The 449852-nt window shown below is 63.2% G+C and carries 445 protein-coding genes, 6 tRNA genes and 1 other RNA gene (2 of these 452 cut by a window edge); 265 read left to right on the top strand and 187 right to left on the bottom strand.

The window, feature by feature from the left end; genetic code table 11:
* From OUY36_RS15535 to OUY36_RS15495, 9 genes are all read right to left on the bottom strand, one after another.
* Positions 1 to 427, bottom strand: partial view of a nucleoside deaminase gene (locus tag OUY36_RS15535; RefSeq protein WP_267934963.1) — the 5' portion only. 44 nt of this gene lie to the left of the window's left edge; 427 of the gene's 471 nt are visible here — the first part of the coding sequence; it begins with the start codon at positions 425 to 427; the stop codon falls past the left edge of the window.
* Positions 428 to 463: 36 nt separating this feature from the next.
* The gene (locus OUY36_RS15530) at positions 464 to 1258 is read right to left on the bottom strand and encodes an ABC transporter permease (RefSeq protein WP_267934961.1); all 795 of its coding nucleotides are present in this window, start codon (positions 1256 to 1258) and stop codon (positions 464 to 466) included.
* Entirely contained in the window at positions 1245 to 2048 is an 804-nt protein-coding gene (locus tag OUY36_RS15525; protein WP_013983528.1) for an ABC transporter ATP-binding protein, read from the bottom strand. The genes OUY36_RS15530 and OUY36_RS15525 overlap by 14 nt, the downstream gene beginning before the upstream one ends.
* A 4-nt stretch (positions 2049 to 2052) precedes the next feature.
* Positions 2053 to 3030, bottom strand: coding sequence for an ABC transporter substrate-binding protein (locus OUY36_RS15520; RefSeq protein WP_161612229.1), 978 nt, complete (start codon positions 3028 to 3030; stop codon positions 2053 to 2055).
* 49 nt (positions 3031 to 3079) lie between these two features.
* Positions 3080 to 3829, bottom strand: coding sequence for an alpha/beta fold hydrolase (locus tag OUY36_RS15515; protein ID WP_102839964.1), 750 nt, complete (start codon positions 3827 to 3829; stop codon positions 3080 to 3082).
* Entirely contained in the window at positions 3822 to 4802 is a 981-nt protein-coding gene (locus OUY36_RS15510; RefSeq protein ID WP_267934957.1) for an isopenicillin N synthase family dioxygenase, read from the bottom strand. Before OUY36_RS15510 ends, OUY36_RS15515 begins: the two co-directional genes overlap by 8 nt.
* A gap of 324 nt (positions 4803 to 5126) precedes the next feature.
* Positions 5127 to 6194 carry a M20/M25/M40 family metallo-hydrolase gene (locus tag OUY36_RS15505; RefSeq protein WP_267934955.1) on the bottom strand — a complete coding sequence of 356 codons (1068 nt, stop codon included), beginning with the start codon at positions 6192 to 6194 and terminating at the stop codon, positions 5127 to 5129.
* 29 nt (positions 6195 to 6223) lie between these two features.
* Positions 6224 to 7837, bottom strand: a complete 1614-nt coding sequence (locus OUY36_RS15500) for an ATP-binding protein (RefSeq protein WP_436785636.1) — start codon at positions 7835 to 7837, stop codon at positions 6224 to 6226.
* An 85-nt stretch (positions 7838 to 7922) separates the two neighbouring features.
* A complete protein-coding gene (locus tag OUY36_RS15495) occupies positions 7923 to 9446 on the bottom strand; it encodes an ATPase domain-containing protein (RefSeq protein WP_267934951.1) in 1524 nt (507 codons plus the stop codon).
* 309 nt (positions 9447 to 9755) lie between these two features.
* Between OUY36_RS15495 and OUY36_RS15490 the strand changes: the two genes are divergently transcribed.
* On the top strand, positions 9756 to 11063 hold the full coding sequence (locus OUY36_RS15490; RefSeq protein WP_267934949.1) for an ABC1 kinase family protein: 1308 nt from the start codon (positions 9756 to 9758) through the stop codon (positions 11061 to 11063).
* A 17-nt stretch (positions 11064 to 11080) separates the two neighbouring features.
* Positions 11081 to 11782, top strand: a complete 702-nt coding sequence (locus tag OUY36_RS15485; RefSeq protein WP_208216431.1) for an SDR family NAD(P)-dependent oxidoreductase — start codon at positions 11081 to 11083, stop codon at positions 11780 to 11782.
* A gap of 6 nt (positions 11783 to 11788) precedes the next feature.
* Here OUY36_RS15485 and OUY36_RS15480 read toward each other — a convergent pair whose 3' ends face one another.
* Together OUY36_RS15480 and OUY36_RS15475 are read right to left on the bottom strand one after the other, a co-directional pair.
* A complete protein-coding gene (locus OUY36_RS15480) occupies positions 11789 to 13876 on the bottom strand; it encodes a response regulator (protein WP_267934946.1) in 2088 nt (695 codons plus the stop codon).
* Positions 13877 to 14107: 231 nt separating this feature from the next.
* Positions 14108 to 14851: a helix-turn-helix domain-containing protein gene (locus OUY36_RS15475; protein WP_267934944.1), complete on the bottom strand. Its 744-nt coding sequence runs from the start codon at positions 14849 to 14851 to the stop codon at positions 14108 to 14110.
* 126 nt (positions 14852 to 14977) lie between these two features.
* Here OUY36_RS15475 and OUY36_RS15470 point away from each other — a divergent pair, with 126 nt between their 5' ends.
* A complete protein-coding gene (locus tag OUY36_RS15470) occupies positions 14978 to 16135 on the top strand; it encodes a DUF3047 domain-containing protein (RefSeq protein ID WP_267934942.1) in 1158 nt (385 codons plus the stop codon).
* A gap of 84 nt (positions 16136 to 16219) precedes the next feature.
* Here the strand turns inward: OUY36_RS15470 and OUY36_RS15465 are convergent, their stop codons facing one another.
* Positions 16220 to 17059 (bottom strand): isocitrate lyase/PEP mutase family protein, encoded by an 840-nt coding sequence (locus tag OUY36_RS15465; protein WP_267934941.1) that lies wholly within the window; start codon positions 17057 to 17059, stop codon positions 16220 to 16222.
* A gap of 231 nt (positions 17060 to 17290) precedes the next feature.
* On the opposite strand from OUY36_RS15465, the gene OUY36_RS15460 reads away from it, so the two are divergent.
* Entirely contained in the window at positions 17291 to 17920 is a 630-nt protein-coding gene (locus OUY36_RS15460) for a LysE family translocator (RefSeq protein ID WP_267934940.1), read from the top strand.
* 108 nt (positions 17921 to 18028) lie between these two features.
* Here OUY36_RS15460 and OUY36_RS15455 read toward each other — a convergent pair whose 3' ends face one another.
* The gene (locus OUY36_RS15455) at positions 18029 to 20131 is read right to left on the bottom strand and encodes a TonB-dependent receptor family protein (RefSeq protein ID WP_267934939.1); all 2103 of its coding nucleotides are present in this window, start codon (positions 20129 to 20131) and stop codon (positions 18029 to 18031) included.
* Positions 20132 to 20561: 430 nt separating this feature from the next.
* Positions 20562 to 21458: a LysR family transcriptional regulator gene (locus OUY36_RS15450; protein WP_208216426.1), complete on the bottom strand. Its 897-nt coding sequence runs from the start codon at positions 21456 to 21458 to the stop codon at positions 20562 to 20564.
* Between the two features lie 113 nt (positions 21459 to 21571).
* Here OUY36_RS15450 and OUY36_RS15445 point away from each other — a divergent pair, with 113 nt between their 5' ends.
* Together OUY36_RS15445 and OUY36_RS15440 are read left to right on the top strand one after the other, a co-directional pair.
* Positions 21572 to 22000: a VOC family protein gene (locus tag OUY36_RS15445; protein WP_267934938.1), complete on the top strand. Its 429-nt coding sequence runs from the start codon at positions 21572 to 21574 to the stop codon at positions 21998 to 22000.
* On the top strand, positions 21997 to 22584 hold the full coding sequence (locus OUY36_RS15440; RefSeq protein ID WP_267934937.1) for a glutathione S-transferase family protein: 588 nt from the start codon (positions 21997 to 21999) through the stop codon (positions 22582 to 22584). The genes OUY36_RS15445 and OUY36_RS15440 overlap by 4 nt, the downstream gene beginning before the upstream one ends.
* A 10-nt stretch (positions 22585 to 22594) precedes the next feature.
* On the opposite strand, the gene OUY36_RS15435 is transcribed toward OUY36_RS15440, so the two are convergent.
* Positions 22595 to 23500, bottom strand: coding sequence for a LysR family transcriptional regulator (locus OUY36_RS15435; RefSeq protein WP_208216423.1), 906 nt, complete (start codon positions 23498 to 23500; stop codon positions 22595 to 22597).
* A gap of 147 nt (positions 23501 to 23647) precedes the next feature.
* Here OUY36_RS15435 and OUY36_RS15430 point away from each other — a divergent pair, with 147 nt between their 5' ends.
* Both OUY36_RS15430 and OUY36_RS15425 read left to right on the top strand, forming a co-directional pair.
* Positions 23648 to 24694 (top strand): SDR family oxidoreductase, encoded by a 1047-nt coding sequence (locus OUY36_RS15430; protein WP_267934935.1) that lies wholly within the window; start codon positions 23648 to 23650, stop codon positions 24692 to 24694.
* A 61-nt stretch (positions 24695 to 24755) separates the two neighbouring features.
* Complete coding sequence (locus tag OUY36_RS15425) at positions 24756 to 26069, top strand: NTP/NDP exchange transporter (RefSeq protein ID WP_267934933.1); 1314 nt, start codon at positions 24756 to 24758, stop codon at positions 26067 to 26069.
* A gap of 114 nt (positions 26070 to 26183) precedes the next feature.
* Here OUY36_RS15425 and OUY36_RS15420 read toward each other — a convergent pair whose 3' ends face one another.
* The 22 genes from OUY36_RS15420 to OUY36_RS15315 form a co-directional block, all read right to left on the bottom strand.
* Positions 26184 to 26960: a ferredoxin--NADP reductase gene (locus OUY36_RS15420; protein ID WP_043221382.1), complete on the bottom strand. Its 777-nt coding sequence runs from the start codon at positions 26958 to 26960 to the stop codon at positions 26184 to 26186.
* Positions 26961 to 26990: 30 nt separating this feature from the next.
* Positions 26991 to 27989, bottom strand: coding sequence for a YeiH family protein (locus tag OUY36_RS15415; RefSeq protein WP_267934931.1), 999 nt, complete (start codon positions 27987 to 27989; stop codon positions 26991 to 26993).
* Positions 27986 to 28339: a DUF971 domain-containing protein gene (locus OUY36_RS15410; RefSeq protein ID WP_014597293.1), complete on the bottom strand. Its 354-nt coding sequence runs from the start codon at positions 28337 to 28339 to the stop codon at positions 27986 to 27988. The genes OUY36_RS15415 and OUY36_RS15410 overlap by 4 nt, the downstream gene beginning before the upstream one ends.
* Before the next feature lie 23 nt (positions 28340 to 28362).
* The gene (locus OUY36_RS15405; protein WP_043942231.1) at positions 28363 to 28560 is read right to left on the bottom strand and encodes a hypothetical protein; all 198 of its coding nucleotides are present in this window, start codon (positions 28558 to 28560) and stop codon (positions 28363 to 28365) included.
* Positions 28561 to 28563: 3 nt separating this feature from the next.
* Entirely contained in the window at positions 28564 to 28887 is a 324-nt protein-coding gene (gene fdxA / locus OUY36_RS15400) for a ferredoxin FdxA (protein ID WP_041014673.1), read from the bottom strand.
* Positions 28888 to 29068: 181 nt separating this feature from the next.
* Positions 29069 to 30028, bottom strand: coding sequence for a HEAT repeat domain-containing protein (locus OUY36_RS15395; protein ID WP_256068397.1), 960 nt, complete (start codon positions 30026 to 30028; stop codon positions 29069 to 29071).
* Between the two features lie 10 nt (positions 30029 to 30038).
* Complete coding sequence (locus tag OUY36_RS15390) at positions 30039 to 30272, bottom strand: 4Fe-4S dicluster domain-containing protein (RefSeq protein ID WP_014597289.1); 234 nt, start codon at positions 30270 to 30272, stop codon at positions 30039 to 30041.
* A 99-nt stretch (positions 30273 to 30371) separates the two neighbouring features.
* Positions 30372 to 32108: a fumarate reductase/succinate dehydrogenase flavoprotein subunit gene (locus OUY36_RS15385; protein WP_014597288.1), complete on the bottom strand. Its 1737-nt coding sequence runs from the start codon at positions 32106 to 32108 to the stop codon at positions 30372 to 30374.
* An 11-nt stretch (positions 32109 to 32119) separates the two neighbouring features.
* A complete protein-coding gene (locus OUY36_RS15380; RefSeq protein WP_014597287.1) occupies positions 32120 to 32863 on the bottom strand; it encodes a GntR family transcriptional regulator in 744 nt (247 codons plus the stop codon).
* A gap of 71 nt (positions 32864 to 32934) precedes the next feature.
* Positions 32935 to 33807, bottom strand: a complete 873-nt coding sequence (locus tag OUY36_RS15375) for an ABC transporter ATP-binding protein (protein ID WP_267934925.1) — start codon at positions 33805 to 33807, stop codon at positions 32935 to 32937.
* The gene (locus OUY36_RS15370; protein ID WP_267934923.1) at positions 33804 to 34709 is read right to left on the bottom strand and encodes an ABC transporter permease; all 906 of its coding nucleotides are present in this window, start codon (positions 34707 to 34709) and stop codon (positions 33804 to 33806) included. Before OUY36_RS15370 ends, OUY36_RS15375 begins: the two co-directional genes overlap by 4 nt.
* A gap of 51 nt (positions 34710 to 34760) precedes the next feature.
* The gene (locus OUY36_RS15365; RefSeq protein ID WP_043221377.1) at positions 34761 to 36131 is read right to left on the bottom strand and encodes an ABC transporter substrate-binding protein; all 1371 of its coding nucleotides are present in this window, start codon (positions 36129 to 36131) and stop codon (positions 34761 to 34763) included.
* A gap of 497 nt (positions 36132 to 36628) precedes the next feature.
* Positions 36629 to 37897, bottom strand: a complete 1269-nt coding sequence (locus tag OUY36_RS15360) for a carbohydrate porin (protein WP_267934920.1) — start codon at positions 37895 to 37897, stop codon at positions 36629 to 36631.
* 163 nt (positions 37898 to 38060) lie between these two features.
* On the bottom strand, positions 38061 to 40106 hold the full coding sequence (locus OUY36_RS15355) for a PQQ-dependent dehydrogenase, methanol/ethanol family (protein WP_267934918.1): 2046 nt from the start codon (positions 40104 to 40106) through the stop codon (positions 38061 to 38063).
* A 317-nt stretch (positions 40107 to 40423) separates the two neighbouring features.
* Positions 40424 to 41191, bottom strand: coding sequence for a lipoate--protein ligase family protein (locus OUY36_RS15350; protein WP_267934916.1), 768 nt, complete (start codon positions 41189 to 41191; stop codon positions 40424 to 40426).
* Complete coding sequence (locus OUY36_RS15345) at positions 41188 to 41889, bottom strand: 2-oxo acid dehydrogenase subunit E2 (protein WP_267934914.1); 702 nt, start codon at positions 41887 to 41889, stop codon at positions 41188 to 41190. Before OUY36_RS15345 ends, OUY36_RS15350 begins: the two co-directional genes overlap by 4 nt.
* A 2-nt stretch (positions 41890 to 41891) precedes the next feature.
* Positions 41892 to 42125 (bottom strand): lipoyl domain-containing protein, encoded by a 234-nt coding sequence (locus OUY36_RS15340; RefSeq protein ID WP_023444395.1) that lies wholly within the window; start codon positions 42123 to 42125, stop codon positions 41892 to 41894.
* A 5-nt stretch (positions 42126 to 42130) separates the two neighbouring features.
* Complete coding sequence (locus OUY36_RS15335) at positions 42131 to 43153, bottom strand: alpha-ketoacid dehydrogenase subunit beta (protein ID WP_253748576.1); 1023 nt, start codon at positions 43151 to 43153, stop codon at positions 42131 to 42133.
* Between the two features lie 13 nt (positions 43154 to 43166).
* The gene (locus tag OUY36_RS15330) at positions 43167 to 44237 is read right to left on the bottom strand and encodes a 2,3-butanediol dehydrogenase (RefSeq protein ID WP_267938190.1); all 1071 of its coding nucleotides are present in this window, start codon (positions 44235 to 44237) and stop codon (positions 43167 to 43169) included.
* 49 nt (positions 44238 to 44286) lie between these two features.
* On the bottom strand, positions 44287 to 45276 hold the full coding sequence (locus OUY36_RS15325) for a thiamine pyrophosphate-dependent dehydrogenase E1 component subunit alpha (protein WP_267934911.1): 990 nt from the start codon (positions 45274 to 45276) through the stop codon (positions 44287 to 44289).
* Between the two features lie 23 nt (positions 45277 to 45299).
* Positions 45300 to 46877 (bottom strand): GMC family oxidoreductase, encoded by a 1578-nt coding sequence (locus tag OUY36_RS15320; protein WP_110776325.1) that lies wholly within the window; start codon positions 46875 to 46877, stop codon positions 45300 to 45302.
* 54 nt (positions 46878 to 46931) lie between these two features.
* Positions 46932 to 47435 carry a gluconate 2-dehydrogenase subunit 3 family protein gene (locus OUY36_RS15315; protein ID WP_133456530.1) on the bottom strand — a complete coding sequence of 168 codons (504 nt, stop codon included), beginning with the start codon at positions 47433 to 47435 and terminating at the stop codon, positions 46932 to 46934.
* Positions 47436 to 47834: 399 nt separating this feature from the next.
* On the opposite strand from OUY36_RS15315, the gene OUY36_RS15310 reads away from it, so the two are divergent.
* A complete protein-coding gene (locus OUY36_RS15310; protein ID WP_267934909.1) occupies positions 47835 to 49766 on the top strand; it encodes a sigma-54-dependent Fis family transcriptional regulator in 1932 nt (643 codons plus the stop codon).
* A 6-nt stretch (positions 49767 to 49772) separates the two neighbouring features.
* Here the strand turns inward: OUY36_RS15310 and OUY36_RS15305 are convergent, their stop codons facing one another.
* Positions 49773 to 51290: a phosphate ABC transporter substrate-binding protein gene (locus OUY36_RS15305; protein ID WP_267934908.1), complete on the bottom strand. Its 1518-nt coding sequence runs from the start codon at positions 51288 to 51290 to the stop codon at positions 49773 to 49775.
* 249 nt (positions 51291 to 51539) lie between these two features.
* Here OUY36_RS15305 and OUY36_RS15300 point away from each other — a divergent pair, with 249 nt between their 5' ends.
* A complete protein-coding gene (locus OUY36_RS15300) occupies positions 51540 to 52550 on the top strand; it encodes a zinc-dependent alcohol dehydrogenase family protein (RefSeq protein WP_230725460.1) in 1011 nt (336 codons plus the stop codon).
* 153 nt (positions 52551 to 52703) lie between these two features.
* Here the strand turns inward: OUY36_RS15300 and OUY36_RS15295 are convergent, their stop codons facing one another.
* Both OUY36_RS15295 and OUY36_RS15290 read right to left on the bottom strand, forming a co-directional pair.
* The gene (locus OUY36_RS15295; protein ID WP_063539710.1) at positions 52704 to 53096 is read right to left on the bottom strand and encodes a VOC family protein; all 393 of its coding nucleotides are present in this window, start codon (positions 53094 to 53096) and stop codon (positions 52704 to 52706) included.
* A gap of 118 nt (positions 53097 to 53214) precedes the next feature.
* On the bottom strand, positions 53215 to 54663 hold the full coding sequence (locus OUY36_RS15290) for an MBL fold metallo-hydrolase (protein ID WP_267934904.1): 1449 nt from the start codon (positions 54661 to 54663) through the stop codon (positions 53215 to 53217).
* Positions 54664 to 54870: 207 nt separating this feature from the next.
* Between OUY36_RS15290 and OUY36_RS15285 the strand changes: the two genes are divergently transcribed.
* Entirely contained in the window at positions 54871 to 55812 is a 942-nt protein-coding gene (locus tag OUY36_RS15285; RefSeq protein ID WP_267934902.1) for a class I SAM-dependent methyltransferase, read from the top strand.
* 13 nt (positions 55813 to 55825) lie between these two features.
* Here OUY36_RS15285 and rloA3 read toward each other — a convergent pair whose 3' ends face one another.
* From rloA3 to OUY36_RS15235, 10 genes are all read right to left on the bottom strand, one after another.
* Positions 55826 to 56344: a retropepsin-like aspartic peptidase RloA3 gene (rloA3, locus tag OUY36_RS15280; RefSeq protein ID WP_267934900.1), complete on the bottom strand. Its 519-nt coding sequence runs from the start codon at positions 56342 to 56344 to the stop codon at positions 55826 to 55828.
* Positions 56345 to 56401: 57 nt separating this feature from the next.
* Positions 56402 to 57361 (bottom strand): LysR family transcriptional regulator, encoded by a 960-nt coding sequence (locus OUY36_RS15275; RefSeq protein ID WP_156243546.1) that lies wholly within the window; start codon positions 57359 to 57361, stop codon positions 56402 to 56404.
* Between the two features lie 4 nt (positions 57362 to 57365).
* Positions 57366 to 58037 carry a TetR/AcrR family transcriptional regulator gene (locus OUY36_RS15270; protein WP_267934897.1) on the bottom strand — a complete coding sequence of 224 codons (672 nt, stop codon included), beginning with the start codon at positions 58035 to 58037 and terminating at the stop codon, positions 57366 to 57368.
* A 231-nt stretch (positions 58038 to 58268) separates the two neighbouring features.
* Entirely contained in the window at positions 58269 to 59084 is an 816-nt protein-coding gene (locus OUY36_RS15265; RefSeq protein ID WP_014597264.1) for an outer membrane protein OmpK, read from the bottom strand.
* A gap of 358 nt (positions 59085 to 59442) precedes the next feature.
* Positions 59443 to 60729: a hypothetical protein gene (locus OUY36_RS15260; RefSeq protein WP_267934895.1), complete on the bottom strand. Its 1287-nt coding sequence runs from the start codon at positions 60727 to 60729 to the stop codon at positions 59443 to 59445.
* Positions 60730 to 60775: 46 nt separating this feature from the next.
* The gene (locus OUY36_RS15255) at positions 60776 to 61273 is read right to left on the bottom strand and encodes a curli production assembly protein CsgB (protein WP_267934893.1); all 498 of its coding nucleotides are present in this window, start codon (positions 61271 to 61273) and stop codon (positions 60776 to 60778) included.
* A 262-nt stretch (positions 61274 to 61535) separates the two neighbouring features.
* Positions 61536 to 62366 (bottom strand): CsgG/HfaB family protein, encoded by an 831-nt coding sequence (locus OUY36_RS15250; protein WP_102840014.1) that lies wholly within the window; start codon positions 62364 to 62366, stop codon positions 61536 to 61538.
* A 21-nt stretch (positions 62367 to 62387) separates the two neighbouring features.
* Positions 62388 to 62804, bottom strand: a complete 417-nt coding sequence (locus OUY36_RS15245) for a curli assembly protein CsgF (RefSeq protein WP_267934891.1) — start codon at positions 62802 to 62804, stop codon at positions 62388 to 62390.
* Complete coding sequence (gene csgE, locus OUY36_RS15240) at positions 62801 to 63184, bottom strand: curli production assembly/transport protein CsgE (RefSeq protein ID WP_267934889.1); 384 nt, start codon at positions 63182 to 63184, stop codon at positions 62801 to 62803. Before csgE ends, OUY36_RS15245 begins: the two co-directional genes overlap by 4 nt.
* Positions 63181 to 63831, bottom strand: coding sequence for a helix-turn-helix transcriptional regulator (locus OUY36_RS15235; RefSeq protein WP_063539720.1), 651 nt, complete (start codon positions 63829 to 63831; stop codon positions 63181 to 63183). Before OUY36_RS15235 ends, csgE begins: the two co-directional genes overlap by 4 nt.
* 229 nt (positions 63832 to 64060) lie before the next feature.
* Here OUY36_RS15235 and OUY36_RS15230 point away from each other — a divergent pair, with 229 nt between their 5' ends.
* The 3 genes from OUY36_RS15230 (at position 64061) to OUY36_RS15220 (ending at position 66283) form a co-directional block, all read left to right on the top strand.
* Complete coding sequence (locus tag OUY36_RS15230; RefSeq protein ID WP_125868200.1) at positions 64061 to 64696, top strand: LysE family translocator; 636 nt, start codon at positions 64061 to 64063, stop codon at positions 64694 to 64696.
* 75 nt (positions 64697 to 64771) lie between these two features.
* Positions 64772 to 65227 carry a VOC family protein gene (locus OUY36_RS15225; protein WP_267934886.1) on the top strand — a complete coding sequence of 152 codons (456 nt, stop codon included), beginning with the start codon at positions 64772 to 64774 and terminating at the stop codon, positions 65225 to 65227.
* A gap of 84 nt (positions 65228 to 65311) precedes the next feature.
* A complete protein-coding gene (locus OUY36_RS15220; RefSeq protein WP_253748605.1) occupies positions 65312 to 66283 on the top strand; it encodes an SDR family oxidoreductase in 972 nt (323 codons plus the stop codon).
* Between the two features lie 10 nt (positions 66284 to 66293).
* On the opposite strand, the gene metR is transcribed toward OUY36_RS15220, so the two are convergent.
* Together metR and OUY36_RS15210 are read right to left on the bottom strand one after the other, a co-directional pair.
* Positions 66294 to 67220, bottom strand: a complete 927-nt coding sequence (metR, locus tag OUY36_RS15215) for a transcriptional regulator MetR (RefSeq protein WP_063539724.1) — start codon at positions 67218 to 67220, stop codon at positions 66294 to 66296.
* A 154-nt stretch (positions 67221 to 67374) separates the two neighbouring features.
* A complete protein-coding gene (locus tag OUY36_RS15210) occupies positions 67375 to 67965 on the bottom strand; it encodes an exopolysaccharide biosynthesis protein (protein WP_267934884.1) in 591 nt (196 codons plus the stop codon).
* A 161-nt stretch (positions 67966 to 68126) separates the two neighbouring features.
* Here OUY36_RS15210 and metE point away from each other — a divergent pair, with 161 nt between their 5' ends.
* The gene (gene metE / locus OUY36_RS15205) at positions 68127 to 70442 is read left to right on the top strand and encodes a 5-methyltetrahydropteroyltriglutamate--homocysteine S-methyltransferase (RefSeq protein ID WP_267934883.1); all 2316 of its coding nucleotides are present in this window, start codon (positions 68127 to 68129) and stop codon (positions 70440 to 70442) included.
* Positions 70443 to 70467: 25 nt separating this feature from the next.
* On the opposite strand, the gene glpD is transcribed toward metE, so the two are convergent.
* The gene (gene glpD / locus OUY36_RS15200; protein WP_267934882.1) at positions 70468 to 72012 is read right to left on the bottom strand and encodes a glycerol-3-phosphate dehydrogenase; all 1545 of its coding nucleotides are present in this window, start codon (positions 72010 to 72012) and stop codon (positions 70468 to 70470) included.
* A gap of 71 nt (positions 72013 to 72083) precedes the next feature.
* Here glpD and ybaK point away from each other — a divergent pair, with 71 nt between their 5' ends.
* On the top strand, positions 72084 to 72554 hold the full coding sequence (ybaK, locus tag OUY36_RS15195) for a Cys-tRNA(Pro) deacylase (protein WP_063539728.1): 471 nt from the start codon (positions 72084 to 72086) through the stop codon (positions 72552 to 72554).
* A 208-nt stretch (positions 72555 to 72762) separates the two neighbouring features.
* Positions 72763 to 73758 carry a diguanylate cyclase gene (locus tag OUY36_RS15190; protein ID WP_161612256.1) on the top strand — a complete coding sequence of 332 codons (996 nt, stop codon included), beginning with the start codon at positions 72763 to 72765 and terminating at the stop codon, positions 73756 to 73758.
* Between the two features lie 5 nt (positions 73759 to 73763).
* Here OUY36_RS15190 and OUY36_RS15185 read toward each other — a convergent pair whose 3' ends face one another.
* Both OUY36_RS15185 and OUY36_RS15180 read right to left on the bottom strand, forming a co-directional pair.
* The gene (locus OUY36_RS15185) at positions 73764 to 74174 is read right to left on the bottom strand and encodes a YgaP family membrane protein (RefSeq protein WP_063539730.1); all 411 of its coding nucleotides are present in this window, start codon (positions 74172 to 74174) and stop codon (positions 73764 to 73766) included.
* A 71-nt stretch (positions 74175 to 74245) separates the two neighbouring features.
* Positions 74246 to 74776 (bottom strand): ankyrin repeat domain-containing protein, encoded by a 531-nt coding sequence (locus OUY36_RS15180; protein ID WP_063539731.1) that lies wholly within the window; start codon positions 74774 to 74776, stop codon positions 74246 to 74248.
* Between the two features lie 167 nt (positions 74777 to 74943).
* Here OUY36_RS15180 and OUY36_RS15175 point away from each other — a divergent pair, with 167 nt between their 5' ends.
* Positions 74944 to 75171, top strand: a complete 228-nt coding sequence (locus tag OUY36_RS15175) for a DUF3820 family protein (protein WP_063539732.1) — start codon at positions 74944 to 74946, stop codon at positions 75169 to 75171.
* 7 nt (positions 75172 to 75178) lie between these two features.
* Here OUY36_RS15175 and OUY36_RS15170 read toward each other — a convergent pair whose 3' ends face one another.
* Entirely contained in the window at positions 75179 to 75721 is a 543-nt protein-coding gene (locus tag OUY36_RS15170; protein WP_063539733.1) for a hypothetical protein, read from the bottom strand.
* 258 nt (positions 75722 to 75979) lie between these two features.
* On the opposite strand from OUY36_RS15170, the gene OUY36_RS15165 reads away from it, so the two are divergent.
* The 3 genes from OUY36_RS15165 (at position 75980) to OUY36_RS15155 (ending at position 78927) form a co-directional block, all read left to right on the top strand.
* The gene (locus OUY36_RS15165; protein ID WP_161612211.1) at positions 75980 to 76630 is read left to right on the top strand and encodes a c-type cytochrome; all 651 of its coding nucleotides are present in this window, start codon (positions 75980 to 75982) and stop codon (positions 76628 to 76630) included.
* Positions 76627 to 77550, top strand: coding sequence for a c-type cytochrome (locus OUY36_RS15160; RefSeq protein ID WP_063539735.1), 924 nt, complete (start codon positions 76627 to 76629; stop codon positions 77548 to 77550). The genes OUY36_RS15165 and OUY36_RS15160 overlap by 4 nt, the downstream gene beginning before the upstream one ends.
* Positions 77551 to 77805: 255 nt before the next feature.
* Positions 77806 to 78927: a beta-ketoacyl-ACP synthase III gene (locus OUY36_RS15155; RefSeq protein ID WP_063539736.1), complete on the top strand. Its 1122-nt coding sequence runs from the start codon at positions 77806 to 77808 to the stop codon at positions 78925 to 78927.
* Positions 78928 to 78976: 49 nt separating this feature from the next.
* On the opposite strand, the gene OUY36_RS15150 is transcribed toward OUY36_RS15155, so the two are convergent.
* The 5 genes from OUY36_RS15150 to OUY36_RS15130 form a co-directional block, all read right to left on the bottom strand.
* A complete protein-coding gene (locus OUY36_RS15150; protein ID WP_063539737.1) occupies positions 78977 to 79384 on the bottom strand; it encodes a SufE family protein in 408 nt (135 codons plus the stop codon).
* Positions 79381 to 80586 carry an aminotransferase class V-fold PLP-dependent enzyme gene (locus OUY36_RS15145; protein ID WP_267934881.1) on the bottom strand — a complete coding sequence of 402 codons (1206 nt, stop codon included), beginning with the start codon at positions 80584 to 80586 and terminating at the stop codon, positions 79381 to 79383. Before OUY36_RS15145 ends, OUY36_RS15150 begins: the two co-directional genes overlap by 4 nt.
* Before the next feature lie 75 nt (positions 80587 to 80661).
* Complete coding sequence (dapD, locus tag OUY36_RS15140; RefSeq protein WP_063539739.1) at positions 80662 to 81696, bottom strand: 2,3,4,5-tetrahydropyridine-2,6-dicarboxylate N-succinyltransferase; 1035 nt, start codon at positions 81694 to 81696, stop codon at positions 80662 to 80664.
* 45 nt (positions 81697 to 81741) lie between these two features.
* Complete coding sequence (locus OUY36_RS15135) at positions 81742 to 82113, bottom strand: ArsC family reductase (protein ID WP_017244052.1); 372 nt, start codon at positions 82111 to 82113, stop codon at positions 81742 to 81744.
* Between the two features lie 126 nt (positions 82114 to 82239).
* Positions 82240 to 82569, bottom strand: a complete 330-nt coding sequence (locus OUY36_RS15130; protein WP_026006464.1) for a thioredoxin family protein — start codon at positions 82567 to 82569, stop codon at positions 82240 to 82242.
* A 130-nt stretch (positions 82570 to 82699) separates the two neighbouring features.
* Here OUY36_RS15130 and OUY36_RS15125 point away from each other — a divergent pair, with 130 nt between their 5' ends.
* Both OUY36_RS15125 and OUY36_RS15120 read left to right on the top strand, forming a co-directional pair.
* The gene (locus OUY36_RS15125; protein WP_003299068.1) at positions 82700 to 82945 is read left to right on the top strand and encodes a hypothetical protein; all 246 of its coding nucleotides are present in this window, start codon (positions 82700 to 82702) and stop codon (positions 82943 to 82945) included.
* A 14-nt stretch (positions 82946 to 82959) separates the two neighbouring features.
* On the top strand, positions 82960 to 83121 hold the full coding sequence (locus OUY36_RS15120) for a hypothetical protein (protein ID WP_166082530.1): 162 nt from the start codon (positions 82960 to 82962) through the stop codon (positions 83119 to 83121).
* A gap of 39 nt (positions 83122 to 83160) precedes the next feature.
* Here the strand turns inward: OUY36_RS15120 and dapC are convergent, their stop codons facing one another.
* From dapC to purM, 5 genes are read right to left on the bottom strand one after another with little or no spacing between them, the layout of a single operon-like run.
* A complete protein-coding gene (dapC, locus tag OUY36_RS15115; protein WP_267934880.1) occupies positions 83161 to 84357 on the bottom strand; it encodes a succinyldiaminopimelate transaminase in 1197 nt (398 codons plus the stop codon).
* A 50-nt stretch (positions 84358 to 84407) separates the two neighbouring features.
* Positions 84408 to 85073 carry a COG3650 family protein gene (locus tag OUY36_RS15110; RefSeq protein ID WP_125852973.1) on the bottom strand — a complete coding sequence of 222 codons (666 nt, stop codon included), beginning with the start codon at positions 85071 to 85073 and terminating at the stop codon, positions 84408 to 84410.
* Positions 85074 to 85127: 54 nt separating this feature from the next.
* On the bottom strand, positions 85128 to 85838 hold the full coding sequence (locus OUY36_RS15105) for a DUF3108 domain-containing protein (protein WP_063539742.1): 711 nt from the start codon (positions 85836 to 85838) through the stop codon (positions 85128 to 85130).
* A gap of 8 nt (positions 85839 to 85846) precedes the next feature.
* A complete protein-coding gene (gene purN, locus OUY36_RS15100) occupies positions 85847 to 86494 on the bottom strand; it encodes a phosphoribosylglycinamide formyltransferase (protein WP_063539743.1) in 648 nt (215 codons plus the stop codon).
* Complete coding sequence (gene purM / locus OUY36_RS15095; RefSeq protein WP_125852971.1) at positions 86494 to 87552, bottom strand: phosphoribosylformylglycinamidine cyclo-ligase; 1059 nt, start codon at positions 87550 to 87552, stop codon at positions 86494 to 86496. Before purM ends, purN begins: the two co-directional genes overlap by 1 nt.
* Positions 87553 to 87881: 329 nt before the next feature.
* Between purM and OUY36_RS15090 the strand changes: the two genes are divergently transcribed.
* Genes OUY36_RS15090 through hda form a run of 3 tightly spaced genes read left to right on the top strand, consistent with a single transcriptional unit; the run spans position 87882 to position 90780 of the window.
* Positions 87882 to 88934, top strand: coding sequence for a DUF2066 domain-containing protein (locus tag OUY36_RS15090; RefSeq protein WP_063539745.1), 1053 nt, complete (start codon positions 87882 to 87884; stop codon positions 88932 to 88934).
* A gap of 47 nt (positions 88935 to 88981) precedes the next feature.
* Positions 88982 to 90079, top strand: coding sequence for an AI-2E family transporter (locus OUY36_RS15085; RefSeq protein ID WP_081253721.1), 1098 nt, complete (start codon positions 88982 to 88984; stop codon positions 90077 to 90079).
* Entirely contained in the window at positions 90076 to 90780 is a 705-nt protein-coding gene (gene hda, locus OUY36_RS15080) for a DnaA regulatory inactivator Hda (protein WP_063539746.1), read from the top strand. The genes OUY36_RS15085 and hda overlap by 4 nt, the downstream gene beginning before the upstream one ends.
* Before the next feature lie 49 nt (positions 90781 to 90829).
* Here hda and OUY36_RS15075 read toward each other — a convergent pair whose 3' ends face one another.
* Genes OUY36_RS15075 through arsC form a run of 3 tightly spaced genes read right to left on the bottom strand, consistent with a single transcriptional unit; the run spans position 90830 to position 92188 of the window.
* Positions 90830 to 91240 carry a DUF2069 domain-containing protein gene (locus tag OUY36_RS15075; RefSeq protein WP_063539747.1) on the bottom strand — a complete coding sequence of 137 codons (411 nt, stop codon included), beginning with the start codon at positions 91238 to 91240 and terminating at the stop codon, positions 90830 to 90832.
* Positions 91233 to 91838, bottom strand: a complete 606-nt coding sequence (gene wrbA, locus OUY36_RS15070; protein ID WP_267934879.1) for an NAD(P)H:quinone oxidoreductase — start codon at positions 91836 to 91838, stop codon at positions 91233 to 91235. Before wrbA (OUY36_RS15070) ends, OUY36_RS15075 begins: the two co-directional genes overlap by 8 nt.
* Positions 91835 to 92188 carry an arsenate reductase (glutaredoxin) gene (arsC, locus tag OUY36_RS15065; RefSeq protein WP_102840045.1) on the bottom strand — a complete coding sequence of 118 codons (354 nt, stop codon included), beginning with the start codon at positions 92186 to 92188 and terminating at the stop codon, positions 91835 to 91837. The genes wrbA (OUY36_RS15070) and arsC overlap by 4 nt, the downstream gene beginning before the upstream one ends.
* A gap of 145 nt (positions 92189 to 92333) precedes the next feature.
* Here arsC and OUY36_RS15060 point away from each other — a divergent pair, with 145 nt between their 5' ends.
* Positions 92334 to 93566 carry a virulence factor BrkB family protein gene (locus tag OUY36_RS15060; RefSeq protein ID WP_156243594.1) on the top strand — a complete coding sequence of 411 codons (1233 nt, stop codon included), beginning with the start codon at positions 92334 to 92336 and terminating at the stop codon, positions 93564 to 93566.
* Positions 93567 to 93704: 138 nt separating this feature from the next.
* A complete protein-coding gene (locus tag OUY36_RS15055) occupies positions 93705 to 93902 on the top strand; it encodes a hypothetical protein (protein WP_133456559.1) in 198 nt (65 codons plus the stop codon).
* Here OUY36_RS15055 and OUY36_RS15050 read toward each other — a convergent pair whose 3' ends face one another.
* Positions 93903 to 94295: a hypothetical protein gene (locus OUY36_RS15050; protein ID WP_133456560.1), complete on the bottom strand. Its 393-nt coding sequence runs from the start codon at positions 94293 to 94295 to the stop codon at positions 93903 to 93905.
* Between the two features lie 219 nt (positions 94296 to 94514).
* On the opposite strand from OUY36_RS15050, the gene OUY36_RS15045 reads away from it, so the two are divergent.
* Positions 94515 to 94970, top strand: a complete 456-nt coding sequence (locus OUY36_RS15045; protein ID WP_208216395.1) for a TlpA family protein disulfide reductase — start codon at positions 94515 to 94517, stop codon at positions 94968 to 94970.
* 30 nt (positions 94971 to 95000) lie between these two features.
* On the opposite strand, the gene OUY36_RS15040 is transcribed toward OUY36_RS15045, so the two are convergent.
* The 4 genes from OUY36_RS15040 to OUY36_RS15025 all read right to left on the bottom strand — a co-directional run bounded on the left by OUY36_RS15040 (position 95001) and on the right by OUY36_RS15025 (position 99633).
* A complete protein-coding gene (locus OUY36_RS15040; protein WP_063539753.1) occupies positions 95001 to 95573 on the bottom strand; it encodes a lytic transglycosylase domain-containing protein in 573 nt (190 codons plus the stop codon).
* A 5-nt stretch (positions 95574 to 95578) separates the two neighbouring features.
* Positions 95579 to 96511 carry a hypothetical protein gene (locus tag OUY36_RS15035; protein WP_267934878.1) on the bottom strand — a complete coding sequence of 311 codons (933 nt, stop codon included), beginning with the start codon at positions 96509 to 96511 and terminating at the stop codon, positions 95579 to 95581.
* A gap of 9 nt (positions 96512 to 96520) precedes the next feature.
* Positions 96521 to 98236 carry a proline--tRNA ligase gene (locus OUY36_RS15030; protein WP_267934877.1) on the bottom strand — a complete coding sequence of 572 codons (1716 nt, stop codon included), beginning with the start codon at positions 98234 to 98236 and terminating at the stop codon, positions 96521 to 96523.
* 155 nt (positions 98237 to 98391) lie between these two features.
* Positions 98392 to 99633, bottom strand: a complete 1242-nt coding sequence (locus OUY36_RS15025; protein WP_267934875.1) for an OprD family porin — start codon at positions 99631 to 99633, stop codon at positions 98392 to 98394.
* A gap of 438 nt (positions 99634 to 100071) precedes the next feature.
* Between OUY36_RS15025 and OUY36_RS15020 the strand changes: the two genes are divergently transcribed.
* Both OUY36_RS15020 and OUY36_RS15015 read left to right on the top strand, forming a co-directional pair.
* Positions 100072 to 100494 carry an HIT family protein gene (locus OUY36_RS15020; RefSeq protein ID WP_125870069.1) on the top strand — a complete coding sequence of 141 codons (423 nt, stop codon included), beginning with the start codon at positions 100072 to 100074 and terminating at the stop codon, positions 100492 to 100494.
* A 2-nt stretch (positions 100495 to 100496) separates the two neighbouring features.
* Complete coding sequence (locus OUY36_RS15015) at positions 100497 to 100703, top strand: SlyX family protein (RefSeq protein WP_014597223.1); 207 nt, start codon at positions 100497 to 100499, stop codon at positions 100701 to 100703.
* A gap of 45 nt (positions 100704 to 100748) precedes the next feature.
* Here the strand turns inward: OUY36_RS15015 and OUY36_RS22000 are convergent, their stop codons facing one another.
* On the bottom strand, positions 100749 to 101357 hold the full coding sequence (locus OUY36_RS22000) for a cold-shock protein (protein ID WP_063539757.1): 609 nt from the start codon (positions 101355 to 101357) through the stop codon (positions 100749 to 100751).
* A gap of 243 nt (positions 101358 to 101600) precedes the next feature.
* Entirely contained in the window at positions 101601 to 102071 is a 471-nt protein-coding gene (locus OUY36_RS15005) for a Dps family protein (RefSeq protein WP_011913917.1), read from the bottom strand.
* A 346-nt stretch (positions 102072 to 102417) separates the two neighbouring features.
* On the opposite strand from OUY36_RS15005, the gene aspS reads away from it, so the two are divergent.
* The 17 genes from aspS to nadA all read left to right on the top strand — a co-directional run bounded on the left by aspS (position 102418) and on the right by nadA (position 117461).
* Complete coding sequence (aspS, locus tag OUY36_RS15000) at positions 102418 to 104193, top strand: aspartate--tRNA ligase (RefSeq protein WP_102840055.1); 1776 nt, start codon at positions 102418 to 102420, stop codon at positions 104191 to 104193.
* 149 nt (positions 104194 to 104342) lie between these two features.
* Positions 104343 to 105092 carry a YebC/PmpR family DNA-binding transcriptional regulator gene (locus tag OUY36_RS14995; protein ID WP_063539759.1) on the top strand — a complete coding sequence of 250 codons (750 nt, stop codon included), beginning with the start codon at positions 104343 to 104345 and terminating at the stop codon, positions 105090 to 105092.
* A gap of 162 nt (positions 105093 to 105254) precedes the next feature.
* A complete protein-coding gene (ruvC, locus tag OUY36_RS14990) occupies positions 105255 to 105779 on the top strand; it encodes a crossover junction endodeoxyribonuclease RuvC (RefSeq protein WP_011913913.1) in 525 nt (174 codons plus the stop codon).
* A 66-nt stretch (positions 105780 to 105845) separates the two neighbouring features.
* The gene (gene ruvA / locus OUY36_RS14985) at positions 105846 to 106451 is read left to right on the top strand and encodes a Holliday junction branch migration protein RuvA (RefSeq protein WP_267938187.1); all 606 of its coding nucleotides are present in this window, start codon (positions 105846 to 105848) and stop codon (positions 106449 to 106451) included.
* A gap of 3 nt (positions 106452 to 106454) precedes the next feature.
* Complete coding sequence (gene ruvB, locus OUY36_RS14980) at positions 106455 to 107507, top strand: Holliday junction branch migration DNA helicase RuvB (RefSeq protein ID WP_063539761.1); 1053 nt, start codon at positions 106455 to 106457, stop codon at positions 107505 to 107507.
* 51 nt (positions 107508 to 107558) lie between these two features.
* Positions 107559 to 108002 (top strand): tol-pal system-associated acyl-CoA thioesterase, encoded by a 444-nt coding sequence (gene ybgC, locus OUY36_RS14975; RefSeq protein ID WP_063539762.1) that lies wholly within the window; start codon positions 107559 to 107561, stop codon positions 108000 to 108002.
* A gap of 2 nt (positions 108003 to 108004) precedes the next feature.
* Positions 108005 to 108697, top strand: coding sequence for a protein TolQ (gene tolQ, locus OUY36_RS14970; RefSeq protein ID WP_045632329.1), 693 nt, complete (start codon positions 108005 to 108007; stop codon positions 108695 to 108697).
* 11 nt (positions 108698 to 108708) lie between these two features.
* Positions 108709 to 109149 carry a protein TolR gene (gene tolR / locus OUY36_RS14965; RefSeq protein ID WP_063539763.1) on the top strand — a complete coding sequence of 147 codons (441 nt, stop codon included), beginning with the start codon at positions 108709 to 108711 and terminating at the stop codon, positions 109147 to 109149.
* Positions 109149 to 110147, top strand: a complete 999-nt coding sequence (tolA, locus tag OUY36_RS14960; RefSeq protein WP_063539764.1) for a cell envelope integrity protein TolA — start codon at positions 109149 to 109151, stop codon at positions 110145 to 110147. Before tolR ends, tolA begins: the two co-directional genes overlap by 1 nt.
* Positions 110144 to 111445 carry a Tol-Pal system beta propeller repeat protein TolB gene (gene tolB / locus OUY36_RS14955; protein ID WP_063539765.1) on the top strand — a complete coding sequence of 434 codons (1302 nt, stop codon included), beginning with the start codon at positions 110144 to 110146 and terminating at the stop codon, positions 111443 to 111445. Before tolA ends, tolB begins: the two co-directional genes overlap by 4 nt.
* Before the next feature lie 46 nt (positions 111446 to 111491).
* Positions 111492 to 111995: a peptidoglycan-associated lipoprotein Pal gene (gene pal, locus OUY36_RS14950; protein WP_003292831.1), complete on the top strand. Its 504-nt coding sequence runs from the start codon at positions 111492 to 111494 to the stop codon at positions 111993 to 111995.
* 6 nt (positions 111996 to 112001) lie between these two features.
* The gene (gene ybgF, locus OUY36_RS14945) at positions 112002 to 112814 is read left to right on the top strand and encodes a tol-pal system protein YbgF (protein WP_267934873.1); all 813 of its coding nucleotides are present in this window, start codon (positions 112002 to 112004) and stop codon (positions 112812 to 112814) included.
* Between the two features lie 119 nt (positions 112815 to 112933).
* Positions 112934 to 113575, top strand: coding sequence for a 7-carboxy-7-deazaguanine synthase QueE (gene queE, locus OUY36_RS14940; RefSeq protein WP_180981634.1), 642 nt, complete (start codon positions 112934 to 112936; stop codon positions 113573 to 113575).
* A 40-nt stretch (positions 113576 to 113615) separates the two neighbouring features.
* Positions 113616 to 114290 (top strand): 7-cyano-7-deazaguanine synthase QueC, encoded by a 675-nt coding sequence (queC, locus tag OUY36_RS14935; RefSeq protein WP_200595650.1) that lies wholly within the window; start codon positions 113616 to 113618, stop codon positions 114288 to 114290.
* 107 nt (positions 114291 to 114397) lie between these two features.
* A tRNA-Lys gene (locus OUY36_RS14930) sits at positions 114398 to 114473 on the top strand.
* Positions 114474 to 114672: 199 nt separating this feature from the next.
* On the top strand, positions 114673 to 116169 hold the full coding sequence (locus tag OUY36_RS14925) for an acetyl-CoA hydrolase/transferase family protein (RefSeq protein WP_063539768.1): 1497 nt from the start codon (positions 114673 to 114675) through the stop codon (positions 116167 to 116169).
* A 233-nt stretch (positions 116170 to 116402) separates the two neighbouring features.
* The gene (gene nadA, locus OUY36_RS14920) at positions 116403 to 117461 is read left to right on the top strand and encodes a quinolinate synthase NadA (RefSeq protein ID WP_267934872.1); all 1059 of its coding nucleotides are present in this window, start codon (positions 116403 to 116405) and stop codon (positions 117459 to 117461) included.
* A gap of 89 nt (positions 117462 to 117550) precedes the next feature.
* Here nadA and OUY36_RS14915 read toward each other — a convergent pair whose 3' ends face one another.
* Positions 117551 to 118981 (bottom strand): M48 family metalloprotease, encoded by a 1431-nt coding sequence (locus OUY36_RS14915; protein WP_267930840.1) that lies wholly within the window; start codon positions 118979 to 118981, stop codon positions 117551 to 117553.
* Between the two features lie 110 nt (positions 118982 to 119091).
* Here OUY36_RS14915 and OUY36_RS14910 point away from each other — a divergent pair, with 110 nt between their 5' ends.
* Together OUY36_RS14910 and OUY36_RS14905 are read left to right on the top strand one after the other, a co-directional pair.
* On the top strand, positions 119092 to 119343 hold the full coding sequence (locus OUY36_RS14910; protein ID WP_063539771.1) for a sulfurtransferase TusA family protein: 252 nt from the start codon (positions 119092 to 119094) through the stop codon (positions 119341 to 119343).
* A 20-nt stretch (positions 119344 to 119363) separates the two neighbouring features.
* On the top strand, positions 119364 to 120440 hold the full coding sequence (locus tag OUY36_RS14905; protein WP_102840062.1) for an AI-2E family transporter: 1077 nt from the start codon (positions 119364 to 119366) through the stop codon (positions 120438 to 120440).
* A 33-nt stretch (positions 120441 to 120473) separates the two neighbouring features.
* Here the strand turns inward: OUY36_RS14905 and OUY36_RS14900 are convergent, their stop codons facing one another.
* Entirely contained in the window at positions 120474 to 120947 is a 474-nt protein-coding gene (locus OUY36_RS14900; protein ID WP_152481533.1) for a peroxiredoxin, read from the bottom strand.
* Positions 120948 to 120967: 20 nt separating this feature from the next.
* A complete protein-coding gene (locus tag OUY36_RS14895) occupies positions 120968 to 121528 on the bottom strand; it encodes a glycine cleavage system protein R (protein WP_253750980.1) in 561 nt (186 codons plus the stop codon).
* A 215-nt stretch (positions 121529 to 121743) separates the two neighbouring features.
* On the opposite strand from OUY36_RS14895, the gene dapA reads away from it, so the two are divergent.
* The 6 genes from dapA (at position 121744) to OUY36_RS14865 (ending at position 127797) form a co-directional block, all read left to right on the top strand.
* Entirely contained in the window at positions 121744 to 122622 is an 879-nt protein-coding gene (dapA, locus tag OUY36_RS14890) for a 4-hydroxy-tetrahydrodipicolinate synthase (protein WP_253750984.1), read from the top strand.
* A gap of 16 nt (positions 122623 to 122638) precedes the next feature.
* Positions 122639 to 123739 carry an outer membrane protein assembly factor BamC gene (bamC, locus tag OUY36_RS14885; protein ID WP_125868027.1) on the top strand — a complete coding sequence of 367 codons (1101 nt, stop codon included), beginning with the start codon at positions 122639 to 122641 and terminating at the stop codon, positions 123737 to 123739.
* 94 nt (positions 123740 to 123833) lie between these two features.
* On the top strand, positions 123834 to 124703 hold the full coding sequence (locus OUY36_RS14880) for a phosphoribosylaminoimidazolesuccinocarboxamide synthase (RefSeq protein ID WP_267934871.1): 870 nt from the start codon (positions 123834 to 123836) through the stop codon (positions 124701 to 124703).
* A 115-nt stretch (positions 124704 to 124818) separates the two neighbouring features.
* Positions 124819 to 124908: transfer RNA gene (locus tag OUY36_RS14875), tRNA-Ser, on the top strand.
* 146 nt (positions 124909 to 125054) lie between these two features.
* Positions 125055 to 127418, top strand: coding sequence for a DNA polymerase II (locus OUY36_RS14870; RefSeq protein WP_156244068.1), 2364 nt, complete (start codon positions 125055 to 125057; stop codon positions 127416 to 127418).
* 70 nt (positions 127419 to 127488) lie between these two features.
* Positions 127489 to 127797, top strand: a complete 309-nt coding sequence (locus OUY36_RS14865; protein ID WP_156243623.1) for a hypothetical protein — start codon at positions 127489 to 127491, stop codon at positions 127795 to 127797.
* A 53-nt stretch (positions 127798 to 127850) separates the two neighbouring features.
* Here the strand turns inward: OUY36_RS14865 and OUY36_RS14860 are convergent, their stop codons facing one another.
* Genes OUY36_RS14860 through OUY36_RS14850 form a run of 3 tightly spaced genes read right to left on the bottom strand, consistent with a single transcriptional unit; the run spans position 127851 to position 130998 of the window.
* Positions 127851 to 128195, bottom strand: coding sequence for a YdbL family protein (locus tag OUY36_RS14860; protein ID WP_063540005.1), 345 nt, complete (start codon positions 128193 to 128195; stop codon positions 127851 to 127853).
* 8 nt (positions 128196 to 128203) lie between these two features.
* Positions 128204 to 128395, bottom strand: coding sequence for a YnbE family lipoprotein (locus tag OUY36_RS14855; RefSeq protein WP_013983382.1), 192 nt, complete (start codon positions 128393 to 128395; stop codon positions 128204 to 128206).
* A gap of 17 nt (positions 128396 to 128412) precedes the next feature.
* Positions 128413 to 130998, bottom strand: a complete 2586-nt coding sequence (locus OUY36_RS14850) for a YdbH domain-containing protein (protein ID WP_267934870.1) — start codon at positions 130996 to 130998, stop codon at positions 128413 to 128415.
* A gap of 544 nt (positions 130999 to 131542) precedes the next feature.
* Here OUY36_RS14850 and OUY36_RS14845 point away from each other — a divergent pair.
* A complete protein-coding gene (locus tag OUY36_RS14845) occupies positions 131543 to 131890 on the top strand; it encodes a tetratricopeptide repeat protein (RefSeq protein WP_063540003.1) in 348 nt (115 codons plus the stop codon).
* Positions 131891 to 131953: 63 nt separating this feature from the next.
* Positions 131954 to 133426 carry a DNA recombination protein RmuC gene (gene rmuC / locus OUY36_RS14840; protein ID WP_267934869.1) on the top strand — a complete coding sequence of 491 codons (1473 nt, stop codon included), beginning with the start codon at positions 131954 to 131956 and terminating at the stop codon, positions 133424 to 133426.
* 12 nt (positions 133427 to 133438) lie between these two features.
* Here rmuC and OUY36_RS14835 read toward each other — a convergent pair whose 3' ends face one another.
* Positions 133439 to 134686: an MgtC/SapB family protein gene (locus OUY36_RS14835; RefSeq protein WP_267934868.1), complete on the bottom strand. Its 1248-nt coding sequence runs from the start codon at positions 134684 to 134686 to the stop codon at positions 133439 to 133441.
* 105 nt (positions 134687 to 134791) lie between these two features.
* Positions 134792 to 138259 (bottom strand): hybrid sensor histidine kinase/response regulator, encoded by a 3468-nt coding sequence (locus tag OUY36_RS14830; RefSeq protein ID WP_156243630.1) that lies wholly within the window; start codon positions 138257 to 138259, stop codon positions 134792 to 134794.
* A 259-nt stretch (positions 138260 to 138518) separates the two neighbouring features.
* On the opposite strand from OUY36_RS14830, the gene OUY36_RS14825 reads away from it, so the two are divergent.
* From OUY36_RS14825 to OUY36_RS14810, 4 genes are all read left to right on the top strand, one after another.
* Complete coding sequence (locus tag OUY36_RS14825) at positions 138519 to 139079, top strand: GNAT family N-acetyltransferase (protein WP_063539999.1); 561 nt, start codon at positions 138519 to 138521, stop codon at positions 139077 to 139079.
* Between the two features lie 163 nt (positions 139080 to 139242).
* On the top strand, positions 139243 to 139959 hold the full coding sequence (locus tag OUY36_RS14820) for an AzlC family ABC transporter permease (protein ID WP_156243632.1): 717 nt from the start codon (positions 139243 to 139245) through the stop codon (positions 139957 to 139959).
* Complete coding sequence (locus OUY36_RS14815) at positions 139956 to 140282, top strand: AzlD domain-containing protein (RefSeq protein WP_156243634.1); 327 nt, start codon at positions 139956 to 139958, stop codon at positions 140280 to 140282. The genes OUY36_RS14820 and OUY36_RS14815 overlap by 4 nt, the downstream gene beginning before the upstream one ends.
* Positions 140279 to 141688, top strand: coding sequence for an MFS transporter (locus OUY36_RS14810; RefSeq protein ID WP_156243635.1), 1410 nt, complete (start codon positions 140279 to 140281; stop codon positions 141686 to 141688). The genes OUY36_RS14815 and OUY36_RS14810 overlap by 4 nt, the downstream gene beginning before the upstream one ends.
* A 36-nt stretch (positions 141689 to 141724) precedes the next feature.
* Here OUY36_RS14810 and rdgC read toward each other — a convergent pair whose 3' ends face one another.
* Positions 141725 to 142645 (bottom strand): recombination-associated protein RdgC, encoded by a 921-nt coding sequence (gene rdgC / locus OUY36_RS14805; RefSeq protein ID WP_102840075.1) that lies wholly within the window; start codon positions 142643 to 142645, stop codon positions 141725 to 141727.
* Between the two features lie 214 nt (positions 142646 to 142859).
* On the opposite strand from rdgC, the gene OUY36_RS14800 reads away from it, so the two are divergent.
* The 3 genes from OUY36_RS14800 (at position 142860) to OUY36_RS14790 (ending at position 144030) form a co-directional block, all read left to right on the top strand.
* Positions 142860 to 142935 (top strand) — tRNA-Val (locus OUY36_RS14800).
* A gap of 13 nt (positions 142936 to 142948) precedes the next feature.
* A tRNA-Asp gene (locus OUY36_RS14795) sits at positions 142949 to 143025 on the top strand.
* A gap of 255 nt (positions 143026 to 143280) precedes the next feature.
* A complete protein-coding gene (locus tag OUY36_RS14790; RefSeq protein ID WP_156243637.1) occupies positions 143281 to 144030 on the top strand; it encodes an FKBP-type peptidyl-prolyl cis-trans isomerase in 750 nt (249 codons plus the stop codon).
* A 70-nt stretch (positions 144031 to 144100) separates the two neighbouring features.
* Here OUY36_RS14790 and bfr read toward each other — a convergent pair whose 3' ends face one another.
* Both bfr and OUY36_RS14780 read right to left on the bottom strand, forming a co-directional pair.
* Entirely contained in the window at positions 144101 to 144571 is a 471-nt protein-coding gene (gene bfr / locus OUY36_RS14785; RefSeq protein ID WP_011913876.1) for a bacterioferritin, read from the bottom strand.
* A 203-nt stretch (positions 144572 to 144774) separates the two neighbouring features.
* Positions 144775 to 144993 (bottom strand): bacterioferritin-associated ferredoxin, encoded by a 219-nt coding sequence (locus tag OUY36_RS14780; protein WP_063539993.1) that lies wholly within the window; start codon positions 144991 to 144993, stop codon positions 144775 to 144777.
* A 266-nt stretch (positions 144994 to 145259) separates the two neighbouring features.
* Between OUY36_RS14780 and OUY36_RS14775 the strand changes: the two genes are divergently transcribed.
* Both OUY36_RS14775 and OUY36_RS14770 read left to right on the top strand, forming a co-directional pair.
* Complete coding sequence (locus tag OUY36_RS14775) at positions 145260 to 146453, top strand: GGDEF domain-containing protein (RefSeq protein WP_267934866.1); 1194 nt, start codon at positions 145260 to 145262, stop codon at positions 146451 to 146453.
* A 41-nt stretch (positions 146454 to 146494) separates the two neighbouring features.
* The gene (locus tag OUY36_RS14770; RefSeq protein WP_267934864.1) at positions 146495 to 147034 is read left to right on the top strand and encodes a YaeQ family protein; all 540 of its coding nucleotides are present in this window, start codon (positions 146495 to 146497) and stop codon (positions 147032 to 147034) included.
* Between the two features lie 27 nt (positions 147035 to 147061).
* Here the strand turns inward: OUY36_RS14770 and OUY36_RS14765 are convergent, their stop codons facing one another.
* Genes OUY36_RS14765 through OUY36_RS14755 form a run of 3 tightly spaced genes read right to left on the bottom strand, consistent with a single transcriptional unit; the run spans position 147062 to position 149420 of the window.
* Positions 147062 to 147973, bottom strand: a complete 912-nt coding sequence (locus OUY36_RS14765; RefSeq protein ID WP_156243641.1) for a biotin-dependent carboxyltransferase family protein — start codon at positions 147971 to 147973, stop codon at positions 147062 to 147064.
* Positions 147970 to 148674 (bottom strand): 5-oxoprolinase subunit PxpB, encoded by a 705-nt coding sequence (pxpB, locus tag OUY36_RS14760; RefSeq protein ID WP_267934863.1) that lies wholly within the window; start codon positions 148672 to 148674, stop codon positions 147970 to 147972. The genes OUY36_RS14765 and pxpB overlap by 4 nt, the downstream gene beginning before the upstream one ends.
* A complete protein-coding gene (locus tag OUY36_RS14755) occupies positions 148671 to 149420 on the bottom strand; it encodes a 5-oxoprolinase subunit PxpA (RefSeq protein WP_267934862.1) in 750 nt (249 codons plus the stop codon). Before OUY36_RS14755 ends, pxpB begins: the two co-directional genes overlap by 4 nt.
* Positions 149421 to 149681: 261 nt before the next feature.
* On the opposite strand from OUY36_RS14755, the gene recJ reads away from it, so the two are divergent.
* The 10 genes from recJ (at position 149682) to OUY36_RS14705 (ending at position 161657) form a co-directional block, all read left to right on the top strand.
* A complete protein-coding gene (recJ, locus tag OUY36_RS14750; protein ID WP_267934861.1) occupies positions 149682 to 151397 on the top strand; it encodes a single-stranded-DNA-specific exonuclease RecJ in 1716 nt (571 codons plus the stop codon).
* 128 nt (positions 151398 to 151525) lie between these two features.
* Positions 151526 to 153619 carry a molybdopterin oxidoreductase family protein gene (locus OUY36_RS14745; protein ID WP_267934859.1) on the top strand — a complete coding sequence of 698 codons (2094 nt, stop codon included), beginning with the start codon at positions 151526 to 151528 and terminating at the stop codon, positions 153617 to 153619.
* A gap of 93 nt (positions 153620 to 153712) precedes the next feature.
* Positions 153713 to 154822 (top strand): NADH:flavin oxidoreductase/NADH oxidase, encoded by a 1110-nt coding sequence (locus tag OUY36_RS14740; RefSeq protein ID WP_267934858.1) that lies wholly within the window; start codon positions 153713 to 153715, stop codon positions 154820 to 154822.
* 41 nt (positions 154823 to 154863) lie between these two features.
* Entirely contained in the window at positions 154864 to 155580 is a 717-nt protein-coding gene (locus tag OUY36_RS14735) for a tellurite resistance TerB family protein (protein WP_267934856.1), read from the top strand.
* 124 nt (positions 155581 to 155704) lie between these two features.
* A protein-coding gene (prfB, locus tag OUY36_RS14730; RefSeq protein WP_100218733.1) for a peptide chain release factor 2 occupies positions 155705 to 156800 on the top strand; the annotation gives its coding sequence in 2 pieces (ribosomal slippage) (positions 155705 to 155776 and positions 155778 to 156800; 1095 coding nt in all).
* A 63-nt stretch (positions 156801 to 156863) separates the two neighbouring features.
* The gene (gene lysS, locus OUY36_RS14725) at positions 156864 to 158366 is read left to right on the top strand and encodes a lysine--tRNA ligase (protein ID WP_267934855.1); all 1503 of its coding nucleotides are present in this window, start codon (positions 156864 to 156866) and stop codon (positions 158364 to 158366) included.
* Between the two features lie 90 nt (positions 158367 to 158456).
* Entirely contained in the window at positions 158457 to 159752 is a 1296-nt protein-coding gene (locus OUY36_RS14720; RefSeq protein ID WP_267934853.1) for a flavohemoglobin expression-modulating QEGLA motif protein, read from the top strand.
* A 52-nt stretch (positions 159753 to 159804) separates the two neighbouring features.
* Complete coding sequence (locus OUY36_RS14715) at positions 159805 to 160464, top strand: Bax inhibitor-1 family protein (protein WP_003300754.1); 660 nt, start codon at positions 159805 to 159807, stop codon at positions 160462 to 160464.
* A gap of 58 nt (positions 160465 to 160522) precedes the next feature.
* On the top strand, positions 160523 to 161269 hold the full coding sequence (locus OUY36_RS14710; RefSeq protein WP_063539981.1) for a TIGR00266 family protein: 747 nt from the start codon (positions 160523 to 160525) through the stop codon (positions 161267 to 161269).
* A gap of 64 nt (positions 161270 to 161333) precedes the next feature.
* Complete coding sequence (locus OUY36_RS14705) at positions 161334 to 161657, top strand: hypothetical protein (RefSeq protein ID WP_063539980.1); 324 nt, start codon at positions 161334 to 161336, stop codon at positions 161655 to 161657.
* Positions 161658 to 161724: 67 nt separating this feature from the next.
* Here the strand turns inward: OUY36_RS14705 and OUY36_RS14700 are convergent, their stop codons facing one another.
* The 3 genes from OUY36_RS14700 to OUY36_RS14690 all read right to left on the bottom strand — a co-directional run bounded on the left by OUY36_RS14700 (position 161725) and on the right by OUY36_RS14690 (position 163562).
* Positions 161725 to 162507, bottom strand: coding sequence for an OmpA family protein (locus OUY36_RS14700; protein ID WP_063539979.1), 783 nt, complete (start codon positions 162505 to 162507; stop codon positions 161725 to 161727).
* Between the two features lie 50 nt (positions 162508 to 162557).
* Positions 162558 to 162950, bottom strand: coding sequence for a DUF4398 domain-containing protein (locus OUY36_RS14695; RefSeq protein WP_063539978.1), 393 nt, complete (start codon positions 162948 to 162950; stop codon positions 162558 to 162560).
* Between the two features lie 270 nt (positions 162951 to 163220).
* A complete protein-coding gene (locus tag OUY36_RS14690) occupies positions 163221 to 163562 on the bottom strand; it encodes a pilin assembly protein (protein WP_267934852.1) in 342 nt (113 codons plus the stop codon).
* A 251-nt stretch (positions 163563 to 163813) separates the two neighbouring features.
* Between OUY36_RS14690 and ppc the strand changes: the two genes are divergently transcribed.
* The 7 genes from ppc to OUY36_RS14655 all read left to right on the top strand — a co-directional run bounded on the left by ppc (position 163814) and on the right by OUY36_RS14655 (position 171037).
* Positions 163814 to 166453: a phosphoenolpyruvate carboxylase gene (gene ppc / locus OUY36_RS14685; protein WP_267934851.1), complete on the top strand. Its 2640-nt coding sequence runs from the start codon at positions 163814 to 163816 to the stop codon at positions 166451 to 166453.
* 243 nt (positions 166454 to 166696) lie between these two features.
* Complete coding sequence (gene adk, locus OUY36_RS14680; RefSeq protein ID WP_063539975.1) at positions 166697 to 167344, top strand: adenylate kinase; 648 nt, start codon at positions 166697 to 166699, stop codon at positions 167342 to 167344.
* A 132-nt stretch (positions 167345 to 167476) separates the two neighbouring features.
* Entirely contained in the window at positions 167477 to 168154 is a 678-nt protein-coding gene (gene tsaB, locus OUY36_RS14675) for a tRNA (adenosine(37)-N6)-threonylcarbamoyltransferase complex dimerization subunit type 1 TsaB (protein WP_152481516.1), read from the top strand.
* Between the two features lie 64 nt (positions 168155 to 168218).
* Positions 168219 to 168563: a hypothetical protein gene (locus OUY36_RS14670; protein WP_063539973.1), complete on the top strand. Its 345-nt coding sequence runs from the start codon at positions 168219 to 168221 to the stop codon at positions 168561 to 168563.
* Between the two features lie 11 nt (positions 168564 to 168574).
* A complete protein-coding gene (locus tag OUY36_RS14665; RefSeq protein WP_267938186.1) occupies positions 168575 to 169432 on the top strand; it encodes a DUF72 domain-containing protein in 858 nt (285 codons plus the stop codon).
* Between the two features lie 67 nt (positions 169433 to 169499).
* A complete protein-coding gene (locus tag OUY36_RS14660) occupies positions 169500 to 170189 on the top strand; it encodes an extensin-like domain-containing protein (RefSeq protein WP_267934850.1) in 690 nt (229 codons plus the stop codon).
* A 71-nt stretch (positions 170190 to 170260) separates the two neighbouring features.
* On the top strand, positions 170261 to 171037 hold the full coding sequence (locus OUY36_RS14655) for a class I SAM-dependent methyltransferase (protein ID WP_063539970.1): 777 nt from the start codon (positions 170261 to 170263) through the stop codon (positions 171035 to 171037).
* Between the two features lie 27 nt (positions 171038 to 171064).
* Here OUY36_RS14655 and OUY36_RS14650 read toward each other — a convergent pair whose 3' ends face one another.
* Positions 171065 to 171700 (bottom strand): TetR/AcrR family transcriptional regulator, encoded by a 636-nt coding sequence (locus OUY36_RS14650; protein ID WP_253751051.1) that lies wholly within the window; start codon positions 171698 to 171700, stop codon positions 171065 to 171067.
* Positions 171701 to 171794: 94 nt separating this feature from the next.
* On the opposite strand from OUY36_RS14650, the gene OUY36_RS14645 reads away from it, so the two are divergent.
* Positions 171795 to 172895 carry an efflux RND transporter periplasmic adaptor subunit gene (locus OUY36_RS14645; RefSeq protein WP_267934849.1) on the top strand — a complete coding sequence of 367 codons (1101 nt, stop codon included), beginning with the start codon at positions 171795 to 171797 and terminating at the stop codon, positions 172893 to 172895.
* A 4-nt stretch (positions 172896 to 172899) separates the two neighbouring features.
* Positions 172900 to 175980, top strand: coding sequence for an efflux RND transporter permease subunit (locus OUY36_RS14640; protein WP_267930749.1), 3081 nt, complete (start codon positions 172900 to 172902; stop codon positions 175978 to 175980).
* 32 nt (positions 175981 to 176012) lie between these two features.
* Here the strand turns inward: OUY36_RS14640 and OUY36_RS14635 are convergent, their stop codons facing one another.
* The gene (locus tag OUY36_RS14635) at positions 176013 to 176573 is read right to left on the bottom strand and encodes a TetR/AcrR family transcriptional regulator (RefSeq protein ID WP_063540018.1); all 561 of its coding nucleotides are present in this window, start codon (positions 176571 to 176573) and stop codon (positions 176013 to 176015) included.
* 151 nt (positions 176574 to 176724) lie between these two features.
* On the opposite strand from OUY36_RS14635, the gene OUY36_RS14630 reads away from it, so the two are divergent.
* The 3 genes from OUY36_RS14630 to OUY36_RS14620 all read left to right on the top strand — a co-directional run bounded on the left by OUY36_RS14630 (position 176725) and on the right by OUY36_RS14620 (position 179595).
* On the top strand, positions 176725 to 177318 hold the full coding sequence (locus OUY36_RS14630) for a glutathione S-transferase family protein (RefSeq protein WP_267934847.1): 594 nt from the start codon (positions 176725 to 176727) through the stop codon (positions 177316 to 177318).
* A 5-nt stretch (positions 177319 to 177323) separates the two neighbouring features.
* Positions 177324 to 178118, top strand: a complete 795-nt coding sequence (locus OUY36_RS14625) for a Zn-dependent hydrolase (protein ID WP_267934846.1) — start codon at positions 177324 to 177326, stop codon at positions 178116 to 178118.
* A gap of 136 nt (positions 178119 to 178254) precedes the next feature.
* Entirely contained in the window at positions 178255 to 179595 is a 1341-nt protein-coding gene (locus OUY36_RS14620; RefSeq protein ID WP_267934844.1) for a sensor domain-containing protein, read from the top strand.
* Between the two features lie 2 nt (positions 179596 to 179597).
* Here OUY36_RS14620 and mapR read toward each other — a convergent pair whose 3' ends face one another.
* Both mapR and ccoG read right to left on the bottom strand, forming a co-directional pair.
* A complete protein-coding gene (mapR, locus tag OUY36_RS14615; RefSeq protein ID WP_267938185.1) occupies positions 179598 to 181007 on the bottom strand; it encodes a GntR family transcriptional regulator MpaR in 1410 nt (469 codons plus the stop codon).
* A gap of 34 nt (positions 181008 to 181041) precedes the next feature.
* Positions 181042 to 182460 (bottom strand): cytochrome c oxidase accessory protein CcoG, encoded by a 1419-nt coding sequence (ccoG, locus tag OUY36_RS14610; protein ID WP_267934843.1) that lies wholly within the window; start codon positions 182458 to 182460, stop codon positions 181042 to 181044.
* A gap of 300 nt (positions 182461 to 182760) precedes the next feature.
* Here ccoG and OUY36_RS14605 point away from each other — a divergent pair, with 300 nt between their 5' ends.
* From OUY36_RS14605 to mdoH, 6 genes are all read left to right on the top strand, one after another.
* Positions 182761 to 183126 carry a CidA/LrgA family protein gene (locus OUY36_RS14605; RefSeq protein WP_003300577.1) on the top strand — a complete coding sequence of 122 codons (366 nt, stop codon included), beginning with the start codon at positions 182761 to 182763 and terminating at the stop codon, positions 183124 to 183126.
* Complete coding sequence (locus OUY36_RS14600) at positions 183123 to 183833, top strand: LrgB family protein (protein ID WP_267934842.1); 711 nt, start codon at positions 183123 to 183125, stop codon at positions 183831 to 183833. Before OUY36_RS14605 ends, OUY36_RS14600 begins: the two co-directional genes overlap by 4 nt.
* 144 nt (positions 183834 to 183977) lie before the next feature.
* Positions 183978 to 184757, top strand: coding sequence for a PhzF family phenazine biosynthesis protein (locus OUY36_RS14595; RefSeq protein WP_133456844.1), 780 nt, complete (start codon positions 183978 to 183980; stop codon positions 184755 to 184757).
* A 97-nt stretch (positions 184758 to 184854) separates the two neighbouring features.
* A complete protein-coding gene (bglX, locus tag OUY36_RS14590; protein WP_267934841.1) occupies positions 184855 to 187146 on the top strand; it encodes a beta-glucosidase BglX in 2292 nt (763 codons plus the stop codon).
* A 183-nt stretch (positions 187147 to 187329) separates the two neighbouring features.
* The gene (locus OUY36_RS14585; protein WP_267938184.1) at positions 187330 to 188856 is read left to right on the top strand and encodes a glucan biosynthesis protein G; all 1527 of its coding nucleotides are present in this window, start codon (positions 187330 to 187332) and stop codon (positions 188854 to 188856) included.
* Positions 188849 to 191425 carry a glucans biosynthesis glucosyltransferase MdoH gene (mdoH, locus tag OUY36_RS14580; protein WP_267934840.1) on the top strand — a complete coding sequence of 859 codons (2577 nt, stop codon included), beginning with the start codon at positions 188849 to 188851 and terminating at the stop codon, positions 191423 to 191425. Before OUY36_RS14585 ends, mdoH begins: the two co-directional genes overlap by 8 nt.
* 46 nt (positions 191426 to 191471) lie before the next feature.
* On the opposite strand, the gene OUY36_RS14575 is transcribed toward mdoH, so the two are convergent.
* On the bottom strand, positions 191472 to 191813 hold the full coding sequence (locus OUY36_RS14575) for an FKBP-type peptidyl-prolyl cis-trans isomerase (protein ID WP_014820962.1): 342 nt from the start codon (positions 191811 to 191813) through the stop codon (positions 191472 to 191474).
* 2 nt (positions 191814 to 191815) lie between these two features.
* Here OUY36_RS14575 and OUY36_RS14570 point away from each other — a divergent pair, with 2 nt between their 5' ends.
* From OUY36_RS14570 to wrbA (OUY36_RS14560), 3 genes are all read left to right on the top strand, one after another.
* Positions 191816 to 192049, top strand: coding sequence for a hypothetical protein (locus OUY36_RS14570; RefSeq protein ID WP_267934839.1), 234 nt, complete (start codon positions 191816 to 191818; stop codon positions 192047 to 192049).
* Complete coding sequence (locus OUY36_RS14565; protein WP_267934837.1) at positions 192042 to 192740, top strand: pirin family protein; 699 nt, start codon at positions 192042 to 192044, stop codon at positions 192738 to 192740. The genes OUY36_RS14570 and OUY36_RS14565 overlap by 8 nt, the downstream gene beginning before the upstream one ends.
* An 83-nt stretch (positions 192741 to 192823) precedes the next feature.
* A complete protein-coding gene (wrbA, locus tag OUY36_RS14560) occupies positions 192824 to 193423 on the top strand; it encodes an NAD(P)H:quinone oxidoreductase (RefSeq protein WP_014820960.1) in 600 nt (199 codons plus the stop codon).
* A 15-nt stretch (positions 193424 to 193438) separates the two neighbouring features.
* Here wrbA (OUY36_RS14560) and OUY36_RS14555 read toward each other — a convergent pair whose 3' ends face one another.
* The gene (locus OUY36_RS14555; protein WP_267934835.1) at positions 193439 to 193939 is read right to left on the bottom strand and encodes a GNAT family N-acetyltransferase; all 501 of its coding nucleotides are present in this window, start codon (positions 193937 to 193939) and stop codon (positions 193439 to 193441) included.
* 131 nt (positions 193940 to 194070) lie between these two features.
* On the opposite strand from OUY36_RS14555, the gene OUY36_RS14550 reads away from it, so the two are divergent.
* Entirely contained in the window at positions 194071 to 194610 is a 540-nt protein-coding gene (locus tag OUY36_RS14550) for a DUF3087 domain-containing protein (protein WP_267934834.1), read from the top strand.
* A gap of 45 nt (positions 194611 to 194655) precedes the next feature.
* On the opposite strand, the gene OUY36_RS14545 is transcribed toward OUY36_RS14550, so the two are convergent.
* The 9 genes from OUY36_RS14545 to OUY36_RS14505 form a co-directional block, all read right to left on the bottom strand.
* Positions 194656 to 195357 (bottom strand): c-type cytochrome, encoded by a 702-nt coding sequence (locus tag OUY36_RS14545; protein WP_267934833.1) that lies wholly within the window; start codon positions 195355 to 195357, stop codon positions 194656 to 194658.
* Positions 195358 to 195367: 10 nt separating this feature from the next.
* On the bottom strand, positions 195368 to 196318 hold the full coding sequence (locus tag OUY36_RS14540; protein WP_230726339.1) for a copper resistance protein B: 951 nt from the start codon (positions 196316 to 196318) through the stop codon (positions 195368 to 195370).
* Positions 196308 to 196628: a hypothetical protein gene (locus tag OUY36_RS14535; protein WP_125867988.1), complete on the bottom strand. Its 321-nt coding sequence runs from the start codon at positions 196626 to 196628 to the stop codon at positions 196308 to 196310. The genes OUY36_RS14540 and OUY36_RS14535 overlap by 11 nt, the downstream gene beginning before the upstream one ends.
* An 11-nt stretch (positions 196629 to 196639) precedes the next feature.
* Positions 196640 to 198427, bottom strand: coding sequence for a copper resistance system multicopper oxidase (locus tag OUY36_RS14530; protein WP_267934832.1), 1788 nt, complete (start codon positions 198425 to 198427; stop codon positions 196640 to 196642).
* 190 nt (positions 198428 to 198617) lie between these two features.
* The gene (locus OUY36_RS14525; protein ID WP_267934831.1) at positions 198618 to 198917 is read right to left on the bottom strand and encodes a DUF3147 family protein; all 300 of its coding nucleotides are present in this window, start codon (positions 198915 to 198917) and stop codon (positions 198618 to 198620) included.
* 19 nt (positions 198918 to 198936) lie between these two features.
* Complete coding sequence (locus OUY36_RS14520; RefSeq protein ID WP_265660642.1) at positions 198937 to 199383, bottom strand: DUF411 domain-containing protein; 447 nt, start codon at positions 199381 to 199383, stop codon at positions 198937 to 198939.
* A gap of 21 nt (positions 199384 to 199404) precedes the next feature.
* Positions 199405 to 199674 carry a heavy-metal-associated domain-containing protein gene (locus OUY36_RS14515; protein WP_200293135.1) on the bottom strand — a complete coding sequence of 90 codons (270 nt, stop codon included), beginning with the start codon at positions 199672 to 199674 and terminating at the stop codon, positions 199405 to 199407.
* A gap of 10 nt (positions 199675 to 199684) precedes the next feature.
* A complete protein-coding gene (locus OUY36_RS14510; RefSeq protein ID WP_436785400.1) occupies positions 199685 to 202108 on the bottom strand; it encodes a heavy metal translocating P-type ATPase in 2424 nt (807 codons plus the stop codon).
* Positions 202095 to 202298 (bottom strand): DUF2933 domain-containing protein, encoded by a 204-nt coding sequence (locus tag OUY36_RS14505; RefSeq protein ID WP_106443497.1) that lies wholly within the window; start codon positions 202296 to 202298, stop codon positions 202095 to 202097. Before OUY36_RS14505 ends, OUY36_RS14510 begins: the two co-directional genes overlap by 14 nt.
* A gap of 145 nt (positions 202299 to 202443) precedes the next feature.
* On the opposite strand from OUY36_RS14505, the gene OUY36_RS14500 reads away from it, so the two are divergent.
* Together OUY36_RS14500 and OUY36_RS14495 are read left to right on the top strand one after the other, a co-directional pair.
* Positions 202444 to 203127: a heavy metal response regulator transcription factor gene (locus tag OUY36_RS14500; protein WP_267934830.1), complete on the top strand. Its 684-nt coding sequence runs from the start codon at positions 202444 to 202446 to the stop codon at positions 203125 to 203127.
* Positions 203124 to 204488, top strand: coding sequence for a heavy metal sensor histidine kinase (locus OUY36_RS14495; protein WP_267934829.1), 1365 nt, complete (start codon positions 203124 to 203126; stop codon positions 204486 to 204488). The genes OUY36_RS14500 and OUY36_RS14495 overlap by 4 nt, the downstream gene beginning before the upstream one ends.
* A gap of 8 nt (positions 204489 to 204496) precedes the next feature.
* Here OUY36_RS14495 and OUY36_RS14490 read toward each other — a convergent pair whose 3' ends face one another.
* Both OUY36_RS14490 and OUY36_RS14485 read right to left on the bottom strand, forming a co-directional pair.
* The gene (locus OUY36_RS14490; RefSeq protein WP_267934828.1) at positions 204497 to 205819 is read right to left on the bottom strand and encodes a sensor histidine kinase; all 1323 of its coding nucleotides are present in this window, start codon (positions 205817 to 205819) and stop codon (positions 204497 to 204499) included.
* On the bottom strand, positions 205816 to 206493 hold the full coding sequence (locus OUY36_RS14485) for a response regulator (protein WP_267934827.1): 678 nt from the start codon (positions 206491 to 206493) through the stop codon (positions 205816 to 205818). The genes OUY36_RS14490 and OUY36_RS14485 overlap by 4 nt, the downstream gene beginning before the upstream one ends.
* Positions 206494 to 206631: 138 nt before the next feature.
* Here OUY36_RS14485 and dsbD point away from each other — a divergent pair, with 138 nt between their 5' ends.
* Genes dsbD through dsbG form a run of 3 tightly spaced genes read left to right on the top strand, consistent with a single transcriptional unit; the run spans position 206632 to position 209947 of the window.
* The gene (gene dsbD, locus OUY36_RS14480) at positions 206632 to 208368 is read left to right on the top strand and encodes a protein-disulfide reductase DsbD (RefSeq protein ID WP_267934826.1); all 1737 of its coding nucleotides are present in this window, start codon (positions 206632 to 206634) and stop codon (positions 208366 to 208368) included.
* Positions 208368 to 209183, top strand: a complete 816-nt coding sequence (locus OUY36_RS14475) for a TlpA family protein disulfide reductase (protein ID WP_267934825.1) — start codon at positions 208368 to 208370, stop codon at positions 209181 to 209183. The genes dsbD and OUY36_RS14475 overlap by 1 nt, the downstream gene beginning before the upstream one ends.
* Positions 209180 to 209947, top strand: coding sequence for a thiol:disulfide interchange protein DsbG (gene dsbG, locus OUY36_RS14470; protein WP_267934824.1), 768 nt, complete (start codon positions 209180 to 209182; stop codon positions 209945 to 209947). Before OUY36_RS14475 ends, dsbG begins: the two co-directional genes overlap by 4 nt.
* Positions 209948 to 210064: 117 nt before the next feature.
* On the opposite strand, the gene OUY36_RS14465 is transcribed toward dsbG, so the two are convergent.
* Positions 210065 to 210736, bottom strand: coding sequence for a DUF4197 domain-containing protein (locus OUY36_RS14465; RefSeq protein WP_161611597.1), 672 nt, complete (start codon positions 210734 to 210736; stop codon positions 210065 to 210067).
* A 145-nt stretch (positions 210737 to 210881) separates the two neighbouring features.
* Here OUY36_RS14465 and OUY36_RS14460 point away from each other — a divergent pair, with 145 nt between their 5' ends.
* Entirely contained in the window at positions 210882 to 211346 is a 465-nt protein-coding gene (locus OUY36_RS14460) for an N-acetyltransferase (protein ID WP_102840120.1), read from the top strand.
* Here the strand turns inward: OUY36_RS14460 and plsB are convergent.
* The 6 genes from plsB to OUY36_RS14430 all read right to left on the bottom strand — a co-directional run bounded on the left by plsB (position 211304) and on the right by OUY36_RS14430 (position 217892).
* Positions 211304 to 213805 (bottom strand): glycerol-3-phosphate 1-O-acyltransferase PlsB, encoded by a 2502-nt coding sequence (gene plsB, locus OUY36_RS14455; RefSeq protein ID WP_267934823.1) that lies wholly within the window; start codon positions 213803 to 213805, stop codon positions 211304 to 211306. The two genes, OUY36_RS14460 and plsB, sit on opposite strands and share 43 nt — an antisense overlap.
* A gap of 164 nt (positions 213806 to 213969) precedes the next feature.
* Positions 213970 to 214338 (bottom strand): hypothetical protein, encoded by a 369-nt coding sequence (locus tag OUY36_RS14450; protein WP_267934822.1) that lies wholly within the window; start codon positions 214336 to 214338, stop codon positions 213970 to 213972.
* Positions 214304 to 215008: a class I SAM-dependent methyltransferase gene (locus tag OUY36_RS14445; RefSeq protein WP_267934821.1), complete on the bottom strand. Its 705-nt coding sequence runs from the start codon at positions 215006 to 215008 to the stop codon at positions 214304 to 214306. The genes OUY36_RS14450 and OUY36_RS14445 overlap by 35 nt, the downstream gene beginning before the upstream one ends.
* 67 nt (positions 215009 to 215075) lie before the next feature.
* A complete protein-coding gene (gene blaOXA, locus OUY36_RS14440) occupies positions 215076 to 215858 on the bottom strand; it encodes a class D beta-lactamase (protein WP_267934820.1) in 783 nt (260 codons plus the stop codon).
* Between the two features lie 90 nt (positions 215859 to 215948).
* Entirely contained in the window at positions 215949 to 216518 is a 570-nt protein-coding gene (locus OUY36_RS14435) for a GNAT family N-acetyltransferase (RefSeq protein ID WP_267938182.1), read from the bottom strand.
* A gap of 9 nt (positions 216519 to 216527) precedes the next feature.
* On the bottom strand, positions 216528 to 217892 hold the full coding sequence (locus OUY36_RS14430; RefSeq protein ID WP_442807007.1) for a serine hydrolase domain-containing protein: 1365 nt from the start codon (positions 217890 to 217892) through the stop codon (positions 216528 to 216530).
* Positions 217893 to 218279: 387 nt separating this feature from the next.
* Between OUY36_RS14430 and OUY36_RS14425 the strand changes: the two genes are divergently transcribed.
* The 4 genes from OUY36_RS14425 to OUY36_RS14410 all read left to right on the top strand — a co-directional run bounded on the left by OUY36_RS14425 (position 218280) and on the right by OUY36_RS14410 (position 222183).
* Positions 218280 to 219203: an ABC transporter ATP-binding protein gene (locus OUY36_RS14425; RefSeq protein ID WP_267934819.1), complete on the top strand. Its 924-nt coding sequence runs from the start codon at positions 218280 to 218282 to the stop codon at positions 219201 to 219203.
* Entirely contained in the window at positions 219200 to 219931 is a 732-nt protein-coding gene (locus tag OUY36_RS14420) for an ABC transporter permease subunit (protein WP_013983311.1), read from the top strand. Before OUY36_RS14425 ends, OUY36_RS14420 begins: the two co-directional genes overlap by 4 nt.
* 9 nt (positions 219932 to 219940) lie before the next feature.
* Positions 219941 to 221776 carry a Gldg family protein gene (locus tag OUY36_RS14415; protein WP_267934818.1) on the top strand — a complete coding sequence of 612 codons (1836 nt, stop codon included), beginning with the start codon at positions 219941 to 219943 and terminating at the stop codon, positions 221774 to 221776.
* Between the two features lie 197 nt (positions 221777 to 221973).
* The gene (locus OUY36_RS14410; protein ID WP_003293422.1) at positions 221974 to 222183 is read left to right on the top strand and encodes a cold-shock protein; all 210 of its coding nucleotides are present in this window, start codon (positions 221974 to 221976) and stop codon (positions 222181 to 222183) included.
* Positions 222184 to 222261: 78 nt separating this feature from the next.
* Here OUY36_RS14410 and OUY36_RS14405 read toward each other — a convergent pair whose 3' ends face one another.
* Genes OUY36_RS14405 through dapE form a run of 3 tightly spaced genes read right to left on the bottom strand, consistent with a single transcriptional unit; the run spans position 222262 to position 224641 of the window.
* Positions 222262 to 222633, bottom strand: coding sequence for a hypothetical protein (locus OUY36_RS14405; RefSeq protein ID WP_110776450.1), 372 nt, complete (start codon positions 222631 to 222633; stop codon positions 222262 to 222264).
* Positions 222634 to 222692: 59 nt separating this feature from the next.
* Positions 222693 to 223499, bottom strand: a complete 807-nt coding sequence (locus OUY36_RS14400) for a putative RNA methyltransferase (protein ID WP_267934816.1) — start codon at positions 223497 to 223499, stop codon at positions 222693 to 222695.
* Positions 223493 to 224641: a succinyl-diaminopimelate desuccinylase gene (gene dapE / locus OUY36_RS14395; protein ID WP_267934815.1), complete on the bottom strand. Its 1149-nt coding sequence runs from the start codon at positions 224639 to 224641 to the stop codon at positions 223493 to 223495. The genes OUY36_RS14400 and dapE overlap by 7 nt, the downstream gene beginning before the upstream one ends.
* 129 nt (positions 224642 to 224770) lie before the next feature.
* Here dapE and tcdA point away from each other — a divergent pair, with 129 nt between their 5' ends.
* The 3 genes from tcdA to OUY36_RS14380 all read left to right on the top strand — a co-directional run bounded on the left by tcdA (position 224771) and on the right by OUY36_RS14380 (position 228254).
* On the top strand, positions 224771 to 225583 hold the full coding sequence (gene tcdA / locus OUY36_RS14390; RefSeq protein WP_267934814.1) for a tRNA cyclic N6-threonylcarbamoyladenosine(37) synthase TcdA: 813 nt from the start codon (positions 224771 to 224773) through the stop codon (positions 225581 to 225583).
* Positions 225584 to 225748: 165 nt separating this feature from the next.
* Positions 225749 to 227038 (top strand): OprO/OprP family phosphate-selective porin, encoded by a 1290-nt coding sequence (locus OUY36_RS14385; protein WP_230726366.1) that lies wholly within the window; start codon positions 225749 to 225751, stop codon positions 227036 to 227038.
* Between the two features lie 85 nt (positions 227039 to 227123).
* The gene (locus OUY36_RS14380; RefSeq protein ID WP_267934812.1) at positions 227124 to 228254 is read left to right on the top strand and encodes a GNAT family N-acetyltransferase; all 1131 of its coding nucleotides are present in this window, start codon (positions 227124 to 227126) and stop codon (positions 228252 to 228254) included.
* 9 nt (positions 228255 to 228263) lie between these two features.
* Here the strand turns inward: OUY36_RS14380 and OUY36_RS14375 are convergent, their stop codons facing one another.
* The 3 genes from OUY36_RS14375 to OUY36_RS14365 all read right to left on the bottom strand — a co-directional run bounded on the left by OUY36_RS14375 (position 228264) and on the right by OUY36_RS14365 (position 230275).
* Positions 228264 to 228686, bottom strand: a complete 423-nt coding sequence (locus OUY36_RS14375; RefSeq protein WP_133456637.1) for a DUF6306 domain-containing protein — start codon at positions 228684 to 228686, stop codon at positions 228264 to 228266.
* 97 nt (positions 228687 to 228783) lie between these two features.
* The gene (locus tag OUY36_RS14370) at positions 228784 to 229338 is read right to left on the bottom strand and encodes a peptidylprolyl isomerase (RefSeq protein WP_102840132.1); all 555 of its coding nucleotides are present in this window, start codon (positions 229336 to 229338) and stop codon (positions 228784 to 228786) included.
* Between the two features lie 28 nt (positions 229339 to 229366).
* The gene (locus tag OUY36_RS14365) at positions 229367 to 230275 is read right to left on the bottom strand and encodes a LysR family transcriptional regulator (RefSeq protein ID WP_014597138.1); all 909 of its coding nucleotides are present in this window, start codon (positions 230273 to 230275) and stop codon (positions 229367 to 229369) included.
* Between the two features lie 60 nt (positions 230276 to 230335).
* Here OUY36_RS14365 and OUY36_RS14360 point away from each other — a divergent pair, with 60 nt between their 5' ends.
* Positions 230336 to 230656: a hypothetical protein gene (locus OUY36_RS14360; RefSeq protein ID WP_014597137.1), complete on the top strand. Its 321-nt coding sequence runs from the start codon at positions 230336 to 230338 to the stop codon at positions 230654 to 230656.
* A 30-nt stretch (positions 230657 to 230686) separates the two neighbouring features.
* Here OUY36_RS14360 and OUY36_RS14355 read toward each other — a convergent pair whose 3' ends face one another.
* Positions 230687 to 231121 carry an anti-virulence regulator CigR family protein gene (locus OUY36_RS14355; protein WP_267934811.1) on the bottom strand — a complete coding sequence of 145 codons (435 nt, stop codon included), beginning with the start codon at positions 231119 to 231121 and terminating at the stop codon, positions 230687 to 230689.
* A 148-nt stretch (positions 231122 to 231269) separates the two neighbouring features.
* On the opposite strand from OUY36_RS14355, the gene OUY36_RS14350 reads away from it, so the two are divergent.
* Positions 231270 to 232601 carry a DEAD/DEAH box helicase gene (locus OUY36_RS14350; RefSeq protein WP_014597135.1) on the top strand — a complete coding sequence of 444 codons (1332 nt, stop codon included), beginning with the start codon at positions 231270 to 231272 and terminating at the stop codon, positions 232599 to 232601.
* Positions 232602 to 232618: 17 nt separating this feature from the next.
* Here OUY36_RS14350 and OUY36_RS14345 read toward each other — a convergent pair whose 3' ends face one another.
* On the bottom strand, positions 232619 to 232915 hold the full coding sequence (locus OUY36_RS14345; RefSeq protein WP_110776459.1) for a hypothetical protein: 297 nt from the start codon (positions 232913 to 232915) through the stop codon (positions 232619 to 232621).
* A gap of 143 nt (positions 232916 to 233058) precedes the next feature.
* On the opposite strand from OUY36_RS14345, the gene OUY36_RS14340 reads away from it, so the two are divergent.
* Entirely contained in the window at positions 233059 to 233436 is a 378-nt protein-coding gene (locus OUY36_RS14340; protein ID WP_267934810.1) for a transcriptional regulator, read from the top strand.
* Positions 233437 to 233446: 10 nt separating this feature from the next.
* Here the strand turns inward: OUY36_RS14340 and OUY36_RS14335 are convergent, their stop codons facing one another.
* Positions 233447 to 234301, bottom strand: a complete 855-nt coding sequence (locus OUY36_RS14335; protein ID WP_267934808.1) for a LysR substrate-binding domain-containing protein — start codon at positions 234299 to 234301, stop codon at positions 233447 to 233449.
* A gap of 97 nt (positions 234302 to 234398) precedes the next feature.
* Here OUY36_RS14335 and OUY36_RS14330 point away from each other — a divergent pair, with 97 nt between their 5' ends.
* Complete coding sequence (locus tag OUY36_RS14330) at positions 234399 to 234626, top strand: DUF1127 domain-containing protein (RefSeq protein WP_110776462.1); 228 nt, start codon at positions 234399 to 234401, stop codon at positions 234624 to 234626.
* Here the strand turns inward: OUY36_RS14330 and OUY36_RS14325 are convergent.
* The 5 genes from OUY36_RS14325 to OUY36_RS14305 all read right to left on the bottom strand — a co-directional run bounded on the left by OUY36_RS14325 (position 234620) and on the right by OUY36_RS14305 (position 241748).
* Positions 234620 to 235375, bottom strand: a complete 756-nt coding sequence (locus OUY36_RS14325) for a sulfite exporter TauE/SafE family protein (protein ID WP_267934807.1) — start codon at positions 235373 to 235375, stop codon at positions 234620 to 234622. The two genes, OUY36_RS14330 and OUY36_RS14325, sit on opposite strands and share 7 nt — an antisense overlap.
* 168 nt (positions 235376 to 235543) lie before the next feature.
* A complete protein-coding gene (locus OUY36_RS14320; RefSeq protein WP_161611610.1) occupies positions 235544 to 236101 on the bottom strand; it encodes a Tll0287-like domain-containing protein in 558 nt (185 codons plus the stop codon).
* Between the two features lie 105 nt (positions 236102 to 236206).
* Positions 236207 to 238189 carry a bifunctional tRNA (5-methylaminomethyl-2-thiouridine)(34)-methyltransferase MnmD/FAD-dependent 5-carboxymethylaminomethyl-2-thiouridine(34) oxidoreductase MnmC gene (gene mnmC / locus OUY36_RS14315; RefSeq protein WP_267934806.1) on the bottom strand — a complete coding sequence of 661 codons (1983 nt, stop codon included), beginning with the start codon at positions 238187 to 238189 and terminating at the stop codon, positions 236207 to 236209.
* Between the two features lie 48 nt (positions 238190 to 238237).
* Positions 238238 to 241018: a response regulator gene (locus OUY36_RS14310; protein WP_267934804.1), complete on the bottom strand. Its 2781-nt coding sequence runs from the start codon at positions 241016 to 241018 to the stop codon at positions 238238 to 238240.
* Between the two features lie 103 nt (positions 241019 to 241121).
* A complete protein-coding gene (locus OUY36_RS14305) occupies positions 241122 to 241748 on the bottom strand; it encodes a trimeric intracellular cation channel family protein (RefSeq protein ID WP_003283735.1) in 627 nt (208 codons plus the stop codon).
* A 138-nt stretch (positions 241749 to 241886) separates the two neighbouring features.
* Between OUY36_RS14305 and OUY36_RS14300 the strand changes: the two genes are divergently transcribed.
* From OUY36_RS14300 to OUY36_RS14270, 7 genes are all read left to right on the top strand, one after another.
* Complete coding sequence (locus OUY36_RS14300) at positions 241887 to 242780, top strand: HTH-type transcriptional regulator ArgP (protein WP_267934803.1); 894 nt, start codon at positions 241887 to 241889, stop codon at positions 242778 to 242780.
* Positions 242781 to 242882: 102 nt separating this feature from the next.
* Positions 242883 to 243785, top strand: a complete 903-nt coding sequence (gene cysM / locus OUY36_RS14295) for a cysteine synthase CysM (protein ID WP_026012453.1) — start codon at positions 242883 to 242885, stop codon at positions 243783 to 243785.
* Positions 243786 to 243827: 42 nt separating this feature from the next.
* A complete protein-coding gene (rlmD, locus tag OUY36_RS14290; protein WP_267934802.1) occupies positions 243828 to 245192 on the top strand; it encodes a 23S rRNA (uracil(1939)-C(5))-methyltransferase RlmD in 1365 nt (454 codons plus the stop codon).
* 96 nt (positions 245193 to 245288) lie between these two features.
* Positions 245289 to 247532 (top strand): GTP diphosphokinase, encoded by a 2244-nt coding sequence (gene relA / locus OUY36_RS14285; protein WP_102840141.1) that lies wholly within the window; start codon positions 245289 to 245291, stop codon positions 247530 to 247532.
* Positions 247533 to 247692: 160 nt separating this feature from the next.
* Positions 247693 to 248523 (top strand): nucleoside triphosphate pyrophosphohydrolase, encoded by an 831-nt coding sequence (gene mazG, locus OUY36_RS14280; protein WP_152481482.1) that lies wholly within the window; start codon positions 247693 to 247695, stop codon positions 248521 to 248523.
* A 112-nt stretch (positions 248524 to 248635) separates the two neighbouring features.
* On the top strand, positions 248636 to 249175 hold the full coding sequence (locus OUY36_RS14275; protein WP_003303991.1) for a DUF2058 domain-containing protein: 540 nt from the start codon (positions 248636 to 248638) through the stop codon (positions 249173 to 249175).
* A gap of 104 nt (positions 249176 to 249279) precedes the next feature.
* Positions 249280 to 249441, top strand: a complete 162-nt coding sequence (locus OUY36_RS14270) for a hypothetical protein (RefSeq protein WP_162621543.1) — start codon at positions 249280 to 249282, stop codon at positions 249439 to 249441.
* A 62-nt stretch (positions 249442 to 249503) separates the two neighbouring features.
* Here the strand turns inward: OUY36_RS14270 and OUY36_RS14265 are convergent, their stop codons facing one another.
* The gene (locus tag OUY36_RS14265) at positions 249504 to 250838 is read right to left on the bottom strand and encodes an erythromycin esterase family protein (RefSeq protein WP_267934800.1); all 1335 of its coding nucleotides are present in this window, start codon (positions 250836 to 250838) and stop codon (positions 249504 to 249506) included.
* A gap of 191 nt (positions 250839 to 251029) precedes the next feature.
* Here OUY36_RS14265 and OUY36_RS14260 point away from each other — a divergent pair, with 191 nt between their 5' ends.
* On the top strand, positions 251030 to 251263 hold the full coding sequence (locus OUY36_RS14260; RefSeq protein WP_063539920.1) for a hypothetical protein: 234 nt from the start codon (positions 251030 to 251032) through the stop codon (positions 251261 to 251263).
* Here OUY36_RS14260 and pdeM read toward each other — a convergent pair.
* The 8 genes from pdeM to mfd all read right to left on the bottom strand — a co-directional run bounded on the left by pdeM (position 251241) and on the right by mfd (position 264607).
* Positions 251241 to 251930 (bottom strand): ligase-associated DNA damage response endonuclease PdeM, encoded by a 690-nt coding sequence (gene pdeM / locus OUY36_RS14255; RefSeq protein ID WP_110776471.1) that lies wholly within the window; start codon positions 251928 to 251930, stop codon positions 251241 to 251243. The two genes, OUY36_RS14260 and pdeM, sit on opposite strands and share 23 nt — an antisense overlap.
* Before the next feature lie 31 nt (positions 251931 to 251961).
* Positions 251962 to 254658, bottom strand: a complete 2697-nt coding sequence (locus OUY36_RS14250) for a ligase-associated DNA damage response DEXH box helicase (protein WP_267934799.1) — start codon at positions 254656 to 254658, stop codon at positions 251962 to 251964.
* The gene (locus tag OUY36_RS14245; RefSeq protein ID WP_267934797.1) at positions 254655 to 256361 is read right to left on the bottom strand and encodes an ATP-dependent DNA ligase; all 1707 of its coding nucleotides are present in this window, start codon (positions 256359 to 256361) and stop codon (positions 254655 to 254657) included. Before OUY36_RS14245 ends, OUY36_RS14250 begins: the two co-directional genes overlap by 4 nt.
* 55 nt (positions 256362 to 256416) lie before the next feature.
* Positions 256417 to 257433, bottom strand: a complete 1017-nt coding sequence (locus OUY36_RS14240; protein ID WP_208216309.1) for a ligase-associated DNA damage response exonuclease — start codon at positions 257431 to 257433, stop codon at positions 256417 to 256419.
* 100 nt (positions 257434 to 257533) lie between these two features.
* The gene (locus tag OUY36_RS14235; protein ID WP_267938180.1) at positions 257534 to 258103 is read right to left on the bottom strand and encodes a hypothetical protein; all 570 of its coding nucleotides are present in this window, start codon (positions 258101 to 258103) and stop codon (positions 257534 to 257536) included.
* 133 nt (positions 258104 to 258236) lie between these two features.
* Positions 258237 to 260567 carry a DEAD/DEAH box helicase gene (locus OUY36_RS14230; protein ID WP_267934796.1) on the bottom strand — a complete coding sequence of 777 codons (2331 nt, stop codon included), beginning with the start codon at positions 260565 to 260567 and terminating at the stop codon, positions 258237 to 258239.
* Positions 260568 to 260641: 74 nt separating this feature from the next.
* Positions 260642 to 261160, bottom strand: coding sequence for a peptidoglycan binding protein CsiV (locus OUY36_RS14225; RefSeq protein ID WP_110776477.1), 519 nt, complete (start codon positions 261158 to 261160; stop codon positions 260642 to 260644).
* The gene (gene mfd / locus OUY36_RS14220; protein ID WP_267934794.1) at positions 261161 to 264607 is read right to left on the bottom strand and encodes a transcription-repair coupling factor; all 3447 of its coding nucleotides are present in this window, start codon (positions 264605 to 264607) and stop codon (positions 261161 to 261163) included.
* Between the two features lie 158 nt (positions 264608 to 264765).
* On the opposite strand from mfd, the gene OUY36_RS14215 reads away from it, so the two are divergent.
* The 10 genes from OUY36_RS14215 to sthA all read left to right on the top strand — a co-directional run bounded on the left by OUY36_RS14215 (position 264766) and on the right by sthA (position 275232).
* Positions 264766 to 266217, top strand: a complete 1452-nt coding sequence (locus OUY36_RS14215; protein WP_084904578.1) for a glyceraldehyde-3-phosphate dehydrogenase — start codon at positions 264766 to 264768, stop codon at positions 266215 to 266217.
* 337 nt (positions 266218 to 266554) lie between these two features.
* The gene (locus OUY36_RS14210) at positions 266555 to 267892 is read left to right on the top strand and encodes a Na(+)-translocating NADH-quinone reductase subunit A (RefSeq protein WP_156243744.1); all 1338 of its coding nucleotides are present in this window, start codon (positions 266555 to 266557) and stop codon (positions 267890 to 267892) included.
* 3 nt (positions 267893 to 267895) lie between these two features.
* Positions 267896 to 269107, top strand: coding sequence for an NADH:ubiquinone reductase (Na(+)-transporting) subunit B (locus OUY36_RS14205; RefSeq protein WP_102840153.1), 1212 nt, complete (start codon positions 267896 to 267898; stop codon positions 269105 to 269107).
* A complete protein-coding gene (locus tag OUY36_RS14200; protein WP_102840154.1) occupies positions 269100 to 269894 on the top strand; it encodes a Na(+)-translocating NADH-quinone reductase subunit C in 795 nt (264 codons plus the stop codon). Before OUY36_RS14205 ends, OUY36_RS14200 begins: the two co-directional genes overlap by 8 nt.
* Positions 269891 to 270565 (top strand): NADH:ubiquinone reductase (Na(+)-transporting) subunit D, encoded by a 675-nt coding sequence (locus OUY36_RS14195; RefSeq protein ID WP_174214559.1) that lies wholly within the window; start codon positions 269891 to 269893, stop codon positions 270563 to 270565. Before OUY36_RS14200 ends, OUY36_RS14195 begins: the two co-directional genes overlap by 4 nt.
* Positions 270565 to 271173 (top strand): NADH:ubiquinone reductase (Na(+)-transporting) subunit E, encoded by a 609-nt coding sequence (gene nqrE, locus OUY36_RS14190; protein WP_014820916.1) that lies wholly within the window; start codon positions 270565 to 270567, stop codon positions 271171 to 271173. Before OUY36_RS14195 ends, nqrE begins: the two co-directional genes overlap by 1 nt.
* 12 nt (positions 271174 to 271185) lie before the next feature.
* Positions 271186 to 272412, top strand: a complete 1227-nt coding sequence (nqrF, locus tag OUY36_RS14185) for an NADH:ubiquinone reductase (Na(+)-transporting) subunit F (protein ID WP_174214587.1) — start codon at positions 271186 to 271188, stop codon at positions 272410 to 272412.
* Positions 272413 to 272539: 127 nt separating this feature from the next.
* The gene (locus tag OUY36_RS14180; RefSeq protein WP_267938179.1) at positions 272540 to 273463 is read left to right on the top strand and encodes an FAD:protein FMN transferase; all 924 of its coding nucleotides are present in this window, start codon (positions 272540 to 272542) and stop codon (positions 273461 to 273463) included.
* Entirely contained in the window at positions 273460 to 273687 is a 228-nt protein-coding gene (gene nqrM, locus OUY36_RS14175) for a (Na+)-NQR maturation NqrM (protein ID WP_200595489.1), read from the top strand. Before OUY36_RS14180 ends, nqrM begins: the two co-directional genes overlap by 4 nt.
* Before the next feature lie 150 nt (positions 273688 to 273837).
* The gene (gene sthA / locus OUY36_RS14170) at positions 273838 to 275232 is read left to right on the top strand and encodes a Si-specific NAD(P)(+) transhydrogenase (protein ID WP_003299651.1); all 1395 of its coding nucleotides are present in this window, start codon (positions 273838 to 273840) and stop codon (positions 275230 to 275232) included.
* Positions 275233 to 275379: 147 nt separating this feature from the next.
* Here the strand turns inward: sthA and OUY36_RS14165 are convergent, their stop codons facing one another.
* Genes OUY36_RS14165 through OUY36_RS14155 form a run of 3 tightly spaced genes read right to left on the bottom strand, consistent with a single transcriptional unit; the run spans position 275380 to position 277046 of the window.
* Positions 275380 to 276102: a glycerophosphodiester phosphodiesterase gene (locus tag OUY36_RS14165; RefSeq protein ID WP_267934793.1), complete on the bottom strand. Its 723-nt coding sequence runs from the start codon at positions 276100 to 276102 to the stop codon at positions 275380 to 275382.
* Positions 276099 to 276407, bottom strand: a complete 309-nt coding sequence (locus OUY36_RS14160) for a phosphodiesterase (RefSeq protein WP_230726389.1) — start codon at positions 276405 to 276407, stop codon at positions 276099 to 276101. Before OUY36_RS14160 ends, OUY36_RS14165 begins: the two co-directional genes overlap by 4 nt.
* Positions 276408 to 276410: 3 nt before the next feature.
* Positions 276411 to 277046 carry a PilZ domain-containing protein gene (locus OUY36_RS14155; protein ID WP_081253726.1) on the bottom strand — a complete coding sequence of 212 codons (636 nt, stop codon included), beginning with the start codon at positions 277044 to 277046 and terminating at the stop codon, positions 276411 to 276413.
* A 33-nt stretch (positions 277047 to 277079) separates the two neighbouring features.
* Here OUY36_RS14155 and OUY36_RS14150 point away from each other — a divergent pair, with 33 nt between their 5' ends.
* The 3 genes from OUY36_RS14150 to OUY36_RS14140 are packed head-to-tail and all read left to right on the top strand — an operon-like array spanning position 277080 to position 280268.
* A complete protein-coding gene (locus OUY36_RS14150; protein ID WP_267934792.1) occupies positions 277080 to 278327 on the top strand; it encodes a lipoprotein-releasing ABC transporter permease subunit in 1248 nt (415 codons plus the stop codon).
* 7 nt (positions 278328 to 278334) lie between these two features.
* Positions 278335 to 279024, top strand: a complete 690-nt coding sequence (gene lolD, locus OUY36_RS14145; RefSeq protein WP_063539901.1) for a lipoprotein-releasing ABC transporter ATP-binding protein LolD — start codon at positions 278335 to 278337, stop codon at positions 279022 to 279024.
* Entirely contained in the window at positions 279024 to 280268 is a 1245-nt protein-coding gene (locus OUY36_RS14140) for a lipoprotein-releasing ABC transporter permease subunit (protein WP_267938178.1), read from the top strand. Before lolD ends, OUY36_RS14140 begins: the two co-directional genes overlap by 1 nt.
* A gap of 12 nt (positions 280269 to 280280) precedes the next feature.
* Here the strand turns inward: OUY36_RS14140 and OUY36_RS14135 are convergent, their stop codons facing one another.
* Entirely contained in the window at positions 280281 to 280796 is a 516-nt protein-coding gene (locus tag OUY36_RS14135; protein WP_063539900.1) for a DUF2062 domain-containing protein, read from the bottom strand.
* Between the two features lie 146 nt (positions 280797 to 280942).
* Here OUY36_RS14135 and OUY36_RS14130 point away from each other — a divergent pair, with 146 nt between their 5' ends.
* The 8 genes from OUY36_RS14130 to murB all read left to right on the top strand — a co-directional run bounded on the left by OUY36_RS14130 (position 280943) and on the right by murB (position 287778).
* Positions 280943 to 283168 (top strand): DNA internalization-related competence protein ComEC/Rec2, encoded by a 2226-nt coding sequence (locus OUY36_RS14130; RefSeq protein WP_267934791.1) that lies wholly within the window; start codon positions 280943 to 280945, stop codon positions 283166 to 283168.
* Positions 283169 to 283239: 71 nt separating this feature from the next.
* Positions 283240 to 283872, top strand: coding sequence for a MotA/TolQ/ExbB proton channel family protein (locus OUY36_RS14125; protein ID WP_063539899.1), 633 nt, complete (start codon positions 283240 to 283242; stop codon positions 283870 to 283872).
* A complete protein-coding gene (locus tag OUY36_RS14120; protein ID WP_063539898.1) occupies positions 283869 to 284297 on the top strand; it encodes an ExbD/TolR family protein in 429 nt (142 codons plus the stop codon). The genes OUY36_RS14125 and OUY36_RS14120 overlap by 4 nt, the downstream gene beginning before the upstream one ends.
* Positions 284297 to 285301, top strand: coding sequence for a tetraacyldisaccharide 4'-kinase (gene lpxK / locus OUY36_RS14115; RefSeq protein ID WP_267934789.1), 1005 nt, complete (start codon positions 284297 to 284299; stop codon positions 285299 to 285301). The genes OUY36_RS14120 and lpxK overlap by 1 nt, the downstream gene beginning before the upstream one ends.
* A 45-nt stretch (positions 285302 to 285346) precedes the next feature.
* A complete protein-coding gene (locus OUY36_RS14110) occupies positions 285347 to 285532 on the top strand; it encodes a Trm112 family protein (protein WP_267934788.1) in 186 nt (61 codons plus the stop codon).
* The gene (kdsB, locus tag OUY36_RS14105) at positions 285529 to 286293 is read left to right on the top strand and encodes a 3-deoxy-manno-octulosonate cytidylyltransferase (protein ID WP_267934787.1); all 765 of its coding nucleotides are present in this window, start codon (positions 285529 to 285531) and stop codon (positions 286291 to 286293) included. The genes OUY36_RS14110 and kdsB overlap by 4 nt, the downstream gene beginning before the upstream one ends.
* Before the next feature lies 1 nt (position 286294).
* A complete protein-coding gene (locus OUY36_RS14100; RefSeq protein ID WP_200595478.1) occupies positions 286295 to 286762 on the top strand; it encodes a low molecular weight protein-tyrosine-phosphatase in 468 nt (155 codons plus the stop codon).
* The gene (murB, locus tag OUY36_RS14095) at positions 286759 to 287778 is read left to right on the top strand and encodes a UDP-N-acetylmuramate dehydrogenase (protein ID WP_267934786.1); all 1020 of its coding nucleotides are present in this window, start codon (positions 286759 to 286761) and stop codon (positions 287776 to 287778) included. Before OUY36_RS14100 ends, murB begins: the two co-directional genes overlap by 4 nt.
* Before the next feature lie 204 nt (positions 287779 to 287982).
* On the opposite strand, the gene rne is transcribed toward murB, so the two are convergent.
* Positions 287983 to 291129 carry a ribonuclease E gene (rne, locus tag OUY36_RS14090; protein ID WP_267934785.1) on the bottom strand — a complete coding sequence of 1049 codons (3147 nt, stop codon included), beginning with the start codon at positions 291127 to 291129 and terminating at the stop codon, positions 287983 to 287985.
* Positions 291130 to 291685: 556 nt separating this feature from the next.
* Here rne and rluC point away from each other — a divergent pair.
* From rluC to sppA, 3 genes are read left to right on the top strand one after another with little or no spacing between them, the layout of a single operon-like run.
* Positions 291686 to 292639, top strand: coding sequence for a 23S rRNA pseudouridine(955/2504/2580) synthase RluC (gene rluC, locus OUY36_RS14085; protein ID WP_267938177.1), 954 nt, complete (start codon positions 291686 to 291688; stop codon positions 292637 to 292639).
* The gene (locus OUY36_RS14080) at positions 292632 to 293318 is read left to right on the top strand and encodes an HAD-IA family hydrolase (RefSeq protein WP_267934784.1); all 687 of its coding nucleotides are present in this window, start codon (positions 292632 to 292634) and stop codon (positions 293316 to 293318) included. The genes rluC and OUY36_RS14080 overlap by 8 nt, the downstream gene beginning before the upstream one ends.
* The gene (sppA, locus tag OUY36_RS14075; RefSeq protein WP_110776491.1) at positions 293308 to 294291 is read left to right on the top strand and encodes a signal peptide peptidase SppA; all 984 of its coding nucleotides are present in this window, start codon (positions 293308 to 293310) and stop codon (positions 294289 to 294291) included. The genes OUY36_RS14080 and sppA overlap by 11 nt, the downstream gene beginning before the upstream one ends.
* Before the next feature lie 2 nt (positions 294292 to 294293).
* On the opposite strand, the gene OUY36_RS14070 is transcribed toward sppA, so the two are convergent.
* The gene (locus OUY36_RS14070) at positions 294294 to 294872 is read right to left on the bottom strand and encodes a Maf family protein (RefSeq protein ID WP_200595466.1); all 579 of its coding nucleotides are present in this window, start codon (positions 294870 to 294872) and stop codon (positions 294294 to 294296) included.
* Between the two features lie 103 nt (positions 294873 to 294975).
* On the opposite strand from OUY36_RS14070, the gene OUY36_RS14065 reads away from it, so the two are divergent.
* The 14 genes from OUY36_RS14065 to OUY36_RS14000 all read left to right on the top strand — a co-directional run bounded on the left by OUY36_RS14065 (position 294976) and on the right by OUY36_RS14000 (position 306631).
* Positions 294976 to 295503: a YceD family protein gene (locus OUY36_RS14065; protein WP_063539888.1), complete on the top strand. Its 528-nt coding sequence runs from the start codon at positions 294976 to 294978 to the stop codon at positions 295501 to 295503.
* 12 nt (positions 295504 to 295515) lie between these two features.
* Positions 295516 to 295698 (top strand): 50S ribosomal protein L32, encoded by a 183-nt coding sequence (gene rpmF, locus OUY36_RS14060; RefSeq protein WP_003293518.1) that lies wholly within the window; start codon positions 295516 to 295518, stop codon positions 295696 to 295698.
* A 3-nt stretch (positions 295699 to 295701) separates the two neighbouring features.
* The gene (gene plsX, locus OUY36_RS14055; protein WP_267934783.1) at positions 295702 to 296772 is read left to right on the top strand and encodes a phosphate acyltransferase PlsX; all 1071 of its coding nucleotides are present in this window, start codon (positions 295702 to 295704) and stop codon (positions 296770 to 296772) included.
* A 63-nt stretch (positions 296773 to 296835) separates the two neighbouring features.
* Positions 296836 to 297774, top strand: a complete 939-nt coding sequence (gene fabD / locus OUY36_RS14050; protein ID WP_267934782.1) for an ACP S-malonyltransferase — start codon at positions 296836 to 296838, stop codon at positions 297772 to 297774.
* A gap of 14 nt (positions 297775 to 297788) precedes the next feature.
* Positions 297789 to 298532, top strand: a complete 744-nt coding sequence (fabG, locus tag OUY36_RS14045) for a 3-oxoacyl-ACP reductase FabG (protein ID WP_063539885.1) — start codon at positions 297789 to 297791, stop codon at positions 298530 to 298532.
* Between the two features lie 194 nt (positions 298533 to 298726).
* A complete protein-coding gene (gene acpP, locus OUY36_RS14040; RefSeq protein ID WP_003283670.1) occupies positions 298727 to 298963 on the top strand; it encodes an acyl carrier protein in 237 nt (78 codons plus the stop codon).
* A 164-nt stretch (positions 298964 to 299127) separates the two neighbouring features.
* Positions 299128 to 300372, top strand: coding sequence for a beta-ketoacyl-ACP synthase II (gene fabF / locus OUY36_RS14035; protein WP_063539884.1), 1245 nt, complete (start codon positions 299128 to 299130; stop codon positions 300370 to 300372).
* 2 nt (positions 300373 to 300374) lie between these two features.
* The gene (gene pabC, locus OUY36_RS14030) at positions 300375 to 301190 is read left to right on the top strand and encodes an aminodeoxychorismate lyase (RefSeq protein WP_267934780.1); all 816 of its coding nucleotides are present in this window, start codon (positions 300375 to 300377) and stop codon (positions 301188 to 301190) included.
* Positions 301187 to 302257 (top strand): endolytic transglycosylase MltG, encoded by a 1071-nt coding sequence (gene mltG, locus OUY36_RS14025; protein ID WP_267934779.1) that lies wholly within the window; start codon positions 301187 to 301189, stop codon positions 302255 to 302257. Before pabC ends, mltG begins: the two co-directional genes overlap by 4 nt.
* The gene (gene tmk / locus OUY36_RS14020) at positions 302254 to 302886 is read left to right on the top strand and encodes a dTMP kinase (RefSeq protein WP_267934778.1); all 633 of its coding nucleotides are present in this window, start codon (positions 302254 to 302256) and stop codon (positions 302884 to 302886) included. The genes mltG and tmk overlap by 4 nt, the downstream gene beginning before the upstream one ends.
* Entirely contained in the window at positions 302879 to 303865 is a 987-nt protein-coding gene (locus OUY36_RS14015; RefSeq protein WP_110776496.1) for a DNA polymerase III subunit delta', read from the top strand. The genes tmk and OUY36_RS14015 overlap by 8 nt, the downstream gene beginning before the upstream one ends.
* Before the next feature lie 30 nt (positions 303866 to 303895).
* The gene (locus OUY36_RS14010; RefSeq protein ID WP_037043113.1) at positions 303896 to 304252 is read left to right on the top strand and encodes a PilZ domain-containing protein; all 357 of its coding nucleotides are present in this window, start codon (positions 303896 to 303898) and stop codon (positions 304250 to 304252) included.
* 113 nt (positions 304253 to 304365) lie between these two features.
* Positions 304366 to 305151: a TatD family hydrolase gene (locus OUY36_RS14005; RefSeq protein WP_063539879.1), complete on the top strand. Its 786-nt coding sequence runs from the start codon at positions 304366 to 304368 to the stop codon at positions 305149 to 305151.
* A gap of 85 nt (positions 305152 to 305236) precedes the next feature.
* Entirely contained in the window at positions 305237 to 306631 is a 1395-nt protein-coding gene (locus OUY36_RS14000; protein ID WP_208216293.1) for an amino acid permease, read from the top strand.
* A gap of 218 nt (positions 306632 to 306849) precedes the next feature.
* Here the strand turns inward: OUY36_RS14000 and OUY36_RS13995 are convergent, their stop codons facing one another.
* Entirely contained in the window at positions 306850 to 307983 is a 1134-nt protein-coding gene (locus tag OUY36_RS13995; RefSeq protein WP_267934777.1) for an aminotransferase class V-fold PLP-dependent enzyme, read from the bottom strand.
* 76 nt (positions 307984 to 308059) lie between these two features.
* Between OUY36_RS13995 and OUY36_RS13990 the strand changes: the two genes are divergently transcribed.
* The 4 genes from OUY36_RS13990 (at position 308060) to OUY36_RS13975 (ending at position 310938) form a co-directional block, all read left to right on the top strand.
* Positions 308060 to 308680 carry a TetR/AcrR family transcriptional regulator gene (locus OUY36_RS13990; protein ID WP_003299617.1) on the top strand — a complete coding sequence of 207 codons (621 nt, stop codon included), beginning with the start codon at positions 308060 to 308062 and terminating at the stop codon, positions 308678 to 308680.
* Between the two features lie 21 nt (positions 308681 to 308701).
* Positions 308702 to 309598, top strand: coding sequence for a radical SAM protein (locus OUY36_RS13985; protein ID WP_267934776.1), 897 nt, complete (start codon positions 308702 to 308704; stop codon positions 309596 to 309598).
* Between the two features lie 111 nt (positions 309599 to 309709).
* A complete protein-coding gene (locus OUY36_RS13980) occupies positions 309710 to 310321 on the top strand; it encodes a DUF4823 domain-containing protein (RefSeq protein ID WP_267938176.1) in 612 nt (203 codons plus the stop codon).
* A gap of 50 nt (positions 310322 to 310371) precedes the next feature.
* On the top strand, positions 310372 to 310938 hold the full coding sequence (locus tag OUY36_RS13975; RefSeq protein ID WP_267934774.1) for a DUF1285 domain-containing protein: 567 nt from the start codon (positions 310372 to 310374) through the stop codon (positions 310936 to 310938).
* Positions 310939 to 311000: 62 nt separating this feature from the next.
* On the opposite strand, the gene OUY36_RS13970 is transcribed toward OUY36_RS13975, so the two are convergent.
* Complete coding sequence (locus tag OUY36_RS13970) at positions 311001 to 312656, bottom strand: electron transfer flavoprotein-ubiquinone oxidoreductase (protein WP_267934773.1); 1656 nt, start codon at positions 312654 to 312656, stop codon at positions 311001 to 311003.
* A gap of 330 nt (positions 312657 to 312986) precedes the next feature.
* Here OUY36_RS13970 and OUY36_RS13965 point away from each other — a divergent pair, with 330 nt between their 5' ends.
* From OUY36_RS13965 to OUY36_RS13935, 7 genes are all read left to right on the top strand, one after another.
* A complete protein-coding gene (locus tag OUY36_RS13965) occupies positions 312987 to 313736 on the top strand; it encodes an electron transfer flavoprotein subunit beta/FixA family protein (RefSeq protein ID WP_003299612.1) in 750 nt (249 codons plus the stop codon).
* A complete protein-coding gene (locus tag OUY36_RS13960) occupies positions 313737 to 314681 on the top strand; it encodes an electron transfer flavoprotein subunit alpha/FixB family protein (RefSeq protein ID WP_267934772.1) in 945 nt (314 codons plus the stop codon).
* Between the two features lie 123 nt (positions 314682 to 314804).
* On the top strand, positions 314805 to 315629 hold the full coding sequence (locus OUY36_RS13955) for a substrate-binding periplasmic protein (protein ID WP_267934770.1): 825 nt from the start codon (positions 314805 to 314807) through the stop codon (positions 315627 to 315629).
* 8 nt (positions 315630 to 315637) lie between these two features.
* Positions 315638 to 315994, top strand: coding sequence for a DUF4398 domain-containing protein (locus OUY36_RS13950; RefSeq protein ID WP_063539870.1), 357 nt, complete (start codon positions 315638 to 315640; stop codon positions 315992 to 315994).
* A 14-nt stretch (positions 315995 to 316008) separates the two neighbouring features.
* On the top strand, positions 316009 to 316788 hold the full coding sequence (locus tag OUY36_RS13945) for an OmpA family protein (protein ID WP_442807066.1): 780 nt from the start codon (positions 316009 to 316011) through the stop codon (positions 316786 to 316788).
* Between the two features lie 110 nt (positions 316789 to 316898).
* Entirely contained in the window at positions 316899 to 318329 is a 1431-nt protein-coding gene (locus tag OUY36_RS13940) for an aminotransferase-like domain-containing protein (protein ID WP_063539868.1), read from the top strand.
* Positions 318330 to 318365: 36 nt separating this feature from the next.
* Positions 318366 to 318875, top strand: a complete 510-nt coding sequence (locus OUY36_RS13935) for a hypothetical protein (RefSeq protein WP_208216286.1) — start codon at positions 318366 to 318368, stop codon at positions 318873 to 318875.
* A 19-nt stretch (positions 318876 to 318894) separates the two neighbouring features.
* On the opposite strand, the gene OUY36_RS13930 is transcribed toward OUY36_RS13935, so the two are convergent.
* On the bottom strand, positions 318895 to 321462 hold the full coding sequence (locus OUY36_RS13930) for a bifunctional diguanylate cyclase/phosphodiesterase (RefSeq protein WP_208216285.1): 2568 nt from the start codon (positions 321460 to 321462) through the stop codon (positions 318895 to 318897).
* Positions 321463 to 321580: 118 nt separating this feature from the next.
* Positions 321581 to 321748 carry a DUF2897 family protein gene (locus OUY36_RS13925; RefSeq protein WP_011913707.1) on the bottom strand — a complete coding sequence of 56 codons (168 nt, stop codon included), beginning with the start codon at positions 321746 to 321748 and terminating at the stop codon, positions 321581 to 321583.
* Positions 321749 to 321914: 166 nt separating this feature from the next.
* Between OUY36_RS13925 and pyrF the strand changes: the two genes are divergently transcribed.
* The gene (gene pyrF / locus OUY36_RS13920) at positions 321915 to 322610 is read left to right on the top strand and encodes an orotidine-5'-phosphate decarboxylase (protein WP_267934767.1); all 696 of its coding nucleotides are present in this window, start codon (positions 321915 to 321917) and stop codon (positions 322608 to 322610) included.
* A gap of 63 nt (positions 322611 to 322673) precedes the next feature.
* Here pyrF and OUY36_RS13915 read toward each other — a convergent pair whose 3' ends face one another.
* On the bottom strand, positions 322674 to 323678 hold the full coding sequence (locus OUY36_RS13915; protein ID WP_125867923.1) for an NADP-dependent oxidoreductase: 1005 nt from the start codon (positions 323676 to 323678) through the stop codon (positions 322674 to 322676).
* Between the two features lie 218 nt (positions 323679 to 323896).
* On the opposite strand from OUY36_RS13915, the gene OUY36_RS13910 reads away from it, so the two are divergent.
* Positions 323897 to 324658: an SDR family oxidoreductase gene (locus OUY36_RS13910; RefSeq protein ID WP_267934766.1), complete on the top strand. Its 762-nt coding sequence runs from the start codon at positions 323897 to 323899 to the stop codon at positions 324656 to 324658.
* Between the two features lie 44 nt (positions 324659 to 324702).
* Here the strand turns inward: OUY36_RS13910 and OUY36_RS13905 are convergent, their stop codons facing one another.
* The gene (locus tag OUY36_RS13905) at positions 324703 to 325890 is read right to left on the bottom strand and encodes a benzoate/H(+) symporter BenE family transporter (protein ID WP_267934765.1); all 1188 of its coding nucleotides are present in this window, start codon (positions 325888 to 325890) and stop codon (positions 324703 to 324705) included.
* A 242-nt stretch (positions 325891 to 326132) separates the two neighbouring features.
* Here OUY36_RS13905 and fliE point away from each other — a divergent pair, with 242 nt between their 5' ends.
* The 18 genes from fliE to flhB all read left to right on the top strand — a co-directional run bounded on the left by fliE (position 326133) and on the right by flhB (position 341571).
* Positions 326133 to 326462 carry a flagellar hook-basal body complex protein FliE gene (fliE, locus tag OUY36_RS13900; protein ID WP_063539861.1) on the top strand — a complete coding sequence of 110 codons (330 nt, stop codon included), beginning with the start codon at positions 326133 to 326135 and terminating at the stop codon, positions 326460 to 326462.
* Positions 326463 to 326475: 13 nt separating this feature from the next.
* Complete coding sequence (gene fliF, locus OUY36_RS13895; protein ID WP_267934764.1) at positions 326476 to 328260, top strand: flagellar basal-body MS-ring/collar protein FliF; 1785 nt, start codon at positions 326476 to 326478, stop codon at positions 328258 to 328260.
* The gene (fliG, locus tag OUY36_RS13890) at positions 328253 to 329269 is read left to right on the top strand and encodes a flagellar motor switch protein FliG (protein ID WP_063539859.1); all 1017 of its coding nucleotides are present in this window, start codon (positions 328253 to 328255) and stop codon (positions 329267 to 329269) included. Before fliF ends, fliG begins: the two co-directional genes overlap by 8 nt.
* 18 nt (positions 329270 to 329287) lie before the next feature.
* Positions 329288 to 330061: a flagellar assembly protein FliH gene (gene fliH / locus OUY36_RS13885; RefSeq protein WP_267934763.1), complete on the top strand. Its 774-nt coding sequence runs from the start codon at positions 329288 to 329290 to the stop codon at positions 330059 to 330061.
* Positions 330051 to 331409 (top strand): flagellar protein export ATPase FliI, encoded by a 1359-nt coding sequence (fliI, locus tag OUY36_RS13880; protein WP_063539857.1) that lies wholly within the window; start codon positions 330051 to 330053, stop codon positions 331407 to 331409. The genes fliH and fliI overlap by 11 nt, the downstream gene beginning before the upstream one ends.
* Positions 331410 to 331412: 3 nt before the next feature.
* Positions 331413 to 331865 carry a flagellar export protein FliJ gene (gene fliJ / locus OUY36_RS13875; protein WP_063539856.1) on the top strand — a complete coding sequence of 151 codons (453 nt, stop codon included), beginning with the start codon at positions 331413 to 331415 and terminating at the stop codon, positions 331863 to 331865.
* A 214-nt stretch (positions 331866 to 332079) separates the two neighbouring features.
* Positions 332080 to 332385 carry an STAS domain-containing protein gene (locus OUY36_RS13870; RefSeq protein WP_110776515.1) on the top strand — a complete coding sequence of 102 codons (306 nt, stop codon included), beginning with the start codon at positions 332080 to 332082 and terminating at the stop codon, positions 332383 to 332385.
* A 1-nt stretch (position 332386) separates the two neighbouring features.
* Positions 332387 to 334078: an ATP-binding SpoIIE family protein phosphatase gene (locus OUY36_RS13865; RefSeq protein WP_267938175.1), complete on the top strand. Its 1692-nt coding sequence runs from the start codon at positions 332387 to 332389 to the stop codon at positions 334076 to 334078.
* 28 nt (positions 334079 to 334106) lie between these two features.
* Positions 334107 to 334457, top strand: a complete 351-nt coding sequence (locus OUY36_RS13860; RefSeq protein ID WP_063539854.1) for an Hpt domain-containing protein — start codon at positions 334107 to 334109, stop codon at positions 334455 to 334457.
* Positions 334458 to 334629: 172 nt separating this feature from the next.
* On the top strand, positions 334630 to 335865 hold the full coding sequence (locus OUY36_RS13855; protein ID WP_267934762.1) for a flagellar hook-length control protein FliK: 1236 nt from the start codon (positions 334630 to 334632) through the stop codon (positions 335863 to 335865).
* A gap of 232 nt (positions 335866 to 336097) precedes the next feature.
* On the top strand, positions 336098 to 336631 hold the full coding sequence (fliL, locus tag OUY36_RS13850; protein ID WP_063539852.1) for a flagellar basal body-associated protein FliL: 534 nt from the start codon (positions 336098 to 336100) through the stop codon (positions 336629 to 336631).
* 13 nt (positions 336632 to 336644) lie between these two features.
* A complete protein-coding gene (gene fliM, locus OUY36_RS13845) occupies positions 336645 to 337616 on the top strand; it encodes a flagellar motor switch protein FliM (protein ID WP_013983226.1) in 972 nt (323 codons plus the stop codon).
* A gap of 40 nt (positions 337617 to 337656) precedes the next feature.
* A complete protein-coding gene (fliN, locus tag OUY36_RS13840) occupies positions 337657 to 338142 on the top strand; it encodes a flagellar motor switch protein FliN (protein ID WP_063539851.1) in 486 nt (161 codons plus the stop codon).
* A gap of 1 nt (position 338143) precedes the next feature.
* Positions 338144 to 338563, top strand: a complete 420-nt coding sequence (fliO, locus tag OUY36_RS13835) for a flagellar biosynthetic protein FliO (RefSeq protein ID WP_063539850.1) — start codon at positions 338144 to 338146, stop codon at positions 338561 to 338563.
* Positions 338563 to 339339, top strand: a complete 777-nt coding sequence (fliP, locus tag OUY36_RS13830) for a flagellar type III secretion system pore protein FliP (protein ID WP_063539849.1) — start codon at positions 338563 to 338565, stop codon at positions 339337 to 339339. The genes fliO and fliP overlap by 1 nt, the downstream gene beginning before the upstream one ends.
* A gap of 11 nt (positions 339340 to 339350) precedes the next feature.
* Positions 339351 to 339620, top strand: a complete 270-nt coding sequence (fliQ, locus tag OUY36_RS13825; protein WP_003296594.1) for a flagellar biosynthesis protein FliQ — start codon at positions 339351 to 339353, stop codon at positions 339618 to 339620.
* A gap of 4 nt (positions 339621 to 339624) precedes the next feature.
* Positions 339625 to 340401, top strand: coding sequence for a flagellar biosynthetic protein FliR (fliR, locus tag OUY36_RS13820; RefSeq protein WP_125867913.1), 777 nt, complete (start codon positions 339625 to 339627; stop codon positions 340399 to 340401).
* A 33-nt stretch (positions 340402 to 340434) separates the two neighbouring features.
* Positions 340435 to 341571: a flagellar biosynthesis protein FlhB gene (flhB, locus tag OUY36_RS13815; protein WP_267934761.1), complete on the top strand. Its 1137-nt coding sequence runs from the start codon at positions 340435 to 340437 to the stop codon at positions 341569 to 341571.
* A 39-nt stretch (positions 341572 to 341610) separates the two neighbouring features.
* Here flhB and sodC read toward each other — a convergent pair whose 3' ends face one another.
* Positions 341611 to 342132 (bottom strand): superoxide dismutase family protein, encoded by a 522-nt coding sequence (gene sodC, locus OUY36_RS13810; protein ID WP_110776521.1) that lies wholly within the window; start codon positions 342130 to 342132, stop codon positions 341611 to 341613.
* A 199-nt stretch (positions 342133 to 342331) separates the two neighbouring features.
* Between sodC and flhA the strand changes: the two genes are divergently transcribed.
* The 15 genes from flhA to OUY36_RS13735 all read left to right on the top strand — a co-directional run bounded on the left by flhA (position 342332) and on the right by OUY36_RS13735 (position 357033).
* Positions 342332 to 344452, top strand: coding sequence for a flagellar biosynthesis protein FlhA (gene flhA, locus OUY36_RS13805; RefSeq protein WP_063539845.1), 2121 nt, complete (start codon positions 342332 to 342334; stop codon positions 344450 to 344452).
* A gap of 15 nt (positions 344453 to 344467) precedes the next feature.
* The gene (gene flhF / locus OUY36_RS13800; protein ID WP_110776522.1) at positions 344468 to 345760 is read left to right on the top strand and encodes a flagellar biosynthesis protein FlhF; all 1293 of its coding nucleotides are present in this window, start codon (positions 344468 to 344470) and stop codon (positions 345758 to 345760) included.
* A 91-nt stretch (positions 345761 to 345851) separates the two neighbouring features.
* Positions 345852 to 346679, top strand: coding sequence for a flagellar synthesis regulator FleN (fleN, locus tag OUY36_RS13795; RefSeq protein ID WP_063539843.1), 828 nt, complete (start codon positions 345852 to 345854; stop codon positions 346677 to 346679).
* Positions 346680 to 346696: 17 nt separating this feature from the next.
* Positions 346697 to 347422, top strand: coding sequence for an RNA polymerase sigma factor FliA (fliA, locus tag OUY36_RS13790; protein ID WP_102840202.1), 726 nt, complete (start codon positions 346697 to 346699; stop codon positions 347420 to 347422).
* Between the two features lie 74 nt (positions 347423 to 347496).
* Positions 347497 to 347871, top strand: a complete 375-nt coding sequence (locus OUY36_RS13785; protein WP_011913679.1) for a chemotaxis response regulator CheY — start codon at positions 347497 to 347499, stop codon at positions 347869 to 347871.
* 23 nt (positions 347872 to 347894) lie between these two features.
* Complete coding sequence (locus tag OUY36_RS13780) at positions 347895 to 348689, top strand: protein phosphatase CheZ (RefSeq protein ID WP_063539841.1); 795 nt, start codon at positions 347895 to 347897, stop codon at positions 348687 to 348689.
* A gap of 11 nt (positions 348690 to 348700) precedes the next feature.
* A complete protein-coding gene (locus OUY36_RS13775) occupies positions 348701 to 350935 on the top strand; it encodes a chemotaxis protein CheA (RefSeq protein WP_267934760.1) in 2235 nt (744 codons plus the stop codon).
* Positions 350936 to 350988: 53 nt separating this feature from the next.
* Positions 350989 to 352095 (top strand): protein-glutamate methylesterase/protein-glutamine glutaminase, encoded by a 1107-nt coding sequence (locus OUY36_RS13770; protein ID WP_102840205.1) that lies wholly within the window; start codon positions 350989 to 350991, stop codon positions 352093 to 352095.
* A 16-nt stretch (positions 352096 to 352111) separates the two neighbouring features.
* Entirely contained in the window at positions 352112 to 352852 is a 741-nt protein-coding gene (locus tag OUY36_RS13765) for a flagellar motor protein (protein WP_063539838.1), read from the top strand.
* Positions 352853 to 352857: 5 nt separating this feature from the next.
* A complete protein-coding gene (gene motD, locus OUY36_RS13760; protein ID WP_063539837.1) occupies positions 352858 to 353700 on the top strand; it encodes a flagellar motor protein MotD in 843 nt (280 codons plus the stop codon).
* 84 nt (positions 353701 to 353784) lie between these two features.
* Entirely contained in the window at positions 353785 to 354573 is a 789-nt protein-coding gene (locus OUY36_RS13755) for a ParA family protein (RefSeq protein ID WP_063539836.1), read from the top strand.
* Between the two features lie 89 nt (positions 354574 to 354662).
* Complete coding sequence (locus OUY36_RS13750; RefSeq protein ID WP_063539835.1) at positions 354663 to 355481, top strand: CheW domain-containing protein; 819 nt, start codon at positions 354663 to 354665, stop codon at positions 355479 to 355481.
* A gap of 81 nt (positions 355482 to 355562) precedes the next feature.
* Positions 355563 to 356042: a chemotaxis protein CheW gene (locus tag OUY36_RS13745; protein ID WP_063539834.1), complete on the top strand. Its 480-nt coding sequence runs from the start codon at positions 355563 to 355565 to the stop codon at positions 356040 to 356042.
* Between the two features lie 3 nt (positions 356043 to 356045).
* Complete coding sequence (locus OUY36_RS13740) at positions 356046 to 356459, top strand: DUF2802 domain-containing protein (RefSeq protein WP_063539833.1); 414 nt, start codon at positions 356046 to 356048, stop codon at positions 356457 to 356459.
* A 130-nt stretch (positions 356460 to 356589) separates the two neighbouring features.
* On the top strand, positions 356590 to 357033 hold the full coding sequence (locus OUY36_RS13735; RefSeq protein WP_267934756.1) for a rhodanese-like domain-containing protein: 444 nt from the start codon (positions 356590 to 356592) through the stop codon (positions 357031 to 357033).
* Here the strand turns inward: OUY36_RS13735 and OUY36_RS13730 are convergent.
* Together OUY36_RS13730 and fliK are read right to left on the bottom strand one after the other, a co-directional pair.
* Positions 357014 to 357346: an EscU/YscU/HrcU family type III secretion system export apparatus switch protein gene (locus tag OUY36_RS13730; RefSeq protein ID WP_102840208.1), complete on the bottom strand. Its 333-nt coding sequence runs from the start codon at positions 357344 to 357346 to the stop codon at positions 357014 to 357016. The genes OUY36_RS13735 and OUY36_RS13730 overlap by 20 nt on opposite strands.
* Positions 357343 to 358872 (bottom strand): flagellar hook-length control protein FliK, encoded by a 1530-nt coding sequence (gene fliK, locus OUY36_RS13725; protein ID WP_063539830.1) that lies wholly within the window; start codon positions 358870 to 358872, stop codon positions 357343 to 357345. Before fliK ends, OUY36_RS13730 begins: the two co-directional genes overlap by 4 nt.
* Positions 358873 to 359007: 135 nt before the next feature.
* On the opposite strand from fliK, the gene ccmA reads away from it, so the two are divergent.
* The 15 genes from ccmA to OUY36_RS13650 all read left to right on the top strand — a co-directional run bounded on the left by ccmA (position 359008) and on the right by OUY36_RS13650 (position 372154).
* Positions 359008 to 359643 (top strand): cytochrome c biogenesis heme-transporting ATPase CcmA, encoded by a 636-nt coding sequence (ccmA, locus tag OUY36_RS13720; protein WP_267934753.1) that lies wholly within the window; start codon positions 359008 to 359010, stop codon positions 359641 to 359643.
* Positions 359640 to 360311 (top strand): heme exporter protein CcmB, encoded by a 672-nt coding sequence (ccmB, locus tag OUY36_RS13715; protein WP_063539828.1) that lies wholly within the window; start codon positions 359640 to 359642, stop codon positions 360309 to 360311. The genes ccmA and ccmB overlap by 4 nt, the downstream gene beginning before the upstream one ends.
* A 90-nt stretch (positions 360312 to 360401) precedes the next feature.
* The gene (locus tag OUY36_RS13710; RefSeq protein WP_063539827.1) at positions 360402 to 361157 is read left to right on the top strand and encodes a heme ABC transporter permease; all 756 of its coding nucleotides are present in this window, start codon (positions 360402 to 360404) and stop codon (positions 361155 to 361157) included.
* The gene (gene ccmD / locus OUY36_RS13705; RefSeq protein WP_063539826.1) at positions 361154 to 361330 is read left to right on the top strand and encodes a heme exporter protein CcmD; all 177 of its coding nucleotides are present in this window, start codon (positions 361154 to 361156) and stop codon (positions 361328 to 361330) included. The genes OUY36_RS13710 and ccmD overlap by 4 nt, the downstream gene beginning before the upstream one ends.
* Positions 361327 to 361794, top strand: a complete 468-nt coding sequence (gene ccmE / locus OUY36_RS13700) for a cytochrome c maturation protein CcmE (RefSeq protein WP_267934748.1) — start codon at positions 361327 to 361329, stop codon at positions 361792 to 361794. Before ccmD ends, ccmE begins: the two co-directional genes overlap by 4 nt.
* Positions 361791 to 363764 (top strand): heme lyase CcmF/NrfE family subunit, encoded by a 1974-nt coding sequence (locus OUY36_RS13695; protein ID WP_267934746.1) that lies wholly within the window; start codon positions 361791 to 361793, stop codon positions 363762 to 363764. Before ccmE ends, OUY36_RS13695 begins: the two co-directional genes overlap by 4 nt.
* A 1-nt stretch (position 363765) precedes the next feature.
* A complete protein-coding gene (locus OUY36_RS13690) occupies positions 363766 to 364296 on the top strand; it encodes a DsbE family thiol:disulfide interchange protein (protein WP_110776530.1) in 531 nt (176 codons plus the stop codon).
* Positions 364293 to 364766: a cytochrome c-type biogenesis protein gene (locus OUY36_RS13685; RefSeq protein WP_267934744.1), complete on the top strand. Its 474-nt coding sequence runs from the start codon at positions 364293 to 364295 to the stop codon at positions 364764 to 364766. Before OUY36_RS13690 ends, OUY36_RS13685 begins: the two co-directional genes overlap by 4 nt.
* Positions 364763 to 365965 carry a c-type cytochrome biogenesis protein CcmI gene (gene ccmI, locus OUY36_RS13680; protein ID WP_267934742.1) on the top strand — a complete coding sequence of 401 codons (1203 nt, stop codon included), beginning with the start codon at positions 364763 to 364765 and terminating at the stop codon, positions 365963 to 365965. Before OUY36_RS13685 ends, ccmI begins: the two co-directional genes overlap by 4 nt.
* Before the next feature lie 16 nt (positions 365966 to 365981).
* Entirely contained in the window at positions 365982 to 366422 is a 441-nt protein-coding gene (locus OUY36_RS13675; protein WP_267934740.1) for a hypothetical protein, read from the top strand.
* A gap of 152 nt (positions 366423 to 366574) precedes the next feature.
* The gene (gene fliT / locus OUY36_RS13670; protein ID WP_110776534.1) at positions 366575 to 366871 is read left to right on the top strand and encodes a flagellar protein FliT; all 297 of its coding nucleotides are present in this window, start codon (positions 366575 to 366577) and stop codon (positions 366869 to 366871) included.
* A 385-nt stretch (positions 366872 to 367256) separates the two neighbouring features.
* Complete coding sequence (locus OUY36_RS13665) at positions 367257 to 368723, top strand: sigma-54 dependent transcriptional regulator (protein ID WP_267934738.1); 1467 nt, start codon at positions 367257 to 367259, stop codon at positions 368721 to 368723.
* Between the two features lie 136 nt (positions 368724 to 368859).
* Positions 368860 to 370044: a sensor histidine kinase gene (locus tag OUY36_RS13660; protein WP_267934736.1), complete on the top strand. Its 1185-nt coding sequence runs from the start codon at positions 368860 to 368862 to the stop codon at positions 370042 to 370044.
* A 2-nt stretch (positions 370045 to 370046) separates the two neighbouring features.
* On the top strand, positions 370047 to 371441 hold the full coding sequence (locus tag OUY36_RS13655; RefSeq protein ID WP_110776537.1) for a sigma-54-dependent transcriptional regulator: 1395 nt from the start codon (positions 370047 to 370049) through the stop codon (positions 371439 to 371441).
* 53 nt (positions 371442 to 371494) lie between these two features.
* On the top strand, positions 371495 to 372154 hold the full coding sequence (locus tag OUY36_RS13650; protein ID WP_110776538.1) for a thiopurine S-methyltransferase: 660 nt from the start codon (positions 371495 to 371497) through the stop codon (positions 372152 to 372154).
* A 19-nt stretch (positions 372155 to 372173) separates the two neighbouring features.
* Here OUY36_RS13650 and OUY36_RS13645 read toward each other — a convergent pair whose 3' ends face one another.
* The 4 genes from OUY36_RS13645 to OUY36_RS13630 all read right to left on the bottom strand — a co-directional run bounded on the left by OUY36_RS13645 (position 372174) and on the right by OUY36_RS13630 (position 375548).
* Entirely contained in the window at positions 372174 to 372818 is a 645-nt protein-coding gene (locus OUY36_RS13645; RefSeq protein ID WP_063539815.1) for a DUF2959 domain-containing protein, read from the bottom strand.
* Positions 372819 to 372901: 83 nt separating this feature from the next.
* Positions 372902 to 373774 (bottom strand): protease HtpX, encoded by an 873-nt coding sequence (htpX, locus tag OUY36_RS13640; protein ID WP_063539814.1) that lies wholly within the window; start codon positions 373772 to 373774, stop codon positions 372902 to 372904.
* 97 nt (positions 373775 to 373871) lie between these two features.
* Positions 373872 to 374333, bottom strand: a complete 462-nt coding sequence (locus OUY36_RS13635; RefSeq protein WP_267934732.1) for a hypothetical protein — start codon at positions 374331 to 374333, stop codon at positions 373872 to 373874.
* Between the two features lie 3 nt (positions 374334 to 374336).
* The gene (locus OUY36_RS13630; protein WP_063539812.1) at positions 374337 to 375548 is read right to left on the bottom strand and encodes a pyridoxal phosphate-dependent aminotransferase; all 1212 of its coding nucleotides are present in this window, start codon (positions 375546 to 375548) and stop codon (positions 374337 to 374339) included.
* Positions 375549 to 375817: 269 nt separating this feature from the next.
* On the opposite strand from OUY36_RS13630, the gene msrB reads away from it, so the two are divergent.
* The 3 genes from msrB (at position 375818) to OUY36_RS13615 (ending at position 377692) form a co-directional block, all read left to right on the top strand.
* Positions 375818 to 376216, top strand: a complete 399-nt coding sequence (gene msrB, locus OUY36_RS13625; protein ID WP_267934729.1) for a peptide-methionine (R)-S-oxide reductase MsrB — start codon at positions 375818 to 375820, stop codon at positions 376214 to 376216.
* A gap of 16 nt (positions 376217 to 376232) precedes the next feature.
* Positions 376233 to 376715, top strand: coding sequence for a glutathione peroxidase (locus OUY36_RS13620; RefSeq protein ID WP_267934727.1), 483 nt, complete (start codon positions 376233 to 376235; stop codon positions 376713 to 376715).
* An 86-nt stretch (positions 376716 to 376801) separates the two neighbouring features.
* On the top strand, positions 376802 to 377692 hold the full coding sequence (locus OUY36_RS13615) for an ATP-binding protein (protein WP_267934725.1): 891 nt from the start codon (positions 376802 to 376804) through the stop codon (positions 377690 to 377692).
* A 70-nt stretch (positions 377693 to 377762) separates the two neighbouring features.
* On the opposite strand, the gene OUY36_RS13610 is transcribed toward OUY36_RS13615, so the two are convergent.
* Complete coding sequence (locus tag OUY36_RS13610; RefSeq protein ID WP_102840224.1) at positions 377763 to 378443, bottom strand: glutathione S-transferase family protein; 681 nt, start codon at positions 378441 to 378443, stop codon at positions 377763 to 377765.
* A 60-nt stretch (positions 378444 to 378503) separates the two neighbouring features.
* A complete protein-coding gene (locus OUY36_RS13605) occupies positions 378504 to 379259 on the bottom strand; it encodes a hypothetical protein (protein WP_152481441.1) in 756 nt (251 codons plus the stop codon).
* A gap of 229 nt (positions 379260 to 379488) precedes the next feature.
* On the opposite strand from OUY36_RS13605, the gene OUY36_RS13600 reads away from it, so the two are divergent.
* Together OUY36_RS13600 and OUY36_RS13595 are read left to right on the top strand one after the other, a co-directional pair.
* A tRNA-Glu gene (locus OUY36_RS13600) sits at positions 379489 to 379564 on the top strand.
* 17 nt (positions 379565 to 379581) lie between these two features.
* Positions 379582 to 379657 (top strand) — tRNA-Gly (locus OUY36_RS13595).
* A 174-nt stretch (positions 379658 to 379831) separates the two neighbouring features.
* On the opposite strand, the gene OUY36_RS13590 is transcribed toward OUY36_RS13595, so the two are convergent.
* Positions 379832 to 380122, bottom strand: coding sequence for a metal-sensing transcriptional repressor (locus OUY36_RS13590; protein ID WP_267934723.1), 291 nt, complete (start codon positions 380120 to 380122; stop codon positions 379832 to 379834).
* Between the two features lie 187 nt (positions 380123 to 380309).
* Between OUY36_RS13590 and OUY36_RS13585 the strand changes: the two genes are divergently transcribed.
* From OUY36_RS13585 to OUY36_RS13570, 4 genes are read left to right on the top strand one after another with little or no spacing between them, the layout of a single operon-like run.
* The gene (locus OUY36_RS13585) at positions 380310 to 380627 is read left to right on the top strand and encodes an ArsR/SmtB family transcription factor (protein ID WP_267934721.1); all 318 of its coding nucleotides are present in this window, start codon (positions 380310 to 380312) and stop codon (positions 380625 to 380627) included.
* Positions 380624 to 381058 carry a YeeE/YedE family protein gene (locus tag OUY36_RS13580; protein ID WP_267934719.1) on the top strand — a complete coding sequence of 145 codons (435 nt, stop codon included), beginning with the start codon at positions 380624 to 380626 and terminating at the stop codon, positions 381056 to 381058. The genes OUY36_RS13585 and OUY36_RS13580 overlap by 4 nt, the downstream gene beginning before the upstream one ends.
* 2 nt (positions 381059 to 381060) lie before the next feature.
* Entirely contained in the window at positions 381061 to 381480 is a 420-nt protein-coding gene (locus tag OUY36_RS13575; RefSeq protein ID WP_267934717.1) for a YeeE/YedE family protein, read from the top strand.
* Between the two features lie 13 nt (positions 381481 to 381493).
* Entirely contained in the window at positions 381494 to 381691 is a 198-nt protein-coding gene (locus OUY36_RS13570; protein WP_267934714.1) for a YgaP family membrane protein, read from the top strand.
* A 73-nt stretch (positions 381692 to 381764) separates the two neighbouring features.
* On the opposite strand, the gene OUY36_RS13565 is transcribed toward OUY36_RS13570, so the two are convergent.
* The 7 genes from OUY36_RS13565 to OUY36_RS13535 form a co-directional block, all read right to left on the bottom strand.
* Positions 381765 to 382145 (bottom strand): rhodanese-like domain-containing protein, encoded by a 381-nt coding sequence (locus tag OUY36_RS13565; protein WP_063539802.1) that lies wholly within the window; start codon positions 382143 to 382145, stop codon positions 381765 to 381767.
* Positions 382142 to 383917 (bottom strand): SulP family inorganic anion transporter, encoded by a 1776-nt coding sequence (locus OUY36_RS13560; RefSeq protein ID WP_267934712.1) that lies wholly within the window; start codon positions 383915 to 383917, stop codon positions 382142 to 382144. The genes OUY36_RS13565 and OUY36_RS13560 overlap by 4 nt, the downstream gene beginning before the upstream one ends.
* A complete protein-coding gene (locus OUY36_RS13555) occupies positions 383914 to 385662 on the bottom strand; it encodes a bifunctional protein tyrosine phosphatase family protein/NAD(P)/FAD-dependent oxidoreductase (RefSeq protein ID WP_267934710.1) in 1749 nt (582 codons plus the stop codon). The genes OUY36_RS13560 and OUY36_RS13555 overlap by 4 nt, the downstream gene beginning before the upstream one ends.
* A gap of 21 nt (positions 385663 to 385683) precedes the next feature.
* Positions 385684 to 386547: an MBL fold metallo-hydrolase gene (locus OUY36_RS13550; protein WP_267934708.1), complete on the bottom strand. Its 864-nt coding sequence runs from the start codon at positions 386545 to 386547 to the stop codon at positions 385684 to 385686.
* 161 nt (positions 386548 to 386708) lie between these two features.
* Positions 386709 to 387440 carry an ABC transporter ATP-binding protein gene (locus OUY36_RS13545; protein ID WP_267934706.1) on the bottom strand — a complete coding sequence of 244 codons (732 nt, stop codon included), beginning with the start codon at positions 387438 to 387440 and terminating at the stop codon, positions 386709 to 386711.
* Positions 387433 to 388653: an ABC transporter permease gene (locus tag OUY36_RS13540; protein WP_267934704.1), complete on the bottom strand. Its 1221-nt coding sequence runs from the start codon at positions 388651 to 388653 to the stop codon at positions 387433 to 387435. Before OUY36_RS13540 ends, OUY36_RS13545 begins: the two co-directional genes overlap by 8 nt.
* Before the next feature lie 5 nt (positions 388654 to 388658).
* Complete coding sequence (locus tag OUY36_RS13535) at positions 388659 to 389843, bottom strand: efflux RND transporter periplasmic adaptor subunit (protein WP_267934701.1); 1185 nt, start codon at positions 389841 to 389843, stop codon at positions 388659 to 388661.
* Between the two features lie 212 nt (positions 389844 to 390055).
* On the opposite strand from OUY36_RS13535, the gene OUY36_RS13530 reads away from it, so the two are divergent.
* The gene (locus OUY36_RS13530; protein ID WP_063539796.1) at positions 390056 to 390988 is read left to right on the top strand and encodes a ZIP family metal transporter; all 933 of its coding nucleotides are present in this window, start codon (positions 390056 to 390058) and stop codon (positions 390986 to 390988) included.
* 4 nt (positions 390989 to 390992) lie between these two features.
* Here OUY36_RS13530 and OUY36_RS13525 read toward each other — a convergent pair whose 3' ends face one another.
* The 3 genes from OUY36_RS13525 to OUY36_RS13515 all read right to left on the bottom strand — a co-directional run bounded on the left by OUY36_RS13525 (position 390993) and on the right by OUY36_RS13515 (position 393645).
* Positions 390993 to 391736: an OmpA/MotB family protein gene (locus tag OUY36_RS13525; protein ID WP_267934699.1), complete on the bottom strand. Its 744-nt coding sequence runs from the start codon at positions 391734 to 391736 to the stop codon at positions 390993 to 390995.
* A complete protein-coding gene (locus OUY36_RS13520) occupies positions 391733 to 392548 on the bottom strand; it encodes a motility protein A (protein WP_267934697.1) in 816 nt (271 codons plus the stop codon). Before OUY36_RS13520 ends, OUY36_RS13525 begins: the two co-directional genes overlap by 4 nt.
* A gap of 110 nt (positions 392549 to 392658) precedes the next feature.
* Positions 392659 to 393645, bottom strand: a complete 987-nt coding sequence (locus tag OUY36_RS13515; RefSeq protein ID WP_267934695.1) for an NAD(P)/FAD-dependent oxidoreductase — start codon at positions 393643 to 393645, stop codon at positions 392659 to 392661.
* A gap of 297 nt (positions 393646 to 393942) precedes the next feature.
* Between OUY36_RS13515 and ffs the strand changes: the two genes are divergently transcribed.
* The 3 genes from ffs (at position 393943) to efp (ending at position 396059) form a co-directional block, all read left to right on the top strand.
* Positions 393943 to 394039: signal recognition particle sRNA small type (gene ffs / locus OUY36_RS13510), an RNA gene on the top strand.
* A 201-nt stretch (positions 394040 to 394240) separates the two neighbouring features.
* Positions 394241 to 395395, top strand: coding sequence for an elongation factor P maturation arginine rhamnosyltransferase EarP (gene earP / locus OUY36_RS13505; protein WP_267934693.1), 1155 nt, complete (start codon positions 394241 to 394243; stop codon positions 395393 to 395395).
* 97 nt (positions 395396 to 395492) lie between these two features.
* The gene (gene efp, locus OUY36_RS13500) at positions 395493 to 396059 is read left to right on the top strand and encodes an elongation factor P (protein ID WP_011913626.1); all 567 of its coding nucleotides are present in this window, start codon (positions 395493 to 395495) and stop codon (positions 396057 to 396059) included.
* Positions 396060 to 396125: 66 nt separating this feature from the next.
* Here efp and OUY36_RS13495 read toward each other — a convergent pair whose 3' ends face one another.
* Positions 396126 to 397574 carry an SLC13 family permease gene (locus OUY36_RS13495; protein ID WP_267934690.1) on the bottom strand — a complete coding sequence of 483 codons (1449 nt, stop codon included), beginning with the start codon at positions 397572 to 397574 and terminating at the stop codon, positions 396126 to 396128.
* Between the two features lie 274 nt (positions 397575 to 397848).
* Positions 397849 to 399198, bottom strand: coding sequence for a class II 3-deoxy-7-phosphoheptulonate synthase (locus tag OUY36_RS13490; RefSeq protein WP_267934688.1), 1350 nt, complete (start codon positions 399196 to 399198; stop codon positions 397849 to 397851).
* Positions 399199 to 399332: 134 nt separating this feature from the next.
* On the opposite strand from OUY36_RS13490, the gene OUY36_RS13485 reads away from it, so the two are divergent.
* The 26 genes from OUY36_RS13485 (at position 399333) to OUY36_RS13360 (ending at position 430192) form a co-directional block, all read left to right on the top strand.
* The gene (locus OUY36_RS13485) at positions 399333 to 400082 is read left to right on the top strand and encodes a spermidine synthase (RefSeq protein ID WP_125867883.1); all 750 of its coding nucleotides are present in this window, start codon (positions 399333 to 399335) and stop codon (positions 400080 to 400082) included.
* 344 nt (positions 400083 to 400426) lie between these two features.
* The gene (locus OUY36_RS13480) at positions 400427 to 402589 is read left to right on the top strand and encodes a methyl-accepting chemotaxis protein (protein WP_267934686.1); all 2163 of its coding nucleotides are present in this window, start codon (positions 400427 to 400429) and stop codon (positions 402587 to 402589) included.
* 332 nt (positions 402590 to 402921) lie between these two features.
* Positions 402922 to 404583 carry a DEAD/DEAH box helicase gene (locus OUY36_RS13475; RefSeq protein ID WP_125865509.1) on the top strand — a complete coding sequence of 554 codons (1662 nt, stop codon included), beginning with the start codon at positions 402922 to 402924 and terminating at the stop codon, positions 404581 to 404583.
* A 258-nt stretch (positions 404584 to 404841) separates the two neighbouring features.
* A complete protein-coding gene (ihfB, locus tag OUY36_RS13470; RefSeq protein WP_053527594.1) occupies positions 404842 to 405126 on the top strand; it encodes an integration host factor subunit beta in 285 nt (94 codons plus the stop codon).
* 151 nt (positions 405127 to 405277) lie between these two features.
* The gene (locus OUY36_RS13465; RefSeq protein ID WP_267934683.1) at positions 405278 to 406558 is read left to right on the top strand and encodes a Wzz/FepE/Etk N-terminal domain-containing protein; all 1281 of its coding nucleotides are present in this window, start codon (positions 405278 to 405280) and stop codon (positions 406556 to 406558) included.
* A 258-nt stretch (positions 406559 to 406816) separates the two neighbouring features.
* On the top strand, positions 406817 to 408097 hold the full coding sequence (locus OUY36_RS13460) for a Wzz/FepE/Etk N-terminal domain-containing protein (protein ID WP_267934681.1): 1281 nt from the start codon (positions 406817 to 406819) through the stop codon (positions 408095 to 408097).
* A gap of 131 nt (positions 408098 to 408228) precedes the next feature.
* Positions 408229 to 409737 (top strand): MBL fold metallo-hydrolase, encoded by a 1509-nt coding sequence (locus tag OUY36_RS13455; protein ID WP_267934679.1) that lies wholly within the window; start codon positions 408229 to 408231, stop codon positions 409735 to 409737.
* 50 nt (positions 409738 to 409787) lie between these two features.
* Positions 409788 to 411035: a lipopolysaccharide biosynthesis protein gene (locus OUY36_RS13450; RefSeq protein ID WP_200595363.1), complete on the top strand. Its 1248-nt coding sequence runs from the start codon at positions 409788 to 409790 to the stop codon at positions 411033 to 411035.
* Between the two features lie 11 nt (positions 411036 to 411046).
* Positions 411047 to 412027: an NAD-dependent 4,6-dehydratase LegB gene (locus tag OUY36_RS13445; protein ID WP_267934676.1), complete on the top strand. Its 981-nt coding sequence runs from the start codon at positions 411047 to 411049 to the stop codon at positions 412025 to 412027.
* Between the two features lie 9 nt (positions 412028 to 412036).
* Entirely contained in the window at positions 412037 to 413188 is a 1152-nt protein-coding gene (locus OUY36_RS13440; protein ID WP_267934674.1) for a LegC family aminotransferase, read from the top strand.
* On the top strand, positions 413185 to 414339 hold the full coding sequence (gene neuC, locus OUY36_RS13435) for a UDP-N-acetylglucosamine 2-epimerase (RefSeq protein WP_267934672.1): 1155 nt from the start codon (positions 413185 to 413187) through the stop codon (positions 414337 to 414339). The genes OUY36_RS13440 and neuC overlap by 4 nt, the downstream gene beginning before the upstream one ends.
* 3 nt (positions 414340 to 414342) lie before the next feature.
* Positions 414343 to 415431, top strand: a complete 1089-nt coding sequence (gene neuB / locus OUY36_RS13430) for an N-acetylneuraminate synthase (protein WP_267934670.1) — start codon at positions 414343 to 414345, stop codon at positions 415429 to 415431.
* Positions 415428 to 416096 carry an acetyltransferase gene (locus tag OUY36_RS13425; protein ID WP_267934668.1) on the top strand — a complete coding sequence of 223 codons (669 nt, stop codon included), beginning with the start codon at positions 415428 to 415430 and terminating at the stop codon, positions 416094 to 416096. Before neuB ends, OUY36_RS13425 begins: the two co-directional genes overlap by 4 nt.
* Before the next feature lie 20 nt (positions 416097 to 416116).
* On the top strand, positions 416117 to 417163 hold the full coding sequence (locus OUY36_RS13420; protein WP_267934666.1) for a nucleotidyltransferase family protein: 1047 nt from the start codon (positions 416117 to 416119) through the stop codon (positions 417161 to 417163).
* Positions 417160 to 418173, top strand: a complete 1014-nt coding sequence (locus OUY36_RS13415) for a Gfo/Idh/MocA family protein (RefSeq protein WP_267934664.1) — start codon at positions 417160 to 417162, stop codon at positions 418171 to 418173. Before OUY36_RS13420 ends, OUY36_RS13415 begins: the two co-directional genes overlap by 4 nt.
* On the top strand, positions 418170 to 418856 hold the full coding sequence (locus OUY36_RS13410) for an acylneuraminate cytidylyltransferase family protein (protein ID WP_267934662.1): 687 nt from the start codon (positions 418170 to 418172) through the stop codon (positions 418854 to 418856). Before OUY36_RS13415 ends, OUY36_RS13410 begins: the two co-directional genes overlap by 4 nt.
* Before the next feature lie 2 nt (positions 418857 to 418858).
* Positions 418859 to 419620 (top strand): oxidoreductase, encoded by a 762-nt coding sequence (locus OUY36_RS13405; protein ID WP_267934660.1) that lies wholly within the window; start codon positions 418859 to 418861, stop codon positions 419618 to 419620.
* A gap of 74 nt (positions 419621 to 419694) precedes the next feature.
* Positions 419695 to 420954, top strand: coding sequence for a hypothetical protein (locus tag OUY36_RS13400; RefSeq protein WP_267934659.1), 1260 nt, complete (start codon positions 419695 to 419697; stop codon positions 420952 to 420954).
* The gene (locus OUY36_RS13395) at positions 420951 to 422060 is read left to right on the top strand and encodes a hypothetical protein (RefSeq protein WP_267934657.1); all 1110 of its coding nucleotides are present in this window, start codon (positions 420951 to 420953) and stop codon (positions 422058 to 422060) included. Before OUY36_RS13400 ends, OUY36_RS13395 begins: the two co-directional genes overlap by 4 nt.
* Before the next feature lie 35 nt (positions 422061 to 422095).
* Positions 422096 to 423130, top strand: a complete 1035-nt coding sequence (locus OUY36_RS13390) for a polysaccharide biosynthesis protein (RefSeq protein ID WP_267934655.1) — start codon at positions 422096 to 422098, stop codon at positions 423128 to 423130.
* A gap of 2 nt (positions 423131 to 423132) precedes the next feature.
* A complete protein-coding gene (gene wbjC / locus OUY36_RS13385; protein ID WP_267934653.1) occupies positions 423133 to 424251 on the top strand; it encodes a UDP-2-acetamido-2,6-beta-L-arabino-hexul-4-ose reductase in 1119 nt (372 codons plus the stop codon).
* Positions 424252 to 424270: 19 nt separating this feature from the next.
* Positions 424271 to 425401 carry a non-hydrolyzing UDP-N-acetylglucosamine 2-epimerase gene (gene wecB, locus OUY36_RS13380; protein WP_267934651.1) on the top strand — a complete coding sequence of 377 codons (1131 nt, stop codon included), beginning with the start codon at positions 424271 to 424273 and terminating at the stop codon, positions 425399 to 425401.
* Positions 425401 to 426570: a glycosyltransferase gene (locus tag OUY36_RS13375; RefSeq protein ID WP_267934649.1), complete on the top strand. Its 1170-nt coding sequence runs from the start codon at positions 425401 to 425403 to the stop codon at positions 426568 to 426570. The genes wecB and OUY36_RS13375 overlap by 1 nt, the downstream gene beginning before the upstream one ends.
* Positions 426571 to 426572: 2 nt before the next feature.
* Entirely contained in the window at positions 426573 to 427511 is a 939-nt protein-coding gene (locus OUY36_RS13370; protein ID WP_267934647.1) for a UDP-glucose 4-epimerase family protein, read from the top strand.
* An 18-nt stretch (positions 427512 to 427529) separates the two neighbouring features.
* Positions 427530 to 428078, top strand: a complete 549-nt coding sequence (locus OUY36_RS13365) for a sugar transferase (RefSeq protein WP_267934645.1) — start codon at positions 427530 to 427532, stop codon at positions 428076 to 428078.
* 107 nt (positions 428079 to 428185) lie between these two features.
* A complete protein-coding gene (locus OUY36_RS13360) occupies positions 428186 to 430192 on the top strand; it encodes a polysaccharide biosynthesis protein (protein ID WP_442807006.1) in 2007 nt (668 codons plus the stop codon).
* Positions 430193 to 430390: 198 nt separating this feature from the next.
* Here OUY36_RS13360 and OUY36_RS13355 read toward each other — a convergent pair whose 3' ends face one another.
* Both OUY36_RS13355 and OUY36_RS13350 read right to left on the bottom strand, forming a co-directional pair.
* On the bottom strand, positions 430391 to 430798 hold the full coding sequence (locus OUY36_RS13355) for a PA2817 family protein (protein WP_110776571.1): 408 nt from the start codon (positions 430796 to 430798) through the stop codon (positions 430391 to 430393).
* A 163-nt stretch (positions 430799 to 430961) separates the two neighbouring features.
* Positions 430962 to 431690 (bottom strand): 4'-phosphopantetheinyl transferase family protein, encoded by a 729-nt coding sequence (locus OUY36_RS13350; RefSeq protein WP_200595332.1) that lies wholly within the window; start codon positions 431688 to 431690, stop codon positions 430962 to 430964.
* Positions 431691 to 431849: 159 nt separating this feature from the next.
* Here OUY36_RS13350 and pap point away from each other — a divergent pair, with 159 nt between their 5' ends.
* Entirely contained in the window at positions 431850 to 433349 is a 1500-nt protein-coding gene (gene pap, locus OUY36_RS13345; protein ID WP_125867867.1) for a polyphosphate:AMP phosphotransferase, read from the top strand.
* A 416-nt stretch (positions 433350 to 433765) separates the two neighbouring features.
* Positions 433766 to 434950 carry a thiolase family protein gene (locus OUY36_RS13340; protein ID WP_063540500.1) on the top strand — a complete coding sequence of 395 codons (1185 nt, stop codon included), beginning with the start codon at positions 433766 to 433768 and terminating at the stop codon, positions 434948 to 434950.
* Between the two features lie 286 nt (positions 434951 to 435236).
* Here the strand turns inward: OUY36_RS13340 and OUY36_RS13335 are convergent, their stop codons facing one another.
* From OUY36_RS13335 to OUY36_RS13285, 11 genes are all read right to left on the bottom strand, one after another.
* Entirely contained in the window at positions 435237 to 436337 is a 1101-nt protein-coding gene (locus OUY36_RS13335) for a polysaccharide biosynthesis/export family protein (protein WP_267934640.1), read from the bottom strand.
* 449 nt (positions 436338 to 436786) lie between these two features.
* Positions 436787 to 437554 carry a WecB/TagA/CpsF family glycosyltransferase gene (locus tag OUY36_RS13330; protein ID WP_063540498.1) on the bottom strand — a complete coding sequence of 256 codons (768 nt, stop codon included), beginning with the start codon at positions 437552 to 437554 and terminating at the stop codon, positions 436787 to 436789.
* Positions 437547 to 438422, bottom strand: coding sequence for a glycosyltransferase family 2 protein (locus OUY36_RS13325; RefSeq protein ID WP_063540497.1), 876 nt, complete (start codon positions 438420 to 438422; stop codon positions 437547 to 437549). The genes OUY36_RS13330 and OUY36_RS13325 overlap by 8 nt, the downstream gene beginning before the upstream one ends.
* On the bottom strand, positions 438382 to 439635 hold the full coding sequence (locus OUY36_RS13320) for a hypothetical protein (protein ID WP_102840264.1): 1254 nt from the start codon (positions 439633 to 439635) through the stop codon (positions 438382 to 438384). The genes OUY36_RS13325 and OUY36_RS13320 overlap by 41 nt, the downstream gene beginning before the upstream one ends.
* A 44-nt stretch (positions 439636 to 439679) precedes the next feature.
* On the bottom strand, positions 439680 to 440930 hold the full coding sequence (locus OUY36_RS13315; protein WP_152481405.1) for a Coenzyme F420 hydrogenase/dehydrogenase, beta subunit C-terminal domain: 1251 nt from the start codon (positions 440928 to 440930) through the stop codon (positions 439680 to 439682).
* A gap of 64 nt (positions 440931 to 440994) precedes the next feature.
* Positions 440995 to 442227, bottom strand: coding sequence for an oligosaccharide flippase family protein (locus OUY36_RS13310; RefSeq protein ID WP_267934637.1), 1233 nt, complete (start codon positions 442225 to 442227; stop codon positions 440995 to 440997).
* Positions 442228 to 442229: 2 nt separating this feature from the next.
* Entirely contained in the window at positions 442230 to 443417 is a 1188-nt protein-coding gene (locus OUY36_RS13305) for a polysaccharide pyruvyl transferase family protein (RefSeq protein ID WP_267934635.1), read from the bottom strand.
* An 18-nt stretch (positions 443418 to 443435) separates the two neighbouring features.
* On the bottom strand, positions 443436 to 444515 hold the full coding sequence (locus OUY36_RS13300; protein ID WP_267934633.1) for a glycoside hydrolase family 5 protein: 1080 nt from the start codon (positions 444513 to 444515) through the stop codon (positions 443436 to 443438).
* Positions 444516 to 444644: 129 nt separating this feature from the next.
* The gene (locus OUY36_RS13295; protein ID WP_063540491.1) at positions 444645 to 446858 is read right to left on the bottom strand and encodes a polysaccharide biosynthesis tyrosine autokinase; all 2214 of its coding nucleotides are present in this window, start codon (positions 446856 to 446858) and stop codon (positions 444645 to 444647) included.
* 13 nt (positions 446859 to 446871) lie between these two features.
* A complete protein-coding gene (locus OUY36_RS13290) occupies positions 446872 to 447309 on the bottom strand; it encodes a low molecular weight protein-tyrosine-phosphatase (protein ID WP_063540490.1) in 438 nt (145 codons plus the stop codon).
* Positions 447310 to 447466: 157 nt separating this feature from the next.
* A complete protein-coding gene (locus tag OUY36_RS13285) occupies positions 447467 to 448894 on the bottom strand; it encodes an undecaprenyl-phosphate glucose phosphotransferase (RefSeq protein WP_133456746.1) in 1428 nt (475 codons plus the stop codon).
* A gap of 376 nt (positions 448895 to 449270) precedes the next feature.
* Here OUY36_RS13285 and yegS point away from each other — a divergent pair, with 376 nt between their 5' ends.
* Positions 449271 to 449852, top strand: the 5' portion of a protein-coding gene (yegS, locus tag OUY36_RS13280; RefSeq protein ID WP_267934630.1) for a lipid kinase YegS. It continues 333 nt past the right edge of the window; the window shows 582 of its 915 coding nt (coding positions 1–582); its start codon is at positions 449271 to 449273; the stop codon falls past the right edge of the window.

Raw genomic sequence — 449852 nt, 5'->3', positions numbered from 1 at the left:
GCGGGCCGAGCACCTCGACCTTGCGCTGGCCGGCGTCGAAGACGATGCGGCACGGCAGATCCAGCGTCGGGTTTTCCGGATGGTTGCCGGTGATGTTCTTCAGGCTGCGCTCGGAAAGGCCGTAGACCACGCGCCCAAGACCGACCCAGTAGGCGGCGCCAGCGCACATGGCGCAGGGCTCGGCCGAGGTGTACATGGTGCAGCGCGAGAGGAATTCCGGTGTGTAGCGGGTCGAGGCGCGGGTCATCAGCACCCGCTCGGCATGGCCGGTCATGTCGTGGTCGGGCATGTAGGCGTTGCCCTGTTCCAGCAGCACCTCACCGTCCGGCCCGACCAGGATGGCGCCGAACGGATGGGTGCCGTTTTCCAGCGCGCGGCGGGCGACGTCGAAGCTTCTGCGCAACAGGGCGATATCGTCGAGAGGCATGGTGTTATCCAGGTTGAGATGAATGAGCGGGTGGGCTCAATGCCCGCCCTTGGGCAGGCTCCAGGGAAAGCAGACCTTCTGCAGCAACCCGATCAGGTGGAACAGCAGCAGGCTGATCACCACCAGCATCATCAACGCGGCGAAGGCTTGTGGCACCTGGAACATCGACGTGGAGAAGTTGATGAAGTAGCCCAGGCCTTTTTCCGCCGCGACGAATTCGGCGACCACCGCGCCGATCACCGCCAGGGTGATGGAAATGCGCAGCGCCGAGAACAGGTGTGGAATCGCATAGGGCAGGCGGATGTTGCGGTACTCGCGGGCCTTCGATGCGCCCAGCGAGCGCGACAGTTCCACCAACTCTTCCGGCGTCGCCAGCAGGCCGGTGACGCAGGACACCACGATGGGGAAGAAGGCGATCAGGAAGGTGATGAACACCCGCGGCAGGTCGCCGGCGCCCATCACCACCACGATGATCGGCGCGACTGCGACGATGGGTGTGGACTGCACGATTACCAACAGCGGATAGAGCGTGCGCGACATCAGTCGCGAGGACGCCAGGGCGATGGCCAGCGGGATGCCGATCAGAATCGACAGGCCGTAGCCCATCAGCGTCACCTGCAGGGTGGCAAAGATATGCTCGGCCCAGGCGCCGAGGCCGACCTTCTGCGTCGCCGCGAGAATGGCGCTGGGCGAGGGCAGCACGAAGCTCGGCAGCCTGAGCAGGCGACACGCCGCCTCCCAGGCCAGCAGCAGGACGACGAAGGCGAGCCAGGGCGCGAGGCGATCGGCCTGCGCCTTCAGGCGCTGTGCCCTGGGTTTAATGGTCGGCATGGCGCGAGAAGACCTTGCGGCGGATATGGTTGGCGAGCTCATTGAAACGGGGCTCCGTGAGGGTCTGCATGGACCGCGGGCGCGGCAGGTCGACGTCGATGATTTCCTGAACGCGGCCGGGGCGTGCCGACATCACCAGGATGCGGTCGGCCAGCAGCAGCGCTTCGGGAATCGAGTGGGTGATGAACAGCACCGTCTTCGGGCGCTGGGTCCAGATATTCAGCAGCTCCAGGCTCAACTCGTCGCGGGTCAGGGCGTCGAGTGCCGAGAACGGCTCGTCCATCAGCAGGATTTCTGGGTCGTGCAGCAACGCCCGGGCAATCGCCGCGCGCTGCTGCATGCCGCCGGAGAGTTCGTCCGGGCGCTTGTTGCCGAATTCCTTGAGCCCCACCAGTTCCAGCAGCTCCTCGCCGCGGGTGATCTCCTGGGCGGTGACGCGGCCGTACTTGTGGCGCATGGGAAAGGTCAGGTTGTCGCGGATGTTCAGCCAGGGCAGCAGCGTCGGCTTCTGGAAGACGATGCCGATCTCGTCGCGCGGGCCGTCCACCGGGCTGCCGTAGATGCTGACCTGGCCGTGGGTCGGTCGCACCAGCCCGGCGAGGATGCGCAGCAGTGTGGACTTGCCGCAGCCCGAGGGGCCGAGCACGGCGATGAACTCGTGGCGGCCGATGTCGAAACTGGCGTTGTCCAGCGCCACCACCTCGCTGCCATCGGAGGAGGTGAAGACCTGGCTGACCCGATCGAAGCTGATGTTGGGGCGCGGCGTGGCGGGCAGGACGGCAGCATTCATGGCTTCACTCGCTCAGGCTGGTGTCGATGGCGCTGGCCGGGTCGAGGGCATCAATCTGCATGCCCTGCGCCTTGGCCACCCATTCCCAGGTGGTGGCCAGCCGCTTGGCGTCGAAGCCCGGGCCCTCGGCATCGCTGATCTCGTTCTGCATCAGCGGCACCGAGGCGGCGAACTGCTCTTCGGCCTGTTGCTCATCGACCTCGGCAACCATCTTCTTCAGTGCGGCGGCTGCGGCTGCCGGGTCGGCGATGGCGTTCTTCTGCGCCTGCTGGTACGCCTTGACGAACTTCTTCGCGACCTCGGGATGGCTCTGCACGAAGCGCTGCGAGGCTACCAACGACAGGCCGTAGCCCTCGAAGCCGTATTCCGACCAGGGGATGGTTTTCAGCGTCTTGTCCGCTTCACCGAGGGCACGGACGAAGCCGGGCGCGACGGTCAGCCAGTTGATGGTGGCATCCACCTTGCCGGTGGCGAGCATCGGTGCCAGCGCGCCGGGGTCGAGCTTGAGCAGCTTGACGCTGGCCGGGTCGATGCCGTTGCGCTCCAGCAGCAGCGGCCAGACCACGTTGGAGGCGGAGAAGGTCGGGGTGGCGACGGTCTTGCCGACGATGTCTTTGAAGCTCTCGATGCCCGAACCTTCGGTGGTGAAGAAGGCGTCCGGTTGCTTGTTGTAGATCGGCGCCACGGCGACCACCGGCACCTCGCCCTGGGCCTTGGCCTGCAGCAGCGAGGCCAGGCCGGCCGAGCCGAAGTCGGCGCTGTTGGTGGCCAGCTTGGTCACCACGTCGCTGCCACCGCGGGCACTGGCGATCTCCACTTCGATACCTTCGGCGGCGAACAGGCCCTGTTCGACACCGAGGTAGATCGCCGCCTTGTCGCCGGCCGGCAGCCAGTCGTTGAGCCAGCGCACCTTGTCGGCGGCCAGGGCGGATTGGCTGAACAGCGCGAACAAGGCGCTGGCGAGCAGGGTTTTCTTGAACATGGTGAAGCTCCTTGAAGGTCGGCGTAATGAGCGCGATGCAATAAACGGGTCAGCGCACGGGATGTGGATGGCGCGCGAAGAAATCCAGCAGGGCGGCGAGCAGCGCGTCGGGCATGGCCAGTTGCGGCGCATGCCCGCAATCGAGCACCACCCGCTCGGCGCCAGGCACCAGCTGCTGCATGCGCTGTTGCACCCGTGGCAGCACGGAGCGGTCCTGGGTGGCTTCGATATACAGCCGTGGCAGACGACCGAAACGCGCGGCCGTCCACTGTGCGGCGATATCGCGGCCGCCGTCGGGCTGCACCGTCAGGCGGCGCGCGGCAGTGATCGCGGCCTGTGCCGGTGCATCGTGAAAGAACAGGGCGCAGGCGGCATCGCCCGGTACGCGGCTGCCGCCGGGCGCGGCCTCGAGATAGGGGCCGATGCCGCTGACCTCGGGAAAGTCGCGGGCGAGCTCGGCACAGAGTTCGCCGAAGCCCATGCCGCTGGGCAGCATCATGCCGGCGACATAGGCGACGCCGGCGATGCGCTCGGCATAACGTTCGGCCACTGCAGTGGCGGTGATGCCGCCGCCGGAATGCGCGACCAGATGGATCGGGCCGGGCAGCGTCTCGATCAGCGCGCCGACGTGCTCGACGTAGCGCTGCAGCGAGACCTCGGCGAGCGGCGTGGCGTCGCTGCCGTTGCCCGGCAGATCGACCGCGTGCGGGCGGTGGCCGGCATCGCGCAGGCCATCCTGCAGCGAATCCCAGACCCAGCTACCGGCCCAGGCCCCGTGGATGAGGACGATGTCAGCCATAGGTCCTCCGGTACATCTCGCGGTGGTGTTCTTCCACCGTCACCGCGGGGTAGCGCGGCGCCTCGCCGGGCGCGAGGCAGGTCGGCAGGCACTCGACCACATGGTCCGGGTTGCCGCTGAAGAAGAACGGCACGCTGTAGCGCTCGCGTCCGGACATGTTGACCACCCGGTGCAGCGTCGAACGGTACTGGTCGTTGGTCCAGCGGGCGATCATGTCGCCCAGATTGACCACATAGGTGCCGGGCACAGGGGCCGCGTGAATCCAGCTCTTGCTGTGACGATCCCATACCTGCAGGCCGGGATTCTCGTCCTGCAGAAGCAGCGTCAGCCCGCCGAAATCGGTATGCGCGCCACAGCCCTTTTCGCCGGGCGCGGAATTGGCCGGCTGCGGCGGGTAATGCAGCAGGCGCAGGGTGCTCATGGAGTCGCGGCAGAAGCCGGCGAAATGTTCCTCCGGCAGTTGCAGCGACAGCGCGATGGCCCCCATCAGCCGATTCGCCAGCGCATTCATCGCGTCGCGATAGCGCTCCATGGTCGGGCGAAACTCCGCGAGCTCGATCGGCCACTGGTTGGCACCATGGTTGAAACGCCCGGCCAGTACCCGCGGGTCGTCCTCGGCCAGCTCCTCGCCGATGTAGAAGCCTTCCTTGAGATCGGCCGGCGCACCGGCTTCCAGCACCTGCCCGCGCAACGGCTCATAGCCGCGATTGGCCTTCGAGAACACCTTGTCCAGGGCGCGCTTGCCGGGTTCCGGCAGGGCAAAGAAGGCCCGCGCCTGCTCGAACACCGCCTGCTGCAGCGCCGCGTCGACGCCGTGGTTGGCGATACAGAAGAAACCGACCTCGCGACAGGCCGCACCGATGCGTTTGGCCACGGCGGCGCGCTCGTCGAGATCGGAAGAAAACAGCCCGGCGATGTCGATCAGCGGCAGCGCGGCGGCTTCGAGATGGCGGGCGCAAAGGGATTCGTTCATGGCTCGATCCTGCTCTGCCGACCGCGGAATGGCGGCCGGCGAGCGCAGTATCTGACCGTGGCTGCTGTGCGCAGAAGCAGAGAATATCGAGCAAGCCGATGCGATTTCGGCAGCAGCAGCGGATGCTTTTCGGTGGTGCGCCGGGCGGTCCGCATTGGTGCGCAGTCGAGCCGAGGCGTGACGCGCGAATGGTCACTCGGCAGCGCGTCACGCCGATCGGAACGCCCTCGAACGGGGCGTGTGCGGGGCTCGAAGCGGGCCGAAAAAAATATCGGTCGGCTGCTCAGCTGCTCGAGCGGGATTGCGCTCGGCCCCTCCTGGGCGCTATTGCAGGCTGACCAGATACTCGACCAGTGTTTCGGCGCAGGCCTGCATCGCGTCCTGCATGATCACCTCATAGCCGTGCGTGTTCTCCGTGGGGATCGCCAGGCAACCGGCCTGCGGAGCGGAGCCCGAGCCAAGCACTGCGCTCGCGTCCGAGGCAAAGCCGGGCATCAACGCCGGTTGCGGGCAGTAACCGCAGCGTGATGCGGCCCTGAGCAAGCCGTCGGAAACGCGCTTGGTGTAGTAGCCCTTCTCATCGCCGGTAAGCACGATGGGGTCGAGCGCCAGGCGCGTGTCGTACTCGGCTGCGATCGGCCCCACTTCCAGGGCGATGCACAACGCCCCCGGCAGTGTGCGCGCCGCGTACTGTGCCCCGGAATTGGTTTCCTCTTCGTTGGTCGTCAACACGATGAGCACGTCGCCGTGCAATTCATCCCTGCGCGCCGCCAGGCGCCTGGCGGCCACGAGGGCGGCAACCACAGGGGCCCGATCATCGAGGAAGTGCGCGGCAATACAGTCGCGTATCCGGAACGGCTTGCGCCAATGCCGGCTCAGCACCACCCGTGTGCCCGCGCGCACGCCCAGCTCGCCAAGTTCCGCCTTGCTGTATCGAGTGATGACGTGCACATCGTTCCACTGCACATCCCCCTGAAGCACATGCATCGACTGGCTCGATTCGCTCGTCCCGTGCATCGTGCCGAAAGACAGCGCACCGGCGACCGTGCCGGTGTCTCCCATCACGTCCACGGGGCACATGCCGAAGTTGACCGGAAACGCACCGCCCAGCGCCGCGACTCGCAGGCGCCCATCCGGGTCTATGCGTTTGACCACCATGGCGATCTCATCCTGATGGGCCATGATTCGGGTCGTCCGGCGTTCCGCCTCGTCGGGCGCAACCCCGACCGCTTTGATTCGCCCAATGAGATTGTCAGCGGCGTCTTGCCAGACGGCGTCGCAGCATCGCTCTAGCTCTCGCCTGCACGCCTGGCGGACTTCTTCTTCCTGGCCTGCCGGCCCTCGCGCAAGCAGAAGTTCTTCCAGTAGCGCCAGTTGTTCCTGGTTTCCCATGCATCCTCCGCGATCGGTTTTGCCAATCGTTAGGACCAACGCCGCAGCTGTCCGTGCGGGGATTGCGCTGCGCCATCAATCGCTTCGCGCAGGGCGGTGGCCAGGTCCTCGAGCCGATAGGGCTTGGCCAGCACGTGCACGCCTTCGGCGGCCGCCGACTGCTGAGCGGCCTCGGCGTAGCCACTGGTCAGCAACACGGGAACGCCGAGCGCGCGGGTGCGGATCTCTCGAGCCAGTTCAACCCCGTTCATGCCGCCGGGCATCATGATGTCGGAGAACACGATGTCCACCTTGCAACCGTTCTGCAGCGAGCTCAGCGCATCCGTGGCGCTGGCGGCGTGCGTGACGCGATAGCCGAGGTGTTCGAGCATCTCGCCGACCAGCGCCGCGACTTCCTCGTCGTCGTCGACGAGCAGCACACTGCCGACGAGCCGGTTGTCGCGCGCATCGGCGCCGTGATCGTCGGCCTCGGGCTGCTCGGGCATGTCTGCCGAGCGCGGCAGCAGCATGATCACACGGGTGCCGCGCCCGCATTCGCTTTCGATCCATACGGTGCCCCCCGATTGCCGGGCGAAGCCGTATACCTGCGCCAACCCCAGACCCGAGCCCTTGCCGATCTCCTTGGTGGTGAAGAAGGGGTCGAAGACCCGCGGCCGGACCTCCTCCGGAATGCCGGTGCCCGAGTCGGTCACGGTCAGCCGGACGAAGTCGCTGCGTAAGCCCATGACGTCCTCGTCCGGTGCGTTGCAGGCTTCGATGAGGATCGATCCGCCGTTTGGCATGGCGTCGCGGGCGTTCACCGCCAGGTTGATGATGACCAGCTCGAGCTCGCCCGGGTCCGCCTCGACGGGCCAGAGGTCCGGCGCGAACTGCACCTTGACCTGCACCGCACCGCTCAGGCTGCGGTCGAGCAGGTCGCGCATACGGCCGATCTGCAAAGAGAGGTCCACGGCTCTCGGTGCCAGTGATTGGCTGCGGGAAAAGGCCAGCAGCTGGCGGGTCAGCGCCGTGCCGCGCTGCGCGGCCTGGCGCATGCCGGTCAACAGGCGCTCGCGACGCTGCGGGTCCTTGCGCCGATCGAGCATGTCGAGGCCGCCGCTGATGACCATCAGCAGGTTGTTGAAGTCATGGGCAATACCGCCGGTGAGCTGGCCGATGGCCTCGATCTTCTGCGCCTGACGCAGGGTTTCCTCGATGCGCGCGCGCTCGGCCATCTGCGTGCGCAACTCCTGGTTGGCCTTTTCCAGCTCGCGGGTGCGCTCGACCACCAGGGCTTCGAGCTGTTTGGACGCCAATTCCTGCGCTTCCAGCAATGCCCGCACCTCGTACTGGCGCTGACGTGCCCGCACTGCGGCCTTCAGTGCACTGGTCAGGGTGATGCTCTGCACCGGCCGCTCCAGCAGCGATACATTTCGCAGCGCCAGCACCATGCGCTGGCGCCACGCGGCAATCGCCGGAGGCTGGTGTTTGCTGGTCAGCACGACGAAGGGGAAGTCCGACCACGCCGGCTGCTTGTCCACCCAGGCGGCCAGGCTCTCGAGGTCGTAGCCAAACAGACCTTCTTCGGCGATGAACACTGCATCGGCGTCGGTTTCGGCGCGTTGCAGTACCTGCTCGACGCCATGGCTGACCACCGCCTGCATGCCGCTGCGCTTGAGCAGTTCGGCCGAGGCCGGGCCGTCGCGGCCGATGGGGGCATAGACGACCACGAGAGAACTGCGTTTTGGGTCAGGCGTAGTCATGCTCGTCCGGAAGTAGTCTAGCGGGGTCACCGGTGTACTGCGGGGCGCTGGAAAGTATGCCATCCAGACCGCTCAGTGGCGGGCCGACCTGTATCCCGTCGGCACTGAGGCGAAATTCACGCACGGTGTTTTCGTGCCATCCGCTGCGTTTCTTCACCACCGACAACGCGCGGCGAATGGTGCCTTCGTGCTCGAAATAGCGCTGCATGATCAGCGCATCGCTGAGATAGCTGATATCGACGGGCGTGTCGGCAGGGTTGATCACCCCTTGCTGTGCCAGCACCAGAATGCTGACCACGCCTTTCTGACCCAGGTAGCTCAGCAGCTCGTGCATCTGCAGGATCAGGAACTTGCCGTCGGGCATCGCATGCATGTAGCCGTTGAGGCTGTCGACGATGATCAGGCGCGCGCCGTCCTGTTCGACGCTGCAGCGCACAGTGGAGGCGAACTCACCTGGCGACAGCTCCGCTGGGTCGATCTGCTGCAGATGCAGCAATCCCTGATCGATCCAGGGTTCGAGTGGCAACCCCAACGCGCGAGCGCGGGCGAGCAGCGTGCCGGTGTTCTCGTCGAATACGAAAAATGACGTTTTTTCTCCGCGCTTGCATGCCGTCACCGCGTAGCTGAGCGCCAGTGACGATTTGCCCACCCCGGCAGTGCCTACCAGTAGTGCGTTGGTGCCGCGCTCAAGTCCACCGCCCAGCATCTTGTCCAGCATTTCATTGCCGGAGGAGGCCAAGCTGCTGGTGAAGACTGAATGATGTTCGGCAGCAACTAGCCGCGGGAATATCTGCAGGCCGCCCTTGCGAATCACGAAGTCGTGGTAGCCGCCGCGGAACTGAATGCCGCGCATCTTTACTACTCGTAGGCGCCTGCGTTCGGCGCCGTAATCGATGGATTGCTGTTCGAGCATCACCACGCCATGGCAGATCGAGTGCAGCTGGAGGTTGCCGCCTTCCGAGGTCTGGTCGTCGAGCAGGATCACCGTGCAGTGGCCAGTGACGAAGAAGTGCTTGAGCGCCAGCACCTGGCGCCGGTAGCGCAATGGGCTCTGTGCGAGCAGGCGCATCTCCGAGAGGCTGTCGAAGACCACTCGGCTCGGGTTGGTCTGGCTGACACGGTCGAACAGCTGCCGGGTGGTCTCGCCCAGTTCGATCTCGGCCGGGTGCAGCACCGTCAACTCCAGTTCCGGGTCGAGGCTGGCCTCGGGCGTGACCAGTTCGAAGATGTCGATGCCATCCAGCGACCAGCCGTGGCGCTTGGCGATCAGCTCCAGTTCGGCCTGGGTTTCCGACAGGGTCACGTACAGCACCCGCTCGCCTTGGCGCGCGCCTTCGAGCAGGAACTGCAGGGCAAGGGTAGTCTTGCCGGCGCCGGGGCTGCCTTCGTAGAGGTACATGCGGTCGGGGTCGAGCCCGCCGCCAAGGATATCGTCCAGCCCTTCGCTGCCCGTGGAGATGCGTGGCACTTCCTCGCTCTGGCCGCTGTGCGGGCGATTGGCATCATTCATTCGTGCTCCTTACGCAGGCTCCGCTGCGTGCATAGTCCTTGCTCCAGAAAACGTCTTCGGGCCAAGGCTGGAGAAACCACCCGTTTCTGCCTTCGCAGGCGCCGGGCGCTACCTCTCAGCGACGCTGCACAAGCGCACGCTGAATCCAGTCAGTGTTCCGACTCGAAGTTTGCGGGCTCGTTCCGCGCGTCCGCTGGGCAGGATAGCTCGCGAGTTCCGTCCTCGCCGCGCAACAGACTGCAACCATTGCGTCTTGGAACACCCGACGGGCTGGCCCATGATCAGCCTTTGCTTTCGCAGGTCGCTTGCATGCCTCGATTCTCTCGCCCCTCGGCTTCGGCGCTGGGCCGTTTTCTGCAACTGGGCGGCACTGGTGCACGGATCGCCGGCAACCTGCTGGTGCAACGCGTCACGCCAGGCAAGGCGCGCATCGATTGGCAACCGGTGGGCGAGCTGCTGGGTGATGCACTCGGGCAGATGAAGGGCCCGGTGCTCAAGCTCGGCCAGCAGGCCTCGCAATGGCAGGACCTGTTGCCCGAACCGATCAGCGCGGCGCTGGCCCGTTTGCAGAATCAGGTGCCGTCGCTGCCGTTCGCGGAGCTGGAAGCCAACCTGCAGCGGCTGTACGACGGCCGGCTCTACGAGCTGTTCGATACCATCGAACCTGCGCCCGCCGCGGCCGCCTCGCTGGGCCAGGTGCACCGCGCCCGCGATCGCCAGGGCCGGGCGCTGATCATGAAGATCCAGTACCCCGGCATCCACGCGATCTGCGAAGCGGACCTGCGCCAGCTGCGTCGGCTGATGCCGCTCGGGCGGCTGTTCGGCACGCCAGCGGCGCGGCTGGAGGCGGTCTACACCGAGCTGCAGCGGGCGATCGATGAAGAGTTGGACTACGCCGCCGAACGCGACCACCTCGAAGCCTTCCGCGCGCACTTCGGCGACTGGCCCGGCCTCGGCATTCCCTTTGCCGCCAGCGAGCTCTGTCGCCCCGGCGTGCTGGTGTTGGAAGATCGTCCGGCCCGTTCCATGGCCGAGGTCGAGCAGGCACCGGTCGAGATCCGCCAGCGCCTGGCCGAAAACCTTTGCCAGTGGCTCGCCGAGCAGGCGTTCGGCTTGCAGCGGCTGCACACCGATCCGCATCCGGGCAATCTGGCCTGGACCGAGCAGGGCGAACTGGTGGTCTACGATTTCGGCAGCGTGCTGCGTCTGGAGCCGCGCCTGCTGGCCGGTTACGTGCAGATCTTCGAGGCGCTGCGTGGCACTTCCAGCGAGGCGCTGGAGGCCGGCTTCCAGATGCTCGGCGGGCGTCAGCCTGGCAGCATGCCGCCGCATGGGCTGTACCGGCGTATCCACCTGATGCTGCATCCACTGTTGCAGCCTGGCGCGCAGTGGGACTTCCGCGGAGCGGCGCTGCACCAGCAGCTGTCCGAACTCTTCCCCTTGCTGATGTCGGCACTGGGCAGCCTGCAACCGGCTTCCGGTACCTTGCTGATCAACCGCACCTTGGAAGGCCACTACTGGAACCTCTACCGGCTCGGCGCTTGCCTGCCCATCGCCGACCTGCTCGCCGAGCATATCGAGCGCTGGCGCGGCGGTGCCGGCGACCGTCGACCGTAAATCTGCTGGAGATCGTCATGCCGTTGGAATCATTCCCCGAAGGGTTTCGCGCGCTGGTCATCGGTGCATCCGGTGGCATCGGTGCCGCACTGGTCGATGCCTTGCGCAGCGATCCGCACTGCGCATCGGTCATCGCCCTGAGTCGCTCGTCCGAGCCGGCGCTTGATCTTGCCGATCCCGCCAGCATCGAACAGGCCGCGAACGCGGTGGCGGGGCAGGGGCCGTTTCACCTGATCATCAACGCCGCCGGCGTGCTGCATGGCGCCGAGTTCATGCCGGAAAAACGCCTCACTGACATTAACCAGGCGCAGCTGCTCGCCACCTTCCAGATCAACACCTTTGGCCCGGCCATGGTGCTGCGTCATTTCAGCGGCCTGCTCGACCGCCAGCGCGGCGTGCTCGCCATGCTCTCGGCCAAGGTCGGCAGCATCGGCGACAATCGGCTCGGCGGCTGGTACAGCTACCGCGCCTCCAAGGCCGCGCTGAACATGCTGATCAAGACCGCTTCCATCGAAGTGCGCCGCAACCAGCCGAATGCCGTGCTGCTGGCGCTGCACCCGGGCACGGTGAACTCACGCCTGTCGCAGCCTTTTCGCGGCGCCGAGATCGGCCGGCCGGCGGCCGATGCCGCGCAGGATCTGCTGCGGGTCATCGACAGCCTGGGGCCGGAGGCGAGTGGAGGGTTTCATGCCTACAGCGGGGCGGAGTTGCCGTGGTAACGGCCCTCAGCCAACCGGTGCGGCAAGCGCGTGGGTGACGGTTTCGGCCAGCAGTTCGAGGGTGAAGGGTTTGGTCATCAGGTGCATGCCGGGAGCAAGGCAATCGAGGCGGGTCGCGGCCTGTTCGGCATAGCCGGTGATCAGCACCACCGGCAGGCCGGGGCGCCGCTGCTGCAGCATTTCGGCAAGCTGGCGGCCGTTGAGCCCCGGCAGGCCGACATCGGTCAGCAGCAGGTCGAGCGAGTCGAGATCTGCGGCGAGCTCCAGGGCGCGCTGGCTGTCGGCCGCCACATGCACGTGATAGCCGAAGTCCTCGAGTGCGCTCTGCAGCAACGGGCGCACCGCGTTGTCATCCTCGACCAGCAGAACCTTGCGCCCGCCACCTGCGCCGGGCACGCGGATCGGAACCGCAGTCGGCTCCTCCTGCGCGTCGGCCGATGCCGCCGGTATGTGCAGCGCGACGCGGGTCCCTTCGCCCTGACAGGTGTCGATGGAGATGAAACCGCCGCTCTGGCGGACGAAGCCGTAGACCATCGACAGGCCGAGCCCGGTGCCTTCGCCGAGGGGTTTGGTGGTGAAGAACGGTTCGAACACCTTGTCCACCAATGCTGCCGGGATGCCGACGCCGCTGTCGATCACCCGCACGCAAAGATACTCGCCGGTCGGTACGCCGTGGCGGGTGGCCTGCTCCGCTTGCAACGCCAGGCGCTGCGTCTCGATGCGCAAGGTGCCGCCGTCCGGCATCGCATCGCGGGCGTTGAGCGCCAGATTGAGCAGGGCATTTTCCATCTGGCTGGGGTCGACCAGGGCGAGCCCGGCGGCGTCCTCGAGGGCCAGCTCGAAGCGGATGGTCTCGCCCAGGCTGCGCTGCAGCAGGTCGGCCAGCGAGCGGATCAGCGAATTGACTGCGGTCGGCCGGGTCTGCAGTGGCTGGCGGCGGGAGAAGGCCAGCAGGCGCTGGGTCAGCGAGGCGGCGCGCTGCGCCGAGCCATGCGCCGCGTCCAGATAGCGCGGCAGGTCGTTGTAGCGTCCGGATGCCGCGCGCAGACGGATCATGTCCAGCGCGCCGATGATGCCGGTCAGCATGTTGTTGAAGTCGTGGGCGATACCGCCGGTGAGCTGGCCGACTGCATCCATCTTCTGTGAGTGGCGCAGCTGCTCCTCGGCACGGCTGCGTTCCTGAACCTCGACGGTCAGCTGGTCGAGCGCCCTCTGCAAGGCCTGGGTGCGCAACTCGACCTCACGCTCCAGCGCATGATTGAACTGGCGCAGCATCACCTCGTTGCGCCTCTCGGCGTCGACGTCGATGATCACCACGGCCGCGCCCATCGGCTGCTCGGCGTGGTCGTAGAGCGGCACGCCGCTCAGGCGCAGCCAGCGTTCGCCACCTTCGTCGGGGTAGTAGCGATAGTCCTGGCCGTCGACCTGCTCGCCGCGCAGGGCGCGGGCACCAACGTATTGGCTCGGCGGTATCACCTGCCCATGGCTGTCCAGGCCGACCCAGCGCCGTGCCCGCTCGGGCGCCGTCGAGGGAATCTTTCGATTGGGGACGTACTCGTCGTACTTGGGGTTGCTGAGCAGCGTATTGCCGTCGGCATCGATGAAACAGACGCCGATCGGAAGGTTCTCGATCAGTCGCTCGAAGCGGGTTCGCTGGTCGGCTCGCTCGGTGGCTTCGGCGTGGTGCGCGCGCTGATGCTGACGCAGGCGCATGCACGTGGTCAGGCAACTCAGCAAGGTGGCCGGCCCCACAGGCTCGCCGAGGACCACGAAGTCGTTGATCGTCGACGGCAGGCGGGCTTTCAACGCAGCATGGGGTTCGGCGTCGCGACTCAGGAGAATGAACGGGATGGCACTGCCGGCTGGCAGTTTCTCGAGCGCGGCGCCGACCTCATCCAATGGCATCGCTGCCAGCTCGTCGGCGAGTATCACCACCTCTACCGTTGCGTCGATCCGCTGCGCCAGGCCCGCCTGGTCGGTGCAGTGGCCGACGTGGTAGCCCTCGACCGTCAGCCGCGTGGCGAGCTCGCGTCGTTCCGCACTGTCGCGCATGCCGAGAAGGATGCGTTTTGCTTCCGCGGTTCCGCCTGCCATGTCGTTATTGCGCCTTTCTGAAGGGGTAGTCCGACCAGCATCCCTCCTGATCGGCCGAGCGAAGCAACGCGGCTGTCCGCATGCGGACAGAGCACTATCGCGTCTGTCTTTGAGCGGACTGCAAGCAAGCGAGAGCGTTCCAACGAGCCGTCGGGTCGTCACGCCCGCGGCATGGTATCGGTCATTGGCCGTCAGCGATAGCAAGCTGCGTCCAGGCGCTCCCCGCGACAGTCAGCGTTCGAACCGCTGCAGGCTGCGAAAGACCTGCGCGGGGCTGGCGCCGATATAGCGCTTGTAGCAATTGCTGAAATGGCTGGCATCGGCGAAACCCGCATCGACGGCCGCCCGCGTCAGGCAGTCCGTACGCTGCATATACTCGGCCGCGAGCAGCAGGCGCTTCCAGATGCGGAAGCCGCGGTAGCTCATGCCGGTTTCGGCGCGGAACAGGTGCGCCATGCGCGAGGGAGAGAGGTGAACCAGCGAGGCGGCCTGCGCCAGCGCGTGGTTGACGTCGCCCTCCTGGCGCAACAGCTCGAATACCGGTGTCAGGCGGCCCGCGGCGGTTGCATCGTCCACGGCAGGCATCAGCGCCAGCAGGGTCTGCCGCGTCTGCTCCTTGCTCGGTGCCTCTTCGTAGAGCGCGGTCAGCGTATCGATCAGCACAGGATCGTGCAGCGGTAGCGCACACTGCCCGGGGCGCCAGGCAAAGCGTTGCACGAAGCGCCCGTATAACTCGCTGTCGCGCTCGACGAACAGCTTGGCCAGCACGCCACCCTGTGCATCCACCGCATGCGCCACACCGGCGGGTACCACCACGGCCTGGCAGGGCAGGGCGGTGCCCGCCAGTTGCAGCACAAGCGGGCGATAGAGGCCGACCATGAGCACCGCGGCGCCGTTGACGCGTCTGTCCAGATGCCGCAGCGGGCCGAAGTACAGCAGCATGTCCGGCCACATCAGCAGGTGCGAAGGCAGCATGCCCGGGCTCCTCAAGTCAGCTCGTTTTTACAAGCCTCACGCTAGCAGCCGGCCCTAGCATCCGGACATCGTACTTTGGCGCCGAAAGCCCGGCTCAGGCGTCCGCACCCGCACGGAGGAAAAACAATGACAAACACCATCCCGCTCGAGCCCCTCGCCAGCACCGGCTCTGTGTCGACGCCGGCGCAATTCGAGGCCCAGCTGACCGACATCGCGGCGCCGCTGGCGGGCAAGGCGGTGCTCGGGCTGCGCGCGCTGTACCTGTCCTGGCGTATCGGGGCCTGGCTGGACACCGGCCTTCAGGTAAAGGCCGGCGATCGGCTGACCTTCGTGCTCGAGGGCGGCGTCGAGGTCTCCCGAGCGCTGGGCATCCGTTATTCGGCGGAGCTGGCGACCTGGGCGCGCATCGGCGAGCGGGGACCGATCTTCCGCGCGTTGCACGACACCCAGAGCTTCACGGTGGAGCAAGACGGCCCCCTGCAGCTCAAGCTCTACCCGCGCGACCGCTGGCTCGATGCCAGTGGCCGCTACCGTGGCGAGCCGCCCGCGTTCAACCCCGACGAGGGCGGCGGCGTCAATGTCGGCATCATCCACTGGCGGCCCGGCACCGATGTCGCCGAGGTGCTGGGCCAGGCGGCGGCCGGTCGCGACGCCGCGCACTGGGCCAGCCGCGAGCTGGCGCGCCTGCGTACACCGCGTGCGCCCTTGCCCGGTGGCTGGCAGGAACTCTGGGAGCTGGGGCCGTCCACGGTGTTCTCCGCTGTCACGCCGGCCCAGGCGGGTCGGGCGCCGACACGGGCCATCCGCCTGCATACCCGTGACGATGTCTCCATCCTGCAGAAAGACGCCGACCTGCCGCTGAGCGCGCACACCACGCTGAGCTGGAAGTGGAAGGTCGACCGGTTGCCCTCGTCGGTCGCCGAAGACCAGATCCACACCCACGACTACCTGAGCATCGCGGTGGAGTTCGACAACGGCCGCGACCTCACCTTCTACTGGAGCCGGGATCTCCCCGAAGGCACGCACTTCCATTGCCCGCTGCCCGGCTGGCATGACCGCGAGACGCATGTCGTGGTGCGTTCGGGCACCGCCGATCTCGGCCAGTGGCTGTGCGAGGAGCAGAACATACTGGGCCACTACCGCACCGCCATCGGCGGCGAGCCGCCAGCACGCATCCGGCGGGTCTGGCTGATCGGGGTCAGCCTCTTCCAGCATGGCGAAGGGGAGGCGACCTTCGGCGATATCCTGCTCAGGGATGTCGATATCGAAAAGCGCCTCTACTGAGTGCTTCACGCCCGGTCACCGGCATCGTGCTGGCGGCCGGTCGCGGCGTACATCGCCTCTCTGCCACGTTCGTGGCCTGCCCGGTCAGCGCGGCGGTTCCGTGGCGCGCAACAGCTCGTTGAGTTCCGCACCAAATGGCGTGCCGCCGAAGCCATCGAACCGGCCCTGTTCGATCATCCTCCGCGCCGCATCGATGAACCCGCCCCAGGCCGCGCGCGCCAGGGCCCCGCCGACACTGATGCGCCTGACGCCAAGCTCGGCCAGCGCCTCGACGGTCAGCTCGCTGTTCCAGCCGATCAGCACGTTCACCGGCTTCGGCGCGATTGCCTGGACGACCGTCTGAATTTCCTCCCGCGTCCTGAGACCCGGCGCGTATAGGCAGTCGGCCCCGGCCAGCGAATAGGCGAGCAGGCGCTCGACCGTGTCGTCCAGATCGGGGCGGCCGACGAAGTAATTTTCCGCACGCCCCACCAGCAGGGTGTCGCCGCCGCCGGCATCGATGGCGGCGCGCGCCGCCTGCAGGCGCTCGACGGCCTGCGCCTTGTCGCGCACCGGCTGGGCGGGATCGCCGGTCGAATCCTCGATGGACAGGCCCGCCACGCCGGTCTCCAGCGCCAGGCTGACACTGTCGAAGACCGCCTCGGGCGTGGCCCCGAAGCCGCTCTCGAAATCGGCGTTGATCGGCAGGTCGCTCATGGCCGCCATGTAGCGCATGTGCGCCAGGGTATCGTCGCGTGACAGTTGCCCGTCCGCCTGGCCCTGAGACCAGGCATAGCCTGCGCTGGTGGTCGCCAGGGCCCGGTAGCCGAGGCGCTCGAGCAGGCGAGCACCGCCGGCGTCCCAGGGGTTGGGCAGCAGGAAGCACCCCGCGCGGTGCATCTCGCGGAAGGCCGCGCGTTTATCGCTTACGGTGGGGCGGGTCATGTTGTCTCCGGGAGCAGGGGGCTTGTCGTCATCCTATAGCCCACCGCGTGCGTGACGCGCCACCGCGACGCCACCCAGCGAGCGCCGACTTGCACGAAATTGGCGATTTGGCCGTTAACAGGCTTGCCTGATACAACGCACATCAGGCCGCCGCAAACGCTGGCAGGTCCCGTCCTGCCGCCGGCCGTCCGGTGTTCGGCCGACAGGCTACGAAACCAGGGAGCACTACCGATGATCGACCTCCCGCTGTTGCTCGCCTTTGCTGCAGCCGCCGCGCTGCTGACCGTCACGCCGGGTGTGGATACGGCCATCGTGCTGCGCACCGCCACGCTGGAAGGGCGGCGCCAGGCCGTGTTGGCCGCGGCGGGCATCTGCCTGGGCTGCCTGGCCTGGGGTGTGGTGGTGTCGCTCGGGCTGGGTGCGCTGCTGCAGGCCTCGGAACTGGCCTATATCCTGGTCAAGTTCGCCGGCGCCGCCTATCTGATCTGGCTCGGCTCCAGACTGCTGTTCAACCCGCGCGCCTCGTTCGATTCAGGCCCGGCCAAGACGCCCTCTGCAGCGAACGGGCAGGCCTTCTGGCGCGGCTTGCTGACCAACCTGCTGAACCCGAAGGTGGGCGTGTTCTACGTCACCTTCCTGCCGCAGTTCGTCCCGCTCGGCGCCGATGTGGCCGCCTACTCGTTCTTCCTTGCGTGCCTGCATGTGCTGTTGTCCCTGGCCTGGTTCGCCGTGCTGACCGCCGCGACGATTCCGCTCGGGAGGCTGTTGCGCCGGCCTGCGCTGACCAGAGCGCTGGACCGATTGACGGGTGGGGTGCTGGTGGCGTTTGGGGTGCGGTTGGCGGCTTCGAGTGGGGCGTGAGTGCAACGCTTAGCGATTGCATATTCAGTGATCGCCGTACCGAGGCTGGGTTGGACGAGTCGAATGGACGACCCCCTGGCATGGCGCCAGGGGGAGGAGATACGACGATCAGAAGCGGTAGTTCACCCCCAGCGTCAGGGTACGGCCCGGTGCTGGCTGGCGGCCCTCGGGACTGGTGTCGATGCCGCGGAAGTAGTACTGGCGGTCGAACAGGTTGCTGATGCCGGCCGAGGCGGTCAGCACGCTCTGGTCCTGTAGCTTGAACTCGCGCTCGATGGCAGTGTTCCAGATCCAGTAGGCGGGCAGCTCGCCTACTGAGGCGCTGGCATTCTCCTCGGCGCTGTTGGCGTCGTCGGTATAGGCGCTGCTGACGTAGAGGCCATCCAGGCTGTAGGTCCAGAACTCGGCGAAGCGGTAACGACCATCGACGGTGAACTGGTGCTTGGAGCTGTACGGCACCTCGTTGCCCTTGAAGTCGCCGGTGCGCAGCTCGGCATCGAGGTAGGCGTAGCCGGCGTGCAGGTCGAGGGTTGGCAGCGCGGCCGGGGTCCAGAACACCTCGGTCTCTATCCCCTGGTGGCGGGTGCTGCCGAGATTCTGGAAGCGGCTGTTGGCGAACACGATCTGGTCGTCGAAGTCGATGCGGTACAGGCCGAAGTCGATGCGCAGGTTGTCCTGTGGGGTAAAGCGCACGCCGGTCTCGTAGTTGCGCGAGATTTCCGCCTGGACCACGCCATCCCTGACGATCTGGAACACCTGAGGCACCCGCAGCGAGCGCTGCGCGTTGGCGTAGACGAACCAGTCGTCGCTGGCCTGGTAGCCGATGCTCAGACCGGGCAGCCACTCTTCGGCGACGGTCTTGCGCTCGACGCCGCTGACGCCGTCGGCGTACTCCATCTTGGCGTGCTCATAGCGCACGCCGGGGGTGATGGTCAGGCGGTCGTCGAGCAGCTTGATTTCGTTGCTCACATAGGCAGCCTGGCCCTTGGTATCGAATACCCAGTCGCGCACCACGCTGGTGGTGCCGGTATTCAGGTTCAGACGGTCGACATCGAAATCGACGTTTTCCTTGACCAGGCGGGCGCCGAGCAGCCAGGTCTGGCTGACGCTATCGCCGTCGATGCCGAGGCTCAGGCGCGGCTCGCTGCCCCACACGCGGAAGTCGCGGGGCGCATCCTGCAGGGTGGCCGGCGTGGCATCCGGCGCGAAGGGCAGGCCAACGATAAAGTTGCGATAGCTGTGCTGGGCGAAGTTGGTCCAGCTGAATTCCACGTCGTCGAACGGGCCCATGGCGCCGAGGTACTGGGTATAGGTGCCCCAGACGCGGTCGCTGTCGCCTTCGAAACGATCGAGCTTGCGGGTCGACTGGCGCGGGTCGTCCTTGTAGTCGGCCACGCTGAGGGCGCCGGCCAGGTCCATGTCGGCGATGTAGCGCTGCACGCCGAAGCTCAGGCTGCGGCTGTCATCGATATCCCACTGGCCGCGCAGGCGGTAGTTCTGCACGTCGGTCTCGGAATGCTCGCGACCGTATTCGCCGCTGATGGTGTTGACGTCCAGCTGCAGGCCGAAGTTGTCGGTCAGGCGGCCGCCGGTGCCCAGGTAGCTGTCGTACAGTTGACGCCCGCCGGCCGCGAAGGTGACGCGCTCCTGCAGGGTGGTTTCCCACTTCTCGGGGATCGGCCGGCTGATGAAGTTGATCACGCCGCCGACGTTGTTCGGTCCGTACTGCACGGAGGCACCGCCACGCACGATGTCGATGCGATCGACCGTTGCCAGGGTCTGCGGGAACAGCGACAGGCTGGTCTGGCCATAGGGCGCCAGGGCCAGCGGGATGCCATCGGCGAGCGCCTGCACGCGGCCACTGCGGCTTTCCGAAAGCCCGCGCACGGACAGCTGCGGCAGTACGCCGGTACCGGTCTCGTCGAGAATCTTTACCCCCGGGACCCGCGCCAGGGCGTCATCCAGGCCGCGCACGCTGGCCTTCTTCAGCTCCTGGGCCTCGACCACGCTGCGGCTACCGGCATAGGTGCGTACTTCTTCTTCGCTGGCGCTGCCCAGCACATCGCCCTGGATGGTTAACGGGGCGAGTGTTACCGGATCACTCTGGGCCTGCTGACGGTTTTCATCGGTTTCGTTCGCTTGTGCGGCCTGGGCGATGGCGAATGCCAGCAGGCTGGCAGTGACGCCGATACGGCGGGTCGTCCTGATCATGCGAGAAAATTTCCTGATTGTTTGGCGTCAGGTGCAACTGCGCAGCAGAGGGGAACGCTGTCTGTCACCTTCAGCCTGTTGTGGGCAGAGTGTTGTGGCTCTTCTGGTGAGGGTTTTGATAATGCTAAGCCTTAGCAGCTGAGAATTATTATCGTTGTGTAAGGTGTATGTAAAGCGGAAGGTGGAACGGTATGTTCCTCGGAAAGCTATAACGCGCAGGAAGGATGTTCTGCAAAAGCTCATGACCGAGAGGTAGCGGCGGCGCTGTACTAGCAGTCGTCGCTAGCAAGCGAGAAGCAGCCAAGCTGCAAACTCGACTACCCAAGCAGTTCTGTATCGGCGCTACCATTCCCGGTTCGGCGAAACTGCTGTATCTACGATTGCCAAGTCCCGACTTGCTTCGCACCGTCTGCGCGAGGCCCGTTATTGTCTATCGAGACTCCGGCAAACCCCTTTCCAGCCTCGGACCAACCCACTCCACAAACGCCCGCACCCTTGGCGATAGTTGCAAGGCGTGCGGGTAGACCAGTTGGATTGGCAGGTCCTTCGGTTCGTAGTCCCTGAGCACTCTTACCAGACGACCATCAGCCAGTTCATCGGCGACCTGGTAGTGCAGCAGGCGGGTGATGCCCAAGCCTTGCACGCAGGCCAGGCTGGCGGTGCGGATCTGGTTGCAAGTCAGGCGTGGGGTGATTTCTTCGGCCTGTTCTTTCTCGCCGTGGCGGTAGTACCAGTGGCGCCCCTGGGCGGCGAAGAGGATGCAGGCGTGGTCCTTGATTGCCGCCGGGGTATCGATGGCGGGGGCGCTGCTCAGGTACTCGGGGCTGGCGCAGGTGACCAGCCGGGTGCTGCCGATCTGCCGGGCGACCATGGCCGAGTCGGGCAGGTGGCCGATGCGCAGGGCGAGGTCGAGGCGTTCGTCCAGCAGCGGGACGATCTGGTCGTTCAGGTTCAGCTCCACCTGTACCTGCGGGTGCTCCTTGAGAAAAGCATTGACCAGCGGCGCCAGGTAGCGCTGGCCGAACTCCACCGGGGCGGTTAGGCGCAGCAGGCCGCGGACGTCGCCGTCCTGCGCGTCCAGGCGCTGCTCGATGTCGGCAAACTCGGCAAGCATGCGCCGGCTCCAGGCCAGGTACTCGGCACCCTCGTCGGTCAGGGCCATGCGCCGCGTGCTGCGGTTGAGCAGGCGCACACCCAGGTGGCGCTCCAGCGCGGCCAGCGAGCGCACCACCGATGCCACGGACTGGCCGCTGGCGTCGGCCGCCGCGCTCAGGCTGCCGTTGTCGACGATCCTCACGAAATTGGCCATCGCCTTGAGCTTGTCCATTGCCACCTTCGATTTGTGCGATTGCTGTAGGGGTGTTGTCAGGTCCGCGGCATAGCTGGGATGCGCAGGGCGGCGGACACTGTCCCGGACCGACGACTTCCGGAGTTTCGCACATGAACCCACCATCCAACCCCTCGCGCATCCTGGCCTACGACCATATCGGCATCCGCGTCAGCGACCGCCGCCGCGCCATGGCCTTCTACCAGGCGCTGGGCTTCGTCGAGAGCGCGAGCTTTCCGCTGTTCGAGGCCAACGAGATGCTCAGCCCGGACGGCGTGCGCATCAACCTGATCTTCAACGGCGCGCGTGCGCCCGATGCGCACAACGTATTGCTGGACGCGCCGATCAAGCGCCCGGGCATGACCCATCCGGCGTTTATCGTCGATGACCTCCAGGCGCTGCAGCGCTGGCTGGGCGAGGAGGGCATCGTCATCACCGAAGGGCCGCATCACATCGGCCCGCGGCGGATCGCGCTGTTCATCCGGGACCCGGACGGCAACGTTCTCGAATTCAATCAGCTCGTCGAAGGAGATGCGCAATGAAACTGTACGACCTGCAAGCTTCCGGCAACTGCTACAAGGTGCGCCTGTTCGCGGCGCTGGCCGACATTGAACTGGAGCGGGTGCCGGTGGATCTCGCCAATGGCGCGCACAAGAAGCCGCCACTGTCGGACATGAACCCGTTGCGGCAGGTGCCGGTGCTCGAGGATGACGGCCATGTGGTACGCGATTCCCAGGCGATCCTGGTTTTTCTCGCCGGTACCCACGGCGGCCTGGCCTGGTGGCCGGACCATGCCCGCGGGCAGGCCGAGATCGTGCAGTGGCTGTCCTTCGCCGCCAACGAGGTGCAACACAGCCTGTGTGCAGCGCGGCTGGTGGAAAAGTTCGGCTACCCGCTGGACAAGGCCGCGGCGCTGGCCAAGGCGCCAACGGTGCTAGGGCTACTCGATGCGCATCTGGAAACGAACGATTGGCTGGCGATGGGGCGGCCGACCATCGCCGATTGCGCGGTCTACCCCTACGTGGTGCTGGCGCCGGAGGGCAGCGTCGACCTCGGCCCGTATGGCAACGTGGCGCGCTGGATGGCGCGTATCGAGAGCCTGCCGGGCTATCTGCCGGGGCCTTGACCGACTGCCCTCAGGCTGGCTCTCGCCCCTCGGCCTTCAGGAAGTCGACGAAGGCTCGCAGCGGCGAGGGCATGTGGCGGCGGCCGTGGTAGTAGAGGAAGGGGCCGTCGAAGGACTGCCACCAGTCCTCGAGGATGGGCGTCAGGCGCCCATCGGCGAGCGGCTCTCGGATGAAGTCCTCGAAGGTGTAGATGACACCCAGGCCGTTGATCGCCGCACTGGTTTTCAGGTCGTGGGAGGAGGTCACGAGCTGGCCCTGTGGCGGTACGCGCAAGATTCTGCCGTCTTTCTCGAACTCGAAAATACCCACCTTGCCGCTCTCGAAACGATGGCCGAGCAGCTGGTGCTCGGTCAGCTCGGACGGGTGTCGCGGCGTGCCGTGGGCGGCGAGGTAGCTAGGTGCGGCGGCGGCGACGAAGCGTTGCCGACGCGGGCCGATGGGGATGGCGATCATGTCCTTGGCCAGGCTTTCCTCGTAACGCACCCCGGCGTCGTAACCGGCCGCGATGACGTCGATGAAGGTGTTCTCCATCACCACTTCGACGTTCACCGTCGGGTAGAGCTTGAGGAAGCGGCTCAGCAGGTCCGGCAGCACGAAGCGCGCCACCGGGACCGGCACGTTCAGCTTGAGGGTGCCGACCGGGCGTTGCGCGTCATCGTCCAGGTCGTTGAACGCGGCGCTGATCTCGTCGAGCGCCGGGCGCAGCCGCTCCAGCAGGCGTTCGCCGGCGCTGGTCGGGGTGACGCTGCGGGTGGTGCGGTTGAGCAGGCGCAGGCCGACATCGCTTTCCAACCGGCGCATGCAATCGCTCAGCGAAGACGCCGACATGCCGCGTTTCTGCGCCGCGGCGCGAAACCCTCCGGCTTCGACCACGGCGGCGAACAGCGCGACATCACTCAGGTTGGGTTGACGCATGGGACCTCCATGAATGAGTGACTGTACGATTGGCCGAACAGCCCGTCCACGTTTGCCTGGATTATCAGCCTGTGATCGTACGCTGATACTTCGTCCGTCGGCTGCCTCTACCTGAGGTAGGCCCTTCACGACGACGAGGAAACGATCATGGCGCAGAGAAACGCAACCGGGCCGGGCAGCCATGCCCGGCCATTGATGAAGCTGGCCAGAACGCTGATCGCCGGGGCGGCGCTGGCTGGAACGCTGGCCGTCGAAGCCGCCAACCGGCCATCGCCGAAACCCGACTGGAGCCTGGCCGACATGCCAGCCCAGACGGGCCGCATCGTGCTGGTCACTGGCGGCACCAGTGGCATGGGCTACGAAGATGCGCTGGCGCTGTCGCGCGCCGGTGCCGAGGTGATCATCGCTGCGCGCAATGCCGAGCGCGGGCAGCAGACGATCGAACGGATACGGGAGCAGGTGCCGGATGCCCGCCTGCAGTTCGAGGCGGTCGACCTGGCCAACCTGGCCTCGGTGCGCAGCCTGGCCGAGCGTCTGCAGGAGCGCCTGCCGCGCCTGGACGTACTGATCAACAATGCCGCGATCATGGCGCCGCCTGAGCGCGGCACCTCGGCCGATGGCCACGAGCTGCAGCTGGCCACCAACTACCTCGGCCCGTTCGCCCTGACAGCGCTGCTCATGCCGCTGCTGCTGGAGAGCGACGATGCCCGGGTGGTCAGCCTGTCCAGCATCGCGGCGGGCCGTGGCCAGCTGGACTTCGCGGACCTGCAGGCCGAGCAGCGCTACAACCCCTACGCTACCTATGCGCAGTCCAAGCTCGCGGTGCTGATGTGGGCCATGGAGCTGCAACGCCACAGTGACGCATCCGGCTGGGGCCTTCTCAGCATCGCCGCGCACCCGGGGGTCGCCGTCACCGAGCTGGTCGAGCGCGGACCCGGGTTGGACAGTGAGTTCGCCGCCAACTGGGCCAAGGACCGCGACAACTACCACTCCGCCGCCCAGGGCGCGCTGCCGACGCTGTATGCCGCCACTGCGCCTGACGCCATTGGCGGTGCCTACTACGGGCCGACCGGCGAGGAAGAAAAACGCGGGCCGCTGGGCTTTGCCAGGGTTCCCGACGCCGCCGCGAACCAAGCGGATGCCGCCCGGCTGTGGCAGCTGTCGGAACGCCTGACCGGCGTGCGTTACCCCTGAATCCTCGGGCGCGGCCTTGAGCTCGCGCCCTGTTCTCACTTCATTCTTCAGGAGCGCGCCTATGAGCACGCCATCCGTTGTGCATCGCCTGAGTGCCGTGATCAATGCCGAAGCGCATGAGCTGCGTCCGGCACTGAGTGGTTTCCTGCTGTTTTTCTGTCTGTTCGCCGGCTATTTCATGCTGCGCCCGATCCGCGAGTCGATGGGCATCGCCGCCGGCGTGGAGAACCTGCAATGGCTGTTCACCGCGACCTTCTTCGTCATGCTGGCGGCCGTACCGCTGTTTGCCTGGCTCAGTTCTCACGTACCGCGCCTGCATTTCGTCGATTGGGTGTACGGCTTCTTCTGCCTGAACCTGCTGGGCTTCTCCGTGCTGTTTCTGCTGCGGGGTGACAGCGCCTGGCTGGCGCGGGTGTTCTACGTGTGGATCTCGGTCTACAACCTGTTCGTCGTGTCCGTGGCCTGGAGCCTGATGGCTGATGTGTTCGACAGCGCCCAGGCCAAGCGGCTGTTCGCCTTCATTGCTGCCGGCGCGAGCCTCGGCGGGCTGGTCGGGCCGGCGCTCAGCGCGCTGTTGGTCGGCAGCCTGGGCGAGTCGGGGCTGATGCTGCTGGCCGCCTTGTTGCTGGGCGCGGCGCTGGCGCTCAAGTTCTCGCTGATGCGCTGGCGCGAAATCGGCGGAGCAGGGCGCCCCGGCGCGGCTCCGGCGGAGAGTACGCGTCGGCCGGTGCCCGGCAACCCCTTCAGCGGCCTGACTCGGGTGATGCAGTCGCCCTATCTGCTCGGCATCGCCGGTTTCGTGGTGCTGCTGGCTACCGTGACCACCTTTCTCTACTTCGAGCAGGCGCGCCTGGTGGCCGAGCTGTTCCCTGACCGTGCTGCCCAGGTTCGCGTGTTCGGCATCATCGACGTGGTCGTCCAGGCGGGCGCGCTGCTGTCGCAACTCTTCATCACCGGCCGCCTGGCGCAGAAACTCGGCGTGCGCGTGCTGCTGGCCATCGTGCCGCTGCTGGTCTGCGTCGGCTTTGTCGGCCTCGCGCTGATGCCCAGCTTCGCCGTGCTCGCGACGTTGATGATCGTGCGCCGCATCGGCGAGTACGCGTTCGTCCGGCCCGGCCGCGAAATGCTCTTCGCGCCGCTGGATGCGGAGAGTAAGTACAAGGCGAAGAACGTCATCGACACCGTCGTCTACCGCGCCGGCGATGCCGTCAGCGGTTGGGGGAAGACGGCGCTGGACATGTTCGGGCAGGGCGCCGGTCTGGTCGCCGTGGCCGGCGCACTCTGCGCACTGCTCTGGGGCTATCTCGGCTGGCAGCTCGGCAAGCAGGCGGACAGGCGAACGGAGGTGACTGAAGTAGTAGAAGCCACCTGTTGAGACGGCGGCGTGCGAAGCGCATCGCGATCGAGGGCTGGCGTGGTGTCCAGACAGGCGAGCCGGCTAGTGAGCACCTCGATGCGACGCTAGCCGGCTCGCCTGTTCCAGATGCGCTTACTTTTCAACGAACGCCCGCTCGATGACGTAATCACCCGGTACGCCCTGACTGGGCGAGGCCTGGAAGCCCAGGGCTTCGAGCTGGCTGGTGAGGGTGTCGAGCATCGCCGGGCTGCCACAGAGCATCACGCGGTCGCTCTCGGGGTTCAGCCGCGGCAGGCCGAGATCGTCGGTGAGCTTGCCGGTCTCGATCAGCGCATTGATGCGGCCGGTGTGGCGGAACGCCTCGCGGGTCACTGTTGGGTAATAGAGCAGCTTGGCCCGCACCGCTTCGCCAAGGAATTCGTGCGCCGGCAGTTCCTGGGTGAGGTAGTCGTGGTAGGCCAGCTCGCTGACCTCGCGCACCCCGTGCACGAGCACGATCTTGTCGAAACGCTCGTAGGCTTCCGGATCGCGAACAATGCTCATGAACGGCGCCAGTCCCGTGCCGGTGCCGAGCAGGTAGAGGTGCTTGCCGGGCCTGAGGTCATGCATCACCAGGGTGCCGACCGGCTTGCGGCTGACGATGAGCGAGTCACCGACCTTCAGGTGTTGCAGGCGCGAGGTCAGCGGGCCGTCTGGCACCTTGATGCTGAGGAATTCCAGGTGCTCGTCGTGGTTGGCGCTGACGATGCTGTAGGCGCGCATCAGCGGCTTGCTGTCGACTTCCAGGCCGATCATCACGAAGTGGCCATTCTCGAAGCGCAGCGCCGGATCGCGGGTGGTGCGAAAGCTGAACAGGGTGTCGTTCCAGTGATGCACGGATAGAACGCTTTCGGTGCCGAGTGCAGACATGGGGCCTTCCTCTCTCGTGGTTTGAGTCGATCAGAACAGGGTCAGCAGCAGGCTCGTCGCCAGTAACAGCGCGACGCTGAGCAGGGCCAGGTGGGCGAAGGGCTGCCAGCCCTGGGCAAACAGTTCGCCGACTCGGGTGCGCATGCCGAGCGCGGCCATGGTCAGCAGCAGGCAGGCCTGCGAGCCGGTGACCAGCGCCTCGCGCAGCCAGGCCGGTAGCCAGCCGAGGCTGTTCAGCGTGAACAGGCCGAGAAAGCCGAGCAGAAACAGCGGAAAATCCGGGCTGCCCGGTTCCTGCCGACGCAGCAGCAGGCCGAGCACCAGCACCAGCGGCGCGAGCAGGGCGACCCGCAACAGCTTGGTCAGGGTCGCGACGTCGCCGGCGGTATCCGAGACGAGGTACCCGGCACCGGCCGCCTGCGCGACGTCATGAATGCTGGCGCCGAGCAGCAGGCCGCTGTCGAGCGCATCCAGCCCGAGCAGGTCGGTCAGCGGCGGGTAGAGCAGCATCGACAGCGTGCCGAGGGCCGTCACCCCAACCACCACGGCGAGCAGCCGGCGCTCTTCCAGGCGTCCGGCCGGGATCACCGCCGCCACGGCAATCGCCGCAGACACGCCGCAGATCGCCACTGCCGCGCCCGCCACCAGGCTGTGCAGGATCGGCAGCCGCAGCAGCCGGCCGAGCAGCAGCGCCAGGCCGAGCACCAGCGGCACCGTGACGAGCACCAGCATCAAAGGCCGCGCACCGACCGCTTCCAGCTGCGCGACGCCAATGCGCGCGCCGAGCAGCGCCACGCCGATGCGCAGCAGTTGCCGGCTGCACAACGCGACGCCCGGCTGCATGCGTGCCTCGTTGCCCTGGCTGGCGAAACCCAGGCCGACCAGCAACACCATCAGCAGCGCGGGCGCGCCGTAGTGATCGGCAAGAAAGCTGCCGGCGAGTGCCAGCACCGCACACAGGGCCAGGCCCGGGTAGTGCTTGCGGCACAGCGCGACGGGCGGGGCGAGGACTTCGAGCCGGGCATTCATGCCGGATCGCCCAGATCACGTAGGTAGGCCCAGGGGTACAAGCCGCGAAAATGACCGTCGCTGAAATACAGCTGCAGACCGCTGATGCCGGACAGCTCCAGGCGGTTCACGCCGACCTCGGCGTCGATCAGCGTCAGCGCGCCGGTCTGCTGGAGGCGTTGGCAGTTGGAGCAGGCGCAGGCCCGCCGCAGCGTCAGGCAGCTGATGCGGCTCTGCGCGCCATCCGGCCAGGTCAGTTCCAGCACGCGCTGCGCCTTGCGCAGGCGGATCTCGAGGGGTGGGTCGATCAGCCGCTGGGACTGTGCGATGTGGGTCGTGGCGTCGTGATTCGATGCGGTGAAGGCGTTCATGAATCTCTCCGGGCTTGCGGCCTCTAGCGAATGAACGGCATGACAAGGTCGCGCGGCATGGGCGCCGGCCCACCGCTGACGAGCAGCGTGGGCGCTTCCGGGCTGCGCACGAAGCGTTCCGGCGTGTCCAGCGGGCGGGCGCTGCCGAGCGTGGCGGCACAGACCGTGACCAGGGCCAACACGCCGTGGCGCAACCCACTCGTCATGACAAGTTGGGGCATGCTTCAGCGCTCCAGAAAGGCCAACTTGCCGCCCTGGTCCACCCAGGTTTCGGCCTCGGCCAGCGGCGAGGCGCTCTGGGTGATCACCGGCCAGACTTCTGCCAGCTCGGCGTTGAGTTCGAGAAAGTGCTGTTGGCCTTCGGGCAAGGCGTTGTCGGCGAAGATCGCATCGGCCGGGCATTCCGGCGCGCAGAGGCTGCAGTCGATGCAGGTCTCGGGGTTGATGACGAGAAAGTTCGGGCCTTCGTGAAAACAGTCGGCCGGGCAGACTTCCACGCAGTCGGTGTATTTGCAGCGGATGCAGTTCTCTGTAACGACGTAGGTCATTTCGTTCTCCTCGAAACCACTGCGCTTGCGGATGCTGCGTTGAAGGCGGCGCGCGGGATGCTCATTTACGGCCTGTAAACTCCGCTCCCGCGCGCCACCTTCGCCTTGGCTGGGCGCCCCCGCCCCGCTGCGCTCGTGACGTTTCGGCTTCAAGTGCTGTGCAACACAAAGCGCGTAAAAATCAGGCCGCGGCGTCGAGTTTCGACATGGCCCAGCGGGCGAGCTTGCGGACGTCCGGGTCGGGGTCGTCCATGGCCAGTTCGACGAAGGGGCGGCCATCGTTGTGTGCGATGGCGCCCAGCGCGCCGATGGCCGCCTTGCGCAGGTTGCTCATCGGGTCGCGGGCGCAGACGCCGAGCGCCGGGATCGCGCCCACCGCACCGAGCTTGCCGAGCGCATCGACGGCCTTTTCCCGGACCTGCCAGAAACTGTCGTGCGTGGCCTCGACCAGGGGCTGCAGTGCGGCCTGGTAGTCGAGCTTGCCGATGCTCACCGCGGCCTCGACGCGCACCTGCCAGTGTTCGTCGCGCAGGATGCCGATCAGCGCCGGGCCGACCTGTTCGGGCGCGGCATAGACCAGCGCGCCGGTGGCGGCGCGGCGGACGTCGGCGTCGTCGTCGTGCTGCGCCCGCTCGATCAGCGCCGGCAGATTGGCCGGCTGCTTGAGCCAGCCGATCACCGCCACCGCTTCGCGGCGCACGCCCGGGTCGGCGTGCTGCATCCGCACCAGGGCCGGCGCCTGCGCCTGTGGATGGCGCAACGGCTTGAGCGCACGGAGGATGCCGGCGACGACGAAGGGATCGTCGCTGCCGGCCAAGGCTTCGAGCAGCGGCAACGCGGCGGCGGGGTCCTTCAGGTCCGCCAGCGCATGGGCGGCGGCGTTGCGCACCACCTCGTCGCTGTCCTGCAGGGCGGCGATCAGGGCGTCGGCGATGTCGGCGGCGTCGAACTCGTCGACCACCTTGGCCGCCTCCTGACGCACCGACGGGTCCGGGTCGTTCAGCGCCAGGATCAGCAGCTCGGCGGCTTCCGGTTCGCCGCTGTCGACCAGCTCGAGCACGGCCACGCGGCGGATGCCGGGGTCGCTCGAGGCCAGGTTGGTGGCGATGTCCTGCAGCAGCGGGTCGTCGTAGGTTTTCATTGGTCGGCCCTCAGCGCAGCAGGTAGGGAATGTTCACTGTCACCGCATCGGTCGGGCAGTCCGCCTCGCAGGGCATGCAGTACCAGCATTCGTCGTACTTCATGTGCGCCTTGCCGGTGTCCGGGTTGATCCACAGGACGTCCAGCGGGCAGACGTCGATGCAGACACGGCAACCCTTTTCGGCGATGCATTTTTCTTCGTCCACGATGACCGGGACGGCGGAGCGGTGGGTGGCGACGGGCATGGTTGATCTCCTCGGTACGGTCGGCTCGCTGCCGGCCTGTAGGGGCGAATTCATTCGCCCATGGCATCAGGTGTTGGGCGAACGAGTTCGCCCCCACGGTCAGGCATTGGCGGCCTTCTTCACGCGCAGGCGGTTGTAGGCGTCCTTCTCTTCGCCGAGCGGCACGATGTAGTCGGCGATGGGTCGCTTGCCGTGGGCCATCTGGCCGTTAGCGTCCTTGAACAGGCGGGTGTGGCAGAACCACTCGGCGCTGTTCTGCTCGGGGTGGTCGACGCGGTAGTGGTACAGCCCCCAGCGCGACTCGGTGCGGTACAGCGAGGCGCGGGCGGCCATCTCGGCACAGTCAATGATCGACTGCACTTCCAGCGCACGGAGCAGTTCGTGCGGATCGGCGGCGGCCAGCCGCGGGACGTCCTCGCGCACGGCGAGGATGCGCTCCAGGCCGATCTCCATCTTCTTGGTCACTTTCGGCGGCTGCAGGTAGTCGTTCACCAGGCGGCGGACCTTGTATTCCATCTGCTCCGGTGGGATGCCGTCGGTGACTTTCAGCGGCGCCTGGATGCGGGCGAGTTCGGCAGCGATGAAGGCTTCGTCCAGCTGGGGTTCGGCGCGGTCCTTGACGAAGGCCGCTGCGCTCTCGCCGCAGATCTGCCCGTAAACGAAGGCGCCGAGCATGTAGTTGTGTGGCACCGAAGCCATGTCGCCAGCGCAGAACAGCCCGGGTACGGTGGTCGCGCCGGTCTCGTCGGTCCACACGCCCGAAGCCGAGTGGCCCGAGCAGAAACCGATCTCGGAAATGTGCATTTCCACCATGCGCTGGCGGTAGTCGATGTGCCGCCCTTCGTGAAAGCGCCCGCGTGAAGGCCGCTCGTTGGTGTGCAGGACGGTCTCGATCTCTTGAATCGTTTCCTCGGCCAGGTGGTCGAGCTTGAGGAACACCGGGCCGGTGCCGGATTCGAGCTCCTTGAAGAACTCCAGCATCATCTGCCCGGACCAGTAGTCGCACTCGATGAAGCGCTCGCCGTAGGCGTTGGCGGTGAAGCCGCCGAGCGGGCCGGTGACGTAGGCACAGGCCGGGCCGTTGTAGTCCTTGAGCAGCGGGTTGACCTGGAAGCACTCGAGGTTGGCCAGGTCCGCACCGGCGTGGTAGGCCATGGCGTGGCCGTCACCGCAGTTGGCCGGGTTCTCGTAGGTGCCGAAGAGATAACCCGAGTTCGGCAGGCCGATGCGCCCGGCGGCACCGGTGGCCATGATCACCGCTTTGGCACGGATGATGATCGGCTCGGCGGTGCGGGTGTTCACCCCGATCATGCCGGCGATGTTGCCGTCCGGGTCCTTCAGCAGGCGGGTGGCGATGAAGCGGTTCTCGATGTCCACGCGCACCCGGCGCAGGCGGCGGTAGAGGATCTTCTTGACGTTGTGGCCCTCCGGCATCGGCAGCACGTAGGTGCCGAGGTGGTGAACCTTCTTCATGTCGTAGTCGCCGGTCTCGTCCTTCTGGAAATGCACGCCCCAGGCGTCGAGCTGCTCGATCATCGAGAACGAGCGCGTGGCGTAGGCCATCAGCGCCGGCTGGTGAACGATGCCGTCGTTGGCGATGGTGATTTCCTTGACGTACTGCTCGGGCGTGGCGTGGCCGGGCACGACCGCGTTGTTCAGGCCGTCCATGCCCATGGAGATCGCCCCGGAGCGCTTGACGTTGGCCTTCTCCAGCAGCAACACCTTGAGCGTCGGGTCCTGCTCCTTGACGGTGACGGCGGCCATCGGGCCGGCGGTGCCACCGCCGATCACCAGCACGTCGGTTTCGATGACGGGAATGTCGTGAATCGTGGTCATGGTGGTCTCCTCTATTTCCGGTCGACCCGGAACTGGTACTTGAAGGCGTCGCCGCGGTAGCACAGGTATTCGAAATCGATCGGCCGACCGCTGCGGTCATGGGTCAGCCGCTCGACGCGCAGGATGGGTTCACCGGCCTTGAGGCCGAGGTAGGGCTGGTGTTCGTCGTCGGCCAGGGTGGCGTCGAGGCCGATGGCGGCATGGCCGAGGCCGATACCGAAGCGGTTCTCCAGCAGCGGGAAGATGTCGCCGGACAGGTCCAGGCCGAACAGGCGCTGGCCGATGTCCAGGGGGAAGTAGCTGTGCTCCAGGCACACCGGGGCGCGGTTGAGAAAGCGCACGCGCTTGACCTCGACCACATCCGCGCCGGGCGCGAGGTTCAGCGCGGCAGCCGCCGGCTTGGGTGGCTTGCGCTCCTGAATCGACAGCAGCCGCGCGGTCGCTTCGTAGCCCTGGGCGGCCATGGCCTCGCCGAAGCCCTGCAGGCGCTGCACGTTCTGCACCGCCTTGGGCTTGCTGACGTAGGTGCCCTTGCCCTGGGCGCTGAACACCAATCCTTCGTTGTGCAGGTCCCGCAGCGCCTGGCGGATGGTGATGCGGCTGACGCCGAAGGCGGTCATCAGCTCGTTTTCCGAGGGCAGCCGTTCATGCACGGCATAGTCGCCTTCGAGGATCTTGCGTCTGAGGGTGTCGCGGATCTGCACGTACAGCGGCAGTGGCGACTGACCCGGGGCGAGCGGTTCGAGGTGGCTCATGGGCGTGGCTCCAGCCTGTCATGACAGGTCATGTCGAGCGTGGGCGCAGGAAAAGGACGGATATGCATGGCTCAGCCTCCGTTCTGCTGCTGAAAGGCGCGCAGGGTTTCCTGGCGGATCAGGTCCAGGCACTGGCGCTTGTAGTCGATGAAGGCAGGGTCGGTGAGCAGGCTCTGCTCGCGCGGTCGCGGCAGCTCGACGCGGATGTCGGCGATGATCCGCCCGGGGCTGGCGCTCATCACCACGATGCGGTCGGAGAGGAACACCGCCTCGTCGATGTCGTGGGTGACGAACACCACGGTGTTCTTGAACTCGCGCCAGATCTCCAGCAGGTTCTCCTGCATCATGATCCGGGTCTGCGCGTCCAGTGCGCCGAACGGCTCGTCCATCAGCAGCACGCTGGGGTAGTTGGCCAGCGCGCGGGCGATGCCGACGCGCTGCTGCATGCCGCCGGACAGGGTGCCGGGGTAGGCGTCCTCGAAGGCGGCGAGCCCCACCAGCGAAAGGAAGGTGCGCGCCACGCCGGTGGCCTCGTTCCGCGAGGCGCCGGCCATCAGCGGGCCGAAGGCGACGTTCTCGCGCACCGTCTTCCAGGGGAACAGCGAGTGCTGCTGGAACACCATGCCTCGGTCCGGGCCGGGTCCGGCGATGGGCTGACCGTCGACGGTCAGCTCGCCGCGGGTGGGTTTGACGAAGCCGGCGATGGCGTTCATCAGGGTCGACTTGCCGCAACCCGAGGGGCCGAGCAGGCAGACGAACTCGCCGGGGCGAATCTCCAGGCTGGCCTGTTGCACCGCGGCGCGCTTGCCGCCGGCGTGGTCGAATTCGATGGACAGCGCACGCACGCTGACATGGCCGCGCCCGTCGCCCTTGGCCGCGGCCTTGGCGCGCAGCCGGCTGTGGTCGAGCACGGCGAGGCGGTTGTCGGAGACGATCGCATTCATGACCGGCCCCCCTGCTGCTGCCAGCGCAGCAGCGGCACGCAGGCCTTGCGCACGAGCAGCGTGCAGAGCGTGCCGAGGCCGCCGATGGTGAGCATGCCGATGATGATTTCCGGGTACTTGACCAAGGTGTAGCTGGTCCAGGTGAAGTAGCCGATGCCGTACTGGCCGCTGATGATTTCGCCGGCCAGCAGCGAGAACCAGGCTACGCCCATGCCGATCGCCAGGCCGGCGACGATGCTTGGCATCGCACCGGGAATCACCACGTGCCAGAGGATCGCCCGGTCGCTGGCGCCCAGGCTGCGGGCGGCACGCACCAGGACGTCCGGCGTCTGCTCCACGCCGTGCACGGTGTTCAGCACGATGGGGAAGAAGGCGCCGAGAAAGGTGATGAAGACGATGCTCGACTGCTCGGTTGGCAGCATCAGGATCGCCAACGGAATCCAGGCCACCGCCGGAATCGGCCGGAACAGCTCGATGTAGGGCAGCAGGATGTCTTCGGCCCAGCGCGAACGGCCGATCAGCACGCCGCAAAGGACGCCGAGCACCACGGCGTAGGCATAGGCCAGCGCGATGCGTTCCAGGCTGTGGACGATGTGCAGGTAGAACTCGCTGCTGCCCAGCTGCTGGATCAGCGTCTGGCCCACCAGCAGCGGTGCCGGCACGTTCTCGAAATTGATGAACAGGTTGAAGCCCGTCGCGGTCGCCAGGTGCCAGATCAGCAAGGCTGCCAGCAGCGCCAGCGCTCGCACCAGGTAACGCCCGGCCATCGGCGGCAGGCGACGCGGCGCGGAAGGGGTGGCAGCCGGCGCTGCCTGGGGAGCCGGCGCAGCGGTGAGCAGCGGCCGGTCGGCTTCTGGCGTTGCCGGTTCGCTATCGAACAGGGGGGTCGGTTTGACGCTCATGCGGTCACTCCTCGGCTTGAGGCGGGCCCGTGGCACGGGCCGCGCAGGGGCTCAGTCCAGCATCGCCACGGGTGCATCGGTCAGCAGGGCGCTGCCGCCGTGCTGGGCGATGTGCTGCTCCGAGTCGCTTTTCTTCATGAAGGCCAGCACCTCGCCGCTGGCGTCCTTGACCAGGTAGGCCGCCTTGCCGAACAGCTTCAGGCCGGTGAGGTTGTCGTAGACGTAGGTGGCGTTGATGGCGTTGCCGGACGCCTCGGCGTTGGCTTCGGCAGCGAGCATGGCGGCGGTGCTGTCGTAGGCGACGATGCCCTGGTCCTGGAACCAGATCTCCGCCGGTTTGCGTCCTGGCGCGCGGGCGACCGGGCTAACCACGCTGGCGACCGCGGCGGCGTAGTCCAGGCCCATGTCGGAGTAGGCTTTCTTCAGGTAGCTGTCGTCGATCCAGGCGGCGAAATCCAGATCGGGGATCTGCATTTCCTGCTGCAGCAGGGCGTGGTCGTATTTCATCGCCTCGACCCACTGCGGCTTGATGCTCGCCTCCATGGTCGAAATGCCGCCCTGGCTGAAATACAGATACAGCACTTCCTTCTCCACGCCGGTCCACTCGGCGACCTTTTCCGCGGCGCGCCGTGGGTCGTCGCTGATCCATTGCTGCGCGGCCAGGGTGGCCTTGAGCACGCCCTCGACCACCTCGGGGTACTGCTTGGCGAAGTCGTCGCGCACCACGATGCCGTGGAAGGTGGGGATGCCGGCCTCGCTGCCGTCGTAGATCTTCCGCGCGGTGCCGCGGAACTCCATGATCTCTGACCAGGGGCAGAAGTCGGCATGCGCGTCGATCTTGCCGGCGGCAATGTTCGCCGCGCCCACCGGTGGGCTCTGGTTGACCAGCGTCACCTTGTCGGACAGCCCTGCGTCGCGCAGCACCTTCAGGGTCATGCCCCAGGCCGCACTGCCGACCGGCGTGGACAGGCTCTTGCCTGCGAGGTCGGCAAGCGACTGCACGGGTGAGTCCTTGGGCACCACGATGCCGTTGCCGGTGCCCTTGAGGTTGTAGCCGGTCACGGCAATGAAGCGCGTCTGCTGCTTGCCGGTGGCCTGGAACTTGGCGCCATTGACGATCAGCGGGTAGTCGCCCATGACACCGAAGTCGAGCTTGCCGGCGAGCATCTGGTTGGTGATCGGCGGGCCGGAATCGTAGTCGCGAAACTCGATCCGGTAGTCGGCGTCCGCATACTTGCCGGTTCGCGGCAGGTGCTTGTTCAGCAGGTCGAGCTTCTCCAGCACGATGCCGCCGGAAACGGTGTTGGTGACCATGCTCTGATGGCCAATTCCGATGCGGATGGTTTCCGCTGCCAGCGGGCCGCTGAACAGCAGTACCGATCCGAGTAACGAGGTCGCAAGCAGGCTATTCCGGTTGTCCATTTGTCTTCACCTTGGCGGTTGAGCAACTTGTACTAACAGGGCATGACGCCTGCTTTTGAAGGTGCACCGGCTGTGCCAGAACGCCGCGGATCGGAACTATGTTGCTGTTTGGGAACGGATTTCGGCCTGCGGCTGACCACTTGATCAGGCGGCTTCCCAGCCCTTCGGCGCCCGTCGATGGTGCGCACCGGGTCACGCCGTCCCAACGCGGCGCAGTCGGTGATGCCGCGGTTAGAACAAGTGGAACAAGTCAGTGAAAGGAGGCGACCCGCCCGCCGGTTTCAAATTGCCTGCGGTTAATCCCTACGCCAGCTGGTCTTGCTGCAGAGGATCGGGACCATCGATCGGTACGACCATATTCATGCGGCAGCACGCTGATTTGGCACACCCACGGGGGGTACGCAAAGGTGAAGATTGAGGAGCTGTGGAGAGTAAGGCTTGAGCGAAGGGCAGGCGGCGACCGGCTTTGCGCGCGGTCGCCGCGCTTCATGCGCCGGTCAGAAGCTGATCACCGTCTTCAGCCCGAACACCACCACGTCTTCCGCTTCGTCGAAACCGCCCGGCCGGTGGAAGTATTGGACGTTTGGCGTCAGCGAAACCGCAGGTGTCAGCGCCACGCGGTAATAGAGCTCGGCGGGGTATTCCACGTCCGGCACCGGCTCGCCCTGTTCGCGCAGGCGCTTGCGGGCGTCGTCGTTGATTTCCAGGCGGCCGAGGCCCAGGCCGAGTTCGTCATTTGGGCGCGAGGCGAACGGCGCGGAGAGGCTGCCGCCAACCTGCCAGATGCGCTCGATGTAGGTCACGTCCGGGTCGGACTGGATGAAGTTGGCAAACAGCTTCAACCGTCGCGCCGGCAGCGCCGTGCTCTGCCAGACCTGCTGCTCGGCCATCAGGTAGCCGCCCGTGGCGTGGTCGTGCTCGGCGGCCGCGGCACCGGAAAGCGACATGGGCCGGCCGGCACCGTCGCGGTAGAGGTCTTCGAAGTCACCGGTGTTGCGCCACAGGCCGAGCCGATAGGCGCCGGGTTGCCCGCCCAGAGTCGGCGTCCAGCCGAGTTCGGCGACCGCGTGGTAGCCGGTGGTGCCCGACGGGCTGCCGAAGTTCAGGCCCTGCTCACGCTCGGTGAAGCGCGGGTTGACCTGGTAGAGCGCCGTCTGCAACGACCATTCTTCGTTCAACTGGTAGCGCGCGGTAGCGCCCCATTGGCTGATCGGCCAGGTGTACCAGTTGGGCGTGACGTAGCCGGGCACCGTGCCGCAGAAGCCGAGGTTCTGGAACGGGCAGGCGAAGGGGTAGATGTCCCCGCTCATGGGCAGCCGGCCGAGCTTGACCAGCAGGCGGTCGTCGAGCAGCGCCTGCTGGTAATAGAACTGCACCAGCCGGGTGGTGCTGCCATAGCCGTAGATTTCCTGCGGCTGCAGCAGTACGCCGAGGTCGGCTTCGGCGTTGAGGTTCTCGCCGTTGCGGTTGACTACCGTGAAATGAAAGCCGGCGCCGGACCAGCCCAGCAGCTTGTCCAGGTCCAGCACGGCGTCGAACATCAGTTGGTCAGAATAGGTGCCGGTGTGGTCATCGCCGCCCTGCGTGTTCCAGGCCAGCTCGTTGACGTAGGTGATCTGCAGGTCGACGCCGGCCTCATGCAGGCGGGTGCGGCTGCCGTTCCAGTCGCCGAACAGGAACTGATCGGGTGAATACTCGGCCGCTTGGGCAGAAGTGAACAGGCAGGCGGCGAGGAGGCCGCTGCCGAAGCGCAGGCTTATTGTCATTGTTCTGATCCTTTGGGATGTAACGGTGCGCGTGCAGCGAATACCGTTAGCCGCAATGCCTGTGGGCATTCACGGTATTCGCGTGCGTTTCCGCTATTGGTAACGCCTGGCTACTCAGGCGTTACCGGTTCACCTGTTTGGTTGGTGATCGAAAGTTGCCGGCCTAATGTCCGCCACCAGACTTCACACCGTCGTGTGCTTGCCGGCGAACGAAGTGACGGATGCTTTCCAGCTCGGCATCGGTCAGATCCGGGAACTTGGGCATGCCATTGGCAAGTAACGCGCCGCCGCGCACGACACTCTCGAACGCCTTCTCACTGCCTGTGAGCAATATCGGCGACTCCCGTAGATCGGGTGCCTTCATACCGGCAACCGCTCCGGCGCCATGACAGCCGACACAGAGGTTTTCCGCAAAAACGCCCGCGCCTGCCTCCGCTTTCTTGGTGTCGACCTCGAACTTCTCATCGATGATGGGCTTGGCAAGTTGCGGCGCAGGCTGTTTTGGAACGACCGCTTTTCCATCGAGCGAGAACGTCATGATGCGGCGCTCATGCGCACCATATTTCCAGCCATGACTTTCAAAACCGAGTTCACCGGAGCCGCCGAAGTTGGAGGCCAGTGCGCCACCCGGGCCCACCAGCAGGGAAACCATCTGCTTGCCATCCAACTTGTAAGTGATCGGTGGTGCGGAGATACCGAGGCCCACGTCATATGACCAAAGTTCGTCGCCGGTGCGGGCATCGTAGGCTTTGAACAGGCCGTCAGGCTGGCCCTGGAAAACCAGGTTGCCGGCCGTGGTCAGGGTGCCGCCACCCCATGGGCTCTTCTGGTTGACTTGCCACACACGCTCATTCTTGATCGGGTCCCAGGCCTGCAAGGAACCGCGAGTTTCATGGGGGTCTTTGGTCAGCTCCCAACCGGTCAGTCCCAGGTAGAGCTTGTGGCTTGCCATCTTGTGGTCAGACTTCGTGTTCTTGCCGTCATCCTTGAAGGTATTGCCCAGATGGTTGGTTGGGATAAAGGCAAGATTCAACTCGGGGTTATAAGACATCGCGTGCCATGAGTGAGCCCCGAATGCCGATGGATAGATATTCTTCTCGCCATCGGGATACCGGGCGTCGTCGGCAACGATATGGCGCTGCTCTTTCAGGTCATATCGGGTTGACCAGTTGGCGTCTGCGAACTTTTCAGCGGACAGTACCTTGCCGTTCGAACGGTCGATCGTATAGAAGAAGCCGTTCTTCGGCGCATGCAATACGGCGTCAACATCCTTGCCATCGATTTTCAGATCGGCCAGCACGATGTCCATGTTCGAGTTGTAGTCCCAGGTGTCGCCGGGTGCAGTCTGGACGTGCCATTTGTATTCGCCGGTATCCGCATCTACCGCCACGACCGAACACAGGAACAGGTTGTCGCCACCCTCCGGGCTACGCACCTTGATGTTCCACGGTCCGCCGTTGCCTGTACCGAAGATGAGCTGGTTGTACTTGGCGTCGTATGTCCAGCCGTGCCAGGCATTGCCGCCGCCGCCGTTTTCCCACCACCGGCCACTCCAAGTCTTGGCCGCCATTTCTTGAGCGGCGTCCTCGAACCCATCAGCAGGGTTGCCGGGCACGATATAGAAGCGCCAGATCTGTTTGCCGGTTTCGGCATCGTAAGCAGTTACATAGCCGCGCATCGGGCCAAGTTCTGTTCCGCCGTTACCGACAAATACCTTGCCATCAAAGGCCTTGGGATGGCCGGTGATATTCAGCGGCTGATCATGATCAAAGGTGCGGGTTTGCCAGACTTCCTTGCCGTCTTTTCTGTTGATCGCAATAAGACGGCCATCCCAGGTGGCGATGAACAACTTGTCACCATAGGTTGAAAGTCCGCGGCTATGTTTCCAGAAGACCTTCTTCATATTGTTGTCGAGAATTTCTTTGGAAACCTGTGGGTCATATTCCCAGAGCATCTTGCCGGTGCGAGCATCGAACGCACGCGTTCTGTTCATTTCGCCCACGTAATACATGACGCCATCGACGACCAAGGGCGTCCCGACCATATCGGATCGGTCCGGAAGAGGGGCGTACCATTCGGGCTTCAGCTGGCTGACATTTTCTACATTGATATCTTTCAGGGGGCTGAACCGCTGTTCGGAGTGTGTGCGTCCATAAGCCAGCCAGTCAGCAGTGTTTGATTCATCAGACAGTTCTTTGTCGGTAATCATCCTGTCTGATGCATACAATGGCGCAGTTGCAAAAAGCGAAGCCGCCATTAACACAGGTACCCTTAGAGTTGGTCGTCTTGATTTCATTTTTATTATTACCTTGTTTAGGGTTGTTCAGCGCTTCCGGCATGCGTCAAGCGAGCATCTACCGGTAATGTTTTTAAAACGTGTTTACTCCCTGACGTTCGGCGCTGTTCGGCCGAAGGGCTGGATACCGCGCTGGTCGCGCAGACGGACTTTGGGCGGGGCGGTGGTGGGGTAGCTCATGGTGTTGCCTCCGATGCATGGCCAGGCCGGATGGCTGACCGTTTTGTTGTTCAAAGCAAGGGGGAGGGCGGACCGGCCACCGCGCTTGCGGTCGGGCACGGCAAAGGGCGGGCGCCGAGCTGCAGACCTTGCCAGGCCAGAACGCGCTGATAACGGTCGGCCAATGACTCGGCCTCGCTCCAGGCGGCCGGCAGTCGCTCGCTGAGAGCCAGATGGCTGTCGGCCTGGCAGCGGAGGTCGTTGGCGCAGGCGTGATAGAAGCGGTTGACGACATCGGCCATGGGCTCGCGCCAGTCCTCCATCAGCACAGCCGCATGAGCGAGCACGGCTGGGCGGCCGTCGCAGCTGCGCCGCCAGCGTTGCGCGGTGCCGGCCAGCTTGCGGCCCTCCAGCGTCAGGTTGAAGCGGCCGTCGCAAAAGGCGCCTGGAACCGCGCCGACTCCTGCCCGCAGACCATGTTCGGCGAGCCACAGCGCCAGGGGATCGAGCAGTCGCTCGTAGGCGACGACGATGCGCTTGCCGGTCTCCTCGCTGACCGGCATGGTGCAGGCCAGTGCGATGTTGAGCACCGCCGATGATTGCGGCACCGGCTCGCCGCCGGTGTCGCGCAGCAGGATCGGCCAGCCCTGCGCCGCGCAGCGTTGGCTGGCCAGGGCGAAACCAGGGCGGCGTTCGAAGCTGCCGGGCATCACCAGCGCCTGGCCGGTGGGGCGCCAGAGCAGCAGCTGGCAGTCGAACAGTCCTTCACAGACGCGCTGCAACAAGGCCCGCTCGGCATTCAGGCCGGCGCCCACGCTGAACCGAGCAATGCCGTTCATGCCGCGTACCCCTCGATGCGCCGGCAGAGATCATCGAGAAATTCAGCCGCGGGTGAGCCGTTGACGGCTCGGTGGTCGAACGTCAGCGACAGGCCCATCCACTCGACTTCCACCAGTTCGCCGCTCGGCCCGAGTTCCAGCCGCCGCTGGATACCACCGACCCCGAGGATGGCTACCTGCGGCGGATTGAGGATCGGCGTGAAGTGGTGCACCCGCGACAGTCCCAGGTTGGAGACGGTAAAGGTGGCGCCGGTCAGCTCCTTGACCGACAGCTTTCCGGTCTGGGCCTTGTCGACCAGCGCCTTGCGCGCCTGGGACAGGCTTTCGCCGTCCAGTTGTTCGGCATTGAACAGCGCCGGGGCGACCAGCAGATCGCCCGGCAGTGGAATGGCGAGGCCCAGATGCACCGCCGCGTGCTGGTGGATCACCTCTTCTTCCAGCGTGGCATTAAGGCTGGGGTGGGCCTTGAGCGTCTCGATCACCTTGAGCAGCAACAGGTCCTGCACGGACACCGCGCTGCCCTCGGCCTTCAGCTCGGCGCGGCGGGTTTTCAGCGCATCCAGCCGACATTCGCTGTGGTGGGTCAGCTGCGCGGTGGTCTGCAGGCTTTCGTGCATCTTCGCCGCGATCATCTTGCGCATGCCCTTGAGCGGCACCCGTTCGGGGGCGCGCTCGGGCAGGATTTCCAGTCGAGTCATGGCTATTCCACCTGGCCGATGACCGCACCCTTGGCGATCACCGCGTCTTCTTCCTCGATGATCTTCAGCACGCCGGCAGCCGGCGCCTCGATCTCGAACTGGGCCTTTTCCGACATGACCTCGGCGACCAGGTCACCGGCGGCCACTTCGGCGCCGTCGCTGACCAGCCAGGAGGTGATCACCGCTTCGGCGTCGCCTTCCCAGAGGTCGTCTGCAATCACGATGGGGGTACTCATAAACGTCATTCCTTATGCATGGCGTGATAGGCGGCCACGATCTTGTCCGCGTTGGGCAGGGCCCATTGCTCCATGACCGGGGTGAAGGGGATGGGGATGTCGGGGAAGGCCACCCGTTGCGGGCGTGCCTTGAGCATGCCGATGTCGTGCTCGACGACGCTGGCGATGATTTCGCCGCTGACGCCGAAGCTGTGGTAGTCCTCGTCGATCACGATCAGCCGGCCGGTTTTCTTCACCGAAGCGATGACGTGCTCGCGGTCCAGCGGCACCAGGCTGCGCAGGTCGATGACCTCGGCGCTGACGCCGTCCTTCTCAAGCGTCGCGGCGGCGCGCAGGGCGTGGTGCACACCGGCGCCGAGGCTGACCAGGCTGACGTCGCGGCCCTCGCGCACGGTCTTGGCCTTGCCGATCTCGACGATGTAGGGCTCGTCCGGTACCGGCACGGTGGCGCCTTTCTCGGTGCCCAGCCAGCCCATGCCCTGCAGCGCCTTGTGGAAGAGGTAGACGACCGGGTTGTCATCGCGAATCGCCGCGGTCATCAGGCCCTTGGCGTCGTAGGCATTGCTCGGCACCACCACCTTCATGCCCGGCAGGTGGGCGAAGGTGCCGTAGAGGCACTGCGAATGCTGGCCGGCGTCGGAGTAGCCGGCGCCAGTGGAGGCCATCAGCACCATGGGCACCGGCACCTTGCCGCCGGAGAAGTAGGTGTTCTTGGCCATCAGGTTGTAGATGGCGTCCATGCAGACGCCGAAGAAGTCGACGAACATCAGCTCGACGATCGGCCGCATGCCGTCCGAGGCGGCACCCACGGCGGCGCCGATGAAGGCGGTCTCTGAGATCGGCGTGTCGCGGATGCGCTCCTTGCCGAACTCTTCATAAAGGCCACGGGTGTTGCCGAACACGCCGCCGAGCTGGCCGATGTCCTCTCCCATCACGAACACTTTCGGGTCAAGGCGCATCTCCTGCGCCACGGCTTCAGCCATGGCGCGGGCGACGGTGAGTTTTCTTTCCTTTACTGCTGTGGTCATGGCGGTCTCCTGCTCAGCCGGCCAGCGCGCTGGGGCTGACGATGATCTTGACGTTGCGGTCCTTGTGGTTGGCCAGCTCCTCGAAGCCCTGCTCGAGAATGCTGTCCAGGCCGATGCGCCCGGTGATCAGTGGGGTGACGTCCATGCGGCCGTCGCTGATCAGGGCGATGACATCGGCGAATTCGCCGGCGTAGGCGAGCGAGCCGATCACCTGTTTCTCGGTGGCGACGATCTCGAAGAAGTTGAATTCCGAGGGCTCCTCGAAAATGCCCACCATCACGCAGCGCCCGGCCTTGCGGATCACGTCGATGGCGAGCTTGGCGGTGGCCTTGTGACCGATGCACTCGAAGGAGACGCCGGCGCCGTAGCCGCCGGTGAGCGCCTTGATCTCGGCGATGGCGTCGCACTCGCTGGGGTCGATGACCCGCGTTGCGCCGACTTCCAGGGCCTTGGCCTTGCGTGCGGCGGACATTTCCAGGGCGATGACCTGGCCGGCGCCGGCGGCCTTGGCGCACATGATGGTGCACAGGCCGATGGTGCCGGCGCCGACCACCACCACCGTCTCGCCGAGCAGGCTGCCGGCCTTTTTTACCGCGTGCATGCCGACCGCCAGGGGTTCGATCAGCGCGCCGGCCTCCAGCGGAAAGCCTTCGGGCAGGCGGTAGAGCAGCTCGGCGGGCACGTTGACCAGTTCGGCGAACGCACCGTTGTTCATCAGCCCGGTGAAGGCCAGCTGTTCGCACAGGTTGTACTGGCCGGTCTTGCAGAAACGGCACTGGCCGCAATGCTGGCAGGCGTCGGCGGCGACTTTGTCGCCCGGCGCATAGCCCTCGACGCCTTCTCCGGTGGCGACGATCTCGCCGCAGAACTCGTGGCCGAGGATGCACTGGCCTTTGATGCCGGTGAGCGGGTGGGGCGCGTCCACAGGGATGAACACCGGGCCGGCGAGGTATTCGTGCAGGTCGGAACCGCAGATGCCGCACCAGTGCACGCGGATCTGCACCCAGCCCGGTTGCGGCGCGCCGGGCAGCGGCACCTGTTCCAGGCGGATGTCCTTGCGACCGTGCCAGACGGCGGCGGCCATGGTGGCTTGGCTGTTCATGGGGTGTTCCTCGTGTTGTTGTCGGGCGGGCTCACACGAACACGTGCTCGAGCGCCTCTTCCGGGCGCGGGTAGGGGCTTTCGCGGGCGAACTCGATCGCTTCGTCGATGCGGCCGCGGGCGCGCGCGGCGATGTCCTCGGCCTGCGCCTCGGTCATCACGCCCTCGTCGATCAGGCGCTGGCGGTAGCCGGGAATCGGGTCCTTTTTCATCAGGCCGTCCTTCTCGCCCTCGGGGCGGTAGGTTTCGCCATCGCCCATGAAGTGGCCGGCCAGGCGGTAGGTCTCGATCTCGATGAGGGTCGGGCCGCCACCGGCGCGGGCGCGCTCGATGGCTTCACCGGCCGCGCGGAACACGCCGTCCGGGTCGTTGTTCTCGACGAACACACCGGGCATGCCGTAGGCCGCGGCGCGCACGTGGTGCTGCTTGATGCAGGTGGCGCTGGCCTTGGCCACCGAGATGCCCCAGGCGTTGTCCTCGATGACGAACACCACCGGCAGCTTCCACAGCGCGGCGAGGTTCAGCGTTTCGTGGAAGGCGCCCTGGTTGGCCGCGCCCTCGCCGATAAAGGACACCGCCACGCCGGGCTTGCCCTGCATCTGCCGCGACAATGCGGCGCCGACGGCCGGGCCCATGCCTTCGGCGATGATCCCCGAGCAGGAGAAATTCACGCGGCCATCGAACAGGTGCATGTGCCCGCCGCGGCCGCCGGAAAGCCCGGTGGCCTTGCCGAAGATCTCGGCCATCATCTCGTTGAGGTCGACGCCCTTGGCCACGGCGATGTGGTGCGGGCGGTGGGTGGCGGTGACGATGTCCTCGGCGTTCAGGTGGGCACAGACGCCCACCGCGCAGGGCTCCTGGCCGTTGGAGAGGTGCATCTCGCCGGGAATCGGCCCCTTGGCCATGTTGAACACCGGCGTCTTGCCTTCCATGTAGATGCGCTCGATGGATTCCTCCATGTAGCGGCCGGTCAGCATCTGTTCGTACATCCACAGGCGCTGCGAGTTGTTGGGCTGGGTCATGGTCGACTCCCTTGTAGTGGTGGTCAGATCGCGCGTTCGTTGAGCAGCCGGCCGATCTGCTCGGCCTGGCGCAGGGCCAGCGCGACGATGGTGAGGGTGGGGTTCTGGCCGCCGCTGGTGGTGAACTGGCTGCCATCGGAAACGAACAGGTTGGGGATGTCGTGGCTCTGCCCCCACTTGTTCACCACGCCGTCACGGGCCTTGGCGCTCATGCGATTGGTGCCCATGTTGTGGCTGGCCGGGTAGGGCGGCAGCTCGATCACGTCGGTGGCGCCAGCGGCCTCGTAACACTTGGCGGTGGCGGCGACGCCGTGCTTGCGCATGGCGGCATCCATCGGGTGATCGCTCTTGGTCACCACCGGAATCGGCAGGCCGTACTGGTCCTTTTCGGTGGCGTGCAGGGTGATGCGGTTGCTTTCCAGCGGCAGGTCTTCGCCGCACAGCCAGACGCCGGACATGTGGTTGTACTTTTCCATCCGCGAGGCGAACTGGCGGCCCCAGCCCTTGGGCGTCGGGTCGAGGAAGGCGGAGAGGAACGGCAGGCCGAGGGCGAGGATCTCCAGGCGGTAGCCGCCGACGAAGCCGCGTGAGGGGTCGTTGTAGGACTCGTCGGAGATCACCCCGGCGCAGGTGGTGCCGCGGTGCATGTTCACCGGCTTGGGCATCACGGCGAAGATGCCCGCAGTGGTGTGGGTCATGTAGTTCCTGCCGACCTGGCCGGAGGAATTGGCCAGGCCGTCGGGGAACATCGAGGAAGCGGAGTTGAGCAGCAGGCGCGGCGACTCGATGGAGTTGCCGGCCACGCACACCACCCGGGCCTTCTGCCGCTGGATGTTGCCCTGGGCGTCGGCGTAGACCACGCCGTTCACCTTGCCCTTGGCGTCGTGTTCGATGCGCAGCACCATGGACTGCGGGCGCACCTCGCAGTAGCCGCTGGCTTCGGCGCGCGGGATGTCGGTGTAGAGGGTCGACCACTTCGCGCCCATCTTGCAGCCCTGCATGCAGAAGCCGATCTGCTGGCAGGCGGCGCGGTCGTCGTAGGGCTCGGTGTTGATCGCCATCGGCCCGGAGAGAATCTCCTTGTAGCCGACCCGCTTGGCGCCGGTGGCCAGCACCTTGAAGGAGTTGTGCCAGGGGTGGTACGCCATGCCGGTGCTTGGCCCGGTCACGCCCATGTGCTTTTCGGCCTTCTCGTACCAGGGCGCCATCTCTTCCAGGGTCACCGGCCAGTCCAGCAGGTTGGCGCCGGCGATGTCGCCGTTGATGCTCTGCATCTTGAATTCGAAATCACGGAAGCGCAGGGCGATGCCGGCCCAGTGCACCGTGCTGCCGCCGACGCCCTTGACGATCCAGGCCGGGAGGTTGGGGTTGTTCTCGGCCAGGTGCCAGTCGCCGGCGGCGATGCGCTTGTCGAGCCAGGAGATCTTCTTGAACATCGCCCACTCGTCGTTCTCGATGTCCTCCAGCGTGTGCCGCTTGCCCGCCTCGAGCACCACGCTGCGAATCTTCTGTTTGGCCAGCGCGTTGGCCAGCGTGCCGCCGCCAGCGCCGGAGCCGATGATCACCACGACGCCATCGTCGTCCTGGGCAAAAGTTGCCATGGGGTATCCCTCTCTTGTTCTTGTTGTGCAGTCGGTGCCGCGAGGCGCGCTGGCTCAGAGCCAGTTGAGATCGTCGAAGCCACGATTGACGTAGCCGCCGTATTCCCACGACGAGCCCTCGTAGCCGAACAGCGGGAACAGCGCCTTGTTGTCGTACAGGCCGAACATCAGGCTGCTGCGTACCGCCTTGAAGAACGGGGTGTTCTCGATGTCGCTGAGCAGCGCCACGCGTTCGGCTTCGTCCAGCTGCTCGAAGCGCTTGCCGTGGGCCTTGCGTGCCTGTCGCTGCAGCTCGTCGAGCCCGCCGCCGATCAGCGCCGGCTCCTGTTCCGCCAGGTCGAGCAGGGGCTGTACGTAGTGGCGATCGCTGATGAAATCGTGGGGGAAGATGTCGCGGCCCATGCGCAGCAGGCCATCAGGCAGTTCCGCCTGCCGCTCCTCGGCGAGCAGGTTCACCGGGATCAACTGGCTCAGGCTCAACGCCAGCAGCGACTGGCTGGACAGGGAAATAAAACGTCGACGGTTTAGCGTGCCGTGCGGACGAGCTGAATCGTGCATGACAGTAGCTCCTGATTATTACCAACAGCACTGAGGGGAGCAGGCGGTTGGCGATCTTGTTATGCGAAGAGTTTGTTCCGCACAGGGAGATCAGCAGGGGTCATGCCAACTTTTATGAATAGTGGTTTATTTAGATATATGTCTGAAATTAAAGGAGTTATCTTGTTTTAGGTGGATGCTCGTAACACTGGTGTAACGCAAGTTGCGCTTTACACCTGTAAAGCGTTGTAAAGCGCTTTACAACGTGCGGCTAATATTAAATCGCTCAACCAGGCATGCTCCCAAAGTTCAGGCTGGTCGTGGCGGTTCAATGGGTTATCCTTCCTTACACTTCATAACAATAAAGCGTTTCGCTGAGGTGCCCGTTGCCATCCGCTGCGAGCGCTTCGAGGAGGATGCATGAACCTGTTCTCCGGGCCCGTGAGCCATATCGACGCGGTGCTGACCCTGGCTAATGCGCCGCATCTTCCTGGTGACCGCGACCCGATCATCGCCCGCTCCTGGCGCCGCTGCGTGCACGACTACGGTCTGGATCCGACGCGCCCGTCCGAGGCGCGCTTCGTGCCGCGGCAGGTGCTGCGCGAGCACCAGGACCAGGCAGACGAGCTGATCAACGTGGCCCGTGCGGGCGTGGAGCAGCTCTACCGGCAGGTAGCCGAGCTGGGCTACGTGATTCTGCTAACCGACAACCGCGGCATCGCCGTGCAGTTTCTCGGCGATCCGGCGGACGAGAAGGCGCATCGCAAGACCGGTCTGTATCTGGGCTCGGACTGGGGCGAGGACCACGCCGGCACCTGCGCGGTCGGCACCTGCATCAAGGAGCAGCAGGCGCTGACCTGCCACCAGCATGATCACTTCAGCGTCTGGCATACCAACCTCACCTGCACGGCGGTGCCGATGTTCAACCCCCAGGGGCAACTGCTGGCGGTGCTGGACATCTCGGCGCTGCATTCGCCGCCGTCCAAGGATTCGCAGACCTTCGCCCTGCAGCTGGTCAAGCAGTACGCACGGATGATCGAGGACGCCTACTTCCTGCGCCTGTATCGCGACCGGCCGATCCTCTGTTTCGACGGCTCGCGGGAGTTCGTGCTGATCAACCGTCGCTACCTGCTGGCGCTGGGCGATCAGGGCGAGCTGCTGGCTGGCAACACGGCTGCGCGCGGACTGCTGGCCGAACATGGGCTGGCACTGTCCGGCCCGTTCGGTACCTCGAACCAGGTGCATGTCGATCAGCTGTTCGACTGCGAACTGGCGGACGTGCTGAGCATTCCCTACGCCAGCCACGATCAGGTCCGCGCGTTTCGCACCCATCGTCATCAGCTGTTTTTCGCGGCGCTGATGGAGCCGCGCCGTAGTGTGCCGGTAGCGGCGGAGCGCAGCTCGCCGGCTGGGCATTCGCCACTGGATGCGCTGGCCGACGATGACCCGGCCATGCGCAAGATGCTCGCCCGCGCGCACCGGCTGTGCAGCGAGCCGCTGAACGTTTTGCTCAATGGCGAGACCGGTACCGGCAAGGAACGCCTGGCCAAGGCGCTGCATGAAAGCGGGAGCCGACGCAGCAAGCCGTTCGTGGCGATCAACTGCGGCGCGATGCCCGAATCGCTGATCGAGAGCGAGCTGTTCGGCTACGCCCCAGGTACCTTCACTGGCGCGCGCAGCAAGGGCATGCGCGGCCTGATCCAGCAGGCCGACGGCGGCACCTTGTTCCTCGACGAGATCGGTGACATGCCGCTGCACCTGCAGACCCGCCTGCTGCGCGTGCTGGCCGAGCAGGAAGTGACGCCACTGGGCGCCGAGCGGCCGGTGAAGGTGGATATCCGCGTGATTGCGGCCAGCCACCGCGACCTGCGGCAGATGGTGGAGAGCGGGGCGTTTCGCGAGGACCTGTTCTACCGCCTCAATGGCGCGTCGCTGAAGTTGCCGCCGTTACGTGAGCGGGCGGACAAGGCTTTCCTGATCGACCGCGTTTTTGTCGAGTTGGCCGAGGGACGACCGGGCCACCCGCACCTGCGTGGTGATGCGATAAGCGCGCTGCTGGCCTATCCCTGGCCGGGCAACATTCGCGAGCTGCGCAACGTGCTGCAGTACGCGCTGGCAACGTGCGAGGGGGACGAGATCACCGTGCAGGATCTGCCGGATGAATGCCTGCCGCGCATTCTTGCCCGCGGTCGGCAAGCCGAGGCGGAGCCGGAACCCGAGTCGGCCGCGGCCCTGCGCGAGACGCTGCGCCGCCATCGCTGGAACATCAGTGCCGCGGCGCGCGAACTCGGCGTATCGCGGCCGACGATGTATCGGCGCATGCGCCTGCTGGGGATCGAGGCGCCGATCTGACGTGCGTCAGCCTTCCTCGCGCTCGGTGCCCGGTTGGCCCGCGACCTCGATATCGAAGGCGATGCTCCAGTTGTGCAGCGGGTAGGGCTGGTGCACCAGGGCCTTGATGTTGGCTTCGGCAGGCATCAGGTCGGGCAGGTATTCGTAGGTGGCGTCGGCGCGCATCGGGTCGCTGTCGCGCAGCTGGCCGGCGCCGCCGACCTCATGGCCCGCATAGCTGATGCGTGGCTGACCGCTGAGATCGCGACCGGCGCGCAGGCGCACGATGGTATCGGCGACGATCTCGACGGCTTCGATGGGCACTTCGCCCCTGTCGTCACGCAGCACGAACCCCTTGTTCTTCACATCGCGGGCCTGATGGCCGAGGTACGGCTGGTCGAACGCCAGCGGCGGGTGCGGCACGTGGTAATCGATCAGCACGCCGCGGCCGTCCAGCGTGGCCTGACGCGGCGCGAGCGGGGTCCAACCCTTACGCTCGATGACAACGCGGTGGTAGACCTTGCCGAGCATCTGGCCGAACCAGCGATAGCCGTTCGCCGAGAGGTGCACGCCCTTGTCGGTGTAGGGGTAGACCGGTCCGACCAGGTACCAGCCGGGCTCCTCCTGAGCCAGTTCCCATTGCGCCATGCCCACCGCGAGCGAACCGTCCTTGACCGAGGATTTGGCGTCGGTCTGGTAGCTGAAGAAGGCTGGCATCTTTTCCTGGCCGGCGATGGCCTTGGCTGTGTCGGCATAGAGGTCGTCGCGCAGCTGGCGCAGCTTGGTCTTGTAGTAGTCCTTGTCGTTCTTGCCGCCATTGGTATGGGAATAGTCGTACTCGCCCTGCAGCCAGAAGAACGCGCTGATGCTGTAGCTGGCCTGTTGCGCGTCGGCCAGCGCCTTGGCCTGATCGACGGCCTGGGTCACGCGCAGGTATTCGTTGGTGCCGCCGCTTTTCGAGAGCTGGCCAATGGAGCGACCCGAGGTCGAGGCATTGCTGGCGACGAACAGGTGATCCGGATCGGTGTCGCGGCCGAGGTGATGCAGGTAGAGTCGACGTGCCATGTTCAGCGCGCCGACTTCCACCGATTCGCCTTCTTCCTGCGCCTGCGGCGCGAGCTTGCTGACCTTCTCCGCATCGAGCACCACGGCCGCGTTGCTCTTCTGCTGCACCACGGCGCGCAACGGCGTGAAGGCCGCTTCGCCCACCGGCTTGAACGCCGCGCCGCTGAACGCCGCCGAGCGTGGCGACTGGCCGAGCATGAGGTTGTCGTAGCGCGGTGCCACCGAGAGCGCCGGCCAGCCTTCGGCCGCGGAGGCGAGCGACTGACCGTAGGTGATGATGTGGTTGTACTTGCTCTGCAGCGGCTGGGTCAGCTCGTTGGGCTTGGCCATGAGTTCGGCGGTCAGGCGCTTGTTCTCGGCGTCGCGTGCGGCCAGCTGCGCCTCTGTTTCCGCTGCCAGGCCGGGCGTGGCCAGGGCGAGCAGAAGGGCGGCAGCGGTAGTGGTGTGCAGGGTCGTTGGTCGATGAGGGCGATGGGGCATGAGGGTTGTTCCGGATGCACTGGGCAGTTGCGTGCGGCCGCCGGCAGGCGAGCCGTGGACTATTGGCGAACGCGCTTTCGACGATGTCGATCGAGGTAAGTTCGCGGCCGCCATGTCGATGGCGGATTGGCTATGCTGTCGCGCATTCGAGCGGGCGCGCGTGCGGCGACTCAGCAGGCTTCGCGGAGCGAACGGATGCCGCTGCCGGCCGTTCCCTTCAGGTCATCCCGTTAGCAGAGGAGAATTCCAATGAGCCACAAAGCCATATTCGTGCAGCCCGGGGGCGGCTATGACCGGGTCATCGTCGGCACCGGCGAGGCCGCCCGGCCCGAGGCCGGCGAGATCACCGTGCGCCTGCGTGCCAACTCGCTGAACTACCACGATTTCGCGGTGGTCAGCGGCATGTGGGGCCCTAGCGAGCCGCGCATTCCCATGGCCGATGGCGCCGGTGAGGTCGTGGCGGTGGGTTCCGGCGTGACTGAATTCGCCGTTGGCGACGCAGTGGTCAGCACCTTCTTCCCCGACTGGCTGGCCGGCGAGCCGCTGGTGGAAGGCTTCGCCACGGTGCCGGGCGACGGTGTCGATGGCTATGCCCGCGAAATGGTCACCGCCCGCGCCACTTCGTTCACCCATGCGCCCAAGGGCTACAGCCATGCCGAGGCGTCGACCCTGACCACCGCCGGCCTCACCGCCTGGCGTGCGCTGATGGCCGACGGCAAGCTCAAGCCCGGCGACAGCGTGCTGGTCCAGGGTACCGGCGGCGTGTCGATCTTCGCCCTGCAGTTCGCCAAGATGGCCGGCGCCACGGTCATCGCCACCTCGTCCAGCGATGCCAAGCTCGAGCGCCTGCGCGAGATGGGGGCCGATCACCTGATCAACTACCGAACGACCCCCGCCTGGGGCGAGACGGTGCGTCAGCTCACCGATGGTCGCGGCGTCGACCACGTGATCGAAGTCGGTGGGCCGGCGACGCTGGAGCAGTCGATGGTGGCGGCGCGCATCGGTGGGCATGTCTCGGTGATCGGCATTCTCACCGGGGTTGCCGGCGAGCTGCCGCTGGTACCGGCGCTGGTGCGTCAGTTGCGCTTGCAGGGCGTGCTGGTGGGCAGCCGCGCGCAGCAGCAGGAGATGATCCGTGCCATCGATGCCAACGGTATTCGTCCGGTGATCGACAAGCGGTTCGCGCTGGACGAGATCGTCGAGGCGTTCCGTTACCAGGAAAGCAACCAACACTTCGGCAAGATCTGCCTGGAGATCTGACGCCGCTGCCGTGCGGCGGCAGGCGCCTGCAGGCCGCGGAGGCGAGCGGGCGGCATGGGCCTATCGTGGAGCTCGATGCGCCGCAGCGTCCGGCGGCGCATCGACGTTCGGGCTTCTACGCCGCACACCGTTTGTGCGGCGTTATCGCCGAGGTCATTGCGCGCGGTAGATGCCGCACAGCTTGTTGCCGTCGGGGTCGCGCACATAGCTCAGGTGCATCGCGCCGAGGCTGGTTTCGCGCAGTCCAGGTGGCTCCTCGCAGCTGGTGCCGCCGTGGGCCACGGCGACGTCGTGAAACGCCTTGACCTGCTCCGCCGAGCTGCACTTGAAGCCGATCGTGCCGCCGTTGGCTACAGTCGCTTCTTCACCGTTGATGGGCTCGGTGACACCGAACAGGCTGCCGTCGTGCCGGTAGAACAGGCGGGTGTGCCCGGATGGCGCGGTATTGCGCAGCGGCTCGCCTGCGCCGAGCACGCCAAGCACGGCATCGTAGAAGCGCTTCGACCGTTCAATATCATTCGAACCGACCATTACATGGTTGAGCATGGGCACCTCGCTTTGGTTTTGACGTGAAAATGCACTGTAGCACCGGCTCCGGGCGGTCATGCCGCGGTGGCCGGCTGTTATGTCCCGAGATCAGCTGCGAGCATGGCAGCCGTGCACGTCATGGGATGACCACCCGGCCTTGCCGGCCGGCCTTCTCGTAGCGCGCGCGGAGCACCTCGGCCAGACGCTGTTTGGCCTGTTCTTCGCCGTGGATCAGGCGAATCTCCTTCGGCCATTCCTGCATGCGCGTGACGAAACCCACCAGGTCTGCCTGGTCGGCGTGGGCGGAATAGCCACCAACGCTGTCGATGCCGGCGCGGATGTCGACGCGCTCGGCGTCCAGATCGACGAAGCCGCCCTTCGGCCCGTAGGTCTGGATGTCCCGTCCCGGCGTGCCCTTGCCTTGGTAGCCGACGAACACCACGTTGTGTCGCGGGTCGCCCAGCATGGCCTTGAGGTAATTGACGATGCGTCCGCCCGAGCACATGCCGTTGCCGGCGATGACGATGGCCGGGCGTGCGGTCTGTGCGAGGTGTTCGACGATGCGCATGTGTTCATCGTGGCTGTCGATGGTGATGAGCTGCTTGAACGACAGCGGCTTGCGGCCTTCCTCCAGCCGATTGCGAGCGTCGTCGTCCCAGTAGCCTTGCAGCTCCTTGTAGGTGGCGGTGAAGCGACTGGCGAGCGGCGAGTCGAGGATGATCGGAAGCTGCGGCCAGTCGATATCGGGGGCGTCGTCTCTGGGCTTCGACGCTTCGGCGGGCGTTTCGCCGGGCTCGGCCGACTCGCTGTTTTCGTGGAGGATTTCCTCCAGCTCGAACAGCAGCTCCTGCGTTCGGCCGATGCTGAATGAGGGAATGATTACCGTGCCCTGGTCGCTCAGAGCGCGTTCGATGACGGCTTGTAGGCGCTCGCGGCGGTGCGCACGGTCTTCGTGGCGGCGGTCGCCATAGGTGCTTTCCAGGATCAGCAGGTCGGCGCGCTCGGGTGGAACCAGGTCCGGCAGCAGCGGTGAATGGGGCGCGCCCAGGTCGCCGCTGAACACCACGCGCTCGACGTCGGTGCCCTCGCTCAGCTCCAGCTCGACGTAGGCTGAGCCCAGCACATGCCCGGCCGGCTGCAGGCGCATCTTGCACTCGCTGCCGTCGGTTTCGTTGAGGGTGAACCAGTGGTCGTAGGGCAGGGCGATGATGCGCTGCTCGACGACCTTGAGGTAGCGCTCCAGCTGCTCCTGATCACGGCTGATGGACAGCCGGAAGGCATCCTCCAGCACGATCGGCAGCAGCCGGGAGGACGGTTCGCTGCACAGGATCGGCCCGTCGAAGCCGGCTGCCAGCAGATTCGGGATACGCCCGACATGGTCGATGTGCACGTGGGTCACGATCAGCGCCTTGACGCCTTCGATGGAGAAGTCCAGTGCCAGCTCGTCCTCGTGCCCCGCTTCGTCGTCGCCCTGAAATTGACCGCAGTCGATCAGCACGCTGCTGTTTTGGTCCATCCACAACTGATGGCACGAGCCGGTCACGCCTTCGCGCGCGCCGTGGTGGATGAGTGCTGGATGCTTCATCGAATGTCCTTCACTTGGACCGATAGGGCTCGGCAGAAGAGTGCGATACCTGCGTTCGCTGACGCTAGGTTGGGCAGTTGGCTGTTGCGCATAGTTTCCACCGCCTGACGAGCCGTGCTGCCGGCGACGCGAGCGCCACGGGAACAGGCGCCAAAGCGGCAACGCCGTTTAGAATGCGCGGCCCGCTGCCAAGATGATGCCCGAGCCATGCCCAACGCCCCCCTCACTGTCCTCGAACGACACCTGCTCGCCGCCCTGGCTGCCGCACCCGATGAGACGCGCCGGCTGTTTCACGGACGCGGCCGTTGCTATCCGGGGCTGGAGCAAGTGACCGTCGACTGGTTGCAGAGTGTGCTGCTGGTGGCGCTGTTCCGGGACCCCGGCGCGGCGGAACTGGGAGCATTGAAGCGGATGCTGCTGGCGCTGGCTGAATCCCCGATCTGGCGGCAGCGCCAGGTACAGCACCTTCTGTTACAGCATCGCTATCTGCCGGAGGCGCCGACCGAAGCATTGCTCGGCGAGCTGCCGGCCGAATGGACCATCAGCGAGAACGACCTGCGCTACAAGCTGGATCTGGGTCGCAAGCAGAACAACGGCCTGTTCCTCGACATGCGCTATGGCCGCCGCTGGGTGCAAGAGCACGCACGTGGCAAGCGCGTGCTCAACCTGTTCGCTTACACCTGCGGCTTCTCGGTCGCGGCGCTCGCCGGCGGCGCCGAGCATGTGGTCAACCTGGACATGGCCAGCGCCGCGCTGACCCGCGGGCGCGAGAACCATCGCCTGAACGGCCATGATCTTGGCCGGGTCAGCTTTCTCGGCCACGAGCTGTTCAAGTCCTGGGGCAAGGTACGCAAGCTCGGGCCCTACGACCTGATCATCATCGACCCGCCGTCCTTCCAGAAGGGCAGCTTCGCGCTGACCCGTGATTACCAGAAGATCCTGCGTCGCCTTCCGGAGCTACTGAATCCGGGCGGCCAGGTGCTGGCCTGCGTCAACGATCCGGATACCGGCACCGACTTCCTGATCCAGGGCATGGCCGCCGAGGCGCCGCAGCTGCGTTTTTCCGAACGCCTGGAAAACCCGCCGGAGTTTCCGGATATCAGTCCCGAGAGCGGGCTCAAGGCGCTGCTGTTCGTGGCGCAGGGCTAGCGCTCAGGCCCATTCAGCGCTCGGCGAGTTCGGCGCAGTTGGGCTCGATGGTGAAGGTGCGTGCCGAGTCCACCGGCCCGAGTTTTTCCAAGGTGCGCCGGCCGAGCAGCACCGGATAGTTCATCTCGTCGCGATCTCTCAGGGAGAACTGTTCCTCAAGCAGGCGATCGCCGACGCACACTTTCATCATTACGACAGGCCGATCTTCCTTGCCGCCGGCACCGCGGACCGTCAGTTCGCGATGCAGCTTGCGCTCGATGCGCGATTTGACGAGCTTGTCCCGTTCGATGTCCTCGAGGTCCAGATCGAAGCGGACCCATTCTTCACCGTCCCGCTGGAAATACTCGATGTCTTCGGCATGCATCGACGAAGTCAGCGCGCCGGTGTCGAGCTTGAACTTCACCGTGACTTCCTCGGGAAGCACCTTGCCACGCTCTACCCAGCCGAGCGGGGTGCCGTCGGCGGCAAGACAGGAATAGGACGCAAGCGAGAGAAGCAGGGCAGTCGGTACGGTGAGCAAACGGGAAGCCATCAATAACGCTCCTGAGCATTGGGTTCGCTCAATAGAGCGATATCCACGGCGGAACGTTCAGCGCCGCTGCGGCGTCGTGCTGGACGATGGGCTGTCCTGCCCGGCTTCGCGGATGGCGATTTCCTCGCTCAGGGCGCGGACGAAGGCATCCACCGCGACTGGCAGGTAGCGCGAACTGCGCACGTAGACGCCGAGGTCGCTGAACACCGAGCCGCCGTCGTTCAGCGGAACGTGCACCAGCGTGCCGCTGGCCAGCTCGGCCTCGATGCCGATGCGTGTCTGGAAGGCGACCCCGGCGCCGCGCTTGGCCATTTGCAGAGCCAGCTCCACCGAACTGGTTTCCAGCGGCGCCTTGTGCCGCGGGCGGGTGCGCGCCAGCAGCGGTGCCAGCAGGTGATGGATGGAAAGGTCGCTCTTGGCCAGGATCAGCGGAAACTCGGCGCAGGTGGCGAAGCTGACGTCCCGGCGATCGGCCAGTGGATGCCCCGGCGCGACGATGGCGCCCAGGCGGAAATGTCCGACGCCCAGCTGCTGCAGGTCGGCGGTACGCGGCAGGGCGAAGGCCAGGCCGATATCCGCCTGGCCGCTGGTCACCGCTTCGGGAATGGCCTGCGAGCCGAGGCTGGTCACGCCGACCGTGACACGCGGATAGCGCTCACGCAGCTGCTCCAGCACGCCGGGGAGCAGATCGGTGGTAACGCCGGATACCGTGGCGATTTCCACGTGACCGGTGCGCAGACCCTGCAGTGCGTCCAGTTCGGAGCGCACACGTTCGGCGTCCTGCAGCACGACGATGACATGGCGCGCGAAGATCTCGCCGGCGGCGGTCAGCCGAAGCCCGCCCGGCAGGCGCTCGAAAAGGGGCGCGCCGATCTCGTCTTCGAGCTTGAGAATCTGCCGGTTCACGGCCGACGATGCGACGTTGAGCCGGCGCGACGCCTCACGAATCGACTGGCAGCGCCGCACCATATCGAAGTAGTGGATGGCCGGCGAGTGGATGCGCAGCTTTCGGGCCAAGCGTTCAGCGCTCCGCTGCCGGTGGCTTGAGCCCGCAGCCCTTGAGGATGATGGCGATCAGGTTGTCGCTGGCATGGGCGAAGTCCACGCGGGTCATGCGCTTGCCATTGATGCGGCGGATCTGGTCGGAGAAGTCGGCGTAGTGCTGGGTGCCGGCCCAGATCAGAAAGATCAGATGCATGGGGTCGACCGGGTCCATCTTGCCGGCGGCGATCCAGGCGTCGAATACCGCGGCGCGGCCGCGGAACCAGTTGCGATAGTCCTGGTTGAAGTGCTCGGACAGGCATTCGCAGCCGCTGATGACTTCCATGGCGAAGATCTTCGAGGCCTCGGGATGGCGCCTCGAGAATTCCATCTTGATGCGGATGTACTCGGCCAGGGCGGTGGCCGGGTCATCGTCGACGGTGAGGTCGTCGAAGGCCGTATCCCAGAGCTCGAGGATGTGCCGCATGACTTCCACGTACAGCCCCAGCTTGCTGTTGAAATAGTAGTGCACGTTGGCCTTGGGCAGCCCGGCGCGGCTGGCGATGGCGTTCATGCTGGTGCCCTTGAAGCCGTAGCGGGCGAACTCCTCGGCAGCCGCGGCGAGGATGGTTTCCTCGTTCTTCTGGCGAATGCGGCCGGCAGGTTTGCCTTGGGCGTTGTAGAGGGGCTGCGGTGAGTTGTTCTTGTTCATGTTCCCTATCCGTGAGCGCGCGGGGCAGTCGGGCCGGTTTGAGCGTCAGCCCAGCTGGCGGCCGATACCGGTTAGGTGGGCTGAAGCCCACCCTGCGGTCCAGGCCCACCGGGGTGAGCTGACTGGGCTGATTCTGCACGAGTTTCGTTGCGCTATCAGCCGTTGCGCTTGTCTGAATGAACAGCGGACTGAAACGACAAGGCGCCGCCCGGCGTTCGGGCGGCGAGTGCATCAGAAATGCGCTTTGACGATGGCGCTGAAGGTGTTCTGATCGGTCGGACCCACGAAGTTCTTGCTGACGAAACCGCCGTCTTCGATGCCGTACTTGTTCGACCAGTAGTCGTATTCGATACCGACATAGAGTTTGCCTGGGGTGTAGTCCAGCGCTTTGCCGAGGTCGTACTTGATCTGCGGGTTGAAGTGGAAGTTCTTCTTCAGCTCGGTGTTGCCGTTCTTCTTGTCGTTGACGACCCAGTCGATATAGCCGTCGAAGAGAATGTCCGACTTGCCCACCGGGAAGGTCATGGCCCAGGTCGGCGTGATCTGCCACTGGCCGCTCGGCTTGCCGGTGGTGCCGTCGGGCTTGCGGTAGTAGGTGTTCAGCGCGAAGCGATCGAAGCCGGGGATGGCCAGGTCTACCGCCGGGCCGAGCAGGTAATTCTGGTTGGGCGTACCGTCGTCCTGGCTTTCACCGCGCTCGTAGGTCGCGGAGATCAGCACATCCTTGACCGGGCCGAAGGACAGGTCGGCGCCGCTGATCTTGCCCAGCGACAGGCGCGGGCTGAACTCACCGTAGTAGGTGTGGCCATCGCTGCCTGAAAGCCCGTTGTACCACTTGTTGTCGACGAACAGGAACATGTCCCCCCAGGTCCAGCCGCTGGCATGTTCGAAGGTGATGGTCTGCTGAATCTCGCCGGCATCTACTTTGAAGTCCTTGCCGTACAGGTAGGTGAGGCTGTTGTTCTGCCAGAGCATGGGGCCCGCCATGGCTTGGCTGCTGAGGATGAACCCGGCCGCGAGGGCTGCGGTAGTCAGGCTGCGCTTCATTGAGTGTGTCTCCGTATTGGCATTTGAGTGAGCTTGTAAGTTGTCCAAGCGGTCAGGCTTTGGTCCTTTAGCAAGCGTCGCGCCAATCCGGAAAGATGCTTGTAGTGTTGGGTTAACTTACTGATTTTAAAGTGATTAATTTAGAGCTCAGGGGCTTTTCGATCCGCCGGAAGCGGGCTGCCGAGCTCAGCATGGGTGATTGTGATCTGACCGATGCGTCAGCTTGCTTCAGTTTGGGGCGAAGTGGCTGGCCGCTGACCAGCCATGCCACCGAAACGGTGCGCCGAGCGGCGATGTTGCGGGGGAGTAGATGCACGACTGCCGACACAGGGCCGGCAGTCGTGTAGCGGGGACGGGCTCAGTGCTGGGTAACGACCGCGGTGTTGTTCCAGCCGTTCTGATTGATGTAGGCGGCGTTGCCGTAGCCGGCCTGGCTGGCGATGGCATCGTTGCCGAAGCCGTGCTGGGTCACCTTGATCAGGTGATCGGCGCCGCTCTGGCTCAGCATCACGTCGTTGAGCGTGCCTTCCTGGCGTACGGTGGCCAGGTTGTCGCGACCGTTCTGCTCGATATCGGCGCTGTTGCCCCAGCCGTAGCTGACGCCGACGATCTCGTTGTCACGGCCATTTTGCATGGCGTTGAGCTCATTGCCGGTGCCGTCCTGGTGGAAGTGCAGGTCGTTGCCGCTGCCCTGCTGTTCCACGGAGGCGACGTTGTAGCCACCTTCCTGGATGGTCTTGGCGGTCTGGTTGCGGCCGTCCTGGTAGATGTCGGCCTCGTTGCCGATGCCGCTCTGCTCGGTGGTGGCGGTGTTGTTGCCGCCCAGCCAGCCATTGGTCTGCACGATGTTGGAGTCGTTGCCGACGCCATGCTGCGTGACGAAGGCGTTCTGCGCGTTACCGCTCTGATCCACGTCGACCTTGTTGTAGCTGCCATTGGACATGACATAGGCCTCGTGCTGCAGGCCAGTCTGCGAAACCATCGCGTCGTTGCGCCAGCCGAACTGCTCGACTTCGGCGATGGAACCGCTGCTGAAGATCTGAGTGACATGAGCGTCGTTATCGACGCCGTTCTGGTCGATGCTCGCGCGGTCGTGGTTACTGAGGAACTGGGTGACGCTGGCGTTGTTCAGGTCGCCGTTCTGGTCCACCACGGCCTGGCTGCCAGTGCTGGCGGTCTGGGTGATCAGGGCGTAGTTGTGCTTGCCGTCCTGGTTGGTGGTGGCGTTTACCATGTAGGTGCCGGACTGGAAGGTTTCGGCGGAGTTGCCGATGCCGTTCTGATTCTGCGTGGCGCCAGTCTTGTAGGTGCCGGTCTGCTCGACCAGCGCATCATTGCCCCAGCCGCGCTGATCCTGCGTCGCACTGCTCATCAGCGTGCCGTTCTGCTGCGCTTCGGCATTGTTGTAGTTGCCAGCCTGGGTCTGCTTGATGGTGCTGTCGTACGCGCTGCTCTGCTCGGCCAGCGCATCGTTGGCAAAGCCGCTCTGGTTCTGCGTGGCCAGATTGCCCGCTCCGCCGCTTTGCAGCACTTCCGCATTGTTGTTGATGCCGAGCTGGTTCTGCTCCGAAGTGTTCTCGGCGGCGAAGGCCTGGGCAGTGGCGACCGTCAGAATGGCTGCAACAAGGGGTTTGAACTTAAACATTTTGTCTCTCCATGGATGTTTTAAGTACAGCGGTTTTTCCTTGGGATTAGCGGTACTGGCGAACCACTACCGTCAGATTCCGGCCGCTCTGGCTCACGTTGCTGCTGTGCCCGCTGCCGGTCTGCTCGATGAGGGCGCGATTGCTCGTGCCTTGCTGTGCGATGCTGGCCCGGTTGTCCGAGCCGTACTGGTCGATGCGCGCGTCGTTGCCGAAGCCGTCCTGGCTGATCAGCGCGGCGCTGCCGAGCCCGATCTGCTCGATGCTGGCGCTGTTGGCGTAGCCGCTCTGGATGATGTAAGCCTCCAGCTCGGCGCCCGTTTGTCCGATGTGGCCGGTCATGCCCTGGCCGGTCTGCTGGACGACCGCCAGCGCACCTGATGCGCTGATAGCAGCCGGGCTGGGGCCAAGATCGGTGTTCACGCGATAGAGCTCGCTGGGGGCGAGGTCGACGGGATTAGGGGTGTCGGCGAAGCTGTTTGCGGTCAGCAACAGCAGAAGGGCAGGCAGCAGCAGGTCATGCGCAATCCGTTGCGAGCGTGTCATGGCATCCAGTCCTGGTTAGGCTCCGATGGGAAACATATTTGCCCTGAATCGAGGCGTTGCCCATCCATCCAATGATTGAAAATGCAGCGATTCGGTGCATAACGGGTGGCGAACGACGTTCAGTTGCAGGTTGCAGTCTGCCTTGCTCTCAAACGCACGAGGACGAGCCACCCGGACGAACGCCATGTGGCGTGTCGCGGGGGGATCGTCCTCGTCTTGATGGCGGATGGAGGTTCCGTTGGCGTTGCGCCGCAGGTCTGCCTCAGTCCAGTTTGCTCAGGTATTTGCTCAGTTCCGGATGCTCGCTGCCGCTGCCTTCGGCGGTCTGCCAGAGGCGTCGATCGACACCCTGGGCAATCAGGTGAGCGACAGCCGCCTCGATGGCCGACAGCACGCACAGCTGCGCCGGCTCGTTGGTGGTGTAACCCGCCTCGGCTTCCAGCAGCTCCTTGAACTCGATGAACTTGTAGACGTTGGCGCTGCGACCCACGGAGAAGATCGTCTTGGTGGTCATCACGTTCGACAGCACGCGGCCACTGCGCACGTCGATGGCACGCAGGTTCACCGTGACCTGATCGACGCGGTACTCCTGCGACAGGCCGATACCCAGGTAGCGGGCGCCCTGGCCACCGCTGCGCACGTTGGTTTCATAGGCGACGATCGCGCCCTCCATGATGATGTTGGCGGCCAGCAGCGAGGGCAGTTCCGACTGGATGTTCGGCGCCACGTCCGGCTTGGCCTGGGAGGCCCGGATGATCTTGCGCTCGGTCAGTACGTTCTGCAGGCCCTCGCGTTCGAGCACCACGAACCAGCCGCTGGCCTGCATGGCGTCGACCAGCATGCTGGCGGCACCCTGGGTCACCGCGGTGGAGAACGAGCTGGCCGGCGTTGGCTTGTACTGGCCAGTCTGATCGCGGAAGCCGTACACCGCTGCGACCAGTGGACCTTTCGGCCGCGGTAGCGCCAGCAGATCCTGATAGGTGGAGGTACGAGGGGTAAGGGTTGGGGGTTGCTGATCGGCAGACATGGGCTCGCGTACGGCGCAACCCTGCAGTACAGCCATCATCCCTATGGCTACGAATAGGCTTCTCATGGCCTTTGTTTCTCCTTGGGGTCAGTTCTGTCCGACGATGATTTCGGACATTTCTCCGGTGAGTCGGTCGGTAATCTCGACGATCAGCATGCCGGCATCACCGTTGTAGACGCGCACGATGAAGTCGTCGGTAGTGACGGTGCCGGTCTTGCCGTCGCTTACGCCGCTGAGCAGATCGCCCAGCAGGCGCGACTCCAGCTGACTGGTGAAGCGATCCAGGGCGGACTGGTTCTCCAGCAGGGAGGAGCGGTCGAGGGCATCCGGGTCCTTCTTGCTGTTCTGGGCCTGGGCATTGCCGAGCAGCCAGGCGCCGTTGAGCGGGCTTCCGCCGAAGGATGGGTTGATCGGTGTGTAAACCAGCTCCGTGGCGTTGGCGGCGGCGCTGAGCAGCAGGCTGCCGAACAGCGTGCCGAGCGATGTGTAGGTGTGCTGTTTCATAACTCGTCCTTGGCCATGTCTATGTTGTCTTCGAACAGCGCTTCGATCTTTCGCCGATTGATCTCCTGCACCACGAAGTCGGCTGCCTCGTAGGCGGTCTCCTTCATGTCGGCGACATTGGGTTGCAGGAACCGGCGATACAGCGTCTGGTTCTCGTGCTCGACCCATACCAGAACCCCCCAGCGTGCCGAGGGGCGCTCCTTCACCGCGAGGTTGAAATCGAGCTGGCTGATGTCGTTCAGTCGCTCGCAGAACCGCACGTAGAACTCGTGACCGGATCGGGAGATCGTGTTGTCGGTGATGAATCCCTGCAGCTCGGCCTCGTCGGCGCGAGCCGCCATCGCCAGCACCAGAAGGAGCCATGCGCCGGCGCGTTTCACGACGCCGCCTCGCCGACATGTGCCAGTACCAGCGAGGCGCCCTGTGCGCGGTTGCTGGCGCCAAGCTTGCGCAGGGCGTTGTGCACGTGGCTCTTGATGGTGTGGATGCTCAGGTGCAGCCTTTCACCGATCGCGGCGTTGGAAAGTCCCTGGCCGGCCAGCGCGAGAATCTGCTTTTCGCGCAGGGTCAGTTCGTCGATGGCCTGGCTGGTACTGCTGAGCTGCCGGTAGCGATACAGCAGCTTTTCCATCAGCTCTCTGGGCAGCCAGTCACCGCCGGCCAGCATCGTTTCGATGCCGCGCACGAAGATGCTCCGTGGCGTCGCCCGATAGAAAACGCCGCGAATCCAGGGGTGGGTTTCGATCAGCTGGCGGGCCTGGTCGGCCTGGGCATTGATCAGCGCAACCGGCACGTCGCCGAACTGGCGCAGCAGCCGTAGGCATTCGTCGCGGTTGTAGCTGGCCACATCGAGCAGCATCAGCGAGATATCGGACGAATCGTTCACGGGCGCACGTACATGGCGGAGGGTGCAGCCGGGGCAATCCTGAAGGTGCTGGCGCAGCGCACCGTCGAGCAGATCGCTGGTGGAAAGAAGCAGTACGCAGGAGCGAGCGGCCTGAATGGCCGGCACGGCATCGTCTTTCATTCGCATGTCCTTTGCTGAATGTTGAAGGAGATCCCTGATAGCGCCTTATTTGCGGCGCGCTTCTCAAAGTAGTTCAGGTTTGCGACAAAAAAAAGTCAGACATTTAAAAATGTGTCGGTTTACCGACGAGCTGCGTCCTGATCGATGCGCTGGCGGGAATGGCGCACAGCTCTTACAGTCATCCGGTGCGCAGCTCGACATCCCGGCGCAGGTCGAACGGAGGTTTGCGATGGGTGATCCTGTCTTCTGGCTAGTGTTTTTTTCTGCGGCGCTGGCGTTGAATCTGTCGCCAGGGCCAGACCTGCTCTATGTGCTGTCGCGAACCCTGAGTGGCGGTCGTCGCATCGGCGTCGTGTCGGCGTGCGGCGTGTGCAGCGGGGCGCTGGTGCATGTGGCATTCGCAGCGCTGGGCATCTCGGCGATCCTCGCCACCTCGGCGCTCGCTTTCACCGTGGTGAAGTACGTCGGTGCCGCCTATCTGCTCTATCTCGGTTTTCAGGCGCTGCGTTCGGCGGGCGGCGGAACCGCGTTGGCGTTCAATGCCGCGCCGCGCGCATCTGCCTGGAAGGCGTATCGGCAGGGCGTACTGGTCGATCTGCTGAATCCGAAGGCGGCGATCTTCTTCATGGCGTTCCTGCCACAGTTCGTCCGTCCGGACCACGGTTCCGTGCCGCTGCAGTTGCTCGTGCTCGGCGTGCTGGTGGTCGTGGTGGCGATCATCGTCGAAGTCGCGCTGGTGCTTCTGGCTGCGCGCGCCACCACGGCGCTGCGCAACAACCCAGTCATGAGCCAGTGGATCGACCGCACACTGGGTTCGATCCTGATTGCCCTGGGCATCCGCCTGGGCCTGGCCGAGCGACTCTGACGGGAATTGATCGGCTCTGTGTTGCTCTCAACAAGGTGAGGGTTGCCAAACGGCAGCCCATGACGGGAGCTGCTTATGTCACCACAGAGCAAGAACACATCGGCCACCCTGATCCCCTGTCTGCGCTATCGCGACGTGGCCGCCGCCATCGATTGGCTGTGTCGCGCCTTCGGTTTCGAATGCCGACGCCTGTACAAGGACGAGCTGATCGGCATCACCCATGCGCAGCTTGCCTTTGGCAATGGCATGCTGATGGTCGCCCCGGTGGTCGATTCCGAATACGGGCGGCAGCTGCGCCAACCCGATGAGATCGGCGGAGCGTCTACCCAGGGCATCTATGTGATCGTCAACAGCGCCGACGCGCTCTATGCGCAGGCCAAGGCTGCCGGGGCGCAGATCGCCATCGAGCTCAAGGATGAGGATTACGGCGGCCGTGGCTTTACCTGTCACGACCCGGAAGGGCATCTGTGGAGCTTCGGCACCTACGATCCCTGGGCGGATGAAGCCGCCGGCACCGTCGCCCAGGCCTGAACAGACCGTACCGACCATTGGCGGGAATGTTCGGCTCGTCGTTGCTGTCAGCTAGGGGACGACAGCAGATTGCGGAGCACGAGCATGACCCACGGAAATCTCGACGGCGCCTTGGTGGTATTGACCGGTGCCTCCAGCGGTATCGGCCGCGCCGCGGCCCAGGCGTTCGCCCGTCAGGGCGCTAGGCTGGTGCTCGCCGCACGCGACGAGCAGGCCCTGACGGAAACGGCGGATGAGTGCCGGGCGTTGGGCTCCGATGTGCTGACCGTGCCCACCGACGTGACCCACAGCGACGAGGTCGAGGCGCTGGCGAGCGCCGCCGCGGCGTTCGGCCAGGGTCGGATCGACGTCTGGATCAACAATGCCGGCATCGGCGCCGTGGGCGCGTTCGACGAAACGCCGCTGCAGGCCCACGAGCAGGTGGTACAGACCGATCTGCTCGGCTACCTGCGCGGCGCGCATGCGGTGCTGCCGTACTTCAAGCAGCAACAGCGCGGCGTCTTGATCAATACATTGTCGGTGGGTAGCTGGGTGCCGCAGCCATTCGCGGCTGCTTATTCGGCCAGCAAGTTCGGCTTGCGCGGTCTGTCCCATGCGCTGCGTGGCGAGCTCGCGGCGTGGCCGGGCATTCACATCTGCGACGTCTATCCGGGCGTCGTCGATACGCCGGGTTTCCGCGACGGCGGCAACTATGCCGGGCGTTCGCTGCAGCCGCCGCCACCGCTGCTCGATCCGCGCCATGTGGCCAACGCCATGGTCAGCCTGGCGCGGCATCCGCGACATACCACCTCGGTGGGGGCTACCGCGACGCTGTTGCGGTTGGCGCATTTCCTCACGCCGGGTTTCGATCGGATCAACGGGCTGCTAACGGGGTTTGCGCTCGGGCGGGCGAGGCGGGTGCCGACCTCATCGGGCAATCTGTTCCATCCCGCCCTCGGTCAGCGGCGTATCGACGGCGGTTGGCGTTCGGAGGAAGACGGCAAGCGCTGGCTGCTGATCGGAGGCGTCGCCGCCGGCGTCCTCGGGCTCTGCCTGTGCCTGGGGCGGCGACGTTGAGGAGGGCGGCTCAGCGGGTTTTCGGCGCCGCGCTGACACCTTCGAGGGTGGCGAAGGAGGTGTCCTTGGCCGTCAGCAGGAAGTCGCGCATGAACGGCGAATCGAGCATGTCCGCGCGAATGCCGGCGTAAAGCGTGGCGAACAGGCCCTTGTCGCCGAGCCGCTTGGCGGTCACGTAGCCACGCGAGCTGTACTCGTGAAGTGCCCAGTTCGGCAGACAGCACACGCCGCGCCCCGATGCGACCAGCTGCATCATCATCACGGTGAGTTCCGAGGTACGCACCTGCGCGGGTTCGATATCGGCCGGCTCGAGGAAGCGGGTGAAGATGTCCAGGCGATCCCGTTCGACCGGGTAGGTGATCAGCGTCTCGCTGGCCAGATCCTCGGGGCGCACGTAGGGCCGCGCGGCCAGCGGGTGCTGGTTGGCCACGGCCAGCAGCGCCTCGTAGGTGAACAGCGGCACATAGGTGATGCCCGGCAGCTCCAGCGGGTCGGAGGTCACCACCAGGTCGAGATCGCCGCGAGCCAGCGCTGGCAGCGGCGCGAAGGAAAATCCGGACGCCAAGTCCAGCTCCACTTCGGGCCAGGCGTCACGGAACTGGTCGATGGTCGGCATCAGCCACTGGAAACAGCTGTGACATTCGATGGCCATGTGCAGGCGTCCGGCGGTGCCGCCGGCGAGGCGGGCAAGGTCGCGCTCGGCGCTGCGCAACTGCGGCAGCATCAGGTCGGCCAGTTGTAGCAGGCGCAGCCCGGCGCTGGTGAAGCGCACCGGGCGGGTCTTGCGCACGAACAGCTGCAGGCCAAGGCGTTCTTCCAATTCCTTGAATTGGTGGGAGAGCGCCGACTGGGTCAGGTGCAGGCGCTCGGCGGCTTCGACGAGACTGTCGGTTTCCCGAAGTGCATGAAGCGTCTTCAGGTGACGAATTTCCAGCATGCCGAACTACCTTGCGAAGCGGGATCAGCACAGCCTCGAGCAGCAAGCCTGATGTTCCCTGAATGAATAAGAAGATGAGCAACGCTCATCCGCCGCAAGTGTGTCCCAGCATCTGGATGCTGTCGAGTGGCCGCTACGCAATCGGCCGGGCCATTCAGAACCAGAGCCGCGAAACCATGTAGGCCAGACCAAAGAAGAACAGCAGCGCGGCAACGATCATCGCGCCGTCGCGCGCCATCATACCCAGCCCCAGCACGCTCAAGGCGGCGCCGGCAGTGGAGTTGCCGAACGGGATCAGCTCCAGCGGCGGCATGGTGGCCGCTATTGCCAGGCACAGCACGGCATTCAGCCGATTCGCCAGGCCGTTGGTAAGGAAGGTCAGCCGCCGCTTGAGCAGGCGGTCGACGAAGCCGGCAATGCGATGCAGGAAGGCTATGGCCTTGTCGTACTTGCTGCGCGAGGCGCTGCGCTTGAGCAGCCATTTGGGTAGCCAGAAGTGCTTCCGGCCGATCAGCAGCTGAATTGCGATCAGCGAAACCATCACCGCGAATACGCTGGGCAAACCGGGAATTCCCGACAGGGGCGAGAACACCAGCAGGCCTGGTACCAGCAGCAGGGCACCGAAGCTGCGCTCATCGGTCGCGTGCAGCATGCACTCGATGCTTACCGGCTCACCCGGCTCCCCGGCCTGCTCGAGACGCTCGAGCAGACGTTCGAGGTTCTGCGGTGGTGTTTCGGAATTCATGAGGGCGCCTTCAGGTTGAGTTCTGGTTTAGAGCCCTGAGCGCGCGAAATGCTTCAACATGAATATTTCTTGATTTGAAATGAAATTGCGTGAGTTTGTTTCATTGGGTTGGCCCGCGGACAATCCTCGCATTCATGCAGAACGACATTTCGGAGTGAGTAATGGCTGTAGCGCATAACCTTGGCTTTCCACGCATCGGTGCGGATCGCGAATTGAAGAAGGCCCTCGAGGCGTACTGGAAAGGCGAGCTGGACGAGCAGGGCCTGCGTCAGGTCGGTCGCCAGCTGCGGGCGCGCCATTGGCAGGCCCAACTGGACGCCGGCATCGAGTTGCTGCCGGTGGGCGACTTCGCCTGGTACGACCAGGTGCTGAGCCATTCCCTGATGTTCGGCGTCATCCCGCAGCGATTCCGTCCGGCTGACGGCCAGGCGACGCTGGACACCTTGTTCGCCATGGCGCGCGGCGTGGCCAGGAGTTGCTGCGGTGGTGCCCAGGCTCAGGAAATGACCAAGTGGTTCGATACCAACTACCACTATCTGGTCCCGGAGTTCAGCGTTGACCAGCAGTTCCAGCTGTCCTGGACGCAGCTCTTCGAAGAGGTCGAAGAGGCCAAGGCGCTGGGGCATGCCATCAAGCCGGTGCTGATCGGCCCGCTGAGCTATCTCTGGCTCGGCAAGCTCAAGGGCGAGGCGGATCAGACCCAGACCTTCGACAAGCTGGAGTTGCTGGACAGGCTGCTGCCGGTTTACGGCGAGGTGCTGGACCGGCTGGCGGCGCAGGGCGTTGAGTGGGTGCAGATCGACGAGCCGATTCTGGCGCTGGATCTGCCGCAGGACTGGAAGAGTGCGTTCGAACGCGCCTACAACCTGTTGCAGCGGGCGCCGCTGAAGAAGCTGGTCGCCACCTACTTCGGCGGCCTGGAAGACAATCTCGGTCTGGCTGCAACCCTGCCGGTGGACGGCCTGCACATCGACCTGGTGCGCGCCCCGGAGCAGTATCCGGTGATTCTCGATCGCCTGCCGGCCTACAAGGTGCTGTCGCTGGGGCTGGTCAACGGGCGCAACGTCTGGCGCTGTGATCTGGACAAGGCGCTGGAGGTGGCACGGCATGCGGCCGAACGCCTGGGCGAGCGCCTGTGGCTGGCGCCATCCTGTTCGCTGCTGCACAGCCCCGTCGACCTCGAGCGCGAGGACAGGCTGGACGAGGAAGTGAAGAGCTGGCTCGCCTTTGCGGTGCAGAAGTGCGCGGAAGTCGCCACGCTCGCGCGGACCATCGACGATCCGCAGAACGCCGAAGTGCAGGCTGCGCTCGCCCGCAGCCGCGCAGTCCAGGCGGCCCGCGCGCAGTCGCCGCGCATCCACAAGCCGGCGGTACAGGCACGCCTGGCCGCCATCGAGGCCAAGGACAGTCGGCGCACGTCGGTGTTCGCCACGCGCATCGAGCTGCAGCGCGCGCGGCTGCAACTGCCGGCATTCCCTACCACGACTATCGGTTCGTTCCCGCAGACGCCGGCGATCCGCCTGGCGCGGCAGGCTTACAAGCAGGGCAAGTTGTCGCTCGGTGACTACACCGAGGCGATGCAGGCCGAAATCCGCCATGCGGTGGCGGTGCAGGAGCAGATCGGCCTGGATGTGCTGGTGCATGGCGAGGCGGAGCGCAACGACATGGTGGAGTACTTCGCCGAACAGCTCGAAGGCTACGTCTTTACCCGCTTTGGCTGGGTGCAGAGCTACGGCTCGCGCTGCGTCAAACCGGCGATCATCTATGGCGATCTGAGCCGTCCGCGACCGATGACCGTGGACTGGATTCGGTATGCCCAGCAGCAGACGGACAAGATCATGAAGGGCATGCTCACCGGTCCGGTGACCATGCTGATGTGGTCGTTCGCCCGCGAGGACGTACCGCGCGAGGTGCAGGCGCGACAGTTGGCGCTGGCCATTCGCGACGAGGTCTGCGACCTGGAGGCTGCCGGCATCCGCATCATCCAGATCGACGAGGCGGCGTTCCGCGAAGGCCTGCCGCTGCGCCGCGAGCAGTGGCGGCACTACCTGGACTGGGCGGTGGAGGCGTTCCGCCTGTGCGCCAGCGGCGTGCGCGACGAGACGCAGATCCACACGCATATGTGCTACAGCGAGTTCAACGACGTGATCGAGTCCATCGCGGCTATGGATGCTGATGTCATCACTATCGAGACCTCGCGTTCGCAGATGGAGCTGCTCGAAGCGTTCCGCGCCTTCGACTATCCGAACGACATCGGCCCGGGCGTCTACGACATCCACTCGCCGCGCGTGCCGGATACCGCCGAGATGGTGCAGCTCCTGGAGAAGGCCGCCGAGTGCATCCCGGCCGAACGGCTCTGGGTGAACCCGGACTGCGGGCTGAAGACCCGTGGCTGGCCTGAGACCGAGGCGGCGCTGGTTAACATGGTGGCAGCGGCCCGGCAGCTGCGCGCGGCGCGAAGCGCCAAGGTCGCCTGAGCGATGGCGCTGTCCGGGGCTCGTGTCAGCCCTGGGCGGCGTGCTCGAAGGTGGTCAGGCGTTCGACGGTCCGGCTGTCCATGTACTGCTGCAGGCGTGCCGTTTCGGCGGCTTGCAGGAACAGCCCGAGCTTGGTTCGGCGCCAGAGAATGTCGTCAACCGTAAGCGCCCATTCCTCGACGATCAGGTAATCCACCTCGCGGGCATACAGCCCGGCGCCGAAGCACTCGCCGAGATCCTGAATGCGCTCGGTGCCCTTTAGCAGCAGCCAGCTGCGCGTGCCGTAAGTGTTCGTCCAGCGGCGGGCGACCGGGCCGGGGAGCCATGGGTAGCTGGCGCAGAGGGCATGGGCCAGAGTCGATGGATCATCGAAATGTTCGCCGCCGGGCAGCGTCGCCGCGCGGGTCCAGGCGTCTTTCATTTCCGGAAACAGCGGTGCCAGCTGGGCCAGGGCTGCTTCGGCGAGCTTGCGGTAGGTGGTGAGCTTGCCGCCGAACACCGAGAGCAGGGGCGCATCGCTGCCGCCGTTGTTCAGTGTCAGGGTGTAGTCGCGGGTGATGGCCGATGGTTGGTCTGACTCGTCATCGCACAGCGGGCGGACGCCGGAGTAGCTGTGGCGGATGTCTTCACGGGCCAGCTGGTGTGTGAAGTGCGCATTGACGATGTCCAGCAGGTAATCGATCTCGCCGTCGGCGATCTGCACCCGGGTCGGGTCACCGTGATACTCGTGATCGGTGGTGCCGATCAGGCTGAACTGCCCGAGATAGGGAATGACGAAGACGATGCGCCGATCCTCGTTCTGCAGGATATAGGCGTGGTCCCCGTCGTAGAGCTTCGGCACCACGATGTGGCTGCCCTGAATCAGGCGCATGCCGTGCGGGGAGCGTTGGCGAAGCTGTTCATCGAAGAAGGACGCCACCCAGGGGCCGGTGGCGTTCACCAGGGCGCGTGCCCGGATGGAAAAGCGGCTGCCGTCGTCGCGCTCCAGATGCAGGTGCCACAGCCCCTTGCTGCTGCGTGCGCTGACGCAACGGGTGCGGGTGTGGATATGCGCACCGTGCTCACGGGCGGCCATGGCGTTGAGCACCACCAGGCGGGCATCGTCGACCCAGCAGTCGGCGTATTCGAAGCCGTGGCTGATCTCGTGCTTCAGTGGGCTGTCGGCGCCGAAGCGCACGCTGTGCGAAGCGCCGAGCTTCTCGCGCTTGCCAAGGTGGTCGTATAGGAACAGGCCGGTGCGGATCATCCAGGACGGGCGCAGGTGTGGTCGGTAGGGCAGCACAAAGCGCAGTGGTCGAATGATGTGTGGTGCCTTGGCCAGCAGTACCTCGCGCTCGGCCAGCGCCTCGCGCATCAGACGCAGTTCGTAATGCTCGAGGTAGCGCAACCCGCCATGTATCAGCTTGCTGCTGGCCGAAGACGTGTGTTCGGCCAGGTCGCCCTGCTCGCAGAGGAAGACCGACAGGCCACGACCGGCGGCGTCCGCGGCAATTCCCGCGCCGTTGATGCCACCGCCTACCACTGCCAGGTCGTAGACTTCCGCGAGCGGTGCAAGAAGAGGATGATTCATGGGCGCTGTGACTACCGACCGTTTGATTCGTTACGTTACCGCCATTCATCAATCATTCGCACTACAAAGCCATGACACCTGCCATCGACCTACTGAAAAAAGCCCGCGCCGAGCATCGTGTGCACAGTTACGAGCACGACCCGAAGTCCGCCTCCTATGGTCTGGAGGCCGCCGAGAAACTGGAGCTCGAGCCCGCGCAGGTGTTCAAGACGCTGCTCGCCTGCACCGAGAAGAACGAGCTGCTGGTGGCCGTGGTGCCGGTGGCCGGCACGCTGGATCTGAAGGCACTGGCCCAGGCTGCCGGGGCGAAGAAGGTGGAAATGGCCGACCCCATGGCCGCGCAGCGGGCCACCGGCTATCTGGTGGGCGGCATCAGCCCGCTGGGGCAGAAGAAGCGCCTGCGCACCTTTATCGACAGCTCCGCACAGGCGCAGGCGAGCATCTATGTCAGCGCCGGCCGTCGCGGGCTGGAAGTGGAGCTTGCGCCGGAGGTCCTGGCCGCGCATACAGGCGGGTTGTTCGCGGCCATCGGACGCAGCTGACTGGCCTGATTCGACCGGCATGCCCTCGAGATGGCGTTACCTGCACTGTTGCGCAGGGAGCTGAACACACACGGTGATGGCACCAGGCTATATTTAACGCCTATCCGGGCCGCCAGTGAGTTCCGTTTTGACTTCTTCAGTGCCGCTACCGAGGGCGGGCGCTTCCTTCGCGCGTAGGGCGTTCTATCCCCGGGCCATTGGCCTGGCCATGGGCTTTCTTTGCGTCGCTGCGGTGCTGCGTGAGGCGCAGACGCCTATTTGGGCCTGGGCATTGCTCTTCGCGTTCTGCTTCGTCTGGCCCATGGCGGCGCTGGGACTGTCCGGGCGCGCCCGCTCGGCGGCGCTCAGTGAACGGCGTTTCGTCCTTTTCGACTCATTGATGGGCGGGTTCTGGATCGCCACGATGGCGTTCAACACGCTGCCATCCGCGGTACTGCTGTCGATGCTGGCGATGAACAACATCGCCACCGGCGGCGCCCGGTTCCTCCTGCAGGGCCTGCTGGCGCAGGCCGCGGGCGGGGTACTTTCGGTGCTGCTGCTGGGGTTCGGCTTCTCGCCGCATACCAGCCAGGTACAGATGTATGCTTGCCTGCCGATGCTGATCCTGCACCCTGCGGTCATCGGCATGGTGCTATACCGCTTGGCCTATCAGTTAGGGGAGAACAAGCGAGCACTGCGCAGCATGAGTCGTACCGACAGCTTGACCGGGCTGTTCAATCGCGGTTACTGGAACGAGCTGCTGCAGTTGGAGTTCTCCCACTGCAAGGCTACCGGTGGCATTGCCAGCCTGGCGTTGATCGACCTGGACCACTTCAAGCAGGTTAACGACCGGCACGGACATGTCATCGGCGATGAGCTGTTGCGTCAGGTCGGCTACCGCATCCGGCGCAGCCTACGTACCCAGGACATGCCCGGTCGCTACGGGGGCGATGAATTCTGCGTCGTCCTGCCTGGTGCTCGGGCGAAGGATGCCTGGGAGGCGCTCGAACGGTTACGCGAGGAGATTGCCGGTCTGGATGTCCCGCTGGCGCCGAAGCTGAGCGCGAGCCTGAGCATCGGCATCGCCGAGGTCGACCCGCGCATGGAGGACGCAGTCGCCTGGCTGCACGCTGCCGACCAGGCGTTGTATGAAGCCAAACGCCTTGGCCGCAACCGCATCGCGCTGGCCAGGCCCCTGCGCGCCGAGGACGCCGCTGCGAGCTGATCCGGTCAGCCCTGCGGGCTTGTCGCGGTTTGGTTGGCGATGTCCTTCAGCGCAGAGCGTTCCTCCTGGATTTCCTCCGTCGTGCGCAGGCCCAGGCGACGGAAGACCGGTAACGGCGGGCACCAGCCCTGCAAGGCGTGCTGCAGCAGGAAGCCGCCGACTACCAGTGGAATGCCGAGAAACCGGCGACTGAGCGTCAGGCCGAGCACCGAGCCCGTGACGATGAGCGTCGCCGCGTTGGCTTCGAGCGTGCGCTCGATGTCCCATTCGGCATCGAGCTCGCGTAGCCGGCGCGGAATAAGCTGCGGATGCTGCCGGTGATACTCCACCGAGCGCTGGGTGCGCTCCTTGATCTGTTGATTGACGTGCTCGGCGGTATGCTCTGTGACCCTTTTGGCGGTCGCGGGGAGTGCCATGGTTCACCTCCTGTCTGCGGTGTGTTCATGAAGGACCTCTCCGCATTAGGGTGGTGATCAGCGCGCGGCGTTCAATCGGATTGCCCCTCGTCGCAGCGCAGCATCGCCTCGGTATCGACAGCGCCCATCAGGCGTGCTGCTGTCAGCGCTGTCGCACCACTGGCGTCACGAGCGTGCGGATCGGCGCCCAGAGCGAGCAGGTGCGTGACGACCGCGGTGCGGTTGAACATGGCGGCCATCATCAGCGCGGTCTTGCCGTCTTCGCAGCGGCTTTCGACATCGGCGCCATGTTCGAGCAGCAGTTCGACCATTGCCAGGTCGCCCTGGAAAGCGGCGCCGGCCAAGGGCGTGTGTCCGCGGTGATTACGCAGCTGCGGGTCGGCGCCATGTTCCAGCAGCACGCGAGTGGCAGCGAGGTGGCCGTGGTAGCTGGCGAGCATCAGCAGGCTGTCGCCTGCGTGGTTGCGCAGGTTCGGTGGCATACCCTGGCCCAGTAGTTGGTCCAGGCGGGAGCTGTCGCCGTTGCGCGCGCTGTCGAACACCTGCTCGGCAAAGGTCAGCGTGGCGTCGTCCAGTTCGTTCATCTGTGTCGGTGCTTGCATCGCGTTTCTTTCCTCGCCGTGATGGGGGCGATTGTTGGCTCGCTTGCGAGCGAGAGCCAGGCAAGCCTTTCTATCCCTTGGATAGGCACGGGCGATGGCAAGTCGGCATAGCCTTCGTCGGCGCCTGTGGCAGTATGGAGCGCTCCAGCCCGCCGTTGCCTAATGCGATGAAAGCCGAAGACCTTGAACGATTGGTGACCCAGACGATGCCTTACGGCAAATACAAGGGGCGCTTGATTGCCGACCTGCCCGGCCATTACCTCGCCTGGTTCGCCCGCGTCGGCTTTCCGCCCGGCAGCCTCGGCCAGCTGCTGGCGCTGATGCACGAAATCGACCACAACGGCCTTGCCGCGCTGCTTGAGCCGTTGCGCCGCGACAAGGGGCGGCGCGGTTAGCCACGGCTCAGGGCGAGGTTTGCTGTTCGGCCTCGGCGCGCAGGGCTTCCAGCGCGGGCGCGGCATAGATGCCGACCTCCACCGCCAGTTCCATCAGCCGCGGCACGTCGCAGGTGTACACCAGTACCGCTTGCAGTTCATCGTCCAGCGGCTCGCTGAAGTCCACCAGCACATAACCGCCTTTCTCCGGGTAGAGGCTGCTCAGCTGCACCTGGATGCGGTTCAGCGCGGTCAGCGGTTCGGTCTTGGCGAGCTGCTTGGGCTTGAGCACGAAACTGACGCTCTCGCCGAAGGACGCGACGATCTGGCCGAACAGTTCCTGATAGTCGTCCGCCTGGAACAGCACTGTATCCGGCAGGCTGCCTACTACCACCCATTCGCCCAGTGGAATCGGGAAGCTGTCGTCATAGTTGATGTCCGGATTGGCCTGCAGGAACGCCTGTGGGTCGGCATAGGCCTGGGCAGCTTCGTCAGCGATCCGGGCAATTTCTTCATCGGTCATGCAACCGGAGCTGATGAGTGTGATCAGCTCGGCGAGTTGGTCTTTCATGGGCGGTCCTGAGAGAAGGGTGACAAAGGATAGCCAACCTTGTCCGCTTGTGCGCGCTGGTTGAGGTTCGGCCCTGCCGGTCGGGATCGGCATATGCAAAGCAGTTCTAAGCTTATTCTGTTTCTGGAGAGCGGCCGCCGCGGTGTGATAGCGTTCGTTCTGCGACAAGCTGCCGCAGACCGACCATAGAAACAGAGCGTCGATCCGAACGACGCCAGGTGGCGACAGCATAACTACAACAGCTGATGAGGCCCTTACATGAAATCCATTCACTGGCCCCTGGCCGGTGTGGCTGCATTGTTGCTTTCAATGCAGGCACAGGCTGCCGATGGGCAAAAAATTTATACACAAGGGGGTGCCAACCCTGCAGCCATGGCGTGTGCGACCTGCCATGGTGCCGATGCGATGGGGATGGCGGCCGCAGGCTTTCCGCGCCTGGCAGGGATCGATGCGGGATACAGCCGCAAGCAGCTCGACGATTTCCGCTCCGGTGCGCGCAGCAATCCGATCATGCAGCCGATCGCCGCTGCGCTGAGCGATGAGGAAATGGATGCCGTCGCGGCAACTCTGGAGGCCATGCCGGCGCCTGCTTTCGCTGCCATCGGACGTGCAGAGGCCGCCGAAGGCGTCGGTGCGCGCCTCGCTCTGCGCGGCGCCTGGGAGCGCAACATTCCCGAATGCGTGGCCTGCCATGGCCCCGGCGGCATAGGCGTCGGCGCGAGCTTCCCGCCGCTGGCCGGGCAGTCGGCCCAGTATCTCGGCGCGCAGCTCAACGCCTGGCGTCAGGGCACACGCAAGAACGATCCGAATGATCTGATGGGGCATATCGCGCGGGCGATGAGCGACGACGAGGTCCAGGCCGTTGCCGAATATTTCGCCAACGTCGGGCAGAAGGAGACCGGTCAATGAACGCGCAGCTGCTAGTTACCCTGCTGGCGATGTCCATCGGCGGCGTCGCACTGGCCGCCGAGATCAAGATGGATGATCAATCCCAGCTGACGCAGAAAGCCGAAAAGGGCGCCGGTGAGAGCTACTTCCAACCGCCCCAGGAGAAGGACCTGCCCGCCAACGCCTATGGCGAATTGGTGCAGCAGGGGCGAGCCATCTTCGTCGATACGCAGAAGTACGCGGCCGAGTACGTCGGCAACGGCATGAACTGCACCAACTGCCACCTGGATCAGGGGCGCAAGGCCAACTCCGCGCCGCTGTGGGGCGCCTACCCGATGTACCCGGCCTATCGGAAGAAGAACGACAAGGTCAACAGCTATGCCGAGCGGGTGCAGGGCTGCTTCCAGTTCAGCATGAACGGCACGCCGCCGGCCGCGGACAGCCATGTCATCAATGCGCTGACGGCGTACTCCTATTGGCTGTCCACCGGCGCGCCGACCGGCCAGGAGCTGCCGGGTCGGGCCTATCCGGAAGTCCCGCAGCCCCAGGGCGGTTTCGATATCGCCAAGGGCAAGCAAATCTATGCCGAGCAGTGCGCGGTCTGTCACGGCGACGATGGTCAGGGGCAGAAGGCCGGTGGCGGGTACGTGTTCCCGCCGCTGTGGGGCAAGGACTCGTTCAACTGGGGCGCCGGCATGCACCGGATCAACACCGCAGCGGCGTTCATCAAGGAGAGCATGCCGCTCGGCAAGGGTGGCTCGCTCAGTGATGCGGATGCCTGGCATGTCGCAGCCTACATGAACAGCCACGAGCGTCCGCAGGACCCACGCCTGATCGAGGGCTCAGTGGAGAAGACGCGCCTGAAGTATCACGCCAACGATGGCGTCAACCTCTATGGCCAGCAGGTCGATGGAGTGCTGCTCGGGCAGGGCGTCAAATAGCGTTGCAGGCTACGCTGTGAACAGAAGAGGGCGCCAGATGGCGCCCTCTTCATATTCAGACCGAGCGGTCACAGGATTATGCGCCGAATGGCTTAATTACAGGCTTCGTAATCTGCGCAATGTTACGGATTCTTTCAGCTTTTCATGCACAATAGCCGCCATTAAAGAGGCGCTGGAATGATCGTGGTTGGCCAAGGCTAGCCGCCGTACCGTCCCACCGTCAGTACGATCAAGCCCTATTCGAGAGGAACGACTGTGTACAACGTCGTCATCAGCGGTACCGGCCTTTATACCCCTGCCAGCAGTATCTCCAACGACGAACTGGTGGAGTCCTTCAACACCTACGTGCACCGCTTCAACAGCGAGAATGCCGCGGCCATCGAGGCCGGTGAGATTAAGCCGCTGGCCGAATCCAGCTCCGCCTTCATCGAAAAGGCCTCCGGCATCAAGAGCCGCTACGTCACCGACAAGGCCGGTATCCTCGACCCCGAGCGCATGGTTCCGCGCATCCCGGAGCGCAGCAATGACGAGTGGTCGATTCTCTGCGAGATGTCGGTCAAGGCAGCGGAAGAAGCACTGGCCCGCGCCGGCAAGACGGCGGCCGATATCGATGGCGTGATCGTCGCCTGTTCCAACCTGCAGCGCGCCTATCCGGCCATCGCCATCGAGGTGCAGGCCGCACTCGGCATCAAGGGTTTCGGCTTCGACATGAACGTGGCCTGCTCGTCCGCGACCTTCGGTATCCAGAACGCGGTCAACAGCATCAAGCTCGGCCAGGCGCGCGCCATCCTCATGGTCAACCCGGAAATCTGCACCGGGCACATGAACTTCCGTGACCGCGACAGCCACTTCATCTTCGGCGATGCCTGCACCGCGGTCGTCATCGAGCGTGAAGATCTGGCCACCTCCGCACATCAGTGGGAGGTGCTCAGCACCAAGCTGGTGACCGAATTCTCCAACAACATCCGCAACAACTTCGGCTTCCTCAACCGCACCGCCGAAGAGTACATGAGCAACCCGGACAAGCTGTTCATCCAGGAAGGCCGCAAGGTCTTCAAGGAAGTCTGTCCGATGGTGGCGGAGCTGATCGGCGAGCACCTGAGCGAAAACGGCATCGCGGTGGAATCGGTCAAGCGCTTCTGGCTGCACCAGGCCAACCTGAACATGAATCACCTGATCGTACGCAAGCTGCTCGGTCGCGATGCCACCGAGGACGAAGCCCCGGTGATTCTCGACACCTACGCCAACACCAGTTCGGCCGGCTCGGTGATCGCCTTCCACAAGCATCAGGACGACCTGCCCAGCGGCAGCCTTGGCGTGCTTAGCTCGTTCGGCGCCGGTTACTCGATCGGCAGTGTGATCCTGCGCAAGCGCTGATCGCGGGAGACGGCCGTTCGTAGGCTGGGCTGTAGCCCAGCTATAGCGATCAGCCGGTCAGCTCACGCATTCGCTGCAGCACGGCGTTCATGCCGTTGCTGCGCGAGGGCGACAGGTGGCGTGACAGGCCGAGGCTTGCGAACCAGTCGGCCATGTCCACTCGGGCCAGTTCATCCGCATCCAGTCCATTGACCCGCGCCAGCAGTACCGCCAGCAGGCCGCGAATGAGCCGGGCGTCGCTGGCGGCGCGGAAATGCCAGCGGCCATCCTGGCATTGGCCTATCAGCCAGACGTGACTCTCGCAGCCGGCAACGCGATTGGCCTCGCTGCGTTCGCCATCGTCCAGCGGCTCCAGCCGTTCTCCCCACTGCATCAGCAGGCGTGCGCGCTGCTCCCAGCCAGGCGCCTGGGCGAAGGTCGCCAAGGCCTCGCGGGCGGTGTCGGGCAATCCACTCATCGCAGCAGCTCCAAGGCCTGGTCCAGCGCATCGAAGAAGCGCTGCAGGTCGCTCTGGTCGTTGTACAGGCCGAGCGAGACGCGGGTGGCACCTTCCAGGCCGAGATGCTTCATCAGCGGCATCGCGCAGTGATTGCCGCTGCGCACGGCGATGCCCTGTTCGGTGAGCAGGTGACCGAGATCGGAATGGTGCACGCCCTCGACAACGAAGCTGGCCAGCGCGACCTGCGGCGAGCCGAGCAGGCGAATGCCGCTGCGCTCGGCGAGGCCGGCGAGCAACAGATCGTGCAACGCCTGTTCATGGCGGCCGATCGCGGTGGTGTCGAGGTCGGCGAGATAGTCCAGCGTGGCGCCCAGCCCGATCACGCCTGAAATTGGCGGTGTGCCGGCCTCGAAACCCAGTGGCGCGGCGTGAAACTCGGCACTCTGGTAGTCGGCGACTCGCACCATCTCGCCGCCGAACTGCCAGTGACGCAGCTGCAGCAGGGATTCGCCGCGCCCATAGAGCGCGCCGACGCCATCCGGCCCGTAGAGCTTGTGGCTGGATAGCACATAGAAGTCGCAGCCTAGCGTGGTCATGTCATGGCGGCCATGAACCACGCCTTGCGCACCATCGACGACAGTCAGCGCGCCCTGTGCCTTGGCCAGGCGCAGCAACGGTTCGAGCGGCTGCCAGCAGCCGAGCACGTTGGACAACTGACTCACCGCCAGCAGCCGCGTGCGCGGTCCGATCAGCTCTGCCGCCGCGGCGAGGTCGATACGCCCGGAGGCATCGATGGGCAGTACCTGCAGCTTGGCCTCGCGCCGTCTGGCCAGCTGCTGCCAGGGCAGCAGGTTGGCGTGATGCTCGAGGGCGCTGATGACGATCTCGTCGCCGGCTTCGATCAGGTGTTCCAGACCGTAGGCAAGCAGGTTCAGCGCTTCGGTCGCGCCACGGGTGAACACGATTTCGGTCGGGCAGGCGGCATTCAGCCACTTGGCGACTTTAATGCGGGCGTCTTCGTAGGCACGGGTGGCGCGTTCGGCAGGTTGGTGCTGGGCACGGTGCACATTGGCCGCACCGCTGGTGTAGTAACCGCTGAGGGCGTCGATCAGCGCCTGCGGCTTCTGGGCCGTGGCGGCGCTGTCGAGGTAGGTCTGGCCTTGCGCTTCGAGTACCGCCAGAGCGGGGAAGTCGGCGCGCCAGGGGGAGAACAGGGCCATAAGCGGCAAGCCTCGTGCAGCAGGGGATGCGGCAAGGCAGGCGCTTATGGCTCGCAGCTTGCCGCTGCTCCTGCGTCAGTTATGCGCGTGCAGCGCCTCGTTCAGCTCGATGGCCGACTTGTGGGTCTTGCACTCCACGGTGCCGGTCTGCGAGTTGCGGCGGAACAGCAGGTCGCTTTGGCCGGCCAGGTCGCGAGCCTTGACCACCTTCACCAGCTGGTCGTTCTCGTCGAGCAGGCTGACCTTGGTGCCAGCGGTGATGTACAGACCGGATTCCACGGTGTTGCGATCGCCCAGCGGAATGCCGATGCCGGCGTTGGCGCCGATCAGGCAGCCTTCGCCAACCGAGATGACGATGTTGCCGCCGCCGGACAGGGTGCCCATGGTCGAGCAGCCACCGCCCAGGTCCGATCCCTTGCCGACGAACACGCCTGCCGAGACGCGGCCTTCGATCATGCCCGGGCCTTGGGTGCCGGCGTTGAAGTTGATGAAGCCTTCGTGCATCACCGTGGTGCCTTCACCCACATAGGCGCCGAGGCGCACGCGCGCGGTATCGGCGATGCGCACGCCGGCCGGCACCACGTAGTCGGTCATCTTCGGGAACTTGTCCACCGAGAAGACTTCCAGCAGCTCGCCCTTCAACCGCGCTTCCAGTTGGCGCTCGGCCAGTTCGGCGAGATCCACGGCGCCCTGGTTGGTCCAGGCGACGTTGGGTAGCAGCGGGAAGATGCCGGTCAGGTTCAGGCCGTGCGGCTTGACCAGACGATGGGAGATCAGGTGCAGCTTGAGGTAGGCCTCGGGCGTCGAGGTCAGGGCTGCGTCTTCGGCCAGCAGGGTAACCACCAGCGGGCGCTGGCTTTCTGCCAGACGGGTCAGCAGGGCATGCTGGGCGGAGTCCAGCGGCTTCAGCGCGTCGGCCAGCTGCGCCGCCTGGGTGGTGGTGATGGCGATCGCCTGATTGCCACCGGCGTAGCCGAGCAGCGGGGCGATGGCAGCGACCAGTTCGCCGGCCGGCTGCAGCAGGGGCTGGGCGTAGAAGACTTCCAGCCAGTCACCCTGGCGGTTCTGGGTGCCGACGCCAAAGGCGAGGCTGAAGAGCGTTGCAGACATGGGATTATCCTTTTTCGATGGCCGCGCCTTGAGGCGGGGCTGCTGTCAGTTCGGCGCTGCCAGTGCGGCAGCGTAAAGATCGGGCTTGAAGCCGATCAGGGTTCTATCGCCCAGGTCGAGTACCGGGCGCTTGATCATCGACGGTTGGGCCAACATCAGCTCGATGGCCCGGGCCTGGTCAAGATCGGCCTTGGCAGCGTCGTCCAGCTTGCGGAAGGTGGTGCCGGCACGGTTGAGAACGGTCTGCCAGCCGTGTTCGTTGCACCAGGCTTCCAGATGGGCGCGGTCGATGCCGGCGCTCTTGTAGTCGTGGAAGTCGTAGTCCTGCCCATGTTCGTCGAGCCAGGTACGGGCCTTTTTCATGGTGTCACAGGCTTTGATTCCGTATAGGCGCAACCGCTGATCAGCTTCGGACATAGGGCAACTCTCCAAGACTCCTGCAAAACTGGACGGCGGATTATGCCACGCCTCGTCTGCCGATGGAGGCGGAGCGTGGCGTTGTTGCCCGCATCGTCCTCGGGGCGGCGCCTGAGTGTTCGTAGCTCAGTCTCGTCCCGTTGCGCCCAGGGCATGCTGGATCGCCTGCACATCCTGAGGCCGCACCACGCGCCCCAGCTCCTGGCCTCTGTCCAGCAGAATCAGCGTAGGCCACAACTTGACCCGGAATGAGCGTCCGAGCGGCCGGCCCGGGCCGTCTTCTATCTTCAGATGGCGGATGCCCGAGCGGTCGGTCAGCGCCTTGCCAATCAGCGGCTGGGCGGCGCGGCAGTGGCCACACCAGGCGGTGCCGAACTCCAGCAGCACGGGGCCTTCCAGCGCGTCCACCTCGGCGCGGCTCGGTTCAATATTCGCGTAGTGTTCGGTCATTTCCACGTGGGCAGCCCTCCGGATTGCGCGTAAAGGTTCGAGCCTGCCGCAGCAGCGTCGTTCAGCCGGCGCTCTCGACCTTTTACGCGAGTGCTGTTGTCCATTGATGACAATCGCAACGGTGAGGTGACAAATAATGGCACGCAAGCATTTCGAGAAGTTCGAGGCGATTTCTTCGGCCGTGCCTGCCGAGGATGCATTCGAGGCAGTGATCGCCATCAAACGGCGCGACAGCGATGAAGACGTGCATGTGTTCAAGGTCGCCGATGGCCGTCGCTACGACCTGGCATCGGAAGCGGACGCCATCGCCGAGGCCGCATTGACTAAGGTTATAGAGGTCAGCGACGAGGGACAGCTGATCTGGGAAGAGCACGCAATCTGAACAGGAGGCGTTGTATGAATGATCACGACGAGCGTACCGAGCATGCGCGCGAGCCAGCGGACTCTGACCGGCATGAGGAGCATCCGAAGGCGGATATTCCCGAGCACATGAAGCCGGAAAATCTGGAAAAACTGCGCGACTATGGCAAGGATATGATCCCGCCTGGCGTGGCTTGAACATCGCGAAGCCGGGCGGCCGGACCGCCCGGTGCGCTGTCAGAGCGTTTCTATGAAGTGGCGAATTCGCTGTGCTGCTTCGATGCATTCGGCTAGCGGTGCGACCAGCGCCATGCGCACGCGTCCGGCACCCGGGGAGGCGCCGTTCACTTCACGGGACAGGTAGGAGCCGGGCACCACGGTGACGTGCTCATGTGCGAACAGTTCGCGAGTGAACTGTTGATCGTCGATCGGTGTGCGCGGCCAGAGGTAGAAGCCGCCATCCGGACGTTGCACGTCCATTACAGGCGCGAGGATGTCCAGCACGGCGTCGAACTTGGCCCGATACAGCTCGCGATTGGCGCGCACATGTATCTCGTCGTTCCAGGCGGCGATGCTTGCGAGCTGGGTCTGCACCGGCATGGCGCAGCCGTGATAGGTGCGGTAGAGCAGGAACGCCTTGAGAATCTCGGCATCACCGGCGACGAAGCCCGAGCGCAGTCCGGGCAGATTCGAGCGCTTGGACAGGCTGTGGAAGACCACGCAGCGCTTGTAGTCGTCGCGGCCCAGCGCGGCGCATGCGCTGAGCAGGCCGGCCGGCGGGTTGGCTTCGTCGAAGTACAGCTCGCTGTAGCACTCGTCGGCGGCAATGACGAAGTCATGCTCGTCGGCCAGGGCGATGAGCTTCTTCAGGTTTTCCAGCGGCACCAGCGCACCGGTCGGATTGCCCGGCGAGCAGAGAAAGAGGATCTGGCAGCGCTGCCAGATTTCTGCCGGCACGGCATCGAAATCGGGGTTGAAGCCGTTCTGCTCTAGGCACGGCAGGTAGTGCGGCGTCGCCCCGGCCAGCAGCGCCGCGCCTTCGTAGATCTGGTAGAACGGGTTGGGGCTGACCACCAGTCCATCGGCATCGCGATCGACCACCGCCTGGGTGAAGGCGAACAGTGCTTCGCGCGTCCCGTTCACCGGCAGCACATGGCGCGCCGGGTCCAGCGCTTCGGCAGCCAGGCCGAAACGCCCCTCGCACCAGCGCGCGATGGCGTCGCGCAGAGCAGGGATGCCGAGGGTGGTCGGATAGACCGCCAGCTGATCAAGGTTGTCCGCCAATGTCTGGGCTACGAAATCCGGTGAACGGTGCTTGGGCTCGCCGATCGACAGCGCGATGGCACGTTTGTCCGCAGGCGGCTGGACGCCAGCAAGCAGGGCACGCAGTTTCTCGAAGGGGTAGGGGTGCAGCAGATTCAGGGCGTTGTTCATGAGTGCTGTTCTTTCAGGATGAGCGCGGCGAACGCCCCGCATTCGTGATTTCAGTCGTCGCGACCGCCGCCGTAATAGGCGCAGCCGCGCAGGGTCTGGCCGTCCAGGCGAAGCTCGGCGCTGAGGTGGCTGACGGCTCCGCTGGCGCTATCGATACAGCGCTGCGGCGCAACCCAGAGATCCAGCCGCTGCGCGTTGGCTTCGCTGGTGAGGCTGAGTTGGCCGCCGGGCAGCTGCTCTTCCAGGTAAGGCAGAGCAATCGGTGACTGTCCGGGACGGGTGAGTAGCATGCCACGAGCGGTCACGCTGACGGTCCAGTCCGGCTCGTGGCCACTGGCGCGCAGGATCAGGTGCTCGAAGTTTTCCTCACCGCAGCCGTGGCCTTCGCGCTGCAGGCGGTAGACGCGGGTCAGCGCAAACTGCCCGACTTCGTCCGGCCTGGCCTGGTGGAGTGTGCCGCGCAGGTCGGCGAACAGGTGGCCCGGCTGGCCGGCCATCAGCGCCTGGGCATCTTCCGCCAGTCCGCTGTTCTGCTCCAGCAGCGTCAGTGTCCGCTGTCCCTGGCAGGTCTGGAACTGCAGCTGGCCGTCTACCAGTCGTACCTCGCCCTGCAGGCGCTCGGTGGCCACTCGCGAAGGAGCCCGGTCAGCAAAGAAGGTTTGGCAGCCAGCCAGCGACAGCAGCAGCGCGATCAGCAGGGAACGTGAAAGGGCCATCGGTGAACTCGCAGCTAGGGGAGGTGCGGCGGCATCGATGGCCGCCGCGATGGATCAGTTGCCTTTGACGGTCTTGCCGCCAACGCTGCCCTCTTCGAGCATGATCTGGTATTCCTTGCCGTCCTTCTCTACCTGATGCAGGCGGACCAGCAGGTAGTCCCAGTCCTTGGCGAACCAGAGGATGGTTTCGCGCTTACTCTGGGTCGGGTCACGCACGCGCTCGACCTTGATCGCATCGACCTGGCCGGCCTTGGTGCTGACCTTTTCCTCGCCGAGTACACGGAAGTCGTAGGTTTCGATCTCGTCGCCGTCGACTACCTGGTAGCTCATGCTCTGCTTGCCGGCGGCCACTTCATGTTGCAATGCCAGCTGGTAGGTAGACTTGTCCAGCAGGCCGCGATGCAGCGGCAATTTCACCGGGTCACCGCGGTCACTGCCCTCGACCTGCTTGTTGGCCCAGTCGAAGCGGTGTTCCACGCGCTTGCCCTTGCCCAGCCCGCTGCGCTTGAGTCGATAGCTCTGCGGCAGAAACGTATCGCCCTCGGTGCGAAAGGTGCTGCGCTCGTTGAAGCTGGCGACCAGCATCGAGGCCTCGAAATCCAGGCGCCAGCTGCCGTCGTCAAGTTGCTCCAGATTGCGCTGGGCGGTGCCGCTCATCGGCACTTGTTTCCAGTCGGCGGTATAGCTGGCGGAGAAGGGCTTGAGCTCCAGGGCCTGGACCGGAAGGGCCAGTACGGCAAGAGCGAGCAGCAAGGCGCGACGCATGGTGTCTCCTAGATTCTGATCTGGTAGCCGGAAGCCGGCAGGATGGCGCCGTCCAGCATCGCGCCTTGTTCGGCGAGGCGCAAGCGCCCCTCGGCGAACCAGCGCACGGCCAGCGGGTAGATCTGGTGCTCGGCGACATGCACCCGTTGGGTCAGCCCGTCGATGCTCTCGCCCGGCTGAACAGGCAGGCTCGCCTGGATCGCCACCGGCCCACCGTCAAGCTCCTCGGTAACGAAGTGGACGCTGCAGCCGTGCTCCGCGTCTCCCGCCTCGAGGGCGCGTCGATGGGTATCGAGCCCCTTGTACTTCGGCAGCAGGGAAGGGTGGATGTTCAGCAGCCGGCCCTGGTAGTGACGCACGAAACCGGGCGTCAGGATACGCATGAAGCCAGCCAGTACTACCAGATCGGGCATATAGGCATCGATGGCCTGCATCAGCGCGGCATCGAAGGCCTCGCGGCCGTCGAACGCCTTGTGATCCAGTACGGTGGTGGGAATGCCCGCGCCCTGGGCGCGGATCAGGCCGAAGGCGTCGGCGCGGTTGGCGATCACTGCGCAAATGCGTGCCGGATTCCCCTCAGCCTGGCTATCGATCAGCGCCTGCAGGTTGCTGCCGGAGCCGGAGATCAGCACCACCACATTGCAGGTTGCAGCCATCAGTGCTGTTTCAGGTTGTTCAGCACGACGCGCTCCGCACCTTGCGCTGCAGCGTCGATCCGGCCGATGACCCAGGGCGCTTCACCGGATGCCCGCAGGTTGGCCAGGGCGGATTCGACCTGATCCTGGGCGACACAGATGACCATGCCGACGCCGCAGTTGAGCACGCGGTGCATCTCGTGTTCGTCGACGTTGCCTTTCTCCTGCAGCCAGTCGAACACCGCCGGGCGGGACCAGCTGGCAACGTCGATCACCGCCTGGGCGCCTTCGGGCAGCACACGTGGGATGTTGTCGAGCAGGCCGCCACCGGTGATGTGGGCCATGGCCTTGACCGCGCCGGTGTCCTTGATCAGCTTGAGCAGCGGCTTGACGTAGATGCGGGTCGGTGCCATCAGCAACTCGGTGAGCGGCTTGCCGGCCAGCTGGGTGTTCTCGATATCGGCACCGGCCACCTCGATGATCTTGCGGATCAGCGAATAACCGTTGGAGTGCGGGCCGGAGGAGGGCAGGGCAATCAGTGCATCGCCGGTCTGCACCTTGGAGCCATCGATGATCTCGCTCTTCTCCACCACGCCGACGCAGAAGCCGGCCAGATCGTAGTCTTCGCCTTCATACATGCCCGGCATCTCGGCGGTTTCGCCACCCACCAGGGAGCAGCCGGCCAGTTCGCAACCGGCGCCGATGCCGGTGACCACGGTGGCGGCCACGTCGACGTTGAGCTTGCCGGTGGCGTAGTAGTCGAGGAAGAACAGCGGCTCGGCGCCGCAGACGACCAGGTCATTGACGCACATGGCGACCAGATCCTGGCCGATGCTGTCGTGCTTGTTCAGGTTCAGCGCCAGACGCAGCTTGGTGCCGACGCCGTCGGTGCCGGATACCAGCACCGGCTGCTTGTAGCCCGCCGGGATTTCGCACAGGGCGCCGAAGCCGCCCAGGCCACCCATCACCTCAGGTCGTGCGGTGCGTTTGGCCACGCCCTTGATGCGTTCGACCAGCGCTTCGCCTGCATCGATATCGACGCCTGCGTCCTTGTAGCTGAGGGAGGGTTGCTTGCTCATAGAATCCGGGCCTGTGGAAGGAGTGCGGGTGGCGATCGGTCAGTCGCTGCGTTCGGCCTCAGCAATACGCTTGCCCTGTTCGGCGCCGCGTTTGTCTGGTGTCCGATTGCAGGGCTCGAACAAGCGTCGGACCGGTCTGCGGAAAGCGCGCGATTTTATCAGGCTTGCTGCTTAGCGGCCATCCCGCCGGCGGTCGCCGGCACTGGCGTCGTGATTCCTGCATACCAACTGTGAGGCAGGCGGTTGCCGCCTCGGGGCGGGCTGTTTAAGGTGTAGCGCTCCACATCCCCCTTCACGCCGCCAGCCACTGGTGGTCTGCGAGAACGACCATGCGCCTCATCTTCCGCTTACTCGCCCTGTGCATCGCGTTCGGGGTGGCTCTGCCTGGCCATGCCGAGCCGCTTCGAACCCTATATGAAGTGCGCGAATCCGTTTCCGGTCAACAGACCGAGGAGCGCGCCGCGGCGCTGCAGCGGGCTTTCGATACGCTGGTGCTGCGCCTGACCGGCGATGCCGAGGTGGTCAAGCGCGAGGCGGTAGCCGCGCTGCGTGCCGACCCCCAGCAGCTGATCAGCAAGTATGGCTACGAAGGCGATCACATCGTCGTCGATTTCGATCCGGCTACCACCGAACGCAGCCTGCGGCGTGCCGGTGTCGCCCTGTGGGGAGTGAATCGCCCGACGGTGCTGGCATGGTGGCTGAATGACAGCGTGGACGGCACGCAGCTGGTCGGAGACGGCCAGGACAGTGCCGATATCCTTCGCCGCGCCGCGCAGCACCGAGGCCTGCCGCTGCGTCTGCCGTTGGCTGATCTGTCGGAACAATTGCTGGCGACTCCTGAGAGTCTGGCCGAGGCGCGTCCCGAGCTGCTTGGCGAGTCGTCCGAGCGCTACGACGCCGATGTGGTGCTCGCCGTGCATGCGAGTGGGGACAGTGCCCAGTGGAAGGTATGGGTCGATGGCCAGCAGCGCGCAGGCAAGGCCGAGGGCGAAAATCCGGCGATGCTTGCCGATGCGGTGATGCTGGCGGTCAGTCAGTATCTCGCGCCCCGCTATGTGGTCGAGCCCGGTGCCGCATCGGAGATCACGTTGGAGGTCATGGGTGCCGACATGGCGCGTTTCGCCGAACTCGAGCGCCTGCTCGAGCCGTTCGCCGGCACGCTTCTGCGAGTCGAGAGCGATCGTCTGGTCTACCGCGTCAAGGCCAGTCCGGAACAATTGCGTGCGCAGTTGTCGCTGGCGCGCTTGCAGGAGGTCAGTGGCGATCAGTCGCCGCTGGATGCGCAGCAGCCGATGAATCAAGAGCGGGGGGACACCAGTGAGCCGGTCGGTGCGCCGACCATGCCGGCCGACAGTGGCCCGGTGCTGCGTTTCCGCTGGTGATGCCGCCGTGTCCGGCGCGCCAAGTATGTGCAAGGAAGGCAAAGAGCATGTCCGTGAATGATTCGAACCGCTGGCTCTGGCTGGCGGCACTGTCGCTGTGTGCCTGGCTGGTGTACCTGCTGACGCCTATTCTCACGCCGTTTCTGATCGGCATCCTGCTGGCCTATCTGGGTGATCCGCTGGTCGATCGACTGGAGCGCTGGGGGCTGTCGCGGACCTGGGGCGTGATCGCGGTGTTCACCCTGTTCAGCCTGTTGATGCTGTTGATGTTGCTGGTGCTGGTGCCGATACTGGGTAAGCAGCTGATGCGGTTATATCAGCTGGCTCCGCTGGCGCTCGACTGGCTGCAGCATCAGGCGCTGCCTTGGGCGCAGGCGCAGTTCGGGCTGGAAGAGAACTTCTGGCGCCTGGATCAGCTCAAGGCTGCATTCAGCGCTCATCTGGGCAGCACCACCGATGTGCTCGGCGTGATCCTGAGCCAGGCCACCGCTTCCAGCCTGGCGCTGCTGGCATGGCTGGGCAACCTGCTGCTCATCCCGGTGGTCAGCTTCTACCTGCTGCGTGACTGGGACCTGATCATGCGCAAGTTGCGCAGTTTGCTGCCGCGCCGGCGTGAAGGGATGATCGTTGGCCTGATGAGCGAATGCCATGAAGTCATCGGTGCTTTCCTGCGTGGCCAGCTGTTGGTGATGCTGGCGTTGGCGGTCATCTATGCTTCCGGCCTGATGCTGGTGGGGCTGGAACTCGGGCTGCTCATCGGCGTGTTGGCCGGGCTTGCCAGCATCGTTCCCTACATGGGATTCGTTGTCGGCATTGGTGCGGCCGTGGTGGCCGTGCTGTTCCAGTTCGGCCTGGCGCCCTATCCGCTGCTGGGAGTGGCCGCCGTGTTCACGGTCGGGCAGATGCTCGAAGGCATGCTGCTGACGCCGCTGCTGGTAGGCGATCGAATCGGGCTGCATCCGGTCGCGGTGATCTTCTCCGTGCTCGCTGGCGGCCAGCTGTTCGGGTTCACCGGCGTGTTGCTGGCATTGCCGGTGGCTGCGGTGATCATGGTTCTGCTGCGCCACGTCCATGATCTCTATAAACTCTCGGACCTTTACGCCGAGCCCGCCGGTGCACCGGCCGAACCACCCAGCCAGCCATGAAACCCATCCAGCTTCCTCTCGGCGTCCGTCTGCGCGACGACGCCACCTTCGCCAACTTCTATCCGGGCGCCAACGCGGCTGCCCTGGGCTATGTCGAACGGTTGTGCTCGCCTGCCGCAGGGTGGTCCGATGAACTGATCTACCTCTGGGGGCAAACCGGCGTCGGTCGTAGCCATCTGCTGCAGGCGGCCTGTTTGAGGGTCGAGGAGCGCGGCGAACTGGCGGTGTATCTACCGCTGGCCGATGTCGCTGAGTACGGACCGGCCCTGCTGGACAATCTCGAGCAGAGCGAACTGGTGTGCCTGGATGATCTCGATGCCGTGGCGGGTGACGCGATCTGGGAAGAGGCCTTGTTCCATCTGTTCAACCGCCTGCGCGATGCCGGGCGGCGGCTACTGCTGGCAGCGGATGCCTCGCCACGCGAACTGGCGGTCGAGCTGCCTGACCTCAAGTCGCGTCTGAGCCTGGCTCTGGTGTTCCAGCTGCAGCAGCTGACCGACGAGGACAAGCTGCGTGCGCTGCAGCTGCGTGCTTCGCGTCGCGGGCTCAACCTGCCGGATGATGTCGGTCGTTTCATCCTGACCCGTGGTTCGCGCAGCATGAGCGCGCTTTTCGAGTTGCTCGACGAGCTGGACCAAGCCTCGCTGCAGGCGCAGCGCAAGCTGACCATTCCCTTCCTCAAGGAAACGCTTGGCTGGTAGTGCCGGTCGGGACGCGAGCGCATGTCTGCATCCCCGGTCGGCCCAGCGGTCAGCTTTCTCCAGCGAGCTTGCGTTCGTATTGGTAGGCCCAACGGGTGTACAGCAAAGCCGCGATGAACAACGTCAGGCTGATGAACGCTTCCAGCCATCCGTAGACCATGCGCGCCGGGTCGATGGCGGCCAGCACGCCCTGGATGAAGTAGAGGTTGACGATGAAGCAGGTCCAGGCATGCGCTCGCGGACTGCCGGCGATCATTCCCGGGGCAACCAACAGTAATGGAATCAGCTGGATGCTCAGGACTACCCAGATGCGCGCTCCGTGAAGGTCGGCAAATACCAGATTCCATACAACCAGCAGCGCAGCGAGGCCGAAGAAGCTGGCGAGGCTGATGGCCCGGCTGAGCCTGAGCCGTGGCTTGAGCCATTCCAGCGTCGGTAGGGGTTTGCGCTTCTTAGCCACGATGGGTCTCCAGCTGTTGAGCGGTGCGCGCGAGCCGTTGCCCCAGCGCGCGGCAAATGGCGATTTCATGCTCGTCGAGCAGACGCTTGCCGTCCGCCCCTGCATGATGGCTGGCGCCGTAGGGTGTACCGCCGCCGCGGGTTTCCAGTAGGGCATTCTCGCTGTAGGGCAGACCGAGTATCAGCATGCCGTGGTGCAACAGCGGCAGCAGCATTGAGAGCAAGGTGCTTTCCTGGCCGCCATGCAGACTGGACGTCGAGGTGAATACGCCGGCTGGCTTGCCAACCAGTTCGCCGGTCAGCCACAGGCTGCTGGTGCCATCGAGGAAGTACTTCATTGGCGCTGCCATGTTGCCGAAGCGGGTCGGGCTGCCCAGTGCAAGCCCGGCACAGTTCTTCAGATCATCGAGCGTCGCATAGAGCGCGCCGGAGTCCGGGATGCTCGGTGCGACGGCTTCGCATTCGGTGGAGACCGCCGGGACGGTGCGCAGGCGCGCCTCCATGCCGGTCAGTTCGATACCGCGGGCGATCTGTCTCGCCATTTCAGCAGTGGCGCCGTGGCGGCTGTAGTAGAGTACGAGAACGTAGGGCGCACTCACGGCAATATCTCCAGAACCTTTTCCGGCGGTCGGCCGATGATGGCCTTGTCGCCAGCGACCAGGATCGGACGCTCGATCAGCTTCGGGTGCTCGACCATCGCTGCGATCAGCTGGGCTTCCTCCAGTCCGGCATCAGCCAGTTCGAGCGTCTTGTACTCGTCTTCGCCGGTCCGCAATAGCTGCCGGGCGGTAAGTCCCAGCTTGTTCAGCAGCTCTTTGAGTTCGCTGGTCGAAAGCGGGGAATCCAGATAACGCACGATCTCGGGTTTCAGCCCGCGGGCTTCGAGGAGCTCCAGTGCAGCGCGTGATTTGGAGCAGCGCGGATTGTGATAAAGCGTGAGTTCGGTCATTTGAGGTTGCGTCTCGCCGGTTGAGGTGGCCATTCTAACCTTCAACGGGGTGCCTGCCGAAATGTGCAGCACGGGCCATTTGCAGGGACGGCATCTGTCCGCTGCGGCAAGATCTCGGGGTCGTCGTGCCTCTAAGGGAGAATGGATGCATCAGCGCATCGATAACATGCTGGAATTCGGCCGTTTCCTGGTCAGGCGTTTCCTGACGGATCGAGGGCCCCACAGTGCTGCGGCGCTGACCTATACCACGCTGTTCGCCGTGGTGCCGATGATGACGGTGACCTTCGCCATGCTCTCGGCGATTCCGGCATTCAAGGGCGTCGGCGAACAGATCCAGTACTACATCTTCAACAACTTCATCCCATCGACCGGTGCGACCATTCAGGAGTACCTCCTGGCCTTTACCAGCCAGGCACGGCAGCTGACTTGGTTCGGTGTCGGGTTCCTCATGGCCACTGCTCTGATGATGCTGCTGACGATCGAAAAGGCGTTCAATACGATCTGGCGCGTTCGGCAGCCCCGGCGTGGCGTGTCCAGCTTTCTGCTCTATTGGGCCATTCTCAGTCTCGGCCCATTGCTGCTCGGCGCCGGCTTCGCTACCAGTACATATGTCGCCTCGCTTTCATTGATCTCGGGGCCCTATGCGCTCATTGGCGTGGGCACGCTGATCAAGGTCATGCCATTGCTGCTCAGTGTCGCCGCGTTCACCCTGATCTATGCCGCCGTGCCCAATACGCGGGTGCCGCTACGTCACGCCCTGGTGGGGGGAGTCTTCACCGCGGTGCTGTTCGAAACGGCGAAGCAGCTGTTCGGTCTTTATGTCAGCTACTTTCCCAGCTATCAGTTGATCTACGGCGCGTTTGCCGCCGTTCCGCTGTTTCTGCTCTGGGTCTATCTGTCATGGATGATCGTGCTGTTCGGCGCCGAGCTGGTCTGCGGGTTGTCCTCCTCGCAGCAATGGCGCCGCCGCCCTTTGCCGCGGCTGCTGGTCATGCTGATGCTGCTGCGCACGCTGCACCAGCGTCAGCAGGAGGGCAGGGAGCTACATCTGCGTGACCTGCACCGGGCTGGCCTGCGCCTACCCGAGGACGAATGGGACGAAATCCTTGGCTTCTTCGAGCAGGAGCAGCTGGTTTGCCGAACTGGTACGGGCGGCTGGGTGCTGTGTCGAGACCTCGGGCATTACAGCCTCGATCAGCTGCTGCGCTGCAATCCCTGGCCCTTGTCGGCACGCGACGCGCTACCGGAGCAGCTCGACGAGCCCTGGTACCCGACGCTGCGTCGTTCGCTGCAGTTGCTGCAACAGGAGCAGACCAATCTGTTCGGTGGCAGCCTGGCGAGCTGGTTGCAGGCCGGTGGTGACAAAAATCGTCAGTAACGGAATGATTGCGCAGTTTTCTGGGGCGCTTGGGCCGGGCGGAAGCCGGCCGCACGCCGCGCCCCGAGGCGTATCGGGCCTCGGCTCGAATGCTGGCATGCTTCTGGCAATGGATATGATGGTTGAGAGGACGGCGTGATGAACGGCAAGCGCAGCACCATTCTTTATCTGCACCAGCGAGCGCCTGACGCCGCGCTGGATGCCTTGAATCGCCTGACCGGTCTGCGTTTCACCCAGTGGCCCGAATCTCTGGTGGACCGGTCGGAGGGGCGGAGCGGGGAAGAAGCAGAAGCTGTGCAAAACGTGCCGGACACGTCGAAGCAGGTCAGTGGCTGATCAGGCTTGTGCGGTAATGCGCTCAGCCGTGACGGGCTCGACGGGATGCACGAACAGTTCTTCAACGGATACGGCGACCACTGCCGAGGCCGGTCGAAGATGAATCTGCAGCTCTTCGATCTTCTGCTTTACCGGTAGCCGGGCGATACCGGAGAGCAGGATCTTGCCGGCGCCATCGGTTCGACCGTGATCGATAGCCGCTTCCCGCTGCTGTTGTCCGTCGCGGTACTTGGCAACCAGCGAGACCATCAGTCCCGCCTTTCCCTGCAGCTGGAGCCAGCTGGCAACATTGAACTCAGCGATGCGACCGTCATAAGTGGTCAGCGAAATGGCTGCTTGCTCGACGATGCGCGACGGCACACTACCGATCAGTTTGTCATTGTGTTGAGACATGGCTTCGCTACTGGTTAGTCGGTGAGGTGCGGAATTATAGGCAGTCCGGTCCGGCGAAAACTGTGCACTTGAGCGATGGGCGGCGTGACGGGACTCGCAGAACAGTGAAAACGCGGCGCTTATTTGGCGTCACCGTTCGATGCCCGCAACCGGCTGCCTGATCGTGCTCGGCCGGGGAGTACGCGGTATCCTTCCGCTCATTCCGACGAGGCATCGCTCATGGTCAAACTACGTTCATCGCTTTTCATCTTCGCCTGCGTGCTGCTCGCCGCCTGTGACAGCAGTTGGGGGCCGGATCAGTACGGCAGGGAAGTGGCCGCTGCCGATCTGCAGGGCAAGTGGCTGCTGATCAATTACTGGGCCGAGTGGTGCGGCCCTTGTCGTACGGAGATTCCTGAACTCAATACCCTGGCCGAGCAGGAGCGGCAGCTGGAGGTGCTCGGTGTCAATTTCGACGAGCTGCGAGGGGAGGAGCTTGCGCAGGCGGCACAAACCCTTGGCATTCGCTTCAAGGTGCTGAGCGACGATCCGGCCGAGCGATTGCAGCTGTCCCGCAGCGCAGTGTTGCCGGTGAGCTATCTGGTGGATGACGAAGGCAGGGTTCGCAAGCAATTGGTTGGCGAGCAGACTGCCGAGGGCATACTCGAGCACCTCAAGCAGCTGCGCGGCGAGTAATCCGCGCCAGTGGTTCCGGCTGCGAGTCGCTTACGGTTTGACGTACCAGAAGTCCTGCCAGAAGCCGATCACCTTGGCTGGATAGCGATTCTTGCCAAGGCTGCCGTTGTAGCGGGCCAGCGCTCGGTTGATGTCGCCGTTTTCCTTGCGAAGGTAATAGCTCAGGATGGTGCAGCCATAGCGCAGATTGGTGGCGTTGTCGGTCAGGTTGTCCTGCGGTCGTCCGAGTTCCGCCTTCCAGAACGGCATTACCTGCATCATGCCCTGTGCGCCGACGCTGGATATGGCGAAGCGGTCGAAATGGCTTTCGGCGTGGATCAGCGCCAGGACCAGCTCCGGTTGCAGGCCGGCTTTGCTCGCTTCGCGGTGTACCAGCCTGAGCAGCGTCAGGCGCTCCCCAGCGTCTGGAAGGTAGCGCTTGAGGCGGCCGGACATGTCCACCAGCCAGACTTCCGCGTCGAAGCGATCCTGAAAGCTGTCAGCCTCCGCAACGGTACGCTGCATAAGATCGCGTAGCTCGGGTTCAGGCGCCTGGCGGATGTTGGCGTTTGCCGACAACGCCAGCGCCAGAAGCAACGGCAGAACGAGCATCCGCGGGATCATCGGGTTTAGTTTCCGTCGCTGCCTTCGATCAGGCTGTCCAGAAACTGCTTCTGCAGCTCAGGGTCGTTGCGCGTCAGCTCGATCAGGCTCTGCTCCAGCTCGCTGGCTTCCTCTTCCATGCCGAGCTCGGACAGCCGTCTGACTCGATGCACCCACTGCGCCACATCGTCACCCTCGAGGTCATCGAATATGAGGTCGTGCGCCTCCTGCAGCTTGCCGCGCAGCTTGTGGCTGACCAGTAGCGTGGCGTCAGCTCGCGTACCGTCCTGCGGATCCTCTACCGATAGCTGCAGCTTGCCCACCTGAGTGACATCCTGGTCAGCGAACGATCCGTCGAGCAGGTTCAGGCGAAGTACGCCGTAACGGTCGGTGGTCAGTTCGTGGGTCTGCGGACCGGCGACGACCCGAACCGGCCGTTCGGCCCAGGGCAGGCTGGTGTACTCGAGCCGAGCATCCCGTCGCTGCTCATCGAGGCTGGCGAGATTCTGCTGCGAGCGTCCGTTGGACTCGACGTTCATGAACGGATTGAGACCGGCGAAACCGTAGCTGATCCAGTCTCGTGTGGCGCGTTCGGGGATGTTCCCGAGCATCACTACGTTGAGCACGTTGGCGCCGATCCCGGCGACTACCGCGACGACCCCCATCGGGATTTCGTACAGCTCGCGCCACGGCTGATAGGGCGTATAGCGATCGTAACGGCGTGTGACCTCGACATCGGTGACTTCGAAGGTTTTCTGTTCCTGCACGCGAACACGCCGCTGGGGCAGTTCGAGTACCTGTGGTTCGCCGAGCTCGATGCGCAGGCTGTGGTCGAGCAGTTTGCGTTCGGTGCGCGCTTCATGCTCGCTGCGCTGAGGCAGGTGATTGGCGCAGCCGCCAAGCAGAAGCGCCGCGCAGAGCGCGGCGCTGGTTGAAGCGACAAGATGTCGGTTGAGCATGGTTTCCGGTCAGCGATGAGCACGCGAATTGATGAAGGAGAGGATATCTGAAACGGCTACCTGCTGTGGTTGGGCATCGCGGCGATGCTTGTATTCCAGCGCGCCGTCCGCCAATCCACGATCGCTGATGACGATGCGGTGCGGGATGCCGATCAGCTCCATGTCGGCGAATTTGACGCCAGGGCTGGTCTTTTTGTCACGATCGTCGAGCAGAACTTCGTAGCCGGCTGCGGTCAGCTCGGCGTAGAGCTTGTCGGTAGCTTCGCGGACCGCCTCGGTCTCGTATTTCATCGGCACCAGCGCAATCTGGAACGGTGCCAGGGCGTCCGGCCAGAGAATGCCGCGCTCGTCGTAGTTCTGCTCGATAGCCGCAGCGACCACGCGGGAAACCCCGATGCCGTAGCAGCCCATGATCAGGGTCGCCGGCTTGCCGTTCTCGCCCATGACCTGGCAGTTCATCGCTTCGCTGTACTTGGTGCCGAGCTGGAAGATATGACCGACTTCGATGCCGCGCTTGATTACCAGGCTGCCCTTGCCGTCCGGGCTGGGGTCGCCAGCGACCACGTTGCGAAGGTCGGCGATCTGCGGCAACGGCAGGTCGCGCTCCCAGTTCAGGCCGAGATAGTGCTTTTCATCGATGTTGGCGCCGGCGGAGAAGTCGCTCATCAGTGCGACGGAGCGGTCGATTACACAAGGAATCGGCAGGTTCAGCGGGCCCAGTGAGCCGGGGCCGGCGCCGATGGCAGCGCGGATCTCGGCTTCCGAGGCGAATACCAGCGGACTGGCGACCTGCGCCAGATTGGCGGCCTTGATCTCGTTCAGTTCATGGTCGCCGCGTACGATCAGGGCGACCAGTTGGCCTTTCTCGATGCCGTGCACCACAAGCGTCTTGACGGTTTTCTCGATGGCCACGCCGAACTGCTCGACCAGCTCGATGATGGTCTTGGCATCCGGTGTATCGATCAGGCGCAACTCTTCGCCAGGGGCTGCGCGTTCGGTTTCGCGCGGGATGGCTTCGGCCTTCTCGATGTTGGCCGCGTAGTCGGAGGAATCGCTGAAGGCGATATCGTCCTCGCCGGATTCGGCCAGTACATGAAATTCGTGGGAGCCAGTGCCGCCGATGGAGCCGGTGTCGGCCTGCACCGGACGGAAGTTCAAGCCTAGGCGGGTGAAGATGTTGCAGTAGGCTTGATGCATCCGGTCGTAGGTTTCCTGCAGCGACTCCTGGTTCAGATGAAAGGAGTAGGCATCCTTCATCAGGAACTCGCGCCCACGCATGAGCCCGAAGCGCGGGCGGATCTCGTCGCGGAACTTGGTCTGGATCTGATAGAAGTTGATCGGCAACTGCTTGTAGCTGTTTAGCTCATTGCGCGCCAGATCGGTGATGACTTCCTCATGGGTCGGGCCGACACAGAACTCACGGTCATGGCGATCCTTCAGGCGCAGCAGCTCCGGTCCGTATTGCTCCCAGCGACCGGATTCCTGCCAAAGTTCGGCCGGCTGGATGGCGGGCATCAGGACTTCCAGCGCGCCTGCCTTGTTCATTTCCTCGCGAACGATGGCCTCGGCCTTGCGTAGCGCTCGCAGCCCCATCGGCATCCAGGTGTAGAGGCCGGACGCCAGCTTGCGGATCATTCCGGCACGCAGCATCAGCTGGTGACTGATCACCACCGCATCGGAAGGGGTTTCTTTGAGGGTCGAGAGCAGGAACTGACTGGTGCGCATGTGGCCGTTATGTCCTTGCAGAGGCTGGAATTAGGCTCGGCATTGTACGGCGCGCGTAGTGCGGCGTACAGGACAGGTACGGTCGCTTGGGCGACGGAAACGAAGAGCCCGGCTTTCGCCGGGCTCCTTTGCATCGAATGAACTGCGCGCCTGGGTTACAGGATGCTCAGCGGGTATTCGATGAAGGCGCGGATCTCGTTCAGGTCCGGGCTGTAGTAGTCGCGCATGTCGCTGTTGGAGCGATAGATCGAATTGCGCAGCTTCAGCGACAGGTCCTTGGCCGGGCCGCTCTGAACGACATACTGGACCTGGTTGAAGAACTCGCGCTCTTTACCTTCGCCAGTGCCGGTATCTACGTTGTCGCCATAGACATAAGCGGTTTTCCAGAACAGACCCGGAATGCCGTAGCCACCGAAGTCCAGTTCATAGCTAGCCTGCCAGGAGCGCTCGTCCTTGGAGTTGAAGTCCGAATAGTAGGAGTTGGCGACCCAGATGGAGCTGCCGCCATCGCCGATGTCGTAGCGATAGTCGCCGTCCCCGGTTACACGCTGGTGCGCCAGGATGAAGGCATGTGCGCCGGTCGAATACTTGGCAGACAGGCTCCAGATAGTGGTGTCTTCGGTTTCACCAAAGGTTTCTTTGTCGTACTTGTTGTCGTAGATGTTGAAATCAAATGCGAGCGACTGATCACCACCGAACGGCAGTACATAATTGAGGTTCGCATACTTCTTCTTGGCGACATCTTCGTTGTCAGCGTAATACAGCGATGCGCTCAGGTTTTCATTGAAAGCGTAGCTGCCGCCGAAGACATCGATGCTCTTCAGGCCGACGTCGTCGCGGCTCGACGAAGGCATGGAGCTGTCGGCAGTGAAGCGGCCGGCGTTCAGTTCCAAGCCTTCGATTTCGTTGCTGGTGATCAGCGTGCCGGTAAACGACTCGGGCAGCAGGCGGGAGTCGTCGTACGCGAGCACGGGCATCATCGGCATCTGATTGCCGTATTTGAGGACGGTATTGGATACCTGGAACTTGATGGCTGCGCCGGCTTGCGACAGGTCGCGCTCGGGGTCGCCATTGGAGTCGCGCTCGAACATGGCACCATAGTTGTAACCACGACCGCCATCCAGGCGCACGCCGAGAATGCCGTAGGCATCTACGCCGACGCCGATGGTGCCTTGAGTGAAGCCGGATTCGAACGTGGTGATGAAGCCTTGGCCCCAGCTGCGTACGTCGTCAGCGCCGTCCTTGTAATCGCGGTTGTAGTAGGTATTGCGCAGCAACAGGTCCAAGCTCGCGTCTTCCACGAACCCCTTGGACTCCGATTGCTGGCTGGCCAATGCCATCTGGGAGGTGCCCGCCGCTACGGCCAGGGCGATTACGCTCCACTTCATCACTTTCATTGTGATTGCTCCTTTGGTTTGAATTTGGTGCTTGCCCGTCCGCGGTGAGCGGAAAGGGTGCAACTTCTTAGTCCCGCATCAGGCTTTAGCCAGTTATGGCCGCTGTTCGCGAAAAGCCATCCAGAGAATGTACTGTGTAGCCCTAGTGCAGCGCTAGAGCAAGCTGTGTGACGCCTATTGCGGCGTTTTGAAGCCCTTGCAGCGCCTGCTACCTGCTCTTCTGCAAAAAGCGCACCCAAATGCATTTTCGAGGCTTTTGCGACGCTTCATGGCATCCAGTTAAGCGCTGTTGCACCTTCAGGGGGCGCGTTCTGATGGTGCGGCCCCATCTTCGCGCAGACAGGTCAGGGTTGTTAGCTTTCCTGTCTGGAGTATGCTTCTGAGTGTTCGGGTAGTGCAGTCCCGCACTGCTTCACAATCAGGTCGAAGGGGAGTGTCATGTTCGTTCTCGATTCACGTTTGGAGCAGGACACCCTGCCGCTCGGGGACTTTCCGCTGTGCCGGCTGCTGTTGATGAACGATGCTCATTATTTGTGGTTCATTCTGGTTCCGCGGCGCGAGGAGATAAGCGAGTTGTTTCAGCTCGATCCGGTCGACCAGCAGGCGCTGTGGCGAGAAACCACTGCGCTGGCCGAAACCGTCAAGGATACCTTCGGTGCGGACAAAATGAATGTCGCCGCGCTCGGTAATGTAGTTGCACAACTACATATGCACGTCATCGCCAGGCGTCGGGACGATGCGGCCTGGCCGGCGCCTGTTTGGGGCAAGCAGCCGGCGCAGCACTATACCGAGGGTCAGGTAGCGGCGATCAAGGAAAAGCTGCGGTTGGTACTTACCGGCGATTTTCGTTTCGAGGAATGATGATGGATCTGGAGTCTCGTGTAACAGACCTGGAGGCGCGGTTGGCCTTTCAGGATGACACCATTCAGACGCTCAACGATGTGCTGGTCGAGCAGCAGCGGCTGGTGGAACGTCTGCAACTTCAGTTGGGTGCGCTGGCGAGACGGCAGGAGGAGATGCAGAGCTCGCTGGATGCCGGCGAAGATGAGGCGCCGCCGCCTCACTATTAATTATTGCGAGCGAGATTGGCTGGTCTCGCTCGCGGCTGGACCGTCTCAGCGGGCCGAATCTACGGTGACGACATCCTCGGCCTGCAGGCCCTTGTCACGCATCATGATGGTGAATTCCACGCGCTGACCTTCCACGAGAATGCGGTGGCCCTCGCCGCGAATTGCGCGAAAGTGTACGAATACGTCGTCACCGCTATCCCGGGAAATAAAGCCGAATCCCTTCGATGTGTTGAACCACTTCACGGTGCCCGATTCGCGCCCGACTGCCGGCAGGGGGCTCGCTTTCTGGTGCGCGGGTTTTGCTTTCGTCCCGCGTTCCTGAGGCGTGGCAAGGTAGAGCAGGACGGCAATCAGGGCGAGCAAGAGGCTGGCCAGGGTGGCCGGCTGGCCTGCGATCTGCTGCAAGGGGGCGAGCAGGATGGTTGCTTGCAGGGCAATGGCGACCAGTAGGAGTGTCGATGTGGCGATGATGACCGGGCGGGTTCGGCTGTCGTCCAGTTTGGCAGAAGGAGCGAACTGCGCGTTCAGCAGGCCGAGCATCAGCAGGCACAAGGCTTCGGGCTGCAGGAGAAGCGGCATTCCGCCGCGTAGACTGGGTACAAATGACAAAAGCAGGGCAATGACGCCCGCCAGGACATGAACGATCTTAAGCATTCTTGGTATGGCTCACGGTTAATAACACGACAGGAAGAAGCCGCAGGCCAGGATGCTCGTGGTAAACGTTGTTCGCTCAAGGCTGAACTGCTCTGGAGGAACCGCGCGGGCTGGCTTGCAGCGCGGCGTATTTAACAGCAAAGGCGAAGGGGGCTCAAATGAGCGTGCGGCGCGGGGCTGCGTCGCATAGAGAGCGCATGTCGGATGTGGGGACAGGGCACGCAGGTGCCCTGTCGTGAAAAATTATGCCGACAGGAGGCTGCGCAGCATCCAGGCCGTCTTTTCGTGGCTTTGCATGCGCTGGGTCAGCAGGTCCGCGGTGGGCTCGTCATTGACCTTGTCCAGCAGCGGGAAAATGCCTCGAGCGGTGCGGACTACCGCTTCCTGGCCTTCAACCAGCAGTTTGATCATTTCCTCGGCCGACGGAACGCCTTCCTCTTCCTTGATCGAGCTCAGGCGGGCGTAGGCGGCATAGGTGCCGGGCGCCGGAAAGCCGAGGGTGCGGATGCGCTCGGCGATATCGTCGACCGCGACAGCCAGTTCGGTGTACTGGGTCTCGAACATGGTATGAAGCGTGTTGAACATCGGCCCCGTCACGTTCCAGTGAAAGTTGTGGGTCTTCAGGTAAAGCGTGTAAGTGTCGGCAAGCAGGCGGGACAGCCCTTCGGCGATAGCTGCACGATCCTGTTCGGCGATGCCAATGTTGATTTCCATGTGTTTCTCCTGGTGGATGGTTCAGGCCTTAGTTATGCCAGAAAACGACGCGCTGTTGTGAAGCGATAGGTTTCTGGTCCGATGCTCATGGTTGGAAGGCGTCGACCGATTCTGGGTTCCGTGACCGGCCTGATGGGCTGCCGGTGAGGGCAACGGCTGCGCCGCGGTGATTATGTCGATATAATCCCGCGCTTGTGCCTGGCAGCATCAGCATGTGCTGCAGCGCCTGGCGCCCTAGGCGGTATCGCATACGGTACAGCCGCTTGCGCAGAGCAGTGACGGCGCCATTAGCCGGTCCCAGCTCTGGCGCCCCATCGAATTCAAGATACGAGAAGCGAACTCCACCATGATGCGCAGTCACTATTGCGGCCAGTTGAACGAAAGCCTGGACGGTCAGGAAATCACTCTTTGCGGCTGGGTACATCGCCGTCGTGACCATGGCGGGGTGATCTTCCTCGACGTTCGCGATCGTGAGGGTCTGGCCCAGGTGGTCTTCGATCCGGATCGCGCCGAGACCTTCGCCGCGGCTGACCGCGTGCGCAGCGAGTACGTGATCAAGGTGACCGGCAAGGTGCGCTTGCGTCCGGCCGGTGCGGTGAACCCGAACATCGCTTCCGGCGCCATCGAGGTGTTGGGTTACGAGCTGGAAGTGCTGAACGATGCGGAGACTCCGCCGTTCCCGCTCAACGAGTACAGCGATGTCGGTGAAGAAACTCGCCTGCGCTACCGCTTCATTGACCTGCGTCGCCCGGAGATGGCCGAGAAGCTGAAGCTGCGCTCGCGCATCACCGCCAGCATCCGTCGCTACCTGGACGAGAACGGCTTCCTCGATGTCGAAACGCCGATCCTCGGTCGCCCGACGCCCGAGGGTGCTCGCGACTATCTGGTGCCGAGCCGTACCCACGCCGGCAACTTCTTCGCCCTGCCGCAATCGCCGCAGCTGTTCAAGCAGCTGCTCATGGTGGCCGGCTTCGATCGCTACTATCAGATCGCCAAGTGTTTCCGCGACGAAGATCTGCGTGCCGATCGTCAGCCCGAGTTCACCCAGATCGATATCGAGACCAGCTTCCTCGACGAGGCGGACATCATCGGTATCACCGAAGGGATGATCCGCAAGCTGTTCAAGGAAGTGCTGGATCTGGAATTCGGCGAATTCCCGCACATGCCGTTCGAAGAGGCCATGCGCCGCTATGGCTCGGACAAGCCGGACCTGCGCATCCCGCTCGAGCTGGTGGATGTTGCCGATCAGCTCAGTGCAGTCGAGTTCAAGGTATTCTCCGGTCCGGCCAATGATCCGAAAGGTCGCGTGGCCGCCCTTCGGGTGCCGGGTGCCGCAAGCATGCCGCGCAGCCAGATCGACGACTACACCAAGTTCGTCGGCATCTACGGTGCCAAGGGCCTGGCCTACATCAAGGTCAATGAGCGCGCCAAGGGCGTCGAGGGCCTGCAGTCGCCGATCGTCAAGTTCATCCCGGAAGACAACCTCAACGTGATCCTCGATCGCGTCGGCGCGGTCGATGGCGATATCGTCTTCTTTGGTGCCGACAAGGCCAAGGTCGTCTCCGAGGCGCTGGGCGCGCTGCGCATCAAGCTCGGCCATGACCTCAAGCTGCTGACCTGCGACTGGGCGCCGCTGTGGGTGGTCGACTTCCCGATGTTCGAGGAAAACGACGACGGCTCGCTGTCTGCATTGCATCATCCGTTCACGGCGCCGAAGTGCTCGCCGCAGGAGTTAGAAGCTAACCCCAGCGCTGCGCTGTCGCGCGCCTACGACATGGTGCTCAACGGTACCGAGCTGGGCGGCGGCTCGATCCGTATCCACCGCAAGGAAATGCAGCAGGCGGTATTCCGCATTCTTGGCATCGACGAGGCCGAGCAGGAAGAGAAGTTCGGCTTCCTTCTCGATGCGCTGAAGTTCGGTGCGCCGCCGCATGGCGGTCTGGCCTTCGGCCTGGATCGTCTGGTCATGCTGATGACCGGCGCGCAGTCGATTCGCGAAGTCATCGCCTTCCCGAAAACCCAGAGTGCTGCGGACGTCATGACCCAGGCGCCGGGTGCGGTGGACAACAAGGCATTGCGCGACCTGCACATCCGTCTGCGCGAGCAGCCAAAGGCGGAATAAGCGCTACCCGAAGCCTGGTCATGCCAGGCTTCTTCGTCTTGCGGCTCCGGCCGTGCAGACGTTACGGCGATAGCCGTTCCCGGCCAGCGATACAGCGGCGGGCGTGATGGCTATCGGATTTCTGATTCAGTCGAAGAATGGAGTGAGTTATGGCTGGTCATTCCAAATGGGCCAATATCAAGCACCGCAAAGAGCGCCAGGACGCCAAGCGGGGCAAGATCTTCACCAAGCTGATCCGCGAACTGACCGTGGCGGCCAAGCACGGCGGCGGTGTGCCGGCGGATAATCCGCGCCTGCGCCTGGCTGTGGACAAGGCGCTGACGGCCAACATGTCGCGCGACGTCATCGACCGCGCAATCGCTCGCGGTGCCGGCTCGAACGAAGCCGACAACATGACCGAGCTGAGCTACGAGGGATACGCGCCGAGTGGTGTGGCAATCATCATCGAGGCCATGACCGACAACCGCAACCGCACCGCTGCCGAAGTGCGCCATGCCTTTAGCAAGAACGGTGGCAACCTCGGTACTGACGGTTCGGTGGCCTACATGTTCGATCGAAAGGGACAGATCAGCTATGCGCCGGGTGTCGACGAGGACGCGCTGATGGAAGCGGCGCTGGAAGCCGGTGCCGACGACGTGGTCGCTCAGGAAGACGGCTCGGTCGAGGTCTATACCAGCTTTTCCGACTTTCTCTCGGTCAACGAGGCACTGACCGAGGCCGGCTTCAAGGGTGACGAGGCGGAGGTGGCGATGATCCCGTCGATCACGGCGCCGATCACCGATGTCGAGACCGCGCAGAAGGTTCTGCGCCTGATCGATGCGCTGGAAGATCTGGATGACGTGCAGAACGTTTATCACAACGCCGAAATTTCTGACGAGATCATGCAGCAGTTGGGCTGAGTCGCGTCGGCGAAAGAAAACCGGAGGTCGCAGCCGCGCTTCCGGTTTTTTTATGGCCCGGGGCAATGCCGGTCGAGCATCTGGATGTGACGCCGCCGGTGGCGTCGCGGCAGGTGCCTCCGTATACTCGCCACTGGATAAATAGACAGCACGGCCAAGGGCATGACGCTGATTTTGGGTATCGATCCCGGCTCTCGGATTACCGGTTACGGCGTCGTGCGCGACACCGGCCGCGGTTGCGAGTACGTCGCCTCGGGCTGCATTCGAACGGGTAGTGGAGAGCTATCTGAGCGCTTGCGTGCGGTGTTTAGTGGGGTGAGCGAGGTGATTCGTACCTATGGGCCGGTGACCATGGGCATCGAGCAGGTGTTCATGGCCCGTAATGCCGATTCGGCGCTCAAACTGGGTCAGGCCCGGGGTGCTGCCATCGTTGCGGGAGCCGAGGCGGGCCTGCAGATCGCCGAGTACACTGCGACGCAGGTCAAACAGGCCATCGCCGGCACTGGCGGCGCGGACAAACAGCAGGTGCAGATGATGGTCATGCACCTGCTCAAGCTGCTGGAAAAGCCGCAGATCGATGCGTCGGACGCCTTGGCCATTGCCCTGTGCCATGCGCACCACCGGCAAAGCCTGGTCCCGCACGGGTTGATCGGTGCCAAGCGGCGAGGCGGGCGGCTGCGGCTGTAGCCGTATTTTGCTGGCGGGAATAATTCGATGGCTTCGGCACTCGCCGAAGTCGTGGAGGAAACGAGTTTGATCGGACGATTGCGCGGCACCTTGGCGGAGAAGCAACCGCCCCACATGATTCTCGACGTCAACGGCATCGGCTATGAAGTCGAAGTCCCGATGACCACTCTGTATCGCCTGCCGGCGGTCGGCGAGCCATTGACCCTGCACACCCATCTGGTGGTGCGCGAGGATGCGCAGCTGCTTTACGGGTTCGCCGAGAAGCGCGAGCGTGAGCTGTTCCGCGAGCTGATCCGTTTGAACGGGGTCGGACCCAAGTTGGCGTTGGCGTTGATGTCGGGGTTGGAAGTCGACGAGCTGGTGCGTTGCGTCCAGGCGCAGGATACCTCGGTGCTGGTGCGCATTCCCGGCGTAGGCAAGAAGACCGCCGAGCGACTGCTGGTCGAACTGAAGGACCGCTTCAAGGCCTGGGAAAGCATGCCGGCGATTGCCCCGTTTGTAGTTGAACCTGGCAGCAAAACGGCAGTCTCAAGCGCCGAGAATGATGCGGTCAGCGCTTTGATCTCCCTCGGCTTCAAGCCTCAGGAGGCCAGCCGGGCAGTGGCCGCCATACAGGAAGAGAATTTGAGCAGTGAAGAAATGATCCGCCGCGCCCTCAAGGGGATGGTGTAAATCATGATCGAAGCGGATCGTATCGTCACGGCCAGCAGTCGCGAGCGTGATGAGCAGCTGGATCGCGCCATTCGCCCCCTGCGGCTGGCGGAATACATCGGCCAGCCGGTCGTGCGCGAGCAGATGGATCTATTCATCCGCGCCGCGAAAGGGCGCCAGGAGGCGCTCGACCATACTCTGATCTTCGGTCCGCCCGGGTTGGGCAAGACCACCCTGGCGAACATCATTGCCGAAGAAATGGGCGTGTCGATCAAGAGTACTTCTGGTCCTGTCCTCGAGCGGCCGGGCGACCTGGCCGCTTTGCTGACGAACCTGGAAGCCGGTGACGTGCTGTTCGTCGACGAGATCCATCGCCTCTCGCCGATCGTCGAAGAGGTGCTGTACCCGGCGATGGAAGACTTTCAGCTCGACATCATGATCGGCGAGGGCCCGGCGGCGCGTTCGATCAAGCTCGATCTGCCGCCCTTCACCCTGGTCGGCGCCACGACCCGTGCCGGCATGCTGACCAACCCACTGCGCGACCGCTTCGGTATCGTCCAGCGCCTGGAGTTCTACTCCACCGAGGATCTGGCGACGATCGTCAGCCGGTCGGCCGGTATCCTCGGCCTGCCTACCGAGCCGGAGGGCGCTTTCGAAATCGCCCGTCGTGCGCGCGGCACGCCACGGATCGCCAATCGCCTGCTACGCCGTGTCCGCGACTTCGCCCAGGTGCGCGGCAAGGGCGAGATCACACGGCAGATCGCCGACCTGGCGCTGAACATGCTGGATGTCGACGAGCGCGGGTTCGATCATCAGGACCGGCGCCTGTTGCTGACGTTGATCGAGAAGTTCGACGGCGGTCCGGTGGGCATCGACAGCCTTGCTGCGGCAATCAGCGAGGAGCGACACACCATCGAGGATGTGCTCGAGCCGTACCTGATCCAGCAGGGCTACATCATGCGCACCCCGCGCGGTCGCGTAGTGACACGCCATGCCTACCTGCACTTCGGCCTCAATCTGCCCAAACGCATGAATGAGACGCCGACGCCGGACTTGTTCGACGGCGACATGGTTTGAAGAAAATATTGTTCTGTTACCCGATTGGCATTTACAGGGCCGAGCACTAGTATGCGCGCGCAAGCCGGAGCTGAAATCTTCACCCACCGCTGTCGAGTCTATTACGAGGACACCGATGCGGGCGGTATCGTCTATTACGTCAACTACCTCAAATTCATGGAGCGAGCTCGTACCGAGCGGTTGCGCAGCCTGGGATTCGCCCAGTCGCAGCTTGTCGGTGAGGACTTGCTGTTCGTCGTGCATTCTGTCGAGGCGCGTTATCGAGCGCCGGCGCGCCTGGATGACGAGCTGCTGGTGAGCGCTGAGGTGGTCGAGCTTAACCGTGCCAGCATGCGTTTCCGTCAGCAGGTCCGGCGTGCGGTCGATGATGTTCTGCTGTGTGAAGGGCAGGTCCTGGTGGCCTGTGTACGTGCCGAAAGTTTGAAACCCCGAGCCATCCCCGAAGCGCTTCGTGCTGCCTTCGCCGGCTCGGGTCTATCCCCTGCAGGAGAGTAAGCGTGGAAGCCAACGTCGATCATATGTCCATGTGGAGCCTGATCAGCAATGCCAGCTTCGTGGTCCAGCTGGTCATGCTGATTCTGGTGGCCGCTTCGGTGACCTCATGGATCCTGATTTTCCAGCGCGGCAACATGCTGCGCGCTGCGAAGCGATCGCTGGACGCCTTCGAAGAGCGCTTTTGGTCGGGCATCGACCTGTCCAAGCTGTATCGCCAGGCTGGCAGCAATCCTGACCCGGATTCGGGTGTCGAGCAGATCTTTCGTGCCGGTTTCAAGGAGTTCTCGCGCCTGCGCCAGCAGCAGGGCGTAGATCCGGATGCCGTGATGGATGGTGTCAACCGCGCCATGCGTGTCGCCATTTCCCGCGAAGAGGAAAAACTCGAACAGAGCCTGCCGTTCCTTGCCACTGTCGGCTCCACCAGCCCCTACATCGGTCTGTTCGGTACCGTTTGGGGCATCATGAATTCCTTCCGTGGATTGGCTCAGGTGCAGCAGGCGACGCTGGCCACTGTCGCGCCCGGTATCGCCGAAGCCCTGATCGCCACGGCAATCGGTCTGTTCGCTGCGATTCCGGCGGTCATTGCCTACAACCGCTTCTCGGCTCGTGGCGAGATGCTCATCGGTCGTTACTACACCTTCGCCGATGAGTTCCAGGCCATCCTGCATCGCAAAGTTCACACCACCGAAGACTGAGGCCCACGGCCATGGCCAGAATCCGCAACAGACGCAAGCCCGTCGCCGAGATGAACGTGGTGCCCTACATCGACGTGATGCTGGTGCTGCTGGTCATCTTCATGGTGACGGCGCCAATGCTCAACCAGGGCGTCAAGGTCGATCTGCCCAAGGTCAGCAGCGAGGCCTTGCCGCAGGACAACGACAAGCAGGTGTTGACCATCTCCATCAAGGCCGACAAGACCTATTACTGGAACGTCGGCAGCGAAGTCGATACCGAGAGCAAGGGTAGCGAAGCGGTTGCGCTGGAAGACATGACTCGCGCGGTTGTGGCGATCATGCGTCAGCGTCCGGATACCCAGGTGTTCATTCGTGGAGACCGCGCCGTCGATTACGGTGCGGTGATGGCTGCCATGGGTGGTTTGCAGGAGGCCGGCGTGGGTAACGTCGGCCTGATCACCGAGGCACCTTGATGCAGCAGCGCGACTCTTCGTCCTCGCAGAGCTACTTCTGGCCGACCGTGCTTGCGGTCGGCCTGCACGTCATCATCTTCGGCATGCTGTTCGTCAGCTTTTCCATGACGCCCGAGCTGCCGCCATCCAAGCCGATCGTGCAGGCAACGCTTTATCAGCTGAAGTCCCAGAGCCAGGCGACCACGCAGACCAACCAGAAGATTGCTGGCGAAGCGAAGAAGACGGCTGCCAAGCAGTTCGAAACCGAGCAGATGGAACAGCGCAAGGTCGAGCAGGAAAAGCAGGCGGCCGCTCGCGCTGCGGAACAAAAGAAGGCCGAGGAGGCTCGAAAGGCCCAGGCGGCGAAAGCAGCGGCCGAAAAGGCGGCTGCGGCGAAGAAGGCCGAAGCGGCCAAGAAAGCCGAGCAGCAAAAGCAGGCCGAGATTGCCAAGAAAAAGGCTGCCGAGGAGGCTGCCAAGAAAAAAGCCGCTGAAGAGGCGAAGAGAAAGGCTGCCGAAGAAGCGAAGAAGAAGGCGGCGGAAGAGGCCAAGAAGAAGGCAGCAGCCGAGGCGGCCAAGAAGAAAGCCGCGGAAGAGGCGAAGAAAAAGGCTGCGGCCGAGGCGGCGCGCAAGGCTGCAGAAGACAAGAAGGCGCAGGCGCTTGCCGAGCTGCTGTCGGATACTACCGAGCGCCAGCAGGCATTGGCCGATACGCAAGGCGATCAGGTCGCAGGCAACTTCGATGACCTGATTCGGTTGCGCGCAGCCGAAGGTTGGACCCGTCCGCCGTCGGCACGCAACAACATGACTGTTCAGCTGCAGGTCAACATGCTGCCCGATGGCACCATCACTAACGTCAGTGTTTCGCGCTCGAGCGGGGACGTACCGTTTGACAACTCCGCGGTCGCCGCGGTGAAGAACATCGGCAGGTTGACTGAGATGCAAGGGCTCAGCCCGCAGGAATTCCAACCCTACCGATCATTCAAAATGACATTCACGCCTGAGGATCTTGCGTTGTGATCAACTCCCTACGAGGTCTACTTGTCCTGTTGTGCTGCCTGGCAGGCATGGCAGTGGCGCAGGAGAAAAACATCGTCGTGACCAGTGGTGCCGATCGGGCGATTCCGATCGCCGTGGTTCCGTTCGGCTGGCAAGGTGGAACCGTCTTGCCGGAAGACATGGCCGAGATCATCGGCAACGACCTGCGTAACTCCGGCACCTTCCAGCCGATACCGCGGCAGAACATGATCAGCATGCCGAGTCGCGGTAGCGAGATCATCTATCGCGACTGGAAAGCGCTTGGGGCGCAATACGTGATGGTCGGCAACATCGAGCCGGCGGGTGGGCGTTTGCAGGTTCGCTACGAAGTGTTCAACGTAGCCACCGAGCAGCAGGTCATGAGCGGGACGGTTGGTGGTGCCACCGACCAGCTGCGCGACATGGCGCATCACGCTGCGGATCAGGCCTTCGAGAAGCTGACCGGCATCAAGGGCGCGTTTTCCACTCGCCTGTTGTATGTGACGGTCGAGAGGCTGGGCGGGGCGAACACTCGCTATACCTTGCAGCGCTCCGACTACGACGGCGCGCGAGCGGTGACGCTGCTGCAATCGCGCGAGCCGATTCTTTCGCCGCGTTATTCCCCGGACGGTCGTCGTATCGCTTATGTGTCCTTCGAGCAGAAGCGCCCGCGTATTTTCGTGCAGCACATCGATACCGGTCGGCGCGAGCAGATCACCAACTTCGAAGGCCTGAATGGCGCGCCTGCGTTCTCTCCGGACGGCAACCGTCTGGCGTTCGTGCTCTCGAAAGACGGCAATCCCGAAGTTTATGTGATGGATCTGGGCTCCCGCCAACTGCAGCGCCTGACCAATCATTATGCGATCGACACCGAACCGTTCTGGGGAGCTGACGGTCAGACCATTTACTTCACGTCCGATCGCGCCGGAAAGCCGCAAGTCTACAAGCAACGGTTGGGTAGCAATTCGGCCGAGCGCGTGACGTTTGTTGGCAACTACAACGCCAATCCGAAATTGTCGGCTGACGAGAAAACGCTGGTCATGATCCATCGCCAGGACGGTTACACCAATTTCAAGGTCGCTGCGCAGGACCTGCAGCGCGGCAATCTGCGCATACTCTCGGACACCAGTCTGGATGAGTCGCCCACTGTTGCGCCTAATGGCACCATGCTAATCTACGCCACCCGCCAGCAGGGCCGGGGAGTCTTGATGCTCGTGTCCATCAATGGACGCGTTAGGCTCCCGCTTCCTACTGCTCAGGGCGAAGTCCGTGAGCCGTCCTGGTCCCCTTACCTGAACTGATGCGGTATCAACGCTTTTAACCAAAACACACCTGGGGTTGTTACAAATGGAAATGCTGAAATTCGGTAAGTTCACCGCTCTGGCTCTGGCCATGGCTGTTGCTGTCGGTTGTTCCTCCAAGGGCGGCGACGATTCTGGCGAAGGTTCGGGCGCGATCGATCCGAATGCCGGTTACGGCGCTGACTCCGGTGCCGTTGACGGCAGCATGAGCGAAGAAGCCGCTCTGCGCGCCATCACCACCTTCTACTTCGAGTACGACAGCTCCGACCTGAAGCCGGAAGCCATGCGCGCTCTGGACGTTCACGCCAAGGACCTGAAAGGCAACGGCGCTCGCGTCGTTCTGGAAGGCCACACCGACGAGCGTGGTACCCGTGAGTACAACATGGCTCTGGGCGAGCGTCGTTCCAAGGCCGTTCAGCGCTACTTGGTTCTGCAGGGCGTTTCCCCGGCTCAGCTGGAACTGGTTTCCTACGGTGAAGAGCGTCCGGTTGCCATGGGCAACGACGAGCAGTCCTGGGCTCAGAACCGTCGCGTCGAACTGCGTAAGTAATTCGTCATGCGCAAGTACCGCCACGCTCTGACTTTTACAGTGCTCGGCCTGCCGCTGATGGCGGTGGCTCAAGTGCCGGTTGTGGATTACGAACAGGGTGCCGCCAGTGGCGGCTCCGGTTATTCCACAGCCGCGCCGAGTGGTGGCGGTGCCTATGCCGGAGGTGGAGCTGCTGCTCCATCTTCGGCGCAGGGCATGCTCTTCATGCAGTTGCAGCAGATGCAGGAAGAGATCGCGCAATTGCGCGGCATGCTCGAGGAACAACAGAATCAGATCCAGCGCCTGCAACAAGAGGGGCTGGAACGCTATCAAGATTTGGATCGGCGTCTGTCCAGCGGGCCCGCAGCGTCGGCTAGCCAGTCGGCCCCGTCGCGCGAGCCTGCTGCTGCGGCAAATACCGGTGCCTCTGCCGCCTCAACCGGGCAGTCGCAGGGCGCTTCGGGTGACCCGGCACAGGAGAAGCTGTATTACGACGCCGCATTCGACCTGATCAAGGCGAAGGATTTCGACAAGGCCAGCCTGGCCTTTGCTGCATTCCTTCGCAAGTATCCGGAGAGTCAGTACGCTGGCAATGCGCAGTACTGGCTGGGTGAAGTCAATCTGGCCAAGGGCGATCTGCAGGGCGCTGGTCAGGCTTTCGCCCGCGTCAGCCAGGCGTATCCGCAGCACAGCAAGGTGCCGGACTCGCTCTACAAGCTGGCCGATGTCGAAATTCGACTGGGCAACCGCGACAAGGCTCAGGGCATTCTGCGCCAGGTTATCTCCCAGTACCCGAATACCTCCGCCGCACAATTGGCTCAGCGCCAGCTTAATCGCTGATCCTGCCTGCGTTGACGAACAAAACCCGCCCATAGTGCGGGTTTTTTCGTTAGAATCGCCGCCCCTATTTCCCGCAACGGAGGCGGATGGCCTGTTTAGCCGTCACGCCCGTGGCTGATATGACCCTGCGAATTACCGAGATTTTCTACTCGCTGCAGGGGGAGACGCGCACCAGTGGCCTGCCCACGGTGTTCGTTCGCCTGACCGGCTGTCCCCTGCGCTGTCAGTACTGCGATACCGCCTATGCGTTCAGTGGCGGAGAGCTCATGACCCTCGATGCAATCGTCGAGCGTGTCGCCTCCTACAATCCACGTTACGTTTGCGTAACCGGTGGCGAGCCGCTGGCTCAGCCCAACTGCGTGCCACTGCTGCAGCGGCTTTGCGATGCCGGTTATGACGTGTCATTGGAAACCAGTGGTGCGCTGGATATCTCCGCAGTGGATGTGCGGGTCAGTCGAGTGGTTGACCTGAAAACACCAGGCTCCGCGGAAGTTGGACGCAACCGCTACGAGAACATCGCGCACCTCACCCGTAACGATCAGGTCAAATTCGTCATCTGTTCCCGTGAGGACTACGATTGGGCCGTATCGAAGTTGATCGAGTTCGGGTTGGAGCGCCGGGCCGGTGAGGTCCTGTTCTCGCCAAGCCATGGTCAGGTCGATGTGCGCGCACTGGCGGACTGGATCGTCGCGGACAATCTGCCGGTGCGACTGCAGCTGCAGTTGCACAAGATCATCTGGAACGATGCGCCTGGCCATTGAGCATGGCGCCCATCAATCGTTTTGAAGGTAAAACGCGGAAATGAACGAGAAGAAAGCAGTCATCCTGCTGTCCGGTGGGCTTGATTCGGCGACCGTCGTGGCTATGGCGCGTGCCCAGGGCTATGCCTGTTACACCATGAGTTTCGATTACGGCCAGCGCCATCGGGCGGAGCTGCAGGCGGCCGAGCGAGTCGCGAAGCAGCTGGGAGTTATCGAGCACAAGGTCATCGGGCTGAACCTCAACGGCATCGGCGGCTCGGCATTGACCGACGCCAGCATCGATGTGCCGGAAGTGCCCGGTGAGGGAATTCCCGTGACCTACGTACCGGCGCGCAATACCGTCTTCCTGTCGCTGGCGCTTGGCTGGGCCGAAGTGCTGGAGGCTCGCGACATCTTCATTGGCGTCAATGCGGTGGACTATTCCGGTTACCCCGATTGCCGCCCGGAATTCGTCTCCGCCTTCGAGCGGATGGCCAATCTTGCCACCAAGGCCGGCGTCGAAGGGCAGGGGTTCCGCATTCAGGCGCCGCTGCAGAATCTCAGCAAGGCGCAGATCGTCCAGGAGGGAAGCCGGTTGGGCGTCGACTATGCGATGACGGTCTCCTGCTATCAGGCGGATGAAGACGGTCGCGCCTGCGGCAAGTGCGACAGCTGCAGATTGCGGTCGGCTGGTTTTGCCGAAGCCGGGCTGACAGATCCGACGCGCTATTTCTGAAGCTGGGTTTCCGGTAGGGCGTTCGCTCACGCGACTGCTACGGGTGAAACTTTTTTAAAAAAAAAGTTTGTTTTCATCAATCAAATCAGTATCATGCGCACCGCATCGGGTCGTTAGCTCAGTTGGTAGAGCAGTTGGCTTTTAACCAATTGGTCGTAGGTTCGAATCCTACACGACCCACCATATCGCTCCCTTGGAGCATGAAAAGCCGGAGGCCGTCAGGTCATCCGGCTTTTTTATATCCGCAGTTTTTGCCGCTTCGCTTGAGTCATACATCTGTCCATAAACAGCGTTTTTCTCTACGACCTTAGTAGATGGCTCAAGCGTTTTTAAACGTAATAGACTGCGGCCCCCCTGATTTGTCCGTTGGTTCGAGGCTCAAATGTATTCTGATCGCATCCGCTTGTCCTCTCTGCAGAACAAGGTCATGAGCGCCCACGAGGCCGCTTCCCTTATTCGCGACGGCATGACCGTTGGCATGAGCGGCTTCACCCGTGCCGGCGAAGCCAAGGCCGTACCTCTTGCGTTGATTGACCGTGCCAAGGACGAGAAGCTGCAGATCAGCCTGGTCACCGGTGCCAGCCTGGGTAACGATCTCGATGGCAAGATGGCTTCTGCCGGCCTGCTGGCCCGCCGCATGCCGTTCCAGGCCGACCCGGTACTGCGCAAGGCGATCAACGCAGGTGAGGTCATGTTCATCGACCAGCACCTGTCGCACACCGTGGAGCAGATGCGCAACCATCAGATTAAGCGTCCCGACGTCACCATCGTCGAAGCGCTGTGCATCACCGAGCAGGGCCACATCGTGCCGACCACCTCCGTGGGCAACTCGGCCAACCTGGCCATGTTCGCTGATCAGGTGATCATCGAGCTGAACCTGGCGCACAACCTGAACCTGGAAGGCCTGCACGATATTTACTTCCCGGGTGAGCGTCCGAACCGTGGCCCGATCCCGTTGACCAAGGTCGATGACCGTCTCGGCAGCGCAGCCATCCCGGTCGATCCGGCCAAGATCGCCGCAATCGTGATCACCAATCAACCTGACTCCTACTCGACCGTCACGCCGCCGGACGAAGAAACCCAGGCCATCGCCAATCACCTGGTCGAGTTCTTCAAGACCGAAGTGGCTGCCGGTCGCATGGCAAAAAATCTCGGCCCGATGCAGGTCGGTATCGGCAACATCGCCAACGCCGTTATGTGCGGTCTGATCGACTCGCCGTTCGAAGACCTGGTGATGTACTCCGAAGTACTGCAGGACTGCACGTTCGAGCTGATCGACGCCGGCAAGATGACCTTTGCTTCCGGTTGCTCCATCACGCTTTCCGAGCGTTGCAACGATCGCGTGTTCGGCAACCTGGAAAAGTACAAGGACAAGCTGGTGCTGCGTCCGCAGGAAATCTCCAACCATCCGGAACTGGTGCGCCGCCTCGGCATCATCGGCATCAATACTGCGCTGGAGTTCGACATCTACGGTAACGTCAACTCCACCCATGTGGGCGGCACCAAGATGATGAATGGCATCGGTGGCTCGGGCGACTTCGCGCGCAACGCTCACCTGGCTATCTTCGTGACCAAGTCGATCGCCAAGGGCGGCAACATCTCTAGCGTCGTACCGATGGTCGCTCACGTCGATCACACTGAACACGACGTCGAGATCCTGGTAACCGAGCAGGGCCTGGCTGACCTGCGTGGCCTGGCACCGCGCGAGCGTGCCCGTGTGATCATCGATAACTGTGTGCATCCGTCCTACCGCGATGTGCTGAACAAGTACTTCGAGGATGCCTGCCAGAAAGGTGGCCAGACCCCGCACCTGCTGCGCGAGGCCATGCAGTGGCACATCAATCTGGAAGAACGCGGTCACATGCTCAAGGGTGAGTGATCCAAAGCAACCGCCGGCGCACAGCCGGCGGTTTTCGTTTGCGGCTGCGAAAATCACCTCCGCGCCCGGTGCTTTCCCTTTTGCCAATGCATCGGCTAGTATTCCTGCCCCGTCGAATGGCAGGAGCGTCGCCCGAATCCTGCTCCTCCCGTCTTATCGACAAGCCCGACTTTACCGATGTCGCCGTGCTACCTGGCGCTTCGTGCAATCCCGTGTTGGCAGGACCCGCAACCATGACGCAGATACCCGAACGCATCCTCGTGCAGGCACACCTGGCGGCCAAGCAACCCCAGCCGCTTACGCCTGAGCAGGAGGCTATGTTGCGCAGCGAGATCGCTGCCGAGTTGAAGCGCCAGAATGCGGTGCTGGTGGCGCATTACTACACCGATCCAGTGATCCAGGCGCTGGCCGAGGAGACCGGCGGTTGCGTTTCCGATTCGCTGGAAATGGCACGTTTCGGCAATGAACACCCGGCGCAGACGGTCGTGGTGGCCGGCGTCAAGTTCATGGGTGAAACGGCGAAGATCCTCAATCCGGAAAAGCGCGTGCTGATGCCTACTCTCGAGGCGACTTGTTCGCTCGATCTGGGTTGTCCGGTCGAAGAGTTTTCCGCGTTCTGCGACCAGCATCCCGACCGTACGGTGGTGGTGTATGCCAATACCTCTGCAGCGGTGAAAGCACGTGCCGACTGGGTGGTGACATCCAGTTGCGCGTTGGAGATCGTCGAGAGCCTGATGGATAACGGCGAGAAAATCATCTGGGCGCCGGACAAGCATTTGGGCAATTACGTCCAGCGCGAAACCGGTGCGGATATCCTGCTCTGGGATGGCGCCTGCATCGTGCATGAGGAATTCAAGGCCAAGCAGCTGGCCGACATGAAGGCGCTGTACCCGGATGCGGCAATTCTGGTCCATCCGGAGTCGCCGCAAGCGGTTGTCGAGCTGGCCGACGCAGTGGGTTCCACCAGCCAGCTGATCAAGGCCGCGCAGACCCTGCCGCAGCAGACCCTGATCGTGGCAACCGACCGCGGGATCTTCTACAAGATGCAGCAGCTGTGTCCGGAGAAGATCTTCATCGAGGCGCCGACGGCGGGGCAGGGCGCGACCTGTCGCAGCTGTGCGCATTGCCCGTGGATGGCGATGAATACCCTAGAGCGCACCCTGGAGTGCCTGCGTACCGGAAGCAACGAAATCTTTGTCGACCCGGCACTGATTCCTCGGGCGGTTAAGCCGCTCAAGCGAATGCTCGATTTCACCCAGGCGGCACGGTTGAAGCAGGCCGGTAACGCCTGAGTCCACATTCTGCGGTGAACCAAGGCCACGCTTCGTCGAGCGTGGCCTTTTCGTTGGTGCAATGTGCGTGGATGACGGCGCTGCGCTGATCAGCGCAGCATGTCCTCGACCATGCGCTTCTCTTCGATCAGCTGCTTCTGCCTGGCGTCGATTCGCGCGCCAATCTGGAAATTGCTGGCTCGGCGCTTGGCAAGATCGAGCTGCTCGATTGCCTGGTCGTAATCGCCGACCAGTGCGAAGTATTCGGCGCGCGCCTGATGCAGGCCGACGATGTTACCGCTCAGTCCGCGGACCTCGGCGACTTGGTACCAGATATCCGGGTCCCGGTGGCGCTGCTCTGCCAGTTTGTCCAGTTCGCGCTCGGCTTGTTGTGTCTCGCCCCGTTCCATCAATAGATCGATGTGCATCTGGCGCACCGGGTAGTTACCCGGATACAGCTGGAGCAGGCGCTGCAGACGGGTCTGAGCGTGCTGCAGGCGATTGGCGGTGATGTCGAGTTCGACCTGTGCGAGATTGTAGGTGAGGTCGTCCGGTGCCTTGGCCAGTAGCGGCGCCAGGCTGTTCGCCGCATCGGCGAGCTGTCCGGCCTTCATCTGTGCCAGGGCCAGCCCGTAGCGGGCCGCGTCCATCTTCGGATTCTCATCGAGCATCGCACGGAAACGTTTGGCTCCGACACCGGGCGTGCTTTCGAACTTGAGTTGCGTGCGCGCCCGCATCAACTGGTAGCGCAGGCTGTCCTGGGTGCCGCCTTGTGCGTATTGCTCGGCTCGGTTAGTGGTGTCGGCGATGCGCGATTCGCTGACCGGGTGGGTCAGAAGGAACTCCGGCGGCTTCTGGTCATAGCGATACTGGCGCATCAGCCGGCCGAACATCGAGGGCATGGCGCGTGGATCGTAGCCGGCGCGTTCGAGGTTGACGATGCCAATGCGATCGGCCTCCTGCTCGTTCTGTCGGGAGAAGCGGCGCTGTGCCTGGATGGCCGCGGCCTGTGTGGAGACGATCGCGGCAATGCCCGCATCGCCGGCACCGGCTGCAGCCGCCACGACGCCAGCGAGCATGGCGGCCATCATCGGCAGCTGCATGCGCTGCTGGGCTTCCAGGCCGCGAGCGAAATGCCGCTGTGAAAGGTGGGCCAGTTCGTGCGCCATCACCGACGCATACTCGGCTTCGGTTTGTGCATGGATAAACAGCCCGCCATTGACGCCGATAATGCCGCCCGGTGCCGCAAAGGCGTTGAGCTGAGGGCTATCGAGCAGGACGAATTCGAGGCGCCGATCCTGCAGCTGACTGGTTTCAGCCAGGCGGTACACGCTGCTTTCCACGTAGTCCTTGAGTTGGGGATCGGAAAGCTGCTTGACCTGGCCACGCAGCAGGCTGAGCCAGGCTCGTCCGAGCAGGTGTTCCTGTTCCGGGGAGACGATGCCCGAGCTTGCATCACCCAGCGAAGGCAGCTCATTGGACAGGCTTGGCTGGGCGAACAAGCAGGCGAGCGTGAGGAAGGCAGGGCGCAGCAGTTTCATCCAGGCGGGCTCTTAGAAATCAGAGCAGCTACTGTAGCCTTGACCTTGGCCGGCTGGCCAGAGCCCTGCTGGGCTAGGTATGCTGCCGGGCTTTTCCATGGAGGCTCATGATGTCTGATGCACCCTCGCAGGCAATTGCCTTCGACGCCGAACTCGATGCCGTCGGGCTTGATTGCCCGATGCCCCTGCTCAAGGCCAAGCTGGAACTCAATCGCCTGGCAAGTGGCGCCGTCCTAAAGGTTACGGCGAGCGATCCGGGCTCGCAGCGTGATTTCCGCAGTTTCGCCAGGTTGGCCGGGCATACCCTCGTCCACGAAGAGGTCGAGGGTGACCTGTATCGCTACTGGCTGCGCAAGGCCTGACGTCCGGTACGGGGGTTCACATGCTCAAGGTTTTTCGTGGCTGGATGCAGCGTTACTTTTCGCACGAGGAAGCGATCGTCCTCGCGGTGCTGCTGTTTCTTGCATTCGCGGTTGTTCTGACGCTTGGCAAGATGTTGGCGCCAGTGTTGGCCGGTTTGGTACTGGCGTTCCTGATGCAGGGGTTGGTGGGCGCCATGGAGCGTCGGCGGGTGCCGCATCTTCTCGCGGTATGGCTGGTGTTTCTGATGTTCATCGGCGTGCTGGTGGTTTGCATGCTGTTTATCGTGCCGCTGCTCTGGCAGCAGGTGCTGACGCTTTTCAACGAGCTGCCACGCATGCTGGTGGAGTGGCAGACGCTGCTGTTGCTGCTGCCGGAGCGCTATCCGCAGTTGATCACCGAAGAGCAGGTGCTGCGTGGTATCGACTTCATGCGTGGCGAGATCGGCCGCTACGGCCAGCTGGTGCTGACGTCGTCGTTGTCGAGCCTGCCGTTGCTGATCGGGCTGATGATCTATCTGGTGCTGGTGCCGATCCTGGTGTTCTTCTTTCTCAAGGATCGCGAGCAGATCAGCGACTGGATCAAGGGCTACCTGCCGCGCGAGCGTGGTTTGATCACTCAGGTCTCCCAGGAGATGAACCTGCAGATCGCCAATTACATTCGGGGCAAGGCCATCGAGATCCTGATCTGTGCCGTGGTGTCGTATGCGGTCTTCGCGGCTCTGGGGCTCAACTATGCCGCGCTGATGGCGATGCTGGTCGGCGTCTCGGTCGTGGTGCCCTATATCGGCGCGACGGTCGTAACCATTCCGATCGCACTGATCGGGATATTCCAGTGGGGGCTGGGAGACCAGTTCTTCTACCTGATGGTGGCTTACGCGATCATCCAGACGCTGGATGGCAACGTGCTGGTACCCCTGCTGTTCTCCGAGGCGGTGAACCTGCACCCGGTGGCGATCATCTGCGCCGTATTGCTGTTCGGTGGGCTCTGGGGTTTCTGGGGGGTATTCTTCGCGATCCCGCTGGCCACCCTGTTCAAGGCCGTTCTGTATGCCTGGCCACGCGAGGCTGCGGCGGTCGTGGTCGAAACGGGCGAATGAGCGACGCGGCGGCTGCGGGCCGCCGCCGTTGCATCAACCTTGATTAAGTGACTGAGCGGCCTCCAGCACCGCCTCCACGTGACCTGGAACCTTCACGCTGCGCCATTCGCGGCGCAAGACCCCGTTGCGGTCAATAAGGAAGGTGCTCCGGTCGACGCCTAGGTACTCCTTTCCATAGAGTTTCTTCAGCTTGATGACGTCGAACAGCTGGCAGAGCTGCTCGTCCTTGTCGCTGATCAGCTCGAATGGGAAGCCCTGCTTGGCGCGGAAATTCTCATGGGTTTTCAGGCTGTCGCGCGATACCCCGAAAACCAGGGTGTCGGCTGCCAGGAAGGCCTGGTGATGGTCGCGAAACCCCTGACCTTCGGTCGTGCAGCCCGGGGTGTTGTCCTTTGGGTAAAAGTACAGCACGACCTGCTTGCCGGCGAATGTTTCGGGGCTGACGATCTGGCTGCTGGTTGCCTGCGCCTGGAAGTGCGGAACGGGACGATCGATTTCGACGGCCATGTTGACTCCTGTACTGGACCTTACGGATTCTGCGGGCGCCACGGCTCGATCAGTGCGTCGAGATTGAGCGCATCGGCGAAGTCTAGAAACTGGTCGCGCAGCCAGCTGATCTGGGTGCCGGCGGGCAGCGTCACCGTCAAGGTGGCGTTGAGCATGGTGCCGCCGGTCTGCGGGGCCTGGTAGGTGTCACAGGTCAGGCTTTCCAGTTCGACGCGATGATCGATGAAGAACTGGCAAAGTTCGTTGAGGATGTCCGGACGATAGGCCGCGCTCACGTAGGCTACATAAGGCAGGGCTTGAGGGCGGCTTTCCAGCGCCTCGCTGCGGACCACATTGGACGTGAACGCATGCTTTTTCGACAGGCCCGGCAATCCGGCTTCCATGCGGGCCAAGGCATCCCAGCTGCCCGCGACTTCGAGGACCAGTGCACTGCAGGCACCATGGCGCGTCAACCGGGTACTGACCACCGCGCAGCGGTTCTCGTTGGCGGCTCGGCAGAGCACATTGGTCAGCTCCATGGGGTTGGCGCCGAGGGCGCTGATGACGAGAAATTGTTCGCGAGGTAGAGGGGGGGTGGACATGCAGCGTTCCTGGCGGTGGTGAATCGGTCGGCCAGCCAAGCCGAAAACGGCTAAGGGTAGCGAAAAGCGCCTTCGGAGGGAATGCGTAACGCCATGCGGTCGCCGGCGGCGGCGGAGCCCTGCCACTGTGTCAGACCAGCGTTCAGGCTACTCGCAAAGCGCCGGGGAGCCTTGTACCATTACGCCTCTTTTTCGAATCCGGCAGGAGTGGTTGCATGATTGCGGGCAGTATGGTGGCGCTGGTCACGCCCATGGATGCGCAAGGCGGTCTGGACTGGGACAGCCTGAGCAAACTGGTGGACTTCCATTTGCAGGAAGGCACCAATGCAATCGTTGCTGTCGGGACCACCGGCGAGTCGGCTACGCTCAGCGTCGCCGAGCACATCGAAGTCATCCGGCGTGTCGTCGACCAGGTCAATGGCCGCATTCCGGTAATCGCCGGAACGGGCGCCAACTCCACCAGCGAAGCAGTAGAGCTGACCGAGAACGCTAAGGCTGCCGGCGCCGATGCCTGCCTGCTGGTGACGCCCTACTACAACAAGCCGACCCAGGAAGGCCTGTACCTGCATTTCAAGCACATCGCCGAAGCCGTGGCGATTCCGCAGATTCTCTACAACGTGCCCGGTCGTACCGTTTGCGACATGTTGCCGGATACCGTGGAGCGTCTGTCCAAGATATCCAACATCATTGGTATCAAGGAGGCCACGGGTGACCTCAAGCGCGGCCAAGAAGTGCTGGATCGCGTCAGCAAGGACTTTCTCGTGTACTCGGGTGACGATCCCTCTGCCGTCGAGCTGATGCTGATGGGCGGCAAGGGCAATATCTCCGTGACCGCAAACGTCGCGCCGCGTGCCATGAGCGATCTCTGCGCCGCTGCGATGGCCGGTGATGCCACCACTGCTCGCGCCATCAATGAGCGCCTGATGCCGCTGCATCGCGCGCTGTTTCTGGAAGCCAATCCGATTCCGGTCAAATGGGCATTGCACGAGATGGGCCTGATGGGTAACGGCATCCGTCTGCCGTTGACCTGGCTCAGTCAGAGCTTCCAGGAACCGCTGCGCCAGGCAATGCGCCAAACCGGCGTGCTGGCTTAATAACAAAGGAATACGCATGAAGCGACTGGCCGGACTCTCGACCCTTGCCCTGATCATTTCCACCACCAGCGGCTGCGGTTGGCTATGGGGCGACGAAGGATATTTCCGTGACCGTGGCAGCGACTATCTGTCGGCACGTCAGACAGCGCCGATGCAGGTCCCTGTCGAAGGGGAGACCCGGCCGCTCGATCCGCTGTTGCCAATCCCACAGCAAGTCGCCGATACCAGCGCGACAGGCAAATATGAAGTCCCGCGCCCCCAGCGTCTGGCCGTTGCCGCTGATACCAGCGATTTCAGCGTGCAGTCCGCTGGCGAAACGCGCTGGCTCGTGGCGCAATATGCGCCGTCGCAGGTTTGGGTCGCAGCCCGGCAGTTCTTCACCGACAACGGCTTCAGCATCGCTGAAGAGCGGCGTCAGACTGGCGAGTTCGTCACCGCCTGGCAGACCGCCGCCGACTTGAACGATGAGCTGGTTCGCGATCTGGGTATCCAGGAAGGCGAAACCCGCGTGCGTGTCCGGGTTGAGCCCGGCGTGCAGCGCAACACCAGTGAGATCTTCGTGGTTAGCGTAAAGCGTCCGGCTGGCAGCAGCACCGATGTCGCCTGGCCGGAAACCTCCAGCAACAAGGAACTCGATCGGGTACTGCTTGACGAACTGCAGGCCAGTCTGGATCGCAGTTCGCAGCAGGGCGGCTCCGTTTCACTGCTGGCCGAGCGCGACTTCGATGCGCCTAGCCGTGTCAATCTGACCGAGGATGGAAGCGGCAATCCGACCCTGCAGCTGGACAGCGATTTCGACCGGGCCTGGTCCAGCATTGGTCGTGCCTTGCAGGCCGCCGATGTGCGTGTCGAGGACCTAGATCGTAGCCTGGGCGTGTATTACGTGAACCTCAGTGAGGGTGCCAACGATCCGGATGACAAGCCTGGTTTCTTCAGCCGGCTGTTCGGTGGTGCTCCGGACAAGGACGAGATCGAGGCACGTGCCGAGCGCTATCAGGTGCGGCTGACCCGTGCTGGCAACGGAGTGCAGGTGACGCTGGACAAGAGCATCGATACCGTTGCGCCAGCGGACGTCGCCCGTCGGGTGCTCAGTCTGATCAAGGACAACCTGGGCTGACTGCGAGCTGCCCCGTTACACGAACACGGATAGGCGAAACCCATGGTTTCGCCTGTTTCGTTTCTGCTGACCTGCCAACTGCGGAAATTTGCGTATGACCACTCCCACCGCCCTCAGCCTGAAGAAGATCTACTCGGGCAAGGTTCGCGACCTTTACGAGATCGACGAAAAGCGCATGCTCATGGTCGCCACCGACCGCCTGTCGGCCTTCGACGTGATCCTTGCCGAGCCGATTCCGGAGAAGGGCAAGATCCTTACCGCCATCTCCAACTTCTGGTTCGACAAGCTCAAGGGCCTGATTCCCAATCACTTCACCGGCGACGAGGTCGAGGACGTGGTGCCGGCTGACGAATTGCCGCTGGTGGAGGGGCGCGCGGTCGTCGCCAAGCGCCTCAAGCCGGTTGCGGTAGAGGCCATCGTGCGCGGCTATATCGTCGGCTCCGGGTGGAAGGAATACCAGAAGAGCGGCACCGTCTGTGGCATCCAGCTGCCCGCCGGCCTGAAGGAAGCTGCCAAGCTGCCGCAGCCGATCTTCACCCCCTCGACCAAGGCCGCGGTAGGCGACCACGACGAGAACATCTCCTTCGAGCAATGCGAGGCGATCATCGGCAAGGAGCTGGCTGCGCAGGTGCGTGACGTGTCTATCGCGCTCTACAGCGCAGCCGTCGAATACGCGGCCACCCGCGGAATCATCATTGCTGATACCAAGTTCGAGTTCGGCCTGGATGAAGACGGCACGCTGACCCTGATGGACGAGGTACTGACACCCGACTCCAGCCGTTTCTGGCCTGCCGACAGCTATGAAGAGGGCAAGAACCCGCCGAGCTTCGACAAGCAGTTCGTCCGCGACTGGCTGGAGTCCACCGGCTGGAACAAGCAGCCACCGGCGCCTGCCGTGCCCGCAGAGATCGCGCAGAAAACCGCCGACAAGTATCGCGAAGCACTGACGCGGCTGACCGCCTGAAGGGTGCAGGGCGATCGGAATCGACTGCCCGACCGTGCAAGCGGCTGAAAAACGGTAAAAATCTGTGCAGTTGGGGTTCGACAAAGCCGATCCAGCTGCTATGATGCGCGCCGCTGGAGAGATGCCGGAGTGGCCGAACGGGACGGATTCGAAATCCGTTGTACCTTCGCGGGTACCTAGGGTTCAAATCCCTATCTCTCCGCCATTACATATAGCCTGAACCCCTGTACTCGCGAGAGTGCGGGGGTTTTTGCTTTTTGGGCTGGCGTTCGCCATACGGTGCATCGGTATGCGGTACGACCTGCCCGGATGAGGGTAGGCTTGCCGTTCATTCAGATGCCGGGGAGGCTGATGCCGCAGTTGCAGCAGGGTTTTATCCTGACCCGCCACTGGCGAGAGGCGCCTGCGGGTACCGAGGTGAGTTTCTGGCTCGCCACCGACAGCGGGGCGCGGCGGGTGTGCGTGCCGTACCGGCATTCGGTCGCCTTCTTTGCGCAGGAGCGGCGCGCTTTTGTCGAGTCCGTGCTGCGACAGGAGCCTGACGCCGAGCTGCGGCCGCTCGACCTGCACGACTTCCATCATCGCCCGGTCATGGGGCTGTACTGCCGGTCGCATCGCCGACTGATGGACTGCGCGCGGCGGCTGCGCGATGTCGGTGTGGATGTCTACGAGGCGGATATCAGGCCGCCCGAGCGTTACCTCATGGAGCGCTTCATCACCGCACCGGTGTGTTTCGAAGATGGCGCCGGTCGCGATGACGCCTCACCCGTGCAGCTCAAACCCGCGGCGGACTATCGTCCGAGGCTCAGGCTGGTCTCGCTGGACATCGAGACCACGGCCCGTGGCGATCTGTATTCCATTGCCCTGGAGGGCTGCGGCCAGCGTCAGGTCTATATGCTCGGCCCGGAAAACGGCGATGCCTCGGCCGTCGATTTTTCCCTGGAGTACTGCGAAAGCCGAGGGCAACTGCTGGAACGGCTGAACGCCTGGTTCGCCGAGCACGACCCGGACGCGATCATCGGCTGGAATCTGGTGCAGTTCGACCTGCGGGTACTGCATGAACATGCGCAGCGCTTGCAGGTGCCGCTACGCCTGGGGCGCGCCGGGGCGACGATGGAATGGCGCGAGCATGGCGCACGTAGCAATCACTTTTTTGCCGCGGCCGAGGGCCGGCTGATCATCGACGGTATCGAGGCGCTGCGCTCGGCGACCTGGAGCTTTTCCTCGTTCAGTCTGGAGAATGTCGCTCAGACCTTGCTGGGGGAGGGCAAGGCGATCGACAACCCCTACCAGCGCATGGCGGAGATCGACCGTATGTTCGCCGAGGACAAGCCGGCGCTGGCCCGCTACAACCTCAAGGATTGCGAGCTGGTGACGCGCATCTTCGCCCATACCGAGCTGCTGACCTTTCTCCTCGAGCGAGCCACTGTCACCGGCCTTGCGGCGGACCGCAGCGGCGGTTCGGTGGCAGCGTTCGAGCATCTATATCTGCCGTTGATGCACCGGCAGGGCTTCGTTGCGCCTAACCTGGGCGAGCGCCAGGCCGAGGCGAGCCCGGGCGGCTTTGTGATGGACTCGCAGCCGGGGTTGTACGAATCGGTGCTGGTGCTGGACTACAAGAGCCTGTACCCGTCGATCATCCGCAGCTTCCTCATCGACCCCGTGGGGCTGATCGAGGGGCTGCGCCAGCCGACCGACGAGGCATCGGTCGCAGGCTTTCGCGGGGCGCGCTTCTCGCGCACCCGGCATTGCCTGCCGGCCATCGTCGAGCGCGTCTGGGAAGGGCGCGAGGCGGCGAAGCGCGAGCACAACAAGCCGTTGTCGCAGGCGCTGAAGATCATCATGAATGCCTTCTACGGGGTGCTCGGCTCCAGTGGTTGTCGCTTCTTCGACTCGCGGCTGGCATCTTCGATCACTCTGCGTGGTCACGAGATCATGCGCCGCACGCGGGAACTGATCGAGGCCGAGGGTCATGTGGTGATCTATGGCGACACCGACTCGACGTTCGTCTGGCTAGGGCGGGCGCACTCGGACGAGGCGGCCGAACGCATCGGTCGCGACCTGGTACAGCGGATCAACGACTGGTGGCGTGGGCATCTGCGTGACGAGTATGGCCTGAGTAGTGCCTTGGAGCTGCAGTACGAAACGCACTTCCGGCGCTTCCTGATGCCGACGATCCGCGGCGCCGAGGAGGGCAGCAAGAAGCGCTATGCCGGCCTGGTCACGCGTGCCGATGGGAGCGATGGCATGGTGTTCAAGGGGCTGGAGACGGTGCGCACGGACTGGTCGCCGCTGGCGCAGCGCTTCCAGCAGGAGCTGTATCAGCGCATCTTCCATCGCCAGCCGCACCAGGATTACGTGCGCGAGTATGTGCGCCGAACCCTGGCTGGCGAGTTCGACGAGCTGCTGGTCTACCGCAAGCGCCTGCGCCGCCGGCTGGACGACTACCAGCGCAACGTGCCGCCGCATGTGCGGGCGGCGCGCCTGGCCGACGAGTGCAATGATCGTCTTGGTCGGCCGCGGCAGTACCAGAATGGCGGCTGGATCAGCTACCTGATCACCGTTGGCGGGCCTGAGCCACTGGAGGCGCGCGCCTCCGCCGTCGATTACGACCACTACGTGACGCGCCAGCTGCAGCCAGTGGCGGACGCGATCCTGCCCTTCGTCGGCGACGACTTCGCCTCGCTGATTGACGGGCAGCTGGGGTTGTTCTGACTGCTGGCCAGGCGTCATCTCCGGCGGAGAGGGGTCGAAGGGTTGTCTCTTTCCTTGCCGAGGCCCGGGTATGTTCCTTGTCCAGTTGCTGTTGCCGCTTTATGACAACGATCAGCAGGCGTTGCCGAGGTCGCTCTTTCGCACCGTGAGCGAGGAGCTGATCGAGCGCTTCGGCGGTTTGACCACCTACAGCCGTGCGCCGGCCAATGGCTACTGGCTGGAGGACGGCGAGAACGCGGTGCGGGACGAGACGGTGGTCTACGAAGTGATGGTCGATGAGTTGGACCGGGGCTGGTGGGCGCAGTACCGAGCCGATCTGGAGCGCAGGTTTCGGCAGAAGTCGCTGGTGGTCAGGGCGCACGGCCTGACGCTGCTGTAGGTGTCGATGGGTGGTGGGAGCGATGGCCAGGCAGGCCCGGCCATCGTCTGAGGTCACTTGCGGACCCAGTTGCCGTTGAGCTGGATGATCTGGCCGGGCGGCGTCTTCTCGATGGCCTTCTTGCCAGCGATGGCTTCGACGTCGCTGACGCTGATGCCGTTCTGCTTGGCGACGCGGTGATACTCGGCTCGGCGCGCCTGGTTGATCTGGCTGGCGATGTCCTCGGCGTTCTGGCTGGAGCGCACCACGCCCAGGTAGCCGTCGGGCTTCTCACCGAGCACGCCACTGGCCTTGGCCTCGCCCAGGGCGGACATGGCTTCGTTGAGGGTCATGGCCGCGGCGGGCAGGGCCAGCAGGAGCGCCAGGAGCAGGCTGGTCAGTTTCAGATAGGCTTTCATGGTCGTCCTCAGAACAGTCCGCTGTCTTGGTTGATGATCGAGTCGAGCTGCTTGTCCACGCGGATATAAATCTCGTGCTCGATCTTCACGTTCAGGTTGATATTGATTGGCTCGTTCGGCACGGCCAGTTCCACCCGCGGTGTACAGGCGCTGGCGAAGAGACCCAGCAGCACGATGGTCAGCGTATGGCGCAACCGCATGGCGGTTTCTCCTGTGTCTATCGCGGGTCTGCATTGCCTTGCCTGAGGCGTTCCTGCACCCGTCGTTGAATGGTCTCGCTTACCCGGTCGCTTAGCTGCAAGCTGGTTAACAGCGCCGGAATGTCCTCTTCCAGATTGATCGAGAAGTTGATCGGCCGACCGCCTTCCAGGGCCGGGTTGTGGCCGTTCAGGCGCAGCCCGAGGTTCAGCTTGCCGTTCTCATCATAGCGAACGTCGCTGGTGAGCAGATCATAGTGAAAATCGTGCAGGGCTTCGGTGACGATCTTCATGGCCGGGTTCGCCTGGCCGAGGGCTTCGATCTTCGGCGAGCGAAAGCGCAACACGCCGCCAGGCGCACGCGCGGCGAGCTTGCCATCCCGCACGCTCAGCCCTTCTGCGCTGCGCTGCACGTCGAAGCTGCCGTCGATCACACCGCTGCCGCTGAGGCCTTCGGTCGGATAGGCGGCGAGCACGTCGCCTAGTTGTACGCCCTCGAGCCGTGCGCTGAGCCGTTGCTGTGGTGCCGCGAGGTCAAGGGCGCCGGCCGGCAACCAGAAGCGTCCACCAAGAATCCGGGTTTCTGCGATCTGCCAGGTCAGGCGTCCCTTTGCCGGCTGGTCGATCGCGGCCTCGTAATGCCCGCGCAACAGCAACGGGCCGAAGGTGAAGCCGGGGTTGAGCTCGGCCAGCCGTAGTTCGCTGATGTCCAGTCGGAGGCGGTCGCGCTGCAGGCGGGCGGTCAGGCGTGCATCGAGTCCGGAAATCTCGCTGCGGTCGAAGATGCCGGCCAGGCCTCGCGCTTCGAACGTCAGGTTTGCAGTTGGTTTGCCATTGCCAGCGGGCAGCGTCAGCTTGCCTTCGCCCGACAGGCGACCACTGCTGAGCTCAAGCGACGCCGGCCATGCGGCCAGGCTGCCGGCGATCGGGTTGCCGGCGCGCAGGAAAATTTCCTGCAGCTTGCCGCCGACCTGCAAGGGTCCGTTCCAGCGCTGCTCGAGGTTAAGCGCCATTGTCAGTCCGGCATCGTTGCTCACGGAGCCATTGGCGTTCAGCGCTGTACTGTCGGCTTTCAGCTGGCCGCTCCAGCGCCAGCCCTGGGCGAGCAGCAGCGGGTGTTCGAGACGACTCAGGCGCAGCTCCAGCGGCCCTTCGGCACGCCAGGCGGTTGGTTGCTCAAGGTTGCGCTCGATCTTCAGAGCCAGTGTGCGTGGCAGCGTCGCGCTCAACTGACTGGCGACGACCTCGCCCGTGGCGAGGCGGGCCAGCTTGGCTTGGGATGATTTCTGCAGCTGCAGCTCGACCTTCTGGAGGTCGGCACGACCAGAGAAATCCAGAGTGGCGTCGAGGTTCTGCAGCGTCAGGGCGTCCAGCTGCAGCCGCGTACTGCGTGTCTGTAGGCGGGCCTGCTCGATGTCCAGCGAATACGGGGGGGAGGTCGCCAGTCGCATGCGCGCCTGCAGGCTGGACGGTGCGCCGCCCTGGGCGTCCAGTCGAAGTTGCACGGGTAGCTGCCCTCGCGTCACCTGAGTGGCAATTGGCTCGACGCTGATATTCAGCTGGCTTGGGCGTAGCGCGGCCGGCACGTCCGTCAGCAGGGTGGACGCTGGACGCAGTTGTAGGTTGGCTTTCAGTTCGGTGGGCAACCACAGTCCATCCTGCCCTCGAGCGGCCAGGTCGAGGTCGCCCTGCAGCTCCCCGAGACCTATGACCGGCCAGGCGGCAGGAATGTGGGTGGAGAGGCGCAGTTCGCCCGCAGCGTTGCGCCAGGCATAAACGCCGTCATCGTTCTGCATCAGGGTCAGTGCCCAGCCTGCGCCGATGCGCATGTCAGTAGGCATGTCGGGGAGGACAGCGGTTGGCGTGGCCGTCCACTCGCCGAGCCAGTCCAGGAGCCAGGATGCCTCCGGTAGGCTGCCCATGGAAAGCGTGCCATTCCAGCGCAGCGTCCTGTCGGAATGATCCAGCTGGTGGCGGGTTTCCAGTCGTGGTTGTTCGTCGATAGCCAGCGTGGCCTGTACGAGGCTTTCGCCGAGCGCGGAACCCTGCGCGTCGATGGTCAGCGACAGCCTGTGCTCGTTGCGTCGCAGGTCTAGGCGGCCGTCCAGCGGCAGCAACGATTCGCCCTTCCGCTCGAACCGCAGTGCCCCCCGTTCATCGCAGCGCCCCTTGGCGCAGGGTAGGCTGACCCGCAGATCCGCTATGGTTAATCGCTGCGGGAGCCAGGCGGCCCATCGTTCGTACTGCTCGAGATTCGTTGCTGGCGGCTCGCTATCGCCGGCGGAGGTAGATGAGCGGATGTCCAGCTCAAGCTGTTCGATATGCAGCGAACGAGGCGGTAATGGGTGAAAAAAGCTGGCTAAATCCAGTGTGATGTTGGTGGCCTCGGTAGCCAGGCTGGGGCCGTTTTCCGGCGCTTGGATGTAGCGCACGCGTTTTGCCGAGATACCGCTGGATGAGAGCCGCAGCCCTTGCCAGTCCAGCTGCTCGATGCCCTGTTCGTGTTTGAACCCCTGCCACTGATGCCAGGCGAACGCGGCGAGCACCAGGAGCAAGGCGAGCAGCCCGACGCACAGTAGTAAAACGGTTCTCCACGGTTTGGTCATGGCTGCATCCATAAAGCGAGGGCTACAGCATAGCCGTAGAACGGCCGTGGCGACCGTGCGCCGGCGAGGTGCACCGCAGGACACCAAGATTACGAAAAAGTTCGTTCCTGTAGCGCTGCAACCCTTGTGGCAAGCCGCTTTGCGTCCGGTGCGCTGAACTTGTGCACATTTGGGAAAGCCGTCTGTCAAGCGCTTATGACAAACTGTCGCAAACGCCTGGAATCCATAGATCGTTAATAACCAATTGAAAAATAAGCAATTTTTTCATTGGTGAAAAAAGCGTCAGTTTAACCGCAGCCCCCATGAGACGCGGGATCGAGAGATTTGTCTGCTGTTTGTCCACCGAGTTATCCACAGCTTCTGTGGATTACTAAGGTGTGTGATATGGATCTAATTTTTTCGCTTTTGACAAGACTTTAACTCTGTCGAAAAAGGAGTAGAGTGCGCGGCCTTATCCATCCAGCCCTTGATGTGCATGAGACCGCGTACTTCTGTTTCCGCTAGTCAGATCCCTTCCGCTTCCCCGTCGCGTCTGCCGCTGCGTATGGCGCTCTGGCTGCTCGACAGCCAGCGGCTGGGCAGCAAGCAAGGGGTCAAGCGGATTGCCGGCCGGCTGCTCAAACAGCCGGCGCGCGAGGGTGTGGTCGAAGCGCAGAGTCGCCTTGGCCGCTTGCTGTGTTGCGAGTGCGATGGCCAGCGTGACCGCCGGATCGGCCTGGAGCTGCTGCGTCAGGCGGCTCGCGCCGGAGACTGCCAGGCGCAGCTGGAGCTTGGCCGGTTGTACAGTCAGGCCGAGCACGCTGAGCCCGCCAAAGCACGCCAGTGGCTCGAACAGGCTGCGGCTCAGGGGTCCCAGGAAGCCCTGCGCTTCCTTCAGCGCGTCAAGGGCTGACCGGCTCGCCTGACCGGCCTCCTGCGGCTGGTTATACTGCCCGGCATTTCGCCGGAGCCTCTCATGTCGTTCGATCCCCTTCATCTATTGGTTGGCCTGGCGCTCGGCCTGATCGCCCTGGCCGGGCTCTGTCTGTCCCTCCAGCGGCACCTGGCTGCTGGCCGCACCGAGCAGGCAGCCCTCGATGAGCGCCTCCGTCAGGCGGTGCTCGCCGAGCAAGGTCTGGCGGCTCAGCTCGACGGCTGCAGGGGCGAGCTTGCCGAGTTGAACAGCATTCGATCAGCACAGCACGCCGAGCTGGCGGCGTTGCGTCGTGAGATCGAGTTGCTGCGGGCCCAGCGTGACGAGGATCTTGAAAGTATCGCCGACCTGCAGGCCGAACGTGACGCGCAGCAGGGCGAGCTGCGACGCCTGAGCGCGGCCCATGCCGCCCTGGATGCCGAACTGCGCGAACAGCAGAACTCGCATCAGCAGCGTCTCGCTGATCTTCAGGCTGCCCGTGACGAGCTGCGCGCACAGTTCGCCGAGCTTGCCGGCAAAATCTTCGACGAGCGCGAACAGCGCTTCAGCGAGTCCAGTCACGAGAGGCTGGGGCAGCTGCTGGAGCCATTGAAAGAGCGCATCCAGACGTTCGAGAAACGCGTCGAGGAAAGCTATCAGAACGAGGCGCGCGAGCGCTTTTCCCTGGCCCGCGAGCTGGAACGTTTGCAGCAGCTGAACCAGCGGCTGGGCGATGAAGCGACCAACCTGACGCGCGCGCTGCAGGGCCAGAAAACCCAAGGCAACTGGGGTGAACTGGTGCTGGAGCGAGTGCTGGAACATGCAGGGCTGGAGAAGGGCCGCGAGTACCAGACGCAGGTCAGTCTGAAGAGTCCCGATGGCGAGCGCTTTCAGCCGGACGTGCTGATTCGCTTGCCCGGTGACAAGCAGGTGGTGGTGGATGCGAAGGTCAGCCTGACCGCCTATCAGGCGCTGACCTGTGCCGAAGACGATAACAGTCGTGCCTTGGCGCTGAAGCAGCATGTGCAATCTCTGCGCAGCCATTTGAAAGGGCTGTCGGTGAAGGATTACCAGCGTCTGGATGGGCTGCACAGCCTGGATTTCGTCTTGCTGTTCGTTCCGATCGAAGCTGCGTTCGCGGCGGCCTTGCAGGCCGACCCGGCGCTGTTTCAGGAGGCCTATGGTCGCCATGTGGTAATCGTCAGCCCGACTACGCTGCTGGCCACCCTGCGGGTCATCGACAGCCTCTGGCGGCAGGAGCGGCAGAGCCAGAACGCGCGTGAGATCGCCGAGAAGGCCGGGGCGCTGTACGACAAGTTCGTCGCCTTCATTCAGGACCTCGACGAAATCGGCAGCCGGTTGCAGCAGCTCGATCGCGCCTACCTGGCAGCGCGCACCAAGCTCAGTGATGGGCGCGGCAATCTGGTAGGGCGCGCCGAGCAACTCAAGGCGCTTGGCGCTCGGGCCAGCAAGCGCCTGCCGGGCGACTGGCTGGAGCGGGCCGGCGCCGAAGCGGTTGGCGAGGCGGGCGACTGAGCGTCGGTTGGCTCAGGCCAGCAGCAACATCGCAAGCGCTGTCAGCAGGCCAGCGAACATGATCGGCAGCGTGCGCACGGCCAGCTCGCGGCCGCCTATCACCGCGATCAGCATGGCCTTGACCAGGCTATTGCTCAGCGCCGCAAACACGATGCCACGCGCCGCTACCTCGTGGCTCAGTCCGTCGCGCGCCTTGCTGGCCAGCGACAGGGTAATCGCATCGACATCGGTCAGGCCCGCCAGCAGCGAAACCAGGTAGATGCCGGCGTCGCCCAGCCAGCGCCGTGCGCCTTCGACCAACAGAAGAATCAGCACGAGCAGGGCGGCAAAGCGCAGGGCCGGGCCCGGCTCGAACGGGTTTCTGAGCAGCGGTTCGGGATTGTCATCGGCTGTTCGCGCGGCGCGCAGATAGTAGAAGAGCGCGCCGACGGCGTAGATGGCACCAGCACACGCCAGCGGCAGCGTCAGGCCGGACAGCAGCAGCGGATTGACCAGCCCCACCTCCAGCAGCACGCGCGGAAACATCAGCGCTGAGGTCGCCAGCAGGCCGGCCGCCAGAGCGGCGCGCAGCTTCGGTGCGTCAAGCCGGGCCAGCGTGATGGTCATGGCCGTGGAGGAGACGATACCGCCAAGCAGGGCGGTCACCAGCAGGCCATGACGAGTCCCGAGGACCCGGATCGCGACGTACGCGGCGAAGCCAATACCGGCGATCAGCACGACCATCATCCAGGTCGTGTAGGGATTGAGCGCTTGCCAGGGGCCGTAACCTTGATTGGGCAGCGTCGGCAACAGGACGACGGAGATGAACAGCATCTTCAATGCGCCGCCCAGCTCGGCCTCGCTGAGCCGCTTGAGTGCTTGGTGCAGGCGCGCTTTGAGGCTGAGCAGCAGGGCCACGACGATCGCACAGGCCGCTGCCAGCTGCCGGCTTTCCGCCACGGCCAGACTGCCGAGGACGAAAGTCAGCAACAGGGCGACCTCGGTAGTCATGCCGTGATCGCCGCTGCGCCGGGCATCGATCACGTAGCCGGCGATCACCAGCAGCGCCAGCATGCTGAACATGGCGACCCAGGCGATTGCGCCTAAATGGCTGGTGCTGATTGCGGCGAGCCCGCCGAACAGACCGGCCAGGCCAAAGGTGCGGATGCCGGCGACCAGCTCCTGGCCGGGACTCTCCCGGCCACTCCAGCTGCGTTCGGTACCGATCAGCAAGCCGACGGCCAGGGCCATGGCGAGATTCAGAAATAGCTCGATTGTCATCGCTCACCTAGCGGCGCTGTCAGCAGATTGCCAGCAGTGTAACCGGCCGTGCGGCAGAGGGCTCGTGGCGCGGCAGGTGGTCTGGCGCCCACGGACCCGATGCGCTCAACGCAGGGTCAGGTGGCGGCTCATCAGTGCACGCAACGCAGCGGGTTTCACCGGCTTGGCCAGGTAGTCCAGGCCGCTGGCATGGATTGCCGCCACCAGCTCCGGGCGACCGTCAGCGCTGATCACCACGCCAGGTATCGGCTCGCCAAGTCGAGTGCGCAGCCAGGCCATCAGTTCGGTACCGGTCTGGCCTTCGTCCAGGTGGTAGTCCACCAACACCAGCTGCGGACGGATGTCCTCGGCCAGCAGCGCCTCGCAGTCGGCGCGGTTGCGGGCGGTCCAGACCTGGCAGCCCCAGCGCGTGAGCAGGCTGTTCATGCCGACCAGGATACTGTCCTCGTTATCGATGCACAGCACCTGGGTGCCGGTCAGCGCGCTGAGCTGCGGCTCGCCGCGCTTGACTGCCGGGCGGGGCTGGCTGACCGAGCGCGCGATCGGGACGGTGACGCTGAACACGCTGCCCTTGCCGGGCCAGGAACGGACCTCCAGCGGATGGCCGAGCACGTGACACAGGCCGTCGGCGATTGCCAGGCCCAGTCCCAGGCCCTTCTCGGCGCGCGTCTGATGGCTGTCCAGCCGCTTGAACTCCTCGAAGATCACTTTCAGCTTGTCCTGTGGAATGCCCGGGCCGCGGTCCCAAACTTCCAGCCGCAGCGACGATCCCTGCCGGCGTACGCCCAGCACCACGTGACCCTTGGCGTAGCGGAACGCATTGGTCAGGAAGTTTTGCAGCACCCGTCGCAGCAGGCGTATGTCACTGTCCACGCGCAGCTTGCTGCCGTGCACTCGCAGGGTGATGCCTTGCTCGCGGGCGAGCGCCGTGAATTCGGTGCTCAGCGTGTCGAACAGCGTCGCCAGCGGGAACGGATTGCGATCCGGAGTGACCCGGCCGCTTTCCAGGCGTGAGATGTCCAGCAGGTCGGTGATCAGGTCCTCGGCCGAACGCAGCGAGCTGTCCAGATGCTGGATCAGCTCCTGCGCCTCCTTGGGCAATGCGCTCTGCTGGTGCGACAGCGCTGCGGAGAACAGCCGGGCCGCATTGAGTGGCTGCATCAGGTCATGGCTGACCGCAGCGAGGAAGCGGGTCTTCGACTGGTTGGCGGCTTCGGCGGTGCTCTTGGCTTCGATCAGCGCCTGGTTGAGCTGCGACAGCTCCTGGGTGCGCTCGCTGACGCGCTGCTCGAGGCCTTCGTTGGCATCTTTCAGCGCGCGTTCGGCCTCGCGGTAGGCGGTGATGTCGCTGAAGCTCATGACGAAGCCGCCGCCCGGCATCGGGTTGCCGATCAGCTCGACGACGCGGCCGTTAGGGAACAGCCGCTCCGAGGTGTGAGCGCGGCCCTGGCGCATCCAGTACAGGCGCTTGGCAACGTGAGTATCCGGATCGCCGGGACCGCACAGGCCGCGTTCGGCGTTGTAGCGGATGATGTCGGCGATCGGGCGGCCGATGTAGACCAGCCCGTCCGGATACTCGAACAGTTCGAGATAGCGATGGTTCCAGGCCACCAGGCGCAGCGACTGGTCGACCACGCTGATGCCCTGGGTGATGTTTTCGATCGCGCCTTGCAGCAGTGCGCGGTTGAACTGCAGCACTTCCGAGGCTTCGCCGACGATGCGCACCACGTCGTCGACCTGCATGTCGCGGCCTTCGAGGGCGGCCTTGACCACTGCACGGGTGGAGGAAGCACCGAGCACGCCGGCCAGCAGGCGCTCGGTATGTGCGATCCATTGGCCGTCGGCCTGCAGCTTGGGCGAGAAGTCCTGGCCATGGCGGCGGGCGAAGCGATGGAAGCTCTGTTCGGCCCGCTCGGCGCCGACGAAGCGGGAGGCGAGCATCAGCAGGTCTTCGACCCGTACGGCAAGCAGGCGGCGGCCGCCAGTCGGCGAGGCGATTTCCTGGCCGATGAAGCGGCTTGCCTGCCAGTGTTCGGCGACATGGGTCTGACTCAGGATCGACACCCAGAAGAACAGCGTCGCATTGCCCACCAGCGACAGTGTCACGCCAAGGGTCAGGCCGCTGAGGCCGAAGCCCAGGCCGCCGTTGTACATCCAGCTCAGCCCGGGGAACATGTCCAGCGGCCAGCCCAGCAGGGGCAGGATCAGCGTATAGAACCAGATTGCCGCACCGGCGGTCAGGCCGGCGAATACGCCCCGGCGGTTGGCCTGTTTCCAGTACAGTGCGCCGACCATCGCCGGCGCCAGCTGGGTGATAGCGGCGAAGGCGATCTGGCCGATGGTAGCCAGCGAAGCGGTTGAGCCGAGCAGTCGGTAGCTGACATAGGCCAGCAGCAGAATCACCACGATGCTGATGCGGCGTACCGACAGCATCCAGTGGCGGAACGCCTCGAACGGGCGCTCCGTTTCCTGTCGACGTAGCAGCCAGGGCAGCAGCATGTCGTTGGAGACCATGGTCGACAGCGCCACGCTGGCGACGATGACCATGCCGGTCGCCGCCGAAGCGCCGCCGATGAAGGCCAGCAGCGCCAGCCACGGATGCAGTTCGGCCAGCGGCAGGCTGATCACGAAGGAGTCTGGGGTGACGCCCGCCGGCAGCAGCATTTGCCCGGCAAGCGCGATCGGCACGACGAACACGGCGGCCAGCACCAGATAGAGCGGGAATACCCAGCGCGCGAGGCGGAAGTCGCGTGGCTCGATGTTCTCCACCACCGATACATGGAACTGTCGCGGCAGACAGACGATCGCCATCATCGCGACGGTGGTCTGGACCAGCATGGCTGACCAGTTGACGCCTTCGCTCCAGAATCCGGCAAGGTTCGGCGAGTCATAGGCCTGATTGAACAGATCGCCAAAGCCGTCGAACAGGCCGAAGGTGACGAAGGCGCCCACCGCCAGGAATGCCAGCAGCTTGATCAGTGATTCGAAAGCGATCGCCAGGACCATGCCTCGATGGTGCTCGGTGACATCCAGGTTGCGCGTGCCAAACAGGATGGTGAACAGCGCCAGGACGATCGAGACGATGAGCGCGGTGTCGCGGGTGCCGGTTCCTGCAGCCTCGATGTTGATGCCGCTCAGCACGTTCACCCCGAGCACGATGCCCTTGAGCTGCAGCGCAATATACGGCAGCACACCGACCAGGCAGATCAGCGTGACGACCACTGCGAGCAGCTGCGACTTGCCGTAGCGTGCCGCGATGAAGTCGGCGATGGAGGTGATGTTCTCCTGCTTGCTGATCATGATCATCTTCTGGATCACGTGGGGTGCGAACAGCAGCAACAGGATCGGGCCGAGGTAGATCGGCAGGAACGCCCACAGCTGCTCGGCGGATTGGCCGACCGCACCGAAGAATGTCCAACTGGTGCAGTACACCGCCAGCGACAGGCTATAGACCCACGGCCGCAGACGGGGTGACAGGGAGGCGTTGTTGCGGTCGCCATAGAAAGCGATGGCAAACAGAATGGCCATGTAGACGAGGGCGACCGCAGCGATCAGCCCGCCTGACAGCGTCATGCAAACTCCAGAAGCAAGGGGGTGCCGGACCGGCATCGGCGTGCCGTGGCGGGCGCCGAATTTAATCAGTCCTGGCGACTCATTAGTATGGTGAATTCGTGAAGTTTCGCAGCATTGGCGTGCCCGTGTACGGTGTTGCTACCAAGGTCGCATGTGTCTAGCACGGGCATGCCGGCCGTCCTTTAACTACCGCATCACGCGCGCTGCTGGAGTTGCCCGCCAACGGCCAGCCATCCACAAGCCTTTACAGGAGATCGCCATGTTCAGCCCACTTCCGGTAACCCTGCAACGCGGAGCGCTGCGTCTGGAGCCGATGGTGGACGCGGATATCCCCGAGCTGGTCGCCCTGGCTGAGAGAAACCGCGCCGAGCTGGCCTACATGAATGGCCCGCTGCGCCCGGATTGGTATCGCCAGGCCGTTGCCGAGCAGCGCGACGGCAGGGCTGTGGTATTCAGCATTCGGATGGCCGAGCGCCTGGTCGGCACTACGCGCTTCGCTGACTTCGTCAGCGGTCTTCCGGCCGCCGAGCTGGGCTGGACCTGGCTCGACCAGGCGGAGCATGGCAGCGGCTTGAACGCCTCGATCAAGTTCCTGCTGTTGCGCCATGCATTCGAGGAGTGGCAACTGGTCCGGCTGCAGTTGAAGACTGCGGCCAGCAATCTGCGCTCCCAGCGCGCGATCGAGAAGCTCGGCGCACAGCGCGAAGGCCTGCTGCGCAACCATCGCCGGTTGGCGGACGGCCGGCTCGACGACACGGTGCTGTACAGCATTACCGACCGCGAATGGAGCCAGGTCCGGCAGCGGCTCGCGGCCGACTGACCTCGGGCGCCGCTCTGGATCGCCTGTTGCCGCCAGTTCGGTTATCGTGCGGTGCTTTGTCGCAACAGTCCGCTCGATCGACCGAAGCCTTTCGTCGTGCCATGCCCGTACAGCCGGTGGTGCGGCGTATGGTTCGTCGACGCGAGGCCTACAAGGAGTTCCTATGTCCCGCTCGCAAGAGTTCGCCCACGGTTGCCGTGACATCCTGCCGCTGATTCTCGGGGCGATCCCCTTCGGCGTCATTTTCGGCACGCTGGCGGTGGGGGCGGGCCTGACGGGCTGGCAGGCGATGGGGATGTCCACGCTGGTATTCGCCGGCTCCGCGCAGTTCATCGCGATCACCCTGATCACCGGTGGGGTCGGCGCGGCGGTAGTGCTGCTCACCACATTCGTTGTGAACCTTCGCCACGCCTTGTACAGCGCCGCCTTGCAGCCGTTCGTTCGCCATCTGCCTGGCCGTTGGCGTGCGCCGTTGGCGTTCTGGCTGACGGACGAGGCATTCGCTGTGGTGCAGAACCGCTATGCGCGCGACGACGCATCGCCCTACAAGCACTGGTTCTTTCTCGGGGCGGCCTTGACCATGTACGTCAACTGGCAATTGTCGACGCTCGTGGGGATCGCCTTTGGTCAGGCGGTGCCGGATATCGCTCGCTGGGGACTGGACTTCGCCATGATTGCCACCTTCATCGGCATTGCCGTGCCGATGATGCGCACCCGCCCACAGGTGGCCTCGGCACTGGTGGCTGGCGCCGTGGCGCTGCTGACCTGGGAACTGCCCTACAAGCTCGGGCTGATAGCCGCCGCGCTGGCGGGAATCGTCATCGGTGTATGGCTGGAGCGACGGGCCGAAGCCGCGGCCCGACCGCAGGGGGCGCTATGAGTACCTGGCTGCTGATCATCGGCATGCTGGCGATCACCTTCGTGATCCGCTACAGCTTCTTTGCCTGGCCAAATCTGCGCTTTCCACGCGCCATCGAGCAGGGCCTGCATTACGTGCCGGTGGCGGTGCTGACCGCGATCGTGGTGCCCGGCATGCTGATGCCGGACGGGCAGTTGGCGTTGAGCTGGGACAACGCATATCTGCTGGCCGGGCTGCTGGCCATCGCCATCGCCGCGTTCAGCCGCAACCTGCTGGCGACCATCGCCGGCGGTCTGCTGAGCTTCTTCGTGCTGCGCTTGGCGCTCGGGCAGTTGCCGATATGAGAGGCGAGTCAGCCAAACGCGCCGCGCGATCGGCATCGGCCAGGGGCGAGCAAGCGCCACGCTCGCAGTTCCGTCTGCTCGGCAAGCGCCGCTTTCTGCCGTTCTTCTGCACGCAACTGCTCGGCGCGTTCAACGACAACGTGTTCAAGCAGGCGTTGATCCTGGCGATTCTGTTCAAGCTCGGCACGGCTGCCGACAAGAGTCTGCTGATCAATCTCTGCGCGTTGCTGTTCATCCTGCCGTTCTTTCTCTTTTCCGCGCTGGGCGGACAGCTGGGCGAGCGCTTCGAGAAGGCTGCGCTGATCCGCAGGATCAAGTTCGCCGAGATCCTCATCATGCTGGCCGGTGCGCTGGGCATGCTGCTGGGCAACCTGCCGCTGCTGCTCGTGGTGCTGTTCTGCATGGGGACCCAATCGGCGCTGTTCGGCCCGGTCAAGTATTCGATCCTGCCGCAACAGCTGGCCGAGGACGAACTGGTCGGCGGTAATGCACTGGTGGAGATGGGAACGTTCCTGGCCATTCTCGGCGGCACCATCGGTGCGGGTGTGCTGATGGCGAGCGACGCCTATGCGGAGTGGGTGGCGCTCAGCGTGGTGCTGATCGCCTTGATCGGGTATCTGGCCAGCCTCGCGATTCCCGCTGCGACGGCCGCCTTGCCAACATTGCATATGGACTGGCGCGTGCTGCGCCAGTCATGGCGAATCCTGCGGCTGGGCTTCGGCCAGCAGCGCGCCGTGTCCCGGGCGATGCTGGGCAATTCCTGGTTCTGGTTTCTTGGCGCAACCTACCTGACGCAGATCCCGGCGTTTGCCAAGGACTATCTCGGCGGCGATGAAAGCGTGGTAACGCTGATCCTCACCCTGTTCTCGGTGGGCATCGCGCTGGGGTCGCTGCTCTGCGAACGGCTGTCGCGGCATCACGTGGAAATCGGCCTGGTGCCATTCGGGGCGTCCGGCCTGAGCCTGTGCGGGGTGCTGCTCTGGTGGCATGCTGGCGAGCACCCGTTGCCTGCGGCCAGCGTGGACTGGCTGACCCTGCTTGGTGAGCCTTCCGCCTGGTGGGTACTGGCAGACATCCTCGGGCTGGGAATCTTCGGCGGCGTTTACATCGTCCCGCTGTATGCCCTGATCCAGTCACGCAGTGTGGTGCACGAGCGCTCGCGGGTGGTGGCGGCGAACAACATTCTCAATGCGCTGTTCATGGTCGCCTCGGCGAGCATCGCGATCCTGCTCTTGGTCGTGCTGAAACTGTCGATACCGCAGCTGTTCCTGGTCGTCTCGCTGCTCAGCGTCCTGGTCTGCGGCGCGCTGTTCATCGATGCCCCGGAGTTCATCGAGCGCTTCCTGCTCTGGGCGCTGGGGGATCGGCTGGGAGGGAAATTGCTGGTGCAGCTCGGATTGCGCTGAGGCGGGGAAGGGGGCGCCGAGCGGCGCCCCGTGCGGTCAGATGCCCTGCGGAACCTCTTCGCCGCCGAACGCTTCGAACAGCGCCGGCAGGAATTCGCGGAAGGTCATCATCATCAGCAGGAAGCTGGCGTCCTGCTGGGCGAGGGCGTCGTCGCCACCATCCTGTTCGGCCTGGTCCTGCAGCAGCTCCTCGAAGCGCAGGCGCTTGATGATCAGCTTGTCGTCCAGCACGAAGGACAGCTTGTCCTGCCAGGCCAGTGACAGCTGAGTGACCTGCTTGCCAGCTTCCATATGCTGCTGGATCTCGTCGCTGGTCAGGTCCTGGCGCTTGCAGCGCACCACACCGCCATCTTCGTGGGTGTCGCGCAGTTCGCATTCGTCGAGCACGAAAAAGTCCTCAGCGGCCTTCTGTGTCTTGACCCAGTCGGTGAGTGTGGCGCTGGGCGCGATCTTCACCGTCAGCGGGCGCACCGGCAGCGAGCCGATCGCTTCGCGCAGGGTGGAGAGCAGGTCCTCCGCCTTCTTCGGGCTGGCCGAGTTGACCAGGATCAGGCCGCGCTCGGCGTCGATCGCGGCGAAGGTGCCGGACTTGCGAATGAAGGCGCGTGGCAGGAAGGCCTGGATGATCTCGTCCTTGATCTGGTCGCGCTCCTTCTTATAGACCTTGCGCATCTGCTCGGCTTCGATCTCGTCGACCTTCTCCTTCACCGCGTCCTTGACCACGCTGCCGGGCAGGATGCGTTCTTCCTTGCGCGTGGCGATCAGCAGGAAACCCTGGCTGACATGCACCAGCGGGGCGTCTTCGCCCTTGCCGAACGGCGCGACGAAACCATAGGTGCTTAGCTCCTGGCTGGCGCAGGGGCGGGCGGGTTTGGCGGCCAGTGCAGCTTCGAGCGTCTCCGCATCTAGCGCGACATCCTGGGTGAGACGGTATACGAGCAGGTTGCGAAACCACATGGCGGGGTAGATCTCCGGAAAGCAAAGGGGTGCATTATTCCTGCCTGGCCAGTTCAGGCCAACCCTGCGGGCGGTTAATGCGCAGCAGGTGGGGAAAAACGGACGGTAAACAGGGTGTTTCCTAAGTCTTTGGAACTTCTGCAATTTTTTTTTCAAAAGGGGGTTGCCAAGGTGCGGAACCCTCTCTAGAATGCGCCCCACTTCGAGAGCAAACGGGTGATTAGCTCAGCTGGGAGAGCATCTGCCTTACAAGCAGAGGGTCGGCGGTTCGATCCCGTCATCACCCACCACTCGAGGTTTAGCGCAGCGGTAGTTCAGTCGGTTAGAATACCGGCCTGTCACGCCGGGGGTCGCGGGTTCGAGTCCCGTCCGCTGCGCCATATTCGCTTCACGGGAACACTGAACGCCCTGAAGCAACGAAGAAAACGGCCTTAGAGGCCGTTTTTTTTTGCCTGCTTTTCCGGGATGCCACGCCGTCCCTGTTCATGCCCCCCTGCGGCAAAATGCTACGCGCTTCCTTTCTTTGCCATCTCTTTACGATCGTTGCCGGGAGGCGCGGTAGCCAGTGCCTGGATGCGCTGCTAAGCTCGGCCATTCGTTATCGATATGCCTCCAGCGTAATTTAAGGAAACAGCATGAGACTGAGACATCAACGTTTGGCACCTGCGGTTGCGCTGGTCGGCCTGGTACTTGCCGGCTGCGATTCGCAGACCAGTGTCAAACTGGACACTCCGGCGCAGAAGGCGTCCTACGGTATCGGCCTGAACATGGGCAAGAGCCTTGCGCAGGAGGGCATGGATGATCTCGATTCCCAGGCTGTAGCGCAGGGTATCGAAGACGCCATCGGCAACAAGGAGCAGAAGCTCACCGATGAGCAGCTGATGGAAGCCTTCACGTTCCTGCAGACGCGCGCCGAAGAGCGTATGGCCGAGATGAACGCCAAGGCGGTCGAGGCGGGCAAGAAGTTTCTCGAAGAGAATGCCAAGCGTGAGGGTGTGAAGACCACCGAATCCGGCCTGCAGTACGAAGTCATCAAGTCGGCCGAAGGGCGTCAGCCGACTGAGAACGACGTAGTGACCGTTCACTACGAAGGCAGCCTGACCGATGGCACCGTTTTCGATAGCTCGATCAAGCGCGGCAGTCCGATCGACCTGCCGGTTGGTGGCGTGATTCCTGGCTGGGTCGAAGGCCTGCAGCTGATGCACGTCGGCGAGAAGTTCAAGCTCTATATCCCGAGCGAGCTGGCCTACGGCGAGCAGAGCCCGAGTCCGCTGATTCCGGCCAATTCGGTGCTGGTGTTCGATCTCGAACTGCTGGACATCAAAGGTGACGAGGCCGAGGAGCCGGCTGCCGAGCAGCCTGCCGAGGCCCCGGAGCAGCAGTAAGCTAGATCGCTGGAAACGAAAACGCCCCGATCTGATCGGGGCGTTTTGTTTTGCGACTGTGCTTGGTGGATCAGTCGTCCATTTGCGACTGCAGGTAGTTCTCCAGGCCGACCTTGTCGATCAGGCCCAGCTGGGTTTCCAGCCAGTCGATATGTTCTTCCTCGGACTCGAGGATGTCTTCCAGCAGCTCCCGGCTGCCGTAGTCGCCGACGCTTTCGCAGTAGGCGATGGCGACCTTCAGATCCTGTACACCGCCCTGTTCCAGCTTGAGATCGCACTCGAGCATCTCGCGGGTGTTCTCGCCGATCAGCAGCTTGCCGAGATCCTGCAGATTCGGCAGGCCTTCGAGGAAGAGGATGCGCTTGATCAGCTTGTCGGCATGCTTCATCTCGTCGATGGATTCGTCGTATTCGTGCTTGCCGAGCTTGCCGAGGCCCCAGTCCTCGTACATCCGCGCGTGTAGGAAGTACTGGTTGATGGCTACCAGCTCGTTACCGAGGATCTTGTTGAGATGCTGAATGACCAGCTTGTCGCCTTTCATGGAGTTGTCTGCCTGGGCCGGTGGAAATAAATGCAGTCTGGGCACGCCAGGTCGAGCTGTCAAACCGTAACACTGTGCTAAGTGCTTGAATCAGAAAGTCAAAATCCAATGAGAATGGTTGCGTTCTGCGTCGATTTGGCAAGCCTATGATTTGCGGGCAAAAAAAAGCCGGGTTCGCCCCGGCTCTTCTGGAATCCGTTTTTTCAGGCCTGGGCGAAACTGGCAGGGAAGGCGAGGGAGGCCTGGGCATTCTGTACGTCGCTGAGTGTTTCGCGCACCACCTGCTTGGCGACGCAGGCGCATTTGCCGCATTGGGTGGCCACGCCGGTGGTCTCGCGGACCTCACGGTAACTGCAGCAGCCATCGTAGATGGCATCGCGAATCTGACCGTCGGTGACGCCTTGGCAAAGACAGACGTACATAAACACTGCTCGCTGTAATTCGTTGATGCGGGTGATGCTAATCAGAATGAGAATAGTTGTCAAAGATCGTTCGTCGGCTTGTTGTCAGGAGTTGGGAAAGAAGGGCTGCTGCGCTGCATTGTGCTCATGCATCCGAGCGACGCCCTGGCGCCCGTCGGCGCTCGCTGGCTTCTTGCCTCAGGCGCCGCGTAAACTGCCGCCCCCTTTGATCCCGCCTTTATCCGAGTCAAGTGAAGGATGCGGGGCTATTCCTGCGGAGCTGCGTTGTGCATCTGGACGTTCCCACCCTGACGCTGGTGGACATATATGTGCTGCTCCTGCTCGGCGTACTGATGTTCTGCGCCTGGCGTAGCGGGCAGCGGGATTCGACGTTGGGTTGCACCTGTCTCATGCTGCTGTTCGGGACCGTCTCTACGGTGCTTGGCTCTCTGCGAGGCCTCGGTATCGACGTGGTGCCAATCGTGCTCGGCAACGTCGCCCTGCAGCTGGCGCTGGCCATGAACTGGACGGCGATGCGCACCTTCGCCGGCCGGCGGCCTTATCTGCCTGGCATCGTTGCCGGGGCGCTGCTCTGGGGCGCGCTGTGTCTGGTGCCGGCGTTTTACTCGTCGCTGACTGCTCGGCTACTGCTGGCTTCGGCGTTGACGGTCATCTATACCGCGCTTGCCATGTTCGAGCTCTGGCGTAGCCGGCAGCAAATATCCGTGTCACTGCGGCCCGCCATCGGGTTGATGATGTTCCATGTGGCGTTCTATCTGCTGCGTATGGTGGTGGACCGCGGCCAGCCGTTCGGTGACCCGAAGGCGGTGAGTTTCTTCGCCTTCGTGATCTTCGAGACGTTGCTCTACGCCATCGGAATCTCCTTCGTCACCCTGGCGATGGTCCGTGAGCGCGCCGAGCAGCAATATCGGCACGCCTCGCTCAGCGATCCGCTGACCGGCATCGGCAACCGGCGTTCGTTCATCGATGCCGGACAGGCTTTGCTCCAGCGTGGGCGCCTGCGTGGTGAACCGGTGGCTTTACTGCTTTGCGATCTGGACTTCTTCAAGCGGCTCAACGACACCTTCGGTCATCAGGCTGGTGATCGCGCGCTGGTCGATTTTGGCCAGGTGATCGCACGACGAATGCGGCGGCAAGATGTGTTCGGGCGGATCGGTGGTGAAGAGTTCGCCTGTCTGTTGGCCGATGCCGACGCGCTTGTCGCTCGCGAGGTGGCCGAGCGTATCCGTGCTGAGTTCGCCGCCATGCCCTTCGCCGAGCAGGGGCGGTTGAGCGTCAGCATCGGTGTGGCGACTACCACCTCGGGTTACGAACTCGATGAGCTATTGGCGCAGGCTGATCGGGCGCTTTACGTGGCCAAGGCTGCGGGCCGCAATTGCACCCGCCTGGCCTGCGAAGATGGTAGGGCGCTGGTCGAGACTGCCACCGCTGCGCGGGACGCGCCGGGGGTCGAGCTTTGAGGTAGACTGCCTGCCTTTTTTCCAACACGAAGCCCGCCAAAATGGCCCTGCAAGCGACGCCTTACAAAGTCGAGCTGAACCTCACGGACTTGGACCGTGGCGTCTATGAGAATCTGCGCTTCACCGTTGCCAGGCACCCTTCGGAAACCGAGGAGCGCCTGGGTGTGCGTCTGATCGCTTATGCGCTCTGGTATAGCGAGCAGCTGGCGTTCGGCCGCGGGCTGTCGGATGTGGATGAACCGGCGCTCTGGGAGAAGAGCCTGGATGGCCGCGTCCTGCACTGGATCGAGGTCGGTCAGCCGGACGCCGAGCGCCTGACCTGGTGCGCCCGGCGCGCCGAGCGAGTCAGCTTGTTGGCCTACGGCAACCTGCGGGTCTGGCAGGGCAAGGTGGTCGAGGCGGTGAAGGGGCTGAAGAACCTTTCCATCGCCACGGTCGACTCCGAATCGCTTGCCGGCCTGGTGAAAGACCTGCCCAGAAGCCTGCAATGGGGGGTGATGATCAGCGACGGTACGCTGTTCATAACCGACGAGCGCGGGCAGTTCGAAGTGTCGCTCGGCTGGCTGCTCGGCGAGCGCTGATGGCATGACCTGTTTGCCGCGTTGAGCCTAGCGCCATTGGTTGAGCAGCGCCCGTTGCTCGCGCTGCGCAGCCTCCAGCGAGACAGGTCTGAGGCGGATCACGCTGCCTGGCAGGCACTGCGCGAGCTGCGCCACAGCCAAGGGTGTCAGTGCACCGAGCCGGGGATAGCCGCCGATTGTCTGGCGGTCGTTGAGCAGAATGATCGGCTGGCCGTCGGCCGGAACCTGAATCGCGCCCAGCGGAATCCCCTCGGAAACCATCGATGTATCCCTGCAGTGAAGTGTCGGGCCGAGCAAGCGGACGCCCATTCGATCTGCGCGCTGATCGACGACCCACTCGCCATTGAATGCCGCAAACAGGCTCGTCCCGCTGAAGGCGGCGATCTGTGCCCCTGGCACCACTGAAAGGACACCGCCGGACAGCGCCGTTATCGCTTGTGCTGGCAGTTCCCTCGAGACGGCAGCGTGGCCCTGCCAGCACAAGCGGTCGCCCGCGCGCAGCGCGCGCCCGTCGTCTGCGAGCCCACCCATCTGCTCCCGCCTCACCGTTGCGCAGCTCCCCAGCACTCGCGGGGCCTGAAAGCCGCCCGGAGCGGCGAGATAGGCGCGTGCGCCATGGCGTGGTTGGCTGAAGGTTAGCTGCTGGCCCCGGCTGATCGTAAAGGCGTGCCCCGGCGCGATGGGCTGGCCGTCCAGCGTTGCGCCGAGATCGGCGCCAAAGATGGCGAGGCGGGCATCGGTCTCGGCGCGTAGACGAAAGTTGCCGAGGGTTACTTCCACCACCGGCGCGTCAAGAGGGTTGCCGAGCAGCCAGTTCGCCCAGGCGCAAGAGAGCCAATCCACCGCGCCGCCCTGCGTCACCCCGAGGTGACGAACACCGAAACGCCCACGGTCCTGAATGCTGGCGAGTGCGCCGGCCTGCTCGACGACCAGGCTCATGGCGCGGCCTCGAACGGGCTGTCGTCGCCGCCCAGGCGGATGAATTCGGCGCGCTCGACCGCGACGAAACGTACCCGGTCGCCAGGTTGCAATAGGCTGTATTGGTCGGACTCGCGGTCGAACAGGCGCGTCGGACTGCGGCCGATCAGGTTCCAGCCGCCCGGTGACTGTGCCGGATAAATCGCGGTCTGCCGGTCGGCGATACCCACACTGCCAGCCGGTACCTGCTTGCGCGGTGTGGCCAGGCGCGGGCTGGCGAGCCGCTCATCGACCAGTCCGAGGAAGGCGAAGCCCGGCGCGAACCCGAGGGCGAACACCTGGTAAACATGCGCGCTGTGTCGTTCGATGACTCCGCTGATGCCCAACCCGCTGCGCTCGCCAAGGTATTCCAGCTCAGGGCCGGCGTCGCGGTCATACCACACCGGGATCTCGTGCAGGCGGCCGCTTCGGGTCGTTGCCGGGCGCAGGCCATCAAGTGCAGTGGCGATCAGGCCGCGCGCCTGGCGATCATCGAGCAGGGTCAGGTCATAGTGGACGAAGAGTGTGGTGTAGGAGGGCACCAGGTCGATCAGCGCGGTACCGAAGGCCTCCTCGATGCGGTCCCTGGCGGCGAGCAGCCAGGGCATGTTGCCTTCGTCGATCTGGTCGAAAAGTCGCAGCATCAAGCAATCGACGCCGACCACCTCGATTTGCGGCTTCACGGTGTGATCGCCTCTAAGGACTGGCGAATGCGCTGCACGGCGAGAATGGAAGCGGCATTGTCGCCATGCACGCATAGCGTGTCGGCCTGCAGGGTCAAGGTGCCGCCATCGTGGGTGGTGAGGGCCTCGCCGCGAGCCAGGCGTAGGGCCTGGTCGGCCACCCTGTCGCTGTCATGGTGAACCGCGCCTGGCAGCTTGCGGTTCACCAGCATGCCGGCGTTGTCGTAAGCGCGGTCGGCGAAAACCTCGAACCACAGGGTGATGCCCATCTCCGCCGCCATCGCCTGGCTGGCACTGTTGTCACGAGTGGACATCAGCATCAGCGGCAGGCTGTCGCTATAGGCCTTGATCGCTGCCATCACAGCCCGTAGCAGCTCCGGCTCACGCATCATGTCGTTGTACAGCGCGCCGTGAGGCTTGACGTAGCGGACCTGGGTTCCTTCGGCACGGCAAATCCCCTCGAGCGCGCCGACCTGATAGAGCAGCATGTTCTCCACTTCGTCTGGCATACAGGCCATGGAGCGACGGCCGAAGCCGACCAGATCCGGATAGCCCGGATGTGCGCCGATGAGCACGCCATGCCGCTGTGCGAGTGCAACCGTGCGGCGCATGACCTGCGGATCGGATGCATGGAAGCCGCAGGCGATGTTGGCACAGTCGATGAGCGGCATCACTTCGGCGTCGAGACCCATCGTCCAGGCGCCGAAGCTCTCGCCAATGTCGCAGTTCAATAACAGACGGCCCATTTGGAAGGCTCCTTCGAATGGTCGATGCGCAGCGGTGTAGCGGATGGCCAGGCGCCGTGGTTGCGTTAGATTATCCGACATAGCGCCGGCAGCCTGCACGAGTGCCGGATTCGACATTGCTGTATGCTTGCCCGCCTCGTCGGCCAAGCCGGCGGAGCCAGGTCATGATCCGTTCCGATCCGCTGAATCCCTTTGCTTCGCAGGCGGCCCGCAGGGCAAGCAGTTCACGCCCTCAATCCGTTTTGACCGAGACCGGAACCCATGCGTATCGAACCCCGCCCCCTGCCCGAGCAGCTGCCCGATCTTGGCGAGCTGCCGCCGCTGCTGCAGCGCCTCTACGCGGCGCGTGGCGTGACCTGCGCAGCGGAGCTGGACAAGGGGCTGGCACGGCTGATTCCTTATAAGCAGCTCAAGGGCATCGATGCGGCAGTCGAGCTGCTGGTCGAGGCGCTGGAAAAGCGCCAGCGCATCCTGTTCGTCGGCGATTTCGATGCCGATGGCGCTACGGCCAGCACGGTCGGCGTGCTCGGACTGCGCCAGCTGGGTGCCGCCCACGTCGATTACCTGGTGCCCAATCGTTTCGAGTACGGCTACGGCCTGACCCCGGAAATCGTCGCCGTCGCCTTGCAGCGCGAGCCCGAACTGCTGGTGACCGTGGATAACGGCATCTCCAGCGTCGATGGCGTCGCGGCGGCGAAGGCGGCAGGGCTCAAGGTGCTGGTCACCGACCACCATCTGCCGGGCCACGAACTGCCGGCGGCCGATGCCATCGTCAATCCCAACCAGCCGGAATGCACCTTCCCGAGCAAGTGCATCGCCGGGGTTGGCGTCATCTTCTATGTGCTGCTCGCCCTGCGCGCGCGGCTGCGTGAGCTGAACTGGTTCGCCCGTCAGGGCTGGGCCGAGCCGAACCTGGCCGAGCTGCTCGATCTGGTGGCGCTGGGCAGCGTCGCCGACGTGGTGCCGCTGGACGCCAACAACCGCATCCTCGTCCATCAGGGCCTGGCGCGAATTCGCGCGGGGCGGGCTCGGCCGGGGTTGCGGGCGATTCTCGAGGTTGCCGGGCGCGATCATCGCCGCATCACCTCCACCGACCTGGGCTTCATCCTCGGCCCGCGATTGAACGCGGCCGGTCGACTGGATGACATGTCGCTGGGCATCGAATGCCTGCTCTGCGAGGACGAGGCGCTGGCGCGAGATATGGCGACCCAGCTCGACGAGCTGAACAAGGATCGCAAGGCCATCGAGCAGGGCATGCAGCGCGAGGCGCTGGCGCAGCTCAAGGACCTGCCACTGGAAGACCTGCCGTTCGGCCTGTGTCTGTTCGAGGCGGACTGGCACCAGGGCGTGATCGGCATCCTGGCTTCGCGCCTCAAGGAGCGCTACCATCGCCCGACCATCGCCTTCGCCGATGCTGGCGACGGGCTGCTCAAGGGCTCGGCGCGCTCGGTGCCGGGCTTTCATATTCGCGATGCGCTGGATGCGGTTGCCGCCAGGCATCCCGGCCTGATCAGCAAGTTCGGCGGGCACGCCATGGCGGCCGGGCTGTCGCTGCCACAAGCCAACTTCGGCGCTTTCGCCGCCGCCTTCGATGCCGAGGTGCGCCGCCAGCTGTACGAGGACGATCTCACCGGTCGGCTGCTCACCGATGGCCAGCTCAGCGTCGAGGAGTTCCATCTGGAGCTGGCGCGTGCGCTGCGCAACGCCGGGCCCTGGGGCCAGCATTTTCCCGAGCCGATGTTCCACGGTGTGTTCCAGTTGGTGCAGCAGCGTATCGTCGGTGAGCGCCATCTCAAGCTTGTGCTGAAGAGCGAATGCGGCTCGCTGACGCTGGACGGTATCGCCTTCAACGTCGACCGCGAAATCTGGCCGAACCCGACGGTGCGCTGGGCGGAGCTGGCCTACAAGCTCGACGTCAACGAGTATCGCGGCCAGGAAAGCGTGCAGCTGATGGTGGCGCATATCGCCCCGCGCTGACCGATGCATGCCAGCCGACGATAGGCTGGCTGAATCGGCTGGCATTCCCCGCCGGAACGTTCGATTGTTGCCTGCCGCCGCCGCGCCTAGAGTGGCGAGACAACAACAGCGCCATGCGGGAACCCGAAATGAGCGACATCAGCGTCCATCACCGTGCCTGTCATCTGTGCGAAGCCATCTGCGGCCTGACCATCCAGACCGAAGGCGAGCGCATCCTTTCGATCAAGGGCGACCCCCTCGACAGCTTCAGCCGCGGCCATATCTGTCCGAAGGCAGTAGCGCTGCAGGACATCCAGAACGACCCCGATCGCCTGCGCCACCCCATGCGCCGCTGCGGCGAAGAGTGGCAGGCCATCGGCTGGGACGAGGCCTACGAGCTGGTCGCCGAGCGCCTGGCCGAGATTCGCGAGCGCCACGGCAGCAATTCCGTGGCGATCTACCAAGGCAATCCGAGTGTGCATAACTACGGGCTGACGACCCATAGCAACTATTTCCTCGGCTTGCTGAAAACGCGCAACCGCTTCTCCGCGACCTCGGTCGACCAGCTGCCGCACCACCTGACCAGCCACCTGATGTACGGCCATGGCCTGCTGCTGCCGGTGCCGGATATCGATCACACCGATTTCATGCTGATCCTTGGCGGCAACCCACTGGCCTCCAATGGCAGCATCATGACCGTGCCCGATGTGGAGAAGCGGCTGAAGGCGATCCGCGCCCGCGGCGGCAAGCTGGTGGTCGTCGACCCACGCCGCAGCGAGACCGCCGCGATCGCCGATCAGCACCTGTTCGTGCGCCCCGGTCAGGACGCCGCGCTGTTGTTCGGCCTGCTCAACACCCTGTTCGAGGAAGGGCTGACGCGTGCCAGCGAACTGCCGCTGGACGGTATCGAGGAGGTGCGCACGGCGATCGCTGCCTTTACGGCAGAAGCGATGAGTGCCCGTTGCGGAGTACCGGCCGAGCAGATCCGCCAGCTGGCGCGGGACTTCGCGGCGGCGGACAGGGCGGTTTGCTACGGACGCATGGGCGTTTCGACTCAGGCCTTCGGCACGCTCTGCCAGTGGCTGGTGCAGCTGATCAACCTGATCACCGGTAATCTCGACCGGGTCGGCGGCGCGCTGTGCACCGAGCCGGCGGTGGATCTGGTGGAGACCACCAAGGGCGGCCATTTTGACGCCTGGCGTAGTCGGGTTTCGCAACTGCCTGAATACGGCGGCGAACTACCGGTAGCGGCATTGGCCGAAGAGATGCTCGAGCCTGGGGAAGGGCAGGTGCGTGCGCTGATCACCGTGGCCGGCAACCCGGTGCTCTCCACGCCCAACGGGCGCAAGCTGGAGCAGGCGCTGGATGGCCTGGAGTTCATGCTCAGCGTGGATTTCTACATCAACGAGACGACCCGCTATGCCGACGTGATCCTGCCGCCGACCGCACCGCTGGAACACGACCATTACGACGCAACATTCAATCTGCTCGCCGTGCGCAACGTCACCCGCTTCAACCAGCCGGTGCTGCCCAAGCCCGAGGGCGCGCTGCACGACTGGGAGATCTTCATCGGGCTGGCCAAGGCCTACGCGACGCGGGTGGGCGTCGAGCTCAAGCCCACCATGCCGCCGCAGCAGATGATGGACCTGGCGCTGCGCCATGGGCCATACGGCGACAAGTCCGAGCGTAAGCTGAGCCTGGCAGCGCTGGAGGACTATCCGCACGGGCTGGATCTCGGGCCGCTCAAGCCGAATCTGGCGCGGCGCCTGAAAACGCCGAACAAGCGCATCCAGGCCGCGCCGGCGCTGATGCTGGACGATCTACAGCGTTTCGCCGCGCAACCTCAGACGGGTGCCGACGAGCTGTTGCTGATCGGCCGTCGCCATGTACGCAGCAACAACTCCTGGATGCACAACTACCAGCGCCTGGTGAAGGGCAAGCCGCGCCATCAGTTGCTGATGCACCCTGCGGACATGGCTGCTCGGGCGTTGCAGGATGGCCAGCGGGTGCGCGTGCATTCGCGGGTCGGCGTGGTCGAGGTGGAGGCGCTGGCCAGCGAGGAGATGATGCCCGGCGTGGTCAGCCTGCCGCACGGCTGGGGCCATGCGCGGCCGGGCGTGCAGCTGGATATCGCGCGGCAGCAGCCTGGCGCCAGCAGCAACGACCTGACCGACGAGCGCCAGCTGGACGTTTCCGGCAACGCCGCGCTCAACGGTGTGCCGGTGCAGGTCAGCGCCGCCTGACGAGCGGCTTCGCCAGCCTCGGGCTGGGCACGGGCGCGGAAACGGTCTCTACTGATGGGTGTCCAACCCGCATCCACGACAGTAGAGGCCGACATGTCCCAGCTTTTCCAGCCGCTTACCCTGCGCCAGCTCAAACTGCCCAACCGGATTGCCGTATCGCCCATGTGCCAGTACTCGGCGAAGGCGGGGATGGCCAACGACTGGCATCTGGTGCATCTGGGCAGCCGCGCCGTCGGTGGCGCCGGACTGGTGATCGTCGAGGCGACGGCGGTCAGCCCTGAGGGGCGTATTTCGCCGGATGACCTGGGCATCTGGTCCGACGAGCATGTCGAGCCATTGCGGCGGATCACCCGCTTCATCGAGGCGCAGGGCGCATTCGCCGGTGTGCAGCTGGCCCATGCCGGGCGCAAGGCGAGCACCTGGCGGCCCTGGCTCGGCAAGCATGGCAGCGTGCCGATCGCTGCCGGCGGCTGGGCGCCGGTGGGGCCGTCCGCCATCGCCTTCTCGCCGGAACATGCGGTGCCCACGGTGCTGGACGATGCCGGCATCGCGGGCGTCGTGCAAGCGTTCGTCGAGGCAGCCGAGCGCTCATTGGCAGCCGGCTTCAAGGTCGCCGAGGTGCATGCGGCCCATGGCTACCTGCTGCATCAGTTCCTTTCGCCGCTCTCCAACCAGCGTCAGGATCGCTATGGCGGCTCGTTCGACAACCGCATCCGTCTGCTGCTGGAGGTCACCGCTGCGGTGCGCCAGGTCTGGCCCGAGGAGTTGCCGCTGTTCGTCCGTCTCTCGGCGACCGACTGGGTCGATGATGGCTGGAATGCAGACGAAACGGTCGAGCTTGCACGGCGGCTAAAGGGTATCGGCGTCGACCTGATCGACGTGTCATCCGGCGGCACCGCGGCCAACGCCGATATTCCAGTCGGGCCGGGCTACCAGACGCAGTTTGCCGAGCGCGTGCGCAAGGAAGCGGGTATCGCCACCGGAACGGTCGGCATGATCACCGAGGCGGTGCAGGCCGAACACATCCTGCGCACCGGCCAGGCCGACCTGATCCTGCTCGCCCGCGAACTGCTGCGCGACCCGTACTGGCCGCTGCATGCCGCCGAATACTTGCGCGACGGGTCGGTGGCCTGGCCGGCGCAGTACGTGCGTGCCGCCCATCGCGACACGCCGATCCGTCAGGTGCCCGAGTCGTTCGACTGAGCACTGCTGTTCAATCCTGATCCAACCGTTTGGGGACTTCGATGAAAACCAGTGGCCTTCTCGATCAACTGCTCAGGTCCGGTCAGGACCTGCTGCAGAAGCAGCAATCCGGTGCAGGCGGCAAACCTGGCAAAGGCGGGTTGAGCGACCTGCTTTCCGGCGTTGGCGGCGGTTCGCTCGGCAATGCCCTGTCAGGCGCCGGCGGCGGCGCGCTGGCAGCCGGTGCCATGGGCTTGCTGCTGGGCAACCGCAAGGTACGCAAGATGGGCGGCAAGGCGGTGACCTACGGCGGTCTGGCGGCACTCGGGGTGCTGGCCTACAAGGCGTACAGCAACTGGCAGGCACAGCAGGGCGGGACGCAGCAGCAGACGCCACAGACCATCGATCGCCTGCCGCCGGCAGAGGTCGAGGTCCACAGCCAGGGCATTCTCAAGGCGCTGGTGGCAGCGGCCAAGGCCGACGGCCATGTCGATGCTCGCGAGCGCCAGCTGATCGAGGCGGAGCTGGGCAAGCTCGCCGATGCTGATCTGCAGCACTGGCTGGAGGCCGAATTGAACAAGCCGCTGGACCCGGCCGATGTGGCCAGTGCCGCCAGCACCCCGGAGATGGCTGCCGAGATGTACCTGGCCAGCGTACTGATGGTCGACGAGGAGCATTTCATGGAGCGTGCCTACCTCGACGAACTGGCTCGCTGCCTGCAGCTCGATCCGCAACTCAAAGGCGAACTGGAAAGCCAGGTACGTGGTGTCAGTGCCTGACCAGCCATCATGAGGGCAAATCCGTTTCCTGACCGTCCGCCGGCACGCCCAGCGGGCTGTCAGCACGGGTTGGCTGAGTTATAATCGCCGGCTTTTGCACCGTCCGATTGAGAGCTGCCTACCTATGGAAATCAACCCGATCCTCAACAGCATCAAGGACCTGTCCGAGCGCACCCAGTCAATTCGGGGGTATCTTTGACTACGATCAGAAGCATGATCGTCTCGTCGAAGTAAACCGCGAACTCGAAGACCCGAACGTCTGGAACAAGCCCGAATACGCCCAGAGCCTGGGCCGTGAACGCGCTACCCTGGCGCAGATCGTCGAAACCATCGACGACCTGACCGGTAGCCTGGCCGATTCGCGCGACCTGCTGGAAATGGCCGCCGAAGAAAACGACGAAGGCGCCGTGAACGACATCGTGGCCGAAGTCGAGCGCCTGCGCGAAATTCTCGAGAAGCTCGAGTTCCGCCGCATGTTCAGCCACGAGATGGACCCCAACAACTGCTACCTCGATATCCAGGCTGGCTCCGGCGGTACCGAGGCCCAGGACTGGGCCAACATCCTGCTGCGCATGTACCTGCGCTGGGCCGACAAGCGCGGCTTCAGCGCCGAGATCGTCGAGCTGTCCGAGGGTGAGGTCGCCGGCATCAAGGGCGCCACCGTACACATCAAGGGCGAATACGCCTTCGGCTGGCTGCGCACCGAGATCGGCGTGCACCGCCTGGTGCGCAAGAGTCCGTTCGACTCCGGCGCCCGTCGCCACACCTCGTTCTCGGCGGTATTCGTATCGCCCGAGATCGACGACAAGGTGGAGATCGAGATCAACCCGGCCGACCTGCGCATCGACACCTACCGCTCCTCGGGCGCTGGTGGTCAGCACGTCAACACCACTGACTCGGCGGTGCGTATCACCCACGTACCGACCAACACCGTGGTGGCCTGCCAGAACGAACGTTCCCAGCACGCGAACAAGGACACCGCCATGAAGATGCTGCGGGCCAAGTTGTACGAGCTGGAAATGCAGAAGCGCAACGCCGCCTCTCAGGCGCTGGAAGACAGCAAGTCGGACATCGGCTGGGGCCACCAGATCCGTTCCTATGTGCTCGACGACTCGCGCATCAAGGATCTGCGTACCGGCGTGGAACGCAGCGATTGCCAGAAGGTGCTCGACGGCGACCTCGACGGGTACCTCGAAGCCAGCCTCAAACAGGGGCTCTGAGCGCAGCCGCACGCCTCAAGCCGCAAGCACCCCATTGAAACGATTTGACCGGGACGACCCGCAATGAGCGAACAACCGCTGAACCAGCACGCCATCCAAGAGGAAGAAAACAAGCTGATTGCCCAGCGCAAGGAAAAGCTTGCTGCCGTGCGTGAGCAGGGCAATGCCTTCCCCAACGACTTCCGTCGCGACCGCTATGCAGGCGACCTGCAGAAACAGTACGCCGAGAAGACCAAGGAAGAGCTGGAAGCGGCCGCCATTCCGGTCAAGGTCGCCGGGCGCATCATGCTCAACCGCGGGCCGTTCATGGTGCTGCAGGACATGAGCGGGCGCATCCAGGTCTACGTCGATCGCAAGACCCTGCCGGCCGAGCAGGTTGAGGCGGTCAAGCACTTCGACCTGGGCGACATCATTGCCGCCGAGGGCACCTTGGCGCGTTCGGGCAAGGGCGACCTGTACGTCTACATGAGCAACGTGCGCCTGCTGACCAAGTCGCTGCGTCCGCTGCCGGACAAGTTCCACGGCCTGACCGACACCGAGCAGCGCTATCGTCAGCGCTACGTCGACCTGATGGTCAACGAGGAAGTGCGCGAGACGTTCCGCGTGCGCTCCCAGGTCATCGCCCACATCCGCAAGTTCCTCGCCGAGCGTGACTTCCTCGAAGTGGAAACGCCGATGCTGCAGACCATCCCCGGCGGCGCCGCGGCCAAGCCGTTCGAGACCCACCACAACGCGCTGGACATGCCGATGTTCCTGCGCATCGCACCGGAGCTCTACCTCAAGCGTCTGGTCGTCGGTGGCTTCGAGCGCGTGTTCGAGATCAACCGCAACTTCCGTAACGAAGGCGTCTCGACCCGGCACAACCCCGAGTTCACCATGCTCGAGTTCTACCAGGCCTATGCCGACTACGAAGACAACATGGACCTGACCGAGGAGCTGTTCCGCGAGCTGGCCCAGGCCGTGCTCGGCAGCACCGACGTGCCCTACGGCGACAAGGTGTTCCACTTCGGCGAGCCCTTCGCGCGGCTGTCGGTGTTCGACTCGATCCTCAAGTTCAACCCGGAAATTTCGGCCGCCGATCTCAACGACCTGGAGAAGGCCCGTGCCATCGCCAAGAAAGCGGGTGCCAAGCTGCTCGGCCACGAAGGCCTGGGCAAGCTGCAGGTGATGATTTTCGAGGAGCTGGTCGAGCACAAGCTGGAGCAGCCGACCTTCATCACCGAGTACCCGTTCGAGGTTTCGCCGCTGGCCCGGCGCAACGATCGCAACCCCAACGTCACCGACCGCTTCGAGCTGTTCATCGGTGGCCGCGAGATCGCCAACGCCTATTCCGAGCTCAACGATGCCGAGGATCAGGCCGAGCGCTTCCATGCCCAGGTGGCCGACAAGGATGCTGGTGACGACGAGGCCATGCACTTCGATGCCGACTTCGTTCGTGCGCTGGAGTACGGTATGCCGCCGACCGCCGGCGAGGGAATCGGCATCGATCGCTTGGTGATGCTGCTGACCAACTCGCCTTCGATCCGCGACGTGATCCTCTTCCCGCACATGCGTCCGGAACTCTGATCCACTGAGCGTCGACCGACCCGCAGTGTGCCGGCCTTGGCCGCTGCGGGTATAACCTCAAGGGTACGGGTCATCCGTGAAGAGGGACCGATGAACAGCCGTAACAACCTGGACGAGTATCAGACCATCGTGCGCGGGCTGTCCGACCGCATCGTCGAGGCGCAGACGCCGGTGCGCGTGCTGGACGCAGTGAAGTGGGACGAGAATACCCGCCAGGGCTTTTTCGCCGCCAAGGGCCGCGAGCTGCCGAAGATCGATCGCACCTACTACGAAGGCCGCCCGCTGGCCTTCGACTCCAGCGCGAAGAAGCAGGAATTCCAGGACATCGAGCGCGACATCACCCGTCAGCTCGGCCAGTTCAACCCGGTCGGGCAGATCATGCGGCGCATGTGCAAGGAATACCGCATGGTCATCCGTATGCTCGAGGCGCGTGGCACGCCGGACTTCGGCATGATCTCCCAGGAGCTCTACGGCGCGGCGTCCGATGCCTTCCACGCCGGCGACCCGACCCTGGCCGACCTCGGCCTGATGCTCTCCGACTACCTGAACAACATCGCCGACCGCGGCGACCTGCGTGACGAGCCGAAGAATCTCACCGCGCCGCAGGCCGTCGAGCTGCTGCAGAAGCGCCTGGATGTGGTGTTCGGCGAAGGCGAGGGCGTGATCCGCGTCTTCGAGTCCGACGGCATCCTCGCTGACGCGGCGGCCGGCGCCGACTACATCAAGATCCGCAGCGACGCGCTGTTCAACGAGCGTGACGTGCGCGCGCTGGAGGTCCACGAAGGGCTGGTGCACGTTGGCACCACGCTCAACGGGCAGAACCAGCCGATCTGCACCTTCCTGGCCAAGGGGCCGCCGTCTTCCACGGTCACTCAGGAAGGCCTGGCAATCCTGATGGAGGTGATCGCCTTCGCCTCCTACCCGACGCGCCTGCGCAAGCTGACCAACCGCACCCGCGCCATCCACATGGCCGAGGAGGGCGCGGATTTTCTCGACGTGTTCGCCTTCTTCCGCGAGCAGGGCTATGGCGACGACGAGAGCTACAGCAACGCCAGCCGTGTGTTCCGTGGCTCGACGCCCGATGGCCTGCCTTTCACCAAGGACCTGTCCTACCTGAAGGGCTTCATCATGATCTACAACTACATCCAGCTCGCCGTGCGCAAGGGCCGGCTGGAGCAGATCCCGCTGCTGTTCTGCGGCAAGACCACGCTGGAGGACATGCGCACGCTGCGCCAGCTGGTGGACGAGGGCATGGTCGCCCCGCCCAAGTACCTGCCGCAGCAGTTCCAGGACCTCAACGCGCTGTCGGCCTGGATGTGCTTCTCCAACTTCCTCAATCACCTGAGCCTCGATCGTATCGAAGCGGATTACGCCAACATCCTCTGAGCAGCCTCGGAACAGACTCCGAATCAGTCATCACGCAAGGAAGCGTAACGACATGGAAAACTCCGTCTTTGCCCGTCAGTCCAGCCCACTGGACCGTACCCTCTCGGCTGGCGCCTACAACCTCGTCATCGGCCTGACCCTCTGCTGGGGCTTCTGGGTCAACTGGTGGATGGTCGGCAACATTCCGGTCGAGTCCATTCGCAGCATCCATCCCTGGCTGTTCTTCGGTGGCTACTTCGCCAGTTGCCTGACCGGCGCATGGCTGTTTCACAGTTCGAACAAGCCCTGGGTCAGTTTCCTCGGTTACAACCTGGTGGTGGTGCCGTTCGGGCTGATCGTCAACCTGGTGGTCAGCCGCTACGACAGCGCGCTGGTGCACGAGGCGATCCGTATCACCGCGCTGGTCACCCTGGGCATGATGGCGCTCGGCACGCTGTTTCCGCGCTTCTTCGCCAGCATCGCCAGCGCACTGACGGTGGCGCTGCTGCTGGTGATCGTCGTCGAACTGGTCGAGCTGTTCATCCTCGGCATCCACCATGGCGTGATCGACTGGATCGTGGTGCTGATCTTCTGCGGTTATGTCGGTGTCGACTGGGGGCGGGCGAACCAGATCCCCAAGACCCTGGACAACGCCATCGATAGCGCTGCCGCGCTCTATATGGACATCATCAACCTGTTCCTGCGTATCCTGCGCATTCTCGGGCGCAAGTAGGCGAGGGCCGGCCGAGGCCGCTCTCGCCGCGCTGCAATCACAGGACCAGGAGCTCGCCGTGACCAGTCACGAACTCGAATACGAAATCCTCGGACAATCCGCGCAGAGCGTGGAGATCATCCTCGACCCCGGCGAGACGGTGATCGCCGAGGCCGGCGCGATGAACTACATGACCGATGGCGTGCGCTTCGAAGCACGCATGGGCGATGGCTCGGCGAGCGGTGTGCTCGGCAAGCTGTGGGGCATGGGCAAGCGGATGATCACCGGCGAGTCGCTGTTCCTCACCCATTTCACCAATGAAGGCAGGGGCAAGTCGCGTGTGGCCTTCGCGGCGCCTTATCCCGGTACGGTGGTGCCGGTGGACCTCGCGGCGGTAGGCGGCACGCTGATCTGCCAGAAGGATTCCTTCCTTTGTGCCGCTTTCGGCACGCGGATCGGTGTGAGCTTCAGCAAGCGCATCGGTGCCGGCTTCTTTGGCGGCGAAGGTTTCGTCCTGCAGCGTCTGGATGGCGATGGACTGGCCTTCGTGCACGCAGGCGGAACGGTAATCCGCAAGGAACTGAACAACGAAACCCTGCGCCTGGACACTGGGTGCCTGGTGGCCTTCACGCCCGGTATCGATTACGACATCCAGCTCGCCGGTGGACTCAAGAGCATGTTGTTCGGTGGCGAAGGGCTGCTGCTGACGACCCTGAAGGGCACCGGCAGCGTCTGGATCCAGAGCCTGCCGTTTTCGCGGCTGGCCGAACGGGTCTACGAGGCGACCTACCAGGCCCGCGGCGAAACCCGTGCCGGTGGAAAATGAGGCGACTCGCAGCGCGCCAGATTTGTCACAATCCGCTTTTGACTTTGTCCTGCCGAGATCATCCATGTCCGAACGTAATCTGATCCCCTATATCCTCACCGCCGTCGGCACCGTCATCGGGACGGTCGGGGTGCTCAGCTACTACGGCTACGTGCATGTCGCCAAGCCCGAGGATGCCTTGTTGCTGGCGGACTTCACCATGCTCAAGACCATACCGGGCGAGGATTATCGGGTATCGCTGAAGCCGGCCTCGCAGGTGGCTCAGTGCATCGATGGTGTGCTGGTGCTGTTCGATACCGAGCAGAAGGGCCTGACCGGCGTGCTGGTGGACAACAGGAAGCGGGCAGTGCGCTGCATGGATCAGGACGCGCCGCAGGAGAGCAAATAAAACAGCCCGTCAGGGCGACGGGCTGCAAAAGGGCTGGGCATCAGTGCGCGATGCCCATGCTCCACGGTCACTCCATCGACGAGCGCGGAGCGACGCGCTTGTTGTCGTTGGAGATGGTCACCTCGACGCGGCGATTCATGGCGCGGCTGGACGGCGAGTCGTTGCTCGCAACCGGGTACTGCTCGCCATAGCCCACCGCCTGGATGCGCTGTGGGTCGACGCCCGCGTGGGTCAATGCGCGGCGCACGGATTGGGCGCGGCGCTCGGACAGCTGCTGGTTGTAAGAGTCGGAGCCGGTGCTGTCGGTATAACCCTCGACCACCACCTTGCGCTCCGGATTCTCGTTCAGGAACTCAGCAAGCTTCTGGATGCCGCGCATACCGGCGGGTTTCAGTTCGGCCTTGTCCAGGTCGAACAGCACGTCACCGAAGGTCACCAGCGTGCCGCGTTCGGTCTGCTTGGCCTGCATGTCTTCCTGCAGCTTGCGGATCTGCGCCTCGCGCGCTTCCAGGCGCGCCTCGGCGCGCTGTGCCGAAGTCTTGCCCAGTTCCTCTTCGGCGCTGCGCAGGGCAATGGTCTGTTCGGCCAGCTCGATGCGGCGCTTGGTCAGGTAGGCCAGCTGGTCCACCGTCTCCTCGTCCGCATCGTTCAGATAGGCCTTGTTGGCCTTGTCCAGCATGGTGCCGGCATCCTGGGTTTCCAGCGCGGCCAGCTTGTTGGCACGCGAGTCGGCCTGCAGCGCGGAGTAGCTGCTGCGGGCTTCTTCGAGGTTCTGATTGGGCTGGTTGGCGCAGGCCACCAGGCCAATGCTCAGAGCCAGAAGAGTCGGTAGGGTTACGAGCTTGTGCATGACGAATTCATCCTTTGTGCAATAAACGGAATGTCGAACCTGATGCGGGTTCAGCGAACGCTGCGCATGCTTTCCTCGCGCAGCTCACGGATTCCCTGCTGTGCGTCCTCAACGGCCTTCTGCGCCTTGGCCGCTTCGGCCTTGCGCTCGGCAACGCGGGCATCCCATTCGGCCTGTTCGGCCAGCTTGCGGGCTTGTTCGTAGTTTTCCTTCTGCATGGCCAGCTCGGCCTCTTTCCATTTTTCCTGCGCGGCACGCATCTCCACGGCGGCGTACTCGGTGCCGCCCGCGCTGACCGCGCTGCGCACTGCCGATTCGGTCACCGCGAACTGCTCGGTCGGTGGGTTGCCCGCACAGGCCGTCAGCAGCAGGCCGCCCAATGCAATGGCTGCAAGCTTGGGTAGCTGGAATCTCGAAGCGTGGGTTGCGACAGCTTTGTTCATGGTCAGTCTCCAGTTCGAATTGCTTAACGGATAGCTACCGTCCCTGGCCGGGCAGTGGGCTGATTAGTGCACTACCGATGTCGGGACATATTTTTGTGAGGTCACACGGCGCCAAACGTTCCGTCGAATTGGCGGGCTAGAGCGGTCGTCAGCGAAACGGCAAGGGGGTGAAGTGTGTAACGAGGGCAGAGCCGCGCGGGATTTCGCGCAGCAGAGGGGAGTGCGGCCGCCGGCGCTGCGCGCTCGCGGCCGCTAGCAGCGACCGATGACTCAGCTGTTTGCGTCTGGCTCGTCGAGCATGCGCTTGAGGTGCTTGCGCGACAGCTCGAGAAAGCGCGGAGTGGGGCCCACGTCTTCATAGACCGGGTCGCCCTGTTCGTCGGTGGCGATCACATGCGTGCCGCGTACATAGGGCAGGCTGGTCTCGACCGCTTCGAGGGCGGCGCCGACCAGTTCGCCGAGCAGCGCCTCTGTGCTGCGCTTGGGATACATCTCGGCCAGGGCGGCCAGCCGTGCCGCGCTCTCGACATCCAGGGGGATGCTGTAGGTGGTATGGCTCATGCGGCCCTTGGCGTCGCGCTCCCAATGACTGACAAGCTCGGAAATTCTCATGGTTACTCCTTAATGCCCGCGCGCACGAGCGGTGATAGCGGTGATGACTGGGCTTGCATGCTCACGCGCGCTAGCCATTGATGCCTTGTCATGGCGCTGCGCGGTGGGCACTCTGGTTGGAGATAATTTCAGCGTAGCCGTTCAGGATCGTTTGCCCAGCGAAGCGTCTGATGCATAGCGGCGAATCGGTCGGTCAAGACTGGCGAGGCTCGCGAAACTCATTGGCCGTATTGGCGGGAGGAGCAAAGGTCATGGCGAAAATCATCGATGCGCGCCTGCGCGACAACGTGCATCTGCTCGGCGAGCTGCTCGGCAATACCATCCGTGCCCAGCACGGCGATCAGTTCTTCGACAAGATCGAGCGCATTCGCAAGGGGGCCAAGGCCGCCCGGCGAGGATCCGCCGAGGGTGCGCAGCAGCTGGCAGAGACGCTGGACAGCCTGGACGAGCACGAGCTGCTGCCGATGACCCGGGCGTTCAACCAGTTTCTCAACCTGGCCAACATCGCCGAGCAGTATCACCAGGTCCGTCGCCGTACAGCCAGTGAGCCTGCGCCGTTCGAGGCGAGCGTCTTCCCCGATCTGCTCGAACGCCTGAAGGCGGCCGGCCACGGCGACGAGTTTCTCGCCCGCCAGGTCAGCCGGCTGGATATCGAGCTGGTGTTGACAGCCCACCCGACCGAGGTATCGCGGCGCACCCTGATCCAGAAGTACGACGCCATCGCCGAGCAGCTGGCGGCACGCGACCACACCGATCTCTCGGCCGCCGAGCTGGCCCGGATCGAGCTGCAGCTGCAGCGTCTGGTCGCCGAGGTGTGGCACACCGAGGAAATCCGTCGCAACCGGCCGACGCCGGTGGAAGAGGCCAGGTGGGGCTTTGCGGCGATCGAGAACTCGTTGTGGAAGGCCGTACCCAATGTCCTGCGCCAGACCGATGCCACGCTGCGCCGACTGACCGGCCTGCACCTGCCGCTGGAGGCAGCACCGATTCGCTTCGCTTCCTGGATGGGCGGCGACCGCGACGGCAATCCCAATGTCACCGCAATGGTCTCCCGCGAAGTTCTGCTGACGGCACGCTGGGTCGCCGCCGACCTGTACCTGCGGGAGATCGAGGGGCTGATCACGGCGCTGTCGATGAGCGCGGCCAGTGACGAGCTGCTACGCCAGACGGGGGAGTCGCCCGAACCCTACCGCGTATTGCTCAAGCCACTGCGTCAGCGCTTGCGGGCGACCCGTGACTGGGCGCGGGCCGCCATCGAGCACGGCCAGCCAGCGCCGGCAGACGTGCTGCAGGATTGCGCGCAGCTGCGGCGACCGCTGGAACTGTGCTACCGCTCGCTGCATGCCTGCGGCATGGGCATGATCGCCGACGGCGCCTTGCTCGATTGCCTGCGTCGGCTTGCCGTGTTCGGCCTGTTCCTGGTGCGCCTGGATATCCGCCAGGATGCCGCTCGCCATGCCGCTGCGCTGGCCGAGATCACCGACTATCTGGGCCTGGGCGACTACCAGCAGTGGGACGAGCAGCGTCGGCTGGAATGGCTTCAGCAGGAGTTGGGCAACCGCCGCCCATTGTTGCCGGCCCACTATCACCCGTCAGCCGATACCGCCGAAGTGCTGGCTACCTGCGCGGTGATCGCCGAGGCGCCTGCCACTTCTCTGGGCTCCTATGTGATTTCCATGGCGCACGCGGCCTCCGACGTGCTCGCCGTGCAGCTGCTGCTCAAGGAAGCCGGCCTGCAGCGCCCGATGCGCGTGGTGCCGCTGTTCGAAACCCTTGATGACCTGAACAACGCCGCGCCGATCATCGACCGTCTGCTGTCTCTGCCCGGCTACCGTCAGCGGCTGCACGGACCGCAGGAAGTGATGATCGGCTACTCCGATTCGGCTAAGGATGCCGGCACCACGGCGGCGGCCTGGGCTCAGTACCGCGCTCAGGAGCAACTGGTGGAGGTCTGTCGCGAGCACGGCGTGGAGCTGCTGCTGTTCCACGGCCGTGGTGGCACCGTCGGGCGTGGTGGCGGCCCGGCGCATGCGGCGATCCTTTCGCAACCGCCGGGATCGGTCGACGGGCGGTTCCGTACGACCGAACAGGGCGAGATGATTCGCTTCAAGTTCGGGCTTCCGGATATCGCCGAGCAGAATCTGAATCTGTACCTCGCCGCCGTGCTGGAAGCGACGCTTCTGCCGCCACCGTTGCCTGAAGCCGGTTGGCGGGAAACCATGGATCGCCTGGCCGCGGATGGGGTCAGCGCCTACCGCGGCGTAGTGCGTGAGCATCCACTGTTCGTCGAGTATTTCCGCCAGGCCACGCCTGAGCTTGAGCTGGGCCGCCTGCCGTTGGGCAGCCGCCCAGCCAAGCGCCGCGAAGGCGGCGTGGAGAGCCTGCGGGCGATCCCCTGGATTTTCGCCTGGACCCAGACCCGACTGATGCTGCCGGCCTGGCTGGGCTGGGAGCACGCCCTGCATCGTGCTCTGGAGCGCGGCGAGGCGGAAAGGCTGGCCGAGATGCGCGCGCGCTGGCCATTCTTCAGCACACGCATCGACATGCTGGAGATGGTGCTGGCCAAGGCCGACGCCGACATCGCTCGGCGCTACGACGAGCGGCTGGTGCAACCTGAGCTGCTTTCGCTGGGCGGCGATCTGCGTGACCGATTGTCGCAGGTCATCGGTGCGGTGCTGAGCCTGACCGGCCAGTCAGATCTGCTCGATCACAGCCCCAAGACCCAGGAGGCGTTTAGTCTGCGCAACACTTACCTGGATCCGCTGCACCTGATGCAGATCGAGTTGCTGGCACGTTCGCGAAATTGCCAGAGCCCGGCCGAGAGCCCTTTGGAGCAAGCCTTGCTGGTCAGCGTGGCGGGTATCGCCGCTGGGCTGCGCAACACCGGCTAAGGTGTCCGGCGAGCGGATCGGCGGGCATACAGCTACCCTGACAGCCCGGTCGCCCGGCTACCAATTCCGCGATTTATGCAGGGTGATAGACGCTTTGGGGACGGCTTGTGCCGTCCCGGTGCGCTGTGTATCGTGTTCAACCTTTTGTCGCATGGCGGCAAACCAGAATTTTTGATTCGACAGCGACGAGCCGCACCGGCCCGCTGGCGATCACCCCCTTCCAAGAAAATCGAGGACTCATCCATGCGTGTGATTCTGCTGGGAGCGCCCGGTGCCGGCAAAGGTACCCAGGCAGGCTTCATTACCAAAAAATTCGGTATTCCGCAGATCTCCACGGGCGACATGCTGCGTGCGGCTGTCAAGGCCGGCACCGAACTCGGCCTCAAGGCCAAGAGCGTGATGGATGCTGGCGGTCTGGTGTCCGATGACCTGATCATCAACCTAGTCAAGGAGCGCATCGCTCAGCCCGATTGCGCCAATGGTTTTCTCTTCGACGGTTTCCCACGCACCATTCCGCAGGCCGAAGCGCTGAAGGAAGCCGGTGTGCGCATCGACAACGTGATCGAAATCGCCGTGGACGATGAAGAGATCGTTGGCCGTATCGCCGGTCGTCGTGTGCATCCGGCCTCCGGTCGCGTCTATCACACCGAGCACAATCCGCCGAAGGTTGCCGGCAAGGACGACGAGACTGGAGAAGAGCTGATCCAGCGCGAAGACGACAAGGAAGAGACCGTGCGTCACCGCCTGTCCGTCTACCACGCGCAGACCAAGCCGCTGGTGGACTTCTACCAGAGCCTGGCCGCGGCCGAAGGCACCCCGAAATACAGCTGCATCGAAGGCGTCGGTTCCGTGGACGAGATCACCGCCAAGGTGTTCGCCGCTCTTAGCTAATCGCGCCGAGCGACACGCTTCGATCAATGCCCGTATCCTTGGATACGGGCATTTTCGTTTCTGGCTGCGCGCCGCAACCCGGCGCTTGAATGCGTTAGAATCTGCGCCTTTTTTACCGATCGGAATGCCCTGATGACCACGCTGCTGGCCCTGGATACCGCCACCGAAGCCTGCTCAGTCGCGCTGTTGCATGACGGCAAAGTGCTGAGTCACTACGAGGTGATTCCGCGCCTGCATGCCCAGCGGCTGTTGCCGATGGTGCAGACGCTTCTCGGCGAGGCGGGTGTCGGACTATCCGCCGTCGATGCCATCGCCTTCGGGCGCGGACCGGGCGCCTTCACGGGCGTGCGCATCGCCATCGGCGTGGTGCAGGGGCTGGCGTTCGCTCTGCAGCGCCCGGTGCTGCCGGTGTCCACGCTGGCAACCATCGCGCAGCGGGCCTGGCGCGAACAGGGCACGACGCAGGTCGCCGCGGCCATCGACGCACGCATGGACGAGGTCTACTGGGGCTGTTACCGCGAGCAGCGCGGGGAGATGCGGCTGGTCGGCAGCGAGGCCGTGCTTCCGCCCGAGCAGGCCGTTCTGCCGCGCGCTGCGGACGGCGACTGGTTCGGCGCCGGCACTGGCTGGGGCTATGCCGAGCGCATACCGGTGGCGGTGCAGGGCTGCGACGCCGCCCTGTTGCCCCACGCCGAAGACCTGCTGCGCCTGGCTGCGTTTGCCTGGCAGCGTGGCGAGGCGCTGGAGGCCGATCAGGCCCAGCCGGTGTACCTGCGCGACAACGTCGCGACGCCGAAAGGGATCAAATGACGCGAGCCGTTGCCAAAGCCATGGCCGCCCGTTAGAGTCGCCGGGCCTCTGATCGAGTCCAATGATGCGCGTCGATAGCTTCCTCCCTGTCCCCTATGCAACGGATCGTTCTGCCCGTACCGGCAGGGCGGCGGATAGCTATGGGGAAACGCAGCGGGCCGCACAGGCTCAGCGCGGTGTCGATTCGCGCACCGGGCAGGGCTATCAGCCGCAGGCCGATCGCCCGCAGCAGCGGGTCAATTCCAGCGCGCTGGTCGAGCGCTACGCCGCCTTCCGCTATGACGAGCCGCAACCCGAGCGGCCGCTTTCCAGCCGTGTCGCGCAGGCCTTGGCCAGCTATACCAGCACCGCCAGCATGCGTATCGACCTCGATGACACCGAGGTGCTCGGGCTCGATCTCTACGCCTGAGGCGCTTCGCTCTGCTACAGCTTCCCTACTTTCTCGGTTGCCCCTCCTGGAACGAGAGCGCCTGGCTCGGCTCGCTCTACCCGCCGTGTACGCCAGCGTCCGAATTCCTGGCCGGCTATTGCGCGGTATTCAATACGGTCGAGGGCAATACCACGCTCTATGCGTGGCCGTCGGACGACAAGGTTCAGCGCTGGGCCAGCCAGATGCCGGACGATTTTCGCTTCTGCGCCAAGTTTCCCCGGGAGATCAGCCAGGCCGAGAATCTGCATGCAGCGCTGGATGCGGCGCAGTCCTTCCGGCGCCTGTTGCAGCCGCTGGGGCGGCGGGTAACGCCGTTCTGGCTGCAGCTGCCGGCCAGCGTCGGTCCGGCCCGGCTGGCGGAGCTGGTCGCCTTCATCGAAGGCTTCGCGGCGCCGCTGGCCATCGAGGTGCGCCATCCGGCCTTCTTCGACAGGGGTGACGGTGAGCGAGCACTCAATCGTCTGCTGCGCGATCGCGGCGTGGAGCGCATCTGTCTCGACAGTCGGGCGCTGTTCAGCTGCCAATCCCGTGATCCGGCTGTGCTGCATGCGCAGAGCAAGAAGCCACGTTTGCCGGTGCGGCCGGTGGCATTCAGCGATTCGCCGCAGCTGCGCTTCGTCGGCCACCCGCAGCTGGAGGCCAACGATGCCTTTCTCGCACCCTGGCTGGACAAGGTGGCGGACTGGATCGAGGCGGGCAAGGCTCCACACGTCTACCTGCACACGCCGGACAATCACCGCGCGCCGCAGCTGGCGATGCGCTTTCATCAGCTGTTGAGCGAGCGTCTGCCTGGTATGCCAGCGCTTCCCACGCTTCGCCCGGCACCGCAGCTTTCGCTGCTGGACTGAGCGTCGGTCCGACCAGTTTTGTAAAACACTGCGCTCAACTTCACCGCTGAGTCGTTGCCCATAAGGTATGACCTTCGGCCGATTCTTCCTCCTTTTGTTGACGCTGCTGGCCGGCTTCGTGCTGGCGGTGCAGCAGCTGATCGATATCCCGCCGCGCTGGAATCCGTGGGCGCCGCTGGATATTCGCGAGCCGCCGAACCTGCTGACCTCACTCAAGCTAAGGCGCCTGCAGCAGGATCGCTCGCTCTGCGAACAGGCGCTGGCCACGGCATCGCTGCGTTACGCCGCCGTGCCGAACAGCACGCCGGAGCCGGGCTGCCCGGTGCAGAACAGTGTGCGGGTGCAGGGTTCGGACGTACGTTTCAACGGGCCGTTTCTGGCGACCTGTCCACTGGCGGCCGCCTATGCGATGTTCGAGATGCACGGCCTGCAACCGGCCGCGCAGGCTGTGTTCGGCCAGCCGGTGGTGCGCATCGATCATTTCGGCAGCTTCGCCTGCCGCAACATCGCCCGCAGCAATCGCCGTAGCCAGCATGCCAGTGCCAATGCGCTGGATCTGGCCGGCTTTCATCTGCAGGACGGCACGCGTATCACGGTGGCCAGGGATTGGCAGGGCGAGGGCGACAAGGCGCGCTTCCTGCGCCAGGTACGGGATGCGGCCTGCAAGGCGTTCAACGTGACGCTGGGGCCGGAATACAACGCGGCCCATCACGATCACTTCCATGTGGATATGGGCGGTTTCGGCATGTGCCGTTAGGTGTGCTAGCCCGGACGTCCGCAGGCCTGCTCTGGCACAATGCGCCGCTTTGAATCGTCCTCGGGTGCCCCATGTCCGCAAGCAATCCTCTGGTTCGGGTCGAGCCGCTCGCGCCGTCATTCGCCGCAGTCGCTGGCCAATGGGCGCAGCGCCTCGGTTTGCCGCAGGAGCTGGCCGAGGCCGAGTTCGCGCTGCAGGTGGGCGAGGCCGGTCTGCAGCTGCAGCTGCTCGAGGCACAGGCGCCGGGGCCGGTGCGGGTGGATTTCGTGGAGGGTGCGGCGGCGCACCGGCGGCAGTTCGGTGGTGGCAGCGGACAGATGATCGCCAAGGCAGTGGGCATTCAGCCCGGTATCCGACCGCGGGTGCTGGATGCTACCGCCGGGTTGGGGCGCGATGCCTTCGTGCTGGCAACGCTGGGTTGCGAGGTCAGTCTGATTGAACGCCAGCCGTTGATCGCTGCGCTGCTGGAGGATGGTCTGAGCCGCGCGGCTGCGGATGCGGACGTGGCCATCATCGCTGCGCGGATGAGGCTGCTCAAGGGTAACGCCATCGAATTGATGCAGCACTGGCAGGGCGAGCCGCCGCAGGTCGTCTACCTCGACCCGATGTTCCCGCACCGTGACAAAAGTGCACTGGTGAAGAAAGAGATGCGCCTGTTCCGGCCCTTCGTCGGCGACGACCTGGACGCGCCGGCGTTGCTTGCCGCCGCGCTGGAGCTGGCCAGTCACCGGGTGGTGGTCAAGCGCCCGCGCAAGGCGCCGGCCATTGATGGCGCCAAGCCCGGCTACAGTCTGGAAGGCAAGTCCAGCCGCTACGACATCTACCCGAAGAAGAAGCTGCAGGCCTGACTCCGGGCAGACGACGCTGCGCCGGGCTTAGCCGCGGTAGGCGCGCAGAAAGACGCCCACCGCATCCCTCACGTGCTGATCGCTTTCCGCCTGGCTCGTTGCTTCGGCATAGCCAACCAGCAGGCGAAAGTGTTGTGCGCCCTTGATCAGTGAACAGTAATGCTCGGCTGCACGCAGCGGATCGTCGATGCGTAGCAGGCCGAGCGCGTCGGCCTGGCCGAACAGCTGTTGCAGATCCAGCAGCAGCTGTTGCGGACCGGCATCGAAGAACATCTTCACCAGCCCCGGATTCTGCGTCGCCATCGCCACCATCACTCGATGCAGACCGATGGACTCGGGGCTGTTGACCAGCTCATTGAAGGCGCCGCCGATCGCCAGCAGCACCTTTTCGATGTCGCAATCGGCCTCCAACTGAAACAGCCGCCTGGGCAGGCGCGTTTCACAGGTGGTCTTCACGGCGGCGCTGAAGAGCGCCTCCTTGTCCTTGAAGTGGCTGTACAGCGTGAGCTTGGAAACCCCGGCTTCGCTGGCGATGGCTTCCATGCTGCTGCCCTCGTAGCCATTGCCGAGGAACAGTACCTGCGCCGCGGCGAGAATCGCCTCGCGCTTGGCGGGGTCCTTCGGGCGGCCGGGACCGGGGGATGGAGAATGACTTTCGATCATGGGCGCTTTAATAGTGGACTGGCTGGTACGCTATTTTTACTATACCGCGCAGTATAAGTATTCCAATCCGCTTCGCGACAGAGAGACCTTCATCGTGTTCCGACATGTCCTGTCCTTCGCCTCCGTGCTTGGTTTAGCGCTCACTCTGACCGCCTGTGGCAATGGTGAGCCGCCAGAGCAGCTACCGCGACCGGTCATGGTCGTGCATCCGCAGCCGGCCAGCGAGGCGCGCGAAAGCTATCCCGGCGAAGTGCACGCGCGCTACGAGCCGGAGCTGGCGTTCCGTATCGGCGGCAAGGTCGTCGAGCGGCTGGTGGAGGCCGGCGACCGGGTGCGCAAGGACCAACCGCTGGCGCGCCTCGACCCGCAGGACGTGCGCCTGCAGCTGGACGGCATGCGCGCCCAGGTCGCCGCCGCGGAAGCCAACCTGCGGGTGGCCAAGGCGGAATACGATCGCTATCAGGCGCTGCTCGGCCGCCAGCTGGTCAGCCAGTCGCAATTCGACAATGCGGACAACGCCTACCGCGCCGCGGCGGCCCGTCTGCAACAGGCGCGGGCCGAGTTCGACGTGGCCAGCAACCAGGTCGATTACGCGGTGCTGCGTGCCACCCGCGATGGCCTGATCGCCCAGCGTCGCATCGAAGTCGGGCAGGTGGTGGCGGCCGGGCAGACCGCTTTCGTGCTGGCGGCCGATGGTGAGCGCGAGGTCGCCATCGATCTGCCGGAACAGTCGCTGGAGCGCTACCGGATCGGCCAGGAAGTGGAGGTCGAGCTCTGGTCGCAGCCGGGCCGGCAATACCGCGGCCAGATTCGCGAGCTTTCGCCTGCCGCCGACGCGCAGTCTCGGACCTATTCCGCGCGCGTCGCCTTCACCGAGCAGGATGTGCCGGCCGAGCTGGGTCAGAGCGCGCTGGTGAGCATCCGCCGCGACGATGATGTCGCGCTGGCCGTACCGCTCTCCGCGCTCAGCGCCGAACAGGGCAAAGCTCACGTCTGGCGACTAAAGCCCGACTCCACCGTGGAGCGTGTCGAGGTACGCACCGGCCCGTTCGGAGAGCGGCTGGTGCCGGTGCTCGACGGCCTCGCTGCCGATGACTGGATCGTGCTGGCCGGGGTGCAGATGCTCAGCGACAACCAGCCGGTGCGGCCGGTGGATCGCCACAACCGCCCCGTCGAGCTGGCCGCCCAGGAGTAACGTGATGCGCTTCAATCTTTCCGCCTGGGCGCTGCAGAACCGGCAGATCGTCGTCTACTTGATGCTGCTGCTGGCCCTCGTCGGTGCGCTGTCCTACAGCAAGCTCGGGCAGAGCGAGGACCCGCCGTTCACCTTCAAGGCCATGGTCATCCAGACCCAGTGGCCTGGCGCCACCGCCGAAGAGGTTTCACGCCAGGTCACCGAACGCATCGAGAAGAAGCTGATGGAGACCGGCGAGTACGAGCGCATCGTCTCCTTCTCACGGCCGGGCGAGTCCAACGTCACCTTCATGGCACGAGACTCGATGCGCTCGAAGGACATCCCCGACCTCTGGTACCAGATCCGCAAGAAGATCGGCGACATTCGCCATACGCTGCCACCGGGCGTACAGGGGCCGTTCTTCAACGACGAGTTCGGCACCACCTTCGGCAACATCTACGCGCTGACCGGTGAAGGTTTCGACTACGCGATCCTCAAGGACTACGCCGACCGCATTCAGCTGCAACTACAGCGGGTGAAGAACGTCGGCAAGGTCGAGCTGATCGGCCTGCAGGACGAGAAGATCTGGATCGAACTGTCCAACGTCAAGCTGGCCACCCTCGGTGTTCCGCTGGAGGCCGTGCGCCAGGCGCTTGAGGCACAAAACGCGGTGACCGCCGCCGGTTTCGTCGAGACGATCAGTGACCGGGTGCAATTGCGCGTGACCGGTAGCTTCGAGACGGTCAAGGAGATTCGCGATTTTCCAATCCGCGTCGCTGGGCGCACGTTCCGCATCGGTGATGTGGCTGAAGTGCACCGCGGTTTCAACGACCCGCCTGCGCCGCGGATGCGCTTCATGGGCGAGCCTGCCCTTGGCCTCGCCGTGTCGATGAAGAGCGGCGGCGACATCCTGGTGCTGGGCGAGGCGCTGGAGCAGGAGTTCGCTCGCCTGCAGCAGGAACTGCCGGCTGGCATGCAGCTGCGCAAGGTCTCGGATCAGCCTGCGGCGGTGAAGACCAGCGTCGGTGAGTTCGTCAAGGTGCTGATCGAGGCGCTGGTGATCGTGCTACTGGTGAGCTTCTTCTCCCTCGGGGTGCGCACCGGCCTGGTGGTGGCGCTGTCGATTCCGCTGGTGCTGGCGATGACCTTCGCCGCCATGAACTACCTGAACATCGGCCTGCACAAGATTTCCCTCGGCGCGCTGGTGCTGGCGCTGGGGTTGATGGTGGACGACGCGATCATCGCGGTCGAGATGATGGCCATCAAGATGGAACAGGGCTATGACCGGCTGCGCGCCGCCAGCTTCGCCTGGACCAGCACGGCCTTTCCGATGCTGACCGGCACGCTGATCACCGCGGCGGGATTCCTGCCCATCGCCACGGCCAACTCCAGCACCGGTGAGTACACCCGCTCGATCTTCCAGGTCGTGGCGATCTCGCTGATCGCCTCCTGGATCGCCGCAGTAATGTTCGTGCCGCTGATCGGCGAGAGGCTGCTGCCGGACATGGCCAAGAAAACTGCGCACAAGCACGGCGGAGTGGGCGAGGGTCACGATCCCTACGCCACACCGTTCTACCAGCGCGTACGGCGCGTGGTGACCTTCTGCGTGCGCCGGCGCAAGACCGTCATCCTGCTCACCCTGGCGATCTTCGCCGCCGCGGTGGTGCTGTTCCGCCTGGTGCCGCAACAGTTCTTCCCGGCCTCAGGCCGTTTGGAGCTGATGGTGGACCTCAAGCTGGCCGAAGGCGCCTCGCTGAAGGCGACCGAAGCGGAGGTGGCGCGGCTGGAACAGCTGCTCAAGGAACGGGCTGGCATCGACAACTATGTGGCCTATGTCGGCACCGGCTCGCCGCGTTTCTATTTGCCGCTGGATCAGCAGCTACCGGCGACCAGCTTCGCCCAGTTCGTCGTGCTGGCCGACAGCATCGAATCCCGCGAGGCCCTGCGCAGCTGGTTGATCGAGCGCATGCGCGAGGACTTTCCGAGCCTGCGCGGTCGCGTCACGCGGCTGGAGAACGGCCCGCCGGTGGGCTATCCGGTGCAGTTCCGTGTCACCGGCGAGCACATCGATGTGGTGCGTGGGCTGGCGCGGCAGGTCGCTGCCAAGGTCGGCGAGAACCCGCATGTGGCCAACGTCCATCTGGACTGGCAGGAGCCAAGCAAGATGGTGCGCCTGAACGTCGATCAGGATCGAGCTCGTGCGCTGGGGGTGAGTACCGCGGAGCTGTCCGGCTTTCTGCGGCGGACCTTCATCGGCAACAGGGTCAGCCAGTTCCGTGAAGACAACGAGCTGATCGAGATCCTCCTGCGCGGGACCGAGCGTGAGCGGCTGGAGCTGTCCATGCTGCCGAGCCTGGCGATTCCCACCGAGAGCGGGCGCAGCGTGCCGCTGTCGCAGGTGGCGACGCTGGAGTACGGCTTCGAGGAGGGCGTGATCTGGCACCGCAACCGCCTGCCGACGGTCACCGTGCGCGCCGATGTCTACGGCGATGAGCAACCTGCCGCACTGGTGCGGCAGATCGAGCCGACCCTGGCCGATATCCGCGCGCAGCTGCCCAGTGGCTACCTGCTGGAAGTCGGCGGCACGGTGGAGGATTCCGAACGTGGCCAGCGTTCTGTGAATGCCGGCCTGCCGCTGTTCGTCATCGTCGTGATGACCCTGCTGATGGCGCAGCTCAAGAGCTTCTCGCGTTCGGCCATGGTGTTCCTCACCGCGCCGCTGGGCATCATCGGAGTGGCGCTGTTCCTGCTGCTGTTCGGCCAGCCGTTCGGCTTCGTGGCGATGCTCGGTACCATCGCGCTGTCGGGAATGATCATGCGCAACTCGGTGATCCTGGTGGATCAGATCGAACAGGATATCGGTGCCGGGCAGGCGCGCTTCAGCGCCGTCGTCGAGGCTACGGTGCGGCGCTTCCGGCCCATCGTGCTGACGGCGCTGGCCTCGGTGCTGGCGATGATTCCGCTATCGCGCAGCATCTTCTTCGGGCCGATGGCGGTGGCGATCATGGGCGGGCTGATCGTCGCCACGGCGCTAACGCTGCTGTTCCTGCCGGCGCTGTACGCGGCCTGGTTCCGGGTTCGCGAAGACGAGGCGAGCGCCGGCTGACGGTGTTTATCGGGCGCGCCTGACCGGCGCGCTCAGATGCCTGCGGCGGTCAGCAGGCACTCGGCGGCGGCCTTGGCGTCCAGCGCCTGCTCGCCTGGACCCTCGATGTGCGCCATGCTCAGCGCCCCTTCGAGCAGGTACTGCAGCTGTCGCGCCAGCCGCAGCGGCTCGGGGGCATCCAACCGTTCCAGCAGTTCGCGCAGATGACTCTGCAGCTCCGCCTTGTAGGCCGCCGAGCGCCGATGGATGGGGTGCTCACGGTCCTGATATTCGGCCGCAGCGTTTATGAACAGGCAACCGCAGAAGGCGCCGTTGCCATGGATCATCCCGTGCAGCCCATCGAAAACGCCCAGTAGCGCCTCGCGCGGCGGCAGCTTGCCGGCGCGCTCGCGCAGGCGCGTCAGCATCAGCTCGTGACGGGCGTCCAGCACGGCGAGGATCAGCTCGTCCTTGGACTTGAAGTGCTTGTACAGGGTCATCTTGGCCACACCGGACTCGGCCAGGATGCGGTCGATGCCGGTGGCGTGATAGCCCTCGCGATAGAACAGATTCTCTGCGGTGTTGAGCAGCTGGTCGCGCTTGTTCGGTGCCATGGATACCTCCTGCGGTTCGACCATTATGCGGGAGCGCTCGTCCCTCGCTCCAGCTGGCAGTTCCTTCGTGGGTGCTTGCAGTGTACAGACAGGTCTGTCTATTATCCAGTCGTGCCCAACGACCAAGCACACCAATGAAGAGGACAACACCATGAAGCTCCATGACCTGTCGCTGTCCGGCAATTGCCACAAGGTTCGCCTGTTCCTCAGCCTGATCGGCAAGCCGGTCGAGCGTCTGCCGGTGAATCTGCTGGCGGGCGAGCACAAGCAGCCGGCGTTCCGTGCGATCAACCCGCGCGGGCAGATTCCGGTGCTCGAGGATGGCGAATTCCGTCTCGAGGACTCCCAGGCGATCCTGGTCTATCTGGCCCAGCGTTATGCCCCTGAGTGGTACCCGCAGGACGCCGAGACCCAGGGCCGCATCGCCAGCTGGCTGAGCTTCGCTGCCAACGAGGTGCAGCACGGGCCGGCTACCCTGCGTCTGGGCAAGCTGTTCGGCCGGCCTATCGACGAGTCGCTGGCCCAGGCGCGCGCCGCCAGCGCCTTGCGCACGCTCGAACGGCACCTCGCGCAGCATGCCTGGCTGGCGCAGACGGGGGCGCCGACTATCGCCGACGTCGCCGTCTACCCGAATGTCGCGCTCGGTGGCGACGGCGGGCTCGATCTGCAGGTATATCCGTCGCTGCAGGCCTGGTTCGGGCGCATCCGCGCGCTGCCCGGCTATGTCGGCATGCCCAGGTTGTAGCCGTCATGAACATGCGCAAAGTGTGGACGCTCGTCGAGCGCATCCAGCAGCGGGCCGGGCGAATCGTCGCAATGTTGCTGGTTGCGCTGCTGGGTGCGGTGGCTTCGGCCAATGCCGTAGCGGAAGGGTTGCGTTTCAGCCTGTTGAAGACGGCGCAGAGCGAAAGTGGCGACTTCTTGCTGCGCCGCGGCGGTTGGCAGCCTCAGCCACAGACCCAGCACATCGCCATCCTGATCGAACATCGCGGCACCCGTCTGCTGTTCGGTACCGGGTTGGGGCGGCAGATCGATGCGCAGCTGGACGCCGAGCTGCCGTGGCGGATCAAGCGCTACGGCGAGGTGCAACCGGCACGCGACCAGCTGGAGCGGGACGGGCTGGACATCGACCGTATAGTGCTGGGCTGCGTGCGCTGGGAGCATGCTTCGGGGCTGGTCGACTTCCCAGGTGTGCCGGTGCTGGCCAGCCCGGACAGCCTCGACTACCTGCAGACGGCGACACCTCCGGCGGTACTGCCGAGCCAGTTCCGCCATCCGATCGACTGGCAGCCCCTGCAATTCGAGCCACGGCCTTATCTCGGACATGGGCAAAGTCTCGATCTGTTCGGCGACGGTCAGCTGGTACTGGCGCCGCTGACCGAGCACGGTGCGGTCGGCCTGTACCTGACCATGGCCGACGGCCGTCGATTCTTCTTCCGTGGCGACCGCCGGGGGGAGCAGGGCAGTGCGCCACAGGGTGTGGCGGCGTTGCGCGATGCCGACATCCAGGCCGCGCTCGGCTTCTATCCGCGTTGGGTGCAATAAAGTGCGAGCAGGAAGAAAAAAACAGCGCGGTCGTCACCGATTTAGGCGATGCTAAAAGCATGGCACGGGCGTTCACGCGGTTGCGAAAGCGTCGATCGTCCGGCCTGCGCCCAATGGCCGAAGTAGGTCTGCCGCTGTGAAGACGGATAGCCGCGAGCCCCTGGCAAGTGTCGTCGATTTGTTACTGGATGCGATCTGCGTTGTCGATGCGCAGGGCAACTTCGTTTACGCCAGCGCCGCCTGCGAGCGCATCTTCGGCTATACGCCGCAGGAGATGCTCGGCAAGCGCATGATCGAGATGGTCTATCCCGAAGACCGCGCCCGGACCCTGGCGGCCGCCAAGGAGGTCATGGCCGATCAGCCGCTGCTGCACTTCGAGAACCGCTACGTGCGCAAGGACGGCGGTGTCGTGCACATCATGTGGTCGGCCTGCTGGTCGACCGATAACAAGCTGCGCATCGGCGTGGCGCGCGACATCACCCAGCGCAAGCAGTCCGAAGCGATGCAGGCCGCGCTCTATTCGATCTCCGAGGCGGCGCACGGGGCCAAGGATCTCGCGGCGCTGTATCAGCAGATCCATCTGACCATCGCCCAGCTGCTGCCGGTGGACGATTTCATCGTCGCCATCCGCAATGCCGCCAGCGGCGAGCTGACTTATCCCTACCAGGCGCTGGCGCTCGATTCGACCGGTCTGCCAGCGGAACCCGCGGCGTCCCTGTGCTTTTCCGTTCTGCATGGCGCGCAGCCGTTGCGCTTCAATGCGGATTCGATGCGTGCCCTGGCGCTTCCGCTCGCAGACGGGGATCTCCATGCCTGGTGGCTGGGCGTGCCGCTCAGTTCGAGCGAGGGCGTGATCGGTGCGCTGTTGCTCAAGAGCACGGCGGCGCCCTACACCGAGAAGGATCAGGAGCTGCTGCAGTTCGTCTCGATGCAGGTGGTCACGGCAATCGAGCGCAAGCAGCTCTATGCGCGCCTGCACCGAATGGCACAGTACGACGAACTCACCGGCCTGCCGAACCGCGCCTGTTTTCGCGATCGCCTGGACACGGCCCTGGCGCGGGTGCGGCGCAATGGCGGACGCGTCGCCTTGCTCTATGTGGATCTGGATCGCTTCAAGCAGGTCAACGATACCTACGGCCACAGCGGCGGCGACCAGCTGCTGCGCGCAGTGGCCGATCGCCTCACGCACTGTGTGCGCGACACCGATACCGTCGCGCGGCTGGGTGGCGATGAGTTCGTGGTGCTGCTGGAGAGCATCGCCGAGGCAGAGGATGCCCGTCGCGTCGTCGAGAAGATCCGCGTGGCCTTCGAGCAGCCGATGCAGATCGCCGCGCACAGTCTCGATATCGGATTGAGCATCGGCACTGCGCTCTATCCCGAAGATGGTGATGCGGAGGCCCAGCTGCTCAAGCGGGCCGATGAGCGCATGTATCTGATGAAGAGCGGCCGCGGGCAGCAGCCGGTGGATTGCGACTGACCTCAAAACGATTTCAGCATCCTGCCCAGCAATTCCATCGCCTGCTCGCTGCGGGCGTCCCACGGATGGCCGTGATTCAGCCGCGCGCAGTTGCGAAAGCGCTGGGTCGCCGAGAAGATCGGCCCCGGCGCCAGGCTGATGCCCTGGGCCAGCACCAGTTGCAGCAGCTGCAGTGAGTCCACCTGTTCGGGAAATTCGAACCAGAGAAAGTAGCCGCCACTGGGCCGCGTAACCCGCGTGCTCGCCGGGAAATGGCGGGCCGCGGAGGCGAGCATCGCGCCCTGCTGCATCTCCAGCGCGTGACGCAGCTTGCGCAGGTGACGGTCGTAGCCGCCATGCTGCAGGTAGTCGGCGATGGCGGCTTGCGCCGGCACGGAAGGGGAAATGGTGGTCATCAGCTTGAGCCGGGTGATCTGCTCGGCGTAGCGGCCGCCGGCGACCCAGCCGACCCGGTAACCGGGCGCCAGGCTCTTGGAAAACGAGCCGCAGTGCATCACCAGACCTTCGCGATCATGGCTCTTCACCGGCTTGGGCGGCTCGCGGGTGAAGTACAGCTCGGCGTAGACGTCGTCCTCGATCAGCGGCACCTGATGGCGCTGCAGCAGATCGTAGAGCTGCTGCTTCTTCGCCTCGCCCATGCTCGCGCCCAGCGGGTTCTGCAGGCTGCTCATGAACCAGCAGGCCTTGATTGGCAGGTGCGCGAGGCGATCGGCGAGAATCTCCAGATCAATGCCTTCGCGCGGGTGGACGGGAATCTCCACCGCTTTGAGCTTGAGCCGTTCCAGCACCTGCAGCGTGGCGTAGAACGCCGGCGACTCGATCGCCACCAGGTCACCCGGCTCCGTCACCACCTGCAGGCAGAGGTTCAGCGCTTCCATCGCACCTGTGGTGATCACCAGCTCGTCCATCGGCAGCATCACCCCGCTGACCATGTAGCGCAGGGCGATCTGCCGGCGCAGGTCCGGGTTGCCCGCGGTCATCTCGGCGATCACTTCGCGTGCCGGCATGTCGCGCACGCTCTGTGCCATCGAGCGCGCCAGGCGTTGCAGGGGAAACAGCTCGGGGCTGGGAAAGGCCGAACCGAAGGGTACGGTGGCCGGGTCGCGCAGCGAGGCGAGCACGGAGAAGACCAGCTCGCTGACGCCCACCTCGGTGGTTTCCGCCGGACGCAGGCTGATGTCCGGTTCGTGCAGCGGGCGCTTGGCATGTTCGCGGACGAAATAGCCCGAACGCGCCCGCGCCTGGATCAGCCCGCGGTCTTCCAGCAGGTAGTAGGCCTGGAACACGGTGGACGGGCTGACGCCATAGGTGCGGCTGGCGTGGCGCACCGAGGGCACCTTTTCTCCCGGCGCGAGCACGCCGCTGCGGATCAGTTCGGCAATCTCGTCGGCGAATTTCTCGTAGCGCTTCATCGTGTCCGGGCCGTTGCGGTTGGGCATGGCCAGTCTACTGGCGCAGCGCCGCGATGGGGGCGACAAAGGTACTCGGTGTGCTCACCCGACTGTCCGGTTCGGCCAGGTCGCTGACCCGGAAACGCAGCTCATGGCTGGAGCCATCGGTGTTGGCGAGCAGCGCTACGCTGACCGGTAGATCGGCGATCTCGCCTGGTGCCAGGGCGATCTCGCGCGGGCCCTGCAGTTCGAAGGGACCGCCTTCCAATGCCAGCGCGTAGCGGCGCGGCTGCTGCGTCTTGTTGATCAGCTTAAGGCGATACATGTTCTCGATCTGCCCCTGCATGTTCTCGCGGTACAGGGTGCGGTCGCGGGTGACGTCCAGCTGCAGCTGTGGCCGCGTGTCCAGTGCCCAGATGAAGGCGGCGATCATGGCGGTCAGCGCCATGGCATAGCCGACCAGCCGTGGACGGAAGAAGCGGGTGGCGCCGCCCTTGAGTGCGCGTTCAGAGGTGTAGCGCAGCAGGCCGCGGGCGTAGCCCATCCGATCCATGAGGCTGTCGCAGACGTCGATGCAGGCGCCACAGCTGATGCAGTCCAGCTGCAGGCCGTCGCGGATGTCGATGCCGGTGGGGCAGACCTGCACGCACAGCGTGCAATCGACGCAATCACCGAGGCCCTGGGCGCGCGGATCACTGCCCTTGCGCCGGGCGCCGCGGTTCTCGCCACGGGCCGTGTCGTAGGAGACGAGAAGGGTGTCGGCGTCGAACATCACGCTCTGGAAGCGTGAGTAGGGGCACATGTGCAGGCACACCTGCTCGCGCAGCCAGCCGGCGTTGATGTAGGTCGCGGCAGTGAAGAACAGCAACCAGAAGCTGGTGGTCGCGCCGAGCTCGAAGCGGGCGAGGTCGCCCACTAGGTCGCGTACCGGGGTGAAATAGCCGACGAAGGCCAGCGCCGTGGCCAGGCTGATGGCCAGCCACAGCGTGTGCTTGGCGGCACGGCGCAGCAGCTTGGCGGCGGACCAGGGCGCGGCATCGAGCTTGATGCGCTGCAGGCGGTCGCCTTCGGTGATCTTTTCCACCCACATGAACATCCAGGTCCAGGTGCTCTGCGGGCAGGCGTAGCCGCACCAGATGCGCCCGGCCAGCACGGTGATGAAGAACAGGCCGAACGCGGCGATGATCAGGATCGCCGAGAGCAGGATGAAATCCTGCGGCCAGAAGGTGGCGCCGAAGATGTGGAACTGTTGCCGGTCCAGGTCCCACAGCACCGCCTGGCGCCCGTTCCAGTTCAGCCAGACGGTGCCGAAGTAGAGCAGCATCAGCAGGGCGCCGCCCAACAGGCGCAGGTTGCGGAAACGTCCGCTGAAACTTCGCGTATGGATGGGCCCGCCGCTCTGGGCGGGCGTCAGGCGGATCGGCTGGCTGGGATCAACGGTTTCGATGATCCGCGCGGGTATGCGGTCGGTCATTGGCTTTCGCCCCATAGGCAGTTCAGGCGAGGCGGATGATCCCCGTCGAGGTCCATGCATAACAGACTCAGATGTGACGGCTAAATACGGATCAGATGAATCGCGGCAGCGCTGTCGGAACGCAGGCATCGCTAGGCGTTGACCTGCATCAGCGGAAGCTGTCGGGATCGACTGATCCGCTTTTTTCGTGTGCATCTGATGCTGTTCTGTCGCCGCCAGGCCGGCCATAGTCGAGGCCTTTTGCCGAATGAAGAGGAGCGAACGCATGACTCATCCAATGCTGCCGAGGGAGCACCGCCGATGATTCTCCAAGGCCTGACCTGGCTCGTGCTGCTGCAGCTGCTCGGCAATCTGATCAACCTGGTGCTGTTGCCGGCGCTGCCGGGGCCGATTATCGGCATGCTGTTGCTGTTCGGTCTGTTGCTGCTGCGCCGCAGCATTCCGGAGTCGCTGGAGAAGACCGCGGCCTTGCTGCTGCAGTATCTGCCGCTGCTGCTGATCGTGCCGGCCGCCGGCATCATGACCAGCGCCGGCGCACTGCTGGATGACCTGCCGGCGATCGCCGCCGGGCTGGTGTTGTCGCTGCTGATCACCGTGCCGTTCTGCGGCTGGCTGATGCAGCGGCTGATCCGCCGACTCGACCGCCAGCGGGAGGATCAGGCATGACGGTACTCGATTGGCGCACCGCCTGGGCGGCGGTCGTGGTCCATCCTTTGTTCGCCGTGGCACTGACGCTGATCGCCTTTCAGCTGGCGCTGATGCTCTATCGCCGCAGCGGCTGGCTGGTCTTGCAACCGGTGATGGTGGGCATGCTGCTGGTGGTCGGCACACTGACCCTGGTGGATCTCGACTATGCGCGCTACCGCGACGGCGCGTCGCTGGTCGCCATGCTGCTGGGGCCTGCGACCGTGGCGCTGGCGGTGCCGCTGCATCGACATCTCAAGCGTATCCAGCAGCTGTTCTGGCCGATCGTCATCACCTTGGCGGTCGGTGGCGTGCTCAGCGTCGTGCTGACGCTGGCGATCGCCTGGGTGCTGGGCGCAGAGCTGCCGGTGCTGATGAGCCTGGCGCCGAAGTCCGCGACCATGCCCATCGCCATGCTGGTGGCCGAGCAGCTCGGCGGCCTGGCCTCGCTGGCGGCGATATTCGTCATGCTCACCGGGGTCATCGGCACCGCGCTGGGACCGCTGCTGCTGCGCTGGGCAGGCGTCGAGCATCCCGCCGCGCGAGGCCTGAGCTATGGCCTCAACGCCCATGCCATCGGTACCGCCAGGGCGCTGGAGGAGGGTGACGAATGTGGCGCCTTCGCTGCGCTGGGCATGAGCCTGCTGGGCATTCTGATCGCGCTATTGCTGCCGTTTGCCCTGGGCTGATGTGCGGCGTCGTCGCAAGTAGATGAAACGGACGGATTCCGGGCCCTTCAGCCTTCACGCACCACTGGCTAGCACCCCGTCGGACCCGTTAGAGTAGGCGGCGGTCGCTTGACCGTGCACAGGGTGCAAACCATGAAATTGCGGATGTTCCAGGTCGATGCTTTCACCGCTGAACGTTTCCGGGGCAATCCCGCGGCGGTGATCCCCTTGCAGGCCTGGCTGGCGGACGAGCTGATGCAAGCCATCGCCGCCGAAAACAACCTTTCCGAGACGGCCTTCTTCGTTCGCGAGGCGGACGGGGCCTTTCATATCCGCTGGTTCTCGCCGCTCACCGAAATCGATTTCTGCGGCCATGCCACGCTGGCCAGCGCCTTCGTGCTGCTGGAGCAGGGGCTGGCCCAGGCGCCGCTGACCTTTCGCGCCGCTGCCGTGGGCGATCTGACCGTGCAGCGGCGGGCCGACGGTCTGCTGGAAATGAGCTTCCCCAATCGTGCGCCGGAACCGGTTGCCGAGCCGCCGGCTGCGTTGTTGCAGGGGCTCGGGTGCGAGCCGGAAGCGGTGCTGCGCAATCGCCAGGCGTGGTTCGCCGTCTATCGCGACGAGCAGCAGGTGCGCGCGCTGGCGCCCGATCTGCAGGCACTGCGCACGCTGGCGCCACTGGATGTGGTAGTGACCGCGCCGGGGAGCGAGCAGGATTTCGCCTCCCGTTATTTCTGGCCAGCCAACGGCGGCGACGAGGACCCGGTTACCGGCTCCATCCATGCCGGGCTTGCGCCGTACTGGGCCGAGCGGCTGGGACGCAACGAACTGGTGGCGCTGCAGGCGTCGGCGCGCACGGGCATCCTGCACTGCCGGGTCGAAGCGGATCGTGTGATGGTGGCCGGGCAGGCCGTGCTGTATCTCGACGGCACCATCGAACTTTAAAAAAACGCTCTAACCCATTGCGATCGGTCTTCACGGCCGGCGCGATGGGTGTGCCTGTGTGTGGCTGATCGGTTGATAGGGGAATGGGGTTGTGATGATGAAAAGGCTGTTGCCGTTTGTCCTGCTTGCCAGCGCAATGGGCTCCTTCGCCTGCGTGGCACAGCCCGCGCTGCCGCTGGATGACCGGCAGGCATTGATCGAGACCCTGCTCGAGCGCATGACCCTGGCGGAGAAGATTGGCCAGCTGCGGCTGATCAGCATTGGTGGCGACATGCCGCGCGAGCGCATCGTCGAGGAGATCGCGGCCGGCCGCATCGGTGCCACCTTCAATTCGGTGACCCGCGCCGACAACCGCCCCATGCAGGACGCGGCCTTGCGCAGCCGACTGGGCATTCCGATCTTCTTCGCCTATGACGTGGTTCATGGCCATCGCACCATCTTCCCGATCAGCCTGGCGCTGGCGTCGAGCTGGGATCTGGAGGCCATCGCCCTGAGCGGTCGGGTGTCGGCCAGCGAGGCCAGTGCCGACGGCCTCGATCTGACCTTCGCGCCCATGGTCGACATCACCCGCGACCCGCGCTGGGGCCGGACCTCCGAAGGCTTCGGCGAAGATCCGTACCTGGTATCGCAGATCGCCGGCACGCTGGTGCATGCCTATCAGGGCGAGCGCCTGAGCGCTGCGAACAGCGTGATGGCCAGCGTCAAGCACTTCGCCCTGTATGGTGCGGTGGAGGGCGGGCGTGACTACAACGTGGTCGACATGAGCCCGCAGCGCATGTACCAGGACTACCTGCCGCCATACCGTGCGGCGGTCGATGCCGGCGCTGGTGGCGTGATGGTGGCGCTGAACACAGTCAACGGCGTTCCGGCCAGCGCCAACCGCTGGCTGCTGCGGGACCTGTTGCGTGGCGACTGGAGCTTCGGCGGGCTGACCATCAGCGATCACGGCGCCATCGACGAACTGCTGCGCCATGGCGTGGCCCGTGATGGCCGCGAGGCCGCGCGCCTGGCGATCGAGGCGGGCATCGACCTGAGCATGCACGACTCACTCTATCTGCAGGAACTGCCCGGCCTGGTCGAGCGCGGCGAGGTATCGATCGAACTGATCGACCAGGCGGTCGCTCGCGTCCTCGGCGCCAAGTACGACCTCGGCCTGTTCCATGATCCCTATCGACGCATCGGCCGGGCGGCGGACGACCCTGCCGAGGTCAATGCCGAAAGTCGCCTGCATCGCGAGGCGGCCCGCCAGGTCGCGCGCGAGTCGCTGGTGCTGCTGGAGAACCGTGAGCAGACCCTGCCGCTGCGCAAGGATGCCCGCATCGCCCTGATCGGCCCGCTGGCCGATTCCCATGTCGACATGCTCGGCAGCTGGTCGGCCGCCGGTGTGGCCGCGCAGACGGTGACGCTGCGCCAGGGCCTGGAGGCAGCGATTGGCGAGTCCGGCCGGGTCATCCATGCCCGTGGCTCGAACGTGACCGACGATGCCGGCATGATCGAGTACCTGAATTTCCTCAACTGGGACCGTCCGGAAGTGGTCCAGGATTCACGGTCGCCGCAGGCGATGATCGACGAAGCGCTGGATGCAGCCCGCGACGCCGATGTGATCGTCGCCGCTCTGGGCGAGGCCCGGGGCATGTCCCACGAATCGTCCAGCCGGACCAGTCTGACCTTGCCGGCCAGCCAGCAGGCGCTGCTCGAGGCCCTGGTGGCCACCGGCAAACCGCTGGTGGTGGTGCTGATGAATGGTCGCCCGCTGCAGCTGGGCTGGGTCCGGGAGCATGCCGATGCGCTGCTGGAAACCTGGTTCGCCGGTACCGAGGGCGGCAATGCCATTGCCGACGTGCTGTTCGGCGCACACAACCCCTCCGGCAAGCTGCCGATCTCCTTTCCGCGTTCGGTGGGGCAGATTCCCACCTACTACAACCATCCACGCTTGGGCCGTCCCTATGTCGAGGGTCGTCCGGGCAACTACACCTCGCAGTATTTCGAGGAGCCCAACGGGGCGCTGTACCCGTTCGGCTATGGCCTGAGCTATACCGATTTCGAACTGTCCAAACCGCAACTTTCCCAGCGCAAATTGAAACGTGGGCAGCGCCTGGATGTCAGCGTAACGGTAAAGAACCGCGGCGCGCGCGCCGGTGCGACCGTTGTGCAGCTCTATTTGCAGGATCTGGTCGGTTCCACAGTGCGTCCGGTCAAGGAGCTCAAACGCTTCGAAAAGCTCAGCCTCGAGGCGGGCGAGACGCGGGTGGTGCGCTTCAGTCTGGGCGAGGAGGACCTCAGGTTCCATGACGCCCGGCTCGACTACGTGGCCGAACCCGGTGAATTCGAAGTGCAGCTGGGGCTCGATTCCCGGGCCGTGCAAAGCGCGCGTTTCGAGCTGTTGTAAGAAGTTTTCTGTATGGCGAACCGCATGCAGTCCGGCATCGCCGTCGCGCTCGCCGCGCGCGGCGCAACGGCTGGAGTCAGGCGATTCACCACGGCGAAGCAGAGCGAACTCTGCACAAACGTGTAATTCGGAGGCGGTGTGTTACGCATTTTTCAACGCAATACGGGTGCCCATCCGGCGCGCATGCTGGCGGGGCTGGCAGGTGGGTTGTGCATGCTGATGGCCGGCAGTGCGCTGGCGTTCAGTCTGGATGATGTGGCCAAGCGGGCGCAGGAGCTGGCAGCCAGTCGTTACGAGGAGCCGGTCAGCAACCTGCCCGACGACTTCCGCAAGATGGCATTCGCCGACTACCAGCGCCTGCGCTTCAACCCGGAACATGCCTACTGGAAGGACGTCGAGACGCCGTTCCATCTGCACTTTTATCACCAGGGCATGCACTTCGACACGCCGGTGCGCATCAATGAAATCACCGCGACGAACGTACGCGAGATTCGCTACGACCCCTCGATGTTCGAGTTCGGCGGCGTCGACATCGACCCGGCTTCGCTGGACGGGCTGGGCTTCGCCGGCTTCAAGGTGCTCTATCCGCTGAACAAGAAGGACAAGCAGGACGAGGTGATGACCCTGCTCGGCGCCAGCTATTTCCGCGTCATCGGCAAGGGGCAGTGGTACGGACTTTCTGCGCGCGGGCTGGCGATCGACACGGCGCTGCCGGTCGGCGAGGAGTTTCCGCGTTTCCGCGAATTCTGGGTCGAGCGGCCGCAGCCTGATCGGCGCAATCTGGTGATCTACGCGCTGCTCGATTCGCCGCGCGCCACCGGCGCCTATCGCATGGTGCTGACGCCGGGCAAGGACAGCACCCTCGACGTGCAGGCCAAGGTGTTCCTGCGCGAGCAGGTCGGCAAGCTCGGCATTGCGCCGCTGACCAGCATGTTCCTGTTCGGCGCCAACCAGCCGAGCAATGTCACCAACTTCCGGCCGCAGCTGCATGACTCCGAGGGCCTGGCGATCCATGCCGGCAATGGCGAATGGATCTGGCGCCCGCTGAACAATCCGAAGCGGCTGGCCGTCAGTGCGTTCAGCGTGGAGAACCCACGGGGCTTCGGGCTGATGCAGCGCACCCGTGATTTCAACCGCTACGAAGACCTGGACGACCGCTACGAGCTGCGCCCGAGCGGCTGGGTCGAGACCCGCGGCGACTGGGGCAAGGGCCACGTCGAGCTGATCGAGATCCCGACGCCTGACGAGACCAACGACAACATCGTCGCCTTCTGGTCGCCGGAAAAGCAGCCTGAGCCCGGCCAGTCGCTGGATCTGGAATACCGCCTGCACTTCTCCATGGACGAGCCGAGCCTGCACGATCCTGAGCTGGCGTGGGTGCAGCAGACCCGTATCTCCACCGGCGACGTCAAACAAGCCAACCTGATCCGCCAGCCCGACGGCAGCACCGCATTGATCGTCGATTTCGTCGGGCCGGTGCTGGAGAAGCTCGCCGAGAATGCGCCGGTCAGCACGCGCGTCAGCGTTGATGACAACGCCGAGCTGGTGGAAAACAGCCTGCGCTACAACACCGTCACCAAGGGCTGGCGCCTGACGCTGCGCGTGAAGGTGCGCGACCCGGCGCGCCCGGTCGAGATGCGAGCAGCGCTGGTCGATGGCGACAAGACCCTTTCCGAAACCTGGACCTACCAGATTCCTCCCCATGAATGAGCAGCATGCAGTGAATGGCCTGACGCAAAGCTATTGCGACGGCCTGGCGTTGAACGAAGCCGAGGACCCGGCCAGATACCGGCAGGCGGCGGAGCAGGGCGGCCTGTTCGCGCTGCATGACGAACTGTCTGCCGAGACCGCCACGCCGCGCAGCCCGTCGCGGCGTCTGCTCGACTCGGTGGTCGCGCGACTGCGGCTGGGCTGGGGCGATCTGTTCGACCGCGCTGGCGTGATCGCCGAGGATCACCAGGGGCGCGCCTATGTGCAGTCGACCCCGCCGATCGTGCGCACACGCATGGTCCCGGAGCCCTGGCATACCAACATCCTGCGCCGCGGCTGGCGCCGGCTGCTGGGTCGGGCGATCCCGCGGCGCAAGGTCGAACCCAGCCCGCAGCCGCTCGACGAGGCACGTTGGCGCCGCGTTGCCGCCCTGCGCCGTGCGGCGCTGCTGGTGCTGATGCTGGGCCAGACCGCCTTCGCCACCTGGCAGATGAAGGCGGTGCTGCCTTACCAGGGCTGGTTCCTGGTCGACATGCAGGAAGTGTTCGTCCAGCCGCTGTCCGAGTCGGCCCGGCAGATCCTTCCGTATGTGGTGCAGACCAGCATCCTGTTGCTCTTCGCGTTGCTGTTCTGCTGGGTCTCGGTGGGCTTCTGGACTGCGCTGATGGGCTTCTTCCAGTTGCTGCGCGGCAAGGACCGCTACAGCATCTCGGCCAGCAGCTCCGGCACCGAAGCGATACCGGCCGAGGCGCGTACGGCGCTGGTGATGCCGATCGCCAACGAGGATGTGCCGCGTGTGTTCGCCGGGCTGCGTGCGACCTACGAGTCGCTCAAGGCAACCGGTGAACTCGAGCATTTCGACATCTTCGTGCTCAGCGACAGCAACGACCCGGATACCTGCGTTGCCGAGCAGAAGGCCTGGGTCGAGTTGTGCCGTGCGGTGGATGGCTTCGGCCACATCTTCTACCGTCGCCGTCGGCGCCGGGTGAAGCGCAAGAGCGGCAACATCGACGACTTCTGTCGTCGCTGGGGCAGCAGCTACCGCTACATGGTGGTGCTGGATGCCGACAGCGTGATGAGCGGCGAATGCCTGACCAGCCTGGTGCGACTGATGGAGGCCAACCCCAACGCCGGCATCATCCAGACCGCGCCCAAGGCGTCGGGCATGGACACCCTCTATGCGCGGCTGCAGCAGTTCGCCACGCGGGTCTACGGTCCGCTGTTCACCGCCGGGCTCAACTTCTGGCAGCTGGGTGAATCGCATTACTGGGGCCACAACGCGATCATTCGCGTGAAGCCGTTCATCGAGCATTGCGCGTTGGCGCCGTTGCCCGGCACCGGTTCGTTCGCCGGGGCGATCCTTTCCCACGACTTCGTCGAAGCCGCGCTGATGCGCCGTGCCGGCTGGGGCGTGTGGATCGCCTACGACCTGCCAGGCAGCTACGAAGAGCTGCCGCCGAACCTGCTCGACGAGCTCAAGCGCGATCGCCGCTGGTGCCACGGCAACCTGATGAACTTCCGCCTGTTCATGGTGCGCGGCGTGCACACGGTGCATCGCCTGGTGTTCCTCACCGGGGTGATGTCCTACCTGTCGGCGCCGCTGTGGTTCCTCTTCCTGCTGCTGTCCACCGGCCTGCTGGCGATCCATACGCTGATGGAGCCGGAGTACTTCCTGCAGCCGAACCAGCTCTACCCGCTGTGGCCGCGCTGGCATCCGCAGGAAGCCATCGCGCTGTTCTCCGCGACCATGACGCTGTTGTTCCTGCCCAAGCTGCTCAGTGTGCTGCTGGTCTGCATCCAGGGCGCCCAGGCTTACGGCGGGCGGCTGCGGGTGGTGCTGTCGATGCTGATCGAAACGCTGTTCTCGGTGCTGCTGGCGCCGGTGCGCATGCTCTTTCACAGCGTGTTCGTCACCGCCGCGTTCCTCGGCTGGTCGGTGCAGTGGAAATCGCCGCAGCGCGGCGACGACGCCACCCCCTGGGGCGAAGCGCTGCGCCGGCACGGCTCGCAGATCGTCATCGGTGTGCTCTGGACGGCCCTGGTCGCCTGGCTGGATGCAGCCTTTCTCTGGTGGCTGGCACCGATCGTGGTGTCGCTGATCCTGTCGGCGCCGGTCTCAGTGATCACCAGTCGTACCGGTCTCGGTCTGGCCGCGCGGCGCAGCAAGCTGTTCCTGATCCCGGAGGAATACGCACCGCCCACCGAGCTGGCCAATACCGACCTGTACCAGCAGCAAAACCAGGCCAACGCGCTGCGCGAAGGCTTCCTCGTGGCGGTGGTCGATCCGCTCTACAACGCGCTGGTCTGCGCCATGGCACGTGCGCGTCACGCCAAGGTGGTGCCGTCGGCGGAACATCTGCGCGAGCAGCGCCTGGGCAAGGTGCTGGCTGCCGGGCCTGATGGCGCGGATGCCGAGGCGGCGCGCTGGCGCCTGCTGAACGATCCGGACGGCATGGCGCTGCTGCACCGTCACGCCTGGGAAGATCCGGCCGGGGCCGTCTGGCTGGCGCGCTATCGGGAGCAGTATCCCCGAGGTGTGGCGCGCCCGGACCTCGCGGGCGAGGCCTGATACCTGCGACTTTCTGGCGGCCCGCAGGGGGCGCCAGAAAGGCTGGTCAGTCGTCGCGCGTCAGCACTTCCAGCAGCTCGATCTCGAAGTGCAGATCCGAATTGGGCGGGATATGCGCGCCGACCTGGCGCTCGCCATAGCCCAGCTGCGCCGGGACGAACAGCCGGCGCTTGCCGCCGACCCGCATGCCCATCAGCCCGATGTCCCAACCCTTGATGACCCGACCGGTGCCGATCACGCACTGGAAGGGTTTGCCGCGCTCGTAGGAGCTGTCGAACAGCGTGCCGTCGCTCAGCGTGCCGCGGTATTGGGTGGTGATCAGCGCACCCTTGACCACCGCTTTGCCATCGCCGAGCTGAATGTCTTCGACCAGCAATTCATCGTTCATTCATGCGCTTCCTGAAAGCTGAAAGAGGGGAGCGCTTTGTGGCAGGTAAATGCGATACGGGCAAGAGACTGGTCGCTACGCCAGATTGTCGAAGCCAGTTCGTCTGCATACGTATCGATTTAATCGATGCTTATTGGCTGAAAATTGCAAACAATATTGATCTGATTGAATGGATCATCTCCCTCATTGGCCGGGTTCGTCCCGGTGCCCCGATCTGTGGAGAGCGAGATGATTGAACTACGTCCCTATGCCCGGCTTGGCCATGCGCAGCACGGCTGGCTGAACGCGCGCCACCACTTTTCCTTTGCTGGTTATCACGACGTCGAGCGGATGCGCTGGGGCCGCCTGCGGGTCTGGAACGACGACAGCATCGCGCCGCAGTCCGGCTTCGAGCCGCATTCGCACCGGGACATGGAAATCATCACCTACGTCCGCCAAGGCGCCATTACCCATCAAGACAGCCTTGGCAACCGCGGCCGTACCGTCGCTGGCGATGTGCAGGTGATGAGCGCCGGCACCGGCATCGTGCACAGCGAGTACAACCTGGAGGATGTGGAGACACGCATCTTCCAGATCTGGATTCACCCGCAGCAGACCGGGCTGCCGCCGGCCTGGGGCACTCGCCAGTTCCCCACTGGCGAGCGCGCCGGCGCCTTCGTCACGCTCGCCAGTGGCCTGCCCGGCGATGACGAGGCGCTACCGATTCGTGCTGAAGCCAGGCTGGCAGCGGCTACGCTTGCAGCAGGGCAGAGCGCGGACTACGAAATTGCCGTCGGGCACCGGGTGTACCTAGTGCCGGCCAGCGGCCAGATCGAGGTCAACGGACTCGCGGTTGCCGCCGGCGATGGTGTGGCCGTGCGTGATGAGACATGGCTGAGCGTCAGGGCCGTGGAAGACAGCGAAGTCATCCTGGTCGAGTCGCTCTGACGGCTGTCACCGGAACGACCCACCTGGCGCGTTATCCCATTCACTACTTCATTCAGACTCACCCACCGAAAGAGGAAAGCAAGATGGCGAAGATTCTCGTGCTCTATCACTCCATGTACGGCCACATCGAAACGATGGCCAATGCCGTCGCCGAGGGTGCACGCCGTGTACCGGGTGTCGAGGTGACGATCAAGCGCGTGCCGGAAACCATGCCGGAAGACGCCTTCCGCAACGCCGGCGGCAAGGTCGATCAGCCCGCCGACATCGCCGATCCGAATGAGCTGCCGGACTACGACGGCATCATCTTCGGCACCCCGACCCGCTTCGGCAACATGTCCGGGCAGATGCGCAATTTCCTCGACCGTACCGGGGGGCTGTGGGCCAAGGGTGCGCTGCACGGCAAGGTCGCCAGCGTGTTCGCCTCGACCGGCACCGGCGGTGGGCAGGAGATGACCATTACCTCGACCTGGACCACTCTGGCGCACCACGGCATGGTCATCGTGCCGACCGGTTATGGCATCAGCGAGTTCTTCGACATCTCCGAAACCAACGGTGGCACGCCCTATGGCGCCACGACCATCGCCGGTGGCGACGGCTCGCGTCAGCCTTCGGAGAAGGAACTGGCCATCGCACGCTACCAGGGTGAGCACGTGGCGAAGATCACCAGCAAACTCAAGGGCTGACGAACGACGCAGTACCTATGCTGGGGCCCGCCCGGGTCCCAGCAACAGGCCATACATCAGTTCGTCGACGAAGCCGTCGTCGCTGCTGCGCTTGTAGGCAGCGCGCTGCGTGCCTTCGTGGACGAAGCCGAAGCGCTCGTAGAAGGCGATCGCCCGCGGGTTGTCCGCTTCCACCGTCAATTCCACACGACGAATGCCGCTGGCGGCCAGCTTGTCGAGGGCTTCCTGCATCATCCGTCGCGCCAGGCCGCTGCCTCTCACCTCGGGCGCGACGGCCAGGGTGCCGAGGTAGGCGACATGGGCGGCGCGGCCCAGATGGCGTTGCACCTTGTAGAAGCCTTGCACCACGCCATCGTCTTCGAAGACATAGAAGCCGGCGCTTTCGAACAGCGGCTCGAAGACCTTGCCGAAGTGCTCGCGAGGCATGGGGTCGAAGCCCAGGTACCGCTCCACGTCCGGGTGCATGTAGATGTCGTAGACCCGCTGCTGATCGGCGGGCGTGGCAAGGCGGCGCATTGTTATCTCCAGTTGGGGCGGGCCCAGCATAGCCGGAGCGCGGAAGATACTGCGCTGTATCAGTCAGCGCGCGGCGATTGAGGTGATAATGGCCGCCGCACATCTTTTGCCTCAGCCAAGGACATCGCCCCGTGGTGCTATTCGAGATCGTTCCGCTCAGCCCCGAAACCTATCGCCAGCAGACCCGACGCAGCACCCTGATCGTCGCCGTGACCTTTGCCGTCCTCGCCATGGGCTTGTCGACCCTGGCCGTGGCGCTGTTCGGCGAGCCCGGTGGCGACAACCTGCGGCTGAACATCGGCGGCGTGGTGGCCGGACTGGCGCTGACGATCGGAGTCGTCAGGTGGCTGTATTGGCAGCAGCCGTGGATGGCGGCGGCGGTGTACGGCTGGCAGCTCAAGCGCAGCCTGATGCGCGTGACCAACATGATGCACCAGGTCAAGGCAGGCGTAAGTGCGGACGATCCGGATGCGATGAAGCTGCTGCGCTTCTATCACCTGGGGCTGACGCAGATGCACCAGCTCGACGGCAACCTCACCGGGCTCAGCGATTCGGTCGCCGAGATCGACCGTCACCGCGAGGCGATGGAGGCGCGGAACATGGATATCGACCAGCCACGCCTGGAGTCCGTGTGGCTGGAACGGGTCGGACAGACCGGGGCGAAGCGCTGAGGCGAATTGCCTGAGGGACGATTGCGCCGGCCATGGCGCAGCCCATCAATGCACGTGGCGGCTGCCATCCGGGTGATGGTGTACATCGGCTTCCGGTACTGCTTCCGAATGCGCCGGTGCCTGCTCGTCGTGTGCGCCCTGATGATGGGCTTTGCCTGCAGGCTGCTGATCGGCGGCAGGAGTCGGATGCTGGCCGCTGTGATCGTGCATGTCCGTTTCACCGCCACCGTGCTGGTGGCCGTCGCTGGCGTCCACCAGCGTCTGGTATTCCATTGGGGTGAGTGACGGCAGCTGTTCGACCAAGGCGACCAGCGACCAGATGTAGCGGTCTTCCATGAACTTGCCCCACGCCGGCATACCGGTGGACTTGAGCCCATGCTTGATGACCCAGAATGTTGCGGCCGGGTCGTTGTCGCGGGAGTCCTCGGCAAGTGGCGGCGGGGCGGGGTAGAGACCCTGGCTCAGTTCGGTCGGCTCGACTCCCGGCGCCAGGTGGCAACCGACGCACATGGCCGCATAGTTGCCCGCGCCCGAGCGCATCTGCTCCGCCGATCCCAGCGGCGGTACCTCGATGTCACCGGCGCGTGCAGCCACGGCGCGTTCCCGGGTGGTCTCCAGCAGGGCGTGCAGCGGCGCGCTGTGCGGGGCGTCCGCGCCGACGTCGATGATGCCGGAATACGCCACCAGCGCGCCGCCGATTGTGATCAACAGGGTGCTCAGTGCCAGTGTCGCCAGGACAGTCTTCATAGGTCGGGTCTCAGAACCAGAAACGAATACCCGCCACCAGCTTCGCCTCGCTGACGTCTTCGTCATCGGCGCGCAGCAGGTCAGCGGTATTGCCGTAGGCTCGGCCCCAGCTGACGCCGACATAAGGCGCGAACTGACGACTGATCTCGTAACGCAGGCGCAGTCCGACACTAGCGTCGCTGAGACCGGAGCCGACGCCGCGCGCCTCGTCGTTGCGTCCGTGCAGGTTCAGCTCCGCGGTGGGCTGCAACACCCAGCGCTGGGTCAGCAGGATGTCGTATTCGGCCTCCAGGCGCAGCGCAGTCTGGCCACCCTCGCCGAGAAACGCGGTGGCTTCGGTTTCCAGACCGAACAGCGGCATGCCCTGCACGCCAAAGGCTGCCCAAGTCTGTGGCGAACCAGGCTTGAAGTCCTGACGCACGCCGGTGACGGTCTCCCACCAGGGGCCGATGGCGTGGCTCCAGAGCAGCTGCAGCTCGGCCTCCTCGGTGTGGCCATTGGTGCGCTCACCCTCGGAACGGAAGGCGAGGCGGTCGATATCGCCGCCATACCAGCCGGAAATGTCCCAGGCCAGCGTGCTGCCTTCGTCGGCGTCCTGCCATTCCAGCTGATCGGCTAGGAACAGGAAGTTGCTGCCACCCTGGTGCATGGCGTGAGGCGGCAGGTCGGGGAACGCGGCCGCGCGGTCTGCATCTCTGATGGTGGGGACTGGCGGTCGTTGCTGCTGTTCGGGTGGAACGCCGGTTGCCGGTGGGTGAGGCATCCCGTCGTGGTTCATGTCGCCATGGTTCACGGGCTCATGGCTCATCTGGCTGTGATCCATCTGCCGATGATCCATCTGGCTGTGATCCGCAGGCGCAGCGTGTCCGTCGTGGCCGGAATGATCCATCGCCTGCTGCGCCTGACTCGCCGTCGCAGCCAGGGCGAGGGCGATGGCAACCGGCAGTGTCTTAATGATCATGCTGCTTGCCCTGTTCGGGGCCCTTCGGCATGTCCTTCTGCATCTTTCCGTTGCCCATGCTGCCGTGGTCCATATGGCCGGAACCCATGTGCTGGTCGTGCATGTCCTGCATCTTGTCGTGGTCCATGCCCTGCATCATGCCGCCCTGTTGTTGTCCGGGCTTGGGCTGGCTGGCCTGCGGCGCGGCCTGTTCGGCTGGTGCATTGGCGGGATGATGACCGTCGTGCTCGCTCTGCGCGTAGGCGGCGTTGAGGCTGAGCGCGGTGGTCAGGCCGAAGGCGAGCAGGGCATGCAATTTGATCGTGTTCATAGGCTTCTCCGTCATTCTTCTACGCGGACTTCACGGAACATTCCGAGGTCCATGTGCATCAGCATGTGGCAGTGGTAGGCCCAGCGCCCGAGGGCGTCGGCGGTGACGCGATAGCTGCGTTTGGAGCCCGGCGGCATGTCGATGGTGTGCTTGCGCACCTGGAAATTACCGTGCTCGTCCTCCAGGTCGCTCCACAGCCCGTGCAGGTGGATGGGGTGGTGCATCATGGTGTCGTTGACCAGCACGAAGCGCACTCGCTCGCCGTAACTGAGGCGGATCGGCTCGGCATCGGCGAAGGGAATGCCGTCGAACGACCAGGCGAAGCGCTCCATGTGTCCGGTCAGGTGCAGTTCGATGGTACGCGTCGGCTCACGGCCGTCCGGGTCGGCGAAGGTGCTGCGCAGGTCGGCGTAGGTCAGTACGCGCCGACCGTTGTCGCGCAGGCCGATACCCGGGTCATCCAGCTTAGGCACCGGCATCATGGTCTGCATGTCCACCAGCGGATTGTTTGTCTCGCTGGCCGGGTGCGCCTGCATGCCACTGCCGGACGAGCCGTGGCCCATGGCGGCGTGGTCCATCTGGCCCTGATTCATTGCGCCGTGATTCATGTCGCCGTGCCCGGCGTGAGGATCGTCACTCTGCACAGGCGCAGCAGCCTGGCCATGGGCGGAATGATCGCCATGGCCCATGTCTTCCATGGTCAGTTCGGGGCGCGGATCGGGCTCGGGCACCGGCGCCTGCAAACCATCACGCACGGCCAGGGTGCCGCGGGCAAAGCCGCTACGGTCCATGGACTGGGCGAACAGGGTGTAGGCGTCCTGGCTGCCGTCTGGCTCGACGATCACGTCGAGGGTTTCCGCTACGGCCAGGCGCACTTCGTCCACCTGCACCGGTTCGACGTTCTGCCCGTCGGCGGCGACCACGGTGAGCTTGAGGCCGGGGATGCGGAAGTCGAAGTAGCTCATCGCCGAGCCGTTGATCAGCCGCAGGCGGATGCGCTCGCCTGGCTGGAACAGGCCGGTCCAGTTGCCGTCCGGTGCCTGGCCGTTGAGCAGGTAGGTGTAGGTGGCACCGCTGATGTCGGCCAGATCCGTTGGCGACATATTCATCTTCGCCCAGGCCCAGCGTTCGCTGATGGTGTCGGTCCAGCCGTTGTCGGCGACATCGTCGATGAAATCGCCAAGCGTACGCCGGCCCTGATTGTAGTAGTCCGAGCGCTTTTTCAGCTTGGCCAGCACCCGTGCCGGGCTTTCGTCGGTCCAGTCGGAGAGAAACACCACGTAGTCGCGGTCGTAGGCGAAAGGCTCCGGCTCCTCTGGATCGATGATCAGCGGGCCGTAGACGCCGAGTTGCTCCTGGAACGCCGAATGGCTGTGGTACCAGTAGGTGCCGCTCTGTTTGACCTTGAAGCGGTATTCGTACATGCCGTCCGGGGCGATGCCGGCGAAGCTGAAGCCGGGCACGCCGTCCATGTTGGCCGGCAGCAGGATGCCGTGCCAGTGGATCGAGGTGTCGTGGGGCAGCCGGTTGCGCACGCGCAAGGTCACGGTATCGCCCTCGCGCCAGCGCAGCAGCGGGCCGGGGATGCTGCCGTTGATGGCCATGGCGGTGCGGCGCTTGCCGGTGAAGTCCACGCTCATGGAATCGATGGTGAGGTCGAACTCGGTGCCGCTGAGCACCGTCGGCTGACCTGGGCTGGTCAGCGCCCAGACGGGCTGGCGCCACAGCCCGAGGCCGGCGACGGCACCGCCGGCAGCCAGGCTTTTGACGAAGGTGCGCCGGGATTGGTTGGCGTGCATGTGGATCCTTTGCGGGTTTGTTCAGGCACTGATTGCGCTGCGCTTAGTGCAGCAACAGAGCAACGATAACCGGGCCGAGCTGACCACTGGCTGAGCGGAACATTACGCTTCTGTCAGCTGGCAACCGCCGTGCGCGTGGCTAGAGCAGCTGTACGCCGAAGCGCCGCAGCAACAGCGCCAGCAGGCCGAATCAGGCGACGGTCAGCAGGGCGCCGGCCAGCAGCGCGGGCCAGAAGCCCAGCCGCGCCAGCAGGCGTGGAAACAGCAGGAACATCGGCAGCGTCGGCAGCACGTACCAGAAGGTGTACCAGGCATGATTGGCGATCTTCTCCAGCGGTTGGCGCTCGATATAAAGCCAGATCATCGCCAGTACCGTGATCAGCGGCAGGGCAGCGAGAAAGCCGCCGAGCCGGTCGCTGCGCTTGGCGACTTCCGATACCAGCACCACCACGGCAGCGGTAAGCAGGTACTTGGCGATGAGCCAGCCCATCGGCGTGCCCGCCTGCGGCTCAGCGCTGCAGCTGATCGCCCTGGTACTCGCCGAGCACCATGTCGCGCCCCTCGCGGGTCAGGCCGATGACCTGGTAACGCTGCTTGGCCTGGCCATAATCCATGCCAGGCGAGCCGGCGGGCATGCCCGGTGCGGCGACGCCGAGCAGGTCATCGCGCTGCTGTAACTGGCGGATCGCCGCCACCGGCACGTGGCCCTCGACGAACTTGCCGTCGATCACCCCGGTGTGGCACGAGCCCAGCCGGGGTACGACCCCGAGGCTCTGCTTGATTGCCGGCATGTTGCTTTCCACATGGTCGCGCACCTCGAAGCCGTTGGCTTGCAGGTACTTGATCCAGTCCTTGCAGCAGCCGCAGTTGGCGTCGCGATGCACGTCGATGACCGTGGCGGCGTGGGCCATGCCCGACATAAGCACGGCGGCGAGCGTGACGAGGTACTTGTTCATGCGCATTCTCCAGAGTGTGTGTCAGCTGCAGCAGCAGCCAGAGCTGCCGCCGCAGCCGGTTTTCTTCGCCGGCGCGGCGGGGGCCTCGGCGATGGGTTCTGCCGGGTAGCCGGCTTCGTCGAGGGCGGCAACCAGCGCCTGGGGCTCGGCGTCGCCGCGGACGCGGACGATACCGCTGGCCAGTTCCACGTCGACCTGTACGACGCCATCGAGCGCCGCAAGGGCGGCGTTGACATGGCGAACGCAGGAGCCGCAGCTCATGCCGGTGACCTTCAGCGTAGTGGTGTTCATGGCGATCTCCTCAGTGGCCTGGCTCGATGCTCGACCTTGACATCGTGACAAGGTCAAGCCCTCCGTCAACATCGGCGTTGCGCAGGCGCAGCGCATTGAACACCACCGAGGCGGAGCTGACGCTCATCGCCAGCGCGGCGATCATCGGCGACAGCAGGTGGCCGGTCAGCGGGTAGAACAGGCCGGCGGCCAGCGGGATGCCCAGGCTGTTGTAGAGGAAGGCGAAGGTCAGGTTCTGGTGCATGTTGCGCACCGTCGCCACCGACAGGCTGCGCGCGCGCAGGATGCCCAGCAGGTCGCCCTTGACCAGGGTGACCTGGGCGCTGTTCATCGCCACGTCGGTGCCGGTGCCCATGGCGATGCCGACGTCGGCGCGCGCCAGCGCCGGTGCATCGTTGATGCCGTCGCCGGCCATCGCCACGCGGTGCCCGGCCTGCTGCAGGGTGGCGGCCAGGCGCTCCTTGTCCTGCGGCTTGACCTCGCCGTGCACCTCCTCGATGCCTAGCTGGCGCGCCACCGAGCGTGCGGTGGTCAGCCCGTCGCCAGTGGCCATGACCACCCGGACGCCATCGGCCTGCAGCCGCTCGACCGCCAGGCGCGAGGTCGGCTTGATCGGATCGGCCACCGCCAGCAGCCCGGCCAGCGTGCCGTCGACCGCCAGGTACATGATGCTCACGCCTTCGGCGCGCAGCGCTTCGGAGCGCTGGCGCAGCGCGCCGCTGTCGACGCCGCCTTCATCGAGCAGCGCGGTGTTGCCGAGCAGCAGGCCGCGGCCGGCGACCCGTCCGCGCACGCCGATGCCCGAGGCCGACTCGAACTGTTCGACCGGGCTCAGTTGCACGCCGGTCGCGCGGGCGCGCTCGACGATGGCGTGGGCCAGCGGGTGCTCGCTGCCCTGGTCGAGGCTGGCCGCCAGTTGCAGCACCTCGTCCTCGCCGAAACCGGGCGCGGCGACCACGCTGTGGAAGGCTGGGCGGCCCTCGGTGAGAGTGCCGGTCTTGTCGACGATCAGCGTGTCGATCTTGCGCAGGTTCTCGATGGCACTGGCGTCGCGGAACAGCACGCCGCTGCCGGCGGCCTTGCCGGTGGCGACCATCACCGACATCGGCGTGGCCAGGCCCAGCGCGCAGGGGCAGGCGATGATCAGCACCGCCACCGCGTTGATCAGGCCGAACACCCAGCTCGGCTGCGGGCCGAACAGGCCCCAGCCGAAGAAGGTCAGCACGGCGATGGCGATCACCACCAGCACGAACCAGCCGGCGATCAGGTCGGCCAGGCGTTGCATCGGCGCGCGGCTGCGCTGGGCCTGGGCGACCATCTGCACGATCTGCGCGAGCATGGTCGCCGAGCCGACCTTCTGCGCTTCCATCACCAGGCTGCCGTGGGTGTTGAGCGTGGCGCCGATCAACACGTCGCCGCTGCGCTTGGTCACCGGCAGCGGCTCGCCGGTGAGCATCGACTCGTCCACCGCGCTTTCGCCCTCGAGCACGCGACCGTCCACCGGCACCTTCTCGCCGGGGCGCACGCGCAGACGGTCGCCAAGGTGCACGTGGGTCAGCGCGATGTCCTCCTCGCTGCCGTCGGCGTTGATCCGCCGGGCGGTCTTCGGCGCCAGGCCGAGCAGCGACTTGATCGCCGCCGAGGTCTGCGAGCGAGCGCGTAGCTCGAGCATCTGGCCGAGCAGGGTCAGCGAGATGATCACCGCCGCCGCCTCGTAGTAGACGCCGATGCGCCCGTCTTGCAGAAATGTCGCCGGGAACAGCTGCGGCGCCACGGTAGCCGCCACGCTGTAGACATAGGCCGCGGCGGTGCCGAGGCCGATCAGCGTCCACATGTTCGGGCTGCGCTGGCGGATCGACTGGACCCCGCGCACAAAGAACGGCCAGCCGGCCCAGAGCACCACCGGCGTCGCCAGTACCAGCTCGACCCAGTTCTGCGTGGCGCCGTGGAACAGCGCCAGCGAATGCCCGGCCATCGCCAGCAGGGTGACGATCACCGTCAGCGGCAGGGTCCACCAGAAGCGCCGGGAGAAATCGCGCAGCTCGGGGTTTTCCTGCTCCTCCAGCTCGGGGATCACCGGCTCCAGCGCCATGCCGCACTTGGGGCAGGTGCCAGGGCCGATCTGGCGGATTTCCGGGTGCATCGGGCAGGTATATTCGGCAGCCGGATCGGCCACGGCCGGCGCCACCGCGGGTTCGGCACTGGCGTAGCGCTGCGGCTCGGCGACGAACCGGTCCAGGCAGCGCTGGCTGCAGAAGTGGTAGTCGCGCCCGCCATGGCTGGCATGCAGTGGGCTGTCGCCGGCCACCGGCATGCCGCACACCGGGTCCTGTTCGGTCGCGGTTTCGGCAGAGTGGGGTGGGTGCGAATGGTGGGCGGGGTGGTGATGCGCGTGTGCGTGGGCGTGGTTGCCGGGCTGGTCAGCGGTCGCCATCGTGGCCTCCGTGCCTGTGGCCGAACAGATGCATGAGCGGGCAGAGCAGCAGGATCAGGTAGGGCAGTACTTCGGCGGTATGCGTCAGATGTTCGCGCACCAGATAGAACAGCCCGATCATCGCCAGCATCAGCAGTGCGATGCCGGCAGGGCTGCGCCAGAAAGGCTGGGGAGTTCCGCTGCGTTGCATGGCCGGCCTCCGGAATGGGATGGTTTCACCATAGTCCTCGCCGCCTTACGCAACGCTGATAGAAAGATTACGTTTCTGTCAGTTGATGGCGTGCCGGCCGTTGTGGCTGCCACACTTCGCCCATCGCCGAGCCGAGGAAAGGGACATGAAACTGCTGGTCGCCGAAGACGAGCCCAAGACAGGCATCTACCTGCAGCAGGGCCTGAGCGAGGCGGGGTTCACCGTCGACCGGGTCACGACCGGCACCGACGCGCTACAACACGCGCTGAGCATGGCCTACGACCTGCTGATTCTCGACGTGATGATGCCGGGGCTGGATGGTTGGGAAGTGCTGCGCCTGGTGCGTGCCTCCGGGCGCGAGGTGCCGGTGCTCTTTCTCACTGCGCGCGACCGTGTCGAGGATCGCGTGAAGGGGCTGGAGCTGGGCGCCGACGACTATCTGGTCAAGCCGTTCGCCTTTTCCGAGCTGCTGGCCCGTGTGCGCACCCTGCTGCGACGCGGCAACGCGGCGGCATTGCAGACCCAGCTGAAGGTTGCCGATCTGGAGGTCGATCTGCTCAAGCGCCGCGCCACGCGGGCTGGCCAGCGCATCGACCTGACCGCCAAGGAATTCGCCCTGCTGGAACTGCTGCTGCGCCGGCGCGGCGAGGTGCTGCCCAAGTCGCTGATCGCTTCGCAGGTGTGGGACATGAATTTCGACAGCGACACCAACGTCATCGAGGTGGCGATCCGCCGCTTGCGGGTGAAGATCGACGATGGCTTCGAGCCCAAACTGATCCACACCGCGCGCGGCATGGGCTACATGCTCGACGAGCCGGACCCGTCATGACGCGGCTGTCGCTCACGGCGCGGCTGAGCCTGATGTTCATGCTCGCGGTGACCGGCGTGCTGGCGGCGGCGGGGTATTTCTTTCACCAGCTCAGCGAACGCCACTTCAACGAGCTGGACCAGCACACCCTGCACGAGAAGCTTCGCGCCGGCGAGGCGCTACTCGGCGAGCTGCAGGCCGATGATGACTTCGAGCGGCTGCGTCCACGGCTGCAGGCCCTGCTCGGTGGGCACAGCGAGATAAGGGGGTTCGTCTTCGATGCAGCGGGGCGCCAGCTATTTCCCGAGCCGCTGCCAGGCGGGGCCGACCCGACCCTGGTCGCGCTGGCCGCTGAGCGCGATGGCGAGCTGTCGCTGGATGGGCGCCTCTGGCGCGCGGAGGTGACGCAGGTGCCGGTCGGTCAGACGGCGCTGACGCTGCTGATCCTGCTCGATGTCACCGTGCACAAGGCGTTCTTCCATACCTTCAGCGGCTGGCTGTGGGGCGCGCTGATACTCTGCGCGGTGCTCAGCGGCCTGCTCGGCTGGCTGCTGGTGCGTAGCGGGCTGCGACCGCTGCGCGACGTCACCCAGGTGGCCGCCTCCGTCTCGGCCAAGTCGCTGCGCGAGCGCATCCCCGACGAGTCGACACCGGCCGAGCTGCAGCAGCTGGTGCAGGCTTTCAACGCCATGCTGGCGAGGCTGGAAGACGCCTTCGTGCGGTTGTCGAACTTCTCCGCCGACATCGCCCACGAGCTGCGCACGCCGCTGAGCAATCTGATGACCCACACCGAGGTGGCGCTGACCCGCGCGCGCACGCTGGACCAGTACCAGGACAATCTGCATTCGAACCTGGAGGAGCTGCAGCGCATGTCGCGGATGATCGACGACATGCTGTTTCTGGCCAAGGCGGATAACGGGCTGATCGTGCCGGACGCCAAACCCGTCGTGCTGGAGGCGTTGTGCACGCAGCTGCTGGACTATTACCAGCTCTCGGCCGACGAGCGCGGGGTGCGCTTCGAGCTGTCCGGTGCCGGTACGATTCAGGGCGATCTGCTGATGCTGCGCCGGGCGTTGTCGAACCTGCTGTCCAATGCGCTGCGCTACACCCCCGACGGCGAGCGCATCCGGGTGGCCATCGAGCGCGGCGCGGGCCAGGTGACGCTTGAGGTGAGCAATCCCGGCGCGACCATCGCGCCCGAGCATCTGGAGCGATTGTTCGACCGCTTCTATCGGGTCGATCCGGCGCGCCGCGAAGGCAGCCCGAGCAATGCCGGCCTGGGGCTGGCGATCACCCGTTCGATCGTTCAGGCTCATCAAGGCCGTATTCACTGCAGTTCCGAGCAGGGCTGGACGTCCTTCCGCCTGGAATTCCCCGGCTAAGCGCCTGCTCAGCGCTGCAACGGCACCGTCAGTGATACGCGCAGGCCGTCGGCCTGGCTGTCGAAGGCGAGGGTGCACTCGCAGCGTTGCGCGATCGCCTGGACGATGGCCAGGCCCAGGCCGCTGCCGCTGCTGGCGGCGTGTCGCCAGAAGCGCCGAGTCAGGTGCTCGAGATGCTCGGCGGCGATGCCCGGCCCCTGATCGCGTACTTCGAAGCGTACTCGCCCGGCTTCAGGCTGCAGAGACAGCGTGACGGCGCTGCCCGGCGCGGTGTGGCGCTGGGCATTTTCCAGCAGGTTGCGCAGCGCGGCGATGGCCAGCACCGGCGGCATGGCCAGCGGCGTGTCGGGCAATTCCGCCGGGATCTGCAACAGGATCGGGGCGCCGTCCCCGCCACTGGCGTCCTGAATCGCCAGCCGCGCGACCTCGGCGGCGGTGCACTGCAGGCCATCGTCGAAATCCAGACTGCCTTCCACCCGGGCCAGCAACAGCAGCTGCTCGAGCGTGCGCTGCAGGCGATCGGCACCAGCTTCGGCGTTGGCCAGCGCCTGTTCGGCAGCGGCGCCTTCGGTCATGCGTGCCACCTGCAGGTGGGTCTTGATCGCCGTCAGCGGGCTGCGCAGCTCGTGGGCGGCGTCGCCGGTCAGCCGGCGTTCGCGTTCGATGGCCTGGGCGATGCGCTGGAACAGCTGGTTCTGCGTCTGCACCAGCGGCAGCAGCTCCGCCGGCAGACCTTCGACCGGCAAGGGTTCGAGGGAGTCGGCGCTGCGTCGGGTCAGTGCCTCGCGAATCCTGCGCAGGGGCGCCAGCCCACGGCCCAGGCCGAGCCAGAGCAGAGCCAGGCTGCCGAGCAGGGCGACCGCCACGGGCAGCGCCGCCGCCAGCAGCACCGAGCGTTTCAGCGCGGCACGCTCATCCAGGCGGTCGGCCGTGGTGATGCGCAGCTCGCCTTGCACCAGGGTGAAGCTGCGCCAGGGCACGCCGTCGATCAGCTGGTCGCGAAAGCCGTTCTGCTCGGCGTCCAGCCGGTGGTCGGGTGCACTGTGGCTGCGCGCCAGCACCTCGCCACGCAGCGAGCTGACCTGGCAGGCCAGGCCGTTGGGGATGCCCAGTTGCTCGGCGCTCAGACGCTGCGGCGGGCCGTCGCCGGGCACCGGCTGCGGCAACTGCACCAGCAGGCCGGCGACCATGCGCGCCGAGGCCGCCAGACGTTGGTCGAGCGAGAGCATCATCTGGCTGCGCAGATCGACCAGCATCCAGGTCGCGGCCAGCGCCCAGAGCAGCACGAAGGCGGAGCCGAGCATCAGGGTCAGGCGTAGGCGCAGGCTCATGGCGCGTCCTCGTCGCCTGCCGGGCCGAGGCGGTAGCCGAGGCCGCGCACGGTTTCGACGATGCCGCTGCCGAGCTTGCGGCGCAGATGGTGGATATGCACGTTCAGCGCGTTGCTCTCGACGTCGTCGGCAAAACCGTAGACCGCGTCCTTGAGCTGCTCGCTGCTGAGCACCCGGCCCTGGTTGTTGAGCAGCGCCTGCAACAGTGCCTGTTCGCGGCGTGACAGGTCGACGAGGCGGCCGTCCAGGCGTGCTTCGCAGCGGCTCGGGTCGTAGCTCAACCGGCCATGTTCGATGAGGTTGACGCTGCGGCCGGACATGCGCCGCATCAGCGTGTGCAGGCGCGCGGCCAGCTCGCGCAGGTCGAACGGCTTGAGCAGGTAGTCGTCGGCACCCGCCTGCAGGCCGGTGACCCGGTCGCTGACCGCATCGCGCGCGGTGAGCACCAGCACCGGTAGTTCCAGGCCCTGTTGGCGCAGGCGTCGCAGCAGGGTGATGCCGTCTTCGTCGGGCAGGCCGAGGTCGAGGATCAGCACATCGAAGTGCGCCGCGCGCAGCAGGGCTTCGGCAGCCGCCGCGGTCGCGGCATGGTCGACGATCAGGCCCTGGGCATTGAGCCCGGCGACGATGCCGCTGGCGATCAGCGCGTCGTCTTCGGCAAGCAGCACGTGCATGGGGAGGGTCCGCAGAAAATGCTCAAGGGTGGACCTTAGCGATTAAGGCAGCGTTATGCAGCTCGTGCCATGGCGTTAATGGCGCGTTAATCCCGCCCCGGCATGCTGCGCGGCAGTCATTTCTCGGCCAGGACTCGCATGCGCATATTGGTTCTTCTGTTGTTTCTGCTGACGCCCGGCTTGGCGCTGTCGACCGGTGGTCTGTTTGGCGGCGGCTCGCAGGGTGATTTTCTGCCGGTGGACGAGGCATTCGCGCTGACGGTCAGTCGGCAGGAGAACGGCGCGACGCTGCTGCACTGGCGGATCGCACCGGGCTATTACCTCTATCAGCAGCGTCTGCAGTTCGACGGCCTGCCGCCGGAGCGCCAGCCGCCGCTGCCCGAGGGGGAGCCCTACAGCGACGAGTTCTTCGGCGACTCGCAGATCTACCGCGACAGCCTCGAACTGCTGATCCCGCCGGGCGCAGAGAACAGTGTGCGTCTCGGCTGGCAGGGCTGCGCCGATGCCGGGCTCTGCTATCCACCGCAGACCCGTGAGGTGTCGCTGAGCGGTGACGGCATCGCCTCGGCAGCCTCCGGGCAGGCCGAAGATCAGGCGCTGGCCAGCGGCCTCGAAAATCAGGCACTGGCCTGGAGCCTGCTGGTGTTCTTCGGCCTCGGCCTGTTGCTGGCCTTCACTCCCTGTTCGCTGCCGATGCTGCCGATCCTGGCGGGCATCGTGGTCGGTAGCGGCGCCACCTCGCGCCGTGGTTTCGCCCTGGCGGCGACCTACGTGGTCAGCATGGCGCTGGTCTATGCCGGGCTCGGTGTGCTGGCGGCGCTGCTCGGCGCCAACCTGCAGGCGGCGCTGCAGCAGCCCTGGTTGCTGACCAGTTTCGCCGTGTTGTTCGTGCTGCTGGCGCTACCAATGTTCGGTTTGTTCGAGCTGCAATTGCCGGTGGCGCTGCGCGATCGTCTGCAGCGTGTCGGTGATCGCCAGCGCGGGGGCAGCCTTGCCGGGGCTGGCGCGCTGGGCGTGCTCTCCGGCCTGCTGGTCGGCCCCTGCATGACCGCTCCACTGGCCGCCGCGCTGCTGTTCATCGCACAGAGCGGCAGTGCGCTGCAGGGTGGCCTGGTGCTGTTCGCGCTGGGCCTGGGCATCGGCACGCCGCTGCTGTTGCTGGTGACGGTTGGCCAGCGCTTTGTGCCCAAGCCGGGCGCCTGGATGGATCGGGTCAAGGTGGTATTCGGCTTTCTCTTCCTGGCGGCCGCGCTGTTCGTTGCACGTCCGTTGCTGGCCGACTGGCTGTGGCTGGGCCTGTGGGGCGCGCTGCTGGTGGTGCTCGCCACCGCCTTGCTGCATGTGGCGCAGGCGGTGCAACGCCAGCGCGTGCTCTGTCAGGCAAGCGGCGTGCTGCTGGGGCTGTGGGGCGCGGCGATGCTGCTGGGTGCCGCCGGCGGAGCGGATGATCCGCGTCGGCCGCTGGCGATCTATGCCGGCGGCCTGGCGACGGCCACGGCTGTCGAGTCCCACGCGCTCGGTTTCAGCGATCCAGCGGTGTTGGATCGCGAGCTGGCGGCAGCCAAGGCGCAGGGCCAATGGGTGCTGATCGATTACTACGCCGACTGGTGCGTCTCCTGTAAGGTCATGGAGAAGGAGGTCTTTGGCAATGCCGAGGTGCAGGCGAGCCTGGACGGTGTGCGCGTGCTGCGCCCCGACGTGACCCGCAGCGACGCCGCCAGCCGCGAGTTGCTGGGCCGTTACCAGGTGCTCGGCCCGCCGACGCTGCTATGGATCGGCCCGGACGGCGTCGAGCGTCGCGATCGCCGCATCACCGGCGAGGTCGGTGCCGGGGACTTTCTGCAGAACTGGAACCAGACCCGGGAGCGAGGTTGATGCTGACTGTGAATATCGGGCCGCTGGCCCTGGCGGTGCCCCATGTATTGCTGCTGGGCAGCCTGCTGCTGGCGACCTTGACCGGCTGGTGGGTCGGCCGGCGCAGCGAGCGCAACCCGGAGCGGCAGCTGTTTCGCCTGCTGCTGGTGGCGCTGCTGGTGGCACGCCTGGCCTTCGTCGCGATGTACTGGGCGTACTACCGGGATGACTGGCTGAGCGTCATCGATATCCGTGACGGTGGCTTCATCGCCTGGCCCGGGCTGGTCGCTGCGCTGGCGTTGGGCATCTGGTGGGGCTGGCGCGACCGCGAACTGCGCAAGCCGCTGGGCATCGCGCTCACGGTGGGCGTCCTCAGTTGGGGCTTCGGTAATCTGGCATGGCATTCCTTCGAACAAGGCACGCGCTTGCCGGAAATGGCCCTGCGCGACAACCAGGGCCGTCCGGTGGCGCTGGAGGATTATTCCGGTCAGCCGCTGGTCATCAATCTCTGGGCGACCTGGTGCCCGCCGTGCCGCCGCGAGATGCCGGTGCTGGCCGAGGCGCAGGCGCGGGAAAGCGACACCCTGTTCCTGTTCGTCAATCAGGGCGAGGGGGAGGGGGAGATCAACCGCTTCCTGGAAACCGCGGGGCTGAGTCTCGATAACGTCCTGCTCGACAGCGGCGGGCGCCTCGGGCAGCACGTGGGCTCCACGGCGCTGCCGACCACGCTGTTCTACAACGCTGATGGCCGCCAGGTCAGCAGCCATCTTGGCGAACTCTCGCACGCCAGCCTGGCGCGCGCGCTGGAAAAACTGAAAGAGGAAGCTGCGCAGTGATTCGATTCAAGCCGTTACCCTACCTGCTGGCCGGCATGAGCCTGCTGGCCCTGCCCATGGCGCAGGCCGAGGAATTGCCGGCGGCGATCAAGGCCGTCGAGGCGCGTGGCGCCGAGGTCGTCGGCAGTTTCGCGGCACCCGGAGGGCTCAAGGGCTATGCCGCGCGTTACAACGGACAGGGCATGGCGCTGTATCTCACCCCGGATGGCGAGCACGTGCTGATCGGCAGCCTGCTCGATGCCAAGGGTGAGGACCTGACCCGCGCGCGCCTGGAGAAGCTGGTCTACGAACCGCTGGGCAAGGAAATGTGGACGCGCATGGAGAACAGCACCTGGATCGCCGACGGCAAGGCCGACGCGCCGCGCGTCATTTACATGTTCAGCGACCCGAACTGCCCGTACTGCAACATGTTCTGGAAGCAGGCCCGGCCCTGGGTCGAGTCCGGCAAGGTGCAGTTGCGCCACATCATGGTCGGCATGCTGCGCGCCGACAGTGCCGGCAAGTCCGCCGCGTTGCTCAGCGCCAAGGATCCGCAGGCAGCTCTCAACCAGCACGAGGCGGCCGGCAAGGCGAGCAAGCTGAAGCCGTTGGAGAAGATCCCGGCAGCGCTGGAAAAGCAGCTCACCGACAACCTGATGCTGATGAGCGAACTGGGTGCCCAGGCGACTCCGGCGATCTTCTACCTCGACGATAACGGTCGTCTGCAGCAGCACCAGGGCGCGCCGCGGCCCGATGCGCTGGATACCATCATGGGGCCGCGCTGACGCGGCGCTAGGGATGCGTGGAGAAGCGCTGCGCGCGTTTTCCACCCTGCGGCGGGGCAACAAAGGCCGCGTGAATGGCCAAAGCCATCCACGCGGTAGGCGACTCGCTAGTACGCATCAAAGCGCACCGAACACCTTCTTCGCCAGGCTGGTGGCCGCCGCGGTCGGATTCTTGCGAATGCTCGCCTCCTGCTCGGCAATCAACGTGAACAGGCCGTTGAGCGCCTGTTCGGTCACATAGCTTTCGATATTGGCGTAGTTGCCGTTCAGCCCCGCCGGCACCTTGGCCGCCACCGCGTTGTACTGCTGTGCCAGGCCGACCTGGTCGGTAGCCTGCTTGACGATGGGCAGGAACCTGGCGCGGATCTGTTCGCGGCTGGATTTGTTCAGGTACTGGGTAGCCGAATCGTCACCGCCAGCGAGAATCGCCTTGGCGTCCTGCACGGTCATCTTGCGCACGGCATCGAGCAGCAGCTGCTGGGCCTCGGGCACGGCCTTCTCGGCGGCGAGGTTCATGCTGTTCTCCAGCTGCTCGACCTGCGCGCCCATGCCGAGCATCTTCAGCATCCGCGAAGCCTTGCCGATGTTGCCCGGCAGCTCGATGCGCACGTCCGGATCGCTGCTGAAGCCGCCAGGGCGGCCGAGCTGCTGCACGGCGACCTTGGCGCCCTGGCTCAGGGCATCCTTGAGCCCGGCGCTGGCGTCACTCTGGGTCAGGTCGGCGAGAGATAGGGCGAAGGCGCTGACGGACAAGGCCAGTCCGGCGACTAGCGTGGTGATGCGATACATGGTGATTACCTTGCTGGCAGGTGGAGTGTGTCTGGCGTCTTAACGCCGCTGGGTTCTTGCATTGATGCTAGTGGATTACCGGCGGCGCGACATCCCGGCGACGATGCGCTACCGTCCTGCCCTTCGCCGTTCCGGAGAACCGTACATGATCCGCCCCAACCGCCCCGATGACCTGGAAACGCTGCTGGGCATCTGGCTCGAAGCATCCAGCCGTGCCCATGATTTTGTCGAGCGCGGCTTCTGGGAGGCGCGGCTGGATGACATGCGCAACCTCTATCTGCCCGCTGCGCAGACCTGGGTCTACGAGCGGGATGGCACGGTGGTCGGCTTCGTGTCGCTGCTCGATGACGTCCTGGCCGCTATCTTCGTGGCGCCAACGGAGCAGGGCCATGGCATCGGCTCGGCGCTGCTCGAGCACGCCAAGGGCCTGCGCGAGCGGCTGAGCCTGACCGTTTATGCCGCCAACGGCGCCAGTATCGCCTTCTACCGTCGCCACGGTTTCCAGATCGCAGGCGAGCAGCTGGACGCACACACCGGCCACCCGGAACGGGTGATGACCTGGCAGCGTCAGGCGTCGGTTGCAGGCGGCGGTGAATCGCTTTCGTCGTGATGACGCTCCAGCGCGACCTGACGGATCGACAGCCGAATCTCCGCCGGTAGCACGCGCTTGGCCGCTCCCTCGGCCAGTTCCGCAAGCTTTTCGTGATAGCCGAGTCGGCCGTTTTCGTCGGGGCTGACCACGCCTTGTTCCTGCATGCTCTGGATGAAATGGCGGAACAGCGCCTTGTCGAAGAACTCCGGCGCGTTGAGCCCGTGGAGAATCGACAGGCGTTGGGCCATGACCGTGCAGAGGTTCTCCAGTTCCTCGGCGCTCAGGCTGTGCTGGCCGCTGTTGAGCAGCAGCGAGGTGGCCATGTAGAAACGTTGCAGGGTCTGCACTACCACCCGCGCCAGCAGGGTGAGCAGCACGAACTGCCGCGAACTCGGCGCCGGGCGCACGTAGTGGTTGCCGTCCACCTTGAGCAGGCCCCGCTCGACGAATGCCGCCAGCCACTGGTCGACCACTGCTTCCAGTTCCTCGACCTCCCAGCGCATGAACAGCTCGGCGCGCAGATAGGGGTACAGCGCCTCGGTGAAGCGCTGGATCTGCTCGCGGCTGATGCGCGAGCTGCTCTGGAAGAAGCTCGCCAACAGCGCCGGCAACGCGAAGATGTGCATCACGTTGTTGCGGTAGTAGGTCATCAGGACGGCATTCTGCTCGTCCAGATAGAGGATGTTGCCCAGCGCGTCTTTCTGCTCGGCGAGCAGGTCGAGGCTCTTCACGTAGGCGATCAGCGCGTTGCCGTCGCCTTCCGGCAGCGTGGTGTGCGGCGAGTAGGGCACCGCGCGCAACAGCGCCTGGTAGAGATCGAGGATGCGTGCCAGGGACTGCTGGTCCAGCGCCTGACGGCTGGTGGAGAGCATCGCCAGCGCCACCAGGTTGACCGGGTTGACGGCCGCCGCCTCGTTGAGGCGCTGGGCGATGCGCTCGGCCAGGTGGTTGGTGGCGTCGTTCAGCCACTGCGGGCGATAGTCCGGCGCATAGGCCTGCTGGCGCCAGCCGGGTTGTTCCTGCTCGAGGAATTCGTTGAGCTTGAGTGGCTCGCCGAAGTTGACCCAGACCTGACCGAAGCGCTGCTTGAGCGCGCCGATGACCTTGAAGATGTCGAAGATCGACTCCTTCTTCTTCGCCGCGCCGCGCAGCTCGCCGAGGTAGGTGCGGCCCTCCAGCACCCGCTCGTAGCCGATGTAGACCGGCACGAAGAGGATCGGCAGGCGCGACGAGCGCAGGTAGCTGCGCAGGGTCAGGGCCAGCATGCCTGTCTTGGGTTGCAGCATGCGGCCGGTACGCGAACGCCCGCCTTCCACGAAGTACTCGACGGGGAAGCCGCGGGTGAACAGGTTGTGCAGGTATTCGTTGAACACCGAGGTGTACAGCGGGTTGCCCTTGAACGAGCGGCGCATGAAGAAGGCGCCGCCGCGGCGCAGCAGGCTGCCGATCACCGGCATGTTGAGGTTGATGCCGGCGGCGATGTGCGGCGGGGTCAGGCCGTTGCGAAACAGCAGGTAGGAGAGCAGCAGGTAATCGATGTGGCTGCGGTGGCAGGGCACGTAGATCACTTCGTAGCCGCGGACGGCGTCCTGCAACGGCTCGATATGGTTGACGCGGATGCCGTCGTAGATCTTGTTCCAGAACCAGGACAGCACAACCTCGAGAAAGCGCACCGCCGTGTAGGCGTAGTCCGAGGCGATCTCGTTGCCATAGCGCAGCGCCCTGGCCTCGGCCTTCTCGATGGAAATGTGCTCGCGTTCGGCTTCCTCGCGAATCGCCTGGCGGACCTGCGGTGCGTGCACCAGACCCTTCACCAGATTGCGCCGGTGCGACAGGTCCGGCCCGATTACCGCGGTCTTCTGGTTGCGGAAGTGCACCCGCAGCATGCGATGGACCATGCGCAGCGTGCGTTCGTGGCCCTTGTTCTGTGCGACCAGCTCGTTGAGCTGGATCGGCGCGGAGAACTGCACGCGCGTCTTGCGCCCCAGCACCAGGATGCTGAGCAGCTTGCGCAGGCGCCCGGTGACCGCCCAGCTGTCGGCGAACAGCAGCTTCCAGGCGCTGGTCTCGCGATTCGGCGACTGTCCCCAGAACACGCTGACCGGAACGATCTGCGCGTTCTCCACCGCGTTGTGTTCCAGCGCGCCGACCAGCCGCACCAGCGCCTGTGGCGCGACCAGCCGGGTGCGTCGGCCGAACCAGCTGGGTGCTGGGTTGAGGAAGAAGAAGGCGGCCGGTTCCACCAGTTCGCCCACCGCCACGTCGGCCACCGGGCGCGGCAGCCCGGCCTTGCTGCACTCGACATCCAGTACTGCGAGATCACTCAGCGAGGGTTGCTGTAGCACATAGAACACCGGTTTGCTGCGATCCAGCTTGAGGGTGAAGGCGGACTGGTTGATGGTCTCCGAGCGCACCCAGGTGTACAGCACACGGCGCAGCAGGGAGAAGATCAGACGGCGAACGGGGGAGCGGGTCATACGGCGGATTCGACTGTGGAAGGGGCGGGCCCTCGAAGGCGGCAAGTGTGCCCCAAGCGAGGTGGGCGGGCAAAACCTGCGCTGCTCGGTTGGGGCCTGATCGGACCGGCAACTGCCCGGCTCGTGACCTGCGATGGCTCGCTAGGCAGCCGTTTCGAAGCGCGTCAACGGCTACGAAGACGCGCGCCGGCATAGGCCCCGGCGAGAAACAGCAGCGACCAGAGCAGCAGAAACGCGAAACCCACGGCCAGCAACGGGCTGAGCGGCAGGAACAGGAGCAGGTACAGTACCTGGCCGACGACGACCCCCAGGTACTGTGCCCAGAGCGGTCGCGGCACGATAAAACCGGACAGCACGCCGGCGGTAAACAGAGCACCACTGTAATAAAGGCCGTCGCCGTCCCAGGGTTCGGCCTGACCACTGGCCCAGGGCGACAATGCCCAGATGAAAGCGCCGGCGAGAGAGGCGATCAGCAGCGCCTGCACCACCAGCCGCGCGCTAGGGCGCATCGGCTCGCCGCGCGTACCACGCATGGATCAGCCCGGCCTGGTAGAAGGGCACGGGGCAGGCAAAGCCGCCGGCCTCGATGATGGACGCGACCTGCTCCGGGGGCAGTATCGCCACGTCACGGTCATAGGCGGCACGCATCTGCTCCAGGCCTGCCGCGGGAATGCCGGCGAGGGTCATCATGTTCAGCCAGGTTTCCAGTAGCGCCGCATAGGCCGGCGTGGTGACGTCCGCTGCCAGGTCAGAGCTGGCCAATAGTGCTCCCGGGCCGAGTCGGGCGGCTATGTCACGAAAGAAGCCGATGCGTACGTCGCGCTCGAGAATGAACTGGGATACCAGCAGGGCGGTTGCCGCGTCGAAGGGGGCCTGCTCGGGCAGTGTCTCCAGGTAGCCCTCATGGAACTGGCAGCGCTGTTCGATTCCGGCTCGGATTGCCTTGTCGCGAAGGACGTGCAGCATCGCGCCCGATGGCTCCACCGCGGTGAAGGTCCAACCGGGTCGGCACTTGGCCAGGTGCAGAATTTCCTCGCCGGTGCCGGCGCCGATGCACAGTACCCTCGCCTCGGCCGGCAGCGGTGCGAACACCGCCTCCAGAAGAAAATGCAGGGCATCGCGAATGGGCGCGGTTCTGGCCCAGCGCTCGTCATAGCTGGAGGCCTGTTGATCGAATACCGCTTTGATCTCGTCGCTGCGCATGGCGGCTCCGTTTGGTGTGGTGTGGAACGCGGCGTCGCCGGGTTGCTGCCGCGGATCATTGGAAGAATCACTGGGCCGGGAGTATGCCCTTCGCCCGCAGCGCATCCAGCGCGATCCGCTGGCGCAGGGGCAGATCGGTCGCATCGCGGGTGTCCAGATTCAGCGCGAACAGCCAGGTGTCGGCGCCGGCTTCAACATAGCCGATGTACCAGCCGATGCCAGGATTGTCGCGAGCCGCCCAACCGGTCTTGGCATACAGGCTATAAGCCGGCGTGCTGTCGACGCGCATGATGGTCCTGAGGGTGTCGTAGCTGTTCGCCCGGTACGGCAGGCTGCGCGCGACCACCTGGCGCAGCAGACCCACCTGTTGTTCGGCGCTGACGCGCAGCGAGCCATCGAGCCAGAACTCGGTGACGTTGACAGGTTCGTGCAGCTGCCCGTAATGCGCCTGGCGGATGTGGCGCAGATAGGCCGCCGCGCCAACTCGTCGGGCCAGCCTCTGGTAGCACCAGACGCAGCTGACCCTGAATGCGCTCTTCAAGGTCTGGTCGCGGTTCCAGTCCTCGATCTCGTAACGGGTGCCGTCCCAGGGGATGATCTCGTCCGCCCCGGCGATGGCGCCTTCCTCCAGCGCGATCAGCGTGTGCAACACCTTGAACGTGGAGGCGGCGGTGAACGGCTGGCTCGCGCGGGCCTCATTGTGAACGTAGCGCTGGCCGGTATCTGCCGATTCGATCACCAGCGTCCCCTCGACGTGGGCCTTGTCGAACAGCCGCCCGATATCGAGATCTTCCGCGTGAGTGACGCCGGAAGCGCAGAGCAACAGAAGCGCGAGGAACAGCTGAAGCATGGGAGAGTGTCCGTGAGGTGGGATGATAGTTCTGCGGTGGGCGTGCTGTTCTAGCAGGGTTTCCAGGGAAGTTCAGCCCTTCGAGAGCGGTCAGTCAGCTGCAGTCAACAGCGCGGCGAAGCGCTCGCGCTCCAGCCGATACAGGCAATGCCGGCGAAGCGGGTGGCCGACGGGCAGCCCCGGATGCTCGAACTCCTCCGACTCGCGCATGCCAAGGCGCTCCATCACGGCACGCGAGCGGCGGTTCTCGATCGCGGTGAAGGATACGATTTCAGGAAGGTCGAGGCTGCCGAACCCGACCTCGAGCGCGGCCCGCGCAGCTTCGCTGGCCAGGCCCTGGCCCCAGTGAGCAGCGGCCAGCCGCCAGCCGATTTCCATGCACGGCGAGAATGGCAAGGCCGCCGAAGGCGTATGCAGGCCGACGAAGCCGATGAATATGCCAGTAGCCTTCAGCTCGACGGCCCAGAATCCCCAGCCACGCTCTTCGATCAGCGCCCGGCAGCGGTCAGCCATCGCGTCGCTCTCGGCACGGCTGAGCAGTGCGGGAAAGTACCGCATGACCCTCGGGTCCGCATTCATCGCGGCGAAGGGGGCACGATCGGCTGGCTTCCATTGCCGCAGGAGCAGGCGCGTGGTGTGGATCTCGTTCAGATCAACCATTGCCATCGCTTAGTCCGGGGCTGTTTGCAGCTTTCGCATGCTATCGGGATGTTCGAGCAGATGCTTGGCCACCGCCTCGTAGGCCGGCAGTGAGGTTGGATCGTTCGCGGCATTGGCCGCGACCGGGTGACTGGCGAAGCGCGCGATGACCATCTCCGCTTTCGGGTCGATATACAGCGCCTGACCATGAACGCCGCGGGCCATGAACGCACCGTGGTCGTTATGGGTGACCCACCACATGTTGCGATAGCTCCAGCCCTTCAACAGGCTGTAGCCGGCTTTCGCGAACTTTTCGCGATCCCCGCCGTGCCGAATATCGGCCACGACCTCCGCTGGCAGGATCTGAATGCCGTTGTAGCGACCTTCGTTCCGCACCATTTCGCCAAAGCGGGCAAGGTCGCGCAGGCTGGTGTTCAGGCCGCCTCCGGCAAACGGCGTACCGATCGAGTCCATCGACATGTAGGCGTCCTGTTCAGCGCCCAAGCGACTCCAGATACGTTCCGATAACAGCTGTGCGACGTTTCGGCCGCTCACTCGGGCTACGACCCAGCCCAGCGCATCGGAGTTGGCGGTGCGGTAATGGAAGGCTTCGCCGTGCTGGCCCTCCGGCCGAACGGTGGTCAGAAATTCATAGTAGGTCCGCGGCCCTTTGTAATCCGCCGGCTTTGGCAGGGGATTGCCTGCGGCTGCGTGGGCCCATACTTCAGCCTTGGGATCGGCGTAATCCTCGCTGAAGTGAATGCCCGTGGTCATGTCCATGAGCTGCCGCACGGTAGCGGTGCCAAATGCCGATACGGCCAGTTCGGGCACGTACTCAGCCACCTTGCGGGTGGGGTCGAGTTCACCTTCCGCCACCAGCAGCGCCGCCAGGGCTCCCGTAAAGGTTTTCGTCACCGACATGGCGGCATGCTGTCCCTCGGGCTTCAGTACGCCGAAATAGCGTTCATACACCACGCGCCCTTGATGAAGAATGATGATCCCGTCGGTGTAGTTGGCTTGCAGCGACTCCTCCCATGTCATTGGCGTACCACCGCCAAGAGGGACGAAGGTGAGCGCGTCGATGGCATCGCTCGGCTTCCGCTCTGCCGCAGTGGCCTCAGCCAAGCCGCGTGACACATTGATGGTGGGCATCAGCTGCCGGAAGTTGGCTACGCTCCAGCGCATCTGCGGGAAGCGAAAGTAGCTGCCATCGTCGAAACGCAGGATGCGATCAGCTGGTGGTGGCGAACCTACCATCCAGCCCAGTGCCGCCGGATCGCTGGCTTGTGCATCGGGAAACGCTGCGGGTTCATCGGCAAGTGCCGAGTTTGCGAGCGCGCCTAGCAAACAGTAGAGAGGGAGTTTGGGTGTTGCTTTCGTCCAGCGTAGTTTCACCGCCTGCTCCTTCTATTGATCAGGTGCGACGCGTAACGGCGTGCGCATGGGCATTGCTTGATCCAGCGTTGCGTCTGTTGCGGTGGGGAAACGAGCAGGGCGGTCGCGAAGCTCCCCCTCTCCGACTCTCCGACTCTCCGACGCGAGGCGCGTGAATCTGTCGGCGCAGCGGTGCGGAGCAGGAATGGCTTCGCTCAATGCCGGCTCCTCGCGTTTCCGGGGTTCCGTGCCATGGGCTCGTCTTGGTGATCCAGAATAGTTCTCTCGGCGCACTGGTGCGGTTGCATTCGTCCGGTAGCTGTTCTTATAGTTCCGCCGGCATTTTTGCAGGGCCTGGCTCGGGTCGCGCGGCGGCACGCCAGGCCTTGTGCGCACTGGTGAGAGCCCATGATCGAAATAAGCAACCTGACCAAGCGTTTTGCCCAGCACACCGCGGTCGACGACCTGTCGTTCCAGGTCCAGCGCGGAGAGGTGCTGGGGTTCCTCGGCCCCAATGGTGCCGGCAAGTCCACCACGATGAAGATGCTGACCGGCTTTCTCGCGCCGACATCCGGCACTGCCCGCATCCTCGGTCACGACATCCGCGCCCAGACCCTCCAGGCCCAGCGACTGATCGGCTACCTGCCCGAAGGCGCACCTTGCTATGGCGACATGACGGTGCGTGGCTTTCTCGAGTTCATCGCCGAAGTGCGCGGTTTTCGCGGTGCGGACAAGCGTCAGCGGGTCGAAACGGCCGTCGCCCAGGTGGAGCTGGAGAAGGTGCTGGGGCAGACCATCGAGACGCTGTCCAAGGGCTTCAAGCGGCGTGTCGGTCTGGCCCAGGCGATCCTGCACGACCCTGACGTGCTGATCCTCGACGAGCCCACCGACGGACTCGACCCGAATCAGAAACACCAGGTGCGCCAGCTGATCCAGGGGCTCGCGCAGGACAAGATCGTCATCATTTCCACCCATATTCTCGAAGAGGTGAGTGCGGTCTGCACGCGCGCGGTAGTGATCGCCAATGGCCGGCTGGTGGCCGATGGCACGCCGCTGGAGCTGGAAAGCCGCTCGAAGCATCACCAGGCGGTCACGCTGGTCAGCGATGCGCCGCTGGACGAAGTCGCCCTGGCGGCATTGCCGGGCGTCGCCGGTGTCGAGCGCAACGAGCGCGAGCACAGCCTGACCGTACTGGCGCAGCCCGGGCACGTGATCTTCCCGCAGGTCAACGCGCTGATCGCCCAGCAGGGCTGGGCCGTCACGGAGCTGGACGTGGAGCGCGGCCGGCTGGATGAGGTGTTCCGTAACCTGACGCGAGGGGAAGCGCTATGAGCCAGTTGCCGGTCATCTTCAAGCGCGAGCTGGGCAGCTATTTCGCCACGCCCCTCGCCTATGTGTTCATCGTGATCTTCCTGGTGCTGTCCGGGGTATTCACCTTCTACCTGGGCGGTTTCTACGAGCGCGGCCAGGCAGACCTGACGCCCTTCTTCAGCTTTCATACCTGGCTCTACCTGTTCCTGGTCCCCGCTATCGCCATGCGCTTGTGGGCTGAGGAGCGCAAGTCCGGTTCCATCGAGCTGCTGATGACGTTGCCGATCACCCGCTTCGAGGCGGTCGCCGGCAAGTTCCTCGCCGCCTGGGTTTTTGCCGGGATCGCGCTGCTGCTGACGTTCCCGATGGTCATCACCGTCAATTACCTGGGTGAGCCGGACAATGGCGTGATCGTCGCCGGCTATCTTGGCAGCTGGCTGCTGGCTGGCGCCTTCCTGGCGATTGGCTCGTGCATGTCGGCGCTGGCGAAAAACCAGGTGATCGCCTTCATCCTCTCGGTGGCGGTGTGCTTCCTGTTCATCGTCAGCGGCCTGCCGATGGTGCTCGACGCCCTCGCCTGGGCGCCGCAGTGGCTGATCGACGCGGTGGCTTCGCTGAGCTTCCTGATCCGTTTCGACTCCATCAGCAAGGGCGTGATCGACCTGCGTGACCTGCTGTATTTCGTCACGCTGATCGTCGCCTGGCTGGCGGCCACCGCCGTGGTCGTCGACCTGAAGAAAGCCGCCTGAGGAGTCACCATGAAACGAGTCATCTATTCCGGTGCCGGGCTGCTGCTGATCGCGCTGGCATTCCTGCTGTTCAATGGGCTGACCGGCACGTTGCTGACCAATGCCCGGCTGGACCTGACCGAGCAGAAGCTCTACACCATTTCCGAGGGTACCGAGCGCATCCTCGAGGGGCTGCAGTCACCCATCGAGCTGCATTTCTTCTATTCGGACGAGACCGCCAAGGACCTGGTCGCGCTGCGCAACTACGCGCGTCGGGTCGAGGAGATGCTGCGTACCTATCAGCGCGCCTCTGGCGGCAAGCTCAAGCTGCACGTGATCGATCCGCAGCCGTTTTCCGAGGAAGAAGACCGCGCCGCCGAGTTCGGCCTGCAGGCGGTACCGCTCAACCAGGGCGGTGACAAGGTCTACTTCGGGCTGGCCGGCACCAATGCCGAGGGCAATACGCAGATCATCCCGTTCTTTCCGCTGGATCAGGAGGAGTTTCTCGAATACGAGGTCAGCCGCCTGGTGCAGAGCCTGGCGACTGCCGAGCTGCCGGTGGTGGGTGTGCTTTCCGGCCTGCAGCTGACCGGGGGCTTCGACATGCGCACGCAGCAGGCGACGCCGCCGTGGATGGTGCTGGAGGAAGTTCGCCAGCTGTTCCATATCGAGAGCCTGCAACGCGATGTCGATCTGATTCCCACCAATGTATCGGTGCTGCTGCTGATCCATCCGAAGGATCTGCCCGAGCAGACGCTGTTCGCCATCGACCAGTTCGTCCTGCGCGGTGGCAAGCTCCTGGTGTTCCTCGATCCGCATAGCGAGATCGATCCGGGCATGGGCATCGGTCCGGGCGAGTTCGGCGAGGAGCGGGTCTCTGACCTGGAACCGCTGTTCAAGGCCTGGGGCGTGCGTATGGTGCCGAAGAAGGCGGTCGCCGATGCCGCTTACGGCATGTCGGTGGGCATGGGCGCCGAGCGTCGGCCGGTGCGGCATGCCGGTTGGCTGAGCCTGCCGCGCGCGGCGCTGGACCAGGATGACGTGAGTGTCGCCGCGCTGGAGAACATCACGCTCGGCAGTGCCGGCATTCTCGAGCCGCTGGAAGGGGCGACCACGCGCTTCACCCCGCTGATGCGCAGCTCCGAATACGCCATGCCGGTGGATGCCGGACGCTTCGCCACGCTGGACAACCCCGAGACCCTGTTGCTCGACTTCGAGCCCACCGGCGAGCGCTATACCCTGGCGGCGCGGATTCAGGGGCCGGCGCAAACCGCGTTCCCGAATGGCATCGAAGGGCGTGAGAAGGGGATTCAGGAGAGCCAGAACATCAACGTCATCGCGGTGGCTGATACCGACATGCTGGCCGACCGCATGTGGGTGCAGGTGCAGGACTTTTTCGGTCAGCGCGTTCCGCAGCCCTGGGCGGACAACGGCGCCTTCGTGATCAACGCGCTGGATAATCTCTCCGGCACCGATGCGCTGATCAGCGTGCGTTCGCGCGGTCGCTTCACCCGTCCGTTCACGGTAGTGGAAACCTTGCAGCGCCAGGCCGAGGATCGTTTCCGCGAGAAGGAGGAGGTGCTGCAGCAGCGTCTGGCCGATACCGAGCAAAAGCTGGCCGAGCTGCAGAGCCCGGACCCCGAACAGGCACTGGAGCTCACCGGCGAGCAGGAGCAGGCGTTGCGCCAGTTCCTGCAAGAGAAGGTGCGCATCCGCAAAGAGCTGCGTGAGGTGCGCTACCAGCTCAACGCCGATATCGAGGCGCTGGGACGTACGCTGAAGTTCGCCAATATCGCGCTGGTCCCGCTGGTACTGACGCTGGGCGTGCTCGCGCTGTGGTTGTGGCGCCGCCGCCGTAGTGCCTGACGCTGGCCTGCGCGGCGGCCACGGCCGTCGTGCAGACGGACAATGCGAGACGGAAAGGGGCTGACAGCAGAAATCCTTGGCTTATACTCCGGCGACGGCTGCTTTCGAGTCGCATTTGCAAGCTGACGAATGCACGAGGGCCAGGCTGTGCAAACCCTCTTCCGAGGAATAACAAAAAGCGAGTTGGAGAAGTGGTAATGGCTGAGCGCGAAACCGGGACCGTCAAGTGGTTCAACGATGCAAAAGGCTATGGATTCATTCAGCGGGGTAATGGCGCCGACGTGTTCGTGCATTACCGCGCCATTCGTGGCGAAGGCCATCGCTCGCTGGCCGAGGGGCAGCAGGTGGAATTCTCGGTGATCCAGGGCCAGAAAGGCCTGCAGGCCGAGGACGTCGCCGGCCTTTGACTCCGGTCGCGGAAGAACGAAGCCCGTCCTGATGACGGGCTTTGTTTTTTGAGCTGGCGGCGTAGCGGGTTCCACCGGTCAACCCGTGCGCCAGACGATCTCCTCTTCACCATCGCCACTGACGCGTATCCAGCGGTCGGCCTCTTCCTCGGCTTCCTCTTCCTGCCAGCCGCCCGGGGCGCAACGGATTTCGACGCCCAGCGCCTGATGCGCCGCGCGCGCGCAGGCCAGGTCATCGGCCCAGGGCGTGGCGTCGCTTTCCAAGAGCAGGCAGTGCCATTTGCCGACCGCCTTGGGCAGCCAGGTCACGGGAATCCCGGCGGCGTTGCACTTGAAGGTCTGGCCTTTCTGCTGCCAGGCGGAGCAGGGGCCGATAGCCTCGGCCAGCCACTCGCCGACGGCTTCCTGGCTGGCATCCCTGAGGTAGATCTCGATATCGGGTTGACGCATGGGCGACTGCCTTCTGTGTTGTGCCTTGGCCTGCCTCACATGCTGTCGAGGCGTTTGCCTTAGGAAATTCGTTCGATCCAGTCGTAGCGTATCGCAACCCGCACCGCCAGCGGCGTATCGATGACGGCGGCGCGCCGCTCGGCGCTGGCGCGCCAGCCGTGCGGGGTCATCGCCAGGAGATCGGCGCGGGCCTGGGCGTCGTCCAGCTGCAGTTCATAGCTGAGGGTTTCGCTGTGGGTCAGGCGCATGCCGTCCGGAATCAGCGACAGGTGTTTCTCGTCATCGTAGTCGCGTACCTCGTCGTAGAGCCGCGCGCGCAGCTCCCAGAGGTGCTCGCGGGTCGGGCCCATGCGCAGCAGTCCGCCGCCGGGCGGGAGCAGGCTTCGCGCTTCCTGCCAGTCCAGCGGGCTGAATACGCTGGCCAGCAGATCGCAGCTGGCATCGGCCAGCGGCACGCGGGCCATGCTCGCGACCAGCCACTCGAGTTGCGGCGCACGCTTGCAGGCGCGCTTGATCGCCTCGCGGGAGATGTCCAGTGCATAACCTTCTGCATCCGGCAGCGCGGCGGCCAGTTGGGCGGTGTAGTAGCCTTCGCCACAGCCGATGTCCAGCCAGCGTTGCGGCGCGCGCTCGGCGGCCAGCTCGGCGAGGCGTCGGGCCAAGGGCGCGTAGTGGCCGCCGTCGAGAAAGCGTCGCCGTGCTTCGACCATGGCCTGGTTGTCGCCCGGATCGCGGCTGTTCTTGTGCTGCACGGGCAGCAGGTTCAGGTAGCCCTGACGCGCGCGGTCAAAACGGTGGTTGGCCGGGCAGACCACGCCGTTTTCCACCGCGCTGAGCGGCGCCTGGCAGATCGGGCAGATCAGCATGCCAGCAGGTTCACCAGGGTCTGGTAGTAGATGTCGGTCAGCACATCGAGATCGCTGGCCAGGATGTGCTCGTCGACCTGGTGGATGGTGGCATTGACCGGGCCGAGCTCGACCACCTGGGTACCGAGGGTGGCGATAAAGCGTCCGTCCGAGGTGCCGCCGCTGGTGGACGGCGTGGTTTCGCGGCCGGTGACGCTGCGGATGGCCTTGGCCACGCCGTCGAGCAGGTCACCCGGCTCGGTCAGGAACGGCAGGCCGGACAGCGCCCAGTCCACGTTCCAGTCCAGGCCGTGCTTGTCGAGGATCGCCGCGGTGCGTTGCTGCAGGCCTTCGACTGTCGACTCGGTGGAGAAACGGAAGTTGAATACCGCTTCCAGCGTGCCGGGGATGACGTTGGTGGCGCCGGTGCCGGCGTTCAGGTTGGAAATCTGGAAGCTGGTCGGCGGGAAGAACGCATTGCCATCGTCCCAATGTTCAGCGGCCAGTTCGGCAAGGGCCGGCGCGGCTAGATGAATCGGGTTGCGCGCCAGATGCGGATAGGCCACATGGCCCTGCTGGCCGCGCACGGTGAGCGTGCCGCCCAGCGAGCCTCGGCGACCGTTCTTCACCACGTCGCCCACCAGGCTGGTGCTCGAGGGTTCTCCGACGATGCACCAGTCCAGGCGCTGGCCGCGCTCGCGCAGGCGCTCGACCACCGCCTTGGTGCCATGGTGCGCCGGGCCTTCTTCATCGCTGGTGATCAGGAAGGCGATCTGCCCCTTGTGGTCCGGATGGTCGGCGGTGAAGCGTTCCACTGCCACGACCATGGCGGCCAGGCTGCCTTTCATGTCTGCCGCGCCGCGACCGTGGAGCATGCCCTGCTCGTCGATGCGCGCACTGAACGGCGGGTTCTGCCAGGCCTGCAGCGGGCCGGTGGGAACCACGTCGGTGTGGCCGGCAAAGCACAGCACCGGGCCTTCGTTGCCGCGAATGGCCCAGAAGTTCTCCACGTCCTCGATGTGCATCGGCTCGATGGCGAAGCCGCAAGCCGCCAGGCGCTGGCTCATCAGCTGCTGGCAGCCTTCGTCCAGCGGCGTCACGGAGGGGCGGTTGATTAGCTCGCAGGCCAGTTCGAGCGTCGGGGAGAGGGCGGGGGCGGTCATCACGGCTCCGGTACGGCGGGGGAAAGGGCGCCATATTAAAGCAAAGCCGGGGTGGCGGTGACGGCCGGATGCAGTGGTCGGCACGCGGTGAGGTCTTATAATCGCCAGGTTTTTCTCCGGGGAGTCGGCATGTCTATCGATGAACAGCGTTTCGGCGGCATTGCCCGTCTGTATGGCCGGCTCGGTCTGGAGCGGCTGGCGGCGGCCCATGTGGCCGTGGTCGGCATCGGCGGTGTCGGCTCCTGGGCGGCCGAGGCGCTGGCACGCAGCGGCGTCGGCGAGATCAGCTTGTTCGACCTGGACGATGTGTGCATCACCAATACCAACCGGCAGATCCATGCGCTGGACGGTGCGGTGGGCAAGCCGAAGGTGGACGAGATGGCCGCGCGCATCCGTGCCATCAACCCGGCGTGCCTGGTCCATGCGGTGCCCGACTTCGTCACCCGCGAAACCATGGCCGAGTACATCACCGAAGACATGGACTGCGTCATCGACTGCATCGACAGCGTGCCGGCCAAGGCGGCGCTGATCGCCTGGTGCAAGCGCCGCAAGATCCAGATCATCGCCACCGGCGGGGCGGGCGGGCAGGTGGACCCGACGCAGATTCAGGTCGCCGATCTGAACAAGACCTTCAACGATCCGCTGGCGGCCAAGGTGCGTTCGCTGCTGCGTCGCGAATACAACTTCTCACGCACGCCGGGGCGCACCTACAGCGTGCCCTGCGTGTTCTCCACCGAGCAGTTGCGCTACCCGAAGCCCGATGGCGGCGTGTGCCAGAGCAAGAGCTTCGTCGGCGAGGGCGTCAAGCTCGACTGCGCCGGTGGCTTCGGCGCGGTGACCATGGTTACCGCCACCTTCGGCATGGTCGCCGCCGCACGGGCGGTGGACAAACTGGTGGCCGGAGCCCGGCGGCCTAGCGAGCGCAACGCCCGCAGCTGGTGAAAACGTGCCGCAACCGCTCTGCGACGCGGCTCCGCGGAAAGTTCCGCTGTCACAAAAGCTTTACATATCAGCCATTTGGCTGACATACGCCGTCGCCAAGATTGCCCCCAACACAAAGAGCCCATCTCGTGTGTTTCCGACGCTAAACATAAAGGGGAATTTTGGATGATCCGTAAGCACTTCGCCGGTTTCGCTGCCAGCGCCCTGGCTCTGGCCGTTTCCGCCCAGGCTTTCGCCGGTACCGTCACCACCGACGGCGCCGATCTCGTTATCAAGACCAAGGGCGGCCTGGAGGTCGGAACCACCGACAAGGAGTTCTCGTTCAAGATCAATGGCCGTCTGCAGGCCGATGCCGACAGCTTCGATGGTTTCTACACCCAGAACGGCGAGCGCGCAGACGAGACCTATTTCCGTCGTGCGCGTCTGGAGATTTCCGGTGTTGCCTTCACCGATTGGGGCTACACCTTCAACCGCAACTTCACCAACGATTCCAGCAACTGGGACGAACTGGCCATTCATTACAACGGCTGGGAGCCGGTTCAGATTTCGGTTGGCCGCATCAACCCGACCTTCGGCCTGGAAGAGGCGGTCAGCTCCAAGTGGATCACTGCGATCGAGCGCTCGGCGATCTATGACCTGGCGCCCTGGCTGAACAGCCATGAAGACGGCGAAGGCATCCGCGTGCGTACCACTGTCGGCATGTTCCACGGCGAGGCCGGTGCCTATCGTCAGGATGGTGGCGACGGCGTCGACATGCTCGAGGACGAAGATGGCGCAAACAACACCAGCTTCGTGCTGCGTGGCGTGATCGCCCCGATCGTCGAGAAGGACCAGGTGCTGCACTTGGGCGCGAGCTTCGGTCAGCGTGACCTGGAAGAAGGTTACCTGGAACGCATTCGTCCGCGCCTGTCCGTGCGTGGCACCACCGAAGACAGTGCCAACGGCAACCGCGCCACCTTCGGCGGCACTCGCACCGACGGCACCGATCAGGCCTGGGGCCTGGAGGCGGCCTACATGATCGGCCCGTTCTCGGTGCAGGGCGAATACCTGACCCGTACCGTCGACGCCATGGAAGGTTTCGAAGACCTCGAAGCCACCGGCTACAACGTCCAGCTGGCGTACACCCTCACCGGTGAGTCGCGCTCCTACAAGCTCGATGGCGGCAAGTTCGACAAGATCAAGCCGGAGAACAAGCAGATCGGTGCCTGGGAAGTTTTCTACCGCTTCGACGACATCACCGTCGATGAAACCGGTGTTGCACCGAGCGGTTATGTCGGTGCCCTGGATAGCGCAGAAGCAGGTGCGAAGACTCACACCATCGGTCTCAACTGGTACGCCAACGAGTCGGTCAAGCTCTCGGCCAACTACCTGAAGACCAGTGTGGATGACGTGGTCAACGCCAACGGCGACGACGACGGCGATGCCATCAGCCTGCGCGCCCAGTACGTGTTCTAAACATCACCCTCATCCGTGATGCTCCATTTGAGCCCCGCCTTGGCGGGGCTTTTTTTCGTCTGCGCGACAGGCCAGACTGCGATCCATGCCTATCCAGACCCTACACCGCCTCGCCGAACTCGATCCCACCGAATGGGATGCCTTGCTGGCCGATTCGCAACCCTTTCTGCGTCACGCTTTCCTTTCATCGCTGGAGGACAGCGGCAGTGTCGGTGGGCGCAGTGGCTGGCAACCCGCTCACTGTCTCCTGCACGACCCGCAGGGTAGGCTGCGGGCCGCGCTGCCGCTGTATCGCAAGAGCCATTCCTACGGCGAGTACGTGTTCGACTGGGCCTGGGCGGACGCCTGCCAGCGCGCCGGCATCCGCTACTACCCCAAACTGCTGTGCGCCGTACCGTTCACACCGGTCGCAGGCCAGCGTCTGCTCGGCGATGTCGAGGCGGCGGCAACGCTGCTCGACGGGCTCACCGAACAGCTGGACGCTCAGCAGATGTCCGGCATCCATGTGAACTTCACCGAGTCGAAGGCCGAGCGGCTGATGGCTGGCCGGGAGGGTTGGCTGGAGCGCATCGGTTGTCAGTTTCACTGGCACAACCGCGGCTATCGGGACTTTCAGGACTTTCTCGATGCGCTGACCTCACGCAAGCGCAAGCAGCTGCGCAAGGAACGCGAGCAGGTGGCGGGGCAGGGCATCGTCTTCGACTGGCGCGAAGGGCATCAGCTCAGCGAGGTGGAGTGGGATTTCGTCTACGCGTGCTATGTCAACACTTATCAGGTGCGCGGGCAGGCACCGTACCTTTCGCGCGCATTCTTCAGCCTGCTGGCCGAGCGCATGCCGCAGGCGATTCGGGTGGTGCTGGCGTTACAGGGCTCGAGGCCGGTGGCGATGGCCTTCAGCCTGCGTGACGACAGCGGGCTATACGGCCGTTACTGGGGCTGCCTGGCAGAGTTCGACTGTCTGCACTTCGAGACCTGTTTCTACCAGGGCATCGACCAGGCCATCGCGGACGGCCTGCAGCGCTTCGATGCCGGCGCGCAGGGCGAGCACAAGCTGATTCGGGGCTTCGAGCCGGTGATTACGCGCTCCTGGCATTACCTGCAGCACCCCGGTTTGCGCGCCGCGGTGATGGATTTTCTGCAGCAGGAGCGCGTCGGTGTGCTGGCTTACGCCGAGGCGGCGCGTCAGGCGCTGCCGTACCGGCAGGCCGGTAGCTAGCCACTTGCGTCAGGCGTGGGACGCGGCGCTGTTTTCCTCGTGGATATCCAGCATGCGCTGCAATTCGCTGCGCAGCAGTGGGTCCTGGCAGCCCGGCAGATACTCGCGCAGCTTGCGGATCACCCATTGCTGCCCCTTGTCGACGAACGGCAGACGCTCGTCCAGCGACTCGATGGCCATCGCCTTGCCGTAGAAGGCGCCGGTGTCCTTGTTGGGCTCCACGCCCAGATGCTGAAGGCAGTTGAGCAGCAGCTTGCAGCTCTCGATCTCGCCCTGGCGAATCTGCTCGAGCAGCTGCCGCTGTTCCGGGTCCGCGGCCTGTTGCAGCGATTCGCCGGCAACCTTGGCGCCCGCGCGTTCGGCGCTGAGCAGGTCCTGCAGCAGCTGGGCTTCGCCTTCCGGTGTGTTCAGCGGGCTTTGTGGGGTAGTCATATCGCGATCTCCTGTCGGTTGAGGGTTTCGCACGATGGCGGCAGCGGGGTACGCGCCGCCGTAAATGCGAAGGGCCGGTGAACCGGCCCTTCGGGGATCAGAGTTTCTTCGCGGTGATGATCTTCACCGGAGTCAGCGGCACGTTCTGCATCATGGCGCGGTTGCCGGTGGGGACCTGGGCGATCTGGTCGACGACCTCCATGCCGCGTACCACCTTGCCGAACACCGCGTAGCCGAAATCGCGGCTGCCGTGGTCGAGGAAGTCGTTGTCGCGGTGGTTGATGAAGAACTGGCTGGTTGCCGAGTTGACGTTCTGCGTACGTGCCATGGCTACGGTGCCGCGAACGTTGTGCAGGCCGTTGTCGGCCTCGTTCTTGATCGGCGCCTTGGTGGGCTTCTGGTTCAACCCTTCGCCGAAGCCGCCACCCTGGATCATGAAGCCTGGGATGACGCGGTGAAACACGGTGCCGTCGTAGAAACCGCTATCAACGTAGCCGAGGAAGTTCTCGACGCTGATCGGTGCCTTTTCCGCCTCGAGCTCCAGTTCGATCTCACCCAGGCTGGTGGTCAGCAGCACGCGAGGGTTTTCGGCAGCGAGCAGGTTGCCGGCCAGCAGTACGGAACAGGCGGCGAGGGCGATGCGTTTCAACATGATGGTTTCCTGATGTTGGGGAAAGCGGTCAGCCGGCCAGCGAGTTGGCCTGTCCGGCATCGTACGTCTTGATCAGCTCGATGAGAATCCGGGTGGCCGGGCCGAGCGGTTTGTCGTGGTTAGTGTAGAGATAGAACAGCGGCCGGCGAATGCTGCCTTGGACCAGTGGCAGCGGTTTGAGCAGACCTTCGGCCAGCTCGCGGCCGATCAGGTGGCGCGGCAGCCAGGCGAAGCCCAACCCGCTGCTGACGAAGGCCACCGAGGTAGCCAGACTGCCCACCGTCCAGCGCTGTTCGGCGCCCAGCCAGCCGGCGTCGCGCGGCTGACGCAGGCCGGTGTCGCGCACCACGATCTGCATCTGGCTCTGCAGGTCCTGCACGCTGAGCTTGCGTCCCAGTTGATGCAGGGCGTGGTCGGCATGGGCGACGGCGACGAACTCGACGGTGCTGAGTTCGCTGCCCAGATAGCCAGTGATGTCCAGACCGCTGATGGCCAGATCCGCGGTGCCGTCCTTGAGCACCTCTTCCACGCCGGATAGCACCTCCTCGCGCAGCCGAACCCGGCAGCCGCGGCTCTTGGGCATGAAGTCGCTGAGGGCGCGGATTAGCTTGGCGCTGGGGTAGGCTGCATCGACCACCAGCCGCACCTCGGCTTCCCAGCCCTGCTCCATGTGGTGCGCCAGCTCTTCCAGCTGGCTGGCTTGGGTGACCAGTTGCCGTGAGCGACGCAGCAGCACCTCACCCGCTTCGGTCAGTACCGCCTTGCGGCCGTCGATGCGCAGCAGCGGTACGCCGAGCTGCTCCTGCATGCGCGCCACGGTATAGCTGACCGAAGACTGCGAGCGATGCAGGGCTTCGGCCGCCTGGGCGAAGCCGCCGTGATCGATGACCGCCTGCAGGGTGCGCCACTGATCGAGGGTCACACGGGGCACTTTCATTCCTTCGGTTCCTTTAGCAAGGTCTGTTACGCTGGCCCTTCTGTCGAGGAGCTCAGTCAAATGAAAACAATCGGTTACCTGCTCTTTGCCCTGCTGCCTTTTGCGGCCAGCGCCGCCTCCTATCCCGTGGACATCGACCAGCAGCTCAACGGCGCCGAAGTCACCGTGACGCCGCAGGTCATCGATCGCGATCTCGCCGGCCTTCTGCTGCACAACTATGGGGAGATGGCGGCCGTTTGCACTGCCGTGTTCCGGAACGGTCCGGAGGCACCACGTACCCGGCGCACGGAGCTGCAACCCGGTGAGCGCAAGGCGCTGACGTCGAAGTTCAAGCGCGACGTGATCCGGTTGCGCATCAAACTGACCTGCGAACCGAAGTAGGTCGGCCGCCAAGGCGCCAGCCGTACGGGATCAATCCAGTACGTTCTCCAGGATTTCGTAAACGATGCCCGTGGCGATGGCCACCAGGATCACGTCACGCCCCAGCTGCTTCCATTCATAGCCTTCGTAGCGTGGCAGATGGCCGAGCAGGCGATTGTCCAGGTTCTTGGCGATGCCCGGCGGCAATGGCTTGCCACGCGCCAGGTTCTTCTGAATGCCAGGGGGCAGGGACGATGGCGGCATGAGCAGCTCGCGGTGGTTGCGCAGCGTGATGCGAACCGCGCCGATATCCACGGACGGCCCCTGGTGGTGGTGATATTGCTGCGCCGGCGCCTGCCCCTGGCCGCGCTGAGCCTTGTATTTGCTGTTGCCGGGGTGATCGTTGTTCGGCTGCGCCGCCGTCACCGTGGAGAGTGCCAGTGAAAGCGCGCCGGCCAGCAGCGCGATCCGCTTCATCGAGTTCATGCGAACCTCCTGGGCATTAAGCCGCTTCGCTTTGTCAGCTTAGCCTGTGTTTGCCAGAGAAAACATGCCGGCTGTTACAGAACGCGCCTTTGCCGGGCAGACCGGGTAACCTATGCCATCGTTCTTTTCGACCTCCGAGGTAGCTCCCTTGTTTGACCAATTCGCCCTGCACGAACGCCTGCTCAAGGCCGTCGCCGAACTCAAATTCGTCGAGCCGACCCCGGTGCAGGTGGCGGCGATTCCGCCGGCGCTGGAAGGGCGCGATCTGCGTGTGACGGCCCAGACCGGCAGTGGCAAGACGGCTGCGTTCGTGCTGCCGATGCTCAACCGTCTGATCGGCGATGCCCAGCCGCGGGTCGACGTGCGCGCGCTGATCCTGTTGCCGACCCGTGAGTTGGCCCAGCAGACCCTCAAGGAAGTCGAGCGCTTCTCGCAATTCACCTTCATCAAGTCCGGCCTGATCACCGGTGGTGAGGACTTCAAGGTCCAGGCCGCGATGCTGCGCAAGGTGCCGGACGTGCTGATCGGCACGCCGGGCCGGCTGATCGAGCATCTGAATGCGGGCAACCTGATCCTCAAGGATGTCGAGGTTCTGGTGATCGACGAGGCCGATCGCATGCTCGACATGGGTTTTGCCGAAGACATGCAGCGTCTGGTAGGCGAATGCGAAAAGCGTCAGCAGACGCTGCTGTTTTCTGCCACCAGCGGCGGTGCAGGCCTGCGCGAGATGGTCGCCAAGGTGCTGAATGATCCGCTGCACCTTCAGCTCAACCGCGTCAGCGAGCTGAACGAGTCGACCCGGCAGCAGATCATCACCGCCGACGATCCGGCGCATAAGGAAAAGCTGGTGCACTGGCTGCTGGCCAACGAGACCTATCAGAAGGCGGTCATCTTCACCAATACCCGCGCCCAGGCCGATCGTCTGTATGGTCATTTGGTGGCAGGCGACATCAAGGTCTTCGTGCTGCACGGGGAGAAGGACCAGAAGGAGCGCAAGCTCGCCATCGAGCGGCTCAAACAGGGCGGTGTGAAGGTGCTGGTGGCCACCGATGTGGCTGCGCGCGGCCTGGATATCGAAGGCATGGACCTGGTGATCAACTTCGACATGCCGCGTTCGGGTGACGAGTACGTGCACCGCATCGGCCGTACCGGACGTGCCGGCGCCGAGGGCCTGGCGATCTCGCTGATCTGCCATAACGACTGGAACCTGATGTCGAGCATCGAGCGCTACCTCAAGCAGCGCTTCGAGAAGCGGGTGATCAAGGGGCTGAAAGGCACTTATCAGGGGCCGAAGAACCTCAAGGCTTCGGGCAAGGCCGCTGGCAGCAAGAAGAAAAAGATCGACAAGAAGAAGGGCGTGGAGAAGAAGTCCAAGCCTGCCGGCAAGCGCCCGAACGGTGCCAAGCGGGAGACGCCGTCACCTGTAGTCAGCCAGGACGGCATGGCACCGCTCAAGCGCAAGAAGCCGACGGCCGAGTGACACTCGGCTGATTCGCCTTAGCGTTGCGCGTCGGCCGGCGGAATGTCGGCCTCGCGCTCCGCTTGCTCGATCTGCTGCAGGCGTTTGTCATAGGCTTCGCATTCGTTGCCAAGCTGATCGGCGCTGCGCTTGGCGTCCATCTGTCGAATCTCCTCGTTGATCTCTTCTGCCCGGGCCGGGTTGCTCTTGGTGAGCTGATTGACCCGTTCGGCCAGCTGTTCCGCCTTGGCATTGATCTCGTCCGGCGTGCAGGCCGCATGGGCGGTCGGTGCGGCCAGCAGGGCGGCGGTCAACGTAATCGTCAGCAGTTTCATGGCTCTGTCCTCGCTCAGTCGTTCCTAAAGGTGGATTGCCGCCCAGCCGCTTTAGTTCAGCGCGAACCGGCGGCCAGCGAAAGCGGTCGGTATGTACAGGCGCCCTGTCTACGGGGCGGAATACCTGCTACGGGAGAATGGCCATGAGCTACAAATGGGACCTGATCCAGCGCTTGCTGCATGAAGTGCAGGGCAGCGCGAACGATACATTCAAACCACGTCGCTATGCCGAGGAGCATGCCGCGCAGCTGGAAAGCGAAGGCAAGTCCATGCCCAACCTGGACAGCCTGCGTGCCGAGGCGGCCGACTACGAGAGCCTGTTGTTCGAGGGAGGGTTCATCGCCAGTCGCCCCGAGGAACAGGGCGGGAACGGTGAGAATTTCGTTCTCACCGAGCGTGGCTCGCGCCTGCTGGGGATTCTCGACTCGCCTGCTGAGCAGGACCGGCGTCAACGCCTGGCGGAAAAGGGCGAGGCTGCTCTGGTACCGGAGGTGTTCGACGAGCTGGCCGCCGGCGTTTAAGTCGTCGCAACTACAGCCGGAAACCGTCGACGATATAGCCGGCCAGGGTCTCGCTGACCGGCGAATGTCGTTGCGGATTGCGCAATAGCACGATGCTGGTTTGCGGCAAGCCGGGCAGCCCGTCCGCCTCGCCAAGAATGTTCAGCTCAGCCGGGATCAGACTCTGCAGCTGCGCGGTCAGTGCCAGCCCAGCGCCGACGATGGCCATGATCGCGGCGAGACTGGGGCTGCTGTAGGCAATCCGGTAGTCGATTTCGCGGGCATCCAGCGCATTGCAGACCCAGGCCCGGCAGAAGCAGTCGGTGTTGAAAGTCGCAAGCGGCAGTGGGCTGTGGTCTTCGAGATTGAAGCCGGACGCGGCCGCCCAGACCACGTGCTCCTGACGCAACAGTTGGCCGATTTCGGTGCCTGGCTCACGGGTGACGATGCTCAGGTCCAGGTCGCGGCGCTGCAGCAGCTGGCTGGACGGCTCGCAGTGCACCTCTACCTGGACCAGGGGAAAGGCCTGGGCAAAGCGCGCCAGGATGCCCGGCAGGAAGCGCATGACGTAGTCGTCCGGCGTGCCGATGCGAACGGCACCGACCATGTGCGGCTGGCGAAGTGTGGTCATCACCTCGCCATGCAGCTTGAGGATGCGCCGGGCGTAGCCCAGCAATATCTGACCCTCGGCTGTGAGCCTGACCTGACGGCCGCTGCGTTCGAACAGCGGACGCTCCAGGACGTCCTCCTCCAGACGCTTCATCTGCATGCTGACCGCCGACTGAGTGCGGTTGACCGCTGCGGCGGCGCGAGTGAAACCGCCGTGATCGGCGATGGCGACGAAGCTGCGCAGCAGTTCGGTGTCGATGTTCGGGTAGCTCGCCATTCATCAATCCCCAAGATGCAAGGCATCAGAAACATTCGTTGGATTGATCATAATCGCCGCGCGAGACTGGCGCCAATCCAAACCGGAGGGCGTCGTGATGAACATGCAGAAGATCGTTTCGTACAGGCTTCAGCTGCCGGAGACTTCTCTAACCGCGGTTCTCGCGCGGGCCTGGTCGAAGACACGCCGTTGGCGCGAGCTAGCACGGCAGCGGCGGCAGCTGGCCAGTCTGAGCGACGAGATGCTCAAGGACATCGGCCGCAGCCGTGCCGACATCGAATGGGAAGCGAGCCGGCCGTTCTGGGATGACGCCGAGCGTCAGTGACCCAGCACCAGCTTTTGAATCCCCAGGGAAAGGCTGACGAGTACCAACATCAGGGCGAACAGGCGTTGCAGCAGGCTGCTGTTGAGGTATTGCGCCAGGCGGTTGCCGAACAGCACGCCGCAGGCACCACCGAGTGCCAGGCCGCCAAGCAGTGCCAGCGGAGGTTCGGCGTCGGTGAGATAGAGCAGGAAGCCGCCACCGCTGACCAGTGCGATCACCGCCATCGACGTGGCCATGGCGCTGAGTAGTGACAACGAGGTAAACCAGAGCAATGCCGGGACGATGAGGAAGCCTCCACCGACACCCATCAGCCCCGACAACAGGCCAACCCCAAGGCCGATGCCGAGCAGCGCCGGATAGCGATTCTCGACGTTTTCCTTGGCCGGCAGGCTGGCGCCGCGCCACATCCGCCAGGCCGACCAGAGCACCAAGAGGCAGAAGCCGATGATCAGGGCACGTTCGGGAATGAACTGCCCCAGCCACTGGCCGGCGGCATTGCCAGGCAAGCCGCAGGTCGTCAGCAACACCACCGGGCGCCAGGCGACCTGACCGAGCCGGGCCCGGGGGATCGCGCCAATGAGCGCAGACATCGCCACTGCGCCGAGGCTGACGCCGATGGCATCGCGCAGCGGCAGGTGCAGGCTTAGCAGCAGCGGCAGCGCCACCAGAGAGCCGCCGGCACCGGTCAGGCCGAGCAGCAGCCCGAGGATCAGGCCGATGCCCAGCGCTTCGAGCAGCAGTACATCCATCAGGCGCAAGCGGCCGAAAGAGAAGCAATGCGGGGGGTGGTATCTGGCTGCATGAATACTCCATCGTGAGCGCTCGTCTCCATCGTTGGTACGTCCGTTTTGATGAGCGTTCCCCACGAGGATGACGGGCCGTGGCGGTGCGCGACCGTTCGAGGAGTGTAAAGCCTATCAGGGCGCCAGGGCACGGCTCAGGGTGAATGCGCCTCGCAGGTCGCCTTCGCGGAAGCCGCGCGCCTGGTCCTGCGGGTAGTGCTTATCGAGCAGCTGCAGCAGTTCCGGTTTGATGTTCTCGCCATGGCAACCCAGGCAGGCCTCGGCGGTGCCGATTGCCTGCATGTAGCGATATTCGCCGGCAACCACTTCGCCATGGCTGAGCTGTTGAACAGGTTCACCGGCAGCGGCGCGCTGGGCGAATTGCTCCAGCACACGACGCTCCCAGGCATCCGGCGCGTTGTCCGGATTGCGCAATTTGAGGGCGGTGCGGCCGACGGTCCACGGCGCCTGGCTGTGCTGGGCGGCAATGCTTGGCGCCAGGGACTGACAGGCTTCGACCGCTTGCGCCGGACCGCCATCGGCCATCGCCTGTTTGACGGTGCCGAGCAGCTGTTGCTGGAACGGGGCGATCAGGCTGACGGCCTCGACGCGCAGTTGCTCCGGATCGACCGCAGGGGCCGCTTGGGTGCTGAGGGAAAACAAGCCGAGAGCGAGCAGAGACAGGTTTTTCATGGGACCTACGCCGGTTGCTTTGTATAGTGGGGGGAGTATCTTTCGGTGCGCGCTTCGATGCAAGCCGTCACCCGCTCGGATGACGGCTTGCGCTGCCAGGTGAGGTCAGGTGCCGCGAATCAGCTTGCGCAACAGGAAGCGGTTGGGATGGCAGGCTTCCGTCACCGCCCGTGGTAACGGCAGCGGCTCGTCATCCAGCCAGGCGGCCAGCAATTCGCCGGACAGTGGGGCGCTGATCATTCCTCGCGAGCCGTGGGCGGTATTGACATAGAGACCGTCCAGCCAGGGGCAGGGCGCGTTCTGATTCGCCCGTGCATTTCTGGCCAGCCCTGCATAGGCTTCGGCAAAGCCTTGCGAGTCGGCCATTGGACCGATGATCGGCAGATAATCGGGGCTGGTGCAACGGAACCCGACGCGCCCCTGCAGCGATTCGGTGCGTTGTGGATCGGCTTCCAGGCGTGTGTAGAGGTCGGCCGAGATCTGTTCGAGCATTTCCAGGTTCGCCTGGTGTTCGGCAACACTGGGCGCAGCGTCGGTCTCCTGGAAGTTGAAGCTGGCGCCCAGGGTGTGCATGCCGTCACGTGGCGGTGCGACGTAGCCCTTGGCGCAGAGCACGGTGCGTAGCGCCTCGCTCTGTGAGGTCGCCGGCAGGCAGGATATCTGGCCGCGTATGCGCTTGAGCGGCAACCAGGCGCTCTGGCCGAAGCGCGCAACCTCGGCCGCACCTGCGAGCACCATTACCGGCGCCTCGGCAAGCAACGTTTCCCCACTCCAGGCCTGCCACGATCGACCAACGCGCCGTACATCCAGAACTTCTTGGTGGCGCAGCAACTCGATGCCGGGCCGTTGCAGCAACCAGTGACACAGCGCAGGCGGATTGGCCCAACCCGCCTGCGGATAGAACAGTCCCCCTTCGGGCAGCTCGACACCGGCCAGCGCCTCGGCCTCGGCCTTTGACAGGGCGCGGACCAGATCGGCCGGAAAGGCCTGCGTCAGTTCGGCCTGGCGCTCACGTTCCTTTTCGTCGTAGACCAGCTGCAGCACGCCGCAGGGTTGCCAGTCGTGGCCTCCGTGCAGGTTCTCCAGCAGCCGACGGGTATAGCCGAAACCGCTGACCACCAGTCGCGACAGGGCCGTGCCATGGGCGGACAGCTTGAGATACAGGACGCCCTGTGGATTGCCGGAGCCTTCCTGCGCAGCATCGGCATGGCGTTCGAGCACGCTGACCTGCCAGCCGCGCGCGGCCAGCGATGCGGCCGTGGCGCAGCCGGCCAGCCCGGCACCGACAACCACCGCCCGGCGCTCGCTCGAGGCGAATCCGGGCCGGGCGAACCAGGGCTTGTCGGTGGCCGGCGTGTTGGTGGCGAGCAAGCGCCCGCGCAAGATCTCGCGCTTGTGCCCATGGCCGGGCACGCGCTGCATGTCGAAGCCGGCCTCCATCAGCCCGCGGCGAACGAAACCGGCGCTGGTGAAGGTACCCAGGGTCGCCCCGGGTGCCGATAGCCTGGCCAGCTCGGCAAACAAGGCTGGCTGCCACATCTGCGGATTCTTCGCCGGTGCGAAACCATCGAGAAACCAGGCATCCACTCGGGCATCGAGGTTCGGCAGGCAGTCGGCGACGTCGCCGATGAGCAGGGTCAGTATGACCCGGCCGCCGGCCAGGACCAGGCGCTGATAGCCGGGGTGCAGCGCGACGTACTGCGACAGCAGCTGTTCGGTCTGTGCCCGCAGCTCCGGCCAGAGCGACAGGGCGCGCTGCATGTCATCACGGGTCAGCGGGTGTTTTTCGACACTGACGAAGTGCAGGCGCGCCTGTGGATCGGCGGTGCGTTCGAACAACTGCCAGGCGCAAAGGAAATTGAGGCCGGTGCCGAAGCCTGTCTCGCCGACCACCAGACGCTCGCCGGCCTGCAGCGCGGCGAAGCGTCGTGCAAGATCGTTCTGTACAAGAAACACGTGTTCAGTTTCGGCAAGCCCGCTGGCTCGCGAGAAATACACATCGCCGTACAGGCGTGACTGCGGCAGGCCATTTTCGTCCCAGTCGAGTTCGGCGTGGGTGAAAACATCGGTGACGGGACGGTCGGTCATTGAGATTCCTGATAAGCAGGGGCGGGGCAGCGGCCCGGCCCGTTCGGGTCAACTGGCGGCTTCTGCTTCCTGCTCGAGTCGAGCGATGGCCGCGTCCAGTTCATCCAGCGCGGCTTCGCTGTCCGGATGGTTCTGCTTGAGCAGCGTTTCGCTCTGCTGGCAGGCGCTGCGCAGTTGCGGTACGCCACAATAGCGAGTCGCTCCATGCAGGCGGTGCACCCGCTCGATCAGCGCCTGGCGATCACCGGCCTGGCGCGCTTCACGGATGGTGCGCCGATCGGACTCCAGCGACTGCAGCAGCATGCCGAGCATGTCCGCGGCGAGGTCGGCCTTGCCGGCGGCCAGGCGCAGGCCTTCTTCTTCGTCGAGAACCTTGAGGGCCGGCTGCGGCTCCGGCAGCGGTTCCGGCTGTGGCTGCGTCGACGGTTCAGCCTGGCGCTGCGGCTGGCTGCGCAGCGCCAGGCCGGTCCACTTGAGCACCACCTGCGCGAGCTGGCGGTCGCTGATGGGCTTGGTCAGGTAGTCATCGAGGCCACTCTGCAACAGGGAACGTTTTTCGTTCGCCAGGGCGTGAGCGGTGAGGGCGATGATCGGCAACGGCGTGTTGCCACTGGTGTGCTCCCAGTGGCGTATGGCCTCGGTGGTCTGGCGGCCATCCATGCCCGGCATCTGAACGTCCATCAGCACCAGATCGAAGGCGCTTTGCTTGACCGACTCCAGAGCGGCGAGGCCGTTGTCCACGGCGACCACGTCTGCCCCCATGTCGCCGAGCAGGGTTTTCACCAGCAGCAGGTTGGCGGGATTGTCGTCCACGCACAGCACACGTGCCGGGCGGCCGACCGCCGGGGCGCTGGGTTCGGCATATGCCTGGTGCGGACGTACCAGCTCGACGAGCACGCGCTGCAATTTACGCGTGCAGGTCGGCTTGCCCTGCAGCTGGGTGTAGCTGTGAGCTTCGGGCAGGGCGTCGTGGAACACGGACTGCTCGGTGGTCGGGCACAGCACTATGCACTTGCAACCGAGCGTCTCGATCTCTGCCAGTCGGCGACCGAGGACCTCGGGCCGGATTTCCCGAGCGGTGACGCCCAGCACCGCCAGATCGATCAGCTGACTACCCTGACGCTGAGCGGCGATGGCTTCCTGCATCTGGTCCAGCGCATCGAAGGCATGAACCTCCAGGCCGAGGCTTTCCAACTGGTGCTGCAATGCCTGGCGGGCCAGCAGGTGTCGTTCCAGCAGCGCGACCCGGCGCCCCTGCAGGGCAGGATGAGGCAGGTCTTCGACATCGTCGCGCGCCTTCGGCAGGCTGAGGCTTATCCAGAACTCGGAGCCTTCGTCGGGGATGCTGTCGACGCCGATCTCGCCGCCCATCTGTTCGATCAGGCGTTTGGAGATCACCAGACCCAGGCCGGTACCGCCGGGCTGGCGAGAAATGGAATTGTCCGCCTGGCTGAACGCCTGGAACAGCGCGCGCAGATCCTGGTCGGTCAGGCCGATGCCGGTGTCCTGCACGCTGATACGCAGCTGCGCCCGCTCGGCATTGTCGTCCTCGACCATGGCGCGCACGGCGATGGTGCCGTCGTTGGTGAACTTGATCGCATTGCTGATCAGGTTGGTCAGCACCTGCTTGAGGCGCAGCGGATCGCCGATCAGCGACAGTGGGGTGTCCCGGTAAACCAGGCTGACCAGCTCGAGCTGTTTGGTATGCGCAGACGGGGCGAGGATGGTCAGGGTGTCCTCGATCAGGTCGCGCAGGTTGAAGGGGATGCTGTCGAGCACCAGCTTGCCGGCCTCGATCTTCGAGAAGTCGAGGATCTCGTTGATGATCCCGAGCAGACTGTCGGCGGACTTCTCGATGGTGCCCAGGTAGTCCTGCTGGCGCGGCGTCAGGTCGCTCTTCTGCAACAGCTGGGTGAAGCCGAGGATGCCGTTGAGCGGGGTGCGGATCTCGTGGCTCATGTTGGCGAGGAATTCGGACTTGATACGGCTGGCCTCCAACGCCTCCTTGCGCGCCAGGTCCAGCTCGATGTTCTGGATCTCGATCGTCTCCAGGTTCTGCTGCACGTCTTCGGTGGCCTGGTCGATGCTCTGCTGCAGTTCCTCGCGGGCGCTGAGCAGGGCTTCGGCCATGCGGTTGATGCCGGACGCCAGCTCGTCCATTTCATGGCTGCCCAGGGGTGGCAGGCGCGTTTCCAGGTGGCCGTCCTTGAGCTGGGCAACGGCGGCCTTGACCCGTTGCAACGGCAGGCTGATGGCGCGACTCATGCGCAATGCCAGCAGTGCGGTGATGATCAGCCCGGCGCCGACCAGAAACAGGCTGGTCAGCAGGCTGCGATAGCCACGCAGCAGGGTGTTGTGGTGCGACAGTTCCAGCTCGAGCCAGCCGATGAGTTTCTCGTCCGGGCCGCGGGCTTCGTCGGCAAGGTTCAGATGGCGGCTGAGGATCGGCATGAGGATGCGCGTGTGATCCATGCTGCTGACGCGGGTGAGGCCTTCTGGATCGCCTGGGGGAGGGGGGGTCAGCATTCGCGGCCCGGCATGCACGCGCTGGGTACGCTCCGGATCGAGGATGGTAACGGCGCGGACATCGGCCTGGTCCAGCACCTGGGTCAGGATGCGCTGCAGGCGCTTGTCATAACCAAGGTTCATGGCCGGTGCGGCCAGGGGGGCCAGTTGCTCGGCGATCAGCTGGCCGCGCTCATCGAGCTGGTGGCGCATCTCCGACAGCTGCATCCAGGTGAAGTAGGCGCCGAGCACCACCGCCAGCAGGGTGCTGGGCAGCAGCGTCAGCATCAGTACGCGGCCACGAATTCCAAGGTCTTTCAGCACAGTCCGTTCACCGATCCCGGTTTGCCAGCGCGCTAGTGTAGCGGCTCGGACCGGTGGAATCTGCACGCGACATCAAGCCCTGATGTCGCGTGGCAGCGGGTGGTCAGTCCAGCCCGCGGATTTCCTTGCCATTGAAGTCCGGCAGCTTCCAGTGGAAGGTCATCGCCAACACACGGAACAGGAAGCCGCTGCCCAGCGCCGCCAGGGTGGCCAGGGTGGTGTTGATCTCCAGCCAGAGCATGCCGACGTAGAAGACGCCGGTGAACAGTGCCACGGTGGCGTAGAGCTCGCGCTGCAGGACCATCGGCACCTGGTTGCACAGCACGTCGCGCATCAGCCCGCCGAAGATGCCGGTGATGACGCCAGCCAGCACGACGATGGACGGGTGTGCGCCCATACCCATCGCCACGTCGCAGCCGATCACCGTGAACGCCACCAGCCCCAGGCCGTCCACCAGCAGGAAGACCATGCGCAGGTGATGCAGGTGACGGGCGATGAAGCCGGTAACGATTGCTGCACCGATGGTGAACGTGAGGTACTCGGGGTGGGCGATCCAGCCAACCGGGTAATGGCCGAGCAGCACGTCACGTGCCGTGCCGCCCCCGAGCGCGGTCACGGTGCCGAGCAGGCAGATGCCGAACAGGTCCATACCGCGGCGCATGCCCATGATGGCCCCTGACATGGCTTCGGCGGTGATCGCGATCAGATAAATGGTGTGCAGCAGTTCCACGGCATACTCCGGACAGACTCGCTGCACCGCCAACGCGCGCTGCAGCTCGAGGTGCGCGATTATGGGGCAAAGCGTCGCTTTAATTTTCTTTGCTAAGTATTTTTAGGCTATGCAAACATTTTCTTTATCGGTGCCGTCATGAATCTCGATCCGAAGCAGACCGAAGCCTTCCGTGCCGTCATTCGCACCGGCAGCTTCGAGCAGGCTGCGCAGCGCCTGCATCTGACGCCACCGGCCATTTCGCAGCGCGTGCGTGCGCTGGAGAGTGCGCTGGGCAGCGCCCTGGTGGTACGCAGTCGGCCCTGCCGTCCCACTGAAACCGGACAGCGCCTGCTGCAATACCTCAAGCGCGCCACGCTGCTCGAGGCGGATCTGCTGGCCGATCTGGCCGAGCGCAGCGATGCACCGCTGGTGGTGGTCGCGGCGCTCAATGCCGACAGCCTGGGTACCTGGTTCTTTCCGGCGCTGGCCGAGGTGCTGATCCGCGAGCGGGTGCTGCTCGATCTCACTGTCGAGGACCAGGACCATACCTACAGCCTGCTGGAGACGGGCCTGGCGATCGGCTGCATCAGCACCGAGCCCAAGCCCATGCGTGGCTGCACGGCCAGCGCGCTGGGCCGCATGCGCTACCGACTGGTGGCGTCGAGCGAGTTCCGGCAGAAGTACTTCGCCAACGGACTCAACCGCAACGCCGCACGCAAGGCGCCGGTGGTCGCCTACACGCGCAAGGACACCCTGCAGTCTTCCTTTCTGCTGCGCCGCTTCGGCCTCCCCGAGGGCGCCTATCCCTGCCATTACGTACCTGGCGCGGAGCCGCATTTCAGCGCGATTCGCTACGGCCTGGGCTACGGCATGGTGCCCGAACTGTTGCTGCATGATGCGCTGCAATCCGGCGAGGTGGTCGATCTGGCGGCCGACGAGCCCTTGGAAATCGCCCTGTACTGGCATACCTGGAAGGTGCAATCGCCGAGAATGGAGCATCTTTCGCGACAGATCGTCGAGGCGGCGCCGAAGATTCTCGCTCGCCCCTAGCCGCGTTCCGCGGCCTTTCGCAATTTGGCGCAGACAATCACGGCTGCCCGTCGTCGAACGATGCCGGTATCATGTCGACCTTCTCAGATGCCGTGCGACGCCATGACTACACACTATCCGACCATTGCCGATTGCATCGGCAACACCCCGCTGGTTCGTCTGCAGCGGATGCCGGGTAAGACCAGCAACACCATCCTGGTCAAGCTCGAGGGCAACAACCCGGCCGGTTCGGTCAAGGATCGTCCGGCGCTGTCGATGATCAATCGGGCCGAGCTACGCGGTGACATCAGGCCCGGCGACACGCTGATCGAAGCCACCTCCGGCAACACCGGGATCGCCCTGGCCATGGCAGCCGCGATCAAGGGCTACCGGATGATCCTGATCATGCCGGATAACTCCAGTGCCGAGCGCAAGGCGGCGATGACCGCCTACGGTGCCGAGCTGATCCTGGTGTCCAAGGAGCAGGGCATGGAAGGTGCTCGCGACCTGGCGCTGCAGATGCAGGCCGAAGGCCACGGCAAGGTGCTCGACCAGTTCGCCAATGGCGACAATCCCGAGGCCCACTACACCAGCACCGGCCCCGAGATCTGGCAGCAGACCCAGGGCAGCATCACGCACTTCGTCAGCTCCATGGGCACCACCGGTACCATCATGGGCGTGTCGCGCTACCTCAAGGAACAGAATCCGGCTGTGCAGATCGTCGGCCTGCAGCCGATGGAGGGCGCAGCCATCCCCGGTATCCGCCGCTGGCCGCAGGAGTATCTGCCGAAGATCTATCAGGCCGAACGGGTCGACCGCGTCATCGACATGTCCCAGGCCGAGGCCGAGCAGGTCATGCGCCGCCTGGCCCGCGAAGAGGGCATCTTCTGTGGCGTATCCTCCGGCGGTTCCGTAGCGGCAGCGCTGAGGCTTTCGCAGGAACTGGAGAACGCGGTGATCGTGGCGATCGTCTGTGACCGCGGCGACCGCTATCTGTCGACCGGCGTATATGACGCACCGAATTGATCGGCTGGCCGGCCGGCCTTCCCGTAGTGCAGGTTCCAACTGATGGCCAAACGTAGCGGCGCTCTGCGCTTTCAACCCAGTGGCGGCGAGCGCAGGCCTCAAGTACCGGTCGGCAAGAAGCAACGGCTGAGTATCGAGCGGCTGGCCAATGACGGACGCGGTATCGCCTTCATCGAGGGACGCACCTGGTTCGTCGAGGGCGCGTTGCCCGGCGAAGAGGTCGAGACGCGCGTGTTGGCTGCGCGCAGTCAGATCGTCGAGGCGCGCTGCGAGCGTGTGCTTCAGGCCAGTGCGCAGCGTCAGGTCGAGCCCTGTCCACATGCCCGTCTGTGTGGCGGTTGCAACCTGCAGCATTCGCCCTTTACCGATCAGCTTGCCCTGAAGCAGCGCATGCTTGCCGAGCAGCTCACGCGGGTGGCCGACTTGCAGCCAGAAGCATGGGCCGAGCCGCTGGTGGGCCCAGCCTTCGGGTATCGCCGCCGGGCGCGGCTGGCGGTGCGTTGGAACGTCAAGAGCAAGCAGCTCGATATCGGTTTCCGCGCCAGCGCCAGCCAGGACGTCATCTCCATCCGTGAATGCCCGGTTCTGGTACAGCCCTTGCAGTCGCTGCTGCCGGCATTGCTGGCAGCGCTACGTGATCTGGGCAAGCCGCAGGCGATCGGTCATGTCGAACTCTTCAGTGGTACGGCCGAGGCGGCGCTGATTCGTCACACCGCCGACCTGCCCGAAGCAGACGTGGCACGTCTGCGCAGCTTCGCTAGCGCCAACGCAGCGCAGCTCTGGTGGCAGGGCGAAGGTGAGCCGGAGCCGGATGATCCCGCGGCGAAGCTGGGTTACCGGCTGGATGCCTGGGATCTGGAGCTGGCCTGGCGGCCGGGGGATTTCGTCCAGGTCAACGTGTCGGTCAACGATGCGATGGTGGCTCAGGCGCTGGAATGGCTGGGCGCTGGCAAGGACGACGCAGTGCTGGATCTGTTCTGTGGGCTGGGCAACTTCAGCCTGCCGCTGGCGCGCACCGGCGCTCGGGTGGTGGGCGTCGAAGGTGTCGAGGCGATGGTGGCGCGTGCGCGGGAAAACGCCCGGCACAACGGCATCGAGACGGCGCACTTTTATCGTGCCGACTTGTCGAAGCCGCTTGCCGATGCCCCCTGGGCGGACGGCGGTTTCGCCACGGTGCTGCTCGATCCACCGCGCGATGGCGCGCTGGAAATCGTTCGACAAATGTCGATGCTGAGGGCGCAGCGGGTGGTCTATGTTTCATGCAATCCTGCCACCCTGGCGCGCGACGCACGTGAGCTGGCCAGCCAGGGCTACCGACTCAAGCGTGCAGGTGTGCTGGACATGTTCCCGCAGACGGCCCACGTCGAGGCCATGGCACTGTTCGAGGGGCCCGACGCACCGCGGTGATGCATTCTTGGCAGGCAACAGGCCTGTGGTTCAATCGACCGGCACGCAGAATGCCGGCGTTCATGGCGCAGTAGGTGCGCAGAAGGGAAGGTTTAGATGGTACAGGTCAGAGCGCTTCAGCCGATCAATACGGACGGTAGTATCAACCTGGATGGCTGGCTCGATCATGTGCTGGGCATGGACCCGGCACTCGACCGCGCGGCCCTGAAGGAAGCCTGCGAGTTCGCTCGCGAGGCGGAACAACAGGCCAACGCGGCGCAGAATCTCTGGAGCGAGGGGACCTCCAGTTACCAGATCGGCCTCGAGATCGCCGAGATTCTCGCCGATCTGAAGCTCGACCAGGACAGCCTGGTGGCCGCGGTGATCTATCGTGGCGTGCGCGAAGGCAAGATCAAGCTGGCCGACGTGCATCAGCGCTTCGGCCCGGTGGTGGCCAAGCTCATCGAAGGCGTGCTGCGCATGGCAGCGATCAGCGCCAGTCTCAATCCCCGCGAATCGCTGGTGCTGGGCTCCCAGGCGCAGGTGGAGAATCTGCGCAAGATGCTGGTGGCCATGGTCGATGACGTCCGCGTCGCGCTGATCAAGCTGGCCGAACGCACCTGTGCCATCCGCGCGGTCAAGCTGGCCGACGACGAGAAACGCCAGCGCGTCGCCCGCGAGGTTTTCGACATCTACGCGCCGCTGGCCCATCGCCTGGGCATCGGCCACATCAAGTGGGAGCTGGAGGACCTGTCCTTCCGCTACCTCGAGCCCGAGCAGTACAAGCAGATCGCCCAGCTGCTGCACGAGCGTCGGCTCGATCGCGAGCAGTACATCACCAATGTCGTCCAGCAGCTCAAGGACGAACTGACCGCGGCCGGCATCCAGCCGGAGATCGATGGGCGCGCCAAGCACATCTATTCCATCTGGCGGAAAATGCAGAAGAAGGGCCTGCAGTTCAGCCAGATCTACGACGTTCGCGCCGTTCGCGTGCTGGTTCCGGAAGTGCGCGACTGCTACACCGCGCTGGGTATCGTGCATACCTTGTGGCGACACATTCCCAAGGAATTCGACGACTACATCGCCAACCCGAAGGAGAACGGCTACCGCTCGCTGCATACCGCGGTGATCGGTCCCGAGGGCAAGGTGCTGGAGGTGCAGATTCGCACCCACGCCATGCACGAGGAGGCCGAGCTGGGGGTCTGCGCGCACTGGCGCTACAAGGGCACCGACGTCAACTCCGGTTCGGACCACTACGAGGAGAAGATCGCCTGGCTGCGTCAGGTGCTCGAATGGCACGAAGAGCTGGGCGACATCGGCGGGCTGGCCGACCAGCTGCGCGTCGACATCGAGCCCGACCGCGTCTATGTGTTCACCCCGGATGGCCATGCCATCGACCTGCCCAAGGGCGCCACGCCGCTGGACTTCGCCTACCGCGTGCATACCGAGATCGGGCACAACTGCCGCGGGGCGAAGGTCAACGGGCGCATCGTGCCGCTCAACTACAGTCTGCAGACTGGCGAGCAGGTGGAAATCATCACCAGCAAGCACGGCTCGCCGAGCCGCGACTGGCTGAACCCGAACCTCGGCTACATCACCACCTCGCGCTCGCGGGCGAAGATCGTCCACTGGTTCAAGCTGCAGGCACGCGACCAGAACGTCGCGGCCGGCAAGGCGCTGCTGGAGCGTGAACTGGGACGGTTGGATCTGCCCCCGGTGGATTTCGACAAGCTGGCCGAGAAGGCCAACCTGAAGAACGCCGAGGACATGTTCGCCGCACTGGGTGCCGGCGACCTGCGCCTGGCGCATCTGATCAACATGGCGCAGCAACTGGTCGAGCCGGAGCGCGGCTACGATCAGCTGGAACTGATCCCGCGGCGCTCCGCACCGCACAAGCCAGGCAAGCGCGGCGATGTGCAGATCCAGGGCGTCGGCAACCTGCTGACGCAGATGGCCGGCTGCTGCCAGCCGCTGCCGGGCGACCCGATTGTCGGTTACATCACCCAGGGTCGCGGCGTCAGCATCCACCGCCAGGACTGCCCATCGGTGCTGCAACTGGCCGGGCGTGAGCCGGAACGGATCATCCAGGTCAGCTGGGGGCCGGTGCCGGAGAAGACCTATCCGGTCGAGATCATGATCCGCGCTTACGACCGCGCCGGGCTGTTGCGCGACATCTCGCAGATGCTGCTCAACGAGCGCATCAACGTGCTATCGATGAACACCCGTTCGAACAAGGAAGACAGCACCGCGCAGATGACACTGACTATCGAGATTCCCGGGCTGAACGCCCTGGGTCGCCTGCTCAGCCGCATTTCGCAGCTGCCGAACATCATCGAGGCCAAGCGCCAGCGGGCCACGTAAGGCGCGAGGCCGGCGGTGTTGCCGGGCGCGCCACGGTGGATGGGTGAAGCGTCAGCTACGCGCCCCGATCCACCCTACAATCGGCCTGACATCCGTAGGGTGGATGTCGCTTTTTACATCCACCGGAACGCCGCTGCGATAGCCCGGCTTGAGGAATCCCATGTACCAACTCCCCGATCTGCTGCACCTGATGGCCCGGCTGCGCGATCCGCAGCATGGCTGCCCCTGGGATCTGCAGCAGAACTACGCGAGCATCGTCCCGCACACGCTGGAAGAGGCCTATGAGGTGGCCGATGCCATCGAAAGCGGCGACTTCGATCATCTGCCCGGCGAGTTGGGTGACCTGCTGTTTCAGGTCGTCTACTACAGCCAGCTGGCACGGGAGGAGGGGCGCTTCGACTTCGCCACGGTGGTCGATGCCATCACCCGCAAGCTGGTGCGCCGTCATCCCCACGTCTTCCCCGATGGCGACCTGTATGGCTCGCCGGAGCTGCCGCGGCTCGATGAGGCGGCGATCAAGCAGCGCTGGGAGGAGATCAAGGCCGAGGAGCGTGCCGAGAAAGCTGCCGCTCCTGAACAGCTGTCGTTGCTTGACGATGTCCCGAGCGCGCTGCCGGCGCTCAGTCGGGCCGCCAAGCTGCAGAAGCGTGCCGCCCAGGTTGGTTTCGACTGGCCCGAGGCACTGCCGGTGGTGGACAAGGTGCGCGAGGAACTCGGCGAGGTGCTGGAGGCGATGAGCGAGAACGACCCGCAGGCCATCGCCGAGGAGCTGGGCGATTTGCTGTTCGTGGTGGTCAACCTGGCCCGCCATCTCAAGGTCGATCCGGAAAACGCCCTGCGCGCGGCCAACGGCAAGTTCGAGCGGCGCTTCCGCTTCATCGAACAGGCCTTGCGCGAAGCGGGACGGCCCATCGAGAGCTGCGATCTCGAAGAGCTCGATGGGCTCTGGGGTGAAGCGAAGAAGGCCGAACGATCGCCGTCCTGCGGCTAACCGCACTTTCCAGGCTGGATGTGGATTTTCACATCCACCACAATGCCGCTCGGTGGACGGCTGACGCGTCCACCTGCGTCCCACTTGAATTCACGACGAGACGAGCCGAAACATGAGTCTTTCCCTCCGTGATCAGCTGCTCAAAGCCGGGCTGGTCAACGAAAAGCAGGCCAAGCAGGCCGTCAAGCAGAAGCAGAAGCAGCAGCGCCTGGAGAAAAAGGGCCAGGTCGAGAAGGACGATTCGCAGCGCGAAGCGGCGCTGAAGGCCCAGGCCGAGAAGCTCGCCCGCGATCAGGAGCTCAACCGCCAGCAGCAGCAGAAGGCCGAGCAGAAGGCCCGTGCAGCGCAGATCAAGCAGTTGATCGAGACCAGCCGTCTGCCGAAGCTGACCACCGAGGATTACTACAACTTCGTCGACGACAAGAAGGTCAAGCGCCTGTCGGTCAACAAGCTGATGCGTGACAAGCTGGCCAGCGGCTCGCTGGCAATCGTGCGCCACGGCGGCGGCTACGAGGTCATTCCGCGCGAGGCTGCGCTGAAGATTCAGGAGCGCGACCCGCAGCGCGTGGTGCAACTCAACACCCGCACCGAAGAGCCGGATGCCGACGATCCGTACGCCGCCTATCAGGTTCCGGACGACCTGATGTGGTGATCCACAGGGGCAGCGTCGCCCGACGGAAGGTTGGATAGAAAGCGCCTGCCCCGACCTCTACTACAGACCTGCCCGCGTTGCGGGTGCACGCAGTGGAGGACATCATGCCCGCTCAATCGCTTCGCTATATCCCCAACCCAGACAGCCAATACTGGCTTGCCGCCGGCGTGCCGGGCGACCCGGAGGAGCCGGGCGTGCCGACTCAGCCGTCGGAGCCCGGTGAACCCACCGTGCCGGATCAGCCGCCGCCAGCGCCGGTGGCGTAAGCCGGTCGACTGTCTCTTCTTGCGTGACCGCGTCGCAGCGCTCCAGCGCCGCGACGCATGCTTCATTCGCCGAACGGGTAGGTATCCGGTACGACGCTCGAGTCGATGTCCTGCGGGCCGATGGGCATTACCGCCTGCGTCTGTTCAAGCCAGATCAACGCATCGAACTGCTCGGCGAGAATGGCTCGGAAGTAGTGGCTCTGCCGCTCGGTCAGCGGCCGGTAGATGACGCCGATCGCGCGCTCCAGTCGGGGATGGCTGAGCGCTTCGCGCAGTTCGTCGCGATCATCGCGCCAGTCGGTCAGTGAGGCCGGCACGCCGGCGCGCAGAAAGAGCTGCTCCCAGCTGTCCGGCCGCGACGGGTTGACCTGCTTGATCTGCATTGGCTCGTCCCAGTTGTCCGCAGCGGCCACCTCGCCGCGATCGGTCGCCATGCCGATCAGCACGGCATCGCGCCCGAAGGCGGTGCGGCAAAGCTCGCCGATGTTGAGCTCGCCACCCCAGCCCATCGACGTCGCCGCTGCATTGCCAATATGCGAGTTGTGCGCCCAGATGACCGCTTTGGCGTTTGCCCCGCGATGGTCGAGCAGGGCCCGCAGCGTGTCGAACATATGCCGGTCGCGCAGGTTCCAGGATTCCGTCGAGCCGCGGTACATCGCCCGGTAGTAGCTCTCAGCGGCCAGTACCACCCGTGCGTTGCGTTCGGCATTGAAGAACCGTTCGCCATCCTGGCCGATGTACTCGAGGCGTTGAGCGAGCAGGGCCTGCAACTGCTCGATCACCGCGTTTTCGCAGGTTGGCTGACCGAGCATGACGTTGCGGCCATAGATGGCCGGGTCTTCCTGCCAGGGGCTCAGGCAGCCATAGCGCTGGCGTGCATCTGCCGCAGCTTCAGGGTCGGTATGGTCGAGGTAACGCAGCACCTCGCGGATCGAGCTGCCGAGGCTGTAGACATCCAGGCCGCGAAACTCGACGCGCCGTGACGCATCCAGCGCCGCATTGTGCTCGCGCAGCCAGTGGACGAAAGCCTCGACTTCGCGGTTGCGCCACATCCAGGTCGGGAAGCGTTTGAAGGCATCCTCTGTCCAGGCGACCGATTCACGCTGACGACAGTAGCAGTCGATTCGCGCGGCATCGGGCCAATCCGCCTCGACCGCGACGATGGAAAAACCATGGCGCTCGATCAGGCGCTGGGTGATCGCAGCCCGGGCGCGGTAGAACTCGGAGGTGCCATGGCTGGCTTCACCGATCAGCACCACCCGAGCGTCGGCGAAGCGTTCGAAGCTATCGGCGAAGCGTGGATCATCCAGTGTGGGCAGCGGCTCGGCGTGCTGGCGCAGCAAGCTCACCAAATGCTCTTCGGACGGTTCGGTAATGCGCAGAGGCGAGGCGTTCATGTTCCCGACTCCTTGGTGTTTGAATACGGATGACCGGGGCGTCCGCATGGTTGTTCCTGGCAATTCAATTAAAGCTGCTAACTTTGAAGTGAGGGACCGAACTGCCGACGCCGGATGGGTCTAAAAACTTACAAAAACCAAAATGGGCGTTATTACGTTCACACGGGTTTCTTTAAGGCGAGGGGCATTCCATGACGACCTGGATCATTGCGTACAACAAAGACGGCAACACTTCGATGCTGAAGATCGACTCCGAACACCAGCCGGACATCGACGATGCGGTCGAACTGGTGACGCGCAAGGCGGAAGAGCTCTATCCGGATCAGGAGATCGAGCATGAACACGATCCCGATCTGGAGGACACCCCCGCCACACGCCTGGCCGAGCGCTACGGCATCACCATCACCGGTATCTCCCAGGCCTGACCGGGACCTGGCGCGCCACCGGCCATACCTCCCCATCTCCCACCACATAGATTCGCCAGTTGTCTTCGGTTGCCACCGTCATCGTGCCGGTGAAGCTGCCGAAGGCTGGCAGCAGGCTGAGTCGTTCGCCGATGCAGAAGCAGGGCAGGCGCAGGCGCTGGCGCCCGCGACCCTGTAGCGGGAAGGCAGGGTGAACGTGGCCAGCCAGCACGTGGTGGCTGGGGTGCGGCTGCGGTTCGTGCTGCAGCGCGTACGGGCCGAGCAGCAGCGGCTCGTTCACCACCTCAATGCCGAGCTGCGCCGGCGGGTCCCCCGCACGGCGGTCGTGGTTGCCGCGCACCAGGGTGATGGCCAGCTGGGGATGGCGCGAGCGCCATTCGGCCAGGCGCGCAAGCGTGGCCGGCGCGTGGGATTCAGGGGCGTGCAGGAAGTCGCCGAGAAAGATCAGCTGGCGGCAGCAGTATCGGGCCAGCAGGCCGTCCAGCTGGCGCAGGTTGGCATCGGTAGTGCCATGAGGCACAGGCTGGCCGAGGCGACGATAGGCTGCGGCCTTGCCGAAATGGATGTCGGCCACCAGCAGAGCCTGCTGTGCGGGCCAGTAGATCGCCTTTTCCGCCAGCAGCCAGAGCGTGGCACCGGCCAGTTCGATGGGCTGGTAGGCGTTCATGATCCGTCGGTTCGTCCTGTGCTTTGGTTCATCAGGCGGGTTTGGCCTTCTTTGTGCGCGGCGTGCCGTCCTTGCGTGCGCGCGGCTTGCGGGCGCGCGGGGCGTCGCGCTCGACGGTGATCGTCGATTGTGGCTCGGGCTGGTAGCCGCCGGGACCGGCAGCCTTGTCCAGCTCCGCCACCATGCGACGGATGCGGTCGGCGAGCTTCTCCGAAGTCATGCTTTCGCGAAAGCGCTCGACCATCAGCGGAAAGGCCAGCGGGGTCGCGCGCCTGACCTGATGGACGTCCAGACGGCGCTGTTGCAGGCGTTGCAACGTCTGCTGCAAGCGCTCGACTTCCAGCTCCTGGCGCAGCACCTCTTCCTCGGCCTGGGTCAGCAGCAGATTGTCCGGATCGTACTGGCGGAACACATCGAAGAACAGGCCGCTGGAGGCCTGCAGCTGGCGCGCGCTCTTCTGCGCACCCGGGTAGCCGGAGAACACCAGCCCGGCGATGCGTGCGATCTCGCGAAAACGGCGACGCGCCAGCTCACTGGCATTGAGGCTGGCGAGCACGTCGTGCAGCAGGTCGTTTTCGCTGAAAAGCTCCGGCGTCAGCCAGTGCAGCCAGTCCACCTCGGTGGCCGAAAGCAGTTCGAAGCCATAGTCGTTGACCGCGATGGAGAAGGTCAGCGGTTGACGCTGGCCCATGCGCCAGGCCAGCAGACTGGCCAGACCCAGGTGCACATGGCGCCCGGCGAAGGGGTAGAGGAACAGGTGCCAGCCTTCACGGGACTTCATCAACTCGGCCAGCAAGGTGGTCTTGGTGGGCAGCGCCGACCAGTCCATCTGGACGCGAAGCAGCGGTTCGACCAGGCGCATTTCGGGCGTGCTGAACTGCTCGTGCGAGGCAGCACCGAGCTGCTCGATCACGGCATCGGCCAGCTCGCTGGATAGCGGCATGCGCCCGCCGTTCCAGCGCGGCACGGCAGCCTTCTTGCCCGTCGCGCGGCTGACGTAGGCGGTCATGTTCTCGACCCGCACCAGCTCCAGCAGGCGACCGCCGAAGAGGAAGTTGTCGCCGGGGCGCAGGCGTGCGATGAAACCTTCCTCGATGCTGCCCAGCGAACGCCCGCTGCCGCCCTTGGCCCAGAACTTCACCGTCAGGCTGGCGTCGCTGACGATGGTGCCGATGCTCATGCGATGGCGCAGCGCCACGCGGCGACTGGGCACTTTCCAGAGACCGGTTTCATCCGGCTCGACCCGTTGATAGTCGGGGTAGGCCGTCAGCGAATGCCCGCCATGGCGGACGAAGGCCAGCGCCCATTGCCAGTGCTCGTCGGTCAGCTCCCGGTAGGACCAGGCCTGGCGCACCTCGGCGAACAGCTCATCCGGGCGGAAGCCGCCGCCCAGCGCCATGCTCACCAAGTGCTGCACCAGCACGTCGAGCGGGCGATGCGGTGCGCTGCGGGCCTCGATGCGACGCTCGGCGATGGCCACCTGGGCGGCGGCGGCTTCCACCACCTCCACGCTGTGGGTGGGCACCAGGGTGACCCGCGAGGTCCGCCCCGGCGCGTGTCCGGAGCGGCCGGCGCGCTGCATCAGCCGCGCCACGCCCTTGGGCGAGCCGATCTGCAAAACACGCTCGACCGGCAGGAAATCCACGCCCAGATCCAGGCTGGAGGTGCAGACCACGGCCTTGAGCGCGCCCTGCTTGAGGCCCAGTTCGACCCAGTCGCGCACCTCGCGCGCCAGCGAGCCGTGGTGCAGGGCGATCAACCCGGCCCAGTCTGGCCGCGCATCCAGCAGCGCCTGATACCAGATTTCCGACTGCGAACGGGTATTGGTGAACACTAGGGTGGTCGCGGCGGAATCGATCTCTTCGACCACCTGCGGCAGCATGCGCAGGCCGAGATGACCGGCCCAGGGGAAGCGCTCGATGCTCGGCGGCAGCAGGGTGTCGACGCGCAGCTCCTTGTCCATCTTGCCCTGCACCAGCCTGCCGCTGCCGGGGTGCAGCAGCACGTCCAGCGCGTGGGGCTGGTTGCCGAGGGTGGCGGAAAGGCCCCAGACGATCAGCTCCGGCATCCACTGGCGCAGGCGTGCCAGTGCCAGTTGCAGTTGCACGCCGCGCTTGTTGCCCAAGAGCTCGTGCCATTCGTCCACCACCAGCATGCGCAAACCGGCGAAGGCCTGGCGCGCATCGGCGCGGGTCAGCAGCAGGGTCAGGCTTTCCGGCGTGGTGACCAACGCGCTGGGCAGACGCCGTCCCTGCCGCGCACGTTCGGCACCGCTGGTATCGCCGGTGCGCAGACCGACACTCCAGCCGATGCCGAGGTCGTCCAGTGGTGCCTGCAGGGCGCGGGCGGTGTCGGCGGCCAGTGCGCGCATCGGGGTGATCCAGAGCACCGTCAAAGGCGCCGGCTTGTCCGTCGCGGTGGGAGAGGGTGCCTTGGTCGCAAAGCGATTCAGGGCTCCGAGCCAGACGGCGTAGGTCTTGCCGGAGCCGGTGGTGGCGTGCAGCAGGCCCGATTCGCCACCGCCTATCGCTTGCCAGACCTCCTGCTGGAACGGGAAGGGTTGCCAGGCACGGCTGGAAAACCAGCCCGCAGCGAGGCTCTCGGCCCCGCTCCTCACCCCCGGCCCCTCTTCCTGAGGGAGTGGGTGATGATCGTGTGGCTGCTCGACTCGGCTCTTGGGAGAGGATTGGAATGAGGGCCGAGCGGGTGCCGGGTGCCTTGGTTTCATCCCAGCAATTCCCGCAGGGTGGCCAGGGTATCGGCTTCCTCCACCGGTTTGTCGAGGCGCCAGCGCAGCATGCGTGGGAAGCGCACGGCGATGCCGCTCTTGTGGCGGCTGCTGGCGGCGATGCCTTCGAAGCCGAGTTCGAACACCAGGGTCGGGGTGACGCTGCGCACCGGACCGAACTTCTCCACGGTGGTCTTGCGAACGATGGCGTCGACCTTGCGCATCTCCTCGTCGGTGAGGCCGGAATAGGCCTTGGCGAAGGGCACGAGCTTGCGCTCCGGGTCGCCCGGCTCGCCGTCCCAGACGGCAAAGGTGTAGTCGGTGTAGAGGCTGGCGCGGCGGCCATGACCGCGCTGGGCATAGATCAGCACCGCATCGACGGAGTAGGGATCGATCTTCCATTTCCACCAGACGCCAACGTCCTTGGTCCGACCGACGCCGTACTGGGCCGCGCGCGCCTTGATCATCATGCCTTCCACGCCCAGCGCGCGTGAGGCTTCGCGCTGGCGGGCCAGATCCTGCCAATCCGCTCCGCTCACCAGTGGTGACAGCATCAGCTGCGGGCTCGGGCATTGGCTCACGACCGCCTCGAGCTGCTGACGACGTTCGCGGTGCTCGCGCTGCCGCCAGTCGTCGCCCTGCCATTCCAGCAGGTCGTAGGCGAGGACTGCGACCGGGGCGTCCTGCAGGACCTTGGCGGTCAGGTTCTTGCGGCCGATGCGCTGTTGCAGCAGGGCGAAGGGCTGCACGCCGAAGGCGCCGGCGCTGGGCTCGCCGGTGCTGGCGGCGTCGAACAGCTCGCCGGCCGGGGGCTTCGGGGCATGCTTCCAGACCAGGATCTCGCCATCGATCACCGTGCCGTCGGGCAGGCAGCGGGCCAGTTCGCACAGCTCGGGAAAGCGCTCGCTGACCAGTTCCTCACCGCGCGACCATACCCAGATCTGCCCGTCGCGCTTGACCAGCTGGGCGCGGATGCCATCCCACTTCCATTCGATGAACCAGTTGTCCGGCGCGCCAAGCAGCGTGTCGAACGTGTCTACCGGGGCCTGCAGCGCATGAGCGAGAAAGAACGGGTAAGGCTGGCCACCGCGCTGGGCATGCTCATGCTCGGATTCTTCGGCGATCAGCGCGCGGTAGCCCTCGGCGCTGGGCCGATGGGACAGGTCGGTGTAGCCGACCAGGCGCTGCGCGACGCGCTTGGGGTCGAGGTCGGCCAACGAGGCCAGCGCGCGGGTGACCAGCAGCTTCGACACGCCGACGCGAAAGGCGCCGGTGATCAGCTTGATGCAGACCATCAGGCTGAGCCGGTCCAGCTGTGTCCAGAGCGCCGGCAAGCGTTCGGCCAGCTCCTCCGGCGGCAGGCCGCGCAGCTGTAGCAGTCGGTCCTGCATCCACACGGCCAGCCCGTCCTCGGAGCTGTGTTCGGCCTCGGGCATCAGCAGCGAGATGGTTTCGGCCATGTCGCCAACGGCCTGGTAGCTTTCCTCGAACAGCCATTCAGGCAAGGCCGCCGCCTGCATGGCGGTTTCGCGCAGGACGCGGGTCGGGACCAGTTGACGCGGGCGACCGCCGGCCAGGAAGTAGACCGCCCAGGCAGCGTCGGCCGGATCGGCCGCGCGAAAGTAGTCGCGCATGGCCGCGAGCTTGGCGTTGCTCGACGTGGTGGCGTCCAGGCGGCTGTAGAGCGTGGCGAAGGCTTTCATACGGCGCCTCCGCTTCGGCGGTCGCGGCGGCACGGGCGAGCGGCGTGGCCTTCAATCATGCGGCGCCCTCCGTCGCGGTATCGTCCTCTTCGCCGTATTCGGTCGCGAAGGCCTGGGCATCGAGGCCGCGCATTTCGCGCAGGTAGCGCACCAACACCGCAACGGAGCCATGGGTGACCATCACTCGTTCGGCACCGGTCTGCTCGATGGCCCAGAGCAGGCCTGGCCAGTCGGCATGGTCGGAGAGCACGAAGCCGCGGTCGACGCCGCGGCGACGGCGGGTGCCGCGCAGCATCATCCAACCGCTGGCGAAGGCGTCGGCGTAGTCACCGAAGCGGCGCATCCAGGTGCTGCCGCCAGCCGAGGGCGGGGCGAGGATGATGGCGTGCTTCAAGCGCGGATCGCCCCTCTTCAGGTCGCCGGCATACACCGTCGGCGGCAAATAGATGCCGCCCTCGCGGTAGACCTTGTTCAGCGGCTCCACCGCGCCATGCACGACGATCGTGCCGATGCTTTCATCCAATCCGTGCAGGATGCGCTGCGCCTTGCCGAAGGCATAGCAGAACAGCACCGAGACGCGCCCGGCCGCGGCGTTGGCGCGCCACCAGTCATTGATCTCGCGGAAGACCTCGGTTTGCGCCGGCCATTTGTAGATCGGCAGGCCGAAGGTCGATTCGGTGATGAAGGTATGGCAGCGCACCGGCTCGAACGGCGCGCAGGTGCCGTCCGGCTCGACCTTGTAGTCACCCGAGGCGACCCAAACCTCGCCCTTGTATTCCAGGCGCACCTGGGCCGAGCCGAGCACATGGCCAGCGGGATGGAAGCTGAGCTTTACGCCGTGATGCTCGATGGATTCGCCATAGGCCAGCGTCTGCAGCGGCATGTCGGCGGCGATGCGCGAACGCAGGATGCCTTCGCTGTCGCTGGAAGCCAGGTAATGGCCCATCCCCCAGCGCGCGTGGTCGCCATGGGCATGGGTGATGACGGCGCGATCGACCGGCCGCCAGGGGTCGATATAGAAATCACCGGGCGGGCAATACAGCCCTTCGGGGCGGGCAACGACAAGATCCATGAGTACAGGCGCTTTGCGGGCTTGTAGGTTTGGAGCATGGTGTGGCGCTGCGAGTTCGCCCGGTACGACGGCGGGCTGAAGCTCGCCGGCTGTTGCGCCGTCAGTCCGCCAGCTTGAGGTGCGATATGTCCGGCTTGGGCCCGTCGACGGCGCGCGGCACCTCGCCCATGTCGCTGCCCACCGGAGCCAGGCTGAATTGCGAAAGGTCCACGCGCGGGGCCTCGGGTTCGGGGCGGGCGTCCTGCAGGTCGACGCCAACCGGTGCGATACCGAAGTCCGGCGCCTCGACGTCGCTGAAGGCGGCCATGTATTCATCCCGCGGCGTCACCTTCAGTGCGCCAGGTGTCTCGCCGGGCCGAGCCGTTGCAGGTGCGGTGCCCGCAGGGGGAGCGGAAGGGGTGGCGGCTGGTGGCGGCGCCAGTTCGATCTCCTCGACATCCACCGGCATCGGTTTGACCTCGACCTGGGCACCGGCGCGCTCCATGGCCTGGCGGTATTTTTCCACCGCAGCGAAGTCCAGGTTCTGCTTGATCACGATGCGCCGCCCGGAGAACAGCAGCGCGATGCGCTGGGCGTCGGCCTGGAACAGCCTGGTCAGGTTGGCTTCGACCTGTTCGAGCTTCGCGCCGGGGAGCAGCTGGCCGGAAAAGGCAATCTCGTAGAGGCTCATGGGTTGCTCCTTGTAGCGCTGGCGGGTGGGGACGGCCATGCCGTCGTCTGGTGAGAAGTTAAACGAGGTGGCGATGATCTGGCAAAGCGCGAAATGCTGCGCTTGTCGGCGTCACAACTTCGCCAGGCATGGCTCAAGGCAGCGGCGCGAACAGCGCTTCGATGTCCTGCTCGGCCAGCTGCCAGCCGCCTTCACCGCTGCCCTCCAGCACGCCGGCGGCCAGCTCGGCCTTGCGCGCCTGCAGCTCGCGGATACGCTCCTCGACGGTGCCGCGGGTGATCAGACGATAGACGAACACAGGCTTGTCCTGGCCGATGCGATAGGCGCGGTCGGTAGCCTGGTTCTCGGCAGCGGGGTTCCACCAGGGGTCGTAATGGATCACCGTGTCGGCGGCCGTCAGGTTCAGTCCGGTGCCGCCGGCCTTCAGGCTGATGAGAAACAGCGGCACTTCGCCGGCCTGGAAGCGTTCGACCGGCGTGCGTCGATCATCGGTCTCGCCGGTCAGCTTGACGTAGGTGATGCCGCGCTTGAGCAGCGCCTGTTCGATCAGCGCCAGCATCGAGGTGAACTGGGAAAACAGCAGCACGCGGCGTCCTTCGCTCATCAGCTCGTCGAGCATGTCCAGCAGGCTGTCCAGCTTGCCCGAGCTGCTGCCGCGAGACGTCGCAACGGCATCGCCCTTGAGCAGGCGCAGATCGCAGCAGACCTGACGCAGCTTGAGCAGCGCCTCGAGGATGACCATCTGGCTGCGCGCCAGGCCCTTGCGCTCGATTTCATCGCGGACCTTGCGGTCCATGGCCAGGCGTAGCGTCTCGTAGCGTTCGCGCTGGGCGGGCGACAGCTCGACCCAGTGGACGAACTCGTTCTTGGCCGGCAGCTCGGTGGCCACCTGTTCCTTGGTGCGGCGCAGCAGGAACGGCCGGAGGCGCGCGCGCAGATGTGCCAGACGGGCCTCGTCGCCATGCTTCTCGATGGGGTTGCGGTAATCCTGGGTGAAGCGCCGCGCATCGCCGAGCCAGCCGGGCATGAGGAAGTGGAACAGCGACCATAGCTCGCCCAGGTGGTTTTCCAATGGCGTGCCGGTCAGGCACAGCCGTTGCCGGGTCTGCAGCTCGCGCACCGCCTGGGCGGCCTTGCTGGAGGGGTTCTTGATGTGCTGCGCCTCGTCGAGGATCAGCAGATGCAGCGGTTGCTCGCGCAGCACGGCGATGTCGCGTGTGAGCAGGGCGTAACTGGTCAGCAACAGGTCATGATCGGCGAGTTCGGCGAAGTGCTTCTGTCGGCCGCTACCGGTAAGCGTCAGCAGACGCAGCCCAGGCGCGAAGCGGGCCGCTTCATCCTGCCAGTTGGGGATCAGGCTGGTGGGCATCACTACCAGCGCAGGGCGATCCAGGCGTCCGGCCTGCTTTTCGGCGAGGATGTGCGCCAGGCTCTGCAATGTCTTGCCGAGACCCATGTCATCGCCGAGGATGCCGCCGGCGCCCAGTTCGCGCAGGGTCTGCATCCAGGCCAGGCCCTGCAGCTGGTAGGGCCGCAGGGTGGCGTTCAGCGCGCTCGGCGGTTGGCCAGGCTGAGTGCCTGGGCTGTGCAGACGTCGGGCGAATGCACGCAACCGCTCGCCTCCGCGCCAGTGTGCTGCCACGCTTTCTAGACCGGCCAGGCGTGCGCCGTCGGCCTTGCTCAGACGCAGCGCGGTGCCGTCCATCGGCTCGCGCATATAGAGTTCGCCAAGGGTCGCCAGGATCGGCTTGATGCGGGCGAAGGGCAGGGCGACCTGCAGCGGTTGTCCGTCGCTTCCGCCCGGTCGCTCCAGCTGCACGCGCAGTTGCTCGTCATCGCCCCGCTGGGCCAGTGCTCGCGGCGTGAGCAGCTGAGGGCTCTGGCGGATCAGGCGCAGGAGCACGGGCAGGATGCCGACGCGCTGGCCACCGACGACGATACCGAGGTCGAGGTCGAACCAGTCGTCCGCCGCGGACTCGTCGATCTCGGCGTACCAGGCGTCGATGGCGGTCAGGTCGTAGGCGAAGCCCGGGTGAATGTCGATCTGCCAGCCCTGGCGACGCAGCTCCGGCAGCTGCTGCTGGACGAACCTGATCCAGGCCTCTTCGCCGGGCAGCTGGAACATCTCCGCCGACTCCTTCGGCAAGGCCAGGCTCTGGCGCAACGCGGGACGGAAGCCCAGCTGCTCCAGTTGCTTGCGCAATGCCTGCTCGGCCTGCGGCTGGCGGGCGATGAGCTGGAGCTCGTCGTCCGCCGGATGGCGAATGCGCTCGCCGTCGCGCTTGCCATGCACGCGCGCTGAGCCATAGAGAAACGCCAGGCCCGCCCGGTGCTGGTATTCGCTGACCATGCGCCGGTTGCCGGGCTGGTAGTTGGTCGCCAGATGGCTGCCCAGGCTGAGCAGCGGCACCGGCGCGAGATCGTCGATCCGCCGCTCCGGGCGCGAAGGCAGTGCTGGGACCAAGGTTCAGGCCCCCGCTGCAGGGATGCGATGCCGCCGCCGGCCAGCCGCTCCGGCGGGGCGCAAAGGCGACAGGCTCATAGCCGCCTGAGCTCGATCAGCAGCCCGAGGCTGTCGTGATCGATGTAGGTCAGCCGGCCGGGTACCAGGCGGACCCGCTGTGTCAGGCGTTCGCTGGCGAGCAGCTGGCCGTACCCGCCGAAGCGGTTGACCCAGAACGTCATGTCCGTCTGCATGTAGCGGCCCGGTCGCAGCTTCAGCGTGCCCTGGATCGGATAGTGCTCGAAGTGGCGCTGGCCCTGGTGAATGGCGATGGCCGGGCCGTCGTCGCTGACCGGCTGTTGCCAGGCGCGGTGCAGCAGCACCTGATAACCCTGTTCCGGGGTCAGCCGGGCGGCGATGTGCTCCAGCGCCGGCTGCCGCTCGGCGCGGCGCTCCAGCGGCCGGGCTTGCCGCGTCCAGTCGTAAGGCGCGTGCTGGCTGGCCTCCAGCGGCGTGGCGTGGCGGAATAGGATCAGCTCGACGCGATACAGCGCCTCGGCGTGCACCTGCGGCGCCAGCCACAATAACAACAGGGCCAGATAGCGACGCGGCATCTAGGAACCTTGCTCGTTGGGCGCCAGCCGCTCAAGCAGCGCTTCCAGGGTGTTGAAGCGCTCCTCGGGACGCTCCATGGGCACCTGGAATTTGAACAGCGTGGCGCCTTCGAACTTGTAGCGGTTCGGCTGGCTCTGGATCAGTTTGATCAGCACCATTGGATCGACCGAGGTGTCGGCCGAGAACTCGATGCGTCCGCCTTGCGGGCCGGCGTCGATCTTGGTGATGCCCAGCTTTTCGGCCTGCAGCTTGAGCAGGGTCAGGCGCACCAGGTTCTTGGTCGGTTCGGGCAGCAGGCCGAAGCGGTCGATCATCTCAACCTGCAGTTCCTTCAGGCCGTCCTCATCGGCGGCGTTGGCGATGCGCTTGTAAAGAATCAGGCGCGCATGCACGTCCGGCAGATAGTCCTCGGGGATCAGTGCCGGTAGGCGCAGGTTGATTTCCGGGCCGCCACCGAGCGGCTGCTCCAGGTTTGGCTGTTCGCCCTTGCGGATGGCCTTGACCGCGCGCTCGAGCATCTCCATGTAGAGGGTGAAGCCGACGGCCTGGATCTGCCCGCTCTGGCCTTCGCCGAGCAGCTCGCCGGCACCGCGGATCTCCAGGTCGTGGGTGGCCAGGACGAAGCCGGCCCCGAGGTCCTGGGCGTTGGCGATGGCTTCCAGACGCTTCTGCGCATCATCGGTCATGGCCTTGCGCGGTGGGGTGAGCAGATAGGCATAGGCCTGGTGATGGCTACGGCCGACGCGGCCGCGCAGCTGGTGCAGCTGGGCCAGGCCGAACTTGTCGGCGCGCTCGATGATGATGGTGTTGGCACTGGGCACATCGATGCCGGTTTCGATGATGGTCGAGGCCACCAGCACGTTGAAGCGCTTGTGGTAGAAGTCGCTCATCACCTGCTCGAGGTCGCGTTCGCGCATCTGTCCGTGGCCGATGGCGATGCGTGCCTCGGGTACCAGTGCCTGCAGGTCGGCGGCGCACTTCTCGATGGTCTTGACGTCGTTGTGCAGGTAATAGACCTGGCCGCCACGCAGCAGCTCGCGCAGCAGCGCTTCCTTGATGGTCGGGTTGTTGGCCTCCATGACGAAGGTGCGCACCGACAGCCGGCGCGCCGGTGGCGTGGCGATGATCGACAGGTCGCGCATGCCGGCGATGGACATGTTCAGCGTGCGCGGAATCGGCGTGGCGGTCAGGGTGAGGATGTCCACCTCGCTGCGCAGCGCCTTGAGCTGCTCCTTCTGGCGTACTCCGAAGCGATGTTCCTCGTCGATGATGACCAGGCCCAGGTTGCTGAACTTGACGTCGTCCTGCAGCAGCTTGTGGGTGCCGATGAGGATGTCGATCTTGCCTTCAGCCAACTCGGTGATGGCGTTCTGCACTTCCTTGGCCGACTTGAAACGGCTCATCACCTCGACCCGTACCGGCCAGTCGGCGAAGCGGTCGCGGAAGCTGTTGTAGTGCTGCTGGGCGAGCAGGGTGGTCGGTACCAGTACGCCGACCTGTTTGCCGCCATGCACGGCGATAAAGGCGGCGCGCATGGCGACTTCGGTCTTGCCGAAGCCGACGTCGCCGCAGACCAGACGGTCCATCGGCTTGGCCGAGAGCAGGTCCTCGCGCACCGCGTCGATGGCGGCCTGCTGGTCTGGCGTTTCCTCGAAGGGGAAGCCGGCGGCGAAGGTTTCGTAGTCGACCTGCGGGTCCTTGAAGGCATAGCCCTGGCGCGCGGCGCGGCGGGCGTAGATGTCGAGCAGTTCTGCAGCCACGTCGCGCACCTGCTCGGCGGCCTTGCGCTTGGCTTTCTGCCAGGTTTCCGAGCCGAGCTTGTGCAGTGGCGCCAGGGCGTCGTCGCTGCCGGTATAGCGGGCGATCAGATGCAGGCTGGCGACCGGCACGTAGAGCTTGGCCTCGTCGGCGTACTGCAGCAGGAGGAATTCCTGTGCCTGGCCTTCGATTTCCAGGGTGACCAGCCCCTGATAGCGGCCGACCCCGTGATCGATATGCACCACCGGTGCGCCTTCGCGCAGCTCGGTAAGGTTCTTGATGACGTTGTCGCCGCCGTCGCGACTCTTCTCACGCCGCCGGCGTTGCATGACGCGCTGGCCGAACAGCGGGCTTTCCGCGACCAGGGCGACTTCGTTCAGCAGCAAGCCTTCGTCGAGCGGGGCGATGGCGATCGCCAGCCGCTCCTCGCTGGCGAGGAACCCGTCCCAGCCTTCGACTTCCTGCGGGCGCAGCTTCAGGCGCGCCAGCAGCTCCAGCAGCACTTCGCGGCGCCCGGCGGACTCGGCGGTGAACAGCACGCGCCCCGGAAAGCCGTCGAGGAACTGGCGCAGCTTGCCCAGTGGCTCGCTGGCCTTGGATTCGATCGCCAGTTCCGGCAGGGGCTGCGCAGGGAAGCGCTCGCGGCCGATACCCGGTTCCACGTCCTGCTGGCTGGCAACCACCCGCGGCCACAGCTTCAGTCGGGCGAAGCAGTCTTCCACCGGCATGAACAGCTCGGCCGGCGGCAGCAGCGGACGCTCAGGATCGACGCGGCGCTCCTCGTAGCGATTGCGCACGTCGTTCCAGAACTGCTCGGCGGCCTGCTCGATGCCGGGCAGGGAGAACACCTGGCTGTCTTCGGGCAGATAGTCGAAGAGGGTCGCCGTCTCCTCATAGAAGAGCGGCAGGTAGTATTCGATACCGGCAGGCGTGATGCCGGTGGACAGGTCCTGGTAGATCGGGCAGCGGCGGAAATCGACGTCGAAACGCTCGCGGAAACGTGCGCGGAAGCCGGTGACCGCTTCCTTCTTCAGCGGAAATTCCCGGGCCGGCAGCAGGCGGATCGACTCCACCTTGTCGATGGAACGCTGATTCTCTGGATCGAAGGTGCGCAGGGTTTCGATCTCGTCATCGAACAGGTCGATGCGGTAGGGCAGGGCGCTGCCCATGGGGAACAGATCGATCAACGCGCCCCGCACGGCAAACTCGCCATGTTCGTAGACCGTGTCCACGCAGCGATAACCGGCCGCTTCCAGACGCAGGCGCATCTGCTCGACATCCAGCTTCTGCCCCACATCCAATACCAGGCTCGAACCGAGCAGAAAGCGCTTCGGCGCCAGCCTGTGTAGGGCTGTGGTGATCGGCACTACCAGTACGCCATGGCTCAGCTCTGGCAGCTGGTAGAGCGTGGCGATGCGCTGGGAAACGATGTCCTGGTGCGGCGAAAACAGGTCGTAGGGCAGCGTTTCCCAATCCGGAAAATGCAGAACCGGCAGCTCCGGGGCGAAGAAGGCGAGCTCTTCCTGCAGGCGCTCGGCGCTCTGGCTGTCGGCGGTGAGGAGGAGCGTGAAGCGTTCGGCGTTGTTGGCTGCTTCGGCAATCGCCAGGCTCAGCGCGGCTCCTGGAAGATTGCCCCAGTGTTGCTTGCCGCTGGCGGCAGGCAGAGGGGGAAGGCGCAAGACGGACACGAGTGGGCGTGGCTCCGATCAAAAAATAGGCCGCCGGGATTGTAACTATCGAGGTGCTCGGCTGTCAGTGTTTCGTCCGCTGCAGATTGCCGGCGCTAGGGTGCGCCGTCATAATGTAGCCCCTTTTCTCAGCCCCTACATGTTGGAAGGAACTGCCCGTGACTCAGAAGCCCGACCAGTGTCTTGGTGAATGGATTGACCGCGAAGCCCTCGCCGAAGCGATGATTCCGCTGATTGGTCAGCTGTATCGCAACAACAACGTGGTGACTTCGATCTACGGTCGTGGCCTGATCAACCGTTCGGTGATCGCCATCCTCAAGGCGCACCGTTTCGCCCGTCACCGCATCGCCGACGAAACCGAGCTGTCGGTGCATGACACCTTCCAGATCCTCAAGACCATGAGCGAGATGAACCTCGGCGCCGCCTCGGTCGATCTCGGCAAGCTGGTCGCCAAGTACAAGGAAGCCGGCAACGGCCGCAGCCTCGAGCAGTTCGTGCGCGAGGAGCTGGCCGAGGTCGCCGACAAGCGTCACGCGGCTACCGGGCACAAGGGCACTGACGTCGTGTTGTACGGCTTCGGCCGCATCGGCCGGCTGCTGGCGCGCATCCTGATCGAGAAGACCGGTGGTGGCGACGGCCTGCGCCTGCGTGCCATCGTCGTGCGCAAGGGCGCCGACAACGATCTGGTCAAGCGCGCCAGCCTGCTGCGTCGCGACTCGGTGCATGGTCCTTTCGATGGCACCATCACCATCGATGAAGAGAACAACACCATCACCGCCAACGGCAATCTGATCCAGGTGATCTACTCCAACGATCCGGCCTCGGTCGACTACACCCAGTACGGCATCGAGAATGCACTGCTGGTGGACAACACCGGCAAGTGGCGCGACGCCGAAGGTCTGGGTCAGCACCTCAAGTGCCCGGGCGTCGCTCGCGTCGTATTGACCGCGCCAGGCAAGGGTGAGCTGAAGAACATCGTGCATGGCATCAACCATGGCGACATCACCGCCGACGACAAGATCATCTCTGCCGCGTCCTGCACCACCAACGCCATCGTGCCGGTGCTCAAGGCGGTGAACGATCAGTACGGTATCGTCAACGGTCACGTCGAGACCGTGCATTCCTACACCAACGACCAGAACCTGATCGACAACTTCCACAAGGGCAGTCGTCGTGGTCGTAGCGCCGCGCTGAACATGGTCATCACCGAGACCGGTGCCGCCACTGCAGCCGCCAAGGCGCTGCCGGTGCTCAAGGGCAAGCTGACCGGCAACGCCATCCGCGTGCCGACGCCGAACGTGTCCATGGCCATCCTCAACCTGAACCTCGAGAAAGCCACCAGCCGTGACGAGATCAATGAGTACCTGCGCCAGATGGCCATGCACTCTGACCTGCAGAAGCAGATCGACTTCGTCAACTCGCAGGAAGTTGTATCCACTGATTTCGTCGGTTCGCGTCATGCCGGCGTAGTGGACGCCGAGGCGACCATCTGCAACGACAACCGCGTCGTGCTGTACGTCTGGTACGACAATGAGTTCGGTTACAGCTGCCAGGTCGTGCGCGTGATGGAGGACATGGCCGGGGTCAACCCGCCAGCCTTCCCGCGTTAAGCGCTGCGGGAAGTGACAAATAACGGGAGCCTCGGCTCCCGTTTTTCATTTTCTGGACGGCTGGTCTCGTGTTGCGACCGGGCTAGCCTGAGCCGTCGCCCGCCCGACCCGCCACCGTGCTTCGGTATTTTTGCTTCTCTTGTTTCGAGTCAAAAATCCGCAATGCTTGGGTGGTCAGTCAAGGTGCGCGACCTCTATAATCGGGCGGATTTTTTACCTGGGTCCGCGACATGGTGTCGCGCCAATAACCTATTGGCGCGCGCGGCGCAATCCTACTTTGCGCCATGCCGCTGGATCTGCAAAAAAAGCTTTCTAAAATCAGTGGTTAGGCAAACCGATGATCAATATAAAACGAGGGCTCGATCTGCCCATAGCCGGTGCCCCGGCGCAGCGTATCGAGGCCGGCAGGCCCGTGCGCAGCGTCGCGGTCATTGGCTTCGACTATCCGACGATGAAGCCGACCATGGCCGTTCAGGTCGGTGATCGGGTCAAGCTGGGGCAGCTCCTTTTTTCCGACAAGAAGTCGCCGGGCGTAAACTACACCGCGCCCGGTGCCGGCGTTGTCAGTGCGGTGCATCGCGGCGAGAAGCGTGTGCTGCAATCGGTGGTCATCGACCTCGATGGCGATGAGGAAGTCACCTTCGCGAGCTATTCTCCAGCCCAGCTGGATGGTCTGAGCAGCGAGCAGGTGCGTGAAAACCTGCAGCAGTCCGGCCTGTGGACCGCGCTGCGCACGCGTCCGTTCAGCAAGGTCCCGGCGATCGATGCCACGCCTGCCTCGATTTTCGTCACCGCCATCGATACCCATCCGTTGGCCGCTGATCCTGCGGTGATCATCGCCGAACAGGCGGAAGCCTTCGAGGCAGGTCTGAAGGTGCTCGGCAACCTGGCCAAAGTGTTCCTGTGCAAGGCGCCGAATGCCTCGCTGCCTGGCGAGTCCCTGGCCAAGGTTCAGGTCGAAAGCTTCAACGGTCCGCATCCTGCCGGGCTGGCTGGCACGCACATTCACTTCCTCGATCCGGTCAGCGCCAGCAAGAGCGTCTGGACCATCGGTTATCAGGACGTGATCGCGGTCGGCAAGCTGTTCACCAGCGGCCGTCTGTCGGTCGAGCGCGTCGTTTCCCTGGCCGGCCCGGTGGTCGAGCAGCCACGTCTGGTTCGTGCCCGTCTCGGCGCCAATCTCGACGAGCTGACCGCCGGTGAGCTGCAGCCCGGCGCCAACCGCGTCGTATCAGGCTCGGTGCTCGGCGGTCGTACCGCTCACGGCGCGTTCGCCTACCTTGGTCGCTATCACCAACAGGTGTCGTGCCTGCGCGAAGGTAAAGAGCGCGAGATGCTGCACTACCTGCGTGCCGGTGTGGAGAAGCACTCGATCCTCAACATCTATATCTCCAAGCTGATGGGTGGCAAGAAGTTCGCCTTCTCCACATCCACCAACGGCAGTCCGCGCGCCATGGTGCCGGTGGGCAACTACGAGGAGGTCATGCCTCTGGACGTGCTGCCGACCCAGCTGCTGCGCGCCCTGATCGTGGGCGACACCGAGGTGGCGCAGAAGCTCGGCTGCCTGGAACTGGATGAAGAAGATCTGGCGCTGTGCACCTACGTCTGTGCCGGCAAGTACGAATACGGCCCGATCCTGCGGGACAATCTGACCCGCATCGAGAAGGAGGGTTAAGGCATGGGCATTCGCGCATTCCTCGACAAGATCGAGCATCACTTCGAAAAAGGCGGCAAGTACGAAAAGTGGTACGCACTGTACGAAGCGGCCGACACCTTCCTCTATCGTCCCGGTAGCGTCACTAAGACCACCGCTCATGTGCGCGACGGCATCGACCTCAAGCGCATGATGATCACTGTCTGGTTGTGCACCTTCCCGGCGATGTTCTTCGGTATGTGGAACACCGGCTATCAGGCCAACCTGATCTACGCGCAAAGCCCCGATCTGCTGGCTGCCCAGGAAGGCTGGCGGTTCGCACTAATCGGTGCACTGGCCGGCTTCGATCCCAACAGCCTGTGGGACAACTTCATCCAGGGCGCGGCTTACTTCCTGCCCATCTACGCGGTGACCTTCATCGTCGGTGGTTTCTGGGAAGTGCTGTTCGCCTCGATCCGCAAGCATGAAGTAAACGAAGGCTTCTTCGTCACCTCCGTGCTGTTCGCCCTGATTCTGCCGCCGACCATTCCGCTGTGGCAGGTCGCGCTAGGCATCAGCTTCGGCGTGGTGATCGGCAAGGAGATCTTCGGCGGTACCGGCAAGAACTTCCTGAACCCGGCGCTGACCGCGCGGGCGTTCCTGTTCTTCGCTTACCCGGCGCAGATGTCCGGTGATGCTGTATGGACCGCGGTCGATGGTTATGCCGGTGCAACCGCGCTGAGCCTGGGCTTCGCCGGTGGTATCGAGAACGTTGTCCAGAGCGGCATCACCTGGATGGACGCCTTCGTCGGCACCATTCATGGCTCGATCGGTGAAACCAGCACCCTGGCGATCTTCATCGGTGGCGTCGTCCTGATCGGCAGCAAGATCGCCTCCTGGCGCATCGTCTCCGGCGTCATGCTGGGCATGATCGGTCTGAGCACGCTGTTCAACCTGATCGGCTCGGACACCAACCCGTTGTTCGGCATGCCCTGGTACTGGCATATGGTCGTCGGCGGTTTCGCCTTCGGCATGATCTTCATGGCGACCGACCCGGTGTCGGCTTCCATGACCAACACCGGCAAGTGGGTGTTCGGTGCCCTGATCGGCGTGATGGTCGTGCTGATCCGCGTGGTCAACCCCGCCTTCCCTGAAGGCATGATGCTGGCGATCCTGTTCGCCAACCTGTGTGCGCCGCTGATTGACCATTTCGTCATTCAGGCCAATATCAAGCGGAGGCTGGCACGTAATGTCTAGTCAGAAAGAATCCACCGTTCGCACGCTGACGGTAGCCCTGTTGGTCTGCCTGGTGTGCTCCATCTTCGTCGCCGGTGCCGCCGTGGCACTGCGTCCGACCCAGCAGGAAAACCGCCTGCTGGACAAGCAGCGCAGCATCCTGGCGATCGCCGGCCTCGGCGAGCCGGGCATGTCCGGTAATCAGGTCAAGCAGCTGTTCAACGAGCGCATCGTTGCTCGTCTGGTCAATCTGGAAACCGGCAAGTTCAGCGATGAATTCGATGCCAAGACCTTCGATCCGCTCGCAGCGGCCAAAGATCCTGCACTGTCCAAAGCGCTGCCGAGCGAACAGGACATCGCTTCGATCAAGCGTCGTGAGCGTTACAGCACCGTCTATATCGTCGAAGCTCAGGGCGAAGGCGAGATCGATACGCTGATTCTGCCGGTTCGCGGTTACGGTCTGTGGTCCACCCTCTATGGCTTCATGGCTGTCAAGGGTGATCTGAATACCGTTGCCGGCTTCGGCTTCTATCAGCACGGCGAAACTCCGGGCCTCGGTGGTGAGGTCGACAATCCGAAGTGGCGTGGCATGTGGCCTGGCAAGGAACTGTACGACGACAACGGCGACCTGGCCGTACAGATCGTCAAGGGCGGTGTCGACCCGCAGAGCCCGAAAGCCGACCATCAGGTCGATGCCCTGGCCGGTGCGACCCTGACCAGCAATGGTGTCAACGCGCTGTTGCACTTCTGGCTGGGCGAGAACGGCTTCGGTCCATTTATCGCTAATCTGCGCGCTGGGGAGGCTTGATCATGTCGCAACCCACTGTCAAAGAAGTTCTGCTCAATCCGATCTTCAACAACAACCCCATCGGCCTGCAGATTCTCGGAATCTGCTCGGCACTAGCGGTCACCTCCAACCTGAACACGGCGCTGGTGATGTCTGTCGCGCTGACGTTGGTGGTGGCGTTCTCCAACTTGTTCATTTCGATGATCCGCAGCCAGATCCCCAACTCGATCCGCATGATCGTGCAGATGGTGATCATTGCGTCGCTGGTGATTCTGGTGGATCAGGTGCTCAAGGCCTACGCCTTTTCGCTGTCCAAGCAGCTGTCGGTGTTCGTCGGTCTGATCATCACCAACTGCATCGTGATGGGTCGTGCCGAAGCCTTTGCCATGCAGAATCCGCCGCTGCTGTCGTTCTTCGACGGTATCGGCAACGGCCTGGGCTACAGCGCCATGCTGATCGCGCTCGGTTTCATTCGTGAGCTGACCGGCGCTGGCAAGCTTATGGGCTACACCATTCTGCCCGTGGTCAACGATGGCGGTTGGTACCAGCCTAACGGCATGATGTTGCTGCCGCCCTCGGCGTTCTTCCTCATCGGTCTGTTCATCTGGGGCATTCGTGCGTGGAAGAAGGAGCAGGTCGAGAAGCCTGCCTTCAAGATGGCGCCGCAAGTCTCTAGCAAGGAGGCTTACTAATGGAGCATTACATCAGCCTGTTCGTCCGCGCCGTGTTCATCGAGAACATGGCCCTGGCGTTCTTCCTCGGCATGTGTACCTTCATCGCGATCTCCAAGAAAGTGGAAACCGCGATCGGCCTGGGCATCGCGGTTATCGTGGTGCAGGCAATCACCGTGCCGGCCAACAACCTGATCTACACCTACCTGCTCAAAGCCGGTGCGCTGTCCTGGGCCGGCCTGCCTGAAGTCGACCTGAGCTTCCTTGGTCTGCTGAGCTATATCGGTGTGATCGCGGCGATCGTGCAGATCCTTGAGATGACGCTCGATAAGTACGTGCCCAGCCTGTACAACGCGCTGGGTGTGTTCTTGCCGCTGATCACCGTGAACTGCGCCATCATGGGTGGCACGCTGTTCATGGTCGAGCGCGACTACAACCTTGGCGAGAGCGTGGTGTACGGCATGGGCTCCGGCCTGTCCTGGGCACTGGCCATCGCGCTGCTGGCGGGTATTCGCGAGAAGCTCAAGTACAGCGATGTTCCGGATGGGCTGCAGGGGTTGGGTATCACCTTCATCACCATCGGACTGATGTCGCTGGGCTTCATGTCTTTCTCTGGCGTACAGCTGTAAGGACGGAACGAACTGATGAGTTACGAAATTTTCCTCGCCATCGGTATGTTCACCGCCATCGTGCTTGCGCTGGTGGTGATCATCCTGGCTGCGCGCGCCAAGCTGGTATCCAGCGGCGACGTGTCCATCGAGATCAACGGTGAGCGAACCATCACCGTGCCGGCCGGCGGCAAGCTGCTGCAGACGTTGGCGGCCAACAACATCTTCCTTTCTTCTGCCTGTGGCGGCGGCGGCACCTGTGCACAGTGCAAGTGCATCGTCGAGAGCGGTGGCGGCGAGATGCTGCCGACCGAGGAGTCGCACTTCACCCGCCGCGAGGCGGGCGAGGGTTGGCGCCTGTCCTGCCAGACTCCGGTCAAGGCAGACATGAAGATCGAAGTGCCGGAAGAAGTCTTCGGCGTGAAGAAGTGGGAGTGCACCGTCGAGTCGAACCCGAACGTTGCGACCTTCATCAAGGAGCTGACGCTCAAGCTGCCGGAAGGCGAGAACGTCGACTTCCGCGCGGGTGGTTATGTGCAGCTCGAGTGCCCGCCCCACGAAGTGCGTTACCGCGATTTCGACATTCAGGAAGAGTACCGCGGCGACTGGGACAAGTTCGACCAGTGGAAGTACGTGTCGAAGTGCGACGAGACCGTGATTCGTGCGTACTCCATGGCTAACTATCCGGAAGAGCGTGGCCTGGTGAAGTTCAACATCCGTATCGCTTCGCCGCCGCCGGGTCGTGACGATATTCCGCCGGGCAAGATGTCGTCCTATGTGTTCAGCCTCAAGCCGGGCGACAAGATCACCGTCTATGGTCCGTTCGGTGAGTTCTTCGCCAAGGACACCGACGCGGAGATGGTTTTCATCGGCGGTGGTGCGGGTATGGCACCGATGCGCTCGCACATTTTCGACCAGCTCAAGCGTCTGAAGTCCAAGCGCAAGATGAGCTTTTGGTACGGTGCGCGCTCCATGCGCGAAGCGTTCTACGTCGAGGAGTACGACCAGCTTCAGGCCGAGAATCCCAACTTCGAATGGCATCTGGCCCTGTCCGACCCGCTGCCTGAAGATAACTGGGATGGTCCGACCGGCTTCATCCACAACGTGCTGTATGAGAACTATCTGAAGGACCACCCGGCTCCGGAGGACTGCGAGTTCTACATGTGCGGCCCGCCCATGATGAATGCCTCGGTCATCAAGATGCTCACCGACCTGGGTGTGGAGCCGGAGAACATCCTGCTCGACGACTTCGGCGGCTAGCATGATCCGAGCTTCACTCTGGTCCACTGCTGTCGCGTCTCTCCAGCCCGTCATCGCTGTCGCTTTCGCGACAGCCCTGACGGGCTGTCTGTTTCAGGACAAGGTCGAAGCCTTCACCGGTCCGACCATGGGCAGTACCTATACGATCAAGTACGTGCGCAGTGGCGATGTTCCGGCCAAGGACGTGCTGCAGGGTGAGGTCGAGGCCATCCTCGCCGACCTCGACAAGCAGCTTTCCACCTATCGCAGCGATTCCGACGTCGAGCGCTTCAATGCCCTGCCGGGCGGTAGTTGTGAGCCGATGCCGGATATGGTGCGCGAATTAGTCGCAGCGGGCGATCAGCTATCGGCCGACAGCGATGGCGCATTCGATCTTACACTCGAGCCTCTGCTCAACCTGTGGGGCTTTGGACCGCAAGGTCGCGCCACACAGGTTCCGTCGGCGGAAGATATTGAGGCCGCACGGGCGTTGACCGGCCATCGGCATCTGCGCATCGATGGCGATCAGTTGTGCAAGGCGGTGGCGGTACAGCTGGACTTCAACAGCATCGCTGCCGGTTATGCCGTCGATCGCGTTGTCGATCGTTTGAAGGCGCTGGGCGTCCAGAGTTACCTGGTGGAAATCACCGGGGAGCTCAAGGCTGAGGGCCGCAAGCCTGATGGTGCACCGTGGCGCATAGCCATTGAAGCGCCCAGGGATGATCAGCGGGTTGCGCAAAAGATCGTCGAACTCGATGGTCTGGGCGTATCCACCTCCGGCGACTATCGAAACTACTTCGAGCAGGACGGTCGGCGTTATTCACATACCCTGGACCCGAAAAGCGGCAGACCGATCGAGCATCACCTGGCGGCGGTGACGGTCATCGATAAATCGACTTTGCGCGCTGACGGGTTGTCTACCGCGTTGATGGTGCTGGGCCCCGAGCGGGGGCTGGCACTGGCTGAGCGTAATGCGATTGCTGCGTTCTTCGTCGTGCGCGAGGGACAAGGCTTCGCAACAACGAGCACCAAGGCTTTCGACGAGCTGTCTGGTGCGGGAGTAGAGCAATGACTTGGTTACTGGTTTTTCTGGTGATGCTGCTTGTGGTGCTCGGTATGGCCATCGGCGTGATCATGGGGCGCAAGCCCATCGCGGGCTCCTGTGGGGGCATCGCCAATCTGGGCATCGAGAAGGAATGCTCCATCTGTGGCGGTAGCCGTGAGAAATGCGAAGAAGTGAACGAGGCGAAGAACGCGGGCAATACCGATCTCGCCTACGACGCGACCAGGCGTTGATGTAACCCTTCGTGCGCCCAGGCAGCCGTGAGCGGAGATGCCTGGTCGGTCCCGCTGAGAAGGCGTGCGGGCAATGCTGGTTCGCGTCCTTGGACATCGGCGAATTCGTTGACAGCGGCGGCGTCTTCCGCTGCGTTTTCAGGAGTGTATATGGCGGTCTATAACTACGATTTGGTTGTACTGGGTTCCGGTCCCGCCGGGGAGGGCGCGGCCATCAACGCCGTGAAGGCGGGGCGCAAGGTCGCCGTGGTTGACAATCGTCCGCTCGTAGGAGGTAACTGCACGCATCTGGGGACCATCCCGTCCAAGGCGCTGCGTCATTCGGTGCGGCAGATCATGCAGTACAACACCAATCCGCTGTTCCGCCAGATCGGTGAGCCGCGCTGGTTCTCCTTTCCCGACGTGCTGAAAAGCGCCGAGAAAGTCATCAGCAAGCAGGTCACCTCCCGTACCAGCTATTACGCCCGCAACCGCATCGACACCTTTTTCGGTACCGCCAGCTTCTCCGACGAGCAGAGCGTTGAAGTGGTCTGCCTTAACGGCATGGTGGAAAAGCTGGTTGCCAGCCAGTTCGTCATCGCCACCGGCTCCCGTCCTTATCGGCCGGCCGATATCGACTTCAACCACCCGCGCATTTACGACAGCGATACCATCTTGACCCTGAGCCACACGCCGCGTCGGATGATCATCTACGGAGCCGGCGTCATCGGCTGCGAGTACGCTTCGATCTTCAGCGGGTTGGGCGTGTTGGTCGACCTGATCGACAACCGAGAGCAACTGCTCAGCTTCCTCGACGACGAGATTTCCGATGCGTTGAGCTATCACCTGCGCAACAACAACGTGCTGATTCGTCATAACGAAGAGTACGAGCGGGTCGAAGGATTGGAAAACGGCGTGATCCTGCACCTCAAGTCCGGCAAGAAGATCAAGGCCGACGCATTCCTCTGGAGCAACGGCCGTACCGGCAATACCGACAAGCTCGGCTTGGAGAACATCGGCCTCAAGGCCAACAGCCGTGGTCAGGTGCAGGTCGATGAGCACTACCGCACCGAGATCGGCAACATCTACGCGGCCGGTGACGTGATCGGCTGGCCATCGCTGGCCAGCGCCGCCTATGATCAGGGTCGCTCGGCTGCGGGCAGCATCGTCGAGAATGACTCCTGGCGTTTCGTCGATGACGTGCCGACGGGCATCTACACCATTCCGGAGATCAGCTCGATCGGCAAGAACGAGCGCGAACTGACCCAGGCGAAGATTCCCTATGAAGTGGGCAAGGCGTTCTTCAAGAGCATGGCGCGGGCGCAGATTTCCTTCGAGCCGGTGGGCATGCTGAAGATCCTGTTCCATCGCGAAACCCTGGAGGTGCTCGGTGTGCACTGCTTCGGTTATCAGGCCTCCGAGATCGTCCACATTGGCCAGGCGATCATGAACCAGAAGGGGCCGGCGAACAGCATCAAGTACTTCGTCAACACCACCTTCAACTACCCGACCATGGCGGAAGCCTATCGGGTGGCAGCGTTCGACGGGCTCAACCGGCTTTTTTGAGCGGCTCCGGCCGGCGGCCTGAGCCGGCTGGAGAGGGTTGGGACTCCCGGGATTGGCACTGGCCGAACCGGGAGAGCTTCTGATCAGGTGAGACGGTTCGGCAGCGCCAGCGCTGTCGAATCGCAGCATGGGTGCAAGGCTTGTCGGTCAGCCCTGAGCCAGTGTGCTGACGGCGATGCCCGGATAATCGGTGATCAGGCTGTCCACGCCGAAGTCCGCCAGGCGCCGCATCAGCGCCGGCTCGTTCACGGTCCACACCGAAACATGCAGCCCCTGTTTTTTTGCCTTCTCCAGGCGCTCCGGGGTGCACAGCGTCCATTTCAACGCCAGCACATCGCAACCGTACTGACGGGCCACCTTGAGCGGGTCGAGCCAGTTGTATTCGGCTACCAGGCCACGCGAGATTTCCGGCGCCAGCCGATTCAGAGCCCGCAGAACCTCCCGCGAGCTGGAGGTGACGGTGATTCGTTCCTTGAGCTGATAACGCTCGGCCAGCGCCTTGATTGCCAGCACCGTGCGCGCTGCACGATCGCGCGAAGCACTCTTGACTTCCAGTTGCCAGTGCTCGAAGTCGCACTTCTCGAACAGTTCACTGAGGCGCGGGATGGGGCAGGGTGTCTTCCAGCCCGAGCCACCCTGGCGGGCGTCGTACTTCACCAGCTCTTCTGCATCGTGCTGGGCAACCTTGCCTCGACGACCGGTGGTGCGCTTGAGCGTCGGATCATGGATGACCATCAACTCGCCATCGCGGGATAGGTGCAGGTCCAGCTCGCAGCGGCGTACGCCATGCTGCAGGCATTGCTCGAAGCTCGCCAGGGTGTTCTCCGGAGCTTCGCCCTTGGCGCCGCGGTGGCCGTAGATGAGTGTCACGGTTGTTGATCTTCCTTCACGGGTGGTTGAGCGCGCTGGTGGTGGCGGACGCTGTTGATGACTCGGTCGCGTTCGAAATATACGGAGAATTCCCGATAATCCCAGCGGGTGATCGGCGGCTGGCCAACGGCGGGATGCTCTTCATCGGCGAGCCCGAAACGGTCCAGGACCTTGATCTTGGTGTCACCACGGGCGGGCAGCGCCATCTCGGACTGGCCTTGCTGACCGACGGGTATGCGAATCTCGTCGGCGAACAGTGACGGGCTGAATGTCAGCGTGAACAGCAGGGTTGCCAGGCGGCGCATCGGTCATTCTCCTTGCAGGTTTTCCAGGGCCAGGCGCCTTTCCAACGCCTGTTTCTGCAGGATATGCCGTGCAAGCAGTTGTCGCTGTGCATCAGTCAACGCTTCGAACTCGGTGCCGATGTCGTAGCGTCCGTCCTCCATTGCGGTGCAGTAGATGACCCGCGCCGGTAACAACAGGCCAAGCCCTTGCGGCAACAGGACCAGCTTCAGCGTGACGAGCTCGCCTTCGGTCAACGGCTGTTCGCTGGCAAAGCTGATGCCGCCTTCGGAAAGCACAACCGGTTGCGGCGCGCTCTGATCCTTCAGCAGATCCTGCGCCAATGCCTGTCCCAGCAGTTCGATTCGCTTGTTCTGTACCTTGAGATAGTTGGCCAGCGTGCGGTTGCTCTCGGCAATCTGGCGTAACAAATGCTGCGCTTCGAAGTCCAGCTGATGAAGCTCGCCAAGCAGGTTGAACAGCGCGGGCAGAGGCTCGCTGGCGGCGGGGTGGTCCTGGCTCGCCGGGATGATTTCCAGTGCCACGCGATCCTCGATACGGTAGTATTCGCGGCGTTCTTCAGTGTCTTGTGTCGGCATGGCGATACCCGGGTAGCGTTGATGGCCAGAGTGTATCAGGCCCCGCGGTGGCGTCAGCTGCATGTTGTTTTTCCCCGCCAGCGAACCCGTCGATCTATGTTCAGACCGCTGTCCGTGTACATCGGGGCGCGCTACACACGCGCCAGACGTCGCAGTCTCTTCGTCTCCTTCATCTCCCTGACTTCCATGATTGGGCTCGCGCTTGGCGTGCTGGTGATGATCGTCGTGCTGTCGGTGATGAATGGCTTCGATCATGAAATGCGCACCCGCGTGCTGGGCATGGTGCCCCACGCGACCATCGAAAGCCCGACGCCGATCAACGATTGGCAGGCGCTGGGCTCGCGCGTCGAGCAGCACGCGCAGGTGTTGGCCTCTGCGCCGTTCATCCAGAGCCAGGGGCTGCTGACCCATCAGGGCCAGGTGACCAAGATCCTGATCAATGCGGTGGAGCCTCAGGCGGAGCGCCAGGTTTCGATCATCGATCAGTTCTTCCGCAAGGGCTCGCTGGATGATCTCAAGGCCGGCGAGTTCGGCATCGTCATCGGTGACAAGGCGGCTGCCAAACTCGGCGTCGGCGTCGGCGACAAGATCACCTTCGTGGCGCCCGAGGTCACCGTGACTCCAGCGGGGATGTTCCCGCGCATGAAGCGTTTCACCGTGACCGGAATCTTTCATGTCGGTGCTGGCGAGATCGACGGTTACGTCGCGCTGGCCAACATTGCCGACATGGCGCGCTTGCAACGCTGGCAGCCGGATCAAGTGCAGGGGCTGCGTCTGCGTTTCGCCGATCTGTTCCAGGCGCCGCGTATCGCTTGGGAGCTGGCCGGTCAGCTGGGCGACGACTTCTATTCCCGCGACTGGACCCGCACCCACGGCAACCTCTATCAGGCGATCCGCATGGAGAAGGCGATGATCGGGCTGCTGTTGCTGCTGATCGTCGCGGTCGCGGCCTTCAACATCATCTCCACGCTGGTGATGGTGGTGACCGACAAGCGCGGCGACATCGCCATCCTGCGCACGCTGGGCGCTACGCCGAAGCAGATCATGGCGATTTTCATGGTCCAGGGCACCGTGATCGGCGTGGTCGGCACCTTGGTCGGCGCATTGCTCGGTATGTTCGCCGCCGTCAATGTCAGCAGCTGGATCGCCGCGCTGGAGCGGCTGATCGGGCACAAGTTCCTGAGTGCCGACGTGTATTTCATCGACTACCTGCCGTCCCAGCTGATGGCAGCTGATGTGATCCAGGTCTGCGTCGCCGCGTTGATCCTGAGTTTCCTCGCGACCCTGTATCCGGCTTGGCGTGCCGCACGCACCCAGCCGGCAGAGGCGCTACGTTATGAGTGAGCGGGTAATGAACGAGCAAAAGCAGGCGGTGCTGAGTTGCCGCAACCTGGGCAAGCGCTACGAGCAGGGCCCCGAATCGGTGGAGGTCCTGTCCGGGCTCCAGCTGGAATTGTTCCCCGGTCAGCGCGTGGCCATCGTCGGCAGCTCCGGCTCGGGCAAGAGCACGCTGCTGAACCTACTCGGTGGGCTCGATACGCCGAGCGAAGGCAGCGTCTGGCTGGCCGGTGAGGAGTTGTCGGCGCTCAACGAGAAGGACCGTGGGCTGCTGCGCAACCGGGCTCTGGGCTTCGTCTATCAGTTCCATCACCTGCTTGCCGAGTTCACCGCGCTGGAAAACGTCTGCATGCCGCTGCTGATCGGACGCACTCCGATTCCGGAGGCGCGTCAGCGAGCTTCCGCTCTGCTGCAGCGGGTCGGCCTTGGCCATCGCCTGGAACACAAGCCTGCGGAGCTGTCCGGCGGTGAGCGTCAGCGCGTGGCCATCGCACGGGCACTGGTCAACGAGCCTGCGCTGGTACTGCTCGATGAGCCAACCGGCAACCTCGATCATCACACCGCGCAGGGCATTCAGGATCTGATGCTCGAACTCAGCACCTCGCTGCATACCGCCTTCCTGGTAGTCACTCACGACCGCCAGCTCGCCGCCCAGATGGATCAGGTGCTGCGGCTGGAAGATGGGCGCCTGGTGGTCGAATGATGTTCAGGCCCGTCAGCGTTTTCATCGGCAGCCGCTACACCCGTGCCAAGCGGCGCAACCATTTCATCTCGTTCATTTCCCTGACCTCGCTGATCGGCCTGGCGCTGGGCGTGCTGGCGATGATCATCGTCCTTTCGGTGATGAACGGCTTCCAGCGTGAAATGAGCGCGCGGATTCTCGGCATGGTGCCGCATGCGACGGTCATCGGCGAGCAGCCGCTGGATGACTGGCAGGCGGTTGCCGCGCGTCTGTCGACACACCCGCAGATCGTCGGCATGGCGCCGGTGACGCAGCTCGAAGGCATGCTGTCGTTCAAGGGCAGCATGCAACCGATCCAGATCAGCGGCATCGATCCACAGGCCGAGGCGCAGGTATCCATCGTTGGCGAGCGTCTGGTCGGCGGTAGCCTGGAGGCACTCAAACCTGGAGAATTTGGCGTGATTGTCGGCCTGATGACCGCGCGGAGATTCGGGCTGAAGCTGGGCGACAAGCTGACATTGATCGTCCCAGAGGTCAGTTCGTCCCCCGGTGGCGTCACGCCGCGCATGCAGCGGCTGAACGTGGTCGGGGTGTTCAAGGTGGGCGCCGATCTGGACGGCAGTCTGGGGATGATCCATCGCGCCGACGCCGCGCAGATCCATCGCTGGACGCCGCAACAGGTTCAGGGCGTGCGACTCAAGCTTGACGACCTCTACCGTGCGCCGGAGGTGGCGGCACAGGTACAGGCCACGCTGGGCGAAGGCTACCGCGTGGAGGACTGGTCCTACACCCAGGGTAGTCTGTTCAGCGCGATGAAGATGGAAAAGACCATGATCGGCCTGTTGTTGATGCTGATCGTCGCGGTGGCGGCGTTCAACATCATCGCCACCCTCATCATGGTGGTCGCCGACAAGCGTGCCGACATCGCCATCCTGCGGACCCTGGGGGCGACGCCGCGGCAGGTCATGGCGATCTTCATGGTTCAGGGCAGCATCATTGGCTTCAGCGGCACCGTGATCGGCGTGATCCTCGGCGTGCTCGGCGCGCTGAACGTCAGCGAGCTGGTAGCCTGGCTGGAAAGGGTCTCCGGCCAGCACATCTTCAGCTCTGACGTCTATTTCATCAGCACACTGCCTTCGGAGCTGCGTCTGGATGACGTGGTGCTGGTGTCGGTCGCGGCACTTACCCTGAGTTTCCTCGCCACGATCTACCCGGCCTGGCGCGCCGCGCAGACCCAGCCTGCCGAGGCCCTACGCTACGAATGACCGGCTCGGCCGTCAACGACGGCCGTTCTGCCGCCGCCGCCAGCTGCGGCCGACCCACCAGCGCCAGTAGGCCTGAGTCAATACATAGCCGAGCACGGCCAGCACCAGCCCGCTGACCAGGGAACCCAGGTACAGCGGTTGCCAGTTGTGCTGCAGCATGTAGCGCACCCAGGCCAGGCTCAGTTCGGCCGGCATGCTGGAGGCCGGAGTGTCCAGCAGCCAGGTGCCGATCTTGTAGTTGCAATAGAAGACCGGCGGCATTGTCAGCGGGTTGGTCAGCCAGACCAGTCCCACTGCAATCGGCAGATTGGCTCTGGAGGGCAGGGCGCAGACGGCCGCTGCAAGCATCTGCATCGGCATCGGGATCATGGCCCAGAACACGCCGATCGCCATCGCGCGGGATACCGAGTGTCGATTGAGATGCCAGAGATTGGGATCGTGAATCAGCGCGCCGAGAAAACGCAGAGACTTGTTAGTCTTGATGCGATCGGGGTGCGGCATGTAGCGTTTGAAAAAACGACGCGGCATGAAGGTTCTCTGAAGGCAGCAGCCCGGCGATTATGCCTTGAATCGCGGTGCGACGCTGACAGTAGTTTTGTGACATTACATCTGCGCCTGCGACAGATTGCCCCGCTTCGATAACGGTCCGGAAAGGATTTCTGGAGTCTGAAAAAATGCGCACATGGATGCTTGCGCTCGCCGCGGGCCTGGTCCTGCCACGCTTCCTTCCAGCCTTGCCCGCGCAGTGGTTCTGTGCGGCGCTGGCTGCTGTCGGACTGTTGCTGCTGCTGCGCGTCCGCTGGGTGGCGCCAGGCCTGTTTCTGCTGGGCTTGAGCTGGGCCTGCTACCAGAGCCAGAGCGCCATCGACGACCGGTTGCCAGCGTCCATGGACGGTCGCACGTTCTGGATCGAGGGGCGGGTAGTGGGGTTGCCCAGCCGTATCGGCAATGTGGTGCGCTTCGAGCTCGACGACATCCAATCGCGCCATGCCGGGTTGCCATCGAAGGTGCGGCTGTCCTGGTATGACGGTCCGCTGCTACAAGCCGGCGAGCGCTGGCGGCTGGCGGCGCGACTGAAACGGCCACATGGCATGGTCAACCCGCATTCCTTCGACTACGAAGCCTGGTTGCTGGCGCGACGTATCGGCGCCACCGGCACGATCAAGGCGGGTGAGCGCCTGACGGCGTCGAGGGCAAGCGACGGATGGCGCGATCGGCTTCGGGCGCGGCTCATGGCCGTTCCGGCATCCGATCGGCAGGGCGCCATCGCGGCACTGGTGGTGGGTGACGATTCCGGTTTGAGCCGCGGCGACTGGCAGGTGCTGCAGGATACCGGCACCGTCCACCTGATGGTCATCTCCGGGCAGCACATCGGCATGTTGGCGGCGCTGCTCTATGGTCTGGTCGCGTTGCTGGCTCGCCTGGGCGTGTGGCCGCGGTGGTTGCCCTGGCTGCCCTTGGCGTGCGGGCTGGCGTTAAGCGGTGCGCTGGCCTATGGCTGGCTGGCCGGTTTCGAGGTGCCGGTGCGTCGTGCCTGCCTGATGGTGACGGTGGTGCTTGTCTGGCGGTTGCGCTTTCGCCATCTGGGCGTCTGGTTGCCGCTGCTGCTGGCGCTCGATGGCGTCCTGCTGATCGATCCCCTGGTCACACTGCAGCCCGGGTTCTGGCTGTCGTTTGGAGCGGTGGCGGTTCTGGCATTGGCGTTCTCGGGGCGGCTCGGCTCATGGCGCTGGTGGAAGGCCCTGACTCGGGCGCAGTGGGCGGCGACCCTCGGCCTGCTTCCGCTGTTGCTCGCCCTGGGGCTGCCGATAAGCGCGAGCGGGCCGCTGGCCAATCTGCTTGCCGTACCCTGGGTGAGTCTCACCGTGCCCTTCGCGTTGCTTGGTACGCTGCTGCTGCCCCTGGCCGGGGTTGGCGAAGCGCTGCTGTCAGTGGTCGGCTATTCGCTGGCATTGCTGTTCGACGTCCTGGCGGCGATAGCCAATTGGCAACCCGCCTGGATTGCGGTCGGCCTGCCCGTCTGGGCGCTGGCGTTAATCGGGGTGGGCGTCCTGTTGCTGTTGCTGCCAGCGGGTATTCCGCTGCGTTCGCTGGGTTTGCTGCTGCTATTGCCGCTGGTTTTCCCGCCTCGTGTGGAGGTGCCAGACGGCCGGGCGCAGGTCTGGGTATTGGATGTAGGGCAGGGCCTGGCGGTGCTTGTACGCACCCGCGAGCATGCACTGCTCTACGATGCCGGGCCGAAGCAGGGCGACTTCGATACGGGCGAGCGGGTGGTGGTCCCATCGCTCCGCACCCTTGGCGCGAGCCGGTTGGACCTGCTGTTGCTTAGCCATGCCGATAATGATCATTCGGGCGGTGCGGAGGCGGTCCAGCGGCTACTCCGGGTCGAGCGGGTGGTCAGTGGCGAGCCGTCTCGCCACGCGCCGGATCTGGGCGCCGAACGTTGCGAAAGCGGTAGCAGCTGGCAGTGGAACGATGTGCACTTCAGTGTGTGGCAATGGCAGGCGGCGCAGGACAGCAACCAGCAGTCCTGCGTGCTGCAGATCGAGGCCAACGGTGAGCGAATCCTGCTCACCGGTGACATCGACCAGCCCGCCGAGCAGGCTTGGCTGGCAAGTGAGCAGCAGATGTCATCGCACTGGCTGCTGCTGCCCCATCACGGCAGCCGCAGCTCCTCGTCGGAGCCGTTTCTGCATGGCGTGGCCGCGCAAGCCGCGCTGATCTCGCGAAGTCTGCACAATCCGTTCGGCCACCCGCACCCGAGCGTGACCGCGCGGCTCGAGGCGTTCGATATCAAGGCCTACGACACCGCGTTGCATGGCGCCATCCGGATCGATCTGGGCGGTTTTTCGCCGCCGGAGCTGCAACGCTCGCAGCGACGATTCTGGCGGGAAAAATGAGAACGGCGGCCGTCGGCGACCCAGCGACCCTATGCTAGAGTGGCGCCACTTTTTCGAGGGGGATTCATCTCGTGTGGGAGCTGGTCAAAGCAGGCGGCTGGATAATGCTGCCAATCATCCTGTGTTCCATCGCAGCCGCCGGTATCGTTGCTGAACGTCTCTGGACGCTGCGTCCCAGCCGTGTCACGCCTCCGCATCTACTGGGCCAGGTATGGAAGTGGATCAAGGAGAAGAAGCTCAGCAACCAGAAACTCAAGGAGCTGCGTGCCGACTCCCCGCTCGGTGAGATCCTCGCCGCCGGCCTGAGCAATTCCAAGCGTGGCCGCGAGATCATGAAGGAATGCATCGAGGAGGCCGCCGCCCGTGTCGTCCACGATCTGGAACGCTACCTCAATGCCCTGGGCACCATTGCGGGTATCGCGCCGTTGCTTGGTCTGCTCGGGACCGTGCTGGGCATGATCGAGATCTTCAGCGCCTTCATGGGCTCGGGCATGGCCAATGCGCCACTGCTTGCGGGCGGTATCGCCAAGGCCCTGATCACCACCGCTGCGGGCCTGATGGTCGGTATCCCTGCGCTGTTCTTCCATCGCTTCCTGCAGCGCCGCGTCGATGAACTGGTGGTGGGCATGGAACAGGAGGCGATCAAGCTGGTGGAAGTGGTGCAGGGCGACCGCGATGTCGATCTGGGTGAGGACAAGGCGTGAAATTCCGTCGCAAACCCCGGGAGAACGTGGAGATCGGGCTGGCACCACTGATCGATGTGGTGTTCATCCTGCTGCTGTTCTTCGTGGTCACCACCACCTTTACCCGTGAAACGCAGCTCAAGGTCGATCTGCCGGAAGCGGCCAGCGGCACACCACCGCAGGATGCTGAGGTCCGCCAGCTGGAGGTGCTGATCGATGTGGCTGGCAATTATTCGCTCAACGGCAAGGCGCTGCTCAAGAGCGACCTGAACTCGCTGATGGCTGCGCTGAGCAAGGAGTCCGGCGGCGACAACCGGTTGCCGATAATCATAAGCGCCGACGGCAAGACGCCGCATCAGGCTGTCATCACCGCGATGGATGCCGCTGGCAAGCTTGGCTTCGGCCAGCTGCGGATCACCACGGTCGAGGCGCAGGCGTCGCCCTGATGTCCTTTGCCGAGCGGCTGCAACGTGCCTGGTATCAGGGGCATCCGGCATTGCGTTTGCTGGCGCCCCTGGAGCTGCTGTACCGGCGCGTGGTCGGAGCCAGGCGCCGGCGTTTCCTCGAAGATCCGAACACCGCCTATCGCGCTCCTGTTCCGGTTGTCGTCGTAGGCAATATCACCGTCGGCGGAACCGGCAAGACGCCGCTGATCCTCTGGTTGATCGAACACTGTCAACGTCGCGGGCTGCGTGTCGGCGTCGTTAGCCGCGGCTACGGTGCCAAGCCGCCGGAGCTGCCGTGGCGGGTTCGCGCCGAGCACCCGGCACAACATTGCGGCGATGAGCCTCTGCTGATCGTTCAGCGTACGGGGGTTCCGTTGATGATCGATCCTGATCGCGCGCGCGCCGTCCGCGCTTTGCTGGAGCAGGAGCCGCTCGATCTGATCCTCTCCGACGACGGCTTGCAGCACTACCGGCTGGCGCGCGATCTCGAACTGGTGCTGATCGATGCCGCGCGTGGGCTGGGTAACGGGCGCTGCCTACCGGCCGGTCCCCTGCGTGAGCCGCCTGAGCGGCTTGACGAGGTGGATGCCGTACTGTTCAACGGCGCCGCCGCCGATACCGTCGACGGGTATGCGTTCAGCCTTCAGCCGGTTGGCCTGGTCGAGCTGAGTACCGGTCGACGTTGGCCGCTGGATCACTACCCGGCCGGCCAGCAGTTGCATGCGGTGGCGGGTATCGGCAACCCGCAGCGTTTCTTCGACACGCTCGAGACGCTACACTGGCGACCGATTCCGCACGCCTTCGCCGATCACGCCGATTATAGCCCGGAGCAGCTGAAGTTCAGCCCCGAGCTGCCACTGGTGATGACCGAGAAGGACGCGGTGAAATGCCGGGCGTTCGCACCCCCGGGTTGGTCGTATCTGCAGGTGCAGGCCGTGCCCTCCACGGCGTTCGTTACCTGGTTCGACGATCAGCTGGCGCGTTTGCTGCCCGATCTCTCTTAAGCCGTTCGACCTGCCGCCGCGGTCGAGCGCTTCCAAGGACTGCGCATGGATACCAAACTGCTCGACATTCTGGCCTGCCCACTATGCAAGGGGGCGTTGAAGCTCGCCGAGGACAAGTCGGAACTGATCTGCAAGGCCGATGGCCTGGCCTTTCCCGTGCGTGACGGCATCCCGGTGATGCTCGAGAGCGAAGCTCGCACCCTGGATGTGGATGAGCGTCTGGACAAATGAGCACCGCCTATACCGTCGTCATTCCGGCCCGCTACGCATCGACCCGATTGCCCGGCAAGCCGCTGCAGGACATCGCCGGCAAGCCGATGATCCGGCACGTCTGGGAGCAGGCGAGCAAGAGCGCGGCTCAGCGTGTAGTGATTGCCACCGATGATCAGCGCATCGTCGATGCCTGCACAGCGTTTGGCGCAGAGGTCGTGCTGACCCGCGCCGAGCATAACTCCGGCACCGATCGTTTGGCCGAGGTGGCCGAGCAGCTCGGGCTGCCTGGCGATGCCATCGTGGTCAACGTGCAGGGCGACGAGCCGATGATCCCGCCAGCGGTGATCGATCAGGTCGCCGCCAACCTTGCAGAGCATCCGGAGGCGGCCATCGCTACGCTGGCCGAACCGCTGGCAGATGTGCAGGCGCTGTTCAATCCCAACGTGGTCAAGGTGCTCTCTGATATCAACGGCCTGGCGCTGACCTTCAGCCGCGCGCCGCTGCCCTGGGCGCGTGACAGCTTTGCCGTGGACCGCAGCCAGCTACCGCCCGCAGTCCCTTACCGGCGGCACATCGGCATCTATGCCTATCGCGCCGGCTTCCTGGCCGACTTCGTGTCCTGGGGCCCGTGCTGGCTGGAGGATACGGAGTGTCTGGAGCAGCTGCGTGCGCTCTGGCATGGGCGGCGCATCCATGTCGCCGATGCCGTCGAAGCTCCCCCCGCCGGAGTCGACACCGCTGAGGACCTGGATCGGGTTCGCCGTTTGCTGGGTGGCTGACATGAAGGTGCTGTTCGTCTGCATGGGCAATATCTGCCGTTCGCCCACGGCCGAGGGTGTGTTCCGCCAACGGATCGAGCAGGCCGGCCTTGGCGCGCGAGTCGAGATCGATTCGGCCGGGACCGGCGACTGGCATGTCGGCAAGGCGCCAGACCAGCGCGCGTGCGAGGCGGCGAGACGGCGTGGTTACACGCTCGACGCCTTGCGCGCTCGGCAGGTTTCCATTGCGGACTTCCAGCGCTTCGATCTCATCCTGGCAATGGATCACGACAATCTGGCACGGCTGCAGGCTCTGCGCCCGAAGCATGCAGCCAAGGCGGAAGTCGACCTGCTGCTGCGTCGCTACGGGCTTGGCTGCGACGTAGTGCCCGACCCTTACTATGGCGAAGCAGACGGCTTCGACAACGTGCTGAATCTCATCGAAGAGGCCAGTGATGCGCTGCTCGCCGAGATAAAGGGGCGACTGTGAGCCTCACCATAGAAGCAAACCGTTCCCTCAAGCCGTTCAACACCTTTGCCGTCGACCAGCGTGCCCGGTACTTCGCTGAGGCCCACAGTGATGCCGATGTGCATGAGGCGATCGGCCGTGCACGCCAGCTCAAGGTGCCGCTTCTGCCGCTCGGTGGCGGAAGCAACCTGCTGCTGACTCGTGATGTGCCGGCCCTGGTGCTGCACATGGCCAGTCGAGGCAAGCGGATCATCGACGAGTCGGCCGGTCAGGTGATCGTCGAGGTGGAGGCAGGGGAGCCCTGGCATCCCTTCGTGCTCTGGAGTCTGGAGCAGGGCCTGATCGGGCTGGAAAACCTGAGCCTGATCCCCGGGACCGTGGGTGCTTCACCGATTCAGAACATCGGCGCCTATGGGGTCGAGATCAAGGATGTATTCTCCGGTCTCACGGCACTGGATATCGAAACCGGGGCTCTTTGCGAATTCGCTCTGGACGATTGCGCATTTGCCTATCGCGACAGCGTTTTCAAGCAGCGGCCGGGGCGCTATCTGATCCTGCGGGTGCGTTTCGCTCTGCGCCGCCAGGCCTCCTTGCATCTCGAGTACGGCCCGATCCGCCAGCGGCTGGCGGAGCAGGGGATCGTCGAGCCTACGGCAATGGATGTGAGTCGTGCGGTCTGCGCCATTCGCAGTGAAAAGCTGCCGGACCCACGAGAGCTGGGCAATGCCGGGAGCTTCTTCAAGAACCCGCTGGTGTCCGCCGAGACGGCGCAGGCACTTCGCGAGGCGTATCCCGATCTGGTGGCTTATCCACAGGATGACGGCCTGGTGAAGCTGGCGGCCGGCTGGCTGATCGAAAGGGCGGGCTGGAAGGGGTTTCGTGATGGCGACGCCGGTGTGCATCGGCTGCAGGCGCTGGTGCTGGTGAACCATGGGCAGGCCACCGGCGAGCAGCTGCTGAACCTGGCACGACGAATTCAGGCCGACCTGCTCGAGCGCTTCGGTGTCACCCTGGAGATCGAGCCGAACGTGCTCTGATGGTCGTTCGATGGCCTGGGCGGCAGCCTGGTTCCAATGACATCCCCGTACCTGACGCCCGATGCGATGCATTGGGCGTTTTTGTATGTGCTGTTCCGTTCGCCCGTTCCGCTGTGCTCGAGCGAGGTGTAGACCTTGTTCAGGACGGGACAACAGAAATAAAAAAGGGATGCCGAAGCATCCCCTTTCAACAGCAGTGTCGTTTTAGCCTTTCGGCTTCTCACGACTGTCCGGCTCGGTTCCTTGAGCAGGCTGCTCCGATTCATCGGTAGCAGGCTGAGGCGTCTCGTCGGTCAGCGATGCCAGCGGATCACGCTCGCTTGCATCGGCGGCTGGTGCCTGCTCGGTGGTCGGTTCGATCGGCTTTTCTTCAGCCGCAGGCTGTTCCTCGGCAAGCACCGGCTCTACCGTCTGCTCGGGCTGGACGTCGGCTACCTGCTCAGCGGCTGGCTGTTCCGGCTGGGCTTCGACGACAGGTTCACTGGCGACGATTTCCGGGCTAGCGAGCGGTTGTTCCGCAGCGGCCTTGGCTTCGGCTTCAGCCGCTTCCTTGGCCAGGCGCTCGGCTTCACGCTGACGGCGACGGACCTCACGCGGATCGTTGGGCGCGCGACCACTCGGCGTCAACGCCGGGGTGGCAACTGGTGCCGCTTCGGTCTTCTCGACCACCGGCTCGGGCGCAGGCTGCGGAGCCGCTGCCTGCTGAGCGGGCTGCGCTACCTCTTTCGGCGCTTCTTCAGCCGGTTGTACCGGAGCCTCGACCGTGGCCTCAGGTGCGGTCGGCTCCTCAAGAACCTTGCGCTCGTCCATTTCCTGGGTAACAGGGGCCTCGGTGGCCGGTGCGTGCTCGACGATCGTCGCGACGCCTTCGCTGCTGGTCTGGATCACTGCGTCTTCGGCCAGCGTTGCCTGCGGCGCAGTCTCGGTATCGGCGGTGTTGGCGGCCAGAGCGGCAGCAGTTGCAGCGATGGCGATTTCTTCGGTTTTCACCGGGGCATTGCGCTCATCGACTTCCTCGATCTCATTGCCGTTGGCATCGCGCTGGCGTTCACGGCGGTTGCTGCGACGGCGCTGACCACGGGAGCGACGACGTGGGCGCTCGCTCTCGTTGCCTTCGGCGCCTTCATTGGCTTCCTGAGCGTCTTCGGTTTCGCCCGCTTCGACGGCCTGCTGCAGCAGCTCATCCGCAGCGGCGGCCGGCTGTTCGGCACGCGGTTTGCGCTCTTCACGCGGGGGGCGAGGCTGGCGCTCGGCCTGCTCTTCCTGCGCTACTGCCGGCGCCTCGTCGATCGGTGCGCGCAGCTCACGCTTGCGTTCTTCACGGGGCTTGCGTTCTTCACGCGGGGCACGTTCGCGACGTGGCTGGGCCTCGCCGGCCTCTGCCTGCTCGCGGGGCTTGCGCTCCTCGCGAGGTGGACGCGGCTGGCGCTCTTGCCGCTCTTCACGAGGCTGGCGTTCCTCGCGGGATTGGCGCTCTTCGCGCGGCTGGCGTTCTTCACGCGATTTGCGCTCGTCATCACGTCCGCCACGCGAGTCGCGCCGGCGGTTCTGCTGGCGACCGCTACGGCGCTCGTCGTTACGCTGCGGGCGGGCGGATGCCGGCTTCTTCTCCACTTGCGCAGCGGCCTGTGGCTCCTCGGCCTTGCCTGCGAACAGGCCGACCAGCGATTTGATCAGGCCCTTGAACAGACTCGGCTCTTGTGCAGGCGTGGCCACGGGTGCTTCGGCAGGTGCCTGAGCGGCACTGGCGGGGGCGCTGCGCTGCGGTGCGGTCTTGACCGCGGCCTCCTGGCGAACCAGGGTGCGAGTCGAGCTGACCGGCTGGACTTCTTCGGCTTCGCTCTGGCTCATCTCGTAGCTGGCCTGACCGGCAACGATCTCGGGACTGTCGTCACGCAGGCGCTGCACTTCGAAATGCGGCGTCTCCAGATGGTCGTCCGGCAGGATGAAAATACGTGCGCGGGTGCGCAGTTCGATCTTGGTGATCGCGTTGCGCTTTTCATTGAGCAGGAATGCTGCGACCTGGAAGGGCACGCGGGCGCGAACCTCGGCGGTGCGATCCTTGAGGGCTTCTTCTTCGATCAGGCGCAGGATTGCCAGTGACAGCGATTCGACGTCGCGGATGATGCCCTGGCCGTTGCAACGCGGGCAGACAATGCCGCTGGTCTCGCCCAGAGAGGGGCGCAGACGCTGGCGGGACATTTCCAGCAAGCCGAAGCGCGAGATGCGGCCGACCTGGATACGTGCACGGTCGGCTTCCAGGGCTTCGCGCATCTTTTCCTCGACGGCGCGCTGGTTCTTGGCCGGCGTCATGTCGATGAAGTCGATCACGATCAGGCCGCCGATGTCGCGCAGGCGCAGCTGGCGTGCGATTTCCTCGGCCGCTTCCAGATTGGTCTGCAGCGCGGTTTCTTCGATGTCGCCACCCTTGGTGGCTCGCGCCGAGTTGATGTCGATGGACACCAGGGCTTCGGTCGGGTCGATAACGATGGAGCCGCCGGAAGGCAGCTTCACTTCACGCTGGAAGGCTGTTTCGATCTGGCTTTCGATCTGGAAACGGTTGAACAGTGGGACTGAGTCTTCGTAGAGCTTGATCTTGCTGGCGTACTGCGGCATCACCTGTTGGATGAAGCTCAGCGCTTCGTCCTGTGCCTCGACGCTGTCGATCAGCACTTCGCCGATATCCTGGCGCAGATAGTCGCGGATGGCGCGAATGATGACATTGGATTCCTGATAGATCAGGAACGGGGCAGCACGGTCTTGGGACGCCTCCTTGACCGCGGTCCAGAGTTGCAGCAGGTAGTCCAGATCCGATTGCAGCTCTTCGCTGGAGCGACCCAGGCCGGCGGTGCGTACGATGAGGCCCATATCGGCAGGGACATTGAGGCCATTCAGCGCTTCGCGCAGCTCGTTGCGCTCTTCGCCCTCGATGCGGCGCGAAATGCCGCCCGCACGGGGGTTGTTCGGCATCAGCACCAGGTAGCGGCCGGCAAGGCTGATGAAGGTGGTAAGGGCGGCGCCCTTGTTGCCGCGTTCCTCTTTCTCGACCTGGACAATGACCTCCTGGCCTTCGCGCAGGACGTCCTTGATGTTCACACGGCCTTCAGGTGCCTTGCTGAAGTACTCGCGGGAGATTTCCTTGAGAGGAAGAAAACCGTGGCGCTCTGCACCAAAGTCCACGAAAGCGGCTTCGAGGCTGGGCTCGACGCGGGTGATCTTGCCCTTGTAGATGTTGGCTTTTTTCTGTTCGCGGGCACCGGATTCGATGTCCAGATCGAACAGGCGTTGGCCGTCGACCAGTGCAACACGCAACTCTTCAGGCTGAGTTGCGTTAATTAGCATTCTTTTCATGTAGTACCGTCGGTTTCCGTGGCATCCGGAAACGGCGTTCGGCACACACGACTCTCGCGGTCGGTGTCAGGTGAGTCAGGAATGGTTGTAAGGCACTCCAGTGTCCAGCGATGTGCGGCCAAATGGGCCGGCGTCGCGACGACGTCTCCTGCTTGCTGTCGGAACAGAAGCAATGGTTCGGGAGGAGGAATCAGGCATCGGTAGCGGACGGAATGAAACGTCTGTGAAAGCCTTTGCTACGCAATCCGATGCTGTGCATCTCCACCCAACACGCATACTTTGAAAATCGGGTGCCGCTCGCAGAATCCGGGGAGCGGGTTGTCGATTATCGCGATTCCCCTAAGGGGCACGCATCATGTCTTCAAGGCTTGTTTCGCAACTTCACCGCTACTTGAGGGAAGCTCCGTCGGACGGCCTCACGTCCTCGAACATTGTTTGCCGGTCACGGATGGCGATATCGCTGGCATCCTGTGACCTGACCGCTTTTGGCGGCGTTCGCGACTATAACAGCAATGTTTAAGTGCTTCAATTCCATGAAAATTGGTATCATGCCGCGATGACCAATACCCCCTCCCAGACCTCCGGTGTGCAAATACTCGAGGTCGCGCCGGAACTTGCCGGCCAGCGCATCGACAACTTCCTTCGAACCCAGCTCAGAGGCGTCCCCAAAACGCTGATCTACCGCATTCTGCGTAAAGGCGAGGTGCGGGTGAATAAGGGGCGGATCAAGCCCGAGTACAAGCTCCAGGCGGGCGATCTCGTGCGCGTTCCGCCGTTGCGGCTGGCGGAGCGCGATGAGCCGGAGCCGCTCGCGCAGGGACTGCTGGAGCGGCTGGAAAACGCCATCGTCTATGAGGACAAGTCGCTTATCGTGCTGAACAAGCCCGCCGGTATCGCCGTGCATGGTGGCAGTGGGCTGAGCTATGGAGTGATCGAGGCCTTGCGTCAGCTCCGTCCTGACGCCAAGGAGCTCGAACTGGTCCATCGTCTGGATCGGGATACGTCCGGCCTGCTTATGGTGGCCAAGAAACGCAGCATGCTTCGCCATCTGCACCAGGCCCTGCGAGGGGATGGTGTCGACAAGCGCTACATGGCGCTGGTACGCGGGCGTTGGGAGACATCGAAGAAGCAGGTCAGTGCGCCGCTGTTGAAGAACACCCTGCGCTCCGGCGAGCGGATGGTCGAAGTGACCGACGACGGCAAGGAGGCGCTGACGCTGTTTCGCGTACTTCGTCGCTTTGGCGAATTTGCCACTCTGGTCGAGGCCAAGCCGGTGACGGGGCGTACCCATCAGATACGAGTCCATGCGCGTCACGCAGGTCACAGCATTGCCGGTGACAGCAAGTACGGCGATGAAGAGTTTACTCGTGAGATCCGCGATCTGGGCGGCAAACGGCTGTTTCTGCACGCCTATGCCTTGAAGGTGCCGCTCCCTGATGGTGGCGAGCTGTCGCTGGAGGCCCCGGTGGATGAAATGTGGGCGAAAACGCTGGAGCGACTTGGTGAGTAACTACCAGCTGCTGATATTCGACTGGGATGGCACGCTGATCGACTCGATCGGGCGTATCGTCGAATCGATCCACTTTGCTGCTCGGATCTGTGGTCTGCCGCAGGTCGACGATGCGGCGGTCAAGGGCATCATTGGGCTGGCGCTCCCTGAAGCTATCGAGATGCTGTACCCGAATCAGGCCGATGCGGCGCTGGTCGAGGCGTTTCGTCAGCACTACGCCGACCATTACTTGGGATTGGAAGCTCAGCCTTCGATGCCGTACCCCGGTGTCACCGAGGCACTTTCGGAGTTTCGCGAGGCTGGCTATTTGCTCGCGGTTGCGACCGGCAAGGGACGCCGTGGGCTTGATCGTGTGCTGGCGGGGCAGGGGTGGGAGGATCTATTCGACATCACGCGTTGCGCGGATGAAACGGCTAGCAAGCCTGATCCACTGATGATTCAAGAGATCCTCGCGCACTGCGGTGTTCGGCCGGAGCGGGCGCTGATGATCGGGGATTCGGTGTTCGATCTGCAGATGGCTCGTCGCGCTGGGGTGGACAGTGTTGCGGTTGGCTACGGCGCGCAGCCGCTGCAGGTCCTGCAGCAGTTCGAGCCGCGCCTGGTGATCGATTGTTTTTCGGGGCTCGGCAGTTGGCTGCGCTCCATGGCTGGTTCCGAGGTGAATACGTATGTCGGATGAATGGAAAGCTCCGGTGGATGAGTCCAAGGACGATCGCAACAGTTGGAAGTTGCTGGAGAAGACCCTGCTTGCGGGTGTTCAGGAGCAGCGGCGTGCTCGGCGTTGGGGCATATTCTTCAAGCTGTTGACCTTCATCTATTTGTTCGGGGCGCTGGCGCTGTTTTCGCCTGCACTGCAGTTCGGAAAAGACAAGGCTGTGCGGGAGAGTCACACCGCGGTCATCAATGTGCGAGGCATGATTGCTGATGAAGAGTCGGCTAGTGCCGACAACGTCGTCGGGGCCTTGCAGGCAGCGTTTGAAGATGCGAATACAAAAGGCGTGATCCTGCGCATCAACAGCCCCGGCGGCAGTCCGGTGCAGTCGGGATACATCTATGATGAGATTCGCCGTTTGCGCGGCGAGTACCCGGCCATCAAGGTCTATGCTGTGATCACCGATCTGGGTGCCTCGGGCGCCTATTACATCGCCAGTGCGGCAGATGAGATCTATGCCGACAAGTCCAGTCTGGTGGGGTCGATCGGCGTTACGGCAGCCACTTTCGGCTTTGTCGATACCATGCAGAAGCTGGGTGTCGAGCGTCGGGTCTACACGGCAGGCGAGCACAAGGCATTCCTGGATCCGTTTCAGCCGGAAAATCCCGAGGAGACCGAGTTCTGGCGTGAGGTGCTGGCCACTACTCACCAGCAGTTCATTGATAGCGTCAAGCGCGGTCGGGGTGAGCGGCTTCAGGATGCCGAGCACCCCGAGCTGTTCTCGGGGCTCATCTGGTCGGGCGAGCAGGCTCTCGAGCTGGGGCTTGTCGATGGACTGGGAAGTACCGCCCACGTCGCGCGCGAAGTGATCGGTGAGCCGGAAATGGTCGACTATACGGTCAAGGAATCGCCGCTCGATCGGTTCACCAAGAAGCTCGGGGCGGGCGTCGCCGAGCGTCTGGCAATGCTGGTCGGTGTGCAGGGGCCAATGCTGAGGTAGTGTCAGGGGATTTCGATCCCCTCGTTCAGCAGCATGTCCGTCAGGCGAATTAGTGGTAGTCCAATCAGGCTGGTCGGGTCTGTTCCTTCCGTTGCCCTAAACAGCCTGATGCCCAGCCCTTCTGCTTTGAAGCTGCCGGCGCAGTCGAAGGGTTGGTCAATGCTGATATAGCGTTCGATCAGTGCCTCGTCCAGCGTTCGAAAGTGCACGGTGAATGGTACGCAGTCCACCTGGGTCCGGCCGGTCGCGCTATCGAGCACGGCCAGGCCGGTCAGGAATCGAACGCTTTTGCCGCTGGCAGCCTGCAATTGCTCCTTTGCGCGCTCTGGCGAGCCTGGCTTGCCGAGAATCTGTTGATCCAGCACGGCCACTTGGTCGGATCCGATGATCAGGTGGTTCGGGTGGCTGGTTGCCAGGGCTCGGGCTTTATGTTCGGCCAGTCGACGCACCAGTTGCTCCGCACCTTCTCCTGGCATGGGGGTTTCGTCGATATCGGGAGAGCAGCTGTCGAATGGAACCTGCAGGCGCGAAAGCAATTGCTGACGGTAGCGGGAGCTGGAGGCAAGCAGCAGATGGCGCATGAGTCCTTCCTTTATATGCATGGGTCGGCAATTGTAAGTGGGCGGCGCGTATGGGCGGAATTCCTTTGACAGCCGAAAGGCTCCTCCCTAGAATGCCGCGCTTATGTTGAAAGGACCGATACCTCCGCACGTTGATCCGCGCAAGCTCGCTGACCGAGCGGCCACTCTTGAGGGTGAGCTGCAGCTGTCTCAGCTCAAGCGGCTCGCCGATCCTCTCGAAGATGATCAGGGTGTGGTGCGCGCCAGTTTTGCCTTTGGGCGCGACGAGCAGCGTACTGTGGTGATCCACAGTCAGCTCGACGTTGAGGTCAAGATGATCTGCCAGCGCTGTCTGGAGCCGGTTGTTCTGCCAATTCATAGCGAGTGCGATTATGCCGTTGTGAATGAAGGGGCGAGCAGTCAGCACCTGCCCAAGGGCTACGACGTGCTGGAAGTGGGAGAGGATCCTCTGGATCTGCTGGCGCTGGTCGAAGACGAGTTGTTGCTCGCTCTGCCCATTGTTCCACTCCATGACCCTGAAATTTGCCAGCCGCCGGTTGGGCCAGATGAGCCTGAGCCGAGTGAGGACGAGGTAACGCGGTCCAACCCGTTCAGCGTACTGGCGCAGTTAAAGCGTGACCCAAACGTTTAGGAGTTGATCCAAATGGCTGTTCAGCAGAACAAAAAATCCCGTTCCGCCCGTGACATGCGTCGTTCTCATGACGCGCTCGAGCCGAACGCTCTGTCCGTGGAAAAGAGCACCGGTGAAGTTCACCTACGTCACCACGTTTCCCCGGACGGTTTCTACCGTGGTCGCAAGGTGATCGACAAGGGCGCTGACGAGTAATCCTTGTCCGCTCCGGTCATCGCGATCGATGCAATGGGTGGGGACTTCGGTCCCCACTGCATTGTTCCGGCCAGTCTTTCCTGTCTGGCTGAAAACTCCTCGCTGCATCTGGTCCTCGTCGGCCAATCCTCTCTTCTTGAACAGCTGGTTGCCAAGCATTCCGGCGTTGATCACTCGCGCCTGAAAATCGTCGATGCGCCTGAGACGGTCGCGATGGGCGAGCGTCCTGCTCAAGCGTTACGCGGCAAGCCTCGTTCGTCGATGCGTTTGGCGCTCGAGCAGGTGCGTGACGGTAATGCGCAAGCCTGTGTGAGCGCCGGTAATACCGGTGCGCTGATGGCGCTGGCGCGTCAGGTGTTGAAAACCCTTCCCGGTATCGATCGGCCGGCTATGGTGACCGCTCTTCCGACGCAAGGCGCGCCTTGCCTGCTACTGGATCTCGGCGCCAACGTCGATTGCCCGGCCGCGCAGCTCTACCAGTTCGCGATAATGGGCGCTGTGGCCGCGGAGTCCCTCGGGACAGAGCAGCCGCGCGTTGCGCTGTTGAACGTCGGCACGGAAGAGATAAAGGGCAACCAGCAGGTCAAGCTGGCCGCTGCGCTGCTGCAGCAGGCTTCGGGTCTCAATTACCGTGGCTTCATCGAGGGTGATGGGCTGTATCGCGGCGAAGCGGATGTCGTGGTGTGCGATGGCTTCGTAGGTAACGTGTTGCTCAAATCCAGTGAGGGACTGGCCGGGATGCTGGTCGCCAAGGTTGAGGCGCTGTTCCGCCGGTCGGTCGCGGCGCGCATCGTCGGCGCAGCTGCGTTGCCGCTGTTGCGTAGATTGCGTGCGGAACTCAACCCGGCGCAATACAACGGTGCTAGTTTTCTTGGGTTGCAGGGAATTGTGGTCAAGAGTCACGGTAGCGCCGGTGCGGATGGATTCAAGGCGGCCATTCGTCGTGCGACGCAGGATGTCGAGCATGATCTTCCGGAGCAGCTGCGCAGTCGTCTGGGGCAATTTCTCTCTGGCGATAGGCTATCCGGTGGAGCGGATGATGTGACCGCTGGAGATGGCTGGCCATCCAACTGAAATTCGGTACGCCTGCACGGGCGTGTTCTTCAGACGAACAGAACCTATAAGAGAGTCGTTTTCATGTCTGCATCACTCGCTTTCGTCTTTCCTGGCCAAGGATCGCAATCGCTCGGCATGCTGGCCGAGCTTGGTGCTCAGCAGAGCGTGATCATCGATACCTTTGCCGAGGCTTCCGCTGCGCTGGGTTACGACCTGTGGGCACTGACTCAGCAGGGCCCGGAAGAGCAATTGAATCAGACCGACAAGACCCAGCCAGCCATTCTTGCTGCTTCTGTTGCGCTCTGGCGCCTGTGGCAAGCGGAGGGTGGTGCGCGGCCTGCTTTCGTTGCCGGACATAGCCTTGGCGAGTATTCCGCACTCGTTGCCGCTGGTAGCCTGCCGTTCGCCGATGCAGTCAAGCTGGTCCAGCTGCGCGGTCAGCTGATGCAGCAGGCGGTGCCGGCCGGCCAGGGTGGCATGGCGGCTATCCTCGGTCTCGAAGATGCCGATGTGTTGGCTGCCTGCACCGAGGCCGCTCAGGGTGAGGTGGTCAGTGCGGTCAATTTCAATGCACCGGGTCAGGTAGTCATCGCCGGCAGTGCTGCGGCCGTGGAGCGCGCCATCGAGGCCTGCAAGGCCAAAGGCGCGAAGCGCGCGATGGCGCTGCCGGTCAGCGTGCCATCGCACTGTGATCTGATGCGCCCCGCAGCCGAGCGCTTCGCCGCATCGGTCGAGGCGATCGCCTGGCAGGCGCCGCAGATCCCGCTGGTGCAGAACGTCAGTGCCGCGGTGGTGGCCGATCTGGATACGCTCAAGCGCGATCTGCTGGCTCAGCTGTACAGCCCGGTGCGCTGGGTCGAATCCATGGTGGTCCTGGGTGATCGCGGCGTGACTTCGCTGGTCGAGTGCGGCCCCGGCAAGGTGCTATCCGGTCTCAACAAGCGCTGCGTCAAGGGCGTCAGCACCTACAATCTCGACACCCCCGAAGCCTTTGCCGCGACCCGTGGTGCATTGGCATGAACAAGGAGAACGCTATGAATCTGCAAGGTAAGGTGGCACTGGTAACCGGTGCGAGCCGCGGCATCGGCCAGGCCATTGCCCTTGAGCTGGGCCGTCAGGGTGCAATCGTGATCGGGACGGCGACCACGTCTTCAGGCGCCGAGCGCATCGCCGAAACGCTGAAGGAAAACGGTATCGAAGGTGCAGGTCTGGTGCTCGATGTCGGTAATGACGAATCGGTCAGCAGCACGCTGGAGCACATTCAGCAGCACCTCGGGCAGCCGGCGATTCTGGTCAACAATGCCGGGATAACCCGCGATAACCTGATGCTGCGCATGAAGGATGACGAATGGTATGACGTCATCAATACCAATCTGAACAGCCTGTATCGCCTGTCCAAGGCGGTGCTGCGCGGCATGACCAAAGCGCGCTGGGGTCGCATCATCAATATCGGTTCGGTGGTTGGTGCCATGGGCAACGCAGGGCAGGTAAACTACGCCGCAGCCAAGGCCGGACTGGAGGGTTTCAGCCGTGCATTGGCGCGGGAAGTCGGTTCGCGTGGCATTACGGTGAACTCCGTGGCGCCTGGTTTCATCGACACCGACATGACTCGCGAGTTGCCGGAAGCCCAGCGTGATGCGCTCTTGGGGCAGATTCCCCTGGGGCGTCTCGGTCAGGCCGAAGAGATTGCCAAGGTCGTTGCTTTCCTTGCTTCTGACGGCGCTGCCTATGTTACCGGTGCCACGGTGCCGGTGAATGGCGGCATGTACATGAGCTGAGTGTGACGCCAAACGCAGGAGGACAGTCATAACGGCTGTCTTTAAATTAGCTATAAAACTGCAGCTGATTTATAGATAGATGGTTGAAGGCGGCGTCATGCTTGCCTGCTTCCAGCTTGAAATGCGGAAAACGCTTTCTATACACTACCGCGCAAACCAGCTGCCTGATTTTTCCATAGGAGTGAAAACAAGGTATGAGCACCATCGAAGAACGCGTCAAGAAAATCGTTGCCGAGCAACTTGGCGTTAAAGAAGAGGAAGTAACCAACAGCGCTTCCTTCGTCGAAGACCTGGGTGCCGACTCTCTTGACACCGTTGAGCTGGTGATGGCTCTGGAAGAGGAATTCGAGACCGAGATCCCGGACGAGCAGGCTGAGAAGATCACCACCGTTCAGGAAGCCATCGATTACATCAACGCGCACGCGCAGTAAGTTGTAATCCGCTCGGAATCAAGAAAGCCGCACTGCCTTGATCGGGTAGTGCGGCTTTTCTTTGAGAGGGGTTTTATCGAGACTGCGGGCGCTTGCCTTGCGCTCGAACCGTTCCTGTCGCGGCAGGAGTGAGCCAAGTACGTTTAGGTATAGGAGTAATCGCTGTGTCGCGTAGACGCGTCGTAGTCACCGGGATGGGCATGCTTTCGCCTCTGGGTAACGATGTGCCAAGCAGCTGGCAGGGTATTCTTGCTGGTCGCAGTGGTATCGGCCTGATCGAGCACATGGATCTTTCGGCCTACTCCACTCGTTTTGGCGGGTCGATCAAAGGCTTCGATGTCGAGCAGTACCTGCCAGCGAAAGAAGCTCGCAAGCTTGACCTTTTCATTCAGTATGGCCTCGCTGCGAGTTTTCAGGCTGTGCGTGATTCGGGCCTGGAGATCACCGATGCCAATCGCGAGCGAATCGGCGTGGCGATGGGCTCGGGTATCGGTGGCCTGACCAACATCGAGAACAGCTGCAAGGCACTGATGGAGCAGGGGCCGCGGCGTATTTCGCCGTTTTTCGTGCCTGGCTCGATCATCAACATGGTGTCCGGTTTCCTGTCGATTCACCTTGGCCTGCAAGGCCCCAACTATGCGATCGCCACAGCGTGCACCACAGGCACCCATTGCATCGGCATGGCCGCGCGCAACATTGCCTACGGCGAAGCCGACGTGATGGTTGCCGGCGGTTCCGAGATGGCGGCCTGCGGGCTCGGCATTGGTGGCTTCGCCGCGGCGCGCGCACTTTCCACGCGCAACGATGACCCGGCAGGGGCGAGCCGGCCGTGGGACAAGGGGCGCGATGGCTTCGTGCTCTCCGACGGAGCCGGGGCGCTGGTGCTCGAAGAGCTCGAACATGCCAAGGCACGCGGTGCGCATATCTATGCCGAGCTGATCGGCTTCGGCATGAGCGCAGACGCCTTCCACATGACCTCGCCGCCCGACGACGGAGCCGGTGCGGCGCGCTGCATTCGCAATGCGCTGAACGACGCCCAGCTGAACGTCGAGCAGGTGCAGTACATCAACGCTCACGGAACCTCGACGCCGGCTGGCGACAAGGCCGAGGCTGCCGCCATTCGCAGCGTATTCGGTGGCCACGCCTACGAGCTGTCGGTGAGTTCGACCAAGTCCATGGTCGGTCACCTGCTCGGTGCGGCTGGTGCCGTGGAGGCGATCTTCAGCGTTCTGGCCATCCGGGATCAGGTGGCGCCGCCGACCATCAACCTGGAGGAGCCGGACGAAGGCTGTGACCTCGACTTCGTGCCGAATCAGGCCAAGCCGCGGCCGATCGACGTCGTCGTGTCCAACTCTTTCGGGTTCGGTGGAACCAACGGCTCGCTGGTGTTCCGCCGGTTCGCCGAGTGACGTTGAGCTGGTTGAACGGGCGGCCCGCAGAAGGGTTGCCCGTTCACGATCGCGGACTGGCCTACGGCGATGGGTTGTTCGAAACGATCCGCGTGACGGGCGGCCGGGCGCATCTGCTGGACCGGCATCTCCAGCGTCTGGGTGAAGGCACGCGACGCCTCGCCATTCCCGTCGACATAGACGAGTTGCGCAATGAGCTACTGCGGTTCTGTCAGGCGCTCGGCCAGGGTGTCGCCAAGCTGATCGTCACACGCGGCACCGGTCAGCGCGGCTATGCACTTCCACAGCCCTGTCAACCGCGGCGCCTGCTGCTGGGATCGCCGCTTCCCGCTTACCCAGCGCAGCATGCCGATGACGGTGTTCGGCTCTTTCCTTGTGACACGCGCCTGTCGGAACAGCCGAGGCTCGCGGGGATCAAGCATCTGAATCGACTCGAACAGGTGCTGGCGCGTGCCGAGTGGCAGGATCCAGCTTTTGCCGAAGGGCTGATGCGGGATCTGTCCGGCCGGGTGATCGAGGGCGTGTTCAGCAATCTCTTCCTGGTTGCCGATGGCCAGCTGCGGACGCCCTCGCTTGCCCGGTGTGGCGTTGCCGGCGTTATGCGCGCTGAAATCATGGCTCGCGCCGCCGGACTGGCGCTGCCGCTCAGCGAGTGCGACGTCAGCTATGCCGAACTGATGCAGGCCGACGAGGTTTTTCTCTGCAACAGCCTCTACGGCATCTGGCCGGTCACAGGTTTGGCCGAGTGTGTCTGGCCGGTCGGTCCGCTGACCCGTAAACTGCAGACCGTTGTTGCCGACCTGTTGAGTGATTCGTGATCCGTAAACTTCTTGTCTTGCTGCTGACGGTGTCCCTGTTGGCAGTAATTGCGCTCGGGCTGTTCGCCTGGAAGCAACATGCTGCGCTGGAGCAGCCCTTGGCTGTGACTGACGAGCCTTTGCTGCTCGATGTGCGGCCAGGCGATACGCCCAGCGGTGTATTCCAACGGCTGGAGGCCGACGGCGTGCTGGAAGATGCGTTCTGGCTGCGCCTGTACTGGCGCCTGAACCTGTCCGGGCAGAGCCTGCACAGCGGTGAGTATCGCCTCGCGCCAGGCATGACTGCGCGGGACATGATCGGACTCTGGCAGCGGGGCGAGGTTGTGCAGTACAGCCTGACCCTGGTGGAGGGCTGGAATTTCCGTCAACTGCGTAGTGCGTTGCAGAACCAGCCAAAGCTGGAGCAGACCCTGGATGGCCTATCCGATGCGGAGATCATGGCGAAACTTGACGCGCCGGAGCTGCATCCGGAAGGGCGTTTCTTCCCGGATACCTACCGTTTCACTCGCGGAGCGTCCGACCTGGACCTGTTGCGCCGTGCCTTCACTCGCCTCGAACAGGTGCTTGAGGAGGAATGGCAGCAGCGTGCGCAGGGGTTGCCGTACAAGGATGCCTATCAGGCATTGATCATGGCCTCGATCATTGAAAAGGAAACCGGTGTGCCGGAAGAGCGGGGCGAGATATCCGGCGTCTTCGTGCGCCGACTGGCGCGCGGCATGCTTCTGCAGACAGACCCGACGGTGATCTACGGCATGGGCGAAGCCTACCGGGGGCGCATCACTCGCAACGATCTGCGGACGCCGACGCCATACAACACCTACACCAACGCTGGCCTGCCGCCGACGCCGATCGCCATGGTCGGACGTGAGGCGATCCGGGCCGCACTGCATCCGGTCGACGGCTCCAGTCTTTATTTCGTCGCCCGCGGCGATGGTAGCCACGTCTTCAGCGACACCCTTGAGCAGCACAACCGTGCGGTACGCGAGTATCAGCTCAAGCGTCGCGCCGATTACCGTTCCAGTCCGCCGCCCCGGCAGGCCCCGGCCAATAGCGAGAACGCTCAATGAAAGGACTCTTCGTCACCCTCGAAGGCCCCGAAGGCGCGGGCAAGAGTACCAATCGAGAGTACCTGGCAGATCGCCTTCGAGCCGGGGGGCTGGATGTGGTATTGACCCGCGAGCCCGGTGGTACGCCACTGGCCGAGCGCATTCGTGACCTGCTGCTGACGCCTGCGGACGAACCGATGGCGGTCGATACCGAGCTGCTGCTGGTGTTCGCCGCGCGCGCGCAACACCTGGCGCAGGTTATCCGTCCTGCGCTGGCGCGAGGGGCGGTGGTGTTATGTGATCGCTTCACCGATGCCACCTACGCCTACCAGGGCGGCGGTCGTGGCCTGCCCCTTGAGCGGATCGCGCAGCTGGAGACCTTTGTACAGGGCGATCTACGCCCTGACCTGACGCTGATCTTCGATCTGCCAGTGGAAGTGGGACTGGCACGAGCGGCCGCACGGGGACGCCTCGATCGTTTCGAGCAGGAGGGCATGCGCTTCTTCGAAGCGGTGCGCAGTGCCTATCTGCAGCGCGCGGAAGCAGCGCCTCCGCGCTATCGCGTCCTCGACGCCGGACAACCGCTCAGCGCGGTCCAGCGTGATGTCGAGGCGCTGATTCCCGAGTTGCTGGTGCGCCTCGATGGCTGACGTGCTTCCCTGGCAGCTTGATCTTTGGCGGCAGCTGGCGGGGCGTGCTCAGCATGCGCACGCCTATCTGCTGCATGGCCCGGCAGGTATCGGCAAACGCTTGCTGGCCGAGCAGCTGATGGCGCTGTTGCTCTGCCAACGGCCGGTCGATGCCCGCGCATGTGGTGAATGCAAGTCCTGCCAGTTGCTTGCCGCGCAGACCCACCCGGATCATTACATCCTCGAGCCCGAGGAGGTCGACAAGGCTATCCGGGTCGATCAGGTCCGTGATCTGGTCGGCTTCGTCACCCAGACGGCGCAGCTGGGTGGGCGCAAGGTGATCCTACTGGAACCCGCCGAGGCCATGAACCTGAATGCTGCCAATGCGCTGCTCAAGAGCCTCGAGGAGCCATCGGGCGATACGGTGCTACTGCTGATCAGCCATCAGCCCAGCCGCCTGTTGCCGACGATCAAGAGCCGCTGCGTGCAGCAGGCCTGCCCATTGCCGGGGCGACAGCAGTGCCTCGACTGGCTCGCCGCGCAGCTGCCTGAGCTTGCTCCCGAGCTTCGTGAGCAGTTGCTGACCCTTGCCGCTGGGTCGCCGCTGGCGGCGCTCAAACTGCACGAGCAGAAGGTCCTGGAGCTGCGTGCGCAGGTGGTCGACGGTGTGAAGAAGCTGCTCAAGCAACAGCAATCGGCCAGCCAGCTCGCCGAAGGTTGGAACGCGCTGCCACTGATCCTGCTTTTCGACTGGTTCTGCGAATGGGCGCATCTGATCCTGCGTTACCAGATGGCCGGCGATGAAGCGGAGCTCGGCGCGGCCGATATGCAGAAGGTGCTGCAGTATCTTGCACAGAAATCCTCGCAGCAAAAAGTGATCGCGCTGCAGGACTGGTTGCTCGAGCATCGACAAAAAGTGCTGGGCAAAGCCAACCTCAACCGTGTGTTGCTTCTCGAAGCGCTGCTGGTGCAGTGGGCAACGCTGCCAGGCGCGGGCTAGAATCGACCGACTTTTCGTTAGGAACACCGCATGAGCCTGCCAGCAAACCTTGGTCCGCGTAACGGCATCCTGTCTCTGACCATCAAGGACAAATCGGTGCTCTATGCCGCGTTCATGCCATTCATCAAGCATGGCGGGCTGTTCATCCCGACCAACAAGAGCTACAAACTCGGCGACGAAGTGTTCATGCTGCTGAACCTGATGGACGAGCCGGAGAAGATTCCGGTGGCTGGCAAGGTGGTCTGGATCACCCCCAAGGGTGCCCAGGGCAGTCGTGCCGCAGGCATCGGCGTGCAATTCAACGAGGGTGACAACACCGCGCGCAACAAGATCGAAACCTATCTGGCCGGCGCGCTGAAATCCGATCGGCCGACCCATACCATGTGATCGTCGGCGTCCCGGTGCGTTACGTCAGGCGCCATTGTGCCGCCTGCCTTTTCTGCTTCCCCGCCATTTGCTCTACAATCGCCCCTTTTCTGCGATAGCAAGTTGCGCCCTCCATGCTGGTAGATTCCCACTGTCACCTTGACCGACTCGACCTGACCGCCCATGACGGCTCGCTCGATGCAGCGCTCGATGCAGCCCGCGCGCGCGGAGTCGGGCACTTCCTGTGCATCGGGGTCAGCGCCGACAACGCGTCGGCGGTCAAATCGCTGGCCGAGCGTTATGCCGATGTTGACTGTTCGATTGGCGTTCATCCGCTCGACCTGGAGCCGACCAGCCAGCCGGCATTGGACTGGCTGCTAAGTGAGCTGCAGCATCCGCATGCCGTTGCCATCGGCGAGACGGGGCTGGACTACCACTACGAACCCGAGGCGGCCGAACTCCAGCAGCAGTCGTTCCGCCTGCATCTGGAGGCTGCTCGGGTCACCGGCAAGCCGGTCATCGTGCATACCCGCGCCGCGCGCGCAGACACCTTGGCCCTTTTGCGCGAAGCTCAGCTACCCCAGGCCGGTGTACTGCATTGCTTCACCGAGGATTGGGAGATGGCCAAGGCCGCGCTGGACCTCGGTTTCTACATCTCGCTTTCGGGCATCGTCACCTTCCGTAATGCAGATGCCTTGCGCGAGGTCGCTCGGCAAGTCCCTGCCGATCGGCTGCTGGTGGAGACCGACGCCCCTTATCTCGCGCCGATTCCGTACCGTGGCAAGGCCAACCTGCCCCAGTACGTACGCGAGGTGGCGGAGTTCCTTGCGCAGTTGCGTGGTGTTTCCTTCGAACATCTCGCGGAGCAGACCACCGCCAACTTCAGATCCCTGTTTCCGCTGGCACGGGTTCGCGGCTGACGACGACCGCTATTTCCGTGCTGTGCACCCTGCCTGATCTGCTGCGCGCACTGCGCACTCCGTACTTTATCCGCAAGGTGGCGTAATGACCGCTGAGACGCTGCACACCGGCCCGTTGCAACGAGGCCTGAAAAACCGTCATATCCAGCTGATCGCCCTGGGCGGGGCGATCGGCACCGGCTTGTTCCTAGGCTCCGCCGGGGTGCTGAAGAGCGCCGGCCCGTCCATGATCCTGGGTTACGCTATCGGCGGCTTCATCGCCTTTCTGATCATGCGTCAGCTCGGTGAAATGATCGTCGAAGAACCGGTAGCCGGTTCCTTCAGCCACTTCGCGCACAAGTACTGGGGAGGCTACGCAGGCTTTCTGTCCGGCTGGAACTACTGGGTGCTATACGTGCTGGTGGGCATGGCCGAACTGACGGCGGTGGGCAAGTATGTGCAGTTCTGGTGGCCGGAGGTGCCGACCTGGGCAACCGCCGCCGCCTTCTTCGTGCTGATCAATCTGATCAACCTGAGCAACGTGAAGGCCTTCGGTGAAACCGAGTTCTGGTTCGCCATCATCAAGGTCGCCGCCATCATCGGCATGATCCTGCTCGGATTGTTCCTGCTGGTGAGCGGGCAGGGCGGCGAGCAGGCGAGCATCAGCAATCTCTGGAGCCATGGCGGCTTCTTCCCCAATGGTTTCAGCGGCATGGTGCTGGCGCTGGCGATCATCATGTTCTCCTTCGGCGGCCTGGAGCTGGTCGGCATCACAGCAGCAGAGGCGTCCGATCCGAAGACGGTGATTCCCAGGGCGATCAATCAGGTTGTCTACCGCATCCTGATCTTCTATATCGGCGCACTGACCGTGCTGCTTGCGCTCTATCCGTGGGATGGGCTGCTGCAGACATTGGGGGCAGCGGGCGATCCCTACAGTGGTAGCCCCTTCGTGCAGATCTTCTCGCTGATCGGCAGTGAAACCGCAGCTCACCTGCTCAATTTCGTCGTGCTCACCGCCGCTCTGTCGGTCTACAACAGCGGTGTGTACTGCAACAGCCGCATGCTTTACGGCCTGGCTGAGCAGGGCGATGCGCCGCGCAGCCTGATGAAGGTCAATGCTCGCGGTGTGCCGGTGCTCGCCATTGCGGTCTCGGCTGTGGTGACACTGCTCTGCGTGCTGGTGAACTATCTGCTGCCACGGGGCGCACTGGAGCTGTTGATGTCACTGGTGGTGGCCGCGCTGGTGATCAACTGGGCGATGATTAGCCTGGCCCACCTGAAGTTTCGGCGGGCAATGCAGCGCCAGGGCGTGGAGCCGAGCTTCAAGGCGTTCTGGTTCCCATTTAGCAATTACCTGTGCCTGGCTTTTGTCAGCGGCATTCTGGTGATCATGTTGTGGATTCCCGGTATTCGCTTGTCGGTATTCGCCATCCCGTTCTGGATCGGCTTCCTCTGGCTGTGTTTCCGATTGCGAGCGCATATACGCGATGCGTCGGCGTGATGAGGTCTTTCAGGGGCGAAAAAAAACCCGGATTCCTGAGAAGCCGGGCCAAGACCATTAGGAGTATGAAATCGCAATCCAGGCGACCTCATCTGGCCAGGCAGTGGGGGGATTGCCTAGCCAGTGACTCAAGTATTAACGCTGCATTAGTTATCTGCTGGCGGATTTCCGCGCTTTTTAAACGCTTTTGGAATACATGTCTCGCTGACTGATCGCCGTCAGTGCCTTGCCAGCTCCTGCAGGAGTGCCACGGTTTCATCGATGACGCGCTGCGGTGTGTAGAAATGCGGCGAGAAGCGAATGCCGCCGCCGCGTAGGGCGCAGACGACCTGCTCTGCCTTCAGTCGCTCGAATAGCGCCGCGTTGTCCCAGCCTTGCAGGCGGAACGTGAGGATACCGGCCCGTCGGTCGGGCGTTGTCGGCGACAGGATGTCGACGCCGTCCAGTTCTACAAGCCCCTGACACAACCACTCGATTCGCTCATCGAGCTCGGCTGCGACCCGCTCCATGCCAACCTCCTCCAGCAATGACAGGCTTGCCTCGAGGGCCATCGCGCCGAGCAGATTGGGACTGCCACATTCGAAGCGCCTCGCGCTGCGCGCCGGTTCCCAGTCCGTGCGATCGTAATCGCCGGCATGTTCCAGCATGTGCCAACCGTACTCGTGCAGTTTCACCTGATCACGCAGGTCGCTGCGGCAATAGAAGACACCCAGTCCTTCCGGACCGAGCATCCATTTATGGCCGTCGGCCATGGCGAAGGCGCAGCGATTGTGCTGAACGTCGAAGGGCAGGGCGCCGAGCTGCTGGATCGCATCGATGCACAGCAATACATCACGTTGCTCGCAGCCTTCGCCCAAGCGCGCAAGATCCAGGCGCAGACCACTGGCGTACTGCACGGCGCTGATTGCCATGAGCCGCACCCGTGGTCCGCAGGCCGCCAACAGGTCGCCTTCCGGATCGTCGCCTTTCAGGCTCACCTGGACGACTTCCACACCGAGTGGGCGCAGCGCCTCCCAGACGACACGGTTGGACGGGAACTCCTCATCGCTGATGACGATGCGATCGCCGCGTTTCCAGTCCAGGCCAAAGGCGACGAACGACAGCGCTTCGGAAGTGTTCTTGACCAGTGCTACGTCGCCACTGCTCGGCGCGTTGAGCAGGCGCTTCAGGCGCTGACGCAGGCTGCGCTCCACCGTAAGCCATTGCGGATAGTCCCGTGCGCCGAGAGTGGCGTTCTGCTCGGCGAAGGCGCTGACGGCTCGGGCAGCTCGACGGGGCCACGGCGCGACGGCAGCATGGTTCAGATATCGCAAATCGACTATTTGTGGAAATTCGTCATTTATGTGAATCATCGCTGGATGCCCCGTGCATTTGATGACCGGTTAGGCATAATGGCTGCCTCGTTTTTCTCCTCAAAGCAGCCTTCCTATGCAGAATGAACCTCGTAAGGTCCGCGAATTTCGTCGCCGTGAACAGGAAATCCTCGATACCGCGTTGCAGCTTTTTCTCGATCAGGGAGAGGACAGCGTTACGGTCGAGATGATTGCCGATGCGGTCGGCATCGGCAAAGGCACGATCTACAAGCATTTCAAGTCCAAGGCCGAAATCTACCTGCGCCTGATGCTCGACTACGAGCGCGACCTGAACCAGATCCTCCACTCTCCTGACCTGGATCGCGACAAGGAAGCGCTGTCGCGCGCCTATTTCGAGTTCCGCATGCGCGACCCGCAGCGTTACCGTCTGTTCGACCGCCTCGAGGAGAAAGTGGTCAAGGGCAACCAGGTGCCAGAGATGGTCGAGCAGTTGCACAGCATCCGCGCGTCCAACTTCGAACACCTGACCCAGCTGATCAAGGGCCGCATCGCCGAGGGCAAGCTGGAAGACGTCCCGCCGTACTTCCACTATTGCGCCGCCTGGGCCTTGGTGCACGGAGCCGTGGCGCTGTATCACTCGCCGTTCTGGAGCAATGTGCTGGAAGATCAGGATGGCTTCTTCCAGTTCCTGATGGATATCGGTGTGCGCATGGGCAACAAGCGCAAGCGCGATTGATTGGGCGACGGGCAAGAACCGATGAGCATGCGCGATTTCCCCATCCGTTACATCGAGCCGGTTTTCCGGCCACCCAGCGAGGCGCACTCGCTGATCCTGCCGGTGACCAATGGCTGCTCCTGGAACGCCTGCACGTTCTGCGAGATGTACACCGCGCCGCAGAAGAAATTTCGCGCCCGCGATGAAGCCGAGGTGCTCGAGGAGATCCGCCGCTGCGGTGAGCAGCTGATCGTTCAGCGGGTGTTTCTGGCCGACGGCGATGCACTGGTGCTGCCGACCCGAAGGCTGCTGACGATCCTCGAGCAGATTCGTCAGTGCCTGCCGGAGGTGCAGCGGGTCTCCAGCTACTGCCTGCCGAGAAACCTGCGCAAAAAGTCGGTCGAGGAGTTGCGCGAGCTGGCGGACGCCGGGCTTGGCATGGCCTACGTCGGCGCCGAATCCGGCGACGACGAGGTGCTGGCGCGGGTCAACAAGGGCGAAACCTACGACTCGACCCTGAGTGCGCTGGACAAGCTCGGCCAGGCGGGAATTGCCCGTTCGGTGATGATTCTCAACGGTCTCGGTGGAAGGGCGCTGAGTCGGCAGCATGCGCGCAATTCCGCACGTCTGATGAATGCGGCGCAGCCAGAATTCCTTTCTACCCTGGTGGTCAGCTTCCCGCAGGGCGATGCGCGCTTTCGCGAGGGATACGAAAACTTCGAGCCGCTGACGCTGACTGACCTGCTCGTCGAACTGGCTTGGCTACTGGGCGATCTCGAGTTGCGCGACACGGTTTTCCGCAGCGATCACGCGTCTAACTACCTGGTGCTCAAGGGCTCCCTGGGCGCCGACAAGCTGCGGCTGATGAGCCAGCTACGCGAGGCGATCGACGATCCCCGCAACGCGCCTTTGCGCCAGGAGTGGCAGCGCGGACTATGACCGCAGATGTGCATGGCCGCTGTGAACTCGCGAAGAGGCAATATGGCGTGGATGCTGCATTGCCGGTGCGATTGCCGGTTTTCCGTCGCCGGCCTCCTGGAGGATGAGTCCATGCGTTTCCTGTTAGGCGTGCCAGGTTTGCTGGCGCTGCTTGTCCTGGCTGGCTGCATGAAGGTCAGTGATATGGCCGAGGGTACCCGCTATCACCTTCGTGACGCCGGCGTTCTTGACCACAGCGACACGCGTCGCTCCAGCTCATGGCGTCTGCAACCGGATTCCTTCATCTATATCGCGCAGGGCCATTTCGCCCCGTCGGGTGATGTCTATCCACGGCCGAATGTGGTGGCGGAGGAAGCCTTCAACGGTTTCGTCGAATACTTCCCGCTGGTCCGCCGTGCTCGCGAGCCGGCCGGATTGGAGGAAGCCATGGCACAGGCCTCGGCGGTCGGCGCCCATTACCTTCTCTATCTGCGCTATGCGGCCGCAGATGATCATATCGGTAGCTTTGACGAACTGAATGAGCAGCGCGCGCTGGATCGACTCGGCGTGGACTCCGGCGTGGTGCAACTGATGCTGATCGAGACGGGGACCCGCTATTTGGTCGACACCGCGCGTATTCGCAGCCGCGGTGGACTGTTGGGGATCTATGACGCTCGGCCCGAGCATCTTCTGCGGCCGCCGCTTGAGGACTATGCTCGTCGGTTGCTGGGTCTGTCACGCTGAGCGATGTGGCAGTATCGAAGCGGAAATAGCTGCGAAGCGAGGAGATCTGGATGAACGATACAGGCAAGGCGGGCGACTTGCTGGCTCAGCTCTCGGCCAGCGAGAAGAAGGGGCTGCCGCCGGTGCATTTGTGGAATCCACCGTTCTGCGGCGATCTCGACATGCGTATCGCGCGTGACGGTACCTGGTTTTACCAGGGCACGCCGATCGGGCGGCCGGCGATGGTTCGTCTGTTCTCCACGGTTATTCGACGCGACGGCGACGATTACTTCTTGGTCACGCCGGTGGAAAAGGTCGGCATCCAGGTCGAGGATGCACCCTTCGTCGCGGTGCGGCTGGACGTGAGTGGGGAGGGCGAAGCGCAGCTGCTCCGTTTCATCACCAACGTCGACGATGTCGTGGAGGCCGGCAAGGAGCACCCGCTGCGCGTCAGCCTCGATCCGCAAACCCAAGAGCCGTCGCCGTACATTCACGTGCGTGCCAATCTCGAGGCGCTGATTCATCGCAACGTCTTCTATCAGTTGGTGGACCTGGCTGTGCCCGGTGATGTAGAGGGCGAGAGCTGGCTCGGCGTATGGAGCGGCGGCGTGTTCTTTCCCATCGGCCGTGCCGAATAGTGATCGCTGTATTTCGCTGTCAGCACCGATAAAAAAGGCTCCCGAGGGAGCCTTTTCGTTGCTTACATGTTGGGGTAGTTCGGCCCGCCGGTACCTTCCGGCGCGACCCAGGTGATGTTCTGCGCCGGGTCCTTGATGTCGCAGGTCTTGCAGTGCACGCAGTTCTGCGCGTTGATCTGAAAGCGCTTGCTGCCATCGTCGTTGCTCACGACCTCGTAAACGCCGGCCGGGCAGTAACGCTGAGCCGGCTCGTCATACATCGGCAGGTTCTTCTCGATCGGAATGCTCGGATCGGCCAGCTTCAGGTGAACCGGCTGCTCTTCCTCGTGGTTGGTGTTGGAGAGGAATACCGAGGAGAGCTTGTCGAAGCTCAGCTTACCGTCCGGCTTGGGATAGTCGATCTTCTTCGACTCTGCCGCCGTCTTGAGGCAGGCGTAGTCCGGCTTGGTGTCGTGCAAGGTGAACGGGATCTTGCCACCGAAGATGTTCTGATCGATGAAGTTGAACGCGCCACCCTTGATTGCGCCCCACTTGTGAATGGCAGCGCCGAAGTTGCGGCTCTTGTACAGCTCATCGTACAGCCAGCTGGACTTGAAGCCTTCTTCGTAAGCGCTCAGTTCGTCGCCACCTTCGCGCCCGGCCAGCAGTGCGTCCGCAGCGGCTTCGGCAGCCAGCATGCCGGACTTCATCGCCGTGTGGCTGCCCTTGATCTTGGCGAAGTTCAGGGTGCCTGCATCGCAACCGATCAGCGCTCCGCCGTTGAAGACCATCTTCGGCAGGCAGTTCAGGCCGCCTTTGGCGATGGCGCGGGCTCCATAGGAAACGCGCTTGCCGCCTTCCAGATACTGCTTGATCACCGGATGGTGCTTGTAGCGCTGGAATTCGTCGAACGGCGACAGATACGGGTTGCTGTACGACAGGTCGACGATCAGGCCGACGACCACCTGGTTGTTTTCCAGGTGATAAAGGAAGGAGCCGCCGGTGTTATCGTCGTTCAGCGGCCAGCCCGCGGTGTGCACGACCAGACCCTGCTCATGCTTGGCGGGGTCGATGTCCCAGAGTTCCTTGATGCCGATGGCGTAGTGCTGCGGGTCGACGTTGGCGTTGAGCTGGAAGCGGTTGATCAGCTGCTTGCCAATATGACCGCGGCAGCCTTCGGCGAACAGCGTGTACTTGGCGCGCAGTTCCATGCCTGGGGTGTACATGCCTTCCTTGGGATTGCATTCGCGGTCGACGCCCAGGTCACCGGTGACGATACCGCGCACGATGCCGTTCTCGTCGATCAGCGCTTCCTGAGCGGCGAAGCCTGGGTAGATCTCGACACCCAGGTTCTCGGCCTGCTGGGCCAGCCAGCGGCACAGGTTGCCGAGGGAAATGATGTAGTTGCCTTCGTTGTGCATGGTCTTGGGGACCAGTGCATTGGGCAGCTTGCTGGCCGCTTCTTCGGTCTTCAGCAGGTAGATGTCGTCACGCTTGACCGGCGTGTTGAGCGGGGCGCCGAGTTCTTTCCAATCGGGGAACAGTTCGTTCAGCGCGCGAGGTTCGAAGACCGCGCCGGAGAGGATATGGGCACCTACTTCGGAGCCTTTCTCGACGACGCATACACTGATTTCCTGACCAGCGTCGGCGGCTTTTTGCTTCAGGCGGCAGGCTGCGGATAGGCCTGCAGGGCCGGCGCCGACGATGACAACGTCGAATTCCATGTATTCGCGTTCCATTAGGCTTTCTCCTACTCAGGGCTTGGTTGTTATATAAGTGGTGGAGGGCTGTGATCGGCCCCTGACCGAGCCGGGCCGGCGCATTATATATAGACGCTCGAATCGGTCCAATACAAACGTTTGTTTGAATTTTCTGGAAGCCTGTTAGAATCGCCCGAACCGCGTCGTTATGACGGGTCATATGCGTTGTTGACCCCGTCCGCGGCCTGCGGTCAAGATACGGACGGTTTGCACTCGCCGAACAGGGCAGCGGCTATCAAAACCCAAGCCACGAGCAAGGCTCGGTTCGCCTCGGCGGAATTCTATTCACCGGAGAGTAACGAGGAATCCATGAAGGTTCTTGTAGCTGTCAAACGAGTGGTCGATTACAACGTCAAGGTTCGCGTCAAGGCGGACAATTCCGGCGTTGACCTGGCCAACGTCAAAATGTCGATGAACCCCTTCTGCGAAATTGCCGTGGAAGAGGCAGTACGCCTGAAAGAGAAGGGCGTGGCGAGCGAAATCGTTGTCGTCTCCATCGGTCCGACCGCTGCCCAGGAGCAGCTGCGCACCGCGCTGGCGCTGGGCGCCGACCGCGCCGTGCTGGTCGAGTCCAACGACGAACTGAACTCCCTGGCGGTTGCCAAGCTGCTCAAGGCCGTGGTCGACAAGGAGCAGCCGCAGCTGGTCATCCTCGGCAAGCAGGCGATCGACAGCGACAACAACCAGACCGGCCAGATGCTCGGCGCGCTGACCGGCTATGCCCAGGGCACTTTCGCCTCCAAAGTGGAAGTGGCTGGCGACAAGGTCAACGTCACCCGCGAAATCGACGGCGGCCTGCAGACCGTCGCGCTGAACCTGCCGGCGATCGTCACCACCGACCTGCGTCTGAACGAGCCGCGCTACGCGTCGCTGCCGAACATCATGAAGGCCAAGAAGAAGCCGCTGGAAACGCTGACCCCGGATGCATTGGGCGTCACCACCACTTCCACCGTGAAGACCCTGAAAGTCGAAGCGCCGGCAGCCCGCAGCGCCGGTATCAAGGTCAAGTCCGTGGCTGAACTGGTCGAGAAACTGAAGAACGAGGCGAAGGTAATCTAAATGACTATCCTGGTTATCGCTGAACACAATAATGCCGTCCTCGCGGCCGCTACTCTGAACACCGTTGCCGCGGCCAAGCGGATTGCCGCCCAGGCCATCGGTGGTGACATCCACGTATTGGTCGCCGGCAGCGGCTGCGGTGCCATCGGCGAAGCAGCCGCGCAGATCGACGGCGTGGCCAAGGTCCTGGTCGCTGATGACGCGGCTTACGCCAATCAACTGCCGGAAAACGTCGCGCCGCTGATCGCCGACCTGGCGAAGAACTACAGCCACGTGCTGGCTGCAGCGACCACCAACGGCAAGAACTTCCTGCCGCGCGTTGCCGCTCAACTGGATGTCGATCAGATCTCCGAGATCATCGCGGTTGAAAGCGCCGATACCTTCAAGCGTCCGATCTATGCCGGTAACGCCATCGCTACCGTGCAGTCCAGCGCTGCCATCAAGGTCATCACCGTACGTGCCACCGGCTTCGATGCGGTGAATGCTACCGGCGGCTCGGCTGCGGTCGAGCAAGTGTCCGGGACTGGCGATGCCGGCAAGTCCGCTTTCGTTGGCGAAGAGCTGGCCAAGTCGGATCGTCCTGAGCTGACCGCCGCCAAGATCGTCGTTTCCGGCGGTCGCGGCATGCAGAACGGCGAGAACTTCAAGCACCTGTACTCGCTGGCCGACAAGCTCGGCGCCGCAGTCGGTGCCTCCCGTGCCGCGGTCGATGCCGGCTTCGTGCCGAACGACATGCAGGTCGGCCAGACCGGCAAGATCGTTGCACCGCAGCTGTACATCGCGGTCGGTATCTCCGGTGCCATCCAGCACCTGGCAGGTATGAAGGACTCCAAGGTGATCGTTGCGATCAACAAGGACGAGGAAGCGCCGATCTTCCAGGTTGCCGACTACGGCCTGGTGGGCGATCTGTTCGAGATCGTGCCGGAGCTGGAAAAGCTGGTCTGAAGCTGATCGCTGTTGAAGAAACCCGCTCATGTAGCGGGTTTTTTCATGGGCGATCAGTGGGCTCGTCGGTGTACCATCGGCGCAACCGTTTCGCACCAGCTTTACCGCACTAAGAGGATATTCATGCGTTTCGCCTTTGCGTTGAAATCTGCGTTGATCGCGCTGGCCCTGGCGGCGCCGCTCACGGCAACGGCAGCGGGAAAATGTGATCGCCTGGTGGCAACCGGTGCGGCAGACAACCCGCCGTTTCTCTGGCGCGATCCGCAGAACCCCAAGCGCCTGGTGGGTGCCAACGCCGATCTGCTGGGGCAGATCGCCGAGTCCCTCGGCTTGAAGCTGGAGCTGCTCTACACCGGCGATCGCACCAAGGCGCTCGATGAGGTACGCAGTGGACGCGTGGATGTCCTTGCCGATGCGACGCTGACGATCCAGCGACTGGAAGAACTGGACTTCATACATCCGGCCATCGTCCAGCTGCAAACCGTCGCATGGGTGCGTAATGAACCCGGTTTCTTCTACTCCAGCCGCGAAGACCTGCGAGGTCATCCGGGCGTGGTTGTCGCTGGCAGTCGTTATGGCAGCGAGTTCGACGCCTTCGCCAAGGCAAATCTGCAATTGCAGCAGGCGCCCGGGCTCGAGCAGGGGCTGCGGCAGTTGATCGAGGGTGATCGCCAGTACCTGTTGCATGAGCGTTACGGCACGATTGCTGCGGCTGACGCGCTGGGATTGCTGGACAAGGTGCAACGCCTGGATCCTCCGGTTATTGGCCGTGACATGCATTTGGCGATTTCCCATGACTCGGCGTGCAACGATCCCTGGTTGCGCGGACAACTGGCGCGGAAAATGACAGAATTGCGCGCCGCCGGCGTGCCAGAGCAGTTGCTGGTGCACAACCTGACGGTGTGGAAGAACCAGCAGACTGGCCGTGGCAGCGCTTCGAAAAAATAGGATTCACCGTGAGACGACTACTTCCCTGTGCCCTTTCGTTGCCGCTGCTGGTTCTGCTGGGGTGTGCAAGTGACCCTGCTCCCGTGGCGCAGTTGCGCCTGACGGAAGAGGCTGTTGCCCAGGCCCGCTCGATCGAAACCGCTCTGGTCTACGAGGAACTGGTGCAGGCCGAGACCAAGTTGGCTGCTGCCCGCTCGGCGCTTGAGGCCGGCGAAAACCGTGAGGCGCGCCTGTTGGCCGAGCAGGCCGAGCTGGACGCCCGGCTGGCGGAGCTGCGCGTGCTCAGCGATCAGCGTGAGGCGCAGGTCGGCGATCTCAATCGGCGCATTCAGCGTCTACGGCAGCAGTTAGGAGACGTACGGTGACACGGCGATTCGCAATGCTGCTGGCCGGGCTGGCGTTGGTCGGCTGCGCAAGCCAGGAAACCGAGAGGGCGATCGGCGAGGCCTCTGCCGCATTGCAGCGGATTGAGACCGATCCTGCCGTCCATCGCAATGCGCCAAAGGATTTGCAGCGCGCGGTTGAAACCCTGCAACGATCCGAGCGCTTCAAAGAGTATTGGGGCGGTGCCGAGGATGCTCGCCATTACGCCTATCTCAGTCGGCGCTACAGCGAGATCGCCGAGCTGCAGGGCAAGCTGCTGCAACAGCAGGAGCGGGTGGCGCGGTTGGAAATGGAGCGGGACCGACTGCGGCGGATGTTGCAGGACGCCAGGCTGATGACCGATGAACAGCAGGGGCGCTGGCTCGAAGACCAGCTGATGAGCCTGGCGGCGAGCGAGACTGACCGTGGCCAGGTCATGACGCTAGGTGACGTGCTTTTCAATCCGGACAGTGCGGAGCTGAGCCATACGGCGAATCGAACCCTGCTCAAGCTCGTCCAGTTCCTGCAGCGCAACCCGCAGCGCAAGGTACGTATCGAGGGCTATAGCGACAGCCGTGGCGACCCGCAGGCGAATCTGGAACTGTCGCGCGCGCGGGCGCAGATGGTGGCTGATCTGTTGGTTAGCCTGGGAATCAGCGCCGAGCGTATCGAAGTGCGCGGTTATGGTGAGAAGTTTCCGCTGGCGGAAAACGCTTCGGCACGTGGCCGTGCGCAGAATCGCCGGGTCGAGATCCTGTTTTCCGACGGGGAAGGTAATCTCGCGCCTGATCGCTGAAATCATGGGCTAGAGACTGGACTGTTTCGCCCACATGCTACGCAACTGTATTGGTCTGCTGGTGTTTCGCTGAGCTACTGTTACGGTTCAGTTGGCGGGAGACCGGCGAGATGACCAATCTGTTGCTCTATCAGCGAATTGCCCAGCAGCTCGCCGAGGATATCCGGCGCGGGGTGTATCGACCTGGCGAACGTGTGCCTTCGGTACGCAAGATGAGCCGGCAGCTGAGCGTCAGCCATGCGACCGTGCTCCAGGCCTACGCCAATCTCGAAGATCAGGGCATGATCAGGGCGCGCCCGCAGTCCGGCTTTTATGTCCACCAGACGCCGGTGCTCACCGCGCCGACACCCGATATCGCGCGGGTCGAGCGGCCCACACTGGTCACGCGCAGCAGCATCATCAACCAGGTACTCAGCGAGTCCCGTCGTGAAGGGCTGATTCCGCTGGGCGCCGCCGTGCCGCATGTGGATTACCTGCCGGTCAGGGCGTTGCACCAGCAGCTGGCCAAGGTCACGCGCTTCCAGAGCCCGCGGGCGTTCAGCTACATGTTCAGTCCTGGCTATGAGCCGTTGCGCCGTCAGGTGGCGATCCGTATGCGCGACGCCGGTGTGGTGGTCGATCCCGGCGAGATCGTCATCACTCATGGTTGCGTCGATGCGCTGCAGATGTCGCTGCGGGTGCTGACGCGGCCAGGGGATCTGATTGCCGCCGAGTCGCCGAGCTATTACGGTCTGCTGCAACTGGCGGATCTGCTGGGGCTCAAGGTCATCGAGATTCCCAGCGATCCGGATACTGGCATGAGCCTCGAGGCGCTGCAGCTGGCGGCCGGGCAATGGCCGATCAAGGCGTTGGTGCTCACGGCGCGGCTGAGCAATCCGCTGGGCGTGAGCATGCCCGACCATCGACAGAAGCAGCTGCTGAGCCTGGCAGCACGGTTCGACATCCAGATCGTCGAGGACGATATCTACGGTGAGCTGATGTTCGAGCAGGACCAGTACAAGGCGCTCAAGTCCAATGACCGGGATGGGCGGGTCATCTACTGCTCGAGCTTCTCCAAGACGCTGTCGCCGGGCGTGCGTATCGGTTGGGTCATCGCTGGTCGCCATCAACCGGAGATCGAGCGCCTGCAGACGTTCAGTACTCACTCGGCCTGCAGCGTGACGCAGATGGCCGTGGCGGCGTACCTGGAGAATGGCGGCTATGACCGGCACCTGCGGGCGATCCGCCAGGAGTATCGCAAGAACCTCAGTGCCTTCCAGCTGGCGGTGCAGCGCTATTTCCCGGAAGGCACGCAGATGACGCGGCCCAAGGGCAACTTCATCCTCTGGGTCAGTCTGCCGGTGCGGGTCAATACCCAAGAGCTGCACGTGCGGGCGCTGGCGCAGGGCATCAGCATTGCGCCGGGGCTGATCTTCAGCAACACCGAGCAGTTCAACCACTGCATACGGCTCAACTGCGGTTTGCCCTGGAACCACGAGACCGAGCGCGCCTTGCGTACGCTCGGGCAACTGGCGTCGGAGCTGTGCCGGGACGCACAATAGGCGCTCCTGAGTCCTTCGCTGCGAGGAATGATGCCGATGTCGAGGCCGCTGTTTTTGTTGCTGTTGTTGGCCTTGCTGAGTGGATGCGAGCGCGAGGAGCAGGCTCGGGAAGCCGAACGAGCAGCGCAAACGCCGCAGCAGTCGATATCGGAGCCCGTTGACGCGACAGAGGCGCCACCTGATCTGGAGATCGAGGTGGCGCCTGTGAATCAGGCGGCGGAAGCTGAGCCGCCGCCTGTACAGATCGACATTCCTGAGCCTGAAGCTCAGCCTGCCGCGCGATCGCGCCCTGCGCCGCCAAAGCAGCCGGAGAAGCCGGCCGAGCTCGAGCTTGTCGAGCCGGTGCTTGATCTGCGCTTGCCGGAAGAACTGGCCGAAGAGCTGAAACCGGCGCCTAGCAGCGAATCCATCCGCCTTCTGCCACCGCTTTTCGATACGGGGGAGCCGTCGCGATCGATGCAGATTGGCGGCCGCCTGATATCGGGCGAAGCCGAAGACGAATCGCTGATCGAAGGTGCTGAAATCCAGTTCGAACTCAAGCGCTGAAACTACCCGGGCGCCGTGACTAGCGCTGGCGCTCCGCTGTGTACAGCATCCTGTGCAGCTCTTCGGCGGGCAATGGATGACTCATGTGGAAGCCTTGCACCTCGGTGCAGCCGTCGTCGGTCAGCAGGCGCAGCTGCTCTTCGGTTTCCACGCCCTCGGCCGTCACCCGCATCCGCAGGCCACGTCCCAGCTCGATCAGGGCGCGGACGATGGAATGATCTTCGATGGACTGGCCGATGCCGGCGACGAAGCTGTTGTCGATCTTGATCACGTCGAAGGGGTAGTGACGCAAGGTGGTCAGCGACGAATAGCCGGTGCCGAAGTCGTCCACCGCGAGGCGAACACCCAGCGTCTTGATGCGCTTGAGCAGCTCCAGGGTGTTCTGGGTTTCGCGCAGCAGTGCGCTCTCGGTCACTTCCAGTTCCAGTCGGTCGCCGGCAAGGCCATTGTCAGCCAGAGCCTGGGTGATTTCCTCCAGCAGACGATCGTCGTGCAGCTGCAGCGGAGAGAGATTGACCGACACCACCGTGTTGCTCGGCCAGCGCGCCGCCTGCTGGCAGGCCTGGCGCAGCACCCAGCGCCCGAGTGGGATGATCAACCCGGTTTCCTCGGCCAGCGGGATGAATTGCTCGGGCAGCAGCATGCCGCGCTGTGGATGTTCCCAGCGCACCAGTGCCTCGGCGCCGATGATGTGCAGGTCGTGGCTCTGGTAGCGCGGCTGATAATGCACCTCAAGCTGCTGTTCGGCGATCGCTACGCGCAGTTCCTCTTCGCGGCGCAGCCGATCATGCAGGCGCTGATCCATTTCCTGGCCGTAGGCGCGCCATGTGCCTCTGCCGGCGTCCTTGGCCTGGTAGAGAGCGATGTCGGCACAGCGCAACAGTTCGTTGGCCTGGCTGGCGTCGCTCGGTGCCAGAGCCACGCCAATGCTGGCGCCAATGCTGATCTGCTGATCCTCGTAGGTGAATGGAGCGCTCAGCGCATCGATGATGCGGTTGCACAGCCGATCGATATCGTCGTCCTCGCCCATGCGATGGAGCACGACGACGAACTCGTCGCCACCCAGGCGCGCCACTAGGTCGCCGTCGCGGGTGCGCTCGCGCAGACGTGACGCGACGCCGATCAGCACCTCGTCGCCGGCTGCATGGCCAAGGGTATCGTTCACCGGTTTGAAGCGGTCGAGGTCGATATACAGCAGCGTCAGGGTCGAGCCGCTACGCAGCGACGCGAGGTTCTGTTCGAGGTAATCGCGCAGGCGGCTGCGGTTGGGCAATCCGGTCAGCGCATCATGCTGCGACAGGTACTGAACCCGCGCCTGTGCCCGGGTCTCCTCGGTGACGTCGCTGGCGGTCCCGCGGTAGCCGAGCAGCTTGCCATCGTGCCGGATGGTCCGTGCAGCCAGCCGGCAATAGCGCTCGCAGCCATCGGCGGCGCGGTAGCTGCTGCGCAGCGGTGCGCTGTGGGGCGCCTCGAGCCAGCTCTGTAGCGCGGCGCTGTCGGTGATCAGCAGCTCGAGCAGGGGTCGGCCCAGCCACTGCTTCGGTTGATAGCCGGTGATCTGCTGGAAGCGGTTTGAGAGAAAGGTCAGGCAGGCCTGTTCGTCGGTTTCCCAGATCCAGTCGGAGGCCGCTTCGGCCACATCGCGGAAGCGTTCCTCGCTCTCGGCCAGCGCACTGCGGCTGGAGGCGAGCCGTGCATAGCTGACGTCGAGCAGGTGCACGACACGCAGCGCATGGCGTACCAGCAGCCAGGCGAACAGCCCGAGACCGAGCGCCACGGCGGTGAGAACGGGCAGGGTGACCAGAAGCAGCAGGCGCCCCGGCTTTGCCGCCGTCCAGGTGAGGTGAACGGGCGTTCCATCCTCCAGCGCCTGGCTGATGATCGGTCCAGCCTGGGCCGACGGATCGGCAAGCAGCTGCAGTTTGTGCACGGCGTACTGCTCGCCGATTGCCTCCAGTCGTGCGGCGTCGAGCAGATCGACGAAGACTAGAGTGGAAGGCGGCCCTTCGTGTTCTTCGATATTCGTGCCGCCAGTGGTCAGCGAGGCAGCAGCAACCAGAGCAGGTTGCCCTTCAGCCCAGAGCAGGGTCGAGGCGCCTGCGTCGTCTTCGGCGGCCTCACGGGCCCGTGCCAGCAGTTCGGGCAAGCCGTGTTGCAGATACTGGAAAGCATCCACCGGCTGCAGCTTGCCCCGGATCACCGCATACGAGGTAGTGCCCGCCGGGGTGATCACCAGCACTGCGTCGTAGCCGAAGTCCTTGTACAGCGAGGGGCCGAGATTGGCCTGGGCATAGGCCCAATCAACATCGACCTGCTTGCTCAGGTGTACGTAGGCATCGCCCCAGAAGGCGTAGTCGACGATGGAGCGGTTCATCCAGTCGTGCTGTGCCTGTAGCGCCTTGCCAGTCAGGAAACGACTCTGCTGCAGGGCATCCTGGTCGATCTCGCGGGCGATATGGATAACGGCAAAGGCCGCCGCGACGATCGCTGCCACCAATAGCGCGACCATGCCGGGGAGAATGCGCCGGGCAAAGATCGCCTTGGCCTTCGGTTTGGTCGGGCCGTCAACGGAGAGGGGGGATTGCATGAGGGGAGTCCTGCCAGAACTGCATGAACGCGGCAAAAGGGCATAGTGCCACTATTGAGGCCGGCGGGCATCTGCAAACGTCAGCCGGTAGCCAACCGGCAGCTGCGTTCAGCATCGGTCAGCGATCACGCGACTCCTGCGCATCGGCCTCGGCATTACGCTGAGCAATACGCTTTTTCTGCTCGTCGGTCAGCGGAATTTTCCGGGCAGTGGAACGCAGCATCAACAGGCTGCCGACGATCGAGCCTAGTGCGACGACCAGAATCAACCAGAAATACCAGGGCATGAGTTCCCTCCAGGTGGTTGTTCGATAACTTGTAGGCAATTGGCCTGCACTTTACGTCGGAGCGCCGAGACCTGAAAGCCGACATCTACTTGGACCGTAAGGCTTGGCTTTCGTCGCGCAATGCGTTTTCTGCCACAATGCGCGCCGACTTTTCCGAGGACGTGTCATGACCTGCCAGACTCCGATTATCGTAGCGCTCGATTTCCCATCCCGCGATGCCGCATTGGCACTGGCCAGGCAGCTCGACCCGCGACTGTGTCGAGTCAAGGTCGGCAAGGAGCTGTTCACCCGTTGCGGGCCTGCGATCGTCGAGGCGTTGCAGGCGATGGGTTTCGAAGTGTTCCTCGATCTCAAGTTTCACGACATCCCCAACACCACGGCCATGGCGGTAAAAGCGGCCGCCGAGCTCGGTGTGTGGATGGTCAACGTGCATTGTTCTGGTGGCCTGCGGATGATGGCAGCCTGTCGCGAAACCCTAGCTGGCATGGCCGGGCCCGCGCCGCTGCTGATCGGCGTCACGGTGCTGACGAGCATGGAACAGGCCGATCTCGCCGGCATCGGTCTGGATATCGCCCCGCAGGAGCAGGTGCTGCGTCTGGCCGGTCTGGCCTCGCAGGCAGGCCTGGATGGGTTGGTCTGTTCGGCGCAGGAGGCTGTGTCGCTGAAAGCACAGTTCCCGGAGCTGCAACTGGTCACCCCGGGCATCCGGCCGGCCGGCAGTGCCCAGGACGATCAGCGCCGCATCCTGACTCCGGCTCAGGCCATGGCGGCGGGCTCCGATTATCTGGTGATCGGTCGCCCGATCAGCCAGGCCACGGACCCGGCGAGCGCGCTGGCCAATGTGGTCGCCGAGCTGGGTTAAGCGCAAACGAAAAAAGGCTGAGCCCCATGCAGGCTCGGCCTTTTTAACCTCCGGGGTCTATGCTTAGCTGACCTTGAGTACAAGCTTGCCGAAGTTGCCGCCGGTGAACAGCTTCATCAGCGTTTCCGGGAAAGTCTGCAGACCCTCGATCACGTCCTCCTTGCTCTTCAGTTGGCCGCTGGCGAGCCACTCGGCCATATCGCGCATCGCTTCCGGGTAGCGCGACACATAATCGGTCACCACCATGCCTTCCATCCGTGCGCGATTGACCAGCAGCGACAGGTAGTTGGACGGGCCCTTGACCGCCTCCTTGTTGTTGTACTGGCTGATGGCGCCGCAGATCACCACCCGTGCGCCGACGCTGATGCGTTGCAGCACCGTGTCGAGGATGTCGCCGCCGACGTTGTCGAAATACACGTCCACGCCTTTCGGGCATTCGCGCTTCAAGCCCGCCGCCAGGTCTTCGTTCTTGTAATCGATGGCGCCATCGAAGCCGAGCTTTTCCGTGAGGAAGCGGCACTTGTCCGCACCGCCGGCGATGCCGACCACGCGGCAGCCTTTGATCTTCGCGATCTGCCCGGCAATGCTGCCAACCGCGCCCGCAGCCCCGGAGATCACCACGGTCTCGCCGGCTTTGGGCTGGCCGACCGAGAGCAGCGCGAAGTAGGCGGTCATGCCGGTCATGCCCAGCGCTGACAGATAGCGCGGCAGCGGTGCCTGCTGCGGGTCGACCTTGTAGAAGCCCTTCGGCTCGCCGAGGTAGTACGCCTGCACGCCCAGTGCGCCGTTGACGTAATCGCCCTCCTTGTAATCCGGGTGCTGCGAGGCGATCACCTTGCCGACGCCCAGCGCGCGCATGACTTCGCCGATGCCCACCGGCGGAATGTAGGACTTGGCGTCGTTCATCCAGCCACGCATGGCCGGGTCGATGGAGAGGTACTCGACCTTGACCAGAATCTGATTCGGCCCGGGTTCGCCCACCGGTTTCTCGACGAACTCGAAGGTATCCCGGGTCGGTGCGCCGACGGGCCGCTGGGCGAGCAGAAATTGCTGGTTGAGCAGGGTCATGAACGTTTGCCTCGTGTATGCGAAAGGTTTGGTGTAGCTCGCCCGGCGCACAGCTGCAAGGAACGTCGGAGCGCTGGAATGCACTGGCATCCAGTTCGGTGATATGACCGCGGCGGCGATGAAATACGCGAGCGCATGAGGGTATAAGTCTGACCGGGACGCCTTCGGTGGTCATTTCACAGACACGAGGCGAGTCGAAATCTTCGGGAAGAACAATCATGAGCATGACATTCTCCGGTCAGGTCGCCCTGGTGACGGGCGCGGCGGCCGGCATCGGTCGCGCCACCGCGCTGGCTTTCGCCCAGCAGGGCCTCAAGGTGGTGCTGGCGGACATCGACGAAGCGGGTATCCGCGACGGTGCCGAAACCATTCGCGCTGCCGGTGGCGAGGCGATCGCCGTTCGTTGTGATGTGACCCGCGACGAGCAGGTCAAGGCGCTGATCGAGCAGACGCTGGGGCAGTTCGGCCGGCTCGATTACGCGTTCAACAACGCCGGCATCGAGATCGAGCAGGGCCGTCTGGCCGAAGGCAGCGAGGCTGAGTTCGACGCGATCATGGGCGTCAACGTCAAGGGTGTCTGGCTGTGCATGAAGCATCAGCTGCCGGTGATGCTGGCCCAGGGCGGCGGCGCGATCGTCAATACCGCATCGGTCGCCGGGCTCGGCGCTGCGCCGAAGATGAGCATCTACGCCGCGTCCAAGCATGCGGTGATCGGCCTGACCAAGTCGGCGGCGATCGAGTATGCCAAGAAGCAGATCCGCGTAAACGCCGTCTGCCCAGCGGTGATCGATACCGATATGTTCCGCCGCGCCTACGAGGCGGACCCGCGCAAGGCCGAGTTCGCGGCCGCCATGCATCCGGTCGGGCGCATCGGCAAGGTCGACGAAATCGCCGCGGCCGTGCTCTACCTATGCAGTGACGGCGCCGCGTTCACCACCGGCCACGCGTTGGCGGTGGATGGCGGGGCGACGGCGATCTGAGGGCGCGCCCGGTGTCTCGCCGGGCACCCTTTATTCTGCGCCGCTCAGCTGCGGCGGCGCAGAATCAGCAGGGCGATTACCCCTGCAATCAACCCCCACAACGCAGCTCCGATACCAAACAGCGTCAGTCCCGAAGCCGTGACCATGAAGGTGATCAGTGCCGCTTCCCGCTCGTCGGGCTGCTGCATCGCCTGGGTCAGCCCAGAGCCGATCGAGCCGAGCAGGGCAAGCGCCGCGATGGACAACACCAGCGCCGCCGGAAACGCCGCGAACAATGCCGCCAGCGTCGCGCCAAAGATGCCGGCAATGCCGTAGAACACGCCGCACCAGGCCGCGGCGGTGTAGCGTTTCTGTGGATCGGGATGTGCTTCGGGGCCGGCACAGATCGCCATGGTGATCGCTGCCAGGTGAATGCCGTGGGAGCCGAACGGGGCCAGCAATACCGAAGCGATGCCGGTCGTGGAGATCAGCGGGGAGGCCGGCACCTGATAGCCTTCGGCGCGCAGCACGGCCAGCCCCGGCATGTTCTGCGAGGCCATGGCGATGACGAATAGCGGAATGCCGATGCTGAAGATGGCGGCGAAGGAAAACGCCGGCGTGGTCCACACCGGCACGGCCACCTGCAGGCTGAAGCGCTGGAAATCCAGCAGGCCAGAGATGCCGGCGATCAGGCAGCCGACTACCAGGGCGGCCAGTACGGCGAAGCGCGGCTGCAGCCGCTTGGCCAGCAGGTAACTGAAGAACATCCCGAGCACTAGCACCGGCTGAACGCCAACCGCGCGGAATATTTCGCTGCCGATATTGAACAGCACCCCAGCCAGCAGAGCGGCGGCCAGGGAAGCCGGCACTCGACGCATCAGGCGATCGAAGCTGCCAGTCAGGCCGCTCAATGCGATCAGCACCGAGGCGAAAATGAACGCGCCAATCGCTTCGGCATAGGGAACCCCAGGCAGGCTGGTAATCAGCAGCGCCGCGCCCGGCGTCGACCAGGCGACCACCACCGGCGTTCGATAGCGCAGCGACAGGCCGATGCTGCAGATGGCCATGCCGATCGACAGTGCCCAGATCCATGACGAGATCTGCGCCTCGCTCAGTCCGGCCGCCTGGCCTGCCTGGAACATCAGCACCAGCGAGCTGGTATAGCCGGTGAGCATGGCGACGAAGCCGGCAACGATGGTGGAGGGCGAGCTGTCGCTCAGAGGGCGCAGGGCGATGCGGCTGGTTTCATTCATTCTTGCTCTTCTATTTATCGAGATTGCGAAGGGGGGCTGCCATCCGGCTCGTCGCTAGCCTATTGGGCTGTGCTGGCGGGCGTCCCGATACAGCCACGGGCGCATTGGGCGTAACAGTCATCGCCCGTGTCCATGCAACCCATCGCCACGCGGAATGGCGCATGGGGTTCTGGCACCCTTGTTGCTATCTAGTCAGTGCTCGCCGCGATGCGTCAAAAAAACCGCGGCTGTTGGAGGATTAGATGAGTCAGGGTGTCCAATTCAATCGCTTGATGCTGGAAATGCGGGCCATGCAGACCGATGCCATGGCGCGCACCAAGCCGGAGGTGCAGACCCAGGAGGTCGGCGCGCCGAGCTTTTCCGACATGCTCGGCCAGGCGGTGAACAAGGTACACGAAACCCAGCAGGCTTCGAGCCAGCTCGCGTCAGCCTTCGAGATGGGGCAGGGCGGCGTTGACCTGACCGAAGTGATGATCGCCTCGCAAAAGGCCAGCGTTTCCTTTCAGGCCATGACCCAGGTACGTAACAAACTGGTTCAGGCCTACCAAGACATCATGCAGATGCCGGTGTGAGGCGGATTGAATCATGGCTGAAGCGGTGAGCAACGTTCCGGTACCAGCTACTCCCGAAGCTGGCAAGAAGCCTTTGCTGGGACTGTCGTTCCTGGAGAATCTCTCGGAAATGTCCATGCTGCGGCAGGTCGGCCTGTTGGTCGGACTGGCGGCCAGCGTGGCCATCGGTTTTGCCGTGGTGCTCTGGTCGCAGCAGCCCGATTACCGCCCATTGCTCGGCAGTCTGGCCGGGATGGACGCGAATCAGGTGATGGAGACGCTTGCCGCGGCGGACATCGCCTATACCGTCGAACCCAATTCCGGCGCGTTGCTGGTCAAGGCCAATGACCTGGCGCGTGCGCGCCTGAAACTTGCAGGCGCCGGCATCGCCCCTGCCGATAGCAACATCGGCTTCGAAATCCTCGACAAGGACCAGGGGCTGGGTACCAGCCAGTTCATGGAGGCGACCCGCTACCGGCGCGGCCTCGAGGGCGAACTGGGACGCACCATTTCCAGCCTGAACAACGTCAAGGGTGCCCGCGTGCACCTGGCCATCCCGAAGAGCTCGGTATTCGTGCGCGACGAGCGCAAGCCCAGCGCCTCGGTACTGGTGGAACTCTATCCGGGGCGTGCGCTGGAGCCGAGCCAGGTGATGGCGATCATCAACCTGGTCGCCACCAGCGTGCCGGAGCTCAGCAAGTCGCAGATCACTGTGGTGGATCAGAAGGGCAACCTGCTGTCCGACCAGCAGGAGCTGTCCGAGCTGACCATGGCGGGCAAGCAGTTCGACTATAGCCGCCGCATGGAGAGTCTCTATACCCAGCGCGTGCACAACATTCTGCAGCCGGTGCTCGGTAGCGGTCGCTACAAGGCCGAGGTTTCGGCGGACGTGGATTTCAGTGCGGTCGAGTCCACATCGGAAACCTTCAATCCGGACCAGCCGGCGCTGCGCAGCGAGCAAAGCGTCAACGAACAACGCCAGAGCAGCCTGCCGCCGCAGGGCGTACCCGGTGCCCTGAGCAACCAGCCACCGGGTCCGGCGACAGCACCGGAGCAGGCCAACCAGGCCGCTGCCGCCGCTGGTGCCGTCGCCCCTGGCCAGCCGCTGCTCGACGCCAATGGCCAGCAGATCATGGATCCGGTAACCGGGCAGCCGATGCTGGCGCCGTTCCCGGCCGACAAACGCGAGCAGGCCACCCGCAACTACGAGCTCGATCGCTCCATCAGCTACACCAAGCAGCAGCAGGGCCGCCTGCGCCGGCTGTCGGTTGCCGTCGTGGTCGATGACCAGATGACGCTCAATGCGGCCGGCGAGATGGTTCGGGTGCCCTGGAACGCCGATGATCTGGCGCGCTTCACCCGTCTGGTGCAGGACGCGGTGGGTTTCGATGCCAGCCGCGGCGACAGCGTCAGCGTGATCAACACCGCGTTCGTCGCCGACAGCGCCGGAGAGGCCTTCGAAGAGATACCGTTCTACTCGCAGCCCTGGTTCTGGGATGTGGTCAAACAGGTGCTCGGCGTGCTGTTCATCCTGGTGTTGGTGTTCGGCGTGCTGCGCCCGGTGCTCAAGAGCCTGACCAACCCCTCGGCTGGCAAGGAACTGCAGGTCGCCAGCGGTCCGGGCGAACTGGGTGACGATGATGGACTGGATTCCGGCCTGGCCAGCGACCGGGTCAGCCTGAGCGGCCCGCAGAACATTCTGCTGCCGAGCCCCAGCGAGGGATATGAAGCCCAGCTGAACGCGATCAAGAACCTTGTGGCCGATGACCCGGGACGGGTAGCCCAGGTGGTGAAAGAGTGGATCAACGCCGATGAATGACAATCGAGTTCAAGCCAAGCTCAACAAGGTCGACAAGGCCGCCATCCTTCTGCTCTCGCTGGGTGAGACCGACGCGGCCCAGGTGCTGCGCCACCTCGGCCCGAAAGAAGTGCAGCGCGTCGGTACGGCCATGGCGCAGATGCGCAACGTGCAGAAGGCGCAGATCGAACAGGTGATGAGCGAGTTCGTCGAAATCGTCGGCGACCAGACCAGTCTCGGCGTCGGCTCCGATGGCTATATCCGCAAGATGCTCACTCAGGCGCTGGGCGAGGACAAGGCCGGCGGGTTGATCGACCGCATCCTGCTGGGCGGCAATACCAGTGGTCTGGACAGCCTGAAGTGGATGGAGCCGCGCGCCGTGGCCGATGTGATCCGCTACGAGCATCCGCAGATCCAGGCCATCGTGGTGGCCTATCTCGACCCGGACCAGGCCGGCGAGGTGCTTTCGCACTTCGATCACAAGGTGCGGCTGGACATCGTCCTGCGTGTGTCGTCGCTGAATACCGTTCAGCCCGCGGCATTGAAAGAGCTGAACCTGATCCTGGAGAAGCAGTTCTCCGGCAACACCAACACCAGCCGCGCCAGCCTGGGCGGCGTGAAGCGTGCGGCCGATATCATGAACTACCTGGACAGCTCCATCGAAGGCCAGCTGATGGATGCGATTCGCGATGTGGACGAGGACCTGTCCAGCCAGATCGAGGACCTGATGTTCGTCTTCGACAACCTGGCCGACGTCGACGACCGTGGCATCCAGGTGCTGCTGCGTGAGGTATCCTCCGACGTGCTGGTGATGGCGCTCAAGGGCGCCGACGACGGCATCAAGGAAAAGGTCTTCAAGAACATGTCCAAGCGCGCTGGTGAACTGCTGCGCGACGATCTCGAAGCCAAGGGGCCGGTGCGCGTCAGCGACGTGGAAAACGCCCAGAAGGAAATTCTCACCATTGCTCGTCGCATGGCCGAAGCCGGGGAGATCGTTCTCGGCTCCAAGGGCGGCGAAGAGATGATCTGACAGGACAACACTGCATAGATGGCGAAGGACAACCCCAGCGACCTCATTCGCGCGAAAGACGTCAGTCTGTTCGATCGCTGGTCATTGCCCAGTTTCGACCCGCAGGGTGAAGAGGAGCCGCCTGCGGAGCCGAACGTCGACGAGCCAGTCGAAGAGTTGGCGCACAGTGAGGATGTGCCGGTCGAGGAAGTCAAACCGCTGACGCTCGACGAACTCGAGGCGATTCGCCAGCAGGCTTATAACGAAGGCTTTGCCACCGGTGAAAAGGATGGTTTCCACGCGGGCCAGCTCAAGGCTCGTCAGGAAGCCGAAGCCGCTTTGGCGCCACGCCTGGAAAGCCTTGAGCGGTTGATGACGCAGTTGCTCGATCCGATCGCCGATCAGGATCGCAATCTCGAGCACGCCATGGCGACCCTGGTCAGCCACATGGCCCGGGAAGTGATCCAGCGTGATCTGCTGATCGATTCCAGCCAGATTCGTCAGGTGCTGCGCGAGGCGCTGAAGTTGCTGCCCATGGGTGCCAGCAACGTGCGTATCCATGTCAACCCGCAGGACTTCGAACTGATCAAGGCGTTGCGCGAACGCCATGAGGAAAACTGGCGGATTCTCGAGGACAGCAGCCTGTTGCCGGGCGGCTGCCACATCGAAACCGAGCACAGCCGCATCGATGCCAGCATCGAAACGCGTCTGACCCAGGCCATCAAGCAGCTCTTCGAACAGCAGCGGGAGAATGCGACCCATCCGCCAGCAGCCGACCTGACTATCGACCTGGATGTGTCCGATGCGCCTTGAGCGAACCAGTTTCGCCAAGCGTTTCGAAGCCTACGGTGACGCGATCAAGCTGGCCAGCCAGCCGCTGCTGGAGGGCCGCCTGCTGCGTATGGTCGGCCTGACCCTGGAGGCCGAGGGACTGCGTGCGGCGGTCGGCAGCCGCTGCCTGGTGATCAACGACGACAGCTATCACCCCACCGAGGTCGAGGCGGAGGTGATGGGCTTTTCCAGTGGCAAGCTGTATCTGATGCCGGTCGGCAGCCTGGCAGGTATCGCCCCTGGCGCGCGTGTGGTGCCGCTGGTCAACACCGGACGTCTGCCCATGGGCATGTCCATGCTCGGCCGGGTGCTGGACGGTGCAGGGCGTGCCCTGGACGGCAAGGGCGGCATGAAAGCCGAGGACTGGGTACCGATGGACGGCCCGGTGATCAATCCGCTCAAGCGTCACCCGATCAGCGAGCCGCTGGATGTCGGCATCCGCAGTATCAACGGGCTGCTCACGGTGGGGCGCGGCCAGCGTCTCGGTCTGTTCGCCGGTACCGGTGTCGGCAAGTCGGTATTGCTGGGCATGATGACCCGATTCACCGAAGCCGACATCATCGTGGTCGGGCTGATCGGCGAACGCGGTCGCGAGGTCAAGGAGTTCATCGAGAACATCCTTGGTGAAGAGAGCATCAAACGTTCGGTAGTGGTCGCGTCGCCGGCCGACGAAGCGCCGCTGATGCGCCTGCGTGCCGCGCAGTACTGCACGCGTATCGCCGAGTATTTCCGCGACAAGGGTAAGAATGTACTGCTGCTGATGGATTCGCTGACCCGCTATGCCCAGGCCCAGCGTGAAATCGCCCTCGCCATCGGCGAGCCGCCGGCTACCAAGGGCTACCCGCCATCGGTGTTCGCCAAGCTGCCCAGCCTGGTTGAGCGCGCCGGCAATGCCGAGCAGGGTGGCGGCTCGATCACGGCGTTCTACACGGTGCTGTCCGAAGGCGATGACCAACAGGATCCGATCGCTGATGCTGCTCGCGGTGTGCTCGATGGGCACATCGTGTTGTCGCGTCGCCTGGCCGAGGAAGGCCACTATCCGGCTATCGACATCGAGGCTTCCATCAGCCGTGTAATGCCACAGGTGGTGGGCGCCGAGCACGTTCGCGCCTCGCAACGCTTCAAGCAGCTCTGGTCTCGTTATCAGCAGAGTCGCGACCTGATCAGTGTCGGCGCCTATGTGCCGGGCGGCGATCCGGAAACGGATATGGCTATCGCGCGGCAGGCCGAGATGGTCAGCTACCTGCGCCAGGGACTTGACGAAAGCGAGGACCTGGCGCGCAGCTCGGCGCATCTTGCAGCGGTCTTCGCCGCGCGGCAAGGCGGCTAATCGATGGCGGCCAGCCGAGCGGCACGCCTGGCGCCAGTGATCGAGATGGCCGAGAAGGCCGAGCAGGATGCCGCGCGCCTGCTCGGGCAGGGCCAGACGCAACTGAATCAGGCCGAAGCCAAGTTGGGAGAGCTGGAGCAGTACTTCAGGGACTACCAGGAGCAATGGATGCAGCAGGGCAGCCAGGGCGTTTCCGGCCAGTGGCTGATGAATTACCAGCGCTTTCTGTCCCAGCTCGAGTCGGCCATCGCTCAGCAACAGCGTAGCGTCAACTGGTACCGCGACAATCTGCGCAAACTGCGTGAGCAGTGGCAGCAGCGCCATGCGCGCGTCGAGGGGCTGAGCAAGCTGGTCGAGAGCTATCAGCGCGAGGCCCGTATCGCTGCCGACAAGCGTGAACAGAAGTTGCTCGACGAGTTTGCCCAGCGGCTGGCCGGAAGAGGGCGTGAGCATTGACCCGAACCGGCCGGATTCACGCTTGCCGTACCGCGGCGTGAATGTTAAATCTTGGCGGTGTTTCAGCGCGGCGATCCCGGTCGGGCCTGCGGCCTTGCCAGGCGAGGTCCTGATGGCGGTTCGTCGTTTTCAGCCGGTACACGGCTGTTTCATTTCGCCTTAGCGGCAACCGCTCGCAAGCGAGCTTCACGACGTACCGGATCAGGAGTGCCACATGACCATCACTTCGCAGCCTTCGGCGGATGGCCAGGAGCTGACCATTTCCATCAGTGGACGCTTCGACTTCAATGCGCATCAGGCCTTCCGCGATGCTTATCAGCGTCAGGACGTCCATCCGCAGCGCTACGTGGTGAACCTACAGGGCACGACCTACATGGACAGTTCGGCGCTAGGCATGCTGCTGCTGCTGCGTGACCATGCCGGGGGCGACGAAGCCGACATTCGCCTGCTCAACTGCAGCCCCGACGTTCGCAAGATCCTTTCGGTATCCAACTTCGAACAGCTGTTCGTGATTGCCTGACATGCCCATGGGGCTGTCGATCCTGATCGCCGAGGACAGCCCGGTCGATCGGATGCTGCTTTCGACCATCGTCGCCAAGCAGGGGCATCGCGTGCTCACCGCCGCCGATGGACTTGAAGCGGTACAGCTGTTCGAGCGGGAGAAACCGCAGCTGGTGCTCATGGACGCGCTGATGCCGGTGATGGATGGCTTCGAGGCGGCCCGGCGCATCAAGCAGTTGGCCGGCGACGAGCTGGTGCCGATCATCTTCCTGACTTCGCTGACCGAGCATCAGGCGCTGGTCAGTTGCCTCGAGGCAGGGGGCGACGACTTCATCGCCAAGCCCTACAACCCGATCATTCTCGAAGCCAAGATCCAGGCCATGCATCGCCTGCGCCGTCTGCAGGCGACCGTGCTCGAGCAGCGCGATCTGATCGTCCGGCGCAACCAACAGCTGCTCGACGAGCATCGCGCGGCCAAGGCGATCTTCGACAAGGTTGCCCATGCTGGCTGTCTCAGCGCGCCTAACATCCGTTACCGACAATCACCCCAGGCGCTGTTCAACGGCGATCTGCTGCTGGCCGCGCAGGCGCCGGCAGGGCAGATGTTCGTTCTGCTCGGTGATTTCACCGGCCATGGACTGCCAGCGGCGATCGGCGCCATGCCGCTGGCGGAAACCTTCTATGGCATGACCGCCAAGGGCCATTCGAGCAACGACATCCTTCGCGAGATGAATGCCAAGCTCAAGCAGATCCTGCCGGTGGAGATGTTCTGCTGCGCAACGCTGCTGGACATCGACCCCAAGCAGGGGCGTTTACGCGTGTGGAACGGCGGTCTTCCTGATGGCTACCTGATTTCGGCGGATGGTCGGCAGACCCCGCTGGTGTCCCGGCATCTACCGCTGGGCGTCGTCTCGGCTGCGAAGCTGGATGACAAGTTCGAACACTATCCTGTGGCGCCGGGCGATCGGCTTCTGCTGCTTTCCGATGGGGTCGTGGAGAGCCGCAATGCCGACGACGAGCTGTTCGGCGAGCAGCGTCTGCTGGCCGCCCTGGCTGCCAACCGCGATCCGTCGCGGTTGTTCGACGAGATCGAGCAGGCGCTGCTCGACTTTCATGGCCAGCCCCACGACGATTTGAGCCTGGTCGAGGTCGTGGTCAGCGACGAGGCGGTGCCGATGCCGCTGGCGGCGCCGGCTTCGGCAAGTCGTGTACGTCCGATGGACTGGTCGTTTCGGATCGAACTGCGCGCCGACAGCCTGCGCGGCGGCAATCCGCTGCCCTCCGTGCTGCAGGTTCTCTTGCAGGTCAACCAGCTGCGTCCGCGAGCCGGTCAGATCTATACAGTGCTTGGCGAACTCTATTCCAATGCGCTGGAGCACGGCGTGCTCGGGCTCGATTCGACCCTCAAGTGCGATGGAGACGGCTTCAAGCGCTACTACGAGTTGCGTCAGCAGCGTTTGCAGACGCTTGCCGAGGGCCATGTGCACCTCGAGCTGAGCATCAAGACCGGCCCGCAGGGCGGACGATTGCGGGTCGCTATCAGCGACAGCGGCAGCGGGTTCGATGTGGCCCGGGCATTGCGGCTCGGGCTCGGCCGAGACCAGTTCAGCGGGCGCGGCTTGCACCTGGTGCGTGAGCTGAGCGATGGGTTCGAGTGGCGGCCGGACGGGCGAGGTCTGAGCGTAGAGTTCAGCTGGCCGCCTGAGGCATAATCCGGCCCTTTGAAGCAGGAGTGTCCCGGTGACCAACACTCATCTCGATAGTGCCGTGCTCGCCACGCTGCAGGACGTGATGGAGGGTGAGTACCCGGCGCTGCTGGATACCTTCCTGACAGACTCCGAGGAGCGCGTCCGGCTGCTTCGCCAGGCGCTGCATTCGGATCAGAGCGAGTCACTGCGGCGTGCCGCGCATAGCTTCAAGGGTAGCTGCAGCAACATGGGCGCGACGTTGCTCGCCGAGCTTTGCCAGCAATTGGAGAGTGCCGCCCGCAATGAGCGGCTGGAGGATGCGCCGGCGCTGCTAGCGTCCATCGAACGCGAGTTCGCCATCATCGGCATCCTGTTCCGCGCTGAGCGACAGCGTTACGGCTGAGCAGACGACTTTCTGGCGCAGTTCGGTCAAGTGACGGTCGAAGGACTCTCATCTCGCGCGGTAGGGTAAGTCGCGCTGCCGGTGGACCCTGTCGCGCTCTGGGCGCCTTCTTCACGTTATGGCCCAGAAATTGCTCTGTCACGCTCACGATCATTCGTGGCGGACTCATTCCATGGCTGTTACCCCCGACCTGCTGCTCAAGACCCCCACCGTCGATGTGCGTCCCAAGGCTTCGGCAAAAGCGCCGGACACGCCGCGCGAGAGCCGCGACGGCGGCGCAGCGAGCTTTTCCGACGTCTACGCACGGGAGCGCCAGACCCGGCCGACCGAGCGCGCCGAACGTGGCGATTCGTCTCGCGACAAACCTGTCGATGAAAAAGGCGAGGCAAAAGCGGCAGAGGCGAGCGGTGACGAAAAGCCGGCGGTTGCCGAAAGCGGCAATGCCTTGCCTGCCGCAAGCGAGTCGGACGAGGTGCCGGAGGCCGAACTGGATCCGCTGCTGATGCTGGGCCTTGGCGGCCAGTCCGTCGCGCCGAGCGAGATTCAGCCAATCGGCGAAGTTCAGCCAGAGACCCTGCTCTCCGGGTTGCCGGCCGTGCAGGGGCTGGTCAGTGATGACTGCGAGTTCGCCGAGCCGTCCATGACCAGCACGGGCTTGGTAAGCGATGAGCCGGTGGGCATGCAGAAAGCGGCCGCGCAATTGCACGATCCGCTGGCCGAGGCACAGCTCAAGGCCGACAACGATGATGGCTTCGCCAATGCGTTGCTGGCTGGCAGCGAGTCGCTCGAAGATGCGGAGACAGAGCTGAAGCTGACAGCCGAGGAGCTGCTGGAAACGGTTGATGCGCCCAAGGAGAGTCGGGTCTCGAGCTTTGGCGAGTCTTCCGCCGCCCGGGTCAATCCGTTGAGCCAGGCAATCGCGCAGCAGATTCAGCAGGCCCAGCGACCGGCGCTGGTGCCGGGGCAGCCGGTCCAGGTGCAGCAATCCGGCTGGAGCGAGGCCGTGGTGGATCGGGTGATGTGGATGTCCAGCCAGAACCTGAAATCGGCTGAGATTCAGCTCGACCCCGCGGAACTTGGACGCATGGAAGTGCGCATCGAAATGACCAAGGACCAGGCGCAGGTCACCTTCCTCAGTCCTCACGCTGGCGTACGTGACGCGCTTGAAGGACAGATGCAGCGTTTGCGCGAAATGTTCAACCAGCAGGGCATGAGCCTGATGGACGTCAATGTCTCCGATCAGTCCCTGGCGCGCGGCTGGCAGGGCGGGGCGGACGGCGGTTCGTCAAGGGGCGGCTCGTCCGGTGCGTCCGATATGGCGATCGAGGACGATCAGCAGAGCGGTATCAGCGAGATTTCAACTACCCGCACCGGTGGCGATCGCGGCCTGGTCGACTACTACGCCTGATCTTGTTGCCTCCACTCCGGCGCGTCCAGCATCGGGGTGCGTCGGTTTTCCGCCGTCTGTCTGGATAGCCGTCGCGGCCCGTTGCGGTCGCCGCGACTGCAGCCTTTTCCTGATACCTTTTCGCTAACGGCGAACGACATACCCTAGCGCGCTGGCGTCGGCACGTTGGCACAGCTGTTGCTCCTAACTTCGCACAATCGGGTCGAAACGCTGTTGATGACGGATATTTGGCATGGCTAAGAAACAGGCTCCACCGGTAGTGCCGCCAACCGGGCCGGAAGCGCCTCAGGCAAGCAAAGGGAAGCTGAAACTCATTCTGGTGATCGTGGTCGCCATGTTGGTGGCTGTGGGGCTTTCGATCGGCGGTACGCTTTACTTCATGAGCAAGGGTGATGGCCTGGACAGTGACAAGGCGGAAGAAGCCCCAGCCACCGCTTCGGGTAAGCAGCCGGCGATCTATGAGGTGCTGATGCCGGCCTTCGTGGTCAACTACAGCCACAAGGGGCGGCAGCGGTATATGCAGGTGAGCATCGCGCTGATGTCGCGTGACCAGGCCGCTCTGGATGCGCTGAAGGTGCATATGCCGTTGTTGCGTAACCGGCTGGTGATGCTGTTCTCGAGTCAGGATTTCGAGGCGCTGAAAACGCCGGTAGGCAAGGAAATGCTGCGTCAGCAGGCCACTGCCAGCGTGCAGGAACTGGCGCAGAAGGAAATCGGCAAACTTGCCGTCGAGCAAGTGCTGTTCACCAACTTCGTATTGCAATAGAAGGCTGCCGCAGATGGCTGTTCAAGACCTGCTCTCGCAAGACGAGATCGATGCGCTCCTGCATGGGGTCGACGACGGTCTGGTGGATACCGAAAGCGATTCCGAGCCGGGGTCCATCAAGAGCTACGACCTGACCAGTCAGGATCGCATCGTGCGCGGGCGCATGCCCACGCTGGAAATGATCAACGAACGTTTCGCCCGTTATACCCGCATCAGCATGTTCAACCTGCTGCGGCGTTCGGCCGATGTCTCGGTCGGTGGCGTCCAGGTGATGAAGTTCGGCGAGTACGTGCACTCGCTGTACGTGCCGACCAGCCTCAACCTGGTGAAGATGAAGCCGTTGCGTGGCACGGCGCTGTTCATTCTCGACGCCAAGCTGGTATTCAAGCTGGTGGACAACTTCTTCGGTGGCGACGGCCGCCACGCCAAGATCGAGGGTCGCGAATTTACCCCGACCGAGCTGCGCGTGGTGCGCATGGTGCTGGATCAGGCCTTCGCCGACCTGAAAGAAGCCTGGCACGCGGTGCTGGACGTCAACTTCGAGTACGTCAACTCGGAAGTGAACCCGGCGCTGGCCAACATCGTCAGCCCTAGCGAGGTGGTGGTGGTTTCCACCTTCCATATCGAGCTGGACAGTGGCGGCGGCGATCTGCACGTGACCATGCCTTATTCGATGATCGAGCCTATTCGCGAGATGCTCGATGCCGGCTTCCAGTCGGATGTCAGCGACCAGGACGAGCGTTGGGTCAAGGCGCTGCGCGAGGACATTCTCGACGTCAACGTGCCGCTGGGGGCCACCGTCGTGCGCCGCCAGCTCAAGTTGCGCGACATCCTCAACATGCAGCCAGGGGACGTCATTCCCGTGGAAATGCCGGAAGACATGATCATGCGTGCCAATGGCATGCCGGCCTTCAAGGTCAAGCTGGGCGCCCACAAGGGCAACCTGGCGCTGCAGGTGCTGGAGCCCGTGGTTCGCCCACGCTGACTCCGCCCTTTACTCAATTCGAGCCGTTCGAGGACTAGCGATGGCAGACGAACACGACAATACATCCCCCGAGGAGCAGGCGCTGGCCGACGAGTGGGCCGCGGCTCTGGCCGAAGCCGGCGACGCCAGCCAGGACGATATCGACGCGCTGCTGAACCAGGGGCCGGCAGCGGCGGCGCCTGCCGCACCGACTGCGCCGCGCGCACCGCTGGAGGATTTCGCCAGTGCGCCGAAGTCCTCCGGAGGTGTTCAGCTGGGGCTTGAGGGGCCGAACCTGGATGTCATTCTGGATATTCCGGTTTCCATTTCGATGGAAGTGGGCAGCACGGAAATCAGCATCCGCAACCTGCTGCAGCTCAATCAGGGCTCGGTGGTCGAGCTCGACCGCCTGGCCGGCGAGCCGTTGGATGTACTGGTCAACGGCACGCTCATCGCTCATGGCGAGGTGGTAGTGGTCAACGAGAAGTTCGGCATCCGGTTGACCGATGTGATCAGCCCCACCGAACGCATCAAGAAGTTGCGTTGACATGCGCGGCCTGGCATTGCTGGCGGCGCTCTTGGCGTTCCCGGTGTGGGCGGCGGAGCCGACTGCGAGCATGAACAGCAGCGCCATGGGCGCACAGCTGAGCAAGCTGCTGCTCGGCCTGTTGCTGGTGATCGGGTTGATCTTCCTGCTCGCCTGGCTGCTGCGTCGCGTGCAGCAGCTGAACCCGCGTGGCACCCAGGTGATCAAGCTGATCTCCAGCCAGGCGCTGGGTCCGCGCGAGCGGCTGGTGCTGGTGCAGGTCGGCGGCGAACAGATCCTCATCGGCCTGAGCGGCGGCCGCATCACGCCGCTGCACGTGATGAAGGAACCCGTGCACCTGCCGGATGCCGAGCCGGCCAATCCCGAATTCGCCCAGCGTCTGATGGAACTGCTCGGCAAGGACCACAAGGACAAGCCTTGATGTTGCGCATTCTGCTGCTGGCCGCGCTTATGCTGGTCGGCCCTCTCGCTGTCGCGCAGGAGTCGTCCGGTATCCTGGCGCAGGGCGACAATCCGCTGTCGATCCCCGCGATCACCCTGACTACCGATGCCGAGGGGCAGCAGGAGTATTCGGTCAGCCTGCAGATCCTGCTGATCATGACGGCGCTGAGCTTCATCCCGGCGTTCGTCATGCTGATGACCAGCTTCACCCGGATCATCATCGTGTTTTCCATCCTGCGTCAGGCCCTGGGCCTGCAGCAGACGCCGTCGAATCAGATCCTCGTCGGCCTGACGCTGTTTCTCACGCTGTTCATCATGGCCCCGGTGTTCGACCGGATTAACCAGGAGGCGCTGCAGCCATACTTGAGCGAGCAGATTCCGGCACAGGAAGCGATCAGCCGCGCCGAGGTGCCGCTGAAGAACTTCATGCTGGCGCAGACCCGCGAGAGCGATCTGGAGCTGTTCGTGCGCTTGTCTCGGCGTACCGACATCACCTCGCCCGAGGCGGCACCGATGACCATCCTGGTGCCGGCGTTCGTCACCTCCGAGCTGAAAACGGCGTTTCAGATCGGCTTCATGATCTTCATCCCGTTTCTGATCATCGACATGGTGGTGGCCAGCGTACTGATGGCGATGGGCATGATGATGCTCTCGCCGCTGATCATCTCGCTGCCGTTCAAGATCATGCTGTTCGTGCTGGTCGATGGCTGGGGGCTGATCATCGGCACCCTGGCCGGCAGCTTCGGCACCCTGTAGGAGGGACGCGAATGACACCGGAAGTGGCGGTGGACCTGTTTCGCGAAGGGCTGTGGATGACCGCGATGATCGTCGGCGTGCTGGTGGTGCCGAGCCTGCTGGTCGGTCTGGTGGTGGCGATGTTTCAGGCCGCAACGCAGATCAACGAGCAGACCCTGAGCTTCCTGCCGCGCCTGCTGGTGATGCTGCTGACGCTGATCTGGGCCGGCCCCTGGCTGGTGCGCGAGCTGATGGAGTACACGCAGAACCTCGTGCAGAACATCCCGTTGCTGATCGGTTAGCCCGATGCTGGAGCTGAGCAATGCACAGATCGGCGGCTGGGTGGCGCAGTTTCTGCTGCCGCTGTTTCGCATCGCCGCATTGCTGATGAGCATGCCGCTCATCGGTACCCAGCTGGTGCCGATGCGTATACGCCTGTATCTGGCTCTGGCGATCGCACTGGTCCTGGTGCCGACGCTGCCGCCGATGCCCGCGGTCGATTCGCTCAGCCTGGGGTCTTTGCTGCTGATTGCCGAGCAACTGGTGATTGGAGTGATGCTCGGCTTCGTTCTGCAGCTGTTCTTTCATGTGTTCATCGTCTCGGGCCAGCTGCTGGCGATGCAGATGGGCCTCGGTTTCGCCTCGATGGTCGACCCGGCCAACGGCATCTCGGTGCCCGTGCTCGGCCAGTTCTTCAACATGCTGGTGATCCTGCTGTTCCTCTCGGTCAACGGTCATCTGGTGGTGCTGGAAATCCTCGCCGAGAGCTTCGTCACTCTGCCGGTGGGGGCTGGCCTGTCGACCAATCACTTCTGGGAAGTGGCCGGCAAGTTGGGCTGGGTACTGGGTGCCGGCTTGCTGCTGGTGCTGCCGGCGATCACCGCACTGCTGGTGGTCAACCTCGCGTTCGGCCTGATGACCCGCGCGGCGCCGCAGTTGAACATCTTCTCCATCGGCTTTCCGCTGACCCTTGTGCTCGGCCTGATCATCGTCTGGATCGGCATGGCCGATATCTTCGCCCAATACCAGATATTCGTCAGCGAGGCACTGATGATGCTGCGCGAGCTGGCGGGGGCACGCTGATGAACCGGGCCCTGTACCTGACGGAGGTCGCGCATGGCTGAGAGCGAAAGCGGTGCCGACAAAAGCGAGGAACCCACAGAGAAACGCCTGCGTGAATCACGCGAAAAAGGGCAGCTGGCACGTTCCCGCGAACTCAGCACGGTGGCGGTAACGCTGGGTGGTATCGGCGGGTTGCTGGCGTCCGGTGGCGGTCTGGCGCAAACCCTGATGGCCATGATGCAGGGCACGTTCGGGCTCAGCCGCGAAACGCTGCTGGACGAGGGCTCCATGGCGAGCCTGTTGATGGGCAGCGGTCTGATGGCGCTGGAGGCGATCATGCCCCTGCTGATCGCATTGCTGATCGCATCGATCGTCGGCCCGGTGGCGCTGGGCGGCTGGCTGTTCTCGGCCAAGGCGATGGCGCCCAAGGTCAGCAGGATGAATCCCGCGGCCGGCCTTAAACGTATGTTTTCCACTCAAGCGTTGGTCGAGCTGCTGAAGGCGCTGGGCAAGTTCCTCGTCGTGCTCAGCGTTGCGCTGCTGGTGTTGTCGGCGTATCAGGACGACCTGCTGTCCATCGCCAAGCAGCCGCTGGACCTCGCCATCATGCACAGCGTCGAGATCGTCGGCTGGTGCGCCCTGTGGATGGCCTGTGGGCTGATCATCATTGCCGCGGTGGACGTGCCGTTTCAGCTCTGGAGCAACAAGCAGAAGCTGATGATGACCAAGCAGGAGGTCAAGGACGAATACAAGGATTCCGAGGGCAAGCCGGAGGTCAAGTCGCGCATCCGCCAGCTGCAGCGTGAGGCGGCGCAGCGGCGGATGATGCAGGCGGTGCCGGAAGCCGATGTGGTCATCACCAACCCGACGCACTTCGCCGTTGCGCTGAAGTACGACGGCGACAAGGGCGGCGCGCCAAGGCTGGTTGCCAAGGGCGGCGACTTCGTGGCGTTGAAGATTCGCGAGATCGCCCAGGAGCACAAGGTGACGGTGCTGGAATCGCCGGCGCTGGCGCGGGCGGTGTACTACTCCACCGAGCTGGATCATGAGATCCCGGCTGGCCTTTATCTGGCCGTGGCACAGGTGCTGGCCTACGTCTATCAGTTGCGTCAGTACCGCGCGGGCAAGGGGCGCCGACCCGAGCCGTTGAACAATCTGCCGATTCCGCCGGACCTGCGGCGCGACGAGTGATCCGGCCGGGTGACGGGTTGCGTCGCCCGGCCGCAGCGCTTATTCGATTACGCCGCAAGCGACACGCGCGCCGCCACCGCCCAGTGGCTGCGGATGGTCGGAGTGATTGTCGCCGCCCTGATGGACCATCAGCGCCAGGCCCTTGATGTCACCCAGGCTCTTCAGGCGCGGCGCCAGTACCGGTTGGCTGGCCTTGCCGTCGCTGTCGACGTAGAGCGCTGGCAGGTCGCCCATGTGTCCATCACCCCAGGGCTCGCCATGCTTGCCGGTGTTCTTCGGATCCCAGTGGCCGGCGGCGGCACCGGCGGCAGTCGGCTTGCCGTCTACCTCGGCCGGCTCGCAGCTGCCTTTGGCGTGGATATGAAAGCCGTGCAGGCCGGCCTGCAGCCCGGTCAGCTCGGGGCGAAACACCAGGCCGTACTCGCTGCTCTCGATCTTCACGCTGCCCACGGATTCTCCGATCCCCTGGGCGGTGACGGCGTTGATCTCGACGTTCAGCGTTTCCGCCTGGGCGGCGAAGGCGGTGCAGCCGGCTAGGGCGGCGATGATCCACTGTTTCATCTGAAAGCTCCTTTTGCGCAGACGGCGACGGAGTGCCACCGGTAGCAACTGTGACTGCCGACGCTGCACGGCGTTCGCACCGCCCCGCGGTATAGAGCGCGCTGGTAGCCAATGCGGCAAAGAGTTGGACCCCTTCTTGCTATAGCCCCGGCAGGGCGCATTTCGCGTCAAGAATTCGTTCTGTATTTCCGGGGTTTCTGTGGATCGCACGCAACTCGTCAATATTCGCAACGGCCTGGCAGGCGCGGGGCGTGGCAATCTCGGCGTACCGCTGCTGTTGCTCGTGATGATGGGCATGATGATGCTGTCGGTGCCGCCGCTCCTCCTGGATCTGCTGTTCACCTTCAACATCGCGCTGTCGATTGTCGTGCTGCTGGTCAGCGTCTATGCGCTGCGGCCGCTGGACTTCGCCGTTTTCCCGACGATCCTGCTGGTCGCGACCCTGATGCGCCTGGCACTTAACGTTGCCTCGACCCGGGTGGTGCTGATCAACGGCCATGAAGGCGGCTCGGCCGCCGGCCACGTGATCGAGGCCTTCGGCAACGTGGTGATCGGCGGCAATTACGTCGTGGGTATCGTCGTCTTCGCGATTCTGATGATCATCAACTTCGTCGTGGTCACCAAGGGCGCCGGACGCATCTCGGAAGTCAGCGCACGCTTCACCCTCGACGCCATGCCCGGTAAGCAGATGGCGATCGACGCCGACCTCAACGCCGGCCTGATCGACCAGGAAGAAGCCAAGAAGCGCCGCAGCGAGGTTTCCTCGGAGGCCGACTTCTACGGTTCTATGGACGGTGCTTCGAAATTCGTGCGCGGTGATGCGATTGCCGGCCTGCTGATTCTCTTCATCAACCTGATCGGCGGCGTCGGCATCGGCATGGCGCAGCACGGCATGAGCTTCAGCGAGGCAGGCCAGGTCTATGCATTGCTGACCATTGGTGATGGTCTGGTCGCACAGATTCCTTCCCTTCTGCTGTCCACCGCAGCAGCCATCATGGTGACCCGTGTCACCAGTTCGGAGGATATGGGGCAGCAGGTGCAGCGGCAGATGTTCGCCTCGCCCAAGGCGCTGGCGGTGTCGGCAGCGATCATGATTGCCATGGGGCTGGTCCCGGGCATGCCGCATATGTCCTTCCTCGGCCTTGGTGCCGCGGCTGCAGCGGGTGCCTACTGGATCTGGCACCGCCAGAAGCAGTCCGTCAAGAAGACCGAGCAGGAGGTGCAGAAGCAGCAGGAGATGCTGCCCGCGCAACGAGCCGCCGAAACCAAGGAGCTGGGCTGGGACGACGTGACTCCGGTCGATATGGTCGGCCTGGAGGTCGGCTATCGTCTGATCCCGCTGGTCGATCGTAATCAGGGAGGGCAGCTGCTGGCGCGAATCAAGGGTGTGCGCAAGAAGCTCTCGCAGGACCTGGGTTTTCTCATGCCTTCGGTTCATATCCGCGACAACCTCGACCTGTTACCCAACGCCTATCGCTTGACGCTGATGGGCGTGAGCCTGGCCGAGGCGGAGGTCTATCCGGATCGCGAACTGGCGATCAATCCGGGTCAGGTGTTCGGCCCACTCAACGGCATTGCCGCCAAGGATCCGGCATTCGGGCTCGAGGCGGTGTGGATCGAGACCAGCCAGCGCGATCAGGCACAGTCGCTGGGTTATACGGTGGTGGATGCCAGCACTGTCGTCGCCACGCACCTCAACCAGGTGCTGTACAAGCATGCGCACGAACTGCTGGGACACGAGGAAGTGCAGCAGCTACTGCAGCTGCTGGCCAAGAGCTCGCCCAAGCTCGCCGAGGAGCTGGTGCCTGGCATGGTGTCGCTCTCCACGCTGCTCAAGGTCTTGCAGGCGCTGTTGCAGGAGCAGGTCCCCGTGCGCGACATCCGCACCATCGCCGAGGCCATCGCCAACGTGGCCGCCAAGAGTCAAGATCCCGCCGCGATGGTGGCTGCGGTGCGCGTTGCGCTATCCCGCGCAATCGTGCAAAACGTTGTGGGACTAGAGCCGGAGCTGCCTGTGATCACCCTCGAGCCCCGATTGGAACAGATCTTGCTCAATAGCCTGCAGAAGGCTGGGCAGGGCTCCGATGACGGCATCCTGCTGGAGCCGGGAATGGCCGAAAAGTTGCAACGGTCTCTGGTAGAAGCGGCACAGCGTCAAGAAATGCTCGGCAAACCGGCGGTTCTGCTGGTCGCCGGCCCGGTCAGGGCGATGCTGTCGCGGTTCGCAAGGCTGGCAGTGCCGAACATCCATGTTCTGGCCTACCAGGAAATACCGGACAACAAGCAGGTCACCATCGTCTCGACGGTGGGTCAGAATTAACCGAGGGTACAGGCCATGCAGGTCAAACGTTTCTTCGCCGCCGATATGCGCATCGCCATGAAGATGGTGCGTGACGAGCTGGGCGCCGATGCCGTGATCATCGGCAATCGCCGGGTGGCCGGTGGCGTCGAGCTGACGGCCGTACTCGACTACCCGATGCAGTCCGCGCCGGCAGCGACCAAGCCCAATCCTGCGCTTGAAGCTGAGCTGCGCAAGACGCAATCGCGCCTGGCCAGTGCCCATGCCGAACTGAGCGCCGCGCCGCAGGCAAAGATGCAGGATCGTCAACTGCTTGACGAGAAGCCGGCCGCCGTGGCGCCGAGCGCTCAGCCCGAGCCGGCTGCCGCGCCGTCCGCCGCCGTCGATCCGCGCGCGATCGAGGCGATGTATTCTGAGCTGCACGGTCTGCGTGAGCTAATCGAGGTGCAGCTCGGCTCGATCGCCTGGGGGCAGGAGCAGAGCCGCCGTCCGCAGCAGGCCAGCCTCTGGCGTCGGCTGCAGCGCCTCGGCCTGCCGGCCGAACTGTCGCGCAGCCTGCTGGAAAAGGTCGCGACCATCAACGATCCGCGTCAGGCCTGGCGCATGGTGCTGGCCTATATGGCGCAGGCGATCAAGGTCAGCAAGCAGGAGCCGCTGGAAGAGGGCGGAGTGATTGCGCTGGTCGGCCCGGCCGGTGTTGGCAAGACCACCACCCTGGCCAAGCTCGCGGCCCGTTACGTACTCAAGTACGGCGCACAGAACATCGCCGTGGCGAGCATGGACAACTACCGGATCGGCGCGCAGGAGCAGCTCAAGACGCTTGGGCGTATCCTCGACGTACCGGTGCTGCAGATCGACCCGAGCCAGCCATTGAGCAAGACGCTGGCGCCGCTGGCCCGCAAGCGCGTGATCCTGATCGACACCGCCGGCCTGCCGGCCAGCGATCCGACCTTGCGCAAGCAGCTCGAAGCGCTGTCGGATCGCGGTGTGAAATCCAAGAACTATCTGGTGTTGGCGGCGACCAGCCAGAGTCAGGTACTCAAGGCGGCATGGCACAACTATCGTCGCTGCGGCCTGGCGGGTTGTATCCTGACCAAGCTGGACGAGGCAGGCAGCCTCGGCGATGTGCTCGGTCTCACGATCAGCCAGCATTTGCCGATAGCCTACCTCGCCGATGGCCCGCGGATTCCGGATGACCTGCATCTGCCCCGTAGCCACCAGCTGGTCAGCCGTGCGGTAAGCCTGCAATCAGGCGAGGAGCCGAGCGAAGAGGCCATGGCGGACATGTTCGCCGGGTTGTACAACGGCTCGTCACGGCGGGCCGGATGATCAAGCGAGTGCGGTACCAGAATGAACCAGATGCGTGCCATGCGGGCGCATCGCCGGCCGTATGGCCCCAGCAAGATATAGGCGTGTGAACATGGGTATGCATCCCGTACAGGTGATTGCGGTGACCGGCGGCAAGGGTGGCGTCGGCAAGACCAACGTGTCGGTCAATCTGGCGCTGGCGCTGGCCGATCTGGGCCGGCGTGTGGTGTTGCTCGACGCCGACCTGGGTCTGGCCAACGTCGACGTCCTGCTTGGCCTGACCAGCAAGCGAACCCTGGCCGATGTGATCGCCGGTGAGTGCGATCTGCGCGATGTGCTGATTCAGGGCCCCGGCGGTATCCGTATCGTGCCCGCGGCATCCGGGACGCAGAGCATGGTACAGCTGTCGTCCCTGCAGCATGCCGGTCTGATCCAGGCATTCAGTGAGCTGGGCGATGAGCTGGACGTGCTGATCATCGATACCGCGGCCGGTATTGGTGATTCGGTGGTCAGCTTCGTGCGTGCCGCGCAGGAAGTGCTGCTGGTCGTCACAGATGAACCCACGTCCATCACCGATGCCTATGCTCTGATCAAATTGCTCAACCGTGACTACGGCATCAGTCGTTTCCGGGTGTTGGCCAACATGGCGCATGCACCCCAGGAAGGTCGCAACCTGTTCGCCAAGCTGACCAAGGTCACCGAGCGTTTTCTCGATGTGGCGCTGCAGTATGTCGGCGCCGTGCCCTACGACGAGGCCGTACGCAAGGCGGTACAAAAGCAGCGTGCCGTCTATGAAGCCTATCCGCGCTCCAAATGCGCGCTGGCCTTCAAGGCCATTGCGCAGAAGATCGATACCTGGCCGTTGCCCGCTACCCCGCGCGGCCATCTCGAATTCTTCGTCGAGCGCCTCATCAGTCCCGCTTCAGAAAGCCACGAATGACAGGTGCCGGATCCGCTATGTATTACAGCAAGGCTCAGGCAAAGGATGCTCAATATCGCCTGATCGATCAGTACGCGCCGTTGGTCAAGCGTATCGCTTACCACCTTCTGGCGCGTCTGCCTGCGAGTGTGCAGGTGGACGACCTGATCCAGGCTGGAATGATCGGACTGCTGGAAGCAGCGAAGAAGTACGACGCCGGCAAGGGCGCCAGTTTTGAAACCTACGCCGGCATCCGCATCCGCGGCACCATGCTCGACGAGGTGCGCAAGGGCGATTGGGCGCCACGCTCGGTGCATCGCAACTCGCGCATGGTCAGCGAGGCGATCCGCGCCATCGAAGCGAAAACCGGTCGTGACGCTAAAGATCATGAAGTTGCGGCCGAACTTAAGCTTAGTCTCGATGAGTATTACAGCATCCTCGGCGATACCCTCGGCAGCCGACTGTTCAGCTTCGACGACCTGCTGCAGGAAGGCGAGCATGGCGAGCTGCAGGAGGATGCCGGCAGCACGCACCCCGAGCCTTTCCGCGATCTGGAGGACGAACGTTTCCAGTTGGCGCTGGCAGAAGCCATCGCCAACCTGCCGGAGCGCGAGAAGCTGGTGCTGTCGTTGTATTACGACGAAGAGCTGAACTTGAAGGAAATCGGTCAGGTGCTGGGAGTCAGCGAGTCGCGTGTGAGCCAGTTGCATAGCCAGTGTGCGGCGCGCCTGCGTGCGCGCCTCGGTGAATGGCGCGCCAATTGACGATTGTTTGCGGTATGACGTGCTCGGTTTGCTGAGGCATTTTGGGACTTACGGAGGTCGACTTGGACAAGAACATGAAAATCCTCATCGTCGATGACTTCTCGACGATGAGACGAATCATCAAGAACCTCTTGCGTGACCTGGGGTTCACCAACACCGCCGAAGCGGACGATGGCACCACCGCGCTGCCGATGCTCAAGAGCGGCAGCTTCGACTTTCTCGTCACCGACTGGAACATGCCGGGCATGAGCGGTATCGATCTGCTGCGTACCGTGCGTGCCGACGAGCGCCTCAAGCACCTGCCGGTGCTGATGGTCACTGCCGAAGCCAAGCGCGACCAGATCATCGAGGCGGCACAGGCCGGCGTAAACGGCTATGTGGTCAAGCCTTTCACTGCCCAGGTGCTCAAGGAGAAGATCGAGAAGATCTTCGAGCGCGTCAACGGCTGAAGCAGCAACGCCGCGAGGGCACTATGACGCAAGCAGATCAGAGCCTGGCAGAGTTCGAAGCGACTCTGAAGGCCAACGCCCCTAAGTTGATTGAAAGCCTGCAGCAGGGCCGCTTCGATGAAGCGACGCAGATGTTCAATGAACTCAGCCAGGCGCGTAATCACAGTCTCTATCAGGAAGTCGGCAAGCTCACCCGCGAGCTGCACAACGCCATCGTCAAACTCGAGATGGATACCTGTGCCACTGGCGGCGATCCGTCACCGATCACCGACGCGACCGATCGCCTGTCCTATGTGGTGGAGATGACCGAGAAGGCCGCCAACCGCACCATGGATCTGGTGGAGGAATCGGCGCCGCTGGTCAACTACGTTAGCTACGAGGCCCAGAGCCTGACGGCCGACTGGCAGCGATTCATGCGCCGCGAAATGGATGCTGAACAGTTCCGTGGGCTGGTCAAGCGCATCGACCAGTACCTCAAGCGCAGCATGAACGATGGTAGCCAGCTGTCGCAGAACCTCAGCGAAATCATGCTGGCCCAAGATTTCCAGGACCTGACCGGCCAGGTCATCAAGCGTGTCACCCGACTGATCACCGAGCTTGAAAGCAATCTGCTCAATCTCGTCCTGATGGCGGGGCAGGTCGACCGCGTGGCTGGCATCCAGCACGACCGTGATGCCATGCGCGCCGAGCAAGAGAAGAAAAAACAAGAAAAATCGCCTTCCAATGGTGAAGGTCCGCAGATGCATGCCGATATGCGTGAAGACGTCGTTTCCGGCCAGGACGATGTCGATGATCTGCTTTCAAGCCTGGGCTTTTAGGGGAAGTGAATATGAGCTTCGACGCCGATGAAGAAATTCTCCAGGACTTCCTGGTAGAGGCCGGCGAGATTCTCGAACTATTGTCCGAGCAACTCGTGGAGCTGGAAAGCAGCCCCGATGACATGGCGTTGCTCAATGCGATTTTTCGCGGGTTCCATACGGTCAAGGGCGGTGCGGGCTTTCTTCAGCTTCATGAGCTGGTGGAATGCTGCCACATTGCCGAAAACGTCTTCGACATCCTGCGCAAGGGTGAGCGTCGAGTCGATTCCGAACTGATGGACGTCGTTCTGCAGGCGCTCGACGCCGTGAACGCGATGTTCAGCCAGGTCCGTGAACGCGTCGAACCTACTCCTGCCTCGCCGGAACTGCTGGCCGCATTGGCCCGTCTGGCCGAGCCTGCATCCGACGACGAAGCACCTGCCGCCGCAGCGCCCCAGGCGATCGCCGAGCCTGTGAGCGAAGGCGCCGACAGCGATTTCGAGCAGCTGCTGGATGCGATCGAACCGCCCGCTGTCGAGCCGCTGGCATCCGCCGATACAGGCACCGTGGCTGACGAAATCACCGATGATGAGTTCGAGTCGTTGCTCGATCAGTTGCATGGCAAGGGCAAGTTCGAGCCGGCAACCACCGCAGCGACCACGCCGGCGGCTGCCGAGCCTGCGATTGCTAGTAGCGGGGCAGGCGCAAGCGACGAGATCACCGATGACGAGTTCGAAGCACTGCTCGATCAGCTGCACGGCAAGGGCAAATTCGAGCCGGCAACCACCGCAGCGCCCACGCCGGCGGCTGCCGAACCTGCAACGGCCAGTAGTGGGGCAGGTGCAAGCGACGAGATCACCGATGACGAGTTCGAAGCGTTGCTCGATCAGCTGCATGGCAAAGGCAAGTTCGAACCCCCAGTGGTCGGCGCCAGCCCGGTCGGCGTCAGCGAATCCGCCGCGGCTGCATCGGTAGAAAAGGCACCGACCAAACCGACTCCCGCCAAGGCTGAGCCGGCTCGTCCGGCTGCTGCCAAGCCGGTGGCTGGCGCAGCGAGCAAGCCCGCCGCGCCAGCCGCGGCCGAGAAGGCTCCGGCCGAGGCCGAGACCACGGTGCGCGTCGATACCGCGCGGCTGGACGAGATCATGAACATGGTCGGCGAGCTGGTGCTGGTGCGTAACCGTCTGGTGCGCTTGGGCTCCAATAGCGGCGACGAGGCAATGGCCAAGGCCGTTTCCAACCTCGACGTGGTCACCGCCGACCTGCAGAGCGCGGTGATGAAGACCCGCATGCAGCCGATCAAGAAGGTGTTCGGCCGTTTCCCGCGGCTGGTACGCGATCTGGCGCGCAGCCTGAAGAAAGAGATCAACCTGGAACTGGTGGGCGAAGAAACCGACCTCGACAAGAACCTCGTCGAAGCCCTGGCCGACCCGCTGGTGCACCTGGTGCGCAATGCCGTCGACCATGGCATCGAGATGCCCGAGGAGCGCGAGGCGGCCGGCAAACCGCGTACCGGCCGTGTGGTGCTGTCGGCCGAGCAGGAAGGCGACCACATCCTGCTGATCATCAGCGATGACGGCAAGGGCATGGATGCCAACGTCCTGCGCGCGAAGGCTGTCGAGAAAGGCATGCTGGAGAAGGATGCCGCCGATCGCCTGAGCGATCTGGAGTGCTACAACCTGATCTTCGCGCCGGGCTTCTCGACCAAGACCGAGATTTCCGACGTGTCCGGTCGTGGCGTCGGCATGGACGTGGTCAAGACCAAGATTTCCCAGCTCAACGGTACGGTGAACGTGTTCTCCACCAAGGGCCAGGGCTCGAAGGTGGTGATCAAGGTGCCGCTGACCCTGGCGATCATGCCGACCCTGATGGTCATGCTCGGCAGCCAGGCTTTCGCCTTCCCGCTGGTCAACGTCAACGAAATCTTCCACCTGGACCTGTCGCGGACCAATGTCGTCGATGGCCAGGAAGTGGTGATCGTGCGCGACAAGGCGCTGCCGCTGTTCTACCTCAAGCGTTGGCTGGTTCACGATGCTGCTCAGGAAGAGCAGCGCGAAGGTCATGTGGTGATTCTCAGCGTCGGCAACCAGAGCATCGGCTTCGTCGTCGATCAACTGGTGGGGCAGGAGGAGGTGGTCATCAAGCCGCTGGGCAAGATGCTGCAGGGTACGCCCGGTATGTCTGGTGCGACCATCACCGGCGATGGCCGCATCGCTCTGATTCTCGACGTTCCCAGCATGCTCAAGCGCTACGCACGCAGGATTTGATTCGGTCAGGCAGCGCCGTTCCGGGAGGGGCGCGCTGCCGCTAGGAGTGATGTATGGCAGTCAAGGTCCTGGTCGTCGACGATTCCGGTTTCTTTCGCCGGCGTGTCTCGGAAATCCTTTCCTCTGATCCCAATATTCAAGTCGTCGGCACCGCCACCAACGGGCGCGAGGCGATCGACCAGGTGCTGGCGCTGAAACCGGACGTCATCACCATGGATTACGAGATGCCGATGATGGACGGCATCACTGCGGTGCGGCAGATCATGCAGCGCTGTCCGACGCCGGTGTTGATGTTCTCCTCGCTGACACACGAAGGCGCGCGGGTCACCCTCGATGCGCTGGATGCCGGCGCGGTGGACTATCTGCCGAAGAACTTCGAAGACATCTCGCGCAACCCGGACAAGGTCAAGCAGCTGCTGTGCGAGAAGGTGCACACCGTTTCGCGCAGCAACCGACGCTACAGCACTTTCTGCAGTTCCAGCGTCAGCGCCCCGGCACCCTCTGTCCGCGGAACACCCGCCGCATTGGCCACTGCCCGTAGCACCGGTGCTGGCGCGACCCCGGCAGCACCCGCGCGTGCGCCGGCGCCCAAGCGCAAGGCCTACAAGCTGGTGGCCATCGGTACCTCGACCGGCGGCCCGGTGGCGCTGCAGCGGGTGCTGACTCAACTGCCTGCCAATTTCCCGGCACCCATCGTGCTTATTCAGCACATGCCTGCGGCGTTCACCAAGGCATTCGCCGACCGCCTGGACAAGCTCTGCCGCATTCGCGTCAAGGAGGCGGAGGATGGTGATGTGCTGCGACCCGGCCTGGCGCTGCTCGCGCCCGGCGGCAAGCAGATGATGATCGACGGGCGCGGCGCGGTGCGCATTCTGCCCGGCGACGATCGCCTCAACTACAAGCCCTGTGTCGATGTCACCTTCGGTTCGGCGGCCAAGTCGTTTCACGACAAGGTGCTTGCAGTGGTGCTCACCGGTATGGGTGCCGATGGCCGCGAGGGCGCGCGGCTGCTCAAGCAGAGCGGCAGTCAGGTATGGGCTCAGGACGAGGCCAGTTGCGTGATCTACGGAATGCCGATGGCGGTGGTCAAAGCCAATCTCAGTGACGCTGTTTATGGGTTGGACGACATCGGGCGCAATCTGGCCGAGGCCTGCATCTGATGAAGGCTGGCCGCTGATGGATGTTCTCAGCCTCATCGGGTTGCTGCTGGCGTTCGTCGCCATCGTCGGCGGCAACTTTCTCGAGGGTGGCCACATATCGGCGCTGCTCAACGGACCTGCCGCGTTGATCGTGCTGGGCGGCACGCTCGGCGCGGTACTGCTGCAAACACCCATCGCGGTGTTCATGCGTGCCATGAGCATCGGTCGCTGGATCTTCTTTCCGCCGCGCATCGATCTGGCTCGCGGTATCGCCATGGTCACCGCCTGGAGCAATACGGCGCGCAAGGAAGGCCTGCTCGGCCTCGAGCCGGTTGCCGAGACTGAACCCGATCCCTACGCACGCAAGGGGCTGCAGCTGCTGGTCGACGGCGCCGAGCCGGAAGTCATCCGCAGCATTCTCGAAGTTGACCTCTACACCCAGGAAGGCCGCGATCTTCGGGCCGCCAAGGTCTACGAGAGCATGGGTGGCTACTCTCCGACCATCGGCATCATCGGTGCGGTGATGGGTCTGATCCACGTAATGGGCAATCTGGCCGATCCTAGCCAGCTCGGCAGCGGCATCGCCGTGGCCTTCGTCGCAACGATCTATGGGGTCGCCTTCGCCAACCTGCTGGTCCTGCCAGTGGGCAACAAGCTGAAGAGTGTCGTTCAGCGCCAGACGGCGTATCGCGAGATGCTGCTCGAAGGTGTGCTATCCATCGCCGAAGGCGAAAATCCACGCTCCATCGAGATGAAGCTGCAAGGCTTCATGGACTGATCGCCATGGCCAGACGCAGAGCGCCGGAAGAGCACGAGAATCACGAGCGTTGGCTGGTTTCGTACGCCGATTTCATCACGCTGCTGTTCGCCTTCTTCGTGGTGATGTACTCGATTTCCTCGATTAACGAGGGCAAGTACAAGATTCTCTCCGACTCGCTGGTCGGCGTGTTCAACCAGGTCGATCGGGCCGTGAAACCAATCCCGATTGGTGACGAGCGGCCGCGGACCACCGAGTCGGATGTTTCGCAGGTGCAGGACCTTTCCGGCCCGTCTTCGACATCCGGAGCGCCGACGTTCGATCCGCTGGAGCGTATCGCGCAAAGCATGCGCGAGACCTTCGGTGAACTGATTGCCAACGAGCAGCTGACCATTCGCGGCAATGAGCTGTGGATCGAGATCGAGCTCAACTCCAGTCTGCTGTTTCCCAGCGGTGACGCGTTGCCCAATGATCAGGCGTTCCAGTTGATCGACAAGGTCGCGGCCATCCTGGCGCCTTACGACAATCCCATCCATGTCGAAGGCTTTACCGACAATCTGCCCATCAGCACGAGCCAGTTTCCGACCAACTGGGAGCTGTCCGCAGCGCGAGCCGGCAGCGTCGTACGCATGCTCGCCGCGCAAGGAGTCGCCCCATCCCGGCTTGCGGCCGTAGGCTACGGCGAGTTCCAGCCGGTGGCTGACAATTCGACGGCCGAGGGGCGCGCGCGTAACCGGCGGGTGATCCTCGTGGTATCGCGCAATCTCGATGTGCGCCGCAGCGTTTCCGGCGTCGGTAGCGCAAATGCCAGGCCCAACGAGGCACTGCGTCGGGCTGGCACACAATCTGCACCGGCTGCAGCCATGTGAGCGCCTGAGGGTGCAATCGTCAAAACACCGTCGCCCCGCCGTTTCAGGTGGGAACTGCCGGTCAGCTTCGCCGGGTGGGGAACCATGAGAGTCTGGGCTGTTGCCAATCAAAAGGGTGGGGTGGGCAAGACCACCACGTCGATCGCGCTGGCGGGCTTGCTGGCCGACTCCGGTAAGCGTGTCGTGGTGCTGGACCTGGATCCGCACGGGTCAATGACCAGCTATTTTGGTCACGATCCGGACAACCTGGAGCACAGCGTCTTCGACCTGTTCCAGCACCAGGGGACCGTGCCAGAAGGTCTGCCCTGGCAGCTTCTACTCTCCACCAGTCATGAGCGAATCTCCCTGATGCCGTCGAGCACGGTGCTCGCGACGCTGGAGCGTCAGTCGCCAGGGCAGAACGGTCTGGGGCTGGTGATCGCCAAGAGTCTGTCGCAGCTCTGGCAGGACTTCGATTACGCGGTCATCGACAGCCCGCCGCTGCTCGGCGTGCTGATGGTCAATGCGCTTGCTGCCAGCCAGCAACTGGTGATCCCGGTACAAACCGAGTTCCTCGCGATGAAGGGCCTCGAGCGCATGGTCAGCACGCTGTCGATGATCAACCGCTCGCGCAAGCAGGCGCTGCCGTACACCATCGTGCCGACGCTGTTCGACCGTCGTACCCAGGCCTCGATGAACACGCTCAAAGTCTTGCGTGCCGGCTACGCCGACCATCTCTGGCCGGCTTTCATTCCAATCGACACGCGGCTGCGCGACGCCAGTCGTGCCGGTCTGACACCATCGCAATTCGATCCCGCCAGCCGCGCCGTTCTTGCCTATCGCGCCTTGCTGAAGCACCTGCTGGCGCTGCAACCGTCGCCGCAGGTGGCTTGACGAAAGGGACAACCGCTCGGCGCTCGGCGCCTCAAGTTTGTTGTGTCGGCAGCCGATAGCCTGTTCAGCTTCTCCTTACGAGTCTTTCCATGAGTCGCACCGTCCTTACCGAAACCCGATCCCAGCAAGCGCTGCAGTCCTATCTCGACGGGCTGCTGCAGGATGCGGCCATCGAACTGGCGGACTCGGTCAGTCAGGACGAATTCCAGGCTGCCGTGCTCGAGGAACAGCTGCGCGATGCGCGAATCAGCCAGCCGCCGCGCCTGGAGATCGTGGCCACGCCGCCCGCGCCGCCTGTGGTCGTCGCGCCTGAAGCCCCTGAAATACCTGCGCCCGCGCCAGTGCATGCCGCAGCGCCAATCATTGCCTTGGCTGCCGCTGCGCAGCCGGTCGATGAACCGACAGCTATCGTTGCTGATCGGCATCCGGGCTGGGGCGACGAGCCCTTCGAGTGTTTGCTGTTCGATGTCGCCGGGCTGACGCTGGCGGTGCCACTGGTCTGCCTGGGGTCCATCTATCCGCTGGCGGGACAGGAGCTTACGCCACTGTTCGGCCAGCCCGACTGGTTTCTTGGCATACTGCCGAGCCAGGCGGGCAATCTGAAGGTGCTGGACACGGCGCGCTGGGTGATGCCTGATCGCTATCGCGACGATTTTCGCCAAGGCCTGCAGTACGTGATTTCGGTGCAGGGTTATGAATGGGGGCTGGCGGTACATCAGGTCAGCCGGTCGATCCGTCTCGACCCCAGTGAAGTGAAGTGGCGTACGCAGCGCAGCCAGCGCCCTTGGTTGGCCGGTACGGTTATCGAACACATGTGTGCGCTGGTCGATGTCACGGCACTGGCCGAGTTGATCGCCAGTGGTGCGGTCAAGCAGATGCAGGACGCGGCAAAGCCGCACAAGCGCTGAAGAATGAATGACGGTCGCACGCGGTGTGCGGCCTGGCGATAGAATCGACCGCCGCGAGCGGTAATTGAAGAAGGTGGGATTATGAAGATGACGTCTGCGCAGGGCTCCGAAGATCCTGTTCTGCAATGGGTAACCTTCCGTCTGGATAACGAGACGTACGGCATCAACGTGATGCAGGTTCAGGAAGTGTTGCGCTACACCGAGATTGCGCCGGTACCCGGGGCGCCGAGCTACGTGCTGGGCATCATCAATCTGCGAGGCAACGTGGTCACGGTAATCGATACGCGCCAGCGTTTCGGTCTGGCCCCGGCCCCGGTTTCGGACAACACCCGTATCGTGATCATCGAAGCGGATCGGCAGGTGATCGGCATCATGGTCGACAGCGTCGCCGAGGTGGTTTACCTGCGTCAGTCGGAAATCGAAACCGCCCCCAACGTCGGCAACGATGAATCGGCCAAGTTCATTCAGGGCGTGTGCAACAAGAACGGCGAGCTGCTGATCCTGGTCGAACTCGACAAGATGATGAGCGAAGAAGAGTGGGCCGAGCTTGAGAGCATCTGATACATGCTGATCGCGTCGCTGGTCGCATCGCTGATCGCGCTGGCATTCTGCTGTCTGGGCCTGCTGGGGTTCTGCCTTTGGCTGCTCAAGCGACAGCGGTTGCTGGCTGAGCAGCAGCGCCAGCGTGACGCGGCGCGGGACAAGCGCATCAAGGAGCTGAGCAATCGTCTGGATGCCTATCTCGAAGGCAACATGCGCATTGGCGACGAGCTGCGTGAGCTGGCGCGCGTCGTTGCGCCGTTGCCGGACAAGCTCAACCAGCTGGAACTGCGTGATCCCAACAATTTTTCCTTCTCTCAGGCCGCCAAGCTGGTCGGCATGGGGGCAAGCATCGATGATCTCACCCAATCCTGCGGTCTCTCCCAGTCCGAGGCCGAGCTGATGAGCAAGCTGCATCAGGCGCGTCAAAAACCCTGAGCTGGCGCACATCGCCCATCGGTTCCTCCCAGGTGATCGGAACCTCCTCCAGCCACTGCATTCCAACTCGTATCGGCCTGGTCCGACCAGGCAGGGTACGGTTCCGTTTTTCGGAACGAGGAGGGCGGTGATGCGCTGCGTGCTCGTTTTTCTATTGTTGATGGCCTCCCTGGGTACGGTTCACGCCGTTGAAGCACCGGACGAGGTGGATGGCGCCATGACCATCAATGTCTTCCAGGCCAAGCGCTTGCACGAACTGGGTGCGGTGTTCATCGACGTGCGCTCGGATCGCGAGTGGCTATGGGGCCATGTGGAGGGGGCGGTGCACTTCGATCTGGCCAGCGATTTCGTTAGCCTGGCAGGCGCAGAATGGCCGCGGGAGCTGCCACTGGTCATCTACTGCGACAGTGAGATATGCCCCCGCAGTGCGGAAGCCGCACGCATGGCCGTCGCCTGGGGCTATCAGCGTGTGTTCTATTTTCGAGCCGGCTACTTTGCTTGGCAGCTGCACGACCTGCCTCAGGTGACCGTCGAGGACCGAGCAGCCGTTGTGCTCAACGCCCAGGCCCACTGAGCAGTGGCGGCGTCTGGGTCGTGTCATTGACCGGTTCGCGGAAACCAGGTGGGCACTTACCCTTCAGGTACCAGGCGAAGGCGATGATCTCGGCGATGGTGCGATAGAGCGCCTCGGGGATTTCGTCGCCCAGTTCCAGTTTCGCAAGCAGGCGCACCAGATCGGCGTTTTCGTAGATCGGTACCTCGTGTTCGCGCGCGATGGCCAGAATGGCCTCGGCCAGTTCATCGTCGCCTTTGGCCGTAAGACTCGGGGCGTTGATGCCATCGTAGCTGAGCGCTATGGCCTGGCGCGGCGGTTGCTTGTCGGTCATGCGGTTTCATCCACGAAGCGTTGTTCGAGTGTGGTGCTTGGCCCTTGCGGCGGCACGCCCTGACGGCAGGTCAGCTCGCCCACGCTCAATCCCGCGGCTTGCAAGCGTTCACGCAAGTGCGTGAGTTCGGTAGCGATCAGCTGTGCGGTGGCGCTGCGTTCGGCCCAGAGCTGGCTCGCCAGGGTGCCGCGCATCAGCTGTGCCTGGACCTGCAGCGGGCCCAGCGGCGCGATATCGAATGCGAGTTCGATCTTCCAAACTGCCTCGCCGCGTTCTTTCTCCTGCCGTCTTGGCGGGTCTTCACGCTGCAGCTTGATTTGCAACGGCACGAAGTCCCGACCGTCCCGCATCGGCAGTTCCAGTTGCCACGTCGTGAGCAGGGCACCGTCTGGCCCGACCTGTGTTTGCGCCAGGCTGGAAAGCTGGTGCGTTTGCAGTCTCGAGACTGCTGCCGCGGCAAGCTTGAGCAGCAGTTCCAGGTCGGCTTCCTCTTCCATGCCCGGTGGAAGCTTGCTGGGTAGGGGGAAGCCGACCGCGAGCTGGCGGGTGCTGCCTTGGGTCAATGCGCCCAGGGCCTGGCGTGCGAACGCCGGCAGCACTTGTCCCATGGCGGCGCCGGCTTGGGCTCCAGTCAGCGGTGTGCTGCCAGGGAGGCTCGGCATTTGCGCAAGCAGACGCAGTAGGGCCGCTTTGAGATCTCCCTGCAGGCCCTCGGTTTGTCCCGCCAGCAGTCGCGCCTCGAGAAAGACGCCACTCTTGGCCAGTGCCGCAGCCAGTGCCTTGGCATCGGTCAGCTGCTGCATGTCGGGGATCTGGCCAAGCAAGGCTTCGGCCGCGCCCTTCAGGCCGCCGGGCAGCGTGCCCGAGGCGCCTTGCAGCGCCTTGAACAAACCTTCGAGCGAAGCCTGGCGCTGCTGCTGCGCGCTGAGCTGCTCGCCTAGATGCAGCTGATCGAGCCGGCCACTCAACGGCAAAAAGCTCAACGCCTGACTCGCCTTTACCTGGGCTGTCAGAAGGCTGCCTAGCGCCAGCGGGGTGCTCGATTCGATGTTCAGCTTCTGGCCGCTGAGTGGTGAGTTGAGCAGGCTGATCACCACCTTGAACAGCTTCTGTCCGTCGTCCAGCCGATGTTCGCTGCTGGCGACGACGCGGCCCTGGATCACACTGCCGACCGGCAACTGCTCGAGATCGAGCGCGGAGGCGGGTTGGCGTCCGGCTGCCTGTTGCGACGCCAGCAGGCGGGTGTCGGAGAGCGCGGTGATGACATAGGCCGCGCCGAGGGCTGGCGCCTTGTTGCTACTGACCTCGACAGTGGCCTGGCGTCCCCCGGTCATGGTCAGACGCAGCACCAGGCGAAAGGCCTGCGCTGCCTCCCTGATGCCGACCACCTCGGCCTCGGCCTGCTCGCCGGCTGCCAGCAGACCTTGCATCGGTTGCAGAAGCTTCAGTGCAAGCTCGCTGGAGGCTGCGCTCTGGCGTGGCATGCCGGCCTGGGGCAGAGCGGTGGTACTCTTGATCTCGGTCATCTTTCCTCAAATGCTCTTACAACCTTTCGTGTTTGCGGCCTTCGGCACTCAAGGTTGCCATGTATAATTCCGCCCGCCTGGCCTACCCGCCTGAGTATAGCGGCCAGGCCTTTTTCATCTTGAGGTGTCGCCAGCGTGTCAACTCCCTTCCTCGAAGCTGTGGCGCTCGCCTGCGAGCGGGATTGGCGGCTGTTGTTCGACAAGCTCGATCTGCGCCTCGAGAACGGCGAAATGCTGCAGATTTCCGGCCCCAACGGTAGCGGCAAGACCAGCCTGCTGCGCCTGCTGTCCGGCCTCATGCAGCCCACCGCCGGCGAGGTCAGGCTCAAGGGGCTGCCACTCGACGCGCAACGTGGCGAGCTGGCCCGCAACCTGTTGTGGATCGGGCACGCTGCCGGCATCAAGGGCCTGCTTACCGCAGAAGAAAACCTGACCTGGCTGTGTGCGCTGCATCAACCGGCAGGTCGCGAAGCGATCTGGCAGGCGCTTGCTGCCGTAGGACTGCGCGGTTTCGAAGACGTGCCCTGCCACACCCTTTCGGCGGGGCAGCAGCGTCGTGTCGGGCTTGCGCGACTCTACCTTTCCCCGCCGCCGCTGTGGATTCTCGACGAGCCGTTCACGGCGCTCGACAAGCATGGTGTAGCGCAACTGGAGCGACACCTGGCGGCCCATTGCGAGCAGGGCGGGCTGGTCGTGCTGACCACTCACCACAGTCTCACCGAGATGCCTGCCGGCTACCGTGAACTGGATCTGGGGCAGCGAGCCGCATGAGCAGCGTCTTCACGCTTCTGCTGGCTCGCGAGGCGCGCCTGCTGTTTCGTCGTCCGGCCGAGCTGGCCAATCCTCTGGTGTTCTTCGCAATCGTCATCGCGCTGTTCCCGCTGGCGGTCGGGCCCGAGACGCAACTGTTGCAAACGATTTCTCCGGGGCTGGTCTGGGTCGCCGCGCTTCTGGCCGTGCTGCTCTCGCTGGACGGCCTTTTTCGCAGTGACTTCGAGGATGGCTCGCTCGAGCAGTGGGTCGTTTCGCCGCACCCGCTTGCGCTTCTGGTGCTCGCCAAGGTGCTGGCACACTGGGCGTTTTCCGGTCTGGCGCTGGTCTTGTTGGCACCCTTGCTGGGGCTGATGCTGGGATTGCCGCTCGACACCATGCCGGTACTGTTGATCTCGCTGCTGCTGGGTACGCCCATTCTCAGCCTGCTCGGCGCGGTCGGTGCGGCCCTGACGGTGGGGCTCAAAAGAGGTGGGTTGCTGCTTGCTCTGCTCATTCTGCCGCTCTATATCCCCGTGCTGATTCTGGGCAGCGGTGCGTTGCAGGCCGCTTTGCAGGGGCTTCCGGCGGTCGGGCACCTGCTGTGGCTGGCCAGTCTGACCGCTTTGGCGGTTACTCTTACACCCTTTGCGATAGCCGCCGGGCTGAAGATCAGCGTTGGCGAGTAGCGGTACACCTGATGGCCGGCGCCTGTGCCCGGTCGACATAGCGAATGTCGAGGCCTGAGTTCAGGCACTCGCGCAACGACGAGTCATCCGATGAACTGGACATGGTTTCACAAGCTGGGTTCACCCAAGTGGTTCTACGAGATCAGCGGGCGCTGGCTGCCCTGGCTGGGGTGGGCTGCGGTATTGCTGATCGGCGTCGGAACGGTCTGGGGGCTGGCGTTCGCACCGGAGGATTATCAGCAGGGCAATAGCTTCAGGATCATCTACATTCACGTTCCCGCAGCATTTCTGGCCCAGTCCATCTACGTCATGCTAGCCGTCGCCGGCGTGGTCGGGCTGGTCTGGAAGATGAAGCTCGCCGACGTTGCGCTGCAGCAGGCGGCCCCCATTGGCGCCTGGATGACCTTTATCGCACTGCTGACCGGTGCGGTCTGGGGCAAGCCGACCTGGGGCGCCTGGTGGGTCTGGGATGCACGACTCACCTCGATGCTGATTCTGCTGTTCCTGTATTTCGGTGTCATCGCGCTGGGCCAGGCGATCAGCAACCGCGACAGTGCTGCCAAGGCCTGCGCCGTGCTGGCGATCGTCGGCGTGGTGAACATCCCGATCATCAAGTACTCGGTCGAGTGGTGGAACACGCTTCATCAGCCGGCCACCTTCAAGGTCACCGAGAAGCCTGCGATGCCGGTAGAGATGTGGCTGCCGTTGCTGATCATGGTGATCGGCTTCTATTGCTTCTTTACCGCGGTGTTGCTCATGCGCATGCGCCTGGAAGTCCTTCGCCGTGAATCGCGTGCGAGCTGGGTGAAGACCGAGGTCAAGGCTCTGGTGGGAAACAACTCGTGAACTTTTCGTCCTTCGCCGAATTCATCGCCATGGGCAATCATGGCGTGTATGTCTGGACTTCCTACGGCATAAGCCTGGCGGTCCTGATTCTCAATGTCGTGCTGCCGGCCCTCTCGCGCCGGCGCTATCTGCAAGATGAGGCGCGTCGTTTGCGCCGGGAGGAGTCGAAGTGAATCCGGTGCGCAAGAAGCGTCTTTTCATCGTCCTGGCGATTCTCGCCGGTGTCGGTATTGCCGTGGCGCTGGCGTTGTCCGCTCTGCAGCAGAACATCAACCTGTTCTACACACCGACCCAGATCGCGGCGGGAGAGGCGCCGGAAGGCACGCGTATTCGCGCCGGCGGGCTGGTCGAGGAAGGCTCGGTACAGCGCACCAACGATTCACTCAGCGTATCGTTCCGAGTGACCGACGGAGCGGAGACGGTGACCATCAGCTATCAGGGCATCCTCCCCGATCTGTTCCGCGAAGGGCAGGGCATCGTCGCATTGGGTCGGGTCAATGCCGATGGTGTCCTGGTCGCCGATGAGGTGCTGGCCAAGCACGACGAGAATTACATGCCGCCCGAAGTGACCCAGGCGCTGGAGCAGAGCGGCATGATGAAACACTACGAAGGCGGCAAGAAGGAGTACGCGAAATGATTCCCGAGCTCGGCCACCTAGCGATGATTCTTGCGCTGTGCCTGGCGGTCGTGCAGGCGACGCTGCCACTGATCGGTGCCTGGCGGGGTGACCGGCAGTGGATGGGGCTGGCGCAGCCGGCGGCCTGGGGGCAATTCGCGTTTCTCGCATTCGCCTTCATCTGCCTGACCTATGCCTTCATGGCCGATGATTTCTCGGTCGCCTATGTCGCTCAGAACTCGAATAGTGCGCTGCCCTGGTACTACAAGTTCAGCGCGGTCTGGGGCGCCCACGAAGGCTCGTTGCTGCTCTGGGCATTCATCCTGGCCGGCTGGACCTTCGCCGTGTCGATCTTCTCCCGCCAGCTGCCGGAAGACATGCTCGCCCGGGTGCTTGGTGTAATGGGGCTGATCAGCATCGGCTTTCTGTTGTTCCTGATCGTCACGTCCAACCCGTTCGAGCGGCTGCTGCCGCAATCGCCGATGGACGGTCGGGATCTCAACCCGCTGCTGCAGGACTTCGGTCTGATCGTCCATCCGCCGATGCTGTACATGGGCTATGTCGGCTTTTCCGTGGCATTCGCGTTCGCCATCGCCGCGCTGCTGGGCGGGCGGCTCGACGCCGCCTGGGCGCGCTGGTCGCGTCCCTGGACCCTGGTGGCCTGGGCCTTCCTCGGGCTGGGTATCGCGTTGGGGTCCTGGTGGGCGTACTACGAGCTGGGCTGGGGTGGCTGGTGGTTCTGGGATCCGGTGGAAAACGCCTCCTTCATGCCGTGGCTGGTCGGCACCGCGCTGATCCACTCGCTGGCAGTCACCGAGAAGCGCGGCGTATTCAAGAGCTGGACGGTGCTGTTGGCCATTGCCGCGTTTTCGCTGAGTCTGCTCGGCACCTTCCTGGTTCGCTCCGGCGTGCTGACATCGGTACACGCATTCGCTACCGATCCGGAGCGCGGCGTATTCATTCTGGTTTTCCTGCTGATGGTGGTGGGGGGCTCCCTGACCCTGTTCGCCCTGCGCGCCCCGGTGGTCAAGAGTCAGGTCGGTTTCGGCCTTTGGTCCCGTGAAACGCTGCTGCTGGTGAACAACCTGCTGCTGGTCGTTGCGACCGCCATGATTCTCCTGGGCACGCTGTATCCGCTGCTGCTCGACGCGCTGTCCGGCGCCAAGCTTTCGGTCGGCCCGCCGTATTTCAACGCGATGTTCGTTCCGTTGGTGGCGGCGCTGATGTTGGCCCTGGCCGTTGGCATCCTCGTCCGTTGGAAAGACACCCCATTCAAGTGGCTGCTCGGCATGCTCACGCCGGTGTTGATCGCCAGCGTGATCCTCGGCGGCCTGGGTTCGTTGTTGTTCGGCGACTTCAATTGGGCGGTACTGGCGGTGTGTCTGCTTGGCGCCTGGGTGGTGCTGGCCAGTGCTCGCGATCTGCTCGACAAGACCCGTCATAAGGGGCTGGTCAAGGGCATGCGCAGTCTGTCGCCGAGCTATTGGGGCATGCACCTGGCGCATATTGGCCTGGTCGTCTGTGCCATCGGTGTCGTGTTGACCAGCCACCAGAGCGCTGAGCGGGATCTGCGGCTGGCGCCCGGCGAATCCCTGGAGCTGGGTGGCTATCGGTTCGTCTTCGAAGGCGCCGTGCACCATGAGGGGCCGAATTTCACTTCGGACAAGGCGACTATCCGCGTGCTCGATGGCGACAAGCAGGTTGCCACGCTGCATCCCGAGAAACGCCTCTATACCGTGCAGCAGATGCCGATGACCGAGGCGGGCATCGATGCCGGCTTTACCCGTGACCTCTATGTGGCGCTGGGTGAACCATTGGATGGCGGCGCCTGGGCGGTACGGGTGCATATCAAGCCGTTCGTGCGCTGGATCTGGCTCGGTGGTCTGATGATGGCGCTCGGCGGTGTGCTGGCGGCCAGTGACCGCCGCTATCGAGTGAAGGTCAAGACCCGGGTGCGCGAAGCCCTCGGCATGGCGGCACAAGGAGCCTGATGTGAAACGACTGTTGATGCTGCTGCCACTGGTGGTCTTTCTGATCATCGCGGTGTTTCTCTATCGCGGCTTGTTCCTCGATCCGTCGGAGCTGCCTTCGGCGTTGATCGGCAAGCCGGTACCGTCGTTCTCGCTTCCTTCGGTGGAGGATGAGCAGCGCCTGATCAGCCAGGAGGACCTCAAGGGCAAGCCGGCGTTGCTCAACGTATGGGCGACCTGGTGCGTCGCGTGCAAGGTCGAGCACCCTGTGCTCAACCGTCTCGCAGCGCAGGGCGTGGTGATCCATGGCGTCAACTACAAGGACGACAACGCGGCGGCGCAGAAGTGGCTGAACGAGTTTCACGACCCCTATCAACTGAACATTCGCGACGAGCAGGGCAGCCTCGGGCTGGACCTGGGCGTCTACGGCGCGCCGGAGACTTTCCTGATCGACAAGCAGGGTGTCATTCGCCACAAGTTCGTAGGGGTTATCGACGATCAGGTCTGGCGTGAGCAGCTGGCGGCGCTCTATCAGGAGCTGGTGGACGAATGAAACGACTGATCCACGCCGCGCTTCTCGGGCTTGCGCTGGTGACCAGCGCGCAGGGCGCAATCGATACCTATGAGTTTCGTGACGAGGCCGAACGCGAGCGTTATCGCACCCTGACCGAAGAGCTGCGCTGCCCGAAGTGCCAGAACCAGAACATCGCTGACTCGAACGCACCGATTGCCATGGACCTGCGCCAGGAAATCTTCCGCATGCTCGAAGAGGGGCAGAGCAACGAGCAGATCGTGGATTACCTGGTCGAGCGCTATGGCGATTTCGTTCGGTACAAGCCGCCGATGAATGCCAAGACCATGCTGCTCTGGTATGGGCCCGTCGCGCTGCTGGTGCTGGGTTTTGGCGTACTGGCGGTCATTCTGGTTCGTCGTCGCCGGTTCGAGAAAGCCCCCGCATCGCACACTCTCTCCGAGACAGAACGCGAACGTCTCGCCAAGCTGTTGGATAAAGAAGAACCATGATCGATTTCTGGATTGCCGCCGCCGGCTTGCTGCTGGTGGCGCTGGCCTTTCTCCTGCTTCCGATTCTGCGCGGCCGCCGTGCCCAGGCAGAAGAAGACCGCACCGCGCTCAATGTGGCGTTGTATGAGGAGCGCATGGCAGAGCTCACTGCCCAGCACGAGGCCGGCACGTTGAGTGCCGAGCAGCTGGAGGCGGGCCGAGCGGATGCCGCTCGTGAGTTGCTTGAGGATACCGAAGAGAGCGGTGCACCGCGCACGGCCAGGCTTGGTCGCAGCGTCCCGTTGGTCGCGGCGCTTCTGGTGCCGCTGATGGGCTATGGCCTATACCTGCATTGGGGCGCCAGCGACAAGGTGCAGCTGGCGCGACAGTTCAGTGAGCAGCCGCGCACCGTCGAGGAAATGACCGCACGCCTCGAACAGGCAGTGAAGGCGCAGCCGGATTCGGCCGAGGCCTGGTACTTCCTTGGCCGTACCTACATGAATCAGGAGCGTCCAGCGGATGCGGCGAAGGCTTTCGCCCAGGTTGTCGAGCTTGCCGGGCGTCAGCCGGAGCTGCTCGGTCAGTGGGCGCAGGCGTTGTATTTCGCGCGGGATCGGCAATGGACTCCTGACCTGCAGGCGCTGACCGACGAAGCGCTGCGGGGAGATCCTCAGGAGGTAACCAGCCTTGGGCTACTCGGAATTGCGGCGTTCGAAGAGGCGCGTTATGCCGATGCGGTACGTTTCTGGGAGCAGCTGGTCGCTGCGCTTCCGGAGAACGATCCGTCTCGGGAGGCGATTCGGGGAGGAATCAACCGCGCTCGTGAGCAGCTCGGTGAGCCTGCCGAAACGGCGTCGCAGCCTGAGGTAGCGGGCATCACGCTGCAGGTCGAGGTCCAGCTCGATCCTGAGGTGGCCAAGGCTGTTTCGCCGCAGGACAGCGTATTCGTTTTCGCACGTGCCGTCGCCGGACCGCCTGCTCCGCTCGCGGCCAAGCGCCTGACGGTCGCCGATCTACCGGCGTCGATCAGCCTGAGCGATGCCGATGCGATGATCCCGTCCTTGAAGATATCCAGTGTCGAGCAGGTGGTGCTGATGGCCAGGATTTCCAGCACAGGTGATGCAACCAAAGGCGAGTGGATGGGTCGAAGCGAAGCGCTCGACACCAAGGGTGACGAGCGGACCGTACGACTCGTCATCGATCGTGCCGAAACTCCCTGACGCCCAAGAGAGACAAATGACTGCGAAACCAACCCCCGGTCGCCGCGCGTTCCGGACTACCTGGCAACACGCCGTGCTGGTGGGGTTGAGCGTGTTGCTCGGCGCTTGCGCGGGAACCCCCTACGAGTCGAGCCCTCAGCCGCCCGCGGCGAAGCCGGTACCGCGAGGCCCCGAGCCGAGTGCACCGGTCATTTCGCCGCCACCGATCAAGGCGCCGCCTGCACCGCGCGCGCCGACGACCCAGAAAAGCCATCCTCGTTATGCGCCGCCGCCGCATGTTGCGGCGCACTGGGATAACCGGCTCGGGGTGTACGTCGTCGAAGGACGCGAGCTGTACTATCGCGAGCGTCTTTACTATCGCTGGGATGGGGATTGGTTCTGTGCCGGCCAGCCTGATGGACCCTGGGAGCCAGTGGCGCCGCCAAGTGTCCCGCCGGGCTTGCGCAACCGCCACTGAATCTCTCGGTCGCGGTAGCGTCGGTATAGTTTTTGGCGACCCGGTCTAAAGGCCGTCGAGGGGTGGCCGATATAGCTGGAGCACCGTTGGTGAATACCTCTCAGCTGGTTCGGCATAAGCCGTCGTATCGGGCACAGCCCCCGGAGTCGAGCATGAACGCTTCCGTCAAACGCCTTGAAGAAACTGGTTCTGCTTTGCGCGACGCGCTTAGCCAGCAGGATTGGGCGGCGATCAGTATGCTCGACCGGGAATGCCGCAATGCCGTCGACGACGTGATGAAGGACTCGGAGCGCGACAACGTTGTGCTTCGCCAGCGCCTCCAGGAGCTACTTGAGCTCTACCGCGAAATGGTCAGCACCTGTCAGGTCGAGCAGCGGCGGATTGCCGGCGAGCTGCGGCAGCTGAACCAATCGCAGCAAGGCGCGAAGGTGTATCAGCTGTTCGGCTGAACCGCGGCATGTGCTCTGCTGGGGTGCATGCCTGCTTGCGGCGTGTCCAAGTGTCTGGGATGCCAATAGCGGCCCCATCAAAGCATTACAAAGTGTGTGGCATTATGTCGCCACGCCTTTTCCGCATAGCTCAGTTCTGTCGGCTACTGTCGCGTAGTTGACGTCTAATCACGCTAACGTGTGTCTAACATTCCCTCTCTGCTGTAACTCTTCGCACAAAGCGCCGATTTTCCGCTTGTTCTTTGGTCGTTATTTCACGCCATAAATTTGACTCAGTTCATTTTTTCATTAATCTAGCTTCCATCTGCCATAAATGTGATCGCCTTTATTTCCATGGATGCGAGCGCAGGCTTTCTTTTCAGCCTCTTAGAGCCCTATAAACAAGATGTGGCGTGAAACCAAAATTTTGTTGATAGACGATGATCGAGACCGCCGCCGAGACCTGGCGGTCATCCTGAACTTCCTCAGCGAAGATCATCTGGCTTGTTCCAGTAGCGAGTGGCAGGAGGCGGTTGCTGGCCTGGAGTCCAGTCGTGCTGTTATCGGTGTCTTGCTCGGCGATGTCAGTACTCGTGGGGGGGCGGTCGAGCTGATCAAACAGATGGGCAAGTGGGACGAGAATGTTCCCTTGATGCTCATTGGCGAGCCAGCACCGGCTGACTGGCCGGAAGAGATACGCCGTCGGGTGCTGACCAGCCTGGAGATGCCACCCAGCTATAACAAGCTGCTCGATTCCCTGCACCGCGCGCAGATCTATCGGGAGATGTACGATCAGGCCAAATCCCGAGGCCGGCAGCGTGAGCCGAATCTGTTTCGCAGCCTGGTCGGTACCAGTCGCGCGGTACAGCATGTCCGGCAAATGATGCAGCAGGTCGCCGACACCGAGGCAAGCGTGCTCATCCTCGGTGAGTCCGGAACCGGCAAGGAAGTCGTCGCGCGCAATCTGCATTACCACTCCAAGCGTCGGCAGGGCCCGTTCGTTCCCGTCAACTGTGGTGCGATTCCCGCAGAGCTTCTCGAGAGCGAACTGTTCGGTCACGAAAAAGGCGCCTTTACCGGAGCCATTACGGCTCGTTCAGGGCGTTTCGAGCTGGCCGAGGGCGGAACCCTGTTCCTCGATGAGATCGGTGACATGCCGCTGCCGATGCAGGTCAAGCTGCTGCGCGTTCTGCAGGAGCGCACCTTCGAGCGGGTGGGTAGCAACCGTACTCAGAGCGCGGATGTGCGCATCATCGCAGCCACCCACAAGAACCTGGAAAAAATGATCGAGGAGGGGACCTTTCGCGAGGATCTCTACTATCGACTTAACGTTTTCCCAATCGAGATGGCGCCTCTGCGCGAGCGTGTCGAAGATATCCCCCTGTTGATGAACGAGCTGATCTCGCGCATGGAGCATGAGAAGCGCGGCTCCATCCGCTTCAATTCGGCTGCGATCATGTCGTTGTGCCGACATGACTGGCCGGGCAATGTTCGTGAGCTGGCCAACCTCGTCGAGCGCATGGCAATCATGCATCCCTATGGCGTTATAGGTGTGATGGAACTGCCGAAGAAATTTCGCCATGTCGACGATGATGACGAGCAATACGCCACCAGCCTCAACGAGGAAATGGAGGAGCGCGCGGCGATCAGCGCGCCTATGGTCGTCCCGGAAGCTCAGGCGATGCTGCCGGTGGAGGGACTGGATCTCAAGGAATACCTCGGCAATCTCGAGCAGGGTTTGATCCATCAGGCGTTGGAAGACGCTGGCGGCGTTGTGGCGCGTGCTGCTGAGCGCCTGCGTATTCGGCGAACCACGCTGGTGGAAAAGATGCGCAAGTACGGCATGAATCGTCGGGATGACGAGGCGGAATAGCACCTGCCAAGCCAGTCAAGGCCGCCTGATCGGGCGGCCTTTTTCATTGCAGCGTTAGCTGTCCGCTGACCTCTGATGGGCACGAAGATTGCTCGCCTCCACTCACCGACCATCTTTTGACAGGCGTGAGTGAACCTTGAAAGCTGTCACCGAGCCTTCCATCGGGCCGTGCGAGCGCAACGACGAGCGTACCCTGGCGCAGTCTTTGAGGCTGTTCGATCGGATCTCTGGCCAACTGAGCGAATCCGAGGGCCTGTTGTATACGCGGGTCGCCGAGCTTCAGGGGCGGCTGGCCGAAGCTGGCGAGCTGCGACGCCAGGAATTCGAAGAGAAGGAACGACTGGCGCAGCGGCTACGGAACGTGCTCGACCTGCTGCCGGGCGGTGTAGTCGTGATCGACGGCCAAGGCGTCGTATGTGATGCCAATCCGGTGGCGTTGGAGTTGCTTGGGGAGCCGCTAACGGGTGCTTTGTGGCGTGAGGTGATCGCGCGCAGTTTCGCACCGCGTCGCGACGACGGCCATGAGATATCCTTGCGCAGCGGGCGCCGGCTATCCATCGCCACGCGCTCGCTTAGTGGCGAGCCGGGACAGCTGGTGCTGCTGACCGATCTCACTGAAACTCGTCGCCTGCAGGATCAGCTGGCTCGCCATGAGCGGTTGTCTGCGCTAGGGCGGATGGTAGCGTCGCTTGCGCATCAGGTGCGAACGCCGCTGTCCAGTGCCCTGCTGTATGCCAGTCACCTGGAGCAGGGCGGACTCAGCGAGGAGTTGCAGCAGCGCTTCGCCGGAAATATCAAGGCGCGGTTGCACGAGCTTGAGCATCAGGTCCGCGACATGCTGGTGTTCGCGCGAGGGGACCTTCCGCTGAATGATCGGCTGAGCCCGTTCGCGTTGATGGCTGCCCTGCGCTCGGCGGCCGATAGCCAGGTTCAGGGTACTACGGTGCGTTGGCAGTGCGAAGTACGTGACGGTGAGCTGCTCTGCAATCGTGACACGCTGGTTGGCGCGCTGCTGAATCTGATCGAGAACGCGCGACAGGCCAGCAACGGCGACCTTCGCCTGAAAGTCCACTTCTATCGCCGCGCCTCGACGTTGCGCATCTGTATCAGCGACAACGGCTGCGGAATAGCCGCCGATGTCCTGGCGCGCCTCGGCGAACCCTTTTTCACTACTCGCGCGACCGGAACCGGCCTGGGGCTGGCGGTGGCACAGGCGGTTGCCCGAGCGCATCGGGGTGGGCTGCAGCTCCGATCACGCCCGGGGCGGGGCACCTGTGCCTTGCTGACGCTGCCCTTGCTCCCACGAGTCGGAACGGAGTGATCATGACTGCCAAGATTCTGCTGGTCGAGGATGATCACGCGCTGCGCGAAGCGTTGGGCGATACGCTTCAGCTGGCTGGCCACCCATATCGCGCGGTCGATTGTGCCGAGGCTGCGTTAGCTGCCCTGCAGCAGGAACCATTCGGCCTGGTGATCAGTGATGTGAATATGCCGGGCATGGACGGCCACGAGTTGCTGGCCTTGATCCGGCAGTATCACCCGCAGGTTCCGATGCTGTTGATGACCGCCTTCGGGGCTGTTGCGCGGGCCGTCGATGCCATGCGGCAGGGGGCGGCGGACTATCTGGTCAAGCCGTTCGAGCCGCAGATTCTGCTTGAGTTGGTCGATCGGCACGTCGCCGGTGTGTGCGGATCCGGGCAGGCTGACGGGCCGGTGGCATGCGAGCCAGCGAGCCAGCAGTTGCTGGGCCTTGCTTCGCGGGTTGCGCAGAGCGATTCGACGGTACTTATCTCCGGTGAATCAGGGACCGGCAAGGAGGTGCTGGCGCGCTACATCCACCAGCATTCGCCACGTGCCGGCAAACCTTTTGTCGCGATCAACTGTGCGGCGATCCCTGACAACATGCTGGAGGCGACCTTGTTCGGGCATGAGAAAGGCGCATTCACCGGCGCCATCGCCAGCCAGCCGGGGAAGTTCGAGCAGGCCGATGGCGGCACGCTGCTGCTTGACGAGATTTCCGAGATGCCCCTGGCACTGCAGGCCAAGCTGCTGCGTGTGCTGCAGGAGCGCGAGGTTGAACGGGTCGGTGCACGCAAGGCCATCGCCCTGGATATCCGCGTACTGGCGACTACCAACCGCGACCTGGCCGGCGAGGTGGCAGCGGGTCGCTTCCGTGAAGATCTGTTCTATCGACTGTCGGTGTTCCCGCTGGCCTGGCCGCCGCTGCGTCAGCGGCCGGCGGACATCCTGCCGCTGGCGGAGCGCTTGCTGGCCAATCATGCGCGCAAGATGCGCCAGCCGCCGGCGAGGCTGTCCGCGGCTGCGCAGCGTTGCCTGATCGAGTACGCCTGGCCGGGCAATGTGCGCGAGCTGGACAACGCCGTCCAGCGCGCGCTGATACTTCAGCAGGGTGGCCTGATCCAGCCTCAGGACCTGTGTCTGACGGCGCCAGGCATGCCGTCAGGCGGCGTCGCGGCTCCAGTCTCACTGCCGGCATGCGCGGAGTCCGTCCCGCCGATCGCCGAAGCGGCGTCGGCTCTGGGCGATGACCTGCGCCGCCGGGAGTTTCAGCTGATCATCGATACATTGCGTGCCGAACGTGGGCGCCGCAAGGAAACCGCCGATCGGCTAGGCATCAGCGCGCGCACCTTGCGCTACAAGCTCGCGCAGATGCGCGATGCCGGGGTCGACGTCGAGGCAGAGCTCTACACTGGCTGAGCCTCCTGTATCGCTCTGGTAAGCTGCCGCCATCACGCAATGGAGAATGGCAGGTGCACGAACAATTCTGGCAGGAGCGTTGGGCTCGCAACGAGATCGGTTTCCACCTCGACGATGTGCATCCAGGTCTGCGTCGCCACTGGCCTGCGCTCGCGCTTCCGGCAGGGGCGACAGTCCTGGTGCCGCTGTGCGGCAAGAGTCTGGACCTCGCCTGGCTGGCCGGTCAGGGGCATCGGGTTCTGGGCGTGGAGCTGAGCGAGAAGGCTGTCCAGGCATTCTTCAGCGAGCAGCGGTTGGAGCCCAGCGTATCCTGCGAGGGAGCCTTCAAGGTCTATCGCTGCGGCGCACTCGAGATCCGCTGCGGAGACTTTTTCGCGCTTGCGTCTGACGACGTCGCGGCGTGTCGAGGTGTCTATGATCGCGCCGCACTGATTGCGCTGCCGCCGGCCATGCGACAGCGCTATGCCGAGCAGTTGACCGCTATCCTGCCGGCAGCCTGCCAACAACTGCTGGTCACGTTGGATTATGAACAATCCGAGATGGATGGCCCGCCGTTCGCGGTCGATTGTCGTGAAGTGAATGCGCTCTATGCTTCGGCCTGGGAGGTCGAGCAACTGGAAGCCAAGGAAGTGCTGCAGAACAATCCGCGCATGCGTGAGCGGGGTCTGCAGCGCCTCGAAGAGCAGTTCTATCGGTTGCAGCGGCGCAAGTGAGCCGCCCGCCGCAGGCCGATCAGCCTTCGGCCTGCAGGCGGCGGATGAAGCTGTCGGCTTCGTCGATCGCGCGCTGCATGTCATTCATGAGCTGATCGACATTGCCCTGCAGCGTTCGGTACTCGCCGTGCAATGAGCTGATGGCGCGCGCGTTGAGGTTGTGCTTGAGAAACAGCACCTGATCGCGCAATACGCTCAAGACCGGCTCGATACGCTGCTCAGCTGCCTTCATGCGCTGTATCAGGCTTCGGTACTCGGCTCGGGTCCGGCTGAGCTCCTTGGCACTGGCAGCCTTCAGGCTGGCATTGCTGTACTGCTTGAGCTCGCTTTCCCATTCCTTGAACAGCGCTTCGGCGACGTCCTCGATGTCTTCGATGCGCGTGCGCACATCTTGGGCACTCGCCACGCTAGCCTCGTACTCGCGATTCAGCGCGTCGTAACGTTTCTCCAGGTCGCCGCCTTTGACCTCAACAACACTGCGGTAGCGCTCCAGCGCGTCCTTGAATTGCTCCTTGGCCTGTTGTTGCGAGTCTCTTGCATCCTCGACCCGGTCGACGAGGATGTCGCGCTTGTGGATGCCCGCCTTTTCCATTGCCGAGTAGTAGGCGCTCTGGCAGCCGGCAAGCGCGAGCAGGGCACAACAGATGAACATAAGACGGCGCATGGCGATTCCTTGTATGCGGTGACGGTCTGCATGGGACCAATGAAAAGGGCGACTTACGTCGCCCTTGGTATGTCGATGTGCTGTCAGCCGCGCTGACGCAAGGCTTCGATACGGTCTTCAAGTGGCGGGTGCGTCATGAACAGACCGGCCAGGCCATGCTTTAGCGAACCGTTGATGCCGAACGCTTTGAGTGTATCGGGCATATGCACCGGCAGGCCCTGCTCGGCGCGCAGGCGCTGCAGGGCGCCTATCATCGCAGTCGTGCCGGCCAGCTGAGCCCCTGCCTCATCGGCGCGATACTCGCGTTTGCGCGAGAACCACATGACAATGATGCTGGCGAGCAGGCCGAGTACCAGTTCGGCGAAAATCGTCGCGACGAAGTAGCCGATGCCATGGCCGTCTTCGTTCTTCAGGATCGCCTTGTCGACGAAGTTGCCGAAGATGCGTGCGAAGAACATCACGAAGGTGTTTACCACGCCCTGGATCAGCGCCAGGGTGACCATGTCGCCATTGGCAACGTGGCCGATTTCATGGGCCAGCACCGCCTTAACTTCGTCAGGAGAGAACCGCTCGAGCAGGCCCTGACTCACGGCGACCAGCGCATCGTTCCGGTTCCAGCCGGTGGCGAACGCGTTGGCCTCATAGGCTGGGAAAATACCGACTTCGGGCATCTTGATGCCGGCATCGCGGGAAAGCTGCTCGACAGTCTGCAGTAGCCACTGCTCATGACGGGTGCGCGGCTGGCTGATGATCTCGGTGCCGGTGCTCATCTTGGCCATCCACTTCGAGATGAACAGCGATATGAGCGATCCGGCGAAGCCGAACACCGCACAGAAGACCAGCAGGCTGCCGTAGTTCTGCCCCGTATAGCGATCGACCCCAAGCAACTTCAGGGTGATGCTGGCAATGACCAGGACCGCAAGGTTGGTGGCCAGGAACAAGAAAATGCGCATCATGTTGCGGCAGACTCCAGGGTAGGAATGGAAGAACGATAGGCTATATAAGGCGCGCCCTTGAGCTATTCAACCGAACGACTATTTCAAGCTATGTCGCTTACGTGCCAAGGCTGGAGTGCAGCGGCGAGCCGGGGTCATTCTCGAACAACAAGCGGGCTAGGTGGGCGATGCGTTCGCTGTGCCCGCTTTTCAGCGCGTCGCGAAGCTGGTGGGCGAGGCTGGCCTGGATGCGCAGCACGCTGGGAGGCAGCGTGCGGTCGTCCGGTGACTGCCTGGGAACTGCGCGCGTGAGCCGGATGAAGCCCTTCTCGGTAAGCACGGCCTGGTCCAGAGCCTGGAACTGGATGGTACTTTCGAAGCGCAGATAACCTTCGTCGGCGAGCCAGAGCAGGGCGCCCAGACAGCTCTGATGGCGTTTGGAGGGAAGGCCGAATTCATCCGGCTCCTCCCGCCCGATCAGGTCTTCCACGTAGAGCGCGACCTTGCGCGGAAACGCCTGGTACAACGCGAGCAGGCCGCCTGCGGCGTCCCTGTAGAAGTCGTCGATCTGCAGATCCATCGGTTACTGCTGGTACGTCTTGAGGAAGTTGCCGATGCGCCCGATGGCCTGCTCCAGATCATCGACTCGGGGCAGGGTGACCACGCGGAAGTGGTCAGGCCACGGCCAGTTGAACGCCGTTCCCTGAACAATCAGCAGCTTCTCGGCGAGCAACAGGTCGAGCACGAACTTCTCGTCGTTATGGATCGGACAGATCTTCGGGTCGATACGCGGGAATGCGTACAGCGCGCCCATGGGCTTGACGCAGCTGATGCCGGGAATGTCGTTGAGCAGCTCCCAGGTACGGTTGCGCTGTTCGAGCAGGCGACCCGGCGGCAGTACCAGATCATTGATGCTCTGATAGCCGCCGAGTGCGGTCTGGATGGCGTGCTGCGACGGCACATTGGCGCACAGGCGCATGTTGGCGAGGATGTCCAGGCCTTCGATATAGCTCTGGGCCTTGTGTTTGGGGCCGGAAATCGCCACCCAGCCCGAACGGAAGCCGGCAACGCGATAGGATTTGGACAGGCCGTTGAAGGTCAGGCAGAGCACGTCCGGCGCGAGCGAGGCGGTGGAAATATGCACCGCGTCGTCGTAGAGAATCTTGTCGTAGATCTCGTCAGAGAACAGCACCAGCTTGTGCTGGCGTGCCAGCTCCACCATGCCTTCCAGCACTTCCTTCGGATAAACCGCGCCGGTCGGGTTGTTCGGGTTGATCAGCACCAGGGCCTTGGTGTTCGGCGTGATCTTGGCCTTGATATCGGCCAGGTCTGGCCACCAGTTGGCCTGCTCGTCGCAGAGGTAGTGCACCGGTTTGCCACCGGCCAGGCTCACGGCTGCAGTCCACAGAGGATAGTCCGGTGCCGGGATCAGCACTTCGTCGCCGTTGTTGAGCAGCGCCTGCATGGACATCACGATCAGCTCGGACACGCCGTTGCCGAGGTAAATGTCCTCGATGCCGACACCTTCCACCTGCTTCTGCTGGTAGTACTGCATGATCGCCTTGCGGGCGCTGAACAGGCCTTTCGAGTCGCTGTAGCCTTGGGCCGTGGGCAGGTTGCGGATCACGTCCTGGAGGATTTCCTCCGGTGCTTCGAAACCGAACGGCGCCGGGTTGCCGATGTTCAGCTTGAGGATGCGATGGCCTTCCTCTTCCAGGCGTTTGGCGTGCTTGAGCACTGGCCCGCGGATGTCGTAACAGACATTGGCGAGCTTGTTCGATTTGCTGACCTGCATGATCCTGAGTGTCCCGAAGTGAAAACGCACCAGTTCCGAAATGACTGGTCACGTTTGGCATGAACCCGGGCGCCTTGGCAGTCGGAAACCCCGCTGCCAGACTAGGCGTCGAAGAGGGAGGCATGATACGTGCGGCCCGACCACCGGAAAAGGTACAGATCGGCCTTTTTTATATAGCGTGCTGTTGCGCTTCGTGTGCGCTCCAAACAACCGGTGCGCCAGGTCGTGGCCATGGGACGAAACGCGAACAGACCCCGAGGAGGCTACCGATGGAGAAGCTGGAAAAACCGCTCGACGCCTGGCGTGAGGAGCTGTCCGATGAGCAGTTCCAGATCTGCCGGCTCGGCGCCACCGAGCGCCCCTTCACCGGCAAGTACAACGATACCCGGACGCCGGGCGTCTACCATTGCGTCTGCTGTGATGCGCCACTGTTCGATGCCGACGCCAAGTTCGACTCCGGCTGTGGCTGGCCCAGCTATTTCCAGCCGGTAAGCGATACGGCCATTGCCAGCCTGGATGACTTCAGTCATGGCATGCATCGGATCGAGGTCAGGTGCGCTCGCTGCGACGCCCACCTGGGTCACGTCTTCCCCGATGGCCCTAAACCGACCGGTCTGCGCTATTGCATCAATTCGGCCTCGCTCGACTTGAAGCCCCGCGAAGCCTGAGCCGCAAGGAACCAGCATGCGCGATCCTCTGTTCGATATCCCCTGCGTGACCATCGACGGCGAGCAAAAGACGCTCGCTGACTTCGATGCCAAGGTACTGCTGGTGGTCAACACTGCCAGCCAATGCGGTTTCACCCCGCAGTACAAGGGGCTGGAGGAGCTCTGGCAGCGCTACGGTGGGCAAGGCCTGGTCGTGCTCGGCTTTCCGTGCAACCAGTTCGGCAGGCAGGAGCCGGACAGCGAGGCGCAGATCGCCACCTTCTGCGAGCGCCGGTTCGGTGTGTCCTTCCCCTTGTTCGCCAAGGTCGAGGTCAATGGCGGCGACGCCCATCCGCTGTTCATCGAGCTGAAGAAGCGCGCGCCCGGCCTGCTGGGCAGCAAGGCGATCAAGTGGAATTTCACCAAGTTCCTCATCGCCGATCAGGGCCGCACGGTGCGGCGCTATTCCTCGCGTACCGCGCCGCAGGCGCTGGGGGCGGATATCGAGGCGCTGCTCTGAAACAAGAGCGGCGCGGGATCGATAGCTTTTGCAGGCGTTGATGTCTGGTCCGGCTTCGGCCGGACTTTTTCTGTTTGGAGTCAATCATGGATGTCGAGTTGAAAGCCTTCCTGCTGCGTGCCGAGCAGCTGCTGGCACGTATCGAGCCGCTGCTGCCGACGCAGCCGCCGGTCATCGAGTGGGCGCATACCTTGGCGGCGCGCTGGCAGCGTGAAGGCCGCAGCGGGTATCTGGCGCCGCTCGAGGTCAATCTGGATCTGCGTCTGGACGACCTGATCGGCATCGATCGACAGCGTGATCTGCTGGCGGCCAATACCCAACAGTTCGTCGATGGCCTGCCCGCCAACCACGCTCTGCTCTGGGGCGCGCGTGGGACCGGCAAGTCCTCGCTGATTCGCGCGTTGCTGGCCGAGTACGCCGCGCTCGGGCTGCGCCTGATCGAAATCGAGCGCGATCACTTGGCGGATCTGCCGCGTGTCGTAGAGCTGCTCTCGGGGCAGCGCCAGGCCTTCGTGCTGTTCTGTGACGACCTGTCCTTCGAGGCCGGGGAGGGCGACTATCGGGTGCTCAAGAGCGTGCTCGACGGTTCCCTGGAGCGGGCACCGGAGAACGTGCTGCTATATGCCACATCGAACCGTCGGCACTTGGTGCCGGAGCGCCAGAGCGACAACGAGAACTGGCAGATGGTGGACGGCGAGCTGCACCCGAACGAGGCGGTGGAGGACAAGATCGCGTTGTCCGATCGTTTCGGCCTCTGGCTGTCGTTCTATCCGTTCAGCCAGCAGCACTACCTCAGTGTGGTGCGCCATTGGATCGATTCGCTGGCGGACAGGGCATGCTTGCAGTGGGATTGGGACGAAGCGCTGGAAAAGGATGCGATTCGCTGGGCCACCGGGCGCGGCAATCGCAACGGGCGCTGCGCCTATCAGTATGCTCGGCAATGGGTCGGCAGCAAGCTGCTGGAAAGGCGGGACTGAACAGGCGGTTTTCTGAACGCTCTGCGGTGCCTGCCGCGTCCGCGGCAGGCACCGGTCGTGGCGTGGCGACTCAGGTCGCGGCGGCCTTGCCCATCTCCTTGAGCTTGTTGTTCATGCGCTGCTCGTCCGGCAACAGGCTACTGACCGACTGTCGCTCGAGCATGCGTGCATGGTGTGCGGTCAGGCCCGGCCAGCGTTGGCCATCAAGGCTCTCGCCGCCATGTGCCATGTTGATCAACTGGCAGGTTATGGCGATATCCGCCATCGATAGCTCGTCGCCAACGAAGAAATCCCGCTGACCCAGCTGCCGCTCGAGATAGTCGAAATGCGGCGGCAATTTTTGCTGCAATGCCGCCTGCACCGCTTCCTCATTACAGGCTTGGCCTGACATCGGTTTAAGGATGCGGTTACGGAATACCGTGAACGTGGTCAGTGGTGCCAGTTCGTAGTCCGCGTATTTCTCGAGCCAGCGTATCTGACCACGTTGCTGGGCCTCATCGCCATACAGGGACGGCGTATCGGAATAGGCCTCCTCCAGGTACTGGCAGATGACGCTGGAGTCGGCGAGTGTGCAGTCTTCGCCGTCCTTGAGCGCTGGAATACGGCCCAGGGGATTGAGTTCGTAGTACCACTGGGGTGGCGTGAAAGGCATCACCGTTTCGAGCCGGTAATCGAGGCCTTTCTCGTTCAGGCAAACGCGCACTTTGCGAACGAATGGGGAGAGGGGGGCGCCAAACACGGTCAAGGACATCATTGCACTCCGCTGTGGTTGTTTGCGTGCGATCTGGCGGGCTGGGCTGCACAGACGCAATCAGTAGACATTGTTCTTCTTCCACAGGTCTTCATCGTCGAAGGCTTTCATGCCTTCGGCCAGCTCACTGGGTTCGTCTGCTTTGGGTACTTCGTTCTTCAGCACCAGCGCATTGGCGTGCTCGAGCAGCGCCTCCAACTGTTTCAGTTGGGCCTGATAGGGAGCCGGTACTGCCTGACGGCGGATATGCTGAATCCCTCGTTCGAATGCCAGGCGTGCACGTTGGGGCTGATTCTGTTGCAGCGCCAGCTTGCCCAGTCCGGTGAAGAACTCGATGTGCAGAATGGCCAACATGCGCTGGATATCCTGCACCCAGCGCTTGGCCTCTGCCTGCTCAAGCAGCCCTTCCTTGGTCGCGTGAACGATCTGGGCATGCAGATCCTCAAGCATGAAGCGGCTTTCCTTGGCCTGCGCTTCGGTGAGGATCTGTCTTGGCGGGTTGCGGACCTCGAGCGCATCACCCTTGGCCACGTCGGCGCGCAGGGCCTGGATGCGCGCAGCCAGTTTGTCGTTGCCCTTGTCCAGCGGTAGCAGGCGCTCGCTAAGGCTCAGCTCCATCCGAGTCAGCAGCAGCTTCAACGCGGGGGTAACCATCTGGCCAGGCAGACCTTCGGACAGGTTGGCGCAGCGGCGACAACGGTCAGTGAGGTCTGCGCGTTTCCGGGCTTTTTCCAGATTGTTCTTCTCGACGATCTGGATGGAGTAGACGATGAAGACGAGAACGAGCAGACCGGCCAGGACCAACCCTGTGATCATTAATGGAGACACTTGACTGTACCTCTCGAGCCGCTGGCTTTTTGCCTGAGTGTAGTGGCTTGACGGTGTGGCCGATAGCTCTGGTTGTTGGTCGAGGATGAGATGAATTTTTTTTGAAAACAATGCTTGACGGCTATTCGAGGCCTCCATAGAATGCGCGCCACTTGCAGCGTGAAGCGCCAAACGTAACACGCTGAAAGCCGGAATAAAGCAGTAGCTTCCGGGCAGCGTCCCCTTCGTCTAGTGGCCTAGGACACCGCCCTTTCACGGCGGTAACAGGGGTTCGAGTCCCCTAGGGGACGCCACTTTAGCTGCAAGTAATGCGGGAATAGCTCAGTTGGTAGAGCACGACCTTGCCAAGGTCGGGGTCGCGAGTTCGAGTCTCGTTTCCCGCTCCAAATTCGCCATGAGGTTCCATTCGGAATCTCTGGTTTGAAAAAAGCGACCTTAGGGTCGCTTTTTTCGTTTCTGCGGCGGCAAAACCAGCCCTGCCGTCGCTGCGGTGACTGGCATGGGGCGCGGAATGCACGTCCGCTCCGGCCGTTAGTGGCTCGGCGGCTGGCCGGAGCCAGTCAGGTGTACTTGGTGAAAATGCCGCGTACCCGCTCCAGCGTTTCAAACGTATCCTGCGCCTGGTCGTGAAGGGCTTCCTCGATCAGGCAGGTCAGCATCAACCGATACGCCTTGTCCAACGCGCTGCGCGCGGCTGAAAACTGCTGGGCAATCGCTTCGCAATCCTCGCCACGCCGAATCATTGCCTGAATGCCCCGGACCTGGCCTTCGACTCGCGCCAGTCGTTTCAGCATGGCCTGCTGCTGATCCTGCAGGTCTGCCGATACGACGGCAGTCGTCTGGTCGTTCATGAGATACCTCGAAAGTCTCAAAAAGGGGTAACTGCAGCGGGGCAGCTGAAGCGGAGCGCACCGACTCGCATACGGGTAGGGGCATGCTAGCGGCCCGCAACCACATGGCCAACTTCTTTTCGTACAGTGCTTGCCTAACGATATATAAAAAAATATATTGTTTTTGTCTTAACTAACCGCTCTGGCCATGACTCCCGACCTGGATATCGACAGCCTGAAAGCCAACGCGGCTTCCGCAAGCGCTTTGCTGAAAGCGTTGGCCAACCCGGATCGCCTGTTACTGCTGTGCCAGCTTTCCCAGGGCGAGCGCAGCGTGAGCGAGCTCGAGCAGCTCCTGGGTATCCAGCAGCCAACGCTGTCACAGCAGCTGGGCGTGCTGCGTCGCGAAGGGCTGGTGGCGACAAGACGCGAGGGTAAGTTGATCCATTACCGGATCAGCAGCCCGGTGGCGCTGGCGGTAATCGCCACGCTCTACCAATTATTTTGCGAGAGGGGGCAGCAATGACTGTCGATTGGGCGAACTTCACGCCGTGGACGGCGCTTGCAGGCGGTGTGCTGATTGGTGCCGCTGCCAGCCTGTTCGTATTGCTCAATGGCCGTATCGCCGGTATCAGCGGCCTGCTGGCAAGTCTTCTGGAACCGGGTGCCGAAGGTCGAGGCGAAAAGCTGTTGTTTCTGCTCGGTCTTCTGCTGGCGCCGCTCGTATGGGTGCTGTTCGGCAGGTTGCCGGTGCTGGAATTCCAATCCGGCTGGTTCGGATTGTTGATTGCCGGCTTGCTGGTAGGCGTAGGAACCCGATACGGCTCAGGCTGCACCAGCGGCCATGGGGTGTGCGGGATTTCGCGGCTATCGGCACGCTCCATCGTCGCGACTTTGGCGTTCATGGCGGCCGGCTTCGGCACCGTTTATGTCCTGCGTCATCTGCTGAGAGGCTGAATATGCGCAAACTGACTTCGTTTGCCGCTGGTTTGCTGTTCGGGCTGGGGCTGCTGCTTTCCGGGATGGCCAACCCGGCCAAGGTCATTGGCTTTCTCGATGTTGCGGGCGCGTGGGACCCCTCGCTGGCGCTGGTGATGGTTGGTGCCATAGCCACGGCCCTGGTCCCCTTCACCTGGGCGAAGCGGCGAGAGCGCTCCTTGCTCGACGCGCCGATGCGGCTACCGAGCAAGCGCGAGCTCGACGGCCGACTGATTGGTGGGAGCCTGGTGTTCGGAATTGGTTGGGGGATAGCCGGCATCTGTCCGGGGCCGGCGATCGCCGTACTGCTCAGCGGGCACTGGCAGGTCGTGCTGTTCGTACTCGCCATGCTGGGCGGAATGCTTTTGTTCTCTGCGCTGGAACGCCGGCGCACTTGCTGACCGGGAGGTCATTATGAAAGCCAACGTTGGAACCATTGATCGGACCCTGCGCATCATCGTCGGCCTTGTGCTTATCGGCCTGACCCTGGCAGGCGTAATCGGTGTTTGGGGTTGGATCGGCCTGCTGCCGCTGGCTACGGGCGTCTTCCGTTTCTGCCCAGCGTACATGCTGCTTGGCATCAAAACGTGCAAGAGCTGCAACAAGGCCTGAAATCGCACCAAACGACGCTGCAACGCAAGAAGGCCGACATTGATGTCGGCCTTCTTGCGTCTGCCCGGTTCGCTTACTCGAAACTGGGCAGGCTTGGCTTCACGACGGGTTTGTTGGCGGCGGTCCAGGCATCGAAGCCGCCGGCTATCGACCTGACGTTCAGATAGCCCATGTCTTGCAGCGATGCCGCGGCCAGGGCAGCCCGGCCGCTCGTCTTGCAGTACAACACCAGGTTCAGGTCGCGCGGCCCTAGCTCCGGTGTGCCGCTGAGCTTGAATTCCAGCAGCCCGCGGGGAATGTTGAGGGCGCCATTGATATGGCCTTCATGAAACTCGTCCGCCTCGCGTACATCGATCAGCACATCCGCGGCCTGGATCGCCGCGTCGGCGTCGGCAATGGACACCTCCTGAATTCGTGTTCTGGCCTGTTCGACGAGGTCGTGTGCGTTCTTCATCCCGCTTTCTCCTTGCTGCATAAATGATCACGCTGCCGTTCAAGCGCGTGGTGAGTGGTTTGCGGATCCAGGGCACGTAGGGCTTCGTACTGGCTGATGAAAACCTGCCCGCCGAAGTGCTCCAGGAAGTCGCTGCGTCGTAGTCGATCCATCACCGGGCCCTTTACTTCCGACAGGTGCAGCTGGATACCCGCCGTATGCAGCCGGGCGCTGATCGCCTCGAGGCTCTCCAGCGCGCTGGCGTCGATCAGGTTCACGCCAGGGCACATCAGCACCAGGTGCTCGGCCTGTGGATAGCGGCCGATCAGCTCGGCGATCCGGTCTTCCAGGTAGCGCGCATTGGGGAAGTAAAGGCTCTCGTCGACGCGCACCGATAGCACCTTGGGGCTCTGTACTACGGCGAAGCGTTCGATGTTGCGAAAGTGCTCGCTGCCCGGCAGCTGGCCGACCACCGCGACATGCGGTTGGCTGGTACGCCAGAGAAACAACAGCAACGAGAGGCCGACGCCCAGCATGATCCCGCTTTCCACGCCGACCAGCAGAACGCCTAGCATGGTGGCCGCCATGGCAGCGGCGTCCTGGCGCGAATAGCGCCAGGTCCGCTTGAGTGCAGCCAGATCCACCAGGCTGAGCACCGCGACGATGATGGTCGCCGCCAGCACCGCGTGCGGAAGGTTGTGGAAGAGCGGGGTGAACAGCAGCACGGTGATGCCGATTCCCGCTGCGGTCAGGGCTCCAGCCAATGGGGTCTGGGCACCGGCATCGAAATTGACCACGGAGCGGGCGAAGCCTCCCGTTACCGGAAAACCACCGCTCATGGCGGCAGCGATGTTGGCGCCACCGAGCGCGACCAGTTCCTGATTCGGCTCGATCTGTTCACGGCGCTTGGCCGCCAGGGTTTGCGCCACCGAGACCGATTCGACGAAGCCGACCAGGCTGATGAGCACGGCGGCCGGGAGCAGGGCCATCGCCAGCTCCAGGTCCAGCGTCGGCAGGCTCAGCGACGGCAAGCCACGCGGCACTGCGCCAACGACCCTGACGCCGGCGTCGGCCAGCCCGAGCCCGCCGACCGCTGCTATTGCCAAAAGGAGCGCCACGACCGGCCCGATCTTGGTGAGCGTGCCGGCGATATGCACGCTCATGCCCAGTTTCTGCAGCCAGCCGCCGAGTCGGCTGCGCACCAGAAAGAGAAACAGCAGGCTCAGGGTGCCAATGATGAACGTCGGCAGATGAGTGCTTGGCAGGCCCAGGATCAGCCCATGGGCAAGCTCCAGGCCATTCTCGCCGGTTACCGGGATGCCAAGGATGTGCTTGAGCTGCCCCAGGGCGATGAGAATGCCCGAGGCGCTGATGAATCCGGAGATGACCGGGTGGCTCAGGAAATTGGCGAGAAAACCCAGCCGCAGCACCGCCATTGCCAACAGTACGGCACCGGAAAGCATGGCCAGCAGCATTGCAGCCCCAGCGTATTCGGCGCTACCGACGGCGAACAGCGGCCCTAGTGCCGCCGCCGTCATCAGCGACACCACCGCTACCGGCCCCACCGCGAGCGTGCGACTGGTACCGAAAAGCGTATAGGCAATCAGCGGCAGCATGCTGGCGTACAGACCTGTCACCGGCGGCAGCCCCGCCAGCATGGCGTAGGCCAGGCTCTGCGGGATCAGCATCAGCGTCACGATCAACGCTGCGAGGCCATCCTTGGCTGCCGCCGTCCGGTCGTAGTGCTTAGCCCACGTCAGGAACGGCAGGTAGCTGGCCAGCCGCTGTTTCATCCTTTCTTCTCCTGGCCGAAATCGCAGGCGTTGAGGGCTTCGGCGGGGCGCGGCTCGAAGTCCAGGTGTTTCGGTTCGGCCAGCCACTCATGGCCCTTGAGCATCATGTCGAAATAGATCGACGGCATCCATCTGGTCTTCAGTTTCCAGGCCAGCCGGCGCGGGACCTTCGGATCGAGCGGAAAGGTGGGCAGCAGTTTTCCGCCATAGCCAAACTCGGCAAGGATCACCTTGCCCCGCTCGACGGTCAGCGGACAGGAGCCGTAACCATCGTAGATCGCCCGAGGCCCGGCGCCGCTGAGCACGCTCAGCACGTTCTCGGCCACGACCGGTGCCTGCTTGCGCACCGCTGCGGCCGTCTTGGCGTTCGGCGCGGAGCAGACGTCGCCAAGGCTGAAAATGTTGCCGAAGCGTGGATGGCGCAGGGTCTCGTGTTCGGCTTCGAACCAGCCGTCTGCTGTGCTCAGGGCACTCTGGCGGATGAATTCCGGCGCGTGCTGGGGTGGAACCAGGTGCAGCATGTCGAACTCGCGCACGACGCGCCGACTCTGGCCATTGCTGTCGACGACGTCGAACCAGGCCTTGCGAGCCGGGCCATCGACAGCGGTCAGCCGGTTGTTGAAGTTGAGCTCAGCGCCGTAGCGTTCGACATAGGCCATGAGGCCGGGCACGAAATCCGCCACGCCGAACAGCACGGCGCTGGCCGAGCAGAAGTCGACCTGGATGTCCTTCAGCACGCCCTGTCTGAGCCAGTGATCGCAGGACAGGTACATGGCCTTCTGCGGTGCGCCGGCACATTTGATCGGCATGGGCGGCTGGGTAAAGAGCGCCCGGCCATGGCGTAACTGCTGCACCAGCTGCCAGGTGTAAGGGGCGAGTTCGAAGGCGTAGTTGGAGGTCACGCCGTATTTGCCGAGACTGTCACGTGCGCCTTCGATGGCGTCCCAGTCGAGCGCCAGACCCGGACACACCACCAGCGCGCGATAGCCGATGCGACTGCCATCTTCCAGCACCACTTGCTGGTGCTCCGGTTCGAAGGCCTCAGCAGCGGCATGAATCCACTGTGCCTTGGACGGAATGCAGCGGCTCATGGCACGTTCGGTATTGGCCCGGTCGAACACGCCAGCGCCGACCAGCGTCCAGCCGGGCTGGTAGTAGTGCTGCTCGCGCGGCTCGATGACCGCGATGCGCAGGTTCGGGTCGCGCTTGAGCAGGCTTGCGGTCACCGCGCAACCGGCCGCGCCGCCGCCGATGACCAGAACATCGTAGCGGGGCGTTGCCGCGAGCCGTGACGAGGTGTTCAGCGGCTCATCCGCGGTGGATTGCCAGTACTGCTCCAGGCGCGGCAATAGCCCGCTCAGGTCGTAGTCCGCCTGCCGTGCGGTCTGCAGCAGCACCTGGGGATCCAGATGATGCGCTTCGGCCAGCGCCCAGAGCGACGCGGAGCGTGTGCCGGTCCGGCAGAATGCCAATGCCGGCCCCTTGATTCGCCCAAGCAGCGCGCGAAAGGCGGCGACATCGGCGTCGCTGATCTGCCCGGATATCACCGGCAGATGATGGTACTCCAGGCCAGAGGCCTCTGCGGCCTGCCGTATCGCTTCGCTGCTGGGCTGGCCTTCACCCTCGTTGTCCGGACGGTTGTTGATCACGCAGCGAAAGCCGCTGCCGGCCAGCAACGCCATGTCCGTCGGTTGCAACTGGGCGGCGACGGAGAGAAAAGGGGTCAGTCGCTTTATGGTTTGCATGTCGACGTCCTCCGCTTGGGGTCACAGCACGTCCAGGGGGATCTTCAGATAGCGTGTGCCGTTGCTTTCGGGCGCCGGCAGCTCGCCGCCACGCATGTTGATCTGCACCGAGGGCAGAATCAGCGTGGGCATCGCCAGGGTCGCGTCGCGCGCGGTGCGCATGTCGACGAACTGCTGCTCGCTGATGCCGCTATGAACGTGCACGTTGTGCTCGCGCTCGGCAGCGATGGTGGTTTCGTAGAGAAACTCGTCGCGTCCGGGCGCCTTGTAGTCGTGACACATGAACACCCGTGTCTCGCCCGGGAGGGCGAACAGCTTCTGGATCGAGCGGTACAGCGTCCGCGCATCGCCACCCGGAAAATCGCACCGGGCCGTACCGTAATCGGGCATGAACAGCGTATCGCCGACGAATGCGGCATCGCCGATGACGTAGGTCATGCAGGCGGGTGTGTGGCCGGGCGTGTGTATGGCGCGAGCTGGCACGTTGCCGACCTGAAAGGTTTCCTCGTCCCTAAACAGGTGGTCGAACTGGCGACCGTCGGTGGCGAACTCGGTACCGGCATTGAACAGCTTGCCGAAGGTGTTCTGTACCACAGTGATCCGGTCACCGATCGCCATACGACCGCCCAGCTGCTGTTTCAGATAGGGCGCGGCGCTGAGGTGATCGGCATGCACATGGGTTTCCAGCAGCCACTGCACCTTGAGATCCTGTTCCCGCACATAGTCGACCAGGCGCTGAGCCGTCGCATGGGAGGTGCGCCCGGATGCCGGGTCGTAATCCAGTACCGAATCGATCACGGCACACTGCCGGGTCTCGGGGTCGCTGACCACGTAGCTGTAGGTGAAAGTAGCGGGATCGAAGAAGGGTTCGACGTGGGCATTCATGGTGCTTCTCCTCTCTGTGCTCGATACCGGTAGGGGTATGGTCTCTGGGCTGATCTTAGTCCTGCATTAAGTTATATGCATAGAATTAATTGTTATTAGAGAGGCGGGCGCCATCCGTGGTGCGTATAGCTGAAGCGGCAAAGGTCGCCTGATCGACAGGCTCAGCTCGTCGCCGGGTTGGCCTGATCGCTGACGATGCGTCCATCGACCAGCTGAATCGTCCGCGCGCAGTCCGCGGCCAGGCGTGGATCATGCGTCACCACCAGCACCGCGCAGCCGAATTGGGCGTTGATGCGATGGAACAGCTCGAACACGCTTTGCGCGGTTCGCGTATCGAGGTTGCCGGTCGGCTCATCGGCCAGCAGCAGCGGCGGGCGTGTCACCAGCGCCCGGGCGATGGCGACCCGCTGCTGCTGGCCGCCGGATATCTGCGTAGGTTTCTTGTTGGCGAACGCTCCCAGCCCAACTTCGTCGAGTAGGGTACGGGCGAGGTCGATGTCCGCGCTCGATGGCTTGCCGTGGCGGATCATCAGAGGCATCAGCACGTTTTCCAGCACGCTGAACGCCGAAATCAGGTGATGGAACTGGAAGACGAAGCCAATCGCCTGGTTGCGCAGGTGGGCGCGGGCCTCGTCGTCGCTATCCCGTGTCGCCTGGCCGAGCAGGTACAGCTCGCCTGAACTGGGCGCGTCGAGCAGGCCGATCAGGTTCAGCAGCGTGCTCTTGCCCGATCCCGACGGCCCGATCAAGGCGGTCAGCTCACCGCGACACAATCGCAGATCGATGCCATGCAGCACCTCGGTTTCCAGCGCAGTGCCCACATTGAATGCCTTGCGTACCTGCTCCAGGCGCAGGACCTCGGCGGCATGGCTCTTCAGCAGCGCTTCAGACATAGCGGATCGCCACGGCGGGGTCGTAACGTGCCGCGCGCCGGGCCGGCATCGCCGCGGCCAGCACACCGGTGATGGTGGCGACAAGCATGGCCAGCGGCACCAGCGTAGGGTCGACGGGAATCTCGAACAGGCGCGGGCCGGCGAGGTTGAATACCTGCACCAGCCCCCAGCCGACTGCCCCGCCACAGGCCGAGCCAAACAGGCCGAGCACGCCGCCCTGAAGCAGGAAGACCCGCAGGATCTGTCCGCGCGGGCTGCCCATCGCCCGCAGGATGCCGATTTCGCGGGTACGCTGGACCACGCTGACCGCCAGCACGCTGGCGATGCCGAATGCCACCGAGATACCGACGAACACGCGGATCATCTCGGTGGTCATGCTCTGCGAGCTGAGCGCATTGAGCAGTTGGCCGTTGGTTTCCATCCAGCTTTCGGCACGCAGCCCGGTGAGACGCGCCAGACGCTCGGCCACCCGATCGGCCTGGAAAATGTCGGCGACCGTCGTATCGATGACCGTGATGCCGCCGGGCAGGTCGAGCAGTGTCTGCGCCTGCTTGAGGTCCAGGTAAACGTAGCGCGAATCCAGCTCGCGCACGCCAAGTTCGAAGATGCCAGCGATATCGACAACTGCCTCGCGGCCTTCACCGGCGTCCAGCCGCAGCTTGTCGCCGATACCGAGGCCGAGGTCCTTGGCCAGCTCCTTGCCGATCACCGCATTGCCTGCGCCAACCATGAATCGTCCGGCAATCAGGTCGTCGGCCAGGGGGATGATGCGCTGATAGCGCGGCGGATCAATGCCGAGCAGCGCCACCGAAGCGCGCGCCACGCCGCGCCGGGCGATGGCCGGGCCGCTGATGACCGGTGACACTGCCAGCACCTGCGCGTCCTGGTCGAGCACGTCGCGAATGTCCTGCCAGTTGATGATCGAGCGCAGACGCTGCGCCCGCGGACTTTCCAGTACCAGCGACCAGCTGTCGGGAGTGACCGGCAGGGTCCGGTTGGCCTCGTCCGGCGGGAGGATACGAATATGGGCCTGAGTGCCGAGGGTGCGCTCGATCACATTGGCTTGCAGGCCGGTGATCAGCGCCGTGATGAACACGATCACCGCAGACCCGACGGCGATCCCGAAAACGATCAGCAATGTCTGCATCCGGTTGTCGAGCAGGAAGCGCAGGGCGATCTTCCATTCGATCCATAGCGACTCGCTCAGGCGCACGGTCGTCAGTCCCGGATGCCGCTGGGAATCGGCCGTTCAGTCACCCGCACGCGCTTTCCCTCTTCGGCATCGTCGAGTAGAACCAGGTCGCCGGTGGTGAGCCCCTCGACGACCTCGCTGAGGGCAGTACCCAGCAGGCCAAGACGAACGTCGACCCGCTCGACCACACCGTCCCGAACCCGCAGCACCTGGGCGCGCGGGCCGCTGCGGGCGCGCAGGGCATCGTTGGGCAGTACCAGGGCCTGATCGCGACGACCGGTTTCGATATTGACCGATACGGTCATGCCCTGGCGCAGGAAATCGGCGGGTTGCAACAGGTCGAGATGAACATCGATGGTGCCGCGTGCCGTATCGACCGCAGGGGCGATGAAGCTGACCCGCGCCGGCAGCACACGCTCCGGGTAGGCGTCGGCAATGATGCTCGCGGCCTGGCCGAGCCGCACAGGAGCCAGGTTCTTTTCATCCAGCGGCAGCAGAATCTCGCTGCTGCCCGAGCGGGCGATACTGAGCAGCGTACGTCCAGGCTGGACCAGATCACCCGGTTCCACATCGCGGGTCTGCACGATCCCCGTTACCTGTGCGTGGATGCGTGTCTTGGCAAATGTTGCGCGCGCGGCCTCAAGGCGTTGCCGGAGGACTTGTTCCTCGCTGCCGCCTTCGGCGAGTGCCGCGGCGGCAAAACGCGCGCGGTCACGAATCACGCGGGCCGTAAGTTCCGCGCGGCGTGCCTGCTCCAGCGGTTCGGAGGCGAGCAGCTTGCGCTCGAATAATGTTTCGCGTCGCTTCAGCTCGCGGCTGGCCTGCTCCAGATTGTGCTGTGCTTCGCGCAGGGTGGCCTGTGCCTGCGGGCGGGTGGAATCGATCAGTTGCTGCAGGGCCGCTTCCGCCTCGCGCAGGCGCGCACGCTGTTCATCGTCGCGCAGCTCCAGCAGCAGATCGCCGGCCTTTACTTCATCGCCTTCGCGCACATGGCGAGCGGCAACCACACCGGTAATCTCGCTCCCCACCTGAGCCAGCGACTGACTGTCCACTTCGCCACTGGCTACCACCCGTTGCACCAGCGGTCGCGTTTCCAGCCGATAGGCAGGCACTTGCGGCCCTTGCAGCTGGCTGCGGATCAACCAGCCGCCAGCCAGCGCGAGCACGACGAGCAGTGGCCAAGCGCGGCGGAAGTTTTTGGCGACAGGCAAGACGGACCTCTCCCTGATACGGCCCGAGACGGCCATCGAAACGCCACAAGCTTACGGCCAAACGACTTGCATGAATACTGCCCGGAGTGTCGCGTTCGTGCTGCCAGGCGAGGTCCGGTACGGGCGAAGCCGATGGCCGCGTCTATCGAGGCCATAGCCTCGCTGCGGCGATGGACGGCGTACAATGGCGGCCCGCTCCCAGGATCCGCGATATGGCCACTACCGTTCAAAGCCCCGCCGCCACCCTGCGCGCCGCCTGGCTCGCACAGGCCCAGGCCAACCCCTGGATAACCTTTGGCCTCGCCGCGACCGCAGCCGCGGTTCTGCTCCTGCTGGTTGCCGGCGCCGTCAATGCGTTGCAGAGCGGCGAGGCGAGCAATGTGCGCTATGCCCTGCTTGGCGGCAGCGCGGGCTTCGTCGCAACGGCGGTCGGTGCGTTTCTGGCGATCGGTCTGCGCGACATCTCGACCCGAACGCAGGACAGCATGCTCGGCTTCGCAGCGGGGATGATGCTTGCCGCCAGTGCGTTCTCGTTGATCCTTCCGGGACTGGAGGCCGGTCGTGAGCTGTTCGGCAGCGGGCCGGCGGCTGCGCTGACCGTGGTGGTAGGCCTTGGGCTCGGCGTGTTGCTGATGCTCGGGCTGGATTACTTCACCCCGCACGAGCACGAGAGCACCGGGCCATGCGGCCCCGAGTGCGAGCGTCTGAATCGAGTCTGGCTGTTCGTTCTCGCCATTGCCCTGCACAACATCCCGGAAGGCATGGCCATCGGCGTGAGTTTCGCCAATGGCGACATGAGCGTCGGTCTGCCGCTGACCACGGCGATATCCATTCAGGACATTCCCGAAGGCCTAGCGGTGGCGCTGGCGCTGCGCACCACCGGCCTGTCGGCACTGGGCTCGGTGCTGGTGGCCGCGGCATCCGGCTTGATGGAGCCGATCGGCGCGCTGGTGGGCATCGGCATGTCCAGCGGCTTTGCCATCGCCTATCCGATCAGCCTCGGCCTTGCCGCAGGGGCGATGATTTTCGTGGTGTCCCATGAGGTGATTCCCGAGACCCACCGCAACGGCCACCAGACGCCCGCCACGCTGGGGCTGATGGTCGGGTTCGCGGTGATGATGTTCCTCGACACCGCCCTGGGCTGACGCGTCAGGGCTTATCCGGCTCGGTCTGCATCACCAGCTCGACACGCCGGTTGCTGGCGCGGCCATGCTCGCTACCGTTGTCGGCAATCGGCCGGGTGTCGGCATAGCCGGTTGCGCTCAGGCGGGTCGCCTCGATGCCCGCCAGCTGCAGATAGCGCACCACGCTGCTGGCACGGCTGGCGGAAAGCTCCCAGTTTGAGGGGAAACGCTCGGTCTGGATCGGCAGATTGTCGGTGTGGCCCTCGACGATGATCCGGTGCGGGCTCGCGGCCAGCGTCGGAATCAGCCGATCGATGACGTCCAGTCCGGTATTTTCGAGCTCCGCCTGGCCTGAGCCGAACAGAATTTCGCTGCTGATGCGGAAGCTGATGCTGCCGTCGTTGACGATCACTTCGATGTCCTCGCCAAGCGCCAGCGCTTCTGCAGTATCACTGGTTTGCGCATCGGATACGGGAGCGTCGATCGCCGGCTCCGGCAGCGGAGCAATGGCCGGAATCGGTGCGCTGGTCGGCTGCGCCTCGATGGCCAGCGGCTCGGGTGTTGCCATTGCGGTGGGTGTGGCGATGGCGGCCTGGCTGTCGCCTTCGCCGTCAGCCTTGCCGGCCATGCTCAGCATGATCACCAGCATGACCAGCAACAGCGTCAGCATGTCCAGGTAGGTGATCAGCCAGGCTTCCTGTTCTTCGTCGCGCTGTGGATCGATGTGCCATTTCGAGAAACGGCTGCCCGAGGACGTCGCGCCGTTCAAGATGCCGCGTCCTGCGGCTTGCTGCGCGGCACGCCGGGGCCACCGTCGCGGATCTCGTCATCGTGATGGGCGATGAACGATTTCAACGTCTCGCGCATGTACGCCGGGCTGCGGCGGTTGCACATCATCGAGATGCCCTGCATGACCAGGTTCATCAGGGCGACCCGCTGCTCGGTGCGCCGCTCGAGCTTGACCGCGACCGGCTTGAGCACCAGATTGGCCAGCAGCACGCCATAAAAGGTGGTCATCAGTGCCACGGCGAGACTGCGGCCGATCTGTTCCATGTCACCGCTGCCGAGCATGAACATCAGGTTGATCAACCCGACCAAGGTTCCGATCATGCCGAATGCCGGGGCGTAGCTGGACATGGCGCGAAACAGCTGTGCCTCCGCGTTCTCGCGAGCGCGCAGGCGGGCGATGCGCCATTGCAGCACCTCCAGGATGTCTTCCTCGGGGGTGTTGTCGATCACCAGCTGCACGCCGGTGCGCAGGAACGGGTTGCTGACCTGTTCTACGGCTTTTTCCACCGCCGGCAGGTCGCCGCTGATCCACAGCCGCGAAATCTGCACCAATTCCTCGAGGTCCTGGCGGGTGTACAGCCGCTCGTTGCGCATGACCGTCCACAGCAGCCCGAACACCCGCGTTACCTCACGCAGCGGATAGCTGATGAAGGTGGCGGCCAGCGTGCCGACCAGAACGATGCCGAGACTGGGCAAATCGATGAACAGCGCAGGTTCTTTCGCGGCGAACAGCACGACCACGGCCAGCAGGCCGATGCTCGCGACAATGCCGATCAGAGTGGAGGGATTCATCGGGACTCCGCTGAAGGGGCGTTCAGAAAGCGCGCGATGATAGCAGCTGGCCCGCGCGCTCGGCTGACCTGGATCAGAGCCCGGTCAGCCACTCATGCGGGCAAGGAGGATCAGAGGTTTTCCAGTAGCCTGCGCGCGGCTTCCTGGCCGCTGAGCCAGGCGCCTTCCACCCGACCGGAGAGGCACCAGTCGCCACAGGCGTATAGGCCCAGCCCGGCATCGGCCAGTGCGGCCCATTCGTGTGCCTGTGCCGGGCGGGCGTAGAGCCAGCGATGCGCCACGGTCAATTCCGGCGCCGGGACCACGCAGTCGATCAGCTCGGCGAAGGCGCCGTGCAGGCATTCGATGACCGCCTCCTTGGGCAGGTCCAGATGCTGGCGGCTCCAGTTGCTGGTGGCATGCAGCACCCAGGTATCGAGCGCGCCGTCCCGGCCTGGCTTGCTGCGGTTGCGTGCCACCCAATCCAGCGCATCGTCCTGGACGAAACAGCCTTCCAGCGCGGTATCCAGCGGATTGGCGAAACCCAGGGCCACCGCCCAGGTCGGCTCCATCGCTACACTCGCGGCCACGGCAGCCAGTTTTGGCGCGCCGGACAGCAATGCGGCGGCCTGCGGAGCAGGGGCGGCGATGATCACATGACTGAACGGGCCATGGCTGGCGCCCGTAGCGTCGACCAGCGTCCAGAAGCGTTCGCCGCGGAATACTTCGGTGATGCGGCAGCTGAAGGTCACCGGCAGTTCACCCAGCAGGCCTCGGGTAATCGCGCTCATGGTCGGTGTGCCGACCCAGCGCAGCTGCTCGTCGGCCGAAGGCTTCAACAGGCCTTCGCGGGACTGGAACAGGGTAGGGGCCCATTGCTCTACCCAGCCGCTTTCCTGCCACTGGCGCACGATCTCGCTGAAGCGGCGATCACGCGCCGTGAAGTATTGCGCGCCGAGGTCTAGCGTGCCGGCATCGCTGCGTTTGCTCGCCATGCGGCCGCCGCTGCCGCGGCTCTTGTCGAACAGATGTACGGCTTGTCCGGCTTCGTGAAGCGCGCGAGCGGCCGACAGTCCCGCTATTCCGGTTCCGATGATGGCGATTGGAGCCTTGCTCATGATTACCTCGTGTGCTGGTGCCATCGGCCACGCAGTGGAAGTGCTGCGTAGCATGTTTTCATGACAAGCGTTCGATACCGCTTGAGCCTCCCCATCCTCGGACAGAGATCGTCCTTTGGCTAGAGGGTTTCGACGCAATGCGGCAAACGAGCGCGCGCTTTCGTGGCTTGCTGACCGGCGGTACCGGGCTGTCCCGGCCGTAGCAAAAGCGCTTGCCGCAGTCTTTGGTTGTAAGTTGCTGATAAGCCGGTACAATGGCGCCGCTCGCCGCCAGGCGGGTTTCGTTATGGTGGGCCCTGCCGGTCCCCTCGCAACGATCAGCCGTGAACCCGGTCAGGCCCGGAAGGGAGCAGCCGCAGCGGTGACATTGTGTGCCGGGGTGTGGCTGGTAGGGTTCACCTCCATAACGCTCGCTTTTTCCCTCCAGATTTTCAGTTCCGAGCGCTCATGCGTCGGGGCTCTTTCGCATGTCTACTCTACGTTCACTCGGCTGCCTCGTAGTCGGCGAGTCCGTTTGGCCGTGGCTGCGGCTCATGTATCCTGCGCGGCTATTTCAGTGGCACGAAAACGCCGTATCGGTTCGAGGAGCATGGGTTTGTCGGTCAAGGCAAGTTGGGACATCTTCTGTGCCGTCGTGGACAACTTCGGCGACATTGGCGTTACCTGGCGCCTGGCGCGACAGCTGGCGGCCGAGCATGGTCAGCGCGTCAGGCTGTGGGTCGACGATCTGGAAACCTTTGCGCGGCTCTGTCCGGCTGCCAGTGCCGATGCCGACCAGCAGCTCCATGAGGGCGTGGATGTCAGGCGCTGGTCAAGCCAGTGGCCGGGAGTCGAGCCTGCCGATGTGGTCATCGAGGCGTTCGCCTGCAACCTGCCGCAGCAATATATAAATGCCATGGCCGGCAGCGGGCGGCGGATTCTCTGGCTGAATCTGGAGTACCTGAGCGCCGAGGACTGGATCGTCGGCTGTCATGCGCTGCCGTCACTGCAGCCCAACGGTGTGCAAAAGTACTTCTTCTTTCCAGGGTTCGAGGCTGCCACTGGCGGCCTGATTCGCGAAGCCGATCTGATGCTGCGTCGGGCCAGCTTCCAGCGGGATCGGCAGCAGCAGGCCGATTTTCTCGCCACGCTTGGCGTGGTGCGGCAAGCGGATGCGCGCTTGCTGTCGTTGTTCGCCTACGAAAACCCGGCAGTTGCGGGCTGGCTGGACGCGCTGGCGGCTGACGTGCGGACCAATCAGCTGCTGGTGCCGGAAGGGCGGGTACTGGGTGATGTCGCGGCCTGGCTCGGCGTGCCCGGGCTGAAAGCGGGGGAGCGTTATCAGCGCGGCAGCCTGCAGATCTGCATCGTGCCGTTCATGACGCAGGACGAATACGACCTGCTGTTGTGGAGCTGTGATTTCAATGCCGTACGTGGCGAGGAGTCCTTCATTCGTGCGCAGTGGGCCGGGCGCCCGCTGGTGTGGCACATCTACCCGCAGGAAGACGACGCGCACTGGGACAAGCTCAACGCGTTTCTCGACCTTTATGCGAACGGCCTTGCGCCGGCGGCTGGCACGGCGTTGCGCGCGTTCTGGCACGCCTGGAACGCCAGGGAGGGCGCCGCGCAAGCCTGGGCTGATCTGCTGCGGGAGTACCCGGCGCTGCTCGAGCATGCCGAGGCCTGGACGCATGCACAGGTCGCCAACGGCGATCTGGCCGGCAAGCTGATGTTCTTCTTCACCGACTGGCTGGAGGCTGTTCACGGTTGACGCAGGGCCGCGCGCCGTCACGCGGCTTGCGACGATATGGGAACAGACCCTATGATACGCGGCCTGTTTTTTGTCTCTAATTCCTTCGGATATTTCTATGAAAACCGCACAAGAGTTCCGTGCCGGCCAGGTGGCCATCATCAACGGCGCACCCTGGGTCATCCAGAAAGCCGAGTTCAACAAGTCCGGTCGTAACAGTGCCGTGGTCAAGATGAAGCTGAAGAACCTGCTCAACGGTTCGGCTACCGAGACCGTGTACAAGGCTGACGACAAGCTGGAGCCGGTCATCCTCGAGCGCAAGGAAGTGACCTACTCCTACTTCGCCGACCCGCTGTACGTCTTCATGGACAACGAGTTCAACCAGTACGAAATCGAGAAGGACGACCTCGAAGGCGTGATGACCTTCATCGAAGACGGCATGACCGACGTCTGCGAAGCCGTTTTCTACAACGACAAGGTGATCTCCGTCGAACTGCCGACCACCATCGTTCGTGAAATCGCCTACACCGAGCCGTCCGTACGTGGCGACACTTCCGGTAAGGTCATGAAGACCGCCCGCCTGAAGAACGGTGCCGAGCTGCAGGTTTCCGCCTTCTGCGAAATCGGCGACTCGATCGAGATCGACACCCGCACCGGCGAGTACAAGTCGCGCGTCAAGGCCTGATCCTCGGCCTGCGGTGGACAAAAAAAGCCCAGCTCGATGCTGGGCTTTTTCGTTTCTGTGCGTGTGTCAGCTCGCCCAGATCCAGCCGACCAGGCCGTAGCAGAGCAGGGTGACCAGCATCACGCCGAACAGGTTGATGGCAAAGCCGGCCTTGATCATCGACTGGATGTGCATCTGCCCCGTACCGAACACGATGGCATTGGGTGGCGTGGCTACCGGCATCATGAAGGCGCAACTGGCGGCGATCGCTGCCGGAATTGCCAGCATCTCTGGCGACAGTCCCTGAGCCACCGCCAGGGCGCCCAGCAGTGGCAGGAAGGCCGCGGCCGTGGCGGTGTTGGAAGTGATCTCGGTCAGAAAGGTGATGACCAGCGCCACCAGGCCGATCATCAGGATCAGCGGCAGGGTGCCGAAGCCGCCGAGGCTTTGCGCGATCCATTGCGCCAGCCCGGACGCGCCGATCACTCCGGCCAGCGACAGGCCGCCACCGAACAGCAGCAGCACGCCCCAGGGCGCCTTGTTGGCCTGCTCCCAGTCCATCAGGAATACGCGCTGGTGCAGATTCACAGGAATCAGGAACAGCGAAAGCGCGGCGGCCATGGCGATGCTGGTGTCGTTCACGCCATCGACGTACTCGGCCAGCAGCGGCTGGAAGATCCAGGCCAGTGCCGCCAGGGTGAACACCACGGCGACCAGCTTTTCGGCCCTGCTCATCGGTCCCAGTGCAGCCATCTCCTGTTCCAGCATGGCGCGGCTGTCGCCACCGGACAGCTTGAAGCCGCCGCGGGTCAGCCACCACCAGATGAACAGCAGCATGCCGAGGCTCACCGGGAGCCCCAGTAGCATCCACTGGCCGAAACCGATGTGCACGTCATAGTTCTCGCGCAGAAAGGCGGCGAGCAAGGCATTGGGCGGCGTGCCGATCAGCGTGGCGATGCCGCCGACACTGGCGGCATAGGCGATGCCGAGTAGCAAGGCCACGGCGAAGCGCTCGCCATCGCGCTTGTCGCTGCCGGCAACCAGCAAACCGATCACCGACAGGCCGATCGGCAGCATCATGATGCTGGTGGCCGTGTTGCTGACCCACATGCTGATGAACGCTGTAGCGATCATGAAGCCGGCGATCTGTCGACTCGGCGCGTTGCCGACCGCCAGCAGAGTGGCCAGCGCGATGCGCTTGTGTAGGTTCCAGCGCTGCATCGCCAGACCCAGCAGGAAGCCACCCAGGAACAGGAAGATGGTGGGGTTGGCGTAAGGCGCAGTGGCCTTGGCCAGTGTGTCGATGTCCAGCACCGGAATCAGCAGAATCGGCAGCAGCGAGGTGGCGGGAATCGGGATGGCTTCGGTGGACCACCACACCGCCATCAGCGCGGCCATGCCGACGGTCAGCCAGGCGGTTTCCGACAGGCCGGCCGGTGGCTCGGTGAGAATGCACAGCAACAAGAGCAGAGGCCCGAGGAACAGGCCGATGGAGGCCGCGATAACGGCCCCCTTGTTCTGGGATGAATCGGTCATGCAGTTTTCCTTCAATCAGCTGACCCGGCTGCCAGGGCGCCGGCATGGGTCAAAACGTCGCGGATTCTAGCAGTCAATAGTTAGCTACCGAATAAACGGTGTTGCTAATTATTAGCGTGCTATGAACTGCATGAGGCATGCGTATCCGGATGCCGAGCCAGTCAGGGCCGTTCGAGACCAGCGGCCACCCTGCGACGGTCGATAGCTCGTCATGCTTTGCCAACCTGTTCGACTACGGCGACGGTGGGCCGCCGTATCGCAGAAAGATTGGACCTCAGCTGGGGCGCAGTTGCTTCAGCGTCTCGGCGATCATGAAAGCCATTTCCAATGACTGGTCGGCATTCAGGCGCGGGTCGCAATGGGTGTGGTAGCGATCGCAGAGGCCGGCCTCGGTGATCGGGCGCGAGCCGCCGATGCATTCGGTGACGTTCTGCCCGGTCATCTCGATATGGATGCCGCCCGGGTAGCTGCCTTCGGCGCGGTGCACGTCGAAGAACTGGCGGACCTCCGCGAGTACGCGCTCGAAGTCGCGCGTCTTGTAGCCGCTGGATGCCTTCATGGTATTGCCGTGCATCGGGTCGGAGCTCCACAGCACCTGGCGACCCTCGTTTTGCACCGTGCGCACCAGACGTGGCAGGTCGGCTTCGACCTTGTCGGCGCCCATGCGCACGATCAGGTTCAGGCGGCCGGGGTCGTTCTGCGGATTGAGGATGTCGATCAGCCGGATCAGCTCATCCGTGTCCATGCTGGGACCGACCTTCACCCCGATGGGGTTGCCGACGCCGCGCAGGAACTCAACGTGAGCGCTGTCCAGCTGACGGGTACGGTCGCCGATCCACAGCATGTGTGCGGAACAGTCGTACCAGCCGCCGCTGAGGCTGTCCTGGCGCACGAAGGCCTGCTCGTAGTTGAGCAGCAGCGCCTCGTGGGCGGTGAAGAAGCTGGTCTCGCGCAGCTGCGGCGCGCCGTCCAGGCCGCAGGCCCGCATGAATTTCAGTGTTTCATCGATGCGCGCGCCGAGCTGGTGGTATTTCTCGGCCAGCAGCGAGTTGGCGATGAAATCCAGGTTCCACTGATGCACCTGATGCAGGTCGGCGAAACCGCCCTGGGCGAAGGCGCGTAGCAGGTTCAGGCTGGCGGTGGACTGATGGTAGGCCTGCAGCAGGCGCTCCGGATCGGGCACCCGGCTCTTGGCGTTGAAGTCGATGCCATTGACGATGTCGCCGCGGTAGGCCGGCAGCGTCACGCCGTCGATGGTTTCGTCGCCTGCCGAGCGCGGCTTGGCGAACTGACCGGCCATGCGTCCGACCTTCACCACCGGGCAGCCGGCGGCAAAGGTCATGACGATGGCCATCTGCAGTAGCACCTTGAAGGTGTCGCGAATCTTGGGCGCCGAGAATTCGGCGAAGCTTTCGGCACAATCGCCACCCTGCAGCAGGAACGCCCGGCCCTGGGTCACCTCCGCGAACTGCCGACGCAACTCGCGTGCTTCGCCGGCGAAGACCAGCGGCGGCAACCCGGCGAGCGTCGTTTCCACCTGCTTGAGGTGCTCGGCGTCCGGATACACCGGCTGTTGCTGTATCGGCTTGTCTCTCCAGCTCGAAGGGCTCCAGGCTTGGCTCATGATCGTTCCAGTTATCGCAGAAAGTCCGCCGATGTTACCCGAAGCGCTCCGCCGCTGGAGATAGCGATGGCCTATCGGGCTGCGTAATATGCGCCGATTGCCAACCGGCGGGCCGGACCTTGCGGAGTGCAGCGATGGAAAAAGAGGAGCGTTTGCTCGCAGAGGTGCGCGACGCGTTCGGCCTCATTCGGGTGCTCGAGGTGGGCGATTACCGCTTTCTTGAATTTGGCGCCGCAGTCGAGCAGAGCTGCGTGTTCACTGCCGATCCGGCCTGGCTGGAGTACGACTACACCCGCGCCATGCTGCTCGGGGCGCTCTGTCATCCGCAGCCGGAGACCGCGCTGTTTCTTGGGCTGGGTGCAGGCAATCTCACCCAGGCCTGCCTCAAGTTCCTGCCGCTGGAGGATGTCGAAGTCATCGAGCTGCGCCCGGCGGTGCCAGAACTGGCCATGCGTTACCTCGGACTGCAGGACGACCCGCGCTTGTATATTCGCATCGGAGATGCAACCGAGCTGCTGGAAACCGCCGAAACGGCCGATCTGATCTTTGTCGACCTCTACAACGATGCCGGCCCGGATGCCGCGCACCTGGCCTGGACGTTCCTCAAGCGCTGTCAGGAAAAGCTCAATCCGGGAGGCTGGCTAGTGATCAACCAGTGGGGCACCGATGATGATCGTCCGCTCGGTGCGGCGCTGTTTCGCGGGCTGTACCACCGGCATTACTGGGAGTGTCCGGTGAAGGAGGGCAATGTGGTCGTGCTGGTGCCGGCCGACCTCGAGCAAATGCTGGACGTTGCCGATCTGCGCCAGCGCGCCGAGGCACTCGCGCCGCGCCTTGGCTATTCGTTGGATTCGCTGATCGAGGCACTGCGCCCAGCTAGCTAAGCAGTGCGACAAAGCGGTGCGCGGCGATGCACCGTGATGGTTTGCGGGACCCGAATTGGTGCGTTTGCAGCGCACCCGCGCCGGGATATCAGTCCGCGGCGTTTCGCCACACCCCCCCTGCGCAGAGCGCTGCGCTAGTCCAGGCGTTACTTGCGACGGCTTCCAGGGCGAGCATGAGCGTTCCTGGTGCGCAAGCAGCCCGCAGGGTGGGCTTCAGCCCACTGGAATAGCCGAGCATCAATGGTGGGCTAAGACCCAAGTGTGCGCGGTACCGTCGCGCAGCTGCATGCTGGTCTGCTAATTGCAGTTTGCCAGTATGTCTTCTCGGCAATAAGGAACGCCCGGTGCCCCAGCTTCAAAGCCTGCAGATGCAACTTTCCCCTAGCGAACGTCACTGGCTGCCCTGGTTGGGGCGCACTGGCAAGCTGTCGATGCGCTGGTCCTGCTGGTTGAACCGCGGCGTCTACGCGGCCATAGAGCAGGTGTTCGAGGGCGTAGCGCAATCGCGGGTGCGCATTCTGCAGAATTGGGTGAACACCCACTGGGAGCATCTGGCTGACCTGGCCGCGAGCCTGGGCGAGGATCTGGCGCATGTCGATGTCCAGACTCTGGAGAAGAAGCGCGCTCAGTTGCCGGATCTGTCCGAGCTGTTCGTCATCGACCCGCAGGGGCGGGTGCTGACCTCGACCTGTGCCGCGCATGTCGGTCAGCAGGATCTCGATGCCCGTGCCGTGGCCCAGGGGCTGAGCGAGCCGTTCCTGCATGGGCCTTACCGTGATCCGCTGACCGAGCGCCTGGGGCCGACCACCTCGCGTTTTCATGACGCGGTGACGCTGATGTTCTACCAACCGGTGCAGGTGGGAGGTAAACGCCTCGGCTGCCTCTGCGCGCGGGTGCCGAACGATGTACTGGGGGATCTGATTCAGCGCGAAGCCGGGCACGTCTATCCGGAATCCGGCGACAACTACCTGTTCATGGTCGATTCGCGCTTCGACAGCCGCATCCAGCCCGGCACGGCCTTGTCGCGCTCACGCTTCGAGGACGGCACCTTCAGCCACGGCGAAAACCTCAAGAGCGGGGTGCACACCCGCTGGGGTACGGTACGTGTGCAGCGGCATACCGAGTTGGAGCTGCGCTTTACCGATCCGGCCACCGGCCAGCTCCACCCCGGCGTGCGGGAAACCATCGCCAGGGGCTCCAACCTGTTCGTCAGCTATCCCGGCTATTCCGATTACCGCCACATCCCGGTGATCGGCAAAGGCGTGACCTTCCAGCTGCGCGGTTCGCCGGATCGCTGGGGCATGATGTGCGAGGCTGATCTGGAGGAGGTTTATCGCCGGCGCTCGCTGAGCGTCGGGCTGATGAAGACCTATCTGCTCACGGTGACCACCTTGTTCGCTACCGGCAGCCTGTTGCAGGCCTTCAGTGGTCTGTCCGAGGCGGCGCTCTACCTGCTGAACGGCGTGTTGCTCGTGCTCGGCGCCTGGGCATTCGCCACCTTCGGCCCGCGTCGGCTGGCAGCGCGCATGCAGGAGATGACCGAAGTGATCCGCACCCTCGCCGAGGGTGAGGGAAACCTTCGTCAGCGGCTCGACAGCAGCACCATGCAGCGCGACGAGAGCGGCGACATGGCGCGCTGGATCAACAGCTTCATCGACAGCCTGGATGGCGTGGTCGGCCAGGTGATCCAGGTATCAAAGCACGTGCGCCAGGACAATGAGCTGATGCTTGCTCGCAGCAGCGAAGCCGGGCAGACCACCAGCGACGTCGCCGAATCCATACATCAGCTGCTGTTGCTGGTGGAAGAGCAGCTGGGCGAGATCCAGCAGGCCTCGATGACCGCCGAGGAGATGAAGGCGGCGATGGACGAGGTGATGAGTCGTGCACGCGCGCGCTTCGCGACCGTACGTGAGGGCACCGAGTCCATCCGCGACGTGGTGCAGCGCTCGGCGCAGAGCGTGCAGCTGCTCGACAGCCGCATGGGCGAGATCGACGAGATCGTCCGCCTGATCAGCGATATCACCAACCAGACCAACCTGCTCGCGCTCAATGCCGCGATCGAAGCCGCTCGCGCCGGTGATCACGGGCGCGGCTTTGCCGTGGTGGCGGGGGAGGTGCGCTCGCTCGCGCTGCGTACGGCCAAGGCAGCGGAGGACATCCGCGAGAAAGTCGAGAGCCTGCAGGGCGAGACGCGCCAGGCCGTGTCGTTCATGCAGGGCGGCGTGCAGGATGTCGACAGCAGCCTGCGACTGACCGAGGAGGCGACATCGGAAAACGTCCATCTGCACGAAACCGTGGAGCGCATGTTCGAGATCATCAAGGGGCTGAACGAGCGCAGCCTGCATTACGGTCAGACCATTCGTGGCGTCGACCAGGCCTCCAGTGAAATGGGGCAGACGTTGGGCGTGCTGCAGGACAGCGCCGAGCGCGTGCGCCACACCGCCGGCAAACTGCATCAGCTGGTCGGTCGTTTCCGTGTCAGCGCCGCCAACAGTGAAGCGGCCTGATCCCCAAGCCGCGCCACCCACCAGTTCCGGTGGGAGGCGCAGCCGCGGGTAGTCCCGAGGCATCGCGCTATCCGCTGCGCCGTAAAATATCCGCACAGCTTCACGTTAATCCGGTATAGTACGCGCCGGCTGAAACCCAGCCTGCGTTCAGGTACTGCAACACACGAAGCGCCGCTTCGGCTGCTGTCCGCTTCGAGCGGACTATCTTGACGATTCATCATCCATACGTTTTCGCAACCCCGCCGACCAGGCTGCCAGGGTGACCTTCGGGTTTTGCACGGCATGCGCAGCTTCGGAACAATGGGTCTTGCGGAGCATCAGAGACAAGACCCATGACCCAGGAAATCGGCGGCTTTGCCGCACTCGGTATTCACTCCGCTGTTCTGGCTGCCATCAGCGCAGTCGGCTACGAAGAACCATCCCCCATCCAGGCCCAGGCGATCCCGGTGATCCTCGGTGGTCACGACATGATCGGCCAGGCCCAGACCGGTACCGGCAAGACCGCCGCCTTCGCGCTGCCGATCCTGTCCAAGATCGATCCGGCCAAGCGTGAGCCGCAGGCGCTGATCCTCGCGCCGACCCGCGAACTGGCGCTGCAGGTCGCCACCGCGTTCGAGACCTATTCCAAGCAGATGCCGGGCGTCAGCGTCGTCGCCATCTATGGTGGTGCCCCGATGGGCCCGCAGCTCAAGGCCATCCGTCAGGGCGCGCAGGTTATCGTCGCCACTCCGGGCCGCCTGGTCGACCACCTGAGTCGCAACAGCGAACTGCTGTCGACCATCCGCTTCCTGGTCCTCGATGAGGCCGACGAGATGCTCAAGCTCGGCTTCATGGACGACTTGGAAGTGATCTTCGAAGCCATGCCGGAAAGCCGCCAGAGTGTGCTGTTCTCCGCCACGCTGCCGCACTCCATCCGTGCTATCGCCGAGAAGCACCTGCGCGAGCCGCAGCACATCAAGATCGCTGCCAAGACCCAGACCGTCGCGCGGATCGAGCAGGCGCACCTCATGGTCCATGCCGATCAGAAGATCCAAGCCGTGCTGCGCTTGCTCGAAGTTGAGGATTTCGACGCGCTGATCGCCTTCGTGCGCACCAAGCAGGCCACCCTCGACCTGGCCGCCGCACTGGAAGCCAAGGGCTACAAGGCCGCTGCGCTGAACGGCGACATTGCCCAGAACCAGCGTGAGCGCGTCATCGAATCGCTCAAGGATGGCCGCCTGGACATCGTCGTCGCCACCGACGTCGCCGCCCGCGGCATTGATGTGCCGCGCATCACCCACGTGTTCAACGTGGACATGCCGTACGATCCGGAGTCCTACGTGCACCGTATCGGCCGTACCGGTCGTGCCGGTCGCGAAGGTCGCGCACTGCTGCTGGTAACGCCGCGCGAGCGTCGCATGCTGCAGGTTATCGAGCGCGTGACCAACCAGAAGGTCGCCGAAGCTCGTCTGCCCAACGCGCAGCAGGTGCTGGACGCGCGCATCAAGAAGCTGACAAACAGCCTCGCGCCGCTGGTCGCCGATGCCGAAGCCACGCATGGCGAGCTGCTCGACAAACTGGTTGCCGACATCGGCTGCAGTCCGCGCGCCCTGGCCGCTGCACTGCTGCGCAAGGCCACCAATGGTCAGGCGTTGACCCTGGCCGAAGTGGAGAAAGAGCAGCCGCTGGTCCCGAGCAGCGGCCCGCGCGAGCGCTCCGATCGTCCTGAGCGTAGCGGTGACCGCGAGCGTCGTGCGCCGATGCCTCTGGCAGAAGGCCGCGCCCGTTGCCGCACCCCGCTGGGCGCGCGTGACGGCATCGCCGCCCGTAACCTGCTCGGCGCTATCCTCAACGAGGGCGGCCTGGCCCGTGAAGCCATCGGCCGTATCCAGGTGCGCGACAGCTTCAGCCTGGTCGAGCTGCCGGAAGATGGCCTCGATCGCCTGCTCGGTAAACTCAAGGACACCCGCGTAGGTGGCAAGCAGCTCAAGCTGCGCCGTTATCGCGAAGACTGATTTGCAGTAGGCAAAACGAAAGGCGGGCTCTAGAGCCCGCCTTTTTTATTCCCTTAAAAAAGATCTGGCAGCAATCCTGCCTTCGACCGGCGCCGCCGATGAGCGGGCGGGCGAGCCAGATTTCCGATCTGTGCCACGGTCTCCTAAACCAAGCACTCATTCGTCGTCAATCCCGTTCGGGCTGTTCAAACTCTGAACAACATGCTACAAACGAACGCAACCCGAATGATCTAGCCGCTTGAAAACGAAGGGAAAACCATGACCAAGTCGGAGTTGATCGAGCGAATCGTCACCCAGCAGGGGCTGCTTTCATCCAAGGATGTCGAGCTGGCCATCAAGACCATGCTCGAGCAGATGGCTCAGGCCCTGGCCACCGGCGAGAGGATCGAGATCCGCGGCTTCGGCAGTTTCTCCCTGCACTACCGCGCCCCGCGCATCGGCCGTAATCCCAAAACCGGCCAGTCCGTCAGCCTCGACGGCAAATTCGTTCCGCACTTCAAGCCTGGAAAGGAACTGCGGGATCGGGTGAATGATGAGGACTGACAAGCGGCTAGGTTTGCTCTCCCAGCGGCAACGAGGTATCAGCCTAAATAGTTGTTAAAAGCCATCATTCGGCTGAACTTTTTGCGGTTCGTACGTACAAAATCCGGTTCGCTTGCTCCGCAGTGATGAGCACACATAACAAGGACCTCGGATGATCGTGCAGCAACCCACTTCATCTAACGATGAAATTGACTTGATCGAACTGTTCCGTGCGCTTTGGCGACAGAAGATTCTGATCGCTAGCATCACGCTTCTCGTTACGCTGCTAGCGGCCCTGTACGCCTTCCTGGCGACGCCGTACTTTCAAGCTCGAACCTACCTTCGTCCAGTGCCGCAGAGCAATCTGGACCAGCTCAATGAGACGGGCATCTACAAGCTCACTCCAGAAGAGGCCATCAACCGTGTGGCAGGCGGCCTGTCGTCTTATGACAACCGTCTGGAGTTCTTCATGAACAATCAGGAGCTGTTTCCGAATCTCACCGAGCGGGGCGAGCAATTGGAGCAGGCGTTCGCTGAGTTCAACGAAGAGGCGTTTGAGATGCTGTTCCCTGATCCAAAGCGTACGGAGAACCGCAGCGCGTTCGTGGGGTTGAGGCTTACTTACCCCGAGGGTGTCGCCGGCGCTTCGGTAGTCAATGGCTTTGTTGCTTATGTGTTGGAGCTTGAGCGCCGCGAAATTGCGGAGGATGTAGAAAGCCTCGTCAAAAACCGTCTGGCTAGTCTGGAGATGAACATCGAGGCGCAGCGGGCTAACTATGAAGCGTCCAAGGAGGCGAAGATCGCGTCCCTGCTCGAAGAAAGCGCGCTGAAGCGGGCCCAGCTTCAGGACGAACTTGCCGCTTTGCGCGCTGAACTCAAGACGCGACGTACCAATCGGATCCAACAATTGACGGAGGCGATATCGATAGCCGAATCGCTGGGTATTCGTAAGCCAACAAGCCCGTCCGCCATGTCCGACTTAGCCAGAGGCGGCGCGCAAGTCATTCGGACGGAGGTTAACAGTCGGGAAACCCCGTTGTATTTCATGGGAACAGAAGCGCTGTCCGCAGAGCGTGATGCCCTCGCCAGTCGCAAGTCGGATGACTTCATAGAGCCTCGAATCGCCGAGATCCAATCCGAACTCGCGATGCTAGAAAATAATCGCGAGGTGGAAATTCTCAGAGAGCGAGAGGGTGAAGACCTATACCTGGCCAATCTCGCTGAGCTGCGCGAAGAGGCCGCCCGTTTGAAGGGAATCAAGCTCGATACCGATCGGTTGAGGCTTGTTCGCCTGGATCAGCCTGCGCTGGATTCGTCCAAGCCAATCAAACCCAAGAAGGCGCTGATTCTCGCGCTGGGCTTTGTGCTTGGCGGCATGCTTGGCGTATTCGCCGCTTTGGTACGCAGCCTTGCAAATCGCGGCCGCGAGCTGCAAGCCCCATCGGCGTTGTAAATTGCCGTGTTCCTTTCTTCTGCGAAGAGCCAGGTAAGGCGTAAACGCTTTGTCTGGCTGCATAACTGAAGTCGGTGGGCATCTAGCACGGCGCTTTAGGCGCTCACAATCGCTAATTAAAGTTGAGGCGTGTCACTTGTTTTTTGTGAACTGGCTGGCAGAATGGCGGCCCTTAGCGCGACGGGACTTTTCCGTGCGCTAGTGGTATAGCCTTCGGCGCACGCTCTGCGTCGCCGCATTCAGCGAGACGGATCTCAAGTGAACGCAGTAACTCCTCCGCAAGTCCTTGCTTCGGCAACGCCTGATGAAATTGACCTCATCCAACTCCTCCGCGCGTTATGGAAGCAAAAGTTCCTGATTGGCGGCATAGCTGGGGTGTGCACGCTCGTCGGGTTGCTCTACGCCATGCTGGCGCCTCGTTATTACACCGTTCAAAGCGTGCTACGGCCGGCCGCTATCAAAGATCTCGATGAGTTGAATCATCTTGGTATCTACAAGCTGTCGCCGAAACAAGCGCTGGCGCAGGTCGGGGCAACGCTTGACTCGTACGAGAATCGGCTGGCCTTCTTCCGCGAACACCCGCAGCTCTTCGCTGATCTCGTGCAGCCAGGGCGAACACTTGAGCAGACTTTTGAAGCCTTCAACGATGAGGCCTTCAAGTTGCTGCAACCCGATTCAAAGAAGCCCGAGGGGACGTCCCCGTATGTCGGCCTCCAGCTCACCTATCCTGAAGCGCTGGATGGGGTTGAGATCGTCAACAGTTTTGTGAATTTCTCCCTGGCTAATGTCCGCAAGGAGATAGCGGCTGATCTGGAAACCCTAATCGGCAACCGGCTCAGTCAGCTTGACAAGAAGATTGCCGCTGCTCGTGCCAGCTATGAAGCCAGCAAGGAAATCAAGATTGCCAAGCTGACCGAGGCGGATGCGCTCAAGCGTGCAGAGTTGAATGATGAATTGGCAGCCCTGCGCCAGCAGCTCCGGACGCGTCGCGATAACCGCATCAATCAGCTCAACGAAGCGATTCGAATCGCGACTTCGCTGGGTATAAGCAAACCCACCACACCTTCGTCTCTTGGAGCGCCTGAGATCACGGGCCAAGGCAGCGTGATCCGTACCGAGGTCAACAACCAGCAGATACCTTTGTATTTCATGGGTAGCGAAGCATTGGAGGCCGAACGCAAGGCGCTCCTGGCTCGTCGCTCAGACGATTTCACCGAGCCGCGGATTGCACAAATTGCCCGGGAGCTGAAGCTGCTTGAACACAACCGCCAGATTGAGGTCTTAAAAAGCCGAGAGAACGAGGACCTGTTCCTGAAAGACCTGGCTGGCTGGCGCGAAGAAGCGGCGAGGCTGCGCTCCCTGCAGTTCGATGCTGGTTCGCTCAAGTTGGTTTCCATCGATCAGCGAGCGGTTGAGCCTCGTCAGCCGATCAAACCCAAGAAGGCACTAATCGTGGCCCTCGCGCTGATGTTGGGCGGCATGCTCGGAGTGTTCGTCGCGCTGGTGCGCAACCTGCGCCGTCCGGTCGCCGCAATCTGACCATCCATCCGTCGGCGTACCGTTGAGACCTCAACGGCCCCAAAAGACGGTAGTATTCCCGCCTATTTTTTAAGGTGGCTCGTGCCTAGCATGTCGCGAGTGCGTTGGTTGACACCGTTGAAGGAATAACCGTGCGCTATCCAGATATCGAACACCACGGCGCTAAGGATGGCGTAACCGGTTCCTGTCATCAGCTACACATGGATGCGAGCCACAGCTTGCTGATCGATTGCGGCCTGTTTCAGGGGAACGAGACTTCGAGCGATGGGCGCGCCGCTACAGGACGGCTGGATATCGAGTTCTCCTTGGCCACCGTCCAAGCGCTCGTCGTCACCCACGTGCATATCGACCATGTTGGGCGAATTCCCTACCTCCTCGCTGCCGGCTTCAAGGGCCCGATTTACTGCAGCGAGCCTTCGGCCAAATTGCTGCCTATCGTCCTTGAAGATGCCTTCAGGCTAGGCTTCAGCCGTGACCAGAACGATATTGAGCGTTACCTCAGGCTGGTCGAACAGCGCTTGCGGCCCTTGCCTTACCAGCAATGGCTCACATTGCAAGAGACCAGCCAGCTCGTGGCGCGTATACGGTTACAGCGCGCGGGCCATGTGCTCGGCTCCGCCTATGTCGAAATAGACCTTACCTATCCCGCCACCGGTGAGAACATACGCGTCGTTTTCTCCGGCGACCTTGGCGCGCCGCACGCACCGTTGCTCATGCCGCCCAAGTCGCCCGAACGAGCAGACATCCTTGTGCTGGAAAGCACCTACGGCGACCGCCTGCATGAAGACCGCGCCAGCCGCCGGCAACGCCTGGAAGCCGTTATCGAGCACGCTCTCAAGGATCAGGGCACCGTTTTGATCCCGGCGTTCAGCATTGGCCGCACCCAAGAGCTGCTCTACGAACTGGAAGAAATCATTCATCACCATGGGGAGCTTTCTACGGTAAAGCCCTCGGCAGCTAACAGAGATAGCGCTGGCGGCACGCTAGAACCTACCGACTGGCCCAAGCTCCCGATCATCCTGGATTCGCCCCTGGCTACCCGCTTCACTGAGGCTTACCGCAGCCTGAAGCCCTTCTGGAATCAGGAGGCACGCGAACGCGTCGAGGCCGGTCGCAATCCGTTGGCATTCGATAACCTGATCAAGATCGACAGCCACACCGACCATATCGCCGTGGTCAACCACCTGACCCAAACTGCACGCCCGGCAATCGTCATTGCGGGCAACGGCATGTGCTCCGGCGGGCGCATCGTCAATTACCTCAAGGCCATGCTGCACGATCCCAGGCACGACGTGCTGTTCGTCGGCTACCAGGCGCAGGGGACTCCCGGGTACGCCATTCAGCAGCACGGGCCCAAAGGAGGCTATGTCTATCTGGATGGCGAGCGTTTCGAAATCCGGGCGAAGGTGACAAGCATTGGTGGCTACTCGGCTCATGTTGATCAGAAGGGATTGGTTGAGTTCGTGACGGGGATGCGGGAGTGGCCGACCAAGATTAGAGTGGTGCATGGGGAGGAGGAGGCGAAGAAGGCGCTGACGGTTCAGCTACTTAGACGTTACAGGTGCAAGGAACTGTTTGCCGATATCGCGTACGGCGGGGTAGCGGCTAAGCCTGAGCAGGATGGCCTGGATGATATTTGATTATTGTTTTTGGTATTTAGAAAATTATGTTCATTTGATGATTGCCGCGAATGAGTGAGCTTATTTCAAGGCTGATAAATGTTTCGCTTCGTGGTGGAACACTTGTATGTAAGTTCTTGCTGATTTTCTTTCTGGCTAAGTTTCTGTCACCAGAAGAGGTGGGGCTCTTTGGGTTGATTGTTGCAAGCATTGGTTACTCGTTTTTTTTAATTGGTTTCGAGTTTTATACATATTCGAGTCGCGATTTACTTGGTGTCGGTAAAGAAAGTTGGTTGCCTATAATTAGGGATCAGTGGGTGTTTTTCGCGATCAGTTATGCTTTGTTTTTGCCGTTGCTGCTTTTCGCCTTTGGTGCGTACTTCTCGTCTTTGAAGTATGTCGGATGGTTCTTGGTGTTGTTGTTATTTGAGCATACGGCGCAAGAGCTAAATCGTTTGCTTGTTGTGATGTCTGAGCAGTTTTTAGCAAGCTTGGTTTTGTTTTTAAGGAGTGGGGTCTGGGCTATTGTTGCTGTTTTGTTGATGGGGTACGTACAGGAGGCGCGTAATCTAGACTTTGTGTTTCTGGCTTGGTCCATAGGCGCAGGTGCTGCATGCGCATTAGGAGTCGCAAGGGTACTTAAACTAGATAAAAGTACTTGGAATAGAAAATGTGATTGGCGCTGGATTTTACGCGGAGTTAAGATCGCTTTCCCGCTGTTGATAGCAAGCCTTGCAATTCGCGGCTTGTTTACCTTCGATCGTTACTGGATCGAAAGTGCTGTTGGGCTAGATGTCCTGGGTGCCTACGTTTTATTTGTTGGGGTTGCGTTTTCTATCGTGTCCTTTCTTGATGCAGGTGTGATTGCTTTCTTATACCCTAAGGTTGTTGCTGCCGCGAAAGAGAACGATGAGAAGAAATTCAAAAAGAATATGAAAGAGCTTGCTGTCACGTTGGTGTTGGCTACAGTTACGATGGCTGCTTTTGCGCTGTTTTTTAGTCCTTTTGTACTTAGTTGGATTGGAAAGGAAATTTATTTAGACAATCTCTATCTGCTGCAATGGCTGCTTTTGGCTGTTATTATTTATGCAGCTAGCATGGCTCCTCATGTTGGCTTGTATGCAAAACACCACGATAAGGCTATTTTATATAGCCAAGTTCTTGGCTTTCTAGTTTTTCTTATCGGATGTTTTATAGGTGTTCCTATGTTCGGTGCGATTGCTGTGGTATGGGCAATGTGCGTGTCGTTTTTAGTGATACTTGTTTGGAAAGTTGCCGTGTATCAGAAAGTATGCGGATTTTCTAGTGTTCCAGAATAGGAGGATGGTTGATGAGTAAAGTGCTGGTTACCGGGGCTGATGGTTTTATTGGTTCGCATCTTACAGAGTTGCTTGTGCGCGAAGGGTATCAAGTCAAGGCTCTATCTCAATATAATTCCTTTAACTATTGGGGTTGGCTTGAAGATATTGACTGTCTCGCCGATGTCGAGGTAGTGAGTGGTGATGTGCGAGATCCGCATTATTGCAAGCACATCACAAAAGACGTTGATGCTGTATTTCATTTGGCTGCGTTGATCGCAATACCTTATTCATATGTGGCGCCTGATAGCTATGTTGATACTAACGTGAAGGGAACTTTAAATATTTGCCAGGCGGCTCTAGAAAACGGCGTGCAGCGCGTTATTCATACTTCTACCAGCGAAGTTTATGGTACGGCTCAGTACGTTCCAATAGATGAGGAGCATCCGTTACAAGCTCAGTCGCCATATAGTGCATCTAAGATTGGTGCTGACTCTATGGCGATGAGCTTCTTTAATGCGTTTGATTTGCCTGTGACTATCGCACGGCCTTTTAATACTTATGGTCCGCGGCAATCGGCGAGGGCGGTGATACCGACTATCATCACTCAAATCGCTAGTGGCAAAAAGGAGATCAAGTTGGGCGATGTGTCCCCTACCCGCGATTTCAATTACGTTGCTGACACCTGTCGTGGCTTTTTAGAGTTGGCTCGCTGCGATAAGGCCATAGGAGAAACTGTTAACATTGGCTCCAACTATGAGATCTCGGTAGGAGATACTCTTAATCTGATCCGTGAGCTCATGGGTAGTGATGTTGAGTTTTTGACTGATGATCAGCGCATTCGCCCGGAAAAGTCGGAGGTTTTCCGTCTCTGGTGCGATAATACCAAAATAAACGGACTTACTAGCTTTACTCCGAATTACTCTATAAAGCAGGGGTTGCAGGAAACGATTGATTGGTTGTCCCGTCCAGAGAATTTGGCTAAATATAAAGCCGACATCTACAACGTCTGAGATCAAGCCATGTTCGACTCCCTTATTAGGTTTGTGCGGGATCAATACCAAACAAATGATTTCATCCCGCTTCATGCCCCTGTGTTCTCCGGGCACGAGCGTGATTATGTGGTGGAAACCATTGAGTCGACTTTTGTTTCGAGCGTGGGCGCTTTCGTCGATCGCTTTGAGCGGGATATGGCTGCGTACACCAGTAGCCCAAAAGCGGTCGCGACGGTCAACGGTACTGCCGCCTTGCATGCCGCTCTGATGCTTGCTGGAGTTCAGCCTGGCGATCTAGTTTTAACCCAGCCGTTGACCTTTGTGGCAACGTGCAATGCCATTGCATATTGCGGCGCTGCTCCGGTCTTTATCGATGTTGACCGGCATACCCTCGGACTCTCTCCTACAGCGCTTGAGAAGTGGCTGGATGAATACGCATATATAGACTCGGACGGTATATGCAGGCTTAAACTAGATGAGAGAGTGCTGAGGGCCTGCTTGCCCATGCATACCTTCGGACATCCAGTCGAAATAGAATATCTCGTTGCTGTATGTAAGCGCTGGAGCTTGGTTCTTATCGAAGATGCCGCCGAGTCGCTAGGGAGTATTTACAAAGGCCGGCACACAGGCACGTTCGGTCGCTTAGGTATCTTGAGCTTTAATGGCAATAAGATTATCACCACCGGTGGTGGAGGGATGATCTTGGCTGATGAAGAGTTGGGCGCGCGCGCTAAGCATCTAACAACTACAGCCAAGAAGCCACACCCATATGAATATGTCCATGATGAAGTTGGATATAATTATCGTCTACCTAATATAAATGCGGCGCTCGGGTGTGCGCAGCTGGAGCAATTGGAGGACTTCATCGCTTGCAAGCGAGAGCTGGCAAACCGCTATGCAGAGGTACTAGAAGGGAGCGAACTGCAGTTCTTTAAAGAGCCCGAAGGCTGTCGCTCCAATTACTGGCTCAACGCTGTTATTTGCGAAAGCCCTGCACGACGCGACGTGCTATTAAAGTCTACCAATGACAGCGGTGTGATGACGCGGCCGATCTGGAAGTTGATGAACCGTCTGCCTCTGTACGTTAACTGCCTGCGAGGCGACTTGACGAATGCTGAATGGCTGGAGGCTCGGGTTGTCAACGTACCAAGCAGCGTCCTGCCGGGGTGGAAGGCGTGAAAAGCAAGGTCGCAGTCTTCACCGGTACGAGAGCCGAGTACGGCTTGCTCTATTGGTTGATGAAGGATATCCAGGCTAGTGCTCAGCTGGACTTGCAGGTCATCGTAAGTGGCATGCACCTTTCGCCTGAATTTGGTGAAACCTGGAGACAGATTGAGCAGGACGGTTTCAGTGTCGATTCCAAGGTAGAAATGCTCCTGTCTTCAGATACGTCGGTTGGAGTCGTCAAGTCCATAGGACTGGGAACTTTAGGATTCGCGGATGCCCTAGATCGCTTACGGCCGGATATGTTGGTAGTGCTTGGTGACCGCTTCGAGGCTTTGGCGATTGCTCAGGCCGCTCTGATCATGCGGATTCCTATCGTGCATTTGCACGGTGGTGAAATTACTGAAGGGGCTTACGACGATGCAATCCGGCATGCCATCACCAAAATGGCTCACTTGCATTTTGTCGCAGCGGAACCATATCGGCGTCGTGTCATCCAGATGGGCGAGTCGCCTGAACGAGTTTTCAACGTCGGTGCGGTTGGCCTCGACCATTTGCGTCGCAGCCCGAAAATGACCATCGAGGAACTCGGTAAAAGCCTTGGCTTTGCGCTCCGCTCGCCTTACCTGTTGGTGACCTATCATCCGGTCACTCTATCGGACGAGAACCCGGAGCAAAGCTTCACTGCGCTTTTGCAGGCGCTGGATAAATTTCCAGATCACCAGATCATTCTGACTTATCCAAACGCAGACAACGGTGGCAGAGCCATCATTCCATTACTTGAAGCTTATGCGCAGAACCAGCCTGAGCGGGTGTTGGCGATCCCTTCGCTCGGGTTCAAACGCTATCTGAGTGCCGTCGCTATGTCGGCTGCTGTGGTGGGGAATTCCTCCAGCGGAATCATTGAGGTTCCTGCTTTCGGTATTCCTACCGTTAACATCGGTGCGCGCCAGAAAGGTCGTTTGGCCGCGGATTCTGTGCTGCATTGTGAGCCGAATACCAAGGCCGTTGAGGCTGCACTTCAGCGAGCGCTTTCCCACGAATTCGCCGAAGCCAGCAAAGAAACTGTCAATCCTTACGGCCAAGGCAATGCAGCCGAAGCCATCGTGGATGTCCTTGAGCGTTTCGACGGGACATTTAATAAGTCATTCCACAATCTGAGTTGACCCATGAAGCAGTCCGACAAAGATGCGGTTTACATCATCGCCGAAGCGGGTGTAAACCATAATGGTGAGCGTGAGCTGGCTTTCGCTCTAGTGGACGCCGCAGCGGCGGCTGGTGTCGATGCAGTCAAGTTTCAAACCTTCAATGCGGCACGTCTGGCTTCGAAGACCGCCCCTAAGGCTGCTTACCAGAAACAGAGCACGGATGAGTCTGAAAGCCAGCTGGTAATGCTCAAGAAGTTGGAATTACCCCAGGCCTGGCATGTTGATCTACAGCGCTATGCTCGGCAAAAAGGCATCGAGTTCCTTTCTACTGCATTCGATCCGGATAGCTTGATCTTTCTATCCGAGCTGGGCATGCCGTTATTCAAGGTCCCTTCTGGCGAGCTGACCAACGGCCCGCTTTTATGGCAGTTCGCACGTACTGGCAAGAGGCTGATCCTTTCCACGGGTATGGCGACGCTCGCTGAGGTAGAGCAGGGTCTTGCCATAGTCGCGCATGCGCTGGCATCAAGCCGGGAGCCTGCGGACATGAATGAAGTCTGGCGTAGTTGGAGTTGCCGAGAGGCGCGGAAACGGTTACAGGGGCATGTGACGTTGCTTCACTGTACCTCTCAATACCCCACCCCTTGGAGCGAAGTTAATCTCAGGGCTATGGATACGTTGGCCCATGCCTTTGGCCTTGATGTCGGTTACTCGGATCACACGGAAGGCTGCCTGATTCCGATTGCCGCTGTGGCTCGCGGAGCCAAAGTCATCGAAAAACACTTCACGCTTGACCGCTCGCTGCCGGGACCTGACCACAAAGCTTCGTTGGAGCCAGATGAGCTCAAACGAATGGTTTCGGATATCCGCTCTCTCGAACTGGCCCTCGGTGAGCCCTGCAAGGCCCCGCAGGCTAGCGAATGGGATACTCGTCAGGCAGCACACCAGCAAGTGGTTGCCGCTCGGGAGATAGCCGCAGGTAAAGTGTTTTCCCGGGAGGACCTAACCACCGCGCGCAGCGGGCAAGGCTTACCTCCTACTGCTCTGTGGGGGTTGGTTGGGCGGCGTTCGGCCCGTACATATCAGGCCGGTGAGATTATCGAGCCATGAAAGCGATAATTGATAGTAGCTTACCTTTGGTCATTCTAGGTGCAGGTGGCCACGCGAAGGTATTGCTTTCATTAGCCCAAGCGTCCGGACTGAATGTGTTCGGAGTCTGTGATCCGGAACTGGCCCAGCAAGGCAGCGATCAGTGGCGGGGCGTTAGAGTCTTGGGTGGCGATGAGGCGCTTGACGCAATGGATCCCGCGTCTGTTGGGCTGATCAATGGCATCGGGCAATTGGTCGGAAGCACAGGTCGTCGCAAAATTTTTGAGCGGTTTAAAGCTAAAGGCTTTCGCTTTCCTGCGCTGGTGCATCCTGCCGCCTGGGTTGACGCCAGTGCCTCGCTGGAGGAAGGCGTGCAAGTTATGGCGGGCGCCGTGATCCAAGCCGACGCGAAAATTGGCTCTAATTCGATCATCAATACGGGAGCCAGCCTGGATCATGACTGTTATTTGGGTGAGCACGTACATGTCGCTCCAGGCGCCACTCTTTGTGGGAACGTCCAGGTCAAAGATCACGCCTTTATTGCTAGCGGCGCGACTGTGATCCAGGGGATTACGGTCGGAGAGGAATCCGTCGTTGGGGCCGGGGCCGTGTTGGTTCGCGACCTCGCCGCTCGGCTGACATTAATAGGCCCTGCGGCGCGAAACAAAGCAGCGCTCGGTGAGTAGATAACGAAGGTTTTTTAAAAATGAAGCAATGGGAATCCACACTCATCGGTCCGGAAGCTACTCTGGAAGAGGCTATCGCGACGCTTGACCGCGAAGCATTGCGTATCGTCATGGTGGTCAGTGCTGAGCGCCGCCTGCTCGGCACCTTGACTGACGGTGATGTTCGCCGCGCCTTGTTGAAGCACATGACCCTCGATGTTCCAGTTGCCGAAGTCATGTGTATCACTCCTCGTACGGCCGCTAGGGATTGGAGTAAGGAGCGGATCCTAGCAGACATGGAGAAGTACCAATTGCTCCAGTTGCCTGTAGTTGACCAAGAAGGTCGTGTCATTGGCTTGGAGACCTTGCATGATCTCCTGAACAAGCGACATCGCGATAACCCGGTATTTCTCATGGCCGGTGGTTTTGGAACACGTCTACAGCCATTGACCCATAACTGTCCGAAACCGCTGCTTAAGGTCGGGGAAAAACCTATTCTCGAGTTGATTCTCGAGAATTTTATCAATGCAGGATTCCATCGCTTCTTCATATCAACCCACTATATGCCAGAAATGATCCGTGAACATTTCGGTGATGGTAGCCAATGGGGCGTCAGTATCCGCTATATACATGAGGAGGAACCATTGGGCACAGGCGGTGCCTTGGGTCTATTGCCTCACGATGAAATTGATCAGCCACTATTCATGATGAACGGCGACTTGCTGACTACACTGAATTTCCAAAACCTGCTGGAATTCCACCAAGACCATAGCGGCGTAGCGACTATGTGCGTCCGCGAATATGAGCATTGTGTGCCGTATGGGGTTATTCAGAGCGAAGGCCATCGCATCTGCTCGATGGTTGAAAAACCAGTGCATCGTTTCTTTATTAATGCAGGCATTTACCTTCTTTCACCCGATTTGGTTAAAAGCGTCGCGCCGGGTGTCCGGGTCGACATGCCAACCCTGCTGGAGCGGGAGATTGCCAACGGCAATGATGTGAACATGTTTCCCGTGCATGAATATTGGCTGGATATTGGGCGGATGGAAGACTTCAAACGCGCTCAGCAAGAGTTCGGCAGTCTATGAGCGTCCAGCAGCTGTATCTGGTAGTTGGCAGCGGTAGCATCGCGCGCCGTCATATTGCGAATATCAAGGCGTTATTCAGCCAAGCAAGGGTCGGATGCGTGTCTGCGTCGGGCCGGGCGCTAAGCCAGGAAGAAGTCGGTGCCGATGTCGTCTACACAAGTCTCGAGAAAGCCCTGAATGCGGAGCCTATGCTGGCGATCGTCGCTTCACCGGCCCCCTTTCATGTGGATCAAGCCGCGGTCTTATTGCGAGCAGGTATTCCGGTTCTGATCGAAAAACCTTTGTCGGATTCGCTGGAATCTTTTGCGAGAGCGGGCGAAGTTCTGCTTGAAAATAGCGCCAAGATTGAAGTTGCTTATAACCTGCGCTTTATGCCATCGGCCATACGGCTCAAAGAGCTGCTGACTGAACAGATAGTAGGGCGCATCCACAGTGTATCGATTGAGGTCGGCCAGTATCTACCTGACTGGCGGCCGGCAACCGACTACCGAAAAAATGTATCTGCCTGTAAGAAACTAGGCGGCGGTGTTTTGCTTGAGCTTAGCCATGAACTAGATTATTTGACGTGGCTGTTTGGAGGGTTCGATTCAGTCTATTGCGTTGCTTCTAACTCTGGGGCTCTTGATGTCGATGTGGAAGATAGCGCTCACGCGATTTTAAGTCGTAAGGATGGTCTTGTTGCCAGTATTCATCTGGATTTTTTGCAGCGGGCTCCGACCCGTATTTGCAAAATTGTAGGGGAGTCAGGCACGCTGGTTTGGGATCTTCTGCACAATAGTATTTGCCTTGGTACTGCCAGTGATAGCGAAGATATAATTTTCAGCGATCCTAGTTACAATCGAAATGACATGTACCTAGAAGAAATTTCTCATTTCGTGAAAGTGGCTGCGGGTGAACTCTCACCCAAAGTTAGCATCTACCAAGCCTTGGATACCTTGCGTTTGATAGAAGCCCTAAGACGTTCGTCAATCACTCGGCAAGTAGTGGATATCGGAGATTTCGCATCATGAGCATATACGCATTTATATTTGCTCGTGGTGGTTCAAAAGGCCTGCCTGGGAAAAATATTAAGCCCTTGGGAGGCATCCCGCTTATAGGTCATTCCATAATCTTAGCGCAGCAAATAAGCGGTGTGAAAAAGATCTTTGTTTCTACCGATTCGGACGAAATTGCGGCCGTAGCTGAAAGCCTTTCGGTAGAAGTAATCAAAAGGCCGCCTGAGCTTGCTAGCGACACTGCCTCGGAATGGTTGGCTTGGCAACATGCTATACAGTTTCTATACGCGCGGGGCGAGTCATTCGAAGTGTTTCTTAGTCTGCCGACAACCAGCCCTTTGCGAGGAAGGACAGATGTCGAGCAGTGTCTTGCCGCGCTTGATGAACGCACGGACATGGTCGTCACCGTGACGCCAGCTGCTCGCAGCCCGTATTTCAATATGGTTGTTCGTGGTGAAGATGGTTATAGCGAAGTAGTCATACATGACGACACCATCCGGCGCCGGCAAGATGCACCGACTACCTACGATATGACTACGGTGGCTTACGTCTCGCGTCCCGAATTCATCTTGAAGAATTCTGGTGTATTTGCCGGCAAGGTCAAATCAGTGATCGTTCCAAAAGAGCGGGCGATCGACATTGATGATGGATTTGATTTCATGGTTGCGGAAGCTCTATACAGGAAATGTCAGCAGTGAACTTGAATGGTAAGACTTTTATAGTAGTAGGGGCCGCCGGGCGGTTAGGTAAGGCGATAGTTGATGCCGCCCTAGATTGCGGAGCAAATATTGTTGCCGTCGACCAGAGTAAAAAGGCGCTAAAAGATATTAAAGTAAAGCAAAGCGATAATAAGAATTTTTTTGCAGTCGAAGGCGACATCACGCAAGCGAGTTCTATCCAGCGAATAATTGAGACCGCGGTGGAAAATTTTGGCTCGCTGGACGGGGCTGTCAATACGGCGTACCCACGTAATGAAAACTACGGTAGAAGCTTTTTTGACGTGACGTACGAAGATTTTTGCGAAAATGTATCTCTGCACCTGGGGGGGTATTTTCTGTTTATGCAACAGTGTGCCAAGTACGCATTAGCAAAACAGACGAAATTTTCGCTTGTTAATATGTCTTCGATTTATGGAGTTATGGCGCCTCGCTTTGAGATTTACGCCGGTACTTCCATGACTATGCCTGTCGAATACGCGGCGATAAAGTCCGCTTTGCAGCATCTTGGTAGCTATGTTTCAGCCTATACGAAAGGCTCAAAATTCAGAGTTAACAGTGTGAGTCCTGGTGGAGTCCTGGCGGGGCAGGACCAGGCTTTTCTGAATCGTTACAATAGTTACTGCCGTGATAAGGGCATGCTTGAATCGAAAGATATTGTAGGTGCGGTACTTTTTTTGTTGTCTGATTCCTCTGAGTATATATGCGGACAGAATATCGTTATAGATGATGGGTTTTGCTCTTGAATAGTAAAAGCCTTTCTGGACCTATGGCTCATACACTTATTTTTTTTACGGCGGCCATACTGCTTGGAGCGCTCATGCTTCTGCATGTGGTTATTTTCCACAAGACGTCACCCTTAGTTTTTGCATTTTCGTCCGTAATTTTATTCATAATTTCACGGCCAAAATATTTGTTGTCCCCGGAAAATCTAATTTTTTTATATTACTTTACTTGGTACGGAATGGCGCCGTTACTTGCTGAGAGATTTTCAGGCTATAGCTTTGGTTCAGCCGCAGAAATCAATGCATATAATATGCTTTATGCGGTGTATGCCTTTTCGTTGCTGGTATTGTTGTGGGTCAGGCATTATTTTAATTTCAGATTTCGCGGGTATTGCGTGCCAAGGAAGTCAGGAATTTTAACAGTGACATTTTTTTCAATAATGGCATTGTCTCTTTATGGTTATATATTGGCAACAGGCGGTGCGCAAGCTTGGCTGGCAGATGCGAAGATGGCTTTTATTTCTAGAGAGGGAGCGGGCGTTTACTATCTAGTATATACTCATGCTTTAATGGTTTTTGTCCTTCTTACTTGTTATCGTATACACTTGCATGGCGGCGGCGCTATCAAATACATGCTAGTCATTTTGATGATTATTTTAATGTATCCTTTTATTGGTAGTAAGTTAAAGGTAATTATGATTGCTGCCTTGGCTTTGTCCCCGTTTTTAATCAGGAGTAATCTGTACTCTCGCACATCTTTCCTTTCTGTTTCTGGCGTTTTTGTCTTAGTGTTGCTCGGTTTGTATTTAAGAAATAGCTCTTGGATGACGTTAAAAGATATTGCTCCTTATTTCTTTAATTATTTTAATACGTTGGAGATGTTCGTTACTTTACTGCGAGACTTTGATCCTGGGTTTTTCGAGTCTGCTTTCTTGCCGATTAATAAAGTTTTAATGAAATTTGATGGTTTCTTCATGGTGCCATATCATGATATGAGCATTTGGCTTACATCGATATATTATCCAGACGCAGATAAAGTAGGCGCTACAGAGCAGTGGCCAATAGAGGCTGATTTTTATTTGAGCTTTGGGTTTTGGGGAGGGTTTCTTTTTTTGTTCTTTTATTTGTTATGGTTGTCTTATCTTCATCAAGGCGCCAGAACCGGTAATTTGGCCTTTTGTATGATTTATATTATGGAGTTTTTCTTTATAATCTCTCATTACAGAGGTGGGTTGTTTTTGTGGTGGTATTATTATCTCGTTCCTTTCTATGTGATTATATTCTTCTTATTTCGTAAGTTTCAATTTAATTATTCGACCCAAAAGATATTTCCTTTAAAAGGAGAGGGCGTGTGATTTCCTGTGCTCGTCTACTAAAGCTTCGCTGTCTCGCCGGGCGCTTGTACTTAAATGAAGTTAGCGTAGATGTTTTCTGGCGAAATCGCCTTGGATTGAATTTGAATGGTATTAACTTTAGGCCATTAAAATATAGACATATTAACGAGTCGAAAACTCTTTACTGGGCTGTCCGATTTCTCTGGCTGCCTCTGCTGGTGGGATATAATTCGTTTCTGTTTATAAGGTCTCTTTTTTTAGGCTGGCACGATATTTCGTGTTTGTTAAATCGTCCAGTATGGCTTGAGTCGTCTATTAAATCAGAGCATCTAAGAAACGCCTCAGGTTTGAGTGGTTTGAAAGTTGTTGATATTAGGCGAGGCGAATATCTGCTATTTCTCTCGCGCATTGAGCGATGCTTTATTTTCTTTGCGGCAATATATATTATTTCTTTTCGATCATCTTCACTTTCTGTCCCTAACAAGGTTCAGCTTATAGATTTTTACTACGTTTTGTGTTTTCTGGAGTTCATTTGCAAAATTGACGGAAGGGTAGTTGAGCTGCATATTTGCAATCATTACGATCGATGGGCAATGGCGGCATTCGAAGGGTTTAAAAATGGAGTTATTATATGGCAGCACGGAGTTCTGGACGGAAATCTCAATTTGCCGGTAAAGCTAAAGAATGTGCGATCCGTCCATAGTTTGAATTCGGGTGAGTCCAAGCTTTGGTTGCAATATTTAAAAGATGTTAACGTTAAATTTACCGTTCAGGATAAAAGCTTCATGCTGACTGCCGTGGGAATTGACATTGACTTGCTTGTTATTAGTCATCCGGCGTTTGTTTCTGAAGAGATCGGTTTTTTGCAGTACATAATTGATCACACTAAGGCTTGCGTCGCCTATAAGCCACATCCTGCTTATGATTATTCTAAAGTAATCTCAAGGTTTGGCTTTAAAGATGTATATCTTGTTCCGCCCGAAGAGTATCCGGCAACGGCCTTGGCAATAACCAAGGGATCTACGCTCGGGCATGAATATGAAACAGTGGGTGTTAGTGTTATTTGGTGGTCAGGCGAAAGTTTCGTTGAGCTGGCTGAGCTAATCAAAGAAAAGCTGCCTGTTTAGTTTGATCAGCAATGTTTTATTGTTAAGGAAAGTTTATGTTTTCGGGCAATGTATTGCTTATTACCGGCGGGACAGGTTCGTTTGGGAACGCCGTGCTGAAGCGTTTCTTTAATACCGATATCAAAGAGATTCGTATCTTCAGTCGAGACGAAAAGAAACAGGATGACATGCGTAAGCGTTACTCCTGCTCTAAACTGAAATTTTACATCGGTGATGTACGCGATTATCAGAGCGTGCTGAACGCTACTCGTGGCGTAGATTATATCTTTCACGCTGCGGCATTGAAGCAGGTCCCGTCTTGTGAGTTTCACCCAATGGAAGCGGTCAAAACCAACGTGCTTGGCACCGAGAACGTATTGGAAGCCGCGATTCAAAACGAAGTGAAGCGAGTGGTATGCCTGAGCACTGACAAGGCTGTTTATCCGATTAATGCCATGGGTATTTCCAAAGCGATGATGGAAAAGGTCATGGTTGCCAAGTCGCGCAACGTTGATGAGAGCAAAACGGTCATTTGCGGTACCCGCTATGGCAACGTCATGGCCTCGCGTGGTTCGGTAATTCCGCTGTTTATCGAGCAAATTCGTGCCGGAAAGGCATTGACCCTGACCGACCCGAACATGACCCGTTTCATGATGACGCTGGCCGATGCGGTAGATCTTGTGCTCTACGCCTTCGAGCACGGTAACAACGGTGACCTCTTCGTACAAAAGGCACCGGCCGCAACCGTGGAAACCTTGGCACTTGCGCTGACCGATCTGGTTGGGAGGCCTGATCATCCAATCCAGGTGATTGGTACCCGCCATGGTGAGAAGCTGTACGAAGCGTTGCTCAGCCGTGAGGAAATGGCCTGCGCCGAGGATATGGGGCAGTATTTCCGTGTGCCGCCGGATTTGCGTGATCTCAACTACGCCAAGTTTGTGGAACAGGGTGAGACGAAAATCTCCCGTACTGAAGACTACAACTCGCATAACACCGAGCGACTAGATGTAGCCGGAATGCAGCGGCTTCTGCTGAAGCTGGACTTCATGCGAGCTATTCAGCGTGGTGAGCACGCAACGCCTGAGGAGTAAGCATGAAGGTTCTGATTACCGGCGCTAATGGCTTTGTCGGCCAGAATCTCATCGCACATCTAGGTGAGCGGGCCGATGTCGAGGTGCTTCGCTTTACTCGCGAGGATTCATTGTCGAGCTTGCCTGATGTGGTTGCTCAGGTGGAATGCATCTTTCATCTTGCCGGCGTCAATCGCCCGCAAGATCCGCATGAGTTTCAGACCGGCAATACCGATTTGACGCGCGCGCTGTGCGAGGCCATCAAGGCCCGCGACCGGCAGATACCGGTTATTTATACTTCTTCCAGCCAAGCTGAGCAGGAAAACCCCTACGGCAGCAGCAAGCGCGGCGCAGAACAAGTATTATTGGAATTGCAGTCCAGCCAAGGCTCGCCTGTTCACCTGTTCCGTTTGCCCAATGTCTTCGGTAAGTGGGCTCGGCCGAATTACAACTCGGCAGTAGCGACTTTCTGTCACAACATTGCTCGCGATTTGCCGATCCAGGTCAATGACCCTGTGGCACGCATCAACCTTGTCTACATCGACGATGTGATCCGCAATTTCATCGCAGTCATGGACGGCAAAGTGGCTGGCGGGCCTTTCGTTAGTGTCGAGCCGCAGTACAGCATTTCGGTTGGCGAGTTAGCTGATCAATTGTATGCCTTCCGTGATAGTCGTAAGTCCATGGTCACCGAGCCGGTGGGTACAGGTTTGATCAGGGCGCTGTATTCCACCTATCTGAGCTATTTACCACCCGCGCGCTTCACCTATGAGGTGCCGAAATATGGTGATCAGCGTGGTTTGTTTGTGGAAATGCTTAAAACCAAGGATTCGGGGCAGTTCTCCTTCTTCACGGCTCATCCCGGAATTACCCGTGGTGGGCACTATCACCACTCCAAGACGGAAAAGTTCCTAGTCATCAAGGGTAAGGCCTGTTTCCGTTTCCGGCATATCGTCTCCGGTGAGTTTTACGAGCTGTTCACGACTGGCGATCAGCCGGAAATCGTTGAAACCGTACCGGGCTGGACACATGACATCACCAACGTAGGCGACGATGAGATGATAGTGATGCTTTGGGCCAACGAAGTATTCGATCGCGAACACCCGGATACCTATGCTCGGTCGGTCGGCACTGAAGCCTAGTACGAACAGGGAATTGCAAATGAAAAAACTGAAAGTCGTAACCGTAGTAGGTACTCGCCCGGAAATCATTCGCCTGTCGCGGGTGATGGCCAAGCTGGATGAGCATTGTGAGCATGTGCTGGTGCATACCGGCCAGAACTACGATTACGAGCTGAACGAGATCTTTTTTCAGGACTTGGGCATACGCAAACCTGATCACTTTCTCAATGCCGCAGGTGCCAGCGGTGCGGAAACCATCGGCAATGTAATCATCGCCGTGGATCGCGTGCTGGCCGAATTGCAACCTGAAGCTTTGCTTGTGCTGGGCGATACCAATAGCTGTATGGCTGTAATTCCAGCCAAGCGCCGCAAGATTCCCACCTTCCATATGGAAGCGGGTAACCGTTGCTTCGACATGCGAGTGCCGGAAGAAATTAATCGCCGCATCGTCGACCACACTGCCGATATCAACCTGACCTACAGCGCCATTGCCCGCGATTACCTGCTGCGCGAGGGGTTGCCGCCGGATATGGTGATCAAGACCGGCAGCCCGATGTTCGAGGTACTGAATCATTACCGTGACGGTATTGACCATTCTGATGTGCTTGAGCGACTGGGGCTGGAAGCGGGCCGTTTTTTTGTGGTCAGCGCTCACCGGGAAGAGAACATCGATTCGGAAAAGAACTTCTTTAAACTGGTCGCTTGCCTGAATGCGGTGGCGGAGCAGTACGGCTTCCCAGTAATCGTCTCCACCCATCCCCGAACGCAGAAGCGGGTGGAAGCGCTGGGTGCGCAGTTTCATGAGAATGTGCAGCTGCTGAAACCGCTTGGCTTCAAGGATTACAACAAGCTGCAACTTTCTGCCAAGGCCGTGCTGTCAGACAGCGGCACCATCAACGAAGAGTCATCCATCCTGAATTTCCCGGCATTGAATATCCGTGAAGCACACGAACGACCGGAAGGCATGGAGGAAGCCGCTGCCATGATGGTTGGTCTTGAGCAGGAACGTGTCCTGCAGGGGCTACAGATTCTAGAAAGCCAGCGGCGAGGTAATGAGCGCAGCTTACGATTGGTGGCGGATTACAGCATGCCGAATGTATCGGACAAGGTGCTGCGCATTCTCCATAGCTATCGGGATTATGTGATGCGGACGGTTTGGAAGCGGTATTGATGTTTAGAAGACTGGATCTGGTAATTATCAATCGAAGCTTCTGGCCGATTTATCCCGTCATTGGTGAAGCGCTGATGCGTTTCGCCGAACAGCAAGCACATATGCAGTCTGTTGGCGTAATTCTTCAGGATCATGCCGATATCCGAAAGCACCTTACGCGTGAGCAACGCGGAGATAAGGTTGGGTTTTATCCCTGCCATGCATTTTCTGTCTCTGGCAGTAGTATTGTGCGTCGTGCCGCCGACGCGGTGTTTTTTATGTTGTGGGTGTTCATGGTCTTGCTGATAAAGCGCCCTAAAAAAGTCTATGTATCTACCGATCCGCCGGTTCTGGTGCCCTTCATTGTGATGGTGTACAGCAAGTTATTTCGGGCTCGATATGTATATCACTTGCAGGATATTCATCCGGAAGCTGCCAATGTTGTTTTTTCTGTGCGGCCGGCGATTTATCATTTTTTGCGTTGGCTAGATTCACTAACGATGCGTAACGCTAATCTTCTGATCACAATTACCGAGGAAATGGTCAAGGAAATAAGAGAGAGGTCAGGTACCCTGTCAGCTGTGCAGGTCCTGTCGAATCCTTCTGTATCCTTTGATGAGGTGGTACTGCCTGAAAACAAACGACTCGGGTTTGCTTTCTGTGGTAACGCTGGGCGCTTGCAGCGGATGCCTTTATTGATTCAGGCCATTGAGCAATATTGTGTGGACGAAGGGAAATTACCCTTCGTTTTTGCTGGTTCTGGTGTGTTCTCTGAGCGTTTAAAAGAACTTGCAGCCAAGTATGACAACGTCACTTATCTCGGGGTCGTTTCAGCATTCGAAGCAGCTCAGTTGAATGCTGATTATCAATGGGCTCTTCTGCCGATTGAAGACGAGGTGACTCGCTTTGCTTTTCCGAGTAAGTCATCTTCCTACGTTTTCTCTGGGGCCTTGGTTGCAGCTATCTGTGGAGCGGAAACCAGCGTTGCTAAGTGGGTTTTGGAAAATAATTTAGGAACAGTGCTCAACCCAACCGCTGACGAACTCTGTCAGTTTTTCCGTGCTGTTGAAAATGGAGGCTTTTCACCTGAAATTTTCGACACTGACCGTGGCAAGCTCAAGGAACATCTGGGATTTGATGTTTTTGTAGAGCGCTTGAGCCGACTGGTCATAAGCGAGCGGAGTACGTGAAGATGGCGAAAATAATGTTGACCGGAGCCAACGGATTCGTTGGCTCTAAGTTAATGGCTGCGCTTGCATCTGACTCCAGCATTCATGTAGTGACTGCGGTACGCAAGGGGGCGGCAGGTCCTGACTGTATTGCAGTCGGCAATATTGATGGGGACACAGATTTTTCTGTCGCTCTCGCAGAGATTGATGTCGTCATTCATGCAGCTGCCCGTGCCCATATCATGCGTGATGAGGTGGCTGACCCCCTTGCCGAATACCGTAAGGTTAACGTTGAGGGGACATTGAACTTAGCGCGCCAAGCGGTTGCCGCAGGAGTCCGGCGTTTTGTTTTTCTGAGCTCGATCAAGGTCAACGGTGAGGCGACCGCCGTGGGAAATCTTTTTCAGGCTAGCGACGGGCCGGCGCCAGAGGATGCATATGGTGTTTCCAAACTGGAGGCCGAGCAGGGCCTAATGAATCTGGTGGCAGAAACCGGCATGGAGGTAGTCATCATTCGACCGCCATTGGTGTATGGTCCTGGCGTAAAAGGAAATTTTGCCAGCATGATCAAGTTGGTCGATAAAAGTGTCCCGCTTCCACTTGGGGCTATCCACAACAAGCGTTCCCTGATCGGTATCGACAATCTGGTTGATCTGATCATCCGCTGTATCGATCATCCGGCCGCCTCCAATCAGGTATTCCTCGCGGGAGATGGCGAGGATCTTTCCACTACCGAGTTGCTGCGCGGCGTGGCCAAGGCAATGGGCAAGCCCGCACGGTTGATTCCCGTTCCGGCTGGCCTGCTTCAGTTTGGCGCTACCTTAGTAGGGAAGAAGGCGATGGCCCAACGACTGCTCGGTTCGTTGCAGGTGGATATCGGCAAAACCTGCGAGCTGCTGGACTGGAAGCCGCCTTACACAGTGGAAGAAGGACTCAGGCGCTGCTTCGAGCGTTCCAATTGATTTATTCCGAGTGAACCCGTGATTCGACTTTTCGATTTTGTTTTTTCGCTGGTTGGCCTGGTGGTTGGCTTCCCGGTGTTGCTCATGCTGACCATCATTGGCTTGTTCGATACGGGCTCGCCGATTTTCCGCCAAGTACGGGTTGGTCGCCACCGGAAGCCGTTTACGCTGGTCAAGTTCCGCACCATGAGGGTAGATACGGTATCGGTCGCCACGCATTTGGCCAGCAGTGCGTCCATCACCCGCTTTGGCCATTTTCTGCGCAAAACTAAGCTGGATGAACTACCCCAGCTGTGGAATGTGCTCAAGGGCGATATGAGCCTAGTAGGGCCGCGGCCAGGGCTGTTCAACCAGGAGGAGCTGACTCAGGAGCGCGCCAAGCGTGGCGTGTTCGATGTACGTCCCGGGATTACCGGGCTGGCACAAGTGAGCAAGATCGATATGTCCACACCGGCTCTGCTGGCCGAGACGGATCAGAAGATGATCAACAGCCTGACGCTGGTCGATTACTTCAAGTACATCTTTATGACCGTGGCGGGCAAGGGCGCCGGTGATCGTATTAGGTGAGGCTGGCCAAACTTCAGGCTGTCAGCTTTAGGTCGGCAGCCTGCGGGCTGCATTCGCCGCGGGGCGCGCCTCCCGCAGAGGACAGAGTCCGGTAATTTGAGGTGGTTATGTTGAGGTTGGCTGAGAAACTGCGCACCCACCTGGTGCGTTTGCCGAGGAGGCAGAAGCGTCTTGTCCAGGTTGGTACTGATGTCGTGCTGGTCTGGGCAGCTCTTTGGCTGGCGTTCTTCGTTCGTCTTGGTGACGCTAATTTTGTCGATCCGCTCGGTGGGCATGCCTGGCTATTCGGAGTAGCTCCGCTGGTTGCCGTTCCGTTCTTTATCCGCTTCGGTATGTACCGCGCCGTGATGCGCTATTTCGGCAATGACGCACTGATGGCAATCGCCAAGGCCGTTACGCTCTCGGCGTTGTTGCTTTCCCTTGCGGTGTACTGGCGCACCGATGCCCCCAAGCTGATTCCACGCTCCATGGTGTTCAACTACTGGTGGCTGAGCTTGGTATTGATCGGCGGCTTACGCTTGGTGATGCGTCAGTATTTTATGGGCGACTGGTTTTCGCCGGATTCGCTGACCAAGTTCAAAGGCAAGGAAGCGGGGCTGCCCAAGGTTGCTGTATACGGCGCCGGGGCTGCTGGCAATCAGCTGGTTGCCGCTTTGCGCATGGGGCGTGCCATGCGGCCTGTAGCGTTTATCGATGATGATCCGAACCTGCACAATCGGGTCATCGCCGGGCTGCGTGTGTATTCGGCCAAGCACATTGGGCAATTGGTGGAGGATACGGGGGCAGGCGAGATCTTGTTGGCCATTCCTTCAGCCTCACGCGGTCGTCGGCGCGAGATTCTGGAAATGCTCGAGCGTTTCCCGCTGCATGTACGCAGCGTGCCGGGCTTTATGGATTTGGCGAGCGGCAAAGTGCAGGTCGAAGACATCCAGGAGGTGGATATTGCCGACCTGCTAGGGCGCGACGCGGTGCCGCCGCAGCAGGCACTGTTCGAGAAGTGTATCCGTGGCAAGGTTGTGATGGTGACCGGTGCGGGCGGGTCGATCGGTTCGGAGCTTTGCCGTCAGATCCTTTCCAATAAGCCACAGGCGCTGCTGTTGTTCGAACACAGCGAGTTCAACCTTTACAGCATTCATATGGAATTGGAGCGTTTGATCGAGCGCACGTCATTGCCGATCAAACTGGTGCCGATCCTGGGTTCCATTCGCAATGCTGATCGATTGCTGGATGTGATGCGCACCTGGGGGGTGGAGACGATCTATCACGCGGCCGCTTACAAGCATGTGCCGATGGTTGAGCACAACGTGGCCGAAGGCGTGCTGAATAATGTGATTGGCACGCTGAACACGGCGCAGGCTGCGGTGCAGGCCGGCGTCGAAAACTTCGTACTTATCTCTACCGATAAGGCAGTTCGCCCGACCAATGTGATGGGCAGTACCAAGCGTGTGGCTGAGCTGATCCTGCAGGCGTTGAGCCGGGAGCCGGCGCCTTGCCTGTTTGGCGCTGCGGATGTTCATCACGTCAACAAGACCCGCTTCACCATGGTGCGATTCGGCAATGTGCTCGGCTCGTCAGGCTCTGTGATTCCGCGCTTCTATGCGCAGATTCGTGCGGGCGGGCCGGTGACGGTGACGCATCCGAAGATAACTCGTTACTTCATGACCATTCCCGAAGCGGCTCAGCTGGTGATTCAGGCGGGCTCGATGGGGCAGGGCGGTGACGTGTTCGTGCTGGATATGGGCCAGCCGGTGAAGATCGCTGAGCTGGCCGAGAAGTTGATTCATCTATCCGGTCTCAGCGTGCGTTCCGAGAAGTGTCCGCACGGGGACATCGCCATCGAGTACACAGGCCTGCGACCCGGTGAAAAGCTTTACGAGGAGCTGCTGATCGGTGACAACGTCAGTGCCACCGAGCACCCAATGATCATGCGCGCCAATGAGGAGCATCTCGATTGGGATGTACTCAAGGACCGGCTGGCAAAGCTGCTGAAAGCGGTGGATAACGACGATTATCCGCAGGTGCGGCAGCTGCTTCGCGAAGTGGTGAGTGGTTACGTGCCGGAGGGTGAGATCGTCGACTTGATCTATCAGCAGCGGCGAGTGGAGCTGGAATAACGCGCCTGCCGCCGGATAGCGCTCTGCTGGTCGTCCAGTCTGGTAACTCCGTAGAGGGCCAACGCCTAATCGGAGTGTTTTTTCTTGCAGTGTCTGGCCCGCCATCGAGACCTTAGGCGGGCTTGGACTCACTGTCTCCGGAAACGTCGACGCTCGGTTTGCTGAGCGCTTACAGATTTACCGCCAACGTCCGACTCGTCAGTGCCGCGCGCCCTCGTCCGGCATGCTCAGCAGCTGCTTTTCCAGATTCCAGTCGAAGGGCTCGTCGTTCTGCTCGGCTTCATAGCGGCGTTCTTCGAGTTGCTGGAAGACGGCGATTTCGTCGTCGGGCATGAAGTGCAGGCAGTCGCCGCCGAAGAACCAGAGCAGGTCGCGCGGAACCAGGTGGGCGATCTGTGGGTAGCGGTGGAAGACCTGGCAGATCAGGTCCTGACCCATGTGGCGCTCTTCCGGTACGTTCTGCAGATTCATGATCAGCTCGTCGAAGCGCTCGAGGAACAGCGCGTGGCTTTCTTCCGAGACCTGTTCGGCTTCGCCCATGGCAAGCAGGATGCCGCGCAGATGGGCCAGCAGAGCCAGGTTGTGATCGTGGTATGGATTGGCCATGGTGCACCTGTGTCGATTTCTGAGGGCGCGATTATAGGCGTGCGCGCCGGTGAATTGGGCTGTCTGGTTGACCCGCTGTGGCGCCGAGGGTTCGGTCGCAGGCGCTGGCACGAGCCCCTACCAGGGCCGGCCGGCGCTCGCCATGTATGTGTGGCAAGGACAATCAGCCGGCCGGGTGCTCTGCCGGGATGGCGATCAGGCTGAGCAGGTAATCATCGAAGATCGCGAACTGGCCGTCGACTTCTGCGCCGTTGCGCCAGCCTTCCGATAGATCAATTAACAGGCGCAGGCGAGCGATACCGTCTGCGTTAACGTCCAGCACTTCGGCATCCTGAAAATAGAAGCGCTGTTTGACTAGCGGGTACAGCGCTTTAAACAGGCTCTCCTTGAGCGAGAAGGCGCGGGTGACCAATAGTGCGCGCTCGTTGTCGCTCAGGCACGCGTAGAGCTCCAGCTCGCTGCCGGTGAGAATTTCACCGGCCAGGCGGTCGGCCCGTTCGCATGTGAGCAGGCGCTCGACGTCCAGGCCCAGGCCGCACCATTGTTCCTGGCGCGCCACCACTACGCCGGCCCAGCCTGCACCGTGGGTGATGGAGCCGACGGTACCGGCCGGCCATTGCGGCGCCCGGTCCTCTCCGACCGTGGGCACGTGCGCCGAGCCAGTCAGGCGATGCAGTGCTTCGCGGGCGCACAGACGGCCGGCGAGAAACTCGGTCTGCCGTTTGCTCACGCCTTTGGGTTCGGGAATGTTCCAGCGCAGGAAATCGTCGCGTTCTAGCAACGTCGGGTCGAAACGCGTACTCAGCAGCTGTACGCCGGGCAGCGGCCGGGGCAGCGGCCAGTGGTCGAGTGGCGGCGTGCAGCAGCGCGGGATCGGGGGGAGGTCGTTCATGGTCGCCATTGTGCCGTAATCCCTTGTGAAAACGCTCGTGGGCGTGAGGCGACGAGCGCCGACGTGGATCAATGGAGATCGATCTAGCTCTGCTTCTGGCTCGCTATCTTCGCGGTCTGCCTGCTAGGGTTGAGTGCATCACCCGGGACGGAGCCAGTAATGTTCGAATCAGCCGAAATCGGTCACGCCATCGACAAGGAAACCTACGACGCCGCGGTGCCAGAGCTGCGTGAGGCGTTGCTGCAGGCGCAGTATCGGCTCAAGGCGCAGGCGCGTTTTCCAGTGCTCATCCTGATCAATGGCATCGAGGGGGCGGGCAAGGGCGAGACCATCAAGCTGCTGAACGAATGGATGGACCCGCGGCTGATTCGGGTCGACAGTTTCGATGTGCCGAGCGACGAAGAACTGGCCCGTCCGCTGGCCTGGCGTTTCTGGAGGCGGCTGCCGCCGAAAGGGCATACCGGGATCTTCTTCGGCAACTGGTACAGCAAGATGCTCGAGGACCGGGTGCATGGCCGTATCGACAGCGCCGAGCTCAAACTCGCCGTCGCACGGGCGCAACGTCTGGAGCGGATGCTGTGCGACGAAGGCACGCTGATCTTCAAGTTCTGGCTGCACCTGTCCAAGGACCGGATGAACGCCAGACTCGATTCGCTGAAGAACGACCCCTTGCACAGCTGGCGCATCAGCCCGCTGGACTGGCAGCAGTCCAAGACCTACGACAAGTTCGTGCGCCACGGGGAGAAGATCCTGCGTTTGAGCAGCCGGGATTTCGCCCCCTGGTACGTGGTCGAGGGGGCCGATGAGCGTTACCGCAGCCTGACTGTTGGGCGGGTGATCCTTGAGGGGCTCCAAGCGGCGCTGGAGGTCGCGGAGCAACCCACCGCACCGATGTCCCAGCCGCATTCGGCGCCGCTTCAGGTCGATCTGGATCATCTGAGCCTGCTCGACAGCCTCGACCTGTCACAGAAGCTGAGCAAGGACGATTACCAGCAGCAGCTGGTGACGGAGCAGGCGCGCCTGTCGCAACTGCTGCGCGACCGCCGCTTGCGCAAACGCGGGGTGCTCGCACTGTTCGAAGGACACGATGCGGCGGGCAAGGGCAGTGCGATCCGGCGCGTCACCGGGGCGCTCGACCCACGCCTTTACCGCACCGTGCAGATCGCCGCGCCCACCGACGAGGAGCTGGCACAGCCCTGGCTCTGGCGCTTCTGGCGCAACGTGCCGGAGCGCGGCAAGTTCACCATTTTCGACCGCTCCTGGTACGGGCGTGTGCTGGTCGAGCGGGTCGAAGGCTTCTGCACGCCGGACGAGTGGTTGCGTGCCTATTCGGAAATCAATGATTTCGAGGAGCAGCTGGTGGATGGGGATGTGGTGCTGGTGAAGTTCTGGTTGAGCATCGACAAGAAGACCCAGCTCAAGCGCTTCAAGGAGCGAGAAGAGACCGCCTTCAAGCGCTTCAAGATCACCGATGAAGACTGGCGCAACCGCGAGCGCTGGGATGAGTACGGCCACGCTGTTGCGGACATGGTCGACCGCACCAGTACCGAGATCGCGCCCTGGACGCTGGTGGAGGCGAACGACAAGCGCTTCGCCAGGGTGAAGGTACTGCGGACGTTGAACGAGGCGTTGGAGGCGGCGATCGAGAAGGGGCGTTGACCGCGACCCTGTGACCGCGGAGCTGCCGGTGGGTTGTTCGCGGTCCGCTCCCTCACCTGGCCTGTTCCTGTCGTTCGTATTGTTCCTGTGGGCAAGAGTGATTCCGCTGCCTGTTATGCGTTAGGAACGATCCCTGATCCGGCGCACCACGCCTCTGCGGAAGCTGACTTGCCCGCGAATCTGCGAGGCCGCGGGTCAGGCGCTATGCGCTCACCTCGGGATTGCCGGCAAGCCTGCGCAAAAGGGTTGCCGGCCAGCGAGGCGATGGCCGTGCATATGCTTGCTGAATGGTCGTCGCCACGCTCGCGACGCCGGAACTATGCTCGGATCACCGTCCACCCAGCGGTCGTGGAACAATCCGTGCGCCCAGCGCCGTCATAACATCCCCGCGACCGCCTCGATAACTGAGGTATCCCATGCGTGAAGTAGTGATCGTCGATAGCGTGCGGACCGGCCTGGCCAAGTCCTTCCGCGGCAAGTTCAACATGACCCGTCCTGACGACATGGCGGCGCATTGCGTCGATGCGCTGCTGTCGCGCAACGACCTCGATCCGGCGCTGGTCGAGGATTGCATCGTCGGTGCCGGCTCCAATGAAGGTGCGCAGGGCTACAACATCGGTCGCAACGTGGCCGTGCTGTCACGCCTGGGCATCGCCTGCTCGGGGATGACGCTGAACCGTTACTGCTCGTCGGGCCTGCAGGCCATCGCGGTCGCGGCCAACCAGATCGCCTCGGGCTGCAGCGACATCATCGTCGCCGGCGGGGTCGAGTCCATCACCCTGACGCTGAAGAGCCGCAACACCGATCACCTGTTCAACCCGATCATCCAGGAGCGCGTGCCAGGCATCTACCACACCATGGGCCAGACCGCCGAGCTGGTGGCGCGGCGCTACAACGTCACCCGCGAGCAGCAGGACCTCTATGCCCTGCAGAGCCAGCAGCGCACCGCGCGCGCTCAGGCCGACGGGCTGTTCGGCGACGAGATCGTGCCGATGAACGTGCAGTACTTCACCGAGGACAAGAACACCGGCGAACGTACGCTGCACCAGGGCGTGGTCGACCGTGACGACTGCAACCGTCCGGACACCACGCTGGAAAGCCTGGCCGGGCTCAAGCCGGCCTTCGCCGAGGATGGTTCGGTCACCGCCGGTAACGCGTCGCAACTGTCGGACGGCGCCTCGATGACGCTGGTGATGAGCCTGGACAAGGCCATCGAGCTTGGCCTCAAGCCGCGTGCGTTCTTCCGTGGCTTCACCGTGGCCGGTTGCGAACCGGAAGAGATGGGTATCGGCCCTGTGTATGCCGTGCCGCGTCTGCTCAAGGCCAAGGGGCTGCAGATCGCTGACATCGACCTGTGGGAGCTCAACGAGGCCTTTGCCTCGCAGTGCCTGTACTGCCGCGACGCGCTGGGCATCGATAACGAGAAGTACAACGTCAACGGCGGCTCGATCTCCATCGGCCATCCGTTCGGCATGACCGGCTCGCGTACGGCGGGGCACATCGTGCGCGAACTGCAGCGGCGCAATCTGCGTTACGGCGTAGTGACCATGTGCGTGGGCGGTGGCATGGGCGCTGCCGGGTTGTTCGAGGCGGTGCGTTAACGCCATCGAAACCGTTTAGCGAAACGGGCCTGCTACCGAGTTGTAGCAGGCCCGTTTTTCGTTCGGGGTGAGTCCCGTGTGCTTGCTCAGCCGCTGCGGACTGGCGGGGGCGGTGGGGCGAGTGCCCCCGCCGATGGCGGCTTTGCATCCGGTTGCCATTGGATGCATCGCCTTGCAGGCAGCTTGTTGAAATGGCTGTCGCTGACATACGAAAAAGCCGCAGAGCATCGGCGATGACTCTGCGGCTTCTTTTTTGCCTGATCGTCAGGCGATCAAGCGATGCAGCTTAGCGGCCCAAGTTGTAGTCCGCTGCGGCACCGATGCCGATGACGTTGGCCGACGGCAGCAGCTGGCTGATGAAGCGGTTCCAGCGGGTGATGTTGGCCGGCCCGACGAACACGACGTCCTGCGGCTGCAGCGGGAAGTGCTTGGCCAGGGCAAAGGCGGTCGGCGACTTGGCGTTCAGCTGAAAGACCTTGGCCGGCTCGGTCATCATGTCTTCCGCGCCACGAATCACGTACAGCGCCTCACCATCGGCAGTCTCCTGACGAATGCCGCCAGCGGTGCCCACTGCATCCATCAGGTTCATGCTGGTGGCCTTGAAGGACAGGGCCTGCGGCAGGTTCACCTCGCCCAACACGTAGATCTTGCGCTGGTCGTTGTACGGCAGGTGCAGCTGGTCGCCGTCCTTCAGGTAAACCTGATGCAGCCAGGAGTCCGGACGGTTCAGCGAGTCGACATCGAGCATGTACTCGCGGCCGTCACGCTTGAGGGTCAGGCCAGTGAGGTCGGCCGTTTCGGTGTCCACGCCGGCCTGGCCGATGGCCTGGGTGATGGTCATCGGCGCGGTGGTGATCGGTACTTCACCGGCGGTATCGAACGCACCGGAGACCACCACACGCTGGCTGCCGAAGCGCAGGATCGAGACGTCGACCTGTGGGCTGTCGATGTAGTTGGTCAGGCGACGGGCGATGGTGGCGCGCAGCTCTTCGATGGTCTTGCCAGCGGCCTCGACGTTGCCGATGTACGGATAGAAGAGGGTGCCGTCAGGACGCACCAGACGACCGTTGGCGTCCAGCTGCTGCTGCGGGCCGGAGGGTGCAGTCAATTCCGGGTGATCCCATACGGTTATGTAGAGCAGGTCATTGGCGCCGATACGATAGGCGCTGGGCTTGTAGTTGAGCAGTTCCTGCTTGCTGGAGGTACCCATGTCAGAGGCCAGGTCGCCCTTGAGCATCTCCGGCGTGATGCGGATCAGCTGGACCGTGCCGTGCTCGGCTTCGGCGCCGTCCTTGAACTCATCGGGATCGAGATACTGGCCAGGGGCGAAGGCGCAACCCTGCAGCACCAGTGCGGAAGTAAAAGCAAGAGCAATAAATGGTTTCATGGGTTGTTCATCCTTGACGGAGTGGTTGTTGTTCAAAGAGTGAGACGGCTGGATTCACTGTTCTGCCTGAGGCATTCGAGTTGTTGTTTCGCCTTTCCAAGAGGATCGGAGTCATTACTCCACACTCCTCAGCGACCAAATCGGATCGGTAGCCAAAGTTTCTCTCCTTCCTGAATGTTCATCTCCTGCAGCTTTTTTATTTCAGCTACGCGGAAGCGTTATTGCTTTTCCTCCTGGCAGTAAGACTGCGGTTTAATTCGGCAGGGTTTAATCCTTTATTCGGTTGAGAGTAAGCCCCGCTGCCTTCTGCCTGGGACGCGCGACGCGCGTGGTTAGTTCGATGTTGAATTGCCATCGCGTCGCACTTTTCACAGTAGGGATAGACCGTCCCGGTCTGGCGGGGTTCATCGTGTTTCAGTGCAATTGCAGCCATTTTTTCGATGAATGACTCAACTGTCCTGCTTGGCCGGTTTGGCCTTGTCCATCCGGTAGCTCTTCTCCCGCATGAATGCCGGAACTATGAACAGCGCATCATGGGCGTAACGTTTTACCAATCGCTTGGGCTCGGAAAGCATCCTGTGCAGCCACTCGAGTTTGCAGTTCTGCATCCATACAGGCGCACGCTTAATACTGCCGGTGGCGAACGAGATGGATGCGCCGATACAGAAGCCCATGCCGGTTCGTTCGTGACCTTCGATGGAACTGGCGAGTATTTCCTGACGCGGTGCGCCGACCGCATAGAACACCAGTTCGGATGGGTGTTCGCGAACGAACTGCAGGGCTCGCTGCACTTCTTCCGGTTTGTTGATGAAACCCATGGGCGGGTTATGGTGGTACACCGTGATGCCAGGATAGAGCGCGCGCAATTTGCTGCATTCCTGTTCGGTGGCGCCGATCAGTACGATGCGCAGATGCTCGCGGTTGGCCCAGTCGAGCAGGTCCATGGTCAGGTCGCTGCCGGGAATGACTTCCTCGATCTGCACGCCGAGCCGCTGTAGCAAAGGCTGCAGGATCCGGCTGTCGCACAGGCGCAGGCGAGCCTTGGCGTAGGCCTCGCGCAGGGCAGGGTTGTCCTGCAGCTGAGCCAGGTGATCGACGTTGGGTGTCACCACGAACGAGTAGGGCTGCCTGACCCCTTCGCGAATGCAGTCCAGTAGGGCTGCCTTGCTGCCGGTATAGAAGTTCACACCGAACGCGTGGTTAGTCTGGTTAGACACTCATCGTTACTCCCTTGAATGCGCCCTTGATGCCGGACCAGGCGAGGCTGGGGTGGTTGTACTCCTTGATGACGGTGATCGCCGACAGGAAACAGGCCGACGCCAGTGCGAAACCCTGGCCGTAAAAGCGCTTGTTGAAACGGGTCGCCGCGCGATTGCGGTAGTAGTGATAGAAGGCCGAACGGCCGCCCGAGCTGAGCGAGCCGTAATGGAACAGGCGACTCTCGGGCACGACGCGGATCGACACGCCTTTCTTCTTCGCCTGGAACTGCCAGTCGACTTCCTCGGAGTACATGAAGTACGCCTCGTCCATCATGCCGATGCGGTCGATCAGCTTGGCCGAGAACGCCAGGCTGCAGCCCATCAGGTAGTCGGGCTGCTCGCTGTTGTTTGCCATGGCTTCGAGCGACTGGTCCTTGCCCAGTAGCTTGGCCTTGCCCAGCAGCGGGTAGAGCTTGCCGCCGCCGTAGCACTCCAGGCGCCCGGTATCGGCGCTGAGGATGACCGAGCCGACGAACTGGCGGTCGTTCTCCGCCAAGGCCGCCAGCAGCGGAGAGAGCGCGTCGCTGTCGACATAGGTGTCGTTGTTGACGATCCAGAAATTGGTCACTGGCAGGTTATCCAGCGCCCAGCGCAGCCCGTAGTTGTTGCCACCGGCGTAGCCGTTGTTTTCCGGGTTGGCCAGTACGGTCACGTTGTGTCGTGGCTGTGCCTCCAGCCACTGGTGGAACGCCACCACGGAGCCGTCCTGGGAGTCGTTGTCGATGACCACCACATGGTCGAGAGCCGGGCAATGAGCGAGCAGGCTCTCAACGCAACTGATGGTTTCAGTAGCTGCCTTGTAGTTGAGGATAAGCGCGACGTTCATGGATACGTTCCTGGCTGCGAAGATGACGGGCCCTTAGGGCATGAATGACGAACAGCAATGCGAAAACCGGTTGGCCGTATTCGAAGAAGCCGTTGAGCGGCCAGATGACGAAGAACGCCAGCATGGTCGCGTAGATGAAGGTCATGTCGCTGGCGATGTTCTTGGCAATGCGGTGATAGACGAACAGCGTCATCGGTACGATCAGGAAGGTGAGGAAGCCGAAGCGGAACAGCGTGCCGATGATGCCGACGTCGGAGAGGAAGAAATGCTCTCCGAAATAGGGAATGAAGCCGTCCTGCCACATCAGCGATAGCGAACCGCTGGGCAGCCAGTTGACCTGGTCGAGGTGAGCGAAGATCGCGGCGATGGTATGGGAGCGAGCGCCGTCTTCCACACTTTCCAGGGAGCTGTCATAGAACTCGACGTTGAGGCCGAGAATCTCCAGCAGGCTCGGATAGAAATAGAAGGGCGATAGCAGAATCGCCAGCGAGGCGGCCCAGATGACTGCCTTGGCGCGCAGGCAGAACAGGGTGAAGGCCAGGCACAGCACGATCAGCTGGCGGGTCTGGGTGGCGAACACCAGCGTCAGCAGCAAAAGTGCGGCGATCACAAGGTAGAAGGTCTTGCTGCGAGCAGCGCCGTTAATGGGCGAGGCGCCCTTCGACCAGATCTGGATGCAGTAGAAGTAGCCCAGGCAGAGCAGGTAAGGGCCGATCGACGAGCGGTCCGGGCGGTCATCCGAACGAACTTCCGGGCGCATGTCGGGAATCACACCGAACTTGAAGCACCAGGAGAAGAACGCAGCGGCCAGTGCCGCATAGAGCAGGGCGCGCTCGAACTGCAGGGTGCTGACACGTTTGCCGAGGAACAACAGGGGCGCGAAGCCCAGGCAGAACAGTACCCTTCGCTCTTCGATGAGTCCGAAGACGATCGGTTGGCCATAGGTGAAGTAGGCGAAGACCGCCGGCATCAGCAGGAAGACCACTGTGCTGTACAGGCAGTAGTACATCAGGATGCGAAACTCACGCGGGGCGTCTTCCGCCGAGGCCAGCAACAGCAAAATGGTGAAGATGATGCAGACCGCGAGATACGCCTCGTTCAGCCCCTTGATGCCGTAGGGGTTGTGCGGGCTGTCACCGAACACGGAAAAATGCAACACGATCGCCAGGATCAGCAGCGGAAAAAAGAAGAAGCGTGAGGTGAAATTCGTCATCAACCTGAGTCCTTAGGTGTTGGTTCCCTGAGCGCTACGGCCTTTCATGCCGTCTCCAGCGCTCGCTTCTTGATCTTCTTGCGCCGCACCAGCAGGCCGGTGAACGCCTTGAAGCTCTGGTAGAACCCGATTTCCCTTGCCCCTTTGCCAAGCTCGAAGCCTTTGTACGCCGGGGTCTTGAGCATCAGCAGCTTCATTGCCAGCAACCGCGGCAGGATCGTCGTGCGGCGGTAGTACTGAAACGGCTGGATGGCAAAGATGCTGCCGGTATCGAAAGCCTCGGCTTTGACAACGCCGGCAGCCTCCGCGTTGCGAAAAAGTTCGCGACCTTTTGCAGTGCGTACCAGAATCAGCGAGTTGCCCTCGCGCTCCTCGAACGACGGATAGCCTTTCTCGTCGCCTTCCCAGCCATCGGCGCAGACGATGTCGGCGAACTCACCGATCCCGTCCGGGCAGATCTTGCAGCGGGTCTGCAGGTGCCGGTTGAGCACCTTTCCCCAGGAGTCGTTGTAGGTCATGGTGCGCTCGTCGCCGTTCTTCAGCGTGGCCTTGGTCAGCCCCGGCCAGCCGTCACCGCGGTACCGGAAGGCGGTGACGTCCTCGCGCTCGACTTCCAGTTTGTCCAGCACCTGCTCGGTGCCCTGCAGGCTCGGCGTGCCGGCGCACATGAAGGAGACGATGTAGGGAATGTTTTCCTTCAGCCGCGGGTTGTGTTGCTGCATCTGGCGCACCGCGGCCACGTCGCAGGGCTTGCCGATGAACAGGTATTTCTCGGTGGACATGGCGACCCATTTCAGCGCTTCACCCGGGCTGGCCGGCGCATAGCGCGAGCCGGAGGAGGCGATGACGTTTTGCCGCGAGCGGCTGATGGTCGCGACGTTCTCCAGCGGATCGGTGGTCGAAGCCTGGATCTGGATCACGCCATCGACCAGCTTGTGTTCCAGACAGTACTGCGCCAGGGCAGAGATCACGCCGCCGGAGGAGCCGGCCTGGCGGATCTCGTCATCAGCGGCGTAGCCCTTGAGCGTGTCGAGAATCTCGCCCCAGATCGGGTGATAGTTCGCCGACTTGTACGGGCGGATGTCCAGGTTCAGTGCCGGGCAGGACTTGGCGAAGGCCGCGCTGGTCTGTTCGCTGGCCACCGGCTTGTCCTGGTACTGGCTGTTGAGCACCGGGCGGTGATAACCATCACCGGTCAGGCGAATCTTGATGGCATCGTCCTCGGCGACCGAGCTGCACATGCCGCAGCCACTGCACAGGTCGTTGTTCAGTACGCGGTTCAGTAGAGCTTTCATACCTGCCTTCCCTTGAGCGGCCGGTCGAGCGCATGGCGTGACCGGCAGTATTTGACGAGTCCGGTCATGCGGGCTGGCGCCGCTTGCGGTAGATGGCGAGCACCGCATAACCGTAGATAACTGTCAGGACGACCATGCCCAGAGTGGACACCCAGGGGGCCGCCTGTATTCCGTGCGACGGAATGAAAATCCAGTAACAGAGCACCGTGATCACGCCCGAGGCGATGATCCCGAAGGTACGCAAGAAGCCCGTGCCCATGGCCATCAGCTGCACACCCAGGCCGGCGGCGATGAAGCGCGCCGCGGTGAAGCAGGCGAAAGCCAGCCAAAGGGTGTTCAGCTCGGCGTACTCGGCGCCGAGGAAGTAGTCGGTGAACAGCGGGCCGATGAAGAAGAACGCCAGGGCGAAGATCAGTCCCATGCCGGCGTATTCGCCAAGGATGCGCAGGCCGTAGCGGGCCAGCCCGGCGGTCTTGTTGTGCAGCTGGTAGGCGAAGCGCGGGATGTGCACGCTGGCCAGCAGCACGCTGAACGGCACCGCGCCCTGGATCAGCCGCGAGCCGGCGAAGTAGATGCCCGCCGCTTCGCGCCCGGCGAGGTGGTTGACCAGGATGACGTCGAGCTGGGCGAAGATGTTGGTCGCGCCGCTGTCCACCGCGAAGCTGGTGGAGGATCTGAAACGCTCGCCCAGCACCTGCCAGGAGTTGCGCAGGATGCCGCCCAGTTCGAGGATCTTCGACAGCGCGTGCAGGGCGAAGGTGGCGTAGATCAGGCGCGAAACCAGGAAAGCGAGGCCGATGGCCAGTACGTCGTTGCGCAGCAGGATCGCGGCGCCGATCAGGATGAAGTGCACCAGTGCCGTCGCGGCCACGATCTTCGTTTCGCGATGGAACTGGCCGATGCTGCGAAACACCGTCAGGCCGAGGTCGCCGTAGGACGAGGCCAGGGTGCCGAGCAGGAACAACACCGCGGCAAAGCGCTCGGTGGTGTGCAGGTCGAGGACGAACAGGATGATCGGCAGCAGCACGATGCAGGCCGGCCCTACCAGGACGGACTTCGCCGCCAGGCTGGCGGACATGATCTCGCCCGCGCGATGGCGTTCGGCGCCGATGTCGCGCAGCGCGCGCATGCCGAAGCCGTAGTCGGTCACCAGGGCGACGATGGTCGACCAGGTGATCACGATCGAAATGAAGCCGAAATCGCTCGGCCCCAGCGTTCGCGCGAGGATCAGCAGGGTGCCGAGCTGCACGGCGGTGCGAGCCGCCGTGGTAACCCCCATCAGGGCGTGATCGCGCATGATTATCTCTGATACGCGGCCTGGGGCTGGTGCAGGCTGGCGAGGATCTGTTCCAGCGCCACGCTGTAGGCGTCCAGCTTGCGGCGGATGATCGCACCGCTGGCGGCGACTTCAGTCTTGAGCTGTTCACGGTTGTCCAGGTGCGACAGAACCAGTTCCAGTGCGCTCTCGGTATCCTCGGTCTTGAGGTCCACCACACGGTGGTAGTCGAGCGACTGATAGAGCCCGGCGAACTTGCGGCTGTAGGCCAGCGGCACGACCGGTACGCCGGCGGAGAACGCGCCGATGGTCGCGTGCATGCGTGCGCCGACGAAGAAGTCCATGCCGCTGATGTAGGACTTGGCCTCGATCGGCCCCTTGAAGCGTGGCGCCAGCTTCAGCTCGGGATACTGCTGCTGCAGTTGCTGGGACACGGTGTAGTCGTCCTCGGCCGGGAAGCCGATCGGGATCACGTGGGGTACCAGATGTACTTCATGGCCGCGTTCGAGCAGCGTGCGGATCAGCCGGTCGGTCAGCGACTTGTAGTCGGCACGCAGGCCGAACTGATTGGCCGTGCCTTCGTATCCGCCGTGATGCAGCAGTGCCGAGACGCTGAGGCCGACAGCCAGCTTGCTCGGATCGCGCTGTTCGCTCTGGCGCTCGAAGGGCAGGGCGAAGGCGACGTCGATGACTTCGTCGCGATTGGGGATGTTCAGCTGCTTGAGGACGTCGAACGACTGGTGGTCGCGGGCGAACACCATGGTGCTCTTCTTCATCGCCCAGGCCGAAGCCTTGGTGCCCCAGTCCGACTTGAACGGGCCGATGGTCTGCGGCGAGAGGATCAGCGGCACGCGACCGCCCAGCGCCATGCCCTTGCTGACCAGCAGCTTGATCAGGCGCTTGGCCCCGTAGATGTCGGAGAAGCTGTCGCCTTCGCCGATATCGAAGACCGCATCACAGGAGCTGATCGCCTGGTAAAGGCCGTGGGGATTCTTCAGCAGCGCCTTCTCGTTGAACTCGATGAATTCGTACTTGAAACGCTCGGTGGACGGCGGGTAGTCGCAGGGGCCGGACGAACCGATGATCAGGAACTCCGGGGTGATCCCGCATTTACGCGCGGCCTCGTCGATCAGCAGCATGTTGGAAATGCTCAGGGCGCCAACCCCGAGGTTGCCGGATGAGAACGAGTGCCATAGCAGTCCGAATTTCATGTTCGAGTCACTCCAGAATCAGTCAGCGGTGTGCGCGGGTGTAGGGCCAATGGCAGTGCAGTCGTTCGCCAGGTGTTTGCGCATGAGCTCCATCTGAGGACGGTCCTCGCCCTTGCGCGGCTCGATTGCAAGCTTGTAGGTGCCCCAGCCGGGGCCGCCGGCCCAGTAGGCGCTGGGTACGCAGTTGTCATTGAGGTAGGCGAGCAGGTTGTCCATGGCGACCGCCGCTTCGGGCAGGTCGTCGGGAATGCCGTATTCGCCGAGGAAGCCTTGCTGGCCGTGTTTCTTCAGCCACTCGATAAAGGGGCGAGCGCGCTCGACGCCGATCATCGGGTCGATGTCGCGGCTGGTCTGCGCCATGTACTTGCCGGAAAAGTCCTGATCGAAGTACAGGTGGGCTTCGTAGACGATGCGCTCGGCCGGGTCGTTGATCAGGAAGTTGGCGTTCACCAGCGGCCAGTGATAGGCACTCGACCAGCGCTCGCCCTCGACGAAGATCAGCGTCTGATCATCGACTTCGCGAATCGCATCGACCGCGGCCTGCGCCGCGCCTGGCCAGAGGCCGACGGTGCCGTGCGGCTCGTTCATGATGTCGTAGCCGAGCAGGCCGCGGTGACCCTTGAAGCGCTTGGCCAGTTCGCGCCACACCGATGCGTAGGCTTCGTAAGGCACCTTGCTCGAGCCGATCAGCTCGCCGTGGTAACGACCGTAGTTGTGCATATCGAGAATGACCTTCTGGCCATTCATCGCGGCCAGATCCAGGGTCTTCTTCAACAACCGGATCTGGTCGAAGTTCAATCCATCGTCCAGGGAATGTTGAACCCGCTCCCAGATGAAGGGGAAACGGATCAGTTTGATCCCCTGATCGGCGTAGTACTTGAAGTGCTTCTTTTCCGGATAGAAGTAATGGGTACCGTTCTTTCCGGGGGTGATATGGGGCGCGAAGCCGGCACCGGACAGGTTGACCCCCAATAACGCGAGGCCGTCATCGCCCTTCGGCCAATCGGCGGCGCAGACGCCCATGGCCGACAGCGCGGCCGTCAATCCCAGGGCCAGTCGCGTAGAACGTCTGGCGGGCCGGTTGGGGTGTCTGGTCATTAGCTAGCACCTATCTTCAGGCAAAAAAACGTCTACTGACGCGCTTGGTCAGTTGCAAAGGCAGAGGAAGAATGCGAACCGGTGGGTTTGGCATGGCGACGGGATAACCGTCGCCATGCGGCTCACCTGTTATTTGGTGCTGGCGTATTCGTACTGGTAGTAGCCGTACTCGCCATAGGTGGAGGCCTTGCGTACCACGGCGTTGAATATCACGCCCTTGACCAGCAGGCCGTTCTGCTCGAGACGACGCTTGGCCGCTTCGATTTCCTTCAGGCCGTTGAGGCCATAGCGGGTGACCATCAGCGTGGTGCCGGCTTGGCTGCCGACCAGAGCGGCGTCGGTGACGGCCAGGATCGGCGGGGTATCGAAGATCACCAGGTCGTACATGTGGCTGATCTCCTTGACGAAGCGCGAGAAGTTCTCGTGCATCAGCAGTTCCGACGGGTTCGGCGGCAGCTGGCCATGGGTGATCACATGCAGGTTGTTGAGCTGGGTCTTCTGGATGGCATCGAACAGGGTGATGCGGCCGGAGAGGATGTCCGACAGACCCTTGTCGCCATCGCAACGCATGACCTTGTGCAGGTAGCCCTTGCGCATGTCGGCGTCGATCAGCAGCACGCGCTTGCCGGACTGCGCGACCACGGCTGCCAGGTTGGTGGTGACGAACGACTTGCCCACCGCCGGGCTCGGGCCGGTGATCATCAGCACGTTGTTCTTGGCCTCGATCATGGCGAAGTGCAGGCTGGTACGCAGGCTGCGCATCGCTTCGGTGGCCAGGTCGGCGGGCTCGTTGATGGTCAGCAGGTAGGAGGCGGTGCTCTTGTCCCGCTTGAAGTTGGCCAGGCGTTTTTCCAGCGCGGCCTGCTTGTCGGTGAACGGAATCGAGGCATACACCGGGGTGCCGGTACGCTCGATGTCTTCCGGATTCTCCACGCCGCGCTTCAGGGCTTCACGTACGTAGACGAAGGCCGTGGCGAGCAGGGCGCCGAGCAGGGTGAAGACGATCACCACTAGCGGCTTGTTCGGCTTGACCGGGTTCTCCAGGTCAGCTGCGGCATGGTCGATGATGCGCACGTTGCCCACGGTGCCGGCGCGAATGATGTCCAGCTCCTGGGTCTTGTTCAGCAGCATCGAATAGGTTTCCGAGGAGACCTCGACATCACGGTTCAGGCGCAGCAGCTCCTGCTGGGTGGAGGGCAGGGTGCCGATCTGCTTCTCCAGCTCTTCCTTCTGCATCTGCAGCTGGTTGATCTGGTTCATCAGTGCCTGGAAGTTCGGGTGCTGACGGGTGAAGCGGCGCTCCATCTCGGTGCGCTTGAGGTTCTGCTCGGAGATCTGCTTTTCCAGATCGACGATGCGGTCGAGCACCGACTGGGTCTCGGCGGTGATGTCCACCGAGCCGGACCCGGTCTGGTACTTGTTAAGAGCGGTCTGTGCGGCTTCCAGCTTCTTGCGTACCGCTGGAACTTGCTCGTTGAGGAATTCCAGGCTCTGCGTGGCTTCGGCGGCATTGCGTGCAACGTTCTGCTCGACATAGAGGTTGGCGACTTCCTCCAGCACACGAATGGCATGGGCCGGGTCCTGATCCTCGAGCGTCACGTTGACGATGCCGGACTGCTTGCCGCGCTCGGCGGCCGAGAGACGCTGCTGATAGCTCTCGGTGGTGTTGTAGGTCCGGTTCTTGATCACGGTGAAGGTGGTGCCGGGGCGTGCGTTCAGCTCGGCCACGGTAGCCCGATAGTCTTCGTTCTCGACCGGCTCGCCAACGATGCCCTGGATGAGCACTTCGCCATCTTCGTCACGCAGGATGAAACCGTTGTTCTCGGCCGCCTCCAGGGTCAGCTCCTTGCCGTGCATCTTGTCCGGCACTTCCAGCTGAGTGACCTTAAGTGTCTCGCCACCCCAGGCGTAGCCGCCCAGCCCGGCCGGATGCCAGCCCAGCTCGCCTTCCTCGCTCGGCTCGAAACGGCGCGCCATGAAACCGCCAATGATCGGGAAGTGATGCGGCTTGATGATGATGTCGAGGTTCAGGTTGCTCACCGCGCCACCCACCACCGAGCGCGACTTGAGCAGGGCGATTTCCGTCTGTGCGGGCGAAACCGGCGGGTTGGTGTTGACCACGTCGGTCAGGCTCGGCAACCCGTTCTTGGGCTCGATCTGGATCATCGCGCTGGCCAGGTAAACCGGCGTCGCGAGCAGCGCATAGGCGATCCCGAGCGCGGCGAAGAAGCCAGTGATCCCGAGGATGAGCACGCGGTTGTTGATGAAGGTGTCAAAGAGGTGGGCCAGATCGATGTCCTTGTCCTCTTTGGTTTCATAGATTGGGCGGGGCATGGTTGTCATCGAAGTTCCTTCTTCATTTCAGGTAAGGAAGCCAGCTCTCGACGGATTTCGTCAGGAGATTGTGGACGTGTTCAAAAGCGGGTTTGGATTGACGGTAGGGGTCCGGAATCTCCAGATCGTCTTGCCATTTGCCGATGAGAAACGTTTTGCCATGCACCTCGGGTGCGATCTGGCGAAGATGCTGTATATGGCTATGCTCCATTGCCAGGATCAGGTCCGCCTCGTGCAACATGTGGCTGTCGACCTGGCGCGCGCAGTGGGCCGGAAATTCCAGTCCATGATCCTGCAATACTTCATGAGCGGTTTTGTCCATGGGGTTACCTACTAGTGCACCAATGCCTGCCGAACTGATCGTCAGGCCCTGGTCGCCGAGTCTGTGCAGGAACAACGCCTCGGCCGTGGGGCTTCGGCAGATGTTTCCGACACAGACGATCAAGATGTTCTTGAACATGCTGTTCACCCTCGCGGCCGCGTATTCGCAGCCTCCGGGAAACCCCCCGGGGTGAACGAAAATGAGATTTTTGGGAGCATCATTAGTTCCGTCCTGTCACGCGCCTTGAACGTGACTTGTTCCAGTCTTTTCAGCGCTGCGCGGGTGCGCTCGCCGATCAGTACACGTCCTTGTTGAGCAGCAGGGCTGGCGGGGTGCGTACGAGGATGTAGAGGTCGAACCAGACCGACCAGCGCTCGATATAGTCGAGGTCGAACTCGACCCGCTTCTCGATCTTCTCCAGGGTGTCGGTTTCGCCACGATAGCCGTTGATCTGGGCCCAGCCAGTGATGCCCGGCTTGACCCGGTGGCGTGCCGAGTACTCGGCCACGGCGTCTTCGAACAGCACGCCGGCGGCCTTGGTCGCGGTCGCATGGGGGCGTGGGCCGACCATGGACATGCTGCCGAGGAAGACGTTCAGCAGTTGCGGCAGCTCGTCCAGGCTGGTCTTGCGGATGAAGCGACCGACGCGGGTGATGCGGTCGTCGCCGCGCGTGGTCTGGCGGTCGGCATTGGCATCGGATTTTTCGTGGTACATCGAGCGGAACTTGAAAACCTCGATGAGGCGGTTGTTGTAGCCGTAGCGTTTCTGCTTGAACAGCACCGGACCGGGCGAATCGAGCTTGATGGCCAGAGCGATCAGCAGCATGACCGGGGCTGCGGCGAGCAGCGCAATGCTGGAGATGACGATGTCTTCCAGACGCTTGAAGAACGGCGACCAGCCACGCAGCGGCAGATCGGAGGCGATCAGCGTCGGCAGGCCGCCGACCTCGGTGATGCGCTTGTCGGCGTGACGGAAGGCGACCATGTCCGGCACCAGCAGGACGTTGACCGGCAGCTTGCGAAGCTCGGCGATCAGCTGGCCGATGCGGCTGTCGGCAAACCAGGGAAGGGCGACCAGCACCTGGGTGACCTTCTCTTCACGAATCATCTGTTCGAGGTCGCGGGTGTTGCCCAGCAGTGGCAGATTGGCGAGCTGGTTTGGCAGGCGCTCCAGGCGATCATCGATGAAACCGAGCACACCGGTGCGGATGTCGCGGTTGTGCTGCAGGTATTCCGCAACGCGCATGCCGTTCTCCGTACCGCCGAGGATCACCGCGTTCTGCAGGAACATGCCGCGGGCCATCAGCCGGCGGAACAGCGCGAGCATAGCCAGGCGCTCGGCGCCGAACAGGACGGCGCTGGTGAAGAACCAGAACGCCAGGTGCTGGGCGTTCAGGTAGCTGAACAGTCCCATGCCCTGGTGCATGAAGATGAGGAAGCTGAAGGCCGCCGCCCAGGCGACGAACATCACGCGGAAGCGCAGCAGTGTGCTGAACACCTCTTCGCTATAGATGCCTACCGTCTGGAAGATGATGATGCTGAGTACCGCGAAGAACCCGAGAAAGGCACTGAACGGACCGGTCGCGGGAAGCTCCAGAAACGCCAGCAGCAACAGGCCGGGCAGGATGGCTGTCAGGCCATGGATCAGGCGGACACTGGCCAGGAAGTAATCGACGAAACTCGGGTGAGCATATTCAAGGGTTCCAACAGACTGTACGCGCATACAAGGCTCCATCCTCAGCTCAAAGCTGGCTCAAATCTCGAATTAATCGCCGCGGTACGCGGGGGGTTGATAGCAGGCCGCCATCGCAACCGTGATCGGGACTCCTGCTCCGACCGTGCCTCTCAGAATGAGTTCAGTACTAGCCAGCCGGCTGCCAGAAAAAGGACGCTTTTCACTCGAGCGGCGCAAACAGCTGTTTTGCAAAGGTTTTATCGAAGGCGGGAGGCGGGCCAGGGCTGGCGTGGCGGTGCTGGGCCGCTGACCGGCGGCACGATTGATCGAACATTTGGATTAATACCGCTGCGCTTGGCACATACAACTTCGGCCCCTGTGCCGTGTCTGAAGCAGCGGTGTATCTGCGAAGGGAACTACTGTCATGAGCGACGCCAAGGCGCTGCTGATATTGCATGGGAAACAGGCGCTCAATGATGAGGTGCGTGAGGCTGTACGGCAGCAGCGTGAGCTCGGCTGGGAGCTGGCGGTACGCGTGACATGGGAGGCGGGCGATGCACAGCGGCTGGTCCGTGAGGCGCTAGCCGCCGGATACCCGATCGTGATCGCGGGAGGCGGTGACGGCACGTTGCGTGAGGTCACCGAGGCGATGCTCGAGGCGAACACCGATGCCAGCCTGGCGCTGATGCCGCTCGGCAGTGCCAACGACTTCGCCAGGGCTGCGGGCATTTCCCTCGATCCGTTCGAGGCGCTGGCATTGCTGGATGAGCCGCCGCAGGCGGTCGATGTTGGCGAGATGGATGGCCAGCCATTCGTCAACATGGCCACCGGCGGCTTCGGTTCGCAGGTCACGGCCAGCACGTCCGAGGAGCTCAAGCGCTTCCTCGGTGGCGGCGCCTATCTGCTGACCGGCCTTACCCGCTTTTCGGAAATCCATTCGGCGCGAGGTCGCTTCAGCGGCCCGGGTTTCGACTGGGAAGGCGATTTCCTCGCCCTTGGTATCGGC

Source organism: Stutzerimonas sp. R40042 (genome assembly GCF_026642215.1).
GTDB classification, from domain to species: Bacteria; Pseudomonadota; Gammaproteobacteria; order Pseudomonadales; family Pseudomonadaceae; genus Stutzerimonas; species Stutzerimonas frequens.
This window is presented reverse-complemented; position numbering and strand designations above follow the sequence as displayed.

Coding starts and splice junctions, on each gene's coding strand:
- OUY36_RS15425 (WP_267934933.1), top strand. CDS start 24,756: ATGAGCACGCCATCCGTTGTGCATCGCCTGAGTGCCGTGATCAATGCC.
- OUY36_RS14640 (WP_267930749.1), top strand. CDS start 172,900: ATGCGCTTCAATCTTTCCGCCTGGGCGCTGCAGAACCGGCAGATCGTC.
- OUY36_RS15480 (WP_267934946.1), bottom strand. CDS start 13,876: ATGGCAGGCGGAACCGCGGAAGCAAAACGCATCCTTCTCGGCATGCGC.
- metR (WP_063539724.1), bottom strand. CDS start 67,220: ATGCTGGAAATTCGTCACCTGAAGACGCTTCATGCACTTCGGGAAACC.
- OUY36_RS15310 (WP_267934909.1), top strand. CDS start 47,835: ATGAACCTGTTCTCCGGGCCCGTGAGCCATATCGACGCGGTGCTGACC.
- OUY36_RS13290 (WP_063540490.1), bottom strand. CDS start 447,309: ATGTTCAAGAACATCTTGATCGTCTGTGTCGGAAACATCTGCCGAAGC.
- OUY36_RS15345 (WP_267934914.1), bottom strand. CDS start 41,889: ATGACTCGACTGGAAATCCTGCCCGAGCGCGCCCCCGAACGGGTGCCG.
- OUY36_RS14260 (WP_063539920.1), top strand. CDS start 251,030: ATGACGACCTGGATCATTGCGTACAACAAAGACGGCAACACTTCGATG.
- OUY36_RS15450 (WP_208216426.1), bottom strand. CDS start 21,458: ATGGACAAGCTCAAGGCGATGGCCAATTTCGTGAGGATCGTCGACAAC.
- OUY36_RS13945 (WP_442807066.1), top strand. CDS start 316,009: ATGCTGCTGGCCGGGCTGGCGTTGGTCGGCTGCGCAAGCCAGGAAACC.
- OUY36_RS13390 (WP_267934655.1), top strand. CDS start 422,096: ATGTTTTCGGGCAATGTATTGCTTATTACCGGCGGGACAGGTTCGTTT.
- OUY36_RS14845 (WP_063540003.1), top strand. CDS start 131,543: ATGGCGCTCTGGCTGCTCGACAGCCAGCGGCTGGGCAGCAAGCAAGGG.
- OUY36_RS13665 (WP_267934738.1), top strand. CDS start 367,257: ATGTGGCGTGAAACCAAAATTTTGTTGATAGACGATGATCGAGACCGC.
- OUY36_RS15370 (WP_267934923.1), bottom strand. CDS start 34,709: ATGAGCGTCAAACCGACCCCCCTGTTCGATAGCGAACCGGCAACGCCA.
- OUY36_RS13300 (WP_267934633.1), bottom strand. CDS start 444,515: ATGACCAGACACCCCAACCGGCCCGCCAGACGTTCTACGCGACTGGCC.
- OUY36_RS14635 (WP_063540018.1), bottom strand. CDS start 176,573: ATGGCACCGAACAAGCGCGACCAGCTGCTCAACACCGCAGAGAATCTG.
- OUY36_RS13370 (WP_267934647.1), top strand. CDS start 426,573: ATGGCGAAAATAATGTTGACCGGAGCCAACGGATTCGTTGGCTCTAAG.
- OUY36_RS14140 (WP_267938178.1), top strand. CDS start 279,024: ATGTTCAGGCCCGTCAGCGTTTTCATCGGCAGCCGCTACACCCGTGCC.
- ppc (WP_267934851.1), top strand. CDS start 163,814: ATGGCGAAAATCATCGATGCGCGCCTGCGCGACAACGTGCATCTGCTC.
- OUY36_RS13560 (WP_267934712.1), bottom strand. CDS start 383,917: ATGAAACAGCGGCTGGCCAGCTACCTGCCGTTCCTGACGTGGGCTAAG.
- OUY36_RS13305 (WP_267934635.1), bottom strand. CDS start 443,417: ATGAAATTCGGACTGCTATGGCACTCGTTCTCATCCGGCAACCTCGGG.
- OUY36_RS15330 (WP_267938190.1), bottom strand. CDS start 44,237: ATGGCCGCCGCCGTCTGGCACGGTCGCAAGGACATCCGCCTGGAACAG.
- OUY36_RS13325 (WP_063540497.1), bottom strand. CDS start 438,422: ATGAACGTCGCGCTTATCCTCAACTACAAGGCAGCTACTGAAACCATC.
- mapR (WP_267938185.1), bottom strand. CDS start 181,007: ATGAAGCGCTACGAGAAATTCGCCGACGAGATTGCCGAACTGATCCGC.
- OUY36_RS15265 (WP_014597264.1), bottom strand. CDS start 59,084: ATGAAGCGCAGCCTGACTACCGCAGCCCTCGCGGCCGGGTTCATCCTC.
- OUY36_RS14545 (WP_267934833.1), bottom strand. CDS start 195,357: ATGAAGACTGTCCTGGCGACACTGGCACTGAGCACCCTGTTGATCACA.
- OUY36_RS13335 (WP_267934640.1), bottom strand. CDS start 436,337: ATGAAACCATTTATTGCTCTTGCTTTTACTTCCGCACTGGTGCTGCAG.
- OUY36_RS15220 (WP_253748605.1), top strand. CDS start 65,312: ATGACCCACGGAAATCTCGACGGCGCCTTGGTGGTATTGACCGGTGCC.
- aspS (WP_102840055.1), top strand. CDS start 102,418: ATGATGCGCAGTCACTATTGCGGCCAGTTGAACGAAAGCCTGGACGGT.
- OUY36_RS15170 (WP_063539733.1), bottom strand. CDS start 75,721: ATGAAAGACCAACTCGCCGAGCTGATCACACTCATCAGCTCCGGTTGC.
- OUY36_RS14525 (WP_267934831.1), bottom strand. CDS start 198,917: ATGGGCTGGCTCATCGCCAAGTACCTGCTTACCGCTGCCGTGGTGGTG.
- fliH (WP_267934763.1), top strand. CDS start 329,288: ATGGCGAAGGACAACCCCAGCGACCTCATTCGCGCGAAAGACGTCAGT.
- OUY36_RS14595 (WP_133456844.1), top strand. CDS start 183,978: ATGTTCCAGGTCGATGCTTTCACCGCTGAACGTTTCCGGGGCAATCCC.
- OUY36_RS14740 (WP_267934858.1), top strand. CDS start 153,713: ATGTCCCAGCTTTTCCAGCCGCTTACCCTGCGCCAGCTCAAACTGCCC.
- flhB (WP_267934761.1), top strand. CDS start 340,435: ATGGCTGAGAGCGAAAGCGGTGCCGACAAAAGCGAGGAACCCACAGAG.
- OUY36_RS14905 (WP_102840062.1), top strand. CDS start 119,364: ATGCTCAAGGTTTTTCGTGGCTGGATGCAGCGTTACTTTTCGCACGAG.
- OUY36_RS13785 (WP_011913679.1), top strand. CDS start 347,497: ATGAAAATCCTCATCGTCGATGACTTCTCGACGATGAGACGAATCATC.
- OUY36_RS13285 (WP_133456746.1), bottom strand. CDS start 448,894: ATGCGCGTACAGTCTGTTGGAACCCTTGAATATGCTCACCCGAGTTTC.
- sthA (WP_003299651.1), top strand. CDS start 273,838: ATGGCGGTCTATAACTACGATTTGGTTGTACTGGGTTCCGGTCCCGCC.
- acpP (WP_003283670.1), top strand. CDS start 298,727: ATGAGCACCATCGAAGAACGCGTCAAGAAAATCGTTGCCGAGCAACTT.
- cysM (WP_026012453.1), top strand. CDS start 242,883: ATGACTACACACTATCCGACCATTGCCGATTGCATCGGCAACACCCCG.
- mnmC (WP_267934806.1), bottom strand. CDS start 238,189: ATGACCGACCGTCCCGTCACCGATGTTTTCACCCACGCCGAACTCGAC.
- OUY36_RS14625 (WP_267934846.1), top strand. CDS start 177,324: ATGAACATGCGCAAAGTGTGGACGCTCGTCGAGCGCATCCAGCAGCGG.
- OUY36_RS15135 (WP_017244052.1), bottom strand. CDS start 82,113: ATGTCCGAAGCTGATCAGCGGTTGCGCCTATACGGAATCAAAGCCTGT.
- OUY36_RS14475 (WP_267934825.1), top strand. CDS start 208,368: ATGCTGACTGTGAATATCGGGCCGCTGGCCCTGGCGGTGCCCCATGTA.
- OUY36_RS14100 (WP_200595478.1), top strand. CDS start 286,295: ATGAAGGTGCTGTTCGTCTGCATGGGCAATATCTGCCGTTCGCCCACG.
- OUY36_RS14015 (WP_110776496.1), top strand. CDS start 302,879: ATGGCTGACGTGCTTCCCTGGCAGCTTGATCTTTGGCGGCAGCTGGCG.
- OUY36_RS15285 (WP_267934902.1), top strand. CDS start 54,871: ATGCCCAACGCCCCCCTCACTGTCCTCGAACGACACCTGCTCGCCGCC.
- purN (WP_063539743.1), bottom strand. CDS start 86,494: ATGGCTGCAACCTGCAATGTGGTGGTGCTGATCTCCGGCTCCGGCAGC.
- OUY36_RS14830 (WP_156243630.1), bottom strand. CDS start 138,259: ATGACGCTGTCAGGCGGGCTGATCGCTGCGGTCGCCCTCGTCTACATG.
- lysS (WP_267934855.1), top strand. CDS start 156,864: ATGAGCGAACAACCGCTGAACCAGCACGCCATCCAAGAGGAAGAAAAC.
- OUY36_RS14520 (WP_265660642.1), bottom strand. CDS start 199,383: ATGAACAAGTACCTCGTCACGCTCGCCGCCGTGCTTATGTCGGGCATG.
- OUY36_RS15510 (WP_267934957.1), bottom strand. CDS start 4,802: ATGAACGAATCCCTTTGCGCCCGCCATCTCGAAGCCGCCGCGCTGCCG.
- OUY36_RS13960 (WP_267934772.1), top strand. CDS start 313,737: ATGACTATCCTGGTTATCGCTGAACACAATAATGCCGTCCTCGCGGCC.
- OUY36_RS22000 (WP_063539757.1), bottom strand. CDS start 101,357: ATGCTTAAGATCGTTCATGTCCTGGCGGGCGTCATTGCCCTGCTTTTG.
- adk (WP_063539975.1), top strand. CDS start 166,697: ATGCGTGTGATTCTGCTGGGAGCGCCCGGTGCCGGCAAAGGTACCCAG.
- OUY36_RS14420 (WP_013983311.1), top strand. CDS start 219,200: ATGAGCCAGTTGCCGGTCATCTTCAAGCGCGAGCTGGGCAGCTATTTC.
- OUY36_RS13735 (WP_267934756.1), top strand. CDS start 356,590: ATGCGCTGCGTGCTCGTTTTTCTATTGTTGATGGCCTCCCTGGGTACG.
- OUY36_RS14385 (WP_230726366.1), top strand. CDS start 225,749: ATGATCCGTAAGCACTTCGCCGGTTTCGCTGCCAGCGCCCTGGCTCTG.
- OUY36_RS14715 (WP_003300754.1), top strand. CDS start 159,805: ATGGAAAACTCCGTCTTTGCCCGTCAGTCCAGCCCACTGGACCGTACC.
- OUY36_RS14855 (WP_013983382.1), bottom strand. CDS start 128,395: ATGCGGTTGCGCCATACGCTGACCATCGTGCTGCTGGGTCTCTTCGCC.
- OUY36_RS14790 (WP_156243637.1), top strand. CDS start 143,281: ATGAGACTGAGACATCAACGTTTGGCACCTGCGGTTGCGCTGGTCGGC.
- OUY36_RS14330 (WP_110776462.1), top strand. CDS start 234,399: ATGAACATGCAGAAGATCGTTTCGTACAGGCTTCAGCTGCCGGAGACT.
- OUY36_RS13925 (WP_011913707.1), bottom strand. CDS start 321,748: ATGCCCTGGTATTTCTGGTTGATTCTGGTCGTCGCACTAGGCTCGATC.
- OUY36_RS13360 (WP_442807006.1), top strand. CDS start 428,186: ATGTTGAGGTTGGCTGAGAAACTGCGCACCCACCTGGTGCGTTTGCCG.
- OUY36_RS15235 (WP_063539720.1), bottom strand. CDS start 63,831: ATGAAAGACGATGCCGTGCCGGCCATTCAGGCCGCTCGCTCCTGCGTA.
- tcdA (WP_267934814.1), top strand. CDS start 224,771: ATGTCTATCGATGAACAGCGTTTCGGCGGCATTGCCCGTCTGTATGGC.
- OUY36_RS14180 (WP_267938179.1), top strand. CDS start 272,540: ATGGGCAGTACCTATACGATCAAGTACGTGCGCAGTGGCGATGTTCCG.
- motD (WP_063539837.1), top strand. CDS start 352,858: ATGGCCAGACGCAGAGCGCCGGAAGAGCACGAGAATCACGAGCGTTGG.
- OUY36_RS14660 (WP_267934850.1), top strand. CDS start 169,500: ATGACCTTCGGCCGATTCTTCCTCCTTTTGTTGACGCTGCTGGCCGGC.
- OUY36_RS14575 (WP_014820962.1), bottom strand. CDS start 191,813: ATGAACGATGAATTGCTGGTCGAAGACATTCAGCTCGGCGATGGCAAA.
- OUY36_RS15385 (WP_014597288.1), bottom strand. CDS start 32,108: ATGACCACGATTCACGACATTCCCGTCATCGAAACCGACGTGCTGGTG.
- fabD (WP_267934782.1), top strand. CDS start 296,836: ATGTCTGCATCACTCGCTTTCGTCTTTCCTGGCCAAGGATCGCAATCG.
- OUY36_RS14160 (WP_230726389.1), bottom strand. CDS start 276,407: ATGCGCCGCCTGGCAACCCTGCTGTTCACGCTGACATTCAGCCCGTCA.
- OUY36_RS13450 (WP_200595363.1), top strand. CDS start 409,788: ATGAGTGAGCTTATTTCAAGGCTGATAAATGTTTCGCTTCGTGGTGGA.
- OUY36_RS15360 (WP_267934920.1), bottom strand. CDS start 37,897: ATGACAATAAGCCTGCGCTTCGGCAGCGGCCTCCTCGCCGCCTGCCTG.
- OUY36_RS14355 (WP_267934811.1), bottom strand. CDS start 231,121: ATGAACTCGATGAAGCGGATCGCGCTGCTGGCCGGCGCGCTTTCACTG.
- OUY36_RS15500 (WP_436785636.1), bottom strand. CDS start 7,837: ATGCAGGCGGTGGTCAGCCATGGCGTCGAGCAGGTACTGCAACGCGCC.
- OUY36_RS15505 (WP_267934955.1), bottom strand. CDS start 6,194: ATGGGAAACCAGGAACAACTGGCGCTACTGGAAGAACTTCTGCTTGCG.
- OUY36_RS13780 (WP_063539841.1), top strand. CDS start 347,895: ATGACGCAAGCAGATCAGAGCCTGGCAGAGTTCGAAGCGACTCTGAAG.
- OUY36_RS13635 (WP_267934732.1), bottom strand. CDS start 374,333: ATGGATCTGCAGATCGACGACTTCTACAGGGACGCCGCAGGCGGCCTG.
- OUY36_RS13495 (WP_267934690.1), bottom strand. CDS start 397,574: ATGACCGATTCATCCCAGAACAAGGGGGCCGTTATCGCGGCCTCCATC.
- OUY36_RS14700 (WP_063539979.1), bottom strand. CDS start 162,507: ATGCACAAGCTCGTAACCCTACCGACTCTTCTGGCTCTGAGCATTGGC.
- OUY36_RS15470 (WP_267934942.1), top strand. CDS start 14,978: ATGACAAACACCATCCCGCTCGAGCCCCTCGCCAGCACCGGCTCTGTG.
- OUY36_RS14225 (WP_110776477.1), bottom strand. CDS start 261,160: ATGCCGCGTCGCTATCTGGCCCTGTTGTTATTGTGGCTGGCGCCGCAG.
- OUY36_RS15340 (WP_023444395.1), bottom strand. CDS start 42,125: ATGAGTACCCCCATCGTGATTGCAGACGACCTCTGGGAAGGCGACGCC.
- OUY36_RS14925 (WP_063539768.1), top strand. CDS start 114,673: ATGTATTCTGATCGCATCCGCTTGTCCTCTCTGCAGAACAAGGTCATG.
- OUY36_RS14135 (WP_063539900.1), bottom strand. CDS start 280,796: ATGCCGCGTCGTTTTTTCAAACGCTACATGCCGCACCCCGATCGCATC.
- OUY36_RS13610 (WP_102840224.1), bottom strand. CDS start 378,443: ATGTCCTTGACCGTGTTTGGCGCCCCCCTCTCCCCATTCGTTCGCAAA.
- flhF (WP_110776522.1), top strand. CDS start 344,468: ATGCAGGTCAAACGTTTCTTCGCCGCCGATATGCGCATCGCCATGAAG.
- fabG (WP_063539885.1), top strand. CDS start 297,789: ATGAATCTGCAAGGTAAGGTGGCACTGGTAACCGGTGCGAGCCGCGGC.
- OUY36_RS15490 (WP_267934949.1), top strand. CDS start 9,756: ATGCCTCGATTCTCTCGCCCCTCGGCTTCGGCGCTGGGCCGTTTTCTG.
- OUY36_RS15495 (WP_267934951.1), bottom strand. CDS start 9,446: ATGAATGATGCCAATCGCCCGCACAGCGGCCAGAGCGAGGAAGTGCCA.
- OUY36_RS14490 (WP_267934828.1), bottom strand. CDS start 205,819: ATGAGCCTGCGCCTACGCCTGACCCTGATGCTCGGCTCCGCCTTCGTG.
- OUY36_RS13475 (WP_125865509.1), top strand. CDS start 402,922: ATGACCCAGGAAATCGGCGGCTTTGCCGCACTCGGTATTCACTCCGCT.
- fliL (WP_063539852.1), top strand. CDS start 336,098: ATGGCTAAGAAACAGGCTCCACCGGTAGTGCCGCCAACCGGGCCGGAA.
- ybgF (WP_267934873.1), top strand. CDS start 112,002: ATGCGCAAGTACCGCCACGCTCTGACTTTTACAGTGCTCGGCCTGCCG.
- OUY36_RS15145 (WP_267934881.1), bottom strand. CDS start 80,586: ATGGCCCTGTTCTCCCCCTGGCGCGCCGACTTCCCCGCTCTGGCGGTA.
- OUY36_RS13870 (WP_110776515.1), top strand. CDS start 332,080: ATGACCATCACTTCGCAGCCTTCGGCGGATGGCCAGGAGCTGACCATT.
- OUY36_RS13340 (WP_063540500.1), top strand. CDS start 433,766: ATGCGTGAAGTAGTGATCGTCGATAGCGTGCGGACCGGCCTGGCCAAG.
- OUY36_RS15060 (WP_156243594.1), top strand. CDS start 92,334: ATGCATCAGCGCATCGATAACATGCTGGAATTCGGCCGTTTCCTGGTC.
- OUY36_RS13755 (WP_063539836.1), top strand. CDS start 353,785: ATGAGAGTCTGGGCTGTTGCCAATCAAAAGGGTGGGGTGGGCAAGACC.
- OUY36_RS15185 (WP_063539730.1), bottom strand. CDS start 74,174: ATGGCACTCCCCGCGACCGCCAAAAGGGTCACAGAGCATACCGCCGAG.
- OUY36_RS13410 (WP_267934662.1), top strand. CDS start 418,170: ATGAGCATATACGCATTTATATTTGCTCGTGGTGGTTCAAAAGGCCTG.
- OUY36_RS15440 (WP_267934937.1), top strand. CDS start 21,997: ATGAAACTGTACGACCTGCAAGCTTCCGGCAACTGCTACAAGGTGCGC.
- OUY36_RS13930 (WP_208216285.1), bottom strand. CDS start 321,462: ATGCAATCCCCCCTCTCCGTTGACGGCCCGACCAAACCGAAGGCCAAG.
- OUY36_RS15270 (WP_267934897.1), bottom strand. CDS start 58,037: ATGAACAAGAACAACTCACCGCAGCCCCTCTACAACGCCCAAGGCAAA.
- OUY36_RS14400 (WP_267934816.1), bottom strand. CDS start 223,499: ATGCTGATCTGCCCGATCTGCCAGGCGCCGCTCAGCGCGGTGGAAAAC.
- OUY36_RS13550 (WP_267934708.1), bottom strand. CDS start 386,547: ATGAATGCCCACGTCGAACCCTTCTTCGATCCCGCTACTTTCACCTAC.
- OUY36_RS15445 (WP_267934938.1), top strand. CDS start 21,572: ATGAACCCACCATCCAACCCCTCGCGCATCCTGGCCTACGACCATATC.
- bamC (WP_125868027.1), top strand. CDS start 122,639: ATGAAGCGACTGGCCGGACTCTCGACCCTTGCCCTGATCATTTCCACC.
- OUY36_RS15255 (WP_267934893.1), bottom strand. CDS start 61,273: ATGACACGCTCGCAACGGATTGCGCATGACCTGCTGCTGCCTGCCCTT.
- tolA (WP_063539764.1), top strand. CDS start 109,149: ATGCAGCAGCGCGACTCTTCGTCCTCGCAGAGCTACTTCTGGCCGACC.
- OUY36_RS13415 (WP_267934664.1), top strand. CDS start 417,160: ATGAGCGTCCAGCAGCTGTATCTGGTAGTTGGCAGCGGTAGCATCGCG.
- tolR (WP_063539763.1), top strand. CDS start 108,709: ATGGCCAGAATCCGCAACAGACGCAAGCCCGTCGCCGAGATGAACGTG.
- sodC (WP_110776521.1), bottom strand. CDS start 342,132: ATGAAACAGTGGATCATCGCCGCCCTAGCCGGCTGCACCGCCTTCGCC.
- OUY36_RS13320 (WP_102840264.1), bottom strand. CDS start 439,635: ATGACGAATTTCACCTCACGCTTCTTCTTTTTTCCGCTGCTGATCCTG.
- rmuC (WP_267934869.1), top strand. CDS start 131,954: ATGTCGTTCGATCCCCTTCATCTATTGGTTGGCCTGGCGCTCGGCCTG.
- blaOXA (WP_267934820.1), bottom strand. CDS start 215,858: ATGCTTCAGCTGTTCCTCGCGCTTCTGTTGCTCTGCGCTTCCGGCGTC.
- OUY36_RS14745 (WP_267934859.1), top strand. CDS start 151,526: ATGAGCGACATCAGCGTCCATCACCGTGCCTGTCATCTGTGCGAAGCC.
- OUY36_RS13855 (WP_267934762.1), top strand. CDS start 334,630: ATGGCTGTTACCCCCGACCTGCTGCTCAAGACCCCCACCGTCGATGTG.
- OUY36_RS13520 (WP_267934697.1), bottom strand. CDS start 392,548: ATGAATCCCTCCACTCTGATCGGCATTGTCGCGAGCATCGGCCTGCTG.
- OUY36_RS14200 (WP_102840154.1), top strand. CDS start 269,100: ATGTCTAGTCAGAAAGAATCCACCGTTCGCACGCTGACGGTAGCCCTG.
- OUY36_RS13565 (WP_063539802.1), bottom strand. CDS start 382,145: ATGAAGAACGCACACGACCTCGTCGAACAGGCCAGAACACGAATTCAG.
- OUY36_RS13420 (WP_267934666.1), top strand. CDS start 416,117: ATGAAGCAATGGGAATCCACACTCATCGGTCCGGAAGCTACTCTGGAA.
- OUY36_RS15530 (WP_267934961.1), bottom strand. CDS start 1,258: ATGCCGACCATTAAACCCAGGGCACAGCGCCTGAAGGCGCAGGCCGAT.
- OUY36_RS14235 (WP_267938180.1), bottom strand. CDS start 258,103: ATGAGCCTCTACGAGATTGCCTTTTCCGGCCAGCTGCTCCCCGGCGCG.
- OUY36_RS15105 (WP_063539742.1), bottom strand. CDS start 85,838: ATGCGTCGCGCCTTGCTGCTCGCTCTTGCCGTACTGGCCCTTCCGGTC.
- OUY36_RS15055 (WP_133456559.1), top strand. CDS start 93,705: ATGAACGGCAAGCGCAGCACCATTCTTTATCTGCACCAGCGAGCGCCT.
- kdsB (WP_267934787.1), top strand. CDS start 285,529: ATGAGCACCGCCTATACCGTCGTCATTCCGGCCCGCTACGCATCGACC.
- OUY36_RS15090 (WP_063539745.1), top strand. CDS start 87,882: ATGCGCCTCATCTTCCGCTTACTCGCCCTGTGCATCGCGTTCGGGGTG.
- OUY36_RS14410 (WP_003293422.1), top strand. CDS start 221,974: ATGGCTGAGCGCGAAACCGGGACCGTCAAGTGGTTCAACGATGCAAAA.
- OUY36_RS14600 (WP_267934842.1), top strand. CDS start 183,123: ATGACGGTACTCGATTGGCGCACCGCCTGGGCGGCGGTCGTGGTCCAT.
- OUY36_RS15410 (WP_014597293.1), bottom strand. CDS start 28,339: ATGAACGCCTTCACCGCATCGAATCACGACGCCACGACCCACATCGCA.
- OUY36_RS13970 (WP_267934773.1), bottom strand. CDS start 312,656: ATGGAACGCGAATACATGGAATTCGACGTTGTCATCGTCGGCGCCGGC.
- OUY36_RS15025 (WP_267934875.1), bottom strand. CDS start 99,633: ATGAAAGTGATGAAGTGGAGCGTAATCGCCCTGGCCGTAGCGGCGGGC.
- OUY36_RS15050 (WP_133456560.1), bottom strand. CDS start 94,295: ATGTCTCAACACAATGACAAACTGATCGGTAGTGTGCCGTCGCGCATC.
- OUY36_RS14530 (WP_267934832.1), bottom strand. CDS start 198,427: ATGCACGCCAACCAATCCCGGCGCACCTTCGTCAAAAGCCTGGCTGCC.
- OUY36_RS13695 (WP_267934746.1), top strand. CDS start 361,791: ATGATTCCCGAGCTCGGCCACCTAGCGATGATTCTTGCGCTGTGCCTG.
- OUY36_RS14540 (WP_230726339.1), bottom strand. CDS start 196,318: ATGATCATTAAGACACTGCCGGTTGCCATCGCCCTCGCCCTGGCTGCG.
- fliP (WP_063539849.1), top strand. CDS start 338,563: ATGTTGCGCATTCTGCTGCTGGCCGCGCTTATGCTGGTCGGCCCTCTC.
- OUY36_RS15260 (WP_267934895.1), bottom strand. CDS start 60,729: ATGTTTAAGTTCAAACCCCTTGTTGCAGCCATTCTGACGGTCGCCACT.
- glpD (WP_267934882.1), bottom strand. CDS start 72,012: ATGAATCATCCTCTTCTTGCACCGCTCGCGGAAGTCTACGACCTGGCA.
- OUY36_RS15125 (WP_003299068.1), top strand. CDS start 82,700: ATGGCACGCAAGCATTTCGAGAAGTTCGAGGCGATTTCTTCGGCCGTG.
- OUY36_RS14870 (WP_156244068.1), top strand. CDS start 125,055: ATGCCGCAGTTGCAGCAGGGTTTTATCCTGACCCGCCACTGGCGAGAG.
- pdeM (WP_110776471.1), bottom strand. CDS start 251,930: ATGAACGCCTACCAGCCCATCGAACTGGCCGGTGCCACGCTCTGGCTG.
- fliG (WP_063539859.1), top strand. CDS start 328,253: ATGAATGACAATCGAGTTCAAGCCAAGCTCAACAAGGTCGACAAGGCC.
- OUY36_RS14810 (WP_156243635.1), top strand. CDS start 140,279: ATGAGAGGCGAGTCAGCCAAACGCGCCGCGCGATCGGCATCGGCCAGG.
- fdxA (WP_041014673.1), bottom strand. CDS start 28,887: ATGACCTACGTCGTTACAGAGAACTGCATCCGCTGCAAATACACCGAC.
- OUY36_RS15455 (WP_267934939.1), bottom strand. CDS start 20,131: ATGATCAGGACGACCCGCCGTATCGGCGTCACTGCCAGCCTGCTGGCA.
- OUY36_RS15230 (WP_125868200.1), top strand. CDS start 64,061: ATGGGTGATCCTGTCTTCTGGCTAGTGTTTTTTTCTGCGGCGCTGGCG.
- OUY36_RS14835 (WP_267934868.1), bottom strand. CDS start 134,686: ATGACAATCGAGCTATTTCTGAATCTCGCCATGGCCCTGGCCGTCGGC.
- fliF (WP_267934764.1), top strand. CDS start 326,476: ATGGCTGAAGCGGTGAGCAACGTTCCGGTACCAGCTACTCCCGAAGCT.
- OUY36_RS14495 (WP_267934829.1), top strand. CDS start 203,124: ATGACGCGGCTGTCGCTCACGGCGCGGCTGAGCCTGATGTTCATGCTC.
- OUY36_RS15165 (WP_161612211.1), top strand. CDS start 75,980: ATGAAATCCATTCACTGGCCCCTGGCCGGTGTGGCTGCATTGTTGCTT.
- rne (WP_267934785.1), bottom strand. CDS start 291,129: ATGAAAAGAATGCTAATTAACGCAACTCAGCCTGAAGAGTTGCGTGTT.
- dapE (WP_267934815.1), bottom strand. CDS start 224,641: ATGACCGCCCCCGCCCTCTCCCCGACGCTCGAACTGGCCTGCGAGCTA.
- rlmD (WP_267934802.1), top strand. CDS start 243,828: ATGGCCAAACGTAGCGGCGCTCTGCGCTTTCAACCCAGTGGCGGCGAG.
- OUY36_RS14445 (WP_267934821.1), bottom strand. CDS start 215,008: ATGCGCAGCGACGAGATCAAAGCGGTATTCGATCAACAGGCCTCCAGC.
- OUY36_RS13555 (WP_267934710.1), bottom strand. CDS start 385,662: ATGCAAACCATAAAGCGACTGACCCCTTTTCTCTCCGTCGCCGCCCAG.
- tmk (WP_267934778.1), top strand. CDS start 302,254: ATGAAAGGACTCTTCGTCACCCTCGAAGGCCCCGAAGGCGCGGGCAAG.
- OUY36_RS14205 (WP_102840153.1), top strand. CDS start 267,896: ATGGGCATTCGCGCATTCCTCGACAAGATCGAGCATCACTTCGAAAAA.
- OUY36_RS13935 (WP_208216286.1), top strand. CDS start 318,366: ATGTCGAGGCCGCTGTTTTTGTTGCTGTTGTTGGCCTTGCTGAGTGGA.
- nadA (WP_267934872.1), top strand. CDS start 116,403: ATGACGCAGATACCCGAACGCATCCTCGTGCAGGCACACCTGGCGGCC.
- OUY36_RS14370 (WP_102840132.1), bottom strand. CDS start 229,338: ATGTTGAAACGCATCGCCCTCGCCGCCTGTTCCGTACTGCTGGCCGGC.
- OUY36_RS13655 (WP_110776537.1), top strand. CDS start 370,047: ATGACTGCCAAGATTCTGCTGGTCGAGGATGATCACGCGCTGCGCGAA.
- OUY36_RS15005 (WP_011913917.1), bottom strand. CDS start 102,071: ATGGAAATCAACATTGGCATCGCCGAACAGGATCGTGCAGCTATCGCC.
- OUY36_RS14690 (WP_267934852.1), bottom strand. CDS start 163,562: ATGAGAATTTCCGAGCTTGTCAGTCATTGGGAGCGCGACGCCAAGGGC.
- OUY36_RS15380 (WP_014597287.1), bottom strand. CDS start 32,863: ATGAGCCACCTCGAACCGCTCGCCCCGGGTCAGTCGCCACTGCCGCTG.
- OUY36_RS14705 (WP_063539980.1), top strand. CDS start 161,334: ATGTCCGAACGTAATCTGATCCCCTATATCCTCACCGCCGTCGGCACC.
- neuB (WP_267934670.1), top strand. CDS start 414,343: ATGAAGCAGTCCGACAAAGATGCGGTTTACATCATCGCCGAAGCGGGT.
- rloA3 (WP_267934900.1), bottom strand. CDS start 56,344: ATGGCTTCCCGTTTGCTCACCGTACCGACTGCCCTGCTTCTCTCGCTT.
- fliJ (WP_063539856.1), top strand. CDS start 331,413: ATGGCGGCCAGCCGAGCGGCACGCCTGGCGCCAGTGATCGAGATGGCC.
- OUY36_RS14655 (WP_063539970.1), top strand. CDS start 170,261: ATGTCCGCAAGCAATCCTCTGGTTCGGGTCGAGCCGCTCGCGCCGTCA.
- OUY36_RS14555 (WP_267934835.1), bottom strand. CDS start 193,939: ATGCGCCGCCTTGCCACGCCCGCCGATCAGCAGCGGGTCTACGACATC.
- OUY36_RS14695 (WP_063539978.1), bottom strand. CDS start 162,950: ATGAACAAAGCTGTCGCAACCCACGCTTCGAGATTCCAGCTACCCAAG.
- OUY36_RS13615 (WP_267934725.1), top strand. CDS start 376,802: ATGGATGTCGAGTTGAAAGCCTTCCTGCTGCGTGCCGAGCAGCTGCTG.
- OUY36_RS15180 (WP_063539731.1), bottom strand. CDS start 74,776: ATGCAAGCACCGACACAGATGAACGAACTGGACGACGCCACGCTGACC.
- dapC (WP_267934880.1), bottom strand. CDS start 84,357: ATGAACAACGCCCTGAATCTGCTGCACCCCTACCCCTTCGAGAAACTG.
- OUY36_RS14110 (WP_267934788.1), top strand. CDS start 285,347: ATGGATACCAAACTGCTCGACATTCTGGCCTGCCCACTATGCAAGGGG.
- ccmI (WP_267934742.1), top strand. CDS start 364,763: ATGATCGATTTCTGGATTGCCGCCGCCGGCTTGCTGCTGGTGGCGCTG.
- OUY36_RS14650 (WP_253751051.1), bottom strand. CDS start 171,700: ATGATCGAAAGTCATTCTCCATCCCCCGGTCCCGGCCGCCCGAAGGAC.
- OUY36_RS13490 (WP_267934688.1), bottom strand. CDS start 399,198: ATGAGCCAAGCCTGGAGCCCTTCGAGCTGGAGAGACAAGCCGATACAG.
- OUY36_RS14150 (WP_267934792.1), top strand. CDS start 277,080: ATGTTCAGACCGCTGTCCGTGTACATCGGGGCGCGCTACACACGCGCC.
- OUY36_RS14630 (WP_267934847.1), top strand. CDS start 176,725: ATGAAGCTCCATGACCTGTCGCTGTCCGGCAATTGCCACAAGGTTCGC.
- OUY36_RS15315 (WP_133456530.1), bottom strand. CDS start 47,435: ATGCACGATTCAGCTCGTCCGCACGGCACGCTAAACCGTCGACGTTTT.
- OUY36_RS13730 (WP_102840208.1), bottom strand. CDS start 357,346: ATGACCGACAAGCAACCGCCGCGCCAGGCCATAGCGCTCAGCTACGAT.
- nqrE (WP_014820916.1), top strand. CDS start 270,565: ATGGAGCATTACATCAGCCTGTTCGTCCGCGCCGTGTTCATCGAGAAC.
- OUY36_RS14450 (WP_267934822.1), bottom strand. CDS start 214,338: ATGCGTGGTACGCGCGGCGAGCCGATGCGCCCTAGCGCGCGGCTGGTG.
- pal (WP_003292831.1), top strand. CDS start 111,492: ATGGAAATGCTGAAATTCGGTAAGTTCACCGCTCTGGCTCTGGCCATG.
- OUY36_RS14880 (WP_267934871.1), top strand. CDS start 123,834: ATGACCACTCCCACCGCCCTCAGCCTGAAGAAGATCTACTCGGGCAAG.
- fliA (WP_102840202.1), top strand. CDS start 346,697: ATGTATTACAGCAAGGCTCAGGCAAAGGATGCTCAATATCGCCTGATC.
- OUY36_RS15465 (WP_267934941.1), bottom strand. CDS start 17,059: ATGACCCGCCCCACCGTAAGCGATAAACGCGCGGCCTTCCGCGAGATG.
- OUY36_RS14605 (WP_003300577.1), top strand. CDS start 182,761: ATGATTCTCCAAGGCCTGACCTGGCTCGTGCTGCTGCAGCTGCTCGGC.
- OUY36_RS15120 (WP_166082530.1), top strand. CDS start 82,960: ATGAATGATCACGACGAGCGTACCGAGCATGCGCGCGAGCCAGCGGAC.
- OUY36_RS14500 (WP_267934830.1), top strand. CDS start 202,444: ATGAAACTGCTGGTCGCCGAAGACGAGCCCAAGACAGGCATCTACCTG.
- dapD (WP_063539739.1), bottom strand. CDS start 81,696: ATGTCTGCAACGCTCTTCAGCCTCGCCTTTGGCGTCGGCACCCAGAAC.
- OUY36_RS15395 (WP_256068397.1), bottom strand. CDS start 30,028: ATGAAAACCTACGACGACCCGCTGCTGCAGGACATCGCCACCAACCTG.
- OUY36_RS14240 (WP_208216309.1), bottom strand. CDS start 257,433: ATGGATCTTGTCGTTGCCCGCCCCGAAGGGCTGTATTGCCCGCCCGGT.
- rpmF (WP_003293518.1), top strand. CDS start 295,516: ATGGCTGTTCAGCAGAACAAAAAATCCCGTTCCGCCCGTGACATGCGT.
- sppA (WP_110776491.1), top strand. CDS start 293,308: ATGTCGGATGAATGGAAAGCTCCGGTGGATGAGTCCAAGGACGATCGC.
- fliE (WP_063539861.1), top strand. CDS start 326,133: ATGAGTCAGGGTGTCCAATTCAATCGCTTGATGCTGGAAATGCGGGCC.
- OUY36_RS13905 (WP_267934765.1), bottom strand. CDS start 325,890: ATGAATGAAACCAGCCGCATCGCCCTGCGCCCTCTGAGCGACAGCTCG.
- ccmB (WP_063539828.1), top strand. CDS start 359,640: ATGAGCAGCGTCTTCACGCTTCTGCTGGCTCGCGAGGCGCGCCTGCTG.
- OUY36_RS14515 (WP_200293135.1), bottom strand. CDS start 199,674: ATGAACACCACTACGCTGAAGGTCACCGGCATGAGCTGCGGCTCCTGC.
- plsB (WP_267934823.1), bottom strand. CDS start 213,805: ATGACCCGCTCCCCCGTTCGCCGTCTGATCTTCTCCCTGCTGCGCCGT.
- ybgC (WP_063539762.1), top strand. CDS start 107,559: ATGCGCGCGCAAGCCGGAGCTGAAATCTTCACCCACCGCTGTCGAGTC.
- metE (WP_267934883.1), top strand. CDS start 68,127: ATGGCTGTAGCGCATAACCTTGGCTTTCCACGCATCGGTGCGGATCGC.
- OUY36_RS14210 (WP_156243744.1), top strand. CDS start 266,555: ATGATCAATATAAAACGAGGGCTCGATCTGCCCATAGCCGGTGCCCCG.
- OUY36_RS14405 (WP_110776450.1), bottom strand. CDS start 222,633: ATGCGTCAACCCGATATCGAGATCTACCTCAGGGATGCCAGCCAGGAA.
- OUY36_RS13445 (WP_267934676.1), top strand. CDS start 411,047: ATGAGTAAAGTGCTGGTTACCGGGGCTGATGGTTTTATTGGTTCGCAT.
- OUY36_RS14915 (WP_267930840.1), bottom strand. CDS start 118,981: ATGAAACTGCTGCGCCCTGCCTTCCTCACGCTCGCCTGCTTGTTCGCC.
- OUY36_RS14375 (WP_133456637.1), bottom strand. CDS start 228,686: ATGACTACCCCACAAAGCCCGCTGAACACACCGGAAGGCGAAGCCCAG.
- OUY36_RS15305 (WP_267934908.1), bottom strand. CDS start 51,290: ATGCCCCATCGCCCTCATCGACCAACGACCCTGCACACCACTACCGCT.
- OUY36_RS13995 (WP_267934777.1), bottom strand. CDS start 307,983: ATGATTCACATAAATGACGAATTTCCACAAATAGTCGATTTGCGATAT.
- OUY36_RS13915 (WP_125867923.1), bottom strand. CDS start 323,678: ATGACCCTGCTCAACCAGCAATTTCTGCTCGCCCAGCGGCCCGTCGGC.
- ihfB (WP_053527594.1), top strand. CDS start 404,842: ATGACCAAGTCGGAGTTGATCGAGCGAATCGTCACCCAGCAGGGGCTG.
- OUY36_RS13350 (WP_200595332.1), bottom strand. CDS start 431,690: ATGAACGACCTCCCCCCGATCCCGCGCTGCTGCACGCCGCCACTCGAC.
- OUY36_RS13985 (WP_267934776.1), top strand. CDS start 308,702: ATGAGCATGCGCGATTTCCCCATCCGTTACATCGAGCCGGTTTTCCGG.
- wbjC (WP_267934653.1), top strand. CDS start 423,133: ATGAAGGTTCTGATTACCGGCGCTAATGGCTTTGTCGGCCAGAATCTC.
- OUY36_RS14865 (WP_156243623.1), top strand. CDS start 127,489: ATGTTCCTTGTCCAGTTGCTGTTGCCGCTTTATGACAACGATCAGCAG.
- OUY36_RS14325 (WP_267934807.1), bottom strand. CDS start 235,375: ATGGATGTACTGCTGCTCGAAGCGCTGGGCATCGGCCTGATCCTCGGG.
- OUY36_RS15355 (WP_267934918.1), bottom strand. CDS start 40,106: ATGATTACCGACAAAGAACTGTCTGATGAATCAAACACTGCTGACTGG.
- OUY36_RS15225 (WP_267934886.1), top strand. CDS start 64,772: ATGTCACCACAGAGCAAGAACACATCGGCCACCCTGATCCCCTGTCTG.
- ruvC (WP_011913913.1), top strand. CDS start 105,255: ATGACGCTGATTTTGGGTATCGATCCCGGCTCTCGGATTACCGGTTAC.
- OUY36_RS14735 (WP_267934856.1), top strand. CDS start 154,864: ATGAAAACCAGTGGCCTTCTCGATCAACTGCTCAGGTCCGGTCAGGAC.
- OUY36_RS13485 (WP_125867883.1), top strand. CDS start 399,333: ATGGAAAAAGAGGAGCGTTTGCTCGCAGAGGTGCGCGACGCGTTCGGC.
- fliN (WP_063539851.1), top strand. CDS start 337,657: ATGGCAGACGAACACGACAATACATCCCCCGAGGAGCAGGCGCTGGCC.
- OUY36_RS14435 (WP_267938182.1), bottom strand. CDS start 216,518: ATGGTTGATCTGAACGAGATCCACACCACGCGCCTGCTCCTGCGGCAA.
- wecB (WP_267934651.1), top strand. CDS start 424,271: ATGAAAAAACTGAAAGTCGTAACCGTAGTAGGTACTCGCCCGGAAATC.
- fliQ (WP_003296594.1), top strand. CDS start 339,351: ATGACACCGGAAGTGGCGGTGGACCTGTTTCGCGAAGGGCTGTGGATG.
- OUY36_RS13315 (WP_152481405.1), bottom strand. CDS start 440,930: ATGAAAGCTCTACTGAACCGCGTACTGAACAACGACCTGTGCAGTGGC.
- OUY36_RS13580 (WP_267934719.1), top strand. CDS start 380,624: ATGACTGTCGATTGGGCGAACTTCACGCCGTGGACGGCGCTTGCAGGC.
- efp (WP_011913626.1), top strand. CDS start 395,493: ATGAAAACCGCACAAGAGTTCCGTGCCGGCCAGGTGGCCATCATCAAC.
- OUY36_RS14670 (WP_063539973.1), top strand. CDS start 168,219: ATGCGCGTCGATAGCTTCCTCCCTGTCCCCTATGCAACGGATCGTTCT.
- pyrF (WP_267934767.1), top strand. CDS start 321,915: ATGACCTGCCAGACTCCGATTATCGTAGCGCTCGATTTCCCATCCCGC.
- OUY36_RS13775 (WP_267934760.1), top strand. CDS start 348,701: ATGAGCTTCGACGCCGATGAAGAAATTCTCCAGGACTTCCTGGTAGAG.
- OUY36_RS15040 (WP_063539753.1), bottom strand. CDS start 95,573: ATGATCCCGCGGATGCTCGTTCTGCCGTTGCTTCTGGCGCTGGCGTTG.
- mdoH (WP_267934840.1), top strand. CDS start 188,849: ATGAATGAGCAGCATGCAGTGAATGGCCTGACGCAAAGCTATTGCGAC.
- OUY36_RS14360 (WP_014597137.1), top strand. CDS start 230,336: ATGAAAACAATCGGTTACCTGCTCTTTGCCCTGCTGCCTTTTGCGGCC.
- OUY36_RS13630 (WP_063539812.1), bottom strand. CDS start 375,548: ATGCAGGTCAGCAAATCGAACAAGCTCGCCAATGTCTGTTACGACATC.
- pap (WP_125867867.1), top strand. CDS start 431,850: ATGTTCGAATCAGCCGAAATCGGTCACGCCATCGACAAGGAAACCTAC.
- OUY36_RS15525 (WP_013983528.1), bottom strand. CDS start 2,048: ATGAATGCTGCCGTCCTGCCCGCCACGCCGCGCCCCAACATCAGCTTC.
- OUY36_RS15475 (WP_267934944.1), bottom strand. CDS start 14,851: ATGCTGCCTTCGCACCTGCTGATGTGGCCGGACATGCTGCTGTACTTC.
- OUY36_RS14860 (WP_063540005.1), bottom strand. CDS start 128,195: ATGAAAGCCTATCTGAAACTGACCAGCCTGCTCCTGGCGCTCCTGCTG.
- OUY36_RS14065 (WP_063539888.1), top strand. CDS start 294,976: ATGTTGAAAGGACCGATACCTCCGCACGTTGATCCGCGCAAGCTCGCT.
- OUY36_RS15175 (WP_063539732.1), top strand. CDS start 74,944: ATGAAAGCCGAAGACCTTGAACGATTGGTGACCCAGACGATGCCTTAC.
- queE (WP_180981634.1), top strand. CDS start 112,934: ATGACCCTGCGAATTACCGAGATTTTCTACTCGCTGCAGGGGGAGACG.
- OUY36_RS14000 (WP_208216293.1), top strand. CDS start 305,237: ATGACCGCTGAGACGCTGCACACCGGCCCGTTGCAACGAGGCCTGAAA.
- OUY36_RS15150 (WP_063539737.1), bottom strand. CDS start 79,384: ATGAGTGGATTGCCCGACACCGCCCGCGAGGCCTTGGCGACCTTCGCC.
- OUY36_RS14365 (WP_014597138.1), bottom strand. CDS start 230,275: ATGAAAGTGCCCCGTGTGACCCTCGATCAGTGGCGCACCCTGCAGGCG.
- OUY36_RS13465 (WP_267934683.1), top strand. CDS start 405,278: ATGATCGTGCAGCAACCCACTTCATCTAACGATGAAATTGACTTGATC.
- OUY36_RS13355 (WP_110776571.1), bottom strand. CDS start 430,798: ATGGCCAATCCATACCACGATCACAACCTGGCTCTGCTGGCCCATCTG.
- OUY36_RS14485 (WP_267934827.1), bottom strand. CDS start 206,493: ATGCACGTGCTGCTTGCCGAAGACGACGCGCTGATCGCCAGCGGCATC.
- ccoG (WP_267934843.1), bottom strand. CDS start 182,460: ATGACCGACCGCATACCCGCGCGGATCATCGAAACCGTTGATCCCAGC.
- OUY36_RS14250 (WP_267934799.1), bottom strand. CDS start 254,658: ATGAAACCAAGGCACCCGGCACCCGCTCGGCCCTCATTCCAATCCTCT.
- queC (WP_200595650.1), top strand. CDS start 113,616: ATGAACGAGAAGAAAGCAGTCATCCTGCTGTCCGGTGGGCTTGATTCG.
- OUY36_RS14270 (WP_162621543.1), top strand. CDS start 249,280: ATGCCCGCTCAATCGCTTCGCTATATCCCCAACCCAGACAGCCAATAC.
- OUY36_RS13590 (WP_267934723.1), bottom strand. CDS start 380,122: ATGAACGACCAGACGACTGCCGTCGTATCGGCAGACCTGCAGGATCAG.
- OUY36_RS15460 (WP_267934940.1), top strand. CDS start 17,291: ATGATCGACCTCCCGCTGTTGCTCGCCTTTGCTGCAGCCGCCGCGCTG.
- fliO (WP_063539850.1), top strand. CDS start 338,144: ATGCGCGGCCTGGCATTGCTGGCGGCGCTCTTGGCGTTCCCGGTGTGG.
- mazG (WP_152481482.1), top strand. CDS start 247,693: ATGTACCAACTCCCCGATCTGCTGCACCTGATGGCCCGGCTGCGCGAT.
- OUY36_RS13575 (WP_267934717.1), top strand. CDS start 381,061: ATGCGCAAACTGACTTCGTTTGCCGCTGGTTTGCTGTTCGGGCTGGGG.
- OUY36_RS15245 (WP_267934891.1), bottom strand. CDS start 62,804: ATGAAACAGCACACCTACACATCGCTCGGCACGCTGTTCGGCAGCCTG.
- OUY36_RS13910 (WP_267934766.1), top strand. CDS start 323,897: ATGAGCATGACATTCTCCGGTCAGGTCGCCCTGGTGACGGGCGCGGCG.
- msrB (WP_267934729.1), top strand. CDS start 375,818: ATGGAGAAGCTGGAAAAACCGCTCGACGCCTGGCGTGAGGAGCTGTCC.
- OUY36_RS13955 (WP_267934770.1), top strand. CDS start 314,805: ATGCGTTTCGCCTTTGCGTTGAAATCTGCGTTGATCGCGCTGGCCCTG.
- dsbD (WP_267934826.1), top strand. CDS start 206,632: ATGCGCATATTGGTTCTTCTGTTGTTTCTGCTGACGCCCGGCTTGGCG.
- OUY36_RS14265 (WP_267934800.1), bottom strand. CDS start 250,838: ATGAACGCCTCGCCTCTGCGCATTACCGAACCGTCCGAAGAGCATTTG.
- OUY36_RS14345 (WP_110776459.1), bottom strand. CDS start 232,915: ATGAAACTGCTGACGATTACGTTGACCGCCGCCCTGCTGGCCGCACCG.
- OUY36_RS15325 (WP_267934911.1), bottom strand. CDS start 45,276: ATGACCCAGCCCAACAACTCGCAGCGCCTGTGGATGTACGAACAGATG.
- ruvB (WP_063539761.1), top strand. CDS start 106,455: ATGATCGAAGCGGATCGTATCGTCACGGCCAGCAGTCGCGAGCGTGAT.
- tsaB (WP_152481516.1), top strand. CDS start 167,477: ATGACCACGCTGCTGGCCCTGGATACCGCCACCGAAGCCTGCTCAGTC.
- fleN (WP_063539843.1), top strand. CDS start 345,852: ATGGGTATGCATCCCGTACAGGTGATTGCGGTGACCGGCGGCAAGGGT.
- OUY36_RS14300 (WP_267934803.1), top strand. CDS start 241,887: ATGAATCTCGATCCGAAGCAGACCGAAGCCTTCCGTGCCGTCATTCGC.
- OUY36_RS14895 (WP_253750980.1), bottom strand. CDS start 121,528: ATGTCCACCCCCCCTCTACCTCGCGAACAATTTCTCGTCATCAGCGCC.
- OUY36_RS13645 (WP_063539815.1), bottom strand. CDS start 372,818: ATGCGCCGTCTTATGTTCATCTGTTGTGCCCTGCTCGCGCTTGCCGGC.
- OUY36_RS13425 (WP_267934668.1), top strand. CDS start 415,428: ATGAAAGCGATAATTGATAGTAGCTTACCTTTGGTCATTCTAGGTGCA.
- OUY36_RS15430 (WP_267934935.1), top strand. CDS start 23,648: ATGGCGCAGAGAAACGCAACCGGGCCGGGCAGCCATGCCCGGCCATTG.
- OUY36_RS14565 (WP_267934837.1), top strand. CDS start 192,042: ATGATTGAACTACGTCCCTATGCCCGGCTTGGCCATGCGCAGCACGGC.
- OUY36_RS15250 (WP_102840014.1), bottom strand. CDS start 62,366: ATGAGAAGCCTATTCGTAGCCATAGGGATGATGGCTGTACTGCAGGGT.
- OUY36_RS13545 (WP_267934706.1), bottom strand. CDS start 387,440: ATGTCTGAAGCGCTGCTGAAGAGCCATGCCGCCGAGGTCCTGCGCCTG.
- OUY36_RS14320 (WP_161611610.1), bottom strand. CDS start 236,101: ATGAAAAACCTGTCTCTGCTCGCTCTCGGCTTGTTTTCCCTCAGCACC.
- OUY36_RS14340 (WP_267934810.1), top strand. CDS start 233,059: ATGAGCTACAAATGGGACCTGATCCAGCGCTTGCTGCATGAAGTGCAG.
- OUY36_RS15515 (WP_102839964.1), bottom strand. CDS start 3,829: ATGGCTGACATCGTCCTCATCCACGGGGCCTGGGCCGGTAGCTGGGTC.
- OUY36_RS15350 (WP_267934916.1), bottom strand. CDS start 41,191: ATGAACGGCATTGCTCGGTTCAGCGTGGGCGCCGGCCTGAATGCCGAG.
- OUY36_RS15520 (WP_161612229.1), bottom strand. CDS start 3,030: ATGTTCAAGAAAACCCTGCTCGCCAGCGCCTTGTTCGCGCTGTTCAGC.
- OUY36_RS14850 (WP_267934870.1), bottom strand. CDS start 130,998: ATGACCAAACCGTGGAGAACCGTTTTACTACTGTGCGTCGGGCTGCTC.
- OUY36_RS14825 (WP_063539999.1), top strand. CDS start 138,519: ATGTTCAGCCCACTTCCGGTAACCCTGCAACGCGGAGCGCTGCGTCTG.
- OUY36_RS15085 (WP_081253721.1), top strand. CDS start 88,982: ATGTCCGTGAATGATTCGAACCGCTGGCTCTGGCTGGCGGCACTGTCG.
- OUY36_RS14380 (WP_267934812.1), top strand. CDS start 227,124: ATGCCTATCCAGACCCTACACCGCCTCGCCGAACTCGATCCCACCGAA.
- OUY36_RS15405 (WP_043942231.1), bottom strand. CDS start 28,560: ATGCCCCAACTTGTCATGACGAGTGGGTTGCGCCACGGCGTGTTGGCC.
- bfr (WP_011913876.1), bottom strand. CDS start 144,571: ATGAAAGGCGACAAGCTGGTCATTCAGCATCTCAACAAGATCCTCGGT.
- OUY36_RS15015 (WP_014597223.1), top strand. CDS start 100,497: ATGGATCTGGAGTCTCGTGTAACAGACCTGGAGGCGCGGTTGGCCTTT.
- OUY36_RS13710 (WP_063539827.1), top strand. CDS start 360,402: ATGAACTGGACATGGTTTCACAAGCTGGGTTCACCCAAGTGGTTCTAC.
- OUY36_RS15190 (WP_161612256.1), top strand. CDS start 72,763: ATGGGCTTTCTTTGCGTCGCTGCGGTGCTGCGTGAGGCGCAGACGCCT.
- OUY36_RS14335 (WP_267934808.1), bottom strand. CDS start 234,301: ATGGCGAGCTACCCGAACATCGACACCGAACTGCTGCGCAGCTTCGTC.
- OUY36_RS15295 (WP_063539710.1), bottom strand. CDS start 53,096: ATGCTCAACCATGTAATGGTCGGTTCGAATGATATTGAACGGTCGAAG.
- OUY36_RS13570 (WP_267934714.1), top strand. CDS start 381,494: ATGAAAGCCAACGTTGGAACCATTGATCGGACCCTGCGCATCATCGTC.
- lpxK (WP_267934789.1), top strand. CDS start 284,297: ATGTCCTTTGCCGAGCGGCTGCAACGTGCCTGGTATCAGGGGCATCCG.
- OUY36_RS14460 (WP_102840120.1), top strand. CDS start 210,882: ATGATCCGCCCCAACCGCCCCGATGACCTGGAAACGCTGCTGGGCATC.
- lolD (WP_063539901.1), top strand. CDS start 278,335: ATGAACGAGCAAAAGCAGGCGGTGCTGAGTTGCCGCAACCTGGGCAAG.
- OUY36_RS13980 (WP_267938176.1), top strand. CDS start 309,710: ATGCGTTTCCTGTTAGGCGTGCCAGGTTTGCTGGCGCTGCTTGTCCTG.
- arsC (WP_102840045.1), bottom strand. CDS start 92,188: ATGACCGAACTCACGCTTTATCACAATCCGCGCTGCTCCAAATCACGC.
- OUY36_RS14720 (WP_267934853.1), top strand. CDS start 158,457: ATGAACAGCCGTAACAACCTGGACGAGTATCAGACCATCGTGCGCGGG.
- hda (WP_063539746.1), top strand. CDS start 90,076: ATGAAACCCATCCAGCTTCCTCTCGGCGTCCGTCTGCGCGACGACGCC.
- OUY36_RS14505 (WP_106443497.1), bottom strand. CDS start 202,298: ATGCAACGCAGCGGAACTCCCCAGCCTTTCTGGCGCAGCCCTGCCGGC.
- OUY36_RS15485 (WP_208216431.1), top strand. CDS start 11,081: ATGCCGTTGGAATCATTCCCCGAAGGGTTTCGCGCGCTGGTCATCGGT.
- OUY36_RS15415 (WP_267934931.1), bottom strand. CDS start 27,989: ATGAATGCCCGGCTCGAAGTCCTCGCCCCGCCCGTCGCGCTGTGCCGC.
- relA (WP_102840141.1), top strand. CDS start 245,289: ATGGTACAGGTCAGAGCGCTTCAGCCGATCAATACGGACGGTAGTATC.
- OUY36_RS13770 (WP_102840205.1), top strand. CDS start 350,989: ATGGCAGTCAAGGTCCTGGTCGTCGACGATTCCGGTTTCTTTCGCCGG.
- OUY36_RS14585 (WP_267938184.1), top strand. CDS start 187,330: ATGCTGGCGGGGCTGGCAGGTGGGTTGTGCATGCTGATGGCCGGCAGT.
- OUY36_RS13440 (WP_267934674.1), top strand. CDS start 412,037: ATGTTCGACTCCCTTATTAGGTTTGTGCGGGATCAATACCAAACAAAT.
- OUY36_RS14425 (WP_267934819.1), top strand. CDS start 218,280: ATGATCGAAATAAGCAACCTGACCAAGCGTTTTGCCCAGCACACCGCG.
- OUY36_RS13745 (WP_063539834.1), top strand. CDS start 355,563: ATGAAGATGACGTCTGCGCAGGGCTCCGAAGATCCTGTTCTGCAATGG.
- OUY36_RS15365 (WP_043221377.1), bottom strand. CDS start 36,131: ATGGACAACCGGAATAGCCTGCTTGCGACCTCGTTACTCGGATCGGTA.
- OUY36_RS15420 (WP_043221382.1), bottom strand. CDS start 26,960: ATGTCTGCACTCGGCACCGAAAGCGTTCTATCCGTGCATCACTGGAAC.
- OUY36_RS14245 (WP_267934797.1), bottom strand. CDS start 256,361: ATGAAAGCCTTCGCCACGCTCTACAGCCGCCTGGACGCCACCACGTCG.
- OUY36_RS15030 (WP_267934877.1), bottom strand. CDS start 98,236: ATGCGCACCAGTCAGTTCCTGCTCTCGACCCTCAAAGAAACCCCTTCC.
- OUY36_RS14910 (WP_063539771.1), top strand. CDS start 119,092: ATGTCTGATGCACCCTCGCAGGCAATTGCCTTCGACGCCGAACTCGAT.
- OUY36_RS15210 (WP_267934884.1), bottom strand. CDS start 67,965: ATGAATTCCGAAACACCACCGCAGAACCTCGAACGTCTGCTCGAGCGT.
- OUY36_RS15045 (WP_208216395.1), top strand. CDS start 94,515: ATGGTCAAACTACGTTCATCGCTTTTCATCTTCGCCTGCGTGCTGCTC.
- OUY36_RS14755 (WP_267934862.1), bottom strand. CDS start 149,420: ATGGGCCGTCTGTTATTGAACTGCGACATTGGCGAGAGCTTCGGCGCC.
- wrbA (WP_014820960.1), top strand. CDS start 192,824: ATGGCGAAGATTCTCGTGCTCTATCACTCCATGTACGGCCACATCGAA.
- OUY36_RS13990 (WP_003299617.1), top strand. CDS start 308,060: ATGCAGAATGAACCTCGTAAGGTCCGCGAATTTCGTCGCCGTGAACAG.
- OUY36_RS15110 (WP_125852973.1), bottom strand. CDS start 85,073: ATGGCCCTTTCACGTTCCCTGCTGATCGCGCTGCTGCTGTCGCTGGCT.
- OUY36_RS14415 (WP_267934818.1), top strand. CDS start 219,941: ATGAAACGAGTCATCTATTCCGGTGCCGGGCTGCTGCTGATCGCGCTG.
- OUY36_RS13605 (WP_152481441.1), bottom strand. CDS start 379,259: ATGATCACAGGGTTGGTCCTGGCCGGTCTGCTCGTTCTCGTCTTCATC.
- OUY36_RS15390 (WP_014597289.1), bottom strand. CDS start 30,272: ATGCCCGTCGCCACCCACCGCTCCGCCGTCCCGGTCATCGTGGACGAA.
- fliM (WP_013983226.1), top strand. CDS start 336,645: ATGGCTGTTCAAGACCTGCTCTCGCAAGACGAGATCGATGCGCTCCTG.
- OUY36_RS15290 (WP_267934904.1), bottom strand. CDS start 54,663: ATGAAGCATCCAGCACTCATCCACCACGGCGCGCGCGAAGGCGTGACC.
- OUY36_RS15020 (WP_125870069.1), top strand. CDS start 100,072: ATGTTCGTTCTCGATTCACGTTTGGAGCAGGACACCCTGCCGCTCGGG.
- OUY36_RS14820 (WP_156243632.1), top strand. CDS start 139,243: ATGTCCCGCTCGCAAGAGTTCGCCCACGGTTGCCGTGACATCCTGCCG.
- fliT (WP_110776534.1), top strand. CDS start 366,575: ATGAACGCTTCCGTCAAACGCCTTGAAGAAACTGGTTCTGCTTTGCGC.
- OUY36_RS15335 (WP_253748576.1), bottom strand. CDS start 43,153: ATGACCACAGCAGTAAAGGAAAGAAAACTCACCGTCGCCCGCGCCATG.
- OUY36_RS13375 (WP_267934649.1), top strand. CDS start 425,401: ATGTTTAGAAGACTGGATCTGGTAATTATCAATCGAAGCTTCTGGCCG.
- OUY36_RS13765 (WP_063539838.1), top strand. CDS start 352,112: ATGGATGTTCTCAGCCTCATCGGGTTGCTGCTGGCGTTCGTCGCCATC.
- OUY36_RS15035 (WP_267934878.1), bottom strand. CDS start 96,511: ATGCTCAACCGACATCTTGTCGCTTCAACCAGCGCCGCGCTCTGCGCG.
- OUY36_RS14130 (WP_267934791.1), top strand. CDS start 280,943: ATGCGCACATGGATGCTTGCGCTCGCCGCGGGCCTGGTCCTGCCACGC.
- OUY36_RS14510 (WP_436785400.1), bottom strand. CDS start 202,108: ATGGCGACCGCTGACCAGCCCGGCAACCACGCCCACGCACACGCGCAT.
- rluC (WP_267938177.1), top strand. CDS start 291,686: ATGACCAATACCCCCTCCCAGACCTCCGGTGTGCAAATACTCGAGGTC.
- OUY36_RS15300 (WP_230725460.1), top strand. CDS start 51,540: ATGAGCCACAAAGCCATATTCGTGCAGCCCGGGGGCGGCTATGACCGG.
- recJ (WP_267934861.1), top strand. CDS start 149,682: ATGCGTATCGAACCCCGCCCCCTGCCCGAGCAGCTGCCCGATCTTGGC.
- OUY36_RS13975 (WP_267934774.1), top strand. CDS start 310,372: ATGAACGATACAGGCAAGGCGGGCGACTTGCTGGCTCAGCTCTCGGCC.
- OUY36_RS14815 (WP_156243634.1), top strand. CDS start 139,956: ATGAGTACCTGGCTGCTGATCATCGGCATGCTGGCGATCACCTTCGTG.
- OUY36_RS14570 (WP_267934839.1), top strand. CDS start 191,816: ATGCGCTTCCTGAAAGCTGAAAGAGGGGAGCGCTTTGTGGCAGGTAAA.
- OUY36_RS13585 (WP_267934721.1), top strand. CDS start 380,310: ATGACTCCCGACCTGGATATCGACAGCCTGAAAGCCAACGCGGCTTCC.
- OUY36_RS13515 (WP_267934695.1), bottom strand. CDS start 393,645: ATGAGCAAGGCTCCAATCGCCATCATCGGAACCGGAATAGCGGGACTG.
- ybaK (WP_063539728.1), top strand. CDS start 72,084: ATGACACCTGCCATCGACCTACTGAAAAAAGCCCGCGCCGAGCATCGT.
- fliK (WP_063539830.1), bottom strand. CDS start 358,872: ATGACCGAGATCAAGAGTACCACCGCTCTGCCCCAGGCCGGCATGCCA.
- OUY36_RS15435 (WP_208216423.1), bottom strand. CDS start 23,500: ATGCGTCAACCCAACCTGAGTGATGTCGCGCTGTTCGCCGCCGTGGTC.
- OUY36_RS14010 (WP_037043113.1), top strand. CDS start 303,896: ATGAGCCTGCCAGCAAACCTTGGTCCGCGTAACGGCATCCTGTCTCTG.
- OUY36_RS15320 (WP_110776325.1), bottom strand. CDS start 46,877: ATGGCAACTTTTGCCCAGGACGACGATGGCGTCGTGGTGATCATCGGC.
- OUY36_RS13865 (WP_267938175.1), top strand. CDS start 332,387: ATGCCCATGGGGCTGTCGATCCTGATCGCCGAGGACAGCCCGGTCGAT.
- nqrM (WP_200595489.1), top strand. CDS start 273,460: ATGACTTGGTTACTGGTTTTTCTGGTGATGCTGCTTGTGGTGCTCGGT.
- OUY36_RS14155 (WP_081253726.1), bottom strand. CDS start 277,046: ATGCAGCTGACGCCACCGCGGGGCCTGATACACTCTGGCCATCAACGC.
- OUY36_RS13940 (WP_063539868.1), top strand. CDS start 316,899: ATGACCAATCTGTTGCTCTATCAGCGAATTGCCCAGCAGCTCGCCGAG.
- dapA (WP_253750984.1), top strand. CDS start 121,744: ATGATTGCGGGCAGTATGGTGGCGCTGGTCACGCCCATGGATGCGCAA.
- fliI (WP_063539857.1), top strand. CDS start 330,051: ATGCGCCTTGAGCGAACCAGTTTCGCCAAGCGTTTCGAAGCCTACGGT.
- fliR (WP_125867913.1), top strand. CDS start 339,625: ATGCTGGAGCTGAGCAATGCACAGATCGGCGGCTGGGTGGCGCAGTTT.
- rdgC (WP_102840075.1), bottom strand. CDS start 142,645: ATGTGGTTTCGCAACCTGCTCGTATACCGTCTCACCCAGGATGTCGCG.
- OUY36_RS13675 (WP_267934740.1), top strand. CDS start 365,982: ATGACTGCGAAACCAACCCCCGGTCGCCGCGCGTTCCGGACTACCTGG.
- OUY36_RS14995 (WP_063539759.1), top strand. CDS start 104,343: ATGGCTGGTCATTCCAAATGGGCCAATATCAAGCACCGCAAAGAGCGC.
- OUY36_RS13750 (WP_063539835.1), top strand. CDS start 354,663: ATGAGTCGCACCGTCCTTACCGAAACCCGATCCCAGCAAGCGCTGCAG.
- OUY36_RS14465 (WP_161611597.1), bottom strand. CDS start 210,736: ATGTATCGCATCACCACGCTAGTCGCCGGACTGGCCTTGTCCGTCAGC.
- OUY36_RS14275 (WP_003303991.1), top strand. CDS start 248,636: ATGAGTCTTTCCCTCCGTGATCAGCTGCTCAAAGCCGGGCTGGTCAAC.
- OUY36_RS13965 (WP_003299612.1), top strand. CDS start 312,987: ATGAAGGTTCTTGTAGCTGTCAAACGAGTGGTCGATTACAACGTCAAG.
- OUY36_RS13310 (WP_267934637.1), bottom strand. CDS start 442,227: ATGCGCGATCACGCCCTGATGGGGGTTACCACGGCGGCTCGCACCGCC.
- bglX (WP_267934841.1), top strand. CDS start 184,855: ATGAAAAGGCTGTTGCCGTTTGTCCTGCTTGCCAGCGCAATGGGCTCC.
- OUY36_RS13400 (WP_267934659.1), top strand. CDS start 419,695: ATGCTTCTGCATGTGGTTATTTTCCACAAGACGTCACCCTTAGTTTTT.
- OUY36_RS14005 (WP_063539879.1), top strand. CDS start 304,366: ATGCTGGTAGATTCCCACTGTCACCTTGACCGACTCGACCTGACCGCC.
- OUY36_RS14535 (WP_125867988.1), bottom strand. CDS start 196,628: ATGAACACGATCAAATTGCATGCCCTGCTCGCCTTCGGCCTGACCACC.
- OUY36_RS13530 (WP_063539796.1), top strand. CDS start 390,056: ATGGCCACTACCGTTCAAAGCCCCGCCGCCACCCTGCGCGCCGCCTGG.
- OUY36_RS14900 (WP_152481533.1), bottom strand. CDS start 120,947: ATGGCCGTCGAAATCGATCGTCCCGTTCCGCACTTCCAGGCGCAGGCA.
- OUY36_RS14070 (WP_200595466.1), bottom strand. CDS start 294,872: ATGCGCCATCTGCTGCTTGCCTCCAGCTCCCGCTACCGTCAGCAATTG.
- OUY36_RS14780 (WP_063539993.1), bottom strand. CDS start 144,993: ATGTACGTCTGTCTTTGCCAAGGCGTCACCGACGGTCAGATTCGCGAT.
- OUY36_RS15375 (WP_267934925.1), bottom strand. CDS start 33,807: ATGAATGCGATCGTCTCCGACAACCGCCTCGCCGTGCTCGACCACAGC.
- OUY36_RS13740 (WP_063539833.1), top strand. CDS start 356,046: ATGCTGATCGCGTCGCTGGTCGCATCGCTGATCGCGCTGGCATTCTGC.
- OUY36_RS15160 (WP_063539735.1), top strand. CDS start 76,627: ATGAACGCGCAGCTGCTAGTTACCCTGCTGGCGATGTCCATCGGCGGC.
- htpX (WP_063539814.1), bottom strand. CDS start 373,774: ATGATGCGCATTTTCTTGTTCCTGGCCACCAACCTTGCGGTCCTGGTC.
- OUY36_RS14765 (WP_156243641.1), bottom strand. CDS start 147,973: ATGAGCCTGGTCGTCGAGCAGGCCGGCGCACTCGCCAGCATTCAGGAC.
- OUY36_RS13295 (WP_063540491.1), bottom strand. CDS start 446,858: ATGACAACCATGCCCCGCCCAATCTATGAAACCAAAGAGGACAAGGAC.
- purM (WP_125852971.1), bottom strand. CDS start 87,552: ATGAGCAAGCAACCCTCCCTCAGCTACAAGGACGCAGGCGTCGATATC.
- OUY36_RS13685 (WP_267934744.1), top strand. CDS start 364,293: ATGAAACGACTGATCCACGCCGCGCTTCTCGGGCTTGCGCTGGTGACC.
- OUY36_RS14770 (WP_267934864.1), top strand. CDS start 146,495: ATGGCCCTGCAAGCGACGCCTTACAAAGTCGAGCTGAACCTCACGGAC.
- OUY36_RS13620 (WP_267934727.1), top strand. CDS start 376,233: ATGCGCGATCCTCTGTTCGATATCCCCTGCGTGACCATCGACGGCGAG.